Genomic DNA, 461373 nt, shown 5'->3' with positions numbered 1-461373 from the left:
AGGCGTCGGTGACCACCAGCCGCGCCCCGCAGTCGCGGACGATCCCGGCAAGCCGCTGCCGGTCCCGCCGCTGCCGGCCGGGCATCGGCGCGGGCACCGCCACCGCCCCGGCGTACAGACAGCCCAGCAGGCTCTGGGCGAAGGCGAGCCCCGGCCCGTGCAGGACCAGCACGGGCCGGCCCGCCGCGCCCAGCGCGGACAGCCGGGCACCGATCCGCCGTGCGGCCCGGTCCAGTCCGGCGTACGTGAGGTCCGCGCGGGCCTCCTCGTCGCGGGGGTCCGCCAGGAACGTGAGCGCGATCCGCGAGCCGGCGGCACCGGCGTGCGAGGCGACGAGGGCCGGCAGGGTGCCGGTGATCCCGTGTGCCGTGTCCGGGGCGCTCATCGCAGCGTCACCGGGACCGATGAGAAGCGGCGCAGGGCGAGGCCGGGCACCCGCGTCGGGGAACCGGCCAGGCGCACGCCGGGATACCAGGCGTAGAGCCGGCCCAGCACCACTTCGAGTTCGATGCGCGCCAGGGCCGCGCCCAGGCAGTAGTGCGCGCCGAGCCCGAAGCTGAGGGGCCGTTCGTCGGCGCGGTCCAGGACGAGCCGGCCGGGGTCGGGGAAGTGCTCCGGGTCGCGGTTGGCGGCGCCGAGCAGAGCCACCACGGGCGTCCCCTTGGACAGCGGCACCCCGCCGACCACGGTGTCCCGCAGAGCCACCCGCCGGGACATCTGGATGGAGCCGTCGAAGCGGGTGAGTTCGTCGACGGCCGGACCCAGCAGGCCGGGCTCCTCGCGGAGCCGGGCGAGCTGGGCGGGGTTCCGGTCCAGGGCCACCACCGCGTTGCCGATCATGCCGGCGGTCGTCTCGAACCCGGCGGCGAACAACAGCACCAGGGTGTCGACCAGTTCGTCCTCGGTCAGCCGGTCCCCGTCGGTGTCGCGGACCGCCACCAGGGCCGACGTCATGTCGTCGCGCGGGTCACGGCGCCGTTCCTCGATCAGCTCGGAGAAGTACTCGCGGATGGCCAGGAAGGCGGCATCCCCCTCGGCCAGCTCCTCCTCGCTCACCACGACCTCGAACATCACCCCGCACTTGCGGACCCAGTCGCGGAACGGCGGCAGGTCCTGCTCGGGTACGCCCAGCAGCTGCGCCATCACCGCGATCGGGATCGGCAGCGCGAGCGCCGACTGAATATCCACCGGCTCGCCCGAAGCGGCCTGCCCGGCCAGCGATTCCAGGATGCCGTCGGCGAGTTCGGTGATGTAGGACCGCAGGCTCTCGATGCGCCGGGCGGTGAACGCGTACGAGACCAGCCGGCGGAGCCGGGAGTGATCGGGCGGGTTGTTCCCGATCATGGTGGAGTAGACGTGCCGCAGCAGCGGGTGCTCGCGCCAGCCGGGCTGGTTCGCGTCGAACCAGAGGGAGTCCGCCATGCCGAACGCGTCGCCGAGCAGCACCTCCCTGCACTCCGGGTAGGTCGACACGAAGCACGCCCCGAGCTCACTGGGGAAGACCGGCGCGGCGTCGCGGAGCCGGTCGTACGCGGGGAACGGATCCTCCTTGCCCTCGGAAGTGATCATGTCGAGCAGTGCGGCCTCGGCGGCCGGGGCTGCGGCGAGGGTCATCAATGCCTCCAAGTCGGGATGGGACTAGGGCCTGCCCGGGGCAGCGGGATCAGGCGGGGAACGCCTCGCGGGGGATCCAGCCGGGACTGGGCTGCTCGTGGTTCGCGCCCTTCTCCACGAACGCCACGTTGTGGTAGAAGTGCAGGCCGGTCATGTGGTGTGCCGCATAGGGCAGTTGAGCCGAGTCGTCGGAGCGGTACTCGCGGTGGTGCAGCAGATCCACCAGCGACGCCATCAGGCCCAGGCTGGTGCCGGCGTCCTGGGTGCCGAGCGTGCTGCCGCCGTATCCGGGCCAGTACGAGGTCTGGATGTCCTCCACGACATAGAGGCCGCCCTCGCGCACCTGCGGGAAGAGCGCCTCGAACGACGTACGCACATGGCCGTTCACATGGCTGCCGTCGTCGATGACGATGTCGAAGGGGCCCAGTTCCGCCGCCAGGGAGGCGAGGAACTCCGGGTCGTTCTGGTCACCCTGGACGGTCCTGACGCGCGGCCCGAGCGTCTCCGGCTTGCGGTACAGATCGAGGCCGTACACCAGGCCGCGCCGGAAGTACCGCTGCCACATCAGCAGTGATCCGCCGCCAAAGGACTCGTCGTCGTATCCGCCGACGCCGATCTCCAGCACCTTCACCGGCTCGTCGCGCAGCGCCCGGAAGTGCCGTTCGTAGTGACGCGTGTACCAGTGCACGCCGCCCCACTTGTCGGAACCGGCCGTCACCGCCCACCGGCCCAGGTCGCCGCCGGTGGCCGAGCAGGCGGCCAGCAGGGCTTCCACTCCCTGCACCGAAGGGCCCATCTCCTTGGCCAACATGGCCAGTTCACTCACTTCCGGCCAGGCGATCTCCACCTGGGGCGGGGCCGGGCGCAGGCCGTCACGCGGTCCGAAGAGCGACCGCAGCAGCTCGCAGACCTCGTACGTGACCGTGGCCGTCGTCTGCGACGGGCGGCCCGGGGCCACCTGGACCCGGCCGTCATAGGCCTGAACGGCGTAGTCGACCGACTGCCCGCCGGGGGACTGCCCGTCGTGCGGCCGGCCGTCGTGGCGGATCCGTAGGTGTGTTGTCGCCGGTGCCGCCTGCCAGGGCGGGTCCCAGCGCAGCGGGATCTCTCGCACCGCGACGGCCGCCGACCGCTCGAAACCGATTTCGCCGACCGCGGCGGCCAGTCGCCGCGGGCCGGCTCCCACCGCGGTCACCAGGGTCTCGACCGCTTCCCAGTCCTCGTAGCCGTCCCACGCGGAGGTACTCCTCATGGCCGACCCTCCTCAAGTCCGTCGGGGTATTCGCGGCGACAACCGCCGGCCAAACCCTGGGGGAGGGGGCTTAGGAACGACTAGGACCGGCCACCGGACCGTGCACAAGCGGCGCACAAGGACGGCTTCCTACGGTGTTCCCGCTGCTCCGCCTCCGCCCGATGGCTTTCCCCCGGCTTGTCCGGCGGAGGCGGGCTTTTCCTCAGCCGAGGACCCGAAGCCCCGAGGACCCCAGGACCCCAGGACCCGAAGACCACAAGACCCGAGGACCGAGGAAGGAAGCCGTGACTCACGCCGTACCACCCCTGGCCGAACTGCGTGCCCTCAAGCGCGAGGGTCTGGCCCGCGACCCGGGTCGCACGCGCGCACTACTGGGCGAACTCGTGGACCCGCTGGACCTGGAAGCCGCGGGAGCCCTGCTCTCCGCGCCGACGGCACACGAGCAGTTGAGCGGCGTTCCCGGACTCACCGGGGGGCGTGTCGCGCTGCTCGGCAGCTCCACCCTGCACCAGCTGCCCCACCTGCTGACCGCGGCCATGGTCCGCGACGGGATCCTCCCCGACGTCCGGTCGGCCGGATTCGACCAGTGGCAGTGGGAAATCATGTCCGGCGCACCGGAGTTGAAGGACCACCGGCCGGATCTGACGGCGCTGCTCCTCGACGACCACGCCCTCTACGGCCGGATCGCCGACCCGCTGGACATCGACGCCGTCGAAGCGGCCTGCGCCGCCTTCCCCGGCACCCTGCGCGAGTGGACCGCCGCCTGCCATGAACTGCTGGGCGGCCTCACCGTCCTGTGCACCGTCCCGTTGAGTCCGCTGAGCCGCGACCGGATCGTGGACTACCGCACCAAGGCCCGGCTCGACGCCGCCTGGTACCGGATGAACGCCGAGATCCTGGACATCGGCGGCGCGCTGCCCGCCACCGTGGTCCTGTCCTACACGGGAATCGCCGCGCACGCCGGGGGCACGGTCTTCGGCAGCCACCGCATGCGTCACATCGCGGGACAGGTCTACGCGCCGGAGTTCCTGCGGGCGTACGCCGACGAACTGTCCCGCGTGGCGCGCGCCCAGCTGGGCGGCGCCAAGAAGTGCCTGGTGCTGGACCTGGACGACACCCTCTGGGGCGGGATCCTCGGTGACGACGGCCTCGCCGCGCTGCGGATCGGCGGGGCCTATCCCGGTTCGGCCCACCAGGAACTCCAGGAACTGGCCCGTGACCTGGCGGCTCAGGGGGTGGTCCTCGCGATCGCCTCCAAGAACGACGACGACACGGTCCGCGAGGCCGTCGCCACCCACCCGGACATGGTCCTGTCGCCGTCCTCCTTCGCGGCGGTACGCGCCAACTGGGCGCCCAAGCCCGGCAACGTACGCGAGCTGGCCACCGAGCTGAACCTCGGCCGGGACGCGCTGGTCTTCGTCGACGACTCGCCCGTCGAGCGCGGCCTGATGCGCCGCGCCCTGCCCGAGGTGACGACGGTCGAACTACCGCCCGACGCGGCCGGCTTCGCCGCCCACGTGGCCGCCCGCGGTGACTTCGGCGTCCTCGCCCTCACCGGGGAGGACCGGGACCGCGCCCGCCTCTACCAGGCGGGCGCCCGCCGTGCCGAGGCGCGCGACAACGCCGCCGACCTTGAGGAGTACCTCCAGGATCTCGGCTCGCGGCTGACCGTCGAGGCGGCGGGCCCGCTGAACACCGAGCGCATCAGCCAGCTCTTCGGCAAGACCAACCAGTTCAACCTGACCGGCCGCCGCTTCACTGTCGACGACATCGCCCGGCCCGCCGCGGGCGCCGGCTTCTACGCCGCCCGGCTCACCGACCGGTTCGGCGACAACGGCCTGATCGCCGCCCTCGCGCTCAGTGCCGAACCGCGGGGCGGCTGGCGGATCGACAACCTGGTGCTGAGCTGCCGGGTCTTCTCACGCGGCGTCGAGGACTGCCTCGTCGCCCTGCTGCTGCGGGCCGCCCGGCGGCGCGGGGCCCCGGCGGTGCTGGCGGCATTTCACCCCACGCCCAAGAACCACCGATTCGCCGACTTCTATCTCCGGCACGGCTTCATCGAGGCCGCGTCCGGCCAGGTCGCGTCCGGCCAGGACGTCCGCCAGGACACCGGCCAGGACGTCCGTCAGGACTTCCGTCACGACCTGGACGACATCGCGGACCCGCCTCGCTGGATCGGGGTCGCCGAACCCGAAGGAGCCTTCCATGCCCATTGATTCCGAGCGCCTCGATTCCGAGCGCCTCGATTCCGGAACCCTCGATCCCGGGCCCCTCGACCCCGAGCGCCTCGATTACGACGCCGTAGCCGTGAACGTCACCCGGATCGTCGCCGACCTGCTGGAGGTGGACGAGGCAGGACTGACACCGGCCACCCTGCTCGCCGACATCGAGGGCTGGGACTCGGTCAACCAGATGCGGCTTCTGCTTCACCTGGAACGGGACCTGGCCGCTTCCCTCGACTACGACAGGTTCCTGAGCGCGGCCTCCCTCGGCCAACTGACCAGCCTCGCCCGGCACACCATGGCCGGCCTCGCGTGAACGCCGTCGCCTCCGCACTGCCCCGGGCACGCAGGGGCACTTGGGCCTTCCTGGGGGTGGCCCGCCGGACCTGCCACGTCCATCTCCTGGCGGACGTCGACGCCACCGCGCTGGTCCGGGCCCGCGCCGAGGCTCCCCACCTCTCGTACATCAGCTTCGTCGCCAAGGCCGCCGCCGACGCCGTCGCCGCCCATCCGCAGGCCGGCGCGCTGCTGCTCGGCGGCCGGCTGCACCCCAGGCTGGCCGTCCTGGACGACATCCACGTCAAGATCCTCTTCGACCGTACCGACGACGACGGCGCGCGCTGCGTCATGTCCGGCACCGTTGCGGCGGCCCAACTCCTGAGCGTGGACGAGATCCAACGCCGGGTGGACACCTACAAGAACGCCCCGCTCAGCGACGACGGCCCGTTCCGCGCGGCCCTGCGGCTGCAGCGCCTGCCGGCGCCCGCCGCCCGCCTGCTGTACGGACTGGCCCTGCGTGACCCGAAGCGCCGTGCCCAGGTACAGGGGACGCTCTCGGTGACCTCCGTCGGCCACGAGCCCGTACGCGCCGTGCTGCCCATGATCTCCGGCCCCCTCGGCTTCGGCGTCGGCCGGATCGCCGAGACCGCGGTCGTACGCGACCACGCCCTGGCCGTCGCCCCCGCCTTCACCCTCTCGCTCGCGTTCGACCACCGCGTACTCGACGGAGCCCTGGCCTCCCAGGTGCTCGCCCAGGTCAAACGCCGTCTCGAAACATGGGAAATCCCGTGACCGACTCATCCGCCGCGCTCGAACTCGCCGAGGCCAAGAAGTTCGTAGGACTGCACGCCCGGCACATGGGCCTGCGTACCCGCCGGGTCCAGGACACACTGCGCCGCATCACCGCACTCCACGGTGACCAGCCGGGCAGCTGGCTCGCCGAATGGTCCCGTCTCGCCGAGGAGCACCAGAGCCGCGGTCGTCACCAGGCCGCCGCCGACCACTACAACCTCGCCCGCTTCCCCTGTGCCGACACCGCGGCCAAACGGCGTGCCGAACAGCTGGCCGCCCAGAGCCTGCGCGGGTTGCTGCGCGGCCCCCGGCACGGCCGCCGGCAGACCCTCGTCCACGAGGGGCGGGAGGTCACCGTCCTCTTCCGCCCCGGCCCCCGGCGCTCGGCCCCGCTCGTCGTGATGATGGGCGGGATCGTCTCCCTCAAAGAACAGTGGGGGAGCCTGCTCGCCGCCGTACCGAGAGCCGGATGTGCGGTGGCCATCGCGGACTTCCCCGGCGTGGGCGAGAACCGGCTGCCCTACTCCCGCACCGCCGGACAGGTGTTCAGCGCCGTGATCGACGCGGTCGGCGGTGACTGCGACGGCGACCGTACGCTCGTCGTGGCCCCGAGTTTCGCCGGCCACCTCGCCCTCACACAGGCGCCCGCCGACCCTCGTATCCAGGGTGTTGTCACGGTGGGAGCCCCGCTGCGGAAGTTCTTCACCGATTCCCGCGTGCGCGACGAGATGCCCCGCATCACCCGTACCGCGCTGGAGCGTGCCTGCCGGCTGTCTCCGGGGGCCCTCGACGCGCACCTGTCCGAACTCGCCCTGAACCAGGACCAGTTGGCGGCTCTGGAGATTCCGGTGCACTACGTCGCCAGCCTCCGTGACGAGATCATCCCCACCGCGGAGTGGCGCCGCGCCGCCGCGCTCAACCCTCGCTGGCGCGTGCACGCGTTCGACGACGTCCACGGCTCTCCGCACCATGTCGTGCAGACCCGGGCCATCATCCTGAGCGCGATCCTGGCCCACGCCGGGCGTCCCCGCGCGGCGCGGGCTCTCGGAGCGCTCCGGCCACTGCTGCCCGCGGCTCGCGGAGGGCGCCGCTCATGAACGCCTTCATCCGGCCCCGCCCCGTGGACACCCCCGCTCTGCGGCTGGTCGGCTTTCACCACGCGGGCGGCTCCGCCGGGTCGTACCACCGCATGGGCCGTCAACTCCCGGACGACTGGGACCTGTTGCTGTACGACCTGCCCGGCCGCGGCCGACGGCACGCGGAGCCAGCCCTGCGGGACGCGGCGGCCGTGCTCCGTCAGGTCCTGGCCGACCTGGACCCCTGGAACGACGCGCCGACCGCGTTCTTCGGACACAGCTTCGGTGCCGTCGTCGCCCTGGAGACGGCCAGGGCCCGCGCCCAGGCCGGACATCAGCCCGTATGGGTCGGGGTCTCCGGGCACCGGCCGCCCAGCCGGCGTCCGTCCGGCCGGCTCACCGATCTCGCCGACGACGCGCTCCTGAGCACCCTGGTCGAGATGGGCGGCGTCCCGCGCCCGCTGGCCGAGGTGCCCGAGATCGCCGTACGACTCCTCGGCCTCACCCGTGCCGACCTGTACGCCGCCGAGTCCTACGCACCGTCCCCCGGCCGCCCTGCCCTGTCGTGCCCCCTGACCGTGTTCGGCGGAACCGCCGACCCCTGGGCTCCCCGGTCGGAGATGGGCGACTGGGCCCGGGAAACCCGCGACGTCTGCCGCTGGCGGTACTTCCCCGGCGGACACTTCTACCTTCTGGGCGCCGCCCTGCCGGACATCACCAGCGAAGTGGTGGCCGAGATCCGGCTGGCCGCGCCCTGGACCGTCTGGAGCGACCCCGCATGCGCCTGATCGAAGTCTCCGTGCTGCGCTCCGCCCAGCCACCCGCGCTCTGGTGCATCCTGACGACGCGCCCCGAGGCCGCGGCGCAGTCCCGTACCCCCGAGGGGCCGGAGCGGCGGGACGCCCGGCCGTCGGAGGGGCCGGCATCGCGAGACACCAGTACGCCCGGGGGGCCGGAACGACGGGACACCCGTATGCCTGGGGGCCCGGAGCGGCGGGACGCCTGGCCGTCCGACGGGCCGGCACCGCGAGACACCAGTCAGTCCGAGCAGCCGGAACGACAACACGCCCGCCAGCCCGAGAACCCGCTGTTCTCCACCGGTGCCGTGCTCGCCCCCGCCCCGGCCGCGCCGCAGACGTCCGCCGGGCCCCTGCCCCCCGGCCAGGGCCCGGCGCGGCGGCTGGCGACCCAGCTGCTGGAACGCGCCCAGACGGACGACGCCCCGACCGCTCGCTGGTACCTGCTGGCCGAGCCCGAGGGGGCCGTTCGCCCGGAGGCCCTGGCCGGGCTGCGGGAGTCTCTGCGGCGGGCCCTCACCGCGCACGGTTGCCATCGCGACGTCGTCCGCGCCGTCGCCTTCGCCGGAGACGACCTGACCGTGCTCTGCTCCAGCAGACACCGGCTCGCACCGGGCCGCTCCGTCCCCTGGCAGCTCCCCGACTACTACCCCCAGCTGCTCGAACGCATCGGCCAGCTCGCGAACCAAGGACTTCCGGCCCCCTCCATCACCCGGCGTCTCCAGGACGAGGGCTTCACCCAGGCCCCGGGCCGCGAGGAACGGATCAGCCTGCCCACCGTCCAGCGCCTCCTCCACGAAGACCTCAGCGTCCCGCTCCCCACGCGCTACCGCCGCGGGCCCGCCGAGGGCGAGGAACCCGGCCCCGACGAATGGTGGCTGCGGGACCTCGCGATCGAGCTCTCCATGCCCACCATCACGCTCTACACGTGGATCCGTCGCGGCTGGGTGCCCAGCGCCCGCAAGGAGACCCGTCCCCCGTACCGCTGGATCGTACGGGCCGACCGGGACGGCATCGCCGCCCTGCGCGCCCGCCGGTACCGCAACTCGGCCTGAGGCCCTTTCGCCGCTTGACGGCAGACGGCGTCGCCTGCGCAGACCGCCAGGTCGGCGATACTCTTGTCCGACATGGCTCACCCCGGATCCGTGGACCCAGGCTGCGCCGCCTTCGGGGCGTCACCGTCCATGGGTATGCCCGCGCGGGTTCGATCCCGCAGATCCGACGAGGGCCGTGACCGCTCCTCCTCGCCGGACGACCCACGCGACCGGGCCGCCCGCCTCGTCATCCGGACCGTCACCGACGCGACCGTGTACGGCACCCGCGTGAACTGGCGGCTCCGACTGGCCACCGACGACGCCCGCGAGGGCGACCCGTGGGCCACGCTCCGTACTCTCACCACGACGTGGTGACCGACCTGTCCCGGAGGAGTCAGAGATGACGGTGAGCCGAGTCGGCCTGGTCGTGCACAGCGGGCGCGCGGAGGCCGTGGAGGCGGCCTGTGTGGTGCGCGCGTGGTGCGAGGAGCACGCCGTGCGGTGCACGGACATCGACGTGTGGCAGGACGGCGGGCGGCACGACGCCCGTGAGGAGGCCGAGGCCGCGGGCGAGCCGGATCTCGTCGTCACGCTGGGCGGCGACGGCACCTTCCTGCGTGGTGCCCGGGTGGCCGCGGAGAACGACGCCCTGGTCCTGGGCGTCGACCTGGGGCGGTTGGGCTTCCTGACGGAGGTGCCGGCCGTCTGCGTACGTTCGGCGCTGGACGCGGTGTGCGAGGACCGGATCGCGATCGACAGCCGCATGCTGCTCGCCCTGCGGGCCTCCTGCCGCCTCGAAGTGCCGGCAGACATGGAGGCGTGGGTGCGGTACGGTCGCGGGCCGCTCCTGCCGCCTCCCCAGGTGCGCCCCGACTGCGAGGCCGACGACGAGTGGGGCATCCCGCTCGACGTCACCGCCCTCAACGACGTCGTCCTGGAGAAGCTGGCCAGGGACCGCCAGGTGTCGGTCGGCGTCTACATCGCCGGCCGGCTCCTGGCGTCCTACTCCGCCGACGCGCTGCTGGTGGCCACCCCGACCGGCTCGACCGCCTACAGCTTCGCGGCCGGCGGACCCGTCATCTCGCCGCGCGCCGAGGCCCTCGTCTTCACGCCGGTCGCCCCGCACATGGCGTTCAACCGCTCGGTCGTCACGGCCCCCGACGAGCCCGTCGGCCTGAAGGTTCTCGAACGGTCGGGGCCGGCCGCGGTCAGCATCGACGGCCAACTACGAGGCGTGCTCGATCCGGGGGACTGGATCGGCGTGTACGCGGCCCCGCGCCGACTGCGGGCTGTCCGGCTGGGGCCGATGGACTTCTACGGCCGGCTGCGCGAGCGGATGAACCTGACCGACGCCCCGGCCGCGGTCGCCGACGGATCCCCCGCGCCCCTCTGGTCGGTGACAACACCTCCGCCCGCAGACCTCGCCCATCTGGCGCTGCTGAGGGGCCCGGACGGTCCCTCCCCCATGCGCTGACCGCTGTGGAGACCTCAGGGTCAGGGACGGACGAGGACCTTGAGGGCCTCGCGCCGGTCCATCGCGCGGTAACCGTCCGGCACTTCGTCGAGGGTGACGGTGCTGTCGAACACGCGGCCGGGGGCGACCGTACCGTCGAGGACGCCGACAGACGCTCGTCCGCGTGCTGCACCTGAGTGACGGCCAGCGCGACTACCTGTACGAGCTGGCCGGCAAGGCGGGCGCCCGGCCGCCCCGGCGCGTCGGGCAGAAGGTGCAGCCGCAGCTTCGGCGGGTACTGGACGACCTGACCGCCACCCCGGCCGTCGTCCTGGGGCGGCGGCCCACGACGGGCTGCGCCTGCTCGCTTCCTGGGCGGCCGACCGTCTAGAGCCGACGGACATCAGTCCCTGAGCACGCACGCCTCGTCGGGGGACCGGAACACCGGCTGCGCCGACGGCTCTTGTCGTGCTTCTTCAGCGACCGCGACAGCACGGTCACCTCGGCGCCCATGGCGTGGGCGAACCTCACGGCCATGTGGCCGAGTCCGCCGAAGCCGATGACGGCGACCTTCTTGCCGGGACCCGCACCGAAGCGCCGGAGCGGCGAGTACATGGTGATGCCCGCGCACAGCGGCGGGGCCGACCGCGGCGACCACGCCGGCGATCTCGTGGCCCGGCACGACCGGGTAGATCTGCTCGCGGCGTCTAGAGCCAGTCCCGTCGCTTGAAAATCACGTACAAACTGGCGCAGACAATCCCCATCAGCCCGATCGCAAGGGGGTACCCGAAGCTCCAGCCCAGCTCCGGCATGTTCTCGAAGTTCATGCCGTAGATGGTCCCGACGAGTGTGGGAGCGAAGAGAATCGCCGCCCACGCCGAGATCTTCTTGATCTCTTCGTTCTGCTGGAAGCCCGCCTCCGCCAGGGCCCGCATCTCCGCGTTCTGCTGCTGCGTGACCAGCGTCGCGTTCACCGTCAGGATGTCCGTCAGGGCCTGGCGGAAGCCGTCGACGCGTTCGCTGGTGTGGGTGACGTGGTCGGCGACGTCGCGGAGGTAGCGCTGGAGTTCCTCGTCCGTGCCGTACTTGGCGAAACCGGCCATCAGGCCGTGCAGCATGCCGACCAGCGGGCGGGTGGCGCGCTGGAACTCGACCATTTCCCGGGAGAGTTCGTAGATGCGGCGGGAGACCTCGGGGTCGCCGCGGAAGACCTCGGTCTCGATCTCGTCGATGTCGTTCTGGACGCCGGAGACGACTGGGAGGTAGCCGTCGACGACGGCGTCGAGGATCGCGTAGAGGACGGCCTCCGGGCCGAGTTTCAGCAGCTCGGGGGTGTCCTCCATGCGGTGGCGCACCGCCGAGAGGTCGGGCGTCGTGCCGTGCCGGACCGTGATCACGAAGTCCGGCCCCACGAACACGTGCAGCTCGGCGAAGTCGACCTCCTCGGGCGCGTCCAGATAGCGCGCGGCACGCAGGACCACGAAGAGCGTGTCGCCGTACCGCTCCAGCTTCGGACGCTGGTGCGCCTCCATGGCGTCCTCGACGGAGAGCGGGTGCAGGTCGAACTCGCCGGCCAGGGAGAAGAGTTCGCCCTCCGTGGGGCGGGCCAGGCCGATCCATGCCATGCCGTCCGGCTCGTCGCGCAACTGGCGGAAGGTGTCGGCGAGGGAGGAGGGGGTCGAGACACGCACGCCGTCGCGGTACAGGGCCGCCTGTACGACGCTGGCGCCCTCGGTGGTCCCCGGCTCCTGTGGGCCGGGGCGAGGGGACGGGGGCTGCGCAGGCTGCGCGGATGGCGCGGGTGGCGCGGCCTGTGAGTTCAGGCCGCGTCGCCACACGGATGAGCGGGCGCGTCGGTCGGACATCGCGGACGCCTCCAGGGTCGAACGTACGTCTGCGCGATCACGAAGAAGGATATACGGGGCAAACGGCCCGAGCGTGCCCACTCGCCCGGAGATCCGCCCTGGGATCCGTCCTCGGATCCGTCCTCGGATCCGATGAGCATTGCGGACAGACAGTGTCCGCAAGCATCGCTAGCGTGCGGTGCATGACGAAGACGACCTCGACGGCACGTACCAGGACGTCGGCCCCCGTACTCGGTACCCGCGCCCTCAACCGCGCGACCCTCGACCGTCAGCTTCTGCTGCGCCGCTCGCCGCTGTCCGCGCAGGCCGCCGTCGAGCACCTCCTCGGTCTCCAGGCGCAGAACGTGAAGCCGCCGTACTACGCCCTCGCCGCCCGTCTCGCCGGCTTCGACCCCGAGGCGTTGTCGCAGCTCATGGCCGACCGGGAGGCCGTACGCATCGTCACCATGCGCTCCACCATCCACACGCACACCGCCGCCGACGCCCTCACCCTGCGTCCGCTCGTGCAGGCCGCACGCGACCGGGAGCTGGTCACCTTCCGCAAGGGGCTCACCGGCGTCGACCTGGACCGGCTCGCCGCGATCAGCCGGGAGCTGGTGGAGGCCGAGCCGCGCACCATGAAGCAGCTGGGCCAGGCGCTGCTCGCCGAGTGGCCGGATGCCGACCCGCTCGCGCTCTCCGTCGCCGCCCGCTGCCGTCTGCCCCTCGTCCAGGTCACCCCGCGCGGCCTGTGGGGCCGCAGCGGCCAGGTCGCGCTGACCACCGCCGAGCACTGGCTGGGCCGCCCCGCCGTGCCCGCCCCCGCGCCGGACGCGACCGTCCTGCGGTATCTCGCCGCCTTCGGGCCCGCCTCCGTCAAGGACATGCAGACCTGGGCGGGGCTGACCCGGCTGCGCGAGACCTTCGAACGGCTCCGGCCCCAGCTGATCACGTTCCGTGACGAGAACGGTGTCGAGCTCTTCGACCTCCCGGACGTGTCCCGCCCGGACGCGGACACCCCGGCCCCGCCGCGCTTCCTGCCCGAGTTCGACAACCTGCTCCTCTCCCACGCCGACCGCTCGCGGGTGGTGCCGGCCGCCTTCAAGGGACGCGCCTGGCAGGGCAACCAGGCGCACCGCACCCTGCTCGTCGACGGTTTCCTGGCGGGCGTATGGCGGCCGGAGGGCGAGGTCCTCACTATCGAGCCGTTCGGCACGAAGGTGCCGGCGGCCAGTTGGGGTGGCGTGGGGAAGCCGGCCGCCGGCAAGTCGGGGGAAACGGGGAGTGGATAGGGGGCGTTGCGGGCCGCTCGTGGTGGCTCGCAACGCCCCCTGGCAATTCACCTGAGGGGTACTCAGGAGATCATCGGTGACTACGAGTTGATCTGTGCGGTCACCAGGCTGGAGAAGGTCGTCAGTCGGGTGTAGACGCCCGGGTAGCCGGGCGCCGCGCAGCCCTTGCCCCAGGAGGTGATGCCGGCCAGGACGTCGCCGATGAGCAGCGGGCCGCCGCTGTCGCCCTGGCAGGTGTCGACGCCGCCGGAGGTGTATCCGGCGCAGACCATGTCGCTGGCGATGAAGTCGGAGCCGTACGAACTGGCGCAGCTGGAGTCGGACATGATCGGGACGGTCGCGGTGCGCAGCTGGTTGGAGGAGCTGCCGCCCGAGGAGGTGGTGCCCCAGCCGAGGATGCGGGCGGTGGCGCCGGTCGCGTAGACGCCGGTGTCCGAGGAGGAGACGTACGACGCCGTGGTGTACGGCATCGAACTCGACAGGGTCAGCACGGCCACGTCGTCGCCGTTGGTCGTGCCCGTGTAACCGGGGTGGATCCAGATCTTGCTGACCTGGCGGACGGCGCCGTTCGTGCCGTTGAGGTACGTTCTGCCGCCGACCACGCGGACGCTGCTGGTGGTCTCGCCGACCATGCAGTGCGCGGCCGTGACCACCTTGGTGGGCGAGACCAGGGTGCCGCCGCAGAACTGGTTCTGCCAGGCGTCCGTGAGCTGCATCATGAACGGGTACGCGGTCGTCGTGGTGGTTGTACCGCCCACGATGGGCTGCGGCGCGGCCACGGCGGAGGGGGCGCCGAGCAGCGCGGTCGCGGCGGCGGCAGCGGTGGCCACGCCTACGGCGGCGGCCTTCTTGGCACGGTTGAACCCGAACATGGGTCTCCTAGGAGTTTGCCGGTGGGGGGACGCGCGGGTGGGGGGTGCTGCACGGAGCCTCGGGACCGGCCCCTGTGCCCGGGCGAGCGGCACGTCCACACGCTAGGGCGTGAGGCCTTTCTCCCCCAATGAGGGAACCCCCTAAGGGAGTTGGGGGAGGGAAAACCCTTGGCGGTGCGGGGCGGGGTTTGCGTACGGTGCCGTCCGGTTGGTCCCGGCCTGGGGGGCTCCGCCCGGTCGCCCGAAGGTCTCGTCCTCAAACTCCCCCACTCTCGGCTTCTCCCCCGGTGCCTTAAGGGCCTGGGAGGTACCCCCAGAGCGGGGGGACCCCCACGACGGGCTACGGGATGCCCCAGCGCCTCAGGCTCAGGTCGACGACCGCGCCTCGAGCCGGCTCAGCCGCTCCTCCGCCCCGCCGCCAGCCGGACTATGTCCACCCGCGACCGAATCCCCAGCTTCCGGTACACCCGCGTGAGCGTCGCCTCCACCGTCTTCACGCTGATGAACAGGCGCGCGGCGATCTCGCGGTTGGTGGCGCCCTCCATGACGAGGGCGGCGACCTGGCGTTCGGTGGCGGCGAGGGCGTCGAGGGCGGCGGAGGCGAGGGGCGGTGGGGTGGGGCGGGCGGTGGCCGCGGACTCGGCCTGGCGGAGCCAGGGCAGGGCGCGGCAGCGGCGGAAGAGGCGGGCCGCCTCCTCGTACGAGGCGGGGCCGGGCCGGAGGGTGCGCAGGCCGGCGAGGGCGTACGCGGCGCGGGCCTCCTCCAGGCCGTAGCCCAGCTTGCCGAGGCGGTCCTGCGCGGAGGTCAACTGCCGTTCGGCGGCGCCGTGTTCGCCGCGGGCGGCACGTACCAGAGCCTCGGCGCGGTCGAGGACGGCGAGCACGCTCTCGCGTTCGAGGCGCAGGGCCCGCCGCCGGGTGACGTCGATGACGTCCTGCGCCTCCACGGGCTCACCGATCCGTACCAGCGCCTCGGCGAGATCGCCGTGCCAGCGGCCACGGGCGGGGTCGACGACCCCGAGCCGCTCCTCCAACTCCCGTACGCGGCGCAGCGACTGGACCGCCGCCGTGGCGTCCCCGGCGACCAGCTGGGCGTGCCCGAGGGCGCCCAGGGCGCGCGACAGATAGACCAGGTCGCCGTCCTCCTCGGCGCGGTCCACGGCCTCCCGGGCGAGCGCGAGCGCGCGGTCCGCGTCGCCGCCCGCGGCCTCGGCGAGCGAGGTGAACATGGCGGTGGCCGCCTCGCCGATCCCCGTGTCGCGGGCCAGCCGCAGAGCCTCCCTGGCCAGGTCGAGGGCCCGGCCGCAGTGCCCGGAGCGCAGCTCGGTCTCGGCGAGCCCGCGCAGGAAGTGCACCTCGCTCTCGACCATGCCGCGCCGCTGCACCTCGCGCAGCAGCGCGGTGATGGTCGTACGGGCCTCGACGAGCTGGTCGCTCATGATCAGCCAGCGGAAGCGGGCGGCACCGGCGCCGTTGTGGTCGCACGCCACACGGGGGTCCTGCGGCTCGCGCATCGCCCGCTGGATGGTCGCTGGGGCGTCCGGGTGCCCCATCAGGGTCTCCATCTGCGCCTGGAAGCCCAGCGCGAGGAGCTCGGTCGGCCGGTCCCCGGCACGTGCCGCGAGGCGCGCGGCGGCAGCGGCCTCCTCGCGGGCCTTGTCCATCTCGCCCTCCATGAGCAGGGCCCGCCAGGCCAGTTGGTAGCGGACGAGGGCGAGCAGCCGGGGGTCGTCGCCCGCGTCCGCGAGCGCGTGCGGGAAGACCGCGTCGATCTCGGCCATGGCCTGCCCCGCGGCGTCGATGACGACCATCCAGGCGCGTACCCGGTCCGCGGGCCCGGTGGCCCGGGCCAGCACCTGACGCGCGATGTCCCGCGCCAGGTCCGTCTCACCGGCCGTCAGCGCGTCCTCGGCTGCCTGCAGCCGCCGCTCGTCCGGACCCGGCACGGCGTCGGCCGGAGTGTGCCGCGCCGCGAGCAGCCCGAGCCCCGCGGCGACCGAGGGCGCGCCGCGGTCCCGGGCGGCGGTCGCGGCCTTGCCGAGCCGGGCCGCGACCCGCGGGTCCGTACCGGTGGTGGCCAGGGCGAGGTGCCGGGCCCGCTCGATGGGATCGGAGGCCGCCGTGGACAGCGCGGCGTGGGCGGCGCGCCGCTCCTGGGCGCTCGCCTCCGCGTACAGGGCGGCGGAGACCAGCGGATGCGCGAACCGGATGCCGGGTGTCTCGCGCTCGGTCGCGAGCAGCCCGAGCGCTGCGGCGGAGGCCGTCTCCGCCTCGGCGTTCTCGCGGCCCGCCGCGTGCAGCAGCGCCAGCGTGGGGCGGGCCCCCGCGCTCGCCACGAGCAGGGTGCGGCGGGCCTCCGCGGACAGCATCTCCAGGCGGCTGAGCACCAGCGCGCGCAGCGAGGTCGGCACGGGCAGCGGCTCGCCCGGGCTCGGCGGAGTCGGGGACTCGGCGAGGGCACGGCCCAGCTCCAGCGCGAACAGCGGGTTGCCGCCGCTGGTGCGGTGGATGTCCCGCACGGTGGAACGGGGCAGCCCCGTGTAGCCGCGCCGGCCGAGGAGTTCGGCCACGTGGGTGCGGGAGAGCGGGTTGATCCGTAAGGCCAGGGTGTCCGGCGGGGACGCGCGTAGACAGCGGTCGTGCTCCTGCAGGGGCTCCGTGTCCGTGCGTACGGCGCACAGCATGCGCACCGGCATGTCGCCGAGACGGCGGGCGGCGAAGCCCAGCAGTTCGGCGCTCGCCGGGTCGAGCCACTGCAGGTCGTCGGCGACGATCAGCACCGGGCCCTGGGCGGCCAGCGCCCGGAACACGGACAGCACCGCGAGCCGCAGCGCCAACCCGTCGCGCTGGAGGGTGGATTCGCCGCGGCCGGTGAGCGCCGACTCCAGGGCGGTGCGCTGCGGGGCGGGCAGCCGGTCGGAGACCTCGTCCACGACCAGGCCGAGGAGATCGGCCAGCGCGAGGAAGGGGAGATGGGATTCGGACTCGGTGGCCGAACAGCGCAACACGGTCCGTGCCGATTCGGCGTATTCCGCGGCCAATGCCCGCAGGACGGTCGACTTTCCTATTCCCGCGGGGCCGTGCACCAGCACACTGCCCCCGCCCGAGAGCTGCTCCCGCGCCCCCGCGAAGAGCTCCTCCCGGCCGATGACCAGGTCGGGGCGGGGTCTCGCAGGCTCCTTGAAGTCCCCTCGCACGGTCACCGCTCCCCTCACGCGTTGTGTTCGGCCAATGTTAGGCAATGTCCCTTTGAATTTCGGACTGTCGGGGTGGTGAGGGAAATAACAAGGGGGACGCATACGTCATTTCAAGGCGCCGACGTCTGAATGGACTCAGGGCCGTCTACGGCAGCAGCCCGGCCCGGCGCGCCGCGACGACCGCCTCCAGACGGGTGTGGGCACCGAGCTTGCGCATCGCCGACCGGAGGTATCCCTTCACGGTCTCGGGACGGATGCCCAGTCGCCGCGCGGCCACCGCGTTGGTCGCGCCGCCGGCCACACACGCGAGCACGTCCACCTCGCGCGGTGCGAGGTCCACGTGCAGCGGCCCCCGTACCGGTGAGGCACCCGCCAAGCGCCCGCACACGGAGAGGAGTTCGGCCCTCAGCGCAGGGTCGGCGATCCGCGGTGCCAGCGCCCGCAGCGCCCCGTGCGCCTCGCGCACCTCCTCCCACGCCGCGCTGCCCACCGCCGGGTCGGGCTCCCGCGCGCGCGAGGCGGCCAGCAGGTCCCGCGCCTCGTCCCGTACGGCCAGGGCCTGTTCCACGTCCCGGGCCGCCGCGACGGCCGCGCCGAGCGTGCGGTCGCCCAGGGGCCGGGCCGTCCGCAGGGCGCCGTACAGCACGCCGCGCACCCGGCGGCGTACGACGACGGGGACCGCGAGCACGGAGAACAGCCCCTCGGTGGCGACCGCCACGTCGTACTCGTGGCTGATCTGCCGTGAGGCCGAGTAGTCGGTCACGGCGCACGGCCGGGCGAGCGCCACCGCCTTGCCGCCCAGGCCGTTGCCCGAGGACACCGCGAGCTCGCTGAGTGCGGCCGTCGCCGTACCGCTGAGCTCGCTGATGCGCACCTGCCTGCTCGCGGGCTCGACCAGGCCGCCGAAGGCGACCGGCAGCCCCGTCGCGCGGCGCAGCCGCACCAGCGCACCACGCATCTCCACCGCCTCGGCTGCGTCTGCTGCCACCTGTTCGCCCCTTCAGCGCGGCGCACCCCCGTTCGGGGGTGGTGAGACCTGCATCACGGAATACACGATGTTAGGCGGCTGCCCGGCAACAAGGAGGACACATGACGGCGACGACGAGCACCACGGACGAGTTCCGCGCCGCGCGGGACTTCCTGCTGGCGCACCGCGAGGACTACGCGAAGGCCTACGAAGGCTTCCGCTGGCCCCGCCCGCAGTACTTCAACTGGGCACTCGACTGGTTCGACGTCATCGCGCGGGGCAACGACCGCACCGCCCTGCACATCGTCGAGGAGGACGGCGAGCGCACCGAGATCTCCTTCGCCGAGATGTCCGAACGCTCGAACCGGGCGGCCAACTGGCTGCGCGCGCAGGGCGTCGGCGCCGAGGACCGCATCCTCGTCATGCTCGGCAACCAGGCCGAACTGTGGGAGACGGCCCTCGCCGCGATGAAGCTGCGCGCCGTCGTCATCCCGGCCACCCCGCTGCTCGGCGCCGCCGACCTGCGCGACCGCGTCGAGCGCGGCAGCGTCCGGCACGTCCTCGTCCGGGCCGAGGACGCGGAGAAGTTCGACGAGGTGCCGGGCGGCTACACCTGCATCGCGGTCGGCGGCTCCCGGCCCGGATGGCGGTCGTACGAGGAGGCGTACGCCGCCGACGCGGCCTTCGAGCCCGACGGTCCCACCCGGTCGGACGACCCGCTGATGCTCTACTTCACCTCGGGCACCACGGCCCGCCCCAAACTCGTCGAGCACACGCACGTCTCGTATCCGGTCGGCCATCTGGCGACCATGTACTGGATCGGGCTCAAGCCCGGTGACGTGCACCTGAACATCTCCTCGCCCGGCTGGGCCAAGCACGCCTGGTCCAACCTCTTCGCGCCCTGGAACGCGGAGGCGACCGTCTTCCTCCACAACTACACGCGCTTCGACGCGGGCCGGCTGATGGCGGAGATGGACCGGGCGCAGGTCACCACCTTCTGCGCCCCGCCCACCGTGTGGCGCATGCTCATCCAGGCCGATCTGACGCAGCTGCGCACCCCGCCGCGCGAGGCCGTCGCCGCCGGTGAGCCGCTGAACCCCGAGGTCATCGAACAGGTGCGACGTGCCTGGGGCGTCACCATCCGGGACGGCTTCGGACAGACCGAGACGGCCGTGCAGGTCTCCAACAGCCCGGGGCAGCAGCTGAAGACGGGCTCCATGGGCCGGCCCAGCCCTGGCTTCCGCGTCGAGCTCCTCGACCCGGTGTCGGGTGTGCCCGGTGCGGCCGAGGGCGAGATCGCGCTCGACCTGTCGGCGCGGCCGGTGGGCGTGATGACCGGCTACCACGGCGACGCCGACCGCACCGCCGAGGCCATGGCAGGCGGCTACTACCGCACCGGGGACATCGGCTCGCGGGACGCCGACGGATACATCACCTATGTCGGCCGGGCCGATGACGTGTTCAAGGCATCCGACTACAAGATCTCCCCCTTCGAGCTGGAGAGCGCGCTCCTGGAGCACGAGGCGGTGGCCGAGGCGGCCGTCGTGCCGGCGCCGGACGAGCTGAGGCTCGCCGTTCCGAAGGCGTACGTCGTCCTTGCGGCGGGTTACGAGCCGGGCCCCGACACCGCCAAGGTGATCTTCGAGCACTCGCGCACGGTCCTCGCGCCGTACAAGCGCATCCGGCGCCTGGAGTTCGGCGCACTCCCCAAGACCGTCTCCGGCAAGATCCGCCGGATCGAGCTGCGCGAGGCCACGGCCGCGGGCTCGGACGCCGAGTACCGCGAGGAGGACGTCCGGTGAGCGAGCTGCTGTCGTACGCGCATGGCACGAGCACCACACCACTGCTGGGTGACACGATCGGCGCCAACCTGGACCGGGCGATCGCCGCGTACCCGGAGCGCGACGCGCTCGTGGACGTGCCCTCCGGACGCCGTTGGACGTACGCCGAGTTCGGCGCCGCGGTGGACGAGGTGGCGCGCGGTCTGCTCGCCCAGGGCGTGCTGAAGGGCGACCGCGTCGGCATCTGGGCGATCAACTGCCCCGAGTGGGTGCTCGTCCAGTACGCGACCGCGCGGATCGGCGCGATCATGGTGAACATCAACCCCGCCTATCGCGCACACGAGTTGGCGTACGTACTGAAGCAGGCCGGGATCTCGGTCCTGATCGCCTCGCAGGCGCACAAGAGCAGCGACTATCGGGCTCTGGTCAACCAAGTCCGCGAGCAGTGCCCGGAGTTGCGCGCGACCGTGTACATCGGCGCCCCCTCGTGGGACACCTTGATCGCGGGTGCCGCGTCCGTTCCCGTCGAGCAACTGGCAGCCGTCGCCGCCGAATTGAGCTGCGACGACCCCGTCAACATCCAGTACACCTCGGGCACCACGGGCTTCCCGAAGGGCGCCACGCTCTCCCACCACAACATTCTCAACAACGGCTACTGGGTGGGCCGTACGGTCGGCTACACCGAGCAGGACCGGGTCTGTCTGCCCGTGCCCTTCTACCACTGCTTCGGCATGGTCATGGGAAACCTCGGAGCCACCTCGCACGGCGCCTGCATCGTGATCCCGGCGCCGTCCTTCGAACCCGCGGCCACGCTGCGGGCCGTGCAGCAGGAGCGGTGCACCTCCCTGTACGGCGTCCCGACCATGTTCATCGCGGAGCTGAACCTGCCCGACTTCGCTTCGTACGACCTGTCCTCGCTCAGGACCGGCATCATGGCGGGCTCGCCCTGCCCGGTCGAGGTGATGAAACGCGTGGTCGCCGAGATGCACATGGAGGAGGTCTCCATCTGCTACGGCATGACCGAGACCTCCCCGGTGTCCCTGCAGACGCGCAGGGACGACGACCTGGAGCACCGCACGGGCACGGTCGGCCGGGCCCTCCCGCACATCGAGGTCAAGGTCGTCGACCCGGTGGACGGCGTGACCACCGCGCGCGGCACCGCGGGCGAACTGTGCACCCGCGGCTACAGCGTCATGCTCGGCTACTGGAACGAGCCCGAGAAGACCGCCGAGGCCATCGACGCGGGGCGCTGGATGCACACGGGTGACCTCGCCGTGATGCGCGAGGACGGCTACGTCGAGATCGTCGGGCGCATCAAGGACATGATCATCCGGGGCGGTGAGAACATCTACCCGCGCGAGATCGAGGAGTTCCTGTACGCCCACCCGAAGATCGCCGACGTCCAGGTGGTCGGCATCCCGCACGAGCGGTACGGCGAGGAGGTGCTCGCCTGCGTCATCCCGCGCGACCCGGCCGATCCGCTCACGCTGGAGGAGCTGCTGGCCTTCTGCGAGGGGCAGTTGGCGCACTACAAGATCCCGAGCAGGCTGCGGATCCTGGACTCCTTCCCGATGACGGTCTCGGGGAAGGTGCGGAAGGTCGAGCTGCGGGAGACGTACGCCGAGTAGCCGCCGGGCCGGTGGTCAGCCCGCGGCGGCGATGAGCTGGTCGGCCGGGCTGTTCACCGGCTGCGGGGTGCCCGTGAGGTCGAGGACGAAGAGCGGGACGCCGAGGGTGTCGGCTCGGGCGCGGGCGTCGTCGGCGTAGCCCGCGAGGGAGAAGTACACGCAATCCGCCGACTCCGTCATGGCCGTCAGCCACAGGCACTCCACGTCGCGCAGCGAGACCGGGCGGACCGTGGGGTCCACCTGGGCCAGGATGCCGCGGGCGGCGAGCCCGATCCCGGACGGCGGCCGCTGGTCCGCCCGCCGGATGTCACGGTAGCCGAGCCAGCGCAGGTACAGCGCGGCCGCCGTGACGGCATCCCGCGCGGTACGGATGACAACCGGCTGGAACGCCGGGCGGGGTGGGGATGACGGGGCGCGGGGTGACCTTGCGGTGCGGCGGCTGTGCTCGCGACCTTGGCCCCGACCGCGGTCCGGCTCCCGGCCCAGGTCCCGGTCCGGCTCCTGGCCCCGGTCTTGGTCGCGGTCCCGGTCCTGGCCCCGGCCCGCATCCCGGCCCCGGTCCTCGCCCCTCTCTCGCGTCGGCCTGTCCGTCTCATGCGGGCGGTCATCCGGGGCGGCCGTTCGCGCTCGGGTTTCCGTGACTCCGTCGGCGTGCGCGTCGGCGGCCGTGCCCGGTGTCAGGTCCGCGCGCTGCGGGTGCCGTACCCCTCGGACCGGAATGCGCAGCGTCGTGCCGCAGGAGCATCCCAGCTCGGGGTGGGGCCACTGGCTGTCGCGGTCGCAGGCCGCGCAGTGGACGGTGACCCAGTCGTCGTCCCAGACGCGGTGGGTGACGGGCGACGGATCCGCGAGGCAGTCGAGCGGAGGCGTCACCGGCGCTCCGCACACGCACGGATACGCCGGTGCCGCGTAGAGATGCTCCAGGCGGCAGGCCGGACACCGTACCGGCACGGTCTCGGCCATGGCTTACTCCAGGACGTCACGTCGGGACAGCAGGTCCATCGTCCTCCAGGGAGGAGGCGTGCGGCAGGCAAACGGTTCCACAGCCACCACCGGCTCACGCCCCCTGCTCCCACTCTTGACGCCCCTCACCACGCCGCCTACATTGCTTCCAGATAGTAGAAGTTAGTTTCCGTAATACGGAATACCGGAAAAACGGAAACCGACTGGGAAACCAGCTCTCCGAGGGGCGCGACGGGAGCGTGAATCCGACAGCCGAAGCAGGAGTACTCCATGGCTCGTATGACCGCTGCCCGCGCGGCAGTCGAGATCCTGAAGCGCGAAGGCGTCAGTGACGCGTTCGGCGTGCCGGGCGCGGCGATCAACCCCTTCTACGCGGCTCTGAAGGCGTCCGGCGGGATCAACCACACCCTCGCTCGGCATGTCGAGGGCGCCTCACACATGGCGGAGGGCTACACGCGGACCCGCCCGGGCAACATCGGCGTGTGCGTCGGCACTTCGGGTCCCGCCGGCACCGACATGATCACCGGGCTCTACTCCGCCATCGGCGACTCGATCCCGATCCTGTGCATCACGGGCCAGGCCCCCACCGCCGTGATCCACAAAGAGGACTTCCAGGCCGTCGACATCGCCTCGATCGCCAAGCCGGTCACGAAAATGGCTGTCACCGTGCTGGAGGCCGCGCAGGTTCCCGGCGTCTTCCAGCAGGCGTTCCATCTGATGCGCTCCGGCCGTCCCGGTCCCGTCCTCATCGACCTGCCCATCGACGTCCAGCTCACCGAGATCGAGTTCGACCCGGAGACGTACGCGCCGCTCCCGGCGTACAGGCCCGCCGCCACCCGCGCCCAGATCGCGAAGGCGATCACCCTCCTCAACGCGTCCGAGCGTCCGCTGATCGTCGCCGGTGGCGGTGTCATCAACGCCGACGCCTGCGAACTCCTTGTAGAATTCGCCGAGTTGACGGGCACTCCGGTCATCCCGACCCTGATGGGCTGGGGCGTTCTGCCCGACGACCACGAGCTGAACGCCGGCATGGTCGGTCTCCAGACCTCGCACCGCTACGGCAACGCGACTTTCCTGGAGTCCGACTTCGTCCTCGGCATCGGCAACCGCTGGGCCAACCGCCACACCGGCAAACTGGACGTCTACACGGCGGGCCGTACGTTCGTCCATGTCGACATCGAGCCCACCCAGATCGGCAAGATCTTCGCTCCCGACTACGGCATCGCGTCCGACGCCAAGGCCGCCCTGGAGCTGTTCGTGGAGGTGGCACGGGAGTTGAAGGCGGCCGGCACGCTGCCCGACCGCTCCGCCTGGGCCGCCGCCGCGCAGGACAAGAAGGCCAGTCTCCAGCGCCGTACGCACTTCGACGACATCCCGATCAAACCGCAGCGCGTCTACGAGGAGATGAACAAGGCCTTCGGCCCGGAGACCCGGTACGTCACCACCATCGGCCTCTCGCAGATCGCGGGCGCCCAGATGCTGCACGTCTACCGGCCACGCCACTGGATCAACTGCGGCCAGGCGGGCCCGCTCGGCTGGACGGTCCCGGCCGCGCTCGGCGTCGCCAAGGCCGACCCGGGGGCGCAGGTCGTCGCCCTGTCCGGCGACTACGACTTCCAGTTCATGATCGAGGAGCTGGCCGTCGGGGCCCAGCACAGGATCCCGTACGTCCATGTCCTGGTGAACAACGCCTACTTGGGCCTGATCCGCCAGGCGCAGATCGGCTTGGACATCAATTTCCAGGTCAACCTGGAGTTTGAGAACATCAACTCGCCCGAGCTCGGGGTGTACGGCGTCGATCACATCAAGGTCGCCGAAGGTCTCGGCTGCAAGGCGATCCGGGTCACCGACCCGAGCGAGCTCGGGGCCGCCTTCGAGCAGGCCAAGAAGCTCGCCGTCGAACACCAGGTCCCGGTCGTCGTCGAAGCGATCCTGGAGCGCGTCACCAACATCGCGATGAGCAGGACGAACGACATCAGTGATGTCGTCGAGTTCGAGGAGCTCGCGACCGAGCCGGGCCACGCGCCCACCTCGATCAGGACGCTGAAGGTCTGACACCGTCAAGGAGCGCGACGGTCGGAGACTTCCTCCCGACCGCCGCGCTCCTTGGTGCTCCCCCGTACCCCCGTACCCCCGTACCCCCGTTCCCCCGTATTCCCCGTTCCCCCGTATTCCCCGTACGGAGCCCGCCGCCCCCGTGTCGGCGGGCCCCGCGTGACGAGAATGTGCCCTGAACCGGGGGGAGTTGAAGCCCCTTGACCGGTGTTCAGAGGTTGATTTGAGGGTTCCGTAGCGGGTCTACGTACGGTCGTGTACGGCTAGGCGCCCGCGGCGTCCGGGTGTTCCGTAAGGCCGGGCCAGTCGTCGGGGCCGCCGCCCTGCCACTCGATGACGTCGCTCTCCTCGACCTCGATCTCGTCGAGGTCGACACAGGCCCGGCGCAGAATCTCGACGACGTCATCGAGGTGGTAGGCGATACCGAGCGTCTCGTCCCCCATGGTCACCCGCCGCGACCCGTCCAGCGCCGGGGTGTGCACAACGATGCTGGGATAGTCCATGCCTCCAGGCTGCTGCGCGCTGCCTGGATCCGCACGCGGAGCACACGGCAGAGCGCCGGGTACGGAACCGTCCGTACCCGGCGCTCTGGGCCGATGACCTGTGAAGGTGGCTGGGACCGCGGCGGATGCGACGGCACCGGGGCCCGCCTTCCCTCAGGTCGAGAAGGGGGGCTCGGTCCTTCACCACCGCACTGGCTCGCACTCCGCCGCGGTCCTCACCTCGCCCGCGTCATCCGAGGACCACCCCTCATCGGGTCGCTCGGTCGTCGCGGACTGTGTGTCCGGAGGCTTGATCCCCCGTCAGGCTCCGGACACGGTCAGGGAGTTCAGTCATCACGCGCAGGGCGCGCTGGCGCCGAAGGTGGATCCGGGCCGCGGCGGCGCCTGGGCGCGACAGGACAGGTGTCGGCGCCGCGGCGGCCCGGAAGTCTGGGAGGGGGACTCAGACCTGGGCGCCGGACAGGCGCTCCACGGCCCGCAGCAGGGCCGAGTGGTCCAGGCCGCCGTCGCCCTGGGCGCGCAGCGAGGCGACGAGCTGGGCGACGACGGCGCCGGCCGGCAGCGCGGCACCGACATTGCGGGCGGCGTCCGTGACGATGCCCATGTCCTTGTGGTGCAGGTCGATCCGGAAGCCCGGCTTGAAGTCGCGGTTCAGGAAGTTGTCCTTCTTGCGCGCCAGCACGGTGGAGCCCGCGAGGCCGCCGCCCAGGACGTCGAGCGCGGCCTTCAGGTCCACGCCGGACTTCTCCAGGAAGACCACGGCCTCGGCGCACGCCTGGATGTTCACGGCGACGATCAGCTGGTTGGCGGCCTTCACGGTCTGGCCCGAGCCGTGCGGACCGCACAGCACGATGGTCTTGCCGAGCGCCTCGAAGATCGGCACGGCCTCGTCGAAGTCGGCCTGCTCGCCACCGACCATGATCGACAGCACCGCCTCGACGGCCCCGGCCTCGCCGCCCGACACCGGGGCGTCCAGGACGCGGATGCCCTTATCCTTGGCCGCCTTCGCGAGATCCACGGACGTCTGCGGCGTGATGGACGACATGTCGATCAGCAGGGCGCCGGACTTCGCGTTCTCGAGGATGCCGTCAGGCCCGTACGAGACGGCCTCGACCTGCGGGGAGGCGGGCACCATCGTGATCACGACGTCGGCGTCGCGCACCGCTTCCGCGATCGAACCGGCGGCCGTACCGCCCGCGGCGGCCAGACGCTCCAGCTTGTCCCGCTCCAGCGTGAAACCGGTGACGTCGTACCCGGCCTTGATCAGGTTCTCCGACATGGGCGAGCCCATGATGCCGAGACCGATCCACGCGACCGCGGGTCGGGTCGGGTGGGAAGAATCCGCGAGATTGCTCATGAGGGTGCCTCTCCAACTGCTCTGCTACGTCTGGGGGTTGCCGCTCAGCGGGCGGCTCGGGCCTCGCGCGGGAGCCACGCGAAGGCCTGCGTGCTCGGGCGGTCACCCGGCTTGTACTCCAGGCCGACCCAGCCCTCGTAACCAGCCTTGCGCAGCTGGCCGAGGAGGTCTTCCAGGGGGAGGGTGCCGGTGCCGGGGGCGCCGCGGCCGGGGTTGTCGGCGATCTGCACGTGGCCGGTCTTGGCGGCGTACCGCTCGATGACCGACGGCAGGTCCTCGTCGTTCATGGACAGGTGGTAGAGGTCCATGAGGAACCTGGCGTTGCTGAGGCCGGTCGCCTCGTTGACCTTGTCCACGATCTCGATCGCCTTGGGTGCGCTCACGATCGGGCAGAGCGGCGACTCGGGCTTGTTCAGCGCCTCGATCAGCAGGATCGCGCCGATGCGGTCGGCGGCCCGGGCCGCGAGGACCAGGTTCTCCAGCGCGAGTGTGTCCTGCTCGGCCGGGTCCACGCCCTCGGCGCGGTTGCCGTACAGGGCGTTCAGGGCCTTGCAGCCGAGCGACTGGGCGAAGTCCGCCGCCACGTCGATGTTCGCGCGGAACTTCTCCGACTCCGCGCCGGGGATCGACAGGGCGCCCCGGTCCGGGCCCGGCAGCTGTCCGGCGTAGAAGTTCAGGCCCGTGAGCTGGACGCCCGCATCCTCGATCGCCTTCTTCAGCGCGTCGAGCTCGGACTGCTCGGGCGTGGGGGAGTCGACCCAGGGCCACCACAGCTCGACCGCGGTGAAGCCCGCCGCGGCGGCGGCCGCGGGGCGCTCCAGGAGCGGGAGTTCCGTGAAGAGGATCGACAGGTTGACGTTGAAGCGCTGCTCTGCGAATCCCATGGGCGTCTGCGCTCCCTTCCGTTGTCGCCGTTGTCGCCGGTCGAGATTCCGTATTGCGGAAGTTAGTTTCTGTGTAATGGAAGATTGCCGCCGTGTGTCGGTGCTTGTCAAGAGGGGGTCCCCGGGAGAACGGCACCGCACAGGAGGTTGAGCGCGTGTGAGGGTGCAGCGCCGGCCGAGTTGGCGGCGGCACTCGATGAGCTGCGTAGGCACAAGGGTCTGAACTGCGAGGGTTTGCAGCGGGCGGTCAGGCCGGACCGGCTGCCTCGGAGCGCGATCAGTGACGCTCTGCGGCGCGGGAGGGGCTTGAGCGGCACGTCGACAGCCTCGCCGTACCTCATCTCGCCTGGCCGTGCTGGGGAGTTCGTCGTTGACAGGTTTAGCTAATGAGGCTAGCTTTTAGCTAACGGAGTTAGCTAGTCCTGGGGGGATGTCATGACCGAGAACCTTGCCGTCGACGGCGGCACGATCGCTTACGAGGTCGCGGGGTCCGGCCCGCTGATCGTTCTCGCGCACGGCATGGGCGACAGCCGCGCCGCGTACCGTGCTGTGATCCCGCCGCTGGTGGCGGCGGGCTATCGGGTCGCCGTGGTCGATCTGCGCGGCTGCGGTGAGTCCAGCGTCGGCTGGCCGGCCTGGAGCCGCACCGCCATCGCCGGCGACCTGCTCGCCGTGATCCGCCACCTGGGCGGCCCGGCCATGCTCGTCGGCCACTCGATCTCCGGCGGTGCCGCCACCATCGCCGCGGCGCAGGAGCCCTCGCTGATCACCGCGGTTGTCGAGTTGGCGCCGTTCACCCGCAAGCAGTCGATCCGCCTCGGCGACCTGCGGGTGAAGCGCTTCCGGCGGGGCATGCTGCGGCTGCTCGGCGCGGGCACGTTCGGCAGCGTGCCGCTCTGGCGCACGTACCTCGACGTGGCCTACCCCGGCGTGAAGCCGGCCGACTGGGCCGAGCGGCTCCGCCGCATCGACTCCCTGCTGCGCGAGCCGGGCCGGATGAAAGCCATGCAGGGCATGGGCCGCAGCGCCCCGACCGACGCCGGCGCGCAGCTCGGCAACGTCCGCTGCCCGGTCCTGGTCGTGATGGGCACGCTCGACCCCGACTGGGCCGACCCGCACGCCGAGGGTTCGGCGATCGTCGATGCCCTGCCGTCCGGCCTCGGTCGCCTTGAGATGATCGAGGGCGCCGGGCACTACCCGCACGACCAGTTCCCCGACCAGGTGGTTTCGCTCATGCTCGCCTTCTTCGGATCGGACGCCGCTCGTGCCTAGGGTCGGCCTGGACCCGGCGGCCGTGGTCGCGGCGGGTGCCGCCCTCGCCGACGAGGTGGGCCTCGCCAACCTGACGATGGGTTTGCTGGCCGAGCGGGTGGGCGTGCGTACCCCGTCCCTGTACAAGCACGTGGGCGGCCAGGAAGACCTCAACCGGCGCATCGCGGCCCTGGCGTTGCGCGAGGCTGCCGACGCCGTCGGCGGCGCGGTCCAAGGGTGCGCGGGCCGCGACGCCCTGGCGGCCGCGGCGCGCGCCTTCCGTGCCTTCGTCCTGGAGCACCCCGGCCGGTACGCCGCGACGATCGGCGTGGAACCGTCCGGCCCGGACGATCCGCTGGCCATCGCGGGTCAGCGGCTGCTCGGCGCGTTCACGGCGGTCCTGCGCGGCTACGAGATCGGAGAGTCCGACGTGGACCACGCCCTGCGCATGCTCCGCAGCCTCTGCCACGGCTTCGCCACGTTGCAGGTGGCCAACGGCTTCCAGTGGAGCGCCGACATCGACGAGAGCTTCGAGTGGCTGATCGCCTTCGCCGACCGGGGCCTGCGCGCTCCTTGAGAATGCCGTCGCCGTCGACCGCTTCGACATCATCGGCGCCTTGGCCTGCCTCGTCCGCATGGCCGTGATCATGTACGCCCCACGGGGCGCCGGCCCAGCGGACGCGGGAGCATTCCGCAACTTCCAACAGCCGCGCTTGCCAACAACTGCCATCGGCGGGTCTCCTCACGTAGGGGGATTCAAGGGCGGGTTGGGAGCTTCGGAGGTGGCGGGGCTCCCTCTCGCCTTGCGGCCGTCCCCCGGGGCGGCCTGGGTGCGCCAGCGGTCGGCCGACTCCATCGAGCGCCTCTGGCGTCCAGCCATGGCCAAGGTCAAGCTCCCCAAGGGCACCGGACCCCACGCCCTACGGCATGCCTGCGCATCTCTGCTGATCGCCGCGGGGGGAGTCCGTTAAGGTCGTGCCGGAGCGATTGGGGCACACCAACGCTGCGATGACCCTGAACGTCTATTGCCACCTCTTCCCTGAGGCAGAGGAACGGACCAGGGTGGCGGTGGCCGGGCGTTCGGTGCCCTGGCGGGGGAATGTGCCCCAGATGTGCCCTCTCAGTCGGAGGACTGAGGGAACGCGCAGGTCAGAGCCGATGCCATGGGGGCACAGTGCGATTGAGAGTGGAGTTCACGACCGAGCCCTTCGACCTAGACGAGGCGCCCCCGCACGCGTTGGTCGCCCGCGAGGTCATCGAGGCGTCCGAGCTGGACGCCGTGGACGTCGGCCCCTTCGGCAACACGGCGGAGGGCGGTGCGGACGTGGTGCTCACCGCGGTCGACGCGCTGCTGCGCAAGGCCCTGGAAGCGGGCGCCACCAGGATCTCGCTGCAGGTGAACGTGGTCGAGGAGGGCGACAGGTGACCGGCATCGGGGACGACCCCTTCGTCGCGGCGGTCAAGCCGCTGGTCGACGCCATGGGGGGCGAGATGCTGCCTCCCGGCGAGGCCGGTGCCGATGATGTCGTGCTGTCCTGGGAGGGCGTGGACGTCGTCGCCGTACGACTGCCCCAGCTCGCCGACTCCCTCGACCACATCCTGGCCGCCCTGGAGCGCAGGCAGGGCAAGCCGCTGGCCGACCTCGACCGCAAGGCCAAGCAGGAAGTGGTGCGCATACTGGAAGCGCGCGGAGCCTTCTCCGTGCGGCACGGCGTGGAGACGGTGGCGAGCGCGCTCGGAGTGAGCCGGTTCACCGTCTACAACTACCTCAACCGCGAGAAAGGGGCGTGAGGGGGCGCCACCTGCGCCACCGCTCTCGGGCCCTGAGCTGGTCACTTCCGTCTCGGGGCGCGCTCCCTCACCTCCGGATGCGCCCCCTCCGCCTCAGGGTGCGCCCCCTCGCCCTCGCCGCCGTCCGGACTGTCCCGGACGGCGGTTTTCGTTACCCGCATTTTTCAACAAAGTGTTGACGCGGTGTTGCCGAGGGCGTTAGCTATCCGCAGCCCGTCCAGCACAAGGCCACGGAGGCTTCCCGTGACGTCGAGTACGACACCTGGCGGCCTCGCCCGGTTCAACTCCCTGGAGGAGCACGCGGCTTCCGCCGCCCTCCACGAGGTGTGCGCCTCATCGGTATGGGGGAGTGCCCTGCTCGCCGGCCGCCCCTACGCCACCGCCGCCGGCCTCTTCGCCGCGAGCGACGCCGCCATGGCCCAGCTCACCACCGCGGACCTGGAGGAGGCGATGGCCGGGCACCCGCCGATCGGGCGGCCGAAGCCGGGGGATCCGACCTCGTCCCGGGAGCAGCGCGGCATGGCCGGCGCCTCCGACGATCTCAAGGCCGAGATGCTCGAACTGAACCTGGCCTACCAGGAGAAGTTCGGCCACGTCTTCCTCATCTGCGCCACCGGCCGGACCGGCGAGCAGATGCGCGACGCGGTCAAGGAACGGATCGGCAACACGCCCGAGCAGGAGGGCGAGAACGTCCGCGCCGAGCTGGGCAAGATCAACCGCATCCGCCTCGGCCATCTCGTACAGGAAGATCAGGCATGAGCACCGACACCACGGCCTCCGTGTCCACCCACATCCTGGACACCAGCATCGGCCGCCCCGCCGAGGGCGTCGCCGTCGCACTGTCGGCCCGCAGCGGGTCCGGCGCGCGGTGGCTGGCGCTCGGCGGATCCGCGACCGACGCGGACGGGCGCTGCAAGGACCTGCCGGCGCTGCCGGAGGGCACCACCCACGTACGCCTCGACTTCGCGACCGAGGCCTACTTCACCGCCAAGAAGCAAACCGCCACGAAACAAGCCGAGGCACAGCAGGACGCCCCCGCGCATCGGGACAGCGGCACGTTCTTCCCCGAGGTGACCGTCACCTTCGCCGTCAGGCCGGGCGAGCACTATCACGTACCGCTGCTGCTCAACCCGTTCGGCTACTCCGTTTACCGAGGGAGCTAGCAGACCATGACAGCCTCTTCCCGCCCTGCCCGCCCTGCGATTCTCGGCCCGAACCAGTACGGGAAAGCAGAGAACCGCGTCGTAAAGATCACGCGGGACGGCGCCACCCACCACATCAAGGACCTCAACGTCTCCGTGTCGCTGTCCGGCGACATGGACGAGGTCCACTACTTCGGCTCGAACGCCAACGTCCTGCCCACCGACACCACCAAGAACACGGTGTACGCGTTCGCCAAGGAGTACGGCATCGAGTCCGCCGAGCAGTTCGGCATCCATCTCGCCCGGCACTTCGTGACCTCGCAGGAGCCGATCAAGACGGCGCGCATCCGCATCGAGGAGTACGCCTGGGAGCGCATCGAGACCTCGGACGCCGGCTCCGGGTCCACCGGCGGCGCGGACGAGGCCCGGCACTCCTTCGTCCGCAAGGGCCAGGAGACCCGCCTCACCCAGATCACCTATGACGGTGAGACGTGGGAGGTCATCTCAGGGCTGAAGGACCTCGTCGTGATGAACTCGACGAACTCCGAGTTCTGGGGCTACGTCAAGGACAAGTACACGACGCTCCCCGAGGCGTACGACCGCATCCTGGCCACCGAGGTCTCCGGCCGCTGGCGCTTCAACTGGACTGGTGACGAGCAGAAGATGCCCGACTGGGAGAAGTCCTACGACCAGGTCAGGAAGCACATGCTCCAGGCCTTCGCGGAGACGTACTCGCTGTCGCTCCAGCAGACCCTGTACCAGATGGGTTCGCGGATCATCGAGAACCGCGGCGAGATCGACGAGGTCCGCTTCTCGCTCCCGAACAAGCACCACTTCCTGGTGGACCTGAAGCCGTTCGGGCTCGAGAACGATACCGCCGATGGGGCTGTCTACTTCGCGGCCGACCGCCCGTACGGCCTCATCGAGGCCACGATCCTGCGGGACGGCGCCGAGCCGCGGATCCCGGTCGACATGACCAACCTCTGACACCCTGCCGTGCCCCACCGCACCCGAGAGATCGCCCCCCGCGAGAGCGCTCTTGAGACACCGCTCCTGAGACACCGCTCCTGAGAGACAAAGGACGCACCGCCATGGCAGCACCGGCAGCAGCACCGGCAGCAGCCCCGCGCATCGTCATCGAGAACTGCGCGATCGCGACCGTGGACGCCACCGACACCGAGTACGCGTCCGGCCACATCGTCGTCGCCGGCAACAAGATCGAGTCGGTGGGCACCGGAAAGGCTCCCGAGAACCTGGAGAACGTGGTCCGCCGCGTCGACGGCACAGGTCACCTGGCCACGCCCGGCCTGGTGAACACCCATCACCACTTCTACCAGTGGATCACCCGCGGCCTGGCCACGGACCACAACCTCTTCAACTGGCTCGTCGCCCTCTACCCGACCTGGGCGCACATCGACGAGAAGATGGTGTACGCCGCCGCGCAGGGCTCCCTCGCCATGATGGCCCGCGGCGGCGTCACCACCGCCATGGACCACCACTACGTCTTCCCGAAGGGCTCCGGCGACCTGTCCGGCGCCATCATCCGGGCCGCCCGCGAGACGGGCGTCCGCTTCACCCTCGCCCGCGGCTCCATGGACCGCAGCGAGAAGGACGGCGGTCTGCCGCCGGACTTCGCCGTCGAGACCATCGAAGGCGCCCTCGCCGCCACCGAGGAGACCGTCGGAAAGCACCACGACGCCTCCTTCGACGCGATGACCCAGGTCGCGGTCGCCCCCTGCTCGCCGTTCTCTGTCTCCACCGAGCTGATGAAGCAGGGCGCCGAACTGGCCCGCCGCCTCGGCGTACGCCTGCACACCCACGGCAGCGAGACCGTCGAGGAGGAGAAGTTCTGCCACGAACTCTTCGGCATGGGCCCGACCGACTACTTCGCATCCACCGGCTGGCTCGGCGAGGACGTGTGGATGGCGCACTGCGTCCACATGAACGACTCCGACATCGCCGCCTTCGCCCGTACGAAGACGGGTGTGGCCCACTGCCCCTCCTCCAACGCCCGCCTGGCGGCAGGCATCGCGCGCGTCCCCGACATGCTGGCGGCCGGCGTCCCCGTCGGCCTCGGCGTCGACGGCACCGCGTCGAACGAGTCGGGCGAGCTGCACACCGAACTGCGCAACGCACTCCTCATCAACCGCCTCGGCGCCCACCGCGAGGCCGCCCTGAACGCCCGCCAGGCGCTGCGCCTCGGCACGTACGGCGGCGCCCAAGTCCTGGGCCGCGCCGCGGAGATCGGCTCCCTGGAGGCGGGCAAGCTCGCCGACCTCGTCCTGTGGAAGCTGGACACCCTGGCGCACGCCTCGATCGCCGACCCGGTGACCGCGCTGGTCTTCGGAGCGGCGGCCCCGGTCACGCTCTCCCTCGTGGGCGGCAATCCTGTCGTCGAGGACACCCGCCTGCTGCACGTCGACGAGGACGCCGTCGCCCGCTCCACGCGGGAAGAGGCGCAGCGCCTCGCGGAGATCGCCGCGCGGGGCTGACGCCGACCGGCGCAGGCAAATGCCCTGCGTCGTACGGCACTTGCAGCAGCAGTTGTACGGCACGTGGAGCCGTACGCGCTTGATCTCCGGCCGAGGGGGACGGCCCTCGGCCGGTAGCTGTGGACCCGAGCGGGGGTCCATGGCGGCCGTGTCCGGGGCGTGCATGATCGTGCGCGCCCCGGAAGGGTCACCGTTCCCGAACGGTTTCCGTCCCGGTCCCGCACGACCGCGCATCACCTCCCTGAACCCCGCGTCAACGCCGACGTGTAACCGACCGGAGGAGCCGCCGTGGCCGCCCAGCCCGAGCCCAGCATCGATGCAGCACCAACTGGTCCGCACAAGCATTCAGTTGACGAGAAACTCCCCGCCCTGAATATGGCGACCAGCGGCCTCCAGCATGTGGCCGCCATGTACGCCGGAGTGGTCGCCCCACCCCTGATCGTCGGCGCGGCCGTGGGCCTCTCCGCCACTGAACTGACCTTCCTCACCGGCGCCTGCCTGTTCACCGCGGGCCTCGCCACCTTGCCCGAGCCTGCGGATCAGAAATCGAGCCTGCGGATCAGAGATCGAACATCTGCGGGTCGGCGACCAGCGCCTTGAAGGCCTCCCGAGGGTCGGCGACCAGCTTGCGCTCCTTGAGGTCCAGCAGTCCGCCTACGGACGAGATCTCGGCGGACACCGTGCCGTCCGTCTTCCGGATCGTCTGCTCGACGCGGAAGCTCTTGCCTTCGCCCCAGGCGAAGGCGCACGTCACCTCGACCTCGTCCCCCGCGCGCAGCTCCCGCAGGTAGCGGATCTTCGTCTCCAGGACGACCGGTCCCACGCCCCTGCCTGTCAGCTCCGTCTGGCTGATCCCGGCCGCATGCAGCAGCGACCAGCGGGCGTGCTCCGCGTACTGCAGATACACGCTTTGGTTGAGGTGTCCCTGCACATCGGTCTCGTACCCGCGGACGGTCACTGCGACGGAAAACGGCTCTGCCACGACTTTCCCTTCTACGGCGGTCGGTACTTCTACGGCGGTTCTACGGCGGTCGGTACTTCTACGGCGGTTCTACGGCGGTCGGACTCCCCGCGACGCGCAACTTCTACGACGCTCAGGACGACGGTACATATTCAACTCCGTTGTACAGCAAGCCGTTTCAGTGCTTCACGCGCGTCTGGGAGAAGCCAGCACATACCGCACCCCCGTGCGCGGCTCCGTGTGCTCGCCGACCTGCCAGCCCGCCTTCTCCAGCGTGGCCGCGCAGGCGCGCAGCGCCCCGGGATCCGGCTCGCGTACGGCGACGGCCTCCGGCTGCGGAGTCGCCCGCACCCGGTAGCCACCGCCCTCCGCCCCCGCCGGCCGGTGCCCGGCAGCCTCCAGCGCGAGCGCGGCGGCCTGCACCAGATGCGTACGTTCCCACCCGCACGGTCGGTCGGCGTCACCGTCCGGATTGGTCATCCGGCGCAGCTCCAGGAGCCCCTGCCAGGCGCTGTGCACTTCACGTATGCGCGCAGGCCCGGCGTCGGCGCTCTCCTCGCCGCCGACCCGCGCGGCGAACACACCCGTCTCGGCGCCCGCCGGAGCCTCCACGGCGGCGACCGGCTCAGGCGGCGCCTCACGTATGCGATGCCCGGCGGGCGTCAGAAAGTGGTCGTGCGGCGGGCGGGGATGCCGGAAGGCGAGCCCCCGCTTCACCAGCGCGGCGAGCTGGGCCTCCGTGCCCTTCAGGCGCCCGGTCACGGGATCGGCGGCCTCGATGACGCGCCGCTGAGCGGCGGTCGGCGGTCGTGTCACGGCGCGCTCCCTCCGCCGTCGGTCGTGTCGCGGCGAGGCGGCGCCCCCTCCGCGCGTCAGTGCTGCTCGGGCCCCTCTCCCGCCGAGGAGAGCGACCCATGGGAACAGTACGCGTCGGGTCTGACATTCCAGCCGGCCACCACATGCCGGCAGTGCTCCGTGCTCAGCCGGCTCATCGTCCCGGTGCCGAGCTGGAACAGGGCGCCGGCCTGGGCGGGCAGGCCCAGACGCCGCGCGGTCAGCACCCGCAGGAAGTGCCCGTGCGACACGACCACCACACTGCCCTCCGCCTCGGCGAGCGCCGCGTCGATCTTGGCCAGCATCCGGTCCGCGCGCGCCCCGACCTCGTCCGGGCTCTCCCCGGGGTGCTCGGGCGGACCGGGCGCGACCCCGTCCGTGAACAGGAACCAGTCGGGCCTGCTCCGCTGGATCTCGACGGTCGTGATCCCCTCGTACCCGCCGTAGTCCCACTCGGACAGGTCCGCGTCGACCCGTGCCCCGTCGACCCCGGCCAGCCGCGCCGTCTCCTGGGACCGCCGCATCGGGCTGACGAACGCCGCCCCGATGTGGTGCCGCGCGATCAGCGGAGCCAGCTTGCGCGCCTGCTCCCGGCCCTTCTCGGTCAGCGGGATGTCGGTCGATCCGGTGTGCCGCCCGGACAACGACCACTCGGTCTCACCGTGCCGTACGAGCAGAAGATCACCCATACCTCACAGGCTAGGCGCCCGGCGCTCAGGCCGCGCGACTCAGCGATGGGCGGCGTACGAGACGAAGGCGGTCCACGCACTCCTCACCGCGGAACTCATCGCGAACGCCGCGCTGCGCGCCCGGGAGAGAGGCCGGGACTTCCGACTCGGCCCGTGTGGTGCGAACTCTGTCGGGAACAAGGACAGATCAGACCCAACTGTCATCGCGCCTGCCACGTTGCGCGCCATGCCGCGGACTCGTCGGCCCCGATGACGGGGCCACTTGGTCGCGACCCCTACGATGGGCGCCATGGCCAGCAGCGTCCCACCGCACAACCGCCCGGCAGGGCGGCTGTTGGGGCTGCTGGTTCTGGCGGTGCTGACCGGTGTGCTGGGCATGCACGCTCTGGCCCCCGGCGGGGGCCTGGCCATGCCCGCCGAAGCCGGGCACGAGATGGTGATGGCCCAACCGGACGGTGTGCCGCACGTCGGCGGGGGATGCTCGCACACGGATGGCGGCGCGGATCATCCTGCTCATGCGGACGGGACGTGCGCGGCGTCCGGGACCGGTTCCGCGTACACCCCGCCCGCGCTGACCGGCGCCCTGCAGGCCGAGCCCGGCACCTCTTCGCTCATGGTGAGAGCGGTGGCGTCGGCGCAGAGCGGCCGGGCTCCGCCTGACCTTTCCGAGCTGCAACTTCTGCGGATCTAGAGCGGCCCGCACGGCACCTTTCAGGCCGGATTTTCCCGGTGGCGGTGCCGCGCTTTCGCCTGCTCTCGATCCACTGAATCCGCACGCCTCGACCGGCGTGCGTGAAGGAGTTGCACTCCCATGAACAGCAAGCGTTCCGTGTTTCGTCGCCATGCCGCCGTGGCCGCCGCCGGTGCCGCGGCTCTCGTCTTGGCCGCCTGCGGAGGCGGCGGCGACAGTTCGGCCGGACATGACGGCCACACGACGGCATCCCCCTCGTCCACGGCGGCTTCGGCTTCGCAGGGGCGGCACAACGCTGCCGATGTCGCCTTCGCCAAGGGGATGATCCCCCACCACCGCCAGGCCGTTCGGATGGCCGACCTCGCACACGGCAGGGCTCGGTCGGCACAGACGACGAAGCTCGCCGAGGACATCAAGAAGGCACAGGGCCCGGAGATCGAGACACTGTCGGGCTGGCTGACCTCCTGGGGCGAGGAGGTACCCGCCGAAGGTGCCATGGACCACTCGATGCACGACACGGGCGGCATGATGACCACCGCGGAGATGGACGAACTCCAGAAGGCTTCGGGCAAGGCGTTCGACACCGCCTTCATGGAGATGATGATCAAGCATCACGAGGGCGCCGTGTCCATGGCCAAGACGGAACAGGCCGACGGCTCGTACGCCCCCGCCAAGAAGATGGCCGGACAGATCATCAGCTCCCAGACCGCCGAGATCGACAAGATGAACGAGCTGCTCGGCAGGAACTGACCAGGCCGCACGGAGGGGCGGGTGCCGACGGCGCCCGCCCTTCACAAGGCGCGAGGAATACCCCTGGGGGGTATATGGTTCTCCGTGTAAGGGCTGGGAAACAGCCACACTGGATGGGGATGGGGATGACGGTCATGGACCACAGCACGCACCACAGCGGCGCCGCACACGACCAAGCCGCCCACCGCGCCCACGCCGGGCACCAGCACGCTCACGTATCCGGAGCGTCCTGGTCCACGGCGGCGAAGGCGACGCTGCACTGCCTGACCGGATGCGCCATCGGCGAGATCCTCGGCATGGTCATCGGCACCGCCCTCCTGTGGGGCAACGTGGAGACCATGATCCTGGCCATCGCGCTCGCGTTCGTGTTCGGCTACGCGTTCACGCTGGTCGCGGTCCGCCGGGCAGGCCTGGACTTCAAGGCCGCCATCAAGGTGGCACTGGCCGCCGACACCGTCTCGATCGCCGTGATGGAACTGGTCGACAACCTCATCATCGCCCTGGTGCCGGGCGCCATGGACGCCCATCTGTCGGACGGGCAGTTCTGGTCCGCCATCCTGGGCGGGTTCGCCGTCGCGTTCCTGGTCACCACGCCGGTGAACAAGTGGATGATCGGCCGCGGCAAGGGCCACGCCGTCGTCCACGCCTACCACTGACCCTCAGGCTGTCACCGGGCTACTGCCGGTACCCGCTTAGGAACCGCCCGATCCGGCTGATCGCCGCGTCCAGGTCGTCCGCGTGCGGGAGGGTGAGGATGCGGAAGTGATCGGGGTGGGGCCAGTTGAAGCCAGTGCCCTGGACGACCTGGATCTTTTCGCGCAGGAGGAGGTCGAGGACGAACTTCTCGTCGTCGTGGATCTTGTGGACCTTGGGGTCGATGCGCGGGAACGCGTACAGCGCGCCCTTGGGCTTCACGCAGGACACGCCCGGGATCTCGTTCAGTTTCTCCCAGACCACGTTGCGCTGCTCGTGCAGCCGGCCGCCCGGGGCCGTCAGTTCGCGGATGGACTGGCGGCCGCCGAGCGCGGCCTGAATGGCGTACTGGGCGGGGGCGTTGGCGCACAGGCGCATGGAGGCCAGCATCGTCAGGCCCTCCAGGTAGTTGCGGGCGTGCTGCTTCGGGCCCGTCACCACCAGCCAGCCCGAGCGGAAGCCCGCCACACGGTACGTCTTCGACAGGCCGCAGAAGGTGAGGACCACCAAGTCCGGGGCGAGCGCGGCGGCCGAGTGGTGCACGGCGTCGTCGTACAGGATCTGGTCGTAGATCTCGTCCGCGAAGACCATCAGGCCGTGGCGGCGGGCGAGGTCGAGGATGCCCTCGACGATCTCCTTCGGATAGACCGCGCCGGTCGGGTTGTTGGGGTTGATGATGACGACCGCGCGCGTGCGGTCGGTGATCTTTGCCGCCATGTCCTCCAAGTCCGGGTACCAGGAGGACTGTTCGTCGCAGAGGTAGTGCACCGCCTTGCCGCCCGCGAGGGTGGTCACGGCCGTCCAGAGCGGGAAGTCCGGGGCGGGGATGAGGACTTCGTCGCCGTCCTCGACGAGGGCCTGCACCGCCATGGAGACGAGTTCGGAGACTCCGTTGCCGAGGAAGACGTCGTCCACGCCGACCTCCAGGCCCCGGTCCTGGTAGCGCTGGGCGACGGCGCGGCGGGCGGAGAGGATGCCGCGCGAGTCCGTGTAGCCGTGCGCCTGGGGCAGCATCCGGATCATGTCCTGGAGGATCTCCTCCGGTGCCTCGAAGCCGAAGAGCGCGGGGTTGCCGGTGTTGAGGCGCAGCACTGTGTGGCCCGCCTCCTCAAGGGCGTTGGCGTGCTCGATCACCGGGCCGCGGATCTCGTAACAGACCTCGCTGAGCTTGCTCGACTGCCGGAACTCCATGCGCTGCGCCCTCCGGTTCGTGGTGTTGCTTGGTTTTACCAAGTAGCCGCTTGGAAAGTCCAACAAGATAGCTAGACTGCGTCGCATGTCACCGCGCCGAAGCTACGACCAGTACTGTTCCGCCGCCCGGGCCCTCGACGCCGTCGGTGACCGGTGGACCCTCCTGATCGTCCGTGAGCTGCTCGGCGGACCGCGCCGCTACACCGATCTGCACGCCGACCTGCCGGGCGTCAGCACGGACGTTCTCGCGTCCCGGCTCAAGGACATGGAGCGCGACGGGCTGACCACCCGGCGGCGCCTGCCGCCGCCGACTGCGGCGTACGTCTACGAACTCACCGTCCGGGGACGGGAGTTGCTCCCCGTGCTGCAGGCCCTCGGGGAGTGGGGTGCGGCCGCGCTGGGGGAGCGGCGGCCCACCGACGCCGTACGGGCGCACTGGTTCGCGCTGCCGTTGCTGCGCGGTCTTGAGGGGGAGGGGCTCGTCGAAGTCCGGCTGGACGAAGGGGAGTTCCACGTGTGGCTCGGAGCGGGGGAAGGGCCCGTGTACGGGGACGGGGCTGCCCCGGAGGAGCCGGACGCGCGGCTGTCGCTGGACACGGGGACGTGTGAGGCCGTGAGCCGGGGGGCTCTCACCCTGCTGGACGCGGTGCGGGCGGGGCGTGTTGGGGTGGCGGGCGAGGGGGCTTTGGCCAAGGGGTTGCGGGAGGTGTGAAGCCGCGAGATTGCGCCGTGGGCCCCCCGGGTGCGGGTGGGTGGGGGCTTCGGGGGGTGTTCTGTTCGCCCCCTCCGCCCTACCCGTCCCGTATCCGGGGGCTGCCGCCCCCAGACCCCCGCTTCGGCCTGGACGGCCTCGTCCTCAAACGCCGGACGGGCTGAACACTTTCCGGGGCCGGGGTGGGGGGAGGGGCGCGGCGGGGTGGGTGGGAATGCGGCGGGGTGGGGTGCGGCTCGTTGCCTCGTCCTCGAATGCCGGAGGGGCTGAAGACTCATAGCCCCTCCGGCGTTTGAGGAGTCGGCGCGGGTCAGGCGCCCGGCGATACCCGGGACGCGCGGCCCGAACCTCGCGTCAGCGCGTATCCGCCGATGCCCGCGAGCGCCGCGAGGACGCCGCCGATCGCGGTCCACACCCAGCGGTCGGACCACCAGCCGGAGGCCCAGCCGTCGTCGGGGTCGATCGAGGACAGCGTGGCCGTCGTCGCGTCGGAGCCCGCGTCGGAGTCCGACGTCTCGGCGGTCGTCGCGATCCCCGGGACCAGCGGCTTCGCGAGCGAGCCGTCGACCGCCGCGGCGCCGCCGATGTCCTTGGAGTCCACCTGGACCTCCGCGTTCACCGGCAGACCCAGCTCCGACGCCCCGAGGCCCGTGGCGGTGAGCCGGATGTAGTACGTGCCCGGCAGCGGGTCGTTGGCCCAGGGCTCCGACCAGCCACGCACGGTGCGCAGGGTGCAGGACAGATCCACGGAGGCCGCGTCCTGCGCCGCCGTCCGCGTCTGCGTGCCGTACTGGCACGCCTGGCGGCGCCGCAGCCCGTCGTACACGTCGACCTGCCAGGTCTCGGCGCCGCCCCGCGTCGAGGCCTCGGGCAGCTTCACCGTCGCCTTCACGGTGGGCCGCTGCCCGGCGTCCGCGGGGAACGACCAGTACAGGTAGTCACCCGTGGACCCGCTGGCGGTGGCCTGCTGCCCCTGCTCGATCTCCGTGGCCGTACGGAACGACGTGCCGGCCTCGGTGGGCGCGCCGTCGTCGCCCGACGGGCTCGCCGAGGGGGAGTCAGCCGCCGCGGGGGCCGCGGCCAGGCCGAGCGCCAGCAGGGCGGCGCTCAACACACGTGTGATGCTCATCAGTTGGTCCTCCAGACCGCGACCCGCCAGCGCGAGATCCAGCCCCACAGCACACCCGCGAGGAAGCCGGTGAGTATGAGGGCGCCGAGCAGCCACCAGCCGCGCCCGAGGCCGAACGAGGCCACGTCGTCCGCCTGGCCGGGCCCGTCGACGACGTCGACCGTCAGCTCCAGGGGCAGACCGGGCGTGGTCTTCACTCCGCTCGCCGCGGAGAAGGAGTGCGACACCTCCAGACACACGACCTCGGCGGCGGCGTCCTCGTCGTCGCTCTCGGGCTTCGGGTAGCGCAGCCCGGTCGAGATCACGTCGGTGCGGCCGTTGCCCGCCGCCTCACCGCGGACGATCTCGCGCCCGCGCACGGTGACGGCGCGCAGCAGCACCCCGTAGTCACGGTTGACCGCGCGGTCCGCCGCGACGCTCACCGAGGTGCGCAGCTCCTGGCCCGGCGCGACGTCGACGCGGTACCAGCGGTGCTGCCCGAACTCGTCGCGGTCGGTGAAGAGCCCGGACTTGACCGTGGGTGCCTTCGCGCACGCGTCGGCGCCCTCCACGGCCTGCGGCACGACCACCGGATCGGCGGCCCGGTCCACCAACTGGTTGACCCGGTCGGTGAGTTCGTCCTTGTGCTCCACCGAGGAGTACGTTCCGCCGGTCGCTTCCGCGATGCAGCTCAGCTGCTGGCGCATCTTGACGTTCGGCACGAGACCGAGGGTGTCGATGGTGAGGCCGATCCCCTTGGCCGCGATCTCCCGCGCCACCTCGCACGGGTCGAGCGGGGCGCAGGTGTCCTCGCCGTCGCTGATCAGCACGATGCGCTTGGTGCCCTCGCCGCCGTCGAGGTCGTCGGCCGCCTTGAGCAGCGCGGGACCGATCGGCGTCCAGCCGGTGGGCGTGAGGGTCGCGACGGCGGTCTTCGCCTCGGTGCGGTCCAGCGTCCCCACCGGATACAGCTGCGCCGTGTCCTTGCAGCCCGTCTTGCGGTCGTCGCCGGGGTAGTTGGCGCCGAGGGTGCGGATGCCGAGCTGCACCTCCTCAGGCGTCGCGTCGAGCACCTCGTTGAACGCCTGCTTCGCCGCGGACATCCGTGATTCGCCGTCGATGTCCCGGGCTCGCATCGAACCGCTGACGTCCAGTACGAGTTCGACCTTGGGAGCGGTCGCCGTCGTTTCGTCGGCGACCGCTCCGGCCGGGAAGGCGATCCCGGCCGTCAGGGCGGCGAGCAGGGTGCAAACTCCTGCCGCCAGCCGTTGTCTTGTGATCATCGACGGATCCTATTGATCAAAGGTGCCGCGCTTCAAACGAGGGGGTTGGGGAGCGAGGTCCAGATGTCACCGGGAGTTTCCGGAGACAGCCGCATCAGGGTCAACGCCTTCGTGGGGAGCGGCTCTTCGAGGAGCGCGGCGAGGTCCGATGTGCGCGGAAGATCCCCTACGGCCGTCTCCAGAGCCTTGCGCAGCGCGGCGGACGAGCCCGCCGTCGCCCCCAGTGCGCCGCCGACGAGGGATCCGAAAAGCTTGCGGCGCAGGGCGGGCTCGTCGTCCGTGACGATACGACCGGACAGACCCGGGGCCGCGATGCCGTGGCGGGCCAGCCGGGCCGGGCTGATGCGGATGTCGGCCAGATCGCGGTAGATGAGCCGGACCGGCGCGCCCACGTGGTCGAGGACCACGAGCAGGTTCTGGCCGTGCGCCTCCAGAGCCACGCCCAGGTCGAGCAGCCGCAGCCCGGCCGTGAGCACGAGCCGGGCGAACTCCGCCAGCCAGGCGGGATGTTCGGGCAGGACGGTCAGGGGAAGGGCGGCCACCGGGACGACCCCCTCGCCCGGCCCCGCGTACCAGTCCGGGGACTCCCGCAGCACCGCCGCCAGATCCGGCCCGCCGGCGGAGACCGCGCCGAGGGTCCGGGTGATGTGCAGCGGCACGTCGAGGCGATCGGTCACGGCATCCATGAGCGCCGAGACGGTCTCGGCCGTCTGGACCGAGTACACCGAGATGTCCCGCACGGAGGAGGTGAGCCGGGCGCTCAGCGCGGTCTTGACGTGCGGGCCGCCGTCCGGCGGGGCCAGGGTGCGCAGGGACATCAACGGATGGGCGGTGAACCCCTCCTGGACCGGACGGTCGAGCACATGCGCCGACTGCCAGGGGTGCACCGGAATCAGCACGCGCTCCCCGTCCCGCAGCCACTTCGGCCACTCGCCCGTGACGAGACAGTCGTCCACGGCCACCAGCCCCAGTTCCACCACAGGCCGGTGCTCGGGGGCGTACGCCAGCTGCTCGGCCACGGAGAACCCCGGCCGCGACCGGCAGTTGGGGTGATACGGATGCCCGTCCACGACCTCCTGCTCCCACACCCAGCTCGCCGTGGTCCCGGCGGTGGCCGCGGCCGGCTGACCGGCACGGGACAGCGCCAAGGAGGCCACGCTGTTCCCGAGTTCGGCAGCGAAGGCGGGACCGTGCGGGACCGCGAGGGCGTCGACGAGTCGGGCCGGATGCTCGTACGGCGTGTCGTCGAGCCGCACCTCGGTGACGTACGCGGTGGTGGCGTACGGGTCCGCGTGGGGGCCGTGCAGTCGGCGGCCGTCGGTCAGGCGGAGCGTGAGACCGTCGCGCCCCGGCTCGCGGCGCGCGATCCACGGCAGCGGCTCATACGCCAGTGCCCGCCACAGACGGGTCAGCACGGCCGACCGTGCGCCCGGCAGCGCCTTGGCGTACGACGCCGACAGGCCGGGGCGTACGACGCTCAGCTCCTCGGCGAGCGCGCCCTCGGCCTCGGGCGGGGAAGGACGGTGCACGGGCGGGCTCCTTGGGTACGCGGACTGCGTCACGGCCGCCCGCGACGGCAGAGACGCCGATCAACGGCACAGACAATGATCAACGGCACAGACAATGATCAAGCGCGGAGACGCTGATCAACGGCGGAGACGCTGATCAAGGGCACGGATACTGATGATCCGCGACGGCGGACATCCCGCGCCTGCGCGACGCCCACGCGCTGCTCATCCGCGACAACAGACATACTGGTCACCACCGCACCGTAGGGAACGAATGGATCGCCGTGACTCTATGCCCCCCCAAGTTTCCCCCGCTCGCCAGGGGCACCATCGAAGAGACCGCTGACGCGTACGCCGCCGCGCCGCTGCTCAATTGTCTCCTGCGGGAGGTGGGAGAGCCCGCCGAGAGTCCCGGCGTGTACCGTCTCCGGGCCAGTGGCCGGCTGCTGCGGGTGCGGGGCGCGCGGCGACCCACGGCACCCGAGGTGCGCGCCGACGGCGCCTGGCACCGGCTCACCCACCCCGAGCTGGTCAAACTCACCGCCGAGGAACTGCGGTGGCACACCGGACTGGCCAACTCCGAGCTGCTCACCGAGATGATCGACAGCCGGGACGCGGTGGCCGCCCTGCTCAGCGCGCGCATCCGCACGACACCGCCCGACGACCCGTATCTGCGCTCCGAACAGTCCCTGATCACCGGGCACCCCCACCACCCCGCGCCCAAGGCCCGCGGCGGCGGCCCGGCCACCGACTGGCTGCCGTACGCGCCCGAGGCGTACGCCCGCTTCCCGCTGGAACTGCTCGGTGTACGCGAGGACGCGGTCGTCGAGGAGGGCGACACGACGGCACTCGACCCCCTCGGCCAGCCCCCGCCCGGCTACCGACTGCTCCCGGCCCACCCCTGGCAGCTCGCCCTCGTCGGCGCCCGCCCGGAGATCCAGGACGCCTTCGCGGACGGCCGGCTGGTACGACTGGGGCGCACCGCACGGCCTCTGTGGCCGACGGCCGCCCTCCGTACGCTGTACGCCCCCGAGGACGACCTCTTCGTGAAGTTCAGCCTTGACGTGCGCATCACCAACGACATTCGCCGGCTGTGGCGCCACGACCTGCGGAAGATGCGCCGCACCGACCAGGCGACCGCCACCGCCTTCGCGGCCGCGCCAGGGTCCGCCGCCTGGCTGAGCGACCGCGGCTACCGCACCGCGGGCTTCGCCTTCGAGGAGCTGGCCGTTCTCGCCCGCGACGGGCTGCGCGGCCACCTCGTCCCCGGCGCGACCCCGCTCCTCGCGGCCGCCCTCGTCGAGGGCTTCGACGGCAGCCCCCTCGACCGGCTCACCGACCCCTCCGCCTGGTGGGCGGCGTATCTGCGCCAGGTCGTCCCACCGGTGCTGGACGCCTTCCACCGGCACGGAGTCGTCCTCGAGGCACATGTGCAGAACACGCTGGTGGCCGTCGACGCCGACGGCATGCCCGTCCAGGCCCTGTTCCGGGACGCGGAAGGCGTGAAGCTGCTGCCCGGCGTGACACGCGCGGCCGGCTGGGAACGGCTCGTGTACTGCCTGATCGTCAACCACCTCACCGAACTCGCCGCGCTCCTCGCCGAACGCCACCCGGGCACGGACCTGTGGCCTGCCGTACGACGGGAGTTGATCCGCTACGACACCGAACACGGCCTCCCGGAGATCGCGGACCTGCTCTCCTCGCCCACCGTTCCCGGCAAGACAAACCTGCTGCTGCGGTGGACGGGCGCCGACGGCGCGGACGCGCGGTATGTACCGCTGCCCAACCCGCTTCGCGGCACGCGGAGTTGATTGTCTCCACACCGCGACGGGGAGGTCCTTGCGGTTCACCTCGTCTGCCCGCCAAGCCATGAAAGGTGTCAGGGCCTGGCGGGCAGAACGAGGCAGAAGGGGTCCGGCGTATGTCACGGGGTGTGCTCCACCGGCCGGGGTGGCGTAGGCGCCGTCGGCGCCCATGGTGCACGCCGACCCTGGGAACGCCGCCCAGGGCCCCGCCGCCTCACCCCGGCCCGCGTCCGCCGCGGGTTTCGCAACCTCCGCGCCACGACCGCGAGTCCGGCGGCCGTACCGAAACCCACACGACCAGGCCCTGGACGGCCTCTCGGCTCGAAGAACCAACACCGGGCCAAGCGCCACGACGTCGGCAAGACGGTGGCCTTCGAATCGTTCTTCACGTCGTCTTCGGTGTGCTGCTGCGCCGAGTCGCGAGGGGGCCGCCTGTGTTGCGCGGGCGATGCGGCGAAGCCAGGGGACCTCCGATTTCTTCAGTCGCCGTGCAGCAAACGCTCGAACGGCACGGGGGCGGCGTAGGGATCATTGATGGTGGGCGTCTCACGCCGGCTCACTTCACCAGCGAGTTCCCCAGCTGCCTGCTCGATACGCCGGACGAGTGGTTCCTGGCTGGTGTCGCCGCTGCCCCAGTCCTCCGGCCCGGCGAACACCGCAGTGGGCATGATCACGGCGTGCAGGTAGGCGAACATCGGTCTCAGGGCGTGTTCGAGTACGAGTGAGTGCCGGCCGGTGCCACCGGTGGCGGCGATCAGTACTGGCTTGTTGACCAGTGCGGTGTCTTCGAGGCAGTCGAAGAACATCTTGAACAGCCCGTTGTACGAGGCGGTGAAGGTCGGTGTCACCGCGATCAGACCGTCCGCCTGGGCGACAGTGTCGAATACATGCCTGAGTTCCGGTGTCGGGTAACCCGCCGTCAGGTTGTTGACCAGGTCGTGGGCGTGGTCTCGTACCTCGATGACGCTGACGTCGACTTGGGTGCCGCGGATCTCCAGCTCTTTGCGGGCGGCATCGGCCAGTCGGTCGGCCAGCATCCGGGTGGAGGACGGCAGCCGCAGTCCGGCCGAGACAACCGTGAGTGTGCGCTTCATGGTCGGTCCGTCTCCGATCGCGTGACCTGCGCCTGCTCCGCCGCGATCAGGGAGGTGTGGGTGGGCGCGTCCGGAACGTGTGCGGGGCGGCTCTGGGCGAATTCCTTGCGCAGGACCGGCACGATCTCGCCCAGCAACTCGATCTGTTCGAGCACCCTCTTGTGCGGGACGCCGATGCCGTCCACGTTGAAGAGTTGGCGCTGGTAGTCGCCACCAGCGTTTTCTCGGTAGGTGAGCACGCGCTCGATCACTTCTTGAGGGCTGCCGACCACCACCGCGGTCTGTGTCATGGTGTCCTCCAGGGACGGACCGTTGCCGTACGCGGAGGAGCCCTCGAAGTAGGGCCGGAACTCACGTATGGCGTCCTGGGAGTTCCTGTGCATGAACACATGCGCGGCGAGGCCGACGATGGCCTGGTCGGCCGCGCCGTGCCCGTAGTGCTCGAAGCGGCGCCGGTAGACGTCGATCAGCTGCCGGACGTGTTCCTTGGGCCAGAAGATGTTGTTGTGGAAGAAGCCGTCGCCGTAGTACGCGGCCTGTTCTGCGATCTCCGGGCTGCGGATGGAGGCGTGCCAGACGAAGGGTGCCACGCCGTCCAGCGGGCGGGGAGTGGAGGTGAAGCTCTGCAGCGGGGTCCGGAACCGGCCTTCCCAGTCGACGACGTCCTCGCGCCACAGTCGGCGCAGCAGGGCGTAGTTCTCCACTGCCAGTGCGATGCCGTTGCGGATGTCCTGGCCGAACCAGGGGTAGACGGGGCCGGTGTTGCCCCGACCCATCATCAGGTCGAGCCGGCCGTCGGCGAGGTGCTGGAGCATCGCGTAGTCCTCGGCGATCTTCACCGGATCGTTGGTGGTGATCAGGGTGGTCGACGTGGACAGCAGGATCCGTTCCGTCCGCGCCGCGATGTACCCGAGCAGCGTGGTCGGAGAGGACGCGATGAAGGGCTGGTTGTGATGCTCGCCGATCGCGAAGACGTCCAGGCCGACATCCTCGGCGAGCTGCGCGTAGTCCACGAGTGCCTTGATCCGGTCGTGTTCCGTGGGTGTCCGGCCGGACACCGGGTCGCGGGCCACGTCCCCGACTCCGAAGATTCCGAATTGCATGTGTAGCTCCTGCGTGTGTGTTGAATGTCGGCCTTTGGGTGAGCGCTGTCTTCGCCGCTACACCAGGAGAAAGTCAGAGAACGTGTCGCGATGCCTTGTGGTGCCAGGACGGCGCGTATCAGCCAACGCGCCGTCCTCGCGCAGAGGAGTCGCCGTCGGTTCGTTGCCGTGGCTGCCGGAGTCTTCCGTTGGCTGGAGCAGGGGAGTTCGAGTGGTTCTGCGATGACGGCCGTGTGCCACGGACGCGTCGCTGCCGGGCATGCATCGTCCTTCATCAGCGCGCCCGCCCCGATGCCGGCCGGTGCCTGAACCGGCGAAGTTGCTCTCGAGCCAGGAGAGGTGAGACTGGATTTCGGTGATGGGGTGCGTCATGTGGATCTTCTCCTAGCGCAGATTCTTCACTGCTGTTGAACTGGAGGTCTGGGGGTTGCACGCTGCTGTGCGATGTGTGTGTGCCGCGTGGAGTCACGTCGATGGCGCAAGGGGCGCCTGGTTCGGCGGCCGGGTGCACCGCCGTGGCCTCAGGTGAAGTTGGCGCCGCCGTCGACCAGTAGGGACCGGATTCCATACATGTAACCGGTGAGGGTGACGTCGGTGGTGTGCCGCCACACCTCGAGGGGCTCCGAGACGACGTCGCTGTCGCGGCCGATGGTCTGCGGTGAGAGGTCGGCGGCCACGTTGAACAGGCCGTGCACGCCGCCGAATCGCTCGACGGTGAAGTCGATGAGCTCCGTGTAAGAGTCCTCGTCGCTGATGTCGACGCCGTGCGCCACCGCTGTTCCGTCGAAGGCAGTGATCTCGTCGGCTACTGCCTGGGCGGCGGCCGGGTTGAGGTCGGCTGCGACGACGAGCATGCCCTCTTCGGCCAGGCGGACGGCTGTCGCGCCGCCGATATTGCCCGGTGCCGCACCGGCGACGATGGCGATCTTCTTCTTGAGGCCGTGCATGTCCTTCTCCTCTATGTCTCTCCGGCCCACGCGCCGGGTCCGACCAGCAATTGCTACGCGAAGCAAGTATATGGATTGCATGCTTTGCCGGACAAGTAAATGGGTGCTGTGCCCTGCGTCACGCTGAGGAAGCGTCAGTCCAGTACAACTGCGGTCGTACGGTGGGTGTTGGCGTCCTCGAGGCAACCCCGCAGACGCATGAGGTCGTGTGAGGGCAGGGCGGGGCTGACGACGCCGGCGAAGAGGTCCTCGTCCATGCGCTGGAGGCCGGCCTTGTCGTTCCTCGCGGCAGTGGAGCGGCGGCAGGTTTCCCACAGGTCATTCGCCGCGAGCCGCACGACTTCGGAGCTCTGTTCCCCGTAGGTCGCGACCGTGAAGACCACGGTCGTACTGGATGCGTCGGGCGTGCGCTCGGGGCGTGTCTGGGTCGCGTCCGCGAGTGCGGACCACAGAAGCAGGGCGAGGGGCAGACTCGCCAGGACCGCGGTCACGGTGAGTGCTCTGCGTCCTGGGCGCGAAGGAGCCACGGCCGGTTGGTCCTCCAGCGGGACCACGTCGTCGACCGGCGGGGCGGTGAGTGCCGTCAGGCGCCCGGCCAGGCGCCGTTCCGCGCCGGCTCTGACGGTCGCGCCGGCGACTTTCTGGATGACCATCGCGAGTCCGGAGAGGACCGCGCCCGCGACCATGAGAACCGGTACGAACACGAAGGTGCGTTGGACGCCGCTCGCCTCACCGGGGTCGGCCGATGGGAGCCACGCGAAGCGGTTCCCTGTGGGTGTCCTGGTCTGCCTGGTCTGCTCCAGTCGGCCGCGCACCTCCTTCGTGCGGGCCTCGGCCTCGTTCAGCCGGTGGTCCAACCGGGAGAAACGCGCGAGCAGCAGGACGGTGGCGAGGAGAATCTCGACGATCACCAGCAGGACTGCGGAGATCAGGGCCCGCTGCCATTCCCACCTGGTCAGGTAGAGCACCGTGTAAAAGCCGGCGTAGGCGGCGGAGAGTCCTCCGAAGGCGTAGCCAGTCAGTCTGATGGTTTTCACGCAGCCGACTCCTGTCGTGCCGGGACGGTAAGGGACGCGGTCTCGGGGACGTCGCGCTCGGTCACCGCGCCTGTCCCGCCGTCGACGGTCAGGTGCGTGCCGATGGGAAAGCGCGTCGTCGCTCCAGATATGCCGACCGCGGTGGGAATGCGGTATTCGCGAGCGAGGAGAGCGAGGTGGGACAGGGGGCTGCCGGTCTCGGCGACCAGGCCGGCCAGGCCCGGCAGCAGCGGTGCCAGGGCGGGATCCAGGAAGCGGACCACCAGCACCGGGCGGTCGGGGCGCTCACCGCGACCGTCCCAGGCCGTGCCGGTGCCGAAGCCGCCGCCCGACCCCTGCCCCGCAGTTCGGGATCCGGGTCTGGGCTCGGCCACGGGAACGCCGTCCGCCAGGCGGAACTCGTCGGGGAGTGCACCGGTGTCCTGACGCGGCACTCGCTGGGCGAAGTCCGCCGGAAGCCCTTCGCCCCGCGCCGCCCGCACGAGCTCTGCCCAGCGCAACAACACCAGGCGGGACAGGCCGAGTTCACAGGTGCCCACTCCGAGTCGGCGTCCCAGCTCCCGCAGCATCTGCGCCTGCATCTCCTGAACCCAGCGGATGCGCAGCCTGAGCCCCTCACGCACCGGCAGCGCGCCCACTCCGCGCGGCAGCGCGGTCCGTCCGGCCGGCGCGGGCAGGGGTGCGCGGTCGGCCAGCGTGGGCGGCAGCAGAGCCAGCACAGCGGGGTGGCGTTCCATGAGTTCCTGGTCACTCAGTCCTTGGGACCGGCCCTCGGTGAGTTCGGCGAGCGCCTCACCCGCAGCCGTGGTGCCGGGGCCGGCGCCGAGCAGCGCCCCGGCCAGCGACTCCTGGGCGTGCAGGGCGACCAGTACCTGCCGACCCCAGGCGACGGAGTCCAGCAACTGTCCGCCGAGCATCTCGGAGGGTGACGGGAAGCCGGCCAGCGCCCGGTCCACGTCCGCCATCAGGTCGATCGCCAGCAGCGGCAGAGCGCCGCGCAGCCGACCCACTCGCCAGGCCGCCGAGGCGCGTCGTGCGCCCGGCACGGGGTTGAGACGGTCGAGGAAGGGATGACGGGGAGGTGTGACCCCGAGCAGCCGCAGATCAGCCACCGCACGCCCCTGCACCGTGACTACCGCCGGCACCTTGCGCAGCCGTCTCCGGGATGCCGCGCCGGAGATGTCGAGCGCGGCGGTCAGGCCGTGGGACATCGGCACCACCCACAGATCCTCCTCGAGCGGCTGGATGACGGCGGGGAAGGTTTCGGCCACCGGCCCGGGACCCAGCAGCCGGGCGCCACGCCGCGGCCGCGCGGCCATGGCGGTGATGGGACGCGACTGGAACAGCCACAGCTGACCCTCGGGGTCGAAACCGAACTCCATGTCCTGCGGACTGCCGAAGACCCGCTCGGTCTTCTTGGCCAGTGCCACCAGACGGTCGGTCCGGCGGCGCGGGAGCAGCCGGGCCACGCGGCGTTCGGCCGGTTCGGCCCGCACGAGCCGACCGCGCCTTGTCAGCTGGTAGCGGACCCCTTGCGTACTGCCGTCGACCAGTTGGTCCGGGCCACCGCGCACCGCGCTGACCAGAATGCGGTCGGTACGGCCCTCGACCGGGTCGGCGCCGAACATCACGCCTCCCACGGCCGACGTGAGCATGGGCTGGACCAGCACGGCCATCCCGTCCCCCGGCACGGCTCCGGCCGGCGGGCGCAAGGGCTGTACCCGCCGCGCGGAATCGAGCACGGTCCGCACCGCGGCGGCGAACTCCTCCCAGCCCCATACATCCAGCACTGATGCGAAGCGCCCCGCCATCGACGAATCCTCGGCGTCCTCGTACACGGACGAGGAGCGCACCACCACCGCACGATCAGAACCCTGTGCGCCGGCCAGGGTGCGCCAGGCGGAGCGCACTGCCTCCGGTCCGCTGGGGGCGTCGGGCACCCGCTGCGTCGGCACCAGTACGAAGCCGGGCAGCACGGGCAGCCCTGCCCCGGAGGCGCGGGCCAAGTGGGCGGCCTTTGCGCCGGTGACGGACGGGTCCGCGGCTTCGGGGGCGTCCAGCGGCACGACCGCCAGAGCCAGATCCTCGAATGACATGACTCATTTCTCCTGTGGATGCGTGAAAGTGTGTGCCGGAGGCTGATACGTGCTCCGCGAGGCGGCCGGGCCGTACATGACCACGGTGGACTGGGCCGGCGCGCCGGCGCTGTTGCGGTGGTGCGCACGGATCCGAGCGACGAGGTAGGCCGCCACGCTTACGGTGGCGAGCGCTGCGATGCCGATCGGACCGGCCGAGTGCAGGAACTCGACGGCGGCCGCCCCGGCGAAGTAGCCGAGCAGCACATTGCCGATGCCCCAGACCAGCGCCGCGGCGGTGCTGTAAAGGACGAAGCGGCGGTACGGCATGCCCGACGCGCCGGCGGCGTAGGGCAGGAAGGTCCGTACGAAACCGATGAACCGGCCGGTGAAAACCGCCGCGCCACCGTGACGCACCAGAAAGGCCTGTGTCCGTCTCTGGTGATGCCGGTGCCGGTTCAGGCGTACTCGCCGTCTGCCGGGGCGACGCGCGCACCGGCGGCCCAGTGCATAACCGAGGTTGTCACCGGTCACCCCGCCGGCCACGACGGCGACGCCCAGGATCAGGGCGTTGAGGTCGCCTTGGCCCGCGATGGCGGACGCGAGAAGGACGACCATCTCCCCGGGAACCAGCAGGCCGATGAAGGCACTGGTCTCGCAGGCCGTCGCCGCGAACACGACCAGGTAGGACCACCATCCCGCTGCCTCGATGAATCCATCGATGTGCTGGGTCATCAGCTTGCCTCGCGTAGCGGCTCGGACAGGGGGGCACCCCATTGGCCCGTCGCGTCGGGGCGAGGCCGGAATGGCACCGTGCGACCGTCCGGCTCCCAGGCGTCCACAGGCCCACGACTGCTGGTTTCCGGCCGCTGCACGAGCCCCGCGACGCACCAGGCGACAAGGGGGACGCCTGCGGCCCACACGGCGCTGAGCATGCGGTGATCGGACGTCAGCACAGCAATCGTGACCGCGGACAGGGCGACCACCAAGACGACTATTCGGGCCCGGACGGCCGAAAGGCCTGCGGCGACCGCGAGCCCTGCCAGCACGTACCAGCCTGCGAGAGCTCCGGGCAGCGCCAGGTAGTCACGGACGAGGGAGCCCTCGGGCACCGGCAGACCCGGCAGGGAGACGGCGCCGGCGAAGATCAGGCCGGCGGCGCTCGCCAGCAGCAACGCGATGGCTGCACGTGCGTAGACCGCAGAACGACGATGAGCCAGCCAGAGCAGGGTCAGGGCCATCAGGAGCCAGGCGGCCACGGTGTGCATCTGTACCGGTACGGGTGCCGAGTCCAGGCGCAAGAGGTCGACATAGGACCGGTCGACGGGGGAGACGCCGAGGACTGCTGCGTACATGAGAGCGAGCGCCGCCGCACCCGTCCCTACGTGTCGCAAGGTCCGCTTCACAGCCGCTGACCGCATGGGTGGGCGGTGGGCGCCGACGGTGGGCCTCAACGTTCCCGTCCCAGCTCAAGAGCAGTGATGTGACTGCTGGTTCCGCTGGACATGCCGTTGAACGGACGCAACGGCAGCCGCGTGCGAGCGGAGAGGGGAGCGGTTCTTGGCGGTCGCTGTGCAGGACCGGGTGAGCGACGCGGCGCGAAGGCGGGGCCTGTCGCTGTCGGGGCGTGAGTTCCCATGGTTGGTTCACCTCGCTTTTCGTTTGACGGATGAACCATAGAACATTTATTTGCCGCGTCAAGCAAGTTCTGACTGTGATCGTTCGCACTGCGATCAGGCCGGCGGCGCCCAGTGCCTCCTGGTCATGGGGACCTCGCCGTGGGCACTGAGTCCCGGCCGTAGTGGCTGTCGGCTGGGGCGCTCGCGTCGGCATCCGGGCGGGACGCTGGACACGAGGGTGGCCGCGGCGGGCATGCCACCCTCGTGTGGGCAACCGTGTGCTCAGCAGGGGATCCGTGGCGAGGCGTGCGGAGCGCTCAGGCCCCGACGTCCCGCAGGGCGGCGGCCAGCTTCCTGAGATCCAGCCCGACAAGATGGTCGAGGAAGTGGCGACGGACGGCGGCCAGGTTGACCGGATACACCTCTTGCAGCCGGGCCATGCCGGCATCGGTGAGGGCGGCGAGCCAACTACGACCGTCCTGGGAGCACTGCGTCCGCTGAATGAACCCCTGGCTCTCCAGTCGGTGCACGATACGTGTCGTGCCGCTGAGCGACATCTCGCAGGCGTCGGCGAGTTGGCCCATGCGCAGCTGACGGTCCGGCGCCTCGGAAAGGGTCATCAGAGTCACGTACTCAGTGAGGGAAAGGCGCTGCTCCCGGAGCATGTCTGCGTCGATGGCGCGCGGCAGGGCGTGGATGAGCTGCGGAAGGGATCGGACGACGGCCTCTTCGTCCGCAGTGAGCGGTCGCACCGTGTCGACGGATCGGGTCGGCTTCGCAGTCATGGAAGACATCACCTCGTTGTTGCGGTCCAGGAAGTGTGGGTCGGTAGGGCGAGCAGGCTCTGCGCTTCTGTGAAGGGATTCGGTCTGGCCTCGCTTCGTCTCGGTCCTGAGTGTGTTGAGCGGACCGGTCGGGCGGCGACGGCTTCTCCCGGACGCCACCCCGCCCCGGCGATGGCATCGGTCGACCTGATCCGGGCCAACTGATCGTCGTCGTAGCGCGCCAATCCCTGATCGGCGTGAGCCGCCCCAAGGAGTTTGCTTGACTAGGCAACGACTGCGATCTAGATTGCTTGTCGAAACAAGCATATCCCGGAAGCGCTCCGGGAGTGCCTCTACGAAGGGCCTTTGACGTGACCAAGATTGGAATCATCCTCGGCAGCACCCGTCCCGGACGTAACGGCGAGGCCGTGGCCCACTGGGTGCAGGACATCGCCGCGCAGCGCACCGATGCGGAGTTCGAGCTGGTCGATCTGCTGGACTACAAGCTTCCGCACCTCGACGAGATGCTCCCGCCGTCGCTGGGCCAGTACGCTCAGCCGCACACTCAGGAATGGGCGAGCAAGATCGACTCGTTCGACGGCTTCATCATGGTGACGCCCGAGTACAACCACTCGACGTCCGGAGTTCTGAAGAACGCGATCGACTTCCTTTACGCGGAGTGGAACAACAAGGCGGTCGGCTTCGTCAGCTACGGCTCCCTGGGCGGCGCCCGCGCGGTGGAGCACCTGCGCCTGGTCGCGGGTGAACTCCAGATGGCCGACGTGCGCTCTCAGGTCGCGCTGTCGCTGTTCAACGACTTCGAGAACTTCAGCGAGTTCAAGCCCGGCGACTTCCAGGTCGAGGCGCTGAACACCACGCTGGACCAGGTGCTGGCCTGGAGCAAGGCCCTCGCCCCGCTGCGCGCCGCGTAACGGACCAACAGTCCTCGTTGCCCGAGCGCTGTCCTGCGGTGGAGATGGCGGCCACGGGCGATAGGGGCACGACCGGTGGACTCCCGGGCGGCAACGGCGCCACCGCGGATTCCACCGGTTGGCATACGTATCGGTCTGGCGTACATGTTCCGGTGCCGCCGGCCCGTAGGTAGCACCCCCCGACGCCGGGCTCGCCGTGCCGGAAGCGAACCCAGTGCGGTACATCACTCTCCCCCGACGTCCTGGGGCGTTCGCTCGAGCGCCTGCCGCTCACCGGTGCAGGGGCTCCTTGGGCAGTCCCTTCGCCGAGCAAGTAATATGCAGTCATGTCACCTGTTGCACGGCTGGCAGCCCCCGCTGAGCCGGGGCTGCAACCCCTCGCCCCGGACGAAGAGGCCGTCGTACGGTCACTGAGTCGCGTCGTCTACTCCCTGCCGCGCGCCATTGACGCCGACATGGTCCGGGAGCAGCGTCTTTCCCTCACTGAGTACCTGACTCTGATGAACCTTTCCGAGGCTTCGGACCGCCAGTTGCGCATGGGTGATCTTGCCAACGCCTGCGATATGTCGCTCAGCGGCATGACGCGGCTGGCGAGCCGGTTGGAGAGCCGAGGACTCATCCAGCGGGTCAGGTCGGAAGAGGACGCCCGCGGCTGGAACGCAATCCTCACCGATGCCGGCTTCGCCCGGCTGGAAGAGGCCTATCCGACCCACCTGGCTTCCGTTCGCCGCCACTTCCTCGACCATTTCTCGGGCCTGGACCTCAAGGAGCTTGCGGCGGCTCTGCGCAACGTCGCCACGTGATCGTGGCGGGCAGTCCCACCTGGCCTGTCATGCTCGCTCACGGAGACGGAGGGCGCCGTGCCGTCGTCCACCAGGTACAACGGCACGTCCTTGACCAGACGACTTGGTTCGCCAGGTGCTGCGCCACCTATGCCTCGGTGGCTCGGGCACTCCTCACCAGCGGTCACCCTCGGTCAGTATGCTCACTTCATGCCGGAGGTCGGAAGCAAGGGGCGGACGGCCATCGATGGAATGCTGGGGAGACAGGGAGATCTGCATGCCAGTCGAAACTCCCCAGATTCTCCCCAGGGCTGATGATGGGCGATTCCCGCTGTTGCGTGCCTCCGATGCCGAGCGCGGATTTCAAGGCTGAAGAGGCGGGTGGCCTGGGAAAATGCTAAGAGAGGTCTTCGCAACCCGCTACATCGATCCCTTGCGGTCTGGCGGCTCCGTCCCCGGAGTCGTCGAGGCCGACGACCTGGGGACGTACGTCGTGAAGTTCCGGGGCTCCGCGCAGGGCCGCAAGGCGCTGGTCGCCGAGGTCATCGTCGGTGAGCTGGCGCGCGCCCTCGGGTTGCGGTTCCCCGAGCTGGTCCTCGTGCACTTCGACCCGGCGGTCGCCGCGCACGAACCGCACCAGGAGGTACGGGACCTGCACAGCGCCAGCGCGGGCATCAACCTCGGCATGGACTACCTCTCGGGCGCGAAGGACTTCACGCCGGAGGTCGCCCAGGGCTTCCACGTCGACCCGCTGGAAGCCGGCAAGATCATCTGGCTCGACGCCCTCACCGTGAACGTCGACCGCACGGTCCACAGCTCGAATCTGATGGTCTGGCCCACACTCGGCGTCGCACCCCCGCGCCTCTGGCTGATCGACCACGGCGCGGCCCTCGTGTTCCACCACCGCTGGGACGCCTCCTCCCCCGAGAAGGCGTACGACTTCCGCCACCACGCGCTCGGCGGACACGCCCCCGACACCCGCGCCGCTGACGCCGAGCTGGCACCCCGTGTGACGGCGGAGCTGCTGCGGGAGATCACCGCCGAGGTGCCGGACGCCTGGCTGGCGGACGAACCGGGATTCGCGACGCCCGACGAGGTCCGGGCGGCGTACGTCGACCACCTCTTGGCGCGCGCGAAGGCGTCGGCGGCCTGGCTGCCCACGGACTTCCCCAGCCGGGAGGAGCTCGCCGCCGAGGAGGCCCTGCGCGCGGCGAAGACACAGGCAGGCCGGCCGAAGTGGCTCAAGCGGGTCCCCGACCTGCACGGCAAACCGGACGCGGAACAGGATTGGTCGGTGCACCTCGGATGACCCCGGAAAACCCCCAGCCGCCCTCGGACAACACCCAGCGCGTCCAGATCGAGTACTGCACCCAGTGCCGGTGGCTGCCGCGTGCCGCCTGGCTGGCGCAGGAGCTGCTGACGACGTTCGAGGCGGAGCTGACCGAGCTGTCGTTGAAGCCCGGCACCGGGGGCGTTTTCGTCGTCCGCGTGAACGACGAGGTGGTCTGGGACCGCCGCGAGCAGGGCTTTCCCGAGCCCACGGCGGTCAAGCGGCTCGTACGCGACCGAGTGGCCCCGGGGAAGTCCCTGGGCCACTCGGAGAAGTGATCTTCTGGAGCCGGTTCAGCCGTCCAGCTGCTCGTACGCGGGCAGCGTGAGGAATTCCGCGTAGTTCTCGTCGAGGGCGACGGTGAGCAGCAGGTCGTGGGCCTGCTGCCAGTGGCCGGCGGCGAAGGCCTCCTCGCCGATCTCGGCGCGGATGTTCGCCAGCTCCTCGGCGGCGACCTTGCGGGCGAGTTCCGGCGTGGCCTTCTCGCCGTTCTCGAACTCGACGCCCGCGTTGATCCACTGCCAGATCTGCGAGCGGGAGATCTCGGCGGTGGCCGCGTCCTCCATGAGGTTGAAGATGGCGACGGCGCCGAGGCCGCGCAGCCAGGCCTCGATGTAGCGGATGCCGACCTGGACGGCGTTGACGAGACCGTTGTACGTCGGCCTGGCGTCCAGGGAGTCGACGGCGATCAGGTCGGCTGCCTCGACGTGGACATCCTCGCGCAGCCGGTCCTTCTGGTGGGGCCGGTCGCCGAGGACGGCGTCGAACGAGGCCATGGCGATCGGGACGAGGTCCGGGTGGGCCACCCACGACCCGTCGAAGCCGTCGGCCGCCTCGCGGTCCTTGTCGGCCTTGACCTTCTCGAAGGCGACCTTGTTGACCTCTTCGTCGCGCCGCGACGGGATGAACGCGGCCATGCCGCCGATCGCGTGTGCGCCGCGCTTGTGGCAGGTGCGGACGAGGAGTTCGGTGTACGCGCGCATGAACGGGGCCGTCATCGTCACCGCGTTGCGGTCCGGAAGGACGAACTTGGCGCCGCCGTCACGGAAGTTCTTGACGATGGAGAAGAGGTAGTCCCAGCGGCCCGCGTTCAACCCGGAGGCGTGGTCGCGGAGTTCGTAGAGGATCTCCTCCATCTCGTACGCGGCCGTGATCGTCTCGATCAGGACGGTCGCGCGGACGGTGCCCCGCGGGATGCCGGCGTAGTCCTGCGCGAAGACGAAGACGTCGTTCCAGAGGCGGGCCTCCAGGTGCGACTCCGTCTTGGGGAGGTAGAAGTACGGGCCCTTGCCGAGGTCGAGCAGCCGCCGCGCGTTGTGGAAGAAGTACAGGCCGAAGTCGACGAGCGCGCCCGGGACGGGCTTGCCGTCCGCGTCGACGAGGTGACGCTCACTCAGATGCCAGCCGCGCGGGCGCATCACGACGGTCGCGAGTTCGTCATCGGCCTTCAGTGCGTACGACTTCCCGGACCGCGGGTCGGTGAAGTCGATGTTCCGGGTGTACGCGTCGATCAGGTTGAGCTGGCCGAGGACCACGTTCTCCCAGGTGGGCGCCGAGGCGTCCTCGAAGTCCGCGAGCCAGACCCGGGCACCCGAGTTGAGGGCGTTGATGGTCATCTTGCGGTCGGTGGGGCCGGTGATCTCGACGCGGCGGTCGTTCAGGGCGGCCGGAGCGGGGGCCACCTTCCAGGAGTCGTCCGCGCGGATCGCGGCGGTCTCCGGGAGGAAGTCGACGGTGGAGGTGCGGGCGATCTCGGCGCGGCGCTCCGCGCGGCGGGCGAGGAGCTCGTCACGCCGGGGCGTGAACCGCCGGTGCAGCTCGGCCACGAAGGCGAGGGCCGCGTCGGTGAGGACCTCTTCCTGCCGGGGCAGGGGCTCGGCGTCGACGATGGCCAGCGGGGACGGCGCTGGTGCGGACATGAGCTGTCACTTCCTTCGGCGAACTGCGTTACGTAGGGCGCTCGGCGTTACGTAGGGCACTGGGTGTCACGGGCACCGGATACGGCTGACCACGTCCTCGGAGCGGTCCAGCGGCTTCTGAGCAGTGGATACTAGTTTCCTCATGGTGGAAATTCAATGGTTTGTTGATGTCGAGATTCTCCGGGTCGAGGCAAGGTGGCGCTCGGTGCCACCCCGCTCACTCAAGGTGGATCAGATCGCCCTCCGTGTCGATGTCGTACGCCTCGGCCACATCCCCGCACTCGACGAGCGTGACGATGTCGTCGTGGGCCCTCAGATAGGCGCGTGCCCCCCGGTCGCCGGTCGCGGTCGCCGCGATGCCCGCCCAGTGACCGGAGCCGAACAGCACCGGGTGGCCGCGTACTCCGCCGTACGCCGCCGCGGCGAGCGACAGGGGGGACTGGTACGCGGCGAGCACCCGGGCCACCGCCTCCCGCCCGATTCCGGGCTGATCGACGAGCGACACCAGCGCGGCCCGCGCCCCCGTGTCCGCCAGTGAGCGGAGTCCCGCCCGCAGCGAGGAACCCATGCCCTCCTCCCAGTCCGGGTTGTCCACGAGGACACACCCGGGCAGCAACGCCTGTTCGCGTACGGCATCGGCCTGGGCGCCCAGGACCACATGGACGCGGGTGCAGCCCCCCGCGCGCAGTACTCCGACCGCGTGTTCGACGAGGGGGCGTCCGCGGTGCCGCAGGAGGGCCTTGGGCCGCCCGCCGAGGCGCCGCCCGCCGCCGGCCGCCAGCAGCAGCCCGGCGACCTGGGCTTTGTTCTCCGTCATGTCCTCTGCATACCCGGCCGGCGCCGGGCGTGCGCCGGAACCCGTTCGGACCCCGTGCCCCTTGGGCTGAATTTCGGTCCACGGAGTGGCGCCCGGCGCGCGGGGTGGCGTTTACTGACCCGCGTCCCCCGGCGCCCGACCACCGCCATGGGGGATCCGGGGGACGTACGAAGGACCGACGCACAACGGTGTGCGAGGGGGGAGCGCTGTGTTGCGGAGCTTGGGGCAGAGGCCAGTGACCGGCAGCGACGAGGACCCGAGGGTGGCGGAGCTACGGACCGCCGTCTCGCGGCTGCGCCGTGAACTCGCCGCGCATCCCGCCGAGTTCCCCGACCGCGGCATCGCCGAGGACGAACTCGCGGCCCTCGCCGCGATGGCCGTCACGGGCATCCCCGAAATCCCGCGGCTGCGCCGCTCCCTCCTCCTGGTCGCGGGCGCGATCGGCTCCGTCAGCGCACTGGCCACCAGCCTCGCCGATGTCCGCAGTGCGGTGGATCTGTTCCGGGAACCGCCGCTGCGCTAGCCCCGCACGTCCCTGGGGCCTCGGGGCTCTGATCAGGCCCCGGGCCCGGAACTGGCCAGGGCCCCCGACAGCTCCGACGCGACCTGTTGCAGCACGGGCACGATCTTCTCGGTGGCCGCGTCGGTGACCCGGCCCGCCGGGCCGGAGATCGAAATGGCGGCGGCGGTGGGGGAGTCGGGTACGGAGACGGCCAGGCAGCGGACGCCGATCTCCTGCTCGTTGTCGTCGACCGCGTAACCGAGCCGGCGCACCTCGTCGAGCGCGGCGAGGAAGCCGTCCGGCGTGGTGATCGTCTTCTCCGTCGCGGCGGGCATGCCCGTACGGGCCAGCAGCGCGCGCACCTCGTCGTCCGGGGTGTGCGCGAGCAGCGCCTTGCCCACGCCCGTGGAGTGCGGCAGCACCCGGCGGCCCACCTCGGTGAACATGCGCATCGAGTGCTTGGACGGCACCTGGGCGACGTAGACGATCTCGTCCCCGTCGAGCAGCGCCATGTTCGCGGTCTCGCCAGTCTCCTCGACGAGGCGGGCGAGGTACGGGCGGGCCCAGGTGCCGAGCAGCCGGGAGGCGGACTCCCCGAGGCGGATCAGGCGGGGGCCGAGCGCGTACCGGCGGTTGGTCTGCTGTCGTACGTATCCGCAGGCCACCAGCGTGCGCATGAGCCGGTGGATGGTGGGCAGCGGCAGCCCGCTGCTCGCCGACAGCTCGCTCAGGCCGACCTCGCCGCCGGCGTTCGCCATGCGCTCGAGCAGATCGAAGGCGCGCTCGAGGGACTGGACGCCGCCGCTGGGAGCGGGTGACTTGGCGGCGTCGGTGGTGCTGGCGCTGGACGACGGCACGGCGGCGGTCCTTTCAGGCGCGGAATTCAGAGGGGCGACCCGAAGGGTCTCGGACAGGGCGGTGGCGGGAGACGGGTGGGCAGGGATGCAGCCTACCGGGGAGTTGGTTGACTCCCAGGTTGCGCGTGGCAACGTTCTGCTGGTTGGAATTCTACTTCCACTTTGCGGATATGCCAGAGGGTAGGTGGATCGGGGGGAGAGTGAAGAAGCGGGCTCTTGACGAGGTGAGAGCCGGAGTGAAGACTCCTTCAACAGAACGTTGAATTTTGTTACGTGGGCGTAAACCCGCGTATCGGGAGTCGACAACGGCAGAGAGGGGTCCGGGTGTCCGACGTCGGAACGGTCGAACGGGTGCTGCGCTCGACGCGCGTCATCACTCCCGAAGGGACGCGTGCCGCCTCGGTCGCGGTCGCCGCGGGGAAGATCACGGCCGTGCTCGCGTACGACGCGGAGGTGCCGGCCGGTGCCCGGCGGGAGGACTTCGGCGACGACGTCCTGCTGCCCGGCCTCGTCGACACGCACGTCCATGTCAACGACCCCGGCCGCACGGAGTGGGAGGGCTTCTGGACCGCGACACGCGCCGCGGCCGCCGGTGGCATCACCACCCTGATCGACATGCCGCTCAACTCCCTCCCCCCGACGACGACGGTCGACCACCTCCGCACGAAGAAGGACGTCGCCCGCTCCAAGGCGCACATCGACGTCGGCTTCTGGGGCGGCGCGCTGCCCGGCAACGTCAAGGACCTCAGGCCGCTGCACGACGCGGGCGTCTTCGGCTTCAAGGCGTTCCTGTCGCCCTCCGGAGTCGACGAGTTCCCCGAGCTGGACCAGGAGCAACTCGCCCGGTCCCTCACCGAGATCGCCGGATTCGACGGCCTGCTGATCGTGCACGCCGAAGACCCGCACCACCTGTCCGCCGCCCCGCGGATGGGCGGGCAGAAGGCCATGAAATACACAGACTTCCTCGCCTCGCGCCCGCGCGACGCCGAGGACACCGCCATCGAGAACGTCATCGCCCAGGCCAGGCGCCTCAACGCGCGCGTACACGTGCTGCACCTGTCGTCCAGCGACGCGCTGCCGCTGATCGCCGCCGCGAAGGCCGAGGGCGTACGGCTCACGGTGGAGACCTGCCCGCACTACCTCACGCTCACCGCCGAGGAAGTCCCGGACGGCGCCAGCGAGTTCAAGTGCTGCCCGCCCATCCGCGAGGCCGCCAACCAGGACCTGCTGTGGCAGGCGCTCACCGACGGCATCATCGACTGTGTCGTCACCGACCACTCGCCGTCGACGGCCGACCTGAAGACCGACGACTTCGCGACCGCGTGGGGCGGCATCTCCGGCCTCCAGCTGAGCCTGTCGGCGGTCTGGACGGAGGCCCGCAAGCGGGGCTACGGCCTAGAGGACGTCGTCCGCTGGATGTCCACGCGCACGGCGCACCTCGCGGGGCTCGGTCAGAAGGGCGCCATCGAGGCCGGACGCGACGCCGACTTCGCGGTCCTCGCCCCCGACGAGACCTTCACCGTGGACCCGGCCGCGCTCCAGCACCGCAACCGGGTCACGGCGTACGCGGGCAAGACCCTCAGCGGTGTCGTCAAGTCCACCTGGCTGCGCGGCGAACGCATCGTGGCCGACGGCGAGTTCGGCGAACCGACCGGCCAACTCCTGTCCCGGCACCCGTCATCACGCACCCGCTCGCGCACCCGCGGGGGCCGAACCTCGAAAGGCGGATCGATCATCGTGACGGCGCAGCATCCATCGCCTCTGGCTCGTTTCACCGGCGACGCGAACCCCTACGGAGGCGGCGACCCGTACGCGGACTACCGCACCGACGACTTCCCCTTCACCCAGTACGCCAACCTCGCCGACCGGCGGCTCGGTGCCGGTGTCATCGCCGCCAACGACGAGTTCTTCGCCCAGCGCGAGAACCTGCTGGTGCCCGAGCGTGCGGAGTTCGACCCCGAGCGCTTCGGCCACAAGGGCAAGATCATGGACGGCTGGGAGACGCGGCGGCGCCGCGGTGCCTCGGCCGGGCACCCGTGGCCGACGGCGGAGGACCACGACTGGGCGCTGGTCCGCCTCGGCGCGCCCGGCGTGATCCGCGGCATCGTCGTGGACACCGCCCACTTCCGCGGCAACTACCCGCAGGCCGTGTCCGTCGAGGGCGCGTCCGTCGCCGGCTCCCCGTCGCCCGAGGAACTCCTCGCCGACGACGTGAAGTGGACGACGCTCGTCCCGCGCACGGCGGTCGGCGGGCACGCGGCGAACGGCTTCGCCGTCTCCGTCGAGCAGCGCTTCACGCACCTGCGCGTCAACCAGCACCCTGACGGGGGCATCGCGCGTCTGCGGGTGTACGGAGAGGCGGTTCCGGACCCGAAGTGGCTTGCGGTTCTCGGCACCTTCGACGTCGTCGCCCTGGAGAACGGCGGCCAGGTCGAGGACGCGTCCAACCTCTTCTACTCGCCCGCCACCAACACCATCCAGCCCGGGCGCTCCCGCAAGATGGACGACGGCTGGGAGACGCGCCGTCGCCGCGACCAGGGCAACGACTGGATCCGGTATCAGCTGGTGGCCCAGTCCGAGATCCGCGCCATCGAGATCGACACGGCGTACTTGAAGGGCAACGCGGCGGGGTGGGCGTCGGTGTCGGTGGCCGACAGCGCGGACGGCGACTGGACGGAGATCCTGCCGCGCACCCGCCTCCAGCCGGACACCAACCACCGCTTCGTGCTCCCGGACCCGGCAGTCGCCACCCACGCGCGCGTGGACATCTTCCCCGACGGCGGCATCTCCCGCCTGCGCCTGTTCGGCTCCCTCACGGAGGAGGGCGCGGCCCGACTGGCGGCCCGCCACCAGGAGTTGGGCGGCTGACCCCGCGGCATCGTGGGGGCGCACCCGCGGTACGACCTGGGTGTGCCCTACGGGCTGTGGCGTTCCGCTAGGTTGAACTACCGCTTGCAGGCGAGAAGTTCATGCCGGGGGAGACCTGATGGCCGTTCTGCTTTACTACCCGCTGGTGACCCCGCCCACGGAGATCGTCCATCAGGCGCTGCTCTACTGGGACGGCGTCGCCTCAGTCGTACCGCGAGAGTCCGAGATCTACGACGCGGCGGTGTCGCCGGACTTGAAGGACCTGCGGCGGCGAGGTCTGTACACGCCACTCACCTTCGACCGCCGCTCCATGGAGGTGCTGCAAGACCCTGAATACCGGGGCGCGTTCCGTGGCAACTCGGCCTCCCAGGTGCTGATGGAGGAACTGCACCGGCTCTCCAGGAACCGTGACCGGTGGGGGCTCGTACCGAACTCTGTCATCTACGGCTCGAAGATGAGCTATTGGCTTGAGCGGGAGCTGCTCCGCCTCGACCTGGCCGTCCCGAACCGGGAGCGCGGTTTCTGGAGCCTGACCGTGCCGACCGAGGTCTGGCAGCTGATTATCGGTGTCACGGTGCGGGAACTGGCCTGTGGCGATCGCGCTTCGTACGTCCCTTACACCGAGAACGACGAGGCGTACCGGTGGGCCCTGCGCGCCCCCGCACAGGACCGTGTGCCCGCCTGGGAGGTGGAACTCGGCAAACTGCTGCCCGTCCCCGCCCCAGGCACGGCGACCGCCGACGTCCTCGCCTTCCGTGAGCGTTATGACGACGAGCGGCTGCGCCTGATGCGCGCCCTCCACCGCATGCTGGGAGATCTGCGCCGGGACTACGACCATCCCGCCGACGTCCTGGCACAACTGGAAGTTGAGCTGAAGCAGGCGGCGAAGGACTACCGGGGAGCCGCGAAGAGCAGCCGAATGGCATGGGTGAACAGGAGCGTAACGGTCACGGTGGGGGTGGCCGCCGCGGCCGTGGGCGCCTTGGTGATCCCCGATTTCGGGTGGCTCCTGGGCGCGGGCAGCGGCTACGCGATCAACGTGGCGACCCGAGAAATCCGCCCGCTGAGCAGGGCGCGCGACGACCACGATTTCAGCTATGTGCACCGGGTGGAGCAGGGTCTGTCCTGAAACCCTGGGCCCTCAGGCGGCATGCCCCCCGTCCACCGAGAACTCCGCCCCCGTGACGTAGCCGGCCGCATCATCAGCCTGACCATGATCTTCACGCCGCTCGCCGAAGCGGCCGTGACCCGGGTGCGTCCCTCGCGTGCGTTCCTCGCCGCGGCCGGTGTCTTCGTACTCGGCGTCGTACTGCTCACCCAGGGCGGCGGTTTCACGCGTCCATCGCTCGGCGATCTGCTGATGCTGCTGGCCGCCCTCGCCCGCACCGTGCATGTGCTCGCCATGTCACGCGTCAAGTCCGTGCAGGGCGCCGAGGCGCTACCGCTGACCACGGTCCAACTCGGCGCCGCCGTCGCGGTGTTCGCGGTGCTGTCGACCGGCGCCGACACCACGCCGTGGAGCACGGCCGCGGGCTTCGGCCTGCGGGCGTGGGCCGGGCTGCTGTTCCTCTCCGTGTTCTGCACGCTGTTCGCCTTCTTCGTGCAGATGCGGGCGGTGCGCCGGACCTCGCCGTCCCGGGTCAGTCTGCTCCTCGGAACCGAGCCCCTGTGGGCCGCCGCCGCGGGGATCGCCCTCGGCGGTGAACGGCTCGGGGTGCTCGGCCTGGCGGGCGGCGCACTCGTCCTCGCGGGGACCGCGTGGGGGCGCCGGAGATCGCCCTGTTGACGTACGACGCGGGGCTTCTGGAGGAGGACGGGCACTGATCGGGACGACGCGAGGCGGTGCTCAGTCCCGTCCGCCCGCGATCTCCCCGAGCCGCACCGAGCGCCGCTCCTGTCGCGACAGGACGCAGGCCTCGGCGATGCGCAGGGCCTGCAGGGCCTCGCGGCCGTCGCAGGGGTTGGCGCGTTCACCGCGGACGACCTCGACGAAGGCGGCGAGCTCGGCCTCGTACGCGGGCCCGAAGCGCTCCAGGAAACCGGTCCACGGCTTGTCGGCGGGCGGCGGCCCGGCCGGTTCGGTGGAGGCGATCGGCGTACGGTCGTCGAGGCCGACGGCGATCTGGTCCAGCTCGCCGGCCAGCTCCATCCGTACGTCGTAGCCCGCGCCGTTCATCCGCGTCGCCGTCGCCGTGGCGAGCGTGCCGTCGTCGAGGGTGAGGACGGCCGCGGCGGTGTCGATGTCCCCGGCCTCGCGGAACATCGCGGGCCCGGCGTCGGACCCGGTCGCGTACACCTCGGTGACCTCGCGGCCCGTGACCCAGCGCAGCATGTCGAAGTCGTGGATCAGACAGTCCCGGTAGAGCCCGCCGGAGAGCGATAGGTAGCCGGCCGGGGGCGGCGCCGGGTCGGACGTCATCGCCCGGACCGTGTGCAGCCGGCCGAGCCGTCCCGACCGCACCGCCTCGCGGGCGGTGGTGTAGCCCGCGTCGAAGCGCCGCTGGAAGCCCAGTTGCAGGACCGTCCCCGCGGCGTCGACCTCGGCGAGCGCGGCCAGCGTGCCCTGCAGATCGAGGGCGATGGGCTTCTCGCAGAAGACGGGGAGCCCCGAGCGTGCTGCCCGACCGATCAGTTCGGCGTGGGCCGACGTGGCCGCGGTGATCACCACGGCGTCCACGCCCCAGGTGAAGACCTCGTCGACGCTGGGCGCCGCCGTCGCGCCCAGCCGGTCCGCCAGCCGATGGGCCCGCGCGGTGTCCGCGTCCGTGACGATGAGGGAGCCGCCGACCTCACGGTGGCGGCTGAGAGTGGTCGCGTGGAATGTGCCGATACGACCCGCTCCGATGAGTCCGATGCGCATGGGAACAAATTGGGGGCGCACCCGGCATCGTGTCAATGGTTTGTCCGGACAATCGAACTTCACAACTTCCCGTCAACATCTCACGGAGCTACGCTCGGGCCGTGCCCAAACCAGATGTCGATCCGACCCTCTCGCTCCAGCTGAGCGTCGACCGCAGCAGCCCGGTCCCGCTCTACTTCCAGCTGTCCCAGCAGCTGGAGGCCGCGATCGAGCACGGGACGCTGACCCCGGGCAGCCTGCTGGGCAACGAGATCGAGCTCGCCGGGCGGCTCGGACTGTCCCGGCCCACGGTCCGCCAGGCCATCCAGTCCCTCGTCGACAAGGGGCTGCTCGTACGGCGCCGCGGCGTGGGCACCCAGGTCGTACACAGCCAGGTCAAGCGCCCGCTGGAGCTCAGCAGCCTCTACGACGACCTGGAATCGGCGGGCCAGCGCCCGGCGACCCAGGTGGTCGTGAACACGGTCGTACCGGCGTCCGCCGAGGTCGCGGCCGCCCTGGGCGTGGCCGAGGGCAGCGAGGTGCACCGCGTGGAGCGGCTGCGTCTCGCCCACGGCGAGCCGATGGCGTACCTCTGCAACTATCTGCCGCCCGACCTGCTGAAGCTGGACAGCGCGCAGATGGAGGCCACCGGGCTGTACCGGCTGATGCGCGCGGCGGGCATCACCCTGCACAGCGCCCGCCAGTCCGTCGGCGCCCGCGCGGCCACCGCGGAGGAGGGCGAGCGGCTCGGTGAACCGGCCGGCGCGCCCCTGCTCACCATGCAGCGCACGACCTTCGACGACACGGGCCGCGCCGTCGAGTTCGGCACGCACATCTACCGCGCCTCGCGCTACTCCTTCGAGTTCCAGCTCCTCGTACGGCCGTGATGCGGCTCACCTTACGGCCGTGACTGGGCTCGTCGTACGGCCGTGACCAGGGTGGGGCGCGACCGCGGGAATGCACCGTGTGCGGGACCCGCTGATGGGGTGCACGTTCCTCGTGATTGATACTTGGGCGTTTGGGGCCGGTGAGACGCCGGTCCCCGCGGGGCCTACTGGATGGCCCGCCGGGCCGCTGGGCCCGGTGCACCAAGGATCAAGGCAAGAAGGGGCGCGGCCTCGTGGCACGGACTCGGACCTGGGTAAGCATCGCGCTCGCAGGGGCGCTCGGGCTGTCCCTCGCGGGATGCAGCAGCACCGGCGGGAAGCGGGCCGAGGACGCCCGCAAGGCGGCGGCAGCCCAGGGCAGGGCCGCGGTGAACACGCCCAGGTGGACCTTCGCCATGATCACCCACTCGGGCGACGGCGACACCTTCTGGGACATCGTGCAGAACGGCGCCAAGCAGGCCGCCGTCAAGGACAACATCAACTTCCTGTACTCGCACAACGCCGAGGCACAGCAGCAGGCGCAGCTCGTGGACGCCGCCGTCGACAAGAAGGTCGACGGCATCATCGTCACGCTCGCCAAGCCCGACGCCATGAAGGCGGCCGTCGCGCGCGCCCAGAAGGCCGGCATCCCCGTGATCACGGTGAACTCGGGTTCCGAGGAGTCCAAGGCGTTCGGCGCGCTCACGCACATCGGCCAGGACGAGACGATCGCCGGCGAGGCAGTCGGCGACGAGCTGAACAAGCGCGGAAAGAAGAAGGCCCTGTGCGTCCTGCACGAGCAGGGCAACGTCGGCCACGAGCAGCGCTGCGAGGGCGTCGGCCAGACCTTCGACGGCGAGGTGCAGAACCTCTACGTCCAGGGCACCAGCATGCCCGACGTCCAGGCCTCCATCGGCGCCAAGCTGCAGGCCGACAAGTCCATCGACGCGGTCGTCACGCTGGGCGCCCCCTTCGCGGACACCGCGGTCAAGGCCAGGCAGGACGCGGGCAGCAAGGCCGAGATCGACACCTTCGACCTGAACGAGAAGGTGGCCGCGCAGCTCAAGAACGGCACCCTCGGCTTCGCCGTCGACCAGCAGCCGTACCTCCAGGGGTACGAGGCTGTCGACCTGCTCTGGCTGTACAAGTACAACGCCGACCTCCTCGGCGGCGGCAAGCCCGTCCTCACCGGCCCCCAGATCATCACCAAGGACCAGGCCGGCGCGCTCGAGGACTACGCGGAGCGGGGGACCCGATGACCGCCACGGCACCCGCGCCCGCGCCGTCGCCGGGCACCATGGCGGACGAACGCCTCCTGAAGACCTCGCCGCTGCGCAGGCTCATGGGCCGCCCCGAGCTCGGCTCCGTGGTCGGCGCGATCGCCGTCTTCGTCTTCTTCGCGCTCTTCGCGGACAGCTTCGTACGCGCCACGAGCCTCAGCACGGTCCTGTACGCCGCGTCGACCATCGGCATCATGGCCGTCCCGGTCGCGCTGCTGATGATCGGCGGCGAGTTCGACCTCTCCGCGGGCGTCATGGTGACCAGCTCCGCGCTGATCTCCTCGATGTTCAGCTACCAGATGACCGCGAACGTGTGGGTCGGCGTCCTCGTCTCGCTCCTCGTCACGCTCGCGATCGGCGTCTTCAACGGCGTCATGCTGACCCGCACCGATCCGCCGAGCTTCATCATCACGCTCGGCACCTTCCTGATGCTGACCGGCATGAACCTCGGCTTCACCAAGCTGATCAGCGGCACGGTCTCCACGAAGTCGATCTCCGACATGGAGGGCTTCTCCTCCGCCCACGACGTGTTCGCCTCGACGATCACCATCGGCGGCGTCGACTTCAAGATCACCATCCTGTGGTGGCTGGCCCTGGTCGCCGTAGCCACCTGGATCCTGCTGCGCACCCGCGTCGGCAACTGGATCTTCGCCGTCGGCGGCGGCGAGGAAGCGGCCCGCGCGGTCGGCGTCCCGGTCGACAAGACCAAGATCGGCCTCTACATGGGGGTCGCCTTCGGCGCCTGGATCTCCGGCCAGCACCTGCTGTTCTCGTTCGACGTCGTCCAGTCCGGCGAGGGCGTCGGCAACGAGCTGACCTACATCATCGCGGCCGTCATCGGCGGCTGTCTGATCACCGGCGGCTACGGCTCCGCGGTCGGCGCTGCGGTCGGCGCGCTGATCTTCGGCATGGTGAGCAAGGGCATCGTGTTCGCCGAGTGGAACCCCGACTGGTTCAAGTTCTTCCTGGGAGTGATGCTGCTCCTGGCGACCCTGCTCAACCACTGGGTCCGCAAGCGCGCGGAGGCGACAAAGTGACCACGGACGCGGACATGACGACCGACTCGGCCTCCACGGAGCGTTCGCCGCTCGTCGAGCTCGACGACGTCAGCAAGTACTACGGCAACATCCGTGCCCTCGAAGGCGTCTCCCTGGAAGTCCACGCGGGCGAAATCTCCTGCGTGCTCGGCGACAACGGCGCGGGCAAGTCCACCCTCATCAAGATCATCGCGGGCCGGCACCAGCACGACGCGGGCACCCTGCGCATCGAGGGCGCGGCCACCAGGCTGTCGTCCCCGCGCGAGGCCCTCGACCACGGCATCGCCACGGTCTACCAGGACCTCGCCGTCGTCCCGCTGATGCCGGTCTGGCGCAACTTCTTCCTCGGCTCCGAGCCGCGCAAGGGCGTCGGCCCCTTCAAGCGCCTGGACGTCGACTTCATGCGCCGGACCACCCATGCCGAGCTGCTGCGCATGGGCATCGACCTGCGCGACGTCGACCAGCCCATCGGCACCCTCTCCGGCGGCGAGCGCCAGTGCGTGGCGATCGCCCGCGCCGTCTACTTCGGCGCCAAGGTCCTCGTCCTTGACGAGCCCACCGCGGCCCTCGGTGTGAAGCAGTCCGGTGTGGTCCTCAAATATGTGGCAGCAGCACGGGACGCCGGACTGGGTGTTGTGTTGATCACCCACAATCCCCATCACGCGTACCTGGTGGGCGACCGGTTCGTGCTCCTGAAGCGGGGGGCGATGGTCGGCAGCCATACGCGGGACGAGATCACGCTGGACGAGCTGACGCGACAGATGGCCGGTGGCAGCGAGCTGGACGACCTCCGTCATGAGCTCGAACGCGCCACGTGAGGAGGCGCCCCGTCAGGGGCGCGGAGCCGGCTGTGCCGCGTGGGCGCGACCAGCCGCAGGGGGTACTCGGCCCAGGGGCGGCCGGAAGCTCCCACGGTGCAGCCCCTCCGGAGCGTAAGGCAGAATCGCAGCGATGAGCACCTACCGCGACCTCGCACACCGCGGCTCCGCGCGCGCCACCGTCCTGCGGACCGTAGGAACGCGCGAACGCCGTTCCCATCTGACGGCCCCCCGCGTTCCGACCGTCGGCATCGACATCGGCGGCACGAAGGTGATGGCGGGCGTCGTGGACGCCGACGGCAACATCCTGGAGAAGGTCCGCGCCGAGACGCCGGACAAGTCCAAGAGCCCCAAGGCCGTCGAGGACACCATCGTCGAGCTGGTCCTGGACCTCTCCGACCGGCACGACGTGCACGCGGTCGGCATCGGCGCGGCCGGCTGGGTCGACGCCGAGCGCAACCGCATCCTGTTCGCGCCCCACCTGTCATGGCGCAACGAGCCCCTGCGCGACCGCATCTCGGGCCGCCTGTCCGTGCCTGTCCTGGTCGACAACGACGCCAACACCGCCGCCTGGGCCGAGTGGCGCTTCGGCGCCGGGCGCGGCGAGGACCACCTCGTCATGATCACGCTCGGCACCGGCATCGGCGGCGCGATCCTGGAGGACGGCCAGGTCAAGCGCGGCAAGTTCGGCGTCGCGGGTGAGTTCGGCCACATGCAGGTCGTACCCGGCGGCCACCGCTGCCCGTGCGGCAACCGCGGCTGCTGGGAGCAGTACAGCTCCGGCAACGCGCTGGTCCGCGAGGCCCGCGAGCTCGCCGCCGCGGACTCCCCGGTGGCGTACGGGATCATCGAGCACGTCAAGGGCAACATCGGCGACATCACAGGGCCGATGATCACGGAACTCGCCCGTGAGGGCGACGCCATGTGCATCGAGCTGCTCCAGGACATCGGCCAGTGGCTCGGCGTCGGCATCGCCAACCTGGCCGCCGCCCTGGACCCCTCCTGCTTCGTCATCGGCGGCGGCGTCAGCGCGGCCGACGACCTGCTGATCGGCCCCGCGCGGGACGCGTTCCGCAGGCACCTCACGGGCCGCGGCTACCGCCCCGAGGCCCGTATCGCCCGCGCCCAGCTCGGCCCCGAGGCCGGCATGGTCGGCGCCGCCGACCTCGCCCGCCTCGTCGCCCGCCGCTTCCGCCGCGCCAAGCGGCGCCGCGTGGAGCGCTACGAGCGGTACGAGCGCTACACGGAGTCCCGCCGTTCGACCCAGGGATCGCTGTGACGCCCTCTCTGCCGCACCAGGCACCGCCGCCCGACGAGCCGGACCGGAAGCTGGAGGACCCGCGGCACAAGTTCCGCCGCCGCGCCATCACGCTGCTGATCATCGTGCTGCTCATCGGCGTACCCGCCGGCTATCTGGTGATCTCCGCCAACCAGAGCCGCGACGCGGGCAAGCAGAAGGAGGAGAAGTACTCGGCGACCGGCCTCACCGCGGGCTGGCCGTCGCGCGTCCAGCGCCGGCTGTACCAAGTACCCATCCCCCTGAAGTCCACGGACGTCGCCTACTACGAGACCAACAACTGGAAGACCAGCCGCCTGTACGTGCAGTTCGGCACCACCAACGCGGACCTGGACCGCTTCCTGGCCAAGGTCGGCACCAGCCGCGACGCCCTGCGCAAGGGCGACGTCACCATCGGCGCCCGCGACCAGAAGGTCGTCGGCTGGGAGTTCACGGGCCCCGGCCCCTGGTGGGGGCTCGTCCACAAGCAGAAGGACCCGGCGCCCACCCAGGACATCGTCGTGAACTGGTCTCAGCCCAAGCACCCCATGGTGTATGTGGTCTCGCGCACGATTCCCTGACCGGTCCCGCCATGGTCGCCGCGACCGATTGTCAGACCCCGCCCGTAGAGTCGAAGACAACTGATTCGACTGAGGGGCGGGAGGTGACCGGACGTATGGGGGACGGGGTGGACGGGGTGGCCGAGCGGGCGCTTTCCGTACGGGCGCTCCCCGCGCGTTACGCAGCCGTCTTCCTGCCCGCGCCCCTGCCGCGCGAGGGGCGGATCGCGTTCTGGGATCCGGACGGCGAGCCCGTCACCGGGAAGCCGTCCGCCGAGCACGCCGCGGGGGCGCTGACCGGTGAGCGCGTCGACGGGGCGCCATCGGGGGAGCGGACCGAGCTGACGGTCGTACGGCCGCACGGCGCCGGAGTCCGCAGAGGCACCGTCCCCGCCGTGACCCTTCCGGTCGCGGAGGCCCTGCCCCTGCTGGCGGGGGCGCGCCGTGACCCCGCCGCACATCCCGCGACGGCTTGCTGGGGCGCGGCCGCGCTGCACGCGCTGCGGCTCGTCGCGCGCGGGCGGCTGCTGCCGGGGCTCACGGCCGACGGCGTCGACGCCTGGCGCGCGGGCCCGCTGGACCAGGACGACATCGCCCACCTGAGGGCGGTCGCCGCGGCCCTCCCGTACGAGGGACATGCCGTCCCGCTCCCCGGCAAGGGCCCGCTCCGGCTGCCCGAGCCGGAAGCGCTGATGCGTTCCTTCCTGGACGCGGTCGCCGACACGCTGCCGCGCACCCCGGCCGCGTCCCACACCTTTGGCAAACCGTTCGCGGCGAGCGAGCCGCAGCGGCTGCCCGGCGCCCACGACTGGGCCGCTGAGGTCGCCGCGGGGATGGACGCGGGCGTACGGATCTCGCTCCGCCTGGACCTGTCCGCGTACCAGCTCTTCGACGACGGCGAGGGAGCGCGGCGCGCGGGCGCGGCCGTCGTCCAGGTGCACAGCCTCGCCGACCCCACCCTTGTCGTGGACGCGGCGGCCCTGTGGGCGGGGGAGGCCGACGCGACGTTCGGACCCCGCGCGCGCGTCGACGCGGCCCTCGCGGTGCGCCGCGCGGCCCGCGTCTGGCCACCCCTGGACCGCCTGTCGGAACAGGACGTGCCCGATGTACTCGCCCTCTCCGAGGAGGAGCTGTTCGACCTGCTCGGGGTCGCGGCGACCCGGCTCGGCGCGGCCGGGGTCGCCGTGCACTGGCCCCGGGACCTCGCCCAGGACCTGAGCGCGGCGGCGGTGGTGCGTCCCGCGCCCGGCTCGGCGACGGACGGCACCGGGTTCTTCGAGAGCGAGGAACTCCTCCAGTTCCGCTGGCAGTTGGCGATCGGCGGCGATCCGCTCACCGAGGCCGAGATGGACACCCTGGCCGAGGCCCACCGTCCGGTCGTCCGGCTGCGCGACCAGTGGGTGCTCGTCGACCCGGCCCTGGTCCGCAAGGCCCGCAAGCGCGAACTGGGCCTGCTCGACCCGGTCGACGCGCTGTCCGTCGCGCTCACCGGCAGCGCCGAGGTCGACGGCGAGACGGTCGAGGCGGTACCGGTCGGGGCGCTGGCCGCGCTGCGCGACCGCCTGACGACGGGCGTGACCCCCGTGGAGCCGCCACCGGGCCTCCAGGCCCGCCTGCGCGACTACCAACTCCGTGGCCTTGCCTGGCTGGACCTCATGACCTCCCTCGGCCTCGGCGGCTGCCTCGCCGACGACATGGGCCTCGGCAAGACCGTCACGGTCATCGCGCTCCACCTGCGGCGGGCCCGCAGCGAGCCGACCCTGGTCGTCTGCCCTGCATCGCTCCTCGGCAACTGGCAGCGGGAGATCGCCCGTTTCGCGCCCGGCGTCCCCGTCCGCCGCTTCCATGGACCCGACCGCACCCTGGACGACCTCGACGGCGGCTTCGTCCTCACCACGTACGGCACGATGCGCTCGACCGCCCCCCGCCTCGCCGACCAGAAGTGGGGCATGGTCGTCGCGGACGAGGCGCAGCACGTCAAGAACCCGTTCTCGGCGACGGCGAAGGCCCTGCGGACGATCCCGTCCCCCGCGCGCGTGGCGCTCACTGGCACCCCCGTGGAGAACAACCTCTCCGAACTCTGGGCCCTGCTGGACTGGACGACCCCCGGCCTGCTCGGCCCCCTCAAGTCCTTCCGCGCCCGGCACGCGCGCGCGGTGGAGAACGGCGAGGACGACGAGGCGGTCACACGCCTGGCCCGCCTGATCCGCCCCTTCCTTCTGCGCCGCAAGAAGTCCGACCCCGGAATCGTCCCCGAACTCCCGCCGAAGACGGAGACGGACCACCCCGTCCCCCTGACCCGCGAACAGGCCTCGCTCTACGAGGCGGTGGTCCGCGAGTCGATGCTGGCGATCGAGACCGCCGAAGGCATCGCGCGCCGGGGCCTGGTCCTGAAGCTCCTCACCTCCCTCAAACAGATCTGCAATCACCCGGCGCAGTACCTGAAGGAGGACGCACGAGCGGCCACCCACGGCCTCTCCGCCCGCTCCGGCAAACTGGCCCTGCTCGACGAGCTGTTGGACACCCTGCTGGCCGAGGACGGCTCGGCCCTGGTCTTCACGCAGTACGTGGGGATGGCCCGCCTCATCACCGCCCACCTCACCGCGCGCGCCGTCCCCGTTGAGCTCCTGCACGGCAGCACGCCGGTCCCCGACCGCGAACGCATGGTGGACCGTTTCCAGAGCGGGGCGACCCCGGTCCTGGTGCTGTCCCTCAAGGCCGCCGGCACCGGCCTCAACCTCACCCGCGCGGGCCATGTCGTCCACTTCGACCGCTGGTGGAACCCCGCCGTCGAGGAACAGGCCACCGACCGCGCCTACCGCATCGGCCAGACCCAGCCCGTCCAGGTCCACCGCCTCATCACCGAGGGCACGGTGGAGGACCGCATCGCCGAGATGCTCGAAGCGAAGCGAGCCCTGGCCGACGCGATCCTCGGCTCCGGCGAGGCATCCCTGACAGAACTGACCGACCGCGAGCTGTCGGACCTGGTGTCGCTGCGGAGGTCCGCATGAACGGTTCCGAGGACGAGCGGCGGCCTGTGACGCAGGGCGCGGAAGAGCGGTTCCCGTCGGCCGGGGGCGCGGACGAGTCGTTCCCGTCGGCCGGGGGCGCGGACGAGTCGTTCCCGTCGGCCGGGGGCGCGGACGAGTCGTTCCCGTCGACTGGGGGCGCGGACGAGTCGTTCCCATCGACTGGGGGCGAGGACGAGGAGCGCGCCCAGCCCTCCCGCCCCGCCGACGAGGCCCGCCAGGCACTGAGGGCCGCGCGAGAGCGTGAGGCGAGGGATACGACCACCGGAGCCGAACCGGCGTCGCCGCGCAAGGCGGTTCCCTCCCCGCCGGGCCCCCGACCGGGCGACGTCGCCAGGGAGGCCTTGCTACGCGCCGCGACGAAGGAGAGCGTCGCGGACAAGGATGCGGATGCCGCGTCCGTCGGGGCCGCCGGGCCCTCCGTCGGGGCCGCCGAGCCCTCCGTCGCGCCCGCGGCACGGCCAAAGACGCAGCCCTCGGTCACCGCCGCGCGCCCTGGTGACATCGCCCGCGAGGCACTGCGCGCGGCCCGCACCGAATCCAGGCAGGCGCGGCCGGAGGCCCAGGACAAGGGAGCCGAGACCAAGCGCCGGACGGGAGACCCGGCGTCGCCCCATCCCCGGTCTGGCCGCGGCCGCAGATCCCCGGACCAAGATCGAGGAACCCGAGCCCGGGACGTACGGGCCCTGCTGGCCGGGGCTTTCGAGCTACCCGACGCCGAGCCACCCCTCGTCCCCGCCGACGAGGCAGGCACACGCGGCGAAGCGCCCCCAGCACACCCCTCGTCCCCGCCCTCCTCCCCGTCCGAGCCGGAAGCGCGAACCGAAAGCGCACCCCCGACCGCCCGCGTACCCCGCTCCATGGCATCCCCAGGGCGAGACGGTGAGCTGCGCCGCACGTTCCCCGCATCCACGGCGCGGAGGCCGGAGGCCGACGAGTTCGCCGAGACGTGGTGGGGCAATGCCTGGGTGACCGCCCTGGAGGAGGGTGCGTTGGACGCGGCGCGACTGGCGCGCGGGCGTGCGTACGCCGGACACGGTCACGTCGACGCCATCACGGTGACGCCGGGGCTGGTGCTCGCGTACGTGCACGGCAGCCGGCCGCGGCCGTATCGCGTGCAGGTCAGGGTGCGGACGCTGTCCGACGGCGACTGGGACCGCTTCCTGGACGCGGCCGCCGAGCGCCCCGGGCACATCGCGGCGCTGCTCGACAAGGAGTTGCCGCAGTCCCTCGCGGACTGCGGAGTCCCCCTGCTCCCCGGCCCCGGCGAGCTCGACCCGCACTGCAGTTGCCCCGACTCCGGTCACCCCTGCAAGCACGCGGCGGCCCTCTGCTACCAGACGGCACGTCTGCTGGACGAAGACCCCTTCGTGCTGCTGCTGTTGCGCGGCAGGGGCGAACGCGAGCTGCTCGACGCGTTGTCCCGCCGCAATGCCGCCCGCGCGGCCCGCGCCGCCCAGGAACAGAAACCGTCGCCCCTCCCCGGCATACGAGCCCGCGACGCCCTGGCCCGGCGCACGCTGCCGCCCCTTCCCACACTATTGCCACCGCCCGCGCACCCCGAACAGCCGCCGACCTACCCGGGTGTGCCGGGCGGCCCGGACCCCTTCGCGCTCGACCAGCTGGCCACCGACGCGGCCGCCCGCGCGCACGCGCTGCTCACCACGGGCCGGGATCCTGTCGCCGACCTCACCCTCTGGCAGGACGCGGTGCGCCTGGCGGCCGCCCGCCCCGGTTCCGGCCTCACCGCCACCACCCGAGCCCTGTACGCGTCCCTCGCCTCCGCCACCGGACGCACCCCGGCCGACCTGGCACGGGCGGTCGCCGCCTGGCGACAGGGCGGCTTCGAAGCACTCAGCGTCCTCGAAGAACCCTGGGATCCACCGGCGGGCCGTTTCGACCGCGCCCGCCCGCTCCTCCTGGCCGCCGACCTCCCCGCCTTCCGCCCCTGGCGCAACCACCTCACCCACCCCCACGGCCACGCCCAACTCCGCCTCGGCCACAACGGCCTCTGGTACGCCTACGAATCCGAACCGGGCCACAACGACTGGTGGCCTCGAGGTACCCCCGACCTGGACCCGGTCGGCGCCCTGACAGGCCTCGGCGCACCAGGGGACCTCTGACCCCCCCCACGCCCAATACGGCAGCCACCCGCCCCCACAGCTGGGCCGAAGGCACCCGGCCCGCACCCAGGACGGCCGACACCCGCCCGCGCACGGAAGGGGCCGTGCCGGTACATCACATGCCCGCATCCGGACGGATCGAACACAAGCGGCTTCAAGGAACCCCACAGTGGATCCGTCCGGATGCGGGTGGATGTACCGGCGCGGCCCCGCCCCCCAACGCACGGCGGGCGAACCACTCCCCGGCGGACACCGGGCGAACCGCCCCCAGCGCAGGGCGGACAAACCACCCTCCGGCGGACACCGGGCGAACCGTTCCCACCCCGGGTCCAGGCGTCGGCCGGCTTCACAGATCAGGAAGAGCAGGTGCCCAGGCACGGCACCAGTCCCGGCGCAGGCGCTGACAAGCGTGTCGGCATCGTCACCCGGCGCGACCTGCCCCAGGCGCGGCGCCCGGACCCGGAGATCCACCACCGGGTCATCGCAGAGATGGTTGTGGACACGCTGGGTCTTGTGCCCGATGCCGTCGATGTGCACGTCGTCGACGGCGTGGTCACGCTGGAAGGGCACCTGGAGAAAGACAGCCAGATCTCCATCCTGCTGCCGCTGGCGGAGCATGTGGACGGTGTGGTGTCGGTGGTCGACCGCCTCACGGCTCGGTCGACGATTCCCGCCTGACGCCACCGCAAACGATCTGTACGAGGGGACGACGGCCATGTCGTAGTCGTAGTTGCAGGAGGGGATGCGCAGGCTGGGGCCACCTTCAGCCCCTTCGTAAGGGAGGTGACGACGGTGCCAGGGACGAAACGTACGAAGAGGGGCATGTCGAAGGGTGGGGGCGGGACCGACCGCCTGCCTCGGGCCCTGTATGAGAGGGAGCTGTTCCGTCTGCAGACGGAGCTGGTGAAGTTCCAGGAGTGGGTAAGGGCCGAAGGGGAGCGGCTCGTCGTTCTCTTCGAGGGCCGAGACGCGGCGGGCAAGGGCAGCACAATCAAACGGGTCACCGAGCATCTCAACCCTCGCGTCGCCCGCATCGTCGCTCTGCCTGTGCCGACCGAGCGCGAGCGCACCCAGTGGTACTTCCAGCGCTACGTTGAGAACCTCCCGGCTGCCGGCGAAATCGTGCTGTTCGACCGCAGCTGGTACAACCGCGCTGGTGTCGAGCGCGTCATGGGCTTCTGCACCCCCGAGGAGTATCGGCGCTTCCTCCGCCAGTGCCCCCTATTCGAACGAATGCTCGTCGAGGACGGGCTGTTGCTGCGCAAGTACTGGTTCTCCGTGAGTGACGCCGTGCAGGAGCAGCGGTTCCGCCGGAGGCTGAGCGATCCCACTCGGCGCTGGAAAATCTCGGCGATGGACCTGGAGTCGATCACACGCTGGGAGGCGTACTCACGAGCCAAGGACGAGATGTTCGTGCACACCGACATCCCCGAGGCGCCGTGGTACGTCGTGGAGAGCGACGACAAGCGCACGGCCCGCATCAACATGATCGCTCATCTGCTGTCCACGGTTCCATACGCCGACCTGCTGCAGCCTGACCTGCGACTTCCGCCCCGCCCGCCGTCCACCGGGTATGAGCGGCCCCCGAGATATCTGCAGACCTACGTGCCGGACCACGCCGCCGCGCTCCTGAACCAGGTCCGGTCCGGACCCTAGCCCAACGTGGTTCGATCGGTCGGTACGACCAGGAGGTTCCCGTGCTCTCATCACTACTCGACACCGCCTCCGTGGCCTCCCTCGTGGAGGACGCCACAGCGGCTCCGTCCATGCACAACGCCCAGCCCTGGACGTTCCGCTTCCTGCGTCACAGCGGCTCCTTGCAGCTGCGCGGCGATCCGGAGCGCGCGATGCCGAAGACGGACCCGGCGCCGCACCGGGCGCTCCACCTCGGTTGCGGCGCAGCCCTGTTCAATCTGCGGGTGACAGCCGCGCACGCGTGCCGGGAACCTGTTACGAGGCTGCTCCCCGACCCGGCCGACCCCTGGCTGCTCGCCGAGGTGAACCTCGCCGGCCCGGTACGCGACGACGATGATCTCGCTGTCCTCCACCCCGCCATCCGCCGCCGGCACACCAGCCGGTTTCCCTTCACCGACGAGGAGATCCCGGAAAGCATCCTCGACGGCCTGTGCGGCGCCGCGCTGCTCGAGGGCGCGCGGCTGTACGTTCCCGACGCATGGCATGTGCGGTCGGTACTGGACCTGGTGCACGACGCGGAAGGCCGGGAGGCGATGGACCCCGAGGCGCGGGCCGAAACGGCCCGTTGGACGCAAACGGACATCAATGACGGTGCACCACGGCCCGAGGGGATCCCGGCCTATGCGTTCGGTCCCCGCCAACGCGACGTCACCGCCCCCGTGCGGGACTTCGCGGGCAGGCAGACCGTTCCGGGCCGTGGCTCGGCGACCTTCGAGAAGTGGCCCTGTCTCGTGCTGCTGGGCACAGCCGACGACCGTCCCACGGACTGGCTGCGGGCCGGCCAGGCACTGGAACGCGTCCTGCTCCAAGCCACCCTGGACGGCCTGGTCACATCCCTGACCTCACACGCGCTCGAATGGCCCGAACTGCGGTGGGCCGTGCGTGATCCCGGTTCGGCGATGGGCCACGTGCAGATGGTGATCCGCCTCGGATACGGACCCACGGGGCCGGCGACCCCACGCCGTCCGGTGGGTGATGTCCTCGACATCGTGTGACACCGCCTGCGCGAGCTCGTCGCTGATCAGCCCAACGCGGGCCCGGCCCATGTGCACAGGGCCGAGATCCACAGGTCTTCGAGGTGCGGGGCCGCGGGCTTGCCATGGACGCCCGTGTTGGCGACGCGGCCCACGGGGCGCGCACCATGCGGGTGCACATTTCGAATCGCCCGGCCGGCTGTTCAGGGCGCCGGCTCCCGGTCGCGCCTTGCTGTCCATGCGGCGCCGTGCCTTACGAGGCCGTGGCGCCCCCCACGGTGACGTCAGGACGGACGATGACGACCGGACACTTCGCATGCAGCGCGCACTGCTGGCTTACCGAGCCGAGCAGCGCCCGCACGAACCCTCCCCGGCCACGGCTGCCCACCACCAGCACCTCGGCGCCCTCGGACGCGTTCAGCAACACCTCGGCCGGATTGCCGTGCACCAGAAGCTCCCGCACCTGGGAGGCAGCCGGCTCACCGAGCACCTCACGAACCTCGTCGACAAGACCTCGCTCGGCGGCCTCCGTGTCCAGGTCGACATCCGCTGCCGGCGCTGACCATCCATGCGCACCGGGCAGCCCGTAGGCCGCCACCGCTTCTACGGCTCCTCCGACCAGGCCGGCATACCGGACCGCCCAGCGCAGCGCCGCATGCGACGAGGGGGAACCGTCGACGCCGACCACGACGCGCGGAGCCGAATCAGGCCTGTCCATGCCGCTCCACCTCTCTGTATGCCCGTGGCAGCCACGCTGCGCGATTCCAGGCAGGTCCGCCATGTGAGGGCCGCCGAGAGGGGCAGAGAGGCGGCGTGCGCCGGTCGGGGGCCGACGGCCCCATCGGCTGACCCGCACACAGTGCCGGTCAGCCGATGCAAGGTGAACCCGCGCAGCGACGTCCCAGCACCGCGCGTGGCCTGCACAGGGCCGAGGGGGCAGCCGTGCATGCTGGCAGCGCGTACGCCGCACCTTGGGAGACGCGTATGAAATGGCTGGTCTCGTTGGTCGGAGCAGTGCTGGTGATGGTCGCTCTGAGAGATCTTTTCCACACCCTGTGGCACCCCACCCGGCACGGAGGGCTCAGCCGACACGTCATGACGACGTTGTGGAAACTGTCGCAGCGGCTCCCCCTGCGCAGACGGGCGGCCGGACTCGCCGGGCCGCTCGCCATGGTGACCGTGGTGGCCATGTGGGCGGGCAGCGTCATCGTGGGCTGGGCGCTGATCTACTGGCTCCATATGCCGGACGCCTTTTCGTTCGCTGCCGGCCTGAAGCCCGCGGAGCACGGCGGGCTCGTGGACGCGCTCTACATCTCCATGGTCACCGTGACGACTCTTGGACTCGGCGACATCGCCCCGGCGGTGCCATGGCTGCGCATTGTCGCCCCTCTGGAAGCCCTGGTCGGCTTCGTCCTGCTGACTGCCACCGTCTCCTGGGTGCTGGAGATCTATCCGGCGCTCACGCGCAGACGCGCTCTGGCCCTGCGTCTGTCGCAGCTGCAGCGCAACGACCCTTCACCGATGCAGCTCGACTCCCCCGTGGGGGCCGCCATCCTGGACAGCCTCTCCGTTGACGTGGCACGCGTCTCCGTCGACTTCCTCCAGTACGCCGAGTCCTACTACTTCCACGACGGCGAGGACCACACATCACTGGCCGCCACAGTCAGGTACGCAGCCGAACTGGCCGAACGCGGCAGCAACACCCAGCACGCCGAGGTCCGGCTCGCCGCCTCTGTGCTCACCACGGCGCTGGAGGACCTTGCCTCCATCCTCGACGAGCGGTTCCTGCACCGCGGTGGCTCGGTGCACGACATCTACCGTGCCTACGCGGAAGATCACGACAAAAACCGGTCTTGAGGGCGCCCTCCTCGGACTGCGCCCCACCCTCGCCCTCCGGCTACGTCCTGGAGCACGAGACCGGACACGCGAACGCGAAGACCACCAAGAGGTGGTACGTCAAGCCGGATGCAGAGGATCTTCGCGAAGCCGCCACAACGTGGGACGGCTTGCACGGGGGTCCGACCCAAGCGCGTGAGAAATGGTGAGATGTGAGAGCGTGCAGGGCGTGAGTGAGAGCGTGACGAACACCCTGCAATGCCGCTTTGACGGGCCAGAAGACGCCCCAGTCCTGATCTTGGGACCCTCGCTGGGTACCACATGGCACATGTCGTAGAAACCGTCCACGGGCGTCCAGCTGGTCCAGGGTGAGCGCGTAAGTCCAGGTCAGAGCCTTGTGACATGAGTGCATCCGCGGGGTTGGTGACACGCCTGTGATCGCTCGTGACACGTGAGGACCCCCGTCGGCTTGCTCCGGCGGGGGTCTTGCGTAGACGGGGACCGCGTCCGCACGCTGATGGCAGGTGAGCCACGGGCATGCGCGCATGGTCTCGTCCTGCGGGTTCCAGGAAGGCATCGGTACCCCGAGACGAGGGTGCTCTTTCGGAGGGGGACAGCGGCTCGCACCTTCGGGTCCTGCGACTGCAGGGCACAATCGTTCGCACGTCGTTGCTGGCGTGGGGTCTGGGGAGGGGCGTCGTGAAGTTCAGGAAGAGAACGCTGGAACTGCTGGGCGATCTCATTTGCGGGAACCTCGGTGCGGACGTCCCTCAGGGTGATGCCGAGCCTGCGTACTTCCCGTACCGGTCGAGCATGTACATCACCGAGTTCTTCGGGGAACTCGATATGGACTGGGAGCATGACGGTTCGACGCGGCACCGTTGGGTCGCGGGTGTGCTTGAGCAGTTGCTGGCGGAGCCGCACGAGGGACCTGCGCACCCGCCGGAGTCCTTTTCCAGGGTGATCGACCACCTGATGAATCCCGCGGACGCTCTCAACGAGGGGCTCGACCGGCCCAATGCCTTGCGGCTGCTGAACAATGCACTTGCCCGTGAGGGGTTCGAAGCCTTCTACGGGGAGGACAAGCACTGCTACCTGCGGCACATCGGAACGAACACCGTCTCGGTGCTGGCCAAGAACCCACATCGTCCCCTGAGTGCCGCCGAGATGCAGCGACGTGCGGCTCTTGCTGCGTTCTTGGACACGTGCAGTGAGGATGCGCTCACGAGCAGGTGCTGCTGCCTCTTTTCCGGCAGGTGGGGTTTCAACGGATCACAGCTGCCAGGCACCGGGACAAAGGCTCAGCACTTCCTGTACTTCGGTATCCAGGTGAAGCGCGGGAAGCTGGACGCTATGGGAAAGTCCAGGGCGGGCAATGCCAACGTTGCTGAGATTCATAACCAGGCTCTGATGATGCTGGCGCACGAGATCTTCGACCCCGAGACCAACCGGCGCGTTCTCGTTGATCATGCTTTCATCGTCGCTGGCGGCGAGATCACCAAGGCTGCACGCAACTGGCTGGGCAATGCTTTGGACGCGGCGAAGCGGAGCCAGATCATGTTCATGGATCGCGACGACATCCTGAACCAGTTCGTTGTGACCAACTTGCCGCTTCCCGAAGGTGTACTGCCCGGTGCGATGCCATCAGGCGGTACCGCGGAAGCGCCATTCTGATGCGCTGATGCAGCTTCTCCCACCTGCCGGTCAGGCAGCGCCTTGACCTTGGCACGCGACGTACAGCATTGCCAGGGCAGCCGCCGGTGCCCAGTCTGTGCCACCACGATTGCCCTATTCCTCAGCGCCACAATAGCGGCTTGTGCGTTGATTATCTGGACAACCTTGAGTTGCGGGGCGGTGGGTCCCTTCGATCAGGTGTCACCCCTCTGAGGACGACGTCATCCGTTCCTTGCCGGGCGGTGCTCGGCGCTCTCATCGGCGAAGACGCAGAGACGGCTGATGGCCTCGCGATAGCTGTCCGGCGTGCCGTGGTGCTCCTTGCGGGGCGGTCCGTCGATCCACTGATGCCAGAGGCCTTCCGCGGTCAGGAATCGGGCTGCTTGATCGGCACGGAGCTTGGCGTCGAGGTGGAGGAGCGCGCCCAAGGCGGCCGGCTGGTCGTAGTAGAGGTCGAGGCGTCGCAGGTAGCGATCGAGGTAGGCAGCCAGCAGGTCCGCGTCGGCGGGAGTCGCGAACGTGGCGAAGGTGACGCAGTAGGCCGAGCCTGCGAAGCAGACCTCGCTGGCAAGCAGCATTTCGCCGAGGCGTTCGCGGAACTCAGTTCTGTGGGCGACGGCGATGAGCCAGGCTGCGGTTTTGCGTTCGCGCCACGTGCCTTCGAGTAGGATGGTCAGCTCGCGGGGCGTGATGTCGTCGGCGGCCTCGCCGAGCTCCCGTGTGAACTTGGTGCGTTCAGGCTCGGTCATGCGCATGAGAGGGCCGCCGAGTTTGAGATAGCGCCTGTCGGGCGTGACGTAGCGGTGGACAAGAGCGAGCAGCTCGGGGTCCTCGTTGGCGTAACGCATAGCCGCATCCTGTCCTGGGCGAAGCCGTGCGACCAGTGTTTTTCTCAGTCGCACTGGTCAGTCGGCCGACCCGTCGTGTGGTTCGCCGAGGTCATCGAAGAGGCTGGTGGTGCGGTCGGCGACGCGCTGGTGGCGATCGATCTCCCGCACGAGTGGTTCCCGGGAGCGGTGCAGAACGCCTGCCCGAGCAGCCGACCCGCCGCATGAAGGCACTCCTCGGTGCGAAATACTCTTCCGATGAGTTCACGCACTTCGCCGATCAGCCAGCCGATCACGATACGGAGGGCCGTCGCGCGGGATGCCAAACGGCTCACGCGGCTGGCTCCGTGATCACCGCGCGTCGTGCCCGGGTGTGGGCGACAGTCGCTCCTCTGGGCGTGGTGCCCGGCAGGCACGATGCACGGGGCGGGGTCGATGGAGGACGTACGGGAGCTGCTGGCCGAGTACGGTCAGTGTCACAGTGACGAGGTGTCGGAGCGGGACAGGCACCGGCTCCTGGTCAACGTGGTGGCGGCTCTGATCCGGCGGACCGACGCCGAGGCGACGGTGGACTACCACTCGCCCGATGATCCGGCCGTGTTCTTCGAACTCGCCGGACGCGACTACGTGATCACCGTGACGGCTGCGTCAGGCACCGATGTGGCCGAGTCGGCCAGCGCTGCGGTGCGGGCCCTCGATCAGCGGGACCTGGCTCCTGGTGTGCGGTGGGTCCTGGTGTGTGCGAGGACTCAGGGCGGCGGTGTAGCCACGGTGTACGGCTGGGCAGGGTGACAATGCCGAATACGACGACCGCCTCTTCGCCCGGGTGGCCGAGGCCGTGGTCGCCGCTCTGCGGTAGCGTCGCCTCAGGGGCGACGCCGTACGAAGCCCAGGTAGGCGAAGCCTTCGCCCTCGCGCGGCGCCCGGGTCCAGGACCGGGTGGTGAACATGGGGAGGCTGCCCTGGGACAGGGCGAAACAGGGAAGCGAGATGCCCAGTTCGGCGTGCAGGGTTTCCAACAGGCGTACCTCTCGGTCAAGATGGGTGTCAGGTGAGCCGACAAATCGCGCGGGATCCAGGGTGTTGGGTATCGCACCCGAGCGCCGGATGTCGTTGCCCCGCACCGTGAACGCATAGAGTTCCACGCCGCGTTCGGCCACCGAGACATGGAATGCGGCCGGGTGATCAGCCAAGTGCCGCTGCGGCTCACGCCACACCACCACGGCGCGACCCGACGCGGAGGCGGCCGCGGCGGGGGACTGGAACAGGTGATTGATGCCCTGGCGGGACTGGCCGTCGAAGGCGAAGGCCCACCCCTCGCTGCAGCGGCCGGCCATGACCGCGGCCCGGTCCTCCCAAAGCTCGACGCCCTCCCGCTCGTGGTTCTGCCTCAACGGCCGGTACGCCCTGGCTGCGTGCACGGGCTCACTCAGTTCGGCACCCTCGTCGCCTATCAGAGAGGGTAGGCCGGCGGGGTCGGCGCCCTCGACCCAGACGCAGCGGTACGCGTCGAATGGCCGCCCATGTATCCCGGTCGTCGTCAGCCAGGTGAGACCCGGCGGGTCGAGATCGGGCGCCGGCTCGGGAGCGGGCCCGGACTCGCCTGCGCGCGGAGTCGCGAGGATCTCTCGCCCGCGCTGCGGAGTGATCAGCGACCCCAGAACCGGATCGGCGAGCAGACCAAGGGGCGCGAGCAGCAAAGGCCCAGGTGGTATCCACTGCGTAAGCGCGTCGCGCAGCATTCGCCACGCGGCATCGGTCGCTCCCCATCGGGCCGACTCCCGGGCCTCGTTGACGGCCCGGCCCCACGCACCCGGCGGCGCATAGCGATGGGTGCCGTCGCGAAGCGCGCTCAACAGGGCCTCGGCGATTTCCCGGTCGACCCCACGGGCGGCCATCATCCCCAGCCAGTGGTCGTCTCCGCCCAGTCGCCATTCGCCGGAGGCCGGTTCGATGGCCGACACCGTAAGGAGCTCGGGCAGATAGCGGGGGTCAGCCACAAGGGAGCCGTAGTCCCGCTGAGCGCGGGGAGCCGCCAGATGCTGCAACTGGTTCAGCAGAATGGCGCTGTTCGGTCGTCCGAAGGACCGCGCCTCCTCGAGCAAGGGCAGGGCCTCCTCATGCCGTCCGCGCAGGGCGAGGAGGCGGGCCTCCTCGACCCGGGCGTCCTGGGCGCGCGTGGTGGCGTTCTCGAAGCCCGGCCGCCCCACCCGGTCGCCGTGGAAGCTCCGGTACATGGCCTCCATGTAGGCACGAAACGACGGGTAGCGGTCCGGGCATTCACCGCTCCAGCCCTTGTAGATGTAGAGCGCCCACTCGCCGTGCTCGTCGCGGTCGCCCGGGTCGAGCAGAGCCAGCGTCATATCGGAGTCCGTCTCCAGGCGCAGCGATCGCTGCCACATGCCGGCGAGCAGGACTTCCTGCTCGCGCGGGTCGTCGCCCAGATTCTCTTCGTACACCTCGGTCAATCCGTACGGATCCCGGGACCAGTCGATGTCCGCGATCCCACCGAGCTGATAGACCCCGGCCGTCTGCTCCACACGCCATCCGTCGCTCGTGGCCAGGAACTGGCGGTAGGAGGGCGGCAGTCGCTTCCCCAGCCGCTTCTCGACCGTGGTGATCGCGGCCTCGTCCGCCCCTGGCCTGCCCAGCCTGACGGGACCTGGACCGCCGTCCCCGTCCTCCTCGTGCTCGGCGCGGGGAACCCACTCCTCCTGCCAACGGCCGAGGAAGTCGTGCCAGTTGAAAGACTCGTCGCTCATGGCCGAGATCGTGCCAGCCACCACTGACAACGAGTCACTCAGAAGGCATCCGCCGTCCGTTCTTGACGGCGGTTGGTCCGGGATGGTGCGTTGTCGGTGCTGGGCTGGCGGGGCGTGTCCCGATAGCGCCTCTGTGTGTCAAGCTGCGGTTGCGAGATGGCTGCGACGGTCTCGTTTCATGATTCGGTAGACCACGTTGGAGAGGCGTCGTTTCAGGGCCCGGCGGGCCTCTGCGGGCGTCTTGCCTTCCGCGATCTTGCGCAGGTAGTAGTCCTGGCCGCGACCGGGATTGCGGATCTGGCAGACGGCGATGATGTGAAGCGCGGAGTTCAGGGCACGGTTTCCGCCGGTGTTGAGCCGGTGCCGGATGTTCTTCCCGCTGGAGGCGTCCAGCGGTGCCGCGCCAACATAGCTGGCGAAATGGTGTTCAGTCGGGAAGCGATCGATGTCGCCGATGTGGCCGAGGATCCTCGCGGCGAGCACGGTGCCCAGGCCCGGCAGCGACGTCAGCGTGGTCTGTGACGCGGCCAGGGCGTCGCGTATCTGGGCCTCGTTCGCCTTGGCCTGCTGGTCCAGCCGACGCAGGTGGGCCAGCAGATCACGGGCTATGTCGCGGCGGCAGTTGTCGGTGGCCGTGATCGGGCGGATGCCCTTCATTAGCGTGGCGGCCTTGTCCGCCGAGAGGCCGGTGGGGGCTCCGCCGGGCAGCAGGTCGCGCAGGACGGCGTGGAGGCGGTTGGTGGTGCGGGTCCGCTCGTTGACCAGGTCGTCATGACGCTCTGTGAGCAATCGGAGGATGGTGGACTGGTCCTCCGGAGTGACCTTGCGCAGGTCCTGGCGGAAGAGCGCGACCTGGGCGACGTGCAGGGCGTCGGCGGGGTCGGTCTTGCGGTCCCCTCCGGTGGCCAGCAGGCGTGCACGCGCGGACAGGGTGGAGGGGACGTCCACCACGTCCTCACCCGCGGCAGCCAGTTGCTGGGCGAGCGCGCGGCCCAGGCCGCCGGCGCCTTCGATGGCGAAGCGGCGCTCGGGCCACGGCTCGCACCAGCGCATCAGCTGCGTGAAAGTGCCTGCGTTGACGACGAAGCGCCGCTGGCCGGTCTTGTGGCCTGCGCCGTCCACGGCGACGGCGGTGTGAGAGGACTTGTGGGGGTCGATCCCGATCGTGATCACGCGCATCCCGGTCTGTACTCGAAGCGGCGAAGTATGCGGTGGGCACCCTGACTTGAAGTAGCGGTCGCACACGTTCATGCCTCTGTCGAGCCACACCGCGTGGGTGTCGGCCGGCGGCGGCACGCTATCGGAGAGCCAGCCCATGGGCGGCAAGGGGCACTGCGGGCCCGTGCCGACCGACACCCTGGACGCTACGGCTGCAGACCGCGCGTCTGGGCCCGATTCAACAAGTCAGGGGCCTGCCGATTTTTGTGGCGTCCTCACGATTCTGACCGCCCGGTTGGCCCGGTACCGGCAACGCGACGCGGCCCGGAAAGTCTTCTACCTGGTCAGATAGCCACAGGACCCCGCTCATAGGGGCTGTGACACGTGAGGATCCCCGTCGGCTTGCTCCGGCGGGGGTCCTGCGTAGACGGGGACCTGATACGACGACGCCCCGCCAGCTTGCCGCGGCGGGGCGTCGTCGTGCAGTTGGTCATGACGGATTGGGGCTTGCACTGGAGGCTCCGTTGTACTCCGGCTCGCCGCTCTCGAGTACGCGGAGGAGCGAGGCGGTGACGACGCGGGCGGTGCGGCCTATCGGTAGCACGCGGCATGGGAATTCTCCGCGGCGAACGAGGTCGTAGCTTTTCGATCTCGACAAGCCGAACGCCTGAGCGGCATCCTCGACGCTCGCCGTCCCACTCCAGGTGGCGCGGATGTGCTCGGGGCTGAACTGGCCGTGAGGCGTTTCGCCGCTCTGACTGGGCATTCCTGTCAACAGTGCCTTTCGGGTTAAGTTGCTTCCGCGGCAGTGGGGAAGCGGGGAGACGCGGTGGACTGCCAATAGTCCGAGGAATCACCGGTTTCGGTAACCGGCCATTGACGGATACCCTGCTCCGTTCAGCGTTGGAGGCGAGTTGCATAGGGCCCAATCGGCGCCAGCACCGCTGGTTGGGGCCGTCGGCATTGTCTCCACCTGTTTCCGATGACGCATCATGTGGAGTGCGTTGCCATCCTTGAACCGGTCGCGAAGAGCTCCTGACCTGCGGTTTTGTGCGTGCGCATTATGTGCGGTGTGGGCGTTACGGGCGATATCTTGACGCTGAAATGACGCTCGTTCTGATGGGGCGTCAGGTGGCTTGTCGGGCAGGTCAGACCATGTCGAGGTGGCGAGCGTTGATGGAGCGCCGAGACGACACCCCCACCCGAACAGGGCAGGGGGCTCTGACACCAGGTGACACAGCGAGTGGCAGCCAGCGGTGGCCGATAGATCACGCCTCATGCTTCCTGCGGCACGAGAAGTGCTCGGGTAGCCCTTCGGGTCCTGGAAGGCTTGCAGGCTGACCACAGCCGAAGCGGCAGAGCGGGATCGCTTGACCCGACGCGTCGACCGGAACCTTGGCGGCTTCGGTTTCCTGGGGGCGGGACTCGAGGACGATCGCGCGGCTGCCACGTCTCTGCTTCGGTTCAGCCCGCACCTCCGAAGCCGGACGGTCTTCGGTGCACCTGTCGCGCCGGTCCCCCTGCCGTACAAATGGCTGGCGCTCCTTGTCGTCCCGGGCGGGACCGTTTGCCTCAAGGTACTGCTGCCACTGCTGTGCGGGGAGCCAACCGTGGTGGCCGCCCCGCTGGAACGGGATCCGCTCACCGGCCGCAGCTTCCACGATGAACCGGGTGAGGGTCAGTCTGCCTTCGCCTGTGAAGGTGCTCGACTGATGGGCGGGCATGAGGACGCGGTGCCAGCCCCCGCAGTACCCGGCGTCGGTGGGGTTCTCCGGGTCGTAGGGCTTCTCGGGGCACCTGGTGAGCGCGCCGTTTTGGCTGCACTGGCCCTCCTCCACGACGAAGTTGCCGTCCTGGACCGCGATGGGGTTCTTCTGCACGCGGATGACGGAGGCCGGTAGGTTGGGTGTACGGACGTAAGGGACGGTGCCAATGCCTGCGTGGTCGGGGTCGGCGAAGTCCCAGACAGACTGAATGCCGCCGCGGCGCCGGAACCCCTCCCGTGCACGCATTCCGCGGGCTGTCTGGGCGCTCAGCTGAGGCTCGTAGCCCAGGATGATGCCGTTGGCGCCGTTGATGCGTACATCGAGGCGCGCGTGCCCGTCTGCGGTCTGCGACTCGATGTCGGCGTGGAAGCCGTGATCTTCGGAGTCCTTCGCGACGCGTTCCTTGCGGGCGAGGTGCTCGTCGGACTCGTGGCTGATGGGCTTCTCCCCGGGTTTCCGGTAGTGGGAGGCAAGCCATACGCCGTCACGCTGGACGAGGTACATGGGGACGCGTCGGCCGCGGAGATCTCGGCAGTCGGGGCAGATGAGCCCGCGCTTTTCGACGGGGACACGTCCTCGCATGCGCAGGAGCACGTTCAGGAGGTCTTGGCCTTGCGGGACGCCGAGGTCGGGACGGTCCAGGTCGAGGTTCCGGCCGGCCGGTTCGTAGTAGACGGGGTTACGGAAGAGGTCTTCGTCGCTGTCGATCTGAAGGTCGTCGTCCATTGCTGCTCCCCGCAGCCGCCATGAGTAGGACTCACGACGCTACGGGGAGGGTCTGACAATCGGGGATGCCCTGCGGAAAAGGGCGCACTGAGAGACGCAGGGGGCAGGGCGCCTACAGCGGGTCAGGTCCGCACAGATCTCAGCGCTTCCTCCGAATCTTCTTCGCTCGTAGCTCCTGTGCGGTGAACAGGGAGGCAAGACCGGGCCATGCCAGGTTGCAGTGGCTGTGCCCGTGCGGACTACCTCGATTCTTATCTCCACGGCCTCGACGCGCTTCTCGAGGCTCATGAGCGAACGGCAGTTCCATCGGTGGAGCTGGCTCTTGCTGGATCCCATGGCATAGGTCTCGCCCTCGTCGAGCTGCGCCTTCCACCGGGCAATGTCCTCGCGGGAGGGTTGCCGCCCGCTGGGAATTGAGGCGCAGTCCTGGCGAATGCGTCAAGCTCGCGGTCCCGCCATGGTGCGTGCGCGTTGCTCCCTCGCGCTCAGCCCGTGGGAGCCGACCACATCTGGCCTGCGCCTCGGAATCGGTAGCCCGGCACACAACGAAGCGCCTCTACCGATATTTGCAGGCGCTTATTGTTACCAGTGCGTCAATTTTGTCAGGTACGGCTACTGCGGTCACCCATCAGCCAAATGGCGACGGAGAAGATACCCACCGGAGTGGCGACCCATAAATAGAGAGCTTGTTCGATTAAGTCGCCTTCTTCCTGGAGCTAGCGTGACGCCTGCTATGCTCCCGTGCCACTTGTTCGAGAGGGTGTAGTGGGGCCTCGTGGGGAGCTTGGTGCCGCTGACCTAATTCGGCACTGGTCTTCGCCCGAAGGAAGTTTCGTACCAGGGGGGTACATGCTTTCCAAGATCGTCATTCGCAACTACCGAATATTCCGGGACTTTACTCTCGACTTCGACCCCAAGATGAACATCTTGGTGGGGGACAACGATGCGGGTAAGTCGACGATTCTGGATGCTATCGAGCTCGGCCTGACCGGTAAGCTGCGCGGACGCCCGCTTTACCAGGACCTGTCACCGTATCTGTTCCACCAAGATGCCGTTGCTGAGTGGATCGCAGCGTTGGAGGTCGGGCGCCCGGTTGCGCCTCCTGAAATCATCATCGACCTCTTCCTGGAAACGTCCTCCGAGACGGCTGGCCTCAAGGGGACTAACAACCTCCTGAAGGTAGATGAACCTGGCGTCCGTGTCCGAGTCGCTTTGAACTCGGACTACGAGGCGGAGTACAAGGAGTTCATCAAGCGGCCTGACAAGGTTCGACTGATCCCCACTGAGTACTACAAGGTTGAATGGCTTTCATTTGACGGGAACGGGGTCACGTTCCGCAGCATCCCGGCTACCGCTTCCTTGATCGATGCTGCCACCATCCACCTGCAAAGCGGTGTCGACTACTACATGCGACACATCTTGAATGACTATCTGGACGCAGACGAGCGCGTGAAACTGGCACGGGCGTACCGGAGTCTTCGGGAGACCTTCGCAGAAGATGCTTCGATCGCAAAGATCAATGGGGACCTGCGAGGCGCCCCGAACGACGTCAGTGACCGCGAGCTGACGCTGAACATCGACGTCTCGCAGAAGTCGAGCTGGGAAAGTGGCATCGTGCCGCACCTGGACGATCTTCCCTACCAGTTCGTCGGCAAGGGCGAGCAGAGCACACTCAAAATCCTGTTGGCCCTCAATAAGAAGGTCGATGACGCGCATATTGTGCTCGTCGAAGAGCCGGAGAACCACCTCTCGTTCCCGAACCTGGGCAAGCTGATCCGCAAGATCAGCGATAAGTGCAAGGACCGTCAGGTCTTCATCACCACGCACAGCTCCTTCGTGCTGAACAAGCTCGGACTGGAGAAGCTCGTCCTGCTGTCCTCCTCCGCAGGCGTCCGCCTTGATCGCCTTCCGGCCGGCACGCAGGAGTACTTCCGGAAGCTTTCGGGATACGACACCCTCCGTCTAGTACTAGCGAAGCGATCGATCCTCGTCGAGGGCCCGTCGGATGAACTGGTCATCCAGCGAGCCCACATGGACACGCATGGCGGCAAGCTTCCAGCTGAGAGTGGCATCGACGTCATCAACGTCCGCGGGCTCTCCTTCAAGCGGTTCCTTGATATCGCGATGCTGCTGCCGCAGAACATCGTCGCCGTTGTTACGGACAACGACGGGAACGACGCCCGGGATGTGCAGCAGCGGTACAGCCGGTATACCGCTCAACCCAACATCAGTGTCCACGTCGGCGAGGACGCGACGTACAAGACCCTGGAGCCGCAGCTGTTCAAGGTGAACGGACTCACTGATCTGAACGCTGTCCTCGGACAGAGCCACAGGACTGACACCGCCCTGCTCGACTACATGAGCAAGCACAAGACTGACTGCGCGCTGGCCATCTTCGAGAGCGACCAGACCATCACGATGCCGTCGTACATCACGGAGGCCATCGATGCGGTCTCCTAACAACCAGGCCATCATCGCGGCGGCCGGCTCGCACAAGACCCAGCACATTATCGACCGGGTCCTCGGTGACCCGACGAAGCGGGTCCTTGTGACGACCTACACCAATGAGAACCTCAGCCAGATTGTGAACAGGCTGAGCGAAGGCACCGGCATCCTGCCGAGTCACGTCACGGTCATGGGCTGGTTCACCTTCCTGATGAACCAGTGCGCTCGCCCCTACCAGAGTTGCGTTCTGGGCGAGACCGGCCTGATGGGTGGCCTTAACTTCCTGGGGCAGCGGGCCCGGTTCACCCGCAAGGACAAGCCGAAGCAGTACTACCTCGATACCGCTGGCGCCGTGTACCGCAATGAGGTCGCGGCCTTGGCGCACGAGGCCAACGAGCGAAGCGGTGGCAGGGTCGTGGACCGCCTTACGGGGATGTACGACCACATCTACGTCGACGAAATCCAAGATATGGCAGGGTACGACCTCGATCTACTGGACGCTCTGATGAAGTCGCCTGTCGGTCTCACGATGGTGGGTGACCCCCGACAGGCGACGTTCGCGACCAATACCGCCACGAGGAACAGGCGGTACCGGGGAAGCGCCATCGTCGACTGGTTCAACGAGCGCATGGACGTCTGCGTCATCGATAGCCGCGTGGAGAGTTATCGCTGCAACCAGGCAATCTGCGACTTCGCAGACGACCTTTACCCGAAGCTGCCCCGCACCATCTCGAAGAACGCGGAACTGACAGGGCATGACGGCATCTTCGACATCCGAGGGTCGGACGTGCCGGGGTACGTAGCGCAGTACTCGCCGGTCGTATTGCGGTGGGACCGGCGTACCAAGACGGGCGATCTTGAGGCGATAAACATGGGCGCCTCGAAGGGCAGCACCTACGACCGGGTGCTCATCTTCCCGACGAAGCCCATGATCACCTACTACAAGACCCGCGACTTCAACGTCCTCAATGAGCAGGCGAAGTTCTACGTCGCAGTGACACGGGCGAGGCATAGCGTGACCTTCGTGCTGCCGTGAATAGGCTGGGGCGATCAGATCTGATGCAGCTGACCTCGCCTGACGAGTACGGTCCCGCTATGAGATACCAGGCTGTAGAGGGTGTCCAGGCGGTTCCGTGACAGTCCGCGGCAGACCCATCATGTGGAGTGCGTCGCGATCTCTGACCGGCAGCTAAGGGCTCCTGAACTGCGGTTTTATTCGTGCGCCTTATGTGCGGTGTGGGCGTTACGGGCGATATCTTGACGCTGAGATGGCGCTCGTGACGCTCATTTTAAGCTCGTTCTGATGGGGCGTCGGGTGTTTGGATGTGCTGGCCAGGCGCACTATTGACTACATGAGTGTGGCCGGGCGTTGAGGGGCTCCTGACGCTAAGCGGTGTCGGTGATCTACGAGTGCGGAACGTCAAGCAGGTTTCCGACTGCTGGTGGTGCACCACTGCATTGTCCAGCGGGAGTGAGCTCGGCTGGCCCTGTCCATGCATGGCTATGACAGGTCATCTTCGTCATCTTGGGCCTCGCCGTCACCAGGATCGTGGCTGCGGAAGTCGGGATGGTCCTGGTCGGTCTTGTAGGCGAGATGGAGCGGGGCCGGACGTAGCGTGCGGTGATCCCACGCGACGGCCTGGTCGCATTGCCGGGCGATGAACGCGACGAGGTCGCCGGGGCGCCAGCTGCCTGGCGTGGGGACGGTGAGCTCGATGCGGCTGGTGGCGTGGAGGTCCTTGTTCATGGGGTTGTAGGTGAGGGTGCTGAAGTCGTCGCGGGTTCGTTTGTTGCCCTCGCGCAGCATGGGCGAGTTTCCGGCTTGCTGGCGTGATTGTTGCGTGAGCATCCACACGGTCGCGTGGGGGTGATGCTTCTCGAAGATGAGAGTGCGCCGGTAGGTGGGGTTCATGGTGGTGAGGTTGTCGACACCGTCGCGGTAGACGGTTGCCGGCCGTGCTGCATGGTGTCCGAAGGCGATGCGTACGGTGGCGACGTCGATGCCGTCGTGAGCGAGACCGCGTCCGGGGTGCGGCGCGGTGCGGAAGGGATTGTCGTCGAGGGCCGGGTAGATGCTGCGGCTGCCTTCCTTGTCCAGGACGAGGACGACACGGTTGCTGGCCTCGGGCAGGACGAGGTTGTCGAGGGCGGTCTCGATGTGGTCTCGGACGGCCCGAGCACCGTCGCCGTTGCGTCCCCAGCGTTCGCTGCCGATCTCTGAGGAGTGGAAGAGGGCACGTCCCTCCGCGATGCGCAGCCATTGCCCGTTTTGGTACATCTCGGTGTACGGCGGGGTTTGAGCGTCGGGCGTGAAGTGCATCGCGACGAGGCAGGCGACGAGTTTGGGGCTGCGGTAGCCCTGGCCTCGTACTCGCTTGTAGACGTGTCGGCGCATGTGGATGCCGACCACGGTTACGGGCTCTGTCAGCGGCGCGTCCATGGACACCTCGGGCGTGGCGCAGATGGCACGAGAGAGACGGTCGTCGATGATGCCGGCGTCCTGGAAGATGTGGCGCAGGGCCGCGCTGGCGGGAAAGTCGGTGTCCTCTTCGCGCGGCGGGGCGTCGGTCTTGACGAGGAACTGGCTCACGATCCTGGTGGCTCCGAGTGCCTTGCGGGTGGCGGGCTTGCCGTCGTGGGGGACGGGCTTGCCGTCCCAGGTGGTCTCGCAGATGACGGCGATGAGTTGGTCGGGGTCGCTGACCTGGAGGGCGCTGTGGCTGCGGATGAGTGCTGCGCGGTCATGGCGGCCGTGCATGGTCAGCTCGGGGATCTTCCGGAATTCCAGTGTGATGGTGGGGGCGACGTCGACGATCTGCCCATCGAAAGCCGTTGCCCGGTCGGCCAGTGCGGCAGGTGTCGCAATCCCGTAGTCCGCCCGGAGTTGACGCAGGATCCGGTGCGGGGTGCTGTCTGCGGAGTACACCGCCACCAGGCGCACTGACTTCCATCCGGCTGCCTCCACGGCCTGTGGCAGCTTGCCGCGGGGGATGGGGCCGCTGGTGATGCTCTTGCCCGGGATGGTGTGGCGGGAGGCGTCGTAGATGATCGGTTGGACGCCGAGGGACTCGGCGATGTGGGTGGTCATGCGCAGGGTGAAGTAGGCGCCGACGCCCTTGCCGACCAGGTGCTTGCCCTTGTTGCGGAAGACCGCCCGGACATGGTCGAGAGCGCCGTCGGCGTTGACGGGCAACGTGACGGGTTTGAGGCCGCACGCCTGGACGATGGCCGCGGTGTGTCCGCGGAAAGTTGTCTTCCAGGTGAGGCGCCCGTCCTTGTCGGTGATCTTTTCGCCGTCGGGGCCGGTGTGGGGGAGATGGCGGACCGGGACGCGCAGCAGGGTGTCGAACTGGGGGTGCTTGAGCATGACGGTTTTGACGTTGCGCCAGTGGTCGGCGACGCGGGTGACGTGGCAGTCGAAGCGCAAGATGGGGTCGGGCAGGCCGCGTTGGGTCTCTCCGGTGACCGAGACGTAGGCCATCGCCCAGCCGGTGCGTTCGTTGGCTCGGCCCTGGTAGATGGTGCGGTAGTAGGGGTAGTCCCAGGCTACGAGTCGTTTGGCGTCGTGGGCGAGCGCCACTCGGAAGGACGTGGCTGGCTGGTCGGGGTGCTGCTGGTCGGTCATGGGGCGGGCTGCCAGTTGCTGGATGGCGGCCCAGCCTGCGGCGTCCTTCCACCACCAGGGCCCGGTGATGTAGCCGCCGTCGTCGCGCTGCAGGACGTCGGTGAGGGGGCGGCAGGCCGTGTTGCGGAAGTCGATGTGCTCGCTGAGGAGTTGGTGCTTGAGGTTGGGGAAGTGCAACTTCTGCCACGTGTCGAAGCAGCGCTTGGTGAGCTTGGCATCTAGGGGGCCGTCGGCGACGATCAGGCTCTGTGCCTCGTCGGGCCCGGTGCTGCGTCGCCGCGAGATCGTGAAGACGATCATGCGTCCGGTGGCGGTGCCCAGGGCCACGCGCAGGGCACCGTGCGGGGTGCGGAAGCCTTCGTCGGGGTCCCACTGGCGTTCGCAGACTTCCCACAAGTCCTCGAACTCGGGGGTGAGCGGGTAGAACCACACCTGTCCCATCAGTTCAGGGCTGAGGGGGAAGTCGGCGGTGTAGAGGCGGGTGGGGCCGGTGGCCATCAGTGGTTGGTCCTTTCGTCGGCGAAGTTGAAGATCGCGGTGAGGGTGTTGCCGTAGATGTTCTGGAGGAGTTCGAGCTGCCCGGTCTTGGCCCAGCCGTTGCGCAGTTCTCGGATGAGTCGCGGCAGGTCGCTGCCGCTTGCGGTGTTGTGGAAGGCGTGGTCGGCGAGGTAGAGGACGCCTTGGTCGCCGCCTCGCCGTACGCGGCCGCCGAGCTGGATGATGCCGATGAGCATTTCGGCGACGATCGACAGGCGCACCTGGTTGGGCAGGGACTGGAAGAAGTGGTGGCTGCGGAAGAGCTCTTCGTGGACTGTGCTGGAGGTGCGGGAGAGTTCGCGCAGCATTTCGGCGGGATCTTGCGAGCGGTTCAGGGTGCTGTAGGCGCGGCTGGAGATGAGCGCGAGGAGCTGGGCGGGTTCGTCCATCAGTGGGATCGGGCGGACGGCGAGGATGACTTCGCCGACCAGGGAGCGCCCGTTGTGGTCGACCATGTTCAGTCCGCGTTCGGCAATGGCGAGCGGTGCGATGAGGATCTTGGCGCTGTTGTGGTGTGGGAAGCGTTCCAGAGCGTCCGAGGGGATCTCATGCCAGGCGGGGCGTCGCCGGAAGTGCGCCGGTACGGCATTCTCGTTCTCGACGCGGGCGGCGACGGCAATGCTGTCCGGGTCGGCGCCGGCGGAAATCATGCCTTCGGCGAGCTGGCCGGCGCCGACGTAGGAGGTGCAGGCGACCAGGATGCGGGCCCGGTGCGCGGTGTTCGCGCGGCTGCCCAGCTTCTTCAGATGTTGCACGATGTGGGACCACAGGGCGCGTCCCATCTGCTGGTGGGCCTGGTCCCGGTGGATGTCTGATGTGCCGGAGATCCGGATGGGATTGTTGCGCTCGTCCACCAGGGGCAGCGGCTTCAGTACAAGGGAGCCGGTGATGTCATCGGGCACGTACCAGGTCGGTGGAGTGATGAGGTGGTGCATGGTGCCGCCGGGCATGTGCGCAGTCGCCGACAGTCCCAACACGATGCGGCGTTGCCCGCACAGTGCCAGCGCGGTGGTGTCGCCGAGCTGAGCGGTGTAGGCGTGAGGATCGCCGGCAAAGGAGGTAAGGGCGAGTTCGGTGCGATGCTTGTCCTCGATGTCATGAATGGCGGTGAAGCCGAAGACCGGTGCGCCAAGCGGGCCGTAGGGGGCGGCGTGCCACTGCTTGTTGTCGTCGAGCATCTCGGCCAGCTGGTTGGCCGCGGTGATACCGGATGCCTTCAGAGAGGTTCCGAAGCGGGTCACGTACTCGATCTGGGCGCGGATCTGCTCCAGGTAGGCCCGTCGCACCAGGAGGTCGACCAGGAGTTCACGGTCGTCATCGTCAAGTGCTGTATCCAACAGCGGAGTTGTGGTGGATCCGATCCGCGCATGCGCGCCGTCGAAGACGGGATCGGCGCCTTCGCGTAGGGCCGTGGTGTCGAGCAGTTCACTGCGCAGCCGGGCCAGGTGGTCCCAGCTGCTGTCGCCGAGACCGGGGATGGCCGGGACGGTCGACTCAGTGAGCTGAGCATCCTCGCTAGGGTTAAACAACTTGCGGAAAGTGTCGATCTGTTCGCGCGTGGGGGAGGAATCCTCCGGGGTGCGCCACAGGCGGGCGGTACACCACGCATCCCAGCGGCGCGGGATGATCAATCGGCGGCGCGCGAGTTGCTGGCGGCTGCGTTCGTTGGGGCCGCGTTGGGCGATGCGTCCGTTGGCCGCGTTGCTCACGTAGCTCTCCGACAAGAATCGCGCCTGGGTGATCTTGGGGTGGATGTAGCGCTCGAGCTCGTACATCAACGCCCCGGCTCGGACGCTGAACTGGTCGTGGAGTTCTTGGAGGGCACTGGGCTGCCTGCTGCCGTAGCGGGCGAGGGTGACGTGATGGGCGCTCTTGGCGAACCCGGTGGCCTGGAAGGCGTCTGCCTCGTCGATGAGCAGGAGATGGGCGAGGCGCAGCAGTGCCTCCTCGACGCTCATGTGGTTGCGCTGCTGCCCCTCGGCCAGCACCGGGACATGGAGGCGGCCGGACATGAGGTTGATGTGGTTGGTGACGATAATGTTCGCGCTGTCGAGTGCTAGCTGGTGGCGGTGTTTGCCGCAGTGGGCGTACCAGGGGCAGCGGTGGCGACGGACCTCGCCGGTGTCCGCGTCGATACCTTCGAAGTCCGAGCAGCGCTCGCGCCCGGGCTGCCACAGGTCGACGTCCTGGGTGTTGGTGGACCTCGCCTGCATGCCGCAGCCGTAGGAGAACTCGGAAAACGCCTGATCCGCCTCATCGAGCCGGCCCTCCTCCAGGTGACTGCGGGCGGCCTTCTCCGCCTCTGCCTGCATGCTGTTCGGTGAGATCAGCGGCACAACCACCGCGTCAGTGCGACCCAGCTCTTTGAGTTCCACGCGTAGTGCGTGGGTGAAGGCGAGCACGCTGTCATTGCGTGGCACCACGATCCCGGTCACATAGCCGTTCAGGACCCCCCATTCGGCCAGCAACTTCGCCAGAACACTCTTGCCGGAGCCGGTGCACGCGCTGAGCACCCTGATGAGCCCGGCGTTGAGCACGAAGTCCTTTTCGGTGAGCAAGGAGCCGTCGGCGTGACGGATGTACTGGAAGAGCCGGTCCAGACTCTGACGTCGGTGGCTTTGGCCGAAGGCTCGATCCAGCGAGTCGGCAATCGACCGAAGGGCCTCGACCGGCACGGACAGCACGGGGCACTCGCGAGGCTTGCCGAAGTCCGGCAACGGCGTCTCGACGTGGGACACATCGAGGACGTAGTGGGCCTGGATGACTCCGTTGCCTGGCCGGCTCGGATCGGGGATCTGCGTGCCGATACGGAAGTGCCCCTGAAGGGCCAGCGGGCGGCTGCGCCCCTCGTCGAGCGCGGCGGCACGCTCATCCAGGATCTCCAGGGCCTCGTCCACCAGCGCGGCAAGCTGCTGGTGGACCGGCTCAGTCACCAGGTAGAGCTCGTCATCGAGGAGAGCGAACCCCTCAGGAATATCGGTGGAGTTGAACAGCTCCTCGACGGCGCGGCGAAACGCGCTCAGGATCGCCAGCCGCCCGGTGCGGTGCAGCAGGAGTCGGGTGACTCGCCGCGTGTCCTCAGACGACAGATCCGGATAGCCCCTCCACAAGTGCGTGTGCCCGGAGACAAGGAAGTGCGCGTCCCGGATCGCAGTCGCGTGCCGGAAGGAGTCGTCACTGCGGTCGGGAAACAGCCGGGCGGCCAAGGCGAGCGCGGCCACAGTGCTCAAGCGCTGCACGCTCATCGAGGCGAGAGGACGACCGTTCACTGCGCCTCCTTGAGAGCCTTGCCGACAAGGGTCTTGAACGCGCGGACGGTCCGGACCTCGTAGCGCCCGGCCGGCAGGGACCGGCGCAGCTGCGCGACCTGCCAGGACCGGTAGTCGGGCACGACCACGTGCCGGGCCCGTGGCGGCCTGGCGACGATCTGGGACGGGGACCTGGTGTCCTTGAGGTCCACCTCGAAGACGCTGCTGCCAGCCCGGACGCTGATGTCCCAGCGGTCCTTGTGCGGCCACTTCGTGATTGCGTCGCCATCGATGCCGGCCTGCTCGGCCAGCCAGCCCATTAGTGACACCTCGGTGATGCCGGGGACGGTGATGTAGCGCCAGACGGCTTCGTGCAGACACACTGTCTCGGCTGCGTGGACCGCGAGGGTCGGCAAGGGGCCGCGCACACGCGGCGCCCCGCCTGCGTCGTGTTCTTGCGTGATGGTGAACTGCCCGACATGCTGCGGATACCGGCACGCCAGCAGGGAGCCGCGCACGTGCATCGGCCACCGACAGACAGGGCAGGGCACGTACCAGGCATTCTGTCCGGAGACGAACTGGCGATCAGGCGGCAGCGGTTCGTACGCCTCGGTGTGCAGGGCTCCGCGCTCGTGCAGTTCGTCGCTGACCTGCTCAACGGTGCCCGCGGGCACTTCGATCAGCATCTGCCGTGTGGCGACGTACTCGTTCTGCCCCGCGGACGAGAGAACCAGATAGATGGAGCGCTCGACCTTCTCAAAGGTCTGCTGAGCCCACCGCGGCACCCAGTCGATCCCTGCTTCGTGGTTCTCGAAGAGGGCCTCGCTGTAATCGGATCCGTACTCGATGGCCTCGCCGGTCAACAGGTCATCGTGGCCCAAGACGCTGAACGAGCCGAGCTCGCTCGGAACGAGATCCCACCGCAGCGGGACCCATGCCCGCATGGGGTGTCGCAAGGCGGCAATCAATTCTGAGGGCGTCGGGGGAGCTGCCGCAGGCGGGAGCAGGCTCAGGAACACCCCGTGCATCCGTGACACCTCACGCCATGCGGCAGGCTCCTCGTGCCGGGTGGCAAAGGCGCGGGCCGCTCGCAAGGCAGTCGTGGTCAGATCACCGACGAGCTTTGCCGTCGGGGCCCCTGCACTCGCCCCCACCGTGGACGGTCGCCTCTCGGCCTGTGATGGTTCCTGCGTCATGGCAGATGATGATGAACCCACCCACTGACAGCGGTTGAGGGCAAGAGCCATTTTCGGCCTAAAAGTCACCGGCTCCCATCGTGCTGGAACCCACTCCTGGCCTGGAGCAATGGTCAAGGTGACACGAAGGGGTGACCGGAAACGAACACGGTGGGAAACGAAAGCTGGCGCAAACCCAATACGGCCAGGGCCGCATTGTCAGACCTCTCCGATAGAGGGGCTTAGCGACCGCCTGCCGGAGCGCCGGACTCGCCACACATAGACGACACGGCCGCAGATCGGCCTGCATGACCGACTGGCCCAGGTCCAAGAAACCGGGGCGAGGCGCCCGCGCACATCGACCGTGGCCTGATCGACTATCGACCGAGGCAACGGGATACCTCTTGCACGGGATGCCCTGTCGAGGGCCGTAGAGGTAAAGAAGTGGAGCGATGCAACCACCTACTCAGCCATCAACCGCCCCACTCGACCCGCACGGACTCCTGGGCTGTGGCGAGGGCGCCGTCGAAGTCGGCGAGGCGTTGGGCGAGGGTGGCGGTGGCGATGCGGAGGGGCAGGGCCACCGAGAACTTCAGGCCGCGTACGGCGCGAGGGTCGACCGTGGGCAGAGTGAGGGAGTCGGGGAGTTCGGCGCGGGCGGCTTTCCAGTCTGCGAGGGAGAGGTCCTGGCGGAGCCGGATGTGGGCGTCGGTGGGGCGCTGCACCGGGTCTGCGAGGTTGCCGAGGGAAGATGCGAGGGTGGCGTTGGCACGGTAGCCGGCCCAGGTCCACCAGCGGGCGGCGTCTGCGTCTCGGACCAACAGGGTGCCCGCCGGGTGTACTTCGTGGGATGCGCGGTCCATGCGGAGTTCGGCGAGGGTCGCTGCGGCGCGGCGGGTGAGCTTGACGTCGGGGTCGGTGCCGAGCAGAACATCGCGCATGGCACGGGTCAGTGCGTACGAGAGACCGCGGGCCTCGCTGCCCTGCCATTTGGCGACGCCACCGTCCTCGACCGGTTCGACGAAGGCGCGGCGCCGTGCCCAGTCGATGAAGGTGACTTGCCAGCTGCGGCCGGCCAGGAGCAGCCGCCGTGGACCCTGGCGCTCCTCAGTGAGGACGGACGGGTCCGTGGTGCCGATCTCGGTACGCCCCGCGAGCACGGTGAATTCAGGGGGTGCGGTGAAAGAGGCGGTCAGCTCCATGAAGTGACGTCGTCCGAAGTGCTTTTCGGCCTCGGGGCCGATGAACAGCATGCCGCCGTCGCTGTCGAGGAAGCCCTCGGAGACCAGGTGTGACAGGAGCGGAGAGGCGGAGCGGTCGAAGGGTGCGAGGCCGTTCCATTGCTCGGGCCACAGTCGGTCGCCGATGCGATGTTCCTGCAGGGTGACAGCGAGGAGTTGTTGTGCGACGAGATGGCGGGGAGAGGGTGGAGGGGTGACGGGTTCCACCCACCCGCGGGCCCAGAGGGAGAGCAGGCCGGCTGCTTGGAGCAGCATGTCGGGGCGGATAGCGAGAAACAGGCAGTTGCGGGATGTGCCGGCGCGGCGTCCGGTGCGGCCGATTCGCTGCAGGAAGGAGGCCACGCTGCCGGGGGAGTCGATCTGGATGACGCGGTCGAGGTCGCCGACGTCGATGCCGAGCTCCAGGGTGGAGGTGGAGACGATGACGCAGTCGCGTGCTTCCGCGAACGCCTGCTCGGAACGGGCGCGTTCGTCGGTGGAGAGCGAGGCATGAGAGAGGAACACGGTGACGTCGCGGGCGCGGAGTGCGGCGCCGAGTTCCTCCACCTGTTTGCGGGAGTCGCAGAAGACGAGCCGCTTCTCGCCCTGGTGCAGAGCGGAGATCACCTTGGCTGCGTTGGCGAGAGAGCCGACGTAATCGAGCTCCACTTCCCCTGCGGGGCGCGGGAGTTCGGTGGCGCTCGCGGCGTCGGTGGTTGCGGGCAGGGTGACGCCGGGTGCGACGACTCGGCCGGGCCGGTCGGCGGGGCTTGCGCCCTGGAGCCAGGTGAGGAGCGTGTCGGGATTGCCGACGGTGGCTGAGAGGCCGACGCGCTGGATGCGATGGCCGGCCAGCCGCTCCAGGCGTTCCAGTACGGCGAGCAGGTGCCAGCCGCGGTCGTCCCCTGCGAAGGCGTGCACCTCGTCGACGACGACAGCCCGTACCCCTCCCAACATGTGGGCGTGGTCGGTCTTGACGCTGATCAGCATCGCTTCGAGTGACTCGGGCGTGGTGAGCAGGAAGTCGGGGGAGTCGGTGCGGATGCGGCGGCGTACGGACTCGGGGGTGTCGCCATGCCAGAGGGCGGCTCGGCGTCCCAGCCACTGGGCGTAGCTGTCGACCCGGTGCACCAGGTTGTTCAGGAGCGCTTTGAGCGGGGCGAGGTAGAGCACGGAGGTGCCGGTCCAACGCTTCTCCCGCATGGCGGAGAGCAGGGGGAACGTGGCGGCTTCGGTTTTCCCGCCGGCGGTCGGCGCGAGCAGGATCGCGTCTTCGCCATCCATCAGCGGGCCTACGGCAGCCTTCTGCAGGGGGCGCAGATCGGGCCAGCTAAGCGTGTTGACGATGTGGTGCAGGACCACCGGGTCGAGGCGGTCCACCGGGTCGGTACCGCTGGGCTGCTCCTGCACGTCGGTGACTCCTGCGATGGTCGTCAGAGTTCGGGACTCCGGGGGGTGGGGCTTCGGCGAGTCGGCCGTCAGAGGTCCAGGTCGAGATCGTCCGCCGAGGCGGCCGGTGCCGGCGCGGCGAAGTTCCGCTCGGTGGCGGTGAGGTCACCGCTTGCCACGGTCAGCTTGTAGTGCGTGCGCGGGTCGAAGTCGTCGAACTGGTCGATCCGGTCGAGTACGTCCCCGACCAGCTTCTTCAGGTACAGCCGCGGTGCGACTCCGACCTTCCCACCAAGGGCCCCGCCCACAGCTTGAGCCAGGTCGGTGAGGTACGCGTCATCGGCGAGCTGCTTGATGCGATCGGGGGACTGGGAGCCTTCGGCATAGAGGTCACGGATGGTGGAGCCGAGTCCAACCAGCGATTCCTCGGTGAATCCCGGCAAGCGGATCTGGACGGCCCGCGGATTGTCGAAGCGCGGGTCGGTGGTGAAGTCCGTGGCGAGGCGCTGGGCTAGCGGGGCGAGCCGCTGCACGCCCTGCTGACCGTCGTAGAAAGCGGGGGTGCCGGTGATGACGAGATACAGGCCGGGGAAGCGGCCGGAGTGGACCTCGTCGATGAGCTGACGCAGGGCGTTCAGTGCCTTGTCGCGGGCATCGGAGCGGACCCTTTGCAGGGTTTCCACCTCGTCCAGTACGAGGATGAGTCCCGCGTGTCCGGCGTCCCGGAGCACGGTGAGCAGGCCCTGCAAGAATCCGAAGGCGCCGAAGTGGTCGAGGTCGCCGCGTACACCTGCGCTGCGCCGGGCGGCTGCTGCGACGTGCGGTTGGCCGCCGAGCCAAGCCATCACCGCGGCGGCAGTGGCCTCGTCGCCGGCGTCCAGGGACTGCTTGTATCCGCGCAGAGCGGTGGCGAAAGCGGGTGCATGCCGGGACACCTCGGCCAGACGGGCGGTGAGGAGCCGGTCCACCGCCTGCGGCAGCTTCTCCTCGCCCGAGCCGTCCGCGAGGGCGTCCTCTTCCAGCGCGTAGAACCAGGCATCGGCGACCGGACGCAGGGCGCTGGGCGGGAAGCTCGCGGTGCTCAGGCGTTCGGTGAGGCGCCGGTAGACGGTCTCGAGCTTGTGCAGGGGTGTCTCGGTCTCCGACACCTGCACCTCGGCCACGGCAAAGGTGCGCCGCTTGGCGCGCTCGCCGAGCCACCGAGTGAAGAAGGTCTTGCCGGAGCCGTACTCACCGCGTACGGCCTTGAACACCGAGCCGCCGGCAGCGACCGCGTCCAGCTCCTCGTCGACGGCCTGCTCGAACCGGCCGAGTCCGGTGGCGAGCAGGTCGAGTCCGCTCTCGGGGACGGCGCCGCGCCGCAGCGCGTCCACCACTGCGCGTCGGCGTACGGCCCCCACAGGGGCGGCGGCACCGGAGGCTGAAGATCCAAACCCGTTCACCCGAACAGTCTCCCATCCGGCATGACACGGTCCCGTCGGTTCGACGAGTGGCTGGGTCGGCGGTGCCGGTTCACAGGCCGAACTGCTCGACCAGCTGGGCCCGGTGTAGGCGCAAGGTGCGGTTGTCGGGGAGGATCTCCAGGATCTGGGCCCCGTCGTAATTGAGGAGCTGGGCGAGCGTCGCGGCGAAGCCGGGGGCGCGGGTGGCTGGCTGGCCGGCGCGCTCGGCGAGGGCGGTCATCGACAGGGTGCCCGCCTCGACGAGTGCGGTGAGCGCCTTCGGGAGGAGGGTCTTGTCGCGCGGCGGACGGGCGAGCAGGCCCAGCTGCGCCTGGTACAGCTCGGTGGACATGAGTCGCTCCACCAGCGTGGTGGCGGGGTCCGCTGCCGGGGCGGGTGCAGTCGCCGTCTCCTTCGCCGGATCGGTAGTCGTCCGCTGCGAGGGCTCAGTAGGTGCCTGCGGTGCCGGGGGCGCCACCTCCTCTTCGCCGAAGAGGCCGATGACACCCTCGGGCACGGGCAGGGCGGACTTCTTGGACTGCTTACGCTGCGGGCGCACTGTGGCAGTGTCATGGGCGGAAGCGGCTTCCGCCTCCACTTCGTCTGCGGCCTCGGTGCCCTCCTCCCACCACACGGGCGCAGGGTCGCCCAGCTCGCGCCAACCTGCGGGCGGCTCGGCGCCGAACGGCAGCAGGGCGAGCAGCGGGATGGTGAACTCGGCGAGTGTCGCTCCGCCGTGATAGCCCGCCTTTAGCGCGGTGTACCGGGTGTCGTGGTCGCGCAGGGCGACGATTCGCGCTCCTGGTTCCGGCCAGACGACTCGGGGCCCGGACAGCTCGATCTCGGCGGGTATCACAGGTCCGCCAGGGGTGCGATGGCGTGCCGAGCCGACGGTGCCGCTGGCCGCATCGAGCTTGCTGCCGCGCCGCTCCACGACATGGCCGTGGTCCGAGGTGATGAGCACGGTCATATCGTTCGCACGGGCGGCGCGCAGCAGCGGCTCCAGGCCGCCGATCTCCTTCGCCGCCCATGTGCCGTCGCCGAGCTTCTGCTCCTTGCCGAGCCGGTCGTCCACGGTGTTGAGGACGACCGCGACGTGGGTGCGCTCGTCGGACAGCGCCTCGGAGAGAGCGGTTGAGAAGGGCGAGCCGGTGTCGGGGCCGCGCAGGTCGTCCTTGTGGAATACGGCAGCCGGGGCCCCGTTCCAGCAGGAATGGAGAGGGAAGAGCCGCTTCTCGTCGTTCTGGTCGCCCTTCATCAGGGTGCCCGCGAACAGCGAGGTGCGAGAGATGGTGGTCAGGGTGGGCAGCGCGGCAGCCACCGCGCGCCGGGCCGGTAGGCCGGTCGCTTCGGTGTGGGGGTCGAACTCGGCCCACTGGCCACGCAGTTCTTCGCCGAGCTCGGCGGCGATCGCTGCACTCATACCGTCGATGAGGAGCAGCAGGACCCGCCGGCCTGGACTCTCGACGACAGGCGTGACCACGCGACTGAGCAAGCTCTCCACGGTGAGCATGGAGCGGGGATCGGTGCCATCGGCGGTCCACACCGCGAGCCGCTCGGAGAAGGTTCGGTCCAGTTCCTTGCGCCGCTCGCGCACCTGGGCGCCGATCCGGCTGTACGCATCAGAGAGTGCAGCGTCTGCGTCGCCGCCCGCCTCCAGGTGTTCCAAGGCTCGGTCCACCCAGCCGAGTTCGCGGATCTGACGGGCGGTGCCGTCGGCCACCGAGGCGATCTCAGATCCGGGCTCGGCGGTGAGCCACCGCCGCAACCGTGCAGCCATCCGTACTCGCTCGATACGGGCCTGGTTGGTGCCGTCCGCGGCGAGTGCATGCTCGACCAGTGCGGTGATGGCGACTGTGACCTTCTCTGCATCTCCGTCGGAGAGTGCGTGGCCCGCGGTGGTGAAGCGTGTGTCGAGTCCGGATTCGAGCAGAGGGCTGGCCGAAGCGGCAGCCTGTGCCCCGAATTGAGTGACGAGCTGGGCGGCCCGAGTCAGGACGGGGTCGGCGAGCCGGTGCTCTCCCCGGTCGACCAGGCTGCGGACATACGCCTCGCCGCTCTGACCGAAGGAGGTCAGAAGCCTGTCGAGATCGTCACCCTGGGCAGGCGGTGCCTCGCCGAGCCACCGCTCGGCCCGCCCGCGCGCCCGGTACAGGTCGTGGTCGGCTTCCGCGTGCCCCCACAGCGCAGCGCACACCACCGCGTACGCCGCTGCGTCCGCCCCGTGTTCGGCGTCTACCAGGGCGGTGACGATCCGGCCGGCGGACCCGCCCTGTTCGGGTTCCGAGAGGAAGCGGGCCAGACCGGCCCGTTCCGGGCCGCGCAGGTCGCGCAGAAGATCCGGGCCGCCGGGGGTGAGGGTCCACTGGAACAGTGCGACCGGATCGATGCGGTCCCCGTCGTCGTGTGCGGCCGGACGGCCAAGCGGATTCGTGTCATGACGGCCGATCCTCAGGCGCCGCCGGGCCAGCCGGGTGAGGGCCTCGTCGCGGGAGAGCAGGCCCCGACCGAGCGAGGGCCAGCCCCGGGTTGCCGCAGCGTCGAGGAGTGCTTCGGCCGCCCACTTCTCGCCGCGCAGCCGCCCGTCGAGGCCGCGCGCGTCGAACGCTTCCTGTACGACTTCCCAGTTGTCGACAGACCGGATCCTGCCGCCGTAAACGCGGGCGAGCAGCCCGGGGTCGAGGTCGGTGTCCTCGCGATCGGTGAGGACAATCAGGACCTTGGGATCGACGGGTTCCGGCGCGTCAAGGTGACCCAGGATCTGCTCGTGTACGGCGAGCACCGAGGGACCCACGGCCACCCGTGCCTGCAGTCCGCCGGCAGTTCGCTGCACCGCGGGCGCGTCCCAAGAGGGAGCGGCCCGCAACAGCAGTACGCGGGCTGTGCCGTCGCCGAGCCGGCTGCGGGCGGCGACGTACTGACGGACGGTTCCTGCGGACAGCCGGGCGGGGCCGACCGCCGCAGGGGCTGTGGTGACCGTGTCGGACATCAGTCGACGACCTTCCAGACGACCTCGACGGTGGCGTTCGGGTTCTCGGCCGCGAGCGCCGCGATCTCCGCCTGCAGTTCGGCGGCGGCTCGGGCGGCGGTGGTACGCCCGCCACCGGAGCGGGCTGCGGATCGCGATGGAGTACGAGGCCCCGGCCCTGTCTCCGGCAGTACCTGCGGGTGGGCTGAACCGGTGTTCAGATCCACGCTCTCGGAGCTGGGCGGCAGTTCGACGGGCGGCTGGGGCTGCTCGGCCGCGGTCCGCCGGGACCTCAGCAGGGACAGCACCTCCCGGCCGGCGGCGGTCAATACTCCCGGCAGATCCGGGTAGTCACCGGGATCGCCGGCGGCCGCGTCCCGCACCCGCTCCAGGACCGCCGCACCGTCCACCCCGAGGGTATCGGCCAGGCTCAACTGGTCCCAGACGGTGTTCTGCATAGCGCTGGCGACCTTCCCGGAACTCATCAGCGACATGCCGAAGCGATGTGCGGTGAAGTCGCCGAGGTCGAAGCGGGCGAGCCGGTCCACCACGGACTTCGCATCGATCCCGGCCTCGGTCACCGCCTTGACCAACTCCTGCGCACGCCGGGCGAGAACGAGCCGGGGCGAGTCGTCGCTGAGCCGCAGGAAGTCGCGATGCTTCTCCAGCTCCCCGACGAGCCGTCCGGTGTCCTGCGCGAGCGCGGCGGCAGCCTGCCTTATCTGCCCGGCGAACTGGTTAACGATCCGCCCGCGCCGCAACTGCGGCGCCCGCTTCCCGAGCATCGGCTCGAAGCGCTTGCGTGCCTCGTCCCAGTCGCTCTCGCTGGGCAGCTGCTGCTCGCGCAGGGCGTAGTCCCGCTTCAGCTCGTGTGGTGCGGGCGCGGGTTCGATGGGCACTCCGCCACGCACCCACACTCGGTCGGTCATCTCCGCATACGCGGCGGCAACCAACCGCTGCAGCGGCTCTGGCAGTCCACGCCGATCGGGCAGCTCACTCCAGTCGGACAGCTTGACCAGGGTCGGCTCGGCGACGCCGTCCCGGCGGGCCTGGGCGTTGAAGTGGTCGGGCCAGGCGGTGGACTGCCGGTAGTACGCCTCCCGCATGGCGCCGAGCCCGAGCCCGCCCGCGATCCGCGCCATGACCTTGCGGTCCTTGGCCTCGACCTCGACTTGCCCGTCACGGTCCTCGGCGGCCTTGCGGACGTACTCGAAGACGGTCTTGATCTCGGCAGGCTTCACGGGCCTGCCTGTGCCGTCGGGGTCCAGATTGGGATGCGCGGGGTACTGCTGGGCAAGCAGCTTGCCGACCAGGTCGCGGGCGGCGGACTCCAACGGCGCGCCGAGCGGGGGCCGCAGATCGGGTACGTCCTGCTGGGCGACCAGATGGTTCTCGAAGCTGAGGTCGACCACCCCTTCCTGCTTCTGCGCGAGCCCGTACGCCTGCCGCAGGGACAGGTTGACCCGCTCAGTGAGAACGAGGAGTTGCGACTGGAGCATGCCCTTGGCGCGCTCCTTGTCGTCCGCGTTGAGGCTCCGTGCGTACTCGGCGTCGAAGCGGGCTTCGTCCGCGAGGGCCTTGTCGATGACGACGAGACGCTCGAAGTCGGCGCGGGAGGCATCCGTCAGATGAGTGGGAAGCCAGGCAAGGGTCCGCGAGTCACCGCCCGGCTTCTCCCGCAGGGCGCGCAGCCGCTGCAAGTCATCCATCGGGCCGAACTCGCCCTCGTCGTAGGGGAAGTCGACGACGAGGCGCCAGGCGTCGTCCTGACTGGGACGCAGAGTGGTCTCGGGCAGGGAGTCAGGATCGGCGACGTTCCCGAAGACCACCTCGACCTGCCGCTCGGTCCCCTTCCACACCAGGCCGAGCACGTCGTACGCGTCGAAGCCGCCGGGCCCGTCGCTGACGCCGAGCGCGTCCTTGAGCAGGGCGCGCATTTTGGTACGGCGGTTGCCCTGGTTGTTGTGGACCTGGGCGTTGGCGAGGACGGCGTCGAGGTCGACGCCGGTGAGCTCCAGCCGTACCACCGCGCCCGGCCCGGTACCGGTGACCTTTATCTCCGGGAAGTTCACCGCCCACTCCTTGGCCTTGTGCTCAAGGCGGCCGACCTCGGTACCCGCGATACGGGTGGTGATGGAGCCGTGATTGAGGGCGTGCAGCCGCGCGAGCGTGAGGTCGGCAAGAGCGGGAACACTCGGCGCCAGCGCGGACAGCAGCAGCGTCTGCAGCAGCCGACTGTCACCGGTGAAGTCCCGGCAGCGGGCCGTGAGCTGGGGATCGTTGAGAGTCTCGGGATGGCGGCGGTACGCCTCGACCTGATCCTCGGTGACCTGGTTGGCCTTCAGTAGATACGGGCGCAGCTTGTCCCGGTACAGCTTGTCGGCGGCCTCAAAGTGAACACTGGTCTCCCCGCTGAACGCCTTGTCACCGCCTCCCGCGATCGCCGGGTACAGATCACCGAGCGGAACGAGCTGCCCGAGCCGCCAGTCGTCGCGGTGATCGACGAGCAGCTGGCTCATCAACTTCAGGCCGGTACGGGAGCGCTGCAGCGCGGCCGAGATGTGCACCAGCGTGTCCATGAACGCCGGCGGGAACGGATACGTCCGCCGGAACGCGGTCTCGTCCGCCCCGGTGGTCGACTTGTCGTGACCGAGCAGGGTGTCCCACACATCCGGGCCGAGCTTCTTGGCCTCGGCGAACGCCGCCTCCACCTTCGCCTCGGCCTCGTCGGTGGCGGGCTTGAGCAGCCGGGCCTGCGCGATCTGCGGAAGGTTCCGGTCCTCGAGCACCACCTTGTCGAAGCGCCCGCCACTGAACTTCAAGGTGTCCTGCACAGCGGCCTCGGCGGCCCCCGACATCTCCTCGCCGACCAGCTCACGCAGATCGCGCTGGCGGGCGATGAACGACACCACCGGGATGGCGCGCCGCTCGTCGGCACCCTCCACAAAGTTCGTGATCTTGTCGGCTTCGCGGGAGACGAACTTCTGGTCGTGGATACGGGAGGCCAGCCACAGGATCAACTCGTCCATGAACAGGACGAGGCCGTCGTAGTTGAGTTCCTTGGCGTGTGCGGCGATGATGCCGAGCCCCTTGTCTAGCGAGACGAACCCGTCGGCGTCCTCGGAGGCGTTGCGCGCGAAGGAGGGGAACAGGGTCTGGGTGAGGTCCTGCACGAGCCGGGCCCTCAACTCCTGCGGCGTGGAGGGGCTCTCCAGGTCAAGACTCTTGGTGTTGTCGTGCTCCTCCTGTGCGGCGACCGCCTGGTCGAGCAGCTCGGTCGTCCAGGCGAAGGAGTCACCCCACTCGTCCTCCTGGCCGCCCCCGGCATCGGCGAGCTGCTCGATCACCCGCTCGTCGCCGTTCCTCCGGCGCTGCTCGGCGAAGTCCTCGAACAGCCCGTCGGTCAAGTAGACCTGGGGCAACGGGCAGCCGGGGTGCAACTTGCGTACGTGCTCCACGTACTTTCCGAGCACGCGCTGCTCCAGGGACTTGGAGCCCAGCATGTGGTACGGGACGAGCAGGAAGTTGCGGTCGTCCGCGTCCAGCCACGAGTGCCGGGTCCGTACGGGGTCGAGATCCGCGCGGGCCCGGGCAGCCTGATTCCGCGACAGCAGTGCATACAGCACCGCCATGAAGTGCGACTTACCGGAACCGAACGAACCGTGCAGATAGGCCGCCTTGGACGAATGGCTGTCCAGCGCCGACTTGATCAGGTCGAGGGCCTCGTCGAAGTTGCCGAGCAGCCGGTCAGTGACGACATAGTCCTTCAGCGCGGCCTCGGCCCCCTCGGGGGTGACCGCCTCGTTTAGCTTCAGGACGAAGTCGGAGGTCGACACCGACTCCGGGATGTCGATCAACTCGCGCAGCAGCGGCCGGTCTTCGGGGCGAGAGTTGTTCTTGCTCATGAACGCCATGGTGTGTCTGCTTCTCCTCGCCCTGCTCAGTCGGACTCGGTGCCTGTGACGGCATCGGTTGCTGCGTCGGTGATGGTGTCGGTGTCAGACGTGTGGGCAGCAGCCTTCGCGCTGGTGCGCTTCTTCGGGGCGGCGGCCTTCTTCGCACCGCGTCCGGTGGCAGCTGCGGGGCGCCAGGCCCGCAGCGCGTCGTCCGTCAGCCCGAGCTCGCTCTGCTTCGACTGCCGGAACGCCAGGATCTCGGCGGCCGGTGACGCCCCGAACTCCGGGTCGTATTCGCCGTACCACTGCTCCAGCCACGGCTGCAGTTCCAGCAACCCGGCTAGATACGGCACGAGCTCGTCGCCGCCGAGCCCGGCCTGCTGGATGTACGAGGCGAGCGCGAGGGCCTGCTCCAGGCGATCCCAGCCGGCCCACCCGTACAGATCCGGCGACTGCGCGTTGACCGTGCCATACGACACGAACCGCTCCTTGGGCATGTCGAGCTTGCCGCGCGCACGCCAGTAGCTCGGCTTCAAGAAGTCCGCGGAGGTGTACATCGGCGGTACGGGAATCCGCTCACGGATCTTGCGCTTGGCGGGCTCGTCGTGCGCGGCGTCCTCCTCACGCTGGAGGCCCCAGACGTGTTCCCAGTCGGCGCGCTTCTTCAGCCCGGCTGGCTTGTAGAGAAGGGCCGGGATGAAGGGCACGTGCTCCTCGGACACCAGCTCCCGTACGGTCTTCACGAGGTCCTGCCGGGGCGCGTACAGCTCGGCGACGGAGACGAAGTCCTCGTCGGCGGACAGGCTTTCGGCGAGGCGGGCGAGGGTGGTGACGGTGGGGTTGTCGTTGACGTCGAACCAGTGGGTGCGGTCCTCGATCCGGTCGAGTAGCCAGGACTTCAGCGCCTGCTGGCGCATGGAGTCCCAGCCCTCGGTGGCCCAGCGCCGCTTGTACTCGGGGCGTTCCACCATGCCGATGGCGCGGTTCGACTCGATGGTGCCGATGCGCTTCTGGACGAGGGCGCGGTAGTCGGCGGGCCAGTGGGTGGGGATCTCGGTGAGGGGGGTGGACCCGTGCCGCTTGAACCACTCGTCACTGGCCTCCCCGGCGGCGACTCGGCGTGCGAGCACGATCTCGAAGGCTCGCTCGCCGAGGGCGAGTTCCGGTACGGCCTCTAGGCCGGGCAGACGCAGGTCCTCGGAGTGAAGGTTGTAGAGGGAGTAGACCTGCCAGTCGAGCTCCTCTTGGAGGGCGATCATCCGGGCGCGGGTCGAGTAGTAGCGAGCTTCGGCTTCGCGGAGCTCAGGAGCCGTGAGGATGGCCTCGGCAGTGAGGGCGGCGGGGGCCGTCAGGGAGAGTTGTTGCGCGAGGGCGTCGAGCTCAGTGGCGAGGGCGGTAGGGTATTCGCGAGGGAGGGGGAATTCTTCCAGCTTAGTTCCTGTGAACTCGTAGCGCTCCTCCCAGGCTTCGCTCTGAATTCCACGTCCTAGGCCACTTCCTCCCTTCGCCTGGCTAACCATCTTGAGCCAGAACCCGGCTGTGGAGCTGTTAAGGAGCCCCAGTACTTTTACGTAATCCCCCTCCGTGGACCCCTCCCGTAGTTTGATTACGGGCGCGTGGCGATTGAATACATTGCCGCCGCGGGTCAGTGCAAAATGGTTGTGCGTGGCTACGAAAGGAAAGGAAATTCCCATGGGGTCCGAGAAGCGCTCCGGGTGCCAGCGACTCCATTCGTACCATTTGAGTCCGATTTCCTCGGGGGTCCCTCCGAGCTCCTGGCGCTTCCGTAGAGGTGTGCGGTTACGCCAGAGGATGCGCTCGGTATCGCTTGTCAACTCGGCGCGCAGGGAATCGCCGTATGGGAACAGCGCTTCTGTCGTCGGATTCAGGTTCCAGTCCCGGACGTCTTCTCCGGTAATCAGGGGAATTACGTGCGCGTTGGTGACACCCAACCGGTTCCAGGTTCGCGAGGGTGCGAAGTAGGAAGGATCGTTTCCGGTATGTGCGTACCTACCGATAGATCGCTGCAGCTCTTCAAGCTTGGCAGTTGCATGGCGGCCGATAGCGCGATTAATTTCCAGGCCGCCAGCAGCCAGGATCCAGGGCTGCTTATCGAAGAGACCTACTCGATCAAGGTCATCAACAGATACCCATTGGGTTGAACTCCCTGGCACGTCGACTTGCTCGACGATCGCCCGCCAGACGAGTCCATCCTCCGCCTTCTCCGGAGCGGCTGGTTCCCCCTGACCGCTACGGACCGTGCGGATAGTGGCCCGGCGGGCGCCCGTGTAATCCAGCGGGCGGCCGACGAGGATGACCGTCGGCGTCCCATGCCCCGGGATGTACGCCCCCGACGTGTCGATGACCTCTGTCAGTTCGACCTGATCTCGGAAGAAACTCTCGATCAGCTTCGTCCCGAACTCCCTCTTCATGAACGAGTTGGCCGTGATCTGGCCGACCATGCCGTAGCCGAGCCCGGACTTCTCTTCGCCCCGAACCGCGAGCTCGAAAAAGCGCTGCGCGAACGGGACGGACAGTGCGTACGTACCCGCGCACGCGTCGTACAGCTTGCGATACAGCTCGTTGAGTGTTTTGTCCTTGACTGTGATGTACGGAGGATTCCCAACCACCACGTGGTAGCGGCCCCGGTCCAGGATCTGCGGGTACTCGAACACGTCCTCCGTGCTCAGCGCGTAGTAAGGATCTTCGGCGTCGCCTGATTCCACACTGTCGCCGAGGCTCAGCTGCTCGTCGCCGAACAGACCCTCCTGCCGGTGCTCGGTCGGCAGCAGCGAGTCGCCCACCGCGAGCTGGATTGGCCACTCGTACTTCTGCGCCTCCGCGAACGTTCGCATGTCACTCGAAGCCATCGCCGAGACCAGCAGCCGGAAGCGGGCAACCGCGATTGCGAACGGGTTGAGGTCTACCCCATGCACAGACTCCAACGCTGCCCGCACCTGTTCGTACGGGCCGACTTCGGGTCGCTGCGACGCCCACATTCGCACCAGCCGCCGGAACGCCCCGAGCACGAAGTGGCCCGACCCGCATGTCGGGTCGATCATCTTCAGTTCTTCGAAGCCGAACTCCCGCACTGCTGGGGTCATCGTCCGGTCGAGGATGAACTCCTCCACGAACTCCGGCGTCTGCAGTAGCGCGTATGTCTTGCGGGCAGCCTCGCTCAGGTCCTGGTAAAGGTCGCCGAGGAACCGGGTGTCCCACCCCTTGGTGCTGTCTTCGCTCAGCGGATCGCTGAAGTCGTGCACGAGCGCCGGGCAGCCGCCCCCACCGGACTCATCGCCCGCGCCGACCGCACCCTTGCCAGCGCGCTGCTCGCGCCAGAACGCGAGCAGCGCGCCAGCGCCGTCGTGCGAAAGTGGAATCTGGTACAGCGGGTTGTGCTCCTGATCGAAGAGCAGCCGCCCCGCCTGCCCAGCCCCCAACTCGGCGAACGCCGTCTCCAGCCACCCTCGATACGTAGGGTCGGAATCCTTCTCCAGATATTCCTCGTACCGTGCCTGTGCGGTCTCCCGCCCTGCCACATCCGGCGCCGTGATGTACGGCTCGGCGATCAGCCGGTTGTCCTCGCTGAAGCGGACGAACACCGTGCCGAGCACCCACGCCACGGCGACCTGCGTGATCCGCTCACCGAGCCAGGCGTTCCACGTCGCCGCCGTGCGGCCCAGCTTTCGGGCCTGGTCGTACTCGCCGCGCAGCCGCGTCCCGACCTCGGGGACAGCTTTGACCTGCTGCTCGAGGTCGGTCTCTGCCGCCTTGACCTGCTTCTGCAGGTCGGCGAGGAGGCTCTTGCGGTCGATCACGTACGGCTCCTGTGGAGAGTGGGAGAGAGCGGAAGAAGATCAGGGGACGAGGGTCAGGCGTCAAGTGCGAGGTGCTTGCGGGCGACCCAGGCATCCGGCACGACGATCCACTCGTCGAACCCCGCCTGGTACGGAACACTCTGCCCGGCCAACCGCGGCGCCCGTGCCGGATCGGACTGCGCGACGAGAAGCCACAGCGGGTTGCCGCCCTGCCGTGCCTCCTCCGTGAGCCGCCCCAGTAGGTCCAGCGCGTCGTACCGAGCCAGGACCGCGGTGTCGGTGAGCAGCAGCGGACCGCGCGCCTCCGCCAGCCGCTCCCGCAGCTGCGGCTCGATCCGCCCCCACGCCTTGTCGGTGCGGATGCGCAGCTGCTGATGGGGCCGACTGCCCGGTTCGGCGGCGTCCGCCTTGAGGACGGTCTCCCAGGTGGGACGGGCAGCCTCGCCGACCACGCTGCGCAGTTCGTCCACGAACAGCCCAGTCAGGGATACCGGCCGAGCGCCGAACGGCTCACCGGTCAGCCAGCGCACCGCGTCCTCGGCCCGTCGCTGTGGCACGGTGAGGACCCGGAAGCCGTCCTGTCGCGCCGAGTGTGTAAGCCGCTGGTTGGCTTTGACGGCGGCGGCGACGGCCGCGTCCGCGTCGTACTGGGTGGGTGCGGAGCGACGTGCTGCTGAGGCGCCCCAACTCGCCGAAGTCAATCCGGCGGTGGCGTCCCCGGACCGGCGGTCAGGGACGAGACGCAGGACCTTGTCGTAGCGGGTGGCCAGCTTCAGCTCGAAGCCGGCCTCCTTGAGAGCGCGGACCAGGGCGCTTCCCGTGGGCAGCTCGCGCGGTACTAGTGGATCCGTACCCAGGTCGGGGAAGCGGGTCGCGACCCGCTTGTGCAGGGCGTCCACGGTCAGGCCCGGAAGGCGGTCTTCCTCGACGCCGGGCTGCACGGCGACCACACCGGCCTGGGTGATCCTCAGCGCGCGTACCAGGTCCAGGTCGCGCGGGTAGATTTCCAGGCGCGGGGTGAGCGCGGCTCGGGTCGAGGCGGCGACCGCGATCTCGGCGGTGCGCCGCTCATCCCAGCCCAGGCTGCCCAGCGGCCGGCGCACCGCGTCCAGTTCGGTGAGGACCGTACTCGCCGTCGGCAGGGACTCGAGCGCCGCGAGCCGGTCGGCACGTGCGCCCAGGTTCAGCGCGTACTCCTGCAGGGCGGGCAGTGATGGGGTGTCCGGGCCGTCCACGCCCTCCCGGACGTCCAGGGCGAGCAGGCCGATCACCGGGTCGGCGCCCTTGGGCATCCGAGCGTGGAAGTAGCGGAAGAGCTGCGGGGACTCGTCGTCCCCACTTTCGCGCTCCACCAGCGCCCGGCTCTCGCGCTCCACCAACGCCCGCAACAGAGAGAGCGCGAGCGCACGCCGGTCGCGCCGCTCCACGTGCTGGGTGCCGCGCCGGACGATCAGTGCATCGGCAAGTTCGATCACCGGAGCGACCCGGCCGCGCTCGGCGAGCAGCTCCACCAGCTCATCGCGCAGCAGCCCGAGGGCGGCATCCTCGTACCAGCGCTCGCGTGCCTTCTTCACGATCTGCGGGATACGGCCTGCGGTCAGGCCCACGGCTTCGGCGACGTCCCGCTGGCGCACCCACGCGAGGCCGCCGGGCAGTCGCCCCTCGTCGTCGGGCAGGCGAAGGAGCAGGCGTACGGCTTCGCGCTCCTTGGCGTTGGAACGGGCGTTGCCACCGGACGGCCTCGGCACCAGACGAGCGGCGAGGGCGTCCAGGCTCAGGCCGCTCAGCACCTGCGGGGCAGTGACGTCCACACCGGCCGCGGCGATTGCGTCGGCGGCTGCCCGTTCCAGGGCGGTGCGCTCCTGGTTTGCAGCCTTGAGGGCTGCTGCGCTCAGCGGTGAGGGTGCGGCCTTGCCGAGCCGGACGTTCCACTCCTTCTGCCGGCGTTGGATCTCCTCGCGGGTGCGCGAGCCCATGCCCGGTGCGGTGAGGAACTTCTTGGCCGAGTACTCCAGGACGTCCCCGACGTTGTTGAGCCCCATCGCGAACAGCTGCGACTGTGCGGAGACCGTCAGACCGGCCACCGACAGTGGCGTCTTCCGGTCGGCGCGCTCTGCCTGCTGGTCGCGGACCTGCTCGGCGGAGACGTCGTCGTCCTCCCGCCCGATCCGAGGCTCCGTCGCAGGCTGGGCGACCGCGTCGGCACCGCCCTTCGCACCGCGACTCGGCTTCTCACTGTGCCCAGAGCTTGGCGCCGTCGTGCGCTGTGCATCCAGGAAGATGCGCTGCCAGGCACGCTCCATCGGCTTGAGGTCCGAGAAGCGGTCCTTCACGTCCCGGGCCAGAGCCTTGCGGAAGAACGCCACCAGTCCGTCGCGGACGGCCGGTTCGAAGGCGTCGGCTGCGAGCTGCGGAAACGGCCACTCCTTCGCATCCGTCTGTCGCGGGGTGACCGAACCGTCGCCCCAGCGGGGCAATTCGTTCGCCGCCATCTCGTGCAGCGTCACGGCCAGCGCGTACCGCTCGGCATGCCCGTCGTACGAGCCGCGTGTGATGATCCCGACGAAGGGGTCGAGGTAGCCCTCGGTGCCCGCCTCGATTTCCTTCGCGGGATATCCGGCCAGTGAGAAGTCGATCAGCACCAGCTGGCGGGTGCCGTTGGGGCGGATGCGGATCGCGATGTTGTCCGGCTTCAGGTCCCGGTGCCAGATGCCCTCGGCCTCCAGGTGCTCTACCGCGCCGAACAGGTACTTCCCGTACGCCTCCAACTGGTCCATGCCCAGGCGGCCGTTGTCCCGCAGCTGGCGGGCCACGGTGTCCTCACGGCGGCGCGGCCCCTTGTCGGCGCTCGCGTCCTGGTCCTTCAACTCCCGGCTGTCGCCGACGTAGTCCAGGACCAGAACTCGCCGCCCGGCCAGCGTGAGCGGCTCCCGCTCGTACAGCGCGATGATGCTGGAGTCCCGGTGGATACGGCCCAGGACGTCCGCCTCGCGGTCCAGGACCGTATGCTTGGCCTCACTCAGTGCGACCTTCAGCACTGCCACCGGCAGGGCACCGCTCCGCCGCGGCTCGCCCTCCAGGTCCCGCACCAAGAACGCCCGCGAAGTCGAGCCCGTACCGAGTCGGCGAACGACCTCCCAGCGCCTGCCCAGCACATCCCCGGCCACGGCCTCCAGCGGATCCTTCTCCGGTTTGGCCTGCTCCTCGCCGTCGCTCGCAGCCGACCCGCCGTTCCCATCCCCACCTGCGCCGGCCGCAGCATCCGAGCTGTCCGCGATCTCCTCGACGAACGCCTGCTCGACGTACTCCAGCATTTCCAGGAAGTCGTCGACGGTGGACAGCCGCCGTCCCGGCTCGTATGCGGTGGAAGCCTCCACCAGATCGTCGACATCCGGATGCAGTCCGTCGACCAGCGCGCTCGGACGCAGAGTCTCGCCGCCTTCCAGGCGCGCCATGACCTCGCTCTGGCTCGCACCCGGTGCCTGCCCGGTGACCAGCAGATACGTGAGCACACCGAGGCCGTACACATCGAGCCGTACCGGATCGGCCTTCGGGATCCTCAGCTCCGGTGCCAGATACGGATCGGCCTGGCCCGAGACATGGACGCCCGACACATTCGTCGGAGCCAGAGTCAGCGGCCGGCCACGACTCACGCTCTGCCCGGTGGCGATCTGCCAGTCCGCGATCTGCGGCCACGGCCGCAGCCAACGCTGCTCCTCGCCGAGCTCCCGCCCACGTGGACCGCGGTCACGCGGAATCACATGCACCGAGTGTGCGGACAGCGTCCGGTGATGGATCCGCCGCGAGTGGGCGGAACGCACCGTCTCCGCCAGCTGCCGCACCAGTGCGAGTCGGCCCTGCAGGTCGAGGAGCTCTCCGTGCTGCACCAGATAGTCGTCCAGGCGCAGGGTCTCCGGGTGGTAGTCGAAGAGAATCGCCGGCCCAGCCGGATGACCCGAAGGTAGATAGGTCTTCAGCTGTATGGCGCCCGGGTGTTTGAACCGGCTGAGAATTGCGGCCTCACGGGCGGCGGCCCGCTCCACCGAGCGCCGCTCCTCGTCGGAGGCCCCGCGCTCGCTGAGGAAGACCCGCACCCGCGCCAGGTCCTGTAGCTGGGAGTGCCGGCCCAGGTAGTCGGCCCAGGTTGGACCGGAGTCGAACGCCTTCGCGTCCAGCAGATACGAGCCCACCTCGTGCTGGCGGCGGATCGGCGCGATGCGAAGCTGTTTCAGGGCCGCGTCAACTCGGCGGGACGTCTCGGCCGTGACCCGGCGACGACCGTCGCCGGGCGGCACGGCCAGCATCTCCACCAGCTTCTTGACGGTGAAGACGCCATTCATGTCGGCTGCCGGAAGCTGTACCTGCAGCCGGTCGTCGGTGAAGCAGACCGCTTCACCGACCCAGATCCGCGACCGGTCCCCTGGACGGCCGGCGACCCCGTTGACCAGGCCCGCCAGCTCCTTGGCCTTCTGGTTCGACAGATGCAGCGGATTGCCGTGCCGACGGGTGGTCTCGTTGGGCGTGGTCTGCACCCAGTCGTTGCCACCGCCGTGGACCGAGCCGTGCCAGTCCTTCAGCTCAACCAGAAAGACTCCGGCTGGCGCGACCACCAGAAGGTCCACTTCGCGGACGTGCCCGCTGTTCGCGGTGAACGAGAAGTTCGACCAGGCCCGCCACGGCTCCTCGTCCGGCAAGCGCTTGCGGATCGCCTCAAGACCTCGGCGCTCGTGCTCGTACCCGGACTCGGTGACCGTCGTCCACCGGCCATCCAGCATGCGGCTCCCCGTCCCCGTCTCTGTCTGCTTGCGGGTGCTTTTGCCTGCTGCCTTCTTGTTGACTCGTTCAGGAAGCCAGGCTCGACCCTCGGGCCCGATTCTAGGGGGCGGGACTGACAACCAGAGAGGGGCGAATTCGTTATGGCAAAGGACTTTCGGCCTGGCCGATCGGCTCAGGGGTATGTCGCGTGGTGCTCCGAATCCCGCTTCATGGCGAGCACGGCGTCACACGGCAGCGTTACGGCTTCGCAGGCCGCACCTGTAGGTGACAGGTAGACGGTGAGGCCGACCCTGCAGTGCCATGGCACACACACCGACAGCGCGGACCGCTCAGGCCGAGCGCTCCTGGGGCGGCCCCGATGGGCAGCCCCGTGCGAGGGCCTTGCTACCGGTGCCTGCTTACGTGCGTAACCACGCTCATGCCTGCACCAAAAGTGAATGCCAGGGCAGCCGCACCGGACGCGACAGCGGTGAACGGAGCCTGCCCGAGAGCGGCGGAGCCGATCCCGATGGCGAGCCCAGTGACCATGGAGGTCAGAGCTACGACGACAACGTGGTAGATGCGGTGGTCGCAGGTAGAAGCGGGTGCAGTCAAGGGAGCCCTCCGGAACTTCGACAGAGCGCCGTCACAGAGCCGGGGCAGGTGTCAACCCACCGCCGGATCGGGGTCACGGCGTCGCCGCCCAACGGGCGTCGCCATAGGAGAGCGCCGGCCAGGCGCCCCTATAGGCTCGCGGCCATCCCGCCGCGATAGCTGACTCCCTGCATTGATGCACCCTGCCTTCCGAGATCTCGACAACTGCAACCATCGTAGCCAATCCCTCTGACAATCAAGCGGGTTGGTGGCAGTTGCCCCAGGAAAGGTCCCAGCTCTAGGAAAGCTCCCGACGAGGTCGACGCCCCTGTAGTCGGCCTGCCAGGAACCAGCCTCCGAGCGGCAGACGTTGTCTCACGTCGCGAGTGGCTGGAAGCGGCCCGCAAGGTCCACTGCAGAGCGGTTTGGCTTCTAGTACTCCAGCCGCACTTTGACGTTTTCCCTGTTCAGGGGCGGTCTGGGTGAGTGTAGAGGGCTGATGACCGGCCTGTGTTCTCTTTCCCGGGCCGCCCCTCGATCGTGTGCAGCCGCCGCAGGTAGTGACAGCGGTCCGGGCAGCCTCCCGGCGTGATCGACGAGCGTGCAGTTGAGATCTGGAACGACGAACTCGAGGAACTCTTCCTGCGTACCGGCCACCGCTTCAGGCGCGTCGAGCCGCGTCGCCGGATGCGGGACTACATCCGTGGACTACTGGGCCCGGTCGGCCGCAAAAACGGCTGGCAGCTGGCCGAATACGTCGGACATCGCACACCCGACCGCCTCCAGCGGCTCCTCAACGGCGCCCGCTGGGACGCCGATGAGCTCCGCGACGACCTCCAGCACTACGTAGCCGAACGGCTCGGCGAGCCCGACGGGATCCTCATCCTCGACGACACCGGCTTCCTCAAGAAGGGCACCACCTCGGCTGGCGTGCAGCGCCAGTACTCCGGCACCGCCGGCCGTACCGAGAACTGCCAGATCGGCGTGTTCGCCGCCTACGCCACCACCCGTGGACGCGCCCTGGTGGACCGGGAGTTGTACCTGCCCAAGTCCTGGACCGACGACCGCGACCGCTGCCGCGCCGCCCACATCCCAGACGAGCGGAACTTCGCCACCAAACCCGACCTGGCCAAGGCCATGGTGCTGCGGGCGAACGCCTCACCGCTGCCGATCGCCTGGGTGACCGCGGACGCCGCCTACGGCCAGGAATGGCGGCTGCGCCACATGCTGGAGGAGACCGGCCTGGGGTATGTACTCGCGGTTCCCAAGTCCCAGCAGGTACCCCAATTCGGACGCATCGAGCACCTCTTCTCCCAAGCACCCGACGAAGCGTGGGAGAGACATTCGTGCGGTGACGGCGCCAAGGGCCCGCGCGTCTATTACTGGGCCGCCCTGCAGATCACGCCCATCGAGGACTTCGACGACGAGATGCCCACCCACCAGCGGTGGGCACTGGCCCGCCGCAGCATCAGCAAGCCCGAAGAGATCGCCTACTACCTCGCCTACGCACCGCTCGGCACCACCATCGAGCACCTGGTCCGCGTCGCTGGGATGCGCTGGGCCATCGAGGAAGCCTTCCAGGCCGCGAAGAACGAATGCGGCCTCGACCAGTACGAAGTCCGCCGCTACACCGGCTGGATGCGGCACATCACCCTGGCCATACTGGCGCATGCCTTCCTGGCCGCCATGGCCGTCGACGCCGCAGCAAAAGGGGCAGCAGAAACGGTTCCTGCCTCGCGCCCCTCACCGTGGCAGAAGTTCGGCGGCTCTTGGCAACTGGCCACTCATCCATCGCTGTTCACCAGTCCCACATCAGCGCACGCGCGTTGAGGTGGTCACACTGGCGCAGACGACGCCAAGCCGTCGCTCGCCTCTGTCACTATCAGCGGCGGCTGCACACGATCGAGGGGCGGCCCGGGAAAGAGAACACAGGCCGGCCATCAGCCCTCTACACTCACCCAAACCGCCCCTGAACAGGGAAAACGTCAAAGTGCGGCTGGAGTACTAGTGTCCTGCGCCAGTAGTTGATCGTTAGTAGTTGCGTGACTTCTGCTGTTGGTGCGTCAGTTCCTCGTCGGGGCCCGAAGCTGGAACCGTTGCTGCTGTCTGATGATGAGCGGGCGGTGTTGGAGCGATGGACACGTCGGGCGACTTCGGCCCAGGCGCTGGCTCTGCGGGCGCGGATTGTGCTGGCGTGCGCGGGGCCGGAGGTGCCGGCGATCGTCGCGGTCGCCCGGGAACTTCGGGTGACTGCGGACACGGTCCGCAAGTGGCGGCGTCGTTTTCTCGCTGAGCGGCTGGACGGGCTGGCCGATGAGCCGCGGCCGGGCCGGCCGCCGACCATCAGCGTCGATCAGGTGGAAGCGGTCGTGGTCACCACGCTGGAACAGCTGCCGAAGAACGCCACTCACTGGTCGCGGACATCGATGGCCGAGCACAGTGGTCTGTCGAAGTCGACCGTGGGTCGGATCTGGCGACAGTTCCAGCTCAAGCCGCACCTGGCGGACACCTTCAAGCTGTCGACCGACCCGTTCTTCGTGGAGAAGGTCTACGACGTCGTGGGTTTGTACTTCAACCCGCCCGAGGGGGCGGTGGTGTTGTCGGTGGACGAGAAGTCGCAGATCCAGGCTCTGGATCGGTCCCAGCCGGTGCTGCCGATAATGCCGGGCATGCCCGAACGGCGCACCCACGACTATGTGCGCAACGGCCTCACCACCCTGTTCGCCGCCTTCGATGTCGCCACCGGACAGGTCATCACGGCCCTGCACCGTCGGCACCGGGCGATGGAGTTCAAGAAGTTCCTGATCAGGATCGACAAGGAGGTGCCCGCGCACCTGCAGATCCATTTGATCGTGGACAATTACGGCACCCATAAGACACCGGCGATCAAGGCCTGGCTCGCCAAACATCCCCGGTTCGAGCTGCACTTCACCCCGACCGGCTCGTCCTGGATCAACCAGGTCGAGCGGTGGTTCGGCTACCTTGCCCACCAGATGATCCGCCGAGGCGCACACAAGAACATCCAGGCACTGGAAGCCGACATCCGCGCGTGGGTCAAGGACTGGAACGAAGACCCCAAGCCCTTCATCTGGACCAAGACCGCCGAAGAGATCCTCGACTCCCTGGCCCGCTTCTGCCGACGGATCTCTGGCGCAGGACACTAGTACTCCAGCAGGATTTCGCTGTCTGACCTGGTCTTTCGCCGGGTGGCGGGAGTGTAGCGGGACTTCGATGGTGCGGGGGCGGTCTCACGGAGACCGCCCCTCGATCGTGCGACAACGCCGCAGGTAGTGACAGCGGCGGGCGACTGCTTGGCGTCGGCGACGCCAGTTCGACCAGCTCAGCGCGTGGTGTAGTCCTCGGTGTCCGCTCAGGTGCGGGGGCCGGGCACGACAAGCTGCCAGGAGTCGCCGAACTTCCGCCACTGTGAGCCATGGCCCCGGGTGTCTCACCGGTTCCGCCCCCCTTTCCCAGGGCTGGTGTGCCGTGGCGGCCAGGAAAGCGTGCGCGAGCATGGCCAGAGTGATGTGCCGATACCAGCCCGTGTAGCGGCGGACTTCGTACTGGTCCAGGCCGCACTCGTTCTTCGCGGCCTGGAAGCACTCCTCGATCGCCCAGCGCGCCCCGGCGACCCGCACCAGCTCCTGGACGGTGACCTGAAGAGGTGCGTAGGCGAGGTAGTAGGCGATCTCGTCGGACTTGCTGATGCTGCGACGGGCCAGCGCCCACCGCATCCGGTGAGGGACCTCGCCTTGATAGTCGAACTCGGCGACGGCCGGCAGCCGCACCGCTGCCCAGTGGTAGACGCGGGGACCCTTCGCGCCATCGCCGCATGAGATCTTCTCCCACGCTTCGTCCGGGGCCTGCGCGAACAGGCCCTCGATCCGTGAACAGCCCACGCTGAACTGGGACTTGGGAACGGCCAGCACGTAGCCGACACCCGACTGTTCCAGCAGTCGGCGGAACCGGTTGTCCTGACCGTAGGCGGAATCCGCGGTGACCCAGGTAACGGGCAGCGGCGAGGCGAGAGCCCGCAGCACCATGTGCCGGGCCAGTTCGCCCTTGGTGGCGAACTCCCGCTCGTCGGGGACCTTTGCGGTGCGGCAGCGTTCTCGGTCCTCGGTCCAGGACTTCGGGAGGTAGAGCTCACGGTCGACCAGGGCCCGGCCGCGGGCGGAGGTATAGGCGGCGAAGACGCCGATCTGGCAGTTCTCGGTCCGGCCGGCGGTTCCGGAGTACTGGCGCTGAACCCCGGCTGAGGTGGTGCCCTTCTTGATGAACCCGGTGTCGTCGACGATGAGGACTCCGCCCGTCTCGCCGAGCTTGTCGGCGACGTATTCCTGCAGGTCGTCGCGGATGTCATCGGACTCCCACTTCGATCCGGCGAGGAGGTGCTGCAGGCCGTCGGGCGTGGGGTGGCCAGCCTGTTCAGCCAGTTGCCAGGTGTTCTTGCGGGCCACCGGGGCGAGCAGCCCGCGTATGTAGTCACGCATGCGGCGGCGGAGCTCGACCCGGCCGAAGCGGTGCCCGATGGCCAGGAAGAGATCGTCCAGTTCAAGGTCCCACTGCGCGGCGGCATGCTCGGTGATCACACTCGGAGGCTGCCCCGCCGCTGTCACTACCTGCGGCGTTGTCGCACGATCGAGGGGCGGTCTCCGTGAGACCGCCCCCGCACCATCGAAGTCCCGCTACACTCCCGCCACCCGGCGAAAGGCCAGGTCAGACAGCGAAATCCTGCTGGAGTACTAGTACTCCAGCTGTAGATCGTGATCAGCCGTCAGGCGTCGAAGCGGTGGCGGGCGGCCTCGATGTGCCCGAAGTAGCGGTGCGTCCAGTCGCACATTCCGTCGACGGTTGCGCGTAGGCCCTGGCCCGGCTCGGTGAGGGTGTATTCGACACGCGGCGGGACGGTGGGGTGCACGTTTCTCTCGACCAGGCCGTTGCGCTCCAGCATGCGCAGGTTCTGGGTGAGCATCTTGTGGCTGATGCCCTCGATCTCGTTGCGCAGTTCGCTGAAGCGCAGGGTGCGTTCACCAAGAGTCTCGATGATCAGGAACGCCCACTTGTTGGCAACGTCGGAGAAGATCTCTCGCGCCAATGAGTCCGCGCGCCTGAGGTCTGCTTCCTCGGATGGGCCCTTGATCTGTTTGGTCACCATCGGGTTCCCCAGTCACTGGAAAGTGCGTTCTTCCATGTCAGCGTCCACTCTCCTACGGTTCCTGAGTAACCACAAGAGACCGAAGGCGCCTTGTTGCGTGGACACGGGCCCACAGGCGCTCAGGACGAGGAGGCAGGCAGCATGGCCATCAACCTGGTAAACCCGAGTGGATTGCCCAAGATCGATGTCTACCGGCAGGTGTCGATCGCAACGGGGTCGAAGCTAGTCTTCATCGCTGGCCAGGTCGCCTGGGATGCCGAGGGGATCACGGTCGGCGAAGGCGACCTCACGGCGCAGGTCGAGCAGTGCTACCTCAATATCGGCACCGCTCTGGCCGAGGCTGGCGGCTCCTTCGACGACGTGGCGAAACTGACCTTCTACGTCGTCGACTGGACCCCCGACAAGATGCCCCCACTCCTGGAGGGCATCTCCCGGGCGTCCGCGAAGCTGGGCATCACCCCGGTCCCGCCGGCCACGCTGCTGGGTGTTGCGGCCCTGGACGTCCCCGACCATCTGGTCGAGATCGAAGCCACCGCGATCCTCGACTGAACGGATGCCCTTCGCCCACAGAGCACGGAAGTGCCAACGAGTGTGCTCAGTGGCCAACCAGCCTGCTCAGCACATCAGGTCTGATGCGCGGCTTGCCGATGATAATGGCCGACTCGGGACCGGGCCTGATGGCGTCGCCGCCAGTCGGACCAACTCAGCCAGTGGGCGTCGTCGTGCACGGGTCGCACGACCAGGGCGACGAACACGCGCTGGATCTCATTGCAGCTGAGCGGGATCAGCTCCTCCGGGGCGGGGTGCCAGGCGTGCTCATCGGCACGGACGGCAGCGAGGAAGGCGTGGGCGAGCATGGCGAGGGTGACCCAGCGGGTCCAGGAGACGAAGCGGCGGACTTGGTGCTCGTCGAGCCCGGCGAGCCCCTTCTCGGCCTGGAAGGTCTCCTCCACCCGCCACCTCGAACCCGCGACTCGCACCAGCGTCGTCAGGGGCACCGGGCCGGGCGAGAAACAACGGTAGAAGGCGAGTTCACCGGTGGTGCGGTTGCGGCGGATCAGCAGCTGGCTGCTGCCGGGGTGCGGATCGGTGAGATCGATGACTGCCCAGTCGTAGAAGCGGTGACCCTTGGCTCCGGCCCCGGCGGACAGCCGTTGCCAGGCCCGTTTGGGGAGCCGCTTGACCAGGCTGTCTGCCCGGAACTTGCCTGCAGCGGTGGGGACTTCGGCCGAGCAGGCGATGGCCAGCACATAGCTCGTACCGCGTGCTTCCAGAGCCGCCCGTAGCTTCGGGTTCCCGCCGTAGACCTCGTCCCCGGTAATCCAGGCGGCGCGATGCCCAGCGTCCAGGAACCGCTCGATCATCTGCCGGGCGAGATCCGGCTTGGTCGCGAAGGCGGTCTTTTCGGGAAGGCCCGCGGCCTGGCAGCGATCCGGATCGTTTGCCCATGAGCGCGGGATGTACAACTCCCGGTCGATCGCTGCGTGTCCGCGCCGACCGGCGTAGACAAGGTAGACCGCCACCTGGGAGTTCTCGATTCTCCCGGCGGTGCCGGTGTACTGGCGCTGAACGCCGACAGTATGGACGCCCTTCTTCACATCCCCGGTCTCGTCAACCACCAGCACGGCCTGCTCGTCGTTGAGATGGTCCACGACGTAGTCGCGGACATCGTCGCGTACCGCGTCGGCGTCCCAGACGGCCCGGCACAGCAGGTGCTGCATCCCGTGTGGGGACTTCTCCCCGGCCCATTCGGCGATCGTCCAGCAGTTCTTGCGCGGCAGGTCCGACAACAGCCCGAGCGTCAACCGCCGCACTCGGCACCGGGGTTCGACCCGCGCGAACCGACCTGCGATCCGCCCCATGAGCACCTCGAACCCTTCCCGCCACCGAGCGGGATCTATGCTGTGACCTGCGGCCACCGTCTCATCGTCAGTCCACACAACTCACGATGATCAACGGTGGCCGTACCTGTCCCCGCACCGGCCCTAACCAGCAAGATCACGATCTACAGCTGGAGTACTAGCCCTGGATGCAATCGGGGAGTTTTCGACTCTCTCTGTTGTAGACCCGCAGGTGTATTCAGTCGACTGCCCGGCACGACGAGGCCAACTCGGCGCGCGCACCCGGACCATCGTGCAGCGAAGAGCCCGGTCCGGGCTGCTGGCGAAATGGCATCAGCGCGAGGGAGGACGTGGTATTGGGTATCCGCAGCGAGTTTCCTCGTTCTCATTGCTGAATAGCCTTGAGTTCTCTCGTAGGGTGATCGGCCCTGCAGGCGACTGTGCGCGACAGAGCAGGCGCTTAGAAGGCACCTGCTCTATCCACTGATCTACGGGGGCTGACCTGCGAAAACGCAGCTTCCTGGCGCTGTCCCCCGGGGCGCGGGGGACACATGGGGGAATCGTAGATCCCTGGTGACCGGGGGGACACAGGCGTTCCCTGGTCATGCCGTACGCAGGATCTCACACTATCTTCACGGCTTCGAAGGCTCTCACGGAAACAATCTTGGACCCGCCCGGCGTTGATGATCTCCGAGCCGAGGAGGGGAAGGTGTCGGGCCTGAAACTGTTCCACACAACGAATAGTGGCGTGACTGAGATTACGCCGCGTCTTGCTGAGGTCGAGGCAGATGTGCAAAACCTCATCGAGGCGCACATGGAGACGATGCTCGGGGTGCGGCTCCTGGCGAGCGAGTACAGCACCGGCCCCGTCCACGGCGGGCGCATCGATTCGCTGGGCATCGACGAGAACAACGCGCCCGCGATCGTGGAGTACAAGCGCGGTACAGACGCAGGCGTGGTCCATCAGGGCCTCTTCTACATGGCGTGGCTGATGGACCACAAGGACGCGTTCCGGCACCTGGTCCGCGACCGGCTCGGGGCTGCGGTCGCGGCCCAGGTGCTGTGGAGCGCACCGAGGCTGATCTGTGTGGCCGGCGACTTCACTCGCTACGACGTTCATGCCGTGCGCGAGCACCGCCGCTCGATCGACCTGGTCCGTTACCGGTTTTTCGGCAACGAGCACATCGGCCTTGAGACCGTGGCATCCGTGAGCGGCGGGACGCAGGCACCCCGGCGTGCGCGTCGGCAGGCGGTCGCCCAGGCGGCAGCCGACGTGCAGGGTGCGTCGATGGTCGAGCTGGCGAACGCGGTCGATGAGGCGTTGCTCGGTCTCGGGGACGGTGTGAACTGCGTTGAGCGCAAGCAGTACCGGGCGTATCAGCGTCTGCGGAACTTCGCCTGCGTGTGTCCGCCTCAGAGGAGCAAGCTCCTCGTCTACCTCAAGGCCGACCCGAAGGAGGTCGACCTCGTTCCCGGCTTCACCCGGGACGTGACAGGGCTCGGCCACCACGGCACGGGCGACTTGGAGGTGCAGCTGCGCACCCCTCGGGATCTGGAGCGCGCCCTGGACCTGTTCCGCGCGAGCTACGCGGCGGCGTGAACGGCAGCGGTCACCTTGGCCATTGGCTTTTCACGCAGGAGTGATGGAGACGTCTCGACGTTGCCTTCCGACGGGCGGGCAGGTAATGGCGGTGGACTATCAATGATGCCCGGGATTGCCGGTTTGGCTAACCGGCAGTTCCGGGCTATGTTGCCCCGCCTTGCTGAGATGCCGGGCCAGATACTTGCTGTTCATGGGGCTGGCGCTTCACCTCAGTCATCGCTGTTCCTGTGAGGTGCCGGGCGGCCGACGGTGACGACCGCGGCCTGGGCGGAGCGTTACAGCTGGGGCAGGGCTGCGGCGTCGTGCACGGTGAGGTGTAGGGCGTGAAGCGGCTGGGTCCGTGTGGGGCGGATGACCTCCAGGCACTGGGCTCCCTGACGGAGCCGGTAGACGAGCTGGTCGAAGTCATACCACCCGAGATTGATCCACAGGGCGCCCGCCCCGTACTGGTCCCGACGGGGGCCGAGCGGCTGTCCCTGCACCCATACCGCCTTCGAGGCCATGCCGGATTCCTCTGCGTAGTGCACGGCGGCAGCGGCGGATCGGCGTAGTGGGCTGTCCGCCTTCCAGCGGCGCGCCAGCGCGGCCACGGCTACTGAGCTGGTGGGTGCGGCATCCGCCAGTTCGATGCGGCGGATCTCGATCCCGCCAGCATCCAGCAGCTCCACCAGGCGGACTCGTACGGGAAGGGGAATCCACCGGTCGAGCCCGTCGAACTGATTGATCATCGCGTCGCGGGGCGCCCGGCCGGCGGCCGGGTTCACCTTCATAGCCTGCAATCGACCCGCGGCGACAGCGCGTGTGTCACCGCGCTTCCACAGCAGCCTCAGCTCAGAGCCCTCGGGGAGGTTGTCGTTCTGGTTGAACTGGAACTGGACACCACGCCTGTTGCCTTTGAGCGCACGCTTCATGCCCGCCATAGGATCCCGCCCGGACATCATGGCGCTGACGACGTCTTCGGTGAACTCGGTGTCGGTTCGGTGGACCACCGCCACGTCGAGGTCACCCGGCTCCAGCGCGCCTCGGGCATACGAACCGAAGACATGGACCTCGTCCACGAGGTCGAGGGGGCGCTCTGCCTCGTCCAGCCTGTCGAGCATTTCCTGAAGCAGCTCCGTTGCCCGTTCACGCTTCACTTGCGCTCCCCTGCCGTACGCCGGTCCCTGCACGGGACTCTATGGGCTGCGCTCTGGCGAGAGTGCGTCTTGGAGTGAATGCACGAGCGTCCGGTGGTCTCGGGCTGCGAGGGGCAGGGCGCCGCGTCGGCTTCTTGCGCGGGGGAAGCCTCTGTGGGGACGCATGCACGCGGTACGGTGCGGGTGCAGCCCCGTGGTATCCCCCGTCCGCGGGGCTGTACCTATGTTCGCGGGCTGCTTGCTGTCGGGGTGTGAGTATGCCGGTCAGCGGCGTCGGGCGGGCTGCGGGCTGGAGATGGTCGGTGCGACGGCCGGTGGCGTGGTGGTGAGCTGCGGGAGCTGCTGCGTTGTGCGGGGGCCGGGCTGGCGGGTGCCGGTGCCGTGCGCGAGTTCTCCGGTCAGATGGGCGATCATCGGCGCTGGTGTGTATGGAGAAGCGTGGATCGCCCAGGTGGGCCGGTCGATGCTGGCCCCGGCCCACAGGGTCCAGGTGGCAAGAGTGGTGTGCGGGCTTTGGGCGGCGAAGGCGTCGAACTGGACTCCTGCGTCGCCTTGGGAGGTCTCCCAGCGGATCCAGCGTCTGTCGACGGTGTGCTTCCAGCCCGCGTCGATGAGAGGGCGGGTGGCCTCGGTGACGGTCTTTTCCGTGGCGGGGCTTCCGACCGCGGTCTCCCACGCGTCTCCCTCGGCGAGTATGTTCAGCAGGGTGAGCAAGACGGGGGCTGGTGTGGCGCCGGTCATGGTGAGGTGCCACATCCTGTCGGAGACCGGGGTTTCGTAGGCGGCGATGGTCCAGGCGGTCTCGCGGGGATCGGCTTCGTGGACGCGTTCGATGCGCAGCGTCTGTGACTCGTGGATGGCATGGGTGGTCTCGTCGGTCCAAGTCCGCCACTTCTGCCAGTCGCCGTGCTTGGTGAGAAAGTCATCCAGCGCCGCGTCGTGGTCGCCGGGGTCGGCGGCGTAAGCGGGCACCGTTTCCGTTCGCTGGACCGGTTGTGCGGCCGGTGCGTCGAGCGACGTACGGGCTTCGGCGGTCTGGCGTTCGGTGTCGGTCATGGGCGCGGGACCAGGGCGCATGGTGTCGCCGTGGAGGCGTTCGAAAGCGGCGATGGCTGCGGCGGGTGAGTCGAAGGTGTCGGCGATCTGCCGCAGGTGGTTCTCGCCGTGGAGGTAGACGCTCTTGCCGTCTCGGTAGGTGCCGACCGCAACGGTGGTCCAGCCGTCGTCGGCGTGGGCGTGGATGACGAGGCGGCCGTGGCGGATGTCGTCATAGATGGTCTGGGCTTCGTTGGAGACCTCCCGGATCTCCTCCCGGGTGCACCAGGGCATGGGGTAGTTGGCCCAAGTCCAGTCCTCGTCGATGGCTTCGCGCAGGCTGGACGTGATGTCTGTGGTGATGCCCTCGGCGGTCAATGCCTGGGCGGCCTTGTTCGCCCAGTAGGGCTCCTCGTGGTCGATACGGGCGAGGGCCAGCGTGTGCTCGTCGACGGTCTCGAATCCGCGGGCGGTCAGAAGAGCGTGGGCGGTGCGGTGGCGGGTGCCGGTAAGGGTGGCGGTGACGGCACTGGTATGGGCGGGGTGGATGTCGAGGCGCACGTGGGCGTCGATGGGGCGGGGCGTCAAGGAGGTGCTCGATTCGGCCTGTGGCCGGTCCGGAGGGACCGGCCACAGGCGGTCGGGGGGTCAGCGGGAGATACGCGATGCAGACGAGGCCCTTGTCTGCGGCGGGCCCGCCCGCGGTGGCGCCGGGGCTCTGGAGGGTGCGGGCCTGGTCGTTGGTGCCGGCGTGTTGGCGCGGTTCCAGCGGATGCGCAGCGTGTGGAGGTCTGCCAGTGCGCGGCGGCTGCCGACGACGAGCTGGTACGGGGTCGTCGCCGGATCGTCGGTGAACGCCTCAATGCGCGTGCCCACTTCCTGCGCGGTTGCGAGGAGAGCGCGTTGGAGGATGCGCTCGCCCCAGTACTGCGGGGAACCGGCCGTTGCAGCGAGGAGGCCGAGCAGGTCTGCCGACTCGACTCCGGTGGTGAGCAGACCGCGCTGTTGGGCCTCCCACAGGACGGTGACCGGATCGACGGGAGCGCCGTGCCGAGTCAGGTCGGTCAGGCACTGCCAGAGGCCGGCGTGGAGGGGGTGGATGAAGTCATGGACGGTCAGCCACCGCATCTGCTCTGCTTCGGCGGGGTGGGCAGTCGCTGTCGCGAGCAGCAGCCGCTCCTCGTCGATCGCTTCATCGTCGTTGGTGACGGGTGCGTTCGTCGGTGATGGGGCGGGCGTGCGGGGCAGCGGGCCGGGGTGCGGGGGGAACCGGCCGGCGAGATCGTCAACGCAGGCGGCGAGAGCGTCGGCTGCGGCGAGGGCCGCGTCGATGGGCTGTGGGAGCGTGGCGTCCGTCGCAGTTTGCGCGAGGCGCTGGGCGTGGGCGCGCAGTGCGCGGCGGGCGTGGTCGGTTTCGATCATCCGGGCGTACGCGGAGGCGTGTCGGGGCCACGGGCAGACTTGGATCAGCGTGTGCAGGTATGAGGCGGTCAGCCCACGGGCGTGCTTGCGGGCGGCGGCGAGCACCGCGGTCAGCCAGGTCGTGTCCTGCGCGTGCTGGAGCGGATCGGGGGCCGGCAGGTCGCGGATCGCGGCGAACAGGGCGCCGTGCGCGTGGTGAGAGAACGAGCCTGGATCGACCGCGACGATGTCGGCGAGGCGGTGGGGTTCGAGGAGGAGGGCGCCGAGGAGTGCCTGCTCGGCGTAGTACACGGGCTGCGGCGGAGGCAGATCGTCGAGGTCGTTCTCCTCGTCCGGGGCGGAGGTGCGGGGCATCAGGCAGCCAGGGCGAAGTCGTCGGGATTGAGGGGCAAGCGGAGGTGCGGGGCAAGGAGGTGTCCGGCGAGCAGTGGGGGCACAGCGTTGCCGATCTGGGAGAACTGCTGGCCCTTGTTGCCCTGCCAGGGGTAGTCGGCGGGGAAGGTCTGGAGGATGCCGGCCTCGCGGACGGTGATCCGGATCGGCTCTGGCGCGGCCTGGGGCTCGCCCTCCGGCTGCGTGGCAACGGGTTCGGCGATCCAGGTGCACTCGTTGGCGCGGTGCCCGAAGAACAGCGTCCCGGCCGGCTCCTCGATCGACCTGACGGTGGCGTTGGCCTGGTTGTTGCTGCGCAGGGACCAGGACCAGCGGTGCGCATCCGCGGTGTAGGTCGGAGCGGGGGCGTCGGCGGGCCTGCTGCCTCGCGGGCCGTGCCGGGCGGCCCAGCTTGCTCCTTCTCGGAGGGACTGCCGGACGATCCCGTTGGCCCGGGGTGTCCAGGTGCCCCGGTCGCGGGCGGCGGAGAGAGCCTTGCGTGAGCCAGAGGGGAATGGCTCGGGGCCGCCTCCTGGTCCGCCGCCGGCGCACACGGTAGGAACGGGCCGGTCGGTGGCGCCCCAGCCGAGGGCCCCCTCCATGCTGACCCAGCGGGAGCGGCCTGGCCCGAACAGCGTCTCGGGCTCGGCGACCTGGGCATGGGTGGGCGAGGGCGGTTCGGCCGTACGGACCCGAGAGGCGAGCAGGATCGCGCGCCTCCTCGTCTGCGGTACCCCGTAGTCGGCGGCGTTGAGAATGCCAGTCCACACGGAATATCCCCAGTGCCGGAGGATGGCCGCGTACTGCCGCCACAGCGGCAGAACATCGGGAACCTCCTCCATGGCGACCCACTCCGGCTCGCCCACCGTGTTCAGGGCATGGAGGTAGCGCATGGGCTCGGCGGCCAGCAGACTGCGCTCGTCCCGGCAGGCGGCGAGCAGCTTTGCGCGGGTGTCCCGCCCGGCGGCGAGGTCTGCGACCGCCTGGTGAACCAGCGGCTGGTCCACCAGACCGAGGCGCTTGCCGGCCATCGACCATGCCTGACAGGGCGGGCTCGCTATGAGCCCGACGGTCTTTCCGAGGAACGGCCAGACCGGATACAGGGCCACGTCCGTGCGAATGGTCAACTGTCCTGCTGCCGCACGGGTCTTGCAGGCCCATTCGTCCCATTCCAGGCCCACGTCCCGCACACCAAGGACGTTAAGTGCATGGCTCCATCCGCCCGGTCCCGAAAACAGGTCCAGGACGGTCAAGAAGCCAACCCGAAGTCGTCCTGCACCGGCGCGACTTCACCGCGGCAGGCCCACGGGGAACAGCCGTCGATAACGCCCTGTTCCAGCTCCTCCAGATCCGGTTGGACGTCGGTGAGTTCCTGCTGCATCGCCGCCCATTCGGCGGCGGTGATGTGATCGATCGGGGCTTCGCTGAGTGGGACGCGCGAGCGGTGGAGAAACGCCTCTCCCAGTAGCCTGTTGCCAGTGGCGTTGGCTCGGGCATTTCCCCTACGGATGGCGGCGTCGAACTCCACCACGTCCTCCCACTCCTCAGGGGAGTTGTCGCGGATGTGGCGCCACTGGGCGTTTCCGTGGAAAGGGCACCCGAGTTCCCTGTCAAGTCTGGCTGTGTTGTAGCGATCTCTCATTTGACTCCTGATGTTGGTCGTTGAGGTGACTCCGCGTAATAGCGGACAAGGTGGCTCTATTCATGAATCCCGAAAGCAGATCGGCACTTCGGGATGCGGCCCGCCGCTGCCGAAGTCGATGCTCACGAGAACGGGAGGCATCTCGTCCCCCGGCAGGCGTGGTTGTAGGGCCAGCCCCATTGGCGAGGATGGGGCCCGGGCCGGTGGCTTGATCGGTCTGCAAGTCTTGATCGCTGCCGAGCGTGCTGATTGGCTGGCCGACATGACCGAGCTCGGACCCATCGCCTGGCCCCCTGCACCGATCAGGACCGAGAGGCTCGTACTCCGTGAGCCCGAGGCCCGGGACCGTGCGGCGTTCATCGAAATGCACGCCTCGCCGGAGGTGCACACCTATCTCGGCGGCCCCCGCCCGCGTGACGAGCTTGAGCGCGAGATGCCCGAGGTGCCCGGGCGGCGGCCGGGAAGTTTCGTTGTTGATCTTGATGGGGCGATGATCGGCCAGGTCCTGCTCAGGAGGGCAACGGAGCATCGTCGCCCGGCTGCCGTAGGGAAAGCCGATCTCGGCTACCTGTTCCTGCCGCGGGCATGGGGATTCGGATACGCCGCAGAGGCGTGTGAGGCCGCACTCGACTGGCTCGACAGCGTCCTTCCCGGCGAGCCGGCGGTGCTCACCACCCAGACCGCCAACGTCGGCTCGATGCGCCTCGCGGCGAAGCTGGGGTTCACCGAGGTAGAGCGGTTCCATGCCTGGGACGCCGAGCAGTGGCTGGGCATGCGGTCTGCCGTCATGTCCTCTGATTGAACTCGTGCTCGACAGTCCCTGTGGTCTCGTCCTGACCGCGGAGCGGTCAGGACGAGACGAGGCGGTGCGACTACGAGTCGGTGTCGGGGGCCGGGCGCAAGGCCACCACCGGGGCTCGTTTGGGTCCCGACTGGCCGCGGAGCTGGTGGTTTTCAACGGTGAGGACGTTCACGACGCGGGCGAATGTCTCGATCTCGGCCTGCTGTCGCTTGTTCTCCTCGATCAGGTTGGCGAGTCGCTCCTTGGTCTTCTTCAGTTCGGCCCGCAGCTTGCGTTCGCTGTCGGGGACCCGTCCCTGAGCTCGGACCTTCGCGTAGAACTCGTCCTTGAGGTCGGTATGCCGGTGCGTGAGGACGTGCCGTTTCACGTCCGCCTCGGCGGCCAGCGCGAGGACGGTCAGCGCTCCGTCGGACCGCAGCGGGGTGCCGGCCAGCAGGCGGTCCATCGCGGCCCTGATGTTCTTCCTCTCGTTGTCGTAGCTCACAAGTCCGCCTCCGCTGCCGCCAGGACGCGGTCGTGGTCGTGCTGGTCGGCGAGCTCGTTCAGGACCTGGGCCCGTTCCCGCAGCCGGTCGGCCAGCGGTTCGGGAACCAGGCCAGAGACGGCCTGACGACCCAAGTCATCGGCCGCTTCCCGAAGTTGATGTGCGTGGGCGTCGGTGCGGGCGATGTTCGCGCAGTTGACCTTGCAGCGGTCCAGGCTGGGGGCCTCGCTCTTCGCGTTGCGGCCGGGATGGCAGAGCGCTTTGGCCCGGTCGTAGTTGCAGAACAGAAATGCCTCCTTGTTCTCGAAGACGTTCAGGGTCGGGTCCGCCAGCAGGTCTCTGGCCTGACGAACGGAGGTGATGAGACCGCCGAAGCGGTGGTGTTCCTGGGCGGCGGCGTTGATCAGACGTCTCGCGGCGGGGCCCGAGATGCCCTCGCCGTCCTGGATGGCCTCGTGGACCTCGCTGAGGTGCTCGGCGACGTTGCGGGCGGTTTCGAAGTCGAGAAGGTCGTGGATGCCGCCGCGCGAGCGCGATCCGTAGCCCTCGCTGATCAGCGTGCGCATGTGCCCGTACTGAACCGCCAGCGCCACCAGTCCGCCCGGCCTGCGGGCGATGTGCCAGGCCAGAGTGCGACGGAAGCGGCCCGTGCCGACCCGCCCATGCGGGTCGCCCGGGATTGCCTCAGCCTGGCGGCCCCGGTCAAGAGCATGGGTGTTGACCCACTCGATGAACGACTCGATGCGGTTACTCATCGTGGCGATCGCCAGCGACCTGCCGCTGCGGCGCTCGGGTTGGAGCGGCTCGTGGACCTCGATCGCGAACAGCAGTCCGTGCCTGCCGAGTTGTTCCAGCACCCGCACTGCTGTGACGACCTGCGGGACTGCCACCCAGGGAGCTTCGCGTACGACTCCGGCGGATTGATGATTGCCGTCGTCGTCGCGGGCGACCTTGAACTGCCGGGCATAGATGAGGTGCCGCCGGGCCGCCTCCGGCGGTCCCTGCGGATCCGGGCAGCACCCGTTCTCCAGCGCCAGGATCTCCCCGGTCCGCATCCCCGTGAGATAGCCCAGGACGATGAAACAGGCGGTGACCAGGTGTTTCAGGACCCCGGGGACGTCGTGGAAGTCGAACGGTCCGTGCCAGGGCTTCCCGCCCAGCTTCGCGGTGACGGGGGTATCCAGCAGACACCGGCCGGGATTTTGGACCTTGTATGCCTTCCAGCGCGGATAGTTCATGACCTGGTGGACCCTCACGGCCGGAGTCCCCGTCAGGCCGGCCAGGAACACCCCGGGCGTCGAGATCTTCGTGTCTCTGACCAATGCCGGGACGGGCCTGCCCGCAGCCTCCAGCTGTTCGAGGTAGGTGACCAGCCGTCGACCCGATCCCTTCTTGAACGGGCCCTTCAGCCCTTCCGCGATCTCGACCAGCCGTCGGTGTTCCCCGAAGGCGGCCAGGATGTCGTCGGCGTACTCCTCGACGAACCGCAGGGCCCAGACCAGCAACGGCCCCATCGTCGCCGGGGCGATCGGCTCGGTGACGTTCTCGCCCAGCGGCGAGGCCGCCGGCAGGTAGTCGTCCATGCCCTCCGTGACCCACGGCGGCGTGACGAGCCGGTCGGTGCCGGGCAGATACAACCGTCCGTAGTAGTGCAGCCGGGAGAGCGCGATCAGATGACTGGTGGCCGTGTTGCGAGCCAGCCCTCGCACCTTGTCGAGATGGTGGCTGTAGTCCGACAAATCCCCGGCCGTCACCAGCGAGAGCTGCTTGATCCCGCGCTCGTCGAGCCACTGGGCGAACATCGACCAGTCGCTGACCGTCCTCGTGATCCGGCCGACGCTGAGCTTGGAGCGCATGGCGGCGCCGCGCAGGGCAACGTCCCTGTCGGGCATTGGGTAGTTGATCAAAGTCCAGGATGCGTAACGGAACGGCTCCCTGAAGACCTCGGGGAACCATCGCCAGCGGATGACGTCATCCGTCTGCGAGGGGTTCTGGGTCAGCGCAAGCAACGACCAGCCGTCGTCGCCGTAGCGGGGCACGAAGTCGCGACGGCCCTCGACCGCCCGGTCGGGGTCGAACACGAAGGCGTCGGCCGCCGGGGCCGCGAAGCGAGGGCCCAAGGCCAGGGTCATGCGTCGAATCCCTTCATCAGCAGCTGGTCAATGACCCCTCGTTCGTGGGCACTTGCCTTCTCCAGGGCGTCGTTCCATTCCGTGTCGGTGAAGTCGGGGGCCTTGCGCAGGTCCCGCAGCCGCGCGAAGGGCTCGCGCCAGTCCTGGTCCCACACCTCCGGCGAAAGCACCCCCCTCAACTCCTCCAGCACGTGCAGCAGATAGGCCAGCCGTGGCAGGTGACGCGGGGTGATCACGGCGTTCGGGCAGGCCGTGCAAAGCAGGAACGACGCCCGGCAAGGCACCCCCTGTTCCCCGAACGGGCTGTGGATGTAGTCGCTGCAGCCGGTGGTCGGGGTGTCCTGGTCCACGTCCGTGTCCGCCCGGCTGATCTGGGCCTTGAACGACGACCTGGCCGCCTCGATCGCCTCCTCGACCCCGTCGGTGATCACCGGTTGGGCCGCCGCGTGCGTGCGCGGGTCCGTCAGGACATAAGCACCGTCGTGGGTGTCCTGACTGTGCTGGGTGGGCTGCCGCTGATGCGCGATCACCACGGTCTTGCGCAGGCGCCGCAGGTTCAGCGAGACCTCGCCGCCCAACTCCTGGCGCCAGTTGCGCCAGACGTTGGCGTGGAAGTGGCCGTCGAACAGCCCGGCCGTCCCCTCGCCGTAGGCGGCCCGCCGCTGAGCGAGCCGCCAAACGATCAGCCGGTCGGTGGGTGCCCCCACGTTCTTCAACATCTCCCGTGCTGGGGCGGTGGACTCGATCGCGTGCGTGATCAGCCGTCCGGGAGAGTTCGCTCCCCAGTCGGCCAGGTTCCTCGTCTCATAGCGGTCCGCCGGACGGCGGCGCCGCTTTTCCAGCTCGACCCGGTAGATGATCTGCGCCTCGTTGCCCGCGTCGGGGCTCGCATCGGGCACCTTCATCTCGATGACCGGAGTCGCGTTCCACCCGTAGGCCGCGATGATCAGGATCATCAGTGCGCAACCCTCATCGGTGGTCAGGAAGAGCCGCATCCACGTGTCCTCGGCCCGGTTGCCGCCCAGGACTTCGGCGTAACGCGGGTCGGGGCGGTGGCGGCCATCCGGGCGGATGAAGAACGGCGTCTCGCCGGTGCGGATCAACTGGTCCAGTGCCTCACCCACGAGCCAGCCGTCTGTACCTCTTTCGAACTGGCCCGCTCGCCAGTCAAGGAGGTGCTGTCGGTTCGCACGGATGCGATGCAGAGCTGGTCGGAACCGCTGAGTGGCAAGCAGCTTGATGCGGTCGAACTCGGCGTCGCTGTAGGCGGTCTCCTTCGGCGCCTTCTCCTTCGGCATCCGCTTGCTCATCAGCTTCCGGGTCTCCTCGGGCACCAACGGATACTGCTTCAGCAGCCGGGCGACCTTGCGGACCTGCCGGCTGCCCGTGGAGTTCGGCGTGCGGCTCAGCCGCCAGGCCGCCCAGATGTCCGGAGTCAACTCGCCCAGAGATTGCGGAACTTGCTCCTGCTCGGCCAGGAAACGGCTGAAGTAGAGTAAGATCAGCCAGATCTCCCGGCTGGAAGGCAGCGTCTTCCAGGTGCCGGTGGGCCCGCACTGAACGGCGAACGCCTCCGCCAGTTCGCGCTGCAGCCGCGGACCGACCGCCAGCCGGCCGAAGTCATAACTGGCCTTGTTCGCCCCGTCCCCGGCCACGTGCCAGACCAGCAGATCACCCGGCTCCAGCGGCGGCTTGCGCCGGTGCCCCTCATCCCCGGGCAACACAGCGCGTCGTCCTCGCGTACTCATACCAGTGCCTCGCTGTCCAGGACGCGCTCCGACATCTTCGCGATCCGGCCCAGCAGCTCGGTCGTGCCCGGATCGGCCTCGTCCAGCAGCAGCGACCTAATCTGCAGATCCGAAACGGGAGCGAGGTAGATCTTGCGGGTGGTCTCCTCACTCGCGTGATCGAGGAGGTCCTTGACCATCCGCCAGGCATCCCCATAGAGCAGGCGGAAGTCCCGCCGCTCCTCCGGCGTGAGCCCGAACCGTTTGTCCAGCGCGTGCATCAGCGCGACCAGCATCTTCAACGCGAACGAATGCCTGGCCATATGGGGTGTGAAGTACGGAGGCTGGCCAACCTTGCCCTCCAGCACCTTGCGGCAGCGCTCGGACGCCGCCCGGTAAACCGCCTCCCACGAATGCGGCTGAAACGGGCGCCCGTCCTGCGACAACCACAGCCACAACGGCTCCAGACCGCCATCCCCCTCAACGAACAGGCGCTGACGGTCCTCGACGTCCAGCGACGACAGAGGCCGCTGGACCGACTGCCCGTTCTCGTCCCAGAAGTGCAGGATCGACCGCTGCCGACCGGACCGCTTCTCCAGGACCCAGACGTCGTCCATCGCCTCGTAGACGCCCCTGGCCTGAGCGCGGCGGATCACCGCCCGCCGCGTCGTCCGCTCGTAGGCGGCGACCGACCGCAGATCCTCGACCGCGACGTAGAACGTCCGCTCGCGCCGGCTCTTCGTGGCCGCCTTCGCCAGCCGCCCGTCGAAGAAGCGCTTCACGCTCTCCTCCAGAGCCGGTACCTCGAAAGTCAGCAACGAACCGCCCTCCGACAAGCGCATCCCCGAGGAAAACAGCAGATCGGAGTAGGCGGCATTGCGGTCGTCGTTCCGGCCCCGAAACGACGGATCCCGACGCCCGTTGGCGGTGTAGCCGCGCAGACCCACGTCCCTCCACAACCGGTAGGCCCGCGGAGTCAGCCACTTCACGTTGCTCGACCTCGCGTCCTTCGCCCGCTGGGCCAGAACGCTGACCATCTCGCCGTGGCGGCCCAACACCTCCCGCATCACTACCGGGTTGGCCGCGACGTACCTCTTCGCCGCCGCCCACTTGTAGAGCCGGGCCAGCGCGGACAGTTCGCGATCCCACTTCGAGCCGCTGATCCGCCGAGGATTCCGAGGCGACCACCGCCGCCAGTCCTCGAAATCGAGCAGGTCCTCGACTTCCGCATCGCACCAGTTCTTGCCCCGCTGCCACAGGAAGTTGAAGAACAGACAGCAGTCCCCGGCGTAGTTCCGCCGCGTCTCCCTGGCTAGATGCGCGAACGCCGAACGCGTCGTGTACAGCGTCAGCCGCGGGTCCACCTGGTAGTTCGGGTCCGTCAAGAACACGTCCCCCGGGTCGATCCGGGCGGCCTCCTCCCGTACGTCGAGGTCGGCCCACCCCTTCAACACTGGGTGATCGTTCACCTCTGCGGCGTGCCGTCTCGTCACCCAGTGCACTTGCCAGAACTTGCTCACACGTCCCTCTTCGCTCGCAACACGTCCCGCTGCAACACGAAGATTCAATAGGGAACGGTCCGCAGCTCGACTTCGGTGTGTCGGCCAGCCCGAGCGAGGTCAGGAAGCGGATGCAGTCGGATCGCGACCAGCCCATGTCGATGAGCGGGTGCCGGTTGCGCATGTACTTCACGTCCGCGTCCTTGGCGCGGTGGAACTCGTCGGTCGAGATGCCGACCCACTGCTCGACGAACACCCCCCGCGGGATCCGGGCGGGGTAGGGGTAGCCGAGGAGAGCGCGGACCTGCTTCTTTATCGGTTTGATCTTGTACTCGCCGGTGCACTGCCGCCGGGTCATCCCGGCCTTGCCGTCCTGGTTGAGGATGTAGAGCGGCATTGAGGCGAACCGGTGGTGCGGGTCGAGCGCGTCGTCGCGGATGTTGCCGGTGGACACGCGCAGGACCGGGATGCCGGCCGGGGCGGCTATCTCGCGCTCCAGGCGGTCGAGGTGCGCGTACACGGCGCGGGGTTCCCATCCGGTGTCGGCGAATATCGCGTAGTCGACCGTGGGAAGGGCGCCTGCGGCGGACAAGGCGAGGAGGGTGCTGGATTGGACTCCCGCACCTCTGTCACCTGTTCGGGGCTGTTGCATCCTCGCTTCGGTGCGGAGCGCCGGAGCGCCAAGTCCGTGGTGGTGCTGTGGTCGCGGTCGGGAGGCGGTGGACGTTCCTCGGGAGGGTCCGGTCTGGGCGGAGTTCGGTGAGTTCGGTGGTGAGAGCGTGGATGACTTGGGCATAGATCTCGTTTCGTTCGGTCAGTTCGTTGTCGTGCTGGCGTAGCCAGCTGTTCGCGGCTTCGAGGTCGTCGGCTTTGACCTGGAGACGTTGGAACGCGGCGGGAATTCCGTTGCGGGTTCCTGGCCTTCTTCGAATTCCTGTCGCAGATCGGGGTGTTTGTGGGTGACGATCCACCGCTTCACTCCGGCTTCGGCGGCGAGTTGGACGACGGTGAGGGCGCCGGCCGAGCGGGTGGGGGTTCCGGCCAGGAGGCGCTGGATCGCGGTGCGAAGGGCATGTCGGGGTGCGGCTGTTGCTGTGTTCGTCGCTGTTGAGTCGGCAGACTGCGCGGGGTGGGTCTTCACTTCCCGACTGCGCTTTGCAAGCTGGAGCTCACCACGGATGGCGGCCGGCCGGGCCATGCACCGCCCCTTCGACCTCCTCGGACTCCCGCATGGATCTTGAAACGGCCGTGACTCGATGCCCGAGGTAAAGCCAGTCCAGTCCTGTGGCGACGACTCGGCGAAGTGACACATCGGGAGGAGGGCCGACGGCTGCTGGCTGTACAGATCCAGCGCCGCCCGGGCGCTCCATGGGCATGGCCGCCAGCACCCAGACCTACGACCCTACTCGGCCATGGGCCGACTGGTCTGTTCGGTGCGCGCAGTGCACCCTCCGAACAGACCCGACTCCCATACCTCGTACTCGACACTCGTACTCGACACATGGTTAACTGACGACATGACAGTCCCTAGGCTGACCAAGCCGACCATCGCCGTACTGGAGGTGCTGCTCGCCTCCAGGGACGACTCTCCGGCGTGGGGCCTTAGCATCTGCCGTGAGGCTGATCTCGGCTCCGGCACCGTGTACCCGATTCTCGACAGGCTCAAGGGCCTTGGCTGGGTGACCACCTGGACCGAGGCCGAGCCGCACCCCGGGCGTCCCCCTCGGACCTATTACTTGCTCACGGGTGGCGGTCGCCTCCAGGCGTCCGAGGCTCTAGAAGCACGTCGCGCCCGGCGCTTCGCGCTGCCTGGCTTTGCCGGGGGCTCAGCATGACGAGACTGATGCGTCCACTCGCAGCCTTCGTACTCGCCTATGGGACGGCAACCCTAGGGTGTGCACTTGCTTTGTACTGGGCATCGCTCCGCGTCACCCACGACCCCAGCGTGGGCAATCTGGCACTTCTGTGCGCGTCGATCGGCCTCCACCTGGCGATCTTGCTGGAAGGGGCGTCAAAGTTCAAGGTGGTCAAGGCGATGGACGCAATTAGGGGAGCGCACGTCGCGTTCAGCGCCGCTATGAAAGAATTTCAGCCACTAGAGACCACGGCCGAGCGCGAGCGCGAGAAGTTGTGGGCAGACGCCATGGCGGCCATGGCCGTCCAGTGCGAAGGTCACTTCAATCCCAATGATCCAGCGGATGCTGCCGCGCTGGATTGGTGGTTCGAGGGCAAGTGGGAGACTTGGGAGCAGCGCAACGCTCGATACCTAGAGCTCAAGCCAAAGGTCCGTTTGTTCCGGGGCGAATTGGAAGAGGCGGTTCGCTTCCTGGATGGCCACTCTATGCGCGTTCCTTCGCGCCGGTTGCGACGGTGGACAAAGGGTGAAGTTTCTGGCGCAGTTGCGAACGGATTGACATCTGCCGCAATTTCACTCGCGGGCGCCGGTCGGCGCTCCATCGCAGATGAGTGGCACGCGCACCTTGCAGGAGCGCCCGAGGAAGGGCTCGAAGTTGCGGGTCGTAGGCGGCTCCTCGACGCCGCAGGATTTATCGTTGCGGCCGTTCGGTTCCGCGTGCACGATGCCGTCTCCCCGCTGTGGCGGCCGGTCGACTGGTTGCTGGCGGTGAAGACGCGGACCAACTCGGGCATCGCGCTGTGCGTGGGTTCTCTGGCTATCTACATCCAGGCGCACGACGGGTTCCACACGCTCGTGACCGAGGGATGGGGCTGGTGCGCTGCATGCGCTGGCGCGCTCTACATGCTGGCGGCGTGGCTCCGTGGCATCCGTGGCATCGAACTGGCATCTCGCGACGGACTTGGCTCCGACGACTGCTAACAGATCACCACGACGCCGCGCGGAGCACAGCGCGGCCAAGCGGCCCCGGATGCGGCGTACGGCGCGCTTGAACAGCCATGCGCTGACGCTGGCAGCCACGCCCGCGAAGTCACGGCCGTTTCAAGATCCATGCGGGAGTCCGAGGAGGTCGAAGGGGCGGTGCATGGCCCGGCCGGCCCAGCGGGTGGCTTCGGTGATGCCGGTGCGGCCGGCGAGGCGGTGGGCGCCGATGCGAGGTTGCGCAGGGTGGCCATGACGCGGGGGCCTGAGCGGGTGCGGACGCGGGAGGCTTCCTCGGTGTAGAGGGTGTCCCGCAGGAAGTGCAGCACCTCCTGCTGCCACTGCCCGCGGACCAGGCCGGCGAGTTCGGCCGCTCCGGCGCGGGCGGCGGTGAGGCTGGTGACGCCCAGCACCGCGACCGCGCTGACCGGCTGGCCCTGCAGGTCGTGGACGTAGCGCTCGCACAGGAAGACCTGCTCGACGTGTGGGAACGGCAGATCGGGTGGTGCTGGGCATGACCTGCATGGTGCGCCGCACGACGCGGCCGTGGCCGCGGACGGTGGCCTCGTGGCCGACCGGCACGGCGTCCCAGCCCAGCGCGTCGAGCGCGGCGAACAGCCGGGGCTGGTTGCCCTTGGCCTGGAAGACGAAGTCCGCGTCGACCGCGTGCAGGGCTCGGGCGTGCCCGTGCTGAGTGTGCAGTGCGTCTGCCGTGAACACCACGTCCTGAAGGCCGGCCTGCGCGGCCAGCCCCTTCAACAGCTCGCGGAAGGCGGGGATCTCATTGCTCTTCTTGGCCAACTGCACCTGACTCACGACCAGTTGGCGGCCATGCTCCACGGCCGCCAACAGCCGCACCTCCGTGTCCGCACCGTGCTTCGCGCCCCGCAGGGCCTTGCCGTCCACGCTCCACGCGGTCAGTGCGCCGCAGTCCGTCCCCGCGTCCAGCTCCGCGGCCCGCTCCAGCAGCCAGCCGCCGACCACGCGGTCCAGGGCCGACGCGTCCGCGCCCGTGGCCACCCGCCACACCGTGCTGCGCGACGGCGGCTCCGGCGCGACCAGCCGCGCGCCCGCGCGTCCGTACGGCACTGGCACCACGGACCCGGCACGTCCGAGATCCAGCTCGCGATGGCGGAGAAAGACCGTATCCCAGCCACCACCGCCCCCGCTGCCATGGCCAACACCGCCGCCACCGGTGTGAGAACCCTCGTCCTACCGGAGCTCCGCTACGTTCTGCCAGCCGACACGCGCCCCGCGCCACATCAGGCGTCTCTCAAGCGATCTTGAAACGGCCGTGCTTGCGGAGCGCGTGACGTGCCAACCCGGCGAACCTTCCCGGTCAGAGCGCCGGAGCGTCATGTCCGTGGTGGTGCTGTGGTCGCGGTTGGGAGGCGGTGGACGTTCGTGGGGAGTGCGTGGTCTTGGCGGAGTTCGGTGAGTTCGGTGGTGAGAGCGTGGATGACTTGGGCATAGATCTCGTTTCGTTCGGTCAGTTCGTTGTTGTGCTGGCGTAGCCGGCTGTTCGCGGCTTCGAGGTCGTCGGCTTTGGCCTGGAGGCGTTGGAATGCGGCGGGAATTCCGTTGACACTCTCTCGGGCTGCTTCGAATTCCTGTCGTAGGTCGGGGTGTTTGTGGGTGAGGACCCACCGCTTGACTCCGGCTTCGGCGGCGAGTTGGACGACGGTGAGGGCTCCGGTTGAGCGGGTGGGGGCGCCGGCGAGGAGGCGCTGGATCGCTGTTTGGATGGCGTTTCGTTCGGCTTCGCGGTTGATGCTCACGCTCGTGTCTCCTGGTGGGCGGTGATGATCTGCTTGAGTCGGGCGAGCTCGTGATGTTCCCGGGCATGGCGGATGGGTGGGGTGAGCGGGTCGTCGACGACGACTTGCAGTTCGTCGTGGCGGGCCTGGACGAACGCGATGTCGCGGTCGGTGCGGGCGATGTTGACGCAGGAGGGTCTGCAGTCGTCGATGTCGGGGGTGCGGCGACTGCTGCGTTCGTCCGCACTCAGTCGGCAGGCGGCGCGGGCGGGGTCGAGGACGCAGGTCATGCCCTGGCCGGGGAAGATCTGCAGGTCGGGGTTGGTGAGCAGGGCGTGGGCTTCGCGGGTGGTGCGCAGGATGCGGCCGGTGAACTTGGCGGAGGCGGCGACGCGGTGGCGGTAGGTGTCGGCGGCGGGGCCGCTGATGTGCTCGCCGGCCTGGAGCTGGTCGTGGGCTTCGGCGAGGGCTTCGAGGCGGGCGAGCCATTCCTCGAAGACCAGGTCGTCGGGGAAGCCGGAGGCGTAGTTGCCGGAGTAGCCGAGGGTCATGTTGACGCGAACGTGGCCGTACTGGATCGCGGCGGCGACCAGGCCGCGGGGGCGACGGGCGATGAACCAGGCGAGCGTGCGGCGCAGGCGGCTGCGATGCCGACGGCGAGGGCGGTGATGCCGGCGGGTGTGAGGCGTACGCGGTCCTGGGGCGGGCCGCCGCGGTAGGCGGGTAGTGCGGAGTTCGGGGTGCGTTCGGCCAAGCCCTTCGACTCCAGCGTCCGCAGGATGCTCATCAGGACCTTGGGTTCGCGGGAGCGCGTGAACTCCCGTCCCAGGGAGCTGCTGGCCACGACGTGACCGCAGGCGATCTGCGCCAGGGCTGAGTGCTGGTCGGAAGTGAGCCGTACACCTGGCGCGATGATGCTCGCCCCGCGACGGCGCCGCGTGTCCGCGGCGAGACTCACTGCGCAGCCCACCGCGGTCTCGGGAGCCAGGGCGGTCAGCTCATGCGCCACCTGCACGCCGTGGTCCGCTGATGCGGCGCTGAGAAAGGCGAGCTGCTTCAGCCGCGCAACGGTCTCCGCCAACTCGGTGCTCTTGTATAGCCGTTGACCGTGGATGGCTCGGACGGCCATGCGGGTGTCGGCCGCCAGTCGCTGCGCGGAGGCGGCATGGGCGTGCGGCTCGGGCTCGGTCGCAGCGCGAAGGTGGAGGTCGAGCGCGTCGTTGTGCCGGGTGTACTGGCCAGCGAGGTGGAGCAGCCGCTCGACGGGTGTCGGCACGTCGAACAACAGGGATTCGGCGGGCGGCGTGGTCATGAGCGGCGTCGTACGGTCGGGGCCCGCACGGGCACGGTGGCGGTCGCGGGGGGTGTCGTGGAACGGCGCGGGCGAAGGCAAGCGCGGGCTTCGGCCATGGCCCGACCGGCGTCGTCGAGGTGGACACGCAGGCGGCTGTGCAGGTCGATCGCGTCGAGCTGCTTTTGGAGCGTGGCCTGTGACCCGGGCTGCGCGAGCGTGACGAGCGGGGCGAGGGCCTGGGTGTAGTGGGCGATGGCGCGCCCCACGTGCGCCGCCGTCTGGCTCAGGTTCTCGGCCGATGGCGTGGCCGGTCCGCCTGCGCTGTCGTGGTTGTGGAGGTACCCGGCCTCGCATGCCAGGCGGCCGGCGAGGGTGCACAACAGCTCGATGTGGCGGCTGGCGGTGAACAGGCCGTGCCGGTCGCCGGGGATCTGGTGGTCGCGCAGGTCGGCGGCGACCGCGTCCACGGCTTCGTGCGGTTCCATGTCCTGCAGATCGATGGGTGTAGGTGTGCAGTGCGTCTCCCAGGGGCGGGGGCGGTCAGCGATGTCTTGACTGGCCGGGCGAACCGGGCGGCGAGGGTAGTGGCGCCGGCGCTTGCTCGGCCGGTGCTCCCGGCGCGGATGCAAAGGAATCGAGGACGGCGGACACCTGCGAGATGTGCCGGGTGCAGGCGAGAGCCTGGTGGTTCGTTGCGGGGTGGGTGATTGCCCGCAGTGTGACGTCGGGGGCGCTGTTGCCGCATTCCAGGCAGCAGCGGTGAGCGGGGTTCCAGTCGTCGGGGACGTCGTGGATCTGTGGCATGGGCGGTTCCAGGCGTGGTGGATCGTCTTGCTGGCCATATGTGGTGCGCGGCTTCGCCAAGCCCGGCCGATCGGCGCGGCGTTCGGGGCTCGCCGTGACCTCTGCACCGCCGGATCAGGCTCGGTACTGCCAGCGGGCTAAAGGTTGAGCGCGTCGTGGTGTCGCACTCATGCGGCCTTGCCGAAGTCGGACTGCTTCGGGGCGGCCTTGGCGACGGCACGCTCGGTGATGCCCTTGGACGCGCGGGCGGAGGCGGCGGACAGGTCGTCGGCGCCGGGCTCGAGATACCAGGGGCGCAGGTCGAGCATGGCCGCGCGCATGCCGGTGGCGAACGCGAGCGCGGTGCCCTTGGGCAGGGCGCGGATGGCGTCGGCGGCCAGGATCCGTTCCTGCCGCATGCTGACGGACGTGGACTTGCCGGACTCGGAGGTCGAGGTGGAGGTGGTCTCGACGTCGTGATCGCCGATCAGCCGGGAGAGCTTGTCGGCGAAGTCGGGGTCGTCGATTCCGGACCCGATGACCTTGATCGTGGAGGCGGACCACATGGCGTCCATGCCGGCGTCGCCCCAGACTTTCTGGCCCTGCCGGTAGCTCTGCAAGATCGTGACGGGGATGATCCCGCGACTGCCGAGGTGGGAGTACAGATCGGGCAAGTCCGAGATCTTGCAGACGTTCGCGGCCTCGTCGAGGATCGCCAGCATGGGCGGGTCGAGGCGTCCGCCGGCGCGTTCGGCTTGGGCGGTCGCGGCCCGCATTACGCTGTCCGCGCACGCGGCGATGAGGGCCGAGGCGCCGCCACCGCCGTCCTTCGACAACAGATAGAGCGTGTCCTTCGAGGTGACGAACTCGCTCGGCTTGAACTCGGCCACGTCCTTCTGCGGGGTCACCCACGCGGCGATCTCGCTGTTGAGCAGCGCGGCAGCGTACTGGCGGGCCGTCTCGTAGATCCCGTCGCGGGTCTCCGGCGGCCCCTCCACGGTCCCCTTCAACTGGGCCGCGACGGCGGCGAACCCGTGGTCCCGCAGGATGTCCAGCGGGGTCCGGTCGGCGGGGAAGGCCAGCCACTGCATCACGTCGGTGATCGGCCGCTCGGCCAGCGCAGCGGCCAGGAGCAACTGGCTGAGGATGTTGGACCCGGCCTTGGACCAGAAGTCGCCCTGCTGGGAGGCGTCGACGCTGGCGGCGAGGAAGTGGCCGGCGAGGCGGCCGGCGCCGTCGAGGGTCTTGGCGTCGGCGAGGGGGTTCCACCACATGGCCCGTTCGGCATGGGCGATCTGCTGCGGATCCATCGACCAGGTCCGGCCGACCGCCGCCCGCGCGTCGAGCGTCGCTGTGTAGGCGTCGCCCGCGGCCTTGTTGGAGGTGAGCAGGACGGGACCGGGTGCGTTGAGGATGGAAGGGATCGCCAGCGAGGTGGTCTTGCCGGAGCGCGGCGCCATGATGGCGACGGCGACGTCCTCGTACCCCATGCGCACTTCGTGCTTCGTGCCCTGGAGGTTGCCGAGCAGGATGCCGGTGTCGGCCGCGTCGATGTGCTTGGCGTCCTTCAGGCTCGGGCGCAGCGAACGCGCTTTGTTGGTGATGGCCTTGGACATGAGCGGTTCGATGTCCCGCTGCTTGGCCATCCCCGCGACGCGTTTCTTGCGCCTGCCGCTGGCGTCCTTGTGCCGCTTGTACAGCACGGCGGCGGTGATCCCGAGTGAGAGCAGTACGGCGCCGGGGAGGATGCGCGTGCCCCACAGCAGGGACGTTTCGCCGAGGTGGGGCCAAAGCTGATCGGGATGGAGCAGGGCCTGCACGGGCTGATAGGGCGCGCGGGGACCGGTGTCGGTGGCCCAGGCGGTGAGGTTGCCGCCCAGCCAGGCCAGGTTGGACAGCGGGACGGCGACGGCGAGGAGGGCGCCCAGGACGCGGAAGGCTATGTCGTAGCCGTCGGTGGACGAGGTGGAGGAGGGCTGGGGCAAGGGTTGTTCCAGGTACGTGGGGTGAGGAGTACGGCGTGCACGGGGCCGGTCAGCGGGTGCGACGCGGTGATGGGCTGGGAGGCACGGGCGGGGCAGCGGTCGCTGGACGGTGCCGGGCGGCGAGGGCGCTGACGCGTCGCTCCAGGGCGAAGGCGATGTCCGGCGCGGGGACGTGATGGAGGTGCACGGTCATGCGGTTGCGGGACCATCCCGGGACCCGTTGTGGATCACGAGTGATGGGGGTCTGGTCGGCGAGCGACTGCGTCACGGCGGTGATCAGGTGGGGCGGGGTGGTGCCGGTGAACACGGCTCGCCAGATCGTCGGGTCCTGGAACACCCCGGTTTCGATGTGCCACAGGTCGCTGCCGGGGGTGCCGAGCTGTTCGACGCGTGCGACGCCGTCGGGCGAGGCGAGGCCGCCGAGGTGGTGAGGTGTGACCCAGCCGGCCCCCCGCAGCGGGGCGAAGGGGTCGGGTGCTGTGGTGGGCGGACCGGATGGGTCGGTCAAGGCGTCGGTGAAGGCGGCGATGATCTCGACGGGAGTGCGGTTTTGAAAGGTGGCCGCCCAGCCGGGGTGATCTGCGGAACGCGCATGGCGGATGGTCCACCAGTCCGGCTCGTCCGGGGCAGGGTCCAGGCGGAGCTGGGTGAGCTGGTCCGGGCTGGTGAGCAGGACGCGCGGCATCAGCGGGTCGTGTCCGTAGCTCCAGCCGGAGGCACGGTGCAGCGGAACGGTGATCCACCCGGGGTCTCCACCGCCCGCGAGATGCCGCGGGGTGATGAAGGCTTGCTCGACGGTGTCGCTCACGGGCGTCACCTCCGGGCCGAAGACGACGCTGCGGCGGCCTTGGGCACGGGCAGCGCCGCGGCCGATAGCGGCGAGGACACCTGCGACTGATGCTGCGTGAGCGCGTTGACGGCGAAGAGTGCCTGCCCGTGGGTCGCCCACTGGTCGAGGTAGGACCAGGCTTCCGCGTAGCATTCGGCGAGCGGTTCCTCGAACGCCTTCGTTCCGGGCCTGGCGGTCTCGGGCAGTGCGCGGCGCACGGCGAGCCAGTCGTCGTGGACGGCGTACAGCAGCTGCGTGGCCTCGTGCAGCTCCCGCACCTGCCAGGCGTAGCGCCGGGTCCGGCCGGAGACGGGCAGCTGGGCGAGCTGCTGCTGGGCGACGTGCACCAGCTCGTCGGCGTGGTGGTATACCCGGCCGAAGGCGCTCAGGGTGTCGGAGTCGCGCTGCTGCGGGCGCCGGCCGTACGCGTTCTCGTCGTAGGGCTGGAACGCCTCCGGGCCGGAGTGCTTGTCGTAGTAGGCGTCCCAGGCGGCGAGGATCTGCCTGCTGTGCCGCAGGTAGATGGCGAGTTGGCTCAGGTAGAGCCGGTGCGCCGGGCTCGCGGGTTCAAGTGAAATGGTCAAGAGGGGCCTTTGGGCGTGCAGTTCTGATGGAAGCGCGGCGCGGTGGGGCGTGGGTACGCGCGGTTCAGCGGCCCCGTGCCGCCGCAGCCGTCTCGGTGGCAGGTGCCGGCGCGGGGCGGGTGTTCGGCGCGGCGCTCGGGCGGGCCTTGCGGACGGCGGCCCGGACGGCTTTGAGACGTGCGTCATGGGCGGCGGCCAGCTGCTCGCCCTGGGCGCCCCGTTCCACCTGGGTGACCAGGTGGGAGTGCGGGACGTCGTAGTGGCCGCGCGGCACGGGTGCGGGGTCGGTGAGGGCGGTGGCGAAGGCGGCGAGCAGGTGACGGGGGGTTCGGTCGTCGAAGTACGCGTGCCACAGCCGCTGGTGGCCGCCGAGCCCGGTGGGGAGCGCGACGTCGGCGGTCCAGCTGAAGTAGTCGCTGGTCAGCGTCGCCCGCCGTTCCATGGTGGTGACGCCGTCCGGGTGGCGCGCACTGTCGTTGCCCCGCTCGTCGCGCTCGTGGATCCAGCCCGCTGCTTGCAGTGTCGGCCACACGTCCTGCTCCGCGGCCGGTGCGGGGAGCAGGAGGGCGTCGGTGAATCCGGCGATGATCTCGGCGGGCGTGTTGCCGCCGAACGACGCATGCCAGCGCTCCGAGGAGATCCGCCACCAGGAGGAGTACGTGTCCGCAGCGGGCTCGAGCACGAGCGTGTGACGGTAATCGGGGCTGGCCAGAACGACGTGGGGGAACTCCGGGTCGGCGTAGTTCTTCCAGCCGCCGGCCCGCAGTGCCTGGGTGACATGGCGCGGGTCGCCGGGCCCGGCGAGATGACGGGGGCTGGTGTCGAACCAGATCCGGGACCAGGGGTCGTCGGCCTTGCTGGCGATGTAGGGGAGGGTCACGACGTCGTCGGCGAACCTGCGGGCTCGAATGCGTGGCCGTTCAGGCGCTGCACGTCCCAGTGCAGGACATGCCAGTCCGTGGCCTCCTGGGCGGCTTCCCGGAGCCCGGTGATGACCAGGCGGATCTCGTCGGTCTCGGGGCTGGTGGCCTGCTGGGCGACGAGGCGGGCGGCGCTGCGCAGGACGTCGCCGAGCAGGATGGGGACGCCGGTGGCCTCGTCGAGGAGGCTGGCGAGCAGCGGCAGCACATCGGATACGGGCGGGTTGGCGCGCAGGTAGTCCTTGACCAGGGCCAGGGTGGCGGTCGCCTGCGCGACCTGGTCGTCGCGGGGAACACAGGGGTGGGGCATCAACGTCCTTGCGTGAAGGGGAAATTAGGGGGGGCGGTCGTCTTGGGCGGGCGCGGGGTCAGCAGTGCGTGCGGTGGCGTGGCGGCCCCTGAGCAGGGGGCGGTGTCGGCGGGGACTGTTCGATGGGGCCGCGGCGCTGAACGTCTTTGAGCCGCTGCAGGTGGCGCAGGCGGTGCTGTTGCGGTGTGCCGAGGCTCCGGTGGGAGTCAGAGGAAGCCGAAGGCGGAGCCCGGTGTCTGTCCCTCGCCGCGGAGCAGCGGGGCGGGATCGGTGAGCGCGGCGACGAACCCCGTGAGCGCGGCGGGCGGAGCGGCTTCGTCGATGGAGGCGTTCCAGATCCACCGGTGCCGTCCGTCGGAACGCGGTACGGAGACCTGGACCGTCCAGCGCCAGATGGGTGTTTCGGCGAGGGAGGAGACGCGGGCCAGGCAGGCGGTCTCATCCGGGGACAGAGCGGCCCGCTCGCTGCCGGCCAGCTGCATGGCCCGCCCCCGGTCGGCGGCAAGGCGCCACAGATCTGCCTCTTGTGGCCGTGGGCCTGCGCTGTTCAGGGCGTCGGTGAAGCCCGCGATGATCTCCACAGGCGTGTTGCCGCCGAACTGGGCAGACCACGCACGGTCCTCTGCCGGGTGGATGCGCCAGGAGGCCATGAACTCGTCGGCCTCGGGTTCCAGCGTGAGGTGCAGCCGGTGGTCGGGACTGTCCAGCAGGACATGCGGATAGCCAGGCACCGAATGGTTGCTCCACCCGGAAGCGAGCAGGTACTCGGTCACGTGCCGCGGGTCGCCGCCACCGGCCAGATGCCGTGGTGTGACCTCGTCCAGCCATCGGACGTGGTTGAACTGGTGAAGGGTCGGGCCGTTGACGCGGGAGTAGAAGCGTTCGTGGCTCACCGCATCCGCCCCGACTTGGCGTACGGGCGTGCGCCCGGTCCAGGCGTGCGGGCCTTGTTGGTGGCGAAGGCGTTGCCCGCCCAGGTAGCGGCACGGGCCGCAGCGATCCGGGCCTGCTGCCACGCGCCGAGCTGGGACGGCAGGACGGACACGGAGGTGGTGCGGATCCGCTGGGAGAGCGGGACGTGGCCAAGCGGCCGCATCACCGGCTGCGGATCCGCGAGCGCCGTGCTGAACGCCTGCACCAAGTGCATCGGGGTGGTCGGCGTGAACGTCGCCTCCCACACCCGGCCGTGTTCATTGCGGGCGCCGGCCCACCAGTGTGCTTGGCCGGGGCCGGACTGGTGGAAGCGGACGAAGGCATCTCCGTCCGGGCTGTGGGCGGTGAAGTGCTGGCCTCGCTCGGTAACCCAGCCCTGTTGCTGCAGGGGCTCCCACACGTTGGGGGCGTGCGCCTTGCGTTCCTTGAACAGGGCGTCGGTGACACCGGCGACGATTTCGACGGGAGTCTGCCGGCCGAAGGTGGCGTGCCACGCTTCCTGGTGCGCGGTCTGCTTCCCGCTGATCGTCCAGCCGCCGGGCTGGGTGAACGGGTCATATCCGATGCGCACGGACTTGTCTGGGCTGTCGAAGACGGCCGGTCGGCCGCTCTTGGACTTGTCCTTCCATCCGGAGGCGCGCAGGTACTCGGTGACGTAGCGCAGGTCGCCGCCACCTGCGAGATGACGGGGCTCGACGAGGTAGTGCTGCTGGGCCTGCTGATCGGCGGAGCCCCGGCCGGCCCACTGCCTGTTCTGTCTCACCGGTGCCGCCTGACGACCATCGCCGATCCGGCGGGCGGCGCCACCGGGCCGGTGGACGGGACGGCGGGCGTGGCGAGCTGTTTCATCGTGCCGGTGTGCTCGTTGAGGTCCTCGTTGATGTTGTCGAGTTCATTGGCCGCGCGGCCCAGGGCCAGCCACACCTCGGGAGGCAGGTTGCCCCGCTGAGAGTGGTCCTGGGCGTAGCGGGATGCGGCGGCGACCAGTTCGGTGACTCGTCCGAGCACGCCCGCGTCGTAGTCGAGCACCCTGCCGAGAATCTGTGCAGTCTCGTGCGGGCGACAGGTCCAAGAGCTGTGTGAGTCGGTCGAGTTGGCGCCAGATGTCGTCGGCGAGCCGTACCGAGGAGAGGGACGGGTTGGGCATGAGCCTCCTGAACAGGCCGGATTTGGTTGCTAGTCGTGGTGGCAGATGCGGTAACTGTCGACGAGCAGGAACATGTCCCGGCGTCGGGCTTCGTCGAGGGCGGCCTCGGGGTGCCCGCCGGCCAGCGGGTTGGTCCGGGTGCGGCTGCCGGTGGTGATGGCGCGCAGGTAGCGGCGGAACAGGGCGGTGGCCAGGCGGGGTTTGCGGTCGGCGGTTATGGGTGGCGGTCTGCGGTCGGTGTCGTGGGTGACGGGAACTCCAGGCGAGGGCGGGGCCGGCCCCGTAGGAAAGAGCCGGTGCGGTGGGTGGTCAGTGCGTACGGCGAGGGCGCGGCGCGGGCGGGGCAGCCACCACGGGCGCGGATGCCGGTGCTCGGGCTGAGGATGCGGCGAGGGCGGCGCGGTAGGCGGTGCCGCCGAAGAGGCCCGCATCGATGGAGACACCAGCGGGGCTCCTCTCGATCGGGGCTCACCGCCGACGGGATACGGCCGGACTGCCGTGAGGGCGGGGCGGGCAGCGGACGCGGTTGCGGTGTTCGGTGCGGCTGCGGTGCTGGGCTGGCTGCGCACCGCCTGTGCGGCCTGCTGATAGGCGGCGGCGTTCCAGACGGCGTTGGTGATGTTGACGAGGTATCCGGCGACGAGCAGCGAGGGCACGGCGCTGGCGGCGAGCTGCTTCTTCTCGTTCTCCGTGAGGTGGGCGGGGACCTCGTGCCAGACATAGACGGGGCCGACCGTCACCAGGGTCTTGCGTTCGAAGCCGAGGCTGTCGAGCAGGGCCAGGAGTTGTTCGGGTGCACCGGTGGGGGTGTCGGCGTGGACCGTGTCGGTCAGCGGTTTGATGTAGATCTCGACGTCGGTGCCTTCGTCGGCGGCACGGTTTCCCACGTACGGGGTGCTCCTGTTCAGGGGGTTGGGCCAGCGCCGTCGAACGGCGGGTGCGGGCAGTGGCGAGGGCGCTGTGGACACTGGACCGGGGTGGGTCTGCGGCGCGGGCCCCGAGCGGTCGGCGTGGTTGCGGACCTGCTCGGTCTGCCAGGTGAGGACGGACAGGTTGTTGACGATGTCCCCCAGCTGGATCGCCATCTGAGGGTCGCGCCGGTGTCGTGAAGGCGCCGGCTCCACGACGCCGAGGTCGCTATCAACGACTGCGCGAGGCGGGGCAGCAGGCCGTCATTGGGTGCCGCTATCTCGGTCAGGACCGCCGCGACCTGGCGGTCGTCGGCGGCGTCACTGCCGAGTTGGGTGAGCTTTTCGAGATGGCGGTGGGCGGCGTGCCGGTCGCTTCCCTGGGTGGTGAGGGTGTTGAGCGTCGGGGCGAGGTGGACGCTGTATCCGGCCAGCAGCAGGGCATGGGCTGCGGCGGTGGCACCCTGCCGCTGCTCCTCGACGGGCAGGGTGTGAGACAGACGGTGGTAGTCGCCGCGGGGGCCGGGGGCGGAATGGAAGCCGCCGGCGGTCTGCAGGAGGCCGGCCGCGCGTTGGTCGCCCCCGATGGCGACGACCAGCGTGGTGCCCTTCTGTATGGCTACTGGCCCGTAGTCGTTGGCGTTGCGCGGGTTGTGGCTGACCAGAAAGGCGGAGGTGCCCGCGCGCAGCGCGACAGGTGTCGCGCACGTATTCGACGTTGCGTTCTTGCTTCCCTTGTATCGCGCGGTTGCCGGGACAGCTGGAAGGCTCCGGGTGGCCGCGCCGTCTAGGCCGTTTCGTTTGGATCATCGCCCAGTTCGCTGCTTGGGGCCGGTCAGGGCGTGGCAGGATCAGTTACAGCCTGTGAGATCCCGACGACAAAGGGGAAGACCATGACCGACAAGCAGACTTCGTCGGAAGACGGCGGACTCATCAGGCCGGTGGAGGATGTCGACCCCGCAGATGTGGGGATGCTCTCCCTGCACTACAGGGACGGCGTCGCGGTGCTCATTGCCCATGGAGGCACTGCGGTTCCGGCACTGCTTGCCGTGGAAGACGGGACCGGTCGCACCATCGCGAACTACACCGCAGGAGCCGCCGCAAGCACTCGGCCTATCAACCCGAGCGATGCTGAGGGCATCACGGCACGCACCTTCGACTCCCTCAAGTACGTGTTCGAGTATGACCCCGACCAGGACTGACGCGCGGTCATTCTGTCCCGCCCTGACGTGCACGACACCCCTACAGCGGCTGTCTCACTCGGGTGAGTGGACCTGCGAACTGCGACAGTGCACGACGTGCTTGGCACCCCAACAGAAGACTTCGGGTCCCGGGTGATGGTGACGTACTTCAGGACGAGGAAGACTGGCTCGTCCTCGTGCGGGCGGGTCACCGGCTCCGGTGCGGGGAAGTGACCGGCGGGCTCGGCGGCGCGACCGCGGTGGTGCCCAGCGCAGGCCGGGCCTTCCGGGTGGGCAGCACGACGCCGATGCCCAGCTCGGACAGGCGGTGGCTGGCGGCCTGTACGGACGCGGCCTGGCGTGCGGAGTTGTCGCCGGACAGGACGAAGGCGTCGCTTTCCGAGTCGAAGGCGAAGCCGTAGTCGGTCAGAGCCTGGGCGACGTCGGCGCGGTCGGGCTTGTCGACGACGAGGGCGTCGCCGGACCAGGTCATCACCACGCGTTCCGGCTCGGCGGCCGTTCGTGCCGCGAGGCGGGCGGCGTTGTTGCGGACGTGGGCGAGGGCCTTGTCGTAGCGGGGCAGCAGGTCGTAGTGGATGTCCTCGGCGGCGCTGAACGGGTCGGCGGCCACCGCGATTCCGTCGGGCTCACGGACGCCACGGAATGCTTCGTCCGGTACGTCGGTGGGGGCCATGGCGGCGATCAGGTAGCCCTCGCCCTGCCCCAGCGGGTCCGTGACGAACAGGCGGGTGCCGTCGTCGCGGGTCAGCACGGCGCAGTGTTCCACGGTGCGCTTGGCCAGGGCGTCGGCGACCTCGTTCATGTCCCATACGCGGTCGGTGAGGGTGTGGTGGACGTTGTTGCCGCCGCGGTCCAGGTGGTACGTGCTGGTCCAGGCGCCGGGCAGTTCGTCGGCGAGGACAGCGGCGAACGAGCCGAGAGAGGTGTCGGGGGTGGGGGCGTGCATGGTCTCCTCGGTGGGGAAGGGAGCGGGGATAGCGCCGCCGGTGTGCGGGGGCTGCTGGGGCGGGTGCGGCGGCGGAAGTGGTGGCCAGTCGCGGCGGGGGCGGTGGACAGGCGCAGACGGCGGAGGCTTCGCGTTCGTCAGGACCGACTTCGGCGGTGCACGCTCGGCGCTGGGGATGGTCCTGGTGCCGGTCGGCGAGGTCGTTGCGCATGTGGGTGAGGTCGGACCGGATGACGCCGAGCCGGTGTTCGGTGAGGTACTGCAGCCGTTTCGCGGTGTGCGGGTCCGGGGCCTGGCCCAGGTAGAAGGCGGTGGTCGCGGTGAGGACTTCGCCCAGGGCGATGAGCACTCCGTCGTGGGCGGCGATCAGTTCGGCCAGTGCGTCGGCGACCTCGTCGCTCGTGGTGGCTTCACGGATTCGTTCGGCGAGGTGCGCGACTTGCGAGCCGAGCGGCAGGTAGTGCGCTTCGCGCGTCGCGGTGTCGAAGGCGTCGTCGGTATCGACGTGGTAGCTGACGGCGCGCAGCCGGGCCACCGCACGGATGGCGAGATGTTTCTCCTCGGCGGCGTCGAGACCGGTGGGCAGGCGGTGATAGGTCTCGTGGAGGCGGACGACGGGGACGAAGCCGGTGCGCTGAAGGATGCTGTGGGCTTCCGGATCGCCGCCGCGGGCGAGGACTTCTCCGGAGTGCACGTCGCGCCCCAGGGTCAGGAAGCGATCGGCAAGGGCCAAGAAGACGGTTCCTTCAGTCGGGTCAGTGGGTCAGCCGGGCGCCGGGCGTGGGAGGCGCGGCAGCCATCCGGTCGAAGGGGGCGTGGGCCGTGGCGTGGCGGGCAGGGCGGCGGCGGTGGCGTCGAGGTCCTGCTGGATGCTGTGCAAGCGGCGGGCGATCAGCTCCAGTTGGTGTGCTGCGGCCGGGCCGTAGGCGTGCGGGAGATGGTCGAGTCGGTGGGCCGTGTGCTCGACGAGGCCGCGCACGGTGGCCAGCGGTCCCGTGTTCTCGTCGGAGAGCTGCCGCAGCAGCCCGGCGAGTTGCGTGGTGGCGTCGGCCGCGCCGGGTGAAGCGTCGTTGGCCGACGCGGTGGAGCGCTGCGCGAACCGGGCACGCTGCTCGGGATCCGGGCCGCCGCCCTGGGGAGAGCGGAGGTTCAGCTCGGCCTCGATGCGCCGGCTCTCGGTGGCCAGGAGCGCGGGCAGCTGGTGGTGCTGCGCGGTCCAGGTGTCGTCCGGCCGGATGAGGTTGGCGAGGAGATCGAGACGACCGGGCTGTGCCTGCACGGCGATCCAGCGGCAGCCGTTCTCGCCCCCGGGCCGCTGGATGCCTGCGACGCGGGCGATGCGGTGGGCGATCTCGGCCCACTCGGATCCGGTGAGGTCGCGGTCGTCGGGGTGCAGGAGCACGTCCGCGTGCCAGATGGCACGGCGGTCGTTCTGCGGACTGGCCACGAAGGGGTGCTGCCAGTTGGGGTCGTCCAGATGCTCGGCCCACTCGGCGGACGTCCAGGTCTTCTGCTCGTCATCGAGGGTGTAGTAGTCCAGCCCCGGCCAGTGGGCGACCACTGTTTGATCGGTCAGCCCTTCTTGGTCGCTGACCGGTCGGCCGAGGGCTTCGGTAAGCGGCTCGTTGGGGCTGATGTCGCGTGGATGGATACGGATGATCATTGTGAGGTGGGCTTCCCGCCCGGATGCGGGAGTTGGGTCAGGTCGTACGCGGCGGTGATCAGTGCGTGTTCGCGCACCAGGTCGGCGTGGACAGCGAGTTCGCCGGACGGAAGGAGTTCCAGGGCCCGCTCGATGGCCCTGTGCGCCTGGCGGAAGCGGCCCAGCGCGCGCAGCGCTGACGCCTTTCGGAACTGCGCGATCGGATCGTCCTCGCCACCGTGCGGCAGTCGGTCCACGAGCGCGAGCAGCGCGTCCGCGCGGCCGGGAAGCAGACCGCCCAGCCACACCCCGTGCAGCAGGACGTGCAGCGTCTTGGGGTGATCCGCTGCCGTGTTGAGGACTCGCTCCATCACGGCCAGACCATCCGAGCGGGACTGACCCAGGCGCGCGAAGGCGTACAAGGCCCAGCTGTACGGGTCCGCATTCAGCTCCGGCAGCAGCACCTGGTTCACCAGGGATTCGATGGAGCGGCAGCGGAAGTCGTAACGCAGTGCGCTCAGGTAGAGGTGTCGGTGCGTCCGCCAGATGACCGGGCCGGGCCCGGGGTCGGTGACGTCCTCGGGGGCGAGCAGTACCAGCGCACTGTTCCCGGCGGCGCGGGCCTGCCAGGCGACATCGGCACACACCTCGGCCGACTCCTGCCACGTCGCGTCCAGCTCACGGAGGGCCTCAGCCAGGCGTGCCGGCCACTGGGTCCCGGAGATCGCCTCGATGGCGACCGACGCCACACGGGACAGGTCCGCGGTGCGCTCCGGGCTGACGGTGCGGTTCACCGCCCCACTCGGGCGTCGGCGACGTGCACCACCTGATTGAGGTGGTTGACCGAGTACCAGCCGCAGTCCACATCCTCTTCGGCGCCGGCCAGGCGCGGCACGAGATAAGTCCGCAGCGCCTGCCGGTAGATGAGGCAGTCCGGGCAGCGGCTGGAGAGATGGACGAGGTAGCGCGGGTGAGCCGTGAGGTACGTGCGCTCGCCGCCGGCCGGGTCGTACAGCCGCCACCCGTCCTCGTCGGTCGGCGTGTGCCACGAGGGCGTGACGACCTTGAAGGCGTCTCCCCACAGCTCGCTGCCGGAGGTGCCCTTGAGGATCACGACCTGGTCGCCGGGCCAGAAGTGGGCGTGGGTGACGTCCCGTTCGGGGGTGACGATGTCACCAGGGGCATGCGAATGGCGGGAAACGGGCACAGCAGGAGGTTCCTTCCACGAGGCGCAGGGAGGCGGTGGGAGGAACAAGGATCCGGACGATCCCCGGTTTCGGTAACCGGGGATCGTCCGGTATAGACCTCGTCTCTACCGGAACGGGTTCTCCGTTCCGACGTCGTCACTGGTGGCGGCGTCCAGGAGTTCGGGCAGGTCAGAGCCCTCGGCGTCACGCTGATCGAGCCACCACCCGGCGCGGGTGACGGTGCGGATGGTGTCCTCCAGGACAGCCCAGTCGGCCTCACCCCAGCTGCCCTCAGTCACCAGCGCGCTGTACGCGGCGGTCACCAGTTCGTGGCGGGAGCGCTCCCCCCAGGCGAGGGCCTTCGCGGGTCCTTCGAGCGGCGGCATGTCGAACTTCTCGGCCCACTCGGCGGCGGCCTGCTGCTCCTTGGCGCGCTTGGTGGCCAGCCACTCCTCCTTGCCGGCGCTGTCCTGGTCGCGGGCGGCCTGCCAGCAGTCGGTGCAGTCGCGTCCCTCCAGCCAACGGGCGAAGGAGGCGCGCCGGTCGGCAGGCCGGTCGGACAGGTCGTGCGTGATCTCGTGACCACAGGTGTGCTGAACGGTCCACTTCATACGGACGGTCATAAAACTCCAGGTAGTTGTGGGGAATCGGGGCGGTGCACGGGTGCCGTCGAACGTGGCGGACGGCACCAGGCCCGGCACAGGTGTGATGAGGACAGCGGCGGTCGAGGTGCCTCGGGCGAAGGGTGCAAGAACTCAAGGACTGTGACCTGTGACAGGTCGCGGAAGGGGTCCCGAAACTGGATGCGCGGGCGTCCGGACCGGTGATTGACGCTTAAGACTTGCAGGAAACCTTGGGTGACCTGCGGGTCCGGTCTAAAGCTGGTATTGATTTCGCCGGTGGGGGCGGTGGGTGGCCCATTCACTAATTTACTCAACCGTCTACGGCGCGGTTAGAGCTCGCGTGTCTAGCGGCGAGTCGGCCACCCCTCGGGATGGTAAGTTGATCCCTGGATAAGCCCTTTTCCGGGCATGAATCGGAAGGGGGTGATAGACGTGACCCTGGACAACGAGGAGTCGAGCGAGAGGTCGAGGACCCGGCGCAGCCTGCGCCGGCTTCGACGCTTGAGGGCTGTGGTCCTCATGGCGCAACTCGGGCTGATCACTGTGCGCTTCGCGCAAGTGGTCAAGTCTTGGCTGCTGTAACCAGGGTGCCCGCGTAGGAGCCCGCACGCAGCGGACTCCTACGCGGCATCCACGTCAACCCTGGCGGGGTCTGTACTGGTTGGAGGCCGGGCAGGCCCCGCCGTCATTGTGGATGACTCTTAAGACTCTACCACTGAAGCGATTTCGCGGGAGTGGAAATACGGCTCGGAATTTCCCGCCGTGTCACCGAAATGGGCGATGCGATTTTGTGCGGGTGTCCCTGTATTTTGCTTTGCGGGGCGTCAAATGCTGGAGGCGGGGGCTGGACTTTTTGCCTCGGTCGCTCAAATGCGTGACGGGTAATGCTCGGCGCCGGTATTTCGTGACGGCTTGCGTCGCTCACCACGGAGCGTGCTGTGGCGAGGGAGAGATCCTGCGGATGTCCGCAGGTCCGGCTGGTGGCCGCGCGGCCGGGTCGGCTCGCGGAGCCTGGCGCGGCCGTAGAGCGGTGATCACCCATTTGGGTGGTGGTCATTCAATTCCGCCCAGGGTGCGGGGTTTTCGTCCCTGACCTGCTGAAACGACTGCATCCGGGGCTGGCGTGGGCATATGCATCACCGTCGTTCCTGCGTGGCAGTGCGTACCGGCGGTAGGGGTTCAGCGCCCGGACCGTCTCGGGGTGGTGGGTGGCGGAGGCTGGGTTGTTATCGCCGTCGCGCGGTGTGGTGCCGACGGCGCGGCGGGAGCAGACGGCGGCGCGTTACGCAGGTCTGAATCGAGGTCGACGGTGTACCGGGCTGCGGTGAGCATCTCCGCCGCCCAGGTGGCGTGTTCGTTCTCCCAGCGGCGGCCCAGGTCGAACGGCAGCCGGATCCATACGCCCGCGCAGTGTGGGATAGGTGTCGAACCCGGCCCGGGCCAGGAGGCTCGCGGCGAGGGCGTCGACCGGGCCGTCAACTTCGACTTCGCCGCCCTGGCCACGGGTGATGCGGATCGCTGGGTCGCTCATCGGCTCCGCCCCTTTCCGGCTGCCTGGGCTCGGCCGCCCACGGGTATGGCGGCGGACTGCGGGAGAAACTCGGGGAGCGTGGGTGCCGGGGCGGTGGGCCGCTGCGGGGAGCGGGTGGCCGCCGCCTGCGCGATGCGGTTGCGTCGCTCCATCAGGCCGTTGCGCACGGCCGGTTGCGGCGGGCCGGCGGTGCGGGCGGGGTCGAGGGGGAGGTCGGCCTGCACCTCGTAGCCCTGTCGGCGCAGGTCGAGGACGGCCTGGCGGGTACGACGGATGCCGTCCTGTTCGGGGTGGGTGAGCCGGTACAGGCCCGGAGTGTCGGGGACGGGCTCGAACTGTTCATGGACGAGGAACCAGTCGGCGAGGTGCGCGGGGATGTTCGCGGTGGCGGTGGCCACGAAGCCGTGGTCGGGGTGGGCGCCGAAGCGGAAGTGGTCGGACAGAGACGAATCCCTTCTGTGCGGGGTCAGCGGATTGCTGCGCGGGGCGAGGGCGGTGGCGTGGGCCGGGCGGTGAGCAGCCGCGGGCTGGGCGCGGACAGAGCCGCCGGCCCGCCCGGTACGGCGGCGCGGGCCTGACGCTCGAAGGCTTCGCTGTCGGCGAGCCACGTCTCGATGGCCGGCAGGACGGCGAGACCGAGCTGCCCGCGGACCTGGCGCCATTCGTGGGCCGGCAGCGTCCGGGGGATCGAGTACAGCTCGTGCCGCATGTCGTTCCACTCGTTCCAGGCGCCCTGGCTGTTGGCGAGCGCCTCGCGTAGGCGGGTCAGTGCTGCGGCGTCCTGGGGCCAGGGGGTGGCGGTGGGACGGCATCGGGCGAGCAGGACCGGCGAGTGCTCGAGAACCTCGCGGTAGGACAGCCAGGCGTGGTCGGCGAAGTCCCGTTCCATTCCCACGATCAGGCGCGAGTCGCTGAGCGGCATACCGTCGCTGTAACGGCCGGAGTCCTTGATCGCCTGGAGAGTCTGGTGTTCTTCCCGGATGCGGTCCAGCGATCTCAGGACGGTGTTCAGGTCCTGGTTGTGCAGTGCGCGACGGTAGGCCGGTAGGAACGTGTGCGCAATCGCGTGTGCGGCCAGGCCGGGATCGGCGGGCAGCACGATGCTGCGCGGCGTGGTGGGGTCATCGTGCGGGTCTTCCTGCTCTCGGTCGGTGAGAGCGCCGAGGAGGTAGCCGCTGCGGTGGCCGGGGCGTTCGATCAGCAGCAGTCCGGTGCCGGTGCTGTTCTTCAGCACGGACGCGAACGGGATGCGGCCCTCTTCCAGGGCCCGGTAGATGGCACCGGCTTCCCACAACATGGGCCAGAGGTCTTCCTGCCACAGCGGGTGGGAGTAGATCTCCAGTTCGGCGCTCCACGTGCCGGGCAGCTTGGCGGCGATCTCGGTGCCGATGTCGCCGAGGTAGGGCCGGCTGCTGGTGGTGATGGTGGCGCCGTGCTCGTGAGCGTGGTGCACCAGGGCGCTGGCGGTGTGCCGGGCGGCCTGCGGATCGGTCAGCGGGGAGACGAACGCACCGTTGGACAGGCGGCTGAATCCGGCTTCTTCCAGTGCCTGGTTGGCCTGCGGGTACTTCTCGCCGTGCGTGATGGCGACAAGGCCCAGGGTGTGGCTGGTGGTGAGGATGATCTCGGCGGAGGGGGTGGGCATCAAGGTCCAGGTGGGTCGAGCCCGCGGGCGAGTTCGTCGAGAGGGACGGGGCTCAGCGGGTCTTCGGGGTGCGCTTGGGCTCGGGGCTGCGCGGTGGTCCGTCGTGGGGAGGCTGCGCCGAGGGGCGAGGAGAGGGCGACGGAGCCCGTTGAATGGTGACCAGGGGGGCGACGACCGCGGGGACCGGAAAGGTCGTGGAGCGCAGGGTGGGCCGGGGATCGAGGGCCTCGGCGACGACCGCGTGCATGAGGAAGGGCGGCGTCTTGTCCGTGAGCGAGATGTCCCACAGGTGACCGAGGTCTTCCGGGGAGGCCGCCAGGTGCCAGGTGATGGATGCGTCCCCGTGGATGGGTGGCGTCGGCGAGTCCACGGCCCGGTTGACCACGGCAGCGTGACCGTCGTGCGAGATGAATCCGGAGAGCCCGGAGTCCTCGAAGTAGTTCCAGACGTCGGCGTCGACGTAGAGCTCCAGCAGGCCGTGTTCGGTGCCGATGCCGTAGACGACGTGATCCGGGTCGCTGGCCAGTTCGTGTGCCAGGGTGCTGATGAGTCGGGCGACGAGTTCGATCGGCACGTTGCCGGAGACGTCCGTCCGCCAGCGCTCGGGTGCTTCCTCGTCGGTGCGGGCTGAGATCACCAGGTGGGCGCCTTGGCCGACGGCTGACTGGTCGTGGCGGATCGTGATGCGCTGGCACGGGCTGGTGACGGTCACCGACGACTCGTCGGTGTGTGCGCTCCATGTGGAGTCCTCGGCGAAGACGTCCAGGAGCTGTCGGTGGTCGTTGGGGAGGCTGGCGGCCAGATAGCGGGGAGAGATGAGGATCTTCTCTCGCGGCCTGTCCTGGGCGGGGTCGGTGGGCATGGGCCTTCCGGTGGTCGGGGAGGGAGCGGAGCAGGGAAGGGGGGAGCCTCAACTACGCGGTGGAGGAGGCGGAATCGCGCAGCGAGAGCGATGCGGCGCGCAGGCTGGTGCCGAACCGATGGGCGAAGACCCGCGCGCTCGCTTCCAACTGGTCGTACGAGTCCTGCGCGGTCATCTGGCCGGCGTGCTTGCGGTAGCGGTAGACCGGAACGGGCAGCAGGACTCCCGGAGCGAGACAGGTGATCGCCAGGGCGCAGTAGTCCTCGCCCTGCACGAGTCCGCCCATGGGGGCCGCGCGCACCAGGTCGGTGCGGGCCAACAGGGTGGTGGGGCCGAGCGGGATGGTGTCGGCCGGGTCCTTCCAGTACCGCCAGACGTCGCCGGCCTCGTGCCGGCCCGGCGGCGTCGGGCACCGCCACAGGGTCGTGGCACCGTCCTCGTGCAGGTCCTGGCTGTATCCGGCGCACCAGCCCACCCCGGTCTGCTCCAGGGTGTGCAGGCGCAGTGCCATGGCCCAGTCGGTGAACTCGTCATCGTCATCGGCCCAGTTGACGTACTCGGTACGCACCTCATTGAGCGCCAGATTCCTCGCGCAGGCCGCACCGACCGGGCGCGGCAGGGCGAGGACGCGGACGCGGGCGTCGGCGGCAAGGGCGGCGGGAAGCCGGGCGGGGTCGGCGCCATCGAGGGCGACGATGGCCTCCCACGGGACGCTCTGCCGGCACAGGCTGGCATGCATGGCCGCGAGGAATGCAAGGCGGTCCGGGCGGAGTTGGGTGGCGATGACCACGGTGATCTTCGGGCGGGTGTACGAGGACAGAGGGTTCTCCGGGCGGGCGTCGGTCGGGGACGGGGCTGCCGGGGCTAGCGGCGGGCGGCCTTGCGGGGCGTCGGCGCCGGCGCGGACGCGAACGCGGTAGTGGACAGGCGCGGGCTGGTGCGCGGCGGGACGATCGGGGCCCGGGAATCCGGATGCCATACGCCCGGGTCGGCACGGATGCGGCTGCGCGGGTCGGTGTCCCACGCGACGACAGGGCCGCGGTCATACGCCTGCAGGGCGATCACTTCGATGCCGTGCGGGTGCAGGACGTAGCCCCAGTTCAGCCGGGACGCCGTCCGCTCCGTGTAGATCAGTGGTGGCTGGGTCGGGTGGGCCGGGTAGCGCTTGCCGCGATCGTCGGCCGGCGGCGAGTTGCTGGCGCAGGGCCTCGGGGGCTCCGTCGAGGAGGTCGGTGCCGAGGGAGGACCAGCCTTCTGGCGCGTCGTCGATGAGGTACGCGGCCAGGGCCTCGGTGTCGCCGGCGAAACGGTGCTGGTGCGCGGCGAGCAGCAGCGGCAGGTGATGGCTGGGGTAGCCGTCCCAGTGGACGTACGTCCCGGCGTAGCCGGTGGCGGTGGGGCGGGCGATGACAGAACGACTGGACAGAGAATCTTCCTGTCGACGGGGCGGGTCAGCGTGAGGAGCGGCGTGCGGGCGCGGCCGGTGGCGCGGGTGCCGCCGCGGGGCCGCTCGTGGGCTGTGCCGGTGCCGACGGGTATGTGCGCCGGTAGGTGTCGGCGAGGTGGTCGTCGGTCAAGTAGCTGAGCTGGTCTCCGAGTTCGGACAGCTGCTCGGCGTGCTGGCGGTACCGTTCGGCGATCTTCGGCTCGTGGTTGCGCTCGCACCACTCGGCGGCCGTCTCCAGGAACTGGTGCAGCTCGCTCACGGCGCTGTGTCCGTCGCCGAGGACGGCGGTGGCGACGGCCTGGAACTCGGCGGTCGTGCCCACTTGGTACAGCTGGCGCGTCCAGGCGATGACGCTCTGCCCGGCGTCCTCGATCGTGAGGCCGTCGGTGAACTGCTTGGCGTCGTGGGCGGCCCAGCGGTGCAGGTCGTCGGTGGTGGGCCGTTTGCCGCGGTGGTCTTTGATCTGCTTGCCGGTACGACCGACGTTGTCGTACAGCTCGAAGTCGGGGTGGGACAGGGACAAGGAACTCCTCGGGGCGTGGCCGGGCCGCGGTGCTACGCGCGGGTCGTCAGTCCGGAGGCGACGGGCGGTCCGGAGGCGTCGGTGCGGGCGCACGTGTAGCCGATGAGGCGGGACGGGGCGGCCTTGGCCGGCACGGTGGCGGCGTCGGAGCAGACGAACGTGTACTTGACCGAGGTGCGAGGGATGTCGTGGAGCCAGGCGCGGTCGTCCTTGCCGGGGTTGATCTGCAGCCCGGAGTGCGCGACGACGTCGGTCTGCGTGTGGGTGTGGGTGAAAAGGATCAGCGCCCCACCGTCGGTGGTCTTGAGCGCGTAGGCGTCCTTGTAGCGGTTGGCTGCCCCGGCGAAGACGGTGGTGCCCAACTTCCCGTACTTCTTGCTCGTCTTGTCGTGGACCTTGATCTGCTGCTTGCTCGCCGTGGTCGGGGTGAAGACCTTGGTGCCGGTGTTCACCCCGCCGGTCGCGAAGTTGTCGATCACCGCGGTGCGCAGCAGGTGGGCATCGGCGGCGAGCTGGTTGTTGCCGTTGGCGGCGACCGCGGTGGCGTAGCCGTGCTGGTCGAGGGCGATGTCCGGCAGTGGCTTGTCGTCGAGGTCGACGACGGAGACCAGTTCCCACCGCTTGTGCTCCGGCTGCTCGGCGAAGACCGCAAGTCGGCTCGGATCCTTGCCCTTCTGGCCGGAGAGCGCGGCGGCGAACCAGCGTTCCTGGCCGGCGGTGAAGCGCGGAATGTACAGCTTGGCGTTGGCGGTGTCGTACGACCACGGCTTGTACGGCTTGCGGTCGGCCTGGGGCAGGCCCTCGTCCTCCTTGTAGTCCGCGACGGACATGGCGTACAGCGGGCCGTCCTCGATGCTGTCGAGGAGCGTGCGGTCGTTGTCGGCGTTGGCCTCATTGTTGATCTTCGAGTAGTGGGTGATCTGGGCGAGGGCCTCCTGCTTCGTCAGCGCCGGGACGGCGGCCGGCGCGGGGGAGGCGGTGCGGGTGGCCGTCGCCGCGGCGTCGTGGCTGCTGGTGTCGGAGGTCGTGCAGGCGGACGCGGTGAGCGTGACGGTCGCGAGCATGGTGAGCAGCAGGGCGGCGCGGCGGGCGGGGGTGTGCGAGGGGATGCGGGCGCTCCGGGAGACGGGATCAGCGGGAACGGGATGGGGTTGTGGTGGCCGACGGGGAGGGCACGGCGGTCGCGGTCGGCGGCGTGCGGGTGTCGGCAGCGGCGCGCAGGTGCTTCGCGGCGCGGGCGAGGTAGATGCGGCTGTCGCCGAGGCGGTCTTCGAGCTGTTGGTGCTCGGTGGTGATCGCCCGGTCGCGGGCGGGGCCAGGAGCTTGGTGAGCGAGGTCGGCGAGATGGCCGAGGTGATGAACTGCGGCGCTGAGGGCGGCGAGCGCGAGCCCGGTGGGTTCGGCGGCGCTCGCGAGCGCGAGCGTCGTGCAGCGCACCGTGGCCGTGGGCCGGGCAGGGGAGCGGGCGGCGGCCCGGTGGCGGAAGGCGCTCTCGCCGGCCAGGAATCCCAGCAGGCGGGCCAGCTGACGGACTTCGTCGTCCAGGATCTCGCTCAGCGCCGGATCCGGGCGGATCTGCTCGGGGAGCGGAAGGTAGTCGGCGATGGTGTTGAGCCGGTCGGCCACGTCGTGCAGCAGCATCCGCTGGTCGGGGTCGGACAGCGGCAACTCCTTGATATGGGTACCGGGTTCTACCGCCGGAAGGTGGATTTCGGGGAGGCGGAGACCGTCGGCAGCGTCTTGCTCGCGGCTGCGGATGCCGCAGTGGGAGGCGGGAGGGGAGCGGCGCGGCGGAAGTTGACCCCGATGCCCTGGAGCGTGAGCCGCTGGGCGGCCAGCTGGACCAGCAGGGCGCGCTCCTTGGCGCTGTAGGCGGCCGGCAGCACGAAGGCGAACTCATTCGGCCGGTACTGGAAGTTGCAGCCGAACAGCGTCATGCGCGCCTCTTCGGGCACCGAGTCGTACGGTGCGCCCACCACGCCGTCCGGGTACCAGACAAGCGTGAGAGTCTGCGCGACCTCGGGCGCGGGCTGTCGGTGCGGCGGCTCGGGCTGGAGCAGGGCCTTGTCGCGGACTTCACCGAGGGCGGCCCGGTAGCGGGGCAGCAGGCGTCGGGTGACTGCCGCGGCGGCGCGGACCGGATCGTTGGGGACGGCGATGCCGTCCGGCTCCCGCACCGGGGACATCTGGTGGGGCTTGAAGCCCTCGGGCTCCAGCGCCGCCACCACGAACTGGTGGCGGTACAGGGGGCGGTCGGTGACGTAGAGCTGCTCTCCGCCGGGGCCGTGCAGGATGGCGTCATGGCCGAGGACGTACTGGCTGACGATGTAGTGGACGTGGCCGGCGTCCCAGAGCCGTTCGATGGTGGGGAACTGGTCCTCGTAGGTGGGGTGGCGGTGGTACTCGCTCGTCCAGGCGCCGGGCAGGCGGTCAGCGAGCGCGGCGGCGAAGGCGGACAAGAAGGTTGTGCGGGGCGTGGGCATCGATTCCTGAGGTGCTGCGGCGGGTGGTTGGTGAATCGGCGGTCAGCGCCGTGGTCCTCCGGACCCGGGCTGCGGGCCGGGCGGGACCGGGGGCGTGCCGGGTGTTGTGCGTGTCTGCTTCAGGAGCGCGTCCAGGTCCGGGGGCGGGTCGTAGCGCGCGCGGAGGATCTTGAGATCCGCTTCGGTGGTCATGGCCACGGCTGAAGCAATGCTGCTGGCTGCGCCGCGGAGCAGCCAGGGCGGTGACTCTGGTTCGGCTCCGCGGTTTTGGCCCTTCCACTTGGCGGTGGCGGCCAGGTGATCGATGACCTCGTTGAGGAACGGCACGACGGCGTCCAGCAGGGCGTTGAGCGCGGTGCTGAACCCGGCCGGTGTCGCGGCCGCGTCCAGGGCCGTGCCGTAGGGGGCTCAGGTCGGGGGCGGGGAAGGGCTTGGGCGGCAGGGGGTGCTGGGTGCGGAAGGCTTCGGCATCGCGATCGGCCCAGCGGTGCATGTCTGCCTTCGTGACGGAGCGGGTGTGGTACGCGTGGATCTGGTCGGCGGTGCGGCCGACGTTGTCGTACAGCTCGAAGTCGGGGTTGTGCAGGGGGCTCCAGGTCTCGCGTGTCGGAGATGCCGTCGGGCGAGGGCTGTTGGACGGGGCGGGTGTTGGGGAGGGCCGGTACTGCACGTGCGGCAGCGGCTTGTGGGGTTTTAGCGCAAGCGGGCGTCGGTGTCGAAGAGCGCCAGCTCGTGGGGGTGCAGGAGGTGCTGCACGATGAAGCTGCGCCCCGCCACTTTCCACAAGCCTCGGCCCCGGTTGAGATGGGAGATCGCGTCGGTCTCCACCGAGGTCAGTCCCAACAGGGCTGCTGCCGCAGGGAGTTGGTCGGTCTCCTGCCGGTAGATGATGCGGGTGGAGCAGTCGGCGAGCAGTCCTTCGGCCAGTGCCCGGCCACGTGATCCGGCGTCGCCGGCGGTGAGCAGGTCGGACAGCCGGTGGATCACCATCAGGTTGGCGATGCCCAGGCCGCGGCTCAGCTTCCACTGGGATTGCATGCGCTGGAGGAGGCCGGGGTGGCGCATCAGGCGCCAGGCTTCGTCGTAGACGATCCAGCGCCGCCCGCCGTTCGGGTCGGAGAGCGCGGATTCCATCCACGCGGACGCACAGGTCATCGCCAAGACCAAGGCGGTGTCGTCGCCGGATCCGCCCAGGCGGGACAGGTCGATGGTGAGCATCGGCGAGTTGGGATCGAACGTGACGGTGCTCGGGGCGTCGAACATCCCGGCGAGATCACCGTGGACCAGCCGGCGCATGGCGTGGGCGAGGTCGCGGGAGGCGTCGCCGAGGCGACCGGACATGATGCCGCCGGCCACGTCGAGTTCGTCGGGGTTGTTGAGGGTGGCGGCGATGTCGCCGAGCAGCGGGGTGCGACCGGTCGCGGCGGCGCGGGTGACGACAGCATCCAGGGCGACGTCGAGGCCGGTGTGCTCCATCGGCAGCAGGTCCCGCCCAAGCACGGTGCGGGCCAGTGAGCCGAGCAGCAGCAGACGGCGCTTGCGGATCTCGCCCGCCCAGTCGGCCTCGGAGACGCTGTTGGGCCGCGGCGCCGCGTCCAGAGGGTTCAGCTTTCCGGGCAGGCCCGGCCCGAGTGCGATGGAGGTGCCGCCCAGTGTCTGTGACACTGGCGTCCATTCCCCCTTCGGGTCACACGGCACGTAGACCCGGTATCCGAAGGCGATCGACCGCAGCGCGAAGCTCTTGGCCAACGCCGACTTGCCCTGTCCGATCACCCCGGCCAACAGCACGTTGGGGTTGGTGAAGCCCTCGACCTTGCCGTACAGCGCGAACGGATCGAAGCAGAAGGAGGCTTCGGCGTGGACGTCGCGGCCGATGTAGATGCCCTCGGCGCCGAGGCCGCCTTCGGCGAGAAACGGGTAGGCCCCGCTCGCGGTGGCGGTGGTCATGCGGTGGGCGGGCAGCTTGAACCTGTTGTTGCGGGAGGACGCGGGGCCAGGACGCCCGGTGGGCGGGAAGAGGGGCGGCGGCATCTCCCGTTCCTCTACGCCGGCACTGCCAGTGGGGGCGGCTGCTTCGACGCGGGCCTTCGCGGCAGCCTCGGCGAGCTGCTGGCGGGCGGCTTTGCGGGAGGCGCGGTCGGCGTGGTGCGGGGTGAACAGGGGGCTGGCGCTGGCGCGGCGGGCTCGGCGCGCGGGCTGGTGGCTCATGACGGGGCGGCTTTCACGGGACGGCGGTCTGGACGCGGTGCGGGGGTCAGACGACCGGCGAGGCGGTGAACAGAATCGGGCTGCGATAGCTCTTGCCGTCGCCGCTCCAGTCCAGCTGGATGTAGCCGTCGGCGAGGTAGCGGCCGGAGCCCGCCTTGGTCTTGAGGGTTCCGGTCGAGTAGGAGCCGTTGCCGTTGCCGCTGCTGTGTTCGAGCGCGTGCTCCAGGCCGGTGTAGGCGCCGGACTTCACGACCGGGTCGGTGCCGCTGACGCTGCGCTTGGTCTGGAGCTGGAACTTGGCCTTGTTGAAGGTGTAGGTACTGCGGTTCTTGGCCGTGTACGGGCCGTCCCAGTACACGGTGGCGGTGGTGTAGATGTAGCCGCCGGACCGCATGGCGCAGAGCGTCACGTCGAAGTCCCAGTTGTCGGAATCGGGTCCGTTATAGCTCGGGTCGTCGACCGAGTGGCTGCTGGTCTTGCAGTGGTAGCTGGCGGCGGATGCCGGGGCGGCGGTGGCCAGGGCGGCGGTACCGGCGAGCGCGGCGAGAACGACGGCGGCGGAGGTGGAGCGCTTCAGGGCGCGCATTTCAGGGCCTTTCGGTGGTGCGGGGTTACTGGCTGCAGGTGGTGGTGTGGCCGTGCAGCGGGGCGTTGAGGAGGTCGCTCGGGGTGGTCTTGCGGCGGACGACGTGACCTGCGGCGAGATGGCGCTGGCAGATGGTCAGGACGGGTGGCCCCTCGGGCAGCCGCTCGGGATGGCAGCCCGTGTCCGTTGGGGTCTCGTCCGCGACGGGCAGGAGGTGGAAGGCGTCGTGGACCGCGGCGGCGGCCTGGAACAGCCGGGTGTGCGAGGTGGCGAGGTGGCGGCCGGCGGCGGGATGCGGGGGCCGGGTGGATTCGGCGAGCTGGTCGAGTAGCTGGTGCAGTGCGGTCAGATGGGCGTGCAGCACGTCGAGGTGCACGCGGTCCGCGGGTGAAACAGTGTGCTGGGTGCGTGGGCTGAGGGTGCGGGCGTGGTGGCGGATACCCGCGCTGGCGGCCCGCAGGTACGGGTACGCGTCGCCGACGGGGATGGCAGAGGTCAAAGGGGTGAGTTCCTTCCTGCCATGGGGGCAGGACGCCGGCTAGTGCCGGGGTGGGGCTACAGAGCCGTGCGGGCGAGGGGGAGGGCGCCGAGGGTGAAGGCGTCGGGCTGCTGGAAGAGCAGGCGCCGCAGGTCGACCTGTGCGGTGACGGCGGCGGTCTCGATCTGCGCGCACGCGGCATCGAGCAGGGCGTCGGTCTCGGCGGACACGGTGAGCAGCCCGGTCAGCGCCACATCGGCGTGCCCGGCGATCAGCTGCCGCTCGCGGACCTTGACGTCGGCGTATTCGACGGAGTCGGCTTCGGAGTCGACCTGCCCGCGGCGAGAGCGCTCGTTGGCGTCCGCGATGATCGCGGCCTTCTTGCGCTGCACGTCGCGCATCGCGGACTCGAGCCCCTGCGGCACATATATAAGGGAGAGGGCGCGCCGGACCCCGGCGGTGAACATCAAGCCGTGCAAGAAGCCCGCCGAGGTTTCAGTGCGGGGCCAGTCCTCGACCCAGTAGGTGGCGTGCCGGGCGGAGTCGGTGGCGAGCCGGTCGTACTCCTCGACCTGGACCACGGGCCCGGCGGCGGCCGGGTCGGCTTCGGCGCGGCCGGAGTCGGACCACTGCTGCAGCGCGGACAGCGCCCCCGGGTCGTAGGCGGTGCGGATGACGGCGGCGATCTCGCGGGCCGTGAGCCAGCCGGTCACCATCAGTCCGGCGCTGCGTGCGGCCTGGGCGATGGCGGACGTGGTCTGTTCCATCACGGTGAAGGCGCCGGGCAGGCCGCCGCCGGCCTGGCTGATGACGCGCTTGGCGGCCTTGAGGTCGAGGGAGATCGCCAGGTACGACTCGTGCGGGGCGGCGGCAGGTCCTGCGGAGGCGACCAGTTCGCTGTAGACCTGTCCGGAGACCGGGGTTTCGGGATGGCCCTGCCGAGCCCAGTGGCGGGCGAGGGTGTTGCCGCTGTCGGGCACGGTGCGCTCCAGGACCTGCACGGTGGCGACGTGTCCGGTGCGGGCGATGCCCGCCAGAGCCCGCCCCCACCCGGCGACGTTGTGGTTCTGATTCGCCGGATCGAGGAGCGCGAAGGCCCTGCTGGAAACGCGGGCGACGGCGGTCAGGGTCTGGCAGTGCGGGTCGTGCACGGCGGCGGCCTGGTTGGCGGAGTCGCCGGGGGTGACGACGCACAGTGAGGCGGCGGTGCCGGGCAGGTGCAGGATGCCGTCTTGGCGGGGCCGGGTGACGGGCCGGGCGAGCCACAGGGTCTGGCCGGTGCGCCGCCGCCGGGCGAAGCGCAGGACGATCGGCGCCCAGTCGATCAGCGAGCGGCCGTGCCGCCGGACGACGACCAGGGCGGCGACCGCGGCCCACAGCGGCGTCAGGGCGATGGCGCCGAGCAGCCCGGTGGATACCACCGTGACCAGCAGCAGTGTCAACGCGCAGGACACGAGCACGAGTTGGGGCAGGGAGAGGCCGAGCAGGATGCCGCGCCTGGACCGGTGGGGGAATTTGACGGTGAGTGGTGTGACGGTGAGATCAGACAATGGCCGTTCCGATGGTGCGCGGGGCGGTGGCCGGGGCGGCGCGCGGCGAGGAATGCGCAGCGCGTGCCGCCCCGGAGTCGGGCAAGGTCACAGGCCGGTGGGCGGGGGCGGCGGAGCCCCGGTTCCGCTGGAGGTGTCGGCCGAGTTCGGTGCCGGCGGGGCGCCCTGCGGCGGTGCGGTCGAGGTGCCGGCGCCGGGCTGCGACATGAAGCCGCCGCCGCTGGAGGGCGATCCGGAAGCGCCCCCCTGCCCGGGTGCACCGCCGAACTGACCACTGGTGTCGTCACGGGGGCTGGTCGGCGGGGGCTGGACGGCCTTCTCCAGACCGCTCTTGATCCCCTCGCCCCCGGACGACGGCGTGCTTGAGCTGCCGCCTTCCTTGCCGGTGTCCGGCGTGGGGTTGGTGGCGATGTCGCCGGGGAAGCCGCCCGGCACGGAGTCCGGGCCCTGGGGAGCGGCGCTTGCTCCGGCCGCGGCACCGCCGGTTCCGGCGGTGGCGACTGCGGCAGCGGCCTTGCGTCCGGCGCGCTCGGCATGCTGACGGGCCATCTGCGCACCGGCTCCGCCGGAGCGGTGCAGGGTCTCGGCATCCGAGCCCTCGGAGGCCGCCCAGTGCACGAACTTGAACGTCGCGTACGGGCACAGCAGGACCAGCGCGAGGATGACGATGCCGGCCATGACGTCGGCGAGGGCGGCGATGCCGTCCTTGGCCTCGGTCTTGCCCATCGCGGCGATCCCCAGGACGAAGATCACGGTCATGAGGAGCTTGCTGACCACGAGGGTTGCAGTGGCTTCGATCCAGCCTTTGCGCCAGCGCCGGGCGACTTCCCAGCCGCCGCCGGCTCCGGTGAAGACGGCGAGGGTGACCATGACGAGGATGCCGACCTTGCGGACCATCATCACGCACCAGTAGAGGAATGCTCCGATGGCGGCGCCGACGCCGACGAAGACGGTGACCAGCCAGCCCAGGCCGGACAGGGAGGCGATCTGGCCCACCTTGACGATGCGCCGCACCGCTGTGGCGATGTCGAGATTGGCGGCCTTGAAGAGTCCGTCGGAGAGTGCGTCGACGACTTCGATGGCGACGGTGGTGAAGGCGATCGCGGTGAACGCGAACAGCACGCCGGTGGCGGTGCCGGTGAATGCCTGGGTGAGCGCTTGGCCGTCGCGGCGGATCGCGGCGCGTACGAGCTGGGCGCAGAAGGTGGCGACGAGGACGATCAGGCCGATCGGCAGGATCATCTCGTAGTTGTCGCGGAACCATCCGGCGTTGAGGTCGACCTTGGTGGTGGTGTTGACCGCTTCGGCGGCCAAGTCGGCTGCGGCTGCGGCGAGTTCACCCGCTGACTTGGCCATCCAGTTGCCGATGGCCGCGCCGGGGTCGGAGGCGAAATCCACGGCGTCGCCGACGGTGCAGAGTTTGTCCGCGAGGGGGAGGTCGCAGAAGCCCAAAGGGGGAGTCCCCTCCTTTCTCAGGTGGGCTGGGGGCGGGTCAGGGCACGACGCGGGGGGCGATGGAGACCAGCGAGCAGTTCGCGTTGGGGCGGCACTGCACGGCGAGGGTGATGGAGCGGTCCTCGGCGCCGGCTCCGCCCTTCTTCCAGGCGATCTGCTGCTTGCCGGTGACGGTGACGGCGTAGATGTACGCCTCCGTGATCGCCGACGGATCGTCCGCCAGGGCCTGCTTGAACGCCGAGGGGTAGTGGGCCTCCGTGACGGTGGTGGTGGCGTACTGGGCCTGGTCGGCCATCCGCGACCACAGCACCGGATCCGGCACCTGTGCGGCGATCGAGGACCAGTCGGCGTACTTCGTCTCCGACGTCAGCCACGCCTTCATCCCGGCGAGCTGCTGGTCACGGCTGGTGGTGCGGGTGTCGTACGACCACAGCGTTGCTGCGGCGGCCTTGGCGTAGGCGACCGGGTCCGCCAGCTGCGGGGGTTTGGCCACCGAACCGGCCCCGGCCGACGCCGTCGGGCCGGTGGATGAGGAGGTGCTGCTGCTCGGTCCGGAGGACGGAGCGGCGGCCTGGCTTTCGTCGGCTGTGGTGCGGCTGGTGAGCAGGGCGACGACGGCGGCGAGGGCCAGCAGGACGGCGAGGCCGGTCGCGATGACCGTGATGCGCTGCCGGGTCGACCAGCCGATGCCGTAGCCGGACAGGGAGGGGAATCGTTTCGGCATCAGTGGACTTGCGACCCCAGGGCGGAGAAGAAGGCGACGATGCCGTTCGCGGCGCCGAGACCGAGGGCGGCGCCCGCCGCGACGACCGCGCCCTTCTTGCCGTTGGCTTCGGCCTGGTGGCCGCCGGTGTGATGGCCCCAGGCCCACACGCCGAGGGAGACGGCGAGCGCGCCGACGACGGCGACGATCGCGAACAGGTTGATCGAGTTGACGACGTTCTTCAACACCGCGAGGCCGGGCAGCCCGCCGCCGGAGGGCGTGATGCCGGGGTCGTAGGCCAGATACTGCACGGTTGAGAGCAGGTGCAACAAGGCTCCTTGGGCACGCCGAAACCCGGCGCGCGGGAATCACAGAAAGAGAGGAGGGACGAGGCGACTGCCTTGAGACGGAGGGCCGACCAGCGGGGCGGAAGACAGCTGGCCCGGTCGGCCTCCGCGAGGGGGCGGAGCGGACACGGAAGATGTCGCGCCGAAGCTGGGGGCGAGGCCGCGAATGGGGCGCTGCTGCTGCCGACGGCGCTGTGGCTCAGACTCCGAACAGGCTGCCGGTGTCGCCTACTTCGGGATCGACGGCTTCGGCGCCGGGTTGGTCTGGTACGGGTTCGCGCAGTTGTAGATCATGTAACCGCGGCCGATCTTCTTGCCGTCCGACTTCCGGGTGACGGTGCCGCGCGTGTACCAGGTGCGCTCGGACTTCTTGTAGACCCACTGGTCGTAGACGACCTTGTCGTGGCGGTAGCCGATGCCCAAGACGGTGGACGTCTTCGACGGGGCCTTGCGGACCTTGACCGCACTGCAGCTGATGGTGGTGGTGCTGGTGTCGTACGCCTGTGCCGAGGTGGCGGTGGCCAGGCCGCCGGCGGCGACGGTCAGGCCCAACGAGGCTGCCGCGAGGGCGCGCTGGGCGCGATGGCGGGTTATCAAGTAGACGCTCCGTACTGTCAGGGGAAGGGGAGTGGGGGGCAGGGCGGCGGGTCCTGCGGGGGTTGTCCGCGGGGGGTGCGGAAGAGGCCCAGGGGGTATCCCGGTCAGGGGTGGTGCGCCGGGGCTGCCGAGCCCCGTGTAGGTTCCGATCGGACTTGTCGTCCGGCGCTGCGTTGACCTGCGGCTTCGGAGGGCTGTCCGGACAATTTGTCGGCAGATTCGTCCGGCCGATCTGTCGGATTCTTCGGGCGGAACACTCCGGTGAGGCGGCACCGACAGGTCGCTAGGGCAGCTGACCTGCGGCTTTCCGCACCACGCCGACAGTCCGACGACAGATCGGTCGGACACCGACAACTCATTTCGGAACCTATACCCCGGTCGGGGGTCAGATGACCCGGCGGGCGGCGAGGATGTCCCAGTCCGCGAGGGGCGTGATGCGAACTGGTTTTCCAGTCCTTGGTGCCTCGATCGCGAGTCCCGAGCCGATGTACATGCCGACGTGTTCGGGGCGGGCGGCACTGCCGCGGGAGAAGATCAGGTCGCCCGGCTGAAGGTGCTTGGTGGAGACGGCCTTGCCCTCGTTGATCTGCGTGTACGTGGTGCGGGTGAGGGTGATGCCGGCGTGCTTGTACGCCTGCTGGGTCAGCGAGCTGCAGTCGCAGCGGCCCATCGGGTCGGGGCCGTGCGGCGCGGTGCAGGTGCCGCCCCACTGGTACATCGTGCCGAGCTGCGCCATTGCCCAGGCGATGGCCTTGCGCGCCTTCGGATCCGCGTCCTTCGGGATCGAGTAGCCCTTCGGCACCGACCCTTCCGGGATGATGCCGTACCCCGAGCCGTCCTCGGTCGCCGCGCAGGACGTGGTGCTGGAGGCGGTGTCCGTCTCGCTGGTGTCCTGGTCGGCGTCGGGGAACGTCGCGGCGATCGCCTTCTGCAGGGCAGTCGCCAGGTCCTCCCACTGTGCGTAGGCATCGCGGTAGGCGGAGCGCTGGACTGCCTGTGCGGCCTGGGTGACGGTCAGCTGCTGCCAGCCGTCCACCGCGAGCAGATGCTTGTAGAACTGGGTGGCGGCGTAGACGGGGTCGTGGATCTCCGTGGCGGTGCCCCAGCCTTGGCTCGGCCGTTGCTGGAAGAGCCCGAGGCTGTCGCGGTCGCCGGAGTTCAGGTTGCGCAGCCGCGATTCCTGCATCGCGGTGGCGAGCGCGATGATCTGCCCCTTCTTCGGCACGTTCATGCTGATCCCGGTGGCCACGATCGTGCGGGCGTTGGGGATCTGCTCCTCGGGCAGGGACAGGCCCTCGACACGGACGGTCTTGGCGTCCGCGCCGTTGAGGATCTTGGTGACCTGCTCGACGACGGCGTCCGTGTCGACGTCGCCCACACACGTGAGGGAGGAGTAGGTGGTCTGGGCGGCCTCGCTGCTGGTGGCCATCAGCATGGCCGTGCCGGCGAGGAGGAGTGGGGAGAGGACGAAGACGCCGATGCCGGCGGCCACGCCCTTCAATCGGGGACGCCTCCCGGCAGGCGGTCACGGTCCGGGGACCGGTGTGCGGGCAGGGGCGGGTAGGGCGATGTCACAACGAGGTCCTTGGTGAAGTCCCGGCGGCGCGTGCGTCGTTGAGGAAAGGGCGCGACGGCCGGGTGGTGGGTAAATCGGGGCCCGGGTGCATGTGCGCGAGTTGCCGCTCGCACCGGCACGGGCGTCGGGTCAGGTGTGCCAGGACATGGGTATACCTCCACGAGGGCAGGGGCGGGGGATGTGCCACCGGCGGTGTTGGCCGGGCAGTTCCAAAACAGTAAGGGCGGATCCCCGGTTGCCGAAATCGTGTTCGGTCAAGGCTCTGTCTCGGGGATTTCGGCGGTGATAGCGCTCAACCGGGGATCGTGCCCTACAGTTTTGACTCCTCCCCTCGCCCTCTCGCTGCGCGGACCCGCGGTGCCTTCCTGCCCGCATTCGGTCCCGCGGGTTATCCGGGCGGGCCGGAGTGTCTCAATCCCTCATCCCACCCGACCCGAATTGGGGTATCTCTTTGCCTTTTTCCCTGCACCAGGGCGACGCGCTCGGCGTCCTCGCCGGACTGCCGGATGACTGTGTCGACTCCGTCATCACCGACCCGCCGTACAACAGCGGCGGGCGGACGGCGAAGGAGCGCACGTCCCGCAGCGCGAAGCAGAAGTACACCTCCGCCGACGCCGGGCATGAACTGCCGGACTTCACCGGCGAGAACATGGATCAGCGGAGCTACGGCTTCTGGCTGACCCAGATCATGACCGAGGCACACCGGCTCACCAAGGTCGGCGGCACGGCGCTGCTGTTCACCGACTGGCGGCAGCTGCCGATCACCACGGATGCCATCCAGGCCGCCGGCTGGCTCTGGCGGGGCGTGCTCGCCTGGCACAAGCCGCAGGCCCGCCCCCAGAAGGGCCGTTTCACCCAGAACTGCGAATTCGTCGTCTGGGCCAGCAACGGACCGATCGACGCCTCCAGGAACCCGGTCTACCTGCCCGGCCTGTACAGCGCCTCGCAGCCGTCGGGCAAGAGCCGGCAGCACATCACGCAGAAGCCCGTCTCCGTCATGCGTGAGCTGGTGCAGATCTCCCCGCCCGGCGGCACGGTGCTCGACTTCACCTGCGGCTCGGGCTCGACGGGAGTCGCGGCCCTGCTGGAGGGCCGTGATTTCATCGGCGTCGAGAAGACCAAGCACTACGCCGAGATAGCCGCCGACCGGCTCACCGAAACGCTGCAACAGACTTTGTCCCAGGACGACTTGACCCTCACGTCCTGAGCCCTGTCGTGCAGCGCGGGCACGGCCTGTGGTGCGTGGCCCGTCACACCATGGCCGTGCCGCGCGGGGCGTTATAGCAGCAAAGTCCCGGTTACCGAAACCGGGGATTCTCCGGATGGTTTGAGCCGCAATTCACACCCAACGGCCGCGGCTCAAGGAGGCCCCTTTTCGTGCCTGAATCCATAGACCCCCCGGAGGACGGGGAGACGGAACCGGTCCGGCTGCCGGAGTCCGATCTGGAGAGCATTGAGGCGAGCGTTCGCAAACTGCTGGACCAATCTGCCGAGCAGGCCCGCCAGCTCGACAGCCTCGCCTCCGCACCGCTGCCCACGGACTCACCGTTCGGCGCCTTCGGCATGCCGGGGTTCGCGGGCCTGCCGCCGCGGAGCGCCCCGCCGGAGCCCCGCCCGATCCTGGAACTGGAGGGCGAGGAGTACGAAGACGAACTCGACGCGCTGTCGGACTGGGTGGATGACTTCCTCGTCCGGGTCTACGGGGCGGAGGTCACCACCGCCGCCCCGTGGTGCGAGCAGTGGCAGGAACACGCCGACGTCGTCGCCTGGCTCCACGCCCTGTGGCTGGCCTACCAGCAGCACAAGGATCCCGAGGCCGGTTTGTCCGGCCTGTTCGTCTGGCACCGGGACTTCCTCACCCACGCCATGGCCACCGTCCGGGCTGCCGGCGGGCCGCTGTCCGCGTGCATGACCGATCCGGACCGACCCGCCCACCGCCTGCTGCCCGGCCCGCCGCCCTCGAGCCGGACCACCGCCGAAACCGCAGAGTCCAAGGAGAACGGCGCACCCGGCCAGGGGGCCGGATGAGCGGCCACGACCGGCCCGCCTTCGGTCTCTCCTTCGACCCGCGCGCCCTGACCGACCTTCTCCAGGCCCCCAGCGACATCCGCGACCTGGCGCTCGCCCAGCTCCAGGACGTCGTCAACGCCCGCCTGTTCGGCGCCAAACTCACCCGCGATCTCGCCGGATGCCGCAAGGTCTACGTCGATCACCGCAATGCGTGGCGCATCGTTTACGCCCAGCGGCCGGCGCCTGCCAACTCCACGCACACCACCGAGATCCACGTCGTGGCCGTACGCCCGCGGGACGCGCACGACGTGTACGACACCGCCCGCGCCCGCCTCGGCATCACCCGACGGCCCCTGGGCGAGCGCACCCACGCGGCCCGCACCCGCTCGCCGCAGCTGGGAGCGCGCCAGCCCATCCCCAAGCCAGGACCACCGCCCTACGCGATGCCCGGCCTTCCCCGACCCGCACTGCCCCCGACCCTGAAGGGCCCCATTCGTTGACGCAGTTCCCCACCCTGATTGACCAGGTCGCCGCCGCGGTACTGGCGCCGGCCGAGGTCACCGAGAACCCGCACCACCGCGCCATCGTCGATGTGTTCGTCGAGATCCAGGACCTCGACCGGCAGCTCGCCGCCCTGTCCGGCGCCGACCGTCCCGCCGGCGTCAGTGCCACCGAGCAGCTCGACACGCTCACCGACCTGCTGATCGAACGCATGGCAGCCGGAGCCGAGTTGAGCGCGCTGCTGTCCACCTCCTGCTGCTGTGAGGCTGCGTACGAGCCCGCACCGCCCAGCGAGTACGAGCCGGTGGAGGACGAAGAGCCCGACTTCGATCCGGACCTCGATCCCGACTTCGAGGGCTTCGACGACTTCGAGGATCTGGAGGGTCCCGACGACCTCGACGGCTTCGACGGCCTCCACGAGGCCACGTGCGAGGAGTTCCTGACCTGCCCGAGTCGGCCGAGGACGATTGTCCACGCCTGCCTTGACATCTTCGACGTCCTGGGTGCAGCGGAGTATGTGAGCACCGCGGAGCTGGTCGCGCGCCTGCGCGAGCTGCCCGGCGAGGCCGATGGACGCTGGCGCTACGCCGACCTCACCCCGGTCCGCCTCGCTCTGCTCCTGCGCCCCTACGGAGTCCAGTCCCGCAAGCCGCGCAACGTCGACGGCAGCCGCTACCGGGCCTACCGGCGCGGCGACCTGCAGGCCGCCCGCCCGGACTGCTCCTGCTGACCCACCCCGCCGTCGCGCGTACGCGCCCGGTGACGGCGGCGGACTGGGACCTGGTCGCCGCCTTCCACGCGCAGTGTTCCGAACAGAACCTGCTGCGCCGCTGGGGCCGAACCCGCCTCACGCCCCGCGACCTGACGCGGCTGCTCGCCCAGGCGCAGTGCTGGATCGGACTCGACGCTCACGAGCGGCCACTGGCCCTCCTCTGCGTCGGGCCCGTCAGCCGGGAGCCGGGCGTCGTCGACCTCGGACTGCAAGTCGCCGACGACCACCACCGCCGCGGCATCGGAACGGCCCTGGCCCGGCAGGCGGCCCGGATCGCCCGCACGCGCGGGGCACACACCCTCACCGCGTTCACGCAGGCGTCCAACGCGCCGATGCTCCGGCTCCTGGAGCGTCTGGGGCCCACCCGGCGCACCCGCGACGGCCCCTACGTCGAGGTCCGCATCGCCCTGGACGCGTGCGCCTCGGACACTCTCCCGCACACAAGAACCGCTCCGACATGAGCTCACCCCCCGCACCCTCGCCCGACCGCCACCCGCGCACCGTGCTCGACCACCGGATCGAGACGGCCGCAGGTTGCAGCATCGAGAAGCTGTGGCGGCACCGCGAGGCCGGTCTCCTCGACGCACCGCACTCGGCCCTGGCGGACGCCCACCGCGACCTCGTCCGGGCCGAGCGGGACGTCACCTTCCACCGTGCCCTTCTCGCCCGCCTGGTGTCCGGCGAGTTCCCCGTCGATCAGGCGCTGTTGGCCCGAATCGAGCGCACGGTCGACCAGCTCGCGCACGCCATCGACGAGCGCGACACCGAGCAGGCCAAGGCCACCGCCGCGCTGGAGCCGATCGAAGCGGCCGCCCCGCGGCAGGCGCCACAGCAGGTGCCGACGAAGGACTTCGCGGCCCTGCTCGCCATCGCCCAGGGCGCCAAGCTCCACGAGAACCTCCTCACCCACCGGCTCGCCGTGGCCACCCCCTCCCGCACCCGCATCTCCTACGCCCAGCTGCAGCGCCTGCAGGCGAGCGGCCTCGTGGACCGCGACACCTCCCACCCAGTGCACGCCGGCCAGCCCGTCACCCTCACCGACGCCGGCCGGGCCGTCCTTGCCGCCCCGCGCCCCGCAGGCCCGCCCGGCACCACGCCGTCGCCCCGGCCAGCGTCATCACGCGCTCCCGCACACTTGCGTCGCTGAACAGCTCAACACGCCCAGCCCACGGCGCCCATGGCGTCGTCGCACCGAAAGCACCGATGCCCACCCACGAACCGGATTTCCGCCTCGACGGATATGAGGCCGTCAACGACCACGTCGCCGACCAGTTCTGGCAGCACATCACCATCGAGCAGGACATGCTCACCCTGCTGGCCGAGCACCACACCGAGGACGGCGGGCACAGCTTCTACGTGATGCACAACCGCGCCGTCACCTGGGGCATCCCCGGGGAACCACAGATCGTCGCCCTGCACCTCAAACGCGACTCGGCGGCGCGCACCTTCCGCTTCACGCACAAGGAACTGCCGCTGCCGTCCATTGCCCAGTCCTGGCTGATCGCCCGCGGCTGCCCCGAGGACAAGATCCTCCTGCCCGACGGCATGGGCACCACACCCGCCAACCAGGCCACCCGCGCCCTGGAGAAGCGACTGCGCAGCGACGGCGACCATTTCGCCCTGCTGACCAGCTACACGCACGACGCCGAGCCGATCGAGACCACCGTGCTGCTGCGCGCCATCGACGAGAAGGCGCCACTGCCGTTCCGGGTACTGCTCGAAGAGGTCGACACCGACGCGTGGACGCACACCCTGCGCGAGGGCGCCTTCGCCACCTTCGAGGCAGCCACCCAGTGGTGGGAAGCGCACTGGAACGGCGAGGCGATCCCGCTGCCGGCCGCGTCACCGCCAGCCAGCCACACCACCGCTCCGGGTGTCCCCGCACTGCCCGCGCACCCCGCTCCACCGCGCGGTCCCAGCCGCTGAATTCGCGGCTACCCACCGGCTTTCCCCTTCCCCGTCCGGTGAAATGCCGTCTGCCCTGAGCTAGGCGGCGCGGAACATAGCACGCAATCCCCGGTTACCGAAACCGGGGATTCTCCGGACTCTTGTTCTCGGCCCGCACGGCATCAGCCCGGGTCCGTTTCCGCATTCCCTTCCCTATTCTCGTGGAGGTCAATTCCCCATGCGCACCAGCCGCATAGCCGTCTCCGCCGCCGTTCTCGGCGCGCTCGCTCTCCCGCTCGTCTCCATCCCCACCGCCAGTGCCGCAACCACCGTCAGCAGCTGCTCGGCAAAGCCGCTCCCGTACAAGGTGCACGCGAAGGCTGTAACGATCCGCTCCAAGGCGTCCTCCAAGTCCACGGCGCTCGGCGTGCTCTACCGCAGCCACAAGTTCACCGTCCACAAGAGCAGCGGGAACTGGCGCTACATCACGGACAAGACCACCGGCGTAAAGGGGTGGGTGTCCGGAACGTACGTCTACCGCGACACCGCCATGTGCCTGGACTAGCAGACCGGCCCGCAATTCCCCTCTTCGGCATCCGGGTTCGCGGACCGCTCCCGCACGGACCGGATTTTCAGTGTATTTTCCCGCCCCCGAAAAGCGAATGAAAGGAGCTTCTCCGTGCCCGAGTTCAGCGAGGACGTGATGGGCGTCGTCACTGAGCGGATCGAGGACCGCTTCCAGATGCCTCTCGCCGATCTGCGCCGGGCGGTTCAGGCGGCACCACAGGCCAACCCCGAGGCCACCAGTGTCGTGCACTGGTACGGCCTGCTCGCCGAAACCCAGGACGCACTCGACACCGCGGAGGACGCGCTCGTCGAGGCGCTCGGCACGCACCCGGGCGAACTCGACGACGCTGTCATGGAGTTGGCGCACCGGGTCAACGCCGCTGTCACTGCACGTGACGGTCGCGTGATGGTCGTGAACTACCTCCTCGACCCCCTCGCCCCTGGCAAGCGCGGGCCTGGCGCCTGGCGTGGTGCCGGCCCCGCCGCGCGCCGCGCTCCGGCGCTGCCCACCGCGGCGCCCGCACTGCCCGGCGAGCGGGGTATCCCGACGCGCGGGGTGACGCGATGAGCGTCATCGACAAGTCCACCAGCCGCGACACCGCGCTGGAGGAGGCGTTCGGTGCCTCCGTCGCCGAGCTGTATGCGCAGGCAGCCCATCTTGAGGTCTGCGCCGCCCTCCACCGTGCGCTGGAACTGCGCAGCTTTCTCGCGGTCGCCGAGGAACAGGTCGTCTGCGTACGTGATCGCGTCCACGCCTCGATGTCCTGTGACCGCGACCTGGGCGACCTGTCCGCCGAGGACCTGCGCTGGGACGCCCAGTGGCTGGAGGCTGCGCTGGCCGGCCGGGACGGCTACGTCGCCGCCCTCGACGACCTCCTGCGGACCATGCCCGCTCCCGATCAACGCCCCGCGCAGCCGGTGCAGTTCGCTCAACCGAAGATCACCGCCACTGCTCCGCCCGCCCCGGCAACCGGCCGTGCCGGGGCGGTGCGGACCCACCGCCCCTGAAAGCCCGCCGATTGCCCCAGCCCGACGCCACCGCCCACGCCATCTCCGAGATCATCGCCCAGCGCATCGAGGCACTGTTCGGACAGCCGCTCGCCGAACTCGAAGCCCTCGCCGACACCACCCCCGATGCCACCCTGCTCGCCGCGCTAACCGGCAGTCACAGCGACCTGGCGCTCGCTGAGCGCAACATCGCCTTCCAGCTGGAGAGGCTGCGCGAACTCATCGCCCCTGAGCGGGAGATCGGCCGTTTTGCCGCCGGTCACATCGTCGACTGCGCCCGCCGCATCGCCGAGTCCGTCGCCGCCCGTGACGCCTACGCCAAGAACACCGGCGCGGTCCTGGCGGGACTGCGCCGCGCACCGGCCCCCGACACCCCACCGCCGGCTGTGCCCGTACCCGCCTCCCCGCAGGCCGCCGCCTCCCGCACCCGCTGATCTGCCCGCACTGCTTGAGGAGCCCCATCCTTGGCCACCACCGCTCAGCCCCCCACCACCCCGAACGACTACTCCAGCGTCACCAAGACGCTGGATCTGCTCGCCCCGCGCTGGAGCGTGTGGGTGCTGATGACCCTCTCCTCCCAGCCGCTGCGCTATGCCGAGATCAAACCCCGGCTGCCGTGGCTCGCCGACGGCCAGCTCCACCCCCGGCTGCGCCACCTCACCAACGCCGGCGTGGTCGAACGCACGGAGTACGCCCCGCGCCACGTCACTTACGGCCTCACTGGCCGGGGTGCCGAGCTGCTCCCCGTCCTGGCCGTGATCGCCTCTTGGGGCGACACCTACCTGGAGAAGCAGCTCGTCACGAGCAAGGCCACCGGTGAGCTGGAGCCCGAGCGGATCCCCCCGGCCCAGAACATCGACGACACGATCACTCTGATCGCCCCGCGGCACGCCACCCCGATCCTTATGACCCTGCAGGCCCGGGGCCGTGCGAGCGCCAAGGCCCTGGCCACCGAGGCTATGCCTGGATACGGGCTGACTGCTGTCTACAAGCCCCTGGACCGACTGGTGGCCGACGGCCTCGTCACGGTCACAGGCAGCGACGACTTCCAGCTGTCCGCCAGCGGCCAGGCACTCGCCCCCGTCTTCCAGGCCATCACTACGTGGGCTGTCCTCCCGTCCGCCGGGACCGACCCGCTTCGCCGACCGGGGACCGCCCCGTCCAAGACCCGCTCCGGCACGTGGGCGACCACCCCGACGCGCCTTCCGGCACCCGCCATTCCGGCCGCATCGTCTGCTGGCCCTGCCCTGGCCACCACCCCGCCGCCGGACGGCCCGGCGTGGAAGTCCAGCGACCTCTTCTCCCACCAGATACCCGCCCGCCCCATCACCCCGGCAGGAGGCCCGCGTCGATGACAGCCGCCCTGCCCACCAGCGTCTTGCGTGAACGCCGCGCGATCCGGACCCTGTCCCTGCCCGGCCTGATACGCCTGATCACCGAGATCGACGACAACGGCCCTATCAGTCGCCAACGCGGCAGCCTGCAGGGCGCCCTCGGCGACCTCACCACCGGACAACTGCGCCACGCCATCGACACCGCACGCGACCTCGGCCTCATCCACGCCCGCGGACACGCCTTGGCCCGCTACCAGCTCACTACGAGCGGCAAGGACCTGGCCGAGGTGTACGACACCGCAGCACGCTGGGCCCGAACCAACCAACTTCCCAGCCGCACCAGTGACTTCGTCGCGCGCGTCCAGCACGCCTTCCAGATGCAGGACGGCGGCCCGGGGCAATCCGGCGCAGCGACCGAACCGTCGGCTCCGCGCGCGGCGCTGTCCGAGTGGCTTACGGCGTACCCCCGCGTCCTGCACCAGGACATCGCCCGCTCCTCCTGTGCGGCGGAGGAATCGGGGCACGCTGCGTGAGATCCCGTGTCGGACCCTGGCATGCCCGTCGCCCGGTCCCCACTCTGCTGCGCGGCATCTACCTGCCGCGCAGCACGGACGCTGCCGCGTTCGCCATGGCCACCTACGGCATCCCGCTGCTGGTACTGGCCACCACCAACTCGGCCGCCCTGACCGGCCTCGCGTTCGCGCTGGAATGGGTGCCGAGACTGGGTTCGTTCGCCTTCGCAGGGGTTCTGGTCGACCGCCACGGGACCACCGCCGTGCTCCGTTTCGCCTCTGCGGGCCGGGCCGTGGTTGTCCTGGCCACCGCGTTCATCTTGCCAACGCAGGCGGGCCTCAGCGCGACGGTCACCGTCATGCTGCTCGCCGCGTCCACCGGGATCCTCACTGAATGCTCCTACATCGCGGCCGAGACCGCGGGCGGAGTCGCCGGCCGCGAGGCCGGCGCCCGCGCCCACCGCGTTCAGTCGGTGCTGCTCGGCATCGACCAGTTCGCCACGCTGGTCGGCCCCGCACTCGCCGGGCTGCTCCTGCAGCGGGCCGGCGCCACCGGAATGCTGATCGTGATCGCCGTCTTCTCGCTGCTCACCAGCGTCTTGGCCCCGCGCCAGCGCCACCGGAGCAAGCCCACCGCGCCGCAGCCCGTCCTTAAGGGGCTACACACCGGCTGGTCGACCCTCCGCGCGCTACCGGCCCTCGGCTGGCTGGTGACCGGACTGACCGTCTCCAACCTGACCGTCGGCCTGCTGCAGGCCGCCACCCCAGTGATCATCGTCAAACAGCTCGGACACTCCACGGCCGACGTCGGGCTCATCTGGTCGGCAGCCGCCGTCGCCTCTCTCCTCGCGGTCGCCCTGTGCCGCCGGGCGATCGACCGCTTCGGCCTGTGGCCGGTCGGCGCCGTGTCCGCCACGATCGCCGCCTTGGCGTGCCTGGCCGTCTCCTTCGCCGACACCTACGGCAGCTATCTCACCCTGATCGCCTTCCTCATGGCCGGCGAGGGCGGCATGACCGTCGTGCTGCGCACGCTGCGCTCCCGCCTCATCCCCGCACCGGTGTTCGGCGCCACCCTGTCGCTGACCATCCTGCTGCTCCTGCTGCCCTTCCCCTTCGCCGGTGTCCTCGTCGCCACTGTGCCGCCCGCCCAGCTCGGCCACGTGATCACCATCTGCGCCGCACTGCAGGCGCTGGGCCTAGTCGCCGCCTTCGCCCGGCTGCGCACCACCCCCGCCCTGCGCACCTCCTGCGCCTGACCCGCCCGGTCACCCTCCCGCTCACCACCGGAGACCGCCGCCATGCCCACGTCCCACACTCTTGCCGACCCCTACGCCCTGCCGGTAGCCCGAGCGTCGTTTCGAGCGGGCTCGCGCCCGACGCTGACCGACCGGTTCGTGGCCTTCGATGCTGAGCATCCGTACGTCTACAGCGCCCTGGAGCGCCTGACGGCCGACCGACTTGCCGCCGGCGCCACCCGGGTCGGGCTCAAGGCGTTGTTCGAGGACCTGCGCTGGCAGCTGCCCGCGGGCGTGCGTGGACTGAACAACTCCTTCACCGCCCTGTACGCCCGCAAGTTGATCGAGGACCACCCCCAGTGGGCGTCTGCCTTCGAGCTGCGACGCCGCCGCACCCCCTGACCCAGGCGCCCTGCCTCAGCTCTTCGTTCCCCCGCACTGTTTGGAGCCTTGTTGTCCTCTCGCCCCGTCGTCCTGGTCGTTGCCGCCTCCGACATGGAGGCCCAGGCGTATCGCGGCACCTGCCTTCAGAGCGTTGCCGCCCACTACGACGTCGTCCTGATCTCCGGCGCCGCGCCGACCTGGGAGAAGGAGTTCCTCCTCGACTACGAGGTCGCCGACCCCGCCGATCAGGCGGCGCTGACCGCGGCCGGGCACGCGCTCGCCGATCGGCACGCGCTGGCCGGCGTGATGACGTGGACCGAGTGGTATCTCATCCCCGTCGCCCGCCTGGCCCGCCGGCTCGGCCTGCCCACCACCGCTCCGGAGGCCCTCCAGGGCTGCCGCAACAAGCACACGAGCCGCAGCCTGTTCGCCCGCCACGGGGTGCCCTCCGCCGCCTCCGTCAGCGTGCGCACCGAGCACGAGGCGACAGATGCCGCCCGGCGCATCGGCTTCCCCGTCGTCCTCAAACCCGCCGCGCACGCCGCGAGCATGGGCGTCATCCGCGTCGACACCGCCGACCAGCTGCAGGCCGCGTACGCCTTCGCCGCCAAGACCGCCAGCCACGGAGTGGAGAGCACTCAGGTCCTGGTCGAGGAATACCTCGACGGCCCGGAGGTGAGTGTCGAGTGCGTCACCCACCAGGGACAGACCACTGTCGCCGCTGTCACCCGCAAGACCGTCGGCATGCCGCCCCACTTCGAGGAACTGGCGCACATGGTCGACGCGAACGACCCGCTCATTGCCACCGTGGCCCCGGCCGCCGTCGCGGCCATCGACGCCCTCGGTGTCACCGACGGCGTCAGCCACGTCGAGATCCGCGTGGTCGACGGCCGCCCCCGCCTCATCGAGGTCAACGCCCGGATCGCCGGCGACATGATCGGCCACCTCGTCCACCTGGCCACCGGCGTCGACCTCGCCCGTGCCGCCGCAGACATCGCCTGCGGACATACTCCCGACCTGACGCCGACTCGCCACCAGGCCGCGGCGATCCGCTTCATCTACCCGGCCTACTCCGGCACCCTCACCGCCCGCTGTGTCACGAAACCCACCAGGGGAGTGGAGCGCGTGCGCTTCCAGCGGCAGGCCGGCGACCAGCTCGTGCTGCCGCAGGACGGGGGCGATCTGTTCACCGCTCGCATCGGCTACCTGATCACCACCGGGCAGACCGCCACCATCGCCCAAGCCCGCGCCCAGGAGGCGTACCGCAACCTCGACGTCCAGGTGGCTGCGGTCGCGCAGGCGGCCCCGGTCACCCGGGAGCACGCCGCGTGAACCAGACCGCGGGGCCCGAGCTGGCGCGCAGCCGCCGTCTGCTGACCGGGTACTTTGCCGGCTTGGGTGTGGTGATGGCCGTCTGGGGCGCACGCATGCCGGCCGTTCAGAACACCGCCGAGGTGAGCACCGCCGGGCTCGCCCTGGTCCTGCTGGCCGCTGCCCTCGGCATGGTCGCTGGACTCCAGACCGGCGGACGCCTCGCCCACCCGGCCCGCCTGCCCGCACTGCTGACCGGCGGTGCCATCGCTCTCGCCGTCTGCCTTGCCGTCCTCGGGGTATGCCGCAGCCTGGAGAGCCTCCTGGTGGCGGCGTTCGTCTTCGGCGCCGCACACGGCGTCCTCGACGTCGCAGTCAATGCCGCTGCGGTCCGCTGCCAGAACGCTCACGGCCGCCCGATCATGGGCCGGTTGCACGCGAGTTTCAGCCTCGGCGGCCTCGCAGGCGCCGTGCTGGCCTCAGCCACCGCCCACACCCCGCACACCGTCCTGTTCGCCGGCGTCGCAGCCATCGCCGCCACGGCGGCAGGTGCAGCGACGCGCCTTACCTGCTGTCTTGCCAGCCCTGGACTCGAGCCCGTCCACAACCGTGTGGCACCGGGCTTGGACGAGCGCGGGAGTCTGTCGCGGCCCCGGTTGTGGCTGCTGGGCGCACTGGCGGCCGGAACCCTGCTGGGCGAGGGGGCCGCTGCCGACTGGGCTGCCGTCCACCTGCACGACCTCGGTGCGACCGCCGCGACCAGCGCCGTGGCGTACGGCGTCTACAGCGCCGCCATGGCCGCCGGTCGCCTCGCCGGAGACCGGCTCACCGCCCGCTTCGGCGCTCCCGCTGTTGTCCGGGCCGGCGCCGCCCTGGCCGCGCTCGGCCTCGCAACCGGGCTTGCTGGCTCCACCATCGCCTTTGCCCTCCTGGGGTGGGCGGCCTTCGGCCTGGGGTTGTCCGTCACCATCCCCAGCCTGATCACCGCCGCAGGCATCGGCGGCCCCCGCGCGGTCGCCACCGTCGCGGTCACCGGCTACGTCGGCCTGCTCGCCGGACCCGCCCTCATCGGCGCCCTCGCCACCGTCACCGCCCTGCCGCACGCGCTGCTGCTGCCCGCCCTCCTCGCCGCCGCCGTCGCCGCCCTCGCTCCCAAAGCCCTGGAGAAACCCACCCCTTGACCCGCACCTCCGTCTCCCCGAACGGCGTGGACGCCCTACTCCTCGACTACAACGGTTAGGTCCAGTGTCTCTACCTGTCTCAGCTCGTTGACAGCATGAACGACGAGGTACTGCTGGGCTGTTAGGTTCCGCGGTCGTTACGACCAGCCGCGGGAGTGCGATGCCTTACTTCTTCACCTCGTCCAGCCATCTGGCCCGGCACCAGAAGGCGCTGGGCAAGCTCGGCTTCGATGTGTCTCAGCTGCTGTCCGGGCCAGCGGTGCCGGAGGGCACGCCGTTCTTCGTGGACGAGAACATGCGTCCGGTCGAGCCGATGTGCTCGTACTTCTTTGATCTCGCCCGGCACGTGGGCTCGGAGAGCCTTCGGGACTACGCGTACGACCTGATGGGGCTGGAGGACTTCCTGGCCCGGGTGCTGGATCCGCCGTCGGATCTGTTGTCGGCGACCGAGGCGGACCTGGTGGCCTTCCGGCGGTGGCGTACGCAGTTGGCTCCGGTGCCGGTCGGGCCAGCGACGTGGCGGCGCAACCGTACGGCGATCAACGGGTTCTATGACTGGGCGGTCGGTACGGGTCTGCTGGAGCGGCGACCGTACGCTCGGCGTCGCAGTGGGCGGGATGCCTTGTCGTGGGGAGCGGCTGCCGATCTGGATGTGCGGCATCTGTCGCGGGCGCAGTACGTGATGCTGCACCGGGTCGGTCTCGGGGGTGATCTCCCGGACGGCAGTGCGGATCCGGGTTTCCGGCGTGCGGGGCGGCTGCGGAACATGGCGGGCGCGGACCTGGCGGTGACGACGGGGATGCGGTTGCGGGAGTTCAGCTGCCTGCTGGACATGGAGGTGCCGCGCCCGTGCCCGGGGGCTGGGGCGGTTCCGGTGGCCCTGGGGGCGATCGCGAAGTACGGCTTTGCCCGGGTGGTGATGGTGCAGCAGGCGGTGTTGCGGTCGTTGGAGCTGTACCGCCGTACTGAGCGTGCCGCCCAGGTGGCGCGCAGTCATAGGGTGCTGTGGCGACGGCGCGCGGAACTGTTCGTGGTGGACGACGTAGATGAACGGCGGATGCGGGTGTCCGGGCTGCTCCATGGTCGTCGGCGGTCGTTCGAGGTGGTGGCGATGCCGGCGCCGCTGCGGCGGATCGCGGTGCTGGCGGGGGAGCGCGGGCTGGAGCCGCTGGGGTTGTTCGTGGGCCGGGGCGGTGGGGTGCTGTCGGCGTCGCGCTGGCAGCAGGTGTTCGATGCGGCGGCCAAGCGTGCCCGCGTGCTGTCGGAGGCGTGGGGCGGGGTGGAGATGCCGCGCAGGGTCCGGCTGCACGATCTACGCCATACGTTCGCGGTGTTCATACTGCGGCTGTTGACGGAGCAGGTCGTTGAGGACGAGCGGCGCCGCCGGGAAGCGGGCGGATCAGGGGTGTGGCTCATGCAGCACGTGGCCCGGTCGCCGCTGCTGATTCTGCAGCGGCTGCTGGGGCATCGTGATCCGCGGTCCACGATGAAGTATCTGCGCTACCTGGAGGACGTGAGCGCGATCGTGGCGCGGGCGGTGGAGGAGTGGACGCGGGAGGACCGCACGTTCGCCGACTACGCCTTGTTGTGTGCCGGCCGGGACGGCGGTGGTGTGTGATGCCGCGGCGTGGGGAGCGGAGTCAGGTGCCGGGGCAGCGGGTCGAGCCCGTGGCGGTGGTGGCGGAGCCCGCGCGAGTGGGGGTGCGGGAGGTGGAGCGTGCGTCCCGCCGGGACGGTGCGGTGTGCCGGGTGGATCCCGGCCGGTTCGCCTGTCGGGCTCTGGCGGCGGAGTTGGCCGACGAGTGGGTGCTGTACTGCCGGGCGCGTGCCCTGCGGGGGCCTGACCGGGCCGCGCGGGCGGTGCGGTCCTTCGCCGCTTTCGCCGACGCATGGCTGGCCGAGCGTGGGATCGATCCGCAGCTCGTGCGCCTGACCGGAGGACCGACAGACCTCACGGAGATCGTCTATGAGTGGGAGCACGAACTACGCCGCGTTCACCCTTATCCGTCCAAACGTGGCTACGAGTTGGCGTCGAATCTGCTGGCGCTGATCGAGCAGCGGTCCGTACGGGAGGGGGACCTGCCGCCCAGGCTCGCCGCCCGGGCGCAGGCGGCGCCGCTGTTTGGGAAACCGGCTGAGGGGCCTCCGCTGGAGGAGTTCAGCCAGGCCGAGCGCGTTGCGCTGCGGGATGCCGCCCGCCACGATATCCGGGCCCTCGAAGGTCGTCTGGCGGCCGGCCGGGACTTGCTGGAGACGGGGTGCGATCCCCGGTGCGGCGGCTGGGAGAGTGTGGCGAACCTGGTCTGGGCGGTGCATCAGGGACTGCTGGACACGACGGTGCTGCGTGCCCATCTGCCAACGTCACCCGGACACTGGCCCACCGAGATCCGGCAGATCGCCGGGGACGCAGGTGCGACATGGGCCCCGCAGGCGCTGCTGGCGGGCCTTGCGGCGATGGTGTTCCCGCGTGAGCTGGATCTGCAGCCGTTTCGCGTGTTGCTGCTCCTGGCCATGGACGAATGCACACCGGAGGAACTCCTCGATCTCGCCGTGGACGACGTCGAATTCACCGACGGCGGAGTGCGCCTTGCACAGACCAAGCGCCGCGCCGGACGGATCCGACGCCGCCTGCACTCCGGTAGTGCGGCGGCCGACGATGGTGACGGGTCCACGTTCGACGGGGAGGGCCGCTGGGACGTACCGGGGCTGCTGCGTCGCATGTTCGCGGTCACAAGCCCGGTCCGGCACGCCTACCCGGACGTCGCCAACTGGCTGTGGGTGGCGGTGGAGCCTTCCGGCGCCGGCCGGGCGCGGGTACGCGGGCGGCGGGCCGAGTTCGTCCTTTCGGGGCGCCGACTGACCGACTGGATCACCCGTCAGCGCCGGCCCAACGGACGTCCGCTGGAGATCACGGCGCCGCACGATGCCCGGAGACTGCGCAAGACAGCCAAGATCGGAAGGGTGGTCGCGCTGGGCGGCACGGTCGCCGACCTGGCGGGCGACGACCACCACGTGGAGGTCTTCCGCCGCCACTACGCGCACGGCACCACCGCGCACGTCCTGGCGGGACGGGCCGTCACCGCGGCCCAGCAGAGGGTGTTCGCGTCGCTGACCCGACCGGTCTTCACCGACGAGGAAGCCGTGGCCGACCTGACAGAGCCCGAGGTGAGTGCCGCGCTGGGCATGGATGTAGACACCGCCGAGGCGATGCGGGACGGGCAGCTGGACATGGGCCTGGTCAACTGCCGCGACCCCTATGCCTCCCCGCACACGCCCACGGGCTCGGTGTGCCATGTCGCGCCGGCGATGTGCATGCTGTGCCGCAACGCGGTCGTCTTCCCCTCCCACCTGCCCCGCCTGGTGCTGCTGGCCGAGCACATCGAGCGGATGCGTAACCGGCTCACCCCGCCCCAGTGGCAGGCCCTCTGGGGCCGCCAGGCCGCCGCACTGGCCCAGTTGTTCGACGAATGCGCCGCGTCGATGCCCGACGCCCGCCGCGCGGCCCAGCAGGGCCGAGCCCGGCTTGACCTCCCCCTCGGCATGCGAACGGAGTACGACCGGTGAGCGCCCCCGCCCGCGACGAACCAGGTCTGCGGACTCCCCGGGCGGCGTTCCGCGACGACCAGCCGGTCTTCACCGTCGCCAATGGACTGCTCGAACATCACCAGGATCCAGTGCCCCGCTTCGGCGAGCGGGAACGCTGGAGCGGCTCCTGCCTGCGCCGGCCGAGCAACGTCATTCCGGGCAACTGGCGGATCGTCTTCCCCACCTTCGACGTGGCATGGAACTTGCGGGCCAGGGAGGTCGCCTTCGCCCTGCTCAACCCGACCCACCCCGTCCTGCGGACCGTCGGCGTCTTCCGTCCCGCCCAGCCGGCCCACCTGTCCACGGTGCGACAGCTGATCGAGCGCCTCGGCGTACTGGGCCGCTGGGCCATCGCCCAGAATCAGCCCAGCCACCTCCTGCGCTGGACCGATGACTCGCTCACCGCGTTTCTGGCCTCCCTCCTGCAGGCCGGCGTGACCCGGGAGCGGTCCCTGATCCCCTACCGGTCCATGCTCACCGCCCTGCACGACCTGCATCCCGTGCTGACCGGCGGCGGACTCCTCGCCGACCCGACACGATCCGCCGCCGTGGGCGCGGCCTGCACCACACCGACCCCCACGGTCGAACCGGCCGTATGGTGGCCGCTGCTGCGGGCCGCCTGGACCTACATCGACTCCTTCGCCGACGACATCCTCACCGCCCGGGAGGAGGCTCTCGCCCGGCCCGCACGCGCCGCCCCGGCCGGTCCGTCACGGGCGCGGCCGAGCATCGATGAACGGCTGGCCGCCTGGCTCGCCGACCCCGCGACCCGAATTCCCGTGCACGCCGACGCATTCCGCACCAGCCCGGCAGGCACCCCGATGTGGTCGGTGATCAGCCTGCTGATCACCGACGGCACCAACGAGCACGCCCTGGGCGCCTCGCGCCCATCCGCCGCCTCACGCCGCCGCCGCGTCCTGGCCGAAACCGCCCGCGGACGCACCATCGCCCTCACTCCCGGCCAGGCCGAGCAGATGCTCGGCCTCACCCGCCAACCCAACGCCCCGTCCACGCAGACGTCTCAGCGCTCACAGGCCGAACGCGACGCCGCCCTGAAGACATGGCTCGCCGAACCCGGCCACCTCGTGCCGGTCCAGGAGACGACCCGCACCACCGCCCATGGAGACCAGGTTGTCCGCACCCCTCGCTGGTCGCTGCTGGCCAGCCTCGTCTACGGCCCCGGCGGCCCGCGCACCATCTCTCCGAGCTCGGCGGCCTCCCGCCGACGCCGCGCGATCGCCCAGGCCGCCGTTGACGCAGGCCAGTACCAGGTCCTGGCAGGGCAGGCCCGCGCCGCCGACCTGCCTCGCCCCACACCGCACTTCACCGTCGTACGACGCGCCGACGGCACCGAAGGCCCGTGGCGCACTCAGCTGAGCGACCGCGACCTCGGCGAGGAACTGCGGGCCCTGCAAGGCGCCGTGTACTGCTTCGTGGCAGCGCTGTCGATGATGCGCGATTCCGAAATCCAGGAGATCCGCCGCGGAGCCCTCACCCACCACTACGGCTCACCCGCCCTGCGCTCGCACAAGCTGAAGAACGAGCCTACGCCCGTCGAAGAGAAGTGGTGGATCATCCAGCCCGTCGCCACCGCACTGACCGTCCTCGAACGCCTCTCACAACACCCCACCCACCTGTTCACCACCCTGGCCACGCCCGGCACCTCGGGCCACGGCCGGGGAACAGGCCGACGTGGCCTCAGCGCCCCGTACGTCATCGACACCTTCATCGCCCATATCAACGCGCACCGCCACACCACCGGCCTTGGACCCATCCCCGACGCGCGGGTCCGGCCGCACCAGTTCCGCAAGACCATGTCCGTCATCTGCGCCCAGGAACCCGACGGCGAGATCGCGCTCGGCATCCAGCTCAAGCACGCCGCCCGCCGCATCCTGGCCAACCCCACCACCCACTCCTACGCCGCCCCCGACGGCGCCTGGATGCGCGAGTTCGACGACCGGCTCGCCACCGCCGCAGCCGCCAAACTCACCGGGCTGCTGACCAGCCGCACCACCGGTGCCACCGTCGCCGTCGGACCCGCAGCCACCCGTCTGCACGCCGGCCTCGACCGCGCCGCCGCCCAACTCCCCGCCGTCGCAGACCCGCAAGGGACGCCGCCCGGCCTCCAAGCACTCGCCGCTGATCCCCGCGCAGCGGCCGATCTCATCCGCAGTGAACTGCCCGAGCTGCACTTCGGCACCCTCAACCACTGCCTGTGGCAGCCGGAATGGGCCGAATGCACCAAGCACCTCCCGGACAACGAGGGCGGTGCGCCACTCATCGGGGCCTGCCAGCCGGCCCGCTGCCGCAACTCCGCAGTCACCGCCGACCATGCCCCCACCTGGCTGGCCGAACAACACGACCTCACCCAGCAGCTACGCGACCGCCGCCTTCCACCCGCCCGCCGAGCCGCCCTCCAAGCCCGCCTCGACGACGTCGAGACCATCACCACCGCCCTCACCTAGGACCAGTAAATGGCCGTCTCCCCAGCCACCCAAGCCAAACTCCGCGCCGCAATGACCCGCCTCTTGGCCGGACAGCCCCAGCACACCGACGGAGCCCTGACCAAGGAAAACCTCGCCCGTGAAGCCGGCGTCAGCCACGCCACCGTCCACCGCGCCACCGACGTCCTCGCCGAATGGAACTTTCAAGTCCCCCATCCCGTCCGCCGCACACCCGGCGAGCATGCGCGCGACGACGCCATGACCGCACTGCGCACCCGGCTGGCCCAAGCCCGCGGCCAAGCACGCGAACTCCAAGGCCAGCTCGACGCCCTGGCCACTGTCACGGCGAACCTCTACGCCGAGAATCTCGCCCTGCGCAGACGCCTGCACGGCCGCAATCCCGCCCCAGCCGCTTGACGATGTCAACGCCCTGGCGTGACCAGGTTGATGAGCTGCTAAACGCCGCGCAAGTTGGGGCCGATCTTCGGCCCAACAGCGGTTGAGTTGGGCCGCCGGGTGGTGGTTCCGACGCTTGCGTACTGCGTAGGCATTCTTGGCGCCGCTCGCCTGTTCGATGACCTGGCCAGATCGGCCTTCGACCTGTGTCGCTTTCGGCTCTACAACGCCCGTCTTCCATGGTCGACTTCGCCAGCGGAGGAGGGGCACACTGCGGGGCCCTGCGTTTCAAGTCTGCTGACGTCTACTCCGCACTTCGCCGACCTGCCGGGTCATGACCAGCGCGAACATGCCCCGCGGAGCTCTCTTGTCCCGCGGGTGAGTCGAGCAAGGGATCGAAGCCTGCCGAGCAGGCCCGGGAAGGCCGAACGACACTCTCTGCAGTACTCCGAACGCTGCGGCTCGACCGCGCCCGTGATGCCCCACCAGTTCCGCCGTTGGTGCCTCCACCCGGGCGACGGCACGCCGGTGCCTGTCGCGCCGGACGCGGGCCGGACCCGCTCACGACATAGCATCCTCTGACCCACAGTGATGCCATACCCGCGGAGGTTTCTGCATGACACGACCACCCGGGGCCGGGGACGTGCACGATCCGGGCCAGACCGCCGTCGATATGGCTGGGGGAGGCGAGGGCCTCGGCCCGCCCGCCTCGCCGACCCGCAATCATGCCCATGTGACACGCGGCCTGGGCTACGTACCGGAATCCAGTCTCCCCACCGGGCTGTTCGGCCGGATGTTCCGCTCACTCGACCCGTACCTCCCGGACAGTGCGCGCATCGACGCCATCGCCGCTCGCATGGCGGAGCCGTCCGACGCCGTGCTTGACGGGAGGCTCCCGGCTGGCTACACCTACCTGGGCCAGTTCATCGACCACGACATCACGTTCGACCCCACCTCCAGCCTCCAGCGGCAGAACGACCCCGACGCACTCGTCAACTTCCGCACCCCGCGATTCGATCTGGACTCGCTCTACGGACGAGGGCCGGCGGACCAGCCCTACCTCTACGAGCGGACGCCGGGCACTGGCCAGTCCAGGTTCGTCATCGGCGCCTCGAAGGGCAAAACCCGCGGAGAGCTCGATCTGCCGCGCGACTCGCGCGGCGTCGCGCTCATCGGCGATCCACGGAACGACGAGAACGTCATCATCAGCCAGCTCCAGCTCACCTTCCTGCTGTTCCACAACAGGGTGTGCGACTGGCTGACGGCCGACGGCGGGACGGAGCACGCGCGGCAGCGCCGGGCCGACGAGGGGGTCTTCGACTGCGCCCGGCGGCTCGTGCGGTGGCACTACCAGTGGATCGTGGTCCATGACTTCCTCAAGCGGATCACCGACCCGGTCACCTACAGGGACGTGTTGCGCCAGGAGCCTTTGGTCCCGCAGGGCGATCCGGTCGAGCAGGTCAGGCTCCGCTTCTTCGCCTGGCGGCATCAGATCTTCATGCCGGTCGAGTTCGCCGTGGCGGCCTACCGATTCGGGCACTCGCTCGTACGCCCCGGGTATCGGCTGAACGCGGCAGTCGGCCCCCTGCCGGTCGTCAGCCCCGGCCTGCCGGCCAGCCCCCGGGACGAACTCAGAAACCTCGGCGGATTCCGGCGGCTCCCCGCAGGCTGGCAGATCGACTGGGGCCGCTTCTTCCCCCTAACCGACACCGGCAGCCTCCAGCACGCCCGCAGGATCGACCGGTACCTGGCCCTGCCGCTCCTGGCCCTGCCCCCGGCTCTGGCCGGCGGTGAGATCACCGATCTCGCGCGGCGCAACCTGACCCGCGGTGCCCGGCTCGGCCTGCCTTGCGGGCAGCACGTCGCACTGGCCATGGGCCTCGAGCCGCTCGACGACGAGGAGCTGGACCTGCCAGACGGGGGACCCGCGCCCCTGTGGTACTACGTGTTGCGCGAGGCGGAACTGCACGACGCGGGCCGCACGCTGGGCGCCGTTGGCTCTAGGATCGTCGCGGAGGTCTTCGCCGGCATGCTCGCGGCCGATCCCTCGTCGTACCTGCACAACGCACCGGGCTGGCAGCCGGTCTTGCCGAGCGCCCGACCTGGTGAGTTCACCATGGCCGACCTGATCAGGTTCACCGGCTTCGGCGTTCGGGAATAGTCTCACCCCCCTGCCGTGACGTGACGGGGCGAAGGAGCGACATCACCGGGCCATGCGAAGCCGCCTCGGTCCTGCCGTCACGGCCTGGGCGAGCGCACTCACCTCGCGACGACCCGGCCGCCGAGGCGTGCGGCACAGTGGCGTCCCGCCCAGTGGCAGACCTCCTCCGCCCAGGTCGTGACCGGTCGGTCGCTCTCCGCCGGATACGCATCCGCGTCACCGACAGGACCGTCGCCAAGCGCGACAGCCTGCGCGTACACCGCGCCGAGCCGTTCATCACGCCGCCGGACCGACAGCTTTCCTCGGCTGGTGAGCGCATGATTGTTCATGGACAAGTGCCGCCGCAGCGACTCATCCTCGATCAGGGCCGACGCGGCGGCGGTGAAGTCGGCTACCCGCCGCGCCTGCGGGATCGTGTCCCGCACGAACAAGGCGTTCTCACCGTCGGCGAACAGTTCGTCGATGTGCTCCATGCCCGGGCCGGCCGGGCACACGACGGCCAAGCCCGCGGCTGCGGCCTCCAGCAGACCCATGCCGAAACTCTCGAACGCGGTGGGGGAGAGGAACACATCGGCTCGACGCAGCCGCTCCAGGTAGTCCGTACGCGGCAGCACCGGCACCAGCTCCACCCCGGCCGCAACCAGTCGGCCGACGAGTTCGGCGGGGCAGGGCCCGAGGAAGACCAACCGCACTGTGGAGCCGTGGCGTTCTCGTAGACGTACGAAGACCTCGGCTGCCACCGCGGCCCCCTTGTCCTGTGCGGTCCTGCCCATGTACAGCACGCACACGCGGCCTGTGCTCCGTGCGTGCGGGGCTGTCGCAGGCACGGCGGGATGGACCACCTCGGACTTGGCCGCCAACATCTCCACGATCTCCGGCCGGTGCACGCCGCAGGACAGGTGGTCGATGAACATACGGCGGGCGTAGTCGGTGCGGAACAGCAGCCGGGCGCAACGCCCGTCGGCGTACCGCGCCGCCATCGCGGCCTCCCGGCGCGCTACCGCGCGCGGGCCTGGGAACGGCGGTTCCCCGCGGGCAGCGGCCCCCAGGGCGAAGAACCGCCCGACCCTGAGCGGAGTCATCAGGGAGTCTGCGTCGACGACCCACGGCAGCGGAGACCGGACCGGCAGCCGGGACGAGTGCACGACCGCCACCCCTTCGGGCACACCGGCGAACTGCACCCACTCCGAGACCGCCGGATCGTGCAGGGGGGAGAACGGGCGCCGGGCCTCGCGGTCGGGACAGAAGTGAAGCGTATACGCGCACTGGACGTACGAGACGCCGGTGGGTGGCCGGGCAAGCAGCGATCCGTGCACCCCAACGTGTAGTTCATGCGCCGGTCCGAGGAGGACTTTCACGGCGTCGTAACCGGAGCCGGAGAGGGAGCTGGAACCGGCGGCGCGACCCCGAGACGCTCACGCATGTGCGCGATGAGGCGGCTCAGTCCGCAGCAATCCGAGGTGAATTCAGGGTCGTGCCGGGACGCGATGTACCGCTCGTGCGGGCACCACCCGTTGCACACGCCAAAGTCGGGGCAGTCCCGGAGCGAGGTGAGCGCACGCTCGTTCGAGCCCCGTAGCCTGACCAGAGTCGGCCCTTCCCGGAAGGAGGCGAACGAGTCGCTGAGAACGTTACCCAACGTGTACCCAGGATCCCCGAGGAATAGATCGCAGTGCGCCACCTCGCCGTCCGGCTCCACCAGGTAGTAGCGGCCAAAACAGTCGCCGGCGAGGGTGCAGACCCTGGCGCTCCGTCCCGACAGCCGGTCCAGCAGGCCCTCGAACTCCCGGACGCGGATGGAGCGGTCGCCATGGGCGAGCCAGCGGTCGAAGTACGCCTGCAGGAATCGGCTCATCTCCGCCGGCGTTACATAGTGCGACGTCAACGTGCCGGGCGGCGCGTCCGGCTGGTTCGTCGGTTTGGCGGCCAGCAGACCGTAGTTGGTGATCCCCTCACGGAGGAAGAAGTCGAAGATCTCGTCGGGTCCCAGTTCGAGCGCCGATCTGTCGATCACCATCAGCACGCTGAGTGGCACGCCGTTGTCGCGCAGGACGTCGAGGCCGCGCCGTACGTCGTCAAACGAGGGGCGCCCGGAGGCGTAGCGGCGGTACCGGTCGTGGACCGCCGGCGGTCCGTCCAGGCTTACACTCACCCGGAACTGGAAGTCACGGAAGAACCGGGCCCACTCCCGGTCGAGCCGTGTGCCGTTGGTCTGCAGCGAATTCCGGATCACCTGCCCCGGGCGGCGCAGCCGTGCCTGCACGTAAACGGCGCGTTCGTAGAAGAGACGCGGCAGCACGGTCGGCTCACCGCCGTGCCAGATGAACTCGACCGCATCGTGGGAGGGGTCGGCGAGTGCCCGGGCGGTCAGCCGGGCGAGCACCGGGAAGCTCATCTTCTGGTTCGGTCCGCTCCGCCAGTCGTGGCAGTACTCGCAACGCAGGTTGCACAGCCGCGTCGCCTTGACGATCAGGCCGAGGTATCGCCCCACTAGCGCTCCTTCGAGTGAGCTCGTTCGGCCAGCTGCTCCACCAGGCGGGCGTCGTGCGGGGCCAGGAGTTCCTCCGCGGGACGTGCCGCCATGCGCTCCCACGGCCCCGTCGCGGCGTCGAGCGCCGCGAGGAGAATGGAATGGTCCGTGGGGGACAGCCCGGCGGCGAAGCCGCTCAGGGCCGCGGCGAAGGCGGCGTCGGAGGGGTCGTCGCCCGCGGGACCGCCGCCCGTGGGGCGGTCGACTCCGCCGCGGCTGGCGGTGTCGTCACGCATAGGGCGGCGTCCACTTCTCCGGTCGCGTGTAGGTCCACTGGACGATCTCCCACTCCTCGCGGCCTTCGCGGGGATTGGCCTTCTGCCAGATCGGCCCGACCTCGACCCACGCGGCGCTCGCCTCGGTCGCCAAGCTCCACCGTTCCTTGACGGAGGCGATGACGTCGCGCGTGGCTGCGTCCAGGTCGCTGGCCAGCTGCTGACGGCGGACGTCCTCGGGTCGGAGATCCCGTGTGTACTGGAGCAGCACCTGGGCGAGCGAGCGTTCGGCCGGAGCGAGGGACTCGCTCCAGTCCGACAGGCGGCTGGCGAAGGAACTGATCTCCTCGCTGGTGACGGGGATCCCCGCGTCGTCATCATGTTCGGGCATGAGCTGCCTCCGCTTCCTCGGGTCGTCCCCCACCGGGCGTTGGTAACCCCTCGCGTTTTGATCCACACTCAGAGTGTTCACCTGGTGGCATGGACGCGCAATCCGGCACGCTCCTGCTCCGCCCGATCGGCCTCCCCGTCCGCGGCACTGGCCGGAGGTCCCATCGAGGGTGGCCGCCCGGACGCTCTCCTCAGTTGCGTCGGCGCCGTACTGCGCGACGAGGTAACGCACCTGCTAAACGTAGAGACCGGCCACCCCGCCGGGGTGCTGGCGGTGGCGTGCACGTTGCTGGACGGCCCCCAGTCCTGGCGCTCGACCCCGACATTGGGGTCTTCCACCGCCGCCCCGCGCACAGGGAAGCCTTCTCGTTCCCGCGGTGGTAGGAATGGACACGTATGGGTGGTTGCCGTCTGTGAGCCATTGCCTCGGTGAGACAAAGAACTCTGCCTAACAACGGAGTCCTCGGACTCCAGCCCAGCACCGGCATGTGGACCCGCCTCGCCGACCTCGCCGAGTGGCCCGACCGACACCTCCCCTCCTTCCAAGAAGCCTTCTGGGCCCCCCGGAACGCGTACGACGCAGGCGAACTGAGCGATCTCGCCTACTGGGCGAAGGTGCTCGGGCACCATCCCGGCGCGCGGTGGCTGCGCACGCTGCGGGCCGCCGATACCGCCATGTGGACCCGTACCGACCCCAGAGTCCTCGACATCCTGTACCGCGCCCGGGCCGCGGGGCTGCCTCTGGTGCTGCTCTCCAACGCCCCGGCCCATCTCAGCGACGTCCTGGACGCCACCGACTGGCGGCGCGATCTGGTGATTGACGCCCTGTACTCCGCCCGCCTGGGCCGGTGCAAGCCCGATTCGGCCGCGTACGAGCACGCCCTGGCGGCCACCGGCGTCGCCGACCCGGGACGCGTGCTGTTCGTCGACGACCGCGAGGACAACTGCAGGGCCGCCGCCGAGTTGGGCCTGCGCGCCCTGCACTACGCCGGCCAACCCGCAGACCTGGAACACCAGCTGCTGCCCGCACTTGCGAACAGCACGCGTACCTGACCAGAACCGCGTGCTCATCCCCCCAGCCTCAACCTCAGGACTCTCGTGCCCGACACCGAAGAGATCGACGGCGACAACTACGTATCCCCGCGCTACCTCGCAGGCAGCACTTGCGACGCAGACCCCGCGCTGGAGCCGCTCCTCGCGCTTGGCTTCGACCTCCATCACGACAACCTCGCCAACGCCTACGTCACTGCGCCCGACCACCGCGTCCGACTCGGATTCCTGCCCGAGGGCGACGACGACGGACTGTGGCGGATCAACGCCTACCGCGACCGCTTCGCCCCGCCCGCGTGGGGCGTCAGTTTCAACGACACCGCACCCACGGAGTTCGTCACCGCCTTCACCACCGCCCTCGCTCAGGCGTACACCGCCGGCCCCGACATCTACCTCGCCGAGCCCGACCTCAAGGACCCCGAGCTCGGCGCCTTCGACGCCGTCGTCCCGCTCATCAAAAACGGCTGGCAGTTCCAGCACCCGCGCTGGGGCGTGATGGAACTGCAGTCCCCGGACGGGATGGCCACCTGTGAGTACACCACCGGCCGCCTCGACCCGGAGAAGGAACTCACCACCCTGGAGGCCCGCTGGCACCTGTGGGGCGGACCGAAGAACGGGTATGCCCGCTGGTACGCCACCGCCACCACCAACACCCCCACCGCTCTAGTGAAGGCCATCACCCAGAGCGTGTCCGACCCTGCGCCCCTGCCACGCTGGAGGGACTCGATGCTCCCTGGGCTGCGCGAGGCCGCACAGCTCACTCCCGTCACACCGTCCGCGCCCCCAGTTCCGACCCCGCTCGACGTCCAGCGCTCCCTCACCCGCCGACCGCCGGCACTCGGCACCCGCAGCGTCCCACGCTGGAGCACGGCCACCCTTCCTCCGGCGCCCGCCGCCCCACGCACGGCAGCGCGCCGCTGATTTGCCGATGCCCACGACCAGTAATTCCCGCCCGCCGAAAGGACCTTGTGTCACTCAGCCCCCTGGACGATCTCGACGACCACGACGTGGTCGAGGTCCTGCCCCGCCACCTCGCCGGCCCCGGCATCCACGACCTCGTCGACGTATGGCCCTTCCCTTTCGATCAGGGCTGGACCCTCCACCACTCCGGAGACGGCCCGGCCATCGTGATCAGTCCCGGCATGCAGCTGCTCGCCGGGCACGTACCGTCCGAGGACCACGTGCGCGGTGGCGAGTGGCTGATCGCCGCACACAAGGACCCCTTCCGGCCGGCCACCTGGACGGCCACGCTCGACGCCAGTACCCCCGTCGAACTCGTTCGCGACCTGTATGCCGAAGTGCTCTCGCTGTGCGAGGCGGACAGACGGGGCGAACGCAACCTGCTGCGCCCAGACGACGTCCGCCCCCAAGACGTATACCTGCCGCTGCTCACCGCTGGCTGGCAACACACGGTCAAGACGGACGGGGTCCAGTATTTCCGCAGCCCGGACGGCTACGGCGTGCTGCAACACGCCTACGTGCACAAGAACGTGGCCGCACCCCGCTGGTCCGCGTGGGGCGGGCCGCCGGACCACCCGCTGTGGAAGGCCACGTTCTCCTCCGCCGTGCCCGCCTCCCTGGTCGCGGCGTTCGCTTCCTCCCTGGCCTCACCCGTGCCGCTCGCCCGCGCTGTGTGGAACATTCCGGCCGACACCCGCCTCCATCTCACCCTCCCAGCCGCTCTGACCGATGCCGCCGCACGCCAGGGCGCCCCGGCACAGAGCCGAGCGTCGGCACCCTCGTCGCCGACTCTGCCGTCCGCGCACGCCAGGGTCAGCGCCCCGGGCACCGGGCCCGCGCCGACCGTCCGTCCCGCCCCGTCGGCCGGCCGACCCAGGTAGCCGCCCCGCAGAACCGTCCGCTGCCGAGGAGCACCACCACCGTTGTCCCTGCACGCCCAGCACTTCTTCACCGACCTGCTCGACCTGCCCGTCCACGAACGACGAGTGATCGGCGACGCCTGCTACGCCGTCCTCTCGCCCGACTCCCCGCTGCGACTGCGCATCGAGTTCGCCCAGACCATCCGAGAACGTGAGTACGGCGGACTGCGCCTGAGCATCCTCCACCCGGACCGCGGCGCCCTCGACCACGCGTACCTGTCCTTCGCCGACCACGGCACGTTCGCCGTACGGGACGCCCGCCTCGGCAAACAGCCCGGACATGATGGCTACGGCGTCGTACGGGACTGGCACCACGACGACACCTCACCCTGGATCGGCGCCGCCGTCATACCCCTGAGCGATGCCATCCAGGACTACCTGAAGGTCTGGACGCCCGAACCGTCCCCGCCCAGCAGCGCCGACAGCGCACGGCGGCGACCGGCTCAGCTCGATACGGATCCTGAGCCGTCCCGGGGATGCTGGCTCACAGACGCCGACTTCGTCACCCGCCTCCACCAGGCCACGCCCCTCTGGCTGGACATCGTCGACAGCGTCCTCGACGACGGACTTCCCCTCACTCAAGCACTGACCGGCAGCCGCGAGCACGCTGCCCAACTGCTCGAAATTCCACCGGCGTTCGGCCTCCTGATCGAAGCCGAGGCTGCGGCCCGGATCGTGCATGCCGCCGGCCTACCGGCGGGCACACTGCGCGGTGCCTCCGTCGCGCAGGGCCTATCGCACATCGCGACGTTGCCCGTCGAGGACCAACACCACCTCGTCCGGGCCGCCGCCCGCGGAAGCACGATCGACGCCCCCGCGCACCTTCCAGGGCAAGCCCGTCCGGCCCCGCCGCCCCAGCCGTCGCCGGCCCATACCCGCTGACCGGCATTATCCCGCTTGCACCGACGGGCAGCCCTGCCCGCGTCCCCTCCAGGAGAGTTCCTTCTTGCCTACCCGTTCCGCCCGCCGCCTGTCCGCCGTGGCCATCACCGTTGCCACAGTGACCGGCGCGGTGGCCTTGGCCCCAGCCGCCTCCGCGAACAACCCCGAGCCGACCCCGTCCACGTCCATCACTCCGCTGAGTGCGGCCGGGAACGGCGGCGTCACCATCCTGAAGAAGGACCCGGGCGGCGATGTTGTCGCCGGCGCCACGTTCAACCTGCTCGACTCCACCGGCAAGCAGGCCGCCAGCGGCACCACCGACGCCGAGGGCCAGCTGACCTTCCAGGACCTCCCGCCCGGTGTCTACCGGCTCAAGGAAGTCTCCAGCGGCAGCCCGCTGCACGAGGTCGTCGACGACCAGGACGTCATCGTCACCCCCGGTGCCGACACCCCGCTGACCATCATCGACCCGTTCAAGCCCGCCTCAGTTCGGCTGAAGGCCAAGGACGACAAGACCGGCAAGCTGCTGGCCGGATCCACGGTCAACATCGGTAGCGGCGACAAGACCATCCTGACGCTGACCACCGGCTCCGACGGCACGGCCAGCGGCAAGCTGCCCATCAACTCCCGCACCGGCAGCGACTTCTGGGTCAAACAGGTGAAGGCGCCCGCCGGCTACGAGATCTACACGTCCGTGAAGGCATTCAAGGCCAAGCCGGGCGATCCCGTCACCGTGACCGTCACCAATGCCAAGACCGTCACCACCCCGCCGCCCACGGAGAAGCCGACCGATCAGCCAAGCAACCGGCCGACCCCGGACAAGCCCGGCCAGGATGAGGACAACCCGGCGCCGTCCGCCTCGGGTACCCCTACCTCCGACGAGACCGCGTCGAGCACTGCGGCCCCCACCCCTGGGGGCTCTCTCGCGCACACCGGCGCCGACGCCACCCCGTGGCTGATCGGCGGCGCCGGAGTCCTGATCGCTGCTGGCGGAGGCGCCCTCTTCGCGGCCCGTCGCCGACGCGCGGACAACGCCACCGACGACGGCTCCACCACGAGCTGACCTCACCCGCTTCACTCCGCAAAGCCCCCGGAATCGGATCGTTCGATTCCCGGGGCTTCGTCGTGGGCGCTCACGTGGGGCCAGCTGGTGGAGGCGCTGGAGGCCGCGCCACCGCCCCGACTGGCCGGTACCGCCGATAGCCGCCGTGGCCGTAAAGGCTCGTACTGACATTCGCCTCCAAGAGTGGATTCGCCGTCCCGTTCGGGTCGAGCGGCACCGAACATCAGCGCGATGTCGCGGCGGTACGGCACACTGCCGCCGGAATCAGCTTTCCCGCACCAGAGGAGCCGTCTCCGTGGCCGAGCCGATCGTCGTCCCTGACCTGTGGAGTGGGCGCTGCCAGTGCGGCGACCACACGTATGAGGCGTCCGGCATCCCGGACGACCCCCACTTGTGCTCGTGCGAGCACTGCACGCGCCTGTCCGGGGCGCCGGCGATGGCATGGGTCGGGTTCCGCAGGGACGCCCTGAAGTGGACGGGCCCCGCAGGCGAGCCGACGTACTTCTCCACCTGGCCGACGCTGCACCGAGGGTCCTGCAGCCGTTGCCGCACCCAGCTCACCTCCGTCGCGGACGGCTCGGACATGATCATGGTGACAATCTTCAGCCTCACCCGCAGCGGCGAACTGGCCCCGGTCGGACACAGCTATCGCGAAGCGGCGGCGCACTGGATGTCCATCACGCTCGCGCCCGACCCGCAGCGCCGCACGTGACGCCCGGCAGGCATCACGATGATCCTGCCGCGGGCGCAGCGGCCGAACCTCCGCTTCCCGCAGATCGTCACCTGAATCGCCCCGGCTGATGGACCCGACCGGGGCCCGCCAGGGCGTGCGCGCGGTGCACGATCATGTTGACCGAGCCGCGGTCACGTTCGATGTGCCCCTCCAGCAGCACCGCAGGGGCGCCGAGGACTACCCCTCGCGTGCGTTCCCAGACCGGAGGAGAGAAGACCAGGTTGATCATGCCGGTCTCATCTTCCAAGGCGCCGAACGCAACTCCCTTGGCCGTCGGGGGCCTTTGGATGTACTTGGCCAGTCCGCCGACCCGCACCCGGGTCTGGTCGGCCAGGTCACGGGCCTCGCGCGCAGGCTGCGCCCCGTGTGAGGCCAGCAGAGCACGGAGGTGCTGCGCGGGGTGGGTGGTGGCGCTGGCGCCGGAGGCGTCGAGGTCGGCGGCGGTGGCCTCGGCCGCGGTCATGACCGGCAACTCCGGTGCGGGCGCCAGGTCGTCCAACCCCGGAAGGACGTCCTGGATCTCGCCGGTATAGGCGCCGGCCGACCACAGGGCGGTGCGCCGATCCACGCCGAGGCCATCCAACGCCCCGGCGGTGGCCAGCTGCTCCATCAGCTTCGCCGACAGCCGCGTGCGGCGGGCGGCATCGGCCACCGAGCGGAAGGCCACGGTGCCGCGCGCGGTCAGGATCCGCTTGGCGATCTCCTCGCTGATGCCGGTCACGGAGGTCAGTCCGCGGCGGATCGCCGGCCGCCGCTCCGGCTGATCGGTGTGAGGCTCGAGCGTGGCGTGCGCACCGGAGCGCTGGATGTCGACACTGCGGACCTCGATGCCGTGTTGCTTGGCATCTTGGATGAGGGTCTGGGAGTCGTAGAACCCCATCGGGAGATGCGCCATGATCCCCGCAAGCATGGCGTGGGGAAAGTGGTACTTCACCCAGGCGCTGGCATAAATGATGCCTGCCATCGATTGGGCGTGAGACTGCGGGAATCCATAATCCGAAAACGCTTCTATCATGCCCACAATGCGTTCGGCGGCGGCTTGGTCGATGCCCTTGGCGGCCATCCCGGCAAGCAGTCGTCCGCGCAGCTGTGCCACCCTTTCGGGAGAGTGCTTGGCGGCCATCGCCTTACGGAGACGGTCCGCCTCGCCCGGGGTGAAACCTGCACAGTCGATGGCTAGGGCCATGGCCTGCTCTTGCCACAAAGCGACCCCGAGAGTTTTGGAAAGCGCTGGTTCGGCGAGCGGATGCGGGTAGGTTACGGGCTCCAGGCCGGCCCGTCGCCGCAAATAAGGATGTTTTGATCCGGCCTGAATTGGGCCCGGCCTAATGATCGAGGCGGCCACCGCGAGGTCCTCGAAACACCGTGGCTGCAGCTGCGGCAGTGTCGAGACCTGCGCCCTTGACTCGGCCTGGAAAACTCCTATGGTCTGACCTGCGGCAATCATGGCGTACACGTCCGGGTCGTCCTGCGGAATTGAGGCCATGTCCAGGCTGATTCCGTGGTGTTCTGCAATGAGGTCGCATGCGGTGTGCAAGGCGGCCAACATGCCCAATCCCAGGATGTCAATTTTCAGAAGATGGGCGGCGGCCACATCGTCTTTATCGCCTTGCAGTACCGAGCGCCCTTCTCGGGTTGCCCATTCGACCGGCATGATTTCCCCAATGGGCTGACGGGTCAGCACCATCCCTCCGACATGGATACCCAAATGCCGTGGCAGGGTGTGCAGTTGTCCTGCGAGTGAGCGTACATCGGCGGGGATGTCGGCCTCGGGCCCGGGTGGCTCGTGGTGAATATGGCGGGTCATCTCATTGATCCGCGCCATGGGATAACCGAGGGCGCGTGCTGAATCCCGCACACTCAGGCGGGGTTGGTAGGTGATGAGGTTCGCCACCTGTGCGCAGTGCGACCGGCCGTATTTGGCATACAGGTACTGGATCACCTCCTCCCGGCGGTCGTTCTCGAAATCGATGTCGATGTCCGGGTCGGTCTTTTCGGCGTGCAGGAATCGTTCGAAGTGCAGGCCGTGCTTGAGTGCGTCGACGGAGGTGATGCCCAGCGCGTAGCAGACCACGCTGGAGGCGGCGCTGCCGCGCCCCTGGCACCAGATCCCCCGCTCGGCCGCGTACCGCGTGATGTCCCAGCAGATCAAGAAGTAGCCCTGCATGCCCATGTCGGTGATCACGGACAGTTCGTAGTCGAGCTGTTTCCACGCAGCCCCGGCTGCCGGATCGGTGCGCGGCCCATACCGGCGGGCGCAGCCTTCCTCCGCGAGGTGGCGCAGATAGCTGCCGGGGGTGTGCCCGGCGGGCACCTCGAAGTCCGGCAGCTGCGGGCGCAGTTTGCTCAGGTCGATGACGCTGCTGCGGGCGAGATCGACGGCGGATGCGATGGCCTGCGGATAGCGGGCCATGAGGATGCGCATCTCCTCGGCGGTGCGCAGATGCGCCGTCGGGGCCGGCGGCAACTCCCCGATCGCGGTGTCGAGGTTCTCTCGGCGGTGCAGCGCGGTCAGCGCCGCCGCCAGCCGCGCAGAACGCGGGGCCGCGTACCGGACCGCGTTCGTGGCCACCACCGGCAGTCGCCATCGCTGCGCCGCCGCGTGCGCGGCGGCGTTGCGCGGGCCGTCTTCGGGCAGCCGGTGATCGACGAGTTCGGCGTGCAGGTGGGTGCGGCCGAAGAGGTCCACCAGCCGGTCCATCCGGGCGTGGATGGCGTCAGTGTCGTACGCGGCCTCGCCGAGGACGGGGCAGCCGGTGAGGATCGCCCACTGGCCCTCGTGTGCGGCAGCCGACAGGGCGTCGAGGTCGTAGACCGGGGCGCCCTTGGCGCCGGCCAGCTGCCCGGCGCTGATCGCCGCGGACAGCCGAGTGAAGCCCAGCAGGCTGCGGGCGATCACCACGATCGACCCGAGGCCCTGGTCCAGGGTGAGTTCGGCGCCGTAGATGGTGCCGATGCCGTACTCGCCCGCGGCCTGTGCCAGACGTCTCGCGCCGTAGAGCCCGTTGGTGTCGGTGATCGCCAGGGCCTCGATACCGAGGCGGACGGCCTCGGCGACCAACGCCTCCACGCGGTTGGCGCCGAAGAGGAACGAGCCGGCGGAGTGCACGTGCAACTCCGCCCAGCCGCCGCCGACGGGCGTCGGCGCGGCGCGCGTACCGGGGAAGCGCAGCACCTTCCCGCGAGGGTCAGCCATAGAGCGCCTCCACCGCCCACCGGCCGTCTTGGATGTGCAGCAGCCAGGCGCGGCCGTCCGCGCAGGCGACCTGCAGGCGCGCAAGGCGGCGGGCCTGGGCGGGGATCCACCAGTCCTCCAGCACCGGCCACGGTCCGGTCCACCCGGTCACCGCCACTGGCGCGGCGCCGTCGATGGACAGCGCGGCCGGGGCCTGGGTGAGCAGGGTGCGTCCGCTCACCCCGACCGGGCCGCCATCTGCCCCGATCACCTGGGCAGGGCGCGGGGTGGGGTAGACGACGGCCGGGTGCGGGGCCGGCAGCCGCCCTGGCCACGTCCCCTCCACCAACGGACGCGAGCGCGCATCGCCGTACGGGATGTCCACGATCCGCTCGCCCGGACCGCGGCCTCCGGCGAGTTCCTGACGTACCACCGCGCGGTGTCCGAGCATCGCCTGCAGTTGCCCCGCGGCGTGCTCCAGTTCCTCCGGCGCGATCCGCGGCCCGAACAACAACGACTGCCGCCCGGACGCTGCCGACAGTCCCTCCGGAACCAGCCGCAGTGTGGTGATCCCCGCCGCGGCGGCGACGATCTGCCCGGTCTCGGCCCAGGCGGCGATCTGCCAGCGCACCCGCTCGGCCACCGCCAGCGCCGAGAGCCGGCCCTCGTGTCGCCACAGCCGCGACAGGCGCAGCCCGCTCGCGAGGCCCACCTCGACCTGCAGCCTGGCGCACACCGCCCCGGCCCGCGCGAGGCGGGCGTGAAGCTGTTCGGCGAGCGCTTTGGCAATGAACGCGACCGGCTCAAGATTGTCCTCGGGCGGCTCGAACGCCTCGGCCACGCTGTAGTCACTATCCGCCCCGGATGTGCTGAGCGGCCGGGCCTCCTGGCCGCGGGCGGTGCGTTGTGCCGCGGCGCCGTCGTGTCCGAACCGGGCCAGCACCCGGTCACCCGGCAGCGCCGCGAACGCCCCCAAGGTGGTGATGCCCAGGCGGGGCAGCAGCTGAGACAGCCGCGGGCGGCCCAGCACCCCCACCGGATACGGGGCCAGAAAGTCCGCGGTCTGCCCGGCTGGCACCAGGACCCCGACCTGCCCTGCCCGCACCGCCAGGGCGGCAGCGAACACGGTGTCCGCCGCGCCGGTACGTGATTCGACCCCGGCACCGGTGAGCACGGTGGTGATGTGCTGCACCAGGGCCTGCTCGCCGCCGAAATAGCGGGCGGGTCCGCGAGCGGGCACGGCGATCAGGCCAGGCCGCAGGACTTCCATGTGCGGAGCGATTCGTTTCTCCAGCAGGCGCAGCACCGGCTCGAACGCCCGCGTCTCTGCTTCGGGGTCCCGGTCGAGCAGCCTGAGTTGGGGGCAGCGTCCGGATGCCTGGCGTACCCGCATCCCGCGCCTTACGCCCTGCCGGCGGGCCTCCCTCGAACAGGCCAACACCCGCTCCCGCGCGATGATCGCCACGGGCTCGTCGTGATCCGCGCCCGCGGCCACCACGGGCCAGTCCATCATCCAGATCGCTAGTGCACGCACTGCCGGCTCACCCCGCGGTGACGGGCCGCAGCGGCACCACATCCGCGCCGGCGATGGCCGCGGGCTCGGCGATCAGCTGCACCGAGCCGTCCGGCCCCGGCAGCCACACCTCGGCATGCCGCGGCTGCGCCGCAGCACCCCGACCAGCCACCACCAGACGGGCTCGCCGGCCGGCGAGCAGACCAAAGCCGTCCCCGAGCCCGTCCCAGCGGGCCTCGGCCACCCGCAGCCGCAGATGTGCGTCCGGCCAGTCCTGCCAGGTCAGCAACGTCGTACCGGAGCGCCGCAGGCGGGCCGCAATGCGACGGCTCGTACGCAAGGCCACCTGCCCCACGGGGCCGAGCAAGACCACCGGCGCCGCCTCGCACACCGTAGCCAGCACCTCGGGCCACTGCCCTCCCGGCTCAGGTACGGCCAGCCCGCACGCCAGGTCCAAACCGGCATCCGCCGCCGCGAGGCCGCCGAGCTGCGGCAGACCGACCGCTGCCCAGGCGCCGCCGTCGGTGGCGGCCTCCGCGGCCAACGCGATCAGCAGGGGCAGGTCGCCCCCAGCGCTCACCACCGCACCGCGGGGCAGCTTCCCACCCGGGAGCAGGCTGGAGAGCGTGCCGGACTTGGCTCCGGTCGCCTCCGGAGTCCCTCGCTCACCAGGCGAAACGACGTGCATGAACACATGTTCGATTCCTTGGGCGAGAAATGCAAGCGGGCGAACGCCACACCACTCGCACGAGCCTCGCGACCGACTGCGGTTGACAGCTCCGGTGAAAGGAGCGGCGGTTGTGAACGACCATGCCGCGTACGCCCGTTCGCCTCGCCCCGTCCGAAGTCGCCCGGCGCATGCCCGCCGGCGGTGGCAGCTCCTGCGGTCTCGCCGAGGGGCAGGCGTGCCGCACGTGCCTCGCTACGCTGCCGCAGTGATCGAGTCCTCCTCGCTGCCCGGCGATCCCACCGAGCTACACCTACGGATCTCCTTCGATGACGAACTGTGGGATACCCCGCAGGCCGACACCCTGGAGCGGTGGAACGTCGCCATCCTGCACCGCCGACGTACACATGACGGGGCTCAAGGACCGGCGGCGGGCAGCGCCTGCGACACCGCGGACTGCCCGTCGTGCACGACGGAGGATGTCGCCGTCGGAGAGATGACCTTCTACCGGGTGCATCTCGACCGCGGCCGGAATGCCTACTGGGCCATGGAAGAGGAGTCCGAGGAGCTGTACGAGACCGCCCAGGTCCTCGTCGACCCGCAGACGGGTTCCTTCACCAGCGAGGTCGGCGAACTGCTGGAGTACGTCGGTTCCGCACTGCTCGTCATGGATCGCGTGACGCTGGATCCGCAGTGGCGCGGGCACGGCCTGGCGGCCGTACTCGGCATCGAGGCGATCCACCGGCTCATGCCCGGCTGCCGGGCCATCGCCTGCTCACCCGGTATCACCGACCTCAGCAGTCAGCGTCTGACGGACCGATCCGAGTGGGACCGCGTGAACGCCAAGATCGCCCAGGGGTGGGAGCGCATCGGGTTCCGCCTGTACCGCGACAACATCTATCTCCTGTCGCCGGCCTCGCAGGACCTGGAGGAGCAGCGCGGCGTACTTCGTGGGCACCTCGCGGAACTCGGTGCGTCCTGGCGGACCACGATCTCCTGACGGACGCCGCTGCCGAGACGAGAACCATCGACGAGGCCCGCCGCCCTCGCGGACAACTGGCCTCAAGACCGCCACTCGGCCAGCGGATCGAATCCGAGCAACTCGATCTTGCGCTTCCTCGTCGACTCCTTCGGTTCGTACGCCAGGTACGGCGGATAGGCCAGTGCCAGATGCGCCGCAGGCGGGTTGTTCATGTACTCCGCCTTCGGGCAGCCGTCCACGTGCGGACATTCCTCCACCGTCCGGTTGCACAGCCGGCACAGGAGACCACGCACCATGCCAGTGGAGTAGTCGTGATCCACCATCGCCCCAGGCAGAGCTCCGCACAGATGGCAGTCCGGGCCGAGGGCCTCGACCAGCGCGGCACGCAACCGGCGAACCACCGCGGTCTTGGCCGGCGGTGGGGGCCAGAAGTGGAAGCCCCCGTATCCGCCACCTGCGCAATGCTGCTCGGCGGACACCGATTCGAGAGGAACACCCTCGCCCTCGGCGTTCACGAACCACCGATGGTCAAGGGTCTGGGACTGCCCCGGATCTCCTACTGGGGCAGTCCCGGTGTCACTGGCTGACCAGGAGCAGTACTGCCGGTGCTCCCAGCCCTGATCGAACGGCTTCTTCGAGCAGTGCATCTGATCGCCGCTCATGAGGTGGAACCGCCCGTCGTCGCCGAGGACGGCCACTCGCGGCGGGTCTGGCACAGGACCGTTCACGTGGCAGGGCTTCCCGACCGCTTCGCGCACCTTCTGATCGACCCCCCAGACCCCGAAATGGGCGAAGTCCCACAGCAGCTTCGCCCGCCGGTATGGGGGCAGGTCATCCAATGTCGGCATGAGCGGCATGGTGCCGGACGGCACTGACAAACGGATCCGGCGAGGTGTCCGGCCCAGCTCGTACACGGTAGGGCCAGCATCCGGCGGCTACGGCTTGCCGCCTGAACCTCCAGGGCGATGTCCGCCATGTTGAAAGCCGGACATGGGCCCCGCTGTCGCCTTGCACCAGGGCCGGTCACTAACGGGTTGTAGCTCGTACTCGATACATGCTCTACTTGAGGCATGGCCACAATCAGGCTGACGAAGCCGACTATCGGAGTCTTGGAAGCACTCCTCGCCTCCACAAGCGCCGAGCCGGCATGGGGGCTGAGCATCTGCCGTGACGCGGACCTCGGCCCAGGGACGGTGTATCCGATCCTTGAACGTCTGGAAGAGCGGGACTGGGTGCGGAGTTGGCCCGAAGCCGAGTCTCACCCGGGCCGTCCCGCGCGCCGCTACTACGAACTGACGGGGCTAGGGCGTAAGCAGGCGACTACGGCGTTGGAAGAGCGAAAGGCTCGTCGATTCGGGCTCCGTCTTGCCGGGGGCACGGCTTGAGCGTGAAACTCAACGGATTTCCAGTGCTCAAGGGTGCGTGGCAGGTTGTACGGTGCATGCCGAGAGCCGAAGTGACCGCGGTGTTTGCTCACCTGCACAACAGCCGGCGGGCTGTGCAGCGCATCGCGGAGAAGGACGACGCGGGATTCGTCGCAGTTACAACCCCTTCTGGTTATGACGCCGTCTTAGCTCTTCGTAACGGGGAACTGGTCGTCGTTGCGTTGAGATCCTCGAACGCCGCCGCCCTGCGGCGACGAACCCGGCCGCCACTTGCGGTGATGGCTGTGCTCGGTGTTGCCGCGACAATGTTGGCTCTTGCGCTGGGCACGAGTTCGCCGGAGGCGTCCTTCTTCGGGGTTGCCGCCGTCATTGGGTACTTTCTGGGCCACAGGTCCTACGTCCGGAAGGCTCTGGGCTCGCGGGCCCGAGACGGAAGGTCACGGATCGCTTGGGGAGTCACTTCTTGGGCGGCGAAGCTGGCTGGGTCTCGCCGAGACACGGCACAGTGGCAAGCCCACCTTGCTGGTGATCCAGAGAACGGCATCGTCTTCACCGGGTGTCAACAGATACGGCATGCCTTCGGCTTCCTCGCTGCCGCCGTCAAGCACCGCCTCCACGACCTACTCGGGGCAGCATGGCGACCGGTGGACTGGATGCTGTCGGCGCGCAGCCGGCGCGAGACGTTCATCGGCCTACCGCCCGGACTGCTCGTGATCTACATCGTGCAGCACGACGGCCTGCACACCCTGCTCACTGAAGGGTGGGGATGGGTCGGCGGCTGCGGAGTCGCGATGTTCGCTCTGACCCGCTGGCTCCAGCGCATCCGAGGTATCGAGGTGGCTGACCCCTCCGCGTCCGACGGGCAGTAGAGCGCGGTACATCCGTGAGTGCCCCCGCCGCCTTTGGGCAGCGGGGGATCCTAATGGGTGAGGTATTGATCGTTGTGTCACACGGGCTGGACGACGGTGACAGGCTGAGCCGCTGACTACAGCTCGCCCCCGGCCAACCCGAGGTCGATCATCGGCTGGGTGGTGGTGACGACATGGACGCGGTGCGCGCGAGCGTACGCGGCGACCGCCAGCGACAGCTTCGGCTCGGCAGCAGAACACCGCGCGGCCGTGTCCAGATAGCCCAGCAGATCCGGCGTGATCCGCATCCGGCCCTGCAACAGCCGTAGAGCACCAGAACCGTGCTGCTCCATCAGTCGTGCCGCCTCCGGCGGGCTGGGCTTCTCGATGAGCCCGACCATCGTCTGTACCGGGCCGGTGCCCGCACAGACGATGACCCCGTAGCAGCTGGCCGCCTCCACGTCGAAGGGCGTGCCGAGCACAGCCGGAACCCCAGGTGTCGTCGCGGAAGCGAGCAGCGGCAGCGCCGTGTGCGTGGCATCGACGTTGTCAGCGAACACCACGTACACGTCCCCCGAGCGCACATGTTCGGCACCTTCGAGTACGGACGTGACGTCCGCGTACCGGCCCCGCTGCGGGATGAAGCCGACCCGGACCCGGTCCGCCGGGCGCGGCTCCTCCACCGGCTGACGGGCCAGCAGCTGATAGCGGGCCAGCGCACCCGGCGCCAGAACCCGACGAGTCCACGGCACGAGCGGCGTGTAGTACGGGTGATGGACCACCACGGCCCGCTCGGCCCCCGTCGCCCCGGCCTCGTCCACGATGTGCGCGAGGCCGGGCCGCCCCCGGACCGGACGGAGTTCCTTCGGCAGGTACTGCGACCAGCCGCCCACGCGCGTCCCCAGCCCCCCGGCGGCAATCACCACCGGCGCGACCGCGATGGCCGTCGTCTGATTCATCGGTGTCCCCCTCGCGTCGGGTTGGAGAGCGGTAGCGTCGGCGAATGCTGCACACACGCGTAACGGGCATCGTCCTCAGCGACGACGACAAGATCCTTCTGCTGCACCAGGACACCGACGGGCCACGCCGCTGGTCCCTGCCGGGTGGCAAGGTCGAGGAAGGCGAGACCCTCGAAGAGGCCCTGGTCCGGGAGATGCGGGAAGAGACCGGCGCCGAAGTCGAGATCGGCCGGCTGCTGTACCTGTGCGACAACGTTCCGGCTCACGTCGTGCACATCACCTTCGAGGCCCGCATCGTCGGCGGGGAACTCGGCGCCGTCGCCGAGGGCGCCGACACCCGGCCGATCCACTCAGTCGAGTTCGTACCACTCGACGACCTGCCCAGCCTCGGCTTCACGGACCTGTTCGTGAAGCTGTGTCGGGACGGCTTCCCGGGCGCCGGCTCGTACATGGGACCCAAGAGCGCCATCGGCCTATGACCCCAAAGTATCGAGCAGCAGCCGGTCCAGGTCGCCCGGCGTGGTCTGGTCGCTGCTGTCCGCCGCTGTCACCCACCGGTTGAGCAGGTTCGCCAGCTCCCACGCCCCGAGCTGGGTGGCATTGGTGGTGTGGGCGTCGCGCACCAGACGGACGCCCACACCCCGCGAGGAACCGAGCAGGTAGCGGGACCGCACGGCAGAGACCGCCTCCCACGAGCCCGGGGTGTTCCAGGCCGCGCCCGCCACGTACCGCTGCACGGGCTGCTCGTCCGGCTGCTGCGGGCCGTCGGCGCACCACACCTGCACGTTGCCGACCAGGTGATGGACGTCCTCCCGGCCAAGTCCCGGCTCGGCCACGGAGCAGGTGTCGCCGATCACGTAGTCACAGTTCACCGCGCGGGCGCCGGTCGTCGCCTCCAGGACCTCCGCCCGGGTCGGCAGCCGGGCGCCGTTCCAGGCGGCCATGAGCGCAGCACCGACCCACGTCACCCAGTACGCGGGATGGTCCTCGAACCCACGGGACACCCGCCATTTCCGCTGCTGCTCGTCGAAGTGGAGCCGCCCGCCGCGCTCGTGCGGCATCGGGCACACCAGCAGGTGAGTGCCCAGGCGGCTGTTCGGCGCCCCGCCCGCGTGCAGCAGCGTCAGCATCTCGGCCATCTCCGCGTTGCTCACCAGCAGGTTGCGCCAGCCCGCCCCGGGCGCCGCAGCCCGGTAAGCGGGCTGCGGAGCAGGGTGGGACACGGGCACCGGCCGCGTGTGGACCGGCAGGGCGGCGGGCGCCCGCAGCTCGTACAGGTCGTCACCGGCCAGCCACTCCCCGGCCGTACGGGCCACCTGCGCGTCGAGTACCTGCCCGGCCTGGTCGAGCGTCGCGGCCACCGCCTCGCTGACCAAGGCCGCCTCGCCGGACTGAAGCTCGGCGACCAGCCCGTCCTTGTGGCCGCTCGTCGCGAACGTCGCATCCACTGCCGCCCGCTCACGGCCGGACCGCGGTTCCTCGGCCACCGGTGCGGTGACGTCGACGAAGCCCGCCAGGTCCGCCAGGGTGCCCTCACGGTCGGCCACGTGCCGCTCGTACGGGATGACCAGACACGGCCGGGCACTGTTGCCCGGATCGTGCAGGGCCCGGGCCAGCAGCACAGCGTTCACTGCAATCAGCCGCCCCAGCGCCGTCGACGGGTCCGGGTCGTCGGCAGGCAGGAGACCGGCGAACGCCGCACGCCACCGCGGCGCGCGAGCCGACGCCGACACCTGCGCGTACCGGTCCTTGTACCGCCAGCGGTCCCAAAGCCGCCCCCGGGCGAACGACGACGCGATGCCGACCGGCGCGCGCGTCAGGACGATGGCCGGCGACTGGGGGAGCAGCCCGAGGACCGTGTCGGCCGCGAAGAACAGGTTGGTCTCCTTGACCAGGTGCCGCCGTTCCCCGTGCAGGTCGCTGAGCGCACACACCAACTGGTGCCGACCCAAACCGGTGAGCCCGGTGCCCTGGAGGGCAGGCGGGACACGGTCGCTGGGCGACAGGGGGTGCGCCCGGCTGAGCTGCTGCCGGAACGGCTCGTTGTGCTGCGCCATCACCTGACGCAGCGAGTCGGACAGCCAGTTCGAGCCGACCCGTTCGAAGACACCCAGTGCGAGCACCGGCGGCTGGTGCCCTACCTGCTCGGCCAGCCGCTCCACTCGGGCGGCCACGCTCGCGACAGTGCCGTCGAGCTGGGCACTGCCCGGCTGTCCGCACAGGCTTGATGCTGCTTCCCGCTGATCGCTGCTGATGCGCGTACTCACGCGACACCTCCAGTGGACAGGAGCCCCGAGGGGGCATGGTGCACAGGAGTCTCCGGGGGCCGGGAAGGCCATCACTAGGACACGGAGCGGCCATTGAGCGGCCATTGCCGGGACGTGTCCGGCGGACCGGCTTGCTCGCGGACGCGTCCCGCAGTAGTCGTAGACGTCCACCTTGTTGGGGAGGCTGCTGCCCTGATGCTCAATCAACAGTTACGCGCAGCCCGGCTCGAACGTGGCTGGCTGACCCAGAGGGCTGGCGCCGCCGAGGTAAGCCGTGCCGGCCGTGCCGCCCTGGACGAACCGTTCTTCGAGGTGTCCGAGCGCACCTACCGCAGGTGGGAGTCCGGCAACCCCGGGTGGCCCCGGCCGGACTGCGAGACCGCGCTGCGCGCAGCGTTCGGTGTCGGCCCGGAGCTGCTCGGGTTCGTGCCGCCGAAGGGGCACCCCCAGTTCCCTGTCGTGGAGCCGACGCCCGCGCGTGTCGATACCGTGGAGTTGATACTCGCTCTGGGAGGGAGCTCCGTGGATCGCAGAGGCTTTCTGGCCACGTCCAGCGGCGCCGCGCTGTCCCTGCTGGGTGTTCCGGACCCGGAAGCCATCACCCGCCGGGCGGCCAACGCCCTGCCGGGAGCCGTCCGGGTCGGGCAGGGAGAGATCCGCGCCATCCACCAGATGGTCACGACGCTCGGGGACCTGGCCGCCGAGTACGGCGGGGGCCACGCCAAGCACCTGGCCCGCGGCTACCTCACCGACACCGTCGGCCCCTGGCTCCGAGGCCGCTACACCGAGCGGACCGGCCGCGACCTGCACGCCGCAACGTCACAACTGGCCCACCTCATCGGATGGATGGCCCAGGACCTCGGTGACGATCCCGCCCACCAGGGCGAGGCCCGGCAGTACTACGCCAGCGCCTTCCGGCTCGCCGACGAGGCTGGCGAACCCGAGCTGGCCGCGACCGCGCTACGGGGCATGACTGTCCAGTCCATCGGCATAGGGCCCCGCTACCGGGCCGAAGCCCTCGCCCTCGCGGAACGCTGCATGGACCACGCCCGCGAACTGAGCGACCCGCGCGCCATCGCCTACTATCAGTCCACCCTCGCCGAGGCCGCCGCCCTGGATGGCAACCATCGGCTCGCCGTGAAGGCCCTGAAGGAGTCCGAGACCCAGATCGAACGCACCGCGGACGCACCGGCCGGCACGTCCTGGGCGAGCCACTTCAGCATCGGCCGATGGTCGCACTCGGCCGGGATGATCCTCGCCCGCATGGGAGACACGACGGGAGCCCGCGTCCGGCTGCACGAAGCGATGGAGATTCACGGGCTCGACCGCCGCCGCAGCCGCGCCACGGTCCTGGGCAACCTGGGCGAGATCCATCTCCAGGAAGGCGACCTGGACGGCGCGCTCGCCACATGGACCGACTTCCTCGACTGCGCCGAAGGCGTCCAGTCGGTGAAGGTCCAGGCGGCAGCCGAGGACATGCGAGTCCGGCTCGGTCGCCATCAGGACGTACCGGCCGCGCGGGACCTGTCCCAGCGCGCAGCCGTACTCCTCGCTGACCCGACGGCCGGCAAGCAGACGATGTGACCTGTGGCCGTCGCTTGTGCTCGTGCGAGCACTGCACGCGGCTGTCCGGTTCGCCGACGATGGCATGGGTCGGGCTCCACAGGGACGCCCTGAAGTGGAGGGGCCCGGCAGGAGAGCCGACCTACTTCTCCACTTGGCCGACGCTTCACCGAGGATCCTGCCAGCGCTGCCGCACCCAGCTCACCTCCGTCGTCGCCGGGACGGAGAACCGGAGGAGCTACTCCGGTAAGCACAAATGCCATGGCCTGCTCGTGATCGCCCTCACCGACGACCGGGGCCGCATGGTGTGGGTCTCGGCGGTCCGGCCCGGACGCACGTCGGAGATCACCGCCTGCCGACACGACCAGCTCACCGCCAAGCTACGGGCGGCCGGGCTCGGTGCGATCGCCGACCTGGGCTTCGTCGGCCTCGACGACAGCAGTCCGGACACCGACCCGGCGGTGATCACCGGCTACAAGGCCGCCCGGAACCGGCCCCTGACGCGCAGCCAGAAACTGTCCAACCAGGCGCTGGCCGCGGTCCGGGCGCCGGTCGAGCACGGCTTCGCCCACCTCAAGAACTGGTGGTTCCTCGGCAAGGTACGCACCGACCCGAAGTGGGCGACCGCGCTGGTGAGGGCCCTGCTCGTCCTGACGCACCGCGAAGTCGCCCGCTGACCGACGATCTTGGCGGAAGTCACCCGCCCGCGACCAGCCCGAGCATCCCGAAGCCCGCGCACACCAGACCCGTGACCTGCAACTTCACGATGCACACCACTCAGTGGGATTTCGTGCGGCCGTTGCTGCCCGGGAAGGCGATGGGGGCGGGGCGCTGACGTCAACCGCAAAGTGCTGCTGGGCCGCGGGAATGCCTATGATTTGGGCATGTCATCTTCCAGTGTTCCGGACCGGCGTCCCGGTGATGTGCCGCCTGATGGCCGGACGTCTTCCGGGGTGGATCGGGTGATCACGGGGTTGTCGTGGTGGTGGATGGCCACTCCCCTCATCCTGCTGACTCCTGCGATCGCCCTTGCGATGGGGTTTCCGGAGGTGCGGGAGGAGTTCGGCGGGATCTTCGGGTTGGCTGCTCTGAGTGGTGCGGTGGCCGCGCCAGCCATGGGGTTCGTGGTGGCGCTCGGGCGTCGTCGGCAGGCTCGCCGGCGTTTCGCCATCATGGGAGCGGTGTCCAGCGTGCCGGTCCTCTTCTTCTGGGTCTTCGGAGTATTGCTCGCTGAGTGTCCTGATGGTTATCACTGCTAGGCCGCCTGGCGCTTGTCGTTGAGGTGAGCCTGCGTGCGTTGTCGGCGGGCCTTCTCGCGGCAGTGCTTGGAACACATCTGAGGTTGGGGCCCTCCGCTCCCTTGCTCAACAAGATCCATCCCAGCCGGTACAGCCACCTGGCACCCCCAACGCGCTCACCCCGTAGGTTCGCTGGCAAGGTAGCCGGAACGACTGGGTTCGCTGTCAAACGCCTCGATTGGATGACAAGGGACAGCAGTTCGCCGGTGGCAGACAAGAAGATTGCCCAAAGGACTGGTGGACGCTGCAGCGGCATGTCAACCTGAACGACCTTCTGAAAAACCCCAGGTCAGAGAGGTGATGCTGTGGCATTGGATGCGGCGCAACCCGGATTCGCCACCACGGTCGCGGCCCTGCGGCTCCGCTCCTGGAAGCTCGGTGCCGGTCAGGCGATGGAGGTGGTCGACCAGTTCTCGGAGGCCGATTTCACCCACATCGTCGACGACCGCGCCGACGTGCACGTCAGCTCGCGCGACGGCCGGTTCTACCTCGGCTACTTCCCGAACGGCCGGCCCGGCGGCGCGGACGAGGACTGGGTGACGGGCGAGGGCTGGGTGATCGCGGTCACCGGCACCGCGAACGTTCCCGGCTACCGGATGTCCTTCGGTACGGAGACCCCGGCGGAGATCATCGCTGCTGTCGTGGCCCAGATCCTGGCCACCTCCCGGCCCCTGTGACCGGCGCGTCCGCTTCCCCTCGTACGTGCCGCGTACCCTGCCCCTGCTCTCGAAGCCCCGTCCGCTACTGCTTGGAGAACGCCTTGGACCCGCACACGCCCGAGATGACCGTCGGAGATCTGCTCGACCTGCTGTCCGCCTGCGACCGTGACGCGTCCGTCCGTCTCGCCGTCAACCCCTTCTTCCCCATGGCCCACCGCCTCGGCGGTGTGGAGAAGGCGCTGGACGAGCAGGGCCGGCCGATGGTCTACATCGCCGAGTCCCCGGAGGCCGAGCAGTTCGGCCCCCTGCCGTCCGCCGTGGCCATCGCTCTGACCTGGCAGGGTCCGGTCGAGGCACCCGCGCGCCGCCGACGCGGCGCGGCCAGGCCGAACGACGGCCAGTGATTCACCCCCGAACTGACGGAGGCGCCCCTGCACCCGCACCACCCCATCGATCCCTTCCGCCCCACCTCGCCGGACCCGATGTACTGGGTCGCCCCGCGTCACCTGGCCGGTGACGACGGCGTCCTCGCCGAGCGGATCGGCGACACCCTGACCGACCTCGGCTGGAGCATGTGGCCGACCTCCCGCAACACCCTGCTCTATACGAGCCCCGACGGCCTGCGCGGCGCCGAGTGGATCCTCGCTGCCTACCCGTTCGAGCTGGGCGGCCTCCCGGTGGCCTGGCAGCTATCGGCACGCCCGCACTGCGCCTCCGCCCTGACCGAGTGGAACGCGTACTTCACCGCCGGCGTACCGCACGAGGCGCTCACCGATTTCCTGCTCGCGCTCGACGCCAGCGAGACCCCCGACGCCGGGCTCGAGAACGCCGAGTCGGTCCTCACCGCACTCGGCACCCGGGGCTGGCTGCGCGATATGGACCGCCCGCGTACGACCGCCACCGACCCGGGCTTCTCCACGAACGTCTCGCTGGAGATGCTGCCGCCGCTCATCCACGACGCTGACCCTCGCGATGACCTGCTGGGCTGGCAGGCGTGGGCGGAGCCCGTGCTGGGGGCGCCGTATCTGTGGTGTGCGAGCTTCAGCGCGAGCACCCCGCACGAGCTGGTCGCGGCCTTCGCCTTCTCGCTCGCCGCACCCGGCCCGGTACCGCGCCGCACGCTCCCCGAAGGCGCAAAGGACCGTCTCACCGTCGTACGCCGCGGTTGACGGGCTGCTCAGAGCCGGTGACCGAGGCGGGGGATCGGCGGGGTGATGCCCCTTTTCCAGGCCCGGCGGTTCCACTCTCTTCACGGGAGGGGAACCGCCGGGCCTTCGCCGTACCCCGGTACCCGCGCGCATGAGGGGACCCTGGAACCAAGATCAAGGCCGTACATAGGATCGCCGTCGTGGCAGGCAAAGCGATCGGCAAAGGACCCTTGCGCGGCTACCTCCTGGAGGAGGTGCTTGCGTGGTTGTTGCGGTCCAGCGGCTTCGAGGTCCTCACGGCCGACGACGACAAGGACAAAGAGCCGTGGAAGGTGTTGAAGGAGGACAAGAACGGTTTGCTGGTCCGTGGACGCGGGGCGTGGCACCAGGTCGACGCGCTCGGGCAGTTCCGGTACGTCCCGCCGTTCTCGCTGCCTGTCCGCCTGTTCGTCGAGGCAAAGTACCTGACCACAGCTCCAGTTGGTCTGCCCACCGTCCGCAACGGCCACGGTGTGATCCATGACGTGAACGAGGGCGAGACCACCACGCTCACCGCTCCGGGGACCGGTCGGCCGCGGACGCGATACCGCTACAGCTACGCGATCTTCTCCACGTCCGGCTTCAGCCCGGAGGCACAGGACTACGCGCTGGCCCACCAGATATCCCTGATCGACCTCTCCGCACCGGACTTCGCCGTACTGCGGAATCTCGTCAAGACCACGGCCGACACCATTCACGCAGTGCTCGAAGTGACCCCCGCAGCCGAGCGGCCGAAGGTGCACGAGATACGGACGTATCTTCGTGGCCCGCTGTTGGAAATGGACGCGGGCGACGTGGACCTGCCCGATGCGATTCGCGGCCCACTCGATTACCTGGCGCAGGCACTGCACAGCCGGTCGCAACTGGGTCTTGTCCTGGCCTTTCCTGCAGCACCGTTCGTCCTGGGACTGGCCTCGGATGATCTGTACGGCTTCGTGGACTATGCGAGAGCGCACCCCACACATTCGGTGCGCCTGCGCCGCATTAATCAGGCAGCGTCACATCCGGTTTGGGAACTGCGCTCTGCGGAGCACCCAGAGGCATACGCGTTGAGGTTCGGGCTGCCGGAGCGGGTGGAAGCCTGGATCATCGAGCAGGATGAAGGAATGCCCTCGCGCACCCGCTATATCAAGCGCAGCATGCTGTCGACCATGACCCTGTACTGGATGGACGGGGAGCACGCGCAGACCTTCCAACTCCGCTACGAGCCAGGCGAACTCCGCCTCGACGGCTGATCGCCCGATACGACGACACCCCGGTGTCCGGGGCTGTCGGGAGGACAGGCCCGGACACCGGGGCAGGTGGAGGAGCGGGTCAGTGTGCGGTGCGCGCCTTGGCGAGCGCCTTGTCCAGGTGGGCGTCCACGAGGCCCGGTGAGCCGGAGACGATGACCAGGATGTTGCCGGTGCGGATCGCCGTCTGCTTGACGACGCTGCTCTGCCCGCTGGCGGAGTAGGTGAGCAGCTGGCTCCACTGCTCGTCGCCGAGGTCTGGCGCGGACGTCTTCTCGGTGCCCATGTCGACGACGGTGCTGCCCGACGTCACCTGGTAGGAGGGGCAGGAGAGCATCGCGTCGAAGATCTTCCCGATGCCCTTGGACAGCTTCGCGGCGCTGTCGCTGTACAGCTCCTCGCTGACCTCGGAGCTGCTGCTGCCGGAGTAGGTGAAGGACGCCTTCGCATTGCGGCTGAAGTCGAGGCCGGAGCCGGTGGCCGCGTCGCTGCCGAGCTTCTCCAGCGCCGGGCAGCCGATGACGGTGACGTCGTCGTTGCTGCGAGCGGGCTCGGGCTTGCGGGTGTAGCCCTCGCCCAGGTCGCTCTCGTTCAGCAGCCGCTGGTTCAGCTGCGTCGAGGACAGCGGCGCGGATGCCGAGCTGCCGCCCCGGTGCGCGGGTGCGGAGGATGCGGCCGAGGCGTCGGCGGGCTCGGTGCGGCTGGAGCAGCCGGTCAGGGCGAGGACGGCGAAGACGGTGCCGAGGCCGAGGGCGGTCGTGGTGGAACGGCGCATGCGGAAACCCCTTGGTGATGCGGGACGGATGGTCTGACCGGGTCGGCCCTCCGGGCGCCGACGAACGCAGGGGTGAGGGAAGGGGTTTCGGGGCTTCAGTGGCCGAGGTGGTGCAGTCCGTCTTCGAGGGTGGGGTGGAAGTGGTCGACCGGACCGGAGTTGCGGTTGTACCAGGCGGTGTCCAGTCGGGTCTCCTCCGTCTCGTGGCCAGCCGGGCAGCGCAGCCACACCGAGTCGTCGCGCATGTTGAAGACGATCCAGTTTCGGTACGCATCGCAGTGGCACGCGTGGACCTCGCCGTCGATGACGAGCGGCAGGTCCCAGCGCATCATGAACCCCGAGACGTCCTGGCGGGACGGCGCCCGGAAGTCCGGCGGCAGGAAGTCGGGCACCACAGTGGCCGCCGGCGCAGCCGAGGCAGCGACAGGGCCGGGTGCGTCCGGCAGCGGCAGCTCGGTGTGCATCGCCAGCACCGCCTGGCCGGCACGCTGGGCTTCACGGAACTCTCGGTCCGCACGATTGCGTCGGAACATGCCGTCTCCATCTCTGTCGTCTCGCCTGCACGAGGAGAGTGCCGCAAGTCCCTGACCTGCTGCAACTCTAAGAATGTTGAATTCAGCGGGACTTGGCGGGACGGTCGGTGCGGTGCGCCGGACGCTGCGCAGCACCGCGGGCGGCGGCGGGCGCGGTGGCCGTGTGCTCGGGCATGGCGGAAGGGTCGGCGGGCAGATCGGCCATGCGCCGCAGCCGCCACACGAGCACGTCGCTGATCGAGTCTGCGGTGTCCAACTCCCGTCGCTCGGCGGCCTCGGCCAGGAGCGCGGCCGGGTCGTGCCCAGCGTGCTCGACATCGGCGAGCGTGGCGGCAAGGGCGTACCAGCCCTGCTCGGTGAGGACCTGCTCGGCCAGCTCCGGGACGGCCTGGCGCAGGTAGGCGGCCTGCTTGCGCTGCAGGGGCTGGGACAGACGCCGACCGCGCTGGTGCATGACGGACAGGTACATCGGCGCGGCGGCTTGGTAAGCGGCGCGTAGGTGCTCGGCGGCCTGGCGGGCAGCAGCGGCCTGCTGGGCGTGCTCCTTCTTCCCGTGCCAGTGGGCGGCCGCGGTGACCAGGAAGAACACCATGTCGATCAACATGGCGGTGGTGGCGCCGTCCTCCCCACGACCGAGCGCCGGCCCGCCGTAGACGAGGTCACGGGCAGCCTGCCGCAGACCACGGTCGTGGCCCCGTTCGGCCCGGATGTGGGAGCGGGAGGCCCGCTCGAACGCCCAGGCGGCATCTCGCAGTTCGCGCCGGGTGTGCGCGGCCGAGGTCTTGGCGAGCGCGTCGAGGACCTCGCCGGCCGCGGCGAGCTGCGCGGCGATCTGCCCGTCGTCGCTCTGGTCGACGACGAGTACGGCCTGCCAGACCGCCGTCGTCGCCTGGCGCCGCGCGGTCGACGGGTTGACACGCGCCGAGCCGGGGGAGCGGTCCGCGGCGGCTTCGGGGCCGGGTCCGGAGCCGTTGCCGGCCCACCGCTCGCGGATGCGCGGTAGGGAGAGGTCGGGTGCGAGGGTGGAGCCCGAATAGTAGATCGGCTCCTGGTCCTCGTTGCGGTCGTCGGGCAGCGCGACCTTGTAGCCGAGCAGATCGCCGGAGGGTGCGACGCGCTGGCTGACCAGGAGGCCGGCGGCGGCCAGGCGGTCGAAGAACTCCTGCTCGCTGGCGACGCCGGCGGCGGCGCGGCGCACCGTCTCTCGCAGTTCCTCGCGTGGCGTTCGTTCCTTGCCCTGGCGGTTCGCCTTGTGGCGTTCGGCGCTGGTGGGGCGCTTGGCGGCGGTTCCGTCGCCGGCGTTCAATCGGCGTAGCCCGTAGTCCACTTCGATCTTCCGGGCTTCCGCCTGGGAGCGGGCGCCATCCTGGCGGATGCGGGCTTGGCGGCCGTCATGGCGGACGACGGTGGCGATGATGTGGATGTGGTCGTCAGCGTGGCGGACAGCCGCCCAGCGGCAGGCGGCATCGTCGCCTTCAGGGGCGATGCCGGTGGCGGCGACCATGCGGCGGGCGATGTCCGCCCACTGCTCGTCCGTGAGGATCGGGTCTTCGGGGGCGGCGCGTACGGACAGGTGCCACACATGCTCGGCGGGCCTGGCGCTTTCGGGCAGTGCTATGACGGGCTGGTCGAGCAGACGCTGCAGGTCGCCGTACGTCGCCTCGGGGTCGCGGCCGGGGTCGGGGGTCAGGCGATCCCACGCCGCGACGAGGTGGGGGTCGATGTGCTCCTCGGCCTTGCCGGGGCCGTACAGGTAGGCCACCAGGCCGCGGGTGTCCGTGCCCATGTCGTGGACTTTGGGGATCATGCAGCCGGACGCTCGCCGTCCAGGTAGCGCCGGAGGAAGGCGTCCACACGCAGGGAGATCCGGTCGACGGCAGAGAGGACCGCCGTGGCCTGCGGCGCGGGCTCGTCCGAATTCAGGGCTGCCGCAACCTGGTTGAGGTTGTTGCCGATCCGGTTCAGTGCGGTTCGCAGGTCGAACAGCTCCTTCAGCATCTCGCGTTCGCCGGCGATTTCCGCGGCGGTGCGGTCGAGGTTGCGGGCGGCTTTGAGCGCGGCGCGGGCAAGGTAGCTGGCGATGCTCATATTGCAGGCGGCAGCAGCACGGACGAGGAGCTGGTACTCGTCGTCGTTCATGCGGCAGCTCGGCTGGTGCATGCGCTTCTTTTCGTCGCGCAGGCGCGCACGCTGCTGAACGTGGGGTTTCGGCGGCATGGTGTGGGCGCAGTCGGTGATGTGGCAGGAGTGGTTCTCCCCTTCTTCAGGATGCGAGCCGCCCTCGGTCGCATCCTGACGGATCGGCGCCCCCTGGTGCCGATCCGCTCCCGCCACCCCCGGGGCGGGAGACGCAAGAGCATTGCTCCCACCGGGAGCAATGCTCTTGCACCAACTTGCTCCCGTCGAGGTCGAGTTGGGTTCCGGCTCACCGTGCGCGGGAGGGGGGTTTGTCGTCGGGTTCGTCATCGGGTGTGGTTCCTCGTGGTGCGGATGCGGTGCTGGATCTCGGCGGCGAGTTCGACCATGGCGGTCGCGCCGTCGAGGATGCGGACGGGCGATTCGGGGCGGTGCTGGACGAGCCACTGGCCGTTGGGGGCCAGTACGGCTGCGTGCAGCAACTGGTGGCGCACGAGCACGTCCGCCCAGGCGCCGGCCTCGGCGGTCGACGGGGCGTGCGTACGCGGGTGGCGGGCAGGAATGGCGATCCCTTCGTGGCAGGAGCGGTGGCCCGACCGAGGCCGGGCCACCATGCGGAATGCACAGTCAGGCGCGTGACCTGCCTCTTTGCAGGTGTCAGCCGCACTCGGGGCAGCGGTCGAGGTGCGTGTTCAGGGCCCGCGCCATGTTCCGCTTCACCGAGACGGCGTTCTTCGCGCTGGTCTTCGCCGGCGCGGAGCCCTGGTGGCGCTCGGCGTGGCCGCGCAGGAAGCGGACGTCCCGCTCGAAGTCGGCCTTGATGGTGGTGAACCTGTGGCAGGTCTTCATCGGGTCGTACTCCTTGTCGTGGTGGTGCCCGCCTCGGCCCGCAGCAGTTGCAGGAGCCGTGTCAGGTTCTCGTTCCGGCCGCCCGGGAGGTTCAGGGCGCGAAGGATCTCCCGCAGCTGGGGACGGGTGATGACCGCGTTTCCGTCGCGTTCCAGCAGCGCGGGTATGTGGGGACGGACCAGCTCGGCCGTTTCCTCGATGCTCAGCGGCGGCTGCCGCCGAGGACGCTTGGGCTTCCCGGCACTCGGCCGGCTCCGCTGCGTCTTCGTCTTGGCCTTCGTCTTCCGGCGTACGGGGACGGTGTGGGGAGGGGTCCCGTTGGGCTCGGTCCCCGTTTCGGTGTCGGGGTGTTCGCCGTCCCCATTGCCGTTGGGGACGGTGTGGGGACGGTCCCCATTGGGCTCGGTCCCCGTTTCGGAGTCGGGGCTCTCGCCGTCCCCGTTGTCGTCGGCGACGGTGCGGGGACGGTCCACAACGGCCTCCGTCCCCGATTCGGTGTCCGAGTGCTTCTCGACTTCGTCGCTGACCGGGACGGCTGCCGGGGACGGGCCGGTGCCCCGCTGAACAGTGGCGTCGTGGACGCTGCCGCTGGTACCGTCGGCGCTTTCGTTGGCCCCGGGGACGGTGACGTTGTCCTCGGCAGCCGCCTCTTCGCCTTGGCCAGACGGGCGCGAGTCGTCGTCCTCGACGTGGTCCCCATCTCCGTTGGGGACGGTGTGGGGACGGTCCCCGTCGGGCTCGGTCCCCATCCCCCGTGCTGCTGCGTCCCCGACAGCGCGGTCCCCGATCAGCGCGGTGGTTCGGGGACCGACTTTGGGGACCGTGCTTGGGGACGGGGGCGGCGCGCTCGCCGGCCAAGTTGCCGGGGACAGAGCGAGAGGGGACCGGTCCCCACGGTGCTCGTCGTACTCCGACGCGGACTGAGTCCAAGGGGACGGCAGGACCATGGTGGCGAGGGCGGCGGCGTTCCGACGGGCGGCCAGCTGCTCCAGCAGGGCACGGCGCTGGTCCGGGTCGGTGCCGACCCCGGAGCGCGTAAGAGCCTTCTCGAGCCGACGGGTGATCCTGCGCCCACGGAGACCGGTGCGCGCCTCCTCGGACATCCTGGCCAGTCGGGAGGCGAGGTCCCCTGCCCGTTCCGTGGCGCGGTCCTTGGTGATCTGGGCAGCATCGCGGTTCCGCGTAGCGACACCCAGGCGCGAGAGAAGGCGTTCCCGCGCTTCGCGTCCGAGCGTGGCCAGCAGCCCCTGAGAAGTGGCGTCCGGCTTGTGCATCCGCAGTTCGATGCCCATGGCACGGTGCCAGAGCAGGGCCGCCATGACCGGGCCGACGATGGCTCGCACGGTGCCGCCCACCGGCCCGGATTCGGCGTACGCCGGGATGATCTGCACCCCGGTCAGCACCCAGACGAGGGTGCCGGACACGCCGGGCGTGCCCTCGATACGCAGGCTCTGGCGGGCCAGCAGGGCGTTCGCGAACAGCGCCACCTCGGCGATGGAGAAGAAGGCGGCCCGTTGTACCGTGCTGGTCATGCCGAGGTAGTCCGCGGCGAAGAACCAGCTCGTCTCGGCGCTATACGCCGTACAGCCGAGCGCGGCGAGGGCCGCGACCCAGACCGTGAGGGTGCCGGCGCGCGAGGCGCCTGCCCGGGTCCGGTTGCGCCGGATCGACCATCCGGCCAGTACCAGGGCGAGCACCCCGATGGCTCCGACCACGTAGCCGAGTTCGATGCCGAAGGGGAGAGACATGGCGATGGGGTGAGTCATGCGGCCTTTCGGAGGGCGGCGATCAGGGAGTGGGTCTGCACCTGGCGGGGCACCTGCACTGGCGAGGCGACGTCCTCGTCCTCGGCGGTCTCGTCGTCGGCCGGCTCGGTCTCGTCGAGCTGGTCCCAGTAGCGGTCGCGGTCGGCGACGGCGTGGGCGGCGTTGCGCATCAGGTCGCGCGCCCAGTCGAGGTCGAGGCGCAGCATGTACGCGAGGCGCTCGGGGCTCCAGCCGCGTACGTAGGCGTGGCGGGTGACGGCCTCGCGCTCGGCGTCGCTGAGGTGGACGTCGCGCCCCTCGAAGGCCGCCTTCACCCGGCTGTAGTCCAGACGCTTGTTGACCCGGGCGTGCCAGGGGCGGCGCTCGTCCTCGGTGAGCCCGCCCCACATGCCCTGGCGGATCTCGTTGTCGAGGGCGTAGTTGAAGCACGCCTTCTTCACCGGGCACCGGCCGCAGATCGACTTGGCCTCGTCGATGGCCGCGCGGTCGCGGGCTGCGTGGAAGAACAGCTCGTCGATGTCCTTGGCCAGCATGTTGTGGCACAGGCCGCGGGCCTGCCAGCTGTGGTCGGCGATGCCCCGGATGGTCGAGGTCGGGGTGTCGTTGGTGGTGATGTGGCGCAAGGCAGTCTCCGGAAGTCGCCTCGGTCGGCGCGGGTCGCTCGGCACCGGTGCTGGCTGGGGTGCGGCGGGGCGCTGCGAGGCGGGCTCGGGGTACGGCGGCGGGCCGTACGCAAGGCGGAACGTTTCTGTGGAGAAGCGGGTTGCGGTCAGGCGGCAGGAGCCTTGGCCTGCGCCGCCAGGGCGCGGTCGATGCGACCGGGGTGGGCAGTGACACGCGGTGCGTTGCCCCGGGCGGAGCCGTCGAGGGTGATGCGCCGGCGGCGGCAGGGCTCCCCCTCGGCGGCGTGACACCAGTCGCACGGCACGCCGAGGACGTCGGGGCCTCCGGCGCCGATGGCGGCTTCGCGGGCGGCGCGGGCCGGGCGGTAGGGGGCTAGCTCGGCGCGTGCGGCGGGCGGGATGTAGGAGCCGACGGCGGCCAGCTGGTCCTTGAGGCCCGGCCGGTGTCGCCCTGCGGTGATCCCGCGGTGTGCCGAAGGGGCGGCCACTCCGGCAGCCACGGCGTCTCGCGCGGCCAGGAGCTCGGCCCTCCAGGCTTCCGGATTGTCCGGGTCGGCCATGGGTGTCGGGTCGGTGTGCCGGGCCAGACGGTCGCGGCGGTGCGCCTGCCATTCGCGGGCCACGTCGGCCGGCAGGATCGGGTACGGCGAACTCACGATGCGCTTGCGGACGATCTCGCGGACGTCCCAGCCCTGCCCGGTGGCCATCGGGACGTCGCCGAGCAGCTCGTGCCACATGGCGAGCTGGTCGCGGGCCTCGCCCGTGTCGGTGCGGATGGTGCGCGGGTCCAGGCGCCCGACGTAGGTGAGCACGGCAGCAACTTCGCGGCGGTCCAAGGTCGTTACTCCGTTCCAGTCGGTTCGTCGACGGCGGCGAGCAGGGCGGCCATGTGCGCATCAGCGCGGGTCATGCCGGTCTGCGGCGCGGGGGTGCCGCCGGGCAGGGCGTAAAGATGCGGGCGCTGGGGTGTGGGGCTGTGCTCGCGGGCGATCCAGGCCCGCCAGTCGGCAGCCCAGGTGGCGGTGGGGCGAGGGCTCCAGGTGCCGCGGTGGTGGCGCCACTTTGCGTCGGCGGCCTGGAGGCCGTGCTCGCCGAGGCGGGCGAGGTGCCCCTGCTGCTGGGCCCAGAACAGGCTCGCGTCGTCGACCTGCCAGTCTGCGGCGGAGGTGAGGTCGGCAGCACTACTGCTGCTGTACCTACGGTTCACCTTCGGTTCACTACGGTTCTGGGGGTCAGGTTCAGACCCGGAGGGGGGTCGGATTTTGACCCGGGGAGGGGTCAGGTTCTGACGAGGGGGTGCAGATTTGGACCCGGTCAGGTCCTCACGGCGGGGGTCGGATTCCGACCCGGTCTTGGGCCAGATGCCGTGCTTGCGCAGCCGCTCGATGTCCAGTGCGGGCACCGGATCGGACTCGGCCGGGGGGTCGACATACGCCTCGGGGTCGACTTTCCGGGCCGCCGCGACCTTGGCCAGCCACGCAGCGGCGCGCGGCAGCCGGTAGACAGTGCTGTGCTGCGGCCCGTCGAGGTCGTCGAGCACCTCCAGCTCGCCGGCCTCGGCCAGTGCCGTGATGGCGCCGCGTACGGCGTTGCGGCTGGCGTTCGTGCGCTTCATCAGTGAGGTGAGGGACGCCCAGGCGACGCACTGTTCGTCGGGGATCCGGTCGGCGATCGACAGCAGGACCAGGCGCGCGTTTCCGCGGCTGGTGCTGCACTTCCACGCCCATTCGCGGGTGTCCCGGCTCATCGGGTCACCGCCCAGGCGGGGCGGGCGCCGGGGGCCGGCTCCGGCGCGAGGGCGCCGGGCAACCGGTGGGCGGGCAGGGAGCCGGGCGGTGAAGCGAGGACGGCTGCCGCGCGAGCCGGGGAAACCGGCCCTTTGCGCAGGGCAGGCGGCATGTGGGACTCTCCTCCGTGGTGAAACCCGCGCCGGTGTGCCTCGTTGGAAAGGACCGGTGCGGTGACGGTGGGTAAATCTCCGCCCTTGCCGGGGCAGGAGTACCATTTGGCGTTCGGCGTCCGGGAGTTACCGCTCCCTGGGCGCCGTCGCTGTGTTCGGGGCTATCTCACCCCGGCTGGATCGAGCGTTCCGCATGTGGCTCCTAGCGTCGTCTGCCGCCGGGCGGGGAACCCGGCGAGGGACGACGAACATATTCAGGCCCTGCGGCAAGATCCAGACCTTGCTAAAGGACTCTCTACAAGTCGCAACGGAGTGCGGCGGTACCTGCCCCTACGGGTGGAGGCAGCGGGCCGCGACGCAGGCAGCAGGTTGATCGCCCCTACGTACTCGGAGATGACCTTCACTGCGCCCCCTCGTGTCTCGCGCCACAACGCAGCGCAGTGGCGAGTTCGGCGGCGCCGAACATGGCGGTGCGCTCGGCGGCACCCGCCATGTCGAGGTAGTCCGCGGCGAACCGCCAGCTGGTGTCGGCGCTGCACGCGATGGCGGCGAGGGAAGCGACCCACTCCGCCGGTGCAGACGCCCGCGACGTTTCGGTGCGGGCGCGGCGGCGCAAAGGCAGCCATCCACCCACAAGCATGGCTAGGACTGGCAGCGCGACGCGGTGCCCGAATGACCTCACGGAATTACCCGCGCGGGCATCGCGAAGGGGATCGAGCGTTCCCACTGTTGCCTCTGGGCCTTCCATTCGAAGATCAAATTCGCCCTCTAGTCACGGCCGCGACTAATGTCGCTAAGTGAAAGTGACACGTGTCACGTTCACGGTGCCCACCTGTCGAAAAGCGTGGACGGATCAGCTCGAAGGGTGGACGCGCAAACGCGGAAGGCGTTTGCAAGGTAGAACCTTCCATATCCAAGATCGATGCGTCAACTGTCGTTAATGGTGGAGTACAGTGGCCGAACCATTGTGAACCCGCCCCTGGAAAGGATCATGAAAGCGCCGACAGAGGGACCGATGAGTCCCCGTGCAAAGAAGCTCAGTGACCGGCTCAATCGCCTGTTTGAAGCGGTGCACCCGCCCGATCGCGGCCCGTACACCAATGGGGAAGTGGCTGAGCTGATGGCCGAGCGAGGGCTTGAAACGGTGAGCGATACCTACCTTTGGATGCTACGCACTGGTCGCCGAGACAATCCGACGATGCGTCATCTTGAGGCCCTGGCAAGCTTTTTCGGTGTGCCTGCCGCCTATTGGTTCGATGATGAGGTCGCTGAAAAGACAGCGCAGGAACTGAAGTTGCTGGAATTGCTCCGCGATTCGAAGATCAAAAACGTACTCCTTCGCCTGTCGGACGTCTCGGCAGATGGAAAGGATGCGGTTCTTGGGCTCGTGGACGGCGTGCGGAAGATGGAGGGGCTGCCGCCCTCCAAGTAGCCGGATTTCGGCTGCAGTTCAGGAAATGATCAAGGAATGGTAATGTGGTCTGTGCGTAGGCGGCGCCAGGGTGACCTCCTGGCCGAGCTGGATCTCCCTCACGTCACAAATATCCGCGATCTACGCGCCGAGGTCTCTCGTCGCACGGGTCGTGAGGTGATCCTGGAGCCCCGGGAGCAGGCACCGTCGGTCTGTGGGGCATGTGCCGTCACCGAGAGTGCCGTCTACGTGTTCTACGACCCGCGGACCAGCACCCTGCATCAAGATCACATCATCGCTCACGAGTTCAGCCACCTGCTGCTCGGGCACCATGAGTCCCGGCCGCTGTCCGCCCTGGTGCCGACTCTCATCACCACCATGGACCCGGCCGTCGTACAGATGATGCTGGGGCGCACCAAATACGACGAAGCCGAGGAACGCGACACCGAACTCCTTGCTTCGCTCCTTCAGCGCAGGATCCTCGACCGGTGGCTGCGCAGCGACGATTCCTCCGGCGACGACGTCCAGGACCGGGTCACGCACACCCTGCTGCGTCGACGGGAGGCGCGACAGTGAAGGACCTGCTCCACCCCATCAGCCTCGTCGTCGCCGCACTGGGTTTCCTGTGCCTTCTGCGGGATATCCCCGCCCGGCGCCGCGACCCTGCCACGACGGCCCTGGCCGCCGTCTTCCTGCTGTCGGGCCTGTCGTTCCTGTTCTCCATCACCCCGATGTGGAATTACCTCGATCGCGTCCTGGGCACCGTGAACCTGTCCGTTCCCCTGGCCCAGAGCTGCGTGATCGCGCTGATCGCCTGCCAGCAGGTGGTGCTCACCTACTGGGGATCGCCCCCGGACATCGCACGCAGGAGAGCGCGGGCGTGGCTCGGCGCCGGCCTCGCAGTGATCGCGGGGCTGCTGGTGCTCTTCGCCCTGCTGACCCCCAGCGCGCCCAGGCCGATCGACTTCACGCTGTATTACGCGCACGACAACATGTACGCCGCGTACCTCACCCTGTACGTCACCGCGTACACGATCGGCGAGGTGCTCCTCGCCCGGGCCTGCTGGCGCCTTGCTCGGAGTAGTAAACGGACCTCCGTCCGGGTCGGTCTGCGGGTCGTCGCCCTGGGTGCCACCATCACCCTCGGATACAGCGCCGTGCGGATCGGCAACGTCATCGCGGGCGCCTTCGACACCTCCCTCGCGGGCTGGGAGAACTTCGCCTGGACGTGCGGCGACGTCGGCGCCATGCTCACCCTCATCGGCTGGCTGGTGCCCACGATCACCGACCAGGCCCAGAGCGTCCAGTGCCGGTTCAAGCAGCACCTCAGCTACTACCGCCTGCGCCGCCTGTGGCTGGCCTTCTACAGCGAGGCGCCCGAGATCCGCCTGCCAATCGACCGGGGCGATCCCGCCCCGCGCCGCCGTTTCCGCAGCATCGGGTTCAAGCTCTATCGACGGGCGGTCGAGATCCGTGACGGCCGCTTCGTGATCCGTCAGTACCTCGAGGCAGGCGTCCGCGAAAGAAGCGAAGCCCACCACAGTGCGCGAGGGCTCTCTGGCGAAGAGCTGAACGCCGCTGTCACTGCCGACCAAATACTCGCCGGTATCGCGGCCCGCAAGACGGGCGAGCGTCCCCATCCCGACTGGCTCACCGACTTCGCCGATGCCGGCCCCGAGACCAGCCAGCTAATGGACGACATCGATGCCCTCCTCGCCGTCGCCCGCCACGTTCCCCGCCAACGTGCCCGCACCCCCCACCCCGAGCGAGCCTCCGCATGACCGACCTGACCCGCCAGCCCGCGCACGTCCAACTGCGCGCTCTGGACCGCCGCGAGATCTCCAGCCGCGAGCTGCTTGACCTCCACCTTGACCGAATCGACGCCACCACGCTCAATGCCGTCGTCACCCGCGACGACGACGCGGCCCGGCAAGCCGCTCACACCGCCGACGAGCGCCGAGCTCGCGGCGAGGCCGTTGGGGTCCTCGACGGCCTCCCGATCACCATCAAGGACAGCTTCGAAACGGCCGGCCTGCGCACCACCAGCGGAGCCGAGGAACTGGCGGACCACATTCCTGACCAGGACGCCGACGCTGTCGCGCGGCTCCGCCACCAGGGCGCGGTGATCATGGGCAAGACCAACACCCCCGCCTACTGCCAGGACCTCCACACCGACAACGCCCTCTTCGGCCCCACACTCAACCCGCACGACCCAGCGCGGACGGTCGGTGGCTCCTCGGGGGGACCCGCCGCGGCGGTCGCAGCCCACCTCACCCCCGCCGACCTCGGCAGCGACCTCGCCGGCTCGCTGCGCCTGCCCGCCCACTACTGCGGGGTATACGGACTGCGGCCGACACACGGCCTCGTTCCGGCTCGCGGCCACGTTCCCCGGCCACCGGGCTGGCTCACCAGCAGCGACATGGTCACCCCCGGCCCCCTGGCGCGCCACCCCCGAGACCTCGACCTGCTGCTCAACGCGCTCACCACGCCGGCACCGGGCGAGGGGACGCCCTGGTGCGTAGATCTGCCGACGGTCGGCAAGGGCGTCGAGCACCTGAGCATTGCGATCTGGGCCGAGGACCCGGACTGCCCCGTCGACCACGAGACCGCACAGGCCCTTGCCACCCTTGAGGAGGTGCTGACCGCAGCCGGAGCCTTGGTCCGACACACGCCCGGACCTGTTCGCTTCACCGACTCCACGAGCCTGTTCGAACAACTCCTGTACGCCACCGCGACGGCCACAGTCGACGATGAAACCGCTGCTGCTGAACTCGCCGCGGCAGGACAACTGCAGGACGACGACACCAGCCCCCGCGCGATCTTCCTCCGCCACCGGAGCCAAACCCACCGCAGCTGGCTGCGTGCGAACGAAGCACGTGCCCGCCTCCGATCGGACTGGCAGCGGCTCTTCACGGAACACGACGTCCTCGTCACACCAGCCGCCCCCACAGCCGCGATCCCGGCAGGCAGCCGCGCCCTCGCGGTCGACGGCCAGGAGCGGAACTTCTTCGACCAGACTGGCTGGGTCAACCTCACCAGCCACATCGGCCTCCCCAGCCTGGTCGTACCAGTGACCACGACCGCCCAGGGACTGCCCATTGGAGTCCAGGTCATCGGCCGGCCATACGCAGATCGCGTTCTGCTCGACGTGGCGGAACGGCTCGCGACGCTGCTTCGTGCCTTCGGGTGAGGCAGCCGTAATCGCTCCTGTGGCGGCCGACGCTGTGTTCCTGCGGCGCTCGTGCTGCTAGATGGCCGGATTCGCCTCAAACTCGTTTTCATGTGTGGGGAGTTAAGCGTCGTCTGGCACGGCGGGGAGCCCCTGGCCACCGGTGCACAGGAAGACCCTCATGCCCAAGTTCACCTATCCGCTCCCGCTGTGCTGGGCCGACGCCAACAGCTACGGGCACGTCAACAGCTCCCGCTACCTGATCTATCTCGACGGCGGCACGCCTTCGTGGTTCAGCGGTCCGTCATCGACTACCAGACGCCGATGGACTACCGCGACCAACCCGTACACGTGGATGTCTGGGTCGTCACCTGCCGCGGCGCGCGGCTCGAGCTGGGGTACGCCATCAGGGACGCCGAGAACACGTACGCCGAGGCGACAACCAAGATGGCCGCCTACAACCTGGAGACGGGTGCACCGCGCCGCATCTCGGAGGCTGAGGCCGAATTCTTCGCGCGCTACAAAGCGGCGTGATCAGTCTCGTGTCCTGCTGCTGGGGCCTAGTAGTTCAGGTGCGGGAAGGTCACGGTCGGGCGCCGACGTCTCCGTGACGCGCACGCCTCGCTAGGCAGCCGCCCGCTCAACGAGCAGGCCCGGTACGTTGATGTAGTCGCCGGGCTCGCGTACCTCGATCGGCATCGTGAGCCCGAGCAGTGGCGCCACGTCCGCGAGACGCGCATACGTGATCCCGTAGGTGTCCAGCCGATGACGCCATGCTTCCGACATCGGGATCGCGTTCCAGGCGCCCTCTAGCTGCTCGTAGGCCGAGGAGACACGGTAAGCGGCCTCCCGTGCCAGCTCGATGTTGGTGGCGAAGAGCAGCTTCCAGTGCGCATCGTGCGGGGTGCCTTCCGGTGCGGGCCACTGTGGTGTCCCCGGCACGATGTCCCACCGGATCCAGTCAAAGAGCACGCGCTGCATGGTGTCGAGGCACAGGCCGCCGATGGGCCTGTCCCATACGGCCATCGCCAGGCGGATCGACTCGGCGAGGGCGAGAGCGAGCCCGTCTAGACCGAGCCGGGGGTCGTACCAGTACCGACGCTGGCCGACGGAGCGGTCGTCATCGCGGGGGAGCGCTTCCACCCAGGAGACAAGTGCTTCCGCCCATGGCACGCACTCTGCCAGCGGATGCCGGCCGTCGTGGGCAGCCGCATACCGCTTCGTGTGCTCACGCACACAGGTAGCCAAGTCCACCGGCACGCCTGCCTCCTGTCGTAAGGATCACCGGCAACACCCCCGGCCTGACCTCTCGTCCCGCGCGGTCTTGAGTGCCGGGTCGGCGTCGAGGGCGCGCAGGAGCATGCCGGCTCCGCGCAGCGTGCCGAAGTGAGCGAGGTCCTGCCCGGCGCCCGCGTCGGAGTTGCTCCGGTAGGCGGCGGCCATCGGGGCGTGGATGCCCATCCGGTCGATGATGGCGGGCAGGTACGGATCGTCCTCGCGTTCGGGCAGGAGCGCGGCGCGGGCGCGAGTACTGCCGTCGTGTCCTCCGGAGCCGGGCGGCATTCTCGGCAGGGTGCTCTCTGGTTCCACACGCTGCGGTACCTGTTCGCGCGGCACGGTGCGGCGAGGTGGTCCGTGCGCGGCTCAGGAGCTGTGATCCGGTTTTTCCGTGGCGTACCAGAACGGATCGACGGCTCCGGAGTCGTTGTGATCGCGACCGAGATCGAACAGACGGAATAGGTCCCCACGGATCTGGAAGACGCCCAACTCCGCGTCGACCGCATCCTGGGCGAAGCCCACGAGAGCGGCGACCCCGTGCAGATCATGAGGTTGTTCGGGCTGTCCTCCACGACCGCGATGAACTACGTGACCACGGCACACCCTGCGGAAGGGGCGAACATCAGAAGGTAGGTGAGATGCAAGGACCTCTCCCCTCCTGCCAGTTGTGTCCACGGGCCAGCGCAATCGCCGTGTGAACCCAGACCCCTTGCTTTCTCCCTTTCTGCATCAGGATGTCAGTGCTGGTCACTAGAGTGACTGCGTACTCCTTGTGGAGCCTCCCTCACTTGAAGTGGCGGTGGACCCCGAACATGGAAGGCCGCGATGCGGCCAGGAAGCCCATGGGTGGTGGGCCAGGGCAGCAGGAAGGGCAGCATGACTCCCCCTCCTGACTGACCAACCAGCACTGCAAGCGGGGTGGTGAAACCACGGGAGGCGGATGCGACGGCCAAGCGCCGCCGTACCGTCCGTCCTACCTCGAAGGAGAGCCACCGACGTGGCCGACGCACTGTTTGACCATGAAGACCCCGAGGACATCGACGACGCCGATCCAACGCTGATCGCCGTGCACGGATGGAATGTCGCCGAGCCCAAGAAGGCCAAGACCCGGGTCACCAAGCTCAGAAAACTGATCGACGCCGGCGCCGTCCACCTCCATCCCGACCATCTGGACTGGACCCGGTTCATCCTGAACTGGGCGGAAGTTGACCGAACGCTTCCCACCTACAGCCCCAAGACCGGCCGCTATCGCGATCGGGTCCGGCCCATGCGGCTCGGTGAGTATCGCGTGTACTGCCTCGACCTGTTGATGCCGACGGTGACCACCGTTCAGCAGCTCATGAACTACCGTACCCGGCAGGGGCGTTCGCTGCGCGACGTTCCCGATACCTTCCGACCCGTGTCACGGAGTCACCCCCTCCTGGACGGGCACGGCGTTCCCGTGGTGGGCGTCACGCACACCTACGTGACGGCGGAAGGGCTCCTCAACGAGCTCCGCACGGCTTCGCAGAAGGTACGGGAATCGCGGCAGCGTGAGCGCGGCTGGGAGCCACTTCACGATGCGGTACTCAGCGATGGGGTGGAGGATGGCGGTCTGTGGCTGCAGACAGTCTTCGCCCCTTTGGGCGACGACGGCGAGCCGGACTGGACACGGGCCGTCAGCACCCTGGCGCCAGCGGACGCGGCCAGTCGCAAGGCCGTGTGCGACAGCCGGGTCGACCCGGACGGCATGCTGGCCGCTCTGCCTCTGCTGAAGCCCCGTCGCTCGGACGTCTTTGACGGAACAGAGAAAGACCCCTCCGCAGTGGTCAGCGTCACCGAGGCGGTGAGCGTCCAACTGGGCAGGGTCAAGACAGCTGTTTCCGGTATCGACTTCGTCGATGATCTACCAGATGAAGCGCGCGAGTTGCTGCACGCCACGGTCATGCCGGTGCGGCTTGCCTACCGGGTGACCGACTCGCGCGGACGTGACATCCGGCTGGACGGACCCGCCCTCTTCCGTAGCATCCAGAAGCACTTCCACGGGCCTGAACACTTGGGACACCCGCCCGCGGAAGCAGAGAGGCTCGTGGCCGACGACACGTACGCAGCACTTCGGCAGGCAATCGAAGAGGGCAAGTTCGAGACACCGACTGCCGTGTCCGGACCTGCCGCATTGACGTGGTCCGTCCCCCTGCTGGACGCGGTTTGTAGCGGTGAGCCGCTGGATGCGCTCGCGGAACTCGGCCTACCGACGACCTGGCAGGGCCGTGTTGCCGCCGCCGTGATGCTTGTCTTCGGCGACGGACCAGAGAGAGCGATCATCGGGCGGGTCCTCAAGTCGAGGCCGCAGGGCGGACTGTACAACGACCGCCTGGACGAGCGTCGCCTTTCGCTCCTGCGCGAGTGGACCTTCGGGGAGACCCCTGTCAACCGCCGGGCATTCGAGCAGATCGAGGCCAAGGCGGTCTTCGAGGACCCGCTGCGCTCCTGGAACGGCAACACGGACGAGCTCGTGGAACTCGTGTGCGCAGGGCAGGCCACCCCCACCGAGACAGCGCTGTTCGAGGTGCTGGCCACCACAGCGGCCGGCCGCAATGGCATGCAGATCGTCGACATCGGATCTGCCCAGCAGGCACGCGGCTTCGCCAGCGTCAAGGCATACCAGGCTCTCCGCGGACGGCTGGTACGCACAGCCCCGGGCGCTGACGCGACCCTTGAGTTCGTTCAGTGCGGACCGGCCTATATGCGGGCGCTCCTTAAGGATCAGCTTCTGCTGAAAGACCCTCAGCCCAGAAGCATCGGCGGCCTCACCCCAGAGGCGCCCACGGACGCCGACTGGAGAATCTGGTCGGCCAACAAGATCGGCGCCCTGAACGAGGACGGCGCTCCAGCTGCATCCCGCTCGGTACGCGCAGCGATGACCGGCGACAGCGAGCTGATCCAGGACCCAGACGGCACCGTGCGCTATCACATGATCGACGTGCCGCAGCTCGTGCCCGACAACTTCCTTGACCAGTTCTCCACCCAGGCATTGACCCGCCGGGCCAAGGACCGCCAAGCCTCGGCCGAGAACAGGGAGCAGGAAAGGCCGCTCACGGCTGACGAACGGGTGGGCGAGGCACTCGACGCGGCGGTGAAACTGCTCCCCGCACTGGGCAGTGAGGTCGGGAAGCTCGAAGGTCTACAGGCGGGAGGCCACCTCTTCGACGTCTCCCAGCGAAGCCGACTCACCGAACTCGCTCTCGATGTCCGGGGAGCCGGCCAGCACGACCAGAAGGCCATCGCTGGCCGCATCGACACCATCGTGCGCAATGCCCGGGACCAAGAAAGCCAGCTTGTACAAGTGCAGGAGATGATCGAAGACGGGAACCATGCAGCGGCAGCCGACCATGACGATGGTGAAGACGGCGAGAACCCAGCCGAACTGCTCCTGGCCAGCAAGGATGCCGGATGAGCCGCATAGTGCTGACTCCCGCCCTATGGCAGGCGATGAGCGACCGCGCTGGCAAGTGGCGACTACAGCATGATCCCGTAGCGCATCCGATCTCTGCGCTGCGTCACATCAGCGCCTCGCGCTGTGTCTACGTTCCGCTGATCGCTACTCAGCGACCGGCGGGTACCTTCGCCATCGATTACATCGGATCCGCCGCACGTGATCATCCGCGCGCCGTGTGGCGGCGCATCGCAGGTGAGCATCAACTTGTTCATCTCGACCGCAAGAGGGACTGGGATCGCGTCGTGGTCCTGCCCTTGAAGCCGGACACACCGTTGCCTGTGGTCCGGATCATTGAAGCGGCCGTTGCCGATCTTTGCGGGCGGCCGCCGCGCTGCTCCCGACTCCCGCACCTGCCCACAGACTGGCGTGCTCGCGTAGGCATGTAGCAAGCAGCAACGGAACCCGTTCGCCCTCCAGTCTGGTGCGCGTCCTGGGGTGCCTCGGACGCGTTTCGGTGGGTTAGCCGGCGCCGGCTAACCCACCGAAACGCTAGGAACATCGGCCCGCCCACGGGCACCTACGCGGTAGGCGGCACTTGTAGGGGCAGAGACAATCCGGCGATCGCGGCAAGAGCAATGAGCAGCGGCATGAGCTGTACGAGCCGGTCAGCGGGATAGTCCGGCCAGGAGGAGCGCGGCCACGCTCCCGGCCTCGGTGATCCGGCCGGCTCGCACAGCTTCGACGGCGTCGCCCAGCTTCCACCGCTGCACCGTCATGCCGATCTCGGTCTCGTCGCGATGTGTACGACCCGGCCGAAGGCCCGTGGCCAGGAAGAGATGGGTCCGTGCACCCGTGGTCGCAGGAAGCGGATCGATGACGCCGATCAGACGTGTCTCGTCCGCAACCAGGCCGGTCTCCTCTTCCAGTTCCCGGACGGCTGCTGCCTGTGGCTCCTGCCCCCCGATGCCGCCCCCGGGGAGGTGCAGGATACGACGTTCTTGGAGGTAGAAGTCGTCCTCGACCAGCACGACATGGCCGTCGTCATCTAGGGCGATCACACGCACGCCGTCCTCAACAACGACGTGCTCGTACTCTCCGGCTACGCCGTCCGGCCTGATCACTGAGTCGCGGTTCAGCGTGATGAAGGGGCCTCGGTGAAGAACCTCGGTTGCCGTCCGTGTCCACCCCGTCATCGTGCCCCTTTCTGAACCAGCGCCGTGCTGGTCGTGGAGATCCACGCTATGCCCGGATGGGCGAACTCAGATGCCCGTACGCTGAAGTCGTGCCGATGACATGTGAGTTCCGACGCCAACCGGTCTCGGATTCTCGGAACCCACGCGCTTCCGCCGGGGGGATCTCTGATTGTCCCGACTGGCAGAAGACCGCGACAGCCGCACTCGACGACCTCGACATCACATTCCTCAACCCGCGCCGCAGCAACTTCCCGCTGCACGACCCAAACGCCGAAGCGGACCAGGTCAATTGGGAGTACCGGCATCTGCGCCGCGCCCATCTCGTCGTGTTCTGGTTCCCGGAGTCGCCCACCAGCCACCAGCCGATCGCCCTCTACGAACTGGGGGCGCTCGTTGGCAAGGGCGGCGCTCTGGTCGTCGGAACCGATCCCAGCTACGTACGCCGCACGAATCTGGTGACGCAGCTCGCCCACGCACGCCCGGAGCTTCAGGTCCACACCACACTGGCGGACACGATCGAAGCGAGCCGCGCAGCCATACGGGCTTCGCGGTGATCGCGGGCTGGGCCCTGCTCGGGGTCATCGTCGCCGTGGCCATCGCGGCCGTCACAGTCGTACGCGCGGCCCGGGTATCGATCAGGCAAGACCTGCTGTCGCTGGGCGAGATGCAGCAGCTCGCCGGCGCGCTCGCGAAGTTGACCACCACTGCCTACGCCTTCGCGTCCCCTCTCCTCAAGGAGCGGACATCCTGGATCGGCTGGCTGTGGTGGCGCACCCGGATCGGACCGGACGGGAAGACCGAGCGGGACATGGGCTGGGCCCTGACGTACCGGCGGGCACGGAAAGCTGCTGGGGCTCCTCTCGACTGGCGACTGCTCAGCGGCAGCGAAGTCGTTGTCGTCCCCAGGGACGCGCAGCTGCCGGAATCGGCCGTGGGGGAGCCGAACGGCGCTCCCTCACAGGAGCGTTGAAGTACCGGACGCTCGGCACGCTCACTCGAGTTCTAGCGTGGTGCCCGGCCTCCACCTCCCCGGCCGAGTGCTAGGGAAGGCGCCCGGCATCGGCCGTCCTCGGTGGTCCATCGTGTCGCCCGGGGGCGCACCCATCGTGCCGGAGTGCAGGAAGGCACAAGGGCAGCGTCCTGGACTTCGGACGTGCACACGTCTGGGCCATGGAGCGGATGACCTCTGTGCCGCCGTCGTACGTCACGGCGTCTTCGCTGTCGGCAGGAGGTTCGAACCGGGCGAAGAAGCCATCCATGGTGTACCCGCCAAGCCGTAGCCACCACGGTGAGGGTGATGGCGTCCGTATTGCCGTTCGGGGGAGTTACGGCAGGACGAGGAGCACGAGTGCGGCGACTGCGAAGGCGATGGACATCTGGGCCGAGCGCATCGTGATGAAGTGGCGATCGCGGTGCGCGGCGTCGGTCTGATCGCGGTGGGCCACCCCGGATTCGGCGTATGCCCGCATCCGATCGCGGTGGATACGGGCGCGATGCCGGGTGGAGACCATGGTGTAGATCATGAGCGCGAAGCTGGTCACGGAGCATGCCAGGGACAGCGCGATCATCGGGCGCCGTCCAGGGGCAGCCGGTGCCCGGTCATCATCTGCACGAACTGCTGGTGCGTCTCGTGGGTCTGGATACGCAATCCCGTCGTCGGCCTGTGCCCCGTCCGCTTCTCGTACAGGGACAACGACCGCTTCAGCAGCTCTCGCCACTGCTTGGCCTGGATCAGGTCCGCGCAGGCCGGGCACGCGTACCAGGGCGTGTCGTTGAGGCCCCTGGAGGAGAACACTTCTGCGGGCCGGAGTCCTGCAATCAGACCGACCCGTGTCTCCACGGGGAGGACCTGGTAGGACCAGACGGCTTCGATCTCCGGATCGCAGAAGTCGCACCGGTGGAAGACTTCGCCCCAGACCGGCTCGACCTCGTGTCCGGCCGTTGCCTCGCCCTCCGTGTGCCGGAACACCTGCTTGACCGCATGGCCGCCGGTCAGCGTCCCGGCGTGCGCCCGATGCCCGCACCTGCCGCACGTTAGGCGCCGGTCGTCGCGGGTCACCGTCGTCTTGTCATCCACGGTTGTTGACGATAGCGCCTCTCGACACCGCCGCCCGGGGCAGCACGTCTTCACCCCGCCCAGCCGCGGGCACTCACCGCATCACGCGGGGTTCAGTCCTCCTCGCCGAATACGGCGGCCAGGTGTGCTGCTTGGCGTCGGTGCTGCTCGCCGAAGAGGACGTCGGCCATCATCACGCCGCGTTCCCAGTAGGTGCCGGAGCCCTGGGCGAGGGGATGGCGGCGCCCGTCGTGACGGCTGCCGGCGAAGGTGGCGACGTCGACGACGGTCTCCCGCGCGGCACAGCGGATCCGGTCCCACAGCCCCCGTTCATCGGGGTGGTCCGAGCGCGCGGCGTCCAGCAGCCGGTGCACTTCCGCGTGACCGGGGCCGGCGGGGCCGGGGGTGTTCTCCAGGGCTTGGTAGGGGTGGCGGTGCAGGGTGCCGGTGACGCCTTCCTCGCCGGGTGCGCCCAGAGGCACCAGGTGCAGTTCGTCGTCGGGCAGCGCGAAGTGGTCCATACGCTCGTGCAGGGCCGCGGCGATGAGTACCACGATCAGCGGGCGGTCGTCCCCGTGGAAGGCTGCGGTCTCGGCCTCGGTGAGCCGCGTGCCGTCGGTGCGAAGTCGCTCGATGCGCCTGGCCATGAGTAGATCGGCCCAGGCCAGGCAGTACTCCCAGCGGGAGCGGGGCAGACGCGGGGCAGAGTTCGGCTTGGCGGCGGCCACTGGTCCACCATCCCTTCTGTGTGCGCCAGTTGGACGCTCGCGCACGTCAAGCCCCCTCCCATTTACCGGTTTCCGGATAAGGCTGGGGAGTGAAAGCGACCGCCTACCCAACGGTGCCCCACGACGTTCCCGTCCGGGCGGGCACGTGCGTGTCGGACGCCTCCGGTAGGACGGCAGGTGTGGACGGGGTCCGCACGGGGACGAGGGTAGTCCGCACGAAGCGCGGGCGTCCGGCACGGTCCCTGGAGAGCCCCGCGCAGCCGACGTCCACCCGTTTGTGCCTGCTCACGGCTTCGCGGAGGGTGTCCCGGACGGCGGGGGCGGTGACGACGCCGAGGTCTCCCGCCACGGTCACCCGGCAGTTGCCGGGCCCGGTGTCTGGGCGCCCCGGGCGCGGCTATTCGATGGGCTGGTCGTTGCGGTAGAACCACACGCGGCCGGTGTTGAGGCTGTCGAGGTAGTCCAGCAGAGGTTCGATCTCGGGCCGGGGCGCGGTGGAGGACGCCAGAACGGACTTCGCCTCGTCCAGCGGCAGCAGGACCGCGCCGGTCACTTTGCCGTCCGGATCGTGCACCGCGATCTCGCCGTCCCAGTCGGCGCAGTCGAAGGTCGCGACCACGGTGGAGGGGTACCGGTCGGTCGTGGTGTTGACGAGGTAGGCCAGCGGGCCCACCGCCGTCAGGTTCAGACCGGTCTCTTCCCGGACCTCGCGCACCAGTGCCTCGGCGAGGAGTTCACCGCGCTCTACGCCGCCGCCGGGGATGGACCACATCTCCTGGCCGTCACGCTGTTCCTGGACCAGAACGATGTGATCGCCGCGCCGCAGCAGCGCGGCGACGACCTGGACGCCGGGCCCGCCGGCCGGTGCTGGAGCCGGGGCGGCGGCGGTTTCGTTGGCAGTCATGTTCGCTCCAGTTCGGTTCGCAGGGCTGCGGTGCACCCGGGGGCTGGGTGGGGTCACGGCCGTGCCAGTACAGGAAGTACGGCAGGGTGATGACCAGGCGGTGGAAGGCGAGGCGCTGCTCGAACAACGGGTCGGCCGGGGCCCCGCGTTGCTGCCAGCAGGTGTTGGCGGTCGGGGCGGAGGGCAGGCACCAGCGGTCGAGTTTGACGAAGTCACTGGCGGCTTCCGCCGGGGTGGCGTGGTTGAAGTCGAGCAGGGCGATCTTGCCGCCGGGTTGGATGAGGATGTTATCGGGGTGGATGTCCTGAGGGGTATTCACGCAGTCCTGGGTGCCGAGCTGTTCGGCCAGCGGCAGACCGCGTCGGCGGCTCTCCTCGGCGAGCACGGTGGGGATCAGCCGATGCCGGCGGAGATCGTCGAGGCAGGTCGGGGCGGTGAAGGGGAAGACGAATCCGCCGTGCGCGGCGTCGACGTGCAGGAAGCAGCGGACGTGTCCGGGGCGCTGGAAGGCGATGTCGCGCAGGTCTGTGGCGATCTCGTCGACGGGGCCGGCGAAGCCGCTGTTGTAGTTCCCGGCGGTGGCCACCACGATGATCCCGGTAACCCCGTCCGCGATGGCCTCGGCGGCGGCCTGGCGGATCTGTTCACGGGTCAGAGTCCAGGCGGGTCCGGCGGGCAGGCGTACGAGGTCGAGGTCGAGGATCTCTGCGGCTTTGGCGACGGAGGAGTGGCACAGGTCCGAGGTGAGCACGGGTATCCGGTGGCCGCCGGTGCGCAGCAGGTTGTGGGCGATGCACAGGGCGGAGAGGGTCGCTTCGCTGGCACCGCTGGTCAGGTGTCCGTCGGGTCCATCCCCTCTTTGGGTGAGAACGGGTTCTGGGAACCGATCGAAGATCAATCGGACTCCGGCGGACAGTTGTTAATCTTGCTCGGGCAAAGGACCGTTTGCGAGAGTAACCGTGCGCGAACCTCCGGCCCTCGCTTCCTTCGGTGAAGATCGTCAGTATGCGGCGGACGGGTTGGCGGCCCATCTGTTCGAACTTCGCAAGCAAGGGCGGCCGATGGCGGGGCTTCAGCCGACGGCTCGGAGCCGTTCGAGGAGTTCGCTGACACCGGCCGTGTGTGCGTATCGCGACAGTTCCGGTTCGAGGTCGCGCACCATCGTCACGCACCTGGGCGCGTCGATCCGGCTGGCCAAGCCGAGGGAACGGGTAGCGGTCGCCGCGGCGATCTCCGGTTCGCCGTCCCGGAGGTAGGTCTCGGCCTGGTAGGTCAGGAACACGGATTTGGTCTTGGAGCGGGTGGCGGTCAGCAGGGCGATGCCCTCTTCCATCAGATGGCGGGCCTGGCGCCGCTGGCCGAGATCCGCAAGACAACGGCCGCCGTCGGCTGCGAGGTCCGCAGTTATGTTGGCGCTTCGTTCTGTCTCACGAAGCACGCGGTTATGTTCGCGTAACTGCTGTCTCAGGGGGTTCAATGAAGCGCACCAGCACTTCAACGGCCATCGGTCTGCAAGGAGCCGACATCTCCTTCCGCCAGTCGACGCCGGAGGCCGTGGTCTTCCTACACCGGACTGCGCAGGCTCGGACAGCCGGTCCGTGGCCCTTCGACGCGTCGGCCGTGTTGGAACGGTCGGGAGCATGCGACGGCAAGTGCTTCATCCTCGGCCCCGACGGTTCGTACGACGTCCAGTTGAACCGGTTCGGGCGCGAACTCGACAGCTGGGGGGTGCGGTCGGACAACGGGCACGAGGGCTACATGCGCGACATCATGCTGTACTGCCGGTTCCTGCACGAGTCCCGGGGAGGGAAGTCGATATGGGAGACGGACAGTGCTGATCTGCGCGCCTACAAGGTCGTCCGAATGCGGATGGACGACGAGAACTCGATCAGCGCTGCCACGTGGCGCCGGTCCATCGCGGCTCTCGACAAGTGGGTGGAGTGGTCCCTGTACGAGGAACTGCTGGATCGCGAGCCGTTCCGGTACATCGACAATACGGTCATGACGCCGCAGGGCCCGAAGCGCGTCCGGGTCAACGCCGAGTACGACGTGCACGACGACCAAGAGCCCCTGCGTATTGTGCAGTTCGTTGACTACCTGCTGTGGCGCAATGTCGGGCTGCTGGGCGAGCTGCCGGACGGCAGACCGGACCCGAAGTGGCGTGGTCGGCACGGTGCGCGCAACGCGCTGTTCGCCGACTCGCTCGTCTACACCGGCATGCGCCTGGGCGAGGGGGCGAGTCTGCTGACGACCGAGCTTCCTCCCGTGGAAGGGGGCAGGGGCGAGATCTACCTCGCGGCTCAGGTGACCAAGCGACACAAGGCCCGCAGGGTGTTCGCGAATCGGCGGACGCTGCGGGCGTGGCACCACTACCTGTCGATCGAGCGGTCGGCCGTGGTGGAGCAGGCGCGGGCCCGTGAGCGGTACGTCGGGCTGGAGGAGTTCGTTCCGGTGGGTCGCGCGGGGCGTCACGCCTTGACGGTGGTGGGCTCTTCCCGCGCCTGGTCGTACTCGAAGATCGGCGTCGGCGTGCGGCAGAACCTGTTCCGTGTGGATGCTGTCGGCCTGCCGCGGGAGCCGCTGGCGCTGTGGCTGGGCGAGGACGGGTATCCGCTCAAGTCCTCCACGTGGCAGTCAGCGTTCCGCCGGGCCAACGAGCGCTGTGCGTCCTTCGGGATCGACGTAGAGGTTTCGCCCCATACTCTCCGTCATGTTTTCTCCGCTTAGTTTCAGTGTGGCGATTGGCTCCAACTGGGTTGGTGGTCTGGGTGTTTGGGCTTTGCGCTGAGCCGTGTGGTGTTTCTACTGTCAGCGCCCATGATCTTGAGTTTCTTCTCGTCCCGGGGCTGGGAATCCTGGGACGTTGAGTATCCGCCGTTGGTCCCCGAGGGGATGCCCGTGCTCGTCGACGACGACCTGTGCTTCGAGGACGGCCCGGCTGCGCTGCGCCCGGCGGCGGTGGTGAACCGGTGGCTGCGCGAGTTGCCGGGCAGCGGGGCGCCGGCGCCGAGCTCGTGGAAGAACTACGCGCGAGCCCTCAAGGAGTGGACCGAGTTCCTGGCCGAGCACGGGGTCGGGTTGTTCGACTCGCGGGAGCAGCTGAAGGCGGGGCTGAGCCGGTACTGCCGCCATGGACCGGCTCCTTCGCGGCGAGATCCCGCCCAGCGGAAGTGCGACATCAAGACCCTCGCCATTGAGGCCGCGGTCGACCGCACCGCTTTCTTCGGCACCCGCCCCTACGCTCACCTCCGCGTCGAATTCGAGCGACGCCTCCAGGCCCTGCAGCAGGCCGGGGAGATCCCCGACCCCCGCGAAGCCCAGATCACCCGCCTCAGGGCGGAGAACGCCAAGCTCAGGGAACGTCTGACCCAGTCGGAGCAGACGATCGACGCCCTCACCGACTTCCGCACGCAGTCCCTGGTCCGGCTCGCCGCCCAGCACGAAGAGATCGTCCACCTTCGTGGGATTACCGCTGCGAAAGATCGCATCACTCGGCTCCCTGCAGGCCGAACGCCAGCGGCGACGATGGGACCCTGCGGTTGAGGCGCCCGTTGGAATTAAGTAGTCAGGCCGCGCAGGTGGCCCGGATTCGTGTCCCCCACGGGTGGGGGACACGAGACGACGGTCGTCTACGAGCGGTCCGTGATCACCCGCATCACCCAGTCGGTTACGGAGCGGCTGACTCCAGCGCACCAACCACGCACGGCTGCCAACGCCAGATCCCACCTGCGCGCGCTGTGCTTGTCCCCTTCGGATTGCTTACCGTGGTTCATCAGGGTCCCTTCACCTGAGCGGATCCGAAGGGCTCGCCGGAGAGGTTTGCGGCCATCCGGCGAGCCCGCCTTCCCCACTAGTGAAAGGCCACCTGACCTACTAGCATCAGGACTTGAGACTTCATCAGATTACATCTGACTACGCGAGACTTCATGAGAGTTCGTCAATGCCGAACAAACCGCGGGTGCTCGATCTCACTCATCCCCTGGAACGTTTCGCTGATCGCCTGCGCAAACTCCAACGCGCAGCGATGGCGCGGGCTCAGTCTCCAGATGAGCTGGACAATCTCCAAGTGGAGAGGATCTCCGGGCCTCACACCGCGAGCAGGGCGACTATCTACGCAGCGCTCTCCGGCCGACGACTTCCGTCTCCACGAACCCTTCTTGTGATGGTCCTCGCATGGGACGCTCGTGGAGTCGCTGCAGGTCAGGAGTGGCTTGACCTCCGCAGTGAAACCGAGGAACAGCTCGCGCTCTACCACTCTGCAGAGATCTCACGAACAGCCGACTCTGACAGCCAGCCGGCTATTCGCACCCCAGCAGTGCCATCTCGCGAGGGGGGTGGCCGCCGCCCCCATAATCCCGTAGATCCCAATGCTCCTGGCGCTGCCCTAGCCGTGACCCTGCGAAGCCTGCGGAGGAAGGCTGGCAACCCGCCTATTAGGGCGATCAGCCACGCTGCTGGGCTCAGTCAGTCCACGGTGTCCAGGATGCTGAGAGGCGACCGTATGCCCTCGCTGGCCGCCGTCACCTCGGTCGCGTCCGTTCTGGAAACTGACGAGAAGGCTCTCGCTCGTGTGCAGGAAGAGTGGGAGCGCACTCGATGGAACGACCCGAGCTCGGCAGAGGGCTTCGAGGAGGAATGGGATTGGCGGCAGGCCGAGCATGACGCCCTGCGAGAGCGACTCCGCCAGAGACAAGAACAGCTCCGCTGGAGCGAGGAAGAACTGAGGCGCCGGGAAGAGAGATTGGCGCAGCTTGAGCAGGCCCTGGCTGATGCTCAGGATGCTGCCGCTTCGGTCGAGATTGACGAGGTACTGAAGCGCGTGGAGGAGAGGTCGGCGCAGCTTGAGCAGGCTCTGGCCGATGCTCGGAATGCTGCCGTGTCGAACGCCGCGATCGAGCAGGTTGGGAGCGATCTTACCGTTTGGGCCAATGATGTTCAGGCCGAGGACGACGGGATCGTCGACGTTGAGATCGTCGACGAGGGTAGCTTCTCTGGCGCCCCAGCCCTGCCAAGTGGTGAGGCCCTATCAGGGCAATGAGCCAGGTCCTGCGCTCTCCCGGCGAGACGACGCTCAACGAGCCAGCGATTTACCTCACGACAGCGTCGCTGAAAACACAACATGCCGATCGGCCAGCATCGCAAATGTGGCATCCAGAGTTGGCTGCTCAATCGCCACACGGACTCACCGCACACGACCTCTGCGGACACAAGGCACATTTTTGCAGTTCAGATGCTTGGCCTGATGCTGCGGCAGACCATCCGCGCGCTGGGGCAGCGGGAGGACCGGAGCTTTACCAGGGCGGAGTTGGAGCGGCTGCTGTTCGGCAGCCCTATGCGCAAGCTGCAGCTGCTTCTCGGACATGCGCACGAGTCGACGGTCTACATCTACCTGGACCTTCTGGATGAGTTCCAGGAGATCGTCCTGTCGGCGCTCGCGGAGTGGGACACCCAGGTCGCGGCCCTGGAGGCCGTTGCTGCGGAGGCGGCTGCATGAGGACGCGGCGCGTTCGGTTTCCAGCGGCGAGCGACATCCCTGCTCCTCCGGACCCGGTGCCCAGTATCGGGCCGGTCGCCTTCTCGCTTCAGTTCGGCGGGAACGACATCCACTACGACCTCTCTCATCTGCCGTGCCCCCGCCTCGTCCGCCCGCTCGCCCAGGAGTTGAGCCAGATCGGGGGTGACGACGGGACGATGAGCGGCAAGGATGCCTTCCGCGACGCGATCCGGGCCGTGCGGCTGTTCGTCGAGTTCGTGGCTGCGGCCGAGCCTGGACAAGCCGACGACTTCGCTCTGGACGACCTCGAATCCGAGCTCCTGGATGCCTTCGAAGGGCACCTGGCGCGGGCTTTCCCGAAGGGAAGCGGCCAGCCGTACCAGCTGCTCGAAACAGTCGTGCGCCTGCTGCGTGCCGTCCACGAGTCCGTCCCGGACGCCTTCAGCGCCGAGATGCACGGGCGGATCGGGTTCACGGCGACGACGGTGGAGCGGCGGACCAGCAAGCCCCTCGACGCTTACCCGTTGCCGGTGTTCGAGCGTATGGAGGCTGTGGCGCTTGCCGATGTCCGCGAGATCCGGGACCGGATTCTGCGCGGTGAGCGGATGGCCGAAGGCGGCCAGGACCCCGAGACCGGTGGGTGGGGGCGGTTGGAGAACGTCCTGTGGCATGTCGCCCGGCTCGGGCCGCTGACCAACGACATTGTGCGGCAGCATCGCCCGCTGCGGGCCCTGGGCGGGATCAGAGCCGTCAACTCGCACCTGTTCCTGACCAAGGCCGACATGGTGCCCTTCCTGACCTTGCTGATCTGCCAGACCGGGTTCGAACCGGAATGCGCCAAGACCCTGAAGGCGGACTGCCTGTCCAACCCGGCGCGCGGGTTCGTCAGCATCGCGTACGTCAAGAAGCGCGCGTACCAGCACACTCACAAGACGATGCGGGTGAGCGACGGGGGCGCTCTGCACTACCCGGGCGGCCTGCTCCGCCTCGCCCTGCGGCTCACGCAGCGCGCCCGTGAGGTCGCCGGCACCGATTCCCTGTGGGTGCTCGCCCTGGACGCCGGAGTTCGTGACGTCTACCGGGACGGACGCACCCACACGGCCCGGGACGCGGTGCCCTGGATGGCCCGGCATCGGATCGATGAGATGAAGGACCGCGGCGGCGGCGCCGTGTCGATGAACATGCGTCGCCTGCGCAAGAGCCACAAGTCGCGGAACAATCTGCGGGCTGGCGGCATCCTCGACGACTTCGTGTCCGGGCATACCAAGGAGGTCGCCGCCGGGCACTACGCCGACATCGAGGCCCACCGCGAGGTACACGAGCAGGCGGTAGAGGACGGCCTCCGCGAATCCCTGGACGTGGCCCTGGCAGCGCCGGTCGTGCTGGACGACGACGGCAGCCGCCTGGACGACGGGGCTCAGGACCTGGAGCCGGAAGAAGTACGCGCCACGCTCGGGACGGACAACGACGTCTGGCTGGCCTCGTGCCGCGACTACTACAGCTCCCCCTGGGCGCGGAAGAAGGGAGCGGGGTGCCCGGTCGCGGTCTGGGGCTGCTTGGAGTGCCCGAACGCCGTCTTCACCACCCGCCACCTGCCGAGCCTGCTGTCCTTCCTCGACTTCCTCGAAGCGCAGCGCGAGGAGTACGCCGCAGCCGAGTGGAAGGCCCGCTACGGCCTGGCCTGGGAGCGGATCGTGAACGACATCCGGCCGAAGTTCAGCACCGAGCAGATCGCCACGGCCACCGCCATTGCCGAAGCCGGCGGGCCGCGCTTGTCGCTGCCCGCGCAGTTTGTGGAGCTCATCTCATGACCACCGCGCCTCAACTCAGCGTTCGTCCGGCGACCCCGGTCCCGGATGACGCGTACGTCGTGCCCAAGCACCTCACCACCTCCACGACCGGCCGCGGGCCGCGCGTCGGCGACATGGTCTGGGACCTGCGCCCGTTCGTTGCCCGGACCGCTCGCAAGAACGCCGTCTGCCACTTCTCGGGATTCGCGGACGACATTGCTATCCGCACCGCGAAGGAGTACCTCTATTCGCGGTTCCGACGGGGCATCCCCGCCAGTTACCTGAGCGTCTCCACAGTGAAGCCGATGAAGATCACTTGGGCCGCGCAGGAACTGGCACGCGTGCGCAACGCCATGCACGACCTGCGCGGCATCGGCACATTGCGGCTCTCCGCAGTCACTCGGGAAGATCTGGCGGCGTTGCTGGACCAGTGGAAGAAGGGGCCCCTCTCCACCGCCGCGTCGCTCGTCACCACGATGAAGCAGCTCGCCGCCCACCGTGCTTTCCTCCACAGCGACGGATTGGACGTCCATCCGTGGCCTGGCCGGACAGCAGCCGCGGTCGTGGGCAAGGAGCCGAGACCGGACGAGAACAGCACGGACCGCATCCCCGAGAAGATCATGGGCCCGCTGCTTCGCGCGGCGGTCTTCTACGTCACCATCGCCAGCCGCGACATCTGCGCCGCCCGTGCCGAGATCGAGGCCCTGCAGGAGGCCGCACGACGGCGGCCCTACAGCATGGGTGGAGCGAAGGAAGCCGCGTTCTCCTCCTTCGTCGCGCAGCGCCGGGCGGCCGGGCGTGGCCTGCCGGCCTTGCCGCTGGAGGCGGTTTCCCGGCGACCGGGCGCTGCCGTGGTCGACGGAGTCGTCCAGTCGCCGAACGTCACCCTGATCGAGCTGATGATCGGCGGCTACGCCCGTATCGATCACCTCGTAGCGCAGGCGGCGGCTGAGCTGGGGTTTGAGGAAGGCGGCCTCGACACGCCGATGTCGCCTTGGCCGGAGTCCGACCGGCCGTGGAGGCCGCGGCTGGATCCCACGACTGTGAACCGGGAGACCGAGTATCTGCGCACGGCCTGCTGGATAGTGATCGCGTACCTTTCAGGACTTCGCGACGACGAGGTTCGCCTCCTGGGCCGCGAGTGTGCGTTCACCGAGACCGGCGACGACGGCCGGATTCGGTACAAGCTGCGCGGCCGGGTCTACAAGAACCGCAAGATCAGCGGCGACGAGGCCGAGTGGGTCGTCCTGGACATCGTTCACCAGGCCGTCGACGTCCTCCTCGACCTCCATGACGATCCGGACCATCTCTTCGGCTACTGGGGAACGGACATCACGGGCTATCAGCTCTTCGGGTCCGTTCCCTACCGGCTGGGGCGATTCCGCGACCATGCCAACGAACTGTTCAGCACGGAAGCTGGACTGTTCATCCCCAACGACACAAGCGGCATCGAGGTCTACGACACCCCAGACGCTCCCGGCTCCGAAAGCAGTCTGGGAGACGATGTCCAGAACGGACCCCACGGGCTTGCCGAGGAGGAACCTGATCCGGCAGGGGTTCCCTGGAGTTTCGACACCCGGCAGTTCCGGCGATCGTTGGCCTGGCACATCGCTCACCAGCCCTTCGGTGTTGTCGCTGGCGCGCGACAGTACCAACATGCCCGAATAGTCATGTTCGAGGGGTATGCGGGTACGTCGGATTCCGGCTTCGCCGAGGAAGTGGCGGCCAACGACGCGGTCGCGCGACTGGACTACCTTGAGGATATCTACCGGGACTGGAACGACGGCGGTGCCTCTTCCGGCGGGGCCGCCGAGCGGGTCTCGGCGGAGTTCGAGCGGATCCGCCGTGAACTCGGGGACCTGCCCGGTGTCGTCTCGTCACCCGCCCGGCTGCGGACGATGTTGCAGCACCTGACCAAGACGCTGCACCCCGGGGTGCTGAACGACTGCTTCTACCAGGCCGCCACCGCCGTCTGCCGCAAGCGTGCCAAGGCCCTCGGCCGCCCTGTGCCGCTGCACAACATGTGTCTTCACTGCCCCAATGCCCGACGGTCGGCGGTGCACTTGCCCCGGCTCACCACGGCACGGGACCAAGCCCTGACTGTGTTGGACCTGCCCAAGAAACAACGCGAGGTCCTGCCCCGGCTTCAGGTGATCACCCTGACCGACTACGCCACCGAACTCGACGAACTCATCCAGAGCATCACCACGGACGCCACCAAGGGAGGCGCGAAGCCGGCGTGAACGACGAGACACGGCTGCGTATCCGGCACACCTTCGACCGTCTCTTGGCAGGCGGCCGAGAGCCCACCGAGATCGACCGCTCGCTGATGGAGGCGTTCGAGCGGCTAATGCACGGGCTGCCCGAGTCACCGACTGCAAGATCACGATCGTCAATCTGGGCACCGAGGCCGGAGTCTCCCGCGCCTCCTACTACCGCTCGCCGGTGGCGGAGGCGGTGAAGGAGATCCTTGAAGCGCCGCAGACCCGCCGCCCGGAACCGGAGGAGCTGCGGGCGGAGGTATCCCGGCTGAAGAAGGCGGAGCGTGAGCTTCGCAGCGAGCATGCCGCCGAGGTCCGCGAGCTGAAGGACACCGTGGCCACCTACGCCAACCAGATCCAGGTTCTGACCTTGCGCAACGCCGAGCTGGAGACCCAAAATGCCCGCCTCCTGGAACGGCTGCGGCAGTCCGGGGACAACGTCGCGGTCCTGCCGGCCCCGAGCCTTCCTTCGCCCTGACCGGGCGCGTCACCTGCCAGTTCGCGCGGCCTTCAGCGGTGTGACTAATGTGTCGCGCGCCAGGCATATGCGTCCTGCCACGGGGAACACGATCCTCCCCTGAACGGGGTGCATGGACATTTGTCCTGGCCGAGCACACGGTCCGGGCGAGTGGGTATGCGAGCAATCTGGTGATGCGCGAGCTGGACGAGACGGCCGCCGGCGGCCCGATTGGGGCACGCCTGGCCGCCTGGCGCCGCCACCGGGACTTGACCCGGGATGACCTCGCCTCCCGCACCGGCCTGGAGCTCGATTACCTCGCCGGGCTGGAGACAGGCCGGGAGTGGGTGGACCGCCGCGGCCGGCTGGCAGCGCTGGCCACCGCCTTGCGGCTGGATGTCGCGGACCTGACCGGGCAGCCCTATCCGCCGCGCGGACAGGAGCACGCGGCGGTGAGGGCGGTCGCCTTCCACCTGCGGCGCAGCCTGGTCCGCCGACAACCGGATACGGCCCCCGGCGTGCTGCTGGAGGAGCTGGCGGAGCGGACCCGGGCTGCCGCACGGGCCGACTCCGCAGGCGACGAGCACCATCTCGCGCTCGCGCTGCCGGAATTGATCGACGCGGCCGACCACGCGCTGGCCGCCACTGCGGGGCCCGGCAGGGAAGAGGCGGTGCGGCTGCGCGTGGACGCCCATGTGCTGGCCGCCGGACTGCTTCGGCGCCTGGGTTACAAGGACCTGGCGTGGATGCTGCTGCACCGGGCTCGCCCCGGCACCCGCGAACCGCTTCCGGTACTGGTCGAGGAGGTGCGCCTGCTGATCGACTTCGGCCTGCCGGAGTACGCGCTGGCCCGCGCCGAACGCGCCGAGGACGCCGGAGCCGACTGGGAGCTGCCGGCACTGGCCGCCGTCGCCCAAGCCATGGCCGGACGCCGCCCGGAGGCCGAACGACTCCTTGCCACGGCCGCCGAACGGGCCGCCGACGCACGGGAGTCGGCCCTGGTGATCGCAGCCCGCGCCGCCGTCGCCGCCGAAGTGGGCGACGCAGCCGGGGCCGCCGACCACGTACGCGCGGCGGATCATGCCGCACTCGACGGCGCCCACCGCTCCAGTCTGCTGGTGGTCGCCGCGGCGGCCGAGGCCCGCCAGGACCGTGCCGACCAGGCCGCCGTCCGACTCTTCGAGGCCGACGCGGCGGCACCGCTGCGGCTGCGGCTGGACCCCCTCGCCCGGGACCTGGTCGCCGCGCTCACCGACCGCACCACCGTTCAGACCGCGGCGGTGCGGGATCTGGCCGAGCGGGCCGGGCTGCGGTGATGCCGCCTGTCTGACGGGAAAGACCCCTGGGGGTGGCAGGCTCGCCCTACGCTACGGCTGAGGCACGGGAGTTGAGGCAGGGGCGATGAACGAAGAGCAGGCCGTCAAGATCGGAAAGCGTCTGCGCTCCGCCCGCCGCCAGCGCGGGATGAGCCTGCGCAACCTCGCGGGCCTGGCCGGGGTGTCGGTCGGCTACCTGTCGATGGTGGAGAACGGCCAGCGGCTGCTGGACCGCTCCAGCCTCATCACCTCCTTCGCCGAGGCCCTGCAGATCGCCCCGTCCGAACTGACGGGCCAGCCCTTCGCCCCGGTCGACCCGCACACCGGCGCGGCTCGCGAGGCGATCCCCGCCCTGCGGCTGACGCTGATGGGCCTGGCCATGGCCACCCCACCGGACCGCCGCCCACCGGAGGTTCCGGCGGCGGTGTTGACCGAACGGGTGGTGATGGCCAACCGGCTCTATCACAGGGCCGAATACGGCACCCTCGCCGCCGGGTTGCCGACGCTGCTGGCCGACCTTCACGCAGCCGCCGAGGCCGCCGACGGCGCCGCCCGCCGCGAGCTGCTGAAGCTGCTGGCGGACGCCTACCATCCGGCCTGCACCCTGTTGCTGAAGAACCTCGGCTACACCGACTTGGCGTTCATCGCGGTGACCCGTGCCGCCGAGGCGATCGCGGAGTTGGACGACCCGGTCTACTCCGCCCTGTCCGGCTTCTTCCACACTCACGTGCTTATGGCCGCGGGCAGCCCCACCCAAGCCCTGGCACAGGCCACCGCTGCCTCCAATGCCCTCGAAGCGCACCTGACGGGCCCTGATGCCCATGCGCTGCTGGGTGAACTCCACCTGATCTCCGCCACCTCGCTGACCCAGGACCGGCAGCGGCCCGGCAACACCCGAGCCGAGGACATCCGCGGCCATCTGGCGGAGGCCGCCAAGCTGGCCGGCCGCACCGGCGAGACGCGCGCCTGGCACCTGAACTTCGGCCCCACCAACGTCGGCATCCACAAGGTGAGCCTGAACACCGACCTCGGTCTGCACGGAGAGGCCGTCACCGCCGGGAACGGGGTCCACCCCGAAACGCTGGCGGAGGCTCCCGGACGGCAGGCCGCCTTCCACGCCGACCTGGGCCGGTCGCTGGCCCATCTGCGAGGCAGCGAGGCCCAGGCGGTCGCTGCCCTGCTGACCGCCGAGGAGATCGCCCCGCAGCGCATCCACGCCAACGCACCAGTGAGGAACACCGTCGAGTTCCTCACCGACCGGCAGCTGCCCGCCCACGCCGCGCGGGACCTGCGGGGCCTGGCCCACCGCATCGGCTTGCCTCTCTGACCAGCGGTGTCTCCCTGATCCGGCTGCGCACATAAGCCCGTACGCGGCTGGGGACGGTCGGTACGTGACTTCTGCGCGGACGCCGTACGCGGTTGAGGACGTTGGTCTGTACGCAACTCCCGAACCCGAGCCGGCGTTCCCCGCCGTCCGACCCTGATCCGGGCTCGGGGATCGTGGGTTCACCGTCGTGAACACCTCTGCGTGCCGGGGCTCTTACCTTCGGTCACGGGTCCGGGCGGCTGCTGCTCGGAGAGAGGGTGAGTGCCGCGATGTCCAGCACTGTGATGCGCCACGACTTCCAAGTGATCTCCGAGGCCGAGTACGTACCGCTGGCCCGCCGCGAGACCGCCAAGGTCCTTGCCGACTGGGGCATGTCCGAGGAGGTCGTGGGCACCGCCTGCCTGATCGTCAGCGAGCTGGTGACGAACGTGGTGCAACACGCGGCTGTGCTTTCGCCCACCGCCGCGGTCACCCTCGCTGTCGAGGAGCAGACCGCGCTGGTGCTGGCCGTCGCGGATGCCCACCCGCTCAAGCCGAAGCCACTGCCCGCCGCCCACGACCTCGGTGGCCGCGGCCTGTTCCTGGTCGACGCCCTGGTGAGGGAAGTCCACGGCAGAGCCGAGGTCCTCCCGGAGACCGCCACGGGCGGCAAGCGGATCGTCATCCGTCTTCCCCTGGCTCCCGTTGCGGCCTGATCCACCCCCGGCACCCACGTCAGACGGCGGCTACAGCGCCGTCGACGACCTGCACCTCCCACCACAAGAAGGGAACAGCTGATGCTCGAATCGGTCCGCCACCTTGACCAGGTGGCCCGCGAGTGGAACGTCAACCCCGAGGAGGTGCTGCTGATCGCGCTGAACGCCTCCGGCGCCCGGTCCCCGTTGGCCAAGCCCCGCATGCGCTTTCGGCTGCGGCTGGACTCCCGCCCCGACACCCCGCTGTTCCTGATCCTCTCGCTGGGCCGTGAGGACTCCCCGTTCGAGCTGGACGAGTACGAGCTGCGGCTGAACGGCGAGAAGGTCGGCGAGGTCGACGGCATCGAGGACGACGACGCGGTGCTGGGCTACTGGCGCAACGGCACGAAGATGCTCACCCTCAACTCCAACGCCCGCAGCCAGTGCACCGGTTGCGTGTTCTGCCCCAACACCCTCGAAGACGCGTCCGACCCGAAGATCAAGGCCCTGGACCTGCCCGGCTACCTCGGCGCTCTCGCGGCGAACTCCGGCATGGAGGACCTGTCGGCCGTGGAGACGGTGACGGTCTGCACCGGCTGCTTCCTCTACGAGAACCTCGCGCTGGACCATCTCGCCGAGGTCCGCGCGGCGATGGGCCAGAACGGCTGCACCGGCACCCTGCACTTCCTGTCCTCGGTGCTGAGCAGCGACAAGGGAATGGACGCCGCCGCCGGTCTGGGCCCGTTCCACCTGACGCTGACCGCCGAGTGCTTCACCGAGCGGCGGCAGATCCTCAAGGAGTCCAAGGCCAAGCTCACCCCCGCCGAGATGACCGCCGCTCTGGGCCGGGCGAAGCAGAGGAGCATCACCACCGACTTCACCTACATCGTCGGCCTGGACCCGATCGAGGACGCGATCGAGCACCTGAAGGACTTCGTGCCGGTCACTACCGCCTTCCCCCGGTTCCAGACCTACCAGGCCCACAACGCGTTCATGGACGTCTACCGCACGCCGGGCTCGGACACGATCGAGTGGCACCTGACCATGCGCCGGCACCTGGAGGAGCTCTTCGCCCCCACGGGCTTGCGTCCGCAGTGGTGGCAGAACTACCGCAGTCCGTGGTGCTTCACCTTCGCCGGGGAGGAACTGACGGGGGCGAAGATCTGATGACGACCCTCACGGTTCACGCACCCGCCCAAGCCGGGATGGCCACGAAGACCGTGGTCCACGCCGTCCGCGCCTGGCAGCTGCCCCCGCAGCCCGCCGGGCTGCCGTCCGAACTGCCCGAACCGGTTGCCGCCGCAGCAGGTGAGCCGCCGGCGGGCCCGGCCTGGGCCGAGCACCGCACCCGGTTCGCCATCGAGCTGGTCGGCGACGGAGTCTCCGGCTGGCATGCCCCAGTCGCAGAGACGGTCACGCAGATCATCGCCGACGACCTGGCCGCCGGGCTGATCGGGCACGATCCCGCCGCACCCCGCCGCCTGGCCTACCGCAAGAAGACCGGGCGGCACCGCACCGGCGCACACGCCCGGCAGGCCGCCTCCGCGATCGAACTGGCCTGCTGGGACCTGGCCTCTCGTGCCACCGGGCTGAGCGTGACCGGCCTGCTGGGCGGCACCATCCGGCCCAAGGTCCCCGCCTACGCCTCGGCACTCGGCCTCGACCCGTCCCACGCCTCGGCCCCGGAGGCGGCGGCCTGGATCACCGCGGCGGGATTCTGGGGGCAGAAGTGGCCGCTGCCCAAACCGCTGATCCTCGCCGGACCGAGGACGGTCGCGAAGACGCTCGGGCGGTTACGGGAAGCGGCGGGTGAGGGTCGGTTCATGGTCGACGCGCTGGGCCGATGCCGCCTGGACGAGGCGATGCAGTTACTGCCCGTCCTGGCCGATCTTCAGGTCACCTTCGCCGAGGAACTCCTGCAGCCCGGCTCCTTCGGATGGCACCGGCTGCGGGCGGCCGGGACGGGGGTTCCCCTGGCGGCGGGTGAGCACGCCGTCGACGAGTCCGAGCAGACCCGGCTGCTGACCGGCGAGGCGGTGGATGTCTGGCAGGTCGATCCGGGCTGGTCGGGCGGGCTGGCCCGCTCGCTGCACACCACTGAGCTCGCCGCGGACCTGGGCATGGCGACCTTCACGCACGGCGACCGGCTGCCCGCCGCCCTCGCCCTGGCCGGCGCCTGCTGCCGCGACAAGATCCCGGCCGTCGAGTGGCACCTGACCCTGGAGCCGCTGCGGCAGCAGATCTACCCCACCCCCGTCCACGTCGAGGACGGGATGCTGCCCGTCCGCACCGCCCCGGCCCTGGCCGAGGCCCCGACACTGCCTGAGAAAGCGGCAGTGCTGGAGGTGACGGGCTCGTGACCACCCAGCGCCGGTTGCGCCGCACCCTCTGGGAGGGGGTACGTGGCATCTGCTTCGACCTGGGCGGCACCCTGGTACGTCCCGAGGCCGAGCCGACCACCGGCCAGGTCGCCCAGCTGCTGGGCATCTCGCTGGAAGAGGCCCGCGCGGTGATGGAACAGGGAGCGAAACGCCGCCGGATCACCCCCGAGGGCCTCGCCCGCGACCTGGCAGCCGCCTTCCGCCGCCCTGCTCTGGTCGGCCCGCTCACCCACGTGCTGGAACGGGCCCGGCAACGGGCCGCCGAGCCGGAGCTGTTCCCGGATGCCCAACCGGCACTGACCGCGCTGCGCGAGCGGGGCTTCGCGCTGTTCGCCCTGACTAACAGCCTCGGATCCTCCATCCCGGCCGAGCCCCCGGAGGCATTCCGCAACCTGCTGGATCAGGTGATTTATTCGGCCGAGACCGGCGCGGTCAAGCCCGAACGCGAAGCCTTCGCTGCCGTCGAACACGCCTCCGGGCTCGGCCCGGACCGTCTCCTGCACGTCGGGGACTCGCCCCGGGCGGATGTCGCCGGAGCCGCCGCGGCGGGCTGGCACACCGCGTGGCTGGACCGCCGCATGGCTGGCGGCCCGCTGATGACCTCCGCCCGCACCGTTCGCCTCCACACACTCACCACCCTTCCCCTGCTGCTGCCCGCCGGGCCCGCACCGGCCCCGGCGACGACCTCGGAGGCTTCCCGCTGATGGACCCGACCGGCAAGCACTGCCCGAAGGTGCCCGCCCACGACCCGCTCGTCAGCTCGGTGCCGCTGTTCGACCCCGCGCAACTGCCGCTGCGTGACTGGTGCGCCGGCAGCCGCGAGGACGCGGTGACCGGCCTGGTCGCCTTCCCCGACTTCCACAGCCACATCCCCCGCGCGCTGGCGTCCGCTCTGACCAGCGGGGGACTGGTGGGGCTGGCGATCGGCGACGTCGACGGGCTCAAGGGCCACGTCGAGCAGGCCAACGCCACCGACCCCGGCTGCTACGGGCACCTGGCCGGAAACAAGGTGATGGCCCGCCTCGGCGCTGTCACCCGCACCTGGTTCCACACCCAGCCCTGGGAGTCCGGATGCGCGGCCACGTTCGGCGGGGACGAGGTCATCATCGCCGCCGCTCTGGACGACGCGAACGGCTTCCACCGGGCCGTCACCCAACTACGGGACCAGCTCGCCGACGAGCTGCCGGTACGCGTCTCCTTCGCGCTGGCCTTCGCCTCCGCCGAGCACCTCCCGGCCGACCGCGGCGCCGGCGGCTGGAAGCACCACTTCACCGACCAACTGCTCGCCGCAGTGGACCGCTGTCTGTTCACGCACAAGGCCACCCGCCGTGCCACCGGTGGTGAAGGCGGCATCATCGCCATCACCCAGCCCCTGCTAGTCGGCCACGTCTCTCTGGCCCGGGATCATCGCACCCTGTTGCCGCTGCCCGCCGGGGCCGAGACGCTGCACGTGCTCGCCCGCCCGGCCGGCACCGGGACACGCGGCATGCTGCTTCTGCCCTGCGCCGGACCGGCCGGGCTGCGCGGCAAACGGCTGCGGGTGACCTTCCCCGACGGCACGGCCCGCACCGCCGTGGCCGTCTCCCTGCACGGCCAGGCCGCCGTCCCCCACGAAACCGCCGCGACCGACGCAATCGAAGGGCCGGGCGTCCCCCTCACACTTCAGCCCGTCCGCGAGAAGTCCATCCGTGGCGTCCCCGACGACCTGGCCGCCGCCCTGGAGAAGGAAGGACTGGACTGGTCAGTACTGCCTGCCCACGAGCAGGCCCAGACGCTCCACCTGATCACCGAATCCGCCACCGCCGACATCCGCACCGCCCGCATCACCGCCGTCATCGACGCGGTCGCCACCCGCACCCGGAGCTGACCCATGGCCCTGACCACCGAACGCGTCGCAGACCCGGCCCCGCCTGGCTTCCCCGACTGGAGCTACGCGGCACGGCAGGCTGCCGAGACTGTGCCCGACCAGGCCATCGACGCCTACTGGCGGGCGTTGAACCACCTGTCCGCGGCCCAGCTCTACCTCACCGACAACGTCCGTCTCGCTCGCCCGCTCCGGCCCGCGGACGTCAAGGAGAATACCCGCGGGCACTGGGGCGTCTGCCCGCCGGTCAACTACATGCTCGCCCACCTCGGGCCGCTGACCGCCTGGCGGCCCGCCGGGTCCGAACTGCTGGTACTGCACGGCGCTGGACACGCCGGACCCTCAGCACTCGCCCACGCCTACCTCAACGGCAGCCTGCACCTGACCGGGAACAGGCCGGGCTGGTCGATGCCCGAACTGCGGGCCCTGATCACCGGCTTCCCCCACCCGGAGCGGTTCGGCGGCGAGATCACCCCGCTCATCCCCGGCGTCCGGCACACCGGCGGACAGCTCGGCCCCGCCCTCGCCATCGCCCAGGGCATGGTGCTGGACGCCCCGCACCGCCTGGTCGTCCCGCTGATCGGGGACGGCGAGCTGGAGACCGGGGCAACCGCGGCGGCCTGGCTCGCACGCCGAGCCCTGGCCGGCAGCGGAGATCACGGGGCGGTGCTGCCGGTGGTCCTGGCCAACGGTCTGAAGATGGGCGGCCCCTCCCTGCTGGCCGGCATGAGCGAGGACGAGGTACACGGGTACTTCACCGGCCTCGGCTACGAGCCGCTGATTCACGACGGCGCCGACCTGCCCGGCTTCCGTCGGCTGCTAGCCGACGCCCTCACCCGGCAGCGGCCGCTCGGCGAGCCCGCCCGGCAGCCGATGATCGTGCTGACCATGCCCAAGGGCCACACCGGGCCCGAACGGGTGGCCGAGCGGCAGATCGCGGGCACCCCGGCCGTCCACAAGACCCCGCTGAAAAGTCCCCGCCACAACGACACGGAGTTCGCCGCGCTGGCGGCCTGGCTCGCCTCCTACCGGCCCGCCGAACTGTTTACCACCCAAGGGCGCCCGGCCGACCTGGTCCGCCAGGCCCTGCCCGGTCCCACCGCCGAACCGGGGACGACACGGCCGTCGGCCCCGATCGCCTCCCGGCGGCTCCAGTCCTGGCCCGACGTGTCCGCAGCCGTCCGCGAACGCGCGGCCATCGGGGCGTTTCGCCTGTTCAGCCCGGACGAGATCGCCTCCAACCGGCTGGCGGTCACGACGGACGATGCGCTGCCGTCCTGGGCGACCGAGATCCTGAATGAGGAGATCTGTCATGGCTGGCTACAGGGCTACACCGAGACCGGCCGCGACGCACTGCTCGCCACCTACGAAGCGTTCGCCCCCGTCAACACCAGCCTGCTCGTCCAGCACCTCAAGCACCGGCGCCTGCGCTACCTCACTGGGCAGGGCGGGCTGCCCTCGGTCAACTACCTGATCACCTCGCTGGGCTGGCGCAACACCTACACCCACCAAAACCCTGGCTTGGCCTCCTCGATGCTGGAGACCGAGGACGGCTTCGTGCACGTCTACACCCCGGCGGACGCCACGCGGGCCGCCGCCGTCCTCGCGGCGATGCTGGCCGGGCACGACCGCGTCAACTTCCTGATCACCGACAAATACCCCGGCCCCGCCTTCCCGCCGGACCCGTTCCGCGACGAGCTCACCGACGGCGCCGCCGTCTGGCCCCACCTGAGCCACCACGGCCGCCCACACCTCGTCCTCGCCTCCGCCGGGGACATCCCGGCCCGCGAGCTGACCGCCGCCGCCACGCTGCTGCGCCGGTCTCATCCCGAGATCAAGATCCGCTATCTGCATGTCAACGATCTCGCGGTCCTCGGTCCGGCCCCGCACTGGCCCTACGCTCTTAATGAGACGACCTTCACCCGCCTGTTCGGCACCGATACCCCCGTCCTGATGGCCGTTCCCACCCACCCCGGCAGCGTCCGCGCGCTGCTGGCCGCCCGCGGCGAGAGCAGCCGGTTCCACGTCGTCGGCTACCGGGAGCCCAGCCGCCCCACCACCCCCGAGGGCCTGCTGGAGCACTGCGGTCTCTCGGCCGCCGCCCTCTCCGCCCAGGCCGCCCTCATGATCAAGGAGCACAGCGGATGACGACCCTCGATACGGCATCCCCGCCCGACCCGAAGGTCCTGGACGCCTTCGAACGCGAAGGCTTCGTCGTCCTGCGCGACGTGATCACGCCCGAGTGGCGCGAGCAGGCCGCCGCCGCGGCGATGCTGCTGCTGGCCAGCGACCGCCCCCTCGGGAGGGACCGCAGCGTGGACGGCAAGGACGGCTTCCGCGGCATCGTCGCCATGGACGACACCTTCCTGCCGCTGGTCACCAACCCGAAGGTGCTGCCCACCCTCGTCGCGCTGCTGAGCGCGAACCTGCACCTGATGTCCAGCAACCTGATCTACATGCCGTCCATCCCGCCCGGCGACAAGCGCACCATCCGCGTCCCCGAGCGGCACGGCTGGCACCGCGACATGAGCTCTGCCACCCGCGATCTCGGCACCGATCTTGTCCCGCGCATGTCGATCAAGGCCGCCTACTTCCTCAGCGACCTCACCCCCGACGCCGGCGTCACCATGGTCCTCCCCGGCAGCCACACCGACACCGGACCCGTCACCGTCCCAGCCGGAGCCATCGACCCGCCCGGCGCGATCACCCCCGACGTCGGCCCCTGCGACGCGTTTCTATTCGAGAACCGCACCTGGCACGCGGGCGGTCTGAACACCTCCGGCCACCCACGGCTGGCGGTGATGATGCAGTACGGCTACCGCTGGCTCGCCCCCGTCGACGACCCCGCCCCCCAGCTACTGGACCGCGGGGACCTGACCGACATCGAGCAGCAGTTGCTCGGCCGCCCCGACCGCAACCCGGACGGCTCCGTCACTCACGAAGGCGCCGGAGCCGCGCCCCTGCGCGCCTGGTGGCAGCACCTCACAGCGGACCCGGGTCGTTCTCCGGAATGACGCCGCACACGGCCAACTGAACGCGAAAGACTGACGAGATGACCTACACGCCCGACGAGCTGTTCACCTCCACCGCCCCCTACTACGCCCGCTACCGACCCGGCTACGACCAGGCTTTCTACGACATGCTGGCCGCGCGCTTCGCCCTGGACGGCACTCAGCGCGTTCTGGACCTGGGCACAGGTACCGGCGTGCTCGCGCTCCCCCTCGCCAAGTTCGTCGGCCACGTCACCGCCGTCGACCCCGAGCCCGGCATGCTCGACGAGGGCCGCAAACTCGCCGCCGAGCAGGACATCACCAACATCGACTGGCGCCAAGGGGACTCCACCACCCTGCCCGGCATGGGACTGGAACCGGTGTTGCTGACCGTGATGGGGGCCGCCTTCCACTGGATGGACCGCGACCAGACCCTTCGCGACCTCGACCAGCTCATCGAGCCGAACGGAGCCGTCGTCCTCGCCTCCGGCGGCGCCCCCGGCGACATCGAGCCCGCCCCCTGGCTCCAGGCCATCGCCGACGTCCGCACCCGCTACCTCGGCCCCGAGCGACGGGCCGGATCAGGCACCTACTCCCACCCCAGGGAACGCCACCAGGACGTCCTGGCCCGCTCCCCGTTCTCCAACGTCGAAACCGCCCGCTGGGACCGCACCGTCACCCGCACCCTGGACGAGGTCATCGGCCTGCAGTTCTCCTACAGCTACTCCAGCCCCGCCCAGCTCGGCGACCACAAAGACGCCTTCGAACGCGACCTGCGCCAGGCACTCACCAAGTTCAACCCCGACAGCGTCTTCGACGAAGTCGTACGAACCGAAGCCATCATCGCCACCCGCTGACCCCACGCACCCTCGCTGCTGCCTGGCCACGACTCCTCATTACGCAGCCAGGCAGCAGCCAGCCCTTGAGTCCCGGGACTGTCTATGAGGACAGTGCGGACTGGGCAACGCCGTCCTCGCCGCTCTGGTGTTCGTCTCGGCTGTCTGCAAGGCGTAGGTAGGAAAGGTCGCGTGCCAGACGGATCGCTTGGCGGATGGTGAGAGCATCCGGCTGACCGAGGTAGTGCGCCCCGCCCCCCGAAGCCTCCAGCCTCATCTGATCGTCTGTAATGGTGATTACCAGACCGGTCGTGAGACCTGGCTCGATGCCTGGGACGAGCCTGATAACGGTGACGCCCGCTCTTCCCTCGTTCAGAAGCCAGTCCGCCTCTGTGGGAATGGGGAGGGTGTCAGACACCAGAACAACATGAGGACATGAGCCATCCCGAGAAAATGGGGCTCGGTTGCGGACTCCGGCCAAGAGTTGGGTGAGGCTGGTGGAGTCATCAGCAAGGGCAGTCGCGTGTGCCGACAACTCAGGGTGAGGAAGCGGTTGGGCATGCGGTAGGTAGTCGATCCACTCCCATTCACCTGATCGCTCTGCGGAGGTATAGACCATCACGCGGCAATCATCTGGCCCATGAAGGGTGACTAATTGGGCCAGTACGCTGTGTACGAGGTTGCGGACACGATGCTCGTCGTCGCCGCACACGTGGATGTGATGAAACGCGCTGAGGCTAACCGCCAGGGGCAACTCCTCCAGGGTTCCGCACTCCTGTATCAGAGACCTCAGTCCGTCGGCGCAGACGGCATCGGCTGCGGCAGGTACGGAAGGAGCCACCAGCTCTGTCGCCACCGATTGCTGCCCGGTGCCGATGCGTACTTGGACGAAATCGGCGTCGCTGTGCCTCCTTTCCCAGAGTTGTGTGCGGCGGGCCACCACTGTCCGCAACTCTGACGGCTCCGGATTCAGCCACAGTTGTGCTTCTCGCTGCAGCGATGCTGTTCGATGCAGGTGACGGCGTGTGTCAGTGAGGTAGCGGAGGTATGACCGGCGTTGTTGGGTGACGTGCGCAGCGTCACCTCCTGAGCTGTGCCGCAGTGCTGCAATGATCGCGATGGCGACACCAGTCGCGAGGGTGGAGGCGCCAACGAGCCGGCCGACAAAGCTGTCCGCAATGAGAAGGAGCAGCCCCGAGGAGATCACGCCAGGGGCAGCCAGCAGCCCCGGCTGTCGCCACTTCTGTCCCCAAGTGCGCTCCCCCAATACGGGAGGCGGCCGCAGTACCACAGGATCAACGGGGACGGGAAGGGGGAGGATCCGCGGTCGGCGAACGAATGTCCGGACGGTAGTAGGGGTTCCGGATCCAAAGTCGTCAGACGCAGCCGGGCCGTGCGGGGGCGGTGTGGTGTTGACGCTCAACTGCTTCTCCGTCAGGCAATGATGACACCTCTGCCAGGACGATTGGTCCTGTCGAGGTCGTTCAAGAGGTGACTCAGTCCGGCTGGCAAGCGCGTCCGCTGGCCCAGTACAGCCGAGTTCAACTGGTCGAGCGTGAGAGACTGGGTGCTACTGAGGTCGGCGGCGACCAGTACGGTGCCCGAGAGGTCGGCACCGTGCAGGTCCGCCCCCGACAAGTCGGCTCCCGTGAGATCGGCCCGTGCCAGACACGTGTTGATCAACGTTGCGTCGCGCAGATCGGCACCGTCCAGGCGTGCTCCATTGAGTCGCGCAGAGAACAGGTCCGCCCGTCGCAGCGAAACGGACGACGCCCAGGCGTCTTCCAGACGGGCCGAAGACAGTGAGCAGTCCATGAACAGGGCCTCTCTGATCTCCGCTCCACGCAGATCAGCCCGCGCGAGGCGCGCCCCCGCCAGGTTGGCACCGTCGAGGCGGGCGCCCCTGAGATCTGTGTCATCAAGTGTGGCCTCACGCAGAACGGTGTCGCGCAGGTCGCTGCCTCGTAGAATGCAACGCCGCATGTCTCCTCGCTCGAAGGACAAGCCGTGCAACTCAGCGCCTCTTAGGTCGGCTTCGGCCAGTTCAGCTCGAGTTGGCCGTCCCATAGCGCCAAGTACGTCAAGCGCCGCCTGCACGTCGGGCTCCGGCCTAGGCACTTGTGCCAGCTGATTCGGGGTTACAGATTGTGCCGGATCCTGGCTCGGGACCGAGTCCGTAACTGGGCGGCGACGAACCACGAATGAAGAGAGCACTTGCGAGATCGAGACAGCGTCCTGCCGAGAGTCCCCAGCCAGTCTCTGTAGGGCAAACACCCCGCCGAGACGGGCATCCAGATGCTCGCTGCTCAGTTGACTGACGGCGCTGGCGTACCGGTCAGTGACCTGTCCCTGCCGGGACAGTACGTAACCCCGCGCCGTATAGATGAGACCGCCGAGGACGGCCAATCCGGCGGCGGTCTGCAGAACCATGCCGCGCACGTTGTTGAGGTGAGTGAGGCGCTCAGCTGGCTTCAACTGCCTTGCCTCGTTATCGGCGAGCCGATGCGGAAGCCACTGAAGGAGGAGGAACGCGATGGCCACAGTGACGCTGAGCACCACGACGAACGTGACCACGACCCGTAGTTGTGTCCACCACTTGCCGCCGCGCATCAATATGGGTCCCCCCGATGACTCGGTGACGAGCATAGCCCCGGGCTCCGGCCGCCAGCTTCCTCATGTGGTTAGCGGACTCAGTCACGCGGCCAGGCAGCAGCGAAGCCCCTGAGACACTTCCAGGCTGAGACAGCTTGACAGACCGCATAACCGCGCTTGACATCCACGAGCACCAGGCGGGTGCGGGGTCGTACGACGGGGTGTCCAGAGCCTTCTCCGCGGCGGTGAGGGCCCGGCGGCACAGGCCGCCCTCGTCGAGGGTGGCGAGGGCGCGGGCCTGGCGCAGGTGGAGGAGGGACCGCGCGGTGGGGTGCTGGGTGCGGGGGATGGCGTGTTCGAGGATGTCGGCCGCGGCGCGGGCGTCCTTGAGCCACAGCAGTTGGTACGCGAGGTCGGACAGGATGCCCGCGCCGAGGTCGCGCTGGTGGGCGGTGTGAGCGTTGTGGAGCGCGGCGTGCCAGAAGCGGCCGGCGGAGGCGTGGCGGCGTTCGTCGAAGTGCTGCCAGGCGATGGCCTGCGAGAGGGAGGCGGCCAGGGTGTGCAGCCGCTGTCCGGCGGCGGGGGCGTAGCGGGACTCGCTGATGAACTCGGTGACGGTGGTGAGGTGCGCGTTGAGCAGATGGCGGGTGCGGCGTCTGCGTTCGGTGGCGAGGCGGATCAGCTCCGTCCCGGTGGTCTCCAGCCAGTCGAGCATCTCAGCGTCGACTTCGCCGGGCGCGGCGATCCGTGCGAACCGGCCGGGTTCGGTGACGGCCCACTGGTGGGCGAGAACGGCCAGTGAGCCGCTGGTGTAGGCGATGAACGACCGGCGGTCCAGGGAGGTCATGAGGGCCTCTCGGAGTGAGGGGATGGCGTTGTGCGGGCCCAGCGGCAGCGGTCTGTCCTGTCCCGGGAGCCAGTGGGGCCAGCCGAGATGGGCGACGGCCGCGTAGTCGATGCCGAGGACCTCGGCGATGAGCGGCTGGGATTCGTCTTCGTCGGGGTCGGCGCGGCCGGTCTCCCACTTGGAGACCCGTGAGCCCCTGGTGCCCGAGCGCAGGCCACGACGCGCCGCGGCCTGCCGGATACGGCGGGCTAGCTCCTCCTGCGACCAGCCGCGCTCGTTCCTGGCGTGCGCGAGGGGGTGGCGGATTTCGTCGTCCACCCGCCCATTGCACCACTCCGCTCCGCGCCCGGGAGAGCTGTTCGAGGAGACCGGGGATAGGGCGGCACGGCCGAGTTCGGAGGCGAGACGGTCCGAGCGCGCCGCCAGTTCGGGCGTGCTGGCCTCTTTGAGGCCGTAGCCTCCGGTCATGTGGCCGCTGCTGCGGTTTGGTGGTCACCATCGTCGGCTGGGGGACCAGCGGCCGGCCGTCGTGGTCCAGGAGAGGGCACTGTCGTCGGAGCACACGGCGACGACGCGGCCAAGATGGGCGGCGCCTCGGTAGTCCTTCCAGTCGCGCAGGATCTGACCGACCAGGTCGATGGTGGGCGCGACGATCAACACGCGGTCGTCGGCAGCGACGAGGTGCGCGACTTCGCAGGCGGCGCGCGTCTCGCCGAGACCGCACGCCATAACGCCTGTGGTCCGGGGCTCGGTGCTGAGCGTGCGGGCGGCGGCGGAGACCAGCTCCTGCTGGTGCGGCCACAGTTGCGGTACAGCGCTGCCGGTGTGATCGATGACAGGGGTGGGCACGGATTCCTCTTCGTACGATGTCCGAGGTGCGGCATGTGGTGGGCCGCCGTTGTCGGCGCCCCAGCGCGGTTTAGGCGGGGGCTGCGGTGCGTGAGCATGGTGGTCGGTCTGGTGCGAGCGGCGCTTCGGGAAACTGAGGCTTCATGGCTCGGCCGCGAATGCTGCGGAGATTTCGATTGGGCACTGCTGGCTCGAGCAGTGTCATTCGCCGGTGAAAGGGGCGAGGCAGACGGCAACTGCACAGGACGGGGCACCGCATACAGCCACGTGCAGGGCGCTACATCTGTGGTCTGGTGGAGTCTTGGTTGCTGCGGCGCTTGGCGGCGCCCGCCTTTGTGCGTCGGCAAGCGATGCCGTGCGCTCGCTCCAGTTGGCGCAGTAGTTCCTGCAACTGGCTGACCAGCACCAGCAGATGTTCGTATGCCAGGTCTGCCCGCGGCCGGGCGGCGGAGCGGCGCTCGGTTCGTTCGATGAGCTCGTGCAGTTCGGACCGTTCCTTTTCACCGAGCGTTGCGGCGAGGGCACGGGCGTGAGGAATCAGGGCGGGGGCGAGCTCCTCCAGCGTGGTGAGCGTGTCGGCGACGGCACGTGGGGCGGAGACGATGCCCCGGTTTGCGATGCTGTCCAGCTCCCGCCGCGCCCCGACCAGAAACGCGGACACATCTGTGTCGGCCGTACGTACGGCGGGAGTTGTGCTCGTCATGGAGGTGCTCCGTGTCGGCTGAGTAGAGGAGGAACGGAAGTCGCTCGGGAGTCAGGCGGCTGTGCTGGTGGGGAGGAAGAGCGAGGTTTTGGCGGCGAGCCGTTCGGACCACTGGACGGGAGGTGCGCCGAGCTCGGTTTCGGCCAGGCGTTGGCGCTGTACCTCACCGGTTCCGGCGGGCGAGTAAGTGTGCTGGACGTCCCGCCAGAGCCGCTGGAGCGGGTAGTCCGTGCGCAGGGCGTGGGCGCCGTGCAGTTCCATGGCGTCCTGGCCCGATTGAACGGCCCATTTGTGGTTCAGGTACTTGGAGTTGATGAGCCGGTCGTCGCAGGTGCGGCCGGAGTCGAGCAGGCGTACGGCGAGGTAGGCGAGCTCGCGGCTGGCCATCAGCCGGGACTTCATGTCGCCGACCCGGTCGCGCAGGACGGGGAGGTCGGCGAGGGTGCCGTTGTAGCGGCGGCGGCTCTCAAGGAAGCTGGCCGCGCATTCCATGATCGCTTCGTGGATACCGAGGGACACCGCGGCGAGGTTGGGTCGGCCGTAGAGGATGCTGCTGCTGTAGGCGATGTCTTTGCCATCGCCTACTTCGCCGATCACGTTGGCCTCGGGTATTCGGACGCCGTCGAAGGTGAGCTTGCCGAAGCTGAAGCCGTGCAGGCCGAGGGAGGGTCGGTGCGGTTCGACGGTCAGCCCGTCGCGGTCGTGTTCGACGAGGAAGGCGGTCAGGGCGCGGGAGCCGGCCTTCTCGGCGGAGGCGGTGCGGGCGATGACGCAGTGGACGTGGGCGATGTGGCTGTTGCCGATGTGGACCTTGCTGCCGTCGATGATCCAGTCGCTGCCGTCGCGGCGGGCGGTGGTCTCCATGCCGAGCACATGGCTGCCGGTCTCCTCTTCGGTCACCGCGATCGACAGCAGCGTGTCCCCGGAGGCGACCTGGGGCAGCAGCAGGGCCTTCTGCTCGTCGCTTCCGAAGTGGATGATCATCGATGTGGGCAGCTGGCTCGCCTGCAGGATGGCGCCGGCCGCGCCCGAGGCCCGTGCCACGCGCTGGATCATGAGGGTTTTGGCGAGATGTCCCGCATGCATACCGCCGTATTGGCGGGGGATCGTGGCGCCGAACCATCCCTGCTCGGCCATGAGCAGGGCCAGGTCGCGTTCCACGGTTTGGGGGGAGGACTCCATGCGCTGGACTCGGGGGGTGACTTCCGCGGCGGCGAACTCGTCGAAGTGCTGGGCCAGGGCTTCGTAGTCGGGCGTGAGATCCGGAGTCGTGGACGACATCGTGGGCATCGTTGTCTCCCCCTCGGGGTGGTGGTCGCGGGTTGTGCGGCCGGGTGAGCGGGTGCTGCTACTGCGGCTGAGTACGCAGGGAGAGGGCGCCCATGAGGAGGCCCCCGAGGTGTCCGACGAGCTGCCAGTGCTCGCGGGCTGTGGAACGCGGCTGGGGTTCGGGGCTGATGAAGCAGACGGTGCCCCGCGCCTTGTTGGTGTGCTGGTCGATGAGGGGAGCGCCAGCGTAGAAACGAACGCCGAACTCGTCGATCACCGGGTTGCTGGCGAACTCGGCGTAGGCGAGGGTGTCGTGCAGGACGAAGGGCTGGCCCAGGGTGGCGACGTGCGGGCAGAACCCGTGGGTGTACGGCATGCTCCGGCCGAGCAGGGGAAGGTCGCTGCCGGTGGGATTGGCCACGCCGACGAACACCTGCTCGCGCTCGCCGAACAAGTTGACGATGCCGTAGGGGGTGCCGGCCGCATCCGCCACCGTCTTGGCGAAGGTGTCGAGCGCGCCGATGGCAGGAGCGGCAGGGTCGAAGCTGGCCGGCAACTGCGTCTGCCAGTCGGGCCCCTGGCTCTGGGCGAGCAGGGCGGACGGCTGGCTGGCTCCGGGGCCGAAGGCGTCGTTCACAGGGGGGCTCCTTGAAGTATGTGCGGGTGATTGCGGGTGCGGGAGAGCGCGTATTCGACGAGGTGGAACAGCACGCCGGCCACGGAGGCGGTGTTGCGTGCGTCGCAGACCAAGACCGGTACTTCGTCGGAGAGCTCGAGCGCGGCCCGGACCTCGTCCGGCGTGTAGCGGTGGGCGCCGTCGAATTCGTTGACCGCGACCAGGAAGGGGATGTCGCGTTCCTCGAAGTAGTCGACCGCGGGCCAGCAGTCCTTCAACCGCCGGGTGTCGGCGAGGACGACCGCAGCGATTGCTCCCCGGGTCAGCTCGTCCCACATGAAGAAGAAGCGGTCCTGCCCGGGAGTGCCGAACAGCAGCAAGACCACGTGCGCGGGCGGAGGGAAGGTGCGCCGGCCGAAGTCCATGGCCACGGTGGTTCCCGTCTTGTCGGCCAGGAGGGAAACGTCGTCGATGCCCTCGGAGGCCGCGGTCATCAGCGCCTCAGTGCGCAGCGGTGCAATCTCCGAGATGGCACCGACGAACGTCGTCTTGCCGACGCCGAACCCTCCCGCCACGACGACCTTCAACGTGGCCGGGGCAGCACTAGCACGAGGGGGCGGCGGCAGGTTCGACAGTGAGCTTGCGGAGTCCCTCAAGGACGGCCTCCAGAAGTGAGATGTCGGCAGGGGCGCCGGGTCGCGATGCAACGGTGATCAGTGCACCGGCGTCGATGAGCCGGGACAGGATGACTTTGGTGATCTGCAGGGGGACCTCGATCAGGGCGGCGATCTCGGCTACCGTCGTCGGCTGTCCCCGGCACACTTCGATGGCACGCTGGGTTTCCGGCCCGAGCGTGATGGCCAGCCCGGTCTCCTCGGTTACCAGCATCGTCTGCACTTCCAGCGGATGACTGGGAGTTGTCTGGCCGTCGGTCAGGACATAAAGGCCGGGAACCTCGGCGTCCTCACAGGTCCATGCCGGACCGCCGAAGTTCGCCATCTCACTGGCCGGCACCGGCGTGAGCTCCGCTGACACGGGCCGGCGTACTCAGCCGCTCACCCATCCGCCGGATGGTCTGCACCATCTCGTAGGCGACGGCACCCTCGTCCGCCTCCCACGTGGTCCACACCCCCAGAACGCTGTCAACGCGTGCCGGATCCCGTCCAGCACTCAGTGACACCTCTGTCGGCACGCCGCGCCCGGCGCGCATCACGATCACGGAGAAGGTCTTGTGCTTCATCAAGACCTGTTCCAGATCCCGGCCCGTGCTGCCGTTGAGCTCGGCGACCCCGTGGGCTACGCCGTGCATCCCGGAGATCACGGCGGCCATCCGGTCGGCCTTCGTCTCTGCTTCCTTCTCGTCGCTGTCCAGGCCCGCGTAGGCCAGTACCATGCCGTCCTGCGAGGCCAGCACCGCCCCGACCACGTGGGGCAGGCTGACCAGCGGCTCGAACAGCCAGCCCAGGACCTGCCCCGGGCGGCTCGTGCTCGTCTCGTCGGTCATCGAAAATCTCCGTATCTCCGTACCTTGTACGGTCGGCGCCACGGCGAACCTGGCGCGGTGCGTGGGGGATTGGGGTAGCGGGTCTCTAGCCCGTGGGCTGGCTCGACGGTCCCGCTGCAGGTTGCTGTGGAGCGTCGGCCTGCCAGTCGTGCTCCGCCCGGCGGGTCGCGCCGGTGATGTTGGACACGAAGTCCGCTTGGGGCGGGATGGGTGGTTCCTCGCGTGGCTCGTCGAGGGCGGCTTCCTCGCGGGGCTGCTGCCGCTTGGGGCGTTGGGGAAGAGCCGGCCTTGTGCCGGGCGGGGTGCTGCGTGCCGCCGAGGCATCGTGGACAGCTGGGACAGCGGCCCGTTCCGCGGCGTGCTGCACCGGAGCCTTCCGGGGCACCGAGGGAGCCGAGCCTTCCGCGACCACCAAGCTCGGCCGAGGACCGCTCGCGGCCCTTGGCATTGCACCGCGGTAGGCAGCGTCGGCGGTGGACGACGGCGGGATGCTTTCGGCCCGGTTGTCAGACACTGCCGGCCCCGACGATTCGATCTCGCCCGGCTTTTCCAGCAGGCTCCAGGGCACCACCACGAGGGCTGTCGTACCGCCGGTTATGTTCCTTCGCAGCTCGACCTTGATGCCGTACCGGCGGGCGAGCTTCGCGACCACCAGCAGCCCGACTTGCCGCTGTCTGAGCCGCTCGGACAGGTCCGAAGCCTGCGGATCGGCCAGCAGGCGGTTGGACTCGCGCAGCAGGTCGTCGTTCAGCCCCCAGCCCCGGTCTTCGATCTCCACGGCCAGTCCCGCGCCTACTGGTTCGGCTCGCACGAACACCTTTGTCTCGGGCGGCGAGCACAGCGTCGCGTTCTCGGCGAGCTCGGACAGAATGTGGATCACGTCCGGGCCAGCGACACCAGGAACCTGCACAGCCATCTTCGGCAGGGGGATGCGCACCCGGGCGTACTTCTCGATCTCCCCGGCGGCGCCGCGCAACACGTCCAGCAACGGGACCGGCTGGTTGACCTGACGCGACTTCGCACCACCCAGCGCCGCCAAACGGCCCCCTGACCGACGGATGCGCCTGAGCAGGTTGGCCAGATCGAACAGCGTGTGCAGCTCGTCGGGATCCGACACGTGCTTCGTGCGTTCGGTCACAATGCCCAGGGCACGTACGACGAGCGTCTGAAGGCCCCCCGCGAGGTAGACGAGCGTCGACGCCAGCTCGACCTGCTTGCGGTTGACCACCGCCATCCACGCTGCTTCGTTCGCCCCGATCAGAAGAGACTCCAGCTCGCGCCACGGATCGTTCGGCGGCTGGGCCGGCTTCGTCGACCCGAAGTCCGGGAAGTCGGGCTGGTCACCGCGATCGAGCTGCTCCAGCAACACGCTGATGTTCTTCGGGCCGTCCTCGGCCAGGGACTTGTACCGGCGAAGCCAGCCGTGGACCCGGTCGTCATAGTTGGTGCGCTGCCGGTGAAGCTCGCCCGCCATCCTGACGGCCATGCGGTCGATGACCAGGATCACGCCGACGCATCCCAGCGCGGCTGCCAGCGCCAGCCACCCCGCAGGAATGCCACCGGGCGCCTGCGTAGCCCACGCCGAGGACAACACCACTACGGTGAGCAAGGGCCCGAGCACCAGCAGCCGCAGCCGCAACCTCAACCCCTTCTCGGTGCTGAGGGGCTCAGCCCCGCGTTCACGCCGTTGGCCACGTCGGTGGCTGTTCGGGCGCGGGCATGACAGATCAGACATGGGTGACCTCGCCGAACGTGGCCTTGACAGGGAGGAACGGATGGCCGGCAGCGGTCTGGGGAGGGCAACAGGGGCGACCGGGCCGGGACTCGGGTGGGAGTGGCCGCCGGGGCACACGCGCCGTACAGCAGCCGACGGGGGAGGCGGCGTACGGCCCCGGCCTATGAGGGTGCCCTGGCGGCCGGTCTGCATACGGATCCCGCTTATCGTCTCGACCGCACTCTGTACGACGCGGCTTATGGACGGAGCGAGCGAGCTGTCGTGGAGATAGAAGCCGAGGAGTACGGCCGCTATTGCGTGGCCGGCCTTGAGGCCGCCTTTGCGGATCAGCAGCCACACCATGACGGCCAGCACAACAACCAGGGAGACAGTGATGCTCACGGAATTGGGTTTCTGCTGGGCGAGTGCGTCCGAGGGGCCCCGCGTTACCAATCGGGTCGGCGGCAATGCCCCGCGTGAATGCGGGACTTGAGGCGTCAGCGCGCCTGACGGACGGCGCGCCTGCGCAGCTGGTGACCGCATTGGTCCGGGCGCGGCTGAGATGGGCCGACAAACCGGCTAAGGCGGGAAACGGGGCGGGCACGATGTCCTCCGGGGGCGCAGACTTGTCGTCTCGCGTCATGTCCGCGACGCCCGGGTGACCGTTTCCGGCCTTCTTTGATTTTACAGGTAAACCAGGGAAGTAAACGATGCTCTCAGGTCAGAAACCTGTGAAAATTACATGTGCACAAGGGTGTTGGCGCCCAGAACGGGAAATACCGCTGCTCTGCATGTTCGGTGCTGCTGGTCAACCGTGCTGAAATTCTCTCCATCACTGTCATGGCATCGTCGGCTCAACTCCTGCGGGGCCAGTCGACGACGAGGCGGCTGCAGGGCTTGTCCATGACGAAGCGTGGCTCGGAGGCTGTCAGTTGGTTGCGGGCGTCACCGACGGCCATGCGGAAGCTGGGTTCGGGTGAGTTGTTCCCCCAGTCTTGGTTCCACTCGCTGATTTCGGTGGCGACCTGGTCGGCAAGTTCAGCGGCGCGCGGACCGTGGCCCATGACGCCGATCTGCCAGAACGTGCCGTGCTCGTCCTCGCCTTCCTGCTTCGTGAGGTAGGCCAAGGAGTCATTGTCGAGTGCGGTCATCGAGCCCCAGCCGAAGTTCGGGATGAGGCCGGAGCGGGACCCCGGCATCCGGGACAGGCCGTTCGGCAGCACGTATGCCAGATACAGGTAGAGCCACTGGTAGGAGTCACCCTTGCGGAACTTCACGTTGGTATAGATCTCGGCCGGGGGCTGGTCCAGGACGGTGCGGATCGCCTCGCGGTCGACGCTCTGCTCGCTGTAGGTCTCCAAGCGCACGTCGCCCTCACCTGCCATATCGACCATGGTTCGGACGTCGTCGCAGACGCCCTTGCGCAGGGGGACGAACGTCATCATCTCGGTGGAGACCGTCCGCCAGGTCTGGCCGTCGCGTTCAAACGCGAAGCTGCGGGAGATGCTGCCGCGAATTCGCATCGGGATGACGAGGCGTCCACCGGGGGCGAGCTGGTCGAGAATCTGCACGGGGATGTCCCCGGCTCCGACCGTGAACTGGATGCGGTCGAAGGGCGCATGCTCGGGCAGACCGGCGGCGCCGTCGCACAGTGCGACGGTGACGTTTGCGGCCCCGGCTTGAGCGAGGTTCTTCCGCGCGCCGTCGACGAGGTCCTGGTCGACATCCACGGTCCACACATGGCCGTCGAGAGCCACGAGTTCTGACAGCAGCCGGGCGTTGTAACCGGTGCCGGCCCCGGCTTCGAGGATCTTGTGGCCGGGCTGGGCGCCCAGTTGTTCGAGCTGGGTGGCGACGATGGAGGGTGCGGAGATGCAGGAAAGCAACGCACCCGTCGCGTCGTGCTTGATCGCCACGGCGTCGTCGACGCAGGCGCTCTGAAGGTCGACACCGGGGAGGAATCGATGGCGCTCGGTGCCCCGGAACGCGGCGATAACTTCCGGGGTGCGCAGGTGGCCGCTGTCGACGAGGCGGCTCGCGAGCTCGTCGCGCCATACGGCGGGATCGGTGACGGGCGTCACGGTGGTCTCCATTCGCGCGAGGTTAGGGGCTGGCGGGGTGGAATGAAGGGGAGGCGCGTCGGTGACTTCCGCCTCCACACAGGCGACTTGGCGGCGCAGCCGATGCCTCAGCCTCCTGCTTGCCGGAAGCACTCAGGTGTGGTCGAAGGCGGCGATTGCGTGGCGGGTGAGAGCGGCACGCGCCCCACGCCCCCAGAGCATCGGCGGTCGTTGCATCAGCTGACGCCTGGCCGTCTCGCATGCGGCGATGCCCCTCCCTCCTCGGTGAGGCACTGAGTGAGGCTCGCCCCAGCCGTGCTGACAGCCCGCGTCATCGTGGACAGCACCGATTCCGGCAGGGTGCCCCGGCCGAGGCCGCCGTCGTGGACGATCGCCTCCAGCTCGTGCCGTGACCGCTCGTCGGCCGGTGGAAAGGTGTGGCGGAGGATTTCGCGTGCTGCGTACGCGTCGCGCGCCTGTGTGGTGTCGCTGACGATCGCGTCGTACAGGGGGCGTGCGAGGACTTCGCAGCCTTCCGGCGCCAGGTCGATCGCCGCCAGGACCAGCCGCACCCGGAACATGCGTAGGTGTGGCGGGTCCGGCTCCAGCGCATCCCGCACGGCGAGTGCCGCAGCGGCGAACCCTCTTGCGGTGGCGCGGCCCGCCAGGTGGTTGGCGTAGTGGCGGAGGACCTGCGCGACGGCTTCCTCCCATGGCTCCGTGATCGTGGCTTTGTCGATCAGGGAGTTGGCCGTGTCCAGAGCGTCCGTGCGCAGGCTCGCCACGATGCGTGCTTGCCTGCTGCCGTGCAGCCGCTCGGGTTCCTTGTCGTAGGCGGTCGCGTGTTCTGCCGCTTGACGCCATTGGTCAGTGGCGACGAGGAGCCGGGTGCCGTCGTCGAGCAGGAGTTCGTGGAGCCAGGGCTGGATGTGATTCAGGGTGGCTTCGGTGGTGAAGCCCGTGAGGTCGATGGTCTGTCCGTGGACGGTCACGGTGCCGCCGTTGTGTGCGGCGTGGTGCACGCTCATGAGCTGCTGGTAGGCGGCCTGTGGGTCGCCGGTTCGGGCGGTCAGCCGTACGAGGTTGACGATGGGCTGGAGGCTGGCGATGGCGGTGTCCCCGGTGACGGGCCATGCGGTCTGGAAGAGACGGAGCTGACGCAGGCAGAGGTCTGTCGCCAGGTCGGTCAGCCCGCAGTCGGAGGCGATCAGTGCGGCTAGGTTCCAGGTGGCGCATGCGAGGTTGATCCGGTCGGGGAGCGGTCCGTCCTGCGCCGACTTCTCCCCACAGGTGCGGACTTCGTCGATCCGGGCGGCGAAGCTGGGGTAGACGAGATGGGATCGGCTGACCAAGGGGAAGCGCCTGGAGAGCCGACGGAGCTTTGCCTGTGGGTGGTGTGGCGGCGCGGTCACGGCATCGGCCTTTCCGTGGGGTCAGCGGGATGCAGAATCGCGGTAAGTGCCGCGTGAGCGAGAACGCTCTGGGTGCGGGCGGGCAGGCCGATCCGGTTCCAGTGGAAGATCACGTGGTAGGAGATGACCTCGCGCAGGCCCCGGTCGAGGGCTCCGTCCCGGGCGGCTGTGCCGAGGTCTCTTCCGGCCTGCCGAAACGCGCTCACCCAGTCGGCGGCGGGTTTGAGGGTGCGGTCCGACTGGAGCATGGGGCCAGAGGGGCTGGTGTCAGCGATGAGCAGCTGTCGGAGGCTGTCGGCCATGGCGTGGACTTTGGCGGCCGGTACGTCTGAGGGAAGGGGCCGTTCCTGGGTGACGCGGTGCCACGCGTCTCCTTGCTCGTACCACTCCAGTCCGGCGGCGCGCATCAGGGTGGCGCACAGCTGCAGTGACAACTCCCGGCGGCCCAGCTTGCCATGTGCTGTGGTGAGGATGGCGTGGCTGTCGGCGTGGAACAGGGTGTGGGCGATGGTCATGCTGGTGTCGCCGCCGAACGCTGCGGTTTCGGGTTCGTAGATGCCGGGCCACCAGCGGTGGACTTGTCCGGCTGCCGTGAGTTCGTCGAGCATGTCGGCCAGTGCCAGGGGGAGCTGCGTCCCGAAGGCCGGGAGCAGCCGCATCCGCCAGCACGGGTGCTTACGGATGAACCACCATCCGGTGATCAAACCGTCCTGTTGGGCCAGGTCCAGGACGGGGACGAGGTGGTCGGCGGCGGTCTGCTCGGCCTTGTCCCAGTCGGTGAACTGGATGTACAGCTGACGCCATGCCGGGGGTCCCGCCTGCTGGGCGAGAGCCTGTTGCCCGGCCTGCTGGTAGACGGCGACGGCGGCGTCCAGGTCGGCAGGCTCGAGTCCGACGAGGGCTGCGGCGGTGTCCGTGTCGGCGCCGGCCATGACGTCCAGCACGGCGTGCAGGGTCGCTTCCAGGCGGGAGGGTTGGTTCAGTCGATCAGTAGGCATGCGTCCCATCCCGAGGTCGGCGCAGCGTCGTGAGCTGCGGTGGTCAGGGCGAGGGCGGTGCCCGCGGCGCCTTGCAGGAGGCCGGGTTCGCGGCTGGGATGGGCGTGCCGGGTCAGGGCGGCGGCCAGGTCGGGCAGGGTGGCGCGCAGAGCCGGGGCGGCAGCGTCGTGGGCGGCGCGGAAGGCGGTCTGATAGACGCCCGCCCAGCCGTGGCACAGGCCGGCGTCGGTGATCTTGGACAGCTGCTCGGGATCGGTCAGGCAGCGGACCAGGGCGTCCTCGTACAGCCGCTGGCGAGCCGGGTCGCGGCGGGCGAGGGCGGCGAGCTGTCCGGCGCGGGCGATGCCGGGGGTGCCGTAGCACCAGCTGGGCCGTGCCGGGCCGCGCTGGGCGGGACGGCCGGCGCGGACTTCACCGAGGCGGAGGTGCTCGGGCCACCAGAATCCGGCGGGGCCGTCCTGCCGCCACGTGTCGAGCCAGTGAACGATGGTGTCGATGGCGTCTTCCTGGCCGTCGACCCTCACGCCTTGGCGCAAGGCGCGGGCAAGGAGCAGCAGCGGGCCGGTAATCCCGTGGGCGGCGCCGAAGTTGGCGTGGCCGGCGGCGACGGTGGACGGGGTGAGGTCGGGCTGGTGATCGACCCACCAGCCGGGCAGCATCCCCTGGTCACCGTGCCGGATGGGGCGGGTCAGCCGTACGAGGTAGGCCAGGACGCGTGCCATCGCAGTGCCGGACGGGGACTGGCGCAGCAGGTACGCGCCGATGCCGGTGAGCCCGTAGAAGATGTCGTACTCGTGGAAGCCGGCTGGACGCCCGTAGCGCATACGAGTCCGCGCCGCGTCGCATCTGCGGTGGGCGAGTTGAGCCACGTGGTGGTCCAGGGCTGCCAGCGCGTCCTGGTACCGGGGTGCCTCGGCGGTGACGGCGCAGTCGAGCATGAACGCTGCCGCAGGCGCCCCCAGGTACAGGCCGCTGGTGTCGGCGGCGCTGACGGTGGTGGCGACGGCGGTTTTGATCCAGGGGTGTGCCTGCTGCCAGGTGCCGTCTCCGGTACGGGCGCGCTCGATGTGCAGGAGCGAGGATCCCGCGGCGCCGGCGGCCAAGTCCTGCGCCGCCCAGGGCTGGTCTTCGGGCGGCGGGACGGGGGTGGCCAGGTGGCGGGCGAAGGCGTCCGCCAGCAGGGCCAGGCTGGTTGCGGTGGTCACGGCTGCCGCTCCCGGTGTCGCAGGGCGCAGGCCCGGGCGAGCCGTCCGGTGGCGCGTTCATGATCGGGGTCGACGGGCAGCGCCCGCACGCAGTGCTCGTGGAGCAGCGACCGCAGCACGCTGTCGGAGTTGTGCCCGGTGGCCAGCTGCTGCCGGTAGGCGGTCAGGGCGGCAGCGCGCTGCCGCCAGGCGGCGGCGACCTCGGAGCCGCCCGGCAGGGCTTGGAGAGCGGTGTGCTCGGGATCGGCCAGAGCCTGGGCCAGGGCGATTCGATCCCGGGGTATGGGGCCGCGTTCTTGAGGGAGAGTGCGGGTCAGCCAGTCCGACGCCTGATCTGCGTCGCCGGTGAACCGCACCGCCAGGTCGAACATGCTCGCAGCGGTCAGGGCCTGCCCGGTGGCGGCGTCATCCGCAGCGGCACGGATCTGCGCCACGCCGGCGGCCGAGTCCGAGGCGAACACCAGGTGCGCGGCGTCCAGAGCGGGGCCGTGCCCGTACGGGCCGGTCTGCGGCGGGTAAGTAGCCAACTCCAGGCGGGACGCCAGATGTTGGCTGCTGAGGGCGCCTGCCCATACGTTGACCAGTTGGGCGGCCGGACCGAAGGCGGTTGGATCGGGGAGGCGCAGGTACAGATCCAGGTGCTGTTCGGAGTCCGGTCGGGTTGTGTCGCGGTGGCGCCTGAACCACCAGAGCGGCATGGTGGCGAACTGGGCGAGCAGTGTGGGCAGGTGGCCGGTCAGGATCTCGTCGTACCGCTGGGGGTGCGCAAACAGCCGGGCATACAGGACGGTGGACTGGCTGGGCGTCCCGGGCGCGGCGGCAGCGGCATCCGGCGGGCGGGGCGTGTCGGCGGGGGTGGAGTTCGCCAGTGGGATCAGGAGCTGGTGGGGGCGGCCGATCCATGCCCAGTCCCGCGCAGTGGTGCTTTCACGCAGTTCGACAACGCGGTTGCGGTCCACGCCGGCGCGCAGCAGCGCCCGGTGGATGTGCTGCTCGAGGTCGAGGGGCAGCTGCTGGCCGTCTTCGACCAGAGCAAGGTGATCGGGGACGCAGAGCCGTTCACGCCACCGGGCCAGTGCCTTGTCCCAGTCGGCCATAGGGGCGGACCGGCCGGGCAGTTCCTCGGCGGACAGCAGCCAGCGGGCAGGCGCGAGGATCGTCCGCTTGTACCGCACGCGTGGCAGGTACGGCAGGGTGGCGGCGACGCCGAAGTTGAACGCCCGGTAGGCGGCGCTGCGGGCGGTGGTGATCTCCGCCAGGAACCGGGCGAGCGGCGGTGTGTGGACGGACGCTTCCAGCGCATGGGCTACGCGAGGCTCGACGTGCTGCCCCGTTGACCTGCGCACCAGATAGAACCGGCGGGTATCCGCAGTCACCGCCAGGTCGTCGAGCGGGATCACGCCGGGGCCGGACTCGTGGTGCTGACCGAGAGGGATGGTGAAGGGCAGGAACTGCACGGTGCGGGCGATGTTCTCGTTGCGGCGCCGCCGAGGGGTGAACGACAGCTGCGCCGCGATGGCACCGGGGCTGGCGGTCGCGTAAGAGTCGGTGAGCGCGGTCTGAGCGGACTGCGGGAGAAGGTGCGCGAACCGGCCGAGCATGCTGCTGCCAGGGCGGGGGGCTCCGGTGACGAGCAGCCGGTAGTCGCCGCACTGCACGGCATCCAGAGTGGGGGCGTGGATCTCCACGGCGATCTCAGCCCGGGGCAGGGGCAGCAGCGGTTCGGCGTGGCCGGCGGTCAGGTCGGCGATCGTCGCCCGGGTGAGGACCAGCTCACGCCTCCCATCGAGCATCGCCTCCTGGAGCAGGCGCAGGACCTTCTCGTCCCGGTCGGTCACCTGATACGGCGGGCGGGCGCGCTCGGAGCCCAGGAAGCCCGCGGGCAGGCCGAGGCCGCTGTCCGCGACCAGGTCCAGTACGGGCACGAGGGCCTCGTTGCCGTACCGGTCGAGGAACCGCTGGTGGTAGTCGCGCCATTGCGGATACCCGTACGGATGAGGCGACAGCTGGTGCATGACCTGGGCTGCCTCGGCGGTTTCGGCCAGGAGGGCTTCGGGGATGTGGGCGGTGCAGTCCAGTGCAGCGTCGACCAGCAGCGGGACACGGCCGGTGGCACTCACATGCTGCATGCTCTGCGTCAGCGGGTCGCCGAGCGTCCAAGGGGCGACGGTGTCCGGGTGATTCAAGCCGCCCCGGATCGAAGCGAGCTGGGAGGCCAGCTCTGTGATGTCGGGTATGCCGATGGCGTCTGCTTTCTCCAGCTCATCGCATAGGTGGGCGAGCGTGTCGACGGACGTCATCGGGGGCCACAGGCTGCTGATCAGGATGTGCTTGCTCAATAGGTCGGAAATCAGGCCAGCGAGCTGCTCGGGGCGTGCGGTGGGGAACTGCCCGGACAGACGGCGCACGAGCAGCTCGTACGGGATCGGGGTGCGTGCAGCCTCCAGCACAGCAGCCACGGGCCGGGTCAGGCGGACCGACAGCTCTACCGGGGCGTAGCCGGAGGTGTGCGCGTCAGTCGGCATCCCGTCCACCACATGCCGGTTGCCACGTGACCGGCCGGTGTTGTTGGCCACGACCGTCAGCCGGGCCAGCAGAGCGGGGTGGCTCTCCAGGCGAGAAATGACGTCCGTCAGCCAGTCGGAATCAGGCCGCAGAACAGTCCGGTACCCCTCACCCCACAGAATGTGGGCGGCTTGAGCGGGCTCAGCAGGGGCGACGCCGGCGAATACCCCGAACGGCGTGGGCCGGTGGTTCCACCGCAGGAGGTACGCGGCAACAGACCGGACGGCCCGCCTGATACGGCGGCCGTCGGTGACGGTGCCGTTCAGGATCTCGGCGACGCGCTGACACAGGACGGGGCTGGCTGCGAACAGCGCCGTCGGCACTGGGGCGCGCCATACCTCCTCCAGCCACTGCCGACCGCGGATCGTGGCGTCGTCGCCGTGCAGGTCAAAGTCCGGTACAGGGATCGGCTGGGAAGCGGTGGAGGCGCGCAGCAGCATTCCGGGCTGCCACTGATACGTGAGGGGTATTCCGTGGGCCACCGGTGTCCCTTCCTGTTGTGGGGTGCGCGGACGGGTGGTGCCGGGGCGGCAGCGTTGATCGGCTGTCGCCCCGGCGGACGCCACGTGTCAGGCGGCGTCCTCGATGGAGGACTGGCAGGCGCTGGCCCCGTTCTCGCAGGTGTTGCCGCAGCCGTCGCTGGTGGGGCACATGAAGACGGTGAGGGGGCTCTCGGAGATGACGACCTTGATGTCCAGCTCGAAGTCGTCGTCGGCGAGGCCGTCGACCGGCAGCACGGCCGGGGCGGTGGGGTGGTCGAGTACGGCAGTGGTCATGCGATCACTCTCTTTGTCCGATGGGATGGTGCAGAACTCCCTGGCGCAGCACCGTGGTTCAGACGGTCGGCCAGGAGATCGAAATCCGGCTGTGCCTCTTGTCGATGATCCGGTCGCCGGTGATCCGGTCATCGGGCGTGCCCGCCGCGTAGACGGCGATGCGCGGGCCGTCAGCGCCGCGGACCTTCTCGCCCCAGGTGCGGAGGATGTCGGCGATTCGCTCAGCGAACTCGGCCGCGTCGGGCCCGAAGGCGTGGACGCCGTACTCTGCGGTCTTCTTCTCGGTGTCGCGGCGCACGAGGGTGTAGGCGAAGTGCGGCCCGTCGATGGCGACCATGGACCAGCTGTTGCCCGTGGGGCCGATCTTGCCGGTGGTCAACTCGGGGTTGGTGGACATGAAGCAGAACTTGGGGACCTGTGTGGACAGGTACATCTGGAGGGTGCCGATGGGCTCCTGGCTGGCGACGGTCACCCCGGTCCACGTCTCGGCGCGGGCGCTGTTCAGGACGCCGTCCAGCAGAGAGGGGTTGGCGGGCAAACCCTCGTCGAAGCGCAGCGTGACGCCCTCCTCTCCGGGCAGCTGCATGACCTGCTGCGTGTGGGAGCCGGCGCCCTGTGCCGCCACGAAACCGCACACGTGGGCGCTGGTGGCGACGAGGTGGTCAGACTGCCGGACGAACCCGTAGGTGCGGGTCAGGCCGTTGATGCGCAGCGGCACGACGAGCCGACCGTCGTCCTTGAGCTGGTCGATCCAGGCAGGCGGGATATCCCAGGCGCCGACCGTCACCACGATCGCGTCGTAGGGGGCGTTCTCGGGAAGGCCGTTCTCGGCGTCGGCGACGACGACGTTGACGCCCGTGTAGCCGGTCTCGGTGAGGAACCGCTTGGCTCGGTCGGCGGGCGCGGGGTCGATGTCGACAGTGGTGACCTGACCGGTGGGCCCGACCAACTCCGCGAGGTAGGCAGCGTTCGGCCCGTTGGTGCCGATCTCCAGCACGTTGTCACCCGGGCGGATGCCGGCCTGCTCCAGCTGCATCGCCTGGATCTGCGGAGCAGACACCGAGCTGGTGTGATTACCGTGCTCGTCCTCCTGCGTGATCACGGCGTTGTACGTGCTGTATGCGTCCTCCAGCGACGCCTCCGGTACGGCAAGGTGCCGGGGCACCTTGCGCATGGCGGCCTCGACCGCGGGCGACACGATCGTGCCGTCCTCCTTGAGCTGGTCGACGACCTTGTTGCGGAGCCGGGTGGCCTCGTCAGGGGCCACGGTCACATCGGTCATAGAGGGGTTCCTTACGGGGCCTCGTGCGCCTTCGCCTCCGGCGTCGGCGTCAACTGCAGGGTGGTTCGGCGATGGATGCCGGCTGGCGGAAGCCGGCTGTTGTTCAGCGACCCAGGGGCAGCTCCTGGATACGTTCGAAGGTGTAGGCGTGGCGGTCGGGATGCTGGGTTTCCATCACCAGCCACACGGACTTGACGCGCACGGTCACGTGATGACGAGCGCGGCGTAGGAGGGAGGAGGCGAGGGCGTCTGCCCGGTCCATTTGGTTGAGGTAGTGGGTGTCGACCTTCCCGTAGGCGGCCGACATGTGCGGGAAGTACGTCTCGGTGGCCTCTGGCAGGACCAGGCCGGCGTTCGCCAGGCCGGCTCGGACTCGCAGATTCAGGTGCAGCGGCGGGTTCGAGGAGGCGTCATGGGGCCAGACGCGGGCGAGGATCGCGCTGCGGCTGAGCGAGACCGGGCCGATGTCGATCGTGAACGGCTCCTGTTCGGCCAGATCTATCCGAAGGGCTTCGGCGGCGTCTTTGAGCTGCCGGGGACCGACGCGCTCGTCTGCGTAGTCGTGCGAAAGGGCGCCCTGGATGGTCCAGTGCAGGTCGTCGTCGGCGACCGGGGCCACGATGTCCTCGTACGGAGCGAGGACTTCTCGTACCTGCCGGAAGTAGTCGATCACCTCGGCCGGCGGCAGCCACAGCACATGCGGGCGGACGCTGTCCTCGGCGGGAGCGCCTTCAGCACGCCACCGCCGGCCGGCACTCATGAAAGCCCTCATGCCGCTGTCACCCCCAACTCGTGCAGGGCGAAGTCGGCGGTGACCAGCAGGTGGTCCGAGGCGGCCTCGGCGTCAGGCCCGTAGTGGGTGCGGTGCGCGCGAGCGGTGGCGGCGACGTTCTCCGTGACGCGCAGGGTGTCGATGCGCCGGCGGCCGAAGTCGTCGGCTCGCCCCTTGGCGTCGATCCAGTGCCCGCAAGACCACTGCCACGGCACGTCCAAGATGGCGGCGCTGTCCCGCAGCCCTCCCGGGTCGCGCCGCAGGAACTCCCCGGCCTCACGGTTCGCTCGCTTGGGAGCGTCGGGGTTGTTGGGGTCGAAGGTGACCTGGTATCGCAGCTTGCGGTGGTTCTGCTCCAGGTAGGGCTCGGGGTCGTAGTACGAGCCGTCCGGGCGGCGGTCGGCGCTGATCGAGTTCCAGTCGGCTGCGACGCCGCCGGCCACGTCGGGCTCCTGGAACACCGAGAGCACGCGGTGGGCCTCCTGGAGGCGCCGCTCTGGGCGGAAGGGGTCGGCGTGGTAGGAGCACCAGCGGGTGGGCACCGGGCCGCCGGCCTGGAAGTCGGCCATAGCCAGTCCGTGCCAGAAGTCGCTGCCGCCCTCGTAGGCGCGGAAGGTACCGGGGACCGGCTCGATGTCGGAGGTCCACAGCAGGCCGACGTGGAAGCGGTGGGCACTCGCCCCGGGTGCCTGGCTGGCCAGAGCGGGGATCGCTCTCTTCCCGCGGACCGGCATCACCTCACACATGAGGCCGGTGTCCTCGGCGAGGTAACGCAGCAACTGTTGGGCATCGCTCTTGGTGGGGCCGATGAGTTCCTGGACGCCGAGGACGCCCGTGCGGTTCTGGAAGGCGGAGCGGATGTTTCCCACGATCAGCTCGTAGCGCTGCTTCGCGTCAGGCGTGGTCGGTATCTGCAGGTTGAACAGGTTGTACGTGCCGAATCGGAACAGCGCCGGTGTCACGGCGGGACTCCTTCTGCGTCGTGGTCAGTGCGCGGCCGAGGCGGACGGGGACAAACGCACGGGATAGCGGTGGGCGGGCGGGTGGTCGATGGGCAGGTCGGGGCGCCAGAAGCTGAGTACCTGGGCGGAGGGCACGAACAGCGGGCTGGGCAGATCGTCCAGGCGGCGCCACTGCCACTGCGCGACCACCTTCGGTTCCTTGGCGGTCGGTGTGCCCTGGAAGCGGTGGATGAGGACCGCGGCGGTAAGGCGGTTGAGGTTGTGCCTCGCGTCCAGAAGCACGGCGAGCACCCGGACGTCCTCGGGGTGTGCCACGAGGCCGGTCTCCTCGGCGAGTTCACGGATCGCAGCGGTCTCGATGGACTCGCCGGCACCGTCGAATGCGTCCACCTTGCCGCCGGGCAACTCGTAGGTACCCAGGCGGTGTTGCCCCATCAGCACGCGGCCGTCCGGGGTGGTGACGATGATGCCGACCCCCAGGGCCGCCTGGGCGACCGGTGGCCGATGGCTTCGCTCCTGAGCCACCACCCTGGGCGCGTCGGCGTGCGAAAGACGGCGGGCCTGGATGAGCTGGCATACCACCGGGTTGTCGGCGCCCGGGGCGTGCAAGAGGTCGATGGACTCGACGGCGAAACCATGCTCGGCCAGCAGGCGCTCCCAGACTTCGGGGGCGAGAATCCACATCTGCACCGGGATCGGGGCGGTCTTCGCCAGCCGCACTTCCTCCTGGCGGGCGGTGACAGTGGGGGACGGGCCACGTCCGTTCAGGTTGGTGTGCAGGGTGCAGAAGACCAGTCGTCCGCCGTGCGGCCGGATCCCGTCGCGCAGTGCGGGCAGCAGCCGGTGCGGGTCGATGTAGGACAGGCCGTGCACGGAGTAGACGAGGTCGTAGGGTTCACTCTCGCGCAGGTGGGACACGGTGTCACCGGTCAGGAACCGCGTGCCTGGCAGGGAGGCGAACCGGTTCCGGGCGCGCTGCTGCTGGGTGGGGGAGATGTCGATGGCGTCGACGAAGGCCGCGTGGTCGCGGGCGAGATGCGCGGCGTGGACTCCGGCCCCGGAGCCGAGGTCCAGCACGCGGTAGCCGGCGACGTCGCCGAGGACGCGGGTGCCGGGGCCGGTGCCCCAGAACCCCCAGTCGATCTCGGTGACCTCCGGGGGCTGGTAGCCGCGGTCGAGCTGCCTGCGTCCGTACTCACGCCAGGCATCCTCATTCACCCGCTCCGCTGTCGTGGGATCGGATGTCGTCATGCCGCCTCCTTCCGGAGCCGGTGCAGGGTGCGATGCCCGCGCTCGACGAGTTCGGGGTCGCCGTGCGCGGCGCCGTACTGGATGCCGCTGAGCGCGTCCAGGGCCGACAGACCCTTGAGCGCTTGGGCCTCGTCCGGGGACAGCGTGCGGCCGTAGCCGTCGAACAGGGCGGCTTCGAGTTCGGGCGCGTCAATCCAGGTGTCGGCGATGCGTACGAAGTCGCTGACGAGGGGCCCGATTTCCGCGCGTTCCCAGTCGATGAGGGCCAGGGTCCCGTGGTCGTCGAGCAGCAGGTTGCGCCGCTGTACATCACCGTGGCGACGGCCATGGGGGACGGGCGGGACACGGGGCAGGTGAAGGGCGAGGGACCGCACCAGCGTCTCCTCCCCGGGCTCGAGGAGCCCGTCGGCCGCCGCCAGGTGCCGTTCCAGCTTGGCCAGCCCGCCCAGGGCCTGCGCCATCATCGGGGGCTCGCCGAGGTGGAGGGCCCGCAGGAGCTGCCCGAGCTGGCGGTAGACCGACTGCCAGGCGGCCATGCTCAGGTCGGCGCCGTGGAGTACGCGGCCGGGAAGCGCGCTGACGATCACGGCGAGTTGTTCGGGGTCGGCGGCGACGAGCTGTGGGGCGTGGCCGGCTCCGAGGGCCGGGGCCCACTCTCTCAGGGCGCCCACCTCACGCTGGTGGAACTTGGGCCCCTGGTGAACCTTCAGGAACCAGCTCCCGCTGTCGCGTCCGGTCAGCCGCCACACGCGGGAAGCCTCCCGCGCCCAGGAGGCATCCGTGACCTCCGTCAGCAGGCCGATGGTCTGTTCAGCGAACGTACCGAGCTGCTCGCCCAGGACGGCGTACGGGTCCGGCGCCCGCGAGGGCAAGGGGTGCAGACGGCTTGGCCCGTTCGCGTCGTAGGCGATCGGGTCGTCGGGTTCCTGGAGATGCAGCGCGAAGGAGTGCCCGTCCCGGTATGCCTCCAGGCCGGCCCGGCAGTACGCCACCATGTCGTCGGGCAGGTCGTGGAGGGCAAACCAGTCCAGCTGTGAGCAGCGGTCCGGTTCGGCGATACGCGGGACGCCGATCCACCGGGTGACCTCGAAGAACCAGCCGGTGCGGTTGTAACCCGCGGGGCTGCGGTGCTGCATCACCAACGCTACGCGGACATCGGCCGGCCGGATGATGATGCCCAGCTCCTCCTCGGCTTCCCGGACCAGCCCGGCGACCACGTCCTCGAAGTCGCCGTCGAGGTGCCCGGAGGGCATGTGCAGCAGGCCGGAAGCGTAGGTGTCGCCTGCCCGCCGGCTCAGCAGCACCTCGCCGCCACGCCGCAGGATGAGATGGACGTCGACCGGTTCCCGGTGGCGCTGCGCCATGTCGTCCCCGCCCCGATGCGAGGCTGTCTGCCCGTTCACCGCTGGCCTGCCCGACGGGGGTGCGGCCGACGCCCACTCGCGTCCGGGCACCGGGGTGTGGCATTGGCTAACCGCCCCACACGGGGGTTTACGGGAACGCGCGGGAACGCGCGGGTGTTGGGCATGCGATTCTCCGGGGTGCAGACGTGACGTCCAGCGTCAGTGACCGCGACGCCCGGGTGGCCGTTTCCGGACGCCACGGAGTCTAGCCGGGACACCATGGGGAGTTGGCTGGTCACCGGCTTGATCACGCCGGTCTGCTGATCACACAGCTCGGCCATGCGCGGACTCCTTTCGGGCTGTGCCGGCGTACGACGCGGCCTGGGGCAGGACCGGGTATTCGAGTGCCAGTGTCTGTGGCGCGGTCAGGCCCGGGGAGGTCAGTTGCCAGCCGTCGAACAGCCGGGTGATCTGTTCCTTCGTCCGCAGGTGGACGGGGCAGCCTGCCGCCGTCATGATCTTGGCGAATCTGCGCACGGGTTTGCCCGAGACGTCGGCAGTGGCGTGCGTGATGACGAGAGCGCTGCCGGTGGCGGCGACGCGTTTGTACTGGTCGACGAGGACGGTCAGGGGCTGCGCCGCCGTGTCCTCGACGTGGTGGAGCACGCTGCCGAGGAGAAGGATGACCGGTTCTCGCCAGTTGATCGTCTCCAGGACTTCCTTGGAAGCGAGGATCGGCTCGGGGTCGCGTACGTCGGCGCACAAGCTCTCAACGACAGCGGGCGCCTTGGCCGTCATCCCTTCGTCGGCGTGGGTGTGCACCAGCACGTCGTTGTCGATGCACACGGCGCGGGCATCGGGATGAATACGGGTCAGGACATCCACCGGCGTCGGGTTGTGGGGCAGGCCGCAGCCGAAGTCGACCAGCTGCCGGATGCCCGCGATGGCCAGGGTCTGCACCATCAGGAGCACGTACCTGCGCTCGTGACGGACGGCGCTCTCCAGGAACGGCATGCGGTCGGCCGCCTGAAGGGCCCCGTCACGGTCGACGATGTAGTGGTCTCGCCCGCCGAGCAGGTAGTTCTGCATCCGGGCGCTTGACGGCCGTGCCTGCAACTCGGCGATCGCTGCGGAGGGATGGAGGAACATCGGGTGGTCAGGTCGCATCTCACTCCACCTCGCCGTTGATGATGTGGAGTTCGGGCAGACGCCACGACGGGCCGTCCGGTGCGCCGAGCCACAGCGTGTGTTCCGTTTCCGTGATCGTCACGCCCAGTTGCTCAACCTCTGGTTCTCCGGCCGCGTGCCACTGACCGAGCGCGTCGAACAGATCGGAGCCGAGGTTGCGTGGCCCCCACTCGTAGATGCGGGGGGAGTGGAGGAAGACCACTGCCCGAGACGCATGGTGGTCATGAATACGCAGGCGGTCGGCAACGTCGCCTTCGAGCTGCGCAACGCCGCGCACGAACTGCATCCGAAGGTCAGGGCGAAGCAGGCCGGCGAACAACCGGGCCGCCGGCCGTACGTGCACCCCTTTCGCGTCCAGGGCTTGCGACGCCCTCGGGCTGCCCTGCGACTCGACGGGGGTGCCCTCACCAGGGCGGTGCTCGCGCAGCCACACGGTCTGCGGAGCCGGTCCGGCGTGGAAACGTCCACCGGCCGACGCCCCGTCCCGCGCCACGGTCAGGACCAGCAGTGTGCTGGATCCGCCCAGAGCGGTACGGACGGGCAGACACAGCCGGCCACCCGGACGAACCCGGGCGACCCACGCCCACGGCACACGGCGTACCGCACGATGGGACAGGAGCCCGTGGAACGAATCCGCCGGTCCCAAGACCCCGGCCTCCGGCCCGCTGACCACCCGCACCCTCGGGTAGGGGCGTAGGCGCTGCCGGGCGATCTCGGCGAGACGTCCTGTGTCCGCGACCGTCACCACCTGGCCGCCCTGGAGGCGGTGGTCCAACAAGGCTGCCGTCCAGCCGCAGTCCGTACCGATCTCGGCAACGGCCGTCCCCGGCACTGGAGCGAGCGCGGCCAGGCGCGCCGCAACGTCTTCTCTGGACGGGATCACTCCCGTGACGATGCCGGGGCCGCCCTCCCCACCGTCGTCGACGTCGAACACGAGCATCTCGGAGCGATGGACGAACTTCGCCCACTCGCCGGCGTTCTTGCTCCGGTCCACCCTGCGCCAGCGCCCACCTCGGTGCGTACGGATCACGTTGGGCACGAAGTCCTGTCGCCGATCGCAGCTGAATACGTCCCCCGCGTGCTGGTGAACGTGGCCACTGCCCGGTCGCAGGCTGCCGGCCTCGACGCGGGCGTTCATGCCTGTCCTGCCATGGCTACGACGTTTCCGGAGTTTTCACGGTCGGTCGCGTGGCCAAGGAGACGGAGCTGCCACCCTCGCGTGACCGCGTGCGCGGCCGAGGAAGCGTCCAGCGCCCGCAGCAGGCGTCGAGCGTCCTTGCGCACACCGTCTAGCGGACGCTGCTCGTCGGCCGCGATCTCCTCGACGGTCTTTCCGCCGGCGAGTCCTGCCAGGACTGTGCGCTGCTCCTTGGGCAGCTCGACGACGTAGTCCACGGGCACGGGGACGTCCAAGTGCCCGAGACGGTAGGCGAGATCTACCATGCGTGCACGCTCCGAAGTCCCGAGCTTTCCGCCGATCCGGAGGATGTACGTCTTGACCGTGCTGTCGGACACTCCCATGTCGCAGGCCGTCTCTGCGGTCGTCCTTCCCTGAGAGATGCCCAGCAGAGCCTCCCGCTCCTGAGGGGAAAGCGGCGGCGAGATGGTCTCGTCCTGGGCCGGCATGGTCCTACTCCTTCGGTGTTCTGGCACAGTCGTCGTCATATCGGGGCCGGCCCACTTCGCTGGTCGGCTCGTTGGGGCGTGAGCTACGACCCGCCGTAGAGCTGCATGGCGAGTTCGGCGAGGACGCATACGGTGGGCAGGCTGATAGCGGTAGCGAGGAGGACGGCGCCCCAGTGCGCGCGAGCCTGTCGCCAGCCACGTCGAACGCGCCCTGGGGCCGGCTCGCCTCTCCGGCGTGAGCCCGAATTCAGTGGGGAGACCGGAGCACGGGGCATCCGCTGAGGGTGCGCAGCGCGATAGGACCTGGCCATGTCACTCACCGTTCCGCTCGCAGTCCTGTTCGGCGTAGCGGAGGAGCGCCTCGGTGTGGACCGCGAGACGGAATGCGTGCTCCCTCGCAGCCTTGAGCCCCTCTCCCGGAGCGACGTCGCGGGCCTCCTGCGAGCGCTCGATCACCTCACCGCATGCGGACCACCCTCGACTCCCGGCGGAGAGCGATTCCAAGTGGATCGAGACGTAGGGGACGAGCGTCGTGACGTAGCCGCTGAGCGCTTGCGTGACCGCCGCGAGGGTGCGCGGATGCGGGTACACCCCTGCCTGCTCCCAGGACTTCGCCGCACGAATGGCTTCACGGATACGCGTCGAATCGAACCCGGCGCACACAGTCCTGCCCCAGCCGTCCACCACGTCGTCAGAGGCGTCGACAACAGGAAGGACTGCGAGCAGCTCCCGCCCGACCTCGGACATCCGCCGGTGCAGGGACGCCGCACGCACGGCCTCGCCGGGAATCTCTTCGTCGAGTAGGGCACGCACGCGTACGACCAGTCGATCGTCTTCCAGAGGCGGCTCGTTGGCATCGACAGGAACGACTGCTCCGAGCAGTCGCATCAAGTGGCCACGCACGAGCAGCAGTTGCACGTGTCGCTCGTCCGGGTCTTCGCTGACGGAGGCAGTCTCGGCGAAGACTAGTCTGGTCACTTCGCGATGAAGGGTCTCCTGCACCGAGAGAGGCGACGGTCCGGGTACGAGGGTCGATAAAACGGTCCTCAGGTCACGGCCCAGTTCCCTGAGTGAGCCCTCTGGCCAGGACACGCCGTCCACTTGCCCACCGCCGACTGTGGGGGCCGAGGTAGTGGTGCGAGGCATAAGGGCAACTCCATTAGTGAGATGTGAAGTTGGCGATCGGGGCGTCACCTCGTCGGCCCCCAAAGAGGAGCCGCCGAGGCATTTCGAGCCGCCACTCGCCGACAAGGGCGGTTCATCCAGGTGAGGCACGCATGGCCATCGTCCAAGGGGCGCGGAGACACCAGTACCGCCTCGCAGGACCCGGTCGGGACGTCCTGGGACGTCCCACGAGTCGAATCAACGTTCAGACCGCACTTGCCGTCGCAAAGCAGACGTTGTGCAAAGGAGAGTTGGCTCGACGGACGGGTGAACTGGCGGGCTGCGACGTCATGCCGCTCGTCCTTCCTCCTCCCTCTGCGCCGGCTGCAGTAGCTGTAATACGGTCGACGGCATCGTGATCTGGTAAACCAGCACTCCTGAGGCCGAGGGGACGTGGATGAGGGCGGCGTCGGCCCGCCCAACCGGCGCGTGCGCTCTCTGGACGTCTCCCGGCCCGTCATGACGTCTCCCGCGCCTGCGGATTCCCGTTCGTGCCGTTGTTGCCGATAAGAAAGGTCGCCCACACGTCCTTCCCGCCCTTGAACGGCGAGCAGCCGAAGTCGTCGGCGAACGCCATGACAAGGGGCAGCCCCCGGCCGTGCTCAGCCTCATCGTTTGCGCGAGTCGGCTTAGGCAGCGCGGGATCGAAGTCGCGCACGCAGACGTTCAGTGCCCCGGGGAGGCGGGTGAGTGTCAGCTGCGTGTTCCTCATCCCGGTGCGCAGGGTGGGTTGTACGTGCCGCAGGACGTTGGTCAGCAGTTCCGTAACCACGAAGGTCGTACCGTCGGTCAGATCAGCCAGGCCCCATAGCTTCAGGTGGGCGCGCACGATGGTCCTGACGATGGGCACGGCCAGCTCGGTCACATCGAGGTCTATCGCCAGATGTCCCGGGGTACTGCGCGTCGTAGCGCGTACGCCGGTGGCTGGCGCAGCGGATACTTCCAAGAGGTCGGCCATCACAGGTCCACTTCGGTCTGGTGGAATCCTCAGCAACGAGGTTTGACTGCGGTGTGTACTGGTGCGGAACCGGTCGGCCACCATTCAGTCAGGCCGCGAGACCCGCGTGCAGATCCGGATGCGGAGACCTGAGATATCCGCATCACGACCCAGGGACCGTCGATGCCGCAGCCAGAGAAGGTGCTCAACCCAGACGCCTCACCGCAGGAGTGGTTTGGTGCCGAACTGCGCTACTGGCGCAAGCGCCATCCCGGTTTGCGTGCCGCTCAGCTAGGGCCAATGGTGCAGGTCAGCCCGGATGTGATCTCCAAGATGGAGAAGGGGCAGTACCGGTGCCGGTACGACCTCGCGGAGCGCCTGGACGCGGTCCTCGAGACCGGCGGGGTGCTCACCCGCGCCTGGGGCATGGTGTTTGGCGATGCGGATAAAAAGCGGCGCGAAGCGGATAGTGCCCGCCGGGGGCCGGTGGAGGGGACCCTTCAAGTCCACGAAGGACGCATCCTGGGCAGAGACACCTCAGTCCCGCTACCTGGGAGCCTTCCGCCAGTGGACCGACGCGCTTTCCTGGCCGCCACCAGCCTTGCCGCCATCACCCCGATAGACCTAGCCAGACTCGTAGCCCCGGCCGCACCGCCAGAGCTCCCTAAGCGGATTCGCCCCACCGAGCTTGAGCAGTTGCGCCTCATCGCCGACGGCATCCACCGCTGGGACAACGCCCAAGGTGGCGGGGGCCTGGTCGGCGACTTCGCCAGCCGCTCGATGGAGTGGGCAGTACAGCTGCTGTCCGTCGACTGCCCACCACGGCTTCGTCCGGAGATCCTCGGCAGCGTCGCGCGGCTGGGCATCGTCGTCGGCGCCACGCACTTCGATGCCTACGCCCACGATGAAGCCCGGGTTGCCTTCAAGGTCGCGTCCGAATGTGCGGAGGAGGCGGGGGACTGGTGGCTGCGAGCCAAGACGTTCTCCTTCCTGGCTCGTCAGGCGATCTGGCTCGGCGATCCGGACGAGGGCCTGACCTACGCCGAGAAAGGGCTGGTGCGCTCCGACCGGCTCACCCCGACCATTCAGGCCATGCTGCACAGCGCCCGCGCCCGCGCTTTCGGGAAGATGCACGACGTACAGGGAACCTTGGCCTCGGTCGGCGCGGCCGATGACGCATTCGCCCACTCGAACCCGGCCGAGGACCCGCCGTGGATGGCGTACTACGACGAGGCGCAGCACCACGGCGACACAGCCCATGCGCTTTGGGACCTTGCCATCCACGCCGACCAGGACCCGGGTCGGGCCGCGGAACGGTTCACAACGGCGGTCGCTGGGCACAGCGACGACTACGCCCGCTCTCGTGGGATTTCCCGTACGAAGCTGGCGTCGCTCGTTATGGCGAAGGGAGACCCGATGCAGGCCATTGCTATCGGCCACAAGGCGCTCAGCGACGTCGGGCGCCTCACCTCGCGCAGGGCGGGCGATGACCTCAAGGAACTCCGCCGATTCGCCGCAGAGCACCGTACGTTGGAGGAGGCGGCACACCTCCGGCAGCGAATCACGACTACCTTGCAGGCATGACGATCTCGGCTGGACCCGCCCGTGCCGTAGTGGAAGAGGCTTGCGCCCTCGCCGGGCTTGATCCCGCAGGCGCCGAGCCCGTTCGCATCGCCGAGAACGAGATTTGGCGCCTCCCCGGCAATGTGGTCGTCCGTATCGCCCGCGCAGGCCAGTGGAACGCCGCGGTGCGTGAAGTCCTCGTGGCTCGGTGGCTTGCCGACAACGGGGTGTCGGCCGTCCGCGCGCTGCCGGCCGAGCAGCCCGTCGAGGCTGCCGGACGGCCCGTGACGTTTTGGGTCGAGCTTCCGGCGCATGAGACCGGCAACGTCATGGATGTCGTCACGCTGCTGAAGCAACTTCACCCATTGCCGGTCCCGGACCTGCCGCTCGACCGGCTGGACCCGTTCGTCCGTGTGCCCGAGCGGATCGAGGCGGCCACGTCGCTGTCGGAGGACGATCGCGCCTGGTTGCGGGATCGGCATGCGGAACTTCGCGAGCACTGGGAGCACCGGCCCCATGGCCTGCCCGAGTGCGTCGTGCACGGTGATGCGTGGGTGGGCAACGTCGTACGCACGACGGCCGGACCGGTAATGCTGGACTTCGAGCGGGCCTCCGTCGGGCCGCCAGAGTGGGACCTGGTGTCCACCGCGGTCAAAATGACCACGACCAGTGCCGTCACCGCGGCCGAGTACGCTGAGTTCTGTGCGGCGTACGGCACGGACGTCACGCAATGGGAGGGGTACGACCTCCTCGCCGGTGCCCGCGAGCTACGCATGACCACCTATGCGGCCCAGCACGCTGCGACGCGTCCCCAGTGGCAAGCCGAGGCTCAGTATCGCGTCGACTGCCTGCGCGGCCGCGCAGAGCCGCGCCCCTGGCGCTGGAAAGGGATCATGTAGCGGAGGACGTGTTCCATGTATCCGGTCGGACGTTCCAGCCCACGCCTCGCGCTGCGCGAACTCGCCATTGAGGACGTGGATGCGGTGCTCGCCATCTACGGTAGCCCCGAGGCTACGGAACACCTGTCGTTCGAACCGCGTACCCATGAACAGGTTGCGCAGATCGTGGCCCGGTCGATGGCCTCCACCACCGCGACCCCTCGAACGGAGTACGCGCTCGCCGTCATCGAACTGGACACGAACGAGCTGATCGGGTTTGGCCGCCTTGCCACCGATCCCCATCAGCAGCGCGGAGCCACCTTGGGCTTCGCTCTGCGCCCAGACGCGTGGGGCGTCGGCTACGGCGTGGAGACGGTGCGGTTGCTGCTCAGTGTCGGGTTTGACGACCTGGGCCTTCATCGCATCTGGGGAGCGCGGTCCCCTCTCAACGACGCGTCGGCCAAGACGATGGCAGTTGCTGGCATGGTCGAGGAAGGAGTGATCCGCGAACACGTCCTGAAGGCCGGGCAGTGGCGGGACTCCGTCGTGCACGCGATCCTCGACCGAGAGTGGCAGTTTGCCACCCGGTGTACGACTCCTTCCGAACCAGATCACTAGCCCGACACCAAGGTGTGGTGTGAGGTCTCAGGACTCGGTTGACACTTCTGACTCATCACATCCTTGACAGGCTCAAGGCTTACTGGACATGGTCGGGCAGCCGAGGTCCGAAGCCGGCCGAAGGAGCTGGTGGCAGTGCTGTGGTGGACGAGCTCAGGGCCCGTCTGAGTGGTCCGCGTTCGGATCGACGTTCCATCGCCGGGGTAGGTCTGCGTCGCAGAAGACGCAGACGAAGTGGCCTTCTCGCACGATGTTGTGCTCCTGACAGATGGGACACCGACGGAAGACCACTGCGTGTGTGAAGCAGTCCGGGTGGTCGAGGTCGGCTTGATCCAGTGCCTGTTCGACAGACGGCCATGAGGCAACGTCCGGGCAGTAGCCGGTCGACTGGTTGGTGACCTCGTTCACCGCCCAGCGTCCGGCGTCGCGGTAGAAGCTGACTTCGCCAGCGCCTAGCACCCGATCGCCGCTCGCGCAGGCGACGTGTTCGCTGCGGCGTGGGGCTAGCCGCAGAGTACCGTCCGTGCCGACGACGAAGGTGAAGGGCTCTTCCAGTTCCTCGGCGGACCGGGCTGCCACCCAGTCCGCGAAGTCGGCGGCTGTGCGGATCGTGGCACCGCCGTCCGCTGCCTTGACGGCAGCGATCACATGGTGCGGCCCGACATAGCGGTAGCCCCGTCCCGACGCGCTCATGTCGATCAACGTAGAACACGCAGTCTTGGCGTGCTCAGAGTTTCGGAGCGTGGATCTTTGCTCTGAACCGGGTGATCGGGTGCTGGTTTTTGCGCGGGTGAAGTGAGAGGTCTGCGCCGTTCAAGGTGATGCGGAAGTAGGTGTCCTCGACATGGACGGTGACGATCTCCCCGGCGTAGGTGCGGCCGACGCGAAGCCGTTGGCGGGCAACCATGATGACGCCAGCTGCGGGGACCTTGCGCTCGACATGAACTGCCCCGGCTGCGGGTGCGGGCAGTTCACTGGTGACGGCTCTGGCGCCGCGAAGCCCGGTTCGTTGTGCGGCGTCGATCGGTGCGGGCAGGGTCTTGGCGAGGACGCCGTCCCAGGACTCCAGGACCAATGGTTCCTCGGGCCGCACGTGGATGGCCTCGCCGCCGACGGGCCGGTGCCAGCGGTAGACGTCCATCGGCGCACGCCTGTGCCGGTGGGGAGTGAGCGGGTCGTTGGGCTCGATGTCAGGGATCGCCTGGGACGGCTGGTCCGGCGGTCCGGGCTGTGCGTGCCTGCCCACGGTCTTGCCTGCCTCTTCTACTCGTATGACCAGGCCCGGCCGGTAGCTTTGGCCGTCTTGCGGTACTCCTCGACGGGGATTGGGGCCACGCCGGGCCGCAACCGATTCAGTAGCAGAAGACCGTCAAGGTGATCGATCTCGTGCGAGATGAGCCGGGCCTCGCCCCGTTCATAGACCGCGGTCGCGGTGCTGCCGTCCGGCGTCACCGTCTCGACGGTGATCTGCATGGGCCTGGGGACCGGGGCCCGTACGTCGAAGAACGACAGGCATCCTTCGAACTTCTCGTCCATCTCGTCGGAGGCGGCAGTGATACGTGGGTTGAGCAGCACAATCGGGTCGGCGCCGGGCGGCTGGACGACGGCTGCGGCCCGGCCGATGCCGATCTGTGGGGCGGCCAGGCCCAGGCCCTTGCCGGAGAAGTCGTGCGCGCGGTGGATGCGTTCCATGGCGTCGAGGAGTTGGCTGATGACGGTGTCGGCGGTCTCCCGCGCGTCAGGGAGTCCAAAGGGGCGGGCGGTCTCGGCCAGGATGGGGGCGCCGTACTGGACGATGCCGAGGTCGCGCATCTGTTGGCTGGGTCGCACTCGGATCAACTCCCCCTTCGTGGAAGGTCATCGGGATTCTGCCCCACGGTGCGCTACGAGGCGGCTCGTTTCGGCCTCGATGGCCGGTGACGGGCCCGCGGCTGTTCACATCATGTGATGGTGTCAGTGGTGAGGGTCAGGGCGTGCGCGCGGACTCCCGGGTCGGTGGCCAGAGCCGCATCGGCGAGGAGGTGGAGACGCCAGTACAGGTACAGGCGCCCCTGGTCGGCTGGAGCAGGCTCATGGGTGAGCACGGGCTGAGGCGAGCGCGGGCGTAAACGTACGACGAGGCGGGCGAGGTCGGGCATTGGGTCGCCGAAAGCGGCGAGTTCCCAGTCCAGCAGTAGCCGTGGGCCCTCTGGGACGCGGACGAGGTGTCCGGGCTGAAGGTCGTGGTGGCGTAGCCGGGGCTCGATGTCGGGATTCACTCGGTCGAGGTCTTGGCGGAGGGCTGCTGCGACTGACGAGATCGGGTGCCGTGGCTGTGTAGAGGTTTAGGCGGTCGTGGAGGTAGTCCCGCCAGGTGTGGTGGCGGGTGGCTCCGGCGAAGCGCCCGAAGTGTGTTCCTGGGATGGCGTGGACTGCGGCGAGGGGGCCGACGAGTTCATCCAGGAACTGGTCGGCGGGGACGGGCTAGGCCCGGACGACGCTCTGGGCGGTCCAGGCCGGCTGCCTTTCGACGTCAGCGTGCAGCAGGCGGGGGCTGGGACCCCGGTGGTGGGTGAGGAGGGCGAGGGCGGCGGCCTCGTTGGCGGTACGGGCAGGGTCGCTGTAGTGCTTGAGGATGTACGGCTCGCGTCCGCCCATGTGCCAGACGCGGTTGGCCTGGCCGGTGGTGATTTCGGTGGCGCCGTCGGGGACGTGGCCGTCGATCCCCACCGTCAGGCGATGTCGCCGAGGTAGCGGGTGGGAGGCTCGCCGTGGGCGAGGTCGGCGATCGGACCCCGCAGGCCCTGGGGCAGCAGGTTGAGGCCGGGCACCTTCTCCAGTTCCACCCATTCCAGCCCGGTCTGTACGTCGTCTTCGGCGTGGCCGCCGAGCTGGCCCGGGTCGCCTTCGGGCCGGCACAGGAAGATCGCTTCAACCCGGTGGTCCTCTGGGGTGCCGCCGTGATGGGCGCCGATGTACTCGCGCAGCCACAGTAGGCGCTCGGGCGTGACGTCCAGGCCGGTCTCCTCGTGGACCTCGCGGCGGACCGTGGTGTCGAGGGCCTCGCCGGGGGGCTGGCCTCCGCCGGGAAGGAAGTAGCAGTCCTGGCCCTCCCAGTGGGCGCGCTGGAGCAGGACGCGGCCGTCATGGAGGACGACGGCCTTGGCTGCGTTGCGGACTGTCGCGGTAACGGTTTCAGCCATGGGGGCTCCTACTCGTGCTGGGGGGTGAGGTGTTCAGCGTTCAGTCTTACCGAAGCCGAGGCGGCGTCCGCTGGCCTTGGCCCAGATCAGCTGCCAGGGTCCGGCCAGCCGGACGAAGGGCTGGAATGGGCTGGCCGCGACGAGCGCGATCGGATGTGCTGGGGCGGCGCGCGGCGCGCGGCGGTGGCTCGGTGGCGGCGGGCGGGATAACGCTGTGGTGCAGAGCCGGTGCCAGGGCGAGCAGCCGGGTGGTAGTGATGGGGCCGTGGAGCAGGATGCCGGCTGCGGCGAGCCCGGCCCAGAGAGGGCCTGCCCACCAGGAGCTGGCCACGGCGGCGGTCAGCAGTGGTGCGCCGAGGAGCCAGGCGGCTTCGTCCGCACACTCCCGCAGTGTCAGGGCGGCCCTGGCCGGCCGAGGCAGGGCGCTGCGTAGGTGGGCGACCTTTCGGGCGTGGCGGTCGGGACGTGCGGAGGCGGTGAAGGCGAGCGCGTGGAGGTTGGTCAGTCCGGCGGTGTCGGTGTAGGGCTCGTCGAGGACCAGGGCGGTGGACGGTGCGAAGTCGGGGCCGAGGAGGGAGAGGCGGTGCCCAGTACCGAGGTCTCCATCGGTTCGGGGAAGCCGCCGAGCTGGCGCAGGGCCGGGAGGTGGACGGCCATGCCGCAGCCGACGGCGTACACCATCGGCCGCAGCCACATCCGGACCAGCTCCGGGAGCCGGGAGTAAGTGAGCCACTGGTGCAGGCGTACGCGGGCGAGCTCGATGCCGAGGGAGCGCCGCAGCTGGTAGACCCACTCCTCGGTCAGCAGCAGGCCAGCCATGCCGCGCGGGAAGGGGCGGCGGGTGAGCAGAGGGAGCCGCTGTTGCTGGATAAGTGCCGGCGTCCGGCCGGTGTGTGTCCGGTGGGCTACGGCGGCGCCGGCGAAGGCGTTCAGGGTGGCCGCGTCGGGGACGGCGTCGGCGTCATAGACCTGGATGAAGGTGTCGTGCGCGTGGGCATCCTCGCGCTGTCACTGCGCGCCGCCCACGCCCACGCCCACGTCAGCGTCGACGTCCGCAACTACGCCGAGGGCGGTGCCACGAGCCGGGACGTCGCCTCCCTCGTGGAAGCTGTTACCGGGCGACCGAAAGCTCTGACTACGACCTGGTGTTCCTTGGCTGCGGCATCAACGATGTCTGGCGCCGCTTCCAGAACCGGCTGTCAGAGGCAGTCGACCTTGAGGAGTACACCCGGCACATCACCACCATGCTGGAGCAGCTCACCGGCTACTCCCGGCAGGTCATCGTCGTCAGCGAGACGCCGTTCGGTCCGATCGAGGACCCCGGGATCGTCACCGCAATGAACATCGAGCTTGCCCGCTGCAACGAGGCCGCCCGAAAAGCTGCCGCCGCGCACGGCGCGTTGCTCCTGGACGTGTGGACTCCGTTCACCGCCGTCGCCCGTCACCTGCCCGCCGACGACCAGGCGGGCCGAGTGTGGAGCGACGGCGTCCACCTCACCGAACTCGGCGACACCGTCCTGCTCCAGCACGCTGAGCGACTCCTTGCCGAGCACCGCATCGTCGAGATGCTCTTGGACTATCGGCTCCTGGAGCGCGACTGTGCGCAAACCGTGTACGGCCCGATTTTCGCCCGCTACCGGCCCACCACCTCGTGCCCCCCGTAGCGTCGATGCCGGCCGGCGAGCTCCGGCACCCCGGCTACCAGCCCGCCCTGTCTGCTTTGAGTTTTGTCTCTTCGGACCCTGTTGCAGAGCCAGGGCTGCGATGGCGCCGGGGCTCATGCTGACGACTTGATGGCTTGGTCAGCCTCACTCGAACTAATGGATCTCGCGCTGACTGGCCAGCAGCATCTCGGTGACCGGCGCTGGGGAGTGTCCGGTCTGGAGGACGACTTGTCGTGCGGCTTGGTGTACAAGCATCGGCAGCCCACCCACTGCGCACCTCCCGGCTTCTTGGGCGGCGTGCGCGAAACGGCTGGGCCACGGACGGTAGACGACATCCATGAGGGTGCCGGTGCCTCGTGTCCACAACGATGCGAGGGCATCCGCGGCGTGGGGTGGCAGAGCGGAGACGACGAGGTCAGCGGCTAGGTGGTGCCCGGCGGCTGCCCACGGTTCGATGTTGACCATGATGCCGATTCGTTCAGCCGTATTTCCGAGGCGGACATGGGCCCTGGCTGTGTCGCGAGCGATCACGAGTGCCTGATCGCAGCCCAGTTCGCGCGCGGCGGCGAGAGCTGTGCAGGCCGTCGCACCCGCACCGAGCACGGTGACGGTAGTGGCGGTGGTCACGTCTGCCTCGAGCAGAGCCTGCATCATGCCGTAGAGGTCGGTGTTTTCCCCGATGAGTCGGCCGTTGGGTGTCACGACGATGGTGTTCGCCGCTCCGATCCGCGTGACCGTCTCTGAAGCCTCGTCCAGGAGCGGGACAACGGTTCGCTTGAGCGGCATGGTCAGGGAGAAGCCGCGCCAGCTGCCGTCGAGGGTGCCAAGGAAGCGCGGCAGATCTTGTGGTTGGCATGCGATCGCGTGGTACGTCCACGGCAGGCCCATCGCAGCGTAGGCCGCCCGGTGCAGAACAGGCGACAGCGCGGCGTCGACGGGGGAACCGAGCAGGGCGAGCCGTGTCACGGCGCGTCGTGGAGCATCGCGGTCACTCCTTCGTCGCTGCGTTCGTAGGCGATGCCCCGCAGCACGGCGACGGGGGCGCCGCGGCCTCGCTGTCCGAGGATCAGGCCGGCAGCTGCCGCCACCATGTCGGTCAGAGTCTCCTCCTGCCGCTTGGTCTTGCCGTCGGGCTCAGCGTGCTCGGTGACGCGCAGTGGCGCGATGCCTGAGGCCCCGATGCTGATGACGGTGGCGCCGCGCCGGTCCGCACGCCCGTCTGAGTCGGCGATCACGACGGCGACGGTGACGCCGGTGAACGCCGTGATCGCGTCGCGTAGCGCGCGGGCGGATGCGTCGGGGTCCTTGGGCAGCAGCCAAGCCCCGTCGGTCCCGGCGCGGTCGATGCCGGCCGATGTCAGCTGATACCCGAGGTGGTGCCGGGCGATGATCGGCCCGCGCGCCCCGGCCACGAAGTGCTCGCTCGATTCGCTGAGAATCAGTTCCACGATCTCGGCCGGTTTGCCGGTGCGCGCGGACAGTTCGAGGGCGGCCGGGCTTGGGGTCACGCGCGCGAGATCAACGAACCGTCCCTCGGCGATCGAGACGACCTTCGAGGCGACAACGATCACGTCGCCGTGCTGCAGCTTCGTGGCCTGGGCGGACAGGACATTCGTGATCACGCTGGAGAGGTCATCGCCGCGCGCGATGGTGGGGAAGGGCTCCAGGGCGAACGCGCTGAAGGCGCTGGTCGGGGTGCTCATGAGAGGCGGCTCCGGGTGGAGTGGGTGGTCAGGACGCCGAACAGCCGGGTGTGGGTGGCGGCGAGCTGCGCCGCCCGTTCATCCGGCGGTGTCGCGGAGGTGAGCCAGGTGCGGACGCGGTGGACGTAGTGCGGCCACAATCCGTGCGCTGCTTCGTGAGGGTCGGCACCGTTCCTGACGGAGTGCCAGGCGTCGGCCACTGCCTGCGGCCACGGACAGGCATCGTATCGGGGGTCCGGGGGTGCGAATGCATCGAGCGCGGCCACCATGGCGGCGCGGCGGCCGTGGTCGAGGGAGCGGTGCGCGGGACGGTAGGGCGGAGCACTCGCTCCCGGTGCGAGCTGGTGGGGCCAGCCGGCGGTGAGGGCCAGGAGGACCGGCACGGCTTGAGCGTAGATATGTGGCAGGTGCGGGAACGACGCGGCGTGCGTCTTCGGGGCCAGCACGGTGACGGAGGTGAGGCGGCCGGTGGGGGCGGCGGTCAGCAGGAGGAACGCGTCGATGCCGTATCCGTCGACAGCCGGGCGGAGTTGGGCGTCCGCCCTGTTGGCGGCGGTCCGTACGGCGCGGAGGGCGCGGGCGGAGAGTGCGAGGTCGCCGGCGAGCGGTTGGGGGACGTCGTGGCCGGTGGTGGCGGCGATCAGCGGGCGGGCCAGGTGGGAGGTCAGGTTGGCCTCGTCCCAGTAGCGCGGGTAGTCGGCGATGGCGTACCCGTGGTCTCCGTGTGCGAGGAGTTCGCGGTACACGGCGGGGTCGGGGTTACGGGTGTCGGTGTCGGCGATGAGGACGGGGCCGGCCGTGTCCGGCAGATGGGTGAGGGCCTCCAGGATCTGCGCGCCCTTGCCCCGGGGGAGGCTGGTGAGGCTGATCTTGCGGGCGCGGGTGGGGGTGGCGGTGAAGTGGTCGCTGGTCGCGGGGTGGTCGGAGGAATCGGCGTGGACGATGATCGCGCACGGGTCGTTCAGCGCGGCGTCGACGGCCGTGGTAACGGCGGCGATGGTGGCGGGTTCATCGCGGCTGGGCAGGATCGCGGCGGCGGGCGTCACGCGTACTCCTCGGTGATGAGATCGGCGGCGGTCTGCGGATCGGGGGCGTAGAGGTAGGCGTACGGGTGCTGTTCGAGGCGCGCGATCAGGTGGGCGCGCCACCTGGCCAGTCGGGGGGTGTCGAGTGGCCAGACGGGGCCGTACGGTGCTCTGCTGGGGCCGGTCAGCGGGGTGGGGAGTCCGCTGATGTAGCGGGCGAGGGCTTCGTGGAGGCGGAGCTGTTCGTTCGCGGAGAACGGTGTGGCTGGCACCAGGACCGGGCGCGGGATGGCGGGGTGGACGGTGAGGCGGACGGCCGCCGCGAGGGGGACGGGAACACGGGTGAAGGGGGTGAGGGCGATGACGGGCTTCGGGGCCTGCCACAGTTGTGGATCCTGTGCCCGGACGGCGGCGGTCGTCTTGCCCGGGTGCAGCAGTAGTTGCGGGTCGTGCTCGGCCAGGATGGCCAGGTCGTCGCCGGCGTGTGTCCATCCGCGCTCGCCGAGCGCCAGGGTGACGCTGGTCTTGCCTGCGCCCTTGGTGCCCAGCAGCAGGACGCCGCGCCCGCTCGGGGTGACGGCGGCGTTGGCGTGCAGGGTTAGCATCTGCCGCTGCTGTCGCGCCCGTTCCAGCGCGGTGTACGTCGCGTAGGCGAGGGTGGCGGACCCGGCGGCGGCATGGCTGAGCCGCATACGAACCGTCCGCCCCTGCACGGTGACGGCGGGATCACCAGCGGTGCAGGCCACCGCCACGACCGGGCAGTCCCCGCCCACGCCGCTGGAGCCGGAGAGGTGCCAGCCGCCGGGGAGCCGGCCGGACGCCGCGGCGGCCGGGCCCGGGTCCAGCCCCGACGCAAGCTCCAGGGCAGCGATGACGTGGCCGGTCGCCACGGCGGCCCGGTTCACGGCAACGCGGGCGGGTCGAGTTCGGCAAGGAGCTCCTCGACGGGCAGGACGACGGGCAGATAGCGCCGGCCGTGAACGAGGTCGGGCACCCAGTCCGTACGACGCAGCGTGTCGCGCACCAGCTCAGAACCTGCCGCGTCGAGGCGCGCGGCGGTGATGTCGAGTGAGGCGGGCTCGGGGTAGCGGTCGCCGTTACGCCACATCACCGCGACGCGACACGGCCCGGCCTGCTGGGCGAGCGCCCGCGAGGCTTCGTCGACCAGCCATCCGCCGACCTTGCCCACGTGGTAGGCGGGGTTCTTCCCGAACAGCGCTTCGTTGCCTGCCTGCTGGCCCGGCGTGATCAGCCCGGAGCGGGCGTTGCCCCGGCCGACCAGCCCATCCTCGCCATAGTCGATGGCCGAGCCGGAGACAGTGAAGTACTGCCCCGACAGCGGGCCCGTCCGGCTGTTGCGGGTGTTGCACACCACCGTGACCGGCCCGGGCAGGCGCTTGAGAAGCTCGGTGGTGAGTTCCTGGGCAGTGTGGCCGACCTCGTCCTCGAACTCGGCGCTGCTGGTCAAATGCCCGGCGACGGCCGGCACACACGTGGTGACCGTCAGCGCGTGCCCGTCACGGATGACCAGGGCCTTGATGTCGCTGCCCGCCCACGGTCGCCGCCGGAACCACGCCTCGGTGAGCAGCGCGACGCTCTCAGCCGTGGTGCGCTGCGCGGTGCCGACGAGGAACGCGGTGTCGTTCGAGAATGCGGTGAGACGCTCCGGAAGGTCCTCCAGGCCGCGGGGAGCGAACCAGTGCTCGAACTTCGAGGAGTCGGTCGTCTCGTGCTGGACCTGCCAGGTGATGTGGTCGAAACCCGGCAGAGCGGCGGCCAGTTGTTCCGCGGCGGCGTCTTCGAGGATCTCGCGAACAGGGATCGCACGTCCGGCGAAGGACATGGAGATCCGACCGCCGAAGATCACGCGCACAGGCCGGTCGTATGCGCCGTCCCTGTCGCCGAAGCGGGCGCGGCCACCGAGAACGGCGACCTTGTCGAGGTTGTGGTGCAGGACGGCACCGAACTCGCGCAGGCAGTAGGCGCTGTAGCGGATCGAGGCGAGTTCGGCGATGGAGTCGGCCAGGGTGTCGGGGTGTCCGACGCCCTTCCGCTCGACGACCTCGACGCTGAGGTCATGCGGCAGAACCGGCCTCAGGAACGTCGTGCGTGCTGCGGTAGACATGGTCGATGACCTCCAGGGTGCGCCTGAGCGCCGGGAGCGGGAACAGGGAAGGGTGGTGCGGACCCGTATCGCCCGCGGGCAGGGCGCGGTACAGGGCCCGGCGCAAGTCCAGATCGCTGGGGGCATTGGCCGGATCACCGAGCCCGGCTTCGAGGTTGCGGCCGCGCACTTGGATGGGCCGGCCGTCCTCCAGGTGCAGGGTTACTTCGTGGCGGCGTGGCTGGTCGCTGTCGACCCGTGCGTCCACCGTGAGGACGGAGCCGCCTTGGAGGACGGCCCGGACGATGATGTGGTCTTCGGATTCGGCCCACTGCCGGACACGGCGCACACCGGCCGTGCAGGACGTAATCGGCGAGGGCGGCAGGAGACGCAGGGCGAGGGCGAGGCCGTGGATGGCCTGCTGGTGCAGTACGCCCCCGGCGGTGGCGTACCGCGTGCGCCAGGTCCTGTAGTACGCGCGGTCCCGCCGGCACACCAGCGTCACGTCGGCCCGGCGTACCGCGGGCGCCCGGTCGAGCAGTTCGGCGAGTCCGGGGGCGAAGTGCGGCTGGAAGGCGACGAAGATCCGTCCGTCTTCTGCTGCTGGCACCAGAGCGGAAGGGGCGAGTGTGGCGGGCTTCTCGACCAATACGGTCGCGCCGCTACGGGCGGCGGCGCGTGCCGCCTCCAGGGCGATGCCGGGGGGAGTCGCCACCACGACGACGTCCGGGGCCAGCGTGTCCAGCGCAGTGTCCCACCGGGCGAGCAGCGGCACCCCGGCTGGCGGGACAGCGTCCGGGCGGGGATCGGCGACGCCCACCAGATACATCCCCTCGGCACGAGTGAGGGCGTCGGCGTGCTTGGCCCCGACCTCTCCGGCCCCGATCAGGAGAACCCGCCTCACGCCAGACCACCCGGAAGGGACGCGCGCAGGAACGCCGCACCGCGGGTCAAAGCGCCCCCCGGACTCTCGTGCACGTGCGTCTCCAGGGCGTACGGGAGCGCCGGCCGGACCCGGTGGAGAGCAGGGAGCAGCTCAGCGTACGGAACGTCGCCGTCGCCTGCCGCGACGAACTGCTTCATGCCGTCGTCGCGAGGCACGAAGTCCTTGATGTGGACGTACTCCGCGTACGGTGCGAGGGCCTCGACGGCTTCCGCCGTGCCGTAGCCGACCTCGTACAGGTTTCCCAGATCGAGCCACAGCCCGAGGCCGGTGTGCGGACGCAGCACGTCCAGGAGAGGCGTCGGCTCGGCGACCGTGCACACCGGCTCGTTCTCCAGCAGCAACCGCACTCCAGCTCGTTCGGCGTGTTTGAGGGCGTACGTCAGCAGCGGGTCGTCCACGAACGACTCGGTGAGGTTGTTGCCCACGGACAGGTGGGAGAAGACACGGACCAGACCGGTGCCCAGGATGTCGGCCACGGCGAGCGCGCGATCCACCCAGCGTTCGCGGTCCTCGGCTGGCACCTGCGTGGGGAATCCGAAGCTGTCGACCTTGCCGGGGACGGCTTCGGGCCGACACCACTTCCACAGCGGGGACGCCAACGCCGTCACCTGAAGGCCCCGTTCGTCGGCCAGGCGGCGCACCTCGCGGAGCTGGCCGTCGTCCAGCATCAGAGCGTTCGCGCCGTAGGCGGTGCGGATCTCCAGGTAGCGCACGCCGAGGGCGACGGCCAGGTCCATTCCGACCGCAGGGTCCTGCCCCAGCTCGTCGGGGTTGAGCACGATGAATTCCTGCACAGCGGTCTCCCGTGTCGTTACCTGGGTTTGAGCCGGGCGGCCGTGCGCTCAGGAATCGAGACACACGGCCTGGAGCCGGGGCTTACGAACCGCCGCCCGGCGGTGGCGGGATTGGGATCGGTCCCGGAGGAGGGGGCGGAGGGGGCGGAGGGGGAGGCTGCGGCATGTCGGAACTCTCCTTAGGGATGAGCCCGGCACAGGCTGGCGGAAACAGACGGTTACCGGGGGCTGTGTCGGAGATGGTCCGTGCACTCACAGACTGGAAAAAAGAGGTGGGAAAACCCATCCGAAGGCCCTATAGGACGGGCCTCTGGACGTCCGGCGAAGGCCCTGACAGGCAGTCATGGCGCCTCTACGCTGAGCTCATTCATGCCACTGCCTCCAAGGGGGAGATCGCCGTGCGCAGCCCCTCCCAGCTCGACGTTCCTGCCGATCTGTGGGATCGGGAAAGGGCCCGGCGAGCCCTCGCGGAACGCGACATCGCCACCGTGCTCAAGCACTTCCGGCAGTACACGGGCGCCAGCCAGACCACCGTGGGCTCCCTCGTCGGGCTCGCCCAGTCCGACATCAGTGAGATCGAGCGCGGACTGCGCCAAGTGCAGAGCGTCGACGTCCTGACCCGAATCGCCGAGGGACTGGGCATCCCGCCCGCCCGTCTGGGCCTCGGCGACGACGCAGCCGACTCCGACCGCCGGACGCGCCGCAACGCGCACATCCCCCTGCCGACGGCCGCTAGGGTGACCGAAACCGAGCAGGAGCAGGAGCAGGAGCAGGAGGACGATGTGCGACGTCGCGAACTCATGGCCGGTGCACTGGGACTCGGCGCCAGCCTGATCGCCGGCACCCGCTCCGAGCCCGCCGCAGCAACACCGGCCATCCACAAACCGGCCGCCGCCATGGAACGGGCCTTGTTTGAACCGGTGGCCGGACAGCCGACAAGCCTCAAAGACCTCGACACGGGGCTCACGACCGCCCGCGAGTTGTTCTCCGGCGCCCGCTACAGCGCTCTGGGAAGCGCCCTGCCCTCGCTCATTGCGACGGCGGAAGCGACCCGGGACGCCACCACCGGCCGCACGCGGGAGCGCGCCCAGGCAGCCGTCGCACGCTCCTACGTCCTGGCCACCGAACTCGCCGTCAAGCAACACTCCGAGGCTGCCTGGGCTACTGCCGACCGCGCCCTCATCGCCGCACGGGCAAGCGGTGACCCGCGCCCTCTCAGCGACGCCGCACGAGTCCTGGCCATCACCATGCGCCGCGCCGGTCGCAGTGCCGCCGCCGTCGACTTCCTCGCCCGGACCGCGACCACCCTCACCGCGGAGAAGGGCCAGCCGCAGGCCGACACCCTTGCCGCCCGCGTCTGCCTCCTCATGACCGCCGCTTACACCGCCGCCTCCGGAGGCCGCCGCAGTACCGCGCTCGACCTGCTCCAGGAAGCCGAAGAGACCGCCGGTCGAATCCCTCAACAGAACGGGAAACCAGCCGGGCTGTTCACGATCTCGGCAAGCCCCGCCGAGGTCGCGATGTACAGGATCAGCAGTCTCACAGTTCTCGGAACACCCGACGACGCCGTTCCGTACGTCCAACGTGTGGTGCCAGCGCAACTGGCCAACACCGAAAGAGTCGCGCGCTATCTCACCGACACAGCCCGCATGTGGCACCAACTTGGCGACGGGCGCCGCACCTTCAGCGCACTGCGAGCCATCGAACACGTCGCACCCGAAGAAGTCCGACGCCCCGCAATCCGCACGCTCACCGCCGATCTCCTCTACACCCCGGGAAGCCTGCCCGGCCTGCGGGAGTTCGCCGTACGCACCGGCGCCGTCGCCGCCTGACGCGAACACCGCGTGGACACTGGGGATTCGCCCCCGAGGTGGGCCAGATCCGCCCGACCTTGCACACTGACGGGCAGCAGTGCTACCCGCCGCACATGCGTTGGGCCATAGCGCCCTGCAACGCCGCTAAGACGACATCCTGCGTTACGGCGGGCGAGCTCGAGCCAGTTCCTACACGGGACGCGAGTCAAGGTGGACCTGTGGAGGCCGAGGCGAGGAGCACTGGCGAACACCTGCGCGGATCGCGTCGGCGGCGTTCGGCCGGACCAGAGCAGCAGCCCAAGTCGACCCTCAGAATTACCTTGCCGCGACGCAGGCTCGATGCGGATACGGCTCTGAAGAACTACCACATCGAGTGGAAGCGGCCACAACACGGACTCGCCCAACCACCTTACGGCTCAGGCTAGATAGACTCGGCTGAGTCCGGCAACGGGCACCCGAGTCGCTGCGGTCACAGGCGGCGTACGCATTGAATTCCTCATGCTCGGGAGGCCCCGCTGTGCCGTGTGTGCTGCCTGTTAGGCGCCGTCGGTATCACCCCGACGCTCTTGCCGAGGCGTTGACCGAACCCATGCCATTACCTGGCACGAGGCCGCGTGCGCATGTGTCGCGTTCGCAGAACGGATCGTCCTGCACCCGGGGGCCTGCCTTGCGGCCCGCGCGGTCAACTGCCCTTCGTCACCGGCATGTCGAGAAGGAGAAGGTGTCGCCCCACCGTTCTGTGATCGGACTTCACTTAGTCCTGGTTCAGGGCGACCGGGTGCTGCTCGGTCTCCGTGCGGGCACTGCTTGGTGTGACGGATGGTGGCATGTTCCGGCCGGCCATCTTGAGGAGGGGGAGTCCTTCCTCGCAGGCATGGTCCGTGAGGCTCGGGAGGAGCTGGGCATCGCTCTCGAAGAGGCGGACTTGGTGGTCGCGCACACGGTCCATGACTACGACCCCAAGACTCGCGAGAGTCGGCTCCAAGTCTTCTTCACCGCCAATCAGTACGCCGGGCGGCCTCATGTCGCGGAACCTGATAAGTGCGCGGAGCTGCAGTGGTGGCTGCTCTCGGCTCTGCCAGAGAAGCTCGTGCGCTACACCCGTCAGGCCCTGATCTGTATTCGGCGGGGCCAGAGCGCGAGCACGGTGGGGTGGCCCGATGCCTGCTGACGACGTGCGCGAGCCGGTGGGTTTGATGGCGCCGGAGGACTATGCGCGCTCACGCGCGGTTTTCTGGGGCGGGGCCGCGGTGCTCTTCACCGATGCAGAGGGCAGGGTTTTGGCCCTGGATCCCGCGTACCGGCCCGGAAGGCTGCTATTGCCCGGCGGGAGCGTGGACCAGGCGGAGCGGCCCTCGGCCGCGGCGGTGCGCGAGGTGACCGAGGAACTCGGGCTGTCCCTCGGTGTACGCCAGCTGCTGGCGGTGGACTGGGTCAGCAAGGGCAATCCGGAGTTCGGGAAGGTGTACGGCTTTCCCGGTGAATCCGTCTCCATCTGGGACGGTGGCGTCCTGGAGGAGAGTGACATCGCCCGGATTCGCTTGCCCGAGGACGAGATCACCTCGTTCGACTTCCTTCCGCCGGCCCAGGCCGCATCCCGGATGTTCCCGATCGAGGGGCGACGGATGCTCGCTGCCTTGCGCGCCCGGATCGACCGTGCCGGACCCGCTGTGCTGGAAGACGGTGAGACCGTCGGGCTCGGACGGGCACTGCTGCGATTGAACGTCATCCCGCGCATTGCGATCGGCTACCAGGACATCGCCTGGCACCCGGCCATGGTCCCCGCCGTCGGCCTTCCCGTGAAGCAAGCGTGGGTGTGGGCCTTCGACCCGCTCGGCCGGGTCGTCGTTCTCGTGGATCCGCGCGACGGCCATGTCGTCCTGCCGGGCGGAACGGTTGAAATGGACGATGACGGGCCGAAGGCGGCGGCACTGCGTGAAGCCGCCGAAGAGGCGGCTCTGCGCCTGCACGATGCTGCCTACCTTGGCTATCTCCTCGATCCGGACGGTGCGGTCTACGGCCCTGGCACAGGGGCGAACGCCCGGGCACGTTACATCGCACGCATCGACTCCCTGGGGCCGGCAGCACCGGATGTCGCGACCGGCATCACCTACGGCCGGCTGCTGGTCAGCCCGGTGCAGGCGAGCGAGCTGCTCGGCCTCGGACGCGCCGGAGCCGAACAGGCCGAGTACGCGGCTCAAACGGCGGCAGCCCGCTGGGGAATTCCGCTGAGTCCGCCGCAGGCCGCGATCGAGATCCCCCACGCGGGCATGGCGGCCCTCCTGCCCTGACGTCCGCATGTGACGCACCTTTGTGCCGGAGTCCTGCCGGCGCGACGCCCTGCCCCGCTTTTCTGTCCCTGGAGGAGGACTCTCATGTCCGGCGAACCTGACACCACCGAACAGACCGTCGGCGGCCCTGACCGCGTGGTCACCGACGAGCAGCGGGCGTACTGGGCCCAGGTCGAGGCGCCCATGGCCTCCTGCACCGCCTTGATCACCGATGCCGACGGCCGGATTCTCGTGGTTGACCCGACTTACAAGGACGGCTTCGACATGCCCGGCGGCATGGTGCAGGCCGGCGAAACGCAGATCGAGGGCCTGGAACGTGAACTGGCCGAGGAACTCGACCTGACCGGCGTGCCCATCGGCCGGTTCCTCGTCCTGGACCAGGTCCCCGCCGCCCGGTACGGGCGGGCCATGGTCGTCACGGTGTTCCACGTGGGTCCCCTCACCGACCAGCAGACACAGTCCCTGCGATTCGCGGACGGGGAGATCAGTGCCGCCGAGTTCCTCCCCGTCGAGGAGGCCCTCGCGCGGCTGCCGCGCCGCCTTGCCCGCCGCATCCAGGCGGCGCACGCCGCGCTGCTCGCCGGTGTGCCGGCCGATCTGATCGACGGCAAGTCCCACGTCCTGTCCAGCTCGGCCGTATCGGAGGCGCGGTGAAGAGGCTCCTGAAACGGGTCTGGAAGAGGGAACAGACCGTCTCCGAGTCCGAGGTCGCGCTCTTCGGTGGGGCGCTTCGCTATGACTTCGGCTGGGTGCGCCACGAGTACGCGCGGCTGGACACCAAATTCGGGCAGGCCGCCCGGATGCTGCCGGCGCTGATGGGCAGCACCCTGCGCCTGGCCTGGCAGGCGGACCGCCGTGCCCTGTTGACCATCGGGATCGCCGAGGTGGGCCAGAGCATCACCCAAGCCGCCGGGCTGCTGGTCACCAACCAGGTGATCCAAGCCCTGCTCAAGGACGGAGACAACGTCTCCCGGCTGCACGCCGCACTGCCGGCCCTGATCGCCGGCTGCATCATCGCGGTGGTCGGCACCGTCCTGGCCTGCTTGTCGACGGCGGGGACCGGGCGGCTGGAGCCGAAGGTGGAGAGGCTGGCCACCGAGCAGTTCCTGGAGGGCGCCGCCCGCGCGGAACTCGAGGCCATCGAAGACGGCGAGTTCCGCACGCTCCTGGACTCGGCGTACTTCGGCGCCCAGTCCTCCCGCACCATGATCGGCGTCTGCGTGGCCGTGGTGAACGGCGTGTTCTCCCTCGTCGCCGCGGCCGGCGTGGTCACGGTCCTCAGCCCGGTACTGCTGCCGCTGCTGCTGCTCATCGCGCTGCCCCGTGGCTGGGGCGCCATGCATGTGGCCCGGCGTCGCTACGCGTCCCGGATGCAGTGGATCGAGCACGAGCGGGCCAAGCGCCTGGTCAACAACCTCATCACCGCCCGGGAATCTGCTACGGAGATCCGCGTTCACCAGGTCGGCCCCTTCCTGCTCGATCACTTCCACGAGATGGGCCAGACCGCCGAGGCCGAACAGACCCGTCTTGCCGACGGCCGTGCGGTCACCGAACTGATCGCCGCGGCCATGGCCGGCCTCGCGTCGGCGGCCACGTTTGCGGGCCTGGGCGCTTTGTGGCTGACCGGCCACATGAGCGCCGCCACCGTTGCCACGGCCGCGCTCGCGATCCGTACCGGCTCAGCAAGCCTTGGCGCCCTCGTCGACAACGTCCTGCGGCTGCACGAGGAGTCCCTCTACGTCCGCGACCTCGACCGCTTCCGTGACGAAGCCGAACGCCGGGCCATCCCCACGGGCGGCCAGCCCGTGAGCGACTTTCCCGACCAGGTCACCTTCGAGAACGTGTCGTTCACCTACCCCGACCGCGACACTCCCGCCCTGCACGAGGTGACCCTGACCTTCCCACGCGGGGCCGTCATCGCCCTGGTCGGCGCGAACGGCAGCGGCAAGTCCACCGCGGTGAAGCTCCTCGCCGGCCTGCACCGGCCCACGGCCGGCCGCGTCCTGTGGGGGCAGACCGATCTCGTCGAGGCCGACCGGGTGGACATCTTCCGGCACGTGGCCGCTCTCGATCAGGGCTTCCAGCGCTGGCCCTTCACCCTGCGAACCAACATCCAGATCGGCCAGCCGGAACGCAACGCGGACGACGACATCACCCGCGCTGCCGCCTACTCGGGCGCCGACAAGCTTGCCACCGCTCTTCCCCGCGGTCTCAGCACCCTGCTGGCCCGGCAGTTCCGCGGCGGCCAGGAACTGTCCGGGGGGCAGTGGCAGACGGTCGGGCAAGCCCGGCTGCGCCATCGGCAGGCGAGCCTCGTCATCGCTGATGAGCCCACCTCCGCCCTCGACCCCGAGGCCGAGATCGAGTCCTTCGAACGCATCCGCCGCCTGGCCGATGAAGGCAAGACCGTCGTGCTGGTCAGCCACCGCATGGCCGGCGTCCAGCACGCCGACATCATCTATGTCCTGGACGAGGGGCACCTCGTGGAGAGCGGTTCCCACCAGGAACTCATGGCGCGGCCTGATTCCCCCTACCGGCGCATGTACCTCATGCAGGCCAACCAGTACGGCACCGCCGCGCCACTGGTGCTGCCGACTCCCTCAGCCAACGGCGAATCACATGCCGCCAGCACCCCCGACTAACAGCCACCACCCGCCGCGTACCGCCCGGCCTGGTGGTGCGCGGCGGCGCAGCAAGTGGGCCGCCGACCCGTTGTGGAGCACGCTGCGCGACCTGCTGGGCTGCCTCGGCGTGATCGCGGTCGGCCTTGCCATCACCACGATCGTCACCCTTCTCACCTCCCACTTCCCCGACCACAGGATCCGTCCGTGACCCACCTCCCGCCCAAGATCGTCATCGGAACCCGCGACTCCGACCTGGCCATGGTCCAAGCAGCCCACGTCGCCGGACTACTCGAACGCGCCTTCCCCCAAGTTGCCGTACACGTGGCCCCGATGAAGGCGGCCGGTGATCTGCACCAGGGGCCCTCGCGCAGATCGGCGGCAAGGCCGTCTGGGTACGCGAGCTGGACCGGGCGCTGGCCGCCGCACGCGTCGATGTCACCGTCTCGTGCGCCAAAGACCTCCCCGGGCCCCATGAGCGCGGCACCGAGACCACCATCGGCGCGGTTCTGCCCCGCGAAGACGCCCGGGACGCCCTTGTCCTCCCCGCCGGGCAGCCCGATGCCACGCTGGACGACCTCCCACCCGGAAGCATCCTCGGCACGAGCGCGCCGCGCCGCATCGCCCAACTCCGCACCCGCTACCCCTACCTCACCATCCAGCCGGTGCGCGGCAACCTGATGCCCAGACTCGCCCGCCTCGACGCCGGCGAAGGCGACAAGCCCCTCGACGCGCTCGTGGTCTCCTACGCCGGACTGTGCCGGGTGTCCCATGCGGACCGTGCCACACAGCTCATCCCGGCCTCGGTGCTGGCCCCGGCCACCGGCGCGGGCACGCTCGTCGTCGAGCAGCGAAGCGGCGACACCATCGCCGCCCACTTCCTCGACGCCATCAACGACCCCGCCACCGCCCGGCTGCTGGCCGTCGAGCGCGGCGTCCTCGCCCAGCTCAAAGGCAACTGCCAGACCGCCTGCTCAGTCCACGCCCACTACACCGACAAACCCCACCGGATCAGAGTCGACGCCGCCGTCTTCCATCCCTCCGACGGCGACGCGATCCACGTCGCAGCCACCGGACCGGCCGACGACCTCGGCGGCCTCGTGGAAAACATCACCCAGCTGCTGCACGGCGAAGGAGTCGAACGACTCCTGCCGCGCTGACCGCGTGGCCTGGACGTCGGCGGGAGCCCAACACGGGACGAGACACCGCACGGCGGGGCCGTAACAGCCATACCTACGAGGGGAGTTCGCTGACGTGCCGCACCGATCCGAACCCGACACCCCAGGAAGCCTGTGGCGGGACAGAGACTTCCGGCACTACGCCTTCGCCCAGGGCATCAGCGTTACCGGAAGTGGCGTGACCACGATCGCGCTGTCCGTCCTGGCCGTCGTCGACCTGCACGCCTCCACCTTCAACGTTGCGCTGATCGCCTTCGCCTCCAAACTCCCACCCCTGCTGCTGTCCCTCCACGCCGGCGTCCTGGCCGACCGCCGCCGCAAACGCCCCCTGATCATCACCTGCGACCTGCTCTGCGCCGCCGTCCTGCTCACCCTCCCCACCGCCCAACTCCTCGCCCGCATCACCCTGATCCACCTCTACGCGGTCGCCTTCACGGTGGCCGCCCTGCAGGTCATCGGCAGCAACGCGTCCATCAGCTACCTGCCCGCCCTCCTCGGCCCAGGCCGGATCAAGGACGGCAACTCCAAGATGGGCGCCAACAACTCCCTGGCCGACCTGATCGGCACCAACTCCGGCGGCGTCCTCGTTACGGCGCTCGGTGCGGCCCGCGCCGTCACCGTCGATGCCGCCTCCTACCTGGTCAGCGCGCTGCTCCTGTGGCGCATCAAGCACCGTGAGGACCCGTCTCCCGCCCGCACGGCGGGCACGAGCCACTGGGCGGAAATCCGTGAGGGCCTCACCTACACCCTGCACACCCCCGTCGTGTGCTCGATCGTGCTGTCGAATGCGGCCACCTCCTTCGTCCTGGCCGCCAGCAGCGCCCTGTGGTCGCTGTACCTGCTGCGCGAACTGCACTGGAGCCCGACCGCCCTCGGGATCGTCATGGGCGCCGGCGGCGTTGGCGGTGTCCTCGGAGCCCTCGTCTGGCAGCCCCTGGAACGACGCTGGGGCCCAGGCCGGGTGATGCTCGGCGCGCTCGCCCTCAACCCACTCGCCCAGATTCCCCTGGTCCTCGCCGGCCCCGGGCTCGGCGGGCAGATCGCCATCGGCGCTGGCATGGTCGTCCAAACTGGTGCCGCCGTGTGCCACGGCGGACTCCAGCGCGCCGTCCGCCAGGAACTCGCCCCCGACCATCTCCAAGGACGGGCCCAGGCCACCGGAGCCTGGCTCGCCTTCAGCCTGCGCCCGTTCGCCGCCCTCGCCGCCGGCGCCCTGGGCACCCTGCTCGGCCTGCGCCTCACCCTCACGCTCATCACCGCGGCCCTGGTCGTCCCGTTCCTCGTGCTGTGGAACTCACCCGTCCGCGCTCTCGGCCCCGCCGCCCCCATCTCCCTGACCCCGACCGAGGAGCCCGCCAACCCATGACGATCACCGACCCGGCCGATTACTGGGACCCGCTCTGGGCCTCGGGGCGCCGCTACCGCAGCCTCGGCCCCGAGGAACAACAGCTGACCCGCCACTTCCTCAGCGCCGGCCGCGGCCGGCCCGCGCTCGACATCGGCTGCGGCGACGGCACGCTCGCCCGGTACCTGCACGCCGACCTGGGATACCGCACCACGGCGATCGACTGCTCCTCCGCCGCTCTGAAGATCGCCCAGGCCGAGCAAAACGCGAACGACGGCCCGGTCTTCCAGCAGCTGGACATCGAGACCGGCGACACCAGTGTGCTTCCCGACGCCGGCTACGCCCTCGTCACCTGCCGCCTGGTGTTCGCCTTCATCAAGGACAAGCCCGCATTCCTCGACCGCATCCGATGCCTCCTCCCGCCCGGCGGAACCTTCTGGCTGGTGACCCCTCTTGCTGAACGCCTCCCGGAGGAACGGAAATCGATCGGAATCACTATGCAGCAGGCGGAATTGCTGACCGCGTCCTGGTCATCGGTACGAAGCGAAGACCTGGACTCGATGCGCTGCTACGCCCTGCGCCCCTGACCCGTCACGATCCAAATCCTGACCTCTCTGAGGCCCTCCGGTGGCAGGGACAGGCCGGCTCAGGCCGCTGCTGCGCGCAGGTGGGCCAACAGGCCATCCGTATCCGTCAGTTCCGGAAGGAGGAAGTCGGCGCCAGCGGCACGGAGTTCCGCCACCGAGTGGATGCCCGAGGCGACAGCAATACAGCGCGCCTCGGCGTCATGCGCCGCCCGCACGTCGCGAGGCGTGTCACCGATCAGCACGGTCGGCGTCATCATTGCCACGCCATAGGCGGCGTGAATCCGGGCCCGGGCAGCATCGACGAGACGGGCCCGGTCCTCGCTGTCCTCGCCGTACCCACCCACGGGCATGTCGAGCAGGCCGTCGAGACCGAAAGCCCCCAGCTTGACGCGCGCATTCGCCGCGATGTTGCCCGTGAGGACCGACGAGCAGATCTCGGAGTCTGTCGCGAGCGCCTTCAATGCCTCCTGGACACCGGGCAGAACCCGGCCCCGTCGTCGCAGATCCTCCTCGCGGCCCCGCCCGGCTTTTTCCAGCGCCCGCTGCGCCGACTCCCATTGGGGAACCGGCAGACCGTGCTGGGCGAACATCTCGCGCATGATCGCTCGGTCCGTGCGCCCTTCCGTCGGCGCGGGCAGCTCGGCATCCCGCCCCGCGAGGTCCTTGAAGGCACTGGCGTAGATCTCTTTGCTCACGCCGGCGTTGTCTACGAGGGTGTGGTCCACGTCCCAGAGCACGATGAGCTGCACGTGCCCAGGGTATGCAGCGTGAACTGCCTGTTAATAGTGCCCTCTTGGGACGTCCTGGCGTCCCGCAAGATCTTGCCGCGTCCCAGGACGTCCTGGGAAGATGCGAATGTGAACGAGCGGCTGCGTACGGTGATGATCCAGCGGAAGGTGACCCCGGAGGACCTTGCGGCCTCCTGCGAAGTCGACGTCAAGACGGTGGAGCGCTGGATCAGCCTGGGCCGGCAGCCACTCCGCAGGCACCGCTGGGCGGTTGCGCAGAGTCTCGGCGTGGACGAATCGTATCTGTGGCCGCCGGAGGAGGACGACACCCCGGGACAGCCGACAGAGCAGACGGAACTGGTCGCCGCCTTTCCCAACCGCGCGAGCGTCCCACAGAAGACCTGGGTCCGCCTCCTGAAGTCCGCGCAGCAGCACATCGACGTCCTGGTATTCAGCGGAACGTTCTTCGCCCAGACCAACCCGCGCGTGGCGGCGATGCTCGCCGAGCGCGCCGACGCCGGCGTCCGGGTCCGCCTCTGTTTCGGCGACCCATCCGGCAAAGCGGTCGCCGTCCGGGACGAGGAGGAAGGGATCGGCGGCACCCTCTCCGCGAAGATCAGGGCATCACTCACCTACTACCGCAAGCTGATCGGCACCCCCGGCTGCGAGGTACGCCTGCACGACACAACCCTGTACAACAGCCTCTTCCGCTTCGACGACGCACTCCTCGTCAACCCGCACGTCTGGGGGCAGCCCGCCAGCGCCAACCCCCTGTTCGAACTGCGACGCCTGGGGGACGACGGCTGGTTCGACCACTACACCGGCAGCTTCGACGCGGTCTGGGAGACTGCAAAACCCTGGTCACCCGAATCCATGTAAGGAGCACGGCCCGCGATGGGACGTACGGAGTACTGGTATGACGAGAACGCACCCAAGCCGAACACCCTGATCCCGGCGTGCAACATGCTCGCCGTCCGGGAGACCGACGGCGCGATCCTCCTGCAGCGCCGTCGCGATACGGGTCAGTACGCGCTGCCCGGCGGAGCTATGGACATCGGTGAATCCCCGGCCCAGTGCGCGGTGCGGGAATGTAAGGAGGAGACCGGAGTCGATGTCTTGCCCATCGGGCTCCTCGGCGTCTACTCGCTCCCTGAACACGTGGTGGCCTACACAGACGGCGAGATCCGGCAGGCATACGAGGTGACCGTGATCGGACGCCCCGTCGGCGGCGAACCGACCGTCAACGACGAAGCAGACGACGTCCGCTGGGTCCTGCCCGACGATCTGGACTCGTACGACATCCATCCCTCGATGCGCCGCCAGATCGCCCACTACCTGGACGGGACGCACCCCCACGTCGACTGAGCGCTGTGCGCTCCTTTACCCCTCGGTCAGGATCAGCCGGGCCTCGACTCTGTGCACTGCAGCATGGAGATCCTCATCGGCCCGGCGAATGAATCGGCCGACAGCGCTGTCGCGGTCGTACCGGGTAAGGATCTCCGCCAGCCTGGCATCCACCATGGTGGGGGTGCCGTCAGGGGTGGTCGTCATGTCGCAATACACGAGGGCATCCACCAACTCGGCGTGGTCGAGGATCGGGAACTCGGCCTCCAGTTCTTCCCGCATTCCGCGCTCTTCCGCCTCCAACAGCGCGCAAGAGTGGTTGGCGACCAGCCGGACCAAACGCTCGTCCGCGGCCGAATGGTCACGCAGGTAACGGGCGCCGTCCAGCGGATGGAACCCCGTCGTGGCCAGTGACGGCGCGTAGCCGATGTCGTGCAGCATCGCCGCGGCCCACAGCAGTTCCGCATCGTCGCCAAGGATTCCTGCCAGGGACTGGGCCTTTGCGGCGACGCCCTGAGAGTGTGCCCAGCGTCGAGGCAGGGGCGCGGCAAGGAGGGACCCGGCCAGGTCACGGGCCCAAAGGGTGAGATCCATGCTCGGCAGACTATGACGTAAGGCGCGGGTGCTGGCCGGTGATCGGCCGGACGTCCCGGGACGTCTTTCGCTTCGATTCCCGGCTGCGATGTCATACGGCATCGTCTCCGGGACGAGCAGCGCGGGGGTCAGCGCTCGGGCTTGGGGGGCCGCTGCATGAGCGCGGCGGCGGCTTCGTCGAGGGTGGCCCTCTCGTGCAGCAGGGCGGAGATCACTTGGGTGATCGGCATGTCGACGCCGTGGACATGAGCCAAGGCGAGGATCGCCTCGGCGGATTTGACGCCCTCGGTGGTCTGCCGGGTGGCGGCCGTCGCCTGTTCGACGCTCAGGCCGTGGCCGAGGTGGGTGCCGAATGTGCGGTTGCGGGAGAGCGGGGAGGAGCAGGTGGCCACGAGGTCGCCGAGGCCGGCAAGCCCCGCGAGGGTGGCTGGCTGAGCGCCCATGGCCACCGCCAGTCGGGTGGTCTCCGCCAGCCCGCGAGTGACGAGCATCGCCGACGCGTTGTCGCCCAGGCCCATGCCCGAGGCGATGCCGACCGCCAGGGCGATGACGTTCTTCATCGCGCCGCCCAGCTCGCAGCCGATGATGTCGGTGCTGGTGTAGGGCCGGAAGTACGAGGTGCGGCACGCCTGCTGAAAGCGGCGGGCGGCGTCCTCGTCGGGGCAGGCGACGGTGGCGGCGGCGGGCTCGCCGTCCATGATCTCGCGGGCGAGGTTCGGGCCCGACAGCACCGCGACCCGGTCCGCACTGACGCCGGTCACCTCGGTGATGACCTGGCTCGCCCGTTGCCCGCTGCACAGTTCGATGCCCTTCATCAGAGACACGATCACGGTGTCAGGCCCGATGTGCGGCGTCCACAGAGCGAGGTTGGTCCGCAGGGACTGTGCGGGGATGGACAGCACGAGGTAGTCCGCACGGTGAAGCGCGGCGGCCGGGTCGGTCGTGGCCGCCAGGGAGGCGGGCAGCTCGACGTCCGGGAAGTAACCAGGGTTGCGGTGAACCGTGTTGATCGCCTCGGCGATCTCGTCCCGTCGGGCGTGCACGATGACGTCGGTGCCGGCGTCGGCCAGGATCTTGGCGACTGCGGTACCCCAGGACCCGGCCGAGAACACCGCCGCACGGGCGGAACGGTGCTGGCTCACTGCGGGGTCCTCTCGCCGGACACGGGCCCCTCACCGGGGCGGCGGCCGGGCCCGGACATTCTATCGGCCGTGCCAGGCGCGGCCGGAACGTCGAGGGGCGCCGCAAGGTCAGCAGGACGGTGCGACGGCTCGGCAGCGCGAGCAGCACCCGGTGCGCCTCGCGCAGCGTTTTTCCTCTGTACCTAGCCCAGCTCACGCACTGCCGCTTCCCGTTTCTGCGGCGCGACTGAGGCGTCCATACACGTGCAGCAAGGCCCCGAGCAGCGAGTGAGTGTCTGCCGGAGACCTTCAGCTCACGGCAGACGAGAAACAGCCCCAACGGACTGGAACCTCCGCCGGGATCATGCCAACGTACAACGACCTGGAAAACACCAGGTCAGTGAAGGTATGCGGGCCTCCGGGCCGAACCGGCAGATGGTCGGCCGTCCCCAGTCCACAGCCCGCGCTACTCGGTGCCATGACCGAGCGCAACCCCAAGGAGGTCCACCTGCCAAATCCCGCAATCCGATCTGCCCGCTTCACAGCCCCCGTCCTCTTAGCGCTCGGAGCTATGAACGCGTGGATCGCCCAGGAGACGGGGAACTGCAGAGCCCTGGACACGGTGGTCAGTCTCTGTGTCTGCGCCGGTGGGCTGTTCGGTGAGGATCTGCTACAGCGCTGACATTGCGTTGCCCGCGCGACCCTCTCATACATCGTGGTGCACCTCGGAGCAGTAACTCGTCGGGACCTAGCGGCTGGCCGCTTGACCGATGCCGAATCGGGGCAGCGAGGGACAGGCCCTCGTCGCGCAGGGCGATACGTAGCAGGTGATCCCCGGTTACCGAAACCGGGGATCGTGCAGAGCATTGACGGTGTTCGCACGGCTGTGCTTGGCGGTGGAGCCGCGGCGGGCAACGCAGCCAGTTCGTCCCCTAAGGTCAAGGAGAGTGAGTATTCTGTCCGATCCGATCAAGAAGCTTCAGCCGAACTCGAAGGGGATGGTTAGATATCGGTTTGTTGTCGATGTAGGGATCGACCCCGAGACCGGGAAGCGAAAGCAGTTGAGGCGCACCTTCGATTCATTGAAGGAAGCGAAGGCTGAGTACGCGAGCATAACTAACCGGCGGAACGAGGGCTCGTTCGTGCCGCCTAACAAGATCACCGTGAACGAATGGCTCGACCGGTGGTTGGCTATGAAAGCCGATGACCTCGAAGAAACCACCATCTACAGCTACAGGATTACCCTGGACCGAGTTCGGGGGAGACTTGGCAACATCCGCCTCCAGGACCTTACTGAAGAGCATGTGGAAGAGTGGAGAGACTGGGCGCTGACGCATGGCCGTGTGCGTGGCAAAAGGGCTGGGTCGCCACTCGGAGCCACAAGTGTGGATATGAGTCTTGCTCGACTAAAGGAAGCTCTGGGAAGGGCCGTTACCCGGCGGTTGGTGCATGTAAATGTTGCTGCACACGTGACCATACCCCGTAGGGCGCGCAAAGAGGAGCGGAAAAGTAAAGAGGAGGTGCAACCCTGGAATGTCCAGGAGGTTCAGAAGTTCATCCAAGGCATTAGGGGGGAGCGTCTATACGCTGCGCTTCTTCTTTCACTGATGGGGCTCCGTCCAGCTGAAGTCTGCGGCCTTCGGTGGGACGACGTTAACTTGGAAAACGCCACGATCGTCATTGCCAACACGCGCACGATGTTGGGAAATCGATACGTAGTGGAGAAGGACACCAAGTCTCTTGCGGGCGAGCGGGTTCTGCCGCTGCCGGCTCCGGTGCTAGCCGCTCTCAAGGCGTTCAGGGCTCTCCAAGCGGATGAGAGGCTCGCTCTGGGGGAAGCGTACGTGGTGTCACGCTACGTGTTGGTGCACGAAGCAGGGGATGCCTTCACGATCAAGCAACTTCGTCGGCGCGCGTACCGGCTTATGGAGCTTCTCGGACTCCGTCGCGTCAGGCTCTACGACGCACGCGCGTCGTGCTTTACCTTCCTGGCCAACAACGGTGTCCCGGACCACATCCTCGCGCGATGGGCTGGGCATACGAACGTAAAGACAACCAAGCGGTGGTACGTCAAGCCGGATGTAGAGGATCTTCGCGGAGCCGCCACCACATGGGATGGCCTGCACGGGGCTGCGGCGGAGGAGAAGGCGTGACCCATGAGGACTACCAATCGAGCGACTTGGCGAGAGTGGGACGAGGCCCGCTAGATTCACCCCGGCGATGTGACATCTCGTGACAGATGAGAGGGTCTGACGGGTGAGCGAGACACCACCGAACACCCTGCAATACCGCTTTGACGGGCCAGAAGAGGCTCCGGTCCTGATCCTGGGGCCCTCCCTGGGTACCACATGGCACATGTGGGACCGGCAGATCCCGGAGCTGTCGAAGAACTGGCGGATCTTCCGGTTCGACCTGCCGGGCCACGGCGGAGCCCCCGCGTACCCCGCGGGTTCCGTCAGCGAACTCGCCGCACGGCTGCTCGCCACCCTCGACAGCCTCGGCGTGCACCGCTTCGGCTACGCGGGCTGCGCACTCAGCGGCGCGATCGGGATCGAGCTCGCCCTGCGCCACCCGGAGCGGATCGCCTCGCTTGCCCTGATCGCGGCCTCGCCGCGGTTCGGCACGGCCGACGAGTTCCGCCAGCGCGGTGTGATCGTGCGCACGAACGGCCTCGACCCGATGGCGCGCACATCGCCCGAGCGCTGGTTCACGAGCGGGTTCGCCGCGGCCCAGCCGGCGATCACCGAGTGGGCCGTACAGATGGTCCGCACCACCGACCCCGGCTGCTACATCGCGGCCTGCGAGGCGCTCGCCGCGTTCGACGTACGCGCCGAACTCACCCGGATCGGCGTTCCGACCCTCGTGCTCGTGGGCTCGGACGACCAGGTCACCGGGCCCGCCGAGGCGCGCACGCTGGTCGCCGGGATACCGGACGCCCGGCTCGCGGTCGTACCCGGCGCATCCCACCTGGTCCCGGTGGAACAGCCCGCCGCGGTCACGGACCTGCTCGTACGGCACTTCTCCACCGCCTGGCAACCCGCCTTCGACTCGGCCACCGGCCAGATGGCGATCCCGGCCTCCCCGGTCAGGCCCGTGCTGGCCGCTCCGCCCCCGCAGATGGGGCCGGTCGCCGAGATCGCCCCGCCCGCCGCGCAGCCCGAGGCCATGGGGCTGGGTATGGGCATGGGCCGCCCCGACCCGTACGACGCCGGGATCAAGGTCCGTCGGGAGGTGCTCGGGGACGCGCATGTCGACCGGGCGCTGGCTTCGGCGGACGAGTTCTCCGGGGACTTCCAGGAGTTCATCACCCGGTACGCGTGGGGCGAGATCTGGGACCGGCCCGGGCTCGACCGGCGTTCGCGCAGCTGCGTGACGCTCACCGCGCTGGTCGCGGGCGGCCACCTCGACGAGCTCGCCTTCCACACCCGCGCGGCCCTCCGCAACGGCCTCACCCCGGTGGAGATCAAGGAGGTGCTCCTCCAGGCGGCCGTCTACTGCGGCGTACCGGCGGCGAACAGCGCGTTCAAGGTGGCGCAGCAGGTCATCCGCGAGGAGACCACACCGCAGGAGTAGGCCCCGCCCCAGGCAGGCCCCGGAGCCGGGCCGGGGGCAGGATGGACCCCATGAAGCTCACGAAGAAGTCGCACGCCTGCGTCCGTCTCGAGAAGCACGGGCGCACGCTCGTCATCGACCCCGGCGGTTTCAGCGAGGAGGACTCCGCGGTGGGCGCGGAGGCCATCCTGGTCACGCACGAGCACGCCGACCACTTCAACGAGGAGCGGCTGCGGGCGGGCCTGGAGTCCAACCCCGAGGCCCAGATCTGGACCCTGAGGTCGGTCGCGGAGAAGATCTCCGCCGCCTTCCCGGGCCGTGTGCACACGGTCGGCCACGGCGACACGTTCACCGCGGCGGGCTTCGACGTCCAGGTGCACGGCGAACTGCACGCCGTGATCCACCCGGACATCCCGCGCATCACCAACGTCGGCTACCTCGTCGACGGCGGCCGCGTCTTCCACCCCGGCGACGCCCTCACGGTTCCCGACCAGTCGGTCGAGACGCTGTTGCTCCCGGTCATGGCACCGTGGAACAAGATCGCGGAGGTCATCGACTACGTCCGCGAGGTCAAGCCCCAACGCGCGTACGACATCCACGACGCCCTGCTCACGGACCTCGCCCGCCCGATCTATGACCACCAGATCGGCGCCCTGGGCGGCTCCGAACACGTGCGGCTGGCGCCGGGGGCATCGGCCGAGGTCTGAGGAACGAGCCGCCGTCGGACCCGTTGTCGTACCCGCCGGGTAGGTTGTGAGTCATGCGCATTGCCACCTGGAACGTGAACTCGATCACCGCCCGTCTCCCGAGGCTGCTGGCCTGGCTGGAGAGCAGCGGCACGGATGTGCTGTGCCTCCAGGAGGCCAAGGTCGCCGCCGAGCAGTTCCCGTCCGGCGAACTGCGCGAGCTGGGCTACGAGACGGCGGTGCACGCGACCGGCCGGTGGAACGGCGTCGCGGTGATCTCCCGAGTCGGCCTCGAGGACGTGGTCAAGGGCCTGCCCGGCGACCCCGGCTACGAGGGCGTCGAGGAGCCCCGCGCCATCTCCGCGACCTGCGGCCCGGTCCGCGTCTGGTCGGTGTATGTGCCGAACGGACGCGAGGTGGACCACCCCCACTACGCATACAAGCTCCAGTGGTTCGAGGCCCTCAAGGCCGCGGTCGCGGGCGACGCGACGGGCAGCCGCCCGTTCGCGGTGCTGGGGGACTACAACGTGGCGCCGACGGACGACGACGTCTACGACGTGGCCGCCTTCGAGGGCAGCACCCACGTCACCCCGGCCGAGCGCGCCGCGCTGACCTCGCTGCGTGAGGCGGGCCTCGGGGACGTGGTCCCGCGGCCCCTCAAGTACGAGCACCCCTTCACGTACTGGGACTACCGCCAGCTCTGCTTCCCCAAGAACCGCGGCATGCGCATCGACCTCGTCTACGGGAACGAGGCGTTCTCGAAGGCCGTCACCGACGCGTACGTGGACCGTGAGGAGCGCAAGGGCAAGGGAGCGTCGGACCACGCGCCGGTGGTCGTGGACCTGGACGTCTGAACCGTCGCGAAACCACGCCGCCCGCACAGCAGTTGAGCCGGTGGCTCCGGACCGGAGCCACCGGCTTTCGCCTGCCCGGCCGGGGGAAAGCCCTCCGCCTGCGCCGCGTAAGGCCGCGACGGCGGTACGCGTGCGACCGCGGACCACGCCGCGCGCCCGGTGGGGTGCGCCACGGCGCCGCGATTCCCATGATTCCGTGATCAACTGCCGCAAGATACATTCGTGGAAATGCCGGGAAAACGGAGCCGTCGGCGATCGCACCCCACCGAGAGGCCGGTCATGGTCATGAACATCCCCTTCTTGGACAAGTGGCGCAAGCGGCATTCGGCGGACCGGGACCGAGGGCTCGCCGCCGCCTTCGAGGACGATCCGGAGGGCGTGGCCGAGCTGCTCTCCGAGTGCGAGCTGCTGCGCTCCCACGCCTCGGCCGCGGGCCTCGAACTCGACGACTCCCCGGCCTCGTTGGCCGCGCTCGACCAGCTCCTGCCGCGCTGGCGCGACGACCCCGAGGCCCTGCCCTGGCTCGGCAACGACGCCGGCCTCTACCTCGGTACGGTCGTGGTGCGCACGGTTCCCGGTTCCGCCTGGCACGTCTGGCCCGGCGGCAGCCCGGCGGTGCGGCTCGCCTCGGGCCGCGAGATCCCGGTCATCGAGGCGGGCCTCGGCTGGGCCGTGCAGGGCGCCCCCGGCCTGTCACAGGTGTACGCCGAGGCCGCGGAGACCTAGGCCTCAGGCGCTGGGCGCGGTGAGTGCATCGCATGAGTCGTCGTGTCGAACGTCGACTACGATGGTGCGTTCATCCCCGGAGTGAGGGTGAAAAACGAGGCCGTGCAGGGGGCACCGGCCGAACCGGCTCAGAGGGCTAGGTCCTGTCGTCAAACTCCCGTCGTCCGCCCGGAGGGCGCGCCCTGCGCCCGCCGCGGAGCGGCTGACGTCGCTGTAGGTGCGTGCTCTCGGCGTGCCGGGCCCTGGCCCTCGTACTGGATGTACTTGGGCTTGGGCCCGGTGCGGCGAGAGTGCGTGCATGGCGTCGCGGGGCTGGGGGCACCTCCCACGCCCTTAAGGCAGTGGGGGAGGGAGTTTGACGACAGGGCTTAGGGCCTGTCCGGCGGCAGCCGGAGATCACTGCTCGCGCAGGGGCACCGACACGTATGACGGGTCGTGCTCCGGCGAGGAGAAGGTCAGCTGCGCGCCGGACGGGTTGTGCTCGATGTAGAGCGGGTCGACCGTGTCGACGACCAGGGCGAGCCGATGCCCTGCCGGAACGTCGTAGGCCGTGGAGAACAGCTCCAGGTCGACGCCGAACGGCTTCCCGGGCGTCTGCCCGTGGAAGGTGTACGGCGCGTTGCTGACCAGCTTGCCGAGACCGAGCGGGCCCACGTCGTAGAGGTACGCGACGAGGGTGCCGCTCTCCTTGGTGGCGGTGACGGTGGTGTGCAACGTGACCGTGCCACGCACCCGTTGGGCGCTCGCGTACGTCTCCGACTGCCAGACGGCGGCCCAATAGGGCGGCAGCAGCGGGATCCAGGCCAGTGGGGGCACCTGGGCGAGCTGGTCGAGGATGCCGGAGAGGAAGGTGATCCCGCCGTCCGCCCCCGAGTTGACGTTCGTGTGGATCGTGGTGGTGCCCGCGAGGGCGATCTTCTTCGTGGTCGTGCCGACCGACTTCCAGTCCGGGTAGCCCTCGTAGCCGCCCGCGGAGCGGGACTTGAGCTGGACCGGCTGCTCGCGGTCGATGCCGTTGTCCTCGCCCTTGAGGTGGTGGTCGAACCAGCGGTGCGTGTTCGTCCACACATCGTTGGGGAGCCCGAACAGACCGGTCATCTCGGCGGTGGCATGGTCGCCGGGGCGGAACTCCAGGCGCTTGGGCCCGGTCAACTTCTCGTAGAACTCGGCGCTTTGGTTGGGCGAGAAGATCGTGTCGCCCCAGGTGTTGGCCACGAAGACGGCGGCGCCGTTCTCGTTGAGCTGATCGATGTACGTCTCGGGGGAGCGCTTCTTTCCCCAGGCGAGGAGCTCCGGCTCCTTCGACAGGTCCGAGGCGAAGAAGGCCTTGAGGGTCTGCTGGAATTCGGCGCCGGGGCGGCCGGCGAGATGGCCCACGCCACCGAGCAGCGCGGCGGCCTGGGCGTGCTGGGTGCGGCCCGAATAGATCGACTCGATCAGGTCCGCCCAGCCGCTGAGTGCGGCAACCGCCTTGATTCTCTTGTCGTGCGCGGCGGCCAGCAGGCTGATTCCGGCGCTGTACGAGACGCCCGCCATGCCCACCTTCCGCGCGTCGGCCGGGGTGTTCGCCAGCGCCCAGTCGACGACCTTGGACGCGTCGGCCACATCCGGCGGTCCCGCCACCTCTATCTCACCGCCGGACTGCCAGAAGCCGCGGACGTTGTAACTGACCACCACATAACCGGAGTTCGCGAGCTTCTGGGCCTGCGCGAGGTACTGGACCTGCGGTAAGCCCCAGCTCGTGGGCAGCACGATGAGCGGGTAGCTGCGGGTGCCGTCGGCGCCCTCGGGGGTGACGACGTTGGCCTTGAGGACCGTGCCGCCGGCGCCGGAGATGTCGACGAAACGGATGCTCGTCGCTCCGGTGGCGGCCTGGGCCGCGGGAGCCGGACCGAGGCCGGCGGTGGCGATCAGCGTCGCGGAGACGGCACCGACGGCGGACGTACGCAGGGCGCCACGACCGAGCCCGCCCGTCACCCACCGCCGCCCTGATCGAAGGCGCTTCGCGCCCCTTGGATCCAAGGGTCACTCCTCACTCAGGCCCGTGCAAAGTGAGCTGACGGTAGCCGCGGCCCCTCGCTAGGGGTAACCCGTCGGTAAGTTACGTGCGGGTAACGATTGTTCAAGCGTTTGTCTCATGGGCGACGACACCGCTGAGGCATGGCTGTCGACAGCCATGCGGCACCCACTCAGCACAGCCGCGCGAGCACAACGCGTTCAAGGTCGAACTCGTCCAGCGAGCCCTGCACGACGCCCTCGACCGGCTGAGCAGGGTCCGGTGACCGGCGTGGCCGCACCAGAACCCGCCGCACGGTTCGCGCTCTGGGAAGCGCTGCACCAGGCGTGGCAGACGACGGGCAGCGCCGCCCTGGCCACCGTCGTGTCCACCGCCGGTTCGGCCCCCCGGCCCGCGGGCACCCCGATGCTGATCACCCCGCAGTGACAGGTGGTCGGCAACATCCCGGGCGGCTGCGTCGAGGGCGAGGTCTACGAACTGTCCCGGGAGGTCATGGCCGAGCGCACCCCCCGCCTGGCCCGCTACGGGATCAGCGATGACGCGGCCCTCGCGGTCGGCGTGACCTGCGGCGGCACCACCGAGGTCTTCATCGAACCCGTCGATGCCCAGACCTACCCCGAACTGCCGGGCCTGCTCGAGCGGTTGTGCGCCGGCACCCGGGTCGCCCTGGCCACCGTCCTCGAGCACCCCCGGCCGGAGGCCGTCGGAGCCCACCTGGTGGTCACCGCCGACGATGACCTCGGCGGTACGGGATCGCCCGCCGACGACGCGCGCATCCGTACCGAGGTACGCACCCTGCTGCGGCAGGGCGACAGCGGGCTCGTACGCATCCCGAGCGTGCGGGACGCCGGGGAGATCCGGCTGTTCGTCAATAGCCTGGTCCCCTCCCCGCGCATGCTGGTCTTCGGCGCCAACGACTTCGCCGCCGCGCTGGCCCAGCAGGCGCGGCTGCTCGGCCACCGCACCACCGTGTGCGACGCCCGCCCGGTGTTCACCACGTCCGACCGCTTCCCCGGCGCCGACGAGGTCGTCGTCGCCGGGTGACCGGCGCCGCCCGGTACGCCGCGGACGCCCAGGTCGTCGGCACCGCCCACGGCTTCCTGGTCCTGAGCACCATCGCCCGCGGGCGCATCACAGGCATCGACACCCGCGCCGCCGCGGCGGCGTGCCCGCACCCGGTCGTAGGCCGGTCCGCCGGCCTACGACCGGGTACAGCAGGCCCGCTAGTGGAGCGCGCTCCTCGCCTGCCAGTCGGTCCACGACAGGTTCCACGCGCCGTACCCGTTCCCGGGCGCGGGCCTGCCCTTCGTGCCGTCGCCCGTCACTTCGAACGGGTCGCCCACCTGGAGCTGCTCGTACAGCCAGGAGGCATGGGAATCGCTTATGCCGATACAGCCCGAGCTGCGGTTGCTCCTGCCGAAGTACGCCGCGTTCCAGGGCGCCGCGTGCGCGTACATGCCCGACCAGGTGAGCCGTATCGAGTAGTCGACCACCTTGTCGTAGGCGTTGCCGAGGCCCACCGTCTCGGAGCGCATGTTGATCGTGCCCTCCTTGGACAGGAGGACGGAGGTGCCGCCCCAGGTGGCCTTCTCACCGCCCGGCGTGCCGGCCGACACCGGGATCGACCGCACCGTCTGCCCGTTGCGCACCAGCGTCAGGCGCTTGCTGTCGAGGTCGACCTCGGCCACCTGGCTCTCGCCGATGGTGAAGTGCGTGGTGTAGTCGCGTACGAACCAGCCGCCGTCCGCGCCGGAGTCGACCCCGTTGAGGTGAGCCTCCAGCCGCACCTGCGTCCCCGGCTTCCAGTACTCCTTCGGGCGCCAGTCGGCGCGGTCTCTGCCGTTGTGGTTCCGGATCCAGCCCCATGAGCCGGTGGTGGGGGTCGAGGTGGTGACCGTCAGACGCTCCTCGACCGCCGCCTTGTTCTTCACCGGGTGGTCGAAGACGATCGACAGCGGCTGTGCGACGCCGACGGTGGTGCCCCTCCCGGGGGCGAGCATGAGCTTGTTGACGTGATCGGCCTTGTTGACGTGGTCCGGCCCGGACAGCTTCGGCTGCCGCCTGCTCGGGCTCGCCTGGGGCCTCGGTTTGTTCGCCACGGCCGCGTCCACCGCGGAAGGGGAGCCCCCCGAGCAGGCGCTCAGGGCGGCGGCGGACGCGGCCGTGGCGAGGGTGAGCGGAATCAGCGGGTGCATACGCATCAAGGGGACGTACCTCCGTACAAGCTATGGACCGTACGGAGAGGGGAGGAAACGTCCCTTTGGGTCGCCTTGCGCCAGTTACATCACATTGGCGTACATTCGTACCGCGCGGGTCGCATGGATGTGCGCCCCTACGACGTCGACCGATGCGAGGAGCGCGACGGCGCGGGCGTGGGCAGCGGGGCCTGGGCGGCCCGGGTGACGTCCGAGACGAGTTCGACGACGTCAGGCCCGTACGCCTGGGAATTGACGACCTTCAGGAGCAGGACGAAGGAGTTGCCGCCGTACTTGCGCGCGAGGCGTTCGTGGTTGCGGGCGAGATAGCGGGTCGCCGCCTGGTTGGTTATCGCGCGCTGGCCGCAGAAGAGGAAGACCGGTCGCGCGGCGCGGCCCTGGTCCGCGGTGAGCCGGGCGAGGATCACGTACTCGCCCTTGCCCGGCTCCAGGCGGTAGCGCTCGCTGCCGATCTGGAAGGCGCCGCGGTCCGGGCCCGGCTCGGCGTCGGTGTTGACGCGGATGCCCGGCAGAAGGGAGTGCAGATGCGCGGCCATCCGGCGGTTCGACGACGGCCCGCCCACGCAGAACTCGGTGCGCTCCCCGAATCCCTGCTGCGCCGCGTCGTGCGCGACCACCTGGGCGTGCGCGCCGCAGTCCTTGATCAGCGCGGCGAGCTCCAGGAGCGCGAACACGTCGTGGCGCATCACCGTGAGCTCCGGCCCGCCCGCCTCGCGGTTCACCACGAGCAGCGACTCGGAGTTGTCCGGCAGCCCGAAGAAGGCCTGCTGGCGGCGGAGTTTGCGCCTCCACAGATAGGTACGGGCGAGCCAGCCGAGCGCGGCGCTGAGGCCGGCCACGACCACGCCGAGGACGATGTTGCGCACGTCGTCATTCATGTGCGCGCATGCTAGCGGGAAGGCGGAACGGTGTTCGAGGGGGTCCTGACGCGGGCATGGCGCTGCCGTTACGCTGCGCGGACGGCTGTTGACTGGAGGTACGGATGCGTCGCCCTCTTGCGCGGAATCTGGCGGTCTTGGTGGTTTCGGCAGCGGTCATATCGGTAGGCGCGGCGGCGCCGCCTCCAGCGAGCGATGCCTCCGCTGAGAAGGTACCCGTCGCCGTCGGCTACGGCGGCGCCGTGGCGAGCGTCGACCCGGACGCCTCCGCCGCCGGGATCGAGATCCTGAAGAAGGGCGGCAACGCCGTGGACGCGGCCGTCGCCACCGCCGCGGCCCTCGGCGTCACCGAGCCCTACTCGTCCGGCATCGGCGGAGGCGGCTACTTCGTCTACTACGACGCCAAGTCCCGTACGGTGCACACGATCGACGGCCGCGAGACGGCGCCGTTGACCGCGGACTCCGGGCTGTTCCTGGAGAACGGGAAGCCGATCGCCTTCGCCGACGCCGTGACCAGCGGGCTGGGCGTGGGCACACCCGGGACCCCCGCCACCTGGCAGACGGCTCTCGACGCGTGGGGCAGCAGGCGGCTGGGCAGCGTGCTGAAGCCCGCCGAGCGCATCGCCCGCGACGGTTTCACGGTCGACGCGACCTTCCGCTCGCAGACCGAGTCCAACCAGGCCCGCTTCAAGAACTTCCCGGACACCGCCGAGCTGTTCCTTCCGGGCGGCGCGCTCCCGGTGGTCGGCTCGACGTTCAAGAACCCCGATCTGGCGCGTACGTACAAGGAGTTGGGCGAGAAGGGCGTCGACGCGATCTACGACGGCGCCCTCGGTCAGGAGATCGTAGACACCGTGAACAAGCCGCCGGTGGAACCGGGTTCGGGCTACAACGCCCGCCCCGGCGAGCTATCCATGGCGGACCTGACGGAGTACGAGGCGAAGCGGCAGGCGCCGGCGACGACCACGTACCGCGGTCTGAAGGTCTACTCGATCGCGCCCTCCTCCTCGGGCGGCACCACCGTCGGCGAGGCGCTCAACATCCTGGAGAGGACCGACCTTTCGAAGGCGAGCGAGGCGCGGTACCTGCACCGCTTCATCGAGGCGAGCCGGATAGCGTTCGCGGACCGGGGCCGCTGGGTCGGCGACCCGGCCTTCGAGGACGTACCGGCGAAGCAGCTCCTGTCGCAGCAGTACGCGGACTCGCGGGAGTGCCTGATCAAGGACGACGCGGTGCTGACGAGCCCGCTCGCGCCGGGTGACCCGAGCGACCCGGCGGCCTGCTCCACCGCCGGAACGGCCGCCCCGACGACGTACGAGGGCGAGAACACCACGCACCTGACGGCGGCCGACAAGTGGGGCAACGTCGTCGCCTACACGCTGACCATCGAGCAGACCGGCGGCAGCGGCATCACCGTCCCGGGCCGCGGCTTCATCCTCAACAACGAGCTGACGGACTTCTCCTTCGCTCCCGCGAGCCCGGACGTGCACGACCCGAACCTCCCCGGCCCCGGCAAGCGCCCGCGCTCGTCCATCGCGCCGACGATCGTCCTCGACCGCCACAACCAGCCCGTGGTGGCGCTCGGTTCGCCGGGCGGCGCGACCATCATCACGACGGTGCTGCAGACGCTGACCGGATTCCTGGACCGGCGCCTGCCCCTGGTGGACGCGATCGCCGCGCCCCGCGCCAGCCAGCGCAACCAGACCACCACCGAGCTCGAACCCGGTCTGTGGAACGGCCCGTTGAAGGCCCGGCTGGAATCCATCGGCCACGCCTTCCGCCAGAACCCCGAGATCGGTGCCACGACGGGCGTACAACGCCTCCCGGACGGCAAGTGGCTCGCCGCGGCGGAGAAGGTACGGCGCGGGGGCGGGTCGGCGATGGTGGTGCGGCCGGCGTCCCAGAGGTGATGCCGTGGGGCGGGTGGCGGAGCCGCTCGCCCCACAGGGCCATACGCCTAACGCGCCGTCAGGACGCGGGGACCCGCGTCCGTGATCGCCACCGTGTGTTCCGTGTGGGCCGCGCGGGAGGCGTCGTTCGTACGGAGGGTCCAGCCGTCGGGGGCCGCGTGGTAGCCGTCGGTGCCGCCGCCGATGAGCATGGGCTCGATGGCGAGGACCATGCCGTGGCGGAGGGGGAGGCCGCGGCGCGGGCGGCCCTCGTTCGGGACGGGCGGGTCCTCGTGCATACGGCGGCCGACGCCGTGGCCGCCGAAGCCGTCCGGGATGCCGTACCCCGCCGCGCGGCACACCGTGCCGATGGCGTGTGCGATGTCGCCGATGCGGTTGCCGACGACGGCCGCCTCGATGCCCGCCGCGAGGGCGCGCTCGGCGGTCTCGACGAGCCGTACGTCGGCGGCGCGCGGCGTCCCGACGACGAAGCTGATCGCCGAGTCGCCCACCCAGCCGCCCAGTTCGGCGCCGCAGTCGATGGAGACCAGGTCGCCGTCGCGCAGCCGGTAGCCGTCCGGGATGCCGTGCACGATGGCGTCGTTCACGGAGGAGCAGATGACCGCGGGGAACGGGGTGGGCGCGAAGGAGGGGCGGTAGCCGAGGAAGGGGGAGCTCGCGCCCGCGTCCCGCAGGACCTGGTGGGCCACCGCGTCCAGTTCCAACAGCGAGACGCCGACATCGGCCGCCTCCCGTACCGCCGTGAGCGCCTGGCCCACGACCTGGCCCGCCGCGTACATCTCGTCGATCGATGTGTCTGTCTTCAGTTCCACCATGCCAATTACTATACCGGTATTAGAATGGGTGCATGGTGCGCACCCCCTTGACCCCCGAAGAGCGCGAACGCGGCGAGCGGCTCGGACAGTTGCTGCGCGAGGCCCGCGCCGGCCGCAGCATGGCGGAGGTCGCCGCGGCCGCCGGAATCTCCGCCGAGACGCTGCGCAAGATCGAAACCGGGCGGGCACCCACGCCTGCCTTCTTCACGGTGGCGGCGCTGGCGCGCACGCTGGGGCTGTCGATGGACAGCCTGGTGGTGCGGTGCGCGCTGGCGGAGGTGGCGTGCCGGGACGGCCTCGGTCCTTGAGGTCGCCTTAAACTCCCTTTGATGTCCCCTTAATGCTCCCAGGTGCAGCCTTGGTGGACCGCACACCGGCGTTCTTCATGCCGGAGCGGCCTGCGCCCGCTCCGAAAACTCCCTGTAGCCACTCCGTAACACGACTGGTGTTTTCTGTCGGGCCTCAGCACTCCAGTCGGGCGGGAGTCATGTGATGGCTGTGGGACAACTCCCCGATCAGGTGCGGGAGTTCGCGATGTACCTGAACGGGCTGATGGCGCGGCTCGATCAGGACGGCGGCTGGTGCGGAGTGTTCTGGCAGCGCGATCCCGACGGCATGCGGGCCTGCCTGGACGGCTGGGAAGTGCCGCCGTGGGACATCGTGGAGGCGCTCCTCCAGGACCTCGCCACGGGATACGGCGACCGGGCCGCGGCCCAGCAGACCGAGCGGGCGCGCGGACTGCACGGCGCCTCGCTCGCCGCGTACGACGCCCGGCCCGGAGGCCGGGATGCCCTCAGCGACCGCCTCGACGTCATGCTCCGCGAACAGCGCTACGCGGCCGAGCGCCAGGCCGAGCTGGGCCGGCTGCTCCACGCGGCCGGGTCCCAGGAGGAGGCCGAGGCGATCCGGCTCGATCTCGCCTGGGCCCAGGACGACCATGCACGAGCCACGGCCCGCTGCACCGAACTCCGCCACCGCATGGCCGGCCTCGACCGCCGCGCCCTGCACCCCCAGGTGCGGGGCGCGCCGTCCCCGGCGGGCGCGGCCGGGGACGCGTTCCGGCCGCGGGGGCCCGAGGACGGGCCGGAACCGTTCGGTGACGCCGGCGCACACGCCTCCTCGCACGCTCCTACGGGCGACGCGAGCGCGGATGCGTACGCCTCGGCGTACGGCACGCACGACGGCGCGTACGGCCGGAGGGACAACGCGTACGGTCCGAGCGGCGGCGCGTACGGTCCGAGCGGCGGCGGGCACGGTCCGAGCGGCGACGCGTACGGTCCGGGCGGTGGCGGGCACGGTCCGGGCGGTGGCGGGCACGCCCCCACCGCACAACCCGGCACCCCTCACGCTCCCTCCCGCCAGCCCGAAAGCCCCCACCCCGCCACCGAGCGCCCCACACCCCCCACCCCCAAGCAGCGCTCCAAGCGCCGACCCCGGGGCAGTGCCCGTTTCGCCGGGATGATGGAACCGGAGGCGCCCCCCGTGGTCGTACCTGAGGCGGCGGCGCCCGCTCCGGCTCCGGCCGCGCCGGGTGGCCGTGCTCCCCGGGGCGCCCGGTTCGCGGGGGTGGCGGCGCCGGAGGAGCCCGCGCAGCCGCAGGTCGAGCCGCTGGACGAGGATGCGCGGCGGGCGACCGACGAGGTCGTGGAGACGCTGACGCGGCTGCGGAGCTCGGGCCGGAGCGGCGAGGCGCATGTCCTGCTCGTCGAGGCCGCCTTCTGGCCCGCCGCCCGCATCCCGCTGCTCGCTGCGGAGCTGCACCACGCGGGCCTGGACGCCGACTGGGCCACCCTGCTGTGGGAGGCGGCCTCGCTCCCCGCCGACCGCCTGGTCGCCGCCTCGGACGCGCTCGCCGCGGCCGGCCGGACCGCCGACGGGCAGCAGATGCTGCGCCAGGGCGTCGCCCGCCCCGCGCCAGAGATCGGCGCCGCCGTGCTGGACCTCGCCGAGGAGGGCCGCCGGCGCGAGATCCGCGCACTGCTCGGTGCGTACGTCCGCGTACGCACCCCGGAGGAAGCGGTCCGCAGCGTGGAAGCGGACCCGCAGCGCCTCGTACCGCTCCTCCTGGAGGCCGCCCAGAGCGTCTCGGACGAGCGCCACTGGGACCTCGTGCACGCGCTCCGGGTCGCCGGCTTCACCGCGTGACCGCCCTTCGGACCATCACCGCCACCGCGGTGACCGGCTTTCCCGAGCGCCCCGTCCATCCCCGGCGACCGGCCCTCCCGGCCGGCCGCTCCACCCCGGTGCCCGGCCCCGTCACTCACCCGCAGGGGTAAGAAACGTGATGGACTCAGCCGGTTAACGACGATGGTCTTGGCAAGGCTGTCCAGGGGGCTTACTTTCGAGCCTCTACCGCCTTTGTCTACGGGCGTAGAGGCTCTCTGACGTCCCGTCGAAGGAGCAGCTCATGGCCAACGTCGTACGTGCCGCCCTGGTCCAGGCCACCTGGACGGGCGACACCGCATCCATGGTCGCCAAGCACGAGGAACACGCCCGCGAGGCGGCCCGGCAGGGCGCCAAGGTCATCGGATTCCAGGAAGTCTTCAACGCACCCTACTTCTGCCAGGTCCAGGAGCCCGAGCACTACCGCTGGGCGGAGCCCGTGCCCGACGGGCCCACCGTCACGCGGATGCGGGAGCTCGCCCGCGAGACCGGCATGGTCATCGTCGTACCCGTCTTCGAGGTCGAGCAGTCCGGCTTCTACTTCAACACGGCGGCCGTGATCGACGCCGACGGCACGTACCTCGGCAAGTACCGCAAGCACCACATCCCCCAGGTGAAGGGTTTCTGGGAGAAGTACTACTTCAAGCCGGGCAACGTCGGCTGGCCCGTCTTCGACACCGCGGTCGGCAGAATCGGCGTGTACATCTGCTACGACCGGCACTTCCCGGAGGGCTGGCGGCAGCTCGGCCTGAACGGTGCGCAGCTGGTCTACAACCCCTCCGCCACTTCCCGCGGCCTGTCCGCCTACCTCTGGCAGCTGGAGCAGCCCGCGGCGGCCGTCGCCAACGAGTACTTCATCGCGGCGATCAACCGGGTGGGCCAGGAGGAGTACGGTGACAACGACTTCTACGGGACGTCGTACTTCGTCGACCCGCGCGGACAGTTCGTGGGGGAGACCGCGAGCGACAAGGCTGAGGAGCTCGTCGTCCGCGACCTCGACTTCGACCTGATCGAGGAAGTCCGGCAGCAGTGGGCGTTCTACCGCGACCGGCGCCCCGACGCGTACGAAGGGCTGGTGCAGCCGTGACCGACCTGTACGCGCGCCACAAGGCCGTCCTGCCCGACTGGCTCGCCCTCTACTACGAGGACCCGATCGAGATCACCCACGGCGAGGGCCGCCACGTCTGGGACGCCCAGGGCAAGAAGTACCTCGACTTCTTCGGCGGCATCCTCACCACCATGACCGCGCACGCCCTGCCCGAGGTGACGAAGGCCGTCAGCGAGCAGGCCGGGCGGATCATCCACACCTCGACGCTCTACCTCAACCGGCCGATGGTCGACCTCGCCGAGCGGATCGCCCAGCTGTCCGGCATCCCGGACGCGCGCGTCTTCTTCACCACCTCCGGCACCGAGGCCAACGACACGGCCCTGATGCTCGCCACCGCCTACCGGCAGAGCAACCAGATCCTGGCGATGCGCAACAGCTACCACGGCCGCTCCTTCAGCGCGGTCGGCATCACCGGCAACAAGAGCTGGTCGCCCACCTCGCTCTCGCCGCTCCAGACGCTGTACGTCCACGGCGGCGTCCGCACCCGCGGCCCGTACGCCGGTCTCAGCGACGCCGAGTTCATCGCGGCCTGCGTCGAGGACCTGAAGGACCTGCTCGGCCACATCCGCCCGCCCGCGGCCCTGATCGCCGAACCCATCCAGGGCGTCGGCGGCTTCACGACGCCGCCCGACGGGCTGTACGCCGCGTTCCGCGAGGTCCTGGACGAGCACGGCATCCTGTGGATCTCCGACGAGGTGCAGACCGGCTGGGGCCGCACCGGCGACCACTTCTGGGGCTGGCAGGCGCACGCCGCCGCGGGCCCGCCGGACATGCTCACCTTCGCCAAGGGCATCGGCAACGGCATGTCCATCGGCGGCGTCGTCGCACGCGCCGAGATCATGAACTGCCTCGACTCCAACTCCATCTCGACCTTCGGCGGCTCGCCGGTCACCATGGCGGCGGGGCTCGCGAACCTCACGTACCTCCTCGAACACGACCTCCAGGGCAACGCCCGGCGCGTCGGCGGTCTGCTCATCGAGCGGCTGCGGGCGATCGCCGCGCAGCTCGACGGCGTACGGGAGGTGCGCGGGCGCGGGCTGATGATCGGCGTGGAGCTGGTCAGGCCGGGCTCGGACGAGGCGAACCCCCGGGGCGCCTCGGCCGTGCTCGAAGCGGCCCGCGAGCAAGGGCTGTTGATCGGCAAGGGCGGCGGTCACAACACCAGCGCGCTGCGCATCGCACCACCGCTGTCGCTCACCGTCGCGGAGGCGGAGGAGGGCGCGGCGATGCTCGAGCGCGCGCTGAGGTGTGCCCAATAGCAGAACGTGAGCAAGGGCGAGTGAGCCGAAGGGGCGCGCCGGTGTCGACGACACGAGCGCGCGGAGGCCCGAAGGGTCGAGCACGGTCGGGTCCTCGACACCGGCTGTAGCGCCCCGGAGGCGAACCGAGCCACAAAAAGGGGAGTCATGACCACCGCCTTGGAACCCGCCCTGTCGGTTCGTCAGGTCCTCACCCTGGACCGGGTGCTCGCCGGAGAGCCCGAGGTGGTGGCCGGTGCCGGACATCTCGACCGGCCTGTGCGCTGGGTGCATGTCGCCGAGGCGGCCGACGTGGGCGTGATGCTCAGCGGCGGCGAAATGGTCCTCACCACCGGGGTGCTGCTCGCCGGTGACCTGGACGCGCAGGCCGAGTACATCCGTTCGCTGCACCGCGCGGAGGCCGCGGCCGTGGTCCTCGGACTCGGCCGGGCCTTCCCCACGCCGCCGGACGTGATGCGCCGGGCCGCGGAGCGATGCGGGCTGCCCATGGTGGTGCTCCACCGGCCCTCCCCCTTCGCCGAGTTGACGGAGGAGGTCCAGTCCCGGCTGGTCCGCAGCAAGTTCGCGGCCGTGAGCCTCTCCGAGGCCGTACGGACCGCGCTCACCGGACTCATCACCGCGGGCGCACCCTTGCAGCGGATGCTCGACGAGATCGCCGGGCACGCCGCCTGCCCCGTCGTCGTCACCAACCTCGCCCACCGGGCCCTCGCCACGGCGGGAGAGCGGTCCGCCGTGGACGACGTGCTGCGCGACTGGGAGCGCATCGCGCGCCAGGCGGGCGGCAGCGAGGGCGCCGGGTGGATCCGGGCCGAGCTGGGCGGGCGCGGCGAACGCTGGGGCCGCATCGTGCTGTGCGGCTACCGCGGCGACGCCGCGACCGGTCGGCTGCTCGCCGACCGTGCCGCCGAGGCCCTGGTCCTGCACCGGATGCTCGGTGGCGCCGCGCACACCTGGGAGGAGGAGTCGGCGCAGAGCCTGCTCAACGACTTGGTGAGCGGTGTCGTACCGGCCCGGCAGCTGCTGCCGCGGGCGCGGGCGGCGGGACTGCCCGTCAACCGGCGGACCTTCGTGCCGCTGGTGGTACGGGACGGCGACCCGGCCCAGCTCGACCGGGTGCTCCGGATGGTGGGGCTCTCGGGGCTCGTCGCCGAGCTGGCGGACGGGGCCACCGCCGTGCTGCTCAGCCTCGCCCGCGACCAGGACGCGGAGGCGCTGGCCGGGCACTTCGCCGCCCGTCTGCGCCACGAGACCGGCGCCCCCGCGACCGTGGCCGCCGCCTCGCCGCGCACCGCCTGGGACGACGTCCCCGGCGGCCTGCGCGAGGCCCTGCACGTCGCCGAGGCCGCCGCCGGCGCATCCGCCGACCAGCACCACCCGGTGCTGGTGCGCCTCCGCGACGTGCATCTGCGCGGTCTGATACGGCTGCTGCGGGACGATCCGCACGTCCAGTCCTTCGCCGAGCGGGAGTTGGACGGGCTGCTGTGCGGCGCCGACGCGGAGCCGGAGCTGCTGCCCGTGCTGCGGACGTATCTCGCGACGGGCCGCAACAAGTCACGCACCGCGCAGCTCCACCACGTCAGCAGGCCCGCGCTGTACCGGCGTCTGGAGGCCATCGAGGCCCGACTCGGCGTGGATCTCGACGACTTCGAGCAGGCGGCGTCCGTACACATCGCCCTGCTCGCGCACGACGCACAACAACGGTGAGAACGATGGCGAAGCACGGCCCGCAACGGCGCCGAAGCACGACGCGCAACTACGACGAAACACGGAACAACTCAGGTGAAACATGGGACAACGCGGGAGTGACACCGTGGAACGGCACCGCACTTCAGACGTGACACGGTGCAACTCAAAGCCACCGTCCGGGCTTCCTAGGCTCCTGGGGCGGGCGTCGGAAGTCCCCTCTGCCCCACGACGCCCGGCACGCACTCTCGCCGCACCGGGCACAAGCCCAAGTACGTCCAGTACGAGGGCTTGCGCCCGGCACGCCGAGAGCACGCACCGGACGCCGCAGGGCCCGCTCTCCGGGCGGACGACGCCACTTCCGACGCCCGCCCCAGCACACCGAGCGACCGGAGGTCCCGATGAGCAGAGTGATCCGCGCCGCCGTCTTCCAGACCGCCTGGACCGGCGACAAGGAGTCGATGATCCAGGTCCACGAGCAGGCGGCCCGCGACGCGGCCGCACAGGGCGCACAGGTCCTGTGCTTCCAGGAGCTCTTCTACGGGCCCTACTTCTGCCAGGTCCAGGACAAGGCGTTCTACGCGTACGCCGAGCAGATCCCCGAAGGCCCGATCGTCCGGCGCTTCCAGGCGCTGGCCAAGGAACTGGGCATCGTCCTCGTCCTTCCGATGTACGAGGAGGAGCAGCCGGGCGTCCTGTACAACACCGCGGCGGTGATCGACGCCGACGGTTCCTACCTGGGCAAGTACCGCAAGACCCACATCCCTCAAGTGCCGGGATTCTGGGAGAAGTTCTACTTCCGTCCGGGCAACTCCGGCTGGCCGGTCTTCGACACCGCGGTCGGCAGGATCGGCGTGTACATCTGCTACGACCGGCACTTCCCGGAGGGCTGGCGTGCGCTGGGCCTCGCGGGTGCCGAGATCGTCTTCAACCCGTCGGCCACCTCGCGGGGTCTGTCGGGCTATCTCTGGCAGCTGGAGCAGCCGGCCGCGGCCGTCGCCAACGAGTACTTCGTGGGCGCGATCAACCGGGTGGGCGTCGAGGAGTACGGCGACAACGACTTCTACGGGACCTCGTACTTCGTGGACCCGGAGGCCCAGTTCGTCGGCGAGGTGGCGAGCGACAAGGAGACGGAACTCGTCGTCCGCGACCTGGACATGGCCAAGCTCCGCGAAGTCCGCGACCGGTGGCAGTTCTACCGCGACCGCGCTCCGGTGACGTACGGGCCGCTGACGGCGCCGTAGCCGTAGCCGTAGTCACAGCCGCAGCCGCAGCCGCAGCCGCAGCCGCAGCCGCAGCCGCAGCCGCGGCGCGCTCCGCGGGCCCGGCGCACGGGGGGCCGGGCCCGCGGAACCTTGTTCCTCCTGAAGAGACAGCGTTGACCTCAGCTTTCAACAGCTTCGGTATTTCCTCAGTGCACGCACGACCGGAAGGAGAGGGAGCATGAGCCGTACCGTCATCCGTGGTGGCCTCGTCATCACCGCGTCCGACGAGATCCATGCCGACGTCCTGATCGAGGACGGCCGGATCGCCGCCCTCGCCGCGACCGGCACCCCGGCAGCCGAGGCGTGGACCGCCGAGCGGGCCATAGACGCCACCGGCAAGTACGTGATTCCGGGCGGCGTCGACGCCCACACCCACATGGAACTGCCGTTCGGCGGCACCTTCGCCTCCGACACCTTCGAGACGGGCACCCGGGCCGCGGCCTGGGGCGGCACCACGACCATCGTCGACTTCGCGGTGCAGAGCGTCGGCCACTCGCTGCGCGAGGGCCTCGACGCCTGGAACGCCAAGGCCGACGGCAAGTGCGCCATCGACTACGCCTTCCACATGATCGTCTCCGACGTCAACGAGGAGACGCTCAAGGAGATGGATCTGCTGGTCGAGGAGGGCGTCACCTCCTTCAAGCAGTTCATGGCCTACCCCGGCGTCTTCTACAGCGACGACGGCCAGATCCTGCGCGCCATGCAGCGCTCCGCCGAGAACGGCGGCCTGATCATGATGCACGCGGAGAACGGCATCGCGATCGACGTCCTGGTGGAGCAGGCGCTCGCCCGCGGCGAGACCGACCCGCGCTACCACGGGGAAGTGCGCAAGGCGCTCCTGGAGGCCGAGGCCACCCACCGCGCGATCAAGCTCGCGCAGGTGGCCGGCGCGCCCCTGTACGTCGTGCACGTCTCGGCGCAGGAGGCGGTCGCCGAGCTGGCACGGGCGCGCGACGAGGGCCTGAACGTCTTCGGCGAGACCTGCCCGCAGTACCTGTTCCTGTCGACCGACAACCTCGCGGAGCCCGGCTTCGAGGGCTCGAAGTACGTGTGCTCGACGCCGCTGCGGCCCAAGGAGCACCAGGCGGCGCTGTGGCGGGGCCTGCGCACGAACGACCTCCAGGTCGTGTCGACGGACCACTGCCCCTTCTGCTTCGTGGGCCAGAAGGAGCTCGGCCGGGGCGACTTCTCGAAGATCCCCAACGGCCTTCCGGGCGTCGAGAACCGTATGGACCTGCTCCACCAGGCCGTCGTCGACGGGCGCATCTCGCGCTGCCGCTGGATCGAGATCGCCTGCGCGACCCCGGCCCGGATGTTCGGCCTGTACCCGAAGAAGGGCACCATCGCGCCGGGAGCCGACGCCGACATCGTCATCTACGACCCGCACGCCGAGCAGGTCATGTCGGTCGACACGCACCACATGAACGTCGACTACTCGGCGTACGAGGGCAAGCGCGTCACCGGCCGCGTCGAGTCCGTGCTCTCGCGCGGCGAACCGGTCATCACCGAGCGGGAGTTCACCGGACGCGCGGGTCACGGCGTCTACACCCCGCGTTCCACCTGTCAGTACCTTCTCTGAGCGACTAGGAGTGGCGCCATGGACTTCGGACTCGTCCTGCAGACCGATCCCCCTGCCTCCCGCGTCATCGAGCTGATGCAGCGGGCCGAGGGCAACGGCTTCACGTACGGCTGGACCTTCGACTCCGCCGTGCTGTGGCAGGAACCCTTTGTGATCTACAGTCAGATCCTCGCGAACACCGAGAAGTTGACCGTCGGCCCGATGGTGACCAACCCAGGCACCCGCACCTGGGAGGTCACCGCCTCCACCTTCGCGACGCTCAACGACATGTACGGCAACCGCACGGTGTGCGGCATCGGCCGCGGTGACTCGGCGATGCGCGTCGCCGGACGCAAGCCCAACACGCTCGCGCGGATCAGCGAGGCCATGAAGGTCATCCGCGCCCTCGCGCGCGGCGACGAGGCCGACCTCGGCGGCACCGTCGTCAAGTTCCCGTGGGTCAGGCGCGGAGCCCAACTCCCGGTCTGGATGGCCGCGTACGGCCCCAAGGCCCTCAAGATGACCGGCGAGGAGGCCGACGGCTTCATCCTCCAGCTTGCCGACCTCTATCTGACCGAGTACATGGTCAAGGCCGTGAAGAACGCGGCGGTCGAGGCCGGCCGTGACCCTGGGGACGTCAAGATCTGCGTGGCCGCGCCCGCGTACATCACCGAGGACGACTCGCCCGAGGCGCTCGCCCACGCGCGTGAGCAGTGCCGCTGGTTCGGCGGCATGGTCGGCAACCACGTCGCCGACCTCGTCGCCAAGTACGGCGAGCACTCCGCCGCCGTACCCGACGAACTCACCGAGTACATCAAGGCCCGCGAGGGCTACGACTACTCCCACCACGGACGCGCCGACAACCCCGACACCGCGTTCGTGCCCGACGAGATCGTCGACCGCTTCTGCCTGATCGGCACGCCCGAGATGCACATCGAGAAGCTGAACGCGCTGCGCGCGCTCGGCGTCGACCAGTTCGCGGTGTACGACATGCACGACGCTCAGGAGGCCACCATCGACGCGTACGGGTTGACGGTCATCCCGGCCGTCAACGGCTGACCGTGCTGCTGGGGGCGGCCGGTCTGTCTCCCGGCCGCCCCCAGCCCGCCGCGTGCCGTCCCACCGCGGCGCCTGTGTTCTGCCCGTACGCTCCCTGAGTTCCGGTACGTCCCCTCCCCGCTCTCCCGGGAAGGGGACTGGCCGCACCCGCACATCCCCCACGGCGTCACCCGCACCGCCTTTCCCGTCACTCCTCTCCTGATTGGCCTGCCCATGACCGAGACCGTCCCAGCGGACAGCCCGCCCGCCGCCCAAGTCACCCTCGCCGACGGCCGGGTGGAGATCGCCCCCGGCGCCCCCGCGCCCAGCGGCCCCTACGCCAACGACGACCTGCTGCCGGTCCCGGTCGAGAAGCGCACCTGGACCACGTACAACTTCTCGGCGCTCTGGGTCGGCATGGCCCACAACACCGCTTCCTGGACGCTGGCCTCCGGCCTCATAGCCATCGGCATGGACTGGAAGCAGGCCGTCCTCACCATCGCGCTGGCCAACCTGATCGTGCTGGTCCCGATGCTGCTCACCGGGCACGCCGGACCCAAGTACGGCATCCCCTTCCCGGTCTTCGCCCGCGCTTCGTTCGGTATCCGTGGCGCCAACCTCCCTGCCGTCGTACGGGCGTTGGTGGCCTGCGGCTGGTTCGGCATCCAGACCTGGATCGGTGGCGAGGCGATCTACTTCCTCGCCGGGAAGCTCTTCGGTGACGGCTGGGCGAACGCCGCCCAGGTCGGCGGCTACGCGTGGACCATGTGGCTGTCCTTCGCGATCTTCTGGGTGATCCAGGTCGCCATCATCTACCGGGGCATGGAGACGATCCGCCGCTTCGAGAACTGGGCGGCGCCCTTCGTACTCATCGGCGCCGGTGTGATGCTGTGGTGGATGAGCAGCAAGGCGGGCGGCTTCGGCCCGCTGCTCGACCAGCCCTCCAAGCTCGGCTGGGGCGGCGACTTCTGGAAGCTGTTCTGGCCGTCGCTCATGGGCATGATCGGCTTCTGGTCCACCCTGTCGCTGAACATCCCGGACTTCACCCGCTACGGCAAGAGCCAGAAGGCGCAGACCTGGGGCCAGGCGCTCGGCCTGCCCACCACCATGACCCTCTTCGCCTTCCTGTCCGTCATGGTCACCTCGGGCTCCCAGGCGGTGTACGGCGAGACCATCTGGGACCCGGTCAAGCTGGCCGCCAAGACCGACCACGTCGCCGGAATCCTCTTCGCCCTGGTCACGGTGCTGGTCGCGACCCTGTCCGTGAACATCGCGGCCAACCTGGTCTCGCCGGCCTTCGACTTCTCCAACATCGCGCCGCGGAAGATCAGTTTCCGCACCGGAGCGCTCGCCACCTGCGTGCTCGGCGTACTGATCTTCCCCTGGAAGCTGTACTCCGACCCGCAGGGCTACATCTTCACCTGGCTCGGCCTGGTCGGCGGACTGCTCGGCACGGTCGCCGGCATCCTCATCGCCGACTACTGGATCCTGCGCCGCACCAGGCTCGACCTCGCCGACCTGTACCGCACGGGAGGCCGCTACTGGTACGACGGCGGCTGGAACTGGCGGGCCGTCGTCGCCTTCGTCACCGGCGGCGTCCTGGCCATCGGCGGCGCCGACTTCCATCCGCTGATCGACGGACGGCCCATCGCGGCACTGGAGCCGCTGGCCGACTACGGCTGGGCGGTCGGGCTCGCTACGTCGATGCTGCTGTACGTGGTGCTGATGGCGCTGCGGAGCGAGAAGCCCGAGGAGGCCGCGGCCTGACGCGCGGAAGAGGGCGGTCAGCCCTTCTGACCGCCCTCCAGCGCGGCCACCGCTTCCTTGGCGGCTTTGATGGCGCCCTTGTTGATCTCGTCCGTACCGGGCGCCTTCTTCGTCTCGAAGTCACTGCCGTTGTATGTGATGGTCACCAGCGCGTTGGACGCGCGGGCGATCACCACTCCCTCACGGGTCGGCTGCTTGTCCTCGGTGGTGAGGTTCACGACGGAGTAGGCCGAGTCGCCGAGGCCGGGGACCGCGCCTCCGCCGCTTTTGTCCGCGATGCGGTCCTCATAGGACTTCTGCGCCGCTTCGTCCGTCTCCTTGATCTCGTACGAGACGTCGAGCCAGCGGTAGTCGAACCCCTTCAGTGCGTTCCAGGAGCAGGTGCGGCGCACGGACTTGTCGGTCGACGCGATCTCCTGGCCGGCCGTCTTGGCGCCCGGAACCAGGGACTCGACCGTCTTCTTCGTCACGCCGTCGCAGGGCTCGGGCGAGGCGGCGTACGTCTTGGTGGCCGCGGACGCCGCCGGGGCGGACGCCGAATCGGTGGCCTTTTGCGTGGGTTTGCGCTCGGCGGTCGTGGTCGCGGCGAACGGGCCGGACGACAGGGCCCAGCCCGCCGAGGCGAGCACGGCGACCGGCAGCAGACGCGCGGTCAGAGCGAGCGGCATAGGAAGAGAACGCACGGCGCACTTCTCGTGGGGGATGGTGCGGAAGGAGTCCGCACTGCGGACGGGACGCCAGTGTCACATGAGTCCTTGTGAGGCGGAAGTGCCAACTCGCTCTGTGCCTGTCTGGTGACACTTGCTCACTGTTGACGGGCTGTGGGATGACGTCCGTCGCCCTGCCTCGCTGTCACGAGCCAAACCGAGCCCCGAGGCGGACGCCGCGATCCGTCTCGTACGGGCGCAGGGGGTCTTCCAGGGCCGCGCGTGTGTCGGGCGAGACGGTCCGCCCGGGTGTGCGGGAGAGGATGAAGTCGACGGCGTCCGCGGCGTCCCGGCCCCACACCGTGGCCGTGTCGACCGGGGTCACGCTCACGTCGGCGTACCCGTGGAGGACCTCGAGGATGCGTGCCGGGTCGGACAGCGACGCCATCGCGACCTGCGCACCAACTACGGCCTGGACGCGTACGTCTTTGACGCGCTGCGGGCCGGCGCCAGCGGATTCCTGCTCAAGGACACCGAGCCCGCCGACCTGCTCCAGGCGATCGAGGTCGTCGCGGGCGGCGAGGCGCTGCTGTCCCCGTCCGTGACCCGCACCCTGATCGGGGAGTTCGTCGCCCGGCCCCCGGACCGGGCCACCGCGCCGGGCCTGGAGTGCCTCACGCGCCGCGAACGCGAGGTCACCGCGCTCGCCGCGCGCGGCTTCACCAACGAGGAGATCGCCGCGCACATGGTCATCAGCCCCTTCACGGCCAAGACCCACATCAGCCGGGCGATGACGAAGCTGTGCGCCCGTGACCGGGCCGAACTGGTCGTGTTCGCCTACGAGTCGGGACTGGTGACAGCGCGCGGGCACGCGGAGTGACGGCGTCCGCCGGGACCCCGTGCCATCATCGGCGCATGATCGCGATACGCCTCCAGTGGACCCGCCCGGCCGCCCTCGCCTGCGTGTTGGCGCTGGCCACGAGCGGATGCGGACTCTCTGCCGAACTGGACCGCGAGAGCAACCCCGAACGCCGCCCCACCCCGGTCCAGACCCACGCCGCCCCACCACCTGTGTCGGCGACCCCCGGGCCCTCGCCGTCCGTACCGGTCCAGCAGGCGCAGGGCTGCCCGCCGTCCGGCCTGCGTTTCGGCACCGGCCTCGTCAACGCGGCCATGGGACTGCGCGCCATGACGCTCACCCTCACCAACTGCGGCACACGGCCGTACGAGCTGAACGGTTACCCGTCCATCAGTGTCCTCGACGGGGAGGGCGCCCTGCTCACCGGCGTGCGGACCGTCCAGGGGACGGACAAGGTGTTCATGGCGCCGGACGATCCCGGCCCCTCGCCGCTGACGCTCGCGCCGGGCGAGACCGCGCGGGCGGGCCTGTACTGGCGGATGGCGGCCGAGGACGGTACGTATCTGCGGGTCGCGCCGGAACAGGGGCGTGACGTCACGACCGTACGCCTGGACGATCCCCTCGACATCGGCCCGGAGAACACGCTGGGCACGACGCCATGGGTCCCCGCGTCCGCGTCGTAGAAACCGAGCCCGGCGCCCCCCTGTCGTGTCCACCGGGCTTGTCGTGTCCGCCGGGCGCCGGGGTTACGGCACGCGCGCCGTCCACTCCGGAGACCCGAACTTCGTTCGCGCCAGCTGCTCCGCCCGGCTCTGCTCCTCCGGCGTCACCTTGCCGTCCGTCAGCCCGTACCGGCCGCGGAACGAGTCGATCATGCGCTCGATGACCGCCTCGCGCGCCAGCCCCGTCTGCCGGCGCAGTGGATCCACCCGCTTCTTCGCGCTCTTCGTGCCCTTGTCGGAGAGCTTCTCCCGGCCGATGCGCAGCACGTCGAGCATCTTGTCGGCGTCGATGTCGTACGACATGGTCACGTGATGGAGCACGGCGCCGGGGCCTCCGCCGGGTCCGACCACCCGCTTCTGGGCGGCGCCCGCGATTTTGCCCTGTTCTGTGGCGATGTTGTTCAACGGCTGGTACCAGGCCTTGATCCCCATGTCGCCGAGCGCGCCGAGCACCCAGTCGTCGAGATACGCGTAGCTGTCCTGGAAGGAAAGCCCCTGGACGAGGGCCTCGGGTACGGAGAGCGAGTACGTGATGGTGTTGCCCGGCTCCACGAACATCGCGCCCCCGCCGGAGATCCGGCGCACGATCTCGATGCCGTGGCGCGCGGCGCCCTCGGGGTCGACCTCGTTGCGCAGCGACTGGAAGCTGCCGATGATCACGGACGGAGCGCCCCACTCCCACACCCGCAGGGTCGGCGGACGGCGGCCCGCGGCGACCTCGCTGGTCAGCACCTCGTCCAGGGCCATGTGCAGCGCCGGGGACTGCGGACCCTCGTGGACCAGCTGCCAGTCGTAGTCCGTCCAGTCGGTGGCGCGCGCGAGTGCCCGGCGCACCGCGATGCCGATTCCCTCCGAGGTCAGGCCGTACATGACCGTGCCCTCGGGGAGCGCGGCGTCGATGCGGGCGGCCAGGCCCGTGGCGTCGGTGTCCGCCGGGGCGCCGTTCAGCGCGTGATCGACGGCGTCCAGCGCCTCGTCCGGTTCGAGGAAGAAATCGCCCGCCACGCGCGCGTGCCGCAGCACTCCGCCCTCGACGTCCAGATCCACCACGACGAGCTTGCCGCCCGGGATCTTGTACTCACCGTGCATCGATCCGCCTCCGTTCCGCTCCATGAGCACCAACGTCGTCCCTGGGCGAATGATTCCGATCATCCCGGTCCATCCGGACAGACGCGGGGTGCCGTGCGCGAGGTCGTCTGCATGCGCTTTTGCCGATCTGAGGAGCATTACCGAGCGTGGGCGACGGGACCGAGGGACGCTGTGGTGGCTGCCGGGGCGGTGGCAGGTACGGCGGAGCAAGGCTCGGCCCGATCCCGGTGACGCATCATGTGGAGTGCGTGGCGATTCTGGAGCCTGCCGGAAAGGGCTCCTGACTTGCGGTTTTGGGTGGTGTGCGCTGTGGGCGTTACGGGCGATATCTCGACGCATGTCTGACGCCCGCGGCGATGTTTGACGCACATTCTGACTAGTTGTCAGGTGCGGAGGGGGTGCTGCCAACCCGGCTCTGAGCGGGCTGGCAGCACCCCTTCTCGTTGATCGCGGTGTCAGATCAGGGGCCGGTCCCGGCCTTGGTACTGGTGGGCTCGCATATTCAACTATCGCCGGTTCTCTGCGAGAACGAACAATCCGGTGACGGTGTGTGGTCGTAGTTCAGTAGGCTCGCCACGCCTGAGACTGGTAGCGGCAGCACCTTCAACCGGCGTCGCGACCGTCCGGAGGAGCCTTGCCCGGCACGGGACCCTGTGTCGCTCCCGACGCCTGATTCTCAGCCGGGTTGCTCGGCCATGACGACCAAACCCGGCCCGCTTTGCTCATCCGCAGGGAGCCGAAGTTCGGCGACCGGGCGCAGTCCAGCCCGCTCGATCAGGTCCACCAGTTGTTCCGGCCGCCATTTGTGTGTCGTCCAACGAACGGGTACACCTCCGTAGGCCTCGGTGCGCACCGCAACCCGGCCTTCGCGGGTGCGGTCAAGGACAGTTACGTGGACCGCGAGGAGCGCAAGGGCAAGGGCGCCTCGGACCACGCGCCGGACGTCGTCGACCTGGACATCCCCAGCTCCTAGCCGCTGCGCGGCACGAGCCGCGTCAGGTCGATCGACTCCGCCATCGCCCGCAGCCCCGCGTCCCCGGGGTGCAGATGGTCGCCGCTGTCGTACGCGGGCAGCATCCGCTGCGGGCGCTCCGGGTCGCGGACCACCGCGTCGAAATCGAGGACCGCGTCGTAGACGCCGCCGTTGTCCCGGATGAACGCGTTGATCGCCGTGCGCCGTGCGTCGGCCTCCGGCGTGCAGCCGTTCCAGCCCTCGCAGGGCACGATCGTCGCGCCGACCACCCGCAGCCCACGGGCCCGCGCCCGGTCCGCGATGGACCGCAGCCCGGCGATCACCTCCTCCGCCGAGGTGCCGCGGAGCACGTCGTTGACGCCTTCGAAGACCACGACCGTACGGGCCCCGGTCTGGGCCAGCACATCGCGGTCCAGCCGGTGCTGGGCGCTCACGCCGCCGATGTCCGTGCTCACCCCGTCGCCCGGGTAGCGGTCGGTGACGACGCGGTTGGCCGAGATCCCGTGGTTGAGCACGCCGTACCGCGGCACGTCCGACTGGGCGCTGAGCCGCCGCGCCAGCTCGTCCGGCCAGCGACGGTTGCCGTCGACGGTCGACTTGTCCCCGTCGGTGATGGAGTCCCCGAGGGTGACCACGGACCCGGCCCCGCCGACCGTGTCGACGCCCGTCAGGAATGGCCAGTTGGTGATCGTGCCGGTGTAGAGGCCGGCGCCGCTGTCGCCCGTACGGTCGCCGCTGCCCGGCGCGCTCACGTACGAGCGCTGGTACGCCCGCGAGTGCACTGGCGCGGCGGTGACCGTCCCCGGCAGATGGATGCTGACCAGCAGATTCGTCCCGGCGGGCACGGCGAAGGGCAGCGGGTCGCCCAACGCCTCGGCGCCCGCCGGGATCACCGTCCCGGGCCGCCCGTTGAAGCTCAGCCGCCGCGGCGGGCCGTCGGCCGCCGCGCCCGCCGCCTGCACGGCGACCGAGGCGGAGCCGATGCGTACCGGCCCGGCGGCGAAGGTGTTGGCGAGCCGGACGCGCACCGCGGGCCCGCCCGCGCTGGTGTGGACGACGAGCCGCAGGGTCCGGTCGGTCCACGGCCCGACCGCGGCGTAACTGGAGGTGCTCGCCGACCAGCTGCCGGTCCAGCCCCCCGCGGGCGTGCGGACGGCTGCCGCGAAGACGTGCAGATCCGCGCCCGTGCCCGGGTCGTCGGGCAGCACGACGGAGGAGATCTCGCGGCCCCGCACCACCGGCACCGCCACCGCGTACAGCCGCGCCTTCTCGGCGCGTTGCCCGTCGGGGGAGTTGACGTGGGGGAGGGCGACGGCCTTGGTGCTGAGCGGCCCGGTGCGCCAGTCGGGGGCGGTGAGGGTGTAGGAGCTGGTGGAGCCGTCGCGGTAGTGCACGGTCCCGGTGCCGCGCACATCGGCGGCCGCCCCGGTCCCGGCGACGAGGAAGGACAGCGCATCGCCGCGGCCGCGCAGCCGTACGGCCTGGCCATCGGCCCGTACGTTGTCGGGACCGCCGCCCGGCTCACCGGCCGCCGTCCGGGGCCAGGTCAGCCGGGCGCCGTCGATCGCGAGCGTGCGGCCGGGAGTCCAGCCCGCGGCGGACAGGTCCTGGGTGGACAGGGAGTTGCCCGAGCCGTCGAAGTCGGCCCCGGAGGGGCGGTCGTCGTCGCTGACCGCCGTATTGTCGAAGAGCCGCTCCAGGGGGAGCGGCTCCGTACGGGGTGCCGGCGGGGAAGATGCCGCGACTGTGGGGGCGCCCGCCGTGACGAGGGAGAGTGCCACTCCTCCCACGACGATTCCGACCGTCCGGCGTCGTCCTGCCTCGAGCATGGCCGCCCCCTCCTGCATCCGCAGTGATCCGACCGGTGCGGGATGAAAGTAGGGAGACCGGTGGGGGACGTCAACGCTCCTGGTGTGAACTGGTGTTGAATTCCGTCCGCCGGGCGCTTCTGTGGTGCCGGACGGAGGATGGATGCGAACCTCAGCGTATGAAGCTCCCGTTCACGGACGACTGGCGCAAGCGGTACGGCCCGGCCGAAGGCATGTCCGTCGTGGGCGCGCCCGTGCAGGACCCCGAGGGAGTGGCCGAGCTGCTCTCCGCATGCGAGCTGCTGCGCAGCCGGGCGGCCTCGGCCGCTCTCCGACTCGACGACTCCGCCCGCACGTTGGAGACCCTGGACCAGCTGCTGCCGCGCCGGCGCGACGACCCGGAGGAGCTGACCTGGCTCGGCAACGACGCGGGCCTCTACCTCGGCACGGTCATCATCCGTACGGTGCCTGGGGCGGCCTGGCAGGTGTGGCCGAATGGGCGGCCGGTGGTGCGGCCGGCCTCGGGCCGCGAGATCGACGTCGTACAGGCGGGCCTCGACTGGGCCGCGGCCGGCGCCCCCGAGCTGTCCGAGGTCTACGCGGAGGCGTCGGAGAGCTGGCAGCGGGTGTGCGCCCGTGCGCCGGAACATGGCGATCCGGGCCAATAATACGGTTATTGCCCGCTTGATGCGTGTCGTGGGGAAGGGCGGCATTCGGCTGGATAGGTTGCGCTGACCGCGACCCGACAGCTGAGAGTGGGCAGAGCTGGCCATGGCCGCAGAAGGAGCCGCCACCGGCACCGCAGCCGATCCGTTGATCGAGCTGTCCGACGTCAACAAGCACTACGGGAGCCTGCACGTCCTCCGGGACATCAACCTCACCGTCGGCCGCGGCGAAGTCGTCGTCGTCATCGGCCCCTCCGGCTCCGGCAAGTCCACCCTCTGCCGCGCCATCAACCGCCTCGAGACCATCGAGTCCGGCACCATCAAGGTGGACCGGCAGCCGCTGCCCGAGGAGGGCCGGGCGCTGGCGAAGCTGCGCTCCGACGTCGGCATGGTCTTCCAGTCCTTCAACCTCTTCCCGCACATGACCGTGCTGGAGAACGTCGCCCTCGCCCCCACCCGCGTCCGCGGCCGCAAGAAGGAGGACGCCGAGCAGCGGGCCCGGGAACTCCTCGGCCGCGTCGGACTCGCCGACCAGGCCGTGAAGTACCCGGCGCAGCTCTCCGGCGGCCAGCAGCAGCGCGTGGCCATCGCCCGCGCGCTCGCGATGGATCCGAAGGTCATGCTCTTCGACGAGCCGACCTCGGCGCTCGACCCGGAGATGATCAACGAGGTGCTGGAGGTCATGCGGCAGCTCGCCGGCGAGGGCATGACGATGGTCGTCGTCACCCACGAGATGGGCTTCGCCCGCGCCTCCGCGCATCGCGTCGTCTTCATGGACAGCGGGCGGATCGTCGAGGACCGCACCCCCGAGGAGTTCTTCACCGCGCCCGAGAGCGACCGGGCCAAGGACTTCCTGTCCAAGATCCTCGAGCACTGAGCGGGAGGTGACGCCATGGACGCCCTGAAGCCCGCACGCGCCAGCGCCGTACGTACGATCGCCGCCGCCCTCGCGCTCATCGCGGTCACCCTCCTCGCCGCCGCCTGCGGCAAGGAGGGCAGCCCGCCCGTCAAGGGCCCGCAGCCCGAGCAACTGCCCCACTACCAGGTCGCCCAGGACTTCGAGCTGCCCGACTCCCCGACCTGGCGGAAGGCGCGGGCGCGCGGCCACCTGGTCGTCGGCGTCAAGGAGGACCAGCCCTTCCTGGGCGAGAAGGACCCGGCCACCGGCGCGTACACCGGATTCGACATCGAGATCGCCAAGATGATGTCGGCCTCGCTCGGCTTCGACCCGGACACCATCCGGTTCGTCACCATCGCCTCGGCCAACCGCGAGACCGCCCTCCAGAACGGCCAGATCGACTACTACGTGGGCACGTACACCATCAACGACCTGCGCAAGCGGCAGGTCGGATTCGCGGGCCCGTACTACATGGCCGGCCAGTCGCTGCTGGTGCGGGCCGACGAGGAGGACATCAAGGGCCCGCAGGACCTGGCCGGCAAGACCGTCTGCTCCGCGTCCGGCTCCACCCCGTACCAGCGGTTGCAACGGGAGTTCCCCGAGGCCGAGGCCGTCTCGTACGACAACTACTCGATCTGCGTGGACAACCTCCTCACCCTCCAGGTGGACGCCGTGACCACGGACGACACGATCCTCCTCGGCTACGCGGCCAAGGTGCCCGACGAGCTGAAGGTCGTCGGCAAGCCCTTCTCGCAGGAGCCGTACGGCATCGGAGTCCCGCGGAACGACAACGCGCTGCGCTTCGCGCTCGACGACGCCATCGAGGAGCGCGAGGCCGACGGCGACTGGAAGAAGGCCTACGACGTCACGCTCGGCCTCTCCGGCGAGCCCGCCCCCAAGCCGCCCCCGGTCGACCGCTATCCGGCGGACTGACCGACCGACGCACGCAGTTCAAGGAGTTCAGGGACCCGATGGACGTCCTCCTCGACAACTGGTCGCTCTACGGCGACGGCCTGTGGGGAACGGTGCAGCTCACGATCCTCGCCTCGCTGCTGGCCCTCGGCCTCGGCACCGTCATGGCCGGCTTCCGCGTGGCCCCCGTCGGGTCCTTGCGGACCTTCGGCACCGCGTGGGTCACCGTCCTGCGCAACACTCCGCTCACGCTGCTGTTCTTCGCCGTGTTCCTCGGGCTGCCGCGGTTCGGCATCGTGCTGCCCTTCGAGACCTTCGCGATCCTCGCCCTCGGCTGCTACACCTCCGCCTTCATCTGCGAGGTGGTGCGCTCCGGGATCAACACCGTCCCGGTCGGGCAGGGCGAGGCGGCGCGCAGCCTCGGCATGACCTTCGTCCAGGTCCTGGGCCTCGTCGTGCTGCCGCAGGCATTCCGGACCGTCATCCCGCCCATCGGCTCCACGCTCATCGCGCTCGCCAAGAACTCCGCCATCGCCGGGGCGTTCAGCGTCCCCGAGCTGCTCGGCGTCTACAAGCCGCTGGGCGAGAGGGGCTACAACATCGTCTGGGCCTTCGTCTGGATCGCTGTCGGCTATCTGATCGTGACGCTCGCCATCAGCGCGCTGTTCAACGTGCTGGAGAAGCGCTGGGGGGTTCCCCGATGACCAGGACCGCGACCGCCCTCTACGACCTTCCCGGCCCGAAGGCCCGGGTCCGGCACCGGTGGTTCGGCGCCGCGGCCGTGGCCGTGATCCTCGCGATCATCGGCTGGATCGTCTACCTCCTGTTCGACACCGGGCAGTTCGAGGCTGTGAAGTGGCGGCCCTTCCAGTACGTGGGCATTCAGGAGCTGCTCCTCGAAGGGCTCGCCAACACGCTCAAGGCGTTCGGCTACGCCGGCGTTCTCTCCCTCGCCCTGGGCGCCGTCCTGGCTTGCGGCCGGCTCTCCGACCACCGGCCCATCCGCTGGCTCGCCACGCTGTTCGTGGAGTTCTTCCGCGCGATGCCGGTGCTGGTGATGATCTTCTTCATCTTCGTGGCGCTGAAGGTGCAGCCGCTGCCCGCGCTGGTGACCGGGCTGACCCTCTACAACGGCTCGGTGCTGGCCGAGGTGTTCCGCACCGGCGTCAACTCCGTGCCGCGCGGGCAGCGCGAGGCCGCGTACTCGCTCGGCATGCGCAAGACGCAGGTCATGCGGTACGTCCTGATTCCGCAGGGAGTACGGGCCATGCTGCCTGCCATCATCAGCCAGCTGGTGGTGACGCTGAAGGACACCTCGCTCGGCTTCCTGATCACGTACGAGGAGTTCCTCCAGGCTGGGAAGCTGATCGCCACCAACCTCGACTACGACCTGCCGTTCATCCCCGTCGTGATGGTGATCTCCCCGATCTACATCGGGCTGTGCATGCTGCTGTCGTGGTTCGCCAACTGGGTGGCCAAGCGCGAGCGGCGCAGTGTGAAGGTAGGCGAGGCGAAGGTGGCCGAGGCGGGCCCGACCGACGTGCTGTCGGGTCCCGGCCCCTCCGAGCGCCTCTGACCGGCGCGCCGGATGGCGGCCACCGTCGGGACGGGTTCCCGGGTGAGGGCGACGCCCACGGACAGCCACACCGCGGCGATGGGCGTGCGGGTGCGGTGGCTGACGCGCCGCCAGGTGGAGGAGAACGGCAGGGCGCCGTCGCCTCGTGCTGACAACGAAGTACGGGAGTCGGTCGTGACCCTCGCCAAGTGGCTGGGGCACTCATCACCGACCATCACTCTCGATCACTACGCCCACTTCATGCCGGAGGCGGGGAAGAAGGGGCGCCGGGCGATCGATAGCCTGCTGCGCCAGCAGATGGATGAGGGCCCGGCTCAAACTCCCCAGATTCTCCCCAGGAGCCGTCCTGAGCGTCGACCGGTCCGGCCGATGCGTGAAAACATCGAGGTGAGAGGCCGTATGTTCACCACCCGCCCTACCCTCCAGGGCACCTTCGGCATGGTGTCCTCCACGCACTGGCTCGCCTCGCAGTCGGCGATGGCCGTCCTGGAGGACGGCGGCAACGCGTACGACGCCGCCGTCGCCGCGGGCTTCGTCCTGCACGTCGTCGAGCCCCACCTCAACGGACCCGCCGGCGAGGTGCCGATCATCCTCGCCCCGGCGGGCGGCGAGGTGCGGGTGCTGTGCGGACAGGGCGTCGCGCCCGCCGGAGCGACGATCGCCCACTACAGGGGACTCGGTTTGGATCTCGTACCCGGTACCGGGCCGCTCGCCGCCGCCGTGCCCGGCGCGTTCGACGCCTGGATGCTCCTGCTGCGCGACCACGGAACCAAGTCGCTCGCCGACGTCCTCTCGTACGCCATCGGGTACGCCGAGGACGGACACGCGCCCGTGGAGCGCGTCGGCGAGACGGTCGAGACCGTGCGCGAGCTGTTCGAGACGGAGTGGACCTCGTCGGCGGAGGTGTATCTGCCGGGCGGCAAGGCGCCGCGACCCGGCGAGCTGTTCCGCAATCCCGCCCTCGCCGCGACCTGGCGACGGCTGCTCGCCGAGATCGGCGGCGAGACGGACCGCGTGGGGCAGATCGAGGCCGCGCGGAGGGTCTGGCGCTCCGGCTTCATCGCCGAGGCCCTGGTACGCCAGGCCCGGCGGCCCACGATGGACACCAGCGGCGAGCGCCACACCGGCACCCTGACAGCCGCCGACCTGGCCGGCTGGTCCGCGAGCTACGAGGCCCCGGCGACGTACGACTGGCGTGGCTGGACCCTGTGCAAGGCGGGCCCCTGGAGTCAGGGCCCGGTCCTCCTGCAGCAGCTGGCCCTGCTCCCGCCCGAGCTGCCGCGCCATGGCTCCGCCGACTACGTCCACCTGCTCGTCGAGGGCTGCAAGCTCGCCATGGCCGACCGGGAGGCCTGGTACGGGGACGCGGCCGACGTTCCGCTCGACGAGCTGCTGTCGCCGGCATACAACGCCGCCCGGCGCGCGCTCGTCGGCGACAAGGCGTCGTACGAGCTGCGCCCGGGCAGCCCCGGAGGCCGTACTCCGCGATTGAGCCGGCACGCGCGCGTGGTGGCCGACGGGGAGCCTGGCTTCGCCGTGGCGGCGGCGCCGGGCGCAGGTGAGCCGACCGTGGCCCGGACGGTCGCGGAACCCGACGTGACGCCGGACGGCGGTACCCGGGGCGACACCTGCCACCTCGACATCGTCGACCGGTGGGGCAACATGGTCGCCGCCACTCCCAGCGGCGGCTGGCTGCAGTCCAACCCGGTCGTGCCCGGACTGGGCTTCCCGCTCGGCACCCGGCTGCAGATGGCCTGGCTGGAGGAGGGGCTGCCCAACTCCCTGACGCGGGGCCGGCGACCGCGTACCACGCTGACCCCCTCGCTGGCGCTGCGCGACGGGGTGCCGGTCATGGCGTTCGGCACCCCGGGCGGCGATCAGCAGGACCAGTGGCAGACGCACTTCTTCCTGTCCGTGGCGCTGCGCTCCGAGGTGCGCGGCGGCCTCGACCTCCAGGGCGCGATCGACGCCCCGAACTGGCACACCGACAGCTTCCCCGGCTCCTTCTACCCCCGCGGCATGCGCCCCGGCAGCCTCACCGTCGAGTCCCGCATGGACGAGTCGGTCGTCAAGGAACTGCGCCGCCGCGGCCATGACGTCCTGGTCGCCGACGCCTGGTCCGAGGGGCGGCTGTGCGCGGTGGCACGGGACCCGGAGACGGGTGTGCTGTCGGCGGCGGCGAATCCGCGCGGGATGCAGGGGTACGCGGTCGGCCGCTGATCGCCGGGCGCGGTCTTGCCGCGCCGGTGTCACGGACCGCCGGGGCCGGTCTTGCCGCGCCGGTGTCACGGACCGCCGGGGCCGGTCTTGCCGCGCCGGTGTCACGGACCGCCGGGGCCGGTCTTGCCGCGCCGGTGTCACGGACCGCCGGGGCCGGTCTCGCCGCGCCGGTGTCACAGACCTCCGAGCCCGATCTGGCCTAGCCGGCGTCGCCGGCCGCCGAACCTTCGGTATGCGATCTCCGAACCCCGGAATTCATGGCAATTCCACTCGTAGTACACCGATCCGGTGGGGATTGTCAGTGGCCCGTGCTCTCATTGAGCCATGATCGTAGACATCGAAACCATCGACGAGTTTCTCGCCCTCCGTACGTCCGACGTCGAAGAAGCGGTGCGCACAGCGGCCGCGGCCGAGATCATGCCGCGTTTCCGGCAGCTCGCCGCGCACGAGATCGACCAGAAGTCCGGCCCGCACGACCTCGTGACGGACGCCGACCGCAAGGCCGAGGAGTACCTCACCGAGGCGCTCACCGCACTGCTGCCCGGCTCGGTCGTGGTCGGCGAGGAGGCGGTGCACGCCAACCCGGCGACCTACGAGGCGATACGCGGCGCGGCGCCGGTGTGGATCGTGGACCCCGTCGACGGAACGCGCCAGTTCGTGCACGGCGACCCCGGCTTCTGCACGCTGGTCGCGCTGACGCTGAACGGCGTCGTGCGCGCGTCGTGGACGTTCGCTCCCGCGCGCGACGAGTTCGCCACCGCGATACGCGGCCGGGGCGCCGTACTCAACGGCGTACCGCTGCTCTCCGGCTCGCCCGAGCCCGGCCGTGACCTGCACATCGCCACGTCCCACCCGGACTACACGACGGACGAGCAGAAGCGTGCCCTCCTCGGCCTGCGCGTCGAGGGCGTCGACCCGCGCCCGTGCGGCTCGGCCGGTCTGGAGTACCTGGCCATCGCCCGCGGTGAGTTGGACGCCACGGCCTTCTCCTGGGAGGCCGCCTGGGACCACGCCGCAGGTCTGCTCCTCGTCGAGGAGGCGGGCGGCGCCCACCTGACCCTCACGGGAGAGCCGTTCCGCGTCACCGGGGGCAACGCGCTGCCGTTCACGGCGGCCCGGGACGAGGCCACGGCCCGCCGGGTGGTGGCCCTGCTGGCCGCGCAGCCCGATCAGGTGGCGGCCGGGATCTGACCGGGAGACCCGCGCGCGATCCGGGGCGTCCGGCCTCCTCAACCCCCCGCGCCCCCAAGGGTGTCAGTCCCCCGGCATATCCTGATCCTCAGTGGCCATCGGCTGACGAAGGAGTCCGAAGGTGCCGTCGATGCTCGATACGGTCGTGGTGGGTGCGGGGCCGAACGGACTGACCGCTGCCGTGGAGCTGGCCCGCCGGGGCTTCTCCGTTGCCGTCTTCGAAGCGCGGGACACCGTGGGCGGGGGAGCGCGCACCGAAGAGCTGACCCTGCCCGGTTTCCGGCACGACCCGTGCTCGGCGGCGCATCCGCTGGGAATCAACTCACCCGCGTTCAAGGCGATGCCCCTGGACCGGTACGGCCTGGAGTGGCTGCACGCCGAGCTGCCCATGGCACACCCGTTCCCCGACGGTACGGCGGCGGTGCTCTCGCGGTCCGTGGCCGAGACGGCCGCCTCGTTCGGACCGCGCGACGCGGGCGCGTACCGCAGGCTCGTCGCCCCGTTCCTGCCCCAGTGGGACACGCTGGTGCACGACTTCATGTCGCTGCCGCTGACCGCGCTGCCCCGCGACCCGGTCACCCTCGCCCGCTTCGGCCTCGCCGGACTGCCGCCGTCGACCTGGCTGACGCGCCGCTTCCACGACGAGCGCGCCAAGGCCCTGTTCGCCGGGCTCGTGGCGCACGTCATCGCCCCGCTCGACGGCATCGCCACCAGCGCCGTCGCCCTGGTCTTCGCCCTGGCCGCACACGCACGCGGCTGGCCGGTCGCGCGCGGCGGCTCCCAGTCCATCTCCGACGCGCTCACCGCGTATCTCAAGGACCTCGGCGGCACCGTCCACACCGACTACGAGGTCAAGCGCCTGGACGACCTGCCCCCCGCGCGGTCGTACGTCTTCGACACCTCGCCCACGGCACTGGCCCGGATCGCCGGCCTGGGCCGGTACTACGAGCGGTACCGGTACGGGGCGAGCGTCTTCAAGGTCGACTACGCGCTCGACGGCCCGGTGCCCTGGACCGCCAAGGAGGCGCGCACCGCCGGGACCGTGCAGATCGGCGGGAGCAGCGCGGAGATCGACACCGCGCTGCGGGCGGCCTCGCGCGAGGGCCGGGCGCCCGACGCACCCTTCCTGATCACCGTTCAGCCCAGCGTCATGGACCCCTCCCGGGCACCCGAGGGCAAGGCGGTCCTCTGGACGTACGGGCATGTTCCGAACGGCTGGACCGGCGATCTCACGGACGCGATCGAGCGACAGCTGGAGCGGTTCGCGCCCGGCTTCCGCGACCGCGTACTGGCCCGCGCGACCGCGGGCCCGCCCGAGCTCGCCGCCCGCAACGCGAATTACGTGGGCGGTGACATCGCCTGCGGCGCCGCCTCCGGGCTTCAGCTCCTGCTGCGCCCCAAACTGTCTGCGTTCCCGTACAGCACCCCGCACCCGGCCGTCTTCCTCTGCTCGTCGGCCACCCCGCCGGGGCCCGGCGTGCACGGCATGTCGGGGCACAACGCGGCTAAGGCCGTCTGGAGGAGGCTGCGACAGTCATGACCACGATCACGCTGGCGCTGGGTGACATCACCCGCGAGTCCGTCGACGCCATCGTCAACGCGGCGAACTCCTCGCTGCTGGGCGGGGGCGGCGTGGACGGCGCGATCCACCGCCGCGGCGGCCCCGCGATCCTGGAGGAGTGCCGCAAGCTGCGTGCCTCCCACTACGGCAAGGGCCTGCCCACCGGCCAGGCGGTCGCCACCACCGCGGGCGAGCTGGACGCGCAGTGGGTGATCCACACCGTGGGCCCCGTCTTCAGCGAGAGCGAGGACCGCTCCGAGCTGCTGGCCTCCTGCTACCGGGAATCGCTGCGCGTCGCCGACGAGCTCGGCGCCCGCACCGTCGCGTTCCCGGCCATCTCCACCGGCGTCTACCGCTGGCCGATGCAGGACGCCGCCCGCATCGCGGTCGAGACGGTCCGGAGCACGGAGACGGCGGTCGAGGAGGTCAGGTTCGTCCTCTTCGACGAGCGGGCGTACGAGGTGTTCGCCGCGCAAGTCCGCTGAGCCGGCCCATGGCGAGGCGCTCGGCCCGCCCATCCGACCACTCCGCCCATCCGACCACTCCGTCGGTCCGATCACTCCGTCGGTCCGATCACTCCGTCACTCCGTCACTCCGTCGGTCCGTCGGTCCGTCGGTCCGTCGGCCAGATCCTCGGCCACCGGGGCCACCGGGGCCACCGGCCACCGGCCGTCGCGCCACCACTCCACCCCGGCTGCCCAGGCCCTGATGCCGGCGACCGTCGTGGTTCTCGCGGCGGGCACCGCCACCGCCGTGCTGCGCATCGGCTTCCCGCGGCACATGGTGGTAGTGCGACGCTTGCCACAGATGTAAGGCGGCCCTCCGGGCGATGCAGCGCCCCCCGATTGCCTCTGACGTGGAGTCCTTCATGACCACACCGCGAGACCTGTTGATCACCACCATGGACGTCAGGTCCAGCCGTCCCGTCGAGCAGGGCGCCCTGTCACTGGCCCTCGCGGGAGCCGAACTGATCGACCTCATCGACGCCCAGGCCCTCACCCTGGACGGCGACCGCATCGTGCCCGGCCCGCAGTGGACCCTGAGTGATCGCCTGCTGAACGAGGCGATGTCGTCGCTCATCCGGCAGGCGCCGTACGAGTCCGTCGGGGACTGGCTGTGGCGCAGGGGCCGTGGCCTGGCCGCGGCCTATCTCGCCGACCTGGAGGCGGAAGGACAGGTCACCCGGCGACGCCACCGCTGGATGTCCGTCCCGACCGGCCGCGCGGGTTTGGTCGACTCACCGGCTCGTCGCCGAGCGGCCGACCGCTGGACATCCGGCGAGCCCGTCCTCGCCGGCCTGGCGGCCGCCGCCGGCGTCCACGACGAGCCGGCCGAAGAGGTCGCGACCGGCGTGGACGAGCCGGTCGCGACGGTCCTGGGCGCCGTCATCGACGCGGTGACGGAACTGGAGGCTGTACGGCAGCGGCGCAGCATCGAAGAGGCGGCCTTCGACAACATCTGGCGAGGTGAGTGACGCAGCGAGGAAGGTGAAGCAGATCCATGCCGGAGCGCTGGCCGGCCTCCGTCTCCTCGAACAGCCGCCGAAGCCTTAGCAGGTCGCCCGTGCCGTCACCGCGCTGAGGGCGGGCGGGGCGGCGCCCACGGCGGACGGGGCGCCGAGGGCGCGAGGACGAGGCGAACGCAGGCCTCGATCCTCAGAGCCCGTTCCCCCCGAGGAGGTCGCGCAAGGCCGCCGTCTCCCAGGGGCTCAGCCCGGTAACGAACCGCTGCAGGGCCGCGATCGGGTCGGGGGCGCGGTCGAGGGACTCGTGCATGGCCTCGGCGGTCAGTTCGGCCGCGCTCTTGGCGGGCCGGTACGCGCCGCGCCGTCCGTCCACGTCACGGCGCACCAGGCCCTTGTCGTACAGGCGCTTGAGGATGGTGTGCACGGTGTTGTAGGCGAGGCCGCCGCCGATCCCGGCCTGGATCTCGGCGGGTGTCAGGGCGTCCTCGGTGGCCCACAGGGCGGCTAGGACTTCGCTCTCCAACGCACCGGCGCTGCGCCGTTCCGCTCTGCCGCGGGGGCCTGTGCCAGCCATGTCCGCCACCTTACAGCGCGTAGGGGCAGGCGGACGGTGTCGGCCCCCGGATGCCTTTCCCGGACTGCACCCCCGCCCGGTGCGCGCTAATTTATCCATGTTTTCCGGACTGTCACCTTGTTGTCCCGACTCCCACCCTTGCCCTCCGTTTGCGGGGTGAAGCAACCCTACGGCTTGTAGGGCTGAAGGGTGGACGATGGCCAAGACCTTGAACCTCCCGCTCATCGGCGCCAAGCGTCATGGCCCGCCGTCGGCCGCCCGCACGTTCGGACACCTCACCGGCCAACGCTGGCTCGCACTGGTGGCGGCCGCTTTCGCCTTGGCCCAACTCGTACTCGTACGCCCCGGAATGGGCCTTGGCTGGGACGAGACGGTGTACGTCAGTCAGGTCAGCCGGCAGGCCCCCGCGGCGTTCTTCAGCGCGCCGCGCGCCCGCGGCGTCCCGCTGCTCGTCGCGCCGATCGCCTCCTGGTCGTCGTCCACGACACTGCTGCGGATCTATCTCGCCCTGCTGTCCGGACTCGCCCTGTTTCTGGCCCTGCGCGTCTGGCGAGGGCTGTTCCCGGTACGGGTGCTGGCCATGGCCGGTGCCCTGTTCGCGACGCTGTGGGTGACCGTCTTCTACGGCCCGCAGGCCATGCCCAACTACTGGGTGGCGATGGGCGCCCTGGCCTGCGTCGGCTGCTTCCTGCGTGCCCAGGCGGACCGCTCCGACCGGGCGGCGCTGTGGGGAGTGGGCCCGAGCACCGCGCTGATGGCGTGGATGCGGCCCACCGACGCGGTCTGGGTGACCCTGCCGCTCCTCGTCGTCGCCGTGGCGGTCCGCCGGTGGCGACGGCCACGGCTGCTTCTCGCCCTCGTCGCGGGCTTGGCGGCCGGAGCGGGCGAGTGGGTCGTCGAGGCGTACGTCAGCTACGGCGGCCTCGGCCAACGGCTCGCCGACGCCTCCCGCATCCAGGGCGGCCTGGGCTGGAACATCGCCGTCGGCGACCAGCTGCGCAGCCTGGACGGACGCACGCTGTGCCGTCCGTGCACCGGGGCGATGCCGGATCCGGTGGTGATGGTGTGGTGGTTCGCTCTGCCGCTGCTCGCCGCGGCCGGCATCGTGGTCGCCGTCAAGGCCCGGCGCGCGGCGAGCACGCTGCTGCCCCTGGCCTGCGCCAGTACGGCGGGCTTCCCCTATCTGTTCATGATCGGATACGCGGCGCCGCGCTTCCTGCTCCCGGTCTACGCCCTCCTCGCGATCCCCGTCGCCGACGCCCTCGTCCACCTGGTCACCACCCCGAGCGGGGTCTGGCGCCCGGTGGCGGCGACTCTGGTGGCGCTCGGCCTCGTCGGCCATCTGGCGGTGCAGTACGCGGTCCTGGCGGGCAGCGTGCGCCGCACCACCGTCTCCCACCGGGGCTGGGCGAACACGGCGGCCGAGCTGCACCGGCTCGGCGTCCTGCCGCCCTGCCTGCTGACCGGCCGGCAGGCCGTCCCGATCGCGTTCTACGCCGGTTGCTCCTCCGTCGAGACCAGCGGGCACAACGCCAACGTCACCCCGGCCGGCATCGTGCGGGCCGGACAGCGCATGCCGGTCGCCGCGCTCACCACCTCGGGAGGCCGCCCGCCCGCGTATGCCCGTGACTGGGAACCGCACGTCATAGGCAACCTGCGCGTCTACGTCGCGCCGGGAGCGGGAGGCCGAGCGGCATGACGCTTCCGCCCGGCGCTCTCGCGACCACCGTCGGCCGACGGGTCTCCTGGCATGCCGGGGTCACGCTCGTCGTGGTGGTGTGCGCGGTGTATCTCGCCCGGCGGCACTGGCCGGTGATCGAGAGCGGAGCCGTCCGGCTCGCCGTCGCGGACCGCGGCTGGCTGCTCGTGGCGGCCTTCGCCACCATGGCGACCTGGGCGTGTTCGGCCCTCGCCCAGCAAGGCGCGGTGGCCCGGCCGCTGCCCGCCGGGCGGCTGGTGGCGGTGCAGTTCGCGGCCTCCGCCGCCAACCACCTGCTGCCCGCCGGTCTCGGGGCGGGCGCCGTCAATCTGCGCTTCCTGAACCGGTGCGGGCTGCCCGTCGCACGGTCGGTGACCGCGCTGGCGGTCAAGGCCTCCGCGGGGACCGTGGCGAGAGGCTGCCTGATCGCCGCGCTCGCGCTGGCCTGCCCCGGAACACTCCGCTTCCCGCACGTCTCCGCGACGGCATGGGCGGTGACGGTCGCGGCGGCCGCCACCGTGGTGGCCCTCCTCGCGGGGCCGCTGCGGCGCGCGCTGCGAGCGGTGCTGGCCGACGTCCGCGCCGTGCACGAAGTCCCCGTGCGGGCGGCCGCGTTGTGGGGCGGCTCGCTCGCCTTCGCCTCGCTCCACGCCGCCGTGGTCGTCGCCGTCACCCAGGCCATCGATCTGCCGCTGTCCCCGGCCCAGGTGGCACTGGCCTACCTCGCCGCGAGCAGCGCCGCCGTCCTGCTGCCCACTCCCGGCGGCTTCGGCTCCCTGGACGCCGCCCTCGCGCTGGCCCTCACCCTCGCCGGAGCACCGGGCAGCGCCGCGGCATCGGCAGTCCTCGGGTACCGGCTGCTCACCGTCTGGCTACCGCTGCTCCCGGGGCTGCTGGCGCTGGGAGTGCTGATGCGCCGCCGGGTGCTGTGAGGTCCTCACTCGGGGGCGTCAGTGAGGCCGAGCCGCAGATGTTCCACGTGGTAGACCGCCTGGTCGAGGAGTTCGGCGACATGGTGGTCGTGCAGCGCGTACACCACCGAGCGGCCGCTGCGCTCGCCGACGACCAGGCCCAGGTTGCGCAGCAGGCGCAGCTGGTGCGAGCAGGCGGACTGCTCCATGCCGACCGCCGCGGCCAACTCCGTTGCCGGGAGCGGCCCTTCGCGCAGCCGGGCAAGGATCAGCAGGCGGGAGGGGGTCGACAGGGCCTGAAGCGTGGTGGCCACCTTGGCGACGTTGGCCGCGTCCAGGCGTACGCGCGCGGCGGCGTCCTGTGCGGCGGTGACGGCTCCATGACCCATGGGCTGTATCTTACCCACCGCATGTGAAGACATGAATGAGTCTTCATGTGTTCCTGTATCGTGCTGCGCGTGACTCCCGCTCTCGCCCCCTCACTCGTCCCCGACCGCCCAGCCACGGCACCCCCTCGGCGCCGTACTCGCGTCCTCGCGCTGCCGGAGGCCCGCTGGGCGCTCCTCGCGACCGTCGCCTTCCTGCTCGCGCTTCCGCTGGACCTGGGCGGTGCGCCCGGGTGGACGTACGGCCCGCTCTACGTGATCGCGTACGCGGCCGGCGGCTGGGAACCCGCGCTCGAAGGGCTGCGGGCGCTGCGCGAGAAGACACTGGACGTCGACCTGCTGATGATCGTCGCCGCCCTGGGCGCGGCCGCGATCGGACAGGTCCTGGACGGCGCCCTGCTGATCGTCATCTTCGCCACCTCCGGCGCCCTGGAGGCCCTGGCCACCGCCCGCACCGAGGACTCCGTACGGGGTCTGCTCGACCTCGCCCCCGCCACCGCGACGCGCGTGACCCCCGGCGGAGAGGAGTCGGTCCCCACTGGCCAACTCGCCGTCGGAGACGTGCTGTTGATCCGGCCCGGGGAGCGCATCGGCGCCGACGGGCGAGTACTCGACGGCACCAGCGAGGCCGACCAGGCGACCATCACCGGTGAACCGCTGCCGGTCCTGAAGACCCCCGGCGACGAGGTCTTCGCGGGCACCCTCAACGGCACCGGAGCCCTGCGCGTCCGCGTCGAGCGCGACCCCGCCGACTCGGTGATCGCCCGGATCGTCACCCTCGTCGAGGAGGCGTCCCGCACCAAGGCGCCGACGCAGCTGTTCATCGAGAAGGTCGAACAGCGGTACGCCGTGGCCGTGGTGGCCGCCACCCTCGCCGTCTTCGCGGTGCCCCTGGCCTTCGGCGCGGACCTCACCGGCGCGCTCCTGCGGGCGATGACCTTCATGATCGTGGCATCGCCGTGCGCGGTGGTGCTGGCCACCATGCCGCCGCTGCTTTCCGCCATCGCCACCGCCGGACGACACGGCGTGCTGGTCAAGTCGGCGCTTGCCATGGAACGCCTCGGCGAGACCGACATGGCCGCCCTCGACAAGACCGGCACGCTGACCGAGGGTGCGCCCGAGGTGACGGCCGTACGTCCCTCGCCGGGGTCCGGCCTGGACGAGGACGCACTGCTAGCCCTGGCGGCCGCCGCCGAGCACCCCAGTGAACACCCGCTCGCCCGCGCGATCGTGGCCGCCGCCCGCGCCCGCGGCCTGCGCCTCGCACCCGCCGCCGACTTCACGGCGAAGCCGGGGCACGGAGTCACCGCCACGGTGGACGGCCAGGTCATCACGGTCGGCCGCCCGGATGCCCACACCTATGCCGAGGACGCCGGTGTCGGTCGCCCGGATGCCCACACCTATGCCGAGGACGCCGGCGTCGGCCGCCCGGACGCGCACGCCGACGCCGAGGACGCCGGCACGGTCGTTCTCGTGGAACGCGTCGGCACCCCCGTCGGCACCCTCACCCTCGCCGACCGCCTCCGCGCCGACGCCCCCGAGACCGTCGCCGCGCTCACCGCCCTGACCGGCACCGCACCCGCACTGCTCACCGGCGACAACCCGCGCGCCGCCGCCCAGGTGGCCGCCGCCACCGGGATCACCGACGTACGCGCCGGTCTGCTGCCGCAGGACAAGGTCGAGGCCGTACTCCAACTCGCCGACCGCAAGGTCCTGTTCGTCGGCGACGGCGTCAACGACGCGCCCGCCCTGGCCGCCGCCCACGCGGGGATCGCGATGGGCCGCGCCGGATCCGACCTCGCCCTGGAGACCGCCGACGCCGTCGTCGTCCGCGACGAGCTGGCGGCCATCCCCGCGGTCGTACGGCTCTCCCGCGCCGCCCGCCGCCTGGTCATCCAGAACCTCGTCGTCGCGGGTACGTTCATCACGGCCCTCGTCCTGTGGGACCTGCTCGGGCACCTTCCGCTCCCGCTCGGCGTCGCGGGTCACGAGGGCTCCACCGTCCTCGTCGGCCTCAACGGGCTGCGGCTGCTGCGGGAGTCCGCGTGGCGGAAGGTGTACGCGGGGTAGCGGCGCTTCGGGGTCACTGGAGCCACCGAGGCCTGGCGCCAGGAGTACACGCAGTGCAACGTGCGCTTCTGGGTGATCGAGCCGGGCTACGTGGACACGGAGCTCTTCGGGCACCAGCAGCATGTCCAGGACCTCGAGGTCCAGCAGCGTGAGGGGAGGGAGGCGCTCCATCCCGAGGACATTGCCGACGCATCGCGGGGCAGGCCAGGGACCAGGCCAGGACACCTCCATGTCGCATTCTCGCCAGACCTGCCCCCTCGCGTGCCCGATGCTTGAGGCATGCGGAACGGAATGCACACGGACACAGAGCGCTGCGTGCGCGCCGTCCAGTCGAAGGACGCGCGGTTCGACGGATGGGTCTTCACGGCGGTCCTGACCACACGGATCTACTGCCGGCCCAGCTGCCCGGTCGTGCCGCCGAAGCCCGAGAACATGACCTTCTACCCGAGCGCCGCCGCCTGCCAGCAGGCCGGGTTCCGGGCCTGCAAGCGGTGCCGGCCGGACGCCAGCCCCGGCTCGCCCGCATGGAACCAGCGCGCCGACCTCGTCGCCCGCGCGATGCGCCTGATCGGCGACGGCATCGTGGACCGCGAGGGCGTCCCGGGCCTGGCCACCCGGCTCGGCTACAGCACCCGCCAGATCGAACGGCAACTGCTGACCGAGCTGGGCGCGGGACCGCTCGCCCTCGCCCGGGCCCAGCGCGCCCAGACCGCGCGGCTGCTCATCGAGACGACCCCCCTCCCGATCGCGGAGATCGCCTTCGCGGCGGGGTTCGCGTCGATCCGCACCTTCAACGACACCGTGCGCGAGGTCTTCGCCCAGTCGCCGAGCGAGCTGCGCGCCCGGCTGCCCAAGAGGCGGGCGGGAGGCACGGCGGACACGCCGGGTGTACGGGCGGGCGGCACGCCAGAGGTACCGGTTGGAGACACGCCGGCGGCACAGGCCGGAGGCACCCCGGGAGCGCTGAGCCTCCGGCTTCCCTTCCGGGCCCCGCTCAACCCCGACAACCTCTTCGGACACCTGGCGGCGACCGCCGTACCCGGCGTGGAGGAGTGGCGCGACGGGGCGTACCGGCGGACCCTGCGGCTGCCGTACGGGCACGGGATCGTCGGGCTGACGCCGAAGTCGGACCACATCGCCTGCCGCCTGACCCTCAGCGACCTGCGCGACCTGCCCGTCGCGATCAGCCGCTGCCGCCGCATGCTCGACCTGGACGCCGACCCGGTCGCGGTCGACGACCAGCTGCGCACCGATCCGCTGCTCACGCCGCTCGTCGACAAGGCGCCGGGCCGCCGGGTGCCGCGCACGGTCGACGAGGCCGAGTTCGCCGTACGGGCCGTGCTGGGCCAGCAGGTCTCGACGGCCGCCGCCCGCACCCATGCGGCCCGCCTGGTCACCGCGCACGGCGAACCGGTCGACGACCCCGAGGGCGGCCTCACCCACCTCTTCCCCTCGGCCGAGTCGCTCGCCGCACTCGACCCCGAGTCGCTCGCGATGCCACGCACCCGCCGCACGACGTTCACCACACTGGTACGCCAACTCGCCGACGGAGCCCTCCACTTGGGGGTGGACAGCGACTGGGAGGAGGCGCGCGCCCGGCTGCTGGCGCTTCCCGGTTTCGGCCCCTGGACGGTCGACGCCATCGCCATGCGTGCCCTCGGCGACCCCGACGCCTTCCTCGCCACCGACCTCGGAATCCGGCGCGCCGCCCAGGAGTTGGGCCTCCCCTCCACCCCGGCCGCCCTCACGGCACGCGCCGCGGCCTGGCGCCCCTGGCGCGCGTACGCGGTCCAGTACCTGTGGGCGACCGACAGCCACCCGATCAACTTCCTTCCTGTGTAAGCCCATTCAAGGATGCCCAGAAAGTTCTGAACGGTGAAACAGCACACAGTCATCGACAGCCCGTACGGCCCTCTGACCCTCGTCGCCGACGACGGCGTCCTGTGTGGCCTCTACATGGCCGGCCAACGCCACCGCCCACCCGAGGAGACCTTCGGCATGGGGGTCCCCCCGCGCGAGCGAAGCCGAGCGTGGGGGAGCGACGACACCCCCTTCGGTGAGGCGACCGCACAGCTACACGCCTATTTCGCGGGGGAGTTGAAGGAATTCGACCTGCCCCTGCGGCTGGCCGGCACGCCCTTCCAGCGCAGCGTCTGGGACCTGCTCCGCACGATCCCGTACGGCGAGATCCGCTCGTACGGCGAGCTCGCCGACGCCCTCGGCAACCCCAAGGCCTCCCGCGCGGTCGGCCTCGCCAACGGCAAGAACCCGATCGGCATCATCGTGCCCTGCCACCGCGTCGTCGGCGCGAACGGCAGCCTCACGGGATACGGCGGCGGCCTGGACCGCAAGAAGCGACTGCTGGACTTCGAGAGCGGCACGGCTCTCTTCTAGTCCGTGCCAGTCGCAGCCAGCTCCTGCTAGTTGCTCTGGTCGCTCAGCGTGCGCAGCAGCTCCGGCAGGGCGGTGCCGATCGGTTCCCGTACGACTTCGTCGGCGCGGTCGTCGTACGGTGTCGGCTCGGCGTTGACGATGATCAGCCGTGCTCCGTGATCGGCGGCGACACCGGCGAGCCCCGCGGCGGGCTGCACCTGGAGGCTGCTGCCGACGGCGATGAACACCTGGCAGGCCTTGGTGATGGCGACCGCCTCACCCAGCACCACCGGGTCGAGCCGCTCGCCGAACATCACCGTCGCCGACTTGAGGATCCCGCCGCACTCCAGGCACGGCGGATCGTCCTCACCGGCGTCGACCCGCGCGAGCGCGTCCTCCATCGGCGCCCTCGCGTGGCACTTGGTGCACACCACGGTCCGCGCGGTCCCGTGCAGTTCCAGCACCTTCCGCGCCGGCATGCCGGCCAGCTGATGCAGCCCGTCCACGTTCTGCGTGATCACCCGCACCGGCACCCCGGACCGCTCCAGCTCGGCCACGGCCCGGTGCGCGGCATTCGGCTCCGCCTGCAGCGTGCGGTTCTTCCGCCGCATCTGCCAGGAGCGTCGCCGGATCTCCGGATCGCCCATGTAGTACTCGTACGTGACGAGCTTCTCGGCTTCGGGGTCACGCCGCCACAGACCGTTGGGGCCGCGGTAGTCCGGGATCCCGGAATCCGTGGAGATCCCGGCACCGCTGAGAAGGGCGACGAGTGGCTTGGTCATGCTGCCGAGGGTAGGCCGCGCGGCGGGGCGCGGCGAATGGATATCGCTGGTCTTCGAGGAGGTTTGGCGGCTGTTGCGCGCCCGGTCAGCCCACCCGGTGGCCGTTTTCCAGCTCCGCCGTCCCCGCGCCCTTGGCCAGTACGTCGAGCCCGGCGAGTACGCGCCGCCCCAGGGCACCCGGCAGATACTCGGCCAGTTCCCCGCGCGGCACCAGCCGCCAGGAGAGCAGCTCCTCCTCCTGCAGGCGGATCGACTTGAGGTCGTCCTCGCCGAGGACCCCGCCGTCGTACAGGTAGGCCACCAGCGGGGGCCGCGCCGCACCGTGCACCCAGTCGACCGCGAGGAGCCGTCCGAGCTCGACGTCGAGGCCGATCTCCTCGGCGGTCTCACGGCGCGCGCCCTGCCGTGGGGTTTCCCCGTCGTCGGATTCGACGGTGCCACCCGGAAGGGCCCAGCCCTCACGGTAGTTGGGCTCGACGAGCAGCACTCGCCCTTCGGCGTCACGGAAGAGGGCGGCGGCCCCGGCGAGGACGCGGGGCAGGCCGGCGATGTAGGTGGCGAAGTCTTGAGTGGTCATCCACGAAGGGTAACGAGCTTCGGCAACCGTTCCTCCGGCTCGCTGCCCTGCTCAGCTGGGCGAGGCGGCAAAGGCTCGCCTACGCCAACGCCCGGCGTACGTGCGGTACTTCGGGGTCACGCCACCGTCCCTAGGGCCGCCGTCCGCTATGTCTCGGCCTCCGCGAGTGGGACTGTGTGCTATGTCTCGGCCTTCGCGAGTGGGACTGTGCGCTATGTCCCGGCCTTCGCGAGTGGGACTGTGCGCTATGTCTCGGCCTCCGCGAGCGCGACCGTGCGCGATGCCAGCTCGCTGATCTGTACCCCGTCGAAGCCGAACACCGCGCTGCGGACCGTGTCCTCCAGCGGATCCTTCCACTGGGATGGGACGGCCTCGGCCCCGCACAGGACGCCCGCGACGGAGCCCGCGGTCGCCCCGTTCGAGTCGGTGTCCAGGCCGCCGCGGACGGTCAGCGTGATGGTGCGGGTGAAGTCGCCGTCGCCGTACAGGAGCCCCGCGGTCAGGACCGCGGCGTTCGGGATCGTGTGGATCCAGCCGAGGCCCGCGGTCTCCTCACCCACGGTGCTGAGTGTGTCCTCCCAGGGCATCCGGGTCTCGTGGAGCGTGAGCACCCGGCGCACGGTGCGCGCGAGGCGGCTGCTCGCGGGGATGACCGTGAGCGCCGTGTCCAGCGCCTGCCGCACGGTGGGGGCGGTGAACGCCGCGGAGATCAGCGCCGCCGCCCACATCGCGCCGTACACGCCGTTGCCGGTGTGGGAGAGGACGGCGTCCCGGCGGGCCAGGGAGGCCGCACGGCGCGGCTGCCCGGGGCTGGTCCAGCCGTAGACGTCGGCGCGGATGAGCGCACCGATCCACTCCTGGTAGGGATTCTCGTACGTCGCCGTCAGCGGCGGTTTCAGCCCATTGGCGAGGTTGCGGTACGCGGCCCGCTCCGCCGTGAACGTCTGCAGATACGGCAGCCGCAGCAGCCACAGATCACCGACCTGCTCCGTGCTGAAGGAGAAGCCGTGGGTCTCCAGGAGGTCGAGCCCGAGGATGGCGTAGTCGACGTCGTCGTCACGGCAGCTGCCGTGAATACGGCCGCGTACGCACTGCCGCCACTCGGGCCGCAGCTCGAACTCGCCGCCGCCGTCGTCAGGGCCGCCGTCGGCGGTGACGGGTTCGGGCAGGTAGTCGGTGAGTGGCAGGGCCGCGGCCTGCCGCAGATAACGGTCGATCCGGTCCCGCGTCCAGTGGTCGCCCTGCTCGACCGGCTTGCCGAGCATGTTGCCGGCGATCCGGCCCAGCCAGCCCCCGAGGATGCGGTCGGCGAGCTCAGTGCCCACAGGGGTCATAGCTCTGGTTTACCCAATTCCGGGCGGGCACGCGCGGTATTCCGGGAGCCGGACAATCGGGGAGCCGTGTGGTTCCGCGGGCGGGCGGGGCATGACGGCGGGGGCTCCCTCCGGTTAAGGTCGCAGCGGCGCGACTGCCTTGACGTGAGCAAGGCCCGGAAAGCAAGGGGAATGCAAGGTGGCGGACGCTGCAGGGAATCGGACTCCGCGTGTGCTCATCGCCGCGGACAAGTTCAAGGGATCGCTGACGGCCGTACAGGTCGCGGAGCGGGTCACGGCGGGACTGCGCCGGGTCGCGCCGCGCGTCGAAGTCGAGTCGCTGCCGGTGGCCGACGGCGGCGACGGCACCGTCGACGCGGCGGTCGCCGCGGGCTTCGAGCGGCGTGAGGTGCGGGTGGCCGGGCCGCTGGGTGACGAGGTGACCGCGGCGTATGCGCTGCGCGGTGACACCGCGGTCGTGGAGATGGCGGAGGCGAGCGGGCTGCAGCGGCTGCCCGCCGGGGTCTTCGCGCCGCTCACGGCGTCCACGTACGGCTCTGGCGAGCTGCTGCGCGCCGCGTTGGACGCCGGTGCGCGCACGATTGTGTTCGGCGTTGGCGGTAGCGCCACGACGGATGGTGGAGCGGGGATGTTGTCCGCGCTCGGGGCGCGTTTTCTGGACGCGGAGGGGGAGCCGGTGGGGCCGGGTGGGGGTGCGTTGCGTGACGTGGTGACCGCCGATTTGTCCGGGCTGGACCGTCGCCTCTTCTCGGCTTCGCCCTCGAGCTCGGCTTCCGTGGACTTCGTCCTCGCCAGCGACGTGGACAATCCGCTCACCGGGCCCAAGGGCGCCCCCGCCGTCTACGGTCCTCAGAAGGGGGCGAGCCCTGACGACGTGGCCGTCCTCGACGCTGCCCTCGCCCACTTCGCCACCGTCCTGGAGAAGGCAGTCGGCCCCAAGGCCGCCGCGTACGCGGCAGCCCCCGGTGCCGGGGCCGCGGGTGGGATCGGATACGGGGCCCTCGTGCTCGGCGCCCGGTTCCGGTCCGGTATCGAGGTCATGCTCGATGTGCTCGGGTTCGCGTCCGCGCTGGACCGGGCCACGCTGGTGATCACCGGTGAGGGGTCGCTCGATGAGCAGACCCTTCATGGGAAGGCTCCTGCCGGTGTCGCCGCGGCCGCGCGTGCGGCGGGCAAGGAGGTCATCGCCGTCTGCGGTCGGCTCGCCCTCCCTCCTGAGGTCCTCGGTAAGGCCGGCATTCGCCGCGCCTACCCGTTGACCGAGCTGGAGCCCGACGTCGCGAAGTGCATCGCGGACGCCGGGCCCATTCTGGAGCGGGTGGCGGAGAACATCGGGCGGGACTTCTTGAGCGACGGGCTGGGGTGAGTGGGGGGTTTCTTCGCCCCCTCCGCCCCTACCCGTCCCGTATCTGGGGGGCTCTGCCCCCCAGACCCCCCGTGTCGCGCTGACGCGCTCGTCCTCAAACGCCGGACGGGCTGAAAGACATCGCGCTTCGCGCTCGTCCTCAAGCGCCGGACGGGCTGAGACTTGCCGGCCGGAGCTGAAAACTCAGGCCGCCGCTCCGCCTCCCGCCAACCGATACGCGTCCAGCGCCAGCGTCATCTCGATCAGGTCCCTGGGGCGGGCCAGGGACCTGGACGTCAGTTGTTCCAGGCGCCGCAGGCGGTTGAACACCGTGTTGCGATGGCAGTACAGACGCCCCGCGGCCCGGCCCGCGGAACCTTCGCAGGCCAGCCACGCGTCGAGCGTTTCGAGCAGCACCGCCCGATCCGCCGGCTCCAGCTCCAGCAGCGTTCCGAACACGTCCGCGACCAACCGCCCCGCGAGCTCCGGCTGGCTCACCACCAGGGCGGTCGGCATCCGCTGATCGAGGCGTACGACATCCGTCGCGTCCGGCGGGCAGGTGCGTAAGGCCAGTTCGGCCATCCGCCGCGCCCGCCCCAGCTCGGCGAGGCCCGACACCACCGGACTGATACCGCCCGGCCCCGAGCACCGTCCGTCCAGCAGGTGCGCCACCGCGTCGAGACCCTGACCGGGGCCCAGTGCCACCACGCCGATCTCACAGTCGGCCCGCATCCGCCAGATGAAACGGAGCCCGGCTCCCAGCAGGGGCCGGGGAAACGCCTCCCGCCCGTCGCGGCGCTCGGCACGCAGCACCACCACGGCATACGGCCCGCGCTCCGGCAGATCGAGCCCCGCGGCCGCCCGCGCCGCGAGTCCGGGCGCCTCCTGTCCTTCGAGCAGGGCGTCGAGCAGGGCCTGCAACCGCTCGTCCGTACGGCGCCGCAGCTCCCGCTCCGTGGCAAGGTAGGCCTCCGACGCGATGGTGGCCTGCGCGTCCACGGCCGACCACACCATCGTCGCGGACCGCATCAGCGCCGCGAGCCGCTCGGGCTCGCGGCCCACCGCGCTCTCCAGCAGCGCGTCCCACACGAGATAGCCCGCGGCACGGTAGGCGTGCACGAGCAGTTCCAGCGGCAGCCCCTGCTGGGCCCGGCGCCGGCCCGCCTCCTCGGCGTGCTGCAGGTCGCGGCGCGGCGAGTCCCGTGGCGCGGTGATCGTCTCGATGCCGACACGCATCGCCGTCTCCGCCTCCCGCCACTGCTGGTCGTACGGCAGCACCTGTCCGTAGACCGGGGAGTACTCGGTGAGCTGCCGCAGATGCTCGTCGACGAGTTCCGGCAGCCGTTCCAGCAGAGCCGTGCAGGCCTCCGCGAGCAGTTTCCAGTCATGACCGGTTCGCGGTCTGCGCCCTCCCATGGCCGGAGGATGCCACCGAGGGACGCTGCCGGACAGGCCCCTGACGCGCGGTGTTGTGCGCGCGCACAACCGGCTGCCGCCACCTCTGGGCTCCCGCCGCGTTTCGCCCGCGTGCCGTGGACGGGCGTCCCCGCCGGTGGTGAGGTGAGCGCCACACCGAGTGAGGAATGGGGGGTGCCATGGGCGGTTCCGCTCTTCTTGTGCGGGATCTGTCGGTCGGATACGGACCCGTGCGCGCACTGCGTCAGGTGTCGCTGGAGGTGCCCGAGGGAGCCGTGGTGGCGGTCCTCGGCAGCAATGGCGCGGGCAAGTCGACGCTGCTGCGGGCGGTGTGCCGGACCCTCTCCTTCCATGGGGGAGCGGTGACTGGCGGCACGGTCAGCCTGGGCGGGCGCCCGCTGGACCGGCTGGCGCCGGACCGGGTGGTCGCCGCCGGGGTGTCCCAAGTCCCGGAGGGGCGGCGGGTGTTCGCCCGGATGACGGTCGCGGACAATCTGCGCGCCGGGGCGCTCGGCGGCCCCGGCGGCCGGGCGGACCGGGCCCGCGCCCTGCGCCGCGTGCACGACCTGTTCCCCGTGCTCGCCGACCGGGCCCAGCAGCGGGCCGGCCTGCTGTCGGGCGGGGAGCAGCAGATGCTCGCGGTCGGGCGGGCGCTCATGGGCGCCCCGAAGGTGCTGCTCCTCGACGAGCCCTCGCTCGGGCTCGCCCCGCTGATGGCCGCGCGGATCGCCGACACCGTACGGGAGATCAACGAGCAGGGCACCTCAGTCCTCCTCGTCGAGCAGAACGCCGCCCTCGCCCTGCGGCTCGCTTCCCGCGCGTACGTCCTGGAGGTCGGCGAGGTGACCCTCTCCGGTCCCGCGGACGAGCTCGCCGCCTCCGACGAGGTGCGCCGTCGCTATCTCGGCGTGGTCGACGAGGACGCGGCGGCCGACGCGTCCTCGTCGGCGCGCGGCGGACTTCCGGCCCTGTCGCGCTGGAAGGGGTGAGCCCCACCGTGGAAAGCCCTGAAAACGCCGGGACGTCCGACGCCGCACAGGCTCCAGCATCAGGCGGCGTCCCCGAGCCCGCCGAAGTCCCCGAGACCGCCGGAGCCCCCGAGGGCCCCGAATACCCCGAGGGCCCTGAAGCCCTTGAAACCGCACACCCACCCGCAGCCCCCGACGTCCCGCCGCTTCACGTCAGGGACGTGACGGTCCGCTTCGCCGGGCTGACCGCGCTGGACGGGGTCAGCTTCACCGTGCGTCCGGGCACCGTGCACGCTCTCATCGGACCCAACGGCGCGGGAAAGTCCACGTGCTTCAACGTGCTGTCCGGTGTCTGCCGGCCCGCTGCCGGCAGCGTCCGCTTCGGCGACCAGGAGCTGACCGGCCTGCCGCCCCACCGCATCGCGGAGCTTGGCGTCGCCCGTATCTTCCAGAACCTCGCCCTGCCCCCGCACGCCACCGTCGAGGACTGCCTGCTGCTCGGCCGCCATCGGCTGACCCGTACCGGTTTCCTCGCCGCGGGACTGCGGCTGCCCACGGCGGCACGCGAGGAGCGGCGGCACCGCGAACGCGTCCGCGAGATCGCCGCGTTCGTGGGCCTGGAGCGCCACCTCGACCGGCCCGCGGGGTCGCTCCCGTACGGGCAGCAGAAACTCGCCGAACTCGCCCGGGCCCTGTGCATGGAGCCGCGGATCCTGCTCCTCGACGAACCCGTCGCGGGCATGACCGCCGACGAACGGCGCCGTACCGCCGCGGTCGTCGCCGGGGTCCGCGACAGCCTCGGCATCTCGATCGTCCTGGTGGAACACGACATGGGGGTGGTGATGCGGCTCGCGGACGCGGTGACCGTACTGGACTTCGGGCGCCTGATCGCCGACGGCGCCCCCGGCGACGTACAGAACGATCCCGCGGTGGTGCGTGCCTACCTGGGTGAGCGCACGGACGGAGAGGGGACCGTTTCATGAGCACCTTCGCCGAACTCCTGCTCAACGGCGTCTCGTTGGGCTCCGTCTACGCCCTCATCGCCCTCGGCTTCGTCGTCATCTTCCGGGCCACCGAGGTCGTCAACTTCGCCCACGCCTCGCTGCTTCTCGCGGGCGGCTACGTCACCGCGACCCTCCACGACGACATCGGCTTCTGGCCCGCCCTGCTCGCCGGTGTCGCGGGCGCCGCGCTGGTGGGGGCCGCCGTGGAGTTCTTGGTGATGCGCCGCTATCGCGGCTCCGACCACAGTGTCCTCGCCATCGTCACCATCGGCGTCGACATCCTGCTCACCACCGAGCTGACCCGCCGCCTCGGTACGGACGTCCTGGCGCTGGGCGATCCGTGGGGCGACGCCGTGCTCACCGTCGGGCCGGTCTCCCTCGCGCACACCCGGATCGCGGCCTTCGTCGCCGCGGCCCTGCTCATCACGGTCTTCCTGCTGGCCTTCCGGTACACGTCCTGGGGCGTGGCGATGCGCGCGGCCGCGGAGAGCCCGGAGACCGCGGCTCTGATGGGCGTGCGGCTCGGCCGGGTGTCGCTCGGGGCCTGGGCGGTGGCCGGGGGACTCGCCGCCGTCGCCGCGCTGTTCCTGACCGTCTTCCCGACACCCGGCCTGGAACGGGCCACGTCGCTCGCCGCGCTGAAGGCGTTCCCCGCGGCGATCCTCGGGGGCCTCGACTCGACGACGGGCGCGCTGGTCGGCGGCCTTCTCGTCGGCGTCACCGAGTCCCTGGCGACCGGCTACCAGAGCGACCTCACCTTCCTCGGGCGCGGCCTCGGCGACCTCGCGCCCTACCTGGTCATGGTCGCGATCCTGCTCATCCGGCCCGCCGGGCTGTTCGGCACGAAGGAGCTCGCCCGTGTCTGAGGTCCTCACCCGCGAAGAGGCGAGCGGCGCGCCCCGGCCCGCTCGCGGCCCCGCCCTGCGGCTGCCCGGCTCCCGGGCGTACGGGTGGACCGCCGGCGGCGTCCTGCTGCTCGCCCTGCCCTTCTACCTCGACCGCTTCTGGCTCCAGGCCGGCCTGTTCGCGATGGCCGCGGCCATCGGCGCGATCGGCATCAACCTGCTCACCGGCGCGACCGGGCAGCTCTCCATGGGGCACGCCTTCTTCCTCGCGGTCGGCGCGTACGGCTACTGCGTGTTCGCCGCCGACGGAGGCGACGGCCTGACCGGCCTGGGGCTGCCGACCTGGCTCGCGGCCGTGCTCGCAGTCGCCCTCTCCGGGCTCGCCGGAGGCCTGTTCAGCCCGATCGCGGGGCGGCTGCGCGGCGCCTACCTCGGCATCGCCACGCTCGCCCTGATTTTCATCGGGCAACACGTGCTGTTCAACGCGCGCGATCTCACGGGCGGCTTCAACGGCCGTGACGTACCGTCGTTCAGCGTCTTCGGCCTCACCTTCGACGACCGTGAACTCGTCGTCGCCGCCGTGCCGTTCGGATCCGCCGAGAAGCTCTGGTACGCGGGTCTGGTACTGCTCCTCGGCTGCGGGCTCTTCGCCCGCGGGGTGCTGCGCGGTCGCCCCGGCCGCGCCATGAACGCGATCCGCGACCACCGGATCGCGGCCGGAGTGATCGGCGTGCCCGTCGCCCGCTACCGCGCCGCCGTCTTCGTGCTCTCCTCGACGTACGCGGGCCTGGCCGGGGTGCTGCTGGCCCTGGTCTTCCAGCGGACGGTGCCCGACTACTTCGGGATCGCCCTCTCGCTGGAGTACCTCGCCATGATCGTGATCGGCGGGCTCGGCTCGGTCGCCGGGGCGGTGGTCGGGGCCGCGTTCGTCTCCCTGCTGCCGCAGCTGCTGACCCACTACAGCGACGCGCTGCCCCTCGTCTCGGACCCCGGAACGGGCGGGGTCGCACCGGGCGAGGCATCCCGGTATCTCTACGGCGCCGCCGTCGTGGCGGTGGTGCTCTTCCTGCCGGGCGGCCTGGTCAGGGTGGCCGCCGCCCGGCGTCGCGTCAGGCCCAGCGAAGGGGCTCCTCCGGGGGCCGCTCCAGGGTCCATTCCAGGGTCCACTCCAGGGGAGGAACGATGAGGACGACACAGACGGCCAGGCTGGCCGCGGGGGCGCTTGCCGTACTGCTCGCGCTGGCCGGCTGCAGTTCCAAGGCCAAGGACGGCGACGACGACAAGCAGGCGGCCGGCGGGGTGAAGACCGGCGACGGGGTCTCCGGCAAGACGATCAACCTCGGGGTGCTCACCGACATGACCGGCGTCTACGCGACCCTCGGCAAGAGCGTCACCCAGGCCCAGCAGCTCTACGTGAAGCAGGCCAACGCGCAGGGCGGCGTCTGCGGCTACAAGCTCGCGCTCACGGTGCGCGACCACGGCTACGACCCGCAGAAGGCCGTCTCCGGGTACACGGAGCTGGAGCCGAAGGTCCTGGGCTTCACGCAGTTCATCGGCTCGCCCTTCGTGGCCGCGGTCAAACAGCGCGTCGACGGCCAGGACAAGGGTCTCGTCCTGCCGCAGGCCTGGTCGGCCACCCTGCTGGGCAGCCCGTACATCCGGGTCATCGGCTCGACGTACGACATCGAGACCATCAACGCGATCGACTTCCTGATGCAGGAGAAGGGCCTCAAGAAGGGCGACAAGATCGGCCATGTGTACTTCGAGGGGGACTACGGCGAGAACGCGCTGACCGGATCGACGTACATGGCGAAGCAGTCGGGGCTCACGGTCGTCGAGCAGAAGATCAAACCGACGGACAACGACATGACCGGCCAGGTCGCCGCGCTGAAGCAGGCGGGGGTCAAGGCGATCGTGATCAGCGCGGGCCCGCGTCAGGCCGCCTCACTCGTCGGTGTCGCGGCGGCCGGCAAGTTCAATGTGCCGATCATCGGCAACAACTCGGCCTTCTCCCCGCAGCTGCTCGCCACCCAGGCGGGCCCCGCCCTGACGGCGAACTACTACGTGGCCTCGCCCTCGCTGCCGATCGGGGCCGACACCCCGGAGGCGAAGAAGCTTGTCGAGGACTACCAGGCCGCCTATCCCAAGGACTCCCTGGACAACGGCGTGGTGGCCGGCTGGACCGCGGTCTCCGCGTTCGGCGAGGCCCTGAAGAAGGCGTGTGAGGCCAAGGACCTCACACGTGAGGGCGTCGACAAGGCCCTGCTGACCATCGACGCCTTCGACGTGGGCTTCGGCATCACCCAGGACTTCAGCGACCCGAAGGCGCCGTCCTCCAAGCAGAGCGTCATCCTGCAGCCGGACAAGAACGCTGTGGGCGGCATGAAGGTCGTCCGCGAGGCCGCGGCCTCGTCCGCCGCCGAGGGCTACACCCCCGGAGCCTGACACCCTCGCTGACGTCCGCGTGACGTCCCTCGACCGATGTCGAAGGGCCCCGAACCAGATGGTTCGGGGCCCTTCGACGACGTACAGGGCGGGCGTTAGGGCAGCTGCGCCGCGCGGGCCTCGCGACGGTTGTCCCGGAAGTTGTTCACCTTCCGGGCCGTGGCGAAGAGGGGAATGACCGCACCCATGACCAGCTGCAGCGCGCAACCGGTCTGCAGGAGCAGCATGCCGCTCGGGGCGTCGAAGGCCCACGCCGCCAGCAGCCCCATGCTGAGCACGATCCAGGAGAGCATCGCCACGGCGAGGCGCCCTCGCGGCTTGGGGTACTCGACCCGGCTCACCATCAGCCAGGCCGTGCCGAGGATCGCCATCAGGGTGGCCGGGAAGGGAAGCTCCAGCAGCACGATGGAGACCACCGTCAGCGCCCCGAACGGCGACGGCATGCCCTGGAACGTGCCGTCCTTGACCGTGACGCAGGAGAAGCGCGCCAGTCTCAGCACCACGGCCAGCAGGACCACGATGGCCCCCACCGCCGCCACCCGCTGATGCGCGTCGTCCGCGACCATGCCGTAGACGAGGACGAAGTACGCCGGCGCCAGACCGAAGCTGATCAGGTCCGACAGGTTGTCCAGCTCCGCGCCCATGGGGGAGGAGCGCAGCTTGCGGGCGACCAGACCGTCGAAGAGGTCGAAGACCGCCGCGCAGAGCATGAGGATGACGGCCGTGGCGGCGCTGTGCCGCGCCATGCCCGTCTCCTGGCTGCCGGTGAGGTGCGGGATCAGAATGCCGGTGGTGGTGAAGTACACCGCCATGAAGCCGCACGTGGCGTTGCCGAGGGTGAGGGTGTCCGCTATCGAGAGGCGGAGAGAGAGGGGCATCTCCTCCTCTTCATCCGCCTCGTCGTCCTCGGGTACCCAGCCGGCCTGTGTCTCGGGATCAATCACGGTCAATTCGAGTCACCCCAGCCACGGTCTTCTGACCGACCTCCACGTCGACCTCGACACCCTCGGGGAGGTAGATGTCGACGCGCGAGCCGAAGCGGATCAGACCGATCCGCTCGCCCTGCTCGACCTTGGTGCCCTGGGGGATGTACGGGACGATGCGACGGGCGACCGCGCCGGCGATCTGGATCATCTCGATGTCGCCGAGCTCGGTGTCGAAGTGCCAGACGACCCGCTCGTTGTTCTCGCTCTCCTTGTTGAACGCCGGCACGAACCCACCGGGGATGTGCTCGACCGACGTCACCGTGCCGGAAAGCGGCGCACGGTTGACATGGACGTTCAACGGGCTCATGAAGATCGCGACGCGAGTGCGTCCGTCCTTCCACGGCATGATGCTCTGCACCACACCGTCGGCGGGCGAGATGACCCGGCCCCGGGCGATCTCGCGCTCGGGGTCGCGGAAGAACCACAGCATGCCTGCCGCGAGCGCGGTGGCGGGTACGGCCACGGCCTTGGCGGCGCCGGAGCGGCGCGCGCGGACCAGGCTGAGTGCTGCGGTGGCAACGGTCGGGAAAAGCCACGGCGATGCTCCGCGCGCGAGGCGGACCCGGCCGCGAGGTGCAGAGGTTTGGCTGTGGGGCATGGATGACCTTCGTAGCGGATGATGCCGCGCTGTAACGGGGGACGGCGGCTTTCCCGGGATCGTACCGGTCGCGGGCCACAACTGGGCAAGCCAAGCTGCCGAGTCGACGGCCGAAGAGTGCTGACGGGGTGTGATCTTCTTCTCGAAGAAAACACCCCGAACTCAGACATCTAGCCCTGGAGTCGATACTCTTCGAGCAACCTGCGCCCGATGATCATTTTCTGGATTTCGGCGGTCCCCTCTCCGATCAACAGCATCGGAGCCTCGCGGTAGAGGCGCTCGATCTCGTACTCCTTGGAGAAGCCGTAGCCGCCGTGGATCCGGAAGGCATCCTCCACGACCTCCTTGCAGTATTCGGAGGCGAGGTACTTCGCCATGCCCGCTTCGAGGTCGTTTCGCTCCCCGGAGTCCTTTTTGCGTGCAGCGTTGACCATCATGGCATGGGCGGCCTCGACCTTGGTAGCCATCTCGGCAAGCTTGAACTGGATGGCCTGGTGCTGGGCGATCGGCTTGCCGAAAGTGTGACGTTGCTGGGCATAGGAGACGCCCAGCTCGAACGCACGCTGGGCGACGCCGCAGCCACGGGCCGCTACATTCACGCGGCCGACCTCGACTCCGTCCATCATTTGGTAAAATCCCCGGCCGGTGGTCCCGCCCAGCACCCGATTGGCCGGAATGCGCAGTCCGTCCATGATGAGCTCGGTCGTGTCGACGCCCTTGTAGCCCATCTTGTCGATCTTCCCGGGGATGGTGAGGCCGGGGCGGACCTCTCCGAAGCCGGGCTCCTTCTCGACCAGGAAGGTCGTCATCGACTTGTGGGGCGCGGTCCCCTCGGGGTGTCCTTCGTCGCTTCGGACGAGAACGGCCACCAGAGTCGAAGAGCCGCCGTTCGTCAGCCACATCTTCTGACCGTTCAGGACGTACTGGTCGCCGTCCTTGACCGCCTTCGACGTGATCGCCGACACATCCGAGCCAAGGCCCGGCTCCGACATCGAGAACGCGCCCCGCACCTCGCCGAGCGCCATGCGCGGCAGGAAGTAGTCCTTCTGTTCCTGCGTGCCGTGCTGCTTGAGCATGTACGCCACGATGAAGTGGGTGTTGATGATGCCGGAGACCGACATCCAGCCGCGGGCGATCTCCTCGACGCAGAGCGCGTAGGTGAGGAGCGACTCGCCCAGGCCCCCGTACTCCTCCGGAATCATCAGGCCGAAGAGGCCCAGTTCCTTCAGCCCGTCGACGATCTGCTGCGGGTACTCGTCGCGGTGCTCCAGCTCGGTCGCGACCGGGATGATCTCCTTGTCCACGAAGTCGCGGACGGTGGAGAGGATCTCCTGCTGGATGTCGGTCAGACCGGCGGTCTGGGCGAGTCGCGCCATGGCTACTTCTCCGTCTTTCCCGAAGGGGCGTTCAGTTCCGGGCGGCCGGGCTGCTCGCCGCCGCGCTCCTTGATGTACGTCTCGGTGGGGACCATCACCTTGCGGCGGAACACGCAGACCAGCGTGCCGTCCTGCTTGTAGCCCCTGGTCTCGACGTAGACGATCCCGCGGTCGTTCTTCGACTTCGAGGGCGTCTTGTCGAGGACCGTCGTCTCGCCGTAGATCGTGTCGCCGTGGAAGGTCGGCGCCACGTGCCGCAGCGACTCGATCTCCAGGTTGGCGATCGCCTTGCCCGAGACGTCCGGGACCGACATGCCGAGCAGGAGCGAGTAGATGTAGTTCCCGACGACGACGTTCTTGCCGAAGTCCGTCGTGTTCTCGGCGTAGTTGACGTCCATGTGGAGCGGGTGGTGGTTCATCGTCAGGAGACAGAAGAGGTGGTCGTCGTACTCCGTGACCGTCTTTCCGGGCCAGTGCTTGTAGACCGCGCCGACCTCGAACTCTTCGTACGTGCGTCCGAACTGCATGGTGCTCAGGCCTCCGGGGCTTCGAACGTGCTGGTGCGCTGCATGCCGGCGGCCCGGCCCTTGCCCGAGATGACCAGCGCCATCTTGCGGCTGGCCTCGTCGATCATCTCGTCGCCGAGCATCGCGGAGCCCTTCTTGCCGCCGGCCTCGGACGTGTAGTACTCGTACGCGTCCAGGATCAGCTCGGCGTGGTCGAAGTCCTCCTGGGAGGGCGAGAAGATCTCGTTGGCCGCGGCGACCTGGTCCGGGTGCAGCACCCACTTGCCGTCGAAGCCGAGGGCGGCGGCGCGCTGGGCGACCTCGCGGTAGCCCTCCTGGTTGCGGATCTGGAGGTAGGGGCCGTCGATCGCCTGGAGGTTGTGCGTACGGGCGGCCATCAGGATGCGCATCAGGATGTAGTGGTACGCGTCCGCCGGGTAGCCCGGGGGCTGCTCGCCGACGACGAGCGACTTCATGTTGATCGACGCCATGAAGTCGGCCGGGCCGAAGATGATGGTCTCTACACGCGGCGAGGCAGCGGCAATGTCGTCGACATTGACCAGACCCTTCGCGTTCTCGATCTGCGCCTCAATACCGATCTTGCCGACCTCGAAGCCCATCGTCTTCTCGATCTGCGTCAGCAACAGGTCGAGCGCCACGATCTGCTGGGCGTCCTGCACCTTCGGCAGCATGATGCAGTCGAGGTTCTGGCCCGCGCCCTCGACCACCGTCACGACATCGCGGTACGTCCACTCGGTCGTCCAGTCGTTGACGCGCACGACCCGCGTCTTGCCAGTCCAGTCGCCCTCGTTGAGGAACTTGACGATGGTGTGCCGCGCCTCGGGCTTGGCGAGCGGGGCACACGCGTCCTCGAGGTCGAGGAAGACCTGGTCCGCGGGGAGGCCCTGGGCCTTCTCCAGGAAGCGGGGGTTGCTGCCCGGAACCGCGAGGCAGGAGCGACGCGGACGCAGACGGTTGATCGAATCAGAGGAGCCGGTCGCGGAGCGACCGTCAGGCAGGGTGGTGGTGGGCGACGGGTGGGCGGTCATGCGGGGACCTCCAGGGGGTCGAGCTTGTTCGCTTTCCGGATCTCGTCGACGATACGGCCGATGATTCCCGTGATGTCGAAGTCCTTCGGGGTGAAGACCGCGGCCACTCCCGCGGCCCGCAGTTGTTCGGCGTCGGCGTTCGGGATGATCCCGCCCGCGATCACCGGAATGTCGGCCGCTCCGGCCTCGCGCAGCCGCTCCAGCACATCCGGCACCAACTGGGCGTGCGAGCCGGACAGGATGGACAGGCCGACACCGTGCACGTCCTCGGCGACGGCCGCGTCCACGATCTGCTCGGGCGTGAGCCGGATGCCCTGGTAGACCACCTCGAACCCGGCGTCGCGGGCCCGCACGGCGATCTGCTCGGCGCCGTTGGAGTGCCCGTCCAGGCCCGGCTTGCCCACCAGGAAGCGGAGCTTGCCGACGCCGAGGTCCTTCGCGGTCAGATCCACCTTGCGGCGCACCAGCGCGAGCGCGGTGCCCTCCTCGGCGGTGACCGCGACGGGCGCGGAGGAGACACCGGTCGGCGCGCGGAACTCGCCGAACACCTCGCGCAGGACCCCGGCCCACTCGCCGGTCGTGACACCGGCGCGGGCGCACTCCAAGGTGGCTTCCATCAGGTTGGCGTCGGTGGCGGCTGCGTCTCTCAGCCGCCCCAACGCCCTGCACCGCCGCGAGTGGTTGAAGGGCGGCTGTTGGCGTCCTCGCTCGTCCGAAGGCGGGCGATTCTGGTCCGTACCGCGGTTGGGTACCACCATGGGTTCCTGCTTCGCGGGCCTCTGCCGATCCCCAGAGGGCGCGGTCTTACACAAGCCTCCACAGGCGTCACCTTCCGCCTGCCCGGCGGTAGGTCCTTCAACTGCGTTGTCGGACAGGGCGACTTTATCGGCATTGCGGCGCCAATCACGCAGAGCCTGAACTACCCGGGCCTCGACTGCCGGGTCGACCGTGTGGATCGCGGCGTCCAAGTCGGCCGTGAGCGGGTTCGGCTCGGTCGACTCGAAGATGTTGACACCGACGATCTTCTCCTGACCGGACTCGATACGGCCCCGGCGCTCGGCGTGCGAGGAGACGAGCTGCGACTTGAGGTAGCCGGACTCGACGGCGGCCATCGCGCCGCCCATCTCCTGGATCCGCTCGATCTCGGCCAGCGACTCCTCGACGAGAGCCGACACCTTGGCCTCGATCACATGCGAACCCTCGAAGATGTCCTCGTACTCCAGCAGATCGCTCTCGTGCGCCAGCACCTGCTGGATGCGCAGCGACCACTGCTGGTCCCAGGGCCTGGGCAGGCCCAACGCCTCGTTCCAGGCGGGAAGTTGCACGGCACGCGCGCGTGCGTCCTTCGAGAGCGTCACGGCCAGCATCTCGAGCACGATCCGCTGGACGTTGTTCTCCGGCTGCGCCTCGGTCAGACCGAGGGAGTTGACCTGGACGCCGTACCGGAAGCGCCGCTGCTTGGGGTCCTCGATGCCGTACCGCTCGCGCGTGATCTTGTCCCAGATCCGCCCGAACGCCCGCATCTTGCACATCTCCTCGATGAAGCGGACGCCCGCGTTCACGAAGAAGGAGATACGGGCGACGACGTCACCCTTGCGGTCCTCGGCGATCTGGCCCGACGCGAACACCGCGTCCAGGACGGCGATCGCGGTGGACATCGCGTACGCGATCTCCTGGACCGGCGTGGCGCCCGCCTCCTGCAGGTGGTAGCTGCAGATGTTGATCGGGTTCCACTTCGGGATGTGGTTCACCGTGTAGGTGATCATGTCCGTCGTCAGGCGGAGCGAGGGACCCGGCGGGAAGACGTGCGTCCCCCGCGAGAGGTACTCCTTCACGATGTCGTTCTGGGTCGTCCCCTGGAGCTTGGTGATGTCCGCACCCTGCTCCTCGGCGACGACCTGGTAGAGCGCCAGCAGCCACATGGCCGTGGCGTTGATGGTCATCGAGGTGTTCATCTGCTCCAGGGGGATGTCCTGGAACAGACGGCGCATGTCACCGAGATGGGACACCGGCACCCCGACCCGGCCGACCTCGCCGCGGGCGAGGATGTGGTCGGGGTCGTAGCCGGTCTGCGTCGGCAGGTCGAACGCGACCGAAAGGCCGGTCTGGCCCTTGGCGAGGTTGCGCCGGTACAGCTCGTTCGACGCCTCGGCCGTGGAGTGACCGGCGTACGTGCGCATGAGCCACGGCCGGTCTTTCTGGCGCTCTGTCATCTGGGGACCTCAGATGTTCCGGAAGCGGTTGATGGCGTCGATGTGCTGGGCGCGCTTCTCCTCGTCGCGCACGCCCAGGCCCTCGCGGGGCGCCAGCGCGAGCACGCCGACCTTGCCCTGGTGAAGGTTGCGGTGCACGTCGTAGGCGGCCTGACCGGTCTCCTCCAGGGAGTACACCCTGGAGAGCGTCGGGTGGATCTTGCCCTTCGCGATGAGCCGGTTGGCCTCCCAGGCCTCGCGGTAGTTGGCGAAGTGCGAGCCGATGATGCGCTTCAGGGACATCCACAGGTAGCGGTTGTCGTACTCGTGGTTGTAGCCCGAGGTCGAGGCGCAGGTGACGATCGTGCCGCCCTTGCGGGTGACGTACACGGAGGCGCCGAAGGTCTCGCGGCCCGGGTGCTCGAAGACGATGTCGACGTCCTCGCCGCCGGTCAGCTCGCGGATGCGCTTGCCGAAGCGCTTCCACTCCTTCGGGTCCTGGGTGTGCTCGTCCTTCCAGAACTTGTAGTCCTCGGCGTTGCGGTCGATGATCGCCTCGGCGCCCATCGCCCGGCAGATCTCCGCCTTCTGCGGGCTGCTGACGACACAGATCGGGTTGGCGCCGCCGGCGAGCGCGAACTGCGTGGCGTACGAGCCGAGTCCGCCGCTCGCGCCCCAGATGAGCACGTTGTCGCCCTGCTTCATGCCGGCGCCGTTGCGGGACACGAGCTGCCGGTACGCGGTCGAGTTGACCAGACCCGGAGCGGCGGCCTCCTCCCAGCTCAGGTGATCCGGCTTCGGCATCAGCTGGTTGGACTTGACGAGCGCGATCTCGGCGAGGCCGCCGAAGTTCGTCTCGAAGCCCCAGATGCGCTGCTCGGGGTCGAGCATCGTGTCGTTGTGCCCGTCGGAGGACTCCAGCTCGACGGACAGGCAGTGCGCGACGACCTCGTCACCGGGCTTCCAGGCGTTGACGCCGGGGCCGGTGCGCAGGACGACGCCCGCGAGGTCGGAGCCGATGATGTGGTACGGCAGGTCGTGGCGCTTGGTGAGCTCGCTGAGCTTGCCGTAACGCTCCAGGAAGCCGAAGGTCGGCAGCGGCTCGAAGATCGAGGTCCAGACCGAGTTGTAGTTCACGGAGGAGGCCATGACGGCCACCAGGGCCTCGCCAGGGCCGAGTTCCGGCACCGGCACGTCGTCCAGGTGGATCGACTTGCGGGGGTCCTTGTCGCGGGTGCTGAGCCCGGCGAACATCTCCGTCTCGTCCTTGTGCACGGTGATCGCGCGGTACGAGTCGGGGAGCGGCAGAGCGGCGACGTCGGCAGACGTGGCCGTCTGCGACTGAATCGCGTCCAGGATTTCCTTCACGGTGTTGCCTCCGGCGATAAGCGTCTGAGGGGAGACGCTGAGGGTTACGTCGGTGCTGCTGCTGAGGGGTGTGCCGTCGGTTCGGCGGAGGTGGTGCTGTTGGCAGCGCTTTGTGGCGCAGGAGGTTGCCTGTGACGCAGGCGTCCGGGCGCGCTCGCCATGCGGCTTGCGGGGACAGCCGGCGTACGAAAGGTCTCTGCACGCCGGCCGCCCGGACACCTTCAACGTATGGCACGCCGTGTCACCTGACAAGGCACGGAGTGCCAAAAATTGCGCTCAGGTGAAATCTTTACGTAACAGATGAGCGATGATCGATCAGATGCGCCCGCAAAACACCCAGATCGGGACGCAAAAACGCCGGACGCGCTCAAGGCCCGTCCGGCGATTGAGGACAAGCGGCGGAGCCGCGGTGTTCTGAGAGAAGTCGCTACGACCGTTCCTTGAGCGCCTGCTCGATGGTGCGCATGACCTGGTCCAGGGGCGCATCGACCCGGGCCACGGTCACCAGGACATCCCCCTCCGTGAACGAGGAAGCGGGCGCCGACCGAGGCGCAGCCTCGCGCCCGGCGCCGATCCCCGTGCCGAACGCCTTGCGGACGATGGCGAAGGCGTGGTCCAGCTGGGCCTCCACGTCGCCCTGACCGCCGGCCCGCAGCCAGCGCCGCAGGACGTGGTTGTGCGCCGTGACCACGGCCGACGCGGCGACCTCCGCGAGCAGCGGATCGTCGTTGGCGTCGTCGTCGTGCGCGTGCTCGTCGAAGTGGCCCAGGAGATAGCGCGTGAAGAGCCGCTCGTACCGGGCCACCGAGGCGATCTCGGCCTCCCGCAGCGTCGGCACCTCGCGGGTCAGCTTGTAGCGCGAGACGGAGATCTCGGGCCGGGCCGCGTACATCTTCATGACTTCCTTGATGCCACGGCACACGGTGTCGAGCGGGTGCTCATGGGCGGGTGCCGCGTTGAGCACCGCCTCCGCCCGGATCAGTGTGTCGTCGTGGTCCGGGAAGATCGCCTCTTCCTTGGAGCGGAAGTGGCGGAAGAAGGTACGGCGGGCCACCCCGGCCCGGGCGGCGATCTCGTCGACGGTGGTCGCCTCGTAGCCCTTGGTCGCGAACAGCTCCATGGCCGCGGCCGCCAGTTCTCGGCGCATCTTGAGCCGCTGCGCGGCCGCGCGACTGCCTGCGGCGCTTTCCGGCGCGTCGGGCGTGGCTGGTGTACGTGAGGACTTGGCGGGCTGGGACATGACCCGAACGTACTGCATGTGCGCAGGAGAGCGTGCATGTCCGGGGATCCCCCCGCCCGCGACGGGCGGGGGGTTACCGGTCGGGTCGAGCAGTCCGCCCCAGTCGGCGCTGTCTCTGAACCAGTCGCCCGGGCGCTCAGCGCCGGGCATATTCGCGGAAGCCGCGGCCCGTCTTGCGGCCGAGGCAGCCCGCGGCCACCAGATGCTCCAGGAGCGGCGCCGGGGCCAGGCCCGGGTCACGGAACTCGCGGTGCAGAACCTTCTCGATGGCCAGGGAGACGTCGAGCCCGACCACGTCCAGGAGCTCGAACGGGCCCATCGGGTACCCGCCGCCCAGCTTCATCGCCGCGTCGATGTCGTCAAGAGACGCATAGTGCTCCTGCACCATCTTGATCGCGTTGTTGAGATACGGGAACAGCAGCGCGTTGACGATGAAACCGGCACGGTCACCGCAGTCGACGGCATGCTTCTTGATCTTGACGCAGACCTCGCGAACCGTTGAGTGGGCGTCGTCCGCGGTCAGCACCGTACGGACCACCTCGACCAGCTTCATCGCGGGCGCCGGGTTGAAGAAGTGCATCCCGATCACGTCCTGCGGGCGCGAGGTGACGCGGGCGCAGGCGACGACGGGCAGCGAGGAGGTGGTGGTGGCGAGGATCGCGCCGGGCTTGCAGACCTTGTCGAGAGTGGCGAACAGCTGCTGCTTGATCTCCAGCTCCTCGGCGACCGCCTCCAGCGCCAGATCGACCTCGGCGAAGGCGTCGTACGTGCCCGCCGGGGTGATCCGGTCCAGGGTCTGTGCCGCCGCCTCGGCCGTCATCCGGCCCTTGTCGACAGAACGCGAAAGCGACTTGGCGATACGGGACTTGGCCGCCTCTGCCTTCTCCTCGCTGCGGGCGGCGAGGACGACCTCGTAACCGCCCTTCGCGAAGACCTCGGCGATACCGGACGCCATCGTGCCGGAGCCGGCGACGCCGACGGAGCGGACGGTGCGGCCCGGGGCGAGCGCGGCCCCCTCCAGCGGTGTCAGCGCGTCGCGCACGACGGTGGCGCTGCCGGGAGCCTCGTACGTGAAGAAGCCGCGCCCCGACTTCCGGCCGGTCAGGCCCGCCTCGCTGAGCTGCTTGAGGATGGGTGCGGGAGCGTGCAGCCGGTCGCGTGAGGCGGCGTACATGGCCTCCAGGACCGTCCGCGCGGTGTCGACGCCGATCAGGTCGAGCAGCGCGAGCGGGCCCATGGGCAGCCCGCAGCCGAGCTTCATCGCGGCGTCGATGTCCTCGCGGGAGGCGTACTTCGCCTCGTACATCGCGGCGGCCTGGTTGAGGTAGCCGAACAGCAGCCCGTCGGCGACGAATCCGGGCCGGTCTCCGACCGCGACGGGCTCCTTGCCGAGTTCCAGCGCGAGGTCGGTGACCGCGGCGACGGCCGACGGTGCGGTCAGCACCGAGGAGACGACCTCGACCAGCCGCATGGCCGGGGCCGGGTTGAAGAAGTGCAGGCCGAGCACGCGCTCGGGGCGGGCCGAGTCGGCGGCGAGGCGCGTCACGGACAGGGCGTTGGTGCCGGTCGCGAGGATCGTCTCCGGGCGCACGATCCCGTCGAGCGCCCGGAAGACCTGCTGCTTGATGTCGTACGACTCCGGCGTCACCTCGATGACCAGGTCGGCGTCGGCCGCGGCCGCGAGATCGGTGAACGTACGGAAGCGGGAGAGGACGTCGCCGCGCTCCTGCTCGGTGAGACGCTCGCGCCGCACGGCGCGGGCGGTCGAGGCCTCGAGCGCGGTGACGGCCTGGGTGGTGGCGGCCTCGCTGATGTCGATGCCGATGACCTCGCGGCCGGCCCGGGCGAGGACCTCGGCGATGCCGGTGCCCATGGTGCCGAGGCCGACGACGGCGACGGTCTTGAGCTGGGACAGAGGGATGTCGGACTGGGGAGTGGCCATCGCGGGACTCCTGAGAGAGGGTGACGACTGAGGTGCGCACGTGGAAACGCCAATAGGCGCACACAGTGCGGAGGTTGCGGGTGTTGCCGGGCTGACGAGCGCACACGCCCGGTGCCGTCCTGGGTCGCCGACGAACGGACGCCGCAGGGAACGGTGTTGCCGACCGGCCCTGTCCCGGAGCCGTGTCGTACTCAGGTACGTGAAGTACCGAACCGACTTCCCCCACTGCCCTAAGGGCGTGGGGGGTGCCCCCATCACGGCGGCTGCGTCACCAGGCCGCCATGAATGAGTGCGCGAGTGGGTAACTCGCTCGTCTGAGCTTAACCCGCCAGTAACGAGCGCGCCAGCCCTGAGTTTGTGATGCCCATCCCCGGAGCCGTACGGGCTTCTCCAGGATCGACCGGCTTCTCTAGGCTCGGCGCCATGAACCAAGCGTTGCGATCACTCACGGAGCGTTTACGGACCGAGGCCGGGGCCTCGGCGGCGTACGACCGTCTCCTGGCGACCGAGGACGTGGACGAGCTGGCGGCCGCGCTGACCGCGCCCGGACAACCGCTGTGGGCCCGGGAGTTGGTCGCCTTCCGGCTCGGGGTCGCCGGAGACCGGCGGGCCTTCGAGGCGCTCGTCCTGCTGCTCAACCACCGCGATCCACAGCGCTGCGCGTCCGCCGCGTACGCCCTCGCCCGGCTCGGCGACCCCCGCACGGCGCGCGCGGCGGCCGCACTCGCCACGAACGAGCTGCGTGTCGCCTACGCGCTCCACCCGGTACGGCTCCTGGTCGAGCTGCGCGCCCCCGAGGCCGTGCCCGCGCTGATCACCACCCTGGAGCGCAGGCTGCGCCCGCACGACCCGTACCGCCGAGTCGCCCTTGCGTGCGTGGAGGGTCTTGGCGCGCTGGGGGACGTACGCGCGAGACCCGTCCTCAACGAGGCGCTGGCGCATCCGGCACTCGCGGAAGCGGCCGTCCATGCGCTGGCGCGGCTGCCCAAGGCCTAGGCCCGCCCGCTGTCTGCGCAACTGGCCGTGCACACGGCTCAGTTGATGCCGTGACCGGTTGATGCCGTGACCGGTTGATGCCGTGACCGGTTGATGCCGTCACCGGCTGACGCCGTCACCGGTCAGCGAGCGGACGTAGCGCACCTCGGGCACCGCGACACCGTCCACGTCGAAGGGCTCCTCGGCGCCGTCGGGGCCGAATCCGGCCCGCTCGTAGAAACGGCGCGCCAGGGTGTTCTCCTTGAGCACCCACAGCAGCATCCGCTCGTACCCGGCCGCCGCGCACCGGCCGACCGACTCCCGCAGCAGCGCGCGCCCCACCCCCTCTCCGACCCGGTCGGGATGCACATAGATCGCATACAACTCGACGTCCTCGGTGCGGACTTCACCGTCCCGGTACGGCCCGTGGCAGGCCCAGCCGACGACCTCGCCGTCCTGCTCGGCGATCAGGTCCACGACGGCCCGGTCACCCCGCTCGACGTACGTACGCCGCCGCGCCGCGTCCTCCTCCACGCTGAGCGTGTCGAGGTACGGCTGCGGTATGAGCCCCTTGTAGGCGGTCTGCCAGCCGCGGACGCGGATCTCCGCCACGCGATCGCAGTCGTCGAGGGTCATCGCGCGGACCCGGAGCCGACTCACTCGCCCAGCCGGGACTGGGGTGAGGGGGCGCGGGGCGGCGGGGGCGGCCCCGTCGGGGGCGGAAACGCGCGTCAGCTCACTCATGCGTCCATGGTGGACCACGGGTCTGACAATGCCCCCGACGGGCCATTGCTCAGCGGCGGTTCAGCCCCGGAAGCCGAGCAGTCCGTGCAGCGCCGAGCCGCGCGAGGCGGTGGACGCCGCCTTGGTGGCGGGCGGCTCCGGGTCGGGCAGCTTCTTGCACACCGCGTCGACCTCGCCACCGCTGCGCGGCACCTTGCCGTTGGTCAGATACGCGGCCAGGTGCTTGTCCAGGCAGCCGTTGCCGCTCAGCGTGATGCCGTGGTTCCCGCCGCCCTGCTCGACCACCAGGCTGGAACCGCGCAGTTGGCGGTGGACCGTCACGCCGCCCTGGTACGGGGTGGCCGCGTCGTTCGTGGCCTGGAAGAGCAGCACCGGCGGCAGGGCGTGGTTGGAGACGTCCACCGGGTGGAGCGAGCGGGTCGGCCAGAAGGCGCACGGCGCGTTGTACCAGGTGTTGTTCCAGGTCATGAACGGCGCCTTGTCGTACACCGCCCAGTTGTCCTTGCGCCACTGGTTCCAGTCGCGCGGCCAGGAGGCGTCACGGCACTGCACCGAGGTGTACACGCTGTAGCCGTTGTCGCCCGATGCGTCGACGGCACCCAAGTTCTCGTACGCCTCGACGAGCGCGTCCGCGTCCTTGGCGTTCACGTAGTCAGCGAACGCCTGGGCGAGATGGGGCCAGTAGCCGTTGTAGTAGCCGCCGGGAATGAAGGTGTCCTCCAGTTCGGAGGCGCCCACCGTCTTCTGTGCCGGCTTCTTGGCGAGCGCCGCGCGCATCGCGTACCACTTGGCCTCGACCTTGGCCGGGTCGGTGCCGAGCTTGTACGTCGCGTTGTGCTGGGCGACCCAGGCGAGGAAGGCGAGGTGGCGGTCGTCGAAGGCGTAGTCCTGCCCGAGGTTGTCCTCGTACCAGACGCCGGTGGGGTCGACGATGGAGTCCAGGACCAGGCGCCGCACCCGGTGCGGGTAGAGCTTCGCGTACACGGCGCCCAGGTAGGTGCCGTAGGAGTACCCGAAGTAGTTGATCTTCTTGGCGCCCAGCGCGCCGCGGATCGCGTCCATGTCCCGGACCGCGCTCACGGTGTCGATGTACGGCAGCAGGCTCGCGTACTTCTTGCCGCACGCGTTGGCGAAGGCCTTGGCGCGGTCGAGGTTGGCCTTCTCGATGGCCGGGGTGCTCGGCACGGAGTCCGGGCGTACCGGGTCGGAGTGCCCGGGCTTGCAGTTCAGGGCGGGCTTGCTCTTTCCGACGCCGCGCGGGTCGAAGCCGATGACGTCGTACTGCGCCGCCACCTTCTTCGGCAGCGAGGACGCCACGAACCCGGCGAGGGTGAGTCCGCTGCCGCCGGGACCGCCGGGGTTCACGAGCAGTGGCCCCTGGTACGTCTTGGCGGTGTGCGGGACGCGGGACAGGGCGAGGGTGATCTGCTGACCGTGCGGGTTCGCATGGTTCAGTGGCACCTTCAGGGACGCGCACTGCAGCGCCGGATAGTGGCTGGTGCCGCACTTCTTCCACGTCAGCTTCGCGGTCTGGGTGGTGCGCGGTGCGGTCGCGGGGCCGGCGCTCGCGTCGGCGGGGATCGACGTGGTCATCCCGGCCAGCACGGCGGCTGCCCCGCACAGAGCAGCGGCGCGTTTCTTCATAAGGCCTCCCAGGACGGAGGATGTTGAGCCGTGCACGCCACGGCCTTCGCCGCATCGTCCCGGAAAGGAGGCCCGGAAGAACTCGTTCTGACAAGACTTGACCCGATTGAGCCACGGGATGCGCTCGGATGCCGTCAGAACTGTTCACAGGTCGGTCAGAAATGATCTCGTGTGCTCTCGACGGATGGTGAAGGATCGTCAGAGCAGGGTGAGCTGAGTCGGCTCCGGAATCGCGGGCGGCTCGGCGGGAGCGGTGATCCTGCGCGGCATCCCCGCGCACGTGGGGCCGATGCCGTACTCCTGGGCCAGTTCGTGGACCTGACGGGTGATCCGGCGCTGGTACCACTTCGGGGCGTAGGCGCCCTCCGCGTACAGCCGCTCGTAACGGCGTACGAGGTAGGGGTGGTGGTGCTCCAGCCATGCCATGAACCACTCGCGGGCGCCCGGCCGCAGATGCAGCACGAGCGGGGTCACCGAGGTGGCGCCGGAGGCCGCGATCGCCCGTACGGTGGCGCGCAGTTGGGCTGGATGATCGCCCAGGAACGGGATCACGGGGGCCATCAGGACGCCGCAGCCGATGCCGTGGTCCGTCAGCGTGCGGACGACGTCCAGACGGCGTTCCGGGGCCGGAGTGCCCGGCTCGACGGTGCGCCACAGCTCGGGGTCGGTGAAGCCCACGGAGACGGAGATGCCGACGTCGGTGACCTCGGACGCCTGCTTGAGGAGGTCGAGGTCGCGCAGGATCAGCGTGCCCTTCGTCAGGATCGAGAAGGGGTTCGCGTGGTCGCGCAGGGCCGCGATGATGCCCGGCATGAGGCGGTAACGGCCCTCCGCCCGCTGGTAGCAGTCGACGTTGGTGCCCATCGCGATGTGCTCGCCGTGCCAGCGGTGCGAGGCGAGCCGGCGGCGCAGCAGGTCCGGCGCGTTGACCTTCACCACGATCTGGGAGTCGAAGTCGAGTCCCGTGTCGAGGTCCAGATAGCTGTGCGTCTTGCGTGCGAAGCAGTAAACGCACGCGTGCGTGCACCCCCGATACGGGTTGACCGTCCACTCGAAGGGCATGCGGGAAGCCCCCGGTACGCGGTTCACGATCGACCGCGCCCGGATCTCGTGGAAGGTGATCCCGCGGAACTCCGGTGTGTCGAAGGTGCGGGTGGTCACCGCGTCCGCGCCGAACAGCGCGGCGTTCCGGGCGGGGTCCCCGGCGGGGCCCACTGTGAGGTTCTCCCAGCGCATGACGCCTCCTCGATAGCACTGGCCACAGAATAGAACACATGTTCCCTTGATCGTGCGCGGAGTGCCTTTCCGGCAAGGGGTTGAGTCGAGGGGTCGGGAAGGATGGCTGGGTGAGCAGACAGCGGAAGGTGTCACGGCAGGTGTCGGTGGACGAGCAGATCCAGGTCGTGTTGGCCGTGTTTAAGGGGGAGTTGTCGCCGGCCGAGGCAGCACGTCGGCATGGGGTGTCCTCGGCGACGGTGGGCAACTGGCGGGACGGTTGGTCGACGCGTTCGCCGACGGCGACCCGCTGTTCTGTTCCGCCACACCTACTGCACTCTGCGACCCCACCAGGCCCTCGACGAACGCACACCACGTGCGGCATACCTCGCCGTCGAACACTGCGGTTGGCGTGTAGCCTTTGGCGGACCCGGTACTTGACTGGGAGGTCCTGACATGGCCAGTAAGTTCACCGAGCTTGCGATCGACTGTGCCGATCCCAGCGGTCTCGCCCGGTTCTGGTGCTCGGTCCTTGACTATGAGGTGCAAGACGAAGACGACGGAATTGTCACCATTGGCTCCCCTGCGGTGCCTGAAGGCAAGAACCGCCTTGGCCCAGTGCCACCGACGTTGACATTCGCGCGCGTGCCCGAGGGCAAGACCGTCAAGAACAGGCTCCACATCGACGTCAACCCAACCGACAGGGAGCAGGACGAAGAGGTCCGTCGCCTGCTCGACCTAGGTGCTCGACCCGCCGACGTCGGCCAAATGGGCGATGAGAGCTGGGTCACGCTTGCCGACCCGGAGGGGAACGAGTTCTGCGTCCTTGCGGGCCGCCGCCCCTGATCGGAGGCCGCGCCAGACCTACCTCCGGTCGTCTACCCGCGCTCACGCGAACACGATGAAGAGCCCCTCCAAAGATGGAGAATCCCGACCCGGGCAAGATCGAACTCTGCCAACTTCTTGACTCATGGCATGCGACCTTGTTTACACGCCCCCCGATTTGGGCGGCCGGGCCGCCTGGTGGTTGGCTGACCACACACCCCCGAGGAACCAAGTGCTGGAGGAAGTGCCATGGCGCAGGTCGAGGCCACGACGGAGCGGGTCATCGCGGCGGACGCGGAGGCGGTGTTCGACGCCCTGGCCGACTACAGCGGCACGCGCGCGAGGGTGCTGCCCGAGCATTTCAGTGAGTACGAGGTGCGCGAGGGCGGCGACGGCGAGGGCACCCTCGTGCACTGGAAGCTCCAGGCCACCAGCAAGCGCGTCCGCGACTGCCTGATCGAAGTGAGCGAGCCCACCGACGGCGAGCTCGTCGAGAAGGACCGCAACTCCTCGATGGTCACCACCTGGCGGGTCACCCCGGCCGGTGAGGGCAGGTCGCGCGTCGTGGTCAGCACCGTCTGGAACGGCGCGGGCGGCATCGGCGGCTTCTTCGAGAGGACCTTCGCGCCCAAGGGCCTCGCCCGGATCTACGACGCGCTGCTCGCCAAGCTCGCCGCCGAGATCGAGAAGTAGGTCCCGACGGCAGGCCGCCGCCGACGGCGGCAGGTTGCGGCGGCGTGCGGTCCGCGCGCCGGCGTGCCGCGCGGTCCGCGCCCCGGCGTGCCGTGCGGTCCGCGCCCCAAAGCGTGGCCATCCAGGGCGCGTTGCCCCCTCACCGTTTCGAGTGGATCTCCCTGTCGCGCGACAGTACGCCGTAACTCGTCGCGCTTGCTCGCAGTTGTCGCGATAAGCGGGGATTGTGCGGTGGGCGCGACGAGGGGAGCGGGTACGTGGGCGGGATCACTCTGGTGAAGGAACAACCGGCTGCCGCGCCCCCGCAGGACCCCACTGAGGCGGCGACCGCCGAACCCGTCCAACTGGGCCCGCGCCAGGTTCGGTTGGTCTTCTTCGTGCTCATGCTCGCGCTGCTGCTCGCCGCGCTGGAGCAGATGATCGTGGCCACCGCGCTCCCGAAGATCGTCGGAGAGCTGCACGGCCTGGACAAGATGTCCTGGGCGATCACCGCCTACCTGCTCACGTCCACGGTCGGACTTCCGGTCTACGGCAAGTTGGGCGACCTGTTCGGCCGCAAGGGCGTCTTCCAGTTCGCGATCGTCGTCTTCGTCGCCGGCTCGGCGCTCGCCGGCTGGTCGCGCACCATGGACCAGCTGATCGCCTTCCGCGCGATCCAGGGCGTCGGCGCGGGCGGCCTCATGATCGGCGTGCAGGCGATCATCGCGGACATCGTGCCGCCGCGCGAACGCGGCCGCTTCATGGGCCTGATCGGCGCCGCGTTCGGCCTCGCCTCGGTGGCCGGCCCTCTCCTGGGCGGCTATTTCACGGACCACCTCTCCTGGAGGTGGTGTTTCTACATCAACGTTCCCTTCGGCCTGGTCACGCTGGCCGTCGTCGCCGTCGTGCTCAAGCTGCCGAAGCCCACCGCCAGGGGGCGTGTCGACGTCCTCGGGATCCTGCTCCTGACCGCCGCGTCAACGTGCCTGGTCCTGCTGACCAGTTGGGGCGGCACCGAGTACGCGTGGGGCTCGCGGGTCATCCTGGGGCTCGGGGCGGGCGCGCTCGCCGCCACCGTCCTCTTCTTCGTCGCCGAGCACTTCGCGACCGAACCCCTCATCCCGCTGCGCCTGTTCAAGGACGGTGTCTTCAACACCACCGCACTGGTGGGCCTGGTCATCGGCATCGCCCTCTTCGGGGCCGCCAGCTATCTGCCGACCTTCCTGCAGATGGTCGACGGGGCCACCGCCACCGAGTCCGGACTCCTGATGCTCCCCATGATGGGCGGCATCGTCGGTGCCTCGATCGTCTCCGGGCACCTCATCAGCCGCACCGGCCACTACAAGATCTATCCCGTCCTCGGCAGCGCCCTGTCGGCCATCGGCATGTGGCTGCTGTCCCGCCTCGAAATCGATACGCCCCGGCTGCACTACAGCATCTGGATGGCGGTGCTGGGTGTCGGCGTCGGCATGGTGATGCCGGTCCTGATCCTCGCCGTGCAGAACTCCGTACGCCCGGCCGACCTCGGCACCGCGACGAGCGCCAACAACTACTTCCGGCAGATCGGCGGCAGCGTCGGCGCCGCCGTCTTCGGCACGCTGTTCGCCCATCGGCTCACTGACGCGCTCGCCGACCGGCTCCCCTCGCACGCGGGGACCGGTCTTCCGGACTCCGAGTCCATCACCCCGCAGCTCGTCCACGCGATGCCCGCCGAGCTCCGCGACGACTACATCAGGGCCTACGCGGACGCCATGCCGCGGATCTTCCTCTACCTGGTGCCTGTGCTCGTCCTCGGCCTGCTCATCGCCTTCTTCCTCAAGGAGAAACCTCTGGTGTCCCACCACGCATCCACCGTCGACCCGGAGTCCGCACACGTGAACGCCCCGATCCCACCGAGCCGTTCGGCGTACGCCGCCGGCATCCCCGTCTGCGGCACGGTCCAGCACCCCGACGGCACCGTCGTGCCCCGCGCCGCGCTCACCCTCATCGACGTCTCGGGACAGCAGATCGGACGGGGCGCCAGCGGGGAGGACGGGCGGTACGCGCTGTCCACGCCCGGATCGGGGTCGTACGTCCTGATCGCCGCGGCCGGCGGCCACCAGCCGCAGGCCGTCGCGGTGACCGTCGGCGAACGCCCCGTGGAGCTGGACGTCGTGCTCGGCGGCGCGGGACGCCTCGCAGGCAGCGTCCTGACCGCGGACGGCTCCCCGGTGCGCGAGGCCACCGTCACGCTCACCAATGTGCACGGCGAGGTGGTGGCCACCACACGCAGCGGGCGTGAAGGCGGCTATGTCATCACGGAGTTGGTGGCGGGCGAGTACACCCTAGCCGCCAGCGCGCCCGCGTTCCGCCCGGCCGCGCTCCCCGTCACCGTCCAGGCCGCCCGCGAGACCCGCCAGGACGTCGAACTCGCCGGCGGCGCCGTACTGCGCGGCACCGTACGGGCGGGTGGCGGACGTCCCGTCGAGGACGCGCGCGTGACGCTCCTGGACGCCGCGGGCAACGTGGTGGACACGCTGACCACCGGCGCAGACGGAACGTTCCGGTTCGTCGATCTGTCCTCCGGTGAGTACACCGTCATCGCCGCGGGCTATCCGCCGGTGGCGACCGTGCTCCAGGTCGCCGGGGGAGGCAGGACGGAACGGGACTTGCAACTGGGACACGAGGACTAGGAGGACGGGGCGCTGGGGCCGGGCAGCGGGTGAGGCGTGCACCGATCCGTTGCGCGTCGGCAGCCCCCGTGCGCCATGCGCCGGAGCCGTGCCCGGCACGGTCAATTCCCGTATTGCCACACATCGCGACGGGCTGTCGCCGTACGGTAGTGAAGGCGACACAGATCTTGCGGGGCCGTGGGGAGAGAGGGCCTGGGCCATGGACGGTGGCACCGAGGGAGGCGCAGCTCCCAGCCGTGAAGCTGGGCACGGTTCGGTGGAGCATGCCGCCGTCGGCCGCATCCCCCTGGCGGTGGTCGTCGTGGGCCGCGACGGGCTGGTTTCGCACTGGAGCACCGGCGCCCGGCGACTGTTCGGTGCCCCCAAGGAGGACGCGGTGGGCCGCCCCGTCGTCGACCTGCTCCCCGTCTCCGGCGCTCTCCCCGAGGACGCCGACACGACGCCCTACGGGGCATACGCGGCGTACGACGGACTCGGCCCCGGTCTGGAGTCCTCCCTCGACGGGCGGCTCTCCTACCCGGCCGCCGGGCGTGCCCGGCTCACAGTGGCCGGTCCCGACCGGACCGACGTCCTGTGGTGGGCGTACCCGCTGGTGGGCCCCGGACGGGAGCGGCTGCTGGTGCTCGCCGCCGACGCGGCCGTGATGCGTCACGAGGACCACGACGCCGACGGAGCCCCCGTCGGGCGCATCGTGCCGGGCTTCGCGCTGCACACCGACTTCCCCGGCGCCGAGGAGCTGGCCCGCCGGCTGCCCGAGATACTGCCCAGCATGAGCGTGGGCGAAAGCGCCCGCATCGTCGCGCAGGTCCTCGAACTGGGCTACCCCGTCCTGGAGTTCAGCCAGAACGACCGGGTGCCCGTCACCCCCGACTGGGGCGTGCCAAGAAGAGCCGAGCGCAAGGCGCGCCGCGAGCGGGCGGCCAAGGCGGCGGCCTCCGGCCGTCTCGTGCCGCAGGACGTCCAGGACGAGGGCGAGGACCTCGAATACGTCGCCGTACGCGAACGCCTGGAGTTCCTCAACGAGGTCAGCGGCCGCATCGGCACCTCCCTCGACCTGGCGCAGACCATCCTCGAGGTCAGCCGGGCCGTCGTGCCGCGCTTCACGGATGTGGCGGGTACGTACCTGCGTGAACAGGTCGTCGCCGGTGAGGGTTTCCCCGACGGGGTGCCCGACACGACCACCATGTGGCACCGGGTCGCCCTGGAGCACACGGACGAGCCGGGCCGCTGGGACGACGTCGTGCCGGTCGGCGAGGCCATGCCCTTTCCGGCGCACACGCCGTTCTTCCAGTGCATGACCACCGGTGAGCCCGTCCTCGTGCCGCGCATCAGCGAGCAGATGGGGCACATGATCGCCGCGCAGTTCGAGAAGCGCGACATCAGACCGCTCATCACCCACCGCTCCATGCTGGTCGTGCCCCTGAAGGCCCGCAATGTGGTGCTCGGCTTCATGATCCTGCTGCGCCACCCGGAGCGCGTCGAGTTCAACGACATGGACCGGGTCACCGGCGCCGAACTGGCCGCCCGCGCGGGCCTCGTGCTCGACAACGCGCGCATGTACACCTACCAGGAGAGCGTCGCCGAGACCCTCCAGGACAGCATGCTGCCGCAGATCGCGCCGCGCATGGCGGGCTGCGACATCGCCACCCGCTATCTGCCCGGCACGCTCCTCGGGCGTGTCGGCGGCGACTGGTTCGACTCGGTGAAGCTGCCCGGCTCCCGCACCGCCCTGGTCGTCGGCGACGTCATGGGCCACGGCCTCAACTCGGCCGCGATGATGGGCCAGTTGCGCACCGCCGTCCAGACCATGGCCGCGCTCGACCTGCCGCCCGCCCAACTCCTGCGCAACCTGGACGACCTGGCCCAGCGGCTCGGCGACCCCTACCTCGCGACCTGTCTGTACGCCGTCTACGACCCCATCGCCGGCGAGCTGCACCTCGCCAACGCGGGCCACATCCCGCCCGTCCTGGTCCGTGCCGACGACGGCCGCAGCGAGCTGCTCGACCTGCCGACGGGCGCGCCCATCGGAGTCGGCGGAGTGCCCTTCGAGGCGGTACGCGTGCGCGTGGCGCCCGGCGACAGGTTGGTCATGTGCACCGACGGCCTTGTCGAGGTGCGCGGCGAGGACATCGGCGTCGGCCTCGCCACGCTCTGCGAGTCCGCCGCCCACCCGGCCGCGTCCATGGACGACGCCTGCGACACCATCATCCGCGCGCTCAACACCCGCGGCGGCCGCAAGGACGACGTCGCCCTCCTGATGGCCCGGCTCAACGGCATCGCGTCCGAGGACGTCGCCGAGTGGCGGCTCGCGCTCGACCCGATCGAGGTGGGCAGGGCACGTGCCGTGGTCCGCGAGCAGCTGCATGTGTGGGGCCTGACCGCGTCGGCCGACAGCGCCGAGCTGATGGTCAGTGAGCTGGTCACCAATGCCGTACGGCACGCGCACAGCCGCCAGATCGAGCTGCGGCTCGTCCGGGGCGACACCCTGCTGTGCGAGGTGGCGGACGACGATCACACCCTGCCGACGCTGCTCAGCGCCGGGCCCGGTGACGAGTTCGGGCGCGGCCTGCGTGTCGTCAGCAGGCTGGCCCGCGAGTGGGGGGCCAGCCGGACCAGCGCGGGCAAGACCGTGTGGTTCGAGCTGACACTGCCGCGACAACGCTGACCGGCTGCGGCCACCCTCGCTGACCGAACGCTGCGACGCCGGCCGACTGCGGCGAGGCTGACCGGCCGCCGGGTCGGCGGCCGGCTGTGGTGAGGCTGTCCGGCTGCCGCGAGGCTGAAGCCCCGCCGTGTCGCCCGGTGCGCAGGGGGCGCGGGCGGCGTGCGAAGGCGCGCGGGTCTCGAACGGACCGTGAAGGAACGCGCCGCGCGCTTGTCGCCGCGCGCCGGGCGCGATAAACCGATCTCGGCCCTGCCGTCGAAACTCCCGTCTGCCGCCCTCCGGGCGGACGACGGGAGTGTGATGGCAGAACCTGGCCCGCCAGGTCCCGGCGGGCAGCGGTCGCAACCTGGGGAGCGGGCAATGAGCGTGACGAGTCGGTACAGGGAAGCCTGGGAGAGCTTCTGGCGCGAGGCCCCTGAGGAGCAAGGGGCGGTCTTCTGGGACGCCGAGCCGACGCTCACCGTGGGCGTCCACCTCGCCCTCTTCGAACCGCACCTGGCCGCCCGCGACCTGCCCGTCGTGGACCTCGGCTGCGGCAACGGCACCCAGACCCGCTTCCTGGCCGACCGCTTCCCGCACGTCGTCGGCGCCGACCTCTCCGCCGCCGCGCTCGACCACGCCCACCATGCCGACCCGGCGGGCCAGGCCGCCTACCGGCTGCTCGACGCGGCCGAGAAGTCCGAGGCGGAGACGCTGCACGCGGAGCTCGGCGACGCCAACGTCTATATGCGGGGGGTGCTCCATCAGGCCGAGCCGGACGACCGGCAGCCGTTGGTGGACGGCCTGGCGACGCTGGCGGGGGAGCGCGGCCGGGTGTTCGTCGTCGAACTCGCCGAGGCCGCCGGTCTCGTGCTGAGGGATCTGGCGCAGAGCGGCGACGGCCCGCCCGCCAAGCTGGCTCCGGTCTTCCGGCACGGCATCGCCCCCGGCGAGGTCGCGGACGCCGCGGTCCCCGAGTACCTGCGCGCCGCGGGCCTGACGGTCGTCGCGAGCGGCGAACTCCCGCTCGTCACGACCGAGTACACGGCCGACGGCTCGCGTATCGAACTTCCGTCCCGGTGGCTCGTGGCAGGGCGCGCCAACTGACCGAAGGCAAGGCGGTTCCCTCGGGGGGAGCCGCCTGGCCGGTCCTTCGTCCGTTCCGGCGCCGGACGCCGATCCGCGCTCCGACTCCGCCTCACGGCGCAGCGGTTACCCGAGGCTGCCGTCCTCACGCGCGCGGCAGGATGCGCATGGCCCGCAGCGTCACCCATGAGGCGTAAAGCGCCCGCGATGCCACCGAGCCGTCCTCAACGTCGCCCGATCGGGCGTAATCCGAGGGCCCGTTCACAGGGGGACGGCAGGGCCCCGTTCGGGTGAGGCCATCCGGGTCCGACAGCCGGGAAACGGAACGCCTCGTCACCCACCCGAAGGGACCAATGGCGAAGCGTGAGCCCCTTGTCCCCATTGGCCCGTCCCCCATTCGGAGTTGCGTCCGAACGGGGCTCATGAGTCGGTGGGGGTGGTGACCTGCCGGATCTCACCCCGAGGAGGAGACATGGGCACCGAACAGAAGGGCCATTCGGCCGAGAAGCTGGGCGTCGTTTTCACGGTCCGTGTGATCGAGGGCGGCGAGCAAGGGTTCCTCGATCTGTACGACCAGCTCCGGAAGTCTGTCGCCCGCACCCCGGGCCACATCGTCGAGAGGCTGGGAGAACCCGTGGACGACTCCCGTCAGTGGGTGATCACCAGCGAGTGGAAGACGGCCGAGCACTTCTTCGCCTGGCAGCAGAGCGAGGAGCACCGCGCACTGGTGGCTCCCCTGCGCCAGTGGGTCGACTCGACGCAGTCACTGCGGTACCGGGTCGTCAAGGAGACCCTGGGGGTGTCGTCATGACGCGCACAGCCAACGGCCCCGTCGCCGTGCTCGGCCTCGGCGCGATGGGCGCCGGCCTGGCCGCCCGCCTCCTCGGCCAGGGACTACAGGTCCGGGTCTGGAACCGCACCGCGGAACGGGCCGAACCGCTTGCCGAGGCGGGCGCCATCGTGGCGCCCCACCCCGCCGACGCCGTCGCGGGTACGAGCGCCGCCATCTGCGCCGTCGCCGACGGCGAAGCCCTTGGCGCCGTGCTGCGCGGACCCGACGGCGTGCTGGCCAAGGGCCCCTACCCCGGTGTCCTGATCTGCGCCAGCACCGTCGCCCCCGAAGAGGTCGTCCAGATCGCCGGGGACGTCCCCAGGGTTCTGGACGTCGGCATGCTCGGCAACCGTGACCACGCCCGCGTCGGCGAGCTGCGGCTGTTCGTCGGCGGCGAACAGCGGGCGTTCGACGCCGGCCGGCCGCTGCTGGAGATGCTGGGCAAGGAGGTCGTCCATTTGGGCGCACTCGGTTCCGGCATGCGGATGAAGCTGCTCCTCAACCTGCTGATGGGGATAGAGGTGCAGGCCCTGGCCGAGGCCACCGAACTGGCCACCGCCTGCGGACTCGACCGGCAGCTGGTCCTCAAGACGATCGCGGGCAGCGGTTTCGCCTCGCCGGTCATGGCGTTCAAGTCGCGGCGCCTGGCCTCCGGCCGCTTCGGGGAGCCGGACTTCCGGCTGCGGCTGATGGCCAAAGACCTCATGCTCGCTTCCAAGCAGGCAGCGGCAGTCGGCCTGAGTCTGCCGCTGGCGACGGCCGCGGCAGAGACCCACGTCCGTGCCACCGAGCAAGGACTGGGCGACCAGGACTGTGCCGCGGTCACCCGCGTACTCACACCGAAACCGGAAGCGACACGTGATCATTGACATCCATGGGCATCTGTCCCCACCGGAGGCGGCCGAACGCTTCCCCATGCCCCCGAGCCTGACCGACGTCGACGGCATGCTCGCCGCTCGCGCCCAGGCGGGCATTGATCTCACCATCATCGGCAGCCCCGTCGGCGCCGGCGCGATGGCGCGGGTCCCGGGCGTCGACAACTACGCACAACCACGCGACCGGCTGCGCAGCTTCCACGCGTGGATGTCGGGCCTGATCCGCAGGTTCCCGGACCAGTTGCGCGGTTACGTGTACGCCAACCCGTTCGGCGACGACGATCATCTCGAAGGGGTGCGGGAGACCCTGGCGGATCCCGCCTTCGTCGGCCTGATCACCACCTCCAGCGTCCACGGAGAGCTGCTCGGCTCCCCGCGTGCCGACTCCTTCTTCGCGCTGGCCGCGGAGGCGGGGGTGCCGGTCCTGGTGCACGCACCGGCCGAACCGGTCGGCACCGAACGGGTCGACGAGACCGGCTTCGTCGAGCAGATCGGCCGGTTCGGCGACATCACCATGGGCATGGCCATGATCGCGTTCGCGGGATGGCTGGACAGATACCCCGGTCTGCGGCTGATCGGCGCAACTGGCGGCGGCGCCATGGCGCTGCTGCCGGAGCGCCTGCAGACGGCGGCGCGCCCCCGGCACTGGGCCGGGGGCGTGCCGCCCTCCGGGCGGCCCGCGTCGGCCCCCGGCCCCTCGGCGGCCAAGGCGCCCGCGGCCGACCCGGCGGCGGCCAAGGCACCGACGGCCGACCCGGCCGCCGCGCTTCAGCGCATGTACGTCGACACGAGCCCGTTCAGCCCGGCGCACCTGAGCCTGAACGCAGAGGTGCTGGGGCCCGAACGGATGCTGTTCGGCACCGACTCACCGCCGATGGCGGCGCCGCTGGAGGACTCCATCCGCATGATCGAGAAGCTGCCGGTCGACGGGGCATCCCAGCAGCTCATCCTCGGCGGCAATGCCGAGGCCGTCTTCGACCTGAGGAGTCGTCCATGACCGCAACGCACGATGCCGTCACCGCAGCCGAGCGGTGCACCCCGGAGTTCCGGCGCGACCCTCACGCGGTCTACGCCCAGCTCCGGGAAACGGCGCCGGTCTGCCCCATGAGACCGCCGCACGGCAACGAGACCTACCTGATCACCCGGTACGAGCACGCGCGGGCCGCCCTGTCGGATCCGCGGCTGAGCAAGGACATGTACGGGGCCATGGACGCCTACCGGAGGATCTTCGGTGACTCGTCCGTCGCGCTGGACGACAACATGCTCAACTCGGACGCGCCCAAGCACACCCGGCTGCGCAGGCTGGTCAACTCCGCGTTCACCCCGCGGCGCGTGCAGGCGCTGGGGCCGCGGATCGAGGACATCGCCGGGACTCTGCTCGATGCGTGCCCGGCCCGGGAGCCCTTCGACCTGCTGCCCGCGTTCGCGTTCCCGCTGCCGATCATCGTGCTCTGCGACCTGCTGGGCGTGCCGCCGCAGGACCGGTCGCACATGCAGCAACTGTCCACCACGGTGGCGCAGACCGGCTTCAGCGAGGAGACCAAGCGGGCCCAGCAGAAGGCGGAGGAAGATCTGCACGCGTACTTCACGGACCTCATCGCGGCCAAGCGCGACCGCCCGGCTGACGATCTGCTGAGCGCGCTCACCGCGGTCCGGGACAACGACGGCGGGCTCAGCGAGAACGAGCTGGTCTCCACGGCGTTCCTGCTGATGTTCGCGGGCCACAAGACGACCGCGTACCTCATCGGCAATGCCGTCCACCACCTCCTTTCCCATCCCGCGCAGCTGCGCGCCGTGCGGGAGAACCCGGAGCTGATCCGCCCGGCGGTCGAGGAACTGGTGCGCTACGACGGCTCCGTGGAGAGCGCGACGTTCCGCTACGCGACTGAGGACGTGGAGTACGGCGGGACGCGGATTCCGAAGGGCGCCCTGGTCCAGATCGCGCTCAGTTCGGCCAACCGCGATCCGCTGAAGTTCGATGCCCCGGACGAGCTGGATGTCATGCGCCCCGGGAACGCGCAGGACGCGCACCTTGGGTTCGGGCACGGCAGCCACTACTGTCTGGGGGCCCCGCTGGCCCGGCTGGAGGCGCAGCTGGCCCTCACCGGCCTTTTCGACCGGTTCCCGAGGATGACTCTGGCCGACCCCGCCGGCGAACCGCGATGGCTGCAGGTTCCCTTCCCGGCCTTCCGCGGCCTCGCGGAGCTGCCGGTCGTGCTCGATCCCGCTAAGTGACCGACGCGGTGGTGGACAAGGCCCAGGTCACGGACTTGGGCCTTGTTTGTTGTGTGCGGTCAGCAAGAGGGTGCTTCGTTTGTTCACACGGTGCCGGGCGGGGAATGGGGCTGAACCGCCTCACCTCTTCGTGACAGTCCCCCCGTCGATGCGTAACGTGACCCACCATGAAGATCTCCGCCACCGCCGCGTGTCGCCGGAAACCGGTGTCACCGACCGGACGACTAGCCTGTGACCCGCGACGGGGCCGCGCGTCGTGAAAATCCTCATCAGCGCCGACATGGAAGGCGCCACGGGCGTGACCTGGCCGGCCGACGTGCTGCCGGGGACTCCGCAGTGGGAGCGGTGCCGCTCGATGTTCACCTCGGACGTCAACGCCGCCGTGCTCGGCTTCTTCGACGGCGGCGCCGACGAGGTGCTGATCAACGAGGCGCACTGGACCATGCGGAACCTTCTGCTGGAGCGGCTGGACGAGCGAGCGGAGATGCTCACCGGGCGGCACAAGGCGCTGTCCATGGTGGAGGGCGTGCAGCACGACGACGTGGACGGCATCGCGTTCGTCGGCTATCACGCGGGAGCCGGCATGGAGGGCGTCCTCGCCCACACCTATCTAGCGAACTCGATCACTGGGGTGTGGGTCAACGACGTACGGGCCAGTGAGGGGCTGCTCAACGCGCACGTCGTCGCCGAGTACGGAGTGCCGGTCGTCCTGGTCACCGGCGACGACGTGGCCTGCGAGGACGCCTTGGGGTACGCGCCCGAGGCGCTGAAGGTCGCCGTCAAGGACCATGTGTCCCGTTACGCGGCCGTGTGTCGTACGCCGTCCAGGACCGCCGCCGACATCCGGGCCGCGGCCAAGGAGGCAGCGTCCCTGGCGGTGCGTCAAGAACTGGTGGCCGGGGGGCCGTTCACCGTCGCCGTGGAGTTCGACGCCGAGCACCTGTCGATGGCCGCCACCGTCGTGCCCGGTGTCGAGCGCATCGGGGAGCGGAAGGTGGCGTACACCAGCGACACCATGTACGAGGGGATTCGCACCTTCAAGGCGGTCACCACGATCGTCTCGGCCGCGGTGGAGGAGCAGTATGGCTGACGGACTCGCTCGCGAGGAAGACGCACTGGCTCGCGAAGGAGACGCGCAGGCTCGCGAAGACAGCGCATTGGCTCTCGACGAAGTCGTCCGGTTCACCTCCGACCTCATCCGCATCGACACGACCAACCGGGGCGGCGGGGACTGCCAGGAGCGCCCGGCCGCCGAGTACGCCGCCGCGCGGCTGGCCGAAGCGGGCCTGGAGCCCACCCTCCTGGAGCGCACGAAGGGGCGTACGAACGTCGTCGCCCGCATCGAGGGAACCGATCCGTCCGCCGACGCGCTGCTCGTCCACGGCCACTTGGACGTCGTGCCCGCGCAGGCGGAGGACTGGAGCGTGCACCCGTTCTCCGGGGAGATCCGCGACGGCGTCGTGTGGGGGCGCGGCGCGGTCGACATGAAGAACATGGACGCGATGATCCTGGCCGTCGTACGCCACTGGGCGCGCGAGGGAGTGCGTCCTCGCCGTGACATCGTCATCGCGTTCACCGCCGACGAGGAGGCGAGCGCCGAGGACGGCTCGGGGTTCCTCGCCGACGAGCACCCAGGTCTCTTCGAGGGCTGCACCGAGGGCGTCAGCGAGTCCGGGGCGTTCACCTTCCACGACGGCAGCGGGCGGCAGATCTACCCGATCGCGGCGGGCGAGCGCGGCACCGGCTGGCTCAAGCTCACCGCGCACGGCCGGGCGGGCCACGGCTCCAAGGTGAACCTGGACAACGCGGTGACGCGTCTCGCCGCCGCGATCACCCGGATCGGGTCGTACGCGTGGCCCCTGCGGCTCACCCCGACCGTACGGGCGGCGCTCACGGAACTCGCGGCCCTGTACGGCGTCGACGCCGGCCTCGACGACGTCGACGGCCTTCTGAAGAAGCTCGGCCCCGCCGCCGCGCTCGTCGAGTCGACCGTACGCAACAGCGCCAACCCGACCATGCTGAGCGCCGGTTACAAGGTCAACGTGATCCCGGGGGAGGCCGTCGCGTACGTGGACGGCCGGTATCTGCACGGCTGCGAGGACGAGTTCCGCGCCACCCTCGACCGGCTCACCGGACCGGACGTGGACTGGGAGTTCCACCACCGCGAGGTGGCCCTCCAGGCGCCGGTGGACTCGGCGACGTACGCGAAGATGCGCGCGGCCGTCGAGGAGTTCGCGCCCGAGGGGCATGTGGTGCCGTACTGCATGTCGGGTGGCACCGACGCCAAGCAGTTCTCGCGCCTCGGCATCACCGGATACGGATTCGCGCCGCTGAAGCTCCCGGAGGGCTTCGACTACCAGGCCCTCTTCCACGGCGTCGACGAGCGCGTGCCGGTCGAGGCGCTCCACTTCGGCGTCCGTGTCCTCGACCGCTTTCTGCGCACGGCCTAGGGGGACAAGATGCAGACGTCGGCGTACGGCTCGTGGCCCTCGCCCATCGACGCTACGCTCGCCGCCGCGCACGACGGGCACCCCGAGTTCGTGGGCTTCGTCGGCGACGAGGCCTGGTGGACCGGACCCCGGCCCACGGAAGGCGGACGGCGCACGCTCGTACGGCGGAGGGCCGACGGCACGGAGGAGTCGGTGCTGCCGGCCCCCTGGAACGTACGCAGCCGCGTCATCGAGTACGGCGGTCAGCCATGGGCGGGGGTCATGCGCCCCGACGGTCCCCTGGTGGTCTTCGTCAACTTCGCGGATCAGCGGCTGTATCTCCTCGAACCCGGCGCCGAACCACGCCCGTTGACCCCCGTCTCGTCCGTGGGCGGCGGACTGCGCTGGGTGGACCCGCAGGTGCGGGTGGAGCGCGGCGAAGTGTGGTGCGTCCTGGAGGAGTTCACCGGGGAGGGGCCGAGCGACATACGCCGGGTGCTCGCCGCGGTGCCGTTGGACGGATCGGCGGCGCGGGACCGGGAGGCCGTGCGGGAACTGACCGGCGGGCGGCACCGGTTCGTCACCGGCCCCCGGCTTTCCCCCGACGGCCGGCAGGCGGCGTGGCTCGCCTGGGACCACCCGCGGATGCCGTGGGACGGGACGGAGGTGATCCTCGCGGACGTCGCCGAGGACGGCACGCTGCGCGCCGCGCGGTCCGTCGCGGGCGGCCCGGAGGAGTCCGTCGTCCAGGCCGACTGGGCCCCCGACGGCACCCTGCTGTACGTCAGCGACCGCACCGGCTGGTGGAACCTGTACCGGCTCGGCCGGGACGGCGAGGATACGGCTGTCTGCCCGCGCGAGGAGGAGTTCGGCGGCGCGCTGTGGAAGATCGGGTACCGCTGGTTCGCGCCGCTGGACAGCGGGCTGATCGCCGTCGTGCACGGGCGCGGCGCCACCGCGCTCGGGATACTGGACCCGGAGACCGGTGAGGTCGTCGACGCCGCGGGCCCGTGGAGCGAGTTCGCCCCGGCGTTCGCCGCGCACGGAAGCAGGGTCGTGGGCGTCGGGGCCAGCCCCCGCAGCGCCTATGAGGTCGTCGAACTGGACGCCAGCACCGGGCGGGCCCGGGTGATCGGCGCCGCGCACGACGACCCGGTGGACCCCGCGTACTACCCGGAGCCGCAGATCCGCACCTTCAGCGGGCCCGCTGGGCGCGAGATCCACGCGCACGTCTACCCACCGCACCACCCCGGCCACGCCGCCTCGGGCGACGAGCTGCCGCCGTACGTCGTGTGGGCGCACGGCGGTCCCACCGGCCGCGCGCCCCTCGTCCTCGACCTGGAGATCGCCTACTTCACCTCACGCGGGATCGGCGTCGCGGAGGTCAACTACGGGGGATCGACGGGCCACGGGCGGGAGTACCGCAACCGGCTGCGCGAGCAGTGGGGCGTCGTCGACGTCGAGGACTGCGCGGCCGTCGCGCTCGCGCTCGCCGAGGAGGGCACCGCCGACCGGCGGCGGCTCGCCATCCGTGGGGGCAGCGCGGGCGGCTGGACGACGGCCGCGTCCCTGACGAGCACCGATGTGTACGCCTGCGGCACGATCATCTACCCGATCCTCGACCTCACCGGATGGGCGTCGGGCGAGACGCACGACTTCGAGTCGCGGTACCTGGAGACACTGGTCGGACCGCTCGCGGAAGTGCCCGGACGGTACGCACAGCGCTCGCCCACCGAGCAGGCCGACCGGATCACCGCCCCCTTCCTGCTGCTCCAGGGGCTCGACGACGCCATCTGCCCGCCCGTGCAGTGCGAGCGGTTCCTCGCCAGGCTGGAGCAGCATGGCCGGCGCGTTCCGCACGCCTACATCGCCTTCGAGGGCGAGGGGCACGGCTTCCGACGGGCCGAGACGATGGTGCGGGTCCTGGAGTCGGAACTCTCGCTGTACGCACAGGTCTTCGGGCTTAACCCGCCCGGCATCCCTACCTTGGAGCTGGCCAAGTGAAGCCCAGCGAGCTGGAATTCGACCGGAAACCGGAGCACGCCGAGTGACCTCACCGACCCCCCTGACCCGACCCGCGCGGCTCGCCGCAGGTGCCCGCGTCGCCGTCGTCGCGCCCAGCGGGCCCGTGCCCGAGGAGCGGCTCCAGGCGGGCCTCGACATCCTGCGCGGCTGGGACCTCGACCCGGTGGTGGCACCCCATGTCCTGGACCGGCACACCGAGTTCCCCTATCTGGCCGGTACCGACGCGCACCGGGCCGCCGACTTCCAGGCCGCCTGGTGCGATCCGGACGTCGACGCGGTGCTGTGCGCCCGCGGCGGATACGGCGCGCAGCGCATGGTCGACCTCCTCGACTGGGACGCCCTGCGGGCCGCGGGACCCAAGGTGTTCGTCGGGTTCAGTGACATCACGGCGCTGCACGAGGCGTTCGCGACCCGCCTGGGGCTCGCGACCCTGCACGGGCCGATGGTGGGGGCCCTCGACTTCGTCAAGAACACCTTGGCGCAGGAGCATCTGCGGGCGACGCTCTTCGAGCCCGAATCGGTGCGGACCATCGCATCGAGCGGGACTGCCGCCCTGGTGCCCGGGCGGGCCCGGGGCATCACCCTCGGCGGCTGCGTGAGCCTGCTCGCCGCCGACCTCGGCACGCCGCACGCCCGCGCCTCCGCCCGGGGCGGGCTGCTGCTGATCGAGGACATCGGCGAGGAGGCGTACCGCCTCGACCGGATCCTGACCCAGCTGCTGCGGGCCGGCTGGCTCGACGGCGTCGCCGGGATCGCGCTCGGTTCCTGGGTGGACTGCGGTCCGTACGAGGGGCTGCGCGCGGTCTTCGCCGACCGGCTCGGCGGTCTCGGCGTGCCCGTCGTCGAGCACCTCGGTTTCGGCCACTGCGAGGGGGCGCTGACGATTCCGTTCGGGGTGAGGGCCGAACTGGACGCGGACGCGGGGACGCTGACCCTGGACGAACCGGCGCTCGCCTAGCGGCGGGCGGGGGCTGAGCGCGCGGTCGCGTAGGGTGACAGGATGCCTGAGAACGTTGGTTATCTCGCCGCAGGTCCCCGCGTGGGCATCCGGCACTTCACCTACGAGGACGGCGCGGAGTTCACCGCCCGGGTCCGGGAGAGCAAGGACCTGCATCATCCGTGGCTCTTCCCGCCCGGCAGCGCCGAGGGCTATGCCGCTTACGCGGCGCGGCTCATCGAGGATCCGACGAAGGCCGGGTTCCTCGTCTGCGAGCGGGACGGCGGGGGCATCGCCGGGTTCATCAACATCAACAACATCGTGGAGGGCGGCTTTCTGTGCGGGGCGCTGGGGTACGGCGCCTTCGCGCACGCCGCCGGGCGCGGGCTGATGACCGAGGGGCTCGGGCTCGTCGTGCGGTACGCCTTCGGCCCGATGGGACTGCACCGGCTCGAAATCAACGCACAGCCGCAGAACACCGCCTCCATCGCACTCGCCGAGCGCTGCGGCTTCCGGCTGGAGGGCTTCTCACCGGACTTCATCTACATCAACGGGGCCTGGCGGGACCACGAGCGGTGGGCCATCACCAAGGAGATGACCGGCAAGTCGGCCGGCAAGTCGGCCGGGAAGTCGGCCGGGAAGTCGGCCGGGAAGTCGGCCGGGAAGTCGGCCGGGAAGTCGGCCGGGAAGTCGGCCGGGAAGACGACCGCGGAGTCCTGACCGGAGACCCGCCGGACGCCGTCCTCTGCGGTTTTGCGGAATCATGACCGGATCCTGACGAGCGGAGACCCTGGTCAGCTGCTCGAAGAGCATGTTGCATGGTCATCGTGACGACGATCCGACGTGACGTACTGATGCTTCCCGCGGCCGAGTTGGGTCCGAACAACCCGCTGCCGCCGCTGCGGCCCCTCGACGAGATGCACCGCATCGACGAACGGGACCGGGAGGGTCTGCCGCGCGACATGGCCCGGCAGATCGCGTACGAGCCGCTGCGCAGCGTACTGCCCGAACGCGTCCGGGACGGGTACGACAGACGGCGGACGTCCCGCGAGACCGACACGATCGTGCTCGAGAACGACCGGCTGCGGGTCACCGTGCTGCCCGGCTACGGAGGCCGTGTCGTCTCGCTCTTCCACAAGCCCTCGGAGCGCGAACTCCTCTACCGCAACCCGGTGTTGCAGCCCGCCTGCTTCGCCCTCAACGGCGCCTGGTTCTCCGGCGGCATCGAGTGGAACATCGGCGCGACGGGCCACACCACCCTGTCCTGCTCGCCCGTGCACGCGGCCCGCGTCCCCGCCCCCGGCGGCGGAGAGATGCTCCGCCTGTGGGAATGGGAGCGGCTGCGCGACCTTCCGTTCCAGGTCGACCTGTGGCTGCCGGACGGCTCCGACTTCCTGTACGTCGGCGTACGCGTCCGCAATCCGCACGAGAAACCCGCGCCCGTGTACTGGTGGTCCAACATCGCGGTGCCCGAGGAGCGCAGGGTGCTGGCGCCGGCCGAGGAGGCCTGGCACTTCGGCTACGAGCGAAGGCTGCGGCGGGTGCCTGTGCCGTCGTACGGCGAACGCGACCGTTCCTATCCGCTCAACAGCCCTTACCCCGCCGACTACTTCTACGAGGTGCCCGACGGGCGGCGTCGCTGGATCGCCGCGCTCGACGACGCGGGCGACGGACTCGTGCAGACGTCCACCGACGTGCTGCGCGGGCGCAAGCTGTTCGTCTGGGGCTCCGGTCCGGGAGGCCGGCGCTGGCAGGAGTGGCTCACCGAGCCGGGGACCGGCGGATACTGCGAGATCCAGGCCGGGCTCGCGCGCACGCAGCTCGAACACGTGCGGCTCGACGCGGAGAGCGATGTTTCGTGGCTGGAGGCGTACGGGCCGCTGACCGCGAACGCGGAGGCCGTGCACGGGGCGGACTGGGAGGCGGCGCGGGCGGAGACGGAGGCCCGGCTCGAGGCATCCCTTCCGCGGAGTGACGTCGAGGCCGCGTACGACGCCTGGTTGCCGCACGCCGACGCCGAACCCGGCGAGGTGCTCGCCGCCGGGTCTGGCTGGGGTGCGCTCGAAGTGCTGCGGGCCGCCTACAAGTTGCCCGGTACGCCCTTCGACGAGTCCACGCTCGGTGAGGCGCAGGCGCCGTGGCTGGAGTTGCTGCGGTCCGGTGCGTTTCCCGAGCCGCGGCGGGTCGGTCCGCCCGGCGAGACCCTGGTCGCGCCGCACTGGCGGGACATGCTGGAGACCGCGCCCGCCGTGCCGCTCGCCGAGTACCACCTCGGGGTGGCCCAGTGGCACGCGGGTGATCTGGCGCAGGCCGTACGGAGTTGGGAGCGGGCGCTCGAACTCGCGCCGTCCCTCTGGCCGTTGCTGCGCTGCCTCGCCGTCGCCGACCAGGAGGCGGGCAACCGGGAGCGGGCCGCCGACCGCTATGCCGAGGCCTTCGACGATCTGTGCCGGGAGCGGCGGGACGCCGGGGAAGTGTGGACCGCGGCGACCGCCGCGCTGGGGCGGGAGGCCGTGGAGGCGTTGCTCGCGGTGCGGCGGGTGGCGGACGCGCGGGGCGCCTGGGAACGGCTGCTGCCCGCTACTCGGGCGCGGGGTCGATTCCGGCTTCTTGAGGCGCGGTTGCTTCTGGCGGAGGGGGACGCGGGGGCGGCTCGGGGCGTTTTCGACGCGGGGTTCGAAGTCGCGGATCTGAGGGAGGGGGACGAGGCGATTTCTTCGCTGTGGGAGCGGGTTACGGACGAGCCGTTGCCGGGGCGGTACGACTTCCGGATGAGGCCGTCGGCGGGCTGAGGCCGGAGCGTGTTTTCGCCCCCTCCGCCCCTGCCCGTCCCTGGGGCTCCGCCCCAGACCCCGCTCCTCAAACGCCGGAGGGGCTGAATTCTTGCCGGCAGGGGCGGAGGGGGCGAAAAAAACCCGGCCCGGCTACTCCGCCGCCCGGCGGTCCGCGTACTCGTACACCGACCCGTCGGGATGCAGAGCGATCAGGTTGCGGCCGGCCGGGGTCGCGACCGGGCCCGCCAGAACGCGGGCGCCCGATTCGCTCAGGACGCGGTGGGCCTCGTCGACGTCCGTGACGGCAATGGTGGCGGCGACCTTGCGCAGGACGTCCAGCTCGGCCTCGGGCCCGCTCATCAGCAGGAAACAACCGACCGCGGCGACGGAGACGCCACCCCGCTCGAAGCGCAGGGCGCGCCCGCCCGCGAGTCTCTCGTAGAAGGGGACCGAGGCCTCCAGGTCGTCGACGCAGATACGCAGCGTGGCTCCCAGAATCTCCATGAGCAGGAGCCTAGTTGGGTCCTGCGGGAGACGTGATCGTTTCGGAGGGACGGGGACGAAACCGAGCTCGGCCCAGCGACCGGGAGAGGAGACGCCGTCTGGACCGAGAGCCGCGCGGACCGGGTTACCCCGGATGGTCGCGCGAAACATCGGAGGCGCCGCGGGTTTGGGTGCCCTGACCGGGGGGACGCGGAAAGCCCCGCCCGAGCGACAGCGCCGGAGGCGAGACGAACGTGAGCCGACATCACTCTGCTGAAGCTGACCGGCTACCTTCTGTAACCACTCCCGGAATCCGGACCCTTTCCGAGATCCGAACCACTTCCGGAATCCGAACCACTTCCGGAATCCGACCGTGCGCGCACGCGGGCCGCCCGGAAGGAGAGTCATGAAAATCCGTCAACTGACTGATCTTGCACAGCAGTTGCGTGTCGACAGTGTTCGGGCGGCCGCCGCGGCGGGGTCCGGGCACCCCACGTCCTCGATGTCGGCCGCGGATCTGATGGCGGTGCTGCTGGCCCACCATCTGCGCTACGACTTCGAACGGCCGCAGCACGCCGGAAACGACCGTTTCGTGCTCTCCAAGGGGCACGCCTCACCGTTGCTGTACGCCGCGTACAAGGCGGCGGGGGCGATCAGCGAGACCGAACTGCTCACCTTCCGCAAGCTGGGCAGCCGCCTCGAAGGGCATCCGACGCCCCGGCGGCTGCCGTGGGTCGAGACGGCCACCGGCTCCCTCGGTCAGGGGCTGGGCGTCGGGGTCGGCATCGCGCTGGCCGGGAAGCGGCTGGACCATACGGGATACCGCGTCTGGGTGCTGTGCGGAGACAGCGAGCTCGCCGAGGGCTCCGTGTGGGAGGCCGCCGAACACGCCGGATACGAGCATCTCGACAACCTCATCGCGATCGTCGACGTCAACCGGCTCGGGCAGCGCGGGCCGACGCGGCACGGACACGACCTGGACGCCTACGCGCGCCGGTTCCAGGCCTTCGGATGGCACACCATCGAGATCGACGGACACGACGTCGAGGCCATCGACCGCGCGTACGCCGAGGCCGAGTCCCTCGCCGGACAGCCGACCGCGATTCTCGCCCGCACCCTCAAGGGCAAGGGCGTCGCCTCGGTCCAGGACCGCGAGGGCCTGCACGGCAAACCGCTGCCGGACGCCGAGGAGGCGATCGCGGAACTCGGCGGCGTACACGACCGGCGTGTGGAGGTCCAGCAGCCGCCCGCCGCTCGGATGGTGCACGCCATACGGTCGGGCCACCTCGAGCTGCCCCGCTACGACGTCGGCGACAAGGTCGCCACCCGTGACGCGTACGGACAGGCGCTCGCCGCGCTCGGCACCGCCCGCGGTGACGTCGTCGCCCTGGACGGCGAGGTGAGCGACTCGACGCGCTCCGAGTTCTTCGCCAAGGAACACCCCGACCGCTTCTTCGAGTGCTACATCGCCGAGCAGCAACTGGCCGCGACCGCGGTCGGAATGGCCGCGCGCGGCTGGTTGCCGTACGCGTCGACGTTCGCCGCCTTCCTCACCCGCGCCCACGATTTCGTCCGCATGGCCGCGATCAGCGGCGCCGGCATCAACCTCGTCGGCTCGCACGCGGGTGTCTCGATCGGCCAGGACGGGCCGTCCCAGATGGGCCTGGAGGACCTGGCGATGTTCCGTACGGTGTACGACTCGACCGTGCTGTACCCGTGCGACGCCAACCAGGCGGCGAAGCTCGTCGCCGCGATGGCGGGTCTGGAGGGCATCCGCTATCTGCGCACCTCGCGCGGGGCCACCCCCGTCATCTACAGCCCCACCGAGGAGTTCCCGGTCGGCGGCAGCAAGGTGCTGCGCGCCTCCGGCGAGGACCGGCTGACCATCGTCGCGGCGGGCGTCACCGTCCACGAGGCGCTGGCCGCCGCCGAGTCGCTCGAACGCGAGGGCATCCCGGTCCGGGTCATCGACCTCTACTCGGTGAAACCCGTGGACCGCGCCACCCTGCGCGAGGCCGCCGAACACACCGGCTGCCTCCTCAGCGTCGAGGACCACCGCGAGGAGGGCGGCCTCGGTGACGCGATCCTCGACGCGTTCGTCGACGGCCGCCCCGTACCGCGCCTGGTGCGCCTCGCCGTGCGGACGATGCCGGGCTCGGCGACGCCCGCCGAGCAACTGCATGCCGCGGGTATCGACGCCGAGTCGATCGCCGCGGCGGCGCGGCTGCTGGTGGAGACGGCCATCGTGCCCTGACCGATCATCGTCGCGTCGTGATCGATCACCATCGCGTGCTGACCGATCAGACGTCCTTGCGGTAAAGGATCTCTTCAGGCGTCCTTGCGGCAGAGGATCTCTCCGTGCAGGACGCTGAACCAGCCGTCCTCCTGTCGCCCCCACTCCCGCCAGGCGTCCGACACGGCCCGCAGCTGCTCCGCCGTCGCGTGGCCGCCCTCCGTGGCGCGTTCCGCGTACGCCGGGGCCAGCGTGCGGTCGGCCCACAGGCCGCTCCACCACGCGCGCTCGTCCTCGGTGGCGAAGGTCCAGGTGCTCGACGTGGCCGTGATGTTCCGGATGCCGGACGCCAGCGCCCACGTCTTGAGACGGCGCCCTGCGTCCGGCTCACCGCCGTTGGCGCGGGCCACCCGCAGATACAGGTCCTGCCAGTCGTCCAGGCCCCGCGACCGCGGGTACCACGCCATGGCCGAGTAGTCCGCATCGCGGACCGCGATGAACCCGCCGGGCTTGGTCACCCGGCGCATCTCGCGCAGCGCCTGCACCGGGTCGCCCACGTGCTGCAGTACCTGGTGGGCGTGGACCACGCAGAAGGCGTCGTCCGGGTACTCCAGTGCGTGGATGTCCGCGACGGCGAACTCGACGTTGTCCAGGCCGCGTTCGGCCGCCACGGTCCGTGCCTGGTCCAGGATGGCCGGCGCGCGGTCGACGCCTGTGACCTGCCCGTCGGGGACCAGTTCCGCCAGGTCGGCGGTGATGGTGCCCGGGCCGCAGCCGATGTCCAGGATCTTCATGTGGGGCTTCAGCGAGCCGAGCAGGTAGGCCGCCGAGTTGGCGGCGGTGCGCCAGGTGTGCGAGCGCAGCACGGACTCGTGGTGGCCGTGCGTGTAGACGGCGGTCTCCTGCGACTTCGGCATGGCCGGTCCCCTTGTCGTCGGTTACGCGCTCACGGTACGCCGACATGTCGAATGTTGAGACCTAAGTCTCGCTATGTGGACGCAGCGGTGGGTTTTTCGCCCCCTCCGCCCCTACCCTCCCCGACTCTCGGCTTCGCTCGAGCGGGGGAGGGTAGGGGCGGAGGGGGCGAGACCCCGCAAGGCCGGGCCCGCCGGATACGCGTTTGCCCCGTGACCCCGGGCTCGCGGAGAATGCCGCCTCATGGGACACCTCGAAGCCGCGCATTTGGAGTACTACCTTCCCGACGGGAGGGCGCTGCTCGGCGACGTGTCGTTTCGGGTGGGGGAAGGCGCCGTGGTGGCCCTGGTGGGGCCCAACGGGGCCGGGAAGACCACGCTGCTCCGGCTGATCTCGGGAGAGCTGAAGCCGCACGGCGGAACCGTCACCGTAGGCGGCGGCCTGGGCGTGATGCGGCAGTTCGTGGGATCCGTACGGGACGAGACGACCGTACGAGAGCTGCTGGTGTCCGTGGCTCCGCCCCGGATCCAGGAGGCCGCGAGGGCCGTGGACGCGGCCGAGCACGCGATCATGACGGTCGACGACGAGGCCGCGCAGCTGCGCTACGCGCAGGCCCTGTCCGACTGGGCCGAGGTGCGCGGATACGAGTCCGAGACGCTCTGGGACATGTGCACGATGGCCGCGCTCGGTGTCCCGTACGAGAAGGCGCAGTGGCGGTTGGTGCGCACGCTCTCCGGAGGAGAGCAGAAGCGGCTCGTGCTGGAAGCCCTGCTGCGCGGCACCGACGAGGTGCTGCTGCTCGACGAGCCGGACAACTACCTCGACGTACCGGGAAAGCGCTGGCTGGAGGAGCGGCTCAAGGAGACCCGCAAGACCGTCCTCTTCGTGTCGCACGACCGCGAGCTCCTCGCCCGCGCCGCCGAGAAGATCGTCAGTGTCGAGCCCAGTCCGACCGGCGCGGACGCCTGGGTGCACGGCGGCGGGTTCGAGACGTATCACGAGGCGCGGCGGGAGCGGTTCGCGCGCTTCGAGGAACTGCGGCGGCGCTGGGACGAGAAGCACGCCCAGCTGAAGAAGCTCGTGCTGAGTCTGCGTCAGGCGGCGTCCATCAGCCATGAGTTGGCGTCCCGTTATCAGGCCGCGCAGACCCGGCTGCGGAAGTTCGAGGAGGCCGGACCGCCTCCGGAGCCGCCGCGCGAGCAGGACATCAGGATGCGGCTCAAGGGCGGCCGTACCGGCGTAAGGGCCGTCACCTGCAAGGGACTTGAGCTCACCGGCCTGATGAAACCCTTCGACCTGGAGATCTTCTACGGCGAACGGGTCGCCGTCCTCGGCTCCAACGGCTCCGGCAAGTCGCACTTCCTGCGGCTGCTCGCCGGCGACGACGTGGTGCACACGGGCGAGTGGAAGCTCGGCGCCCGCGTCGTCCCCGGACACTTCGCTCAGACGCACGCCCACCCGGAACTGCAGGGCCGCACCCTGCTCGACATCCTGTGGACCGAGCACTCCCAGGACCGCGGGGCCGCGATGTCCCGGCTGCGCCGCTACGAGCTGACCGCCCAGGCCGAGCAGCGCTTCGAAAGGCTCTCCGGCGGCCAGCAGGCCCGCTTCCAGATCCTCCTGCTGGAGCTGGAGGGCTCCACGGCCCTGCTCCTGGACGAGCCGACGGACAACCTCGACCTGGAGTCCGCGGAGGCCCTCCAGGAGGGCCTGGAGGCGTACGAGGGCACGGTCCTCGCGGTCACCCACGACCGCTGGTTCGCCCGCTCCTTCGACCGCTATCTGGTCCTCGGCTCCGACGGCCGGGTACGCGAGACCCAGGAGCCGGTGTGGGACGAGCGCCGCGTGGAGCGGGCCCGCTAGGCGCTGCCGTATCACTCCGGGCACTTCCCGGCGCCTAAGGAGGCCCGCGGCCTCCGGCGTTCGCAGAGCCCGGGGCCTCGGATGTTCGTAGAGTGGGGGGAGACAGGTGAGATCCATGGCTCCCTCCCGGACCTCGCTCGGGGCACTGCTCGCGGGCGGGTACGCGGACCGCACCGAGGACACGACGAGCGGGGTACCACCATGAACGGAGTCGACCCGGGCCGGCTGGACGACCAGCAGCTCATGAAAGAGCTGGAAACCATCCACCGCACGCGCCACGACACGCTGCTGCACGGTTCGAACGACGCGCTGCGGACCCACAACCATCGCATGGCCCAGCTGGAGGGCGAGTACCTGCGCCGTCACCCGCGCCGTCCTGTCACCGCCGCCCGTACCCGTGAAGGGGCCCGGGAGCGGTGCTGCGCCGAGACGCCGCCGGCATGACCGACACGAACCCGCTGCTCACCCGGCACACGGAGGCCCTCGCCCTGTTCGGGGACCGCGTCCACACGGTCCGGGACGACCAGTGGAACGCCCCCACGCCCTGCACCGACTGGACGGTGCGTGATCTCGTCAGCCATCTCGTCTCAGAACAGCTGTGGGTCCCCGCGATGGTCCGGGACGGCGCCACCGTCGAGGAGATCGGCGATGCCTTCGACGGCGACGTGCTGGGCTCCGATCCGGCCGCTGCCTGGGACAGGTCGGCGGACGCCGCCCATGCCGCCTTCGCCGAGCCGGACGCGCTCGACCGCGTCGTCCGTCTCTCGTACGCCGACACCACGGCCGCCTTCTACTGCTCCCAGATGGTGGCCGACCTGACGGTGCACACCTGGGACCTGTCCCATGCGATCGGCGCCGACGAGCGGCTGCCGGACGACCTCCTGCGCTTCACGGTGCGCGAGGTCACGCCGTACGCCGCCGACCTCGCCAAGACCGGGCTCTTCGCCGCGCCGGTCGAGCCGCCGCCCGGCGCCGACGTACAGACCAAGCTCCTGTGCCTGATGGGGCGTACGCCCTAGGCGCGGTCGCCGCCCCTTGCCGTGTGCCCTCGCCCCCGTCACGCCGCCTGTCGCGCGAAGGCCGCCAGGAACGCGTCGCAGAACGCCTTGAGATCGGCCGGCCTGCGGCTGGTGACCAGCGTGTTGGGCCCCTGCTCACAGACGTGCACCCGCTCGTCGACCCAGGTGCCGCCCGCGTTGCGGACGTCCGTGCGCAGACTCGGCCAGGAGGTGAGGGTCCGGCCCCGGACCACGTCGGCCTCGACGAGCGTCCAGGGGGCATGACAGATCGCGGCGACCGGACGGCCCCGCTCGACGGTGTCGCGTACGAAGGACACGGCCCGCGCGTCCAGCCGCAGGGCGTCCGGGTTGGCCAGACCGCCCGGCAGCACGAGCCCGTCGAAGGCCTCGGCCGACACCTCGGCGACGACCTCGTCCACCGGGAACGTGTCCGCCCTGTCGAGATGGCGGAACGCCTGGATCCGCCCCGGCTTCGTGGACACCAGGACGGGCTCGCCGCCCGCGTTCTTCACCGCCTGCCAGGGCTCGGTGAGTTCGATCTGCTCGACGCCCACCGGCGCCATCAGGAACGCGATACGCATGGCTGCTCCCTTCCCTGACCGTCGATGCGCGTCGAGGCGGCCGTTCCCGGCCGGCGGTGCGGCTGGAGCCGGGCGCCCGTGCCCGCCGGCTCACCGCGCGCGTACGACCGCTTCGGCCAGCTGGTGCGCCGTGGTGTAGCGCGCCTCGTGCGGCAGGCGCTCCAGGGCTTCGACGAAGACGTCCGGCGCGTGCCTGTCCCGCAGGACGCCGATCAGCTCGCGGGGCCCCGCGGGGAACGACGTACGGCCCAGAAGCCGCGCCAGTTCGAGCCGCACCGTCTCGACGGAGGCGGCCGAGCGGCCCGGCGCCACGGGTCCGCCCGCGACCTCCGGGTCGTCCTCGGCGGTCGGCTCCGGGTCGTGCCACTCCTCGGTCCGGGTGGGATGCCCGGACGTGAGCAGACTTCGTAGTTCCTGCTTCATCTCGTCGTCCCGGTGGGCGCTCATCCGGGCGCTTCCTCGCTCCATGACTCCCTCCAGATGCTCGGGGTGGTGTCGTGTACCCGTGAATCCGCCGTCGACACGTCGCTCCGCGGCCGCGCCCACGTCCGCCCCGCCCTCGCGGTCGCCCTTGTTTGCCCCGTATGCCCTTGGGCAGGCGCACTCCCAGTGCTTCGGACAGGAGGCACCTCCGTCGGGAGCGGTGAACCGCGCCACGGGTGTACCCGTCCGGCGCTCGGGTGCGCTCCCACGGTGACCGTCCAACCCAAGGCACCTTCAAGGGAGTTGCGACGCACCATGCGAACTCAAGCGAGCGCGAAGCATCATCGGCACGACGACGCCCCCGACACCGGGGAGGCATTCCGCAGGCTCGCCACGCTCCCCCCGGGACGGCAGCGCGACGCACTCCGTGGGGAGATCGTCGAGGCCTGGCTGCCGATGGCCGAACGGCTCGCGGGGCGGTTCCGCAGCCGCGGCGAGAGTTACGAGGATCTGCGCCAGGTCGCTGCGCTCGGCCTGGTCAAGGCCGTCGACCGCTACGACCCCGGGCTCGGCAGCGCCTTCGAGAGCTACGCCGTGCCGACCGTCACCGGAGAGATCAAGCGCCACTTCCGTGACCACATGTGGAGCCTGCACGTACCGCGCCGGGTCCAGGACTTACGCAACCGGGTGCGGTTCGCCAGCCAGGACCTGGCGCGGACGCAGACCGTGTCCGGCCGGGGGCCCACCGTCGCCGAGATCGCCGAGCACGCCCGGATGAGCGAGGCGGAGGTCCTCACCGGCCTGGAGGCCATGGAGAGCTACACCGCGCTCTCCATGGACGCCGAACTCCCGGGCGCCGAGGACGGCTACTCGCTGGGCGACACCCTCGGCTCGCCCGACCCGGCCCTCGACACCGTCATCGACCGCGAGGCCGTCAAACCCCGCCTGCGGGCCCTGCCCGAGCGTGAACGCGCCATCCTCTACATGCGCTTCTTCGGCGACATGACGCAGAGCCGCATCGCCGACGAGCTCGGCATCTCCCAGATGCACGTCTCCCGCCTGATCAGCCGCTGCTGCGACCGGCTGCGTGACCAGGTGATGCGCGACGCGGCCTGACACCCGTCCGGGGTCACCCGCTCGGGCGTCTGTGTCGCGCGAATGGTGCCCGGCCGCGCGCGCCGCGCCGCCGGGCGGGCTGTGATGGGCCCCGAGGGGTACGACGGCCGTGCCCCTCGGGAAAGCCGCCCCGCCGAAGGAGCCCAGTCGATGCGCCTCACCGCCCGTGCCCTGTCCGTCACCGCCCTGGCCGGTGCCGCCCTGGGTGCCGCCGCGTCGGCCGCGTTCGCGGATCCGGCCGTGGAGGTCAGCCCGGGATCCGTCGAGCCCGGTGGCACCGTCACCATCTCCGTCACCTGCGACGAGGTCGACGGAACTCCGCCCGAGTACATCGACGCCACCTCGGAGGGCTTCGAGGCGGGCAAGGTCCAGCTGCGCCGCGTGCCCGACACCGGGGTGGCGGACACGGCCGTGCCGGACACGGGCGTGCAGGGCACTGACGTGCAGGGCACTGACGTGCCGGACGTGGGCGTGCCGGACACGGGCGTGCCGGACACCGAGGGGAGCGCCGCGGCGGGCGCGAGCGTGGCGGGCACCGCCTACAGCGGTACGGCCCGGATCCCGCCCGGCGAGACCGTCGACGACGGCGGCACCGCGGCGGACGCCGGATCCGAGTGGGGGGTCGACGGCGCGTGCCCCGTGGAGCCGGGCGGCACGCCGAAACAGTGGACCGCCTCGTACACCGTGGCCCCTCGCGCCACGGTCGCAGGCGGCACCGTGCAGAACCCCCCGACCGGCGAGCGCGAGGATGACCTCTCGACTGGTGAGCGCGAGGACGACCTCTCGACTGGTGAGCGTGAGGATGACCTCTCGACTGGCGAGCGTGAGGATGACCTCTCGACTGGCGAGCGTGAGGATGACCTCTCGACTGGTGAGCGCGACGACGACCTCTCGACCGACGAGCGCGAGGAGGACTCCTCGTCCGATGAACGTGGGGAGGACTCCTCGTACGGCGAGCGCGAGGACGAAGACCCCGCGACCGTCCAGCGCGGCGTGGATGCCGGTGAGGGCGGTGCCTTCACCGGGTCCGTCCCGGCGCTGATCGCGGGGAGCGTACTGATGGCGGGCGCGGTGGGCGCCGCCGCCCACCGGCTGTGGCGCAAGGCCGGGTCAACGGACGCTTGACGCCGGGACGGGCGTCACCCGACCGGGTGACCATGCGAGGGCGCGACCCTGGGTACGGAGACGCCGAGGACGTGAGCGGAACCGTACGAGGGGCCGCACGAATGACCTACGAACGGAACGGGCAGGGCCAGGGGAAGCAGACAGCGTACGGAGGCGGGAGCACCGGAGCAGGGCACGCACCGACCACGGGGCAACGCACCGGCGACACGGCACGGCACCACGGACTGCGCGGAGGCACCTATGCGGCGTACGGATCCGGAAGGGCACGGCCCCGTCCGTTACGGCCCGCCCCTCCCCGATCAGGGCCTGCCCGTGTCGCCGGAGCTCCGCTCCGTGCTGGCCGCCGCCGCGGACCGCGCCGCCGCCGAGCCCTTCGGCGGCGGCCCCGCGGTCCTCGACGCGGCCTGCGCCTACTGGAGCCGGCGCGGACTGCCCGCCGCACCCCACCGGGTGGCCGCCGCGCCCGGTGCCCCCGCGCTGCTCCTCGCGCTGACCGGCGCAATGGGCGGCGACGTCATCGTGCCGCGCCCGTGCGCGGCCTGGTGGGCGCCGCAGGCACGCCTGTTGGGGCGATCCGCGTTCCATGTGGCGACGCCCGCGGAGTGCGGTGGCGTCCCGGATCCGTACGCCCTCCTGGAGACCGTCCGCAGAGTCCGTGCCGAAGGAGGTGAACCGCGCCTGCTCGTGCTCTCCGTGGCCGACGACCCCACCGCCACCGTCGCGCCGCCCGAGGTCGTCCACGAGGCCGTGGAGGCCGCGGTGGGCGAGGGACTGCACGTCGTCAGCGACGAGACCTGGCGCGACACCCTGCACCAGCCGCACGACACGGTGCTGCTCAGCCCCGCCGAGATGCTCCCCGACGAGGTCACCGTCCTCAGCGACCTCGCGGGCGCCTTCCTGCCGCAGGGCTGGCCGGCCGCCGTCGCCCGCTTCCCGGACAACGACTTCGGGGTCCAACTGCGCGCCCGTGTCCTGGACGTGCTCACCGTGCTGGACGCGCGGGTCGCCGGGCCGGTCGCCGCGGCGGCCGCGTACGCGCTCGGCGAGCCCGCCGAGCTCACCCGGTGGCTCACGGCGTCCGTCGGGCTGCACGCGCGCGTGGCCGCCGCCGCGCACCACGCCGTGGTCGACGCGGGCGCCGTCGCGCGGCCCCCGCAGGCCGGGAGACATCTTTACGTGGACCTCGGACCGCTGCGTGACGGGCTCGACGCGCACGGAGTGGGCGACGCCCAGGACTTGGAGGACTTCCTCACCGCCCGGCTCGGGATGCCCGCGCCGGGCGGACACCGGTTCGGCGACGAACTCGCGGCGCTCCGGGTGCGCCTGGGCACCGGGCCGCTGCTCGGTGCCACGGACGAGGAGCGGGCGGCGGAATGCCTCGCCTCGCCCTCGCCGTTGGAACTGCCACATGTGCAACGCGCGTTGGCCCTCTTGGGGTCGGCCTTCGACGATCTCCGCGACGACGCTCAGCGATGGGAGCCTCCTCGATGACGCAGCAGTCCGAGTCGACCACGAGCACGAGCACGACCAACACGACAACCACGAGCACGCGGGACGGTGACGATCCGGCGTCCTCGTCGCCCCCGGCGGCGGCCGGGCACCTGTCTGCTCTCACGCCTCTCGCTCCTCTCACGCCTCTCGCCGAGCCCCGTCCGCTCGGCGAGAAGCGTGTCTGGCCGCGGTCCTTCGTGGACCGGCTGACCGCGCCGCTGCCCGGGCTGCGGGCCTTCGCCAGGTTCGCGCGCGAGGGCGCGTTGCGGCCCGGGGCCGAGGGGCTCGCCGACATCCCGCTGGTGCCGTTCGACCCGGGGCCGCTGCCCCGGGTTGACGCCCGCACGGTCGCCATCTCCTGGGCGGGGCACTCCAGTTGGGTGATCCGGATCGGCGGGCTCACCGTCCTGACCGACCCCATCTGGTCCCGTAAGATCCTCGGTACCCCGACCCGGATCACACCGGTCGGCGTGGCCTGGAGCGCGCTGCCGCGCGTCGACGCGGTCGTCATCAGCCACAACCACTACGACCACCTGGACGCGCCGACCCTGCGCCTGCTCCCGCGCGGCACACCGGTGTTCGTACCGGCCGGTCTCGGCCGCTGGTTCAGGCGCCGCCGGTTCACCCTCGTCACCGAGCTGGACTGGTGGGAGGCGGCCGAACTGAGCGCTGTCCGCTTCGACTTCGTCCCCGCCCACCACTGGTCCAAGCGCAGGCTCACCGACACCTGCCGCACGCTGTGGGGCGGCTGGGTCCTGACGGCGTCCGACGGACAGCGCGTGTACTTCGCGGGCGACACGGGGTACGGCCACTGGTTCGCCCGCATAGGCCGCCGCTACCCCGGCATCGACCTCGCCCTCCTCCCCATCGGCGCGTACGACCCCCGCTGGTGGCTCAGCGACGTCCACTGCGACCCGGAGGAGGCGGTCCGGGCCGCCGTCGACCTCGGCGCCCATCGCCTGGTGCCCATGCACTGGGGCACGTTCGTCCTCTCAGCCGAGCCCGTCCTGGAACCGCTGACCCGGGTGCGGGCGGCCTGGGAGGAGGCGGGGCTGGCCCGGGAGGACCTGTGGGATCTGCCGGTGGGGGGTTCGCGGGTGCTGGGCTGAGGAGCTACGCGGCCGTCCTCCGGACCCTCCGCCACACGCTCGGGGCCACGCTGATCGCCAGCGTCAGGACGACCGCCGCGACCACTCCCTCCCACGGCTTGCTGAAGAGCGATCCGCCGAGTATGCCGATCAGTTGGTACGTGACCGCCCAGGCGAGGCAGGCCGGGACGTCACCGCGGGCGAAGGTGTGCAGGGGCATCTTCGCCAGCAGGCAGGCGAGCATGACCGGGATGCGGCCGGCCGGGACGAGGCGGGAGAGGACGAGCACGGCGATGCCGTGGTCGCTCAGCTTCTCCTGGGCCCGGGCGAGCCGGTCCTCGGGGGCGCGGTCGCGGAGGGTCTCCAGCCAGCGCGAGCCGTTCCTGGACCGCATACCGCGCCGGCCGAGCCAGTACAGCGCGACGTCTCCCAGGAACGCCGCGAGCGCCGCCACCACGAAGACCAGCAGCAGCGCGAACGGCGCCGTCTGGTGAAACGCGACCACGGCCGCCGAACTCACCAGCGCCCCTGTCGGCACCACCGGCACCAGCGCGCCGATCAACACCAGCAGAAACAGCGACGGATACCCGATCGCCTGCTGCGTGGACTCCGGCGGCACGGTCGTGGCCGGGGCGGCCAGGAAGAGAGACATCACCGGGCACCCTCCGCCCGCGCGCTTCGGCCGCGCGCGGGGCACCGTATGACGCCGTCCGCGACTGCGCCGGGCGGAACCCGTGGCGTGCCGACGACCGCGCCACGGCTGCCCCGCCGTTGCGCCGCGGCCTTCGCCGCCGCGGCGGCCGGGACGGTCAGCGCACGGTTTCCGGCGAGCGGGTGTGGCGCGGACTGGATGTCGTCCGTGTGGTGTCTGGCGAGCGGGTGTGGCGCGGACTGGATGTCGTCCGTGTGGTGTCTGGCGAGCGGGTGTGGCGCGGACTGGATGTCGTCCGTGTGGTGTCTGGCGAGCGGGTGCGGCGCGGACTGGATGTCGTCCGTGTGGTGTCTGGCGAGCGGGTGCGGCGCCGACTGGATGCTGTCCGTGCGGTGTCCGGCGATCCGCTGTGCCGCCCACCGGATGCCCTCCGCACGGTTTCCAGCGAGTCGGTGCGCCGCCCACCGGATGCCCTCCGCACGGTTTCCAGCGAGTCGGTGCGCCGCCCACCGCGTGCCCTCCGCGCGCTCCTCGCGCCGGATCGTCACCGGGCGACCTCCGGTCGTACGCTCTCCCCGTGTTCGAGGCGGTGCACCGCGACCTGGGGTGTCCGTTCGGCGGCGAGGCGGACGAACTCCTCGCCCGGGGCGTGGAATTCGTGGGGGCGCACGGCGTCCAGGCCGATCGGCCAGTACGTGCCGTAGTGCACCGGCACGGCGCTGCGGGGCATCAACTGGGCGAGTGCCTCGACCGCGCGCCCCGCGTCGAGGTGGCCCTCTCCGAGATACGGCCCCCATCCGCCCACCGGCAGCAGGGCTACGTCGACGGGGCCGACCTCCTCGGCCATCGACGCGAACAGCCCGGTGTCCCCGGCGAAGTACGTTCGCGCCTCGCCCTCGACGACGTACCCGACGGCGGGGGCGCGGTGCGGACCGACGGGCAGTCGTCGCCCGTCGTGCCGCGCCGACACGGTGCGTACGACCAGGTCACCGACCTGGGTACGGTCGCCCGGCATCACCTCGGTGAGCCGCAGGTGGTCCAGCCCGCGCAGCCCGGGCACCGCGCGCCGCGCGCCCCTCGGCACGATCAGCCGGGTGCCCGGGGCGAGCTGTGCCAGCGAGGGCAGATGCAGATGGTCGGCGTGCAGATGCGAGACGAGCGCCACGTCGGCGACGGCCGCCGCGGGCGGGGGCGGCGCCCCGCGCCTGCGCCTGAGGTGCGCGAGCCGGCGCGCGAAGAGGGGGTCGGTGAGCACGCGTGTTCCGGAGTCCGCCAGCGTGCAGGTGGCGTGCCCCCACCAGGTGATCTCCGCCGGCACCTCATTGCCTCCTTCGCGCGACTCCCCCCGAGCCTACGGGCAGGAGTAGGGTCGGCGGGGAACCCGGAGGTGAGGGGGACGCCATGGGAGACGCGCGCGGTGCCTCCGGCAGGCACGCCCTCAAGTGCTCGCTCGACGGGCTGGAACAGCTCGAACGGCTCGAACGGCTTGACCAGGGCGGCCCGTCGCTCCGCGTCACGACGATCGCCAGTCTGACGCCCCTGGAGGAGCTCGACGCGGATCCCTTCCTCGTCGACTCCCGCAGCCAGCACGCCATGTGCGCCCGCTGGGCCGCCGAGCGCGGCTACGTGATCACGCGCGAACTCCTCGTACGGGGTCTGCGCCCCGACCACCGCACCCTGTGGGCCGACGTCGAGGCGGGCCTCGTCGATCTCTTCGTGGCGCCCAGCCGCCGTGTGCTGGAGCGTGCCCTCGCCTCCGTCGACGAGTTCACCGCCGAGTGCGTGCGCCGCGGCGTACGGGTCGAGACGGTCGGCACGGCCGAACCGTCGTACGACGCGCAGATGAAGGCCCGGGTCCACCGCCGTCTGTCGATGCCGACGGCCGGATACGACGGCCGCTGAAGCGCGCCCGCCCGTTGTGCCAGGGTGGAAGCAGGCCTCGCGGCTCGTGCGGGCCGGGACGTGAGGTGGACTGGGCGTGGGTGGAGGACGTTGGCGGCGGATCCTCAGCGGAGTATGGCGGAGCATCACGGTGTGGGCCGTGTCGACGGTCACGATGCTCGTCCTCGCCGGTGCGCTGCCCGATTTCCAGTTGCAGTCGGATGACGGGGACAGCGCCACGCAGATCGCGACCACCGCGGCGGCCGGCGCGGGCGTCTTCGGTCTGCTCTCGTCGCTGGTGTGGCCCCTGCTCGTCAGGGCGCTGCTGCTCGTGCCCGCCCTCGTGCTCGGGCTGCTGGTCTTCTTCCTCAACGGGTCCTTGCTGCTGGTCGCCCTGCGGATCAGTCCCTCCGGGCAGGGTGAGGTCGCCCCCGAGACCGCCGTGGTCGTCGCCGCCGCGATGTCCGCCGTCGCCTCGGCCACCGGCGGTGCCCTCGCGGTACGGGACGACGACGCGTACCGGCGCAGGCTGTACCGGCTCGCCGACCGCCGTCGCAGGCGTGCCGACGGACGGGCGGGGCCCTCGACCCCCGGCGCCGTCTTCCTCCAGCTCGACGGCGTGGGCCACGACGTCCTGGAACGGGCCGTCGGCCAGGGGCTCATGCCGACCGTGGCGCAGTGGCTGGGAGGCCGCCGCCCCACTCACCGGCTCATCCCCTGGCGCACCGACTGGTCCAGCCAGACCGGCGCCAGCCAGCTGGGCATCCTGCACGGCAGCAACCACGACGTCCCGGCCTTCCGGTGGTACGAGAAGGACAGCCGCGAGGTCATGGTCTGCAACCGGCCCACCAGCGCCGCCGAACTCCAGCGCCGGGCCGTCGAGCACACCGGCGACGGAGGACTGCTCGCCGTCGACGGCGCGAGCCGCGGCAACCTCTTCAGCGGCGGCGCCGGCCAGCTCGCCCTCGTCCTGTCCGTGGCCGCGCGGCGGGGAAGGGAGAACCGTTCGCGGGCGGGCTACTTCGCGTACTTCTCCGACCCCGCCAACGCCGTTCGTACGGCCATGTCCTTCGTCGCCGACGTCCTGCGGGAGATCGGCCAGTCCATGCGGGCCCGGATCGAGCAACGGCGCCCGCGCGTGAGGCGGGGCGGGCTGTACCCCTTCGTCCGCGCCTTCGCGACCGTCGTCGAGCGGGACGTCGTCGTCGCCGCGGTGATCGGCGACATGCTCGCCGGGCGCAACGCGGTCTACGCGGACCTGGTGGCGTACGACGAAGTGGCACACCACTCAGGGCCGCACAGCCGGGACGCCGAGAAGGTCCTGCAGCGCCTCGACCGGTCGCTCGCGCTGATCGCGAAGGTCGCCGAGCACGCGCCGCGGCCGTACCGGATCGTGCTGTTGTCCGACCACGGCCAGAGCCCCGGCGAGACGTTCCTGACCCGTTACGGACTCACGCTCGGCAATCTGGTCCGCGCGGGCTGCGGGCTGCCCGTGCCGCGCAAGGCACAGAGCACGCACAGCGGTGCCGAGGCGCGGGCCGCCGTACGGGCCGCGCTGCGCAGGCCGGTCGAGGAGGGCGGCGAGCAGCACCGCCCCTCGCGGCGCCGCTCCGAGCCCATCGTGCTGGCCTCCGGCAACCTGGGCCTGGTCTCCTTCCCCGACGTACCGCACCGGATGAGCCGGGAGGAGATCGACCGCCGCCATCCCGCGCTGCTCTCCACCCTCGCCAACCACCCGGGCGTCGGCTTCGTACTCGTCCGCAGCAAGGAGCACGGCGGCGTGGTGCTCGGCGCGCACGGCAAGGAGGTGCCGGTGGACGAACTCGACGACGAACTTCTCGGGCCGCTCGCCGACTTCGGCCCGGGCGCCGCGGACGCCGTACGACGTACGCACGCCTTCCCGCACACCGCCGACATCATGGTCAACTCCTGGTACGACCCCGGCGAGGGCGAAGTCCTCGCCTTCGAGGAGCAGATCGGCTCGCACGGCGGACTCGGCGGGGCCCAGGGCCGGCCCTTCCTGCTCTCGCCGATGGCGCTCTCCGCGCCGGTCGAGGACGAAGCCGAACTCGTCGGCGCGGAGCAGGTGCACCGCGTACTGCGACGGTGGCTGCGCGAGTGCAACGGTCCCCAAGTGCCGCTGATGGACCGCCCGGACGAATCAGACGAGCCGGATGAGCGTGCCGCCTGAGGGTTCGCCGAGCGTGCCGTCCGACGGGGCTCCGACGGGTTCAGCGGGGCCAACCCGCACCGCCGGTATGTGTGCTCTGCCGGGCGCGCGGCTCCCGTTCAGCGCGCGCGGTGCCGTCTTCCGGGCGCGGTGTGCCGCCCTTCCGGGACACCGCGCCCCTTTCGAGTAGACCGCGTCCTTTCCGGGTGCGCCGGGCGCAGGTGTGATCGGATGGTGGATACGGACCCCGAAAACGGGACCTCAGCGAAGGGATTCATCGTGGCAACCACGCGCACCGCACACACCGTGTGGGAAGGCAACCTGCTCGAGGGCAACGGCGTCGTCACCTTCGACTCCTCCGGCATCGGCCAGCAGCCGGTGACGTGGGCGTCGCGGGCCCAGGACGCGAACGGCAAGACCAGCCCGGAGGAGCTGATCGCCGCCGCCCACTCCAGCTGCTTCTCCATGGCGCTGTCGCACGCCCTCGCGGGCGCCGGCACCCCGCCGAGCAAGCTCGTCACCAACGCCGACGTCATGTTCCAGCCCGGTGAGGGCATCACCGGCATCCACCTCACCGTCGAGGGCACCGTGCCGGGCCTCGACAACGACGGCTTCGTCTCCGCGGCCGAGGATGCCAAGAAGAACTGCCCGGTCAGCCAGGCGCTGACCGGCACGACGATCACCCTGTCGGCCAAGCTCGCCTGACGCGCGTACGCCCCTCGATGCCGCGCCCCGCGCCAGGCGACCGGGGCGCGGCTTCGCCGTTTTCGGGATACGTGGAGTGACAGCATTGACAACAGCCCACTCAAGTTTTGTGCTGGAGGTGGGCAAGGGTCCTGGCGGAAGGGGACGGAGATGGCACGTGCGGTCGGTATCGATCTCGGTACCACGAACTCGGTGGTGGCTGTCCTGGAGGGCGGTGAGCCCACCGTCGTCGCGAACGCGGAGGGCGCGCGCACCACACCGTCCGTGGTGGCCTTCGCCAAGCACGGCGAGGTACTCGTCGGCGAGGTCGCCAAGCGGCAGGCGGTGACGAACGTGGACCGCACCGCGCGCTCGGTCAAGCGTCACATGGGCGACGCGGACTGGCGCTTCCCGGACCAGGGCACCATCGACGGCACCCGTTACCGCGCGCAGGAGCTGTCGGCGCGCGTGCTGCAGAAGCTGAAGCGGGACGCCGAGGCCTACCTCGGCGAGGACGTCACGGACGCCGTGATCACCGTGCCCGCCTACTTCGACGACGCCCAGCGCCAGGCCACCAAGGAGGCGGGCGAGATCGCGGGCCTCAAGGTCCTGCGCATCATCAACGAGCCGACGGCCGCCGCCCTCGCGTACGGGCTCGACCGCGGTGAGGAGCAGACCGTCCTGGTCTTCGACCTGGGCGGCGGCACTTTCGACGTCTCGCTCCTGGAGATCGGCGACGGCGTCATCGAGGTCAAGGCGACCAACGGCGACACGCATCTCGGCGGCGACGACTGGGACCAGCGGATCGTCGAACACCTCGTCCAGCGCTTCAAGGCCTCGTACGGCATCGACCTCGGCCACGACAAGATGGCGCTGCAACGGCTGCGCGAGGGCGCCGAGAAGGCCAAGATCGAGCTGTCCAGCTCCTCCGAGACCACCATCAACCTGCCCTACATCACCGCCACCGCCGAGGGCCCGCTGCACCTCGACGAGAAGCTGACGCGCGCTCAGTTCCAGGAGCTGACCGCCGACTTGCTCGACCGCTGCAAGACCCCCTTCCATAAGGCGGTCAAGGACGCGGGCATCAAGCTGTCCGCGGTCGACCACGTCATCCTGGTCGGCGGCTCCACCCGGATGCCCGCCGTCACCGACCTCGTGAAGGAACTCACCGGCAAGGAGCCGCACAAGGGCGTCAACCCGGACGAGGTCGTGGCGGTCGGGGCCGTCCTGCAGGCCGGCGTCATCCGGGGCGACGTGAAGGACGTGCTGCTCCTCGATGTCACCCCGCTGTCCCTCGGCATCGAGACCAAGGGCGGCATCATGACCAAGCTCATCGAGCGCAACACCACGATTCCGACGCGCCGTTCGGAGATCTTCACCACGGCCGCCGACAACCAGCCGTCGGTCGGCATCCAGGTCTACCAGGGCGAACGCGAGATCGCCGCGTACAACAAGAAGCTGGGCGTCTTCGACCTCACCGGGCTGCCGCCGGCGCCGCGCGGGGTGCCGCAGATCGAGGTCGCCTTCGACATCGACGCCAACGGGATCATGCATGTCTCGGCGAAGGACCTCGCCACCGGGCGCGAGCAGAAGATGACCGTCACGGGCGGCTCCGCGCTCCCCAAGGACGACATCGACCGCATGATGCGGGACGCCGAGCAGTACGCGGAGGAGGACCGCAAACGCCGCGAGGCCGCCGAGACCCGCAACCAGGCCGAGCAACTCGTCTACCAGACCGAGAAGTTCGTCCGCGAGAACGACGAGCGCATCCCCTCCGAGACGAAGACGGAGGTAGAGTCCGCCGCCGCCGACGTGAAACGGCTGCTGGAGGACTCCGCCACCGACACGGCCGCCCTGCGCGCCGGCATCGAGAAGCTGGCCACCGTCAGCCAGAAGATGGGGCAGGCGATGTACACGCAGGCCCAGCAGACGCCCCAGGACGAACCGGCCACCGAGCACACCACGGCCGAGGAGGAGGGCGTGGTGGACGCCGAGATCGTGGACGAGGACAAGGACAAGCGCACGAAGGGCGGCGCCGCGTAAAAGTCGGGTCAGGGCTTGCGCGCGACCCCCGCGTACACGGGGACGGGCCCCTCCGCCTGGGCGGCCAGGTCCTCCGCTTCCGGGCGCCATGCGAAGACGGAGACCACACCGGGTTCGAACAGCTCCAGCCCGTCGAAGAAGCGGGAGAACTCGGCGTGGGTGCGCGGGGGGAAGGGGGTGCCGCTCCGGCGGACGAGCCGGCGGGCTTTCTCGACGCCCTCGGGGCTGATGTCCTGCGTGACCTGGGACGGCACCATTCGGTCTTCGGGTGGTGCCTCATGCGGACGGTGTCTCAGAAGTTCTCGCGGAACTCCTGGAGGAGCGTCTTGGTGCGCTGGGCGGTGGCCGCGTGGGCCGTCATGAGGTCGAGGACCTCCAGGTGCAGGCCCACCTCGGCGCGCGAGTCGAGGTACAGGGCACCGGTCACGTACTCGCTGTAGACGATGTCCGGCAGCTCCGGCTCCGCGAAGCGGAACAGCGCGAAGGACGTGTACGTCCCCGGATGCGGGCCCTTCGCGAACTCGGCGACCTGGAGCGTGATGTGATCGCTGTCCGCCGCTTCGAGGAGCCGGTCGATCTGGTTCCGCATGACGGAGGAGTCGATGCTCACGGGCCGGCGCAGCACCGTCTCGTCCATGATCACCCAGAGGTGGGGCGGGTTCTCGCGGGTGAGCAGCTTCTTCTGCCGGTTCATGCGCAGCGCCACATGCCGCTCGATGGTCTCGGGGCCCGTCTGCCCGACCGTCCCGGCCTCCAGTACCGCCCGTGCGTAGTCCTCGGTCTGGAGCAGTCCGGGCATGAAGTGCGGCTCGTACGAGCGGATCATGTGAGCGGCGCCCTCCAGGCTGACGTGCATGCTGAACCAGTCCGGCAGCACGTCGTGGAACCGCTGCCACCAGCCGGGCCGGTTCGCCTCCTCGGCCAGCGAGACGAAGGCGGCCACCTCGGCGTCGGGCACGCCGTACGTCGTCAACAGCACCTGCACGTAAGGGATCTTGAGGGCGACCTCGGCCGCCTCCATCCGCCGCACGGTCGCCGGGGCGACCCGCAGCACGCGGGCCGCCTCCTCCCGCTTCAGACCCGCGGCCTCCCGCAACTCCTGCAGCCGCCGCCCCAGTACCACCTGCCCCACGGTGGGCGCAGCCCGCCGCTCACTCACGCCACGCCTCCCCAAGCGCCGAAGTACCCGAGCAGTGTGTCATGTCCGCCCGGTTTTGGGACTGACGGTTGATCAAGAGTTCTGTGAATGCAGGTACTTGGCCGTCGCAGGGTCGGCCGGGAGGCTGGGGCGGGAGCGGCCCGTCTCGATGAAGCTGATGTGCCGGGCCGAGGAGCCCGCGCGCAGCGCCAGCTCCAGCTGGCTCACGCGCCGCTGCTCGCGCCAGGCGCGGAGCAGGGGGCCGATGCCCTTCTCGGGAGCGGCGGTTGGGGGCGCGGGGGCGTCGGACGCGGCAATGCTCATACGGTGACCGTAGTCGAGGGTCCGGCGACCGTCGGGGGGTTTTCGCCCCCTCCGCCCCTGCCCTTCCCATACCTGGGGGCTGCCGCCCCCAGACCCCCGCTTGTCGCGCTGACGCGCTCGTCCTCAAACGCCGGACGGGCTGTTCCCAGGGGGCTGTGGCAGGGTGAGGAGCAGAGGAATCCGCAGTCGCGTCGTAGGAAGGAGCGAGGTCATGGCCGTCGAACCGTTGTCGCAGAAGGAGATCGAAGAGCGGCTGGCGGAGCTGCCGGGGTGGTCGCTGGAAGGGGACCGGCTTGCGCGTTCCTATCGGCTCCGTTCGCACTTCGCGGCAACCGCGATGGTCGTGCACATCGCCCAGGTGCAGGAAGAGCTCGATCACCACTCGGACCTCACGCTCGGCTACAACACCGTCTCCCTCACCGTGAACACGCACAGCATCGGCGGAGCCGTCACCGAGCTCGACTTCAATCTCGCCCGCAGGGTGGAGGAGCTGGCCGCGGGGCACGGGGTGCGTTGACGCGGGTGCTGGACTACGACAAGGAAGCGGAGCAGTACGACGCGACGCGGGGCGGTGAGCCACGCGCCGCCGCGGCCGCCCGCGCCGTGCTCGGCCTGGTGCCCGAGGGCGCGCGCAGCCTGCTCGACGTCGCCTGCGGCACCGGGATCGTGACCAGGCGGCTCGCCGCGGACCGGCCCGGGCTGCGGGTGACGGGCGTGGACGCCGCGCACGGCATGGCGGTCAGGGCCGCCGCGCGGCTGCCGGGTTCCGTCGTCCGGTCCGACGGCCGTCGGCTGCCGTTCCCCGACGGGACCTTCGACGCCGTCACCAGCGTGTGGCTGCTGCATCTCGTCGACGAGCCCGAGGGCGTTCGCGCGATCGTCGCCGAGTCCGCCCGCGTGTTACGGCCCGGCGGCGTGTACATCACCACCGTCGACAAGGCCGCCGCCCACGACGTGGGCAGCGACATCGACGAGGTCCTCGGCCCGCGGCCGCGCCGGCCCGCCAACGACGCCGCTCGGGTCGTGGAGGCGCGCGCCGCCGAGCAGGGACTGGTTCCGGCCGGGCAGGCGCGCTTCGCCGGTCACGGTCAGGGCCGCAGCCCACGCAGCACGGCCGCCGACCTGCGGCGCGGCTGGTTCACCCAGCTGCCGCCCGGCGACCCGCTCACCGAGCGGTTCGTCGCGCGGCTGGTGGGACTGCCGGACCAGGACCGGCGCCGCGCCGATCCCCAGTTCGACCTGAGGGCCTTCACGAAGGCCGCGTGAACTCCATGACCCAGTTCGTCACGCACGTCCTCTCCCCGTCCACCGAGAACGCCTGCTCCCGGACCGGGGCCGGGGGGCGGTTTTTCGCCCCCTGCGCCCCTACCCTCCCCACTCTCGGCTTCTCCCCCAGTGCCTTAAGGGCCTGGGAGGTACCCCCAGAGCGGGGGACCCCCATCGTCCTTGGGGGCTGCCGCCCCCAAACCCCCGCATCGCGCTAACGCGCTCGTCCCCAAACGCCGGACGGGCTAGTGATAGCCCCTCCGGCGGGCTCGGCCGGTTTGCTGTTTGAGCAACACGACTGGCCGTTTCCGGGAGTGGCGGAGCACGCTGTCGGCATCCCGGAACGAGAGGCTCGCGACCATGGCACACCACCACCACGATCACGCTCAGACGGCGCACCACCACGACCACACACAGATCGACTTCGCGGAGATGCTCCCCCTGCTGGAGCGGGAGGCCGACCTGTACGCCCCGATGTACCGGCAGGCGGCGGACTGGCTGCGGGAGCGGCAGCCCGAGCCCGAGCTGATCGTGGACGCGGGCAGCGGCCCCGGCGTCATCTCCTGCCTCCTCGCCGACGCGTTCCCGCAGGCCCGGGTCGTCGCCGTCGACGGTGCGGAGCCGCTCCTCGAAGCCGCCCGCGCCCGCGCCGAGCGGCTCGGCATCGCCGATCGCTTCAGCACGCTGGAGGCCGAACTCGCCGACGGCCTCGGTGACTTGGACTACCGCGCCGACCTGCTGTGGGCCAGCAAGTCGCTGCACCACGTCGGCGACCAGCGCGCCGCCCTCGCCGGCTTCGCGCAGGCGCTCGCGCCCGGCGGCACCCTCGCTCTGCTGGAGGGAGGCCTGACCGCGCGCTGCCTCCCGCGCGACATCGGCATCGGCCGCCCCGGACTGCAGTCCCGTATCGACGCGGTCCATGAGGACTGGTTCACCGAGATGCGGGCGACGCTGCCCGGATCCGTCCGGGAGAACGAGGACTGGCCCGGCCTGCTCGCCGCCGTGGGCCTGCGCCCCACCGGGAGCCGCACCTTCCTGCTCGACCTCCCCGCCCCGCTGTCGCAGGAGGCCCGCGCGTTTGTCGTGGCCACATTCCAGCGCCGCCGGGACTTCCTCGGAGAAGTCCTCGACGCGTCCGACCTCGCGACCCTCGACCGGCTCCTCGACCCGGACGACAAGGAGAGTCTGCATCACCGCCCCGATGTCTACCTGCTGTCGGCGCAGACCGTCCACACGGCGCAGCGCGGCGAGGGCGCACCGGCGCAGTGAACTCAGCGTCAACTCTCCTGTGAACGTCCGTGGTTGAGCAGCCGACTGTGATCAGCAAGGGCCCGGCCGGGCGAACACCGTGACCTGCCCGCGGGTCTTGACTTCGAGAGTGCTCGAAGTGATGAACTCCCCGCGTTCACCGCACACAAATGGGGGTAACCAATGACCGACTCTCCTGTCGCACTCATCACCGGAGGCGGAAGCGGTATCGGCGCCGCGGTCGCACGGCGGCTTCTCGATGCCGGGCAGCGGGTGGCCGTCACCGGTCGCGGCGAGGAGCGGCTGCGCGGATTCGCCGAGGAACTCGGCCGTCCCGAGGGCCTGTTGACGATCGTCGGGAACGCGGCCGAGTACGACCAGGTCCAGGCGGCTGTCGAGATGACGCTCAAGGAGTTCGGGCGGCTCGACACCGTGGTCGCCAACGCCGGTTTCGCCACGCATGACAGCGTCGCCGCGGGTGACCCCGCCGGCTGGTCCGAGATGGTGCTCACCAATGTGCTCGGTCCCGCCCTGCTCATCCGGGCCTCCATCGACGCGCTGAAGGAGACCAAGGGGCGGATCGTGCTGATCGGCAGCGTAGCGGGCCACGTCTTCACGCCCGGCAACCTTTACGGCGCGACCAAGTGGGCCGTGACCGGCCTCGCGGAGAACGCGCGCCGTGAGGTCACCGAGTACGGCGTCGGGGTGACCCTGATCTCCCCGGGCCGCGTGGAGACCCCGTTCTGGGACAGCTACGGCAGCCTGCCCCCGGGACATCTGCTCACCGCGGACCAACTTGCCGAGTCGATCGTCTGGGCGATCGGGCAGCCCAGCGGAGTCGACGTGAACACCGTGGTGGTCCGGCCGATCGGCCAGCCCAACTGACAGAAAAGCCCGCCCGGATCGCGTCATCCGGGTGGGCCTTTCCGGGTGTTGGGGCTCAGCCCATGTCGAACGTCGCCGGGTCCGGACCCAGGCGGCGGTCCTCGTTCAGTGCCGAGATCGCCGCGATGTCCTCGACGTCCAGCGAGAAGTCGAAGACCTCGATGTTCTCCTTGATCCGGGACGGGGTCACGGACTTGGGGATCACCACGTTGCCCAGCTGGAGGTGCCAGCGGAGCACGATCTGCGCCGGGGTACGGCCGTGCTTCTGAGCGATGGCGACGATCGCCGGGACTTCCAGGAGACCCTTGCCCGAGCCGAGCGGCGACCAGGCCTCGGTCGCGATGCCCTGCTGCGCGTGGTACTCGCGCGCCGCGTGCTGCTGGAGGTGCGGGTGCAGCTCGATCTGGTTGACGGCCGGGATGACCGCCGTCGCGTCGATCAGCTTCTCCAGGTGCTCCGGAAGGAAGTTGGAGACACCGATGGCCTTCGCGCGACCGTCCGCGTGGATCTTCTCGAAGGCCTTGTACGTGTCGATGTACTTGCCCCGGGACGGCAGCGGCCAGTGGATCAGATACAGGTCGATGTAGTCCAGACCGAGCTTCTCCAGGGACGTGTCGAAGGCGCGGAGCGTCGCGTCGTACCCCTGGTCGCTGTTCCAGAGCTTGGTGGTGACGAAGAGGTCCTCGCGGGCGATGCCGGAAGCGGCGATGGCCTTGCCGGTGCCCTCTTCATTGCCGTAGATCGCCGCAGTGTCGATGCTGCGATACCCGGCCTGCAGCGCCGTGGCGACCGCCCGCTCCGCCTCGTCGTCCGGCACCTGCCAGACGCCGAAGCCCAGCTGAGGCATCTCGACGCCGTTGTTCAGGATGATCGGGGGGACCTTGCTGCTCACGTGCTCTCGATCCTTCGGTTGTCGTCAGGTGCTATCCCATGGTCAACGACCACGGGCTGTGATGCATTCCTGACCCGTGGATTCCCTGTGGAGTGATCGTGAGAGCCGTAGGTTGGCCGGAACGTGACAACCATGGGCTGGCCGGAAAGGGACCCGGCCTCCTCGGCCGGGACCTTGACCGGGTCCCGTCACGCCCGGTACAGCGCCTCGACCTCCGTCGAGTACGCCTTCTCGATCGCCTTCCGCTTCAGCTTCAGTGAAGGCGTCAGCAACCCGTGCTCCTCGGTGAACTGGTGGGCCAGTATCCGGAAGGTGCGGATCGACTCGGCCTGGGAGACCAGTGTGTTCGCCGCGACCACCGCGCGCCGCACCTCGGTCTCCAGGTCGGAGTCGCGCACCAGCTCGGCCGGGGACATGTGCGGCTTGCCGCGCATCCCGAGCCAGTGTTCGACGGCCTCGGAGTCGAGGGTGACGAGCGCGGCGATGTACGGCCGGTCGTTGCCGACGACGATGCACTGGGCGACCAGCGGATGGTCGCGGACGCGCTCCTCCAGGCCCAGCGGCGAGACGCTCTTGCCGCCGGAGGTCACCAGGATCTCCTTCTTGCGCCCGGTGATGGTGAGATAGCCGTCCTCGTCGAGGGAGCCCAGGTCACCGGTGGCGAGCCAGCCGTCGTGTAGCGCGGCGTCGGTGGCCTTGGGGTCGTTGAGGTAGCCCTGGAAGACGTTGTCGCCGCGCAGCCAGATCTCGCCGTCGTCCGCGATGTGCACGGTGGTGCCCGGGATCGCCAGGCCGACGGTGCCGAACCGGGTGCGCTCGGGAGGGTTGGCGGACGCGGCCGCCGTGGACTCGGTGAGTCCGTACCCCTCGTAGATGACGACGCCCGCGCCCGCGAAGAACAGGCCGAGCCGGCGGTCCATGGCCGAGCCGCCCGACATCGCGTGCTTGACCCGGCCGCCCATCGCGGCGCGCACCTTGGAGTAGACGAGCTTGTCGAAGAGCTGGTGCTGCAGACGCAGGGCCGTCGAGGGGCCGGGGCCCATACCCCAGGCCTTCGCCTCCATGGCGTCCGCGTAGCGCACGGCGACCTCGACGGCCTTCTCGAAGGGGCCCGACCTGCCTTCCTTCTCGGCCTTGCGGCGGGCCGCGTTGAAGACCTTCTCGAAGATGTACGGCACCGCGAGGAAGAACGTCGGCTGGAAGGCGGCCAGGTCCGACAGCAGGGCCGCCGCGTTCAGCTGCGGCTGGTGCCCGAACTTGACCTTCCCGCGGATCGCGGCGACCTGCACCATCCGCCCGAAGACATGGGCGAGCGGCAGGAACAGCAGCGTGGCCGCCTGGTCGCCGCGCTTGGAGTGGAACACGGGTTCCCAGCGCTCGATGACCGTGTCCGCCTCGAACATGAAGTTGGCGTGCGAGAGGACACAGCCCTTGGGGCGCCCGGTGGTGCCGGAGGTGTAGATGATCGTCGCGGTCGTCTCGGGCGTGATCGCACGCCGGTGCCGGTGGACGACCTCGTCGTCGATGTGCGCGCCCGCCTCGTAAAGCTCCTGGACGGCGCCCACGTCGAGCTGCCAGAGCTTGCGCAGCTGCGGCAGCCGGTCGACGACCGTGGCGACGGTCATCGCGTGGTCCTCGTGCTCCACCATGACGGCCCGCACCTGCGCGTCGTGCAGCATCCAGAAGACCTGCTCGGCGGAGGAGGTGGGGTAGATGGGCACGACCTGGGCGCCCACCGTCCACAGGGCATAGTCGAAGAGCGTCCACTCGTACCGCGTACGGCACATGATCGCGACCCGGTCCCCGAACCGGACGCCCTGGGCGAGCAGGCCCTTGGCCAGTGCGAGCACCTCGTCGCGGAACTCGGCCGCGGTCACATCGCGCCACTGCTCCCGATCGTCCTTGCGGCCGAGAGCGATATGCAGCGGGTCTTCCATGGCATGGTCGAACACGACATCGGCCAGGCCGCCCACCGGCGGCGCCGACGCCAACGGAGGGTTGGTGAACTCGCGCAATCCCACTCCTTGTGGCGCTCCGCACAGCGCCGTGAAAGCTACCCCACCCGGCTGCCGGGCGGGAGGGGTGACGGTGGACCGAGGGGCACGGCATACACACTGGTCAGCCGTGGAAATGCCCGCACAAGGGGAACGGCCGGACAGAATCCCTTACGGATCCGTAGGTTTCAGGCTCGTAATCTCCACGGAATCTGTACGACGCGGTTACGCCGCGAAGCGCGCCCGGCGCCCGTCCATGGACCTGCCGTTTTCCACGGGGACTGGCCCGGCGTCCATGGGGACCGGCCGGCGTCCACGGGAACCGGCCCGGCCTAGCCCCGCCGCCCCCGGTGCAGTCGCTCCCCGCCCGCGAGGATCGCCGCCGCCAGTGCCTCCGCCGCATCCTGCGCGGACGTACGCCGGTGCCCGTGGACCAGGACGAAGTCGACCTCGCCGAGTTCCGGCAGCCCGGCCCGCTCCGGTACGCGGACGAGGCCCGGCGGGACGAGCCCCTGTGAATGGGCCATGACGCCCAGCCCCGCGCGCGCCGCCGCGATGAGGCCGTTGAGGCTGCCGCTGGTGCAGGCGATGCGCCACGGTCTGCCCTGGCGCTCCAGGGCTTCGAAGGCGAGGGCGCGGGTGATGCCCGGGGGCGGGTAGACGATCAGCGGGACGGGGCGGTCGGGGTCGAGGCGCAGGCGTTCCGCGCCGATCCACACCAGGCGGTCGTGCCAGACGAGCTCGCCGCGCGGGTCCTCGGGCCGCCGCTTCGCCAGCACCAGGTCGAGCCTGCCCGCCGCGAGCTGTTCGTGGAGTGTGCCCGACAGTTCGACCGTGAGCTCCAGGTCCACCTCGGGATGGTCGTACCGGAAGCCCTCCAGGATCTCCGGCAGCCGGGTCAGGACGAAGTCCTCGGAGGCGCCGAAGCGCAGCCGGCCGCGCAGCCGGGTCCCGGTGAAGAACTGCGTCGCCTGCTCGTGCACCTCCAGGATCCGGCGTGCGAAGCCGAGCATGGCCTCGCCGTCCTCCGTGAGTTCCACGGAGTGCGTGTCCCGCGAGAACAGCTGACGGCCCGCGGCGTCCTCCAGGCGGCGCACGTGCTGGCTGACCGTGGACTGGCGCAGCCCGAGGCGCCGGGCGGCCTGGGTGAAGCTCAGGGTCTGGGCCACCGCCAGGAACGTACGCAGATGTGAAGGGTCGTACACGGACCCCAGGCTATCGCAAAACGTGATGACAGTCAGAGCGGTATGACGGATTCCCGATCGCCCGCCGGAAGAGGACGATGGAGAGGGCAACGACCCGTGTCCGCACCCGGACGCACGGCGAAGCAACCGGACATGGACGTGCAGCGAAGGAACACGGACGTACAGCAAAGTAAGTGGAGCACTGTGAAACGCCTGCGATGGCCGCGTTGGATGCCCGTCGACCCGTACATCGTCCTGTTGCTGGGGACGGTGGGGCTCGCGGCCCTCTTCCCCGCACGGGGCGCGGCGGCCGACGTCGCGTCGGGCGCCTCCACGGCCGCGATCGCCCTCCTCTTCTTCCTCTACGGGGCGCGCCTGTCCACCCGTGAGGCGATCGAGGGGCTCAGGCACTGGCGGCTCCACGGCACGGTCCTGGCCTGCACCTTCGTGATCTTCCCGCTGCTCGGTCTCGCCGCCGGAGTCCTCGAACCGGCGCTCCTGACGCACAACCTCTACACCGGCCTCCTCTTCCTCACGCTCGTCCCGTCGACCATCCAGTCGTCGATCGCGTTCACCTCGATCGCGCGCGGCAATGTGCCCGCCGCGATCTGCGCGGGCTCCTTCTCCTCGCTGGCCGGCATCGTCCTCACCCCGCTGCTCGCGGCGGCCCTGCTCGGCAACAGCGGCGGCGGGTTCTCCGCCGACTCGCTGGTCAAGGTCGTGCTCCAGCTGCTGGTGCCGTTCGTGGCCGGGCAGGTGCTGCGCCGTTGGATCGGCGGCTTCATCGCGCGGCACAGGAAGGTCCTCGGATACGTCGACCGCGGCTCGATCCTGCTCGTCGTGTACGCCGCGTTCAGCGAGGGCATGGTGCAGGGCATCTGGCATCAGGTCAGCCCCGCCCGGCTCGGCGCGCTGCTGGTCGTCGAGGCCGTGCTGCTGGCCGTGATGCTCGCGCTCACCTGGTACGGCGCGAAGGCCCTGCGCTTCAGCCGGGAGGACCGGATCGCGATCCAGTTCGCCGGATCGAAGAAGTCCCTCGCCTCCGGACTCCCCATGGCCGGCGTGCTGTTCGGCGCGCACGCCTCGCTCGCCGTGCTGCCGCTGATGCTCTTCCACCAGATGCAGCTCATGGTGTGCGCGGTGATCGCCAAGCGCCGCGCCCGCGACCCCGAGGCGGCCGAGGCGGCTACGACCCCGGTTCCCCCAGTCGCAGAGTCACGAATCGCGGTCGGTACAGGGACACGTTCCGACTGAGGTTGGCCTGCGCCGAAGCGCCCGTCGCGTCCAGCCAGTTGACGTCGTAGCTGAGCACGGTCCGTTCGCCGTCGCTCAGCTCCGGGTGCGTCTGCGGGTTGTACGCGGCCACCTCGCCGTCGGGAAGCGGCGGGCTGAAGCTCCGGGTGGGCCCGTGCCAGGGCCCGGCCGGCGAGCACGCCCAGTACGAGGTGATCGTCGTCAGGCCCGCGGTGCCGGCGGCCATGGTGAACAGGACGTACGTGCCGCCGTCGCGCACCACCGTGAACGCGCTGCCCACGCCCGTACGCCGCCCGTCCCCGAGCACCGCCGCCGGACGCGCCCGCACCGCCCACCCCGAGCCGTCCCAGTACTCCCAGGCCCCCGGCTCGGCGAGCCTGCCGCGCGGCACCCGTGCGACGTACGCCTGCGAGGCGGGGCGCGCGGCGGCCTGTCCGTCGTCGCCGCCGAAGACGTACGTCCACGCGCCCGCGTCGACCGCCGAGGTGCCGAACAGCACGCGCCGGGACGGGTCCGCGAGGGAGCTCTGGTCCAGGATCGTCGTGATGGTCTCGAGGCGCAGGCCGGGAAGCGACAGCGTGGCCACCTCGGTGGCGGTGGGGACGCCGTAGATCCAGGGGGACTGGCCCGCCGTACGGGTCCACAGCAGGACGCGGACGACCTGCCGCGAGGAGCCGGGGGAGCGGGGCTCGACGCGGGCCGCCACCGGCCAGCGCCACCGCTGCGGCGCCGGGTCCGGGAACACCGGCGCGGGAAGGGTGGTCCGCAGACGGCCGTCGCGGGACATCACCACGGCCGCGTTGCGCACGAGGGGCGCGCCCGCGTCACGCCACGCGTACGACTCGCCGACCGGGTTCGGCGGCGCGTGCACCTGGCCGAGATAGGTGTCCGAGAAAAGCCACAGCACCCGCCCGTCCGGCAGCCGCACCGAGTGAGTGCCGTCGCCGCCGGTCCAGTCGTCGCCGCGGGCGGCGTCGTCCCCGTACCGGGTGAACTCGCCGGTGAGCTTCGCGTCCGGGGTCCAGGACGTGAGCGTACGGGCCGTACACGTGCCGCCGCCCTCCCGGTCGTCGTCCGGGAGGGCGGTGAGCAGCACGGCCGCGCAGACCAGGGCCAGCAGGATGCCGAGCCCGGTCCCGTTCTGCCGTCGTGCTCGTGCGTCGTCGGGCACGGAAGGGACGTTAGTGGCCCCCGCTCACATGGTCCATGGGGAGCCACACGACGGTGTCCCGGGTCACGTTCGGGGAGGGCCCGGACGACAGCTCGGCGTCGCTCAACGCCCGGTCGTAGACGCGGACGTCGTCGATCGCGCCCGTGAAGTAGGCCCGGCCGTCCATCCGTTGGCCGACATGCACCCCGAACGGCGAGTTGCGGCTGACCGATCCGGGTACGTCCGCCGTGCTGATCGCCGTACCGTCGATGAACAGCGTGAGCTGTCCTCCGCCCCGGCGCAGCGCCAGATGGTGCCACTGGCCGTCGTTGTACGCCCCCGTGGTGCGCACGAAGGCCGAGGCCGGGGGCGACGCGCCGTTCCTGGTGGTGATCAGCCCGGTGATCCGGTTGGACGCGGGCTCGCCGCGCAGCCACACCTGCGGCTGTGACGTCCCGATCCCGCCCATCCACAGCAGCGGCTGCTCTCCGGTGGTGGCGGTGTATCTGAACCACAGGGAAGCCGTGAAGTCCTTGGTTCCGAGCGGGAGTCGGTCCTGATACGGCAGTCGTACGGCGTCGTCGGTGCCGTCGAAGGCGAGCGCGTCGCCGAAGACCCCGTCCGTCTCCCGGGCGCCGCCGAGGACCGCGGCCCGCTTCGCGTGATGAGCGAAGTCGGCGGTCGTCGGGTCGGGGCCGCGGCGCGGTGCGAGCCAGTCCTCGGTGAAGCGGGCGAAGCGGATCTCGTCGCGCGCGTCGACCGGGCCGCCCTCGTACATCAGGCCCAGCGTGTCGCCGCCGATGTGGACCATGTCCGAGTACCCGGACCAGTCCGTGGTGACGACGGTGCCGCGGTCCACGCTGTCCCAGGTGCGTCCGCCGTCGTACGAGGAGCGGATCATCATGGTCCTGCGGCGGTCCGGGTCGCCGGGACAGGCCAGCAGGATCCGGTCGCCGAGGCGGATCGAGGACCCCTGGACCTGGGGGGTGTAGAGGTCCGGGAGGCCGACGAAGGGGGCCGTGAAGCTGTCGCCGCCGTCGCGGCTGACGGCCTGGGTGCGATGGCCGAGGTCGGTGCCGTCCTGCTCGCGCCCGCTGACGAGGACCGACCCGTCGGTGCGTTCGGTGAGCGTCATCTCGGACGGCTTCTGGCGGAAGGTGCCGTCGTCCGCGATCGGCCACGAGTCGGTCGCGCCGATCTCCCAGTGGTCGCCGCCGTCGTCACTGGTGATGAGTGCGGCGTGGTTCGCGGTGACCCGACTTCCGTTCCAAGTCTCGGTGTTGACGCCGAAGACGAGCCGACCCGCGTGCTTGCCGCGGGTCAGCTGGATGCCGTGCACGGGCCCGGTGGCGTACCAGGAGTTCCAGCGCGGCGGGAGGATCTCGCCGCTCAGGTCGCGCGGCTGCGACCAGGTCAGTCCGTCGTCGTCGCTGTACTGCAGGTGCGGGGTGCGGTCGCAGGGGACTGAGCAACTCCCGCTGTCCGTACGGCCC

415 protein-coding genes and 23 pseudogenes (2 of these 438 running past the window's edge) are annotated in these 461373 nt (G+C 69.9%); 220 read left to right on the top strand and 218 right to left on the bottom strand.

What is annotated here, in order from left to right:
* The 3 genes in view from C4B68_RS08440 to C4B68_RS08430 are tightly spaced (at most 49 nt apart) and all read right to left on the bottom strand, a layout consistent with a single transcriptional unit that may run on beyond the window.
* A protein-coding gene (locus tag C4B68_RS08440; protein WP_099498764.1) for a fatty acyl-AMP ligase crosses the window boundary here: on the bottom strand, positions 1 to 385 show its 5' portion. Its footprint begins 1400 nt before the window's first position; 385 of the gene's 1785 nt are visible here — the first part of the coding sequence; its start codon is at positions 383 to 385; its stop codon lies beyond the left edge, outside the window.
* On the bottom strand, positions 382 to 1614 hold the full coding sequence (locus C4B68_RS08435) for a cytochrome P450 (protein WP_099498763.1): 1233 nt from the start codon (positions 1612 to 1614) through the stop codon (positions 382 to 384). Before C4B68_RS08435 ends, C4B68_RS08440 begins: the two co-directional genes overlap by 4 nt.
* A gap of 49 nt (positions 1615 to 1663) precedes the next feature.
* Positions 1664 to 2866, bottom strand: a complete 1203-nt coding sequence (locus tag C4B68_RS08430; protein ID WP_099498762.1) for a class I SAM-dependent methyltransferase — start codon at positions 2864 to 2866, stop codon at positions 1664 to 1666.
* 284 nt (positions 2867 to 3150) lie between these two features.
* Here C4B68_RS08430 and C4B68_RS08425 point away from each other — a divergent pair, with 284 nt between their 5' ends.
* The 9 genes and pseudogenes from C4B68_RS08425 to C4B68_RS08380 form a co-directional block, all read left to right on the top strand.
* Entirely contained in the window at positions 3151 to 5082 is a 1932-nt protein-coding gene (locus C4B68_RS08425) for an HAD-IIIC family phosphatase (protein ID WP_206337073.1), read from the top strand.
* The gene (locus C4B68_RS08420; RefSeq protein ID WP_107475387.1) at positions 5072 to 5404 is read left to right on the top strand and encodes an acyl carrier protein; all 333 of its coding nucleotides are present in this window, start codon (positions 5072 to 5074) and stop codon (positions 5402 to 5404) included. The genes C4B68_RS08425 and C4B68_RS08420 overlap by 11 nt, the downstream gene beginning before the upstream one ends.
* A complete protein-coding gene (locus C4B68_RS08415; protein ID WP_099498761.1) occupies positions 5401 to 6159 on the top strand; it encodes a 2-oxo acid dehydrogenase subunit E2 in 759 nt (252 codons plus the stop codon). Before C4B68_RS08420 ends, C4B68_RS08415 begins: the two co-directional genes overlap by 4 nt.
* Complete coding sequence (locus C4B68_RS08410; RefSeq protein WP_206337072.1) at positions 6156 to 7256, top strand: alpha/beta hydrolase family protein; 1101 nt, start codon at positions 6156 to 6158, stop codon at positions 7254 to 7256. Before C4B68_RS08415 ends, C4B68_RS08410 begins: the two co-directional genes overlap by 4 nt.
* Positions 7253 to 8023, top strand: coding sequence for a thioesterase II family protein (locus C4B68_RS08405; protein WP_099498759.1), 771 nt, complete (start codon positions 7253 to 7255; stop codon positions 8021 to 8023). Before C4B68_RS08410 ends, C4B68_RS08405 begins: the two co-directional genes overlap by 4 nt.
* Positions 8014 to 9087, top strand: coding sequence for a hypothetical protein (locus C4B68_RS08400; RefSeq protein WP_099498758.1), 1074 nt, complete (start codon positions 8014 to 8016; stop codon positions 9085 to 9087). The genes C4B68_RS08405 and C4B68_RS08400 overlap by 10 nt, the downstream gene beginning before the upstream one ends.
* 72 nt (positions 9088 to 9159) lie before the next feature.
* Positions 9160 to 9441, top strand: a complete 282-nt coding sequence (locus tag C4B68_RS08395; protein WP_143674219.1) for a hypothetical protein — start codon at positions 9160 to 9162, stop codon at positions 9439 to 9441.
* A gap of 25 nt (positions 9442 to 9466) precedes the next feature.
* Positions 9467 to 10540 carry an NAD(+)/NADH kinase gene (locus C4B68_RS08390; RefSeq protein WP_099498756.1) on the top strand — a complete coding sequence of 358 codons (1074 nt, stop codon included), beginning with the start codon at positions 9467 to 9469 and terminating at the stop codon, positions 10538 to 10540.
* 154 nt (positions 10541 to 10694) lie between these two features.
* Positions 10695 to 10862: pseudogene (locus tag C4B68_RS08380) on the top strand (transcriptional regulator); the annotation flags it as partial.
* A gap of 122 nt (positions 10863 to 10984) precedes the next feature.
* Here C4B68_RS08380 and C4B68_RS43090 read toward each other — a convergent pair.
* The 3 genes and pseudogenes from C4B68_RS43090 to C4B68_RS08370 all read right to left on the bottom strand — a co-directional run.
* Positions 10985 to 11164, bottom strand: a pseudogene (locus C4B68_RS43090) (alcohol dehydrogenase); the annotation flags it as partial.
* A pseudogene (locus tag C4B68_RS44685) lies at positions 11136 to 11201 on the bottom strand (hypothetical protein); the annotation flags it as partial. The pseudogenes C4B68_RS43090 and C4B68_RS44685, both read right to left, overlap by 29 nt.
* Before the next feature lie 25 nt (positions 11202 to 11226).
* Positions 11227 to 12384, bottom strand: coding sequence for a magnesium and cobalt transport protein CorA (locus tag C4B68_RS08370; protein WP_180289143.1), 1158 nt, complete (start codon positions 12382 to 12384; stop codon positions 11227 to 11229).
* A 182-nt stretch (positions 12385 to 12566) separates the two neighbouring features.
* Between C4B68_RS08370 and C4B68_RS08365 the strand changes: the two genes are divergently transcribed.
* The gene (locus C4B68_RS08365; RefSeq protein WP_099498754.1) at positions 12567 to 13655 is read left to right on the top strand and encodes a winged helix DNA-binding domain-containing protein; all 1089 of its coding nucleotides are present in this window, start codon (positions 12567 to 12569) and stop codon (positions 13653 to 13655) included.
* An 80-nt stretch (positions 13656 to 13735) separates the two neighbouring features.
* Here the strand turns inward: C4B68_RS08365 and C4B68_RS08360 are convergent, their stop codons facing one another.
* From C4B68_RS08360 to C4B68_RS08350, 3 genes are all read right to left on the bottom strand, one after another.
* On the bottom strand, positions 13736 to 14527 hold the full coding sequence (locus C4B68_RS08360; RefSeq protein ID WP_099498753.1) for a S1 family peptidase: 792 nt from the start codon (positions 14525 to 14527) through the stop codon (positions 13736 to 13738).
* A 395-nt stretch (positions 14528 to 14922) separates the two neighbouring features.
* Entirely contained in the window at positions 14923 to 17730 is a 2808-nt protein-coding gene (locus C4B68_RS08355) for a helix-turn-helix transcriptional regulator (protein WP_180289142.1), read from the bottom strand.
* A gap of 139 nt (positions 17731 to 17869) precedes the next feature.
* Positions 17870 to 18712: a helix-turn-helix transcriptional regulator gene (locus tag C4B68_RS08350; RefSeq protein ID WP_099498752.1), complete on the bottom strand. Its 843-nt coding sequence runs from the start codon at positions 18710 to 18712 to the stop codon at positions 17870 to 17872.
* Between the two features lie 101 nt (positions 18713 to 18813).
* Between C4B68_RS08350 and C4B68_RS08345 the strand changes: the two genes are divergently transcribed.
* A complete protein-coding gene (locus C4B68_RS08345) occupies positions 18814 to 20493 on the top strand; it encodes an AMP-binding protein (RefSeq protein ID WP_099498751.1) in 1680 nt (559 codons plus the stop codon).
* Entirely contained in the window at positions 20490 to 22100 is a 1611-nt protein-coding gene (locus tag C4B68_RS08340; RefSeq protein ID WP_099498750.1) for an AMP-binding protein, read from the top strand. Before C4B68_RS08345 ends, C4B68_RS08340 begins: the two co-directional genes overlap by 4 nt.
* A gap of 15 nt (positions 22101 to 22115) precedes the next feature.
* On the opposite strand, the gene C4B68_RS08335 is transcribed toward C4B68_RS08340, so the two are convergent.
* Entirely contained in the window at positions 22116 to 23063 is a 948-nt protein-coding gene (locus tag C4B68_RS08335; protein ID WP_099498749.1) for a hypothetical protein, read from the bottom strand.
* A 270-nt stretch (positions 23064 to 23333) separates the two neighbouring features.
* Between C4B68_RS08335 and gcl the strand changes: the two genes are divergently transcribed.
* Positions 23334 to 25118, top strand: a complete 1785-nt coding sequence (gcl, locus tag C4B68_RS08330; protein ID WP_099498748.1) for a glyoxylate carboligase — start codon at positions 23334 to 23336, stop codon at positions 25116 to 25118.
* Between the two features lie 263 nt (positions 25119 to 25381).
* Here gcl and C4B68_RS08325 read toward each other — a convergent pair whose 3' ends face one another.
* The 3 genes from C4B68_RS08325 to C4B68_RS08315 all read right to left on the bottom strand — a co-directional run bounded on the left by C4B68_RS08325 (position 25382) and on the right by C4B68_RS08315 (position 27862).
* On the bottom strand, positions 25382 to 25621 hold the full coding sequence (locus C4B68_RS08325) for a hypothetical protein (RefSeq protein ID WP_099498747.1): 240 nt from the start codon (positions 25619 to 25621) through the stop codon (positions 25382 to 25384).
* A gap of 442 nt (positions 25622 to 26063) precedes the next feature.
* Complete coding sequence (locus tag C4B68_RS08320; protein ID WP_099498746.1) at positions 26064 to 26978, bottom strand: 2-hydroxy-3-oxopropionate reductase; 915 nt, start codon at positions 26976 to 26978, stop codon at positions 26064 to 26066.
* Positions 26979 to 27022: 44 nt separating this feature from the next.
* Positions 27023 to 27862 (bottom strand): TIM barrel protein, encoded by an 840-nt coding sequence (locus C4B68_RS08315; RefSeq protein WP_099498745.1) that lies wholly within the window; start codon positions 27860 to 27862, stop codon positions 27023 to 27025.
* Between the two features lie 435 nt (positions 27863 to 28297).
* On the opposite strand from C4B68_RS08315, the gene C4B68_RS08310 reads away from it, so the two are divergent.
* The 10 genes and pseudogenes from C4B68_RS08310 to C4B68_RS08265 form a co-directional block, all read left to right on the top strand.
* Positions 28298 to 29134: an alpha/beta fold hydrolase gene (locus C4B68_RS08310; protein WP_099498744.1), complete on the top strand. Its 837-nt coding sequence runs from the start codon at positions 28298 to 28300 to the stop codon at positions 29132 to 29134.
* A gap of 22 nt (positions 29135 to 29156) precedes the next feature.
* Positions 29157 to 29690 (top strand): TetR/AcrR family transcriptional regulator, encoded by a 534-nt coding sequence (locus C4B68_RS08305; RefSeq protein WP_099498743.1) that lies wholly within the window; start codon positions 29157 to 29159, stop codon positions 29688 to 29690.
* 16 nt (positions 29691 to 29706) lie between these two features.
* Positions 29707 to 29778 (top strand): annotated as a pseudogene (locus tag C4B68_RS44370) (YnfA family protein); the annotation flags it as partial.
* A gap of 509 nt (positions 29779 to 30287) precedes the next feature.
* Positions 30288 to 30539, top strand: coding sequence for a YkoF family thiamine-binding protein (locus C4B68_RS08295; protein WP_099498742.1), 252 nt, complete (start codon positions 30288 to 30290; stop codon positions 30537 to 30539).
* Positions 30536 to 30904, top strand: coding sequence for a helix-turn-helix domain-containing protein (locus tag C4B68_RS08290; protein ID WP_099499027.1), 369 nt, complete (start codon positions 30536 to 30538; stop codon positions 30902 to 30904). Before C4B68_RS08295 ends, C4B68_RS08290 begins: the two co-directional genes overlap by 4 nt.
* Before the next feature lie 243 nt (positions 30905 to 31147).
* A complete protein-coding gene (gene uraD / locus C4B68_RS08285) occupies positions 31148 to 31663 on the top strand; it encodes a 2-oxo-4-hydroxy-4-carboxy-5-ureidoimidazoline decarboxylase (protein WP_099498741.1) in 516 nt (171 codons plus the stop codon).
* Complete coding sequence (gene uraH / locus C4B68_RS08280; RefSeq protein ID WP_099498740.1) at positions 31660 to 32067, top strand: hydroxyisourate hydrolase; 408 nt, start codon at positions 31660 to 31662, stop codon at positions 32065 to 32067. The genes uraD and uraH overlap by 4 nt, the downstream gene beginning before the upstream one ends.
* 6 nt (positions 32068 to 32073) lie before the next feature.
* Complete coding sequence (gene pucL, locus C4B68_RS08275; RefSeq protein WP_099498739.1) at positions 32074 to 33033, top strand: factor-independent urate hydroxylase; 960 nt, start codon at positions 32074 to 32076, stop codon at positions 33031 to 33033.
* 104 nt (positions 33034 to 33137) lie between these two features.
* Positions 33138 to 34538, top strand: coding sequence for an 8-oxoguanine deaminase (locus C4B68_RS08270; RefSeq protein WP_099498738.1), 1401 nt, complete (start codon positions 33138 to 33140; stop codon positions 34536 to 34538).
* 375 nt (positions 34539 to 34913) lie between these two features.
* Positions 34914 to 35060 (top strand): annotated as a pseudogene (locus C4B68_RS08265) (solute carrier family 23 protein); the annotation flags it as partial.
* Between the two features lie 37 nt (positions 35061 to 35097).
* On the opposite strand, the gene C4B68_RS08260 reads toward C4B68_RS08265, so the two are convergent.
* The 3 genes from C4B68_RS08260 to C4B68_RS08250 all read right to left on the bottom strand — a co-directional run bounded on the left by C4B68_RS08260 (position 35098) and on the right by C4B68_RS08250 (position 37022).
* Positions 35098 to 35520, bottom strand: coding sequence for an acyl-CoA thioesterase (locus C4B68_RS08260; RefSeq protein ID WP_099498737.1), 423 nt, complete (start codon positions 35518 to 35520; stop codon positions 35098 to 35100).
* 165 nt (positions 35521 to 35685) lie between these two features.
* On the bottom strand, positions 35686 to 36315 hold the full coding sequence (locus C4B68_RS08255; RefSeq protein WP_099498736.1) for a hypothetical protein: 630 nt from the start codon (positions 36313 to 36315) through the stop codon (positions 35686 to 35688).
* Between the two features lie 56 nt (positions 36316 to 36371).
* Positions 36372 to 37022, bottom strand: a complete 651-nt coding sequence (locus C4B68_RS08250; RefSeq protein ID WP_099498735.1) for a histidine phosphatase family protein — start codon at positions 37020 to 37022, stop codon at positions 36372 to 36374.
* A gap of 289 nt (positions 37023 to 37311) precedes the next feature.
* On the opposite strand from C4B68_RS08250, the gene C4B68_RS08245 reads away from it, so the two are divergent.
* The 3 genes from C4B68_RS08245 (at position 37312) to C4B68_RS08235 (ending at position 39119) form a co-directional block, all read left to right on the top strand.
* A complete protein-coding gene (locus tag C4B68_RS08245; protein ID WP_099499026.1) occupies positions 37312 to 37713 on the top strand; it encodes a DUF6153 family protein in 402 nt (133 codons plus the stop codon).
* 120 nt (positions 37714 to 37833) lie between these two features.
* Complete coding sequence (locus C4B68_RS08240) at positions 37834 to 38463, top strand: DUF305 domain-containing protein (RefSeq protein ID WP_099498734.1); 630 nt, start codon at positions 37834 to 37836, stop codon at positions 38461 to 38463.
* A gap of 134 nt (positions 38464 to 38597) precedes the next feature.
* Complete coding sequence (locus tag C4B68_RS08235) at positions 38598 to 39119, top strand: DUF4396 domain-containing protein (RefSeq protein WP_167459047.1); 522 nt, start codon at positions 38598 to 38600, stop codon at positions 39117 to 39119.
* Positions 39120 to 39138: 19 nt separating this feature from the next.
* On the opposite strand, the gene C4B68_RS08230 is transcribed toward C4B68_RS08235, so the two are convergent.
* Positions 39139 to 40347, bottom strand: a complete 1209-nt coding sequence (locus tag C4B68_RS08230) for a pyridoxal phosphate-dependent aminotransferase (protein WP_099498732.1) — start codon at positions 40345 to 40347, stop codon at positions 39139 to 39141.
* Positions 40348 to 40432: 85 nt separating this feature from the next.
* Between C4B68_RS08230 and C4B68_RS08225 the strand changes: the two genes are divergently transcribed.
* Positions 40433 to 41059 carry a winged helix-turn-helix transcriptional regulator gene (locus C4B68_RS08225; protein ID WP_099498731.1) on the top strand — a complete coding sequence of 209 codons (627 nt, stop codon included), beginning with the start codon at positions 40433 to 40435 and terminating at the stop codon, positions 41057 to 41059.
* 310 nt (positions 41060 to 41369) lie between these two features.
* On the opposite strand, the gene C4B68_RS08215 is transcribed toward C4B68_RS08225, so the two are convergent.
* The 3 genes from C4B68_RS08215 to C4B68_RS08205 are packed head-to-tail and all read right to left on the bottom strand — an operon-like array spanning position 41370 to position 44979.
* Positions 41370 to 42188, bottom strand: coding sequence for a hypothetical protein (locus C4B68_RS08215; protein ID WP_099499025.1), 819 nt, complete (start codon positions 42186 to 42188; stop codon positions 41370 to 41372).
* Complete coding sequence (locus C4B68_RS08210; protein ID WP_099498729.1) at positions 42188 to 43450, bottom strand: VWA domain-containing protein; 1263 nt, start codon at positions 43448 to 43450, stop codon at positions 42188 to 42190. The genes C4B68_RS08215 and C4B68_RS08210 overlap by 1 nt, the downstream gene beginning before the upstream one ends.
* Positions 43451 to 43482: 32 nt before the next feature.
* Positions 43483 to 44979 carry an IucA/IucC family protein gene (locus C4B68_RS08205; RefSeq protein ID WP_099498728.1) on the bottom strand — a complete coding sequence of 499 codons (1497 nt, stop codon included), beginning with the start codon at positions 44977 to 44979 and terminating at the stop codon, positions 43483 to 43485.
* 263 nt (positions 44980 to 45242) lie between these two features.
* On the opposite strand from C4B68_RS08205, the gene C4B68_RS08200 reads away from it, so the two are divergent.
* Positions 45243 to 46769 (top strand): IucA/IucC family protein, encoded by a 1527-nt coding sequence (locus tag C4B68_RS08200; RefSeq protein WP_240634256.1) that lies wholly within the window; start codon positions 45243 to 45245, stop codon positions 46767 to 46769.
* Between the two features lie 171 nt (positions 46770 to 46940).
* A pseudogene (locus C4B68_RS43080) lies at positions 46941 to 47132 on the top strand (NF041680 family putative transposase); the annotation flags it as partial.
* A 110-nt stretch (positions 47133 to 47242) separates the two neighbouring features.
* Here C4B68_RS43080 and C4B68_RS08190 read toward each other — a convergent pair.
* The 8 genes from C4B68_RS08190 to C4B68_RS08155 all read right to left on the bottom strand — a co-directional run bounded on the left by C4B68_RS08190 (position 47243) and on the right by C4B68_RS08155 (position 55423).
* Complete coding sequence (locus tag C4B68_RS08190; protein ID WP_099498726.1) at positions 47243 to 47857, bottom strand: FMN reductase; 615 nt, start codon at positions 47855 to 47857, stop codon at positions 47243 to 47245.
* Positions 47854 to 48960, bottom strand: coding sequence for a CE1758 family FMN-dependent luciferase-like monooxygenase (locus tag C4B68_RS08185; RefSeq protein WP_099498725.1), 1107 nt, complete (start codon positions 48958 to 48960; stop codon positions 47854 to 47856). The genes C4B68_RS08190 and C4B68_RS08185 overlap by 4 nt, the downstream gene beginning before the upstream one ends.
* 521 nt (positions 48961 to 49481) lie before the next feature.
* Entirely contained in the window at positions 49482 to 49907 is a 426-nt protein-coding gene (locus C4B68_RS08180; RefSeq protein ID WP_167459046.1) for an SDR family NAD(P)-dependent oxidoreductase, read from the bottom strand.
* A 134-nt stretch (positions 49908 to 50041) separates the two neighbouring features.
* Complete coding sequence (locus C4B68_RS08175; protein WP_240634255.1) at positions 50042 to 50944, bottom strand: hypothetical protein; 903 nt, start codon at positions 50942 to 50944, stop codon at positions 50042 to 50044.
* Positions 50941 to 53040, bottom strand: coding sequence for a PEP/pyruvate-binding domain-containing protein (locus C4B68_RS08170; RefSeq protein WP_099498723.1), 2100 nt, complete (start codon positions 53038 to 53040; stop codon positions 50941 to 50943). Before C4B68_RS08170 ends, C4B68_RS08175 begins: the two co-directional genes overlap by 4 nt.
* Positions 53041 to 53043: 3 nt before the next feature.
* Positions 53044 to 53754, bottom strand: coding sequence for a DedA family protein (locus C4B68_RS08165; RefSeq protein ID WP_099498722.1), 711 nt, complete (start codon positions 53752 to 53754; stop codon positions 53044 to 53046).
* Complete coding sequence (locus tag C4B68_RS08160) at positions 53754 to 54374, bottom strand: hypothetical protein (protein WP_099498721.1); 621 nt, start codon at positions 54372 to 54374, stop codon at positions 53754 to 53756. Before C4B68_RS08160 ends, C4B68_RS08165 begins: the two co-directional genes overlap by 1 nt.
* Positions 54375 to 54955: 581 nt before the next feature.
* A complete protein-coding gene (locus C4B68_RS08155) occupies positions 54956 to 55423 on the bottom strand; it encodes a MarR family winged helix-turn-helix transcriptional regulator (protein ID WP_099499023.1) in 468 nt (155 codons plus the stop codon).
* Positions 55424 to 55773: 350 nt separating this feature from the next.
* On the opposite strand from C4B68_RS08155, the gene C4B68_RS08150 reads away from it, so the two are divergent.
* The 4 genes from C4B68_RS08150 (at position 55774) to C4B68_RS08130 (ending at position 58724) form a co-directional block, all read left to right on the top strand.
* The gene (locus C4B68_RS08150) at positions 55774 to 56334 is read left to right on the top strand and encodes an NADPH-dependent FMN reductase (RefSeq protein WP_099498720.1); all 561 of its coding nucleotides are present in this window, start codon (positions 55774 to 55776) and stop codon (positions 56332 to 56334) included.
* A gap of 326 nt (positions 56335 to 56660) precedes the next feature.
* Positions 56661 to 57137: a MarR family winged helix-turn-helix transcriptional regulator gene (locus C4B68_RS08145; protein WP_099498719.1), complete on the top strand. Its 477-nt coding sequence runs from the start codon at positions 56661 to 56663 to the stop codon at positions 57135 to 57137.
* A gap of 373 nt (positions 57138 to 57510) precedes the next feature.
* Positions 57511 to 58425: a HipA family kinase gene (locus C4B68_RS08135; protein WP_099498717.1), complete on the top strand. Its 915-nt coding sequence runs from the start codon at positions 57511 to 57513 to the stop codon at positions 58423 to 58425.
* Positions 58422 to 58724 carry an Rdx family protein gene (locus tag C4B68_RS08130; RefSeq protein WP_099498716.1) on the top strand — a complete coding sequence of 101 codons (303 nt, stop codon included), beginning with the start codon at positions 58422 to 58424 and terminating at the stop codon, positions 58722 to 58724. Before C4B68_RS08135 ends, C4B68_RS08130 begins: the two co-directional genes overlap by 4 nt.
* 15 nt (positions 58725 to 58739) lie before the next feature.
* Here the strand turns inward: C4B68_RS08130 and aceB are convergent, their stop codons facing one another.
* Positions 58740 to 60365 (bottom strand): malate synthase A, encoded by a 1626-nt coding sequence (gene aceB / locus C4B68_RS08125; protein WP_099498715.1) that lies wholly within the window; start codon positions 60363 to 60365, stop codon positions 58740 to 58742.
* Positions 60366 to 60582: 217 nt separating this feature from the next.
* Positions 60583 to 61182: a nucleotidyltransferase family protein gene (locus C4B68_RS08120; protein ID WP_099498714.1), complete on the bottom strand. Its 600-nt coding sequence runs from the start codon at positions 61180 to 61182 to the stop codon at positions 60583 to 60585.
* Positions 61183 to 61390: 208 nt separating this feature from the next.
* On the opposite strand from C4B68_RS08120, the gene C4B68_RS08115 reads away from it, so the two are divergent.
* On the top strand, positions 61391 to 61705 hold the full coding sequence (locus tag C4B68_RS08115; protein ID WP_099498713.1) for a DUF5955 family protein: 315 nt from the start codon (positions 61391 to 61393) through the stop codon (positions 61703 to 61705).
* Positions 61706 to 61737: 32 nt separating this feature from the next.
* Here the strand turns inward: C4B68_RS08115 and C4B68_RS08110 are convergent, their stop codons facing one another.
* Positions 61738 to 62541 (bottom strand): IclR family transcriptional regulator, encoded by an 804-nt coding sequence (locus C4B68_RS08110; protein WP_099498712.1) that lies wholly within the window; start codon positions 62539 to 62541, stop codon positions 61738 to 61740.
* Between the two features lie 324 nt (positions 62542 to 62865).
* Here C4B68_RS08110 and allB point away from each other — a divergent pair.
* The 4 genes and pseudogenes from allB to C4B68_RS08090 all read left to right on the top strand — a co-directional run.
* Positions 62866 to 64218 (top strand): annotated as a pseudogene (gene allB / locus C4B68_RS08105) (allantoinase AllB); the annotation flags it as partial.
* A gap of 84 nt (positions 64219 to 64302) precedes the next feature.
* Positions 64303 to 65409: an allantoicase gene (alc, locus tag C4B68_RS08100; protein WP_218963929.1), complete on the top strand. Its 1107-nt coding sequence runs from the start codon at positions 64303 to 64305 to the stop codon at positions 65407 to 65409.
* Positions 65410 to 65527: 118 nt separating this feature from the next.
* Positions 65528 to 66538 carry a DUF6236 family protein gene (locus C4B68_RS08095; protein ID WP_099498711.1) on the top strand — a complete coding sequence of 337 codons (1011 nt, stop codon included), beginning with the start codon at positions 65528 to 65530 and terminating at the stop codon, positions 66536 to 66538.
* Positions 66539 to 66598: 60 nt separating this feature from the next.
* Positions 66599 to 67195, top strand: a pseudogene (locus C4B68_RS08090) (DMT family transporter); the annotation flags it as partial.
* A 60-nt stretch (positions 67196 to 67255) separates the two neighbouring features.
* On the opposite strand, the gene C4B68_RS08085 reads toward C4B68_RS08090, so the two are convergent.
* Complete coding sequence (locus C4B68_RS08085; RefSeq protein ID WP_099498710.1) at positions 67256 to 68269, bottom strand: Gfo/Idh/MocA family protein; 1014 nt, start codon at positions 68267 to 68269, stop codon at positions 67256 to 67258.
* A 101-nt stretch (positions 68270 to 68370) separates the two neighbouring features.
* On the opposite strand from C4B68_RS08085, the gene C4B68_RS08080 reads away from it, so the two are divergent.
* From C4B68_RS08080 to C4B68_RS08030, 11 genes are all read left to right on the top strand, one after another.
* Complete coding sequence (locus tag C4B68_RS08080; protein WP_240634254.1) at positions 68371 to 69135, top strand: GntR family transcriptional regulator; 765 nt, start codon at positions 68371 to 68373, stop codon at positions 69133 to 69135.
* Positions 69136 to 69368: 233 nt separating this feature from the next.
* Positions 69369 to 70373, top strand: coding sequence for a sugar ABC transporter substrate-binding protein (locus tag C4B68_RS08075; protein WP_099498708.1), 1005 nt, complete (start codon positions 69369 to 69371; stop codon positions 70371 to 70373).
* Positions 70370 to 71431, top strand: a complete 1062-nt coding sequence (locus C4B68_RS08070) for an ABC transporter permease (protein WP_180289140.1) — start codon at positions 70370 to 70372, stop codon at positions 71429 to 71431. Before C4B68_RS08075 ends, C4B68_RS08070 begins: the two co-directional genes overlap by 4 nt.
* A 14-nt stretch (positions 71432 to 71445) precedes the next feature.
* Positions 71446 to 72249, top strand: coding sequence for an ATP-binding cassette domain-containing protein (locus tag C4B68_RS08065; protein WP_099499020.1), 804 nt, complete (start codon positions 71446 to 71448; stop codon positions 72247 to 72249).
* Positions 72250 to 72382: 133 nt separating this feature from the next.
* Complete coding sequence (locus tag C4B68_RS08060; protein ID WP_099498707.1) at positions 72383 to 73528, top strand: ROK family glucokinase; 1146 nt, start codon at positions 72383 to 72385, stop codon at positions 73526 to 73528.
* Entirely contained in the window at positions 73525 to 74106 is a 582-nt protein-coding gene (locus tag C4B68_RS08055) for a sugar kinase (protein ID WP_099498706.1), read from the top strand. Before C4B68_RS08060 ends, C4B68_RS08055 begins: the two co-directional genes overlap by 4 nt.
* 95 nt (positions 74107 to 74201) lie before the next feature.
* Positions 74202 to 77096: a DEAD/DEAH box helicase gene (locus C4B68_RS08050; RefSeq protein WP_099498705.1), complete on the top strand. Its 2895-nt coding sequence runs from the start codon at positions 74202 to 74204 to the stop codon at positions 77094 to 77096.
* Positions 77093 to 79237, top strand: coding sequence for an SWIM zinc finger family protein (locus tag C4B68_RS08045; RefSeq protein ID WP_099498704.1), 2145 nt, complete (start codon positions 77093 to 77095; stop codon positions 79235 to 79237). The genes C4B68_RS08050 and C4B68_RS08045 overlap by 4 nt, the downstream gene beginning before the upstream one ends.
* A gap of 366 nt (positions 79238 to 79603) precedes the next feature.
* Complete coding sequence (locus C4B68_RS43075; protein WP_240634253.1) at positions 79604 to 79915, top strand: BON domain-containing protein; 312 nt, start codon at positions 79604 to 79606, stop codon at positions 79913 to 79915.
* A 144-nt stretch (positions 79916 to 80059) separates the two neighbouring features.
* Entirely contained in the window at positions 80060 to 80893 is an 834-nt protein-coding gene (gene ppk2 / locus C4B68_RS08035; protein WP_099498702.1) for a polyphosphate kinase 2, read from the top strand.
* 41 nt (positions 80894 to 80934) lie between these two features.
* Positions 80935 to 81927 carry an Acg family FMN-binding oxidoreductase gene (locus C4B68_RS08030; protein ID WP_240634251.1) on the top strand — a complete coding sequence of 331 codons (993 nt, stop codon included), beginning with the start codon at positions 80935 to 80937 and terminating at the stop codon, positions 81925 to 81927.
* A 41-nt stretch (positions 81928 to 81968) separates the two neighbouring features.
* Here C4B68_RS08030 and C4B68_RS44680 read toward each other — a convergent pair.
* Positions 81969 to 82093, bottom strand: a pseudogene (locus C4B68_RS44680) (alcohol dehydrogenase); the annotation flags it as partial.
* A 66-nt stretch (positions 82094 to 82159) separates the two neighbouring features.
* Positions 82160 to 82624 carry a universal stress protein gene (locus C4B68_RS08025; RefSeq protein WP_099498701.1) on the bottom strand — a complete coding sequence of 155 codons (465 nt, stop codon included), beginning with the start codon at positions 82622 to 82624 and terminating at the stop codon, positions 82160 to 82162.
* Positions 82625 to 82890: 266 nt separating this feature from the next.
* Here C4B68_RS08025 and C4B68_RS08020 point away from each other — a divergent pair, with 266 nt between their 5' ends.
* Complete coding sequence (locus C4B68_RS08020; RefSeq protein WP_099498700.1) at positions 82891 to 83763, top strand: potassium channel family protein; 873 nt, start codon at positions 82891 to 82893, stop codon at positions 83761 to 83763.
* Positions 83764 to 84441: 678 nt separating this feature from the next.
* Complete coding sequence (locus C4B68_RS08010; protein WP_240634249.1) at positions 84442 to 85416, top strand: hypothetical protein; 975 nt, start codon at positions 84442 to 84444, stop codon at positions 85414 to 85416.
* Positions 85417 to 85637: 221 nt separating this feature from the next.
* Here the strand turns inward: C4B68_RS08010 and C4B68_RS08005 are convergent, their stop codons facing one another.
* Complete coding sequence (locus C4B68_RS08005; RefSeq protein ID WP_099498699.1) at positions 85638 to 86264, bottom strand: DUF6000 family protein; 627 nt, start codon at positions 86262 to 86264, stop codon at positions 85638 to 85640.
* Between the two features lie 237 nt (positions 86265 to 86501).
* Here C4B68_RS08005 and C4B68_RS43065 point away from each other — a divergent pair.
* Together C4B68_RS43065 and C4B68_RS07995 are read left to right on the top strand one after the other, a co-directional pair.
* Positions 86502 to 86585, top strand: a pseudogene (locus C4B68_RS43065) (GNAT family N-acetyltransferase); the annotation flags it as partial.
* 93 nt (positions 86586 to 86678) lie between these two features.
* Positions 86679 to 87035 carry a hypothetical protein gene (locus tag C4B68_RS07995; RefSeq protein ID WP_099498698.1) on the top strand — a complete coding sequence of 119 codons (357 nt, stop codon included), beginning with the start codon at positions 86679 to 86681 and terminating at the stop codon, positions 87033 to 87035.
* A gap of 74 nt (positions 87036 to 87109) precedes the next feature.
* On the opposite strand, the gene C4B68_RS07990 is transcribed toward C4B68_RS07995, so the two are convergent.
* The 4 genes from C4B68_RS07990 to C4B68_RS07975 all read right to left on the bottom strand — a co-directional run bounded on the left by C4B68_RS07990 (position 87110) and on the right by C4B68_RS07975 (position 92655).
* Positions 87110 to 89005: an SMI1/KNR4 family protein gene (locus tag C4B68_RS07990; RefSeq protein ID WP_099498697.1), complete on the bottom strand. Its 1896-nt coding sequence runs from the start codon at positions 89003 to 89005 to the stop codon at positions 87110 to 87112.
* A 138-nt stretch (positions 89006 to 89143) separates the two neighbouring features.
* A complete protein-coding gene (locus C4B68_RS07985; protein WP_099498696.1) occupies positions 89144 to 90184 on the bottom strand; it encodes an IS110 family RNA-guided transposase in 1041 nt (346 codons plus the stop codon).
* A 469-nt stretch (positions 90185 to 90653) separates the two neighbouring features.
* Positions 90654 to 90929: a helix-turn-helix transcriptional regulator gene (locus tag C4B68_RS44675; protein WP_099498695.1), complete on the bottom strand. Its 276-nt coding sequence runs from the start codon at positions 90927 to 90929 to the stop codon at positions 90654 to 90656.
* 502 nt (positions 90930 to 91431) lie between these two features.
* Positions 91432 to 92655 carry a hypothetical protein gene (locus C4B68_RS07975; protein WP_099498694.1) on the bottom strand — a complete coding sequence of 408 codons (1224 nt, stop codon included), beginning with the start codon at positions 92653 to 92655 and terminating at the stop codon, positions 91432 to 91434.
* Positions 92656 to 93504: 849 nt separating this feature from the next.
* On the opposite strand from C4B68_RS07975, the gene C4B68_RS07970 reads away from it, so the two are divergent.
* Together C4B68_RS07970 and C4B68_RS07965 are read left to right on the top strand one after the other, a co-directional pair.
* Positions 93505 to 95115, top strand: a complete 1611-nt coding sequence (locus C4B68_RS07970) for an ATP-dependent nuclease (RefSeq protein WP_099498693.1) — start codon at positions 93505 to 93507, stop codon at positions 95113 to 95115.
* Positions 95102 to 96136, top strand: coding sequence for a UvrD-helicase domain-containing protein (locus C4B68_RS07965; RefSeq protein WP_099498692.1), 1035 nt, complete (start codon positions 95102 to 95104; stop codon positions 96134 to 96136). The genes C4B68_RS07970 and C4B68_RS07965 overlap by 14 nt, the downstream gene beginning before the upstream one ends.
* A 465-nt stretch (positions 96137 to 96601) precedes the next feature.
* On the opposite strand, the gene C4B68_RS07960 is transcribed toward C4B68_RS07965, so the two are convergent.
* From C4B68_RS07960 to pglW, 9 genes are all read right to left on the bottom strand, one after another.
* Positions 96602 to 99223: an RNaseH domain-containing protein gene (locus C4B68_RS07960; protein WP_099498691.1), complete on the bottom strand. Its 2622-nt coding sequence runs from the start codon at positions 99221 to 99223 to the stop codon at positions 96602 to 96604.
* Positions 99223 to 102531: a hypothetical protein gene (locus tag C4B68_RS07955; RefSeq protein WP_167459045.1), complete on the bottom strand. Its 3309-nt coding sequence runs from the start codon at positions 102529 to 102531 to the stop codon at positions 99223 to 99225. Before C4B68_RS07955 ends, C4B68_RS07960 begins: the two co-directional genes overlap by 1 nt.
* Positions 102528 to 103664 (bottom strand): restriction endonuclease-related protein, encoded by a 1137-nt coding sequence (locus tag C4B68_RS07950; RefSeq protein ID WP_099498690.1) that lies wholly within the window; start codon positions 103662 to 103664, stop codon positions 102528 to 102530. Before C4B68_RS07950 ends, C4B68_RS07955 begins: the two co-directional genes overlap by 4 nt.
* A gap of 494 nt (positions 103665 to 104158) precedes the next feature.
* Positions 104159 to 106315, bottom strand: coding sequence for a DEAD/DEAH box helicase (locus tag C4B68_RS07945; RefSeq protein WP_099498689.1), 2157 nt, complete (start codon positions 106313 to 106315; stop codon positions 104159 to 104161).
* A gap of 68 nt (positions 106316 to 106383) precedes the next feature.
* Positions 106384 to 107736, bottom strand: a complete 1353-nt coding sequence (brxD, locus tag C4B68_RS07940; RefSeq protein WP_180289139.1) for a BREX system ATP-binding protein BrxD — start codon at positions 107734 to 107736, stop codon at positions 106384 to 106386.
* Between the two features lie 70 nt (positions 107737 to 107806).
* Positions 107807 to 110725 carry a BREX-2 system phosphatase PglZ gene (pglZ, locus tag C4B68_RS07935; protein WP_099498687.1) on the bottom strand — a complete coding sequence of 973 codons (2919 nt, stop codon included), beginning with the start codon at positions 110723 to 110725 and terminating at the stop codon, positions 107807 to 107809.
* The gene (gene pglY, locus C4B68_RS07930; RefSeq protein ID WP_099498686.1) at positions 110725 to 114618 is read right to left on the bottom strand and encodes a BREX-2 system ATPase PglY; all 3894 of its coding nucleotides are present in this window, start codon (positions 114616 to 114618) and stop codon (positions 110725 to 110727) included. The genes pglZ and pglY overlap by 1 nt, the downstream gene beginning before the upstream one ends.
* A gap of 26 nt (positions 114619 to 114644) precedes the next feature.
* Complete coding sequence (gene pglX, locus C4B68_RS07925; protein WP_099498685.1) at positions 114645 to 118418, bottom strand: BREX-2 system adenine-specific DNA-methyltransferase PglX; 3774 nt, start codon at positions 118416 to 118418, stop codon at positions 114645 to 114647.
* 53 nt (positions 118419 to 118471) lie between these two features.
* Positions 118472 to 123193 carry a BREX system serine/threonine kinase PglW gene (pglW, locus tag C4B68_RS07920; protein WP_099498684.1) on the bottom strand — a complete coding sequence of 1574 codons (4722 nt, stop codon included), beginning with the start codon at positions 123191 to 123193 and terminating at the stop codon, positions 118472 to 118474.
* Between the two features lie 1162 nt (positions 123194 to 124355).
* Here pglW and C4B68_RS07910 point away from each other — a divergent pair.
* Positions 124356 to 125597 carry an IS701 family transposase gene (locus tag C4B68_RS07910; RefSeq protein ID WP_099498682.1) on the top strand — a complete coding sequence of 414 codons (1242 nt, stop codon included), beginning with the start codon at positions 124356 to 124358 and terminating at the stop codon, positions 125595 to 125597.
* A gap of 212 nt (positions 125598 to 125809) precedes the next feature.
* Positions 125810 to 126931, top strand: a complete 1122-nt coding sequence (locus C4B68_RS07905; RefSeq protein WP_099498681.1) for an IS630 family transposase — start codon at positions 125810 to 125812, stop codon at positions 126929 to 126931.
* A 206-nt stretch (positions 126932 to 127137) separates the two neighbouring features.
* On the opposite strand, the pseudogene C4B68_RS07900 reads toward C4B68_RS07905, so the two are convergent.
* Positions 127138 to 128359: pseudogene (locus C4B68_RS07900) on the bottom strand (IS701 family transposase).
* Between the two features lie 185 nt (positions 128360 to 128544).
* Positions 128545 to 128925 (bottom strand): winged helix-turn-helix transcriptional regulator, encoded by a 381-nt coding sequence (locus C4B68_RS07895; protein ID WP_099498680.1) that lies wholly within the window; start codon positions 128923 to 128925, stop codon positions 128545 to 128547.
* A 141-nt stretch (positions 128926 to 129066) separates the two neighbouring features.
* On the opposite strand from C4B68_RS07895, the gene C4B68_RS07890 reads away from it, so the two are divergent.
* A complete protein-coding gene (locus C4B68_RS07890; protein WP_099498679.1) occupies positions 129067 to 129474 on the top strand; it encodes a RidA family protein in 408 nt (135 codons plus the stop codon).
* Between the two features lie 74 nt (positions 129475 to 129548).
* Here the strand turns inward: C4B68_RS07890 and C4B68_RS07885 are convergent, their stop codons facing one another.
* Positions 129549 to 130787 carry an IS701 family transposase gene (locus C4B68_RS07885; RefSeq protein ID WP_099499016.1) on the bottom strand — a complete coding sequence of 413 codons (1239 nt, stop codon included), beginning with the start codon at positions 130785 to 130787 and terminating at the stop codon, positions 129549 to 129551.
* Positions 130788 to 131475: 688 nt separating this feature from the next.
* Between C4B68_RS07885 and C4B68_RS07880 the strand changes: the two genes are divergently transcribed.
* Entirely contained in the window at positions 131476 to 132366 is an 891-nt protein-coding gene (locus C4B68_RS07880) for a DUF5655 domain-containing protein (protein ID WP_099498678.1), read from the top strand.
* A 278-nt stretch (positions 132367 to 132644) separates the two neighbouring features.
* Here C4B68_RS07880 and C4B68_RS07875 read toward each other — a convergent pair whose 3' ends face one another.
* From C4B68_RS07875 to C4B68_RS07855, 5 genes are all read right to left on the bottom strand, one after another.
* Positions 132645 to 133505: a nucleotidyltransferase domain-containing protein gene (locus C4B68_RS07875; RefSeq protein WP_143674217.1), complete on the bottom strand. Its 861-nt coding sequence runs from the start codon at positions 133503 to 133505 to the stop codon at positions 132645 to 132647.
* 264 nt (positions 133506 to 133769) lie between these two features.
* Positions 133770 to 135128, bottom strand: a complete 1359-nt coding sequence (locus C4B68_RS07870) for an SPDY domain-containing protein (protein ID WP_099498676.1) — start codon at positions 135126 to 135128, stop codon at positions 133770 to 133772.
* Positions 135129 to 135188: 60 nt separating this feature from the next.
* Positions 135189 to 136316: a DnaB-like helicase N-terminal domain-containing protein gene (locus tag C4B68_RS07865; protein WP_099498675.1), complete on the bottom strand. Its 1128-nt coding sequence runs from the start codon at positions 136314 to 136316 to the stop codon at positions 135189 to 135191.
* Positions 136316 to 137587, bottom strand: a complete 1272-nt coding sequence (locus C4B68_RS07860; RefSeq protein ID WP_099498674.1) for a DNA cytosine methyltransferase — start codon at positions 137585 to 137587, stop codon at positions 136316 to 136318. Before C4B68_RS07860 ends, C4B68_RS07865 begins: the two co-directional genes overlap by 1 nt.
* Positions 137584 to 137976: a hypothetical protein gene (locus tag C4B68_RS07855; RefSeq protein ID WP_240634247.1), complete on the bottom strand. Its 393-nt coding sequence runs from the start codon at positions 137974 to 137976 to the stop codon at positions 137584 to 137586. Before C4B68_RS07855 ends, C4B68_RS07860 begins: the two co-directional genes overlap by 4 nt.
* A gap of 262 nt (positions 137977 to 138238) precedes the next feature.
* On the opposite strand from C4B68_RS07855, the gene C4B68_RS07850 reads away from it, so the two are divergent.
* Positions 138239 to 138778, top strand: coding sequence for a GNAT family N-acetyltransferase (locus C4B68_RS07850; RefSeq protein WP_099499015.1), 540 nt, complete (start codon positions 138239 to 138241; stop codon positions 138776 to 138778).
* A gap of 70 nt (positions 138779 to 138848) precedes the next feature.
* Here C4B68_RS07850 and C4B68_RS07845 read toward each other — a convergent pair whose 3' ends face one another.
* From C4B68_RS07845 to C4B68_RS41280, 6 genes and pseudogenes are all read right to left on the bottom strand, one after another.
* Positions 138849 to 139262 (bottom strand): hypothetical protein, encoded by a 414-nt coding sequence (locus tag C4B68_RS07845; RefSeq protein ID WP_240634245.1) that lies wholly within the window; start codon positions 139260 to 139262, stop codon positions 138849 to 138851.
* Complete coding sequence (locus C4B68_RS07840) at positions 139259 to 141394, bottom strand: integrase (RefSeq protein ID WP_099498673.1); 2136 nt, start codon at positions 141392 to 141394, stop codon at positions 139259 to 139261. The genes C4B68_RS07845 and C4B68_RS07840 overlap by 4 nt, the downstream gene beginning before the upstream one ends.
* Entirely contained in the window at positions 141391 to 143118 is a 1728-nt protein-coding gene (locus C4B68_RS07835) for a hypothetical protein (RefSeq protein WP_099498672.1), read from the bottom strand. Before C4B68_RS07835 ends, C4B68_RS07840 begins: the two co-directional genes overlap by 4 nt.
* A 20-nt stretch (positions 143119 to 143138) precedes the next feature.
* Positions 143139 to 144575, bottom strand: coding sequence for a site-specific integrase (locus C4B68_RS07830; protein ID WP_240634243.1), 1437 nt, complete (start codon positions 144573 to 144575; stop codon positions 143139 to 143141).
* Between the two features lie 127 nt (positions 144576 to 144702).
* Positions 144703 to 145272 (bottom strand): annotated as a pseudogene (locus C4B68_RS43060) (hypothetical protein); the annotation flags it as partial.
* 162 nt (positions 145273 to 145434) lie between these two features.
* Positions 145435 to 145818: a hypothetical protein gene (locus C4B68_RS41280; protein WP_143674215.1), complete on the bottom strand. Its 384-nt coding sequence runs from the start codon at positions 145816 to 145818 to the stop codon at positions 145435 to 145437.
* Positions 145819 to 146137: 319 nt separating this feature from the next.
* Between C4B68_RS41280 and C4B68_RS07820 the strand changes: the two genes are divergently transcribed.
* Entirely contained in the window at positions 146138 to 146455 is a 318-nt protein-coding gene (locus C4B68_RS07820) for a PadR family transcriptional regulator (protein ID WP_099498670.1), read from the top strand.
* Between the two features lie 110 nt (positions 146456 to 146565).
* Complete coding sequence (locus tag C4B68_RS41275) at positions 146566 to 147456, top strand: hypothetical protein (protein WP_143674213.1); 891 nt, start codon at positions 146566 to 146568, stop codon at positions 147454 to 147456.
* Positions 147457 to 147576: 120 nt separating this feature from the next.
* Here C4B68_RS41275 and C4B68_RS41030 read toward each other — a convergent pair whose 3' ends face one another.
* The 14 genes from C4B68_RS41030 to C4B68_RS43055 all read right to left on the bottom strand — a co-directional run bounded on the left by C4B68_RS41030 (position 147577) and on the right by C4B68_RS43055 (position 159083).
* Positions 147577 to 148545, bottom strand: a complete 969-nt coding sequence (locus C4B68_RS41030; protein WP_167459043.1) for an ISAs1 family transposase — start codon at positions 148543 to 148545, stop codon at positions 147577 to 147579.
* 266 nt (positions 148546 to 148811) lie between these two features.
* Positions 148812 to 149234 (bottom strand): hypothetical protein, encoded by a 423-nt coding sequence (locus tag C4B68_RS07800; RefSeq protein ID WP_099498666.1) that lies wholly within the window; start codon positions 149232 to 149234, stop codon positions 148812 to 148814.
* Positions 149231 to 149764 carry a hypothetical protein gene (locus C4B68_RS07795; protein ID WP_180289138.1) on the bottom strand — a complete coding sequence of 178 codons (534 nt, stop codon included), beginning with the start codon at positions 149762 to 149764 and terminating at the stop codon, positions 149231 to 149233. The genes C4B68_RS07800 and C4B68_RS07795 overlap by 4 nt, the downstream gene beginning before the upstream one ends.
* Positions 149761 to 150525: a hypothetical protein gene (locus C4B68_RS07790; protein ID WP_099498665.1), complete on the bottom strand. Its 765-nt coding sequence runs from the start codon at positions 150523 to 150525 to the stop codon at positions 149761 to 149763. Before C4B68_RS07790 ends, C4B68_RS07795 begins: the two co-directional genes overlap by 4 nt.
* Complete coding sequence (locus C4B68_RS07785) at positions 150522 to 150992, bottom strand: hypothetical protein (protein WP_099498664.1); 471 nt, start codon at positions 150990 to 150992, stop codon at positions 150522 to 150524. The genes C4B68_RS07790 and C4B68_RS07785 overlap by 4 nt, the downstream gene beginning before the upstream one ends.
* Before the next feature lie 486 nt (positions 150993 to 151478).
* On the bottom strand, positions 151479 to 153275 hold the full coding sequence (locus C4B68_RS07780; RefSeq protein WP_099498663.1) for a type IV secretory system conjugative DNA transfer family protein: 1797 nt from the start codon (positions 153273 to 153275) through the stop codon (positions 151479 to 151481).
* Between the two features lie 49 nt (positions 153276 to 153324).
* Complete coding sequence (locus tag C4B68_RS07775) at positions 153325 to 154083, bottom strand: SPDY domain-containing protein (RefSeq protein WP_306510891.1); 759 nt, start codon at positions 154081 to 154083, stop codon at positions 153325 to 153327.
* A gap of 5 nt (positions 154084 to 154088) precedes the next feature.
* Entirely contained in the window at positions 154089 to 154688 is a 600-nt protein-coding gene (locus tag C4B68_RS07770) for a hypothetical protein (protein WP_240634242.1), read from the bottom strand.
* Positions 154689 to 154752: 64 nt separating this feature from the next.
* Positions 154753 to 155568 (bottom strand): SPDY domain-containing protein, encoded by an 816-nt coding sequence (locus tag C4B68_RS07765; RefSeq protein WP_099498661.1) that lies wholly within the window; start codon positions 155566 to 155568, stop codon positions 154753 to 154755.
* Positions 155565 to 155918 carry a hypothetical protein gene (locus tag C4B68_RS07760; protein WP_099498660.1) on the bottom strand — a complete coding sequence of 118 codons (354 nt, stop codon included), beginning with the start codon at positions 155916 to 155918 and terminating at the stop codon, positions 155565 to 155567. The genes C4B68_RS07765 and C4B68_RS07760 overlap by 4 nt, the downstream gene beginning before the upstream one ends.
* Before the next feature lie 206 nt (positions 155919 to 156124).
* Positions 156125 to 156811, bottom strand: coding sequence for an SPDY domain-containing protein (locus C4B68_RS07755; RefSeq protein ID WP_240634240.1), 687 nt, complete (start codon positions 156809 to 156811; stop codon positions 156125 to 156127).
* Positions 156808 to 157614 carry an SPDY domain-containing protein gene (locus C4B68_RS07750; RefSeq protein WP_099498659.1) on the bottom strand — a complete coding sequence of 269 codons (807 nt, stop codon included), beginning with the start codon at positions 157612 to 157614 and terminating at the stop codon, positions 156808 to 156810. The genes C4B68_RS07755 and C4B68_RS07750 overlap by 4 nt, the downstream gene beginning before the upstream one ends.
* Positions 157611 to 157880, bottom strand: coding sequence for a hypothetical protein (locus tag C4B68_RS07745; RefSeq protein ID WP_306510889.1), 270 nt, complete (start codon positions 157878 to 157880; stop codon positions 157611 to 157613). Before C4B68_RS07745 ends, C4B68_RS07750 begins: the two co-directional genes overlap by 4 nt.
* Before the next feature lie 147 nt (positions 157881 to 158027).
* The gene (locus C4B68_RS43055) at positions 158028 to 159083 is read right to left on the bottom strand and encodes a hypothetical protein (protein WP_240634238.1); all 1056 of its coding nucleotides are present in this window, start codon (positions 159081 to 159083) and stop codon (positions 158028 to 158030) included.
* A gap of 20 nt (positions 159084 to 159103) precedes the next feature.
* On the opposite strand from C4B68_RS43055, the gene C4B68_RS41270 reads away from it, so the two are divergent.
* Together C4B68_RS41270 and C4B68_RS07735 are read left to right on the top strand one after the other, a co-directional pair.
* The gene (locus C4B68_RS41270) at positions 159104 to 159697 is read left to right on the top strand and encodes a hypothetical protein (protein ID WP_143674211.1); all 594 of its coding nucleotides are present in this window, start codon (positions 159104 to 159106) and stop codon (positions 159695 to 159697) included.
* 102 nt (positions 159698 to 159799) lie between these two features.
* On the top strand, positions 159800 to 160108 hold the full coding sequence (locus C4B68_RS07735; RefSeq protein WP_099498658.1) for a hypothetical protein: 309 nt from the start codon (positions 159800 to 159802) through the stop codon (positions 160106 to 160108).
* A 187-nt stretch (positions 160109 to 160295) separates the two neighbouring features.
* Here C4B68_RS07735 and C4B68_RS07730 read toward each other — a convergent pair whose 3' ends face one another.
* From C4B68_RS07730 to C4B68_RS07605, 23 genes are all read right to left on the bottom strand, one after another.
* Positions 160296 to 161054, bottom strand: coding sequence for a hypothetical protein (locus tag C4B68_RS07730; RefSeq protein ID WP_099498657.1), 759 nt, complete (start codon positions 161052 to 161054; stop codon positions 160296 to 160298).
* Positions 161055 to 161817: 763 nt separating this feature from the next.
* A complete protein-coding gene (locus C4B68_RS07720) occupies positions 161818 to 162717 on the bottom strand; it encodes a hypothetical protein (RefSeq protein ID WP_099498656.1) in 900 nt (299 codons plus the stop codon).
* Positions 162714 to 163490: a hypothetical protein gene (locus C4B68_RS07715; protein WP_240634237.1), complete on the bottom strand. Its 777-nt coding sequence runs from the start codon at positions 163488 to 163490 to the stop codon at positions 162714 to 162716. The genes C4B68_RS07720 and C4B68_RS07715 overlap by 4 nt, the downstream gene beginning before the upstream one ends.
* Positions 163487 to 163903 carry a hypothetical protein gene (locus C4B68_RS07710; protein ID WP_099498655.1) on the bottom strand — a complete coding sequence of 139 codons (417 nt, stop codon included), beginning with the start codon at positions 163901 to 163903 and terminating at the stop codon, positions 163487 to 163489. The genes C4B68_RS07715 and C4B68_RS07710 overlap by 4 nt, the downstream gene beginning before the upstream one ends.
* Positions 163904 to 164008: 105 nt before the next feature.
* Positions 164009 to 164494, bottom strand: a complete 486-nt coding sequence (locus C4B68_RS07705; protein ID WP_373682168.1) for a hypothetical protein — start codon at positions 164492 to 164494, stop codon at positions 164009 to 164011.
* A gap of 1539 nt (positions 164495 to 166033) precedes the next feature.
* Positions 166034 to 166435, bottom strand: coding sequence for a hypothetical protein (locus tag C4B68_RS07695; RefSeq protein ID WP_099498654.1), 402 nt, complete (start codon positions 166433 to 166435; stop codon positions 166034 to 166036).
* Between the two features lie 68 nt (positions 166436 to 166503).
* On the bottom strand, positions 166504 to 167682 hold the full coding sequence (locus C4B68_RS07690) for a hypothetical protein (protein WP_099498653.1): 1179 nt from the start codon (positions 167680 to 167682) through the stop codon (positions 166504 to 166506).
* Between the two features lie 52 nt (positions 167683 to 167734).
* Positions 167735 to 168544, bottom strand: a complete 810-nt coding sequence (locus C4B68_RS07685; protein WP_099498652.1) for an SPDY domain-containing protein — start codon at positions 168542 to 168544, stop codon at positions 167735 to 167737.
* Between the two features lie 52 nt (positions 168545 to 168596).
* The gene (locus C4B68_RS07680; protein WP_167459296.1) at positions 168597 to 169334 is read right to left on the bottom strand and encodes a glycosyltransferase family 2 protein; all 738 of its coding nucleotides are present in this window, start codon (positions 169332 to 169334) and stop codon (positions 168597 to 168599) included.
* A gap of 661 nt (positions 169335 to 169995) precedes the next feature.
* A complete protein-coding gene (locus C4B68_RS07670) occupies positions 169996 to 170514 on the bottom strand; it encodes a hypothetical protein (RefSeq protein ID WP_099498651.1) in 519 nt (172 codons plus the stop codon).
* A 32-nt stretch (positions 170515 to 170546) separates the two neighbouring features.
* Positions 170547 to 171578: a DUF8094 domain-containing protein gene (locus C4B68_RS07665; protein ID WP_240634235.1), complete on the bottom strand. Its 1032-nt coding sequence runs from the start codon at positions 171576 to 171578 to the stop codon at positions 170547 to 170549.
* A gap of 67 nt (positions 171579 to 171645) precedes the next feature.
* Positions 171646 to 172182 (bottom strand): hypothetical protein, encoded by a 537-nt coding sequence (locus tag C4B68_RS07660; protein WP_240634233.1) that lies wholly within the window; start codon positions 172180 to 172182, stop codon positions 171646 to 171648.
* A 23-nt stretch (positions 172183 to 172205) separates the two neighbouring features.
* The gene (locus C4B68_RS07655) at positions 172206 to 172997 is read right to left on the bottom strand and encodes a hypothetical protein (RefSeq protein WP_180289136.1); all 792 of its coding nucleotides are present in this window, start codon (positions 172995 to 172997) and stop codon (positions 172206 to 172208) included.
* 42 nt (positions 172998 to 173039) lie between these two features.
* Entirely contained in the window at positions 173040 to 173324 is a 285-nt protein-coding gene (locus C4B68_RS43045) for a hypothetical protein (protein ID WP_240634231.1), read from the bottom strand.
* Positions 173325 to 173690: 366 nt separating this feature from the next.
* The gene (locus tag C4B68_RS07645; RefSeq protein WP_099498650.1) at positions 173691 to 175205 is read right to left on the bottom strand and encodes a TraC family protein; all 1515 of its coding nucleotides are present in this window, start codon (positions 175203 to 175205) and stop codon (positions 173691 to 173693) included.
* A gap of 46 nt (positions 175206 to 175251) precedes the next feature.
* Positions 175252 to 175791: a hypothetical protein gene (locus C4B68_RS07640; protein ID WP_099498649.1), complete on the bottom strand. Its 540-nt coding sequence runs from the start codon at positions 175789 to 175791 to the stop codon at positions 175252 to 175254.
* Positions 175792 to 175816: 25 nt separating this feature from the next.
* Positions 175817 to 176290 (bottom strand): DUF6238 family protein, encoded by a 474-nt coding sequence (locus C4B68_RS07635; RefSeq protein ID WP_099498648.1) that lies wholly within the window; start codon positions 176288 to 176290, stop codon positions 175817 to 175819.
* A gap of 56 nt (positions 176291 to 176346) precedes the next feature.
* Positions 176347 to 177819, bottom strand: a complete 1473-nt coding sequence (locus tag C4B68_RS07630) for an SCO6880 family protein (protein WP_099498647.1) — start codon at positions 177817 to 177819, stop codon at positions 176347 to 176349.
* Positions 177820 to 177906: 87 nt separating this feature from the next.
* Entirely contained in the window at positions 177907 to 179271 is a 1365-nt protein-coding gene (locus tag C4B68_RS07625) for an SCO6881 family protein (RefSeq protein WP_099498646.1), read from the bottom strand.
* A 40-nt stretch (positions 179272 to 179311) separates the two neighbouring features.
* Positions 179312 to 179998: a hypothetical protein gene (locus C4B68_RS07620; protein WP_099498645.1), complete on the bottom strand. Its 687-nt coding sequence runs from the start codon at positions 179996 to 179998 to the stop codon at positions 179312 to 179314.
* Positions 179998 to 180306, bottom strand: coding sequence for a DUF6112 family protein (locus tag C4B68_RS07615; protein ID WP_167459042.1), 309 nt, complete (start codon positions 180304 to 180306; stop codon positions 179998 to 180000). Before C4B68_RS07615 ends, C4B68_RS07620 begins: the two co-directional genes overlap by 1 nt.
* 246 nt (positions 180307 to 180552) lie before the next feature.
* Positions 180553 to 180921, bottom strand: a complete 369-nt coding sequence (locus C4B68_RS07610) for a hypothetical protein (protein ID WP_099498643.1) — start codon at positions 180919 to 180921, stop codon at positions 180553 to 180555.
* A gap of 385 nt (positions 180922 to 181306) precedes the next feature.
* Positions 181307 to 182422 (bottom strand): C40 family peptidase, encoded by a 1116-nt coding sequence (locus tag C4B68_RS07605; protein WP_099498642.1) that lies wholly within the window; start codon positions 182420 to 182422, stop codon positions 181307 to 181309.
* A gap of 526 nt (positions 182423 to 182948) precedes the next feature.
* Here C4B68_RS07605 and C4B68_RS07600 point away from each other — a divergent pair.
* The 22 genes from C4B68_RS07600 (at position 182949) to C4B68_RS07495 (ending at position 203785) form a co-directional block, all read left to right on the top strand.
* Positions 182949 to 183704, top strand: a complete 756-nt coding sequence (locus C4B68_RS07600) for a DNA-methyltransferase (RefSeq protein WP_099498641.1) — start codon at positions 182949 to 182951, stop codon at positions 183702 to 183704.
* A 170-nt stretch (positions 183705 to 183874) separates the two neighbouring features.
* Complete coding sequence (locus C4B68_RS07595) at positions 183875 to 184525, top strand: DUF4913 domain-containing protein (protein ID WP_167459041.1); 651 nt, start codon at positions 183875 to 183877, stop codon at positions 184523 to 184525.
* On the top strand, positions 184522 to 185007 hold the full coding sequence (locus C4B68_RS07590) for a hypothetical protein (RefSeq protein WP_099498640.1): 486 nt from the start codon (positions 184522 to 184524) through the stop codon (positions 185005 to 185007). Before C4B68_RS07595 ends, C4B68_RS07590 begins: the two co-directional genes overlap by 4 nt.
* Positions 185004 to 185738: a DUF3631 domain-containing protein gene (locus tag C4B68_RS07585; protein ID WP_099498639.1), complete on the top strand. Its 735-nt coding sequence runs from the start codon at positions 185004 to 185006 to the stop codon at positions 185736 to 185738. Before C4B68_RS07590 ends, C4B68_RS07585 begins: the two co-directional genes overlap by 4 nt.
* Positions 185739 to 185767: 29 nt before the next feature.
* Positions 185768 to 186241, top strand: a complete 474-nt coding sequence (locus tag C4B68_RS07580) for a GNAT family N-acetyltransferase (protein WP_099498638.1) — start codon at positions 185768 to 185770, stop codon at positions 186239 to 186241.
* Entirely contained in the window at positions 186238 to 186927 is a 690-nt protein-coding gene (locus C4B68_RS07575; RefSeq protein WP_099498637.1) for a hypothetical protein, read from the top strand. The genes C4B68_RS07580 and C4B68_RS07575 overlap by 4 nt, the downstream gene beginning before the upstream one ends.
* A gap of 56 nt (positions 186928 to 186983) precedes the next feature.
* Entirely contained in the window at positions 186984 to 187706 is a 723-nt protein-coding gene (locus tag C4B68_RS07570) for a hypothetical protein (protein ID WP_240634229.1), read from the top strand.
* A 199-nt stretch (positions 187707 to 187905) separates the two neighbouring features.
* Positions 187906 to 188232: an SH3 domain-containing protein gene (locus C4B68_RS07565; RefSeq protein WP_099498636.1), complete on the top strand. Its 327-nt coding sequence runs from the start codon at positions 187906 to 187908 to the stop codon at positions 188230 to 188232.
* A 114-nt stretch (positions 188233 to 188346) separates the two neighbouring features.
* Positions 188347 to 188802 carry a hypothetical protein gene (locus C4B68_RS07560; RefSeq protein ID WP_099498635.1) on the top strand — a complete coding sequence of 152 codons (456 nt, stop codon included), beginning with the start codon at positions 188347 to 188349 and terminating at the stop codon, positions 188800 to 188802.
* Entirely contained in the window at positions 188799 to 189242 is a 444-nt protein-coding gene (locus C4B68_RS07555; protein WP_099498634.1) for a hypothetical protein, read from the top strand. The genes C4B68_RS07560 and C4B68_RS07555 overlap by 4 nt, the downstream gene beginning before the upstream one ends.
* Before the next feature lie 11 nt (positions 189243 to 189253).
* Positions 189254 to 189676: a hypothetical protein gene (locus tag C4B68_RS07550; protein ID WP_099498633.1), complete on the top strand. Its 423-nt coding sequence runs from the start codon at positions 189254 to 189256 to the stop codon at positions 189674 to 189676.
* 30 nt (positions 189677 to 189706) lie between these two features.
* A complete protein-coding gene (locus C4B68_RS07545) occupies positions 189707 to 190597 on the top strand; it encodes a winged helix-turn-helix transcriptional regulator (RefSeq protein WP_099498632.1) in 891 nt (296 codons plus the stop codon).
* Complete coding sequence (locus C4B68_RS07540; protein ID WP_099498631.1) at positions 190594 to 191109, top strand: hypothetical protein; 516 nt, start codon at positions 190594 to 190596, stop codon at positions 191107 to 191109. The genes C4B68_RS07545 and C4B68_RS07540 overlap by 4 nt, the downstream gene beginning before the upstream one ends.
* The gene (locus C4B68_RS07535; RefSeq protein WP_240634228.1) at positions 191106 to 192344 is read left to right on the top strand and encodes an MFS transporter; all 1239 of its coding nucleotides are present in this window, start codon (positions 191106 to 191108) and stop codon (positions 192342 to 192344) included. The genes C4B68_RS07540 and C4B68_RS07535 overlap by 4 nt, the downstream gene beginning before the upstream one ends.
* Before the next feature lie 42 nt (positions 192345 to 192386).
* Positions 192387 to 192725, top strand: a complete 339-nt coding sequence (locus C4B68_RS07530; protein ID WP_099498630.1) for a hypothetical protein — start codon at positions 192387 to 192389, stop codon at positions 192723 to 192725.
* A gap of 93 nt (positions 192726 to 192818) precedes the next feature.
* Entirely contained in the window at positions 192819 to 194039 is a 1221-nt protein-coding gene (locus tag C4B68_RS07525) for an ATP-grasp domain-containing protein (RefSeq protein ID WP_099499005.1), read from the top strand.
* Positions 194036 to 195199: an MFS transporter gene (locus C4B68_RS07520; RefSeq protein WP_099498629.1), complete on the top strand. Its 1164-nt coding sequence runs from the start codon at positions 194036 to 194038 to the stop codon at positions 195197 to 195199. Before C4B68_RS07525 ends, C4B68_RS07520 begins: the two co-directional genes overlap by 4 nt.
* Before the next feature lie 160 nt (positions 195200 to 195359).
* On the top strand, positions 195360 to 196817 hold the full coding sequence (locus C4B68_RS07515; RefSeq protein WP_099498628.1) for a tyrosine-type recombinase/integrase: 1458 nt from the start codon (positions 195360 to 195362) through the stop codon (positions 196815 to 196817).
* Positions 196818 to 196843: 26 nt separating this feature from the next.
* Positions 196844 to 198763: a hypothetical protein gene (locus C4B68_RS07510; RefSeq protein ID WP_099498627.1), complete on the top strand. Its 1920-nt coding sequence runs from the start codon at positions 196844 to 196846 to the stop codon at positions 198761 to 198763.
* Positions 198760 to 201249: a hypothetical protein gene (locus C4B68_RS07505; protein ID WP_099498626.1), complete on the top strand. Its 2490-nt coding sequence runs from the start codon at positions 198760 to 198762 to the stop codon at positions 201247 to 201249. Before C4B68_RS07510 ends, C4B68_RS07505 begins: the two co-directional genes overlap by 4 nt.
* 51 nt (positions 201250 to 201300) lie before the next feature.
* Positions 201301 to 201645 carry a hypothetical protein gene (locus C4B68_RS07500; protein ID WP_240634225.1) on the top strand — a complete coding sequence of 115 codons (345 nt, stop codon included), beginning with the start codon at positions 201301 to 201303 and terminating at the stop codon, positions 201643 to 201645.
* Positions 201646 to 202240: 595 nt separating this feature from the next.
* A complete protein-coding gene (locus C4B68_RS07495; RefSeq protein ID WP_099498624.1) occupies positions 202241 to 203785 on the top strand; it encodes a peroxidase family protein in 1545 nt (514 codons plus the stop codon).
* 98 nt (positions 203786 to 203883) lie between these two features.
* Here the strand turns inward: C4B68_RS07495 and C4B68_RS07490 are convergent, their stop codons facing one another.
* Genes C4B68_RS07490 through C4B68_RS07475 form a run of 4 tightly spaced genes read right to left on the bottom strand, consistent with a single transcriptional unit; the run spans position 203884 to position 206921 of the window.
* The gene (locus C4B68_RS07490) at positions 203884 to 205101 is read right to left on the bottom strand and encodes a glycosyltransferase (RefSeq protein WP_099498623.1); all 1218 of its coding nucleotides are present in this window, start codon (positions 205099 to 205101) and stop codon (positions 203884 to 203886) included.
* A gap of 38 nt (positions 205102 to 205139) precedes the next feature.
* A complete protein-coding gene (locus C4B68_RS07485) occupies positions 205140 to 206276 on the bottom strand; it encodes a radical SAM/SPASM domain-containing protein (protein ID WP_167459040.1) in 1137 nt (378 codons plus the stop codon).
* The gene (locus tag C4B68_RS07480) at positions 206276 to 206551 is read right to left on the bottom strand and encodes a hypothetical protein (RefSeq protein WP_099498621.1); all 276 of its coding nucleotides are present in this window, start codon (positions 206549 to 206551) and stop codon (positions 206276 to 206278) included. The genes C4B68_RS07485 and C4B68_RS07480 overlap by 1 nt, the downstream gene beginning before the upstream one ends.
* Positions 206544 to 206921, bottom strand: a complete 378-nt coding sequence (locus C4B68_RS07475) for a hypothetical protein (RefSeq protein WP_099498620.1) — start codon at positions 206919 to 206921, stop codon at positions 206544 to 206546. Before C4B68_RS07475 ends, C4B68_RS07480 begins: the two co-directional genes overlap by 8 nt.
* Positions 206922 to 207406: 485 nt before the next feature.
* On the opposite strand from C4B68_RS07475, the gene C4B68_RS07470 reads away from it, so the two are divergent.
* The 6 genes from C4B68_RS07470 to C4B68_RS07445 all read left to right on the top strand — a co-directional run bounded on the left by C4B68_RS07470 (position 207407) and on the right by C4B68_RS07445 (position 212507).
* Positions 207407 to 207973: an HAD-IA family hydrolase gene (locus C4B68_RS07470; protein ID WP_099498619.1), complete on the top strand. Its 567-nt coding sequence runs from the start codon at positions 207407 to 207409 to the stop codon at positions 207971 to 207973.
* Positions 207974 to 208018: 45 nt separating this feature from the next.
* Positions 208019 to 208891, top strand: coding sequence for an SPDY domain-containing protein (locus C4B68_RS07465; RefSeq protein ID WP_099498618.1), 873 nt, complete (start codon positions 208019 to 208021; stop codon positions 208889 to 208891).
* A gap of 47 nt (positions 208892 to 208938) precedes the next feature.
* The gene (locus C4B68_RS07460; protein ID WP_099498617.1) at positions 208939 to 209811 is read left to right on the top strand and encodes an SPDY domain-containing protein; all 873 of its coding nucleotides are present in this window, start codon (positions 208939 to 208941) and stop codon (positions 209809 to 209811) included.
* 42 nt (positions 209812 to 209853) lie between these two features.
* Complete coding sequence (locus tag C4B68_RS43040) at positions 209854 to 210732, top strand: hypothetical protein (protein ID WP_099498616.1); 879 nt, start codon at positions 209854 to 209856, stop codon at positions 210730 to 210732.
* Positions 210733 to 210796: 64 nt separating this feature from the next.
* Positions 210797 to 211795, top strand: a complete 999-nt coding sequence (locus tag C4B68_RS07450) for an MSCRAMM family protein (RefSeq protein ID WP_099498615.1) — start codon at positions 210797 to 210799, stop codon at positions 211793 to 211795.
* Positions 211796 to 212090: 295 nt separating this feature from the next.
* Positions 212091 to 212507, top strand: a complete 417-nt coding sequence (locus tag C4B68_RS07445) for a GFA family protein (RefSeq protein ID WP_240634224.1) — start codon at positions 212091 to 212093, stop codon at positions 212505 to 212507.
* Positions 212508 to 212574: 67 nt separating this feature from the next.
* On the opposite strand, the gene C4B68_RS07440 is transcribed toward C4B68_RS07445, so the two are convergent.
* The 3 genes from C4B68_RS07440 to C4B68_RS07430 are packed head-to-tail and all read right to left on the bottom strand — an operon-like array spanning position 212575 to position 217904.
* Entirely contained in the window at positions 212575 to 215724 is a 3150-nt protein-coding gene (locus tag C4B68_RS07440; protein ID WP_099498614.1) for an error-prone DNA polymerase, read from the bottom strand.
* Complete coding sequence (locus C4B68_RS07435; RefSeq protein ID WP_240634222.1) at positions 215717 to 217237, bottom strand: DNA polymerase Y family protein; 1521 nt, start codon at positions 217235 to 217237, stop codon at positions 215717 to 215719. The genes C4B68_RS07440 and C4B68_RS07435 overlap by 8 nt, the downstream gene beginning before the upstream one ends.
* Positions 217238 to 217244: 7 nt before the next feature.
* Entirely contained in the window at positions 217245 to 217904 is a 660-nt protein-coding gene (locus tag C4B68_RS07430) for a hypothetical protein (RefSeq protein WP_143674209.1), read from the bottom strand.
* A 247-nt stretch (positions 217905 to 218151) separates the two neighbouring features.
* Here C4B68_RS07430 and C4B68_RS07425 point away from each other — a divergent pair, with 247 nt between their 5' ends.
* A complete protein-coding gene (locus C4B68_RS07425) occupies positions 218152 to 218883 on the top strand; it encodes a hypothetical protein (protein ID WP_099498611.1) in 732 nt (243 codons plus the stop codon).
* A 62-nt stretch (positions 218884 to 218945) separates the two neighbouring features.
* On the opposite strand, the gene C4B68_RS07420 is transcribed toward C4B68_RS07425, so the two are convergent.
* Positions 218946 to 219713: an endonuclease domain-containing protein gene (locus tag C4B68_RS07420; RefSeq protein ID WP_143674208.1), complete on the bottom strand. Its 768-nt coding sequence runs from the start codon at positions 219711 to 219713 to the stop codon at positions 218946 to 218948.
* 222 nt (positions 219714 to 219935) lie between these two features.
* Here C4B68_RS07420 and C4B68_RS07415 point away from each other — a divergent pair, with 222 nt between their 5' ends.
* Positions 219936 to 220250 (top strand): PadR family transcriptional regulator, encoded by a 315-nt coding sequence (locus tag C4B68_RS07415; RefSeq protein WP_099498609.1) that lies wholly within the window; start codon positions 219936 to 219938, stop codon positions 220248 to 220250.
* Between the two features lie 644 nt (positions 220251 to 220894).
* Entirely contained in the window at positions 220895 to 221119 is a 225-nt protein-coding gene (locus tag C4B68_RS07410; RefSeq protein ID WP_099498608.1) for a hypothetical protein, read from the top strand.
* 116 nt (positions 221120 to 221235) lie between these two features.
* Here the strand turns inward: C4B68_RS07410 and C4B68_RS07405 are convergent, their stop codons facing one another.
* Positions 221236 to 222057 (bottom strand): sugar phosphate nucleotidyltransferase, encoded by an 822-nt coding sequence (locus C4B68_RS07405; protein WP_099498607.1) that lies wholly within the window; start codon positions 222055 to 222057, stop codon positions 221236 to 221238.
* 44 nt (positions 222058 to 222101) lie between these two features.
* Here C4B68_RS07405 and C4B68_RS07400 point away from each other — a divergent pair, with 44 nt between their 5' ends.
* Positions 222102 to 222536, top strand: coding sequence for an NUDIX hydrolase (locus C4B68_RS07400; RefSeq protein ID WP_099498606.1), 435 nt, complete (start codon positions 222102 to 222104; stop codon positions 222534 to 222536).
* Here C4B68_RS07400 and C4B68_RS07395 read toward each other — a convergent pair.
* Positions 222531 to 224324 carry a hypothetical protein gene (locus tag C4B68_RS07395; protein WP_143674206.1) on the bottom strand — a complete coding sequence of 598 codons (1794 nt, stop codon included), beginning with the start codon at positions 224322 to 224324 and terminating at the stop codon, positions 222531 to 222533. The genes C4B68_RS07400 and C4B68_RS07395 overlap by 6 nt on opposite strands.
* A gap of 195 nt (positions 224325 to 224519) precedes the next feature.
* Between C4B68_RS07395 and C4B68_RS07390 the strand changes: the two genes are divergently transcribed.
* The 8 genes and pseudogenes from C4B68_RS07390 to C4B68_RS07360 all read left to right on the top strand — a co-directional run bounded on the left by C4B68_RS07390 (position 224520) and on the right by C4B68_RS07360 (position 230266).
* Positions 224520 to 225908, top strand: coding sequence for an NsdA family TPR-like regulatory protein (locus tag C4B68_RS07390; RefSeq protein ID WP_240634220.1), 1389 nt, complete (start codon positions 224520 to 224522; stop codon positions 225906 to 225908).
* Positions 225905 to 226087: pseudogene (locus tag C4B68_RS44670) on the top strand (GFA family protein); the annotation flags it as partial. The gene C4B68_RS07390 and the pseudogene C4B68_RS44670, both read left to right, overlap by 4 nt.
* Positions 226088 to 226159: 72 nt before the next feature.
* The gene (locus C4B68_RS07385; protein ID WP_338059748.1) at positions 226160 to 226564 is read left to right on the top strand and encodes a transposase family protein; all 405 of its coding nucleotides are present in this window, start codon (positions 226160 to 226162) and stop codon (positions 226562 to 226564) included.
* Between the two features lie 207 nt (positions 226565 to 226771).
* A complete protein-coding gene (locus C4B68_RS07380; RefSeq protein ID WP_240634218.1) occupies positions 226772 to 227146 on the top strand; it encodes a hypothetical protein in 375 nt (124 codons plus the stop codon).
* Between the two features lie 344 nt (positions 227147 to 227490).
* Positions 227491 to 227862: an SPDY domain-containing protein gene (locus tag C4B68_RS07375; protein WP_167459039.1), complete on the top strand. Its 372-nt coding sequence runs from the start codon at positions 227491 to 227493 to the stop codon at positions 227860 to 227862.
* 104 nt (positions 227863 to 227966) lie between these two features.
* Positions 227967 to 228248: a hypothetical protein gene (locus tag C4B68_RS07370; RefSeq protein WP_099499000.1), complete on the top strand. Its 282-nt coding sequence runs from the start codon at positions 227967 to 227969 to the stop codon at positions 228246 to 228248.
* Between the two features lie 78 nt (positions 228249 to 228326).
* Positions 228327 to 229013 (top strand): SPDY domain-containing protein, encoded by a 687-nt coding sequence (locus C4B68_RS07365; protein WP_099498603.1) that lies wholly within the window; start codon positions 228327 to 228329, stop codon positions 229011 to 229013.
* Between the two features lie 179 nt (positions 229014 to 229192).
* Entirely contained in the window at positions 229193 to 230266 is a 1074-nt protein-coding gene (locus C4B68_RS07360; protein WP_180289135.1) for a PDDEXK family nuclease, read from the top strand.
* Positions 230267 to 230345: 79 nt separating this feature from the next.
* On the opposite strand, the gene C4B68_RS07355 is transcribed toward C4B68_RS07360, so the two are convergent.
* From C4B68_RS07355 to C4B68_RS07305, 12 genes are all read right to left on the bottom strand, one after another.
* Positions 230346 to 231038 (bottom strand): hypothetical protein, encoded by a 693-nt coding sequence (locus C4B68_RS07355; protein ID WP_099498602.1) that lies wholly within the window; start codon positions 231036 to 231038, stop codon positions 230346 to 230348.
* Positions 231039 to 231133: 95 nt separating this feature from the next.
* The gene (locus tag C4B68_RS07350) at positions 231134 to 231571 is read right to left on the bottom strand and encodes a hypothetical protein (protein WP_099498601.1); all 438 of its coding nucleotides are present in this window, start codon (positions 231569 to 231571) and stop codon (positions 231134 to 231136) included.
* 82 nt (positions 231572 to 231653) lie between these two features.
* The gene (locus C4B68_RS07345) at positions 231654 to 233378 is read right to left on the bottom strand and encodes a relaxase/mobilization nuclease domain-containing protein (protein ID WP_099498600.1); all 1725 of its coding nucleotides are present in this window, start codon (positions 233376 to 233378) and stop codon (positions 231654 to 231656) included.
* Positions 233375 to 233905, bottom strand: coding sequence for a plasmid mobilization protein (locus tag C4B68_RS07340; protein ID WP_240634216.1), 531 nt, complete (start codon positions 233903 to 233905; stop codon positions 233375 to 233377). Before C4B68_RS07340 ends, C4B68_RS07345 begins: the two co-directional genes overlap by 4 nt.
* 128 nt (positions 233906 to 234033) lie before the next feature.
* Positions 234034 to 234321: a hypothetical protein gene (locus C4B68_RS07335; protein WP_099498599.1), complete on the bottom strand. Its 288-nt coding sequence runs from the start codon at positions 234319 to 234321 to the stop codon at positions 234034 to 234036.
* A gap of 43 nt (positions 234322 to 234364) precedes the next feature.
* Positions 234365 to 234556: a hypothetical protein gene (locus C4B68_RS07330; RefSeq protein WP_099498598.1), complete on the bottom strand. Its 192-nt coding sequence runs from the start codon at positions 234554 to 234556 to the stop codon at positions 234365 to 234367.
* Positions 234553 to 236322, bottom strand: a complete 1770-nt coding sequence (locus C4B68_RS07325; protein WP_099498597.1) for an ICP22 family protein — start codon at positions 236320 to 236322, stop codon at positions 234553 to 234555. The genes C4B68_RS07330 and C4B68_RS07325 overlap by 4 nt, the downstream gene beginning before the upstream one ends.
* The gene (locus C4B68_RS07320; protein WP_099498596.1) at positions 236319 to 236945 is read right to left on the bottom strand and encodes a WhiB family transcriptional regulator; all 627 of its coding nucleotides are present in this window, start codon (positions 236943 to 236945) and stop codon (positions 236319 to 236321) included. Before C4B68_RS07320 ends, C4B68_RS07325 begins: the two co-directional genes overlap by 4 nt.
* Positions 236946 to 237091: 146 nt before the next feature.
* Positions 237092 to 237781, bottom strand: coding sequence for a zinc finger domain-containing protein (locus tag C4B68_RS07315; RefSeq protein WP_099498595.1), 690 nt, complete (start codon positions 237779 to 237781; stop codon positions 237092 to 237094).
* A gap of 5 nt (positions 237782 to 237786) precedes the next feature.
* The gene (locus C4B68_RS07310; protein WP_099498594.1) at positions 237787 to 238692 is read right to left on the bottom strand and encodes a helix-turn-helix domain-containing protein; all 906 of its coding nucleotides are present in this window, start codon (positions 238690 to 238692) and stop codon (positions 237787 to 237789) included.
* Complete coding sequence (locus C4B68_RS41800) at positions 238689 to 238844, bottom strand: hypothetical protein (protein WP_167459038.1); 156 nt, start codon at positions 238842 to 238844, stop codon at positions 238689 to 238691. The genes C4B68_RS07310 and C4B68_RS41800 overlap by 4 nt, the downstream gene beginning before the upstream one ends.
* Positions 238845 to 239245: 401 nt before the next feature.
* Positions 239246 to 239485: a hypothetical protein gene (locus tag C4B68_RS07305; RefSeq protein ID WP_143674204.1), complete on the bottom strand. Its 240-nt coding sequence runs from the start codon at positions 239483 to 239485 to the stop codon at positions 239246 to 239248.
* Positions 239486 to 239767: 282 nt separating this feature from the next.
* Here C4B68_RS07305 and C4B68_RS07300 point away from each other — a divergent pair, with 282 nt between their 5' ends.
* From C4B68_RS07300 to C4B68_RS44665, 5 genes are all read left to right on the top strand, one after another.
* Positions 239768 to 240277 (top strand): XRE family transcriptional regulator, encoded by a 510-nt coding sequence (locus C4B68_RS07300; RefSeq protein ID WP_240634214.1) that lies wholly within the window; start codon positions 239768 to 239770, stop codon positions 240275 to 240277.
* Between the two features lie 42 nt (positions 240278 to 240319).
* Complete coding sequence (locus tag C4B68_RS43035; protein WP_240634213.1) at positions 240320 to 240832, top strand: ParH-like protein; 513 nt, start codon at positions 240320 to 240322, stop codon at positions 240830 to 240832.
* A complete protein-coding gene (locus tag C4B68_RS07290) occupies positions 240829 to 242037 on the top strand; it encodes an MAB_1171c family putative transporter (RefSeq protein ID WP_099498591.1) in 1209 nt (402 codons plus the stop codon). Before C4B68_RS43035 ends, C4B68_RS07290 begins: the two co-directional genes overlap by 4 nt.
* Positions 242034 to 243446, top strand: a complete 1413-nt coding sequence (locus tag C4B68_RS07285; protein WP_099498590.1) for an amidase family protein — start codon at positions 242034 to 242036, stop codon at positions 243444 to 243446. Before C4B68_RS07290 ends, C4B68_RS07285 begins: the two co-directional genes overlap by 4 nt.
* A gap of 90 nt (positions 243447 to 243536) precedes the next feature.
* Positions 243537 to 243959, top strand: coding sequence for an acyl-CoA thioesterase (locus C4B68_RS44665; RefSeq protein ID WP_373682167.1), 423 nt, complete (start codon positions 243537 to 243539; stop codon positions 243957 to 243959).
* A gap of 90 nt (positions 243960 to 244049) precedes the next feature.
* Here C4B68_RS44665 and C4B68_RS07275 read toward each other — a convergent pair whose 3' ends face one another.
* From C4B68_RS07275 to C4B68_RS41795, 3 genes are all read right to left on the bottom strand, one after another.
* Positions 244050 to 244661, bottom strand: a complete 612-nt coding sequence (locus tag C4B68_RS07275; RefSeq protein ID WP_099498589.1) for a hypothetical protein — start codon at positions 244659 to 244661, stop codon at positions 244050 to 244052.
* 45 nt (positions 244662 to 244706) lie between these two features.
* Positions 244707 to 244988: a hypothetical protein gene (locus C4B68_RS07270; protein ID WP_099498588.1), complete on the bottom strand. Its 282-nt coding sequence runs from the start codon at positions 244986 to 244988 to the stop codon at positions 244707 to 244709.
* 81 nt (positions 244989 to 245069) lie between these two features.
* On the bottom strand, positions 245070 to 245225 hold the full coding sequence (locus tag C4B68_RS41795; RefSeq protein WP_167459037.1) for a hypothetical protein: 156 nt from the start codon (positions 245223 to 245225) through the stop codon (positions 245070 to 245072).
* Between the two features lie 475 nt (positions 245226 to 245700).
* Here C4B68_RS41795 and C4B68_RS07265 point away from each other — a divergent pair, with 475 nt between their 5' ends.
* A complete protein-coding gene (locus tag C4B68_RS07265) occupies positions 245701 to 248139 on the top strand; it encodes a hypothetical protein (RefSeq protein WP_099498587.1) in 2439 nt (812 codons plus the stop codon).
* Positions 248136 to 248567: a hypothetical protein gene (locus tag C4B68_RS41265; protein WP_143674202.1), complete on the top strand. Its 432-nt coding sequence runs from the start codon at positions 248136 to 248138 to the stop codon at positions 248565 to 248567. The genes C4B68_RS07265 and C4B68_RS41265 overlap by 4 nt, the downstream gene beginning before the upstream one ends.
* 219 nt (positions 248568 to 248786) lie before the next feature.
* Here the strand turns inward: C4B68_RS41265 and C4B68_RS07260 are convergent, their stop codons facing one another.
* Entirely contained in the window at positions 248787 to 249179 is a 393-nt protein-coding gene (locus C4B68_RS07260) for an NUDIX domain-containing protein (protein WP_167459036.1), read from the bottom strand.
* A 230-nt stretch (positions 249180 to 249409) separates the two neighbouring features.
* On the opposite strand from C4B68_RS07260, the gene C4B68_RS07255 reads away from it, so the two are divergent.
* Positions 249410 to 249868 (top strand): nucleoside 2-deoxyribosyltransferase domain-containing protein, encoded by a 459-nt coding sequence (locus tag C4B68_RS07255; protein ID WP_240634681.1) that lies wholly within the window; start codon positions 249410 to 249412, stop codon positions 249866 to 249868.
* Complete coding sequence (locus tag C4B68_RS07250) at positions 249865 to 250284, top strand: hypothetical protein (RefSeq protein ID WP_099498584.1); 420 nt, start codon at positions 249865 to 249867, stop codon at positions 250282 to 250284. Before C4B68_RS07255 ends, C4B68_RS07250 begins: the two co-directional genes overlap by 4 nt.
* Before the next feature lie 355 nt (positions 250285 to 250639).
* On the opposite strand, the gene C4B68_RS07245 is transcribed toward C4B68_RS07250, so the two are convergent.
* From C4B68_RS07245 to C4B68_RS07220, 6 genes are all read right to left on the bottom strand, one after another.
* Positions 250640 to 250882 (bottom strand): hypothetical protein, encoded by a 243-nt coding sequence (locus tag C4B68_RS07245; protein ID WP_099498583.1) that lies wholly within the window; start codon positions 250880 to 250882, stop codon positions 250640 to 250642.
* Positions 250879 to 251391, bottom strand: coding sequence for a hypothetical protein (locus C4B68_RS07240; RefSeq protein ID WP_099498582.1), 513 nt, complete (start codon positions 251389 to 251391; stop codon positions 250879 to 250881). The genes C4B68_RS07245 and C4B68_RS07240 overlap by 4 nt, the downstream gene beginning before the upstream one ends.
* A 92-nt stretch (positions 251392 to 251483) precedes the next feature.
* Positions 251484 to 252098: a hypothetical protein gene (locus C4B68_RS07235; protein WP_099498581.1), complete on the bottom strand. Its 615-nt coding sequence runs from the start codon at positions 252096 to 252098 to the stop codon at positions 251484 to 251486.
* A gap of 397 nt (positions 252099 to 252495) precedes the next feature.
* The gene (locus C4B68_RS07230; RefSeq protein ID WP_240634680.1) at positions 252496 to 252900 is read right to left on the bottom strand and encodes an NUDIX domain-containing protein; all 405 of its coding nucleotides are present in this window, start codon (positions 252898 to 252900) and stop codon (positions 252496 to 252498) included.
* Positions 252881 to 253900 (bottom strand): pyridoxal-dependent decarboxylase, encoded by a 1020-nt coding sequence (locus C4B68_RS43030; RefSeq protein WP_099498579.1) that lies wholly within the window; start codon positions 253898 to 253900, stop codon positions 252881 to 252883. The genes C4B68_RS07230 and C4B68_RS43030 overlap by 20 nt, the downstream gene beginning before the upstream one ends.
* Before the next feature lie 174 nt (positions 253901 to 254074).
* A complete protein-coding gene (locus C4B68_RS07220) occupies positions 254075 to 254440 on the bottom strand; it encodes an NsdA family TPR-like regulatory protein (RefSeq protein WP_143674200.1) in 366 nt (121 codons plus the stop codon).
* Between the two features lie 38 nt (positions 254441 to 254478).
* Here C4B68_RS07220 and C4B68_RS07215 point away from each other — a divergent pair, with 38 nt between their 5' ends.
* The 17 genes from C4B68_RS07215 (at position 254479) to C4B68_RS07130 (ending at position 274413) form a co-directional block, all read left to right on the top strand.
* The gene (locus tag C4B68_RS07215) at positions 254479 to 255729 is read left to right on the top strand and encodes a tyrosine-type recombinase/integrase (RefSeq protein WP_099498577.1); all 1251 of its coding nucleotides are present in this window, start codon (positions 254479 to 254481) and stop codon (positions 255727 to 255729) included.
* A gap of 90 nt (positions 255730 to 255819) precedes the next feature.
* On the top strand, positions 255820 to 256545 hold the full coding sequence (locus C4B68_RS43025) for a hypothetical protein (protein ID WP_240634211.1): 726 nt from the start codon (positions 255820 to 255822) through the stop codon (positions 256543 to 256545).
* 397 nt (positions 256546 to 256942) lie between these two features.
* Positions 256943 to 258040, top strand: coding sequence for a helix-turn-helix domain-containing protein (locus tag C4B68_RS41790; protein ID WP_099498576.1), 1098 nt, complete (start codon positions 256943 to 256945; stop codon positions 258038 to 258040).
* Positions 258041 to 258244: 204 nt separating this feature from the next.
* Positions 258245 to 258496, top strand: coding sequence for a hypothetical protein (locus C4B68_RS07195; protein WP_143674196.1), 252 nt, complete (start codon positions 258245 to 258247; stop codon positions 258494 to 258496).
* Between the two features lie 56 nt (positions 258497 to 258552).
* On the top strand, positions 258553 to 260307 hold the full coding sequence (locus C4B68_RS07190) for a hypothetical protein (protein ID WP_240634210.1): 1755 nt from the start codon (positions 258553 to 258555) through the stop codon (positions 260305 to 260307).
* Positions 260304 to 262529 (top strand): hypothetical protein, encoded by a 2226-nt coding sequence (locus tag C4B68_RS07185; RefSeq protein ID WP_099498574.1) that lies wholly within the window; start codon positions 260304 to 260306, stop codon positions 262527 to 262529. Before C4B68_RS07190 ends, C4B68_RS07185 begins: the two co-directional genes overlap by 4 nt.
* Before the next feature lie 202 nt (positions 262530 to 262731).
* Positions 262732 to 263025: a hypothetical protein gene (locus C4B68_RS07180; RefSeq protein WP_099498573.1), complete on the top strand. Its 294-nt coding sequence runs from the start codon at positions 262732 to 262734 to the stop codon at positions 263023 to 263025.
* A gap of 173 nt (positions 263026 to 263198) precedes the next feature.
* Positions 263199 to 264320: a helix-turn-helix domain-containing protein gene (locus C4B68_RS07175; protein WP_099498572.1), complete on the top strand. Its 1122-nt coding sequence runs from the start codon at positions 263199 to 263201 to the stop codon at positions 264318 to 264320.
* Between the two features lie 85 nt (positions 264321 to 264405).
* Positions 264406 to 265647: a helix-turn-helix domain-containing protein gene (locus tag C4B68_RS07170; protein WP_099498571.1), complete on the top strand. Its 1242-nt coding sequence runs from the start codon at positions 264406 to 264408 to the stop codon at positions 265645 to 265647.
* 269 nt (positions 265648 to 265916) lie between these two features.
* The gene (locus C4B68_RS07165) at positions 265917 to 266342 is read left to right on the top strand and encodes an ATP-binding protein (protein WP_099498570.1); all 426 of its coding nucleotides are present in this window, start codon (positions 265917 to 265919) and stop codon (positions 266340 to 266342) included.
* An 81-nt stretch (positions 266343 to 266423) separates the two neighbouring features.
* Positions 266424 to 267488 (top strand): radical SAM protein, encoded by a 1065-nt coding sequence (locus tag C4B68_RS07160; protein ID WP_099498569.1) that lies wholly within the window; start codon positions 266424 to 266426, stop codon positions 267486 to 267488.
* Positions 267488 to 268681: an enolase C-terminal domain-like protein gene (locus C4B68_RS07155; protein ID WP_099498568.1), complete on the top strand. Its 1194-nt coding sequence runs from the start codon at positions 267488 to 267490 to the stop codon at positions 268679 to 268681. Before C4B68_RS07160 ends, C4B68_RS07155 begins: the two co-directional genes overlap by 1 nt.
* Positions 268678 to 269406 carry an HAD family hydrolase gene (locus C4B68_RS07150; protein ID WP_099498567.1) on the top strand — a complete coding sequence of 243 codons (729 nt, stop codon included), beginning with the start codon at positions 268678 to 268680 and terminating at the stop codon, positions 269404 to 269406. The genes C4B68_RS07155 and C4B68_RS07150 overlap by 4 nt, the downstream gene beginning before the upstream one ends.
* Positions 269406 to 270569 (top strand): nucleotidyl cyclase domain-containing protein, encoded by a 1164-nt coding sequence (locus C4B68_RS07145; RefSeq protein ID WP_099498566.1) that lies wholly within the window; start codon positions 269406 to 269408, stop codon positions 270567 to 270569. Before C4B68_RS07150 ends, C4B68_RS07145 begins: the two co-directional genes overlap by 1 nt.
* 3 nt (positions 270570 to 270572) lie before the next feature.
* The gene (locus tag C4B68_RS07140; protein ID WP_099498565.1) at positions 270573 to 272714 is read left to right on the top strand and encodes a phosphoketolase family protein; all 2142 of its coding nucleotides are present in this window, start codon (positions 270573 to 270575) and stop codon (positions 272712 to 272714) included.
* Positions 272711 to 273580: a phytanoyl-CoA dioxygenase family protein gene (locus C4B68_RS07135; RefSeq protein ID WP_099498564.1), complete on the top strand. Its 870-nt coding sequence runs from the start codon at positions 272711 to 272713 to the stop codon at positions 273578 to 273580. The genes C4B68_RS07140 and C4B68_RS07135 overlap by 4 nt, the downstream gene beginning before the upstream one ends.
* Before the next feature lie 38 nt (positions 273581 to 273618).
* Complete coding sequence (locus C4B68_RS07130; protein ID WP_099498563.1) at positions 273619 to 274413, top strand: class I SAM-dependent methyltransferase; 795 nt, start codon at positions 273619 to 273621, stop codon at positions 274411 to 274413.
* Between the two features lie 82 nt (positions 274414 to 274495).
* On the opposite strand, the gene C4B68_RS41260 is transcribed toward C4B68_RS07130, so the two are convergent.
* The 27 genes from C4B68_RS41260 to C4B68_RS06995 form a co-directional block, all read right to left on the bottom strand.
* Positions 274496 to 275659, bottom strand: a complete 1164-nt coding sequence (locus C4B68_RS41260; protein WP_143674194.1) for a hypothetical protein — start codon at positions 275657 to 275659, stop codon at positions 274496 to 274498.
* Positions 275660 to 275826: 167 nt separating this feature from the next.
* On the bottom strand, positions 275827 to 276966 hold the full coding sequence (locus tag C4B68_RS07115) for a pentapeptide repeat-containing protein (RefSeq protein WP_167459033.1): 1140 nt from the start codon (positions 276964 to 276966) through the stop codon (positions 275827 to 275829).
* The gene (locus C4B68_RS41025; RefSeq protein WP_107475384.1) at positions 276881 to 278299 is read right to left on the bottom strand and encodes a helix-turn-helix domain-containing protein; all 1419 of its coding nucleotides are present in this window, start codon (positions 278297 to 278299) and stop codon (positions 276881 to 276883) included. The genes C4B68_RS07115 and C4B68_RS41025 overlap by 86 nt, the downstream gene beginning before the upstream one ends.
* Before the next feature lie 24 nt (positions 278300 to 278323).
* Entirely contained in the window at positions 278324 to 278680 is a 357-nt protein-coding gene (locus C4B68_RS07110) for a DEAD/DEAH box helicase family protein (RefSeq protein WP_099498559.1), read from the bottom strand.
* Positions 278681 to 278957: 277 nt separating this feature from the next.
* Positions 278958 to 279383 (bottom strand): hypothetical protein, encoded by a 426-nt coding sequence (locus tag C4B68_RS07105; protein WP_099498558.1) that lies wholly within the window; start codon positions 279381 to 279383, stop codon positions 278958 to 278960.
* A 51-nt stretch (positions 279384 to 279434) separates the two neighbouring features.
* Positions 279435 to 280673, bottom strand: a complete 1239-nt coding sequence (locus C4B68_RS07100) for an acyl-CoA dehydrogenase family protein (protein ID WP_099498557.1) — start codon at positions 280671 to 280673, stop codon at positions 279435 to 279437.
* A 58-nt stretch (positions 280674 to 280731) separates the two neighbouring features.
* Complete coding sequence (locus C4B68_RS41785) at positions 280732 to 281289, bottom strand: GAF domain-containing protein (RefSeq protein WP_167459032.1); 558 nt, start codon at positions 281287 to 281289, stop codon at positions 280732 to 280734.
* Positions 281286 to 281843: a GTP-binding protein gene (locus tag C4B68_RS07090; protein WP_306510874.1), complete on the bottom strand. Its 558-nt coding sequence runs from the start codon at positions 281841 to 281843 to the stop codon at positions 281286 to 281288. The genes C4B68_RS41785 and C4B68_RS07090 overlap by 4 nt, the downstream gene beginning before the upstream one ends.
* A gap of 28 nt (positions 281844 to 281871) precedes the next feature.
* Positions 281872 to 282282 (bottom strand): DUF742 domain-containing protein, encoded by a 411-nt coding sequence (locus tag C4B68_RS07085; RefSeq protein WP_099498556.1) that lies wholly within the window; start codon positions 282280 to 282282, stop codon positions 281872 to 281874.
* The gene (locus C4B68_RS41780; RefSeq protein ID WP_167459031.1) at positions 282269 to 282772 is read right to left on the bottom strand and encodes a roadblock/LC7 domain-containing protein; all 504 of its coding nucleotides are present in this window, start codon (positions 282770 to 282772) and stop codon (positions 282269 to 282271) included. Before C4B68_RS41780 ends, C4B68_RS07085 begins: the two co-directional genes overlap by 14 nt.
* Positions 282773 to 282857: 85 nt before the next feature.
* Positions 282858 to 284411 carry an ATP-binding protein gene (locus C4B68_RS07075; RefSeq protein ID WP_180289134.1) on the bottom strand — a complete coding sequence of 518 codons (1554 nt, stop codon included), beginning with the start codon at positions 284409 to 284411 and terminating at the stop codon, positions 282858 to 282860.
* Positions 284412 to 285340: 929 nt separating this feature from the next.
* Positions 285341 to 286579, bottom strand: a complete 1239-nt coding sequence (gene fxlM, locus C4B68_RS07070; RefSeq protein ID WP_167459029.1) for a methyltransferase, FxLD system — start codon at positions 286577 to 286579, stop codon at positions 285341 to 285343.
* Between the two features lie 203 nt (positions 286580 to 286782).
* Positions 286783 to 287898 carry a hypothetical protein gene (locus C4B68_RS07065; RefSeq protein ID WP_240634209.1) on the bottom strand — a complete coding sequence of 372 codons (1116 nt, stop codon included), beginning with the start codon at positions 287896 to 287898 and terminating at the stop codon, positions 286783 to 286785.
* A 56-nt stretch (positions 287899 to 287954) separates the two neighbouring features.
* Positions 287955 to 288956, bottom strand: coding sequence for a thiopeptide-type bacteriocin biosynthesis protein (locus C4B68_RS07060; protein WP_099498551.1), 1002 nt, complete (start codon positions 288954 to 288956; stop codon positions 287955 to 287957).
* Positions 288938 to 290161: a lanthionine synthetase C family protein gene (locus tag C4B68_RS07055; RefSeq protein WP_099498550.1), complete on the bottom strand. Its 1224-nt coding sequence runs from the start codon at positions 290159 to 290161 to the stop codon at positions 288938 to 288940. The genes C4B68_RS07060 and C4B68_RS07055 overlap by 19 nt, the downstream gene beginning before the upstream one ends.
* Positions 290158 to 293208, bottom strand: a complete 3051-nt coding sequence (locus C4B68_RS07050) for a lantibiotic dehydratase (protein ID WP_099498549.1) — start codon at positions 293206 to 293208, stop codon at positions 290158 to 290160. The genes C4B68_RS07055 and C4B68_RS07050 overlap by 4 nt, the downstream gene beginning before the upstream one ends.
* Before the next feature lie 87 nt (positions 293209 to 293295).
* Positions 293296 to 293502 carry an FxLD family lanthipeptide gene (locus tag C4B68_RS07045; protein ID WP_099498548.1) on the bottom strand — a complete coding sequence of 69 codons (207 nt, stop codon included), beginning with the start codon at positions 293500 to 293502 and terminating at the stop codon, positions 293296 to 293298.
* 58 nt (positions 293503 to 293560) lie between these two features.
* Positions 293561 to 294784, bottom strand: coding sequence for a methyltransferase, FxLD system (gene fxlM, locus C4B68_RS07040; protein WP_099498547.1), 1224 nt, complete (start codon positions 294782 to 294784; stop codon positions 293561 to 293563).
* Positions 294785 to 294887: 103 nt separating this feature from the next.
* Positions 294888 to 295544, bottom strand: a complete 657-nt coding sequence (locus tag C4B68_RS07035; protein WP_167459028.1) for a 2'-5' RNA ligase family protein — start codon at positions 295542 to 295544, stop codon at positions 294888 to 294890.
* 8 nt (positions 295545 to 295552) lie between these two features.
* Entirely contained in the window at positions 295553 to 296518 is a 966-nt protein-coding gene (locus C4B68_RS07030; RefSeq protein WP_099498545.1) for a hypothetical protein, read from the bottom strand.
* 24 nt (positions 296519 to 296542) lie between these two features.
* The gene (locus C4B68_RS07025) at positions 296543 to 297769 is read right to left on the bottom strand and encodes a bifunctional class I SAM-dependent methyltransferase/NUDIX hydrolase (protein WP_099498544.1); all 1227 of its coding nucleotides are present in this window, start codon (positions 297767 to 297769) and stop codon (positions 296543 to 296545) included.
* A complete protein-coding gene (locus C4B68_RS07020) occupies positions 297766 to 299133 on the bottom strand; it encodes a phosphotransferase (protein ID WP_099498543.1) in 1368 nt (455 codons plus the stop codon). The genes C4B68_RS07025 and C4B68_RS07020 overlap by 4 nt, the downstream gene beginning before the upstream one ends.
* Positions 299134 to 299436: 303 nt before the next feature.
* Positions 299437 to 300279: an SAM-dependent methyltransferase gene (locus C4B68_RS07015; RefSeq protein ID WP_099498542.1), complete on the bottom strand. Its 843-nt coding sequence runs from the start codon at positions 300277 to 300279 to the stop codon at positions 299437 to 299439.
* 1 nt (position 300280) lies between these two features.
* On the bottom strand, positions 300281 to 301339 hold the full coding sequence (locus C4B68_RS07010) for a methyltransferase domain-containing protein (protein ID WP_240634208.1): 1059 nt from the start codon (positions 301337 to 301339) through the stop codon (positions 300281 to 300283).
* Positions 301340 to 301434: 95 nt separating this feature from the next.
* Positions 301435 to 301926, bottom strand: coding sequence for a LuxR C-terminal-related transcriptional regulator (locus C4B68_RS07005; RefSeq protein ID WP_099498540.1), 492 nt, complete (start codon positions 301924 to 301926; stop codon positions 301435 to 301437).
* 312 nt (positions 301927 to 302238) lie between these two features.
* Positions 302239 to 302928: a DUF6415 family natural product biosynthesis protein gene (locus C4B68_RS07000; protein ID WP_240634207.1), complete on the bottom strand. Its 690-nt coding sequence runs from the start codon at positions 302926 to 302928 to the stop codon at positions 302239 to 302241.
* 619 nt (positions 302929 to 303547) lie between these two features.
* Positions 303548 to 304048 carry an ATP-binding protein gene (locus tag C4B68_RS06995; protein ID WP_099498538.1) on the bottom strand — a complete coding sequence of 167 codons (501 nt, stop codon included), beginning with the start codon at positions 304046 to 304048 and terminating at the stop codon, positions 303548 to 303550.
* Between the two features lie 162 nt (positions 304049 to 304210).
* Here C4B68_RS06995 and C4B68_RS06990 point away from each other — a divergent pair, with 162 nt between their 5' ends.
* Genes C4B68_RS06990 through C4B68_RS06980 form a run of 3 tightly spaced genes read left to right on the top strand, consistent with a single transcriptional unit; the run spans position 304211 to position 307086 of the window.
* Positions 304211 to 305611 (top strand): helix-turn-helix domain-containing protein, encoded by a 1401-nt coding sequence (locus tag C4B68_RS06990; RefSeq protein ID WP_099498537.1) that lies wholly within the window; start codon positions 304211 to 304213, stop codon positions 305609 to 305611.
* Positions 305608 to 306489, top strand: coding sequence for an aminoglycoside phosphotransferase family protein (locus C4B68_RS06985; RefSeq protein ID WP_099498536.1), 882 nt, complete (start codon positions 305608 to 305610; stop codon positions 306487 to 306489). Before C4B68_RS06990 ends, C4B68_RS06985 begins: the two co-directional genes overlap by 4 nt.
* A gap of 15 nt (positions 306490 to 306504) precedes the next feature.
* Positions 306505 to 307086, top strand: a complete 582-nt coding sequence (locus C4B68_RS06980; protein WP_099498535.1) for a GNAT family N-acetyltransferase — start codon at positions 306505 to 306507, stop codon at positions 307084 to 307086.
* Between the two features lie 153 nt (positions 307087 to 307239).
* On the opposite strand, the gene C4B68_RS06975 is transcribed toward C4B68_RS06980, so the two are convergent.
* From C4B68_RS06975 to C4B68_RS06945, 7 genes are all read right to left on the bottom strand, one after another.
* Positions 307240 to 307779, bottom strand: coding sequence for a hypothetical protein (locus tag C4B68_RS06975; protein ID WP_099498534.1), 540 nt, complete (start codon positions 307777 to 307779; stop codon positions 307240 to 307242).
* A 34-nt stretch (positions 307780 to 307813) separates the two neighbouring features.
* Complete coding sequence (locus C4B68_RS42415; RefSeq protein WP_206337070.1) at positions 307814 to 308332, bottom strand: hypothetical protein; 519 nt, start codon at positions 308330 to 308332, stop codon at positions 307814 to 307816.
* 17 nt (positions 308333 to 308349) lie between these two features.
* Positions 308350 to 308916: a peptide deformylase gene (locus tag C4B68_RS06965; protein WP_240634206.1), complete on the bottom strand. Its 567-nt coding sequence runs from the start codon at positions 308914 to 308916 to the stop codon at positions 308350 to 308352.
* A gap of 110 nt (positions 308917 to 309026) precedes the next feature.
* A complete protein-coding gene (locus C4B68_RS06960) occupies positions 309027 to 309386 on the bottom strand; it encodes a phosphotransferase (RefSeq protein ID WP_099498532.1) in 360 nt (119 codons plus the stop codon).
* 163 nt (positions 309387 to 309549) lie between these two features.
* Positions 309550 to 309795 (bottom strand): phosphotransferase, encoded by a 246-nt coding sequence (locus C4B68_RS06955; RefSeq protein WP_099498531.1) that lies wholly within the window; start codon positions 309793 to 309795, stop codon positions 309550 to 309552.
* A gap of 2 nt (positions 309796 to 309797) precedes the next feature.
* Positions 309798 to 310268, bottom strand: coding sequence for an NUDIX domain-containing protein (locus C4B68_RS06950; protein ID WP_099498530.1), 471 nt, complete (start codon positions 310266 to 310268; stop codon positions 309798 to 309800).
* A 501-nt stretch (positions 310269 to 310769) separates the two neighbouring features.
* Positions 310770 to 311087: a hypothetical protein gene (locus C4B68_RS06945; protein WP_099498529.1), complete on the bottom strand. Its 318-nt coding sequence runs from the start codon at positions 311085 to 311087 to the stop codon at positions 310770 to 310772.
* A 311-nt stretch (positions 311088 to 311398) separates the two neighbouring features.
* Between C4B68_RS06945 and C4B68_RS06940 the strand changes: the two are divergent.
* A pseudogene (locus C4B68_RS06940) lies at positions 311399 to 311932 on the top strand (SGNH/GDSL hydrolase family protein); the annotation flags it as partial.
* Positions 311933 to 312085: 153 nt separating this feature from the next.
* On the opposite strand, the gene C4B68_RS06935 reads toward C4B68_RS06940, so the two are convergent.
* From C4B68_RS06935 to C4B68_RS06905, 7 genes are read right to left on the bottom strand one after another with little or no spacing between them, the layout of a single operon-like run.
* Positions 312086 to 312898, bottom strand: coding sequence for a shikimate dehydrogenase (locus tag C4B68_RS06935; RefSeq protein ID WP_099498527.1), 813 nt, complete (start codon positions 312896 to 312898; stop codon positions 312086 to 312088).
* A complete protein-coding gene (locus C4B68_RS06930; RefSeq protein ID WP_099498526.1) occupies positions 312895 to 313635 on the bottom strand; it encodes a coenzyme F420-0:L-glutamate ligase in 741 nt (246 codons plus the stop codon). The genes C4B68_RS06935 and C4B68_RS06930 overlap by 4 nt, the downstream gene beginning before the upstream one ends.
* Positions 313632 to 314681 carry a hypothetical protein gene (locus tag C4B68_RS06925; RefSeq protein WP_099498525.1) on the bottom strand — a complete coding sequence of 350 codons (1050 nt, stop codon included), beginning with the start codon at positions 314679 to 314681 and terminating at the stop codon, positions 313632 to 313634. Before C4B68_RS06925 ends, C4B68_RS06930 begins: the two co-directional genes overlap by 4 nt.
* Positions 314678 to 315550: a hypothetical protein gene (locus C4B68_RS06920; protein ID WP_240634204.1), complete on the bottom strand. Its 873-nt coding sequence runs from the start codon at positions 315548 to 315550 to the stop codon at positions 314678 to 314680. Before C4B68_RS06920 ends, C4B68_RS06925 begins: the two co-directional genes overlap by 4 nt.
* 11 nt (positions 315551 to 315561) lie before the next feature.
* Positions 315562 to 316785 (bottom strand): methionine adenosyltransferase, encoded by a 1224-nt coding sequence (locus tag C4B68_RS06915; protein ID WP_099498523.1) that lies wholly within the window; start codon positions 316783 to 316785, stop codon positions 315562 to 315564.
* Positions 316736 to 317668: a Gfo/Idh/MocA family protein gene (locus C4B68_RS06910; RefSeq protein ID WP_099498522.1), complete on the bottom strand. Its 933-nt coding sequence runs from the start codon at positions 317666 to 317668 to the stop codon at positions 316736 to 316738. Before C4B68_RS06910 ends, C4B68_RS06915 begins: the two co-directional genes overlap by 50 nt.
* Entirely contained in the window at positions 317665 to 318504 is an 840-nt protein-coding gene (locus C4B68_RS06905) for a sugar phosphate isomerase/epimerase family protein (protein WP_099498521.1), read from the bottom strand. The genes C4B68_RS06910 and C4B68_RS06905 overlap by 4 nt, the downstream gene beginning before the upstream one ends.
* Positions 318505 to 318902: 398 nt before the next feature.
* Between C4B68_RS06905 and C4B68_RS41255 the strand changes: the two genes are divergently transcribed.
* The 10 genes and pseudogenes from C4B68_RS41255 to C4B68_RS06855 all read left to right on the top strand — a co-directional run bounded on the left by C4B68_RS41255 (position 318903) and on the right by C4B68_RS06855 (position 328340).
* Positions 318903 to 320336 carry a helix-turn-helix domain-containing protein gene (locus C4B68_RS41255; protein ID WP_167459026.1) on the top strand — a complete coding sequence of 478 codons (1434 nt, stop codon included), beginning with the start codon at positions 318903 to 318905 and terminating at the stop codon, positions 320334 to 320336.
* A 571-nt stretch (positions 320337 to 320907) separates the two neighbouring features.
* Positions 320908 to 321489, top strand: coding sequence for an NUDIX hydrolase (locus C4B68_RS06885; protein WP_099498520.1), 582 nt, complete (start codon positions 320908 to 320910; stop codon positions 321487 to 321489).
* Positions 321479 to 322609 (top strand): NUDIX domain-containing protein, encoded by a 1131-nt coding sequence (locus tag C4B68_RS06880; protein ID WP_099498519.1) that lies wholly within the window; start codon positions 321479 to 321481, stop codon positions 322607 to 322609. Before C4B68_RS06885 ends, C4B68_RS06880 begins: the two co-directional genes overlap by 11 nt.
* Positions 322610 to 322693: 84 nt before the next feature.
* The gene (locus C4B68_RS06875) at positions 322694 to 323263 is read left to right on the top strand and encodes an NUDIX domain-containing protein (protein WP_099498518.1); all 570 of its coding nucleotides are present in this window, start codon (positions 322694 to 322696) and stop codon (positions 323261 to 323263) included.
* On the top strand, positions 323260 to 325251 hold the full coding sequence (locus C4B68_RS06870; protein ID WP_099498517.1) for an ATP-binding cassette domain-containing protein: 1992 nt from the start codon (positions 323260 to 323262) through the stop codon (positions 325249 to 325251). The genes C4B68_RS06875 and C4B68_RS06870 overlap by 4 nt, the downstream gene beginning before the upstream one ends.
* A complete protein-coding gene (locus C4B68_RS41250; protein ID WP_143674187.1) occupies positions 325229 to 325441 on the top strand; it encodes a hypothetical protein in 213 nt (70 codons plus the stop codon). Before C4B68_RS06870 ends, C4B68_RS41250 begins: the two co-directional genes overlap by 23 nt.
* Positions 325438 to 325578: pseudogene (locus C4B68_RS45000) on the top strand (hypothetical protein); the annotation flags it as partial. The gene C4B68_RS41250 and the pseudogene C4B68_RS45000, both read left to right, overlap by 4 nt.
* A gap of 26 nt (positions 325579 to 325604) precedes the next feature.
* Positions 325605 to 326390, top strand: coding sequence for a hydroxymethylbilane synthase (hemC, locus tag C4B68_RS43020; RefSeq protein ID WP_099498516.1), 786 nt, complete (start codon positions 325605 to 325607; stop codon positions 326388 to 326390).
* Positions 326391 to 326484: 94 nt separating this feature from the next.
* Complete coding sequence (locus C4B68_RS06860) at positions 326485 to 327774, top strand: MFS transporter (RefSeq protein ID WP_099498515.1); 1290 nt, start codon at positions 326485 to 326487, stop codon at positions 327772 to 327774.
* Complete coding sequence (locus tag C4B68_RS06855; RefSeq protein WP_099498514.1) at positions 327771 to 328340, top strand: class I SAM-dependent methyltransferase; 570 nt, start codon at positions 327771 to 327773, stop codon at positions 328338 to 328340. Before C4B68_RS06860 ends, C4B68_RS06855 begins: the two co-directional genes overlap by 4 nt.
* Before the next feature lie 59 nt (positions 328341 to 328399).
* On the opposite strand, the gene C4B68_RS06850 is transcribed toward C4B68_RS06855, so the two are convergent.
* Entirely contained in the window at positions 328400 to 329089 is a 690-nt protein-coding gene (locus C4B68_RS06850) for an HAD family hydrolase (RefSeq protein ID WP_099498513.1), read from the bottom strand.
* A gap of 108 nt (positions 329090 to 329197) precedes the next feature.
* Here C4B68_RS06850 and C4B68_RS06845 point away from each other — a divergent pair, with 108 nt between their 5' ends.
* Positions 329198 to 329947 carry an XRE family transcriptional regulator gene (locus C4B68_RS06845; protein ID WP_099498512.1) on the top strand — a complete coding sequence of 250 codons (750 nt, stop codon included), beginning with the start codon at positions 329198 to 329200 and terminating at the stop codon, positions 329945 to 329947.
* 15 nt (positions 329948 to 329962) lie between these two features.
* A complete protein-coding gene (locus tag C4B68_RS06840; protein WP_099498511.1) occupies positions 329963 to 330433 on the top strand; it encodes an NUDIX hydrolase in 471 nt (156 codons plus the stop codon).
* A gap of 15 nt (positions 330434 to 330448) precedes the next feature.
* Here C4B68_RS06840 and C4B68_RS06835 read toward each other — a convergent pair whose 3' ends face one another.
* Together C4B68_RS06835 and C4B68_RS06830 are read right to left on the bottom strand one after the other, a co-directional pair.
* Positions 330449 to 331006: an HD domain-containing protein gene (locus C4B68_RS06835; RefSeq protein WP_099498510.1), complete on the bottom strand. Its 558-nt coding sequence runs from the start codon at positions 331004 to 331006 to the stop codon at positions 330449 to 330451.
* Between the two features lie 128 nt (positions 331007 to 331134).
* Positions 331135 to 332148, bottom strand: coding sequence for an NAD(P)H-dependent glycerol-3-phosphate dehydrogenase (locus C4B68_RS06830; RefSeq protein WP_099498509.1), 1014 nt, complete (start codon positions 332146 to 332148; stop codon positions 331135 to 331137).
* 926 nt (positions 332149 to 333074) lie between these two features.
* Between C4B68_RS06830 and C4B68_RS06825 the strand changes: the two genes are divergently transcribed.
* The 5 genes from C4B68_RS06825 to C4B68_RS06805 all read left to right on the top strand — a co-directional run bounded on the left by C4B68_RS06825 (position 333075) and on the right by C4B68_RS06805 (position 337945).
* Positions 333075 to 334280: a tyrosine-type recombinase/integrase gene (locus C4B68_RS06825; RefSeq protein ID WP_240634202.1), complete on the top strand. Its 1206-nt coding sequence runs from the start codon at positions 333075 to 333077 to the stop codon at positions 334278 to 334280.
* A gap of 103 nt (positions 334281 to 334383) precedes the next feature.
* Positions 334384 to 335700, top strand: coding sequence for a bifunctional 3-oxoadipate enol-lactonase/4-carboxymuconolactone decarboxylase PcaDC (gene pcaDC, locus C4B68_RS06820; protein ID WP_099498508.1), 1317 nt, complete (start codon positions 334384 to 334386; stop codon positions 335698 to 335700).
* A 50-nt stretch (positions 335701 to 335750) separates the two neighbouring features.
* Positions 335751 to 336386 (top strand): MBL fold metallo-hydrolase, encoded by a 636-nt coding sequence (locus C4B68_RS06815; RefSeq protein WP_099498507.1) that lies wholly within the window; start codon positions 335751 to 335753, stop codon positions 336384 to 336386.
* Positions 336387 to 336439: 53 nt separating this feature from the next.
* Positions 336440 to 337219, top strand: a complete 780-nt coding sequence (locus C4B68_RS06810) for an exodeoxyribonuclease III (RefSeq protein ID WP_099498506.1) — start codon at positions 336440 to 336442, stop codon at positions 337217 to 337219.
* A gap of 285 nt (positions 337220 to 337504) precedes the next feature.
* The gene (locus C4B68_RS06805) at positions 337505 to 337945 is read left to right on the top strand and encodes a DUF6278 family protein (RefSeq protein ID WP_099498991.1); all 441 of its coding nucleotides are present in this window, start codon (positions 337505 to 337507) and stop codon (positions 337943 to 337945) included.
* A gap of 396 nt (positions 337946 to 338341) precedes the next feature.
* Here the strand turns inward: C4B68_RS06805 and C4B68_RS06795 are convergent, their stop codons facing one another.
* Positions 338342 to 339922 (bottom strand): CocE/NonD family hydrolase, encoded by a 1581-nt coding sequence (locus tag C4B68_RS06795; protein WP_099498504.1) that lies wholly within the window; start codon positions 339920 to 339922, stop codon positions 338342 to 338344.
* A 160-nt stretch (positions 339923 to 340082) separates the two neighbouring features.
* Here C4B68_RS06795 and C4B68_RS44360 point away from each other — a divergent pair.
* Positions 340083 to 340478 (top strand): annotated as a pseudogene (locus C4B68_RS44360) (XdhC family protein); the annotation flags it as partial.
* On the top strand, positions 340455 to 341006 hold the full coding sequence (locus tag C4B68_RS06785; RefSeq protein WP_338059747.1) for an XdhC family protein: 552 nt from the start codon (positions 340455 to 340457) through the stop codon (positions 341004 to 341006). The pseudogene C4B68_RS44360 and the gene C4B68_RS06785, both read left to right, overlap by 24 nt.
* Before the next feature lie 179 nt (positions 341007 to 341185).
* Here C4B68_RS06785 and C4B68_RS06775 read toward each other — a convergent pair whose 3' ends face one another.
* Complete coding sequence (locus C4B68_RS06775) at positions 341186 to 342163, bottom strand: L,D-transpeptidase (RefSeq protein WP_099498501.1); 978 nt, start codon at positions 342161 to 342163, stop codon at positions 341186 to 341188.
* A 131-nt stretch (positions 342164 to 342294) separates the two neighbouring features.
* Positions 342295 to 343056, bottom strand: coding sequence for a hypothetical protein (locus C4B68_RS06770; RefSeq protein ID WP_167459022.1), 762 nt, complete (start codon positions 343054 to 343056; stop codon positions 342295 to 342297).
* Between the two features lie 104 nt (positions 343057 to 343160).
* Between C4B68_RS06770 and ggt the strand changes: the two genes are divergently transcribed.
* A complete protein-coding gene (ggt, locus tag C4B68_RS06765; RefSeq protein WP_099498500.1) occupies positions 343161 to 344966 on the top strand; it encodes a gamma-glutamyltransferase in 1806 nt (601 codons plus the stop codon).
* 47 nt (positions 344967 to 345013) lie between these two features.
* Here ggt and map read toward each other — a convergent pair whose 3' ends face one another.
* Positions 345014 to 345781, bottom strand: a complete 768-nt coding sequence (gene map, locus C4B68_RS06760) for a type I methionyl aminopeptidase (protein WP_099498499.1) — start codon at positions 345779 to 345781, stop codon at positions 345014 to 345016.
* Between the two features lie 32 nt (positions 345782 to 345813).
* Here map and C4B68_RS06755 point away from each other — a divergent pair, with 32 nt between their 5' ends.
* The 9 genes from C4B68_RS06755 to C4B68_RS06705 all read left to right on the top strand — a co-directional run bounded on the left by C4B68_RS06755 (position 345814) and on the right by C4B68_RS06705 (position 357622).
* On the top strand, positions 345814 to 346089 hold the full coding sequence (locus tag C4B68_RS06755) for a helix-turn-helix domain-containing protein (RefSeq protein ID WP_099498498.1): 276 nt from the start codon (positions 345814 to 345816) through the stop codon (positions 346087 to 346089).
* Positions 346090 to 346273: 184 nt separating this feature from the next.
* Positions 346274 to 347926 (top strand): hypothetical protein, encoded by a 1653-nt coding sequence (locus C4B68_RS06750; RefSeq protein ID WP_099498497.1) that lies wholly within the window; start codon positions 346274 to 346276, stop codon positions 347924 to 347926.
* A gap of 262 nt (positions 347927 to 348188) precedes the next feature.
* On the top strand, positions 348189 to 349031 hold the full coding sequence (locus tag C4B68_RS06745; RefSeq protein WP_099498496.1) for a nitrilase-related carbon-nitrogen hydrolase: 843 nt from the start codon (positions 348189 to 348191) through the stop codon (positions 349029 to 349031).
* Complete coding sequence (locus C4B68_RS06740) at positions 349028 to 350311, top strand: aspartate aminotransferase family protein (protein ID WP_099498495.1); 1284 nt, start codon at positions 349028 to 349030, stop codon at positions 350309 to 350311. The genes C4B68_RS06745 and C4B68_RS06740 overlap by 4 nt, the downstream gene beginning before the upstream one ends.
* A gap of 147 nt (positions 350312 to 350458) precedes the next feature.
* Positions 350459 to 352015, top strand: a complete 1557-nt coding sequence (locus C4B68_RS06730; protein WP_099498494.1) for a PucR family transcriptional regulator — start codon at positions 350459 to 350461, stop codon at positions 352013 to 352015.
* Positions 352016 to 352395: 380 nt separating this feature from the next.
* Positions 352396 to 353238 carry a nitrilase-related carbon-nitrogen hydrolase gene (locus C4B68_RS06720; RefSeq protein WP_099498493.1) on the top strand — a complete coding sequence of 281 codons (843 nt, stop codon included), beginning with the start codon at positions 352396 to 352398 and terminating at the stop codon, positions 353236 to 353238.
* Between the two features lie 199 nt (positions 353239 to 353437).
* Positions 353438 to 354838, top strand: coding sequence for a dihydropyrimidinase (hydA, locus tag C4B68_RS06715; protein WP_099498492.1), 1401 nt, complete (start codon positions 353438 to 353440; stop codon positions 354836 to 354838).
* A gap of 18 nt (positions 354839 to 354856) precedes the next feature.
* On the top strand, positions 354857 to 355876 hold the full coding sequence (locus C4B68_RS06710; RefSeq protein ID WP_099498491.1) for a TIGR03842 family LLM class F420-dependent oxidoreductase: 1020 nt from the start codon (positions 354857 to 354859) through the stop codon (positions 355874 to 355876).
* Positions 355877 to 356089: 213 nt separating this feature from the next.
* A complete protein-coding gene (locus tag C4B68_RS06705; protein WP_167459021.1) occupies positions 356090 to 357622 on the top strand; it encodes an NCS1 family nucleobase:cation symporter-1 in 1533 nt (510 codons plus the stop codon).
* A gap of 17 nt (positions 357623 to 357639) precedes the next feature.
* Here C4B68_RS06705 and C4B68_RS06700 read toward each other — a convergent pair whose 3' ends face one another.
* The gene (locus C4B68_RS06700) at positions 357640 to 358305 is read right to left on the bottom strand and encodes a hypothetical protein (RefSeq protein WP_099498489.1); all 666 of its coding nucleotides are present in this window, start codon (positions 358303 to 358305) and stop codon (positions 357640 to 357642) included.
* A 205-nt stretch (positions 358306 to 358510) separates the two neighbouring features.
* Here C4B68_RS06700 and C4B68_RS06695 point away from each other — a divergent pair, with 205 nt between their 5' ends.
* Both C4B68_RS06695 and C4B68_RS06690 read left to right on the top strand, forming a co-directional pair.
* Positions 358511 to 359149, top strand: a complete 639-nt coding sequence (locus tag C4B68_RS06695) for a LuxR C-terminal-related transcriptional regulator (protein WP_099498989.1) — start codon at positions 358511 to 358513, stop codon at positions 359147 to 359149.
* Between the two features lie 35 nt (positions 359150 to 359184).
* Complete coding sequence (locus C4B68_RS06690) at positions 359185 to 359811, top strand: DUF4232 domain-containing protein (RefSeq protein ID WP_099498488.1); 627 nt, start codon at positions 359185 to 359187, stop codon at positions 359809 to 359811.
* 63 nt (positions 359812 to 359874) lie between these two features.
* Here the strand turns inward: C4B68_RS06690 and C4B68_RS06685 are convergent, their stop codons facing one another.
* Entirely contained in the window at positions 359875 to 360939 is a 1065-nt protein-coding gene (locus tag C4B68_RS06685) for a lipoate-protein ligase LplAB (RefSeq protein ID WP_099498988.1), read from the bottom strand.
* A 676-nt stretch (positions 360940 to 361615) separates the two neighbouring features.
* Positions 361616 to 361792, bottom strand: a pseudogene (locus C4B68_RS44660) (SAM-dependent methyltransferase); the annotation flags it as partial.
* 3 nt (positions 361793 to 361795) lie between these two features.
* Here C4B68_RS44660 and C4B68_RS42410 point away from each other — a divergent pair.
* Positions 361796 to 361912, top strand: a pseudogene (locus tag C4B68_RS42410) (exodeoxyribonuclease III); the annotation flags it as partial.
* Here C4B68_RS42410 and C4B68_RS06675 read toward each other — a convergent pair.
* Positions 361909 to 363741 carry an SGNH/GDSL hydrolase family protein gene (locus C4B68_RS06675; protein WP_099498487.1) on the bottom strand — a complete coding sequence of 611 codons (1833 nt, stop codon included), beginning with the start codon at positions 363739 to 363741 and terminating at the stop codon, positions 361909 to 361911. The pseudogene C4B68_RS42410 and the gene C4B68_RS06675 sit on opposite strands and share 4 nt — an antisense overlap.
* 158 nt (positions 363742 to 363899) lie before the next feature.
* On the opposite strand from C4B68_RS06675, the gene C4B68_RS06670 reads away from it, so the two are divergent.
* The 9 genes from C4B68_RS06670 to C4B68_RS06630 all read left to right on the top strand — a co-directional run bounded on the left by C4B68_RS06670 (position 363900) and on the right by C4B68_RS06630 (position 373228).
* A complete protein-coding gene (locus C4B68_RS06670; protein ID WP_099498486.1) occupies positions 363900 to 364388 on the top strand; it encodes a DUF6278 family protein in 489 nt (162 codons plus the stop codon).
* A 103-nt stretch (positions 364389 to 364491) separates the two neighbouring features.
* Positions 364492 to 365262 (top strand): amino acid ABC transporter ATP-binding protein, encoded by a 771-nt coding sequence (locus C4B68_RS06665; protein WP_099498485.1) that lies wholly within the window; start codon positions 364492 to 364494, stop codon positions 365260 to 365262.
* Between the two features lie 15 nt (positions 365263 to 365277).
* Positions 365278 to 366216: a glutamate ABC transporter substrate-binding protein gene (locus C4B68_RS06660; protein ID WP_099498484.1), complete on the top strand. Its 939-nt coding sequence runs from the start codon at positions 365278 to 365280 to the stop codon at positions 366214 to 366216.
* A 38-nt stretch (positions 366217 to 366254) separates the two neighbouring features.
* The gene (locus tag C4B68_RS06655) at positions 366255 to 366899 is read left to right on the top strand and encodes an amino acid ABC transporter permease (protein WP_099498483.1); all 645 of its coding nucleotides are present in this window, start codon (positions 366255 to 366257) and stop codon (positions 366897 to 366899) included.
* Positions 366896 to 367771 (top strand): amino acid ABC transporter permease, encoded by an 876-nt coding sequence (locus C4B68_RS06650; RefSeq protein ID WP_099498482.1) that lies wholly within the window; start codon positions 366896 to 366898, stop codon positions 367769 to 367771. Before C4B68_RS06655 ends, C4B68_RS06650 begins: the two co-directional genes overlap by 4 nt.
* 399 nt (positions 367772 to 368170) lie before the next feature.
* Positions 368171 to 369991, top strand: a complete 1821-nt coding sequence (locus C4B68_RS06645) for a gamma-glutamyltransferase family protein (RefSeq protein WP_099498987.1) — start codon at positions 368171 to 368173, stop codon at positions 369989 to 369991.
* A 324-nt stretch (positions 369992 to 370315) separates the two neighbouring features.
* Positions 370316 to 371182 (top strand): inositol monophosphatase family protein, encoded by an 867-nt coding sequence (locus C4B68_RS06640; protein ID WP_099498481.1) that lies wholly within the window; start codon positions 370316 to 370318, stop codon positions 371180 to 371182.
* A gap of 130 nt (positions 371183 to 371312) precedes the next feature.
* A complete protein-coding gene (locus C4B68_RS06635) occupies positions 371313 to 372722 on the top strand; it encodes a phytoene desaturase family protein (RefSeq protein WP_099498986.1) in 1410 nt (469 codons plus the stop codon).
* Positions 372719 to 373228, top strand: coding sequence for an O-acetyl-ADP-ribose deacetylase (locus C4B68_RS06630; protein ID WP_099498480.1), 510 nt, complete (start codon positions 372719 to 372721; stop codon positions 373226 to 373228). The genes C4B68_RS06635 and C4B68_RS06630 overlap by 4 nt, the downstream gene beginning before the upstream one ends.
* 96 nt (positions 373229 to 373324) lie before the next feature.
* Here C4B68_RS06630 and C4B68_RS06625 read toward each other — a convergent pair whose 3' ends face one another.
* Complete coding sequence (locus C4B68_RS06625) at positions 373325 to 373507, bottom strand: hypothetical protein (RefSeq protein WP_099498479.1); 183 nt, start codon at positions 373505 to 373507, stop codon at positions 373325 to 373327.
* A 104-nt stretch (positions 373508 to 373611) separates the two neighbouring features.
* On the opposite strand from C4B68_RS06625, the gene C4B68_RS06620 reads away from it, so the two are divergent.
* Entirely contained in the window at positions 373612 to 374217 is a 606-nt protein-coding gene (locus C4B68_RS06620) for a GOLPH3/VPS74 family protein (protein ID WP_099498478.1), read from the top strand.
* 181 nt (positions 374218 to 374398) lie between these two features.
* On the opposite strand, the gene C4B68_RS06615 is transcribed toward C4B68_RS06620, so the two are convergent.
* Positions 374399 to 374782, bottom strand: coding sequence for a BlaI/MecI/CopY family transcriptional regulator (locus C4B68_RS06615; protein ID WP_099498477.1), 384 nt, complete (start codon positions 374780 to 374782; stop codon positions 374399 to 374401).
* A gap of 196 nt (positions 374783 to 374978) precedes the next feature.
* On the opposite strand from C4B68_RS06615, the gene C4B68_RS06610 reads away from it, so the two are divergent.
* A complete protein-coding gene (locus tag C4B68_RS06610) occupies positions 374979 to 376481 on the top strand; it encodes a hypothetical protein (protein WP_099498476.1) in 1503 nt (500 codons plus the stop codon).
* Positions 376478 to 377413 carry a lysylphosphatidylglycerol synthase domain-containing protein gene (locus C4B68_RS06605; protein ID WP_099498475.1) on the top strand — a complete coding sequence of 312 codons (936 nt, stop codon included), beginning with the start codon at positions 376478 to 376480 and terminating at the stop codon, positions 377411 to 377413. Before C4B68_RS06610 ends, C4B68_RS06605 begins: the two co-directional genes overlap by 4 nt.
* Before the next feature lie 5 nt (positions 377414 to 377418).
* Here C4B68_RS06605 and C4B68_RS06600 read toward each other — a convergent pair whose 3' ends face one another.
* A complete protein-coding gene (locus C4B68_RS06600) occupies positions 377419 to 377781 on the bottom strand; it encodes an ArsR/SmtB family transcription factor (RefSeq protein ID WP_099498985.1) in 363 nt (120 codons plus the stop codon).
* Between the two features lie 45 nt (positions 377782 to 377826).
* Here C4B68_RS06600 and C4B68_RS06595 point away from each other — a divergent pair, with 45 nt between their 5' ends.
* From C4B68_RS06595 to C4B68_RS06580, 3 genes are all read left to right on the top strand, one after another.
* Complete coding sequence (locus C4B68_RS06595; protein WP_167459020.1) at positions 377827 to 379848, top strand: heavy metal translocating P-type ATPase; 2022 nt, start codon at positions 377827 to 377829, stop codon at positions 379846 to 379848.
* Positions 379849 to 380127: 279 nt separating this feature from the next.
* The gene (locus tag C4B68_RS06585; protein ID WP_276311557.1) at positions 380128 to 381690 is read left to right on the top strand and encodes an AlkA N-terminal domain-containing protein; all 1563 of its coding nucleotides are present in this window, start codon (positions 380128 to 380130) and stop codon (positions 381688 to 381690) included.
* A gap of 33 nt (positions 381691 to 381723) precedes the next feature.
* Positions 381724 to 382242 (top strand): methylated-DNA--[protein]-cysteine S-methyltransferase, encoded by a 519-nt coding sequence (locus C4B68_RS06580; protein WP_099498473.1) that lies wholly within the window; start codon positions 381724 to 381726, stop codon positions 382240 to 382242.
* A 26-nt stretch (positions 382243 to 382268) separates the two neighbouring features.
* Here the strand turns inward: C4B68_RS06580 and C4B68_RS06575 are convergent, their stop codons facing one another.
* The 3 genes from C4B68_RS06575 to C4B68_RS06565 all read right to left on the bottom strand — a co-directional run bounded on the left by C4B68_RS06575 (position 382269) and on the right by C4B68_RS06565 (position 384914).
* Positions 382269 to 383003, bottom strand: a complete 735-nt coding sequence (locus C4B68_RS06575) for an SIR2 family NAD-dependent protein deacylase (protein WP_099498472.1) — start codon at positions 383001 to 383003, stop codon at positions 382269 to 382271.
* A gap of 85 nt (positions 383004 to 383088) precedes the next feature.
* A complete protein-coding gene (locus C4B68_RS06570; RefSeq protein ID WP_099498471.1) occupies positions 383089 to 383580 on the bottom strand; it encodes an NUDIX domain-containing protein in 492 nt (163 codons plus the stop codon).
* Between the two features lie 245 nt (positions 383581 to 383825).
* Positions 383826 to 384914 carry an ADP-ribosylglycohydrolase family protein gene (locus tag C4B68_RS06565; protein ID WP_099498470.1) on the bottom strand — a complete coding sequence of 363 codons (1089 nt, stop codon included), beginning with the start codon at positions 384912 to 384914 and terminating at the stop codon, positions 383826 to 383828.
* 178 nt (positions 384915 to 385092) lie between these two features.
* On the opposite strand from C4B68_RS06565, the gene C4B68_RS06560 reads away from it, so the two are divergent.
* Positions 385093 to 386280 (top strand): glycerate kinase, encoded by a 1188-nt coding sequence (locus C4B68_RS06560; protein WP_099498469.1) that lies wholly within the window; start codon positions 385093 to 385095, stop codon positions 386278 to 386280.
* Between the two features lie 183 nt (positions 386281 to 386463).
* Here C4B68_RS06560 and C4B68_RS06555 read toward each other — a convergent pair whose 3' ends face one another.
* Complete coding sequence (locus tag C4B68_RS06555) at positions 386464 to 387675, bottom strand: PucR family transcriptional regulator (protein WP_099498468.1); 1212 nt, start codon at positions 387673 to 387675, stop codon at positions 386464 to 386466.
* 179 nt (positions 387676 to 387854) lie between these two features.
* On the opposite strand from C4B68_RS06555, the gene C4B68_RS06550 reads away from it, so the two are divergent.
* The 5 genes from C4B68_RS06550 (at position 387855) to C4B68_RS06530 (ending at position 392937) form a co-directional block, all read left to right on the top strand.
* Entirely contained in the window at positions 387855 to 388664 is an 810-nt protein-coding gene (locus C4B68_RS06550; RefSeq protein ID WP_099498467.1) for an ABC transporter ATP-binding protein, read from the top strand.
* 200 nt (positions 388665 to 388864) lie between these two features.
* Positions 388865 to 389626 carry an ABC transporter ATP-binding protein gene (locus tag C4B68_RS06545; protein ID WP_099498466.1) on the top strand — a complete coding sequence of 254 codons (762 nt, stop codon included), beginning with the start codon at positions 388865 to 388867 and terminating at the stop codon, positions 389624 to 389626.
* Complete coding sequence (locus C4B68_RS06540; RefSeq protein ID WP_099498465.1) at positions 389623 to 390513, top strand: branched-chain amino acid ABC transporter permease; 891 nt, start codon at positions 389623 to 389625, stop codon at positions 390511 to 390513. Before C4B68_RS06545 ends, C4B68_RS06540 begins: the two co-directional genes overlap by 4 nt.
* Positions 390506 to 391678 (top strand): branched-chain amino acid ABC transporter permease, encoded by a 1173-nt coding sequence (locus tag C4B68_RS06535; protein WP_373682166.1) that lies wholly within the window; start codon positions 390506 to 390508, stop codon positions 391676 to 391678. The genes C4B68_RS06540 and C4B68_RS06535 overlap by 8 nt, the downstream gene beginning before the upstream one ends.
* The gene (locus C4B68_RS06530) at positions 391675 to 392937 is read left to right on the top strand and encodes an ABC transporter substrate-binding protein (RefSeq protein WP_099498464.1); all 1263 of its coding nucleotides are present in this window, start codon (positions 391675 to 391677) and stop codon (positions 392935 to 392937) included. Before C4B68_RS06535 ends, C4B68_RS06530 begins: the two co-directional genes overlap by 4 nt.
* Positions 392938 to 393032: 95 nt before the next feature.
* Here C4B68_RS06530 and pssA read toward each other — a convergent pair whose 3' ends face one another.
* The 10 genes and pseudogenes from pssA to C4B68_RS06480 all read right to left on the bottom strand — a co-directional run bounded on the left by pssA (position 393033) and on the right by C4B68_RS06480 (position 404194).
* Positions 393033 to 393815: a CDP-diacylglycerol--serine O-phosphatidyltransferase gene (gene pssA, locus C4B68_RS06525; protein WP_099498983.1), complete on the bottom strand. Its 783-nt coding sequence runs from the start codon at positions 393813 to 393815 to the stop codon at positions 393033 to 393035.
* Between the two features lie 58 nt (positions 393816 to 393873).
* On the bottom strand, positions 393874 to 394521 hold the full coding sequence (locus C4B68_RS06520; protein ID WP_099498463.1) for a phosphatidylserine decarboxylase: 648 nt from the start codon (positions 394519 to 394521) through the stop codon (positions 393874 to 393876).
* 170 nt (positions 394522 to 394691) lie between these two features.
* A complete protein-coding gene (locus C4B68_RS06515; protein WP_099498462.1) occupies positions 394692 to 395897 on the bottom strand; it encodes an acyl-CoA dehydrogenase family protein in 1206 nt (401 codons plus the stop codon).
* A gap of 2 nt (positions 395898 to 395899) precedes the next feature.
* Complete coding sequence (locus C4B68_RS06510; RefSeq protein ID WP_099498461.1) at positions 395900 to 396424, bottom strand: MaoC family dehydratase; 525 nt, start codon at positions 396422 to 396424, stop codon at positions 395900 to 395902.
* 5 nt (positions 396425 to 396429) lie between these two features.
* Entirely contained in the window at positions 396430 to 397452 is a 1023-nt protein-coding gene (locus tag C4B68_RS06505) for an HpcH/HpaI aldolase/citrate lyase family protein (RefSeq protein WP_240634200.1), read from the bottom strand.
* Positions 397449 to 398153 (bottom strand): annotated as a pseudogene (locus tag C4B68_RS44355) (cobalamin B12-binding domain-containing protein); the annotation flags it as partial. The gene C4B68_RS06505 and the pseudogene C4B68_RS44355, both read right to left, overlap by 4 nt.
* A gap of 132 nt (positions 398154 to 398285) precedes the next feature.
* Positions 398286 to 399665 (bottom strand): annotated as a pseudogene (locus C4B68_RS44350) (methylmalonyl-CoA mutase family protein); the annotation flags it as partial.
* A gap of 9 nt (positions 399666 to 399674) precedes the next feature.
* Positions 399675 to 401012, bottom strand: coding sequence for a crotonyl-CoA carboxylase/reductase (ccrA, locus tag C4B68_RS06490; RefSeq protein WP_099498460.1), 1338 nt, complete (start codon positions 401010 to 401012; stop codon positions 399675 to 399677).
* Positions 401013 to 401439: 427 nt separating this feature from the next.
* Entirely contained in the window at positions 401440 to 402252 is an 813-nt protein-coding gene (locus tag C4B68_RS06485; RefSeq protein ID WP_240634198.1) for a TetR family transcriptional regulator, read from the bottom strand.
* Positions 402253 to 402388: 136 nt separating this feature from the next.
* Positions 402389 to 404194 carry a 3-hydroxyacyl-CoA dehydrogenase family protein gene (locus tag C4B68_RS06480; RefSeq protein WP_099498458.1) on the bottom strand — a complete coding sequence of 602 codons (1806 nt, stop codon included), beginning with the start codon at positions 404192 to 404194 and terminating at the stop codon, positions 402389 to 402391.
* A 423-nt stretch (positions 404195 to 404617) separates the two neighbouring features.
* On the opposite strand from C4B68_RS06480, the gene C4B68_RS06475 reads away from it, so the two are divergent.
* A complete protein-coding gene (locus C4B68_RS06475) occupies positions 404618 to 405190 on the top strand; it encodes an adenylosuccinate lyase (RefSeq protein WP_099498457.1) in 573 nt (190 codons plus the stop codon).
* Positions 405191 to 405289: 99 nt separating this feature from the next.
* On the opposite strand, the gene C4B68_RS06470 is transcribed toward C4B68_RS06475, so the two are convergent.
* The 3 genes from C4B68_RS06470 to C4B68_RS06460 form a co-directional block, all read right to left on the bottom strand.
* The gene (locus C4B68_RS06470) at positions 405290 to 405805 is read right to left on the bottom strand and encodes a GNAT family N-acetyltransferase (RefSeq protein ID WP_240634676.1); all 516 of its coding nucleotides are present in this window, start codon (positions 405803 to 405805) and stop codon (positions 405290 to 405292) included.
* 168 nt (positions 405806 to 405973) lie between these two features.
* The gene (locus tag C4B68_RS06465) at positions 405974 to 407557 is read right to left on the bottom strand and encodes an alpha/beta hydrolase (protein WP_099498455.1); all 1584 of its coding nucleotides are present in this window, start codon (positions 407555 to 407557) and stop codon (positions 405974 to 405976) included.
* A 198-nt stretch (positions 407558 to 407755) separates the two neighbouring features.
* Complete coding sequence (locus C4B68_RS06460; protein WP_099498454.1) at positions 407756 to 408793, bottom strand: Rv2578c family radical SAM protein; 1038 nt, start codon at positions 408791 to 408793, stop codon at positions 407756 to 407758.
* Positions 408794 to 409228: 435 nt separating this feature from the next.
* On the opposite strand from C4B68_RS06460, the gene C4B68_RS06455 reads away from it, so the two are divergent.
* The 15 genes and pseudogenes from C4B68_RS06455 to C4B68_RS06385 all read left to right on the top strand — a co-directional run bounded on the left by C4B68_RS06455 (position 409229) and on the right by C4B68_RS06385 (position 428796).
* The gene (locus C4B68_RS06455; RefSeq protein ID WP_099498453.1) at positions 409229 to 409618 is read left to right on the top strand and encodes a VOC family protein; all 390 of its coding nucleotides are present in this window, start codon (positions 409229 to 409231) and stop codon (positions 409616 to 409618) included.
* A 228-nt stretch (positions 409619 to 409846) separates the two neighbouring features.
* Positions 409847 to 410290: an SRPBCC family protein gene (locus tag C4B68_RS06450; protein ID WP_099498452.1), complete on the top strand. Its 444-nt coding sequence runs from the start codon at positions 409847 to 409849 to the stop codon at positions 410288 to 410290.
* 257 nt (positions 410291 to 410547) lie between these two features.
* Positions 410548 to 412941, top strand: a complete 2394-nt coding sequence (locus C4B68_RS06445; RefSeq protein WP_099498451.1) for an MFS transporter — start codon at positions 410548 to 410550, stop codon at positions 412939 to 412941.
* A 199-nt stretch (positions 412942 to 413140) separates the two neighbouring features.
* Positions 413141 to 415606, top strand: a complete 2466-nt coding sequence (locus C4B68_RS06440; RefSeq protein ID WP_099498450.1) for a SpoIIE family protein phosphatase — start codon at positions 413141 to 413143, stop codon at positions 415604 to 415606.
* 360 nt (positions 415607 to 415966) lie between these two features.
* Positions 415967 to 416692 carry a class I SAM-dependent methyltransferase gene (locus C4B68_RS06435; RefSeq protein WP_099498449.1) on the top strand — a complete coding sequence of 242 codons (726 nt, stop codon included), beginning with the start codon at positions 415967 to 415969 and terminating at the stop codon, positions 416690 to 416692.
* A gap of 451 nt (positions 416693 to 417143) precedes the next feature.
* Positions 417144 to 417482 carry an antibiotic biosynthesis monooxygenase family protein gene (locus C4B68_RS06430; protein WP_099498448.1) on the top strand — a complete coding sequence of 113 codons (339 nt, stop codon included), beginning with the start codon at positions 417144 to 417146 and terminating at the stop codon, positions 417480 to 417482.
* Positions 417479 to 418372, top strand: coding sequence for an NAD(P)-dependent oxidoreductase (locus C4B68_RS06425; RefSeq protein WP_099498447.1), 894 nt, complete (start codon positions 417479 to 417481; stop codon positions 418370 to 418372). The genes C4B68_RS06430 and C4B68_RS06425 overlap by 4 nt, the downstream gene beginning before the upstream one ends.
* Positions 418362 to 419375: an amidohydrolase family protein gene (locus C4B68_RS06420; RefSeq protein ID WP_099498446.1), complete on the top strand. Its 1014-nt coding sequence runs from the start codon at positions 418362 to 418364 to the stop codon at positions 419373 to 419375. The genes C4B68_RS06425 and C4B68_RS06420 overlap by 11 nt, the downstream gene beginning before the upstream one ends.
* Positions 419372 to 420613 carry a cytochrome P450 family protein gene (locus tag C4B68_RS06415; protein WP_099498445.1) on the top strand — a complete coding sequence of 414 codons (1242 nt, stop codon included), beginning with the start codon at positions 419372 to 419374 and terminating at the stop codon, positions 420611 to 420613. Before C4B68_RS06420 ends, C4B68_RS06415 begins: the two co-directional genes overlap by 4 nt.
* A 256-nt stretch (positions 420614 to 420869) precedes the next feature.
* Positions 420870 to 421703 (top strand): M55 family metallopeptidase, encoded by an 834-nt coding sequence (locus tag C4B68_RS06410; protein WP_099498444.1) that lies wholly within the window; start codon positions 420870 to 420872, stop codon positions 421701 to 421703.
* On the top strand, positions 421696 to 423063 hold the full coding sequence (locus tag C4B68_RS06405; protein ID WP_240634197.1) for a M20/M25/M40 family metallo-hydrolase: 1368 nt from the start codon (positions 421696 to 421698) through the stop codon (positions 423061 to 423063). Before C4B68_RS06410 ends, C4B68_RS06405 begins: the two co-directional genes overlap by 8 nt.
* Positions 423064 to 423072: 9 nt before the next feature.
* Positions 423073 to 425046, top strand: a complete 1974-nt coding sequence (locus C4B68_RS06400) for a prolyl oligopeptidase family serine peptidase (RefSeq protein WP_099498443.1) — start codon at positions 423073 to 423075, stop codon at positions 425044 to 425046.
* Positions 425047 to 425089: 43 nt separating this feature from the next.
* Positions 425090 to 426025 (top strand): S66 peptidase family protein, encoded by a 936-nt coding sequence (locus C4B68_RS06395; RefSeq protein WP_167459019.1) that lies wholly within the window; start codon positions 425090 to 425092, stop codon positions 426023 to 426025.
* 42 nt (positions 426026 to 426067) lie between these two features.
* Positions 426068 to 426601: pseudogene (locus tag C4B68_RS06390) on the top strand (GNAT family N-acetyltransferase); the annotation flags it as partial.
* A 221-nt stretch (positions 426602 to 426822) separates the two neighbouring features.
* Positions 426823 to 428796 carry a DUF5107 domain-containing protein gene (locus tag C4B68_RS06385; RefSeq protein WP_099498441.1) on the top strand — a complete coding sequence of 658 codons (1974 nt, stop codon included), beginning with the start codon at positions 426823 to 426825 and terminating at the stop codon, positions 428794 to 428796.
* Positions 428797 to 428928: 132 nt separating this feature from the next.
* Here the strand turns inward: C4B68_RS06385 and C4B68_RS06380 are convergent, their stop codons facing one another.
* Positions 428929 to 429282 (bottom strand): VOC family protein, encoded by a 354-nt coding sequence (locus C4B68_RS06380; RefSeq protein WP_099498440.1) that lies wholly within the window; start codon positions 429280 to 429282, stop codon positions 428929 to 428931.
* Positions 429283 to 429667: 385 nt separating this feature from the next.
* On the opposite strand from C4B68_RS06380, the gene C4B68_RS06375 reads away from it, so the two are divergent.
* On the top strand, positions 429668 to 431515 hold the full coding sequence (locus C4B68_RS06375) for a transketolase (RefSeq protein WP_099498439.1): 1848 nt from the start codon (positions 429668 to 429670) through the stop codon (positions 431513 to 431515).
* A gap of 74 nt (positions 431516 to 431589) precedes the next feature.
* Here C4B68_RS06375 and C4B68_RS06370 read toward each other — a convergent pair whose 3' ends face one another.
* Positions 431590 to 432411 (bottom strand): class I SAM-dependent methyltransferase, encoded by an 822-nt coding sequence (locus C4B68_RS06370; protein WP_099498438.1) that lies wholly within the window; start codon positions 432409 to 432411, stop codon positions 431590 to 431592.
* A 241-nt stretch (positions 432412 to 432652) separates the two neighbouring features.
* On the opposite strand from C4B68_RS06370, the gene C4B68_RS06365 reads away from it, so the two are divergent.
* The 3 genes from C4B68_RS06365 (at position 432653) to C4B68_RS06355 (ending at position 435291) form a co-directional block, all read left to right on the top strand.
* Entirely contained in the window at positions 432653 to 434272 is a 1620-nt protein-coding gene (locus C4B68_RS06365; RefSeq protein ID WP_099498437.1) for an ATP-binding cassette domain-containing protein, read from the top strand.
* 201 nt (positions 434273 to 434473) lie between these two features.
* Entirely contained in the window at positions 434474 to 434716 is a 243-nt protein-coding gene (locus C4B68_RS06360) for a DUF6158 family protein (RefSeq protein ID WP_099498436.1), read from the top strand.
* The gene (locus C4B68_RS06355; protein WP_099498979.1) at positions 434713 to 435291 is read left to right on the top strand and encodes a TIGR03086 family metal-binding protein; all 579 of its coding nucleotides are present in this window, start codon (positions 434713 to 434715) and stop codon (positions 435289 to 435291) included. The genes C4B68_RS06360 and C4B68_RS06355 overlap by 4 nt, the downstream gene beginning before the upstream one ends.
* Before the next feature lie 38 nt (positions 435292 to 435329).
* On the opposite strand, the gene C4B68_RS06350 is transcribed toward C4B68_RS06355, so the two are convergent.
* Together C4B68_RS06350 and C4B68_RS06345 are read right to left on the bottom strand one after the other, a co-directional pair.
* The gene (locus C4B68_RS06350; RefSeq protein ID WP_099498435.1) at positions 435330 to 435872 is read right to left on the bottom strand and encodes a type 1 glutamine amidotransferase domain-containing protein; all 543 of its coding nucleotides are present in this window, start codon (positions 435870 to 435872) and stop codon (positions 435330 to 435332) included.
* Positions 435873 to 435962: 90 nt separating this feature from the next.
* Complete coding sequence (locus tag C4B68_RS06345; RefSeq protein ID WP_099498434.1) at positions 435963 to 436340, bottom strand: DUF2795 domain-containing protein; 378 nt, start codon at positions 436338 to 436340, stop codon at positions 435963 to 435965.
* Between the two features lie 270 nt (positions 436341 to 436610).
* Here C4B68_RS06345 and C4B68_RS06340 point away from each other — a divergent pair, with 270 nt between their 5' ends.
* From C4B68_RS06340 to C4B68_RS06325, 4 genes are all read left to right on the top strand, one after another.
* Positions 436611 to 437411 (top strand): RNA polymerase sigma factor SigF, encoded by an 801-nt coding sequence (locus tag C4B68_RS06340; protein WP_099498433.1) that lies wholly within the window; start codon positions 436611 to 436613, stop codon positions 437409 to 437411.
* 150 nt (positions 437412 to 437561) lie between these two features.
* Positions 437562 to 438536, top strand: a complete 975-nt coding sequence (locus tag C4B68_RS06335; protein ID WP_099498432.1) for a hypothetical protein — start codon at positions 437562 to 437564, stop codon at positions 438534 to 438536.
* Positions 438537 to 438776: 240 nt separating this feature from the next.
* Positions 438777 to 440027: an aminotransferase class I/II-fold pyridoxal phosphate-dependent enzyme gene (locus C4B68_RS06330; protein ID WP_099498431.1), complete on the top strand. Its 1251-nt coding sequence runs from the start codon at positions 438777 to 438779 to the stop codon at positions 440025 to 440027.
* The gene (locus C4B68_RS06325; RefSeq protein ID WP_099498430.1) at positions 440024 to 441136 is read left to right on the top strand and encodes an MBL fold metallo-hydrolase; all 1113 of its coding nucleotides are present in this window, start codon (positions 440024 to 440026) and stop codon (positions 441134 to 441136) included. Before C4B68_RS06330 ends, C4B68_RS06325 begins: the two co-directional genes overlap by 4 nt.
* A 4-nt stretch (positions 441137 to 441140) precedes the next feature.
* Here the strand turns inward: C4B68_RS06325 and C4B68_RS06320 are convergent, their stop codons facing one another.
* The 3 genes from C4B68_RS06320 to C4B68_RS06310 are packed head-to-tail and all read right to left on the bottom strand — an operon-like array spanning position 441141 to position 443085.
* On the bottom strand, positions 441141 to 441767 hold the full coding sequence (locus C4B68_RS06320; protein WP_099498429.1) for a DedA family protein: 627 nt from the start codon (positions 441765 to 441767) through the stop codon (positions 441141 to 441143).
* Positions 441767 to 442315, bottom strand: coding sequence for a hypothetical protein (locus tag C4B68_RS06315; RefSeq protein ID WP_104879963.1), 549 nt, complete (start codon positions 442313 to 442315; stop codon positions 441767 to 441769). The genes C4B68_RS06320 and C4B68_RS06315 overlap by 1 nt, the downstream gene beginning before the upstream one ends.
* Positions 442312 to 443085, bottom strand: a complete 774-nt coding sequence (locus C4B68_RS06310) for an MBL fold metallo-hydrolase (protein ID WP_099498428.1) — start codon at positions 443083 to 443085, stop codon at positions 442312 to 442314. Before C4B68_RS06310 ends, C4B68_RS06315 begins: the two co-directional genes overlap by 4 nt.
* 140 nt (positions 443086 to 443225) lie before the next feature.
* On the opposite strand from C4B68_RS06310, the gene C4B68_RS06305 reads away from it, so the two are divergent.
* The 4 genes from C4B68_RS06305 (at position 443226) to dnaK (ending at position 448545) form a co-directional block, all read left to right on the top strand.
* Complete coding sequence (locus C4B68_RS06305) at positions 443226 to 443669, top strand: hypothetical protein (RefSeq protein ID WP_099498978.1); 444 nt, start codon at positions 443226 to 443228, stop codon at positions 443667 to 443669.
* 76 nt (positions 443670 to 443745) lie between these two features.
* Positions 443746 to 445839, top strand: coding sequence for an alkaline phosphatase family protein (locus C4B68_RS06300; RefSeq protein ID WP_180289131.1), 2094 nt, complete (start codon positions 443746 to 443748; stop codon positions 445837 to 445839).
* A gap of 258 nt (positions 445840 to 446097) precedes the next feature.
* The gene (locus C4B68_RS06295) at positions 446098 to 446523 is read left to right on the top strand and encodes an OsmC family protein (protein ID WP_099498976.1); all 426 of its coding nucleotides are present in this window, start codon (positions 446098 to 446100) and stop codon (positions 446521 to 446523) included.
* A 150-nt stretch (positions 446524 to 446673) separates the two neighbouring features.
* The gene (gene dnaK, locus C4B68_RS06290) at positions 446674 to 448545 is read left to right on the top strand and encodes a molecular chaperone DnaK (RefSeq protein ID WP_099498427.1); all 1872 of its coding nucleotides are present in this window, start codon (positions 446674 to 446676) and stop codon (positions 448543 to 448545) included.
* A gap of 8 nt (positions 448546 to 448553) precedes the next feature.
* Here the strand turns inward: dnaK and C4B68_RS06285 are convergent.
* The 3 genes and pseudogenes from C4B68_RS06285 to C4B68_RS06275 form a co-directional block, all read right to left on the bottom strand.
* Positions 448554 to 448796, bottom strand: a pseudogene (locus tag C4B68_RS06285) (SAM-dependent methyltransferase); the annotation flags it as partial.
* Positions 448797 to 448837: 41 nt separating this feature from the next.
* The gene (locus C4B68_RS06280; protein WP_099498425.1) at positions 448838 to 449704 is read right to left on the bottom strand and encodes a helix-turn-helix domain-containing protein; all 867 of its coding nucleotides are present in this window, start codon (positions 449702 to 449704) and stop codon (positions 448838 to 448840) included.
* 123 nt (positions 449705 to 449827) lie between these two features.
* Positions 449828 to 450007: pseudogene (locus C4B68_RS06275) on the bottom strand (helix-turn-helix domain-containing protein); the annotation flags it as partial.
* A gap of 211 nt (positions 450008 to 450218) precedes the next feature.
* Between C4B68_RS06275 and C4B68_RS06270 the strand changes: the two are divergent.
* The 4 genes from C4B68_RS06270 to C4B68_RS06250 all read left to right on the top strand — a co-directional run bounded on the left by C4B68_RS06270 (position 450219) and on the right by C4B68_RS06250 (position 453406).
* The gene (locus tag C4B68_RS06270; protein WP_099498424.1) at positions 450219 to 450524 is read left to right on the top strand and encodes a 4a-hydroxytetrahydrobiopterin dehydratase; all 306 of its coding nucleotides are present in this window, start codon (positions 450219 to 450221) and stop codon (positions 450522 to 450524) included.
* A 5-nt stretch (positions 450525 to 450529) separates the two neighbouring features.
* The gene (locus C4B68_RS06265; protein WP_099498423.1) at positions 450530 to 451273 is read left to right on the top strand and encodes a class I SAM-dependent methyltransferase; all 744 of its coding nucleotides are present in this window, start codon (positions 450530 to 450532) and stop codon (positions 451271 to 451273) included.
* Positions 451274 to 451633: 360 nt separating this feature from the next.
* Positions 451634 to 452542 (top strand): class I SAM-dependent methyltransferase, encoded by a 909-nt coding sequence (locus C4B68_RS06255; RefSeq protein ID WP_099498422.1) that lies wholly within the window; start codon positions 451634 to 451636, stop codon positions 452540 to 452542.
* Positions 452543 to 452704: 162 nt separating this feature from the next.
* A complete protein-coding gene (locus C4B68_RS06250; protein WP_099498421.1) occupies positions 452705 to 453406 on the top strand; it encodes an SDR family oxidoreductase in 702 nt (233 codons plus the stop codon).
* A gap of 55 nt (positions 453407 to 453461) precedes the next feature.
* Here C4B68_RS06250 and C4B68_RS06245 read toward each other — a convergent pair whose 3' ends face one another.
* The 3 genes from C4B68_RS06245 to C4B68_RS06235 form a co-directional block, all read right to left on the bottom strand.
* Entirely contained in the window at positions 453462 to 454298 is an 837-nt protein-coding gene (locus C4B68_RS06245) for an aldo/keto reductase (RefSeq protein WP_099498420.1), read from the bottom strand.
* Between the two features lie 188 nt (positions 454299 to 454486).
* The gene (locus tag C4B68_RS06240; protein WP_099498419.1) at positions 454487 to 456313 is read right to left on the bottom strand and encodes an AMP-dependent synthetase/ligase; all 1827 of its coding nucleotides are present in this window, start codon (positions 456311 to 456313) and stop codon (positions 454487 to 454489) included.
* Positions 456314 to 456624: 311 nt separating this feature from the next.
* Entirely contained in the window at positions 456625 to 457497 is an 873-nt protein-coding gene (locus C4B68_RS06235; protein ID WP_099498418.1) for a LysR substrate-binding domain-containing protein, read from the bottom strand.
* A gap of 183 nt (positions 457498 to 457680) precedes the next feature.
* On the opposite strand from C4B68_RS06235, the gene C4B68_RS06230 reads away from it, so the two are divergent.
* Entirely contained in the window at positions 457681 to 458730 is a 1050-nt protein-coding gene (locus C4B68_RS06230) for a bile acid:sodium symporter family protein (RefSeq protein ID WP_099498417.1), read from the top strand.
* Here C4B68_RS06230 and C4B68_RS06225 read toward each other — a convergent pair.
* Complete coding sequence (locus C4B68_RS06225) at positions 458663 to 459901, bottom strand: DUF4185 domain-containing protein (RefSeq protein ID WP_099498416.1); 1239 nt, start codon at positions 459899 to 459901, stop codon at positions 458663 to 458665. The two genes, C4B68_RS06230 and C4B68_RS06225, sit on opposite strands and share 68 nt — an antisense overlap.
* Before the next feature lie 10 nt (positions 459902 to 459911).
* On the bottom strand, positions 459912 to 461373 hold the 3' portion of the coding sequence (locus C4B68_RS06220; protein ID WP_099498415.1) for a sialidase family protein. 434 nt of this gene lie beyond the right edge of the window; 1462 of the gene's 1896 nt are visible here — the last part of the coding sequence; the start codon falls outside the window, past its right edge; the stop codon is at positions 459912 to 459914.

It is taken from the genome of Streptomyces dengpaensis (assembly GCF_002946835.1).
GTDB lineage: Bacteria > Actinomycetota > Actinomycetes > Streptomycetales > Streptomycetaceae > Streptomyces > Streptomyces dengpaensis.
Note: the sequence above shows the minus strand (reverse complement) of the source record. Positions and strands in the feature narration are given on the sequence as shown.

Excerpts from the sequence above, each read along its gene's own strand:
- C4B68_RS08435 (WP_099498763.1), bottom strand. The coding sequence starts at position 1,614 with ATGACCCTCGCCGCAGCCCCGGCCGCCGAGGCCGCACTGCTCGACATG.
- C4B68_RS08430 (WP_099498762.1), bottom strand. The coding sequence starts at position 2,866 with ATGAGGAGTACCTCCGCGTGGGACGGCTACGAGGACTGGGAAGCGGTC.
- C4B68_RS08420 (WP_107475387.1), top strand. The coding sequence starts at position 5,072 with ATGCCCATTGATTCCGAGCGCCTCGATTCCGAGCGCCTCGATTCCGGA.
- C4B68_RS08405 (WP_099498759.1), top strand. The coding sequence starts at position 7,253 with ATGAACGCCTTCATCCGGCCCCGCCCCGTGGACACCCCCGCTCTGCGG.
- C4B68_RS08400 (WP_099498758.1), top strand. The coding sequence starts at position 8,014 with ATGCGCCTGATCGAAGTCTCCGTGCTGCGCTCCGCCCAGCCACCCGCG.
- C4B68_RS08395 (WP_143674219.1), top strand. The coding sequence starts at position 9,160 with ATGGCTCACCCCGGATCCGTGGACCCAGGCTGCGCCGCCTTCGGGGCG.
- C4B68_RS08390 (WP_099498756.1), top strand. The coding sequence starts at position 9,467 with ATGACGGTGAGCCGAGTCGGCCTGGTCGTGCACAGCGGGCGCGCGGAG.
- C4B68_RS08370 (WP_180289143.1), bottom strand. The coding sequence starts at position 12,384 with ATGTCCGACCGACGCGCCCGCTCATCCGTGTGGCGACGCGGCCTGAAC.
- C4B68_RS08365 (WP_099498754.1), top strand. The coding sequence starts at position 12,567 with ATGACGAAGACGACCTCGACGGCACGTACCAGGACGTCGGCCCCCGTA.
- C4B68_RS08360 (WP_099498753.1), bottom strand. The coding sequence starts at position 14,527 with ATGTTCGGGTTCAACCGTGCCAAGAAGGCCGCCGCCGTAGGCGTGGCC.
- C4B68_RS08345 (WP_099498751.1), top strand. The coding sequence starts at position 18,814 with ATGACGGCGACGACGAGCACCACGGACGAGTTCCGCGCCGCGCGGGAC.
- C4B68_RS08335 (WP_099498749.1), bottom strand. The coding sequence starts at position 23,063 with ATGGCCGAGACCGTGCCGGTACGGTGTCCGGCCTGCCGCCTGGAGCAT.
- gcl (WP_099498748.1), top strand. The coding sequence starts at position 23,334 with ATGGCTCGTATGACCGCTGCCCGCGCGGCAGTCGAGATCCTGAAGCGC.
- C4B68_RS08325 (WP_099498747.1), bottom strand. The coding sequence starts at position 25,621 with ATGGACTATCCCAGCATCGTTGTGCACACCCCGGCGCTGGACGGGTCG.
- C4B68_RS08320 (WP_099498746.1), bottom strand. The coding sequence starts at position 26,978 with ATGAGCAATCTCGCGGATTCTTCCCACCCGACCCGACCCGCGGTCGCG.
- C4B68_RS08315 (WP_099498745.1), bottom strand. The coding sequence starts at position 27,862 with ATGGGATTCGCAGAGCAGCGCTTCAACGTCAACCTGTCGATCCTCTTC.
- C4B68_RS08310 (WP_099498744.1), top strand. The coding sequence starts at position 28,298 with ATGACCGAGAACCTTGCCGTCGACGGCGGCACGATCGCTTACGAGGTC.
- uraH (WP_099498740.1), top strand. The coding sequence starts at position 31,660 with ATGAGCACCGACACCACGGCCTCCGTGTCCACCCACATCCTGGACACC.
- pucL (WP_099498739.1), top strand. The coding sequence starts at position 32,074 with ATGACAGCCTCTTCCCGCCCTGCCCGCCCTGCGATTCTCGGCCCGAAC.
- C4B68_RS08270 (WP_099498738.1), top strand. The coding sequence starts at position 33,138 with ATGGCAGCACCGGCAGCAGCACCGGCAGCAGCCCCGCGCATCGTCATC.
- C4B68_RS08250 (WP_099498735.1), bottom strand. The coding sequence starts at position 37,022 with ATGGGTGATCTTCTGCTCGTACGGCACGGTGAGACCGAGTGGTCGTTG.
- C4B68_RS08245 (WP_099499026.1), top strand. The coding sequence starts at position 37,312 with ATGGCCAGCAGCGTCCCACCGCACAACCGCCCGGCAGGGCGGCTGTTG.
- C4B68_RS08240 (WP_099498734.1), top strand. The coding sequence starts at position 37,834 with ATGAACAGCAAGCGTTCCGTGTTTCGTCGCCATGCCGCCGTGGCCGCC.
- C4B68_RS08235 (WP_167459047.1), top strand. The coding sequence starts at position 38,598 with ATGGACCACAGCACGCACCACAGCGGCGCCGCACACGACCAAGCCGCC.
- C4B68_RS08230 (WP_099498732.1), bottom strand. The coding sequence starts at position 40,347 with ATGGAGTTCCGGCAGTCGAGCAAGCTCAGCGAGGTCTGTTACGAGATC.
- C4B68_RS08225 (WP_099498731.1), top strand. The coding sequence starts at position 40,433 with ATGTCACCGCGCCGAAGCTACGACCAGTACTGTTCCGCCGCCCGGGCC.
- C4B68_RS08215 (WP_099499025.1), bottom strand. The coding sequence starts at position 42,188 with ATGAGCATCACACGTGTGTTGAGCGCCGCCCTGCTGGCGCTCGGCCTG.
- C4B68_RS08210 (WP_099498729.1), bottom strand. The coding sequence starts at position 43,450 with ATGATCACAAGACAACGGCTGGCGGCAGGAGTTTGCACCCTGCTCGCC.
- C4B68_RS08190 (WP_099498726.1), bottom strand. The coding sequence starts at position 47,857 with ATGAAGCGCACACTCACGGTTGTCTCGGCCGGACTGCGGCTGCCGTCC.
- C4B68_RS08185 (WP_099498725.1), bottom strand. The coding sequence starts at position 48,960 with ATGCAATTCGGAATCTTCGGAGTCGGGGACGTGGCCCGCGACCCGGTG.
- C4B68_RS08180 (WP_167459046.1), bottom strand. The coding sequence starts at position 49,907 with ATGCACGGCCTCAAGAAGAAGATCGCCATCGTCGCCGGTGCGGCACCG.
- C4B68_RS08170 (WP_099498723.1), bottom strand. The coding sequence starts at position 53,040 with ATGTCATTCGAGGATCTGGCTCTGGCGGTCGTGCCGCTGGACGCCCCC.
- C4B68_RS08165 (WP_099498722.1), bottom strand. The coding sequence starts at position 53,754 with ATGACCCAGCACATCGATGGATTCATCGAGGCAGCGGGATGGTGGTCC.
- C4B68_RS08160 (WP_099498721.1), bottom strand. The coding sequence starts at position 54,374 with ATGTACGCAGCAGTCCTCGGCGTCTCCCCCGTCGACCGGTCCTATGTC.
- C4B68_RS08155 (WP_099499023.1), bottom strand. The coding sequence starts at position 55,423 with ATGACTGCGAAGCCGACCCGATCCGTCGACACGGTGCGACCGCTCACT.
- C4B68_RS08145 (WP_099498719.1), top strand. The coding sequence starts at position 56,661 with ATGTCACCTGTTGCACGGCTGGCAGCCCCCGCTGAGCCGGGGCTGCAA.
- C4B68_RS08135 (WP_099498717.1), top strand. The coding sequence starts at position 57,511 with ATGCTAAGAGAGGTCTTCGCAACCCGCTACATCGATCCCTTGCGGTCT.
- C4B68_RS08130 (WP_099498716.1), top strand. The coding sequence starts at position 58,422 with ATGACCCCGGAAAACCCCCAGCCGCCCTCGGACAACACCCAGCGCGTC.
- aceB (WP_099498715.1), bottom strand. The coding sequence starts at position 60,365 with ATGTCCGCACCAGCGCCGTCCCCGCTGGCCATCGTCGACGCCGAGCCC.
- C4B68_RS08120 (WP_099498714.1), bottom strand. The coding sequence starts at position 61,182 with ATGACGGAGAACAAAGCCCAGGTCGCCGGGCTGCTGCTGGCGGCCGGC.
- C4B68_RS08095 (WP_099498711.1), top strand. The coding sequence starts at position 65,528 with ATGGCCGTTCTGCTTTACTACCCGCTGGTGACCCCGCCCACGGAGATC.
- C4B68_RS08085 (WP_099498710.1), bottom strand. The coding sequence starts at position 68,269 with ATGCGCATCGGACTCATCGGAGCGGGTCGTATCGGCACATTCCACGCG.
- C4B68_RS08070 (WP_180289140.1), top strand. The coding sequence starts at position 70,370 with ATGACCGCCACGGCACCCGCGCCCGCGCCGTCGCCGGGCACCATGGCG.
- C4B68_RS08065 (WP_099499020.1), top strand. The coding sequence starts at position 71,446 with ATGACGACCGACTCGGCCTCCACGGAGCGTTCGCCGCTCGTCGAGCTC.
- C4B68_RS08060 (WP_099498707.1), top strand. The coding sequence starts at position 72,383 with ATGAGCACCTACCGCGACCTCGCACACCGCGGCTCCGCGCGCGCCACC.
- C4B68_RS08050 (WP_099498705.1), top strand. The coding sequence starts at position 74,202 with ATGGGGGACGGGGTGGACGGGGTGGCCGAGCGGGCGCTTTCCGTACGG.
- C4B68_RS08045 (WP_099498704.1), top strand. The coding sequence starts at position 77,093 with ATGAACGGTTCCGAGGACGAGCGGCGGCCTGTGACGCAGGGCGCGGAA.
- ppk2 (WP_099498702.1), top strand. The coding sequence starts at position 80,060 with ATGTCGAAGGGTGGGGGCGGGACCGACCGCCTGCCTCGGGCCCTGTAT.
- C4B68_RS08025 (WP_099498701.1), bottom strand. The coding sequence starts at position 82,624 with ATGGACAGGCCTGATTCGGCTCCGCGCGTCGTGGTCGGCGTCGACGGT.
- C4B68_RS08020 (WP_099498700.1), top strand. The coding sequence starts at position 82,891 with ATGAAATGGCTGGTCTCGTTGGTCGGAGCAGTGCTGGTGATGGTCGCT.
- C4B68_RS08005 (WP_099498699.1), bottom strand. The coding sequence starts at position 86,264 with ATGCGTTACGCCAACGAGGACCCCGAGCTGCTCGCTCTTGTCCACCGC.
- C4B68_RS07995 (WP_099498698.1), top strand. The coding sequence starts at position 86,679 with ATGGAGGACGTACGGGAGCTGCTGGCCGAGTACGGTCAGTGTCACAGT.
- C4B68_RS07990 (WP_099498697.1), bottom strand. The coding sequence starts at position 89,005 with ATGAGCGACGAGTCTTTCAACTGGCACGACTTCCTCGGCCGTTGGCAG.
- C4B68_RS07985 (WP_099498696.1), bottom strand. The coding sequence starts at position 90,184 with ATGCGCGTGATCACGATCGGGATCGACCCCCACAAGTCCTCTCACACC.
- C4B68_RS44675 (WP_099498695.1), bottom strand. The coding sequence starts at position 90,929 with ATGCCCAGTCAGAGCGGCGAAACGCCTCACGGCCAGTTCAGCCCCGAG.
- C4B68_RS07975 (WP_099498694.1), bottom strand. The coding sequence starts at position 92,655 with ATGGACGACGACCTTCAGATCGACAGCGACGAAGACCTCTTCCGTAAC.
- C4B68_RS07970 (WP_099498693.1), top strand. The coding sequence starts at position 93,505 with ATGCTTTCCAAGATCGTCATTCGCAACTACCGAATATTCCGGGACTTT.
- C4B68_RS07965 (WP_099498692.1), top strand. The coding sequence starts at position 95,102 with ATGCGGTCTCCTAACAACCAGGCCATCATCGCGGCGGCCGGCTCGCAC.
- C4B68_RS07960 (WP_099498691.1), bottom strand. The coding sequence starts at position 99,223 with ATGGCCACCGGCCCCACCCGCCTCTACACCGCCGACTTCCCCCTCAGC.
- pglZ (WP_099498687.1), bottom strand. The coding sequence starts at position 110,725 with ATGTCCGACACGGTCACCACAGCCCCTGCGGCGGTCGGCCCCGCCCGG.
- pglY (WP_099498686.1), bottom strand. The coding sequence starts at position 114,618 with ATGGCGTTCATGAGCAAGAACAACTCTCGCCCCGAAGACCGGCCGCTG.
- pglW (WP_099498684.1), bottom strand. The coding sequence starts at position 123,193 with ATGCTGGATGGCCGGTGGACGACGGTCACCGAGTCCGGGTACGAGCAC.
- C4B68_RS07895 (WP_099498680.1), bottom strand. The coding sequence starts at position 128,925 with ATGGTGACCAAACAGATCAAGGGCCCATCCGAGGAAGCAGACCTCAGG.
- C4B68_RS07890 (WP_099498679.1), top strand. The coding sequence starts at position 129,067 with ATGGCCATCAACCTGGTAAACCCGAGTGGATTGCCCAAGATCGATGTC.
- C4B68_RS07885 (WP_099499016.1), bottom strand. The coding sequence starts at position 130,787 with ATGGGGCGGATCGCAGGTCGGTTCGCGCGGGTCGAACCCCGGTGCCGA.
- C4B68_RS07865 (WP_099498675.1), bottom strand. The coding sequence starts at position 136,316 with ATGCCCCGCACCTCCGCCCCGGACGAGGAGAACGACCTCGACGATCTG.
- C4B68_RS07855 (WP_240634247.1), bottom strand. The coding sequence starts at position 137,976 with ATGAGAGATCGCTACAACACAGCCAGACTTGACAGGGAACTCGGGTGC.
- C4B68_RS07850 (WP_099499015.1), top strand. The coding sequence starts at position 138,239 with ATGACCGAGCTCGGACCCATCGCCTGGCCCCCTGCACCGATCAGGACC.
- C4B68_RS07840 (WP_099498673.1), bottom strand. The coding sequence starts at position 141,394 with ATGACCCTGGCCTTGGGCCCTCGCTTCGCGGCCCCGGCGGCCGACGCC.
- C4B68_RS41280 (WP_143674215.1), bottom strand. The coding sequence starts at position 145,818 with ATGGCCCGGCCGGCCGCCATCCGTGGTGAGCTCCAGCTTGCAAAGCGC.
- C4B68_RS07820 (WP_099498670.1), top strand. The coding sequence starts at position 146,138 with ATGACAGTCCCTAGGCTGACCAAGCCGACCATCGCCGTACTGGAGGTG.
- C4B68_RS07795 (WP_180289138.1), bottom strand. The coding sequence starts at position 149,764 with ATGACCCTCGGCTACTCCGGCAACTACGCCTCCGGCTTCCCCGACGAC.
- C4B68_RS07790 (WP_099498665.1), bottom strand. The coding sequence starts at position 150,525 with ATGACCACGCCGCCCGCCGAATCCCTGTTGTTCGACGTGCCGACACCC.
- C4B68_RS07785 (WP_099498664.1), bottom strand. The coding sequence starts at position 150,992 with ATGGAACCGCACGAAGCCGTGGACGCGGTCGCCGCCGACCTGCGCGAC.
- C4B68_RS07760 (WP_099498660.1), bottom strand. The coding sequence starts at position 155,918 with ATGCCCCACCCCTGTGTTCCCCGCGACGACCAGGTCGCGCAGGCGACC.
- C4B68_RS43055 (WP_240634238.1), bottom strand. The coding sequence starts at position 159,083 with ATGGCGATCCAGCTGGGGGACATCGTCAACAACCTGTCCGTCCTCACC.
- C4B68_RS07735 (WP_099498658.1), top strand. The coding sequence starts at position 159,800 with ATGACCGACAAGCAGACTTCGTCGGAAGACGGCGGACTCATCAGGCCG.
- C4B68_RS07730 (WP_099498657.1), bottom strand. The coding sequence starts at position 161,054 with ATGCACGCCCCCACCCCCGACACCTCTCTCGGCTCGTTCGCCGCTGTC.
- C4B68_RS07720 (WP_099498656.1), bottom strand. The coding sequence starts at position 162,717 with ATGATCATCCGTATCCATCCACGCGACATCAGCCCCAACGAGCCGCTT.
- C4B68_RS07705 (WP_373682168.1), bottom strand. The coding sequence starts at position 164,494 with ATGAAGTGGACCGTTCAGCACACCTGTGGTCACGAGATCACGCACGAC.
- C4B68_RS07690 (WP_099498653.1), bottom strand. The coding sequence starts at position 167,682 with ATGCCCACCCCCTCCGCCGAGATCATCCTCACCACCAGCCACACCCTG.
- C4B68_RS07685 (WP_099498652.1), bottom strand. The coding sequence starts at position 168,544 with ATGCCCACCGACCCCGCCCAGGACAGGCCGCGAGAGAAGATCCTCATC.
- C4B68_RS07665 (WP_240634235.1), bottom strand. The coding sequence starts at position 171,578 with ATGCTCGCGACCGTCACGCTCACCGCGTCCGCCTGCACGACCTCCGAC.
- C4B68_RS07655 (WP_180289136.1), bottom strand. The coding sequence starts at position 172,997 with ATGCCCACGCCCCGCACAACCTTCTTGTCCGCCTTCGCCGCCGCGCTC.
- C4B68_RS07645 (WP_099498650.1), bottom strand. The coding sequence starts at position 175,205 with ATGAGCCACCAGCCCGCGCGCCGAGCCCGCCGCGCCAGCGCCAGCCCC.
- C4B68_RS07640 (WP_099498649.1), bottom strand. The coding sequence starts at position 175,791 with ATGCGCGCCCTGAAGCGCTCCACCTCCGCCGCCGTCGTTCTCGCCGCG.
- C4B68_RS07620 (WP_099498645.1), bottom strand. The coding sequence starts at position 179,998 with ATGCCGAAACGATTCCCCTCCCTGTCCGGCTACGGCATCGGCTGGTCG.
- C4B68_RS07590 (WP_099498640.1), top strand. The coding sequence starts at position 184,522 with ATGAGCGGCCACGACCGGCCCGCCTTCGGTCTCTCCTTCGACCCGCGC.
- C4B68_RS07575 (WP_099498637.1), top strand. The coding sequence starts at position 186,238 with ATGAGCTCACCCCCCGCACCCTCGCCCGACCGCCACCCGCGCACCGTG.
- C4B68_RS07570 (WP_240634229.1), top strand. The coding sequence starts at position 186,984 with ATGCCCACCCACGAACCGGATTTCCGCCTCGACGGATATGAGGCCGTC.
- C4B68_RS07565 (WP_099498636.1), top strand. The coding sequence starts at position 187,906 with ATGCGCACCAGCCGCATAGCCGTCTCCGCCGCCGTTCTCGGCGCGCTC.
- C4B68_RS07555 (WP_099498634.1), top strand. The coding sequence starts at position 188,799 with ATGAGCGTCATCGACAAGTCCACCAGCCGCGACACCGCGCTGGAGGAG.
- C4B68_RS07540 (WP_099498631.1), top strand. The coding sequence starts at position 190,594 with ATGACAGCCGCCCTGCCCACCAGCGTCTTGCGTGAACGCCGCGCGATC.
- C4B68_RS07530 (WP_099498630.1), top strand. The coding sequence starts at position 192,387 with ATGCCCACGTCCCACACTCTTGCCGACCCCTACGCCCTGCCGGTAGCC.
- C4B68_RS07525 (WP_099499005.1), top strand. The coding sequence starts at position 192,819 with ATGGAGGCCCAGGCGTATCGCGGCACCTGCCTTCAGAGCGTTGCCGCC.
- C4B68_RS07515 (WP_099498628.1), top strand. The coding sequence starts at position 195,360 with ATGCCTTACTTCTTCACCTCGTCCAGCCATCTGGCCCGGCACCAGAAG.
- C4B68_RS07500 (WP_240634225.1), top strand. The coding sequence starts at position 201,301 with ATGACCCGCCTCTTGGCCGGACAGCCCCAGCACACCGACGGAGCCCTG.
- C4B68_RS07495 (WP_099498624.1), top strand. The coding sequence starts at position 202,241 with ATGACACGACCACCCGGGGCCGGGGACGTGCACGATCCGGGCCAGACC.
- C4B68_RS07480 (WP_099498621.1), bottom strand. The coding sequence starts at position 206,551 with ATGCGTGACGACACCGCCAGCCGCGGCGGAGTCGACCGCCCCACGGGC.
- C4B68_RS07475 (WP_099498620.1), bottom strand. The coding sequence starts at position 206,921 with ATGCCCGAACATGATGACGACGCGGGGATCCCCGTCACCAGCGAGGAG.
- C4B68_RS07470 (WP_099498619.1), top strand. The coding sequence starts at position 207,407 with ATGTGGACCCGCCTCGCCGACCTCGCCGAGTGGCCCGACCGACACCTC.
- C4B68_RS07440 (WP_099498614.1), bottom strand. The coding sequence starts at position 215,724 with ATGGCTGACCCTCGCGGGAAGGTGCTGCGCTTCCCCGGTACGCGCGCC.
- C4B68_RS07430 (WP_143674209.1), bottom strand. The coding sequence starts at position 217,904 with ATGCACGTCGTTTCGCCTGGTGAGCGAGGGACTCCGGAGGCGACCGGA.
- C4B68_RS07420 (WP_143674208.1), bottom strand. The coding sequence starts at position 219,713 with ATGCCGACATTGGATGACCTGCCCCCATACCGGCGGGCGAAGCTGCTG.
- C4B68_RS07415 (WP_099498609.1), top strand. The coding sequence starts at position 219,936 with ATGGCCACAATCAGGCTGACGAAGCCGACTATCGGAGTCTTGGAAGCA.
- C4B68_RS07405 (WP_099498607.1), bottom strand. The coding sequence starts at position 222,057 with ATGAATCAGACGACGGCCATCGCGGTCGCGCCGGTGGTGATTGCCGCC.
- C4B68_RS07400 (WP_099498606.1), top strand. The coding sequence starts at position 222,102 with ATGCTGCACACACGCGTAACGGGCATCGTCCTCAGCGACGACGACAAG.
- C4B68_RS07390 (WP_240634220.1), top strand. The coding sequence starts at position 224,520 with ATGCTCAATCAACAGTTACGCGCAGCCCGGCTCGAACGTGGCTGGCTG.
- C4B68_RS07380 (WP_240634218.1), top strand. The coding sequence starts at position 226,772 with ATGTCATCTTCCAGTGTTCCGGACCGGCGTCCCGGTGATGTGCCGCCT.
- C4B68_RS07370 (WP_099499000.1), top strand. The coding sequence starts at position 227,967 with ATGACCGTCGGAGATCTGCTCGACCTGCTGTCCGCCTGCGACCGTGAC.
- C4B68_RS07365 (WP_099498603.1), top strand. The coding sequence starts at position 228,327 with ATGTACTGGGTCGCCCCGCGTCACCTGGCCGGTGACGACGGCGTCCTC.
- C4B68_RS07355 (WP_099498602.1), bottom strand. The coding sequence starts at position 231,038 with ATGCGCCGTTCCACCACGACCGCCCTCGGCCTCGGCACCGTCTTCGCC.
- C4B68_RS07350 (WP_099498601.1), bottom strand. The coding sequence starts at position 231,571 with ATGTTCCGACGCAATCGTGCGGACCGAGAGTTCCGTGAAGCCCAGCGT.
- C4B68_RS07345 (WP_099498600.1), bottom strand. The coding sequence starts at position 233,378 with ATGATCCCCAAAGTCCACGACATGGGCACGGACACCCGCGGCCTGGTG.
- C4B68_RS07335 (WP_099498599.1), bottom strand. The coding sequence starts at position 234,321 with ATGGTGGCCCGGCCTCGGTCGGGCCACCGCTCCTGCCACGAAGGGATC.
- C4B68_RS07330 (WP_099498598.1), bottom strand. The coding sequence starts at position 234,556 with ATGAAGACCTGCCACAGGTTCACCACCATCAAGGCCGACTTCGAGCGG.
- C4B68_RS07325 (WP_099498597.1), bottom strand. The coding sequence starts at position 236,322 with ATGACTCACCCCATCGCCATGTCTCTCCCCTTCGGCATCGAACTCGGC.
- C4B68_RS07310 (WP_099498594.1), bottom strand. The coding sequence starts at position 238,692 with ATGAGCCGGGACACCCGCGAATGGGCGTGGAAGTGCAGCACCAGCCGC.
- C4B68_RS41800 (WP_167459038.1), bottom strand. The coding sequence starts at position 238,844 with ATGCCGCCTGCCCTGCGCAAAGGGCCGGTTTCCCCGGCTCGCGCGGCA.
- C4B68_RS07305 (WP_143674204.1), bottom strand. The coding sequence starts at position 239,485 with ATGCTTGTGGGTGGATGGCTGCCTTTGCGCCGCCGCGCCCGCACCGAA.
- C4B68_RS07300 (WP_240634214.1), top strand. The coding sequence starts at position 239,768 with ATGCGTCAACTGTCGTTAATGGTGGAGTACAGTGGCCGAACCATTGTG.
- C4B68_RS43035 (WP_240634213.1), top strand. The coding sequence starts at position 240,320 with ATGTGGTCTGTGCGTAGGCGGCGCCAGGGTGACCTCCTGGCCGAGCTG.
- C4B68_RS07285 (WP_099498590.1), top strand. The coding sequence starts at position 242,034 with ATGACCGACCTGACCCGCCAGCCCGCGCACGTCCAACTGCGCGCTCTG.
- C4B68_RS44665 (WP_373682167.1), top strand. The coding sequence starts at position 243,537 with ATGTGTGGGGAGTTAAGCGTCGTCTGGCACGGCGGGGAGCCCCTGGCC.
- C4B68_RS07270 (WP_099498588.1), bottom strand. The coding sequence starts at position 244,988 with ATGCCGCCCGGCTCCGGAGGACACGACGGCAGTACTCGCGCCCGCGCC.
- C4B68_RS41265 (WP_143674202.1), top strand. The coding sequence starts at position 248,136 with ATGAGCCGCATAGTGCTGACTCCCGCCCTATGGCAGGCGATGAGCGAC.
- C4B68_RS07255 (WP_240634681.1), top strand. The coding sequence starts at position 249,410 with ATGACATGTGAGTTCCGACGCCAACCGGTCTCGGATTCTCGGAACCCA.
- C4B68_RS07245 (WP_099498583.1), bottom strand. The coding sequence starts at position 250,882 with ATGATCGCGCTGTCCCTGGCATGCTCCGTGACCAGCTTCGCGCTCATG.
- C4B68_RS07215 (WP_099498577.1), top strand. The coding sequence starts at position 254,479 with ATGAAGCGCACCAGCACTTCAACGGCCATCGGTCTGCAAGGAGCCGAC.
- C4B68_RS43025 (WP_240634211.1), top strand. The coding sequence starts at position 255,820 with ATGATCTTGAGTTTCTTCTCGTCCCGGGGCTGGGAATCCTGGGACGTT.
- C4B68_RS41790 (WP_099498576.1), top strand. The coding sequence starts at position 256,943 with ATGCCGAACAAACCGCGGGTGCTCGATCTCACTCATCCCCTGGAACGT.
- C4B68_RS07195 (WP_143674196.1), top strand. The coding sequence starts at position 258,245 with ATGCTGCGGCAGACCATCCGCGCGCTGGGGCAGCGGGAGGACCGGAGC.
- C4B68_RS07185 (WP_099498574.1), top strand. The coding sequence starts at position 260,304 with ATGACCACCGCGCCTCAACTCAGCGTTCGTCCGGCGACCCCGGTCCCG.
- C4B68_RS07175 (WP_099498572.1), top strand. The coding sequence starts at position 263,199 with ATGCGCGAGCTGGACGAGACGGCCGCCGGCGGCCCGATTGGGGCACGC.
- C4B68_RS07170 (WP_099498571.1), top strand. The coding sequence starts at position 264,406 with ATGAACGAAGAGCAGGCCGTCAAGATCGGAAAGCGTCTGCGCTCCGCC.
- C4B68_RS07165 (WP_099498570.1), top strand. The coding sequence starts at position 265,917 with ATGTCCAGCACTGTGATGCGCCACGACTTCCAAGTGATCTCCGAGGCC.
- C4B68_RS07160 (WP_099498569.1), top strand. The coding sequence starts at position 266,424 with ATGCTCGAATCGGTCCGCCACCTTGACCAGGTGGCCCGCGAGTGGAAC.
- C4B68_RS07155 (WP_099498568.1), top strand. The coding sequence starts at position 267,488 with ATGACGACCCTCACGGTTCACGCACCCGCCCAAGCCGGGATGGCCACG.
- C4B68_RS07145 (WP_099498566.1), top strand. The coding sequence starts at position 269,406 with ATGGACCCGACCGGCAAGCACTGCCCGAAGGTGCCCGCCCACGACCCG.
- C4B68_RS07140 (WP_099498565.1), top strand. The coding sequence starts at position 270,573 with ATGGCCCTGACCACCGAACGCGTCGCAGACCCGGCCCCGCCTGGCTTC.
- C4B68_RS07135 (WP_099498564.1), top strand. The coding sequence starts at position 272,711 with ATGACGACCCTCGATACGGCATCCCCGCCCGACCCGAAGGTCCTGGAC.
- C4B68_RS07130 (WP_099498563.1), top strand. The coding sequence starts at position 273,619 with ATGACCTACACGCCCGACGAGCTGTTCACCTCCACCGCCCCCTACTAC.
- C4B68_RS41025 (WP_107475384.1), bottom strand. The coding sequence starts at position 278,299 with ATGACCGGAGGCTACGGCCTCAAAGAGGCCAGCACGCCCGAACTGGCG.
- C4B68_RS07105 (WP_099498558.1), bottom strand. The coding sequence starts at position 279,383 with ATGACGAGCACAACTCCCGCCGTACGTACGGCCGACACAGATGTGTCC.
- C4B68_RS07100 (WP_099498557.1), bottom strand. The coding sequence starts at position 280,673 with ATGCCCACGATGTCGTCCACGACTCCGGATCTCACGCCCGACTACGAA.
- C4B68_RS41780 (WP_167459031.1), bottom strand. The coding sequence starts at position 282,772 with ATGACCGACGAGACGAGCACGAGCCGCCCGGGGCAGGTCCTGGGCTGG.
- fxlM (WP_167459029.1), bottom strand. The coding sequence starts at position 286,579 with ATGGAGACCACCGTGACGCCCGTCACCGATCCCGCCGTATGGCGCGAC.
- C4B68_RS07060 (WP_099498551.1), bottom strand. The coding sequence starts at position 288,956 with ATGCCTACTGATCGACTGAACCAACCCTCCCGCCTGGAAGCGACCCTG.
- C4B68_RS07045 (WP_099498548.1), bottom strand. The coding sequence starts at position 293,502 with ATGACCACTGCCGTACTCGACCACCCCACCGCCCCGGCCGTGCTGCCG.
- fxlM (WP_099498547.1), bottom strand. The coding sequence starts at position 294,784 with ATGACCGATGTGACCGTGGCCCCTGACGAGGCCACCCGGCTCCGCAAC.
- C4B68_RS07035 (WP_167459028.1), bottom strand. The coding sequence starts at position 295,544 with ATGAGTGCCGGCCGGCGGTGGCGTGCTGAAGGCGCTCCCGCCGAGGAC.
- C4B68_RS07025 (WP_099498544.1), bottom strand. The coding sequence starts at position 297,769 with ATGACGACATCCGATCCCACGACAGCGGAGCGGGTGAATGAGGATGCC.
- C4B68_RS07020 (WP_099498543.1), bottom strand. The coding sequence starts at position 299,133 with ATGGCGCAGCGCCACCGGGAACCGGTCGACGTCCATCTCATCCTGCGG.
- C4B68_RS07015 (WP_099498542.1), bottom strand. The coding sequence starts at position 300,279 with ATGCGACCTGACCACCCGATGTTCCTCCATCCCTCCGCAGCGATCGCC.
- C4B68_RS07005 (WP_099498540.1), bottom strand. The coding sequence starts at position 301,926 with ATGCCGGCCCAGGACGAGACCATCTCGCCGCCGCTTTCCCCTCAGGAG.
- C4B68_RS06995 (WP_099498538.1), bottom strand. The coding sequence starts at position 304,048 with ATGGCCGACCTCTTGGAAGTATCCGCTGCGCCAGCCACCGGCGTACGC.
- C4B68_RS06990 (WP_099498537.1), top strand. The coding sequence starts at position 304,211 with ATGCCGCAGCCAGAGAAGGTGCTCAACCCAGACGCCTCACCGCAGGAG.
- C4B68_RS06985 (WP_099498536.1), top strand. The coding sequence starts at position 305,608 with ATGACGATCTCGGCTGGACCCGCCCGTGCCGTAGTGGAAGAGGCTTGC.
- C4B68_RS06980 (WP_099498535.1), top strand. The coding sequence starts at position 306,505 with ATGTATCCGGTCGGACGTTCCAGCCCACGCCTCGCGCTGCGCGAACTC.
- C4B68_RS06975 (WP_099498534.1), bottom strand. The coding sequence starts at position 307,779 with ATGAGCGCGTCGGGACGGGGCTACCGCTATGTCGGGCCGCACCATGTG.
- C4B68_RS06950 (WP_099498530.1), bottom strand. The coding sequence starts at position 310,268 with ATGGCTGAAACCGTTACCGCGACAGTCCGCAACGCAGCCAAGGCCGTC.
- C4B68_RS06945 (WP_099498529.1), bottom strand. The coding sequence starts at position 311,087 with ATGGCTGGCCTGCTGCTGACCGAGGAGTGGGTCTACCAGCTGCGGCGC.
- C4B68_RS06930 (WP_099498526.1), bottom strand. The coding sequence starts at position 313,635 with ATGAGCACCCCGACCAGCGCCTTCAGCGCGTTCGCCCTGGAGCCCTTC.
- C4B68_RS06915 (WP_099498523.1), bottom strand. The coding sequence starts at position 316,785 with ATGTCTACCGCAGCACGCACGACGTTCCTGAGGCCGGTTCTGCCGCAT.
- C4B68_RS06885 (WP_099498520.1), top strand. The coding sequence starts at position 320,908 with ATGCCATTACCTGGCACGAGGCCGCGTGCGCATGTGTCGCGTTCGCAG.
- C4B68_RS06880 (WP_099498519.1), top strand. The coding sequence starts at position 321,479 with ATGCCTGCTGACGACGTGCGCGAGCCGGTGGGTTTGATGGCGCCGGAG.
- C4B68_RS06875 (WP_099498518.1), top strand. The coding sequence starts at position 322,694 with ATGTCCGGCGAACCTGACACCACCGAACAGACCGTCGGCGGCCCTGAC.
- C4B68_RS41250 (WP_143674187.1), top strand. The coding sequence starts at position 325,229 with ATGCCGCCAGCACCCCCGACTAACAGCCACCACCCGCCGCGTACCGCC.
- C4B68_RS06855 (WP_099498514.1), top strand. The coding sequence starts at position 327,771 with ATGACGATCACCGACCCGGCCGATTACTGGGACCCGCTCTGGGCCTCG.
- C4B68_RS06840 (WP_099498511.1), top strand. The coding sequence starts at position 329,963 with ATGGGACGTACGGAGTACTGGTATGACGAGAACGCACCCAAGCCGAAC.
- C4B68_RS06835 (WP_099498510.1), bottom strand. The coding sequence starts at position 331,006 with ATGGATCTCACCCTTTGGGCCCGTGACCTGGCCGGGTCCCTCCTTGCC.
- C4B68_RS06815 (WP_099498507.1), top strand. The coding sequence starts at position 335,751 with ATGAAGCTCACGAAGAAGTCGCACGCCTGCGTCCGTCTCGAGAAGCAC.
- C4B68_RS06810 (WP_099498506.1), top strand. The coding sequence starts at position 336,440 with ATGCGCATTGCCACCTGGAACGTGAACTCGATCACCGCCCGTCTCCCG.
- C4B68_RS06805 (WP_099498991.1), top strand. The coding sequence starts at position 337,505 with ATGAACATCCCCTTCTTGGACAAGTGGCGCAAGCGGCATTCGGCGGAC.
- C4B68_RS06785 (WP_338059747.1), top strand. The coding sequence starts at position 340,455 with ATGGCCGAGCGCACCCCCCGCCTGGCCCGCTACGGGATCAGCGATGAC.
- C4B68_RS06775 (WP_099498501.1), bottom strand. The coding sequence starts at position 342,163 with ATGCGTATGCACCCGCTGATTCCGCTCACCCTCGCCACGGCCGCGTCC.
- C4B68_RS06770 (WP_167459022.1), bottom strand. The coding sequence starts at position 343,056 with ATGAATGACGACGTGCGCAACATCGTCCTCGGCGTGGTCGTGGCCGGC.
- ggt (WP_099498500.1), top strand. The coding sequence starts at position 343,161 with ATGCGTCGCCCTCTTGCGCGGAATCTGGCGGTCTTGGTGGTTTCGGCA.
- map (WP_099498499.1), bottom strand. The coding sequence starts at position 345,781 with ATGGTGGAACTGAAGACAGACACATCGATCGACGAGATGTACGCGGCG.
- C4B68_RS06755 (WP_099498498.1), top strand. The coding sequence starts at position 345,814 with ATGGTGCGCACCCCCTTGACCCCCGAAGAGCGCGAACGCGGCGAGCGG.
- C4B68_RS06750 (WP_099498497.1), top strand. The coding sequence starts at position 346,274 with ATGGCTGTGGGACAACTCCCCGATCAGGTGCGGGAGTTCGCGATGTAC.
- C4B68_RS06745 (WP_099498496.1), top strand. The coding sequence starts at position 348,189 with ATGGCCAACGTCGTACGTGCCGCCCTGGTCCAGGCCACCTGGACGGGC.
- C4B68_RS06730 (WP_099498494.1), top strand. The coding sequence starts at position 350,459 with ATGACCACCGCCTTGGAACCCGCCCTGTCGGTTCGTCAGGTCCTCACC.
- C4B68_RS06720 (WP_099498493.1), top strand. The coding sequence starts at position 352,396 with ATGAGCAGAGTGATCCGCGCCGCCGTCTTCCAGACCGCCTGGACCGGC.
- hydA (WP_099498492.1), top strand. The coding sequence starts at position 353,438 with ATGAGCCGTACCGTCATCCGTGGTGGCCTCGTCATCACCGCGTCCGAC.
- C4B68_RS06710 (WP_099498491.1), top strand. The coding sequence starts at position 354,857 with ATGGACTTCGGACTCGTCCTGCAGACCGATCCCCCTGCCTCCCGCGTC.
- C4B68_RS06705 (WP_167459021.1), top strand. The coding sequence starts at position 356,090 with ATGACCGAGACCGTCCCAGCGGACAGCCCGCCCGCCGCCCAAGTCACC.
- C4B68_RS06690 (WP_099498488.1), top strand. The coding sequence starts at position 359,185 with ATGATCGCGATACGCCTCCAGTGGACCCGCCCGGCCGCCCTCGCCTGC.
- C4B68_RS06685 (WP_099498988.1), bottom strand. The coding sequence starts at position 360,939 with ATGCACGGTGAGTACAAGATCCCGGGCGGCAAGCTCGTCGTGGTGGAT.
- C4B68_RS06675 (WP_099498487.1), bottom strand. The coding sequence starts at position 363,741 with ATGCTCGAGGCAGGACGACGCCGGACGGTCGGAATCGTCGTGGGAGGA.
- C4B68_RS06670 (WP_099498486.1), top strand. The coding sequence starts at position 363,900 with ATGAAGCTCCCGTTCACGGACGACTGGCGCAAGCGGTACGGCCCGGCC.
- C4B68_RS06665 (WP_099498485.1), top strand. The coding sequence starts at position 364,492 with ATGGCCGCAGAAGGAGCCGCCACCGGCACCGCAGCCGATCCGTTGATC.
- C4B68_RS06660 (WP_099498484.1), top strand. The coding sequence starts at position 365,278 with ATGGACGCCCTGAAGCCCGCACGCGCCAGCGCCGTACGTACGATCGCC.
- C4B68_RS06655 (WP_099498483.1), top strand. The coding sequence starts at position 366,255 with ATGGACGTCCTCCTCGACAACTGGTCGCTCTACGGCGACGGCCTGTGG.
- C4B68_RS06650 (WP_099498482.1), top strand. The coding sequence starts at position 366,896 with ATGACCAGGACCGCGACCGCCCTCTACGACCTTCCCGGCCCGAAGGCC.
- C4B68_RS06645 (WP_099498987.1), top strand. The coding sequence starts at position 368,171 with ATGTTCACCACCCGCCCTACCCTCCAGGGCACCTTCGGCATGGTGTCC.
- C4B68_RS06640 (WP_099498481.1), top strand. The coding sequence starts at position 370,316 with ATGATCGTAGACATCGAAACCATCGACGAGTTTCTCGCCCTCCGTACG.
- C4B68_RS06635 (WP_099498986.1), top strand. The coding sequence starts at position 371,313 with ATGCTCGATACGGTCGTGGTGGGTGCGGGGCCGAACGGACTGACCGCT.
- C4B68_RS06630 (WP_099498480.1), top strand. The coding sequence starts at position 372,719 with ATGACCACGATCACGCTGGCGCTGGGTGACATCACCCGCGAGTCCGTC.
- C4B68_RS06625 (WP_099498479.1), bottom strand. The coding sequence starts at position 373,507 with ATGCGCAGCACGGCGGTGGCGGTGCCCGCCGCGAGAACCACGACGGTC.
- C4B68_RS06620 (WP_099498478.1), top strand. The coding sequence starts at position 373,612 with ATGACCACACCGCGAGACCTGTTGATCACCACCATGGACGTCAGGTCC.
- C4B68_RS06615 (WP_099498477.1), bottom strand. The coding sequence starts at position 374,782 with ATGGCTGGCACAGGCCCCCGCGGCAGAGCGGAACGGCGCAGCGCCGGT.
- C4B68_RS06610 (WP_099498476.1), top strand. The coding sequence starts at position 374,979 with ATGGCCAAGACCTTGAACCTCCCGCTCATCGGCGCCAAGCGTCATGGC.
- C4B68_RS06605 (WP_099498475.1), top strand. The coding sequence starts at position 376,478 with ATGACGCTTCCGCCCGGCGCTCTCGCGACCACCGTCGGCCGACGGGTC.
- C4B68_RS06600 (WP_099498985.1), bottom strand. The coding sequence starts at position 377,781 with ATGGGTCATGGAGCCGTCACCGCCGCACAGGACGCCGCCGCGCGCGTA.
- C4B68_RS06595 (WP_167459020.1), top strand. The coding sequence starts at position 377,827 with ATGTGTTCCTGTATCGTGCTGCGCGTGACTCCCGCTCTCGCCCCCTCA.
- C4B68_RS06585 (WP_276311557.1), top strand. The coding sequence starts at position 380,128 with ATGCGGAACGGAATGCACACGGACACAGAGCGCTGCGTGCGCGCCGTC.
- C4B68_RS06575 (WP_099498472.1), bottom strand. The coding sequence starts at position 383,003 with ATGACCAAGCCACTCGTCGCCCTTCTCAGCGGTGCCGGGATCTCCACG.
- C4B68_RS06570 (WP_099498471.1), bottom strand. The coding sequence starts at position 383,580 with ATGACCACTCAAGACTTCGCCACCTACATCGCCGGCCTGCCCCGCGTC.
- C4B68_RS06565 (WP_099498470.1), bottom strand. The coding sequence starts at position 384,914 with ATGACCCCTGTGGGCACTGAGCTCGCCGACCGCATCCTCGGGGGCTGG.
- C4B68_RS06555 (WP_099498468.1), bottom strand. The coding sequence starts at position 387,675 with ATGGGAGGGCGCAGACCGCGAACCGGTCATGACTGGAAACTGCTCGCG.
- C4B68_RS06550 (WP_099498467.1), top strand. The coding sequence starts at position 387,855 with ATGGGCGGTTCCGCTCTTCTTGTGCGGGATCTGTCGGTCGGATACGGA.
- C4B68_RS06540 (WP_099498465.1), top strand. The coding sequence starts at position 389,623 with ATGAGCACCTTCGCCGAACTCCTGCTCAACGGCGTCTCGTTGGGCTCC.
- C4B68_RS06530 (WP_099498464.1), top strand. The coding sequence starts at position 391,675 with ATGAGGACGACACAGACGGCCAGGCTGGCCGCGGGGGCGCTTGCCGTA.
- pssA (WP_099498983.1), bottom strand. The coding sequence starts at position 393,815 with ATGCCCCTCTCTCTCCGCCTCTCGATAGCGGACACCCTCACCCTCGGC.
- C4B68_RS06520 (WP_099498463.1), bottom strand. The coding sequence starts at position 394,521 with ATGCCCCACAGCCAAACCTCTGCACCTCGCGGCCGGGTCCGCCTCGCG.
- C4B68_RS06515 (WP_099498462.1), bottom strand. The coding sequence starts at position 395,897 with ATGGCGCGACTCGCCCAGACCGCCGGTCTGACCGACATCCAGCAGGAG.
- C4B68_RS06510 (WP_099498461.1), bottom strand. The coding sequence starts at position 396,424 with ATGCAGTTCGGACGCACGTACGAAGAGTTCGAGGTCGGCGCGGTCTAC.
- C4B68_RS06505 (WP_240634200.1), bottom strand. The coding sequence starts at position 397,452 with ATGACCGCCCACCCGTCGCCCACCACCACCCTGCCTGACGGTCGCTCC.
- C4B68_RS06485 (WP_240634198.1), bottom strand. The coding sequence starts at position 402,252 with ATGTCCCAGCCCGCCAAGTCCTCACGTACACCAGCCACGCCCGACGCG.
- C4B68_RS06480 (WP_099498458.1), bottom strand. The coding sequence starts at position 404,194 with ATGGCCACTCCCCAGTCCGACATCCCTCTGTCCCAGCTCAAGACCGTC.
- C4B68_RS06475 (WP_099498457.1), top strand. The coding sequence starts at position 404,618 with ATGAACCAAGCGTTGCGATCACTCACGGAGCGTTTACGGACCGAGGCC.
- C4B68_RS06470 (WP_240634676.1), bottom strand. The coding sequence starts at position 405,805 with ATGACCCTCGACGACTGCGATCGCGTGGCGGAGATCCGCGTCCGCGGC.
- C4B68_RS06465 (WP_099498455.1), bottom strand. The coding sequence starts at position 407,557 with ATGAAGAAACGCGCCGCTGCTCTGTGCGGGGCAGCCGCCGTGCTGGCC.
- C4B68_RS06460 (WP_099498454.1), bottom strand. The coding sequence starts at position 408,793 with ATGCGCTGGGAGAACCTCACAGTGGGCCCCGCCGGGGACCCCGCCCGG.
- C4B68_RS06455 (WP_099498453.1), top strand. The coding sequence starts at position 409,229 with ATGGCCAGTAAGTTCACCGAGCTTGCGATCGACTGTGCCGATCCCAGC.
- C4B68_RS06450 (WP_099498452.1), top strand. The coding sequence starts at position 409,847 with ATGGCGCAGGTCGAGGCCACGACGGAGCGGGTCATCGCGGCGGACGCG.
- C4B68_RS06440 (WP_099498450.1), top strand. The coding sequence starts at position 413,141 with ATGGACGGTGGCACCGAGGGAGGCGCAGCTCCCAGCCGTGAAGCTGGG.
- C4B68_RS06435 (WP_099498449.1), top strand. The coding sequence starts at position 415,967 with ATGAGCGTGACGAGTCGGTACAGGGAAGCCTGGGAGAGCTTCTGGCGC.
- C4B68_RS06430 (WP_099498448.1), top strand. The coding sequence starts at position 417,144 with ATGGGCACCGAACAGAAGGGCCATTCGGCCGAGAAGCTGGGCGTCGTT.
- C4B68_RS06425 (WP_099498447.1), top strand. The coding sequence starts at position 417,479 with ATGACGCGCACAGCCAACGGCCCCGTCGCCGTGCTCGGCCTCGGCGCG.
- C4B68_RS06415 (WP_099498445.1), top strand. The coding sequence starts at position 419,372 with ATGACCGCAACGCACGATGCCGTCACCGCAGCCGAGCGGTGCACCCCG.
- C4B68_RS06405 (WP_240634197.1), top strand. The coding sequence starts at position 421,696 with ATGGCTGACGGACTCGCTCGCGAGGAAGACGCACTGGCTCGCGAAGGA.
- C4B68_RS06400 (WP_099498443.1), top strand. The coding sequence starts at position 423,073 with ATGCAGACGTCGGCGTACGGCTCGTGGCCCTCGCCCATCGACGCTACG.
- C4B68_RS06385 (WP_099498441.1), top strand. The coding sequence starts at position 426,823 with ATGGTCATCGTGACGACGATCCGACGTGACGTACTGATGCTTCCCGCG.
- C4B68_RS06380 (WP_099498440.1), bottom strand. The coding sequence starts at position 429,282 with ATGGAGATTCTGGGAGCCACGCTGCGTATCTGCGTCGACGACCTGGAG.
- C4B68_RS06375 (WP_099498439.1), top strand. The coding sequence starts at position 429,668 with ATGAAAATCCGTCAACTGACTGATCTTGCACAGCAGTTGCGTGTCGAC.
- C4B68_RS06370 (WP_099498438.1), bottom strand. The coding sequence starts at position 432,411 with ATGCCGAAGTCGCAGGAGACCGCCGTCTACACGCACGGCCACCACGAG.
- C4B68_RS06365 (WP_099498437.1), top strand. The coding sequence starts at position 432,653 with ATGGGACACCTCGAAGCCGCGCATTTGGAGTACTACCTTCCCGACGGG.
- C4B68_RS06360 (WP_099498436.1), top strand. The coding sequence starts at position 434,474 with ATGAACGGAGTCGACCCGGGCCGGCTGGACGACCAGCAGCTCATGAAA.
- C4B68_RS06355 (WP_099498979.1), top strand. The coding sequence starts at position 434,713 with ATGACCGACACGAACCCGCTGCTCACCCGGCACACGGAGGCCCTCGCC.
- C4B68_RS06350 (WP_099498435.1), bottom strand. The coding sequence starts at position 435,872 with ATGCGTATCGCGTTCCTGATGGCGCCGGTGGGCGTCGAGCAGATCGAA.
- C4B68_RS06345 (WP_099498434.1), bottom strand. The coding sequence starts at position 436,340 with ATGGAGCGAGGAAGCGCCCGGATGAGCGCCCACCGGGACGACGAGATG.
- C4B68_RS06340 (WP_099498433.1), top strand. The coding sequence starts at position 436,611 with ATGCGAACTCAAGCGAGCGCGAAGCATCATCGGCACGACGACGCCCCC.
- C4B68_RS06335 (WP_099498432.1), top strand. The coding sequence starts at position 437,562 with ATGCGCCTCACCGCCCGTGCCCTGTCCGTCACCGCCCTGGCCGGTGCC.
- C4B68_RS06330 (WP_099498431.1), top strand. The coding sequence starts at position 438,777 with ATGCGGCGTACGGATCCGGAAGGGCACGGCCCCGTCCGTTACGGCCCG.
- C4B68_RS06325 (WP_099498430.1), top strand. The coding sequence starts at position 440,024 with ATGACGCAGCAGTCCGAGTCGACCACGAGCACGAGCACGACCAACACG.
- C4B68_RS06320 (WP_099498429.1), bottom strand. The coding sequence starts at position 441,767 with ATGTCTCTCTTCCTGGCCGCCCCGGCCACGACCGTGCCGCCGGAGTCC.
- dnaK (WP_099498427.1), top strand. The coding sequence starts at position 446,674 with ATGGCACGTGCGGTCGGTATCGATCTCGGTACCACGAACTCGGTGGTG.
- C4B68_RS06270 (WP_099498424.1), top strand. The coding sequence starts at position 450,219 with ATGGCCGTCGAACCGTTGTCGCAGAAGGAGATCGAAGAGCGGCTGGCG.
- C4B68_RS06255 (WP_099498422.1), top strand. The coding sequence starts at position 451,634 with ATGGCACACCACCACCACGATCACGCTCAGACGGCGCACCACCACGAC.
- C4B68_RS06250 (WP_099498421.1), top strand. The coding sequence starts at position 452,705 with ATGACCGACTCTCCTGTCGCACTCATCACCGGAGGCGGAAGCGGTATC.